367 protein-coding genes, 3 tRNA genes, 1 other RNA gene, 3 pseudogenes and 1 riboswitch (2 of these 375 running past the window's edge) are annotated in these 461,373 nt (G+C 56.6%); of the genes and pseudogenes, 195 read left to right on the top strand and 179 right to left on the bottom strand.

What is annotated here, in order from left to right; genetic code table 11:
• The 9 genes from KTT_RS18305 to KTT_RS18345 form a co-directional block, all read left to right on the top strand.
• On the top strand, window positions 1–380 hold the 3' portion of the coding sequence (locus KTT_RS18305; protein WP_126597368.1) for a hypothetical protein. It extends 142 nt beyond the left edge of the window; only the last 380 of its 522 coding nucleotides appear in the window; the start codon falls outside the window, past its left edge; it ends in the stop codon at window positions 378–380.
• Between the two features lie 101 nt (window positions 381–481).
• The gene (gene ilvB, locus KTT_RS18310; RefSeq protein WP_126597369.1) at window positions 482–2,272 is read left to right on the top strand and encodes a biosynthetic-type acetolactate synthase large subunit; all 1,791 of its coding nucleotides are present in this window, start codon (window positions 482–484) and stop codon (window positions 2,270–2,272) included.
• Window positions 2,265–2,816, top strand: a complete 552-nt coding sequence (gene ilvN, locus KTT_RS18315; protein ID WP_126597370.1) for an acetolactate synthase small subunit — start codon at window positions 2,265–2,267, stop codon at window positions 2,814–2,816. The genes ilvB and ilvN overlap by 8 nt, the downstream gene beginning before the upstream one ends.
• A 71-nt stretch (window positions 2,817–2,887) precedes the next feature.
• Window positions 2,888–3,910, top strand: coding sequence for a ketol-acid reductoisomerase (ilvC, locus tag KTT_RS18320; protein ID WP_126597371.1), 1,023 nt, complete (start codon window positions 2,888–2,890; stop codon window positions 3,908–3,910).
• 54 nt (window positions 3,911–3,964) lie between these two features.
• On the top strand, window positions 3,965–5,143 hold the full coding sequence (locus tag KTT_RS18325; protein WP_126597372.1) for a 2-isopropylmalate synthase: 1,179 nt from the start codon (window positions 3,965–3,967) through the stop codon (window positions 5,141–5,143).
• A 376-nt stretch (window positions 5,144–5,519) separates the two neighbouring features.
• Window positions 5,520–6,548: a homoserine kinase gene (gene thrB, locus KTT_RS18330; RefSeq protein ID WP_126597373.1), complete on the top strand. Its 1,029-nt coding sequence runs from the start codon at window positions 5,520–5,522 to the stop codon at window positions 6,546–6,548.
• Window positions 6,499–7,989 (top strand): threonine synthase, encoded by a 1,491-nt coding sequence (gene thrC / locus KTT_RS18335; RefSeq protein WP_218030917.1) that lies wholly within the window; start codon window positions 6,499–6,501, stop codon window positions 7,987–7,989. Before thrB ends, thrC begins: the two co-directional genes overlap by 50 nt.
• Window positions 7,989–10,121 (top strand): ArnT family glycosyltransferase, encoded by a 2,133-nt coding sequence (locus KTT_RS18340; RefSeq protein ID WP_126597374.1) that lies wholly within the window; start codon window positions 7,989–7,991, stop codon window positions 10,119–10,121. The genes thrC and KTT_RS18340 overlap by 1 nt, the downstream gene beginning before the upstream one ends.
• A 180-nt stretch (window positions 10,122–10,301) precedes the next feature.
• Window positions 10,302–10,754, top strand: coding sequence for a hypothetical protein (locus KTT_RS18345; protein ID WP_126597375.1), 453 nt, complete (start codon window positions 10,302–10,304; stop codon window positions 10,752–10,754).
• Window positions 10,755–10,772: 18 nt separating this feature from the next.
• On the opposite strand, the gene KTT_RS18350 is transcribed toward KTT_RS18345, so the two are convergent.
• From KTT_RS18350 to KTT_RS18365, 4 genes are all read right to left on the bottom strand, one after another.
• Window positions 10,773–11,816 (bottom strand): type I phosphomannose isomerase catalytic subunit, encoded by a 1,044-nt coding sequence (locus KTT_RS18350; RefSeq protein WP_160145959.1) that lies wholly within the window; start codon window positions 11,814–11,816, stop codon window positions 10,773–10,775.
• A gap of 40 nt (window positions 11,817–11,856) precedes the next feature.
• Window positions 11,857–12,192 carry a thioredoxin family protein gene (locus tag KTT_RS18355; RefSeq protein WP_126597377.1) on the bottom strand — a complete coding sequence of 112 codons (336 nt, stop codon included), beginning with the start codon at window positions 12,190–12,192 and terminating at the stop codon, window positions 11,857–11,859.
• A 328-nt stretch (window positions 12,193–12,520) separates the two neighbouring features.
• The gene (locus tag KTT_RS18360; RefSeq protein WP_126597378.1) at window positions 12,521–14,233 is read right to left on the bottom strand and encodes a DNA repair helicase XPB; all 1,713 of its coding nucleotides are present in this window, start codon (window positions 14,231–14,233) and stop codon (window positions 12,521–12,523) included.
• 49 nt (window positions 14,234–14,282) lie between these two features.
• A complete protein-coding gene (locus KTT_RS18365; protein ID WP_126597379.1) occupies window positions 14,283–14,954 on the bottom strand; it encodes an alpha/beta hydrolase in 672 nt (223 codons plus the stop codon).
• A 789-nt stretch (window positions 14,955–15,743) separates the two neighbouring features.
• On the opposite strand from KTT_RS18365, the gene KTT_RS18370 reads away from it, so the two are divergent.
• Together KTT_RS18370 and KTT_RS18375 are read left to right on the top strand one after the other, a co-directional pair.
• Window positions 15,744–16,772 (top strand): GGDEF domain-containing response regulator, encoded by a 1,029-nt coding sequence (locus tag KTT_RS18370; protein ID WP_126597380.1) that lies wholly within the window; start codon window positions 15,744–15,746, stop codon window positions 16,770–16,772.
• 124 nt (window positions 16,773–16,896) lie between these two features.
• Window positions 16,897–17,328: a hypothetical protein gene (locus tag KTT_RS18375; protein WP_126597381.1), complete on the top strand. Its 432-nt coding sequence runs from the start codon at window positions 16,897–16,899 to the stop codon at window positions 17,326–17,328.
• 118 nt (window positions 17,329–17,446) lie between these two features.
• On the opposite strand, the gene KTT_RS18380 is transcribed toward KTT_RS18375, so the two are convergent.
• Entirely contained in the window at window positions 17,447–18,109 is a 663-nt protein-coding gene (locus KTT_RS18380; protein WP_126597382.1) for an antibiotic biosynthesis monooxygenase family protein, read from the bottom strand.
• A gap of 214 nt (window positions 18,110–18,323) precedes the next feature.
• On the opposite strand from KTT_RS18380, the gene thiL reads away from it, so the two are divergent.
• Window positions 18,324–19,358, top strand: coding sequence for a thiamine-phosphate kinase (thiL, locus tag KTT_RS18385; RefSeq protein ID WP_160145960.1), 1,035 nt, complete (start codon window positions 18,324–18,326; stop codon window positions 19,356–19,358).
• A 105-nt stretch (window positions 19,359–19,463) separates the two neighbouring features.
• Here the strand turns inward: thiL and ruvA are convergent, their stop codons facing one another.
• The 3 genes from ruvA to KTT_RS18400 all read right to left on the bottom strand — a co-directional run bounded on the left by ruvA (window position 19,464) and on the right by KTT_RS18400 (window position 21,552).
• Window positions 19,464–20,054 (bottom strand): Holliday junction branch migration protein RuvA, encoded by a 591-nt coding sequence (ruvA, locus tag KTT_RS18390; RefSeq protein WP_126597384.1) that lies wholly within the window; start codon window positions 20,052–20,054, stop codon window positions 19,464–19,466.
• Window positions 20,055–20,195: 141 nt separating this feature from the next.
• On the bottom strand, window positions 20,196–20,738 hold the full coding sequence (ruvC, locus tag KTT_RS18395; RefSeq protein WP_126597385.1) for a crossover junction endodeoxyribonuclease RuvC: 543 nt from the start codon (window positions 20,736–20,738) through the stop codon (window positions 20,196–20,198).
• 43 nt (window positions 20,739–20,781) lie between these two features.
• The gene (locus KTT_RS18400; RefSeq protein WP_126597386.1) at window positions 20,782–21,552 is read right to left on the bottom strand and encodes a YebC/PmpR family DNA-binding transcriptional regulator; all 771 of its coding nucleotides are present in this window, start codon (window positions 21,550–21,552) and stop codon (window positions 20,782–20,784) included.
• A 545-nt stretch (window positions 21,553–22,097) separates the two neighbouring features.
• Between KTT_RS18400 and KTT_RS18405 the strand changes: the two genes are divergently transcribed.
• From KTT_RS18405 to KTT_RS18445, 9 genes are all read left to right on the top strand, one after another.
• Window positions 22,098–22,481: a YraN family protein gene (locus KTT_RS18405; RefSeq protein ID WP_126597387.1), complete on the top strand. Its 384-nt coding sequence runs from the start codon at window positions 22,098–22,100 to the stop codon at window positions 22,479–22,481.
• Between the two features lie 37 nt (window positions 22,482–22,518).
• Window positions 22,519–23,058: a zinc-ribbon domain-containing protein gene (locus tag KTT_RS18410; protein WP_126597388.1), complete on the top strand. Its 540-nt coding sequence runs from the start codon at window positions 22,519–22,521 to the stop codon at window positions 23,056–23,058.
• Window positions 23,059–23,265: 207 nt separating this feature from the next.
• Complete coding sequence (tsaE, locus tag KTT_RS18415) at window positions 23,266–23,820, top strand: tRNA (adenosine(37)-N6)-threonylcarbamoyltransferase complex ATPase subunit type 1 TsaE (protein ID WP_218030918.1); 555 nt, start codon at window positions 23,266–23,268, stop codon at window positions 23,818–23,820.
• On the top strand, window positions 23,801–24,622 hold the full coding sequence (gene tsaB / locus KTT_RS18420) for a tRNA (adenosine(37)-N6)-threonylcarbamoyltransferase complex dimerization subunit type 1 TsaB (protein ID WP_160145961.1): 822 nt from the start codon (window positions 23,801–23,803) through the stop codon (window positions 24,620–24,622). Before tsaE ends, tsaB begins: the two co-directional genes overlap by 20 nt.
• A 10-nt stretch (window positions 24,623–24,632) precedes the next feature.
• The gene (rimI, locus tag KTT_RS18425; RefSeq protein WP_160145962.1) at window positions 24,633–25,241 is read left to right on the top strand and encodes a ribosomal protein S18-alanine N-acetyltransferase; all 609 of its coding nucleotides are present in this window, start codon (window positions 24,633–24,635) and stop codon (window positions 25,239–25,241) included.
• Window positions 25,242–25,299: 58 nt separating this feature from the next.
• Entirely contained in the window at window positions 25,300–26,481 is a 1,182-nt protein-coding gene (tsaD, locus tag KTT_RS18430; RefSeq protein WP_126597391.1) for a tRNA (adenosine(37)-N6)-threonylcarbamoyltransferase complex transferase subunit TsaD, read from the top strand.
• A gap of 6 nt (window positions 26,482–26,487) precedes the next feature.
• A complete protein-coding gene (locus KTT_RS18435) occupies window positions 26,488–27,498 on the top strand; it encodes an ROK family protein (RefSeq protein ID WP_126597392.1) in 1,011 nt (336 codons plus the stop codon).
• A 57-nt stretch (window positions 27,499–27,555) separates the two neighbouring features.
• The gene (locus tag KTT_RS18440) at window positions 27,556–28,182 is read left to right on the top strand and encodes a GNAT family N-acetyltransferase (protein WP_126597393.1); all 627 of its coding nucleotides are present in this window, start codon (window positions 27,556–27,558) and stop codon (window positions 28,180–28,182) included.
• Window positions 28,183–28,300: 118 nt separating this feature from the next.
• Entirely contained in the window at window positions 28,301–28,771 is a 471-nt protein-coding gene (locus tag KTT_RS18445) for a YbaK/EbsC family protein (RefSeq protein WP_126597394.1), read from the top strand.
• Between the two features lie 57 nt (window positions 28,772–28,828).
• On the opposite strand, the gene metG is transcribed toward KTT_RS18445, so the two are convergent.
• Together metG and KTT_RS18455 are read right to left on the bottom strand one after the other, a co-directional pair.
• On the bottom strand, window positions 28,829–30,499 hold the full coding sequence (gene metG / locus KTT_RS18450) for a methionine--tRNA ligase (protein ID WP_126597395.1): 1,671 nt from the start codon (window positions 30,497–30,499) through the stop codon (window positions 28,829–28,831).
• 199 nt (window positions 30,500–30,698) lie between these two features.
• Complete coding sequence (locus KTT_RS18455) at window positions 30,699–31,709, bottom strand: ThiF family adenylyltransferase (protein ID WP_126597396.1); 1,011 nt, start codon at window positions 31,707–31,709, stop codon at window positions 30,699–30,701.
• 397 nt (window positions 31,710–32,106) lie between these two features.
• Between KTT_RS18455 and KTT_RS18460 the strand changes: the two genes are divergently transcribed.
• Together KTT_RS18460 and KTT_RS18465 are read left to right on the top strand one after the other, a co-directional pair.
• Entirely contained in the window at window positions 32,107–32,553 is a 447-nt protein-coding gene (locus KTT_RS18460) for a response regulator transcription factor (RefSeq protein WP_126597397.1), read from the top strand.
• A 215-nt stretch (window positions 32,554–32,768) separates the two neighbouring features.
• On the top strand, window positions 32,769–33,140 hold the full coding sequence (locus KTT_RS18465) for a response regulator transcription factor (protein ID WP_160145963.1): 372 nt from the start codon (window positions 32,769–32,771) through the stop codon (window positions 33,138–33,140).
• 531 nt (window positions 33,141–33,671) lie between these two features.
• Here KTT_RS18465 and KTT_RS18470 read toward each other — a convergent pair.
• The 9 genes from KTT_RS18470 to KTT_RS18510 form a co-directional block, all read right to left on the bottom strand.
• On the bottom strand, window positions 33,672–34,676 hold the full coding sequence (locus tag KTT_RS18470; RefSeq protein ID WP_126597399.1) for an ABC transporter ATP-binding protein: 1,005 nt from the start codon (window positions 34,674–34,676) through the stop codon (window positions 33,672–33,674).
• A 15-nt stretch (window positions 34,677–34,691) separates the two neighbouring features.
• Entirely contained in the window at window positions 34,692–35,669 is a 978-nt protein-coding gene (locus KTT_RS18475; protein ID WP_126597400.1) for an ABC transporter ATP-binding protein, read from the bottom strand.
• A 23-nt stretch (window positions 35,670–35,692) separates the two neighbouring features.
• Window positions 35,693–36,829 (bottom strand): ABC transporter permease, encoded by a 1,137-nt coding sequence (locus KTT_RS18480; protein WP_126597401.1) that lies wholly within the window; start codon window positions 36,827–36,829, stop codon window positions 35,693–35,695.
• An 8-nt stretch (window positions 36,830–36,837) separates the two neighbouring features.
• Entirely contained in the window at window positions 36,838–37,797 is a 960-nt protein-coding gene (locus KTT_RS18485) for an ABC transporter permease (RefSeq protein ID WP_126597402.1), read from the bottom strand.
• A gap of 547 nt (window positions 37,798–38,344) precedes the next feature.
• Window positions 38,345–40,066 carry a peptide ABC transporter substrate-binding protein gene (locus KTT_RS18490; RefSeq protein ID WP_126597403.1) on the bottom strand — a complete coding sequence of 574 codons (1,722 nt, stop codon included), beginning with the start codon at window positions 40,064–40,066 and terminating at the stop codon, window positions 38,345–38,347.
• A gap of 556 nt (window positions 40,067–40,622) precedes the next feature.
• Window positions 40,623–42,371 (bottom strand): peptide ABC transporter substrate-binding protein, encoded by a 1,749-nt coding sequence (locus KTT_RS18495; protein WP_160145964.1) that lies wholly within the window; start codon window positions 42,369–42,371, stop codon window positions 40,623–40,625.
• Between the two features lie 173 nt (window positions 42,372–42,544).
• Window positions 42,545–43,996 (bottom strand): hypothetical protein, encoded by a 1,452-nt coding sequence (locus KTT_RS18500; RefSeq protein ID WP_126597405.1) that lies wholly within the window; start codon window positions 43,994–43,996, stop codon window positions 42,545–42,547.
• 53 nt (window positions 43,997–44,049) lie between these two features.
• Window positions 44,050–44,826: a hypothetical protein gene (locus KTT_RS18505; protein WP_126597406.1), complete on the bottom strand. Its 777-nt coding sequence runs from the start codon at window positions 44,824–44,826 to the stop codon at window positions 44,050–44,052.
• A 208-nt stretch (window positions 44,827–45,034) separates the two neighbouring features.
• On the bottom strand, window positions 45,035–47,275 hold the full coding sequence (locus KTT_RS18510) for a tetratricopeptide repeat protein (RefSeq protein WP_126597407.1): 2,241 nt from the start codon (window positions 47,273–47,275) through the stop codon (window positions 45,035–45,037).
• 795 nt (window positions 47,276–48,070) lie between these two features.
• Between KTT_RS18510 and KTT_RS18515 the strand changes: the two genes are divergently transcribed.
• The gene (locus tag KTT_RS18515; protein ID WP_126597408.1) at window positions 48,071–48,496 is read left to right on the top strand and encodes a Crp/Fnr family transcriptional regulator; all 426 of its coding nucleotides are present in this window, start codon (window positions 48,071–48,073) and stop codon (window positions 48,494–48,496) included.
• A gap of 91 nt (window positions 48,497–48,587) precedes the next feature.
• On the opposite strand, the gene nrdR is transcribed toward KTT_RS18515, so the two are convergent.
• A complete protein-coding gene (nrdR, locus tag KTT_RS18520) occupies window positions 48,588–49,109 on the bottom strand; it encodes a transcriptional regulator NrdR (RefSeq protein ID WP_126597409.1) in 522 nt (173 codons plus the stop codon).
• Between the two features lie 247 nt (window positions 49,110–49,356).
• Complete coding sequence (locus tag KTT_RS18525) at window positions 49,357–49,638, bottom strand: DUF6788 family protein (protein ID WP_126597410.1); 282 nt, start codon at window positions 49,636–49,638, stop codon at window positions 49,357–49,359.
• Between the two features lie 512 nt (window positions 49,639–50,150).
• On the opposite strand from KTT_RS18525, the gene hpf reads away from it, so the two are divergent.
• A complete protein-coding gene (hpf, locus tag KTT_RS18530) occupies window positions 50,151–50,762 on the top strand; it encodes a ribosome hibernation-promoting factor, HPF/YfiA family (protein ID WP_126597411.1) in 612 nt (203 codons plus the stop codon).
• Window positions 50,763–51,350: 588 nt separating this feature from the next.
• On the opposite strand, the pseudogene KTT_RS37705 reads toward hpf, so the two are convergent.
• The 3 genes and pseudogenes from KTT_RS37705 to KTT_RS18545 form a co-directional block, all read right to left on the bottom strand.
• Window positions 51,351–51,489 (bottom strand): annotated as a pseudogene (locus KTT_RS37705) (ClpX C4-type zinc finger protein); the annotation flags it as partial.
• 30 nt (window positions 51,490–51,519) lie between these two features.
• The gene (locus KTT_RS18540) at window positions 51,520–52,407 is read right to left on the bottom strand and encodes a type 1 glutamine amidotransferase (RefSeq protein ID WP_126597413.1); all 888 of its coding nucleotides are present in this window, start codon (window positions 52,405–52,407) and stop codon (window positions 51,520–51,522) included.
• A 4-nt stretch (window positions 52,408–52,411) separates the two neighbouring features.
• Window positions 52,412–54,088 carry a MurT ligase domain-containing protein gene (locus KTT_RS18545; protein WP_160145965.1) on the bottom strand — a complete coding sequence of 559 codons (1,677 nt, stop codon included), beginning with the start codon at window positions 54,086–54,088 and terminating at the stop codon, window positions 52,412–52,414.
• Between the two features lie 900 nt (window positions 54,089–54,988).
• On the opposite strand from KTT_RS18545, the gene topA reads away from it, so the two are divergent.
• Both topA and KTT_RS18555 read left to right on the top strand, forming a co-directional pair.
• Entirely contained in the window at window positions 54,989–57,469 is a 2,481-nt protein-coding gene (gene topA, locus KTT_RS18550) for a type I DNA topoisomerase (protein ID WP_126597415.1), read from the top strand.
• A gap of 105 nt (window positions 57,470–57,574) precedes the next feature.
• The gene (locus KTT_RS18555) at window positions 57,575–58,660 is read left to right on the top strand and encodes an isocitrate/isopropylmalate dehydrogenase family protein (RefSeq protein WP_126597416.1); all 1,086 of its coding nucleotides are present in this window, start codon (window positions 57,575–57,577) and stop codon (window positions 58,658–58,660) included.
• A gap of 451 nt (window positions 58,661–59,111) precedes the next feature.
• Here the strand turns inward: KTT_RS18555 and glpX are convergent, their stop codons facing one another.
• Together glpX and gmk are read right to left on the bottom strand one after the other, a co-directional pair.
• Window positions 59,112–60,116 (bottom strand): class II fructose-bisphosphatase, encoded by a 1,005-nt coding sequence (glpX, locus tag KTT_RS18560; RefSeq protein WP_126597417.1) that lies wholly within the window; start codon window positions 60,114–60,116, stop codon window positions 59,112–59,114.
• 21 nt (window positions 60,117–60,137) lie between these two features.
• Window positions 60,138–60,782: a guanylate kinase gene (gene gmk / locus KTT_RS18565; protein ID WP_126597418.1), complete on the bottom strand. Its 645-nt coding sequence runs from the start codon at window positions 60,780–60,782 to the stop codon at window positions 60,138–60,140.
• Between the two features lie 205 nt (window positions 60,783–60,987).
• Here gmk and KTT_RS18570 point away from each other — a divergent pair, with 205 nt between their 5' ends.
• Entirely contained in the window at window positions 60,988–62,967 is a 1,980-nt protein-coding gene (locus tag KTT_RS18570; RefSeq protein WP_160145966.1) for an Rqc2 family fibronectin-binding protein, read from the top strand.
• Here the strand turns inward: KTT_RS18570 and rpoN are convergent.
• On the bottom strand, window positions 62,957–64,441 hold the full coding sequence (rpoN, locus tag KTT_RS18575; protein WP_126597420.1) for an RNA polymerase factor sigma-54: 1,485 nt from the start codon (window positions 64,439–64,441) through the stop codon (window positions 62,957–62,959). The two genes, KTT_RS18570 and rpoN, sit on opposite strands and share 11 nt — an antisense overlap.
• 62 nt (window positions 64,442–64,503) lie before the next feature.
• Entirely contained in the window at window positions 64,504–65,184 is a 681-nt protein-coding gene (rnc, locus tag KTT_RS18580; protein WP_126597421.1) for a ribonuclease III, read from the bottom strand.
• Between the two features lie 271 nt (window positions 65,185–65,455).
• Here rnc and rnpB point away from each other — a divergent pair.
• Window positions 65,456–65,832: RNase P RNA component class A (gene rnpB, locus KTT_RS18585), an RNA gene on the top strand.
• Window positions 65,833–65,867: 35 nt separating this feature from the next.
• Here the strand turns inward: rnpB and KTT_RS18590 are convergent.
• Together KTT_RS18590 and KTT_RS18595 are read right to left on the bottom strand one after the other, a co-directional pair.
• Window positions 65,868–66,068 carry a hypothetical protein gene (locus tag KTT_RS18590; RefSeq protein ID WP_126597422.1) on the bottom strand — a complete coding sequence of 67 codons (201 nt, stop codon included), beginning with the start codon at window positions 66,066–66,068 and terminating at the stop codon, window positions 65,868–65,870.
• 920 nt (window positions 66,069–66,988) lie between these two features.
• Window positions 66,989–68,140 (bottom strand): glycerate kinase, encoded by a 1,152-nt coding sequence (locus tag KTT_RS18595; protein WP_126597423.1) that lies wholly within the window; start codon window positions 68,138–68,140, stop codon window positions 66,989–66,991.
• A gap of 875 nt (window positions 68,141–69,015) precedes the next feature.
• Between KTT_RS18595 and KTT_RS18600 the strand changes: the two genes are divergently transcribed.
• Window positions 69,016–69,888: a cytochrome c oxidase assembly protein gene (locus KTT_RS18600; RefSeq protein WP_126597424.1), complete on the top strand. Its 873-nt coding sequence runs from the start codon at window positions 69,016–69,018 to the stop codon at window positions 69,886–69,888.
• 39 nt (window positions 69,889–69,927) lie between these two features.
• Here KTT_RS18600 and aat read toward each other — a convergent pair whose 3' ends face one another.
• From aat to KTT_RS18620, 4 genes are read right to left on the bottom strand one after another with little or no spacing between them, the layout of a single operon-like run.
• A complete protein-coding gene (aat, locus tag KTT_RS18605) occupies window positions 69,928–70,539 on the bottom strand; it encodes a leucyl/phenylalanyl-tRNA--protein transferase (protein WP_126597425.1) in 612 nt (203 codons plus the stop codon).
• A gap of 4 nt (window positions 70,540–70,543) precedes the next feature.
• Window positions 70,544–72,205, bottom strand: a complete 1,662-nt coding sequence (locus tag KTT_RS18610; protein ID WP_126597426.1) for a lipopolysaccharide biosynthesis protein — start codon at window positions 72,203–72,205, stop codon at window positions 70,544–70,546.
• A 41-nt stretch (window positions 72,206–72,246) separates the two neighbouring features.
• The gene (locus tag KTT_RS18615; protein ID WP_126597427.1) at window positions 72,247–72,717 is read right to left on the bottom strand and encodes a hypothetical protein; all 471 of its coding nucleotides are present in this window, start codon (window positions 72,715–72,717) and stop codon (window positions 72,247–72,249) included.
• An 11-nt stretch (window positions 72,718–72,728) separates the two neighbouring features.
• On the bottom strand, window positions 72,729–74,270 hold the full coding sequence (locus tag KTT_RS18620; protein WP_126597428.1) for a glycoside hydrolase family 3 protein: 1,542 nt from the start codon (window positions 74,268–74,270) through the stop codon (window positions 72,729–72,731).
• A 436-nt stretch (window positions 74,271–74,706) separates the two neighbouring features.
• Between KTT_RS18620 and KTT_RS18625 the strand changes: the two genes are divergently transcribed.
• On the top strand, window positions 74,707–79,944 hold the full coding sequence (locus KTT_RS18625; RefSeq protein WP_126597429.1) for a HEAT repeat domain-containing protein: 5,238 nt from the start codon (window positions 74,707–74,709) through the stop codon (window positions 79,942–79,944).
• 154 nt (window positions 79,945–80,098) lie between these two features.
• Window positions 80,099–81,382, top strand: a complete 1,284-nt coding sequence (locus KTT_RS18630) for a hypothetical protein (RefSeq protein WP_126597430.1) — start codon at window positions 80,099–80,101, stop codon at window positions 81,380–81,382.
• Between the two features lie 148 nt (window positions 81,383–81,530).
• Here the strand turns inward: KTT_RS18630 and KTT_RS18635 are convergent, their stop codons facing one another.
• A complete protein-coding gene (locus KTT_RS18635) occupies window positions 81,531–83,009 on the bottom strand; it encodes an MFS transporter (RefSeq protein ID WP_218030919.1) in 1,479 nt (492 codons plus the stop codon).
• A gap of 414 nt (window positions 83,010–83,423) precedes the next feature.
• On the opposite strand from KTT_RS18635, the gene KTT_RS18640 reads away from it, so the two are divergent.
• From KTT_RS18640 to KTT_RS18650, 3 genes are all read left to right on the top strand, one after another.
• Window positions 83,424–83,792, top strand: coding sequence for a winged helix-turn-helix transcriptional regulator (locus KTT_RS18640; protein ID WP_126597431.1), 369 nt, complete (start codon window positions 83,424–83,426; stop codon window positions 83,790–83,792).
• Window positions 83,793–84,013: 221 nt separating this feature from the next.
• A complete protein-coding gene (locus KTT_RS18645) occupies window positions 84,014–85,948 on the top strand; it encodes a WD40 repeat domain-containing serine/threonine protein kinase (RefSeq protein ID WP_126597432.1) in 1,935 nt (644 codons plus the stop codon).
• 134 nt (window positions 85,949–86,082) lie between these two features.
• Window positions 86,083–86,595: a pyridoxamine 5'-phosphate oxidase family protein gene (locus KTT_RS18650; RefSeq protein WP_126597433.1), complete on the top strand. Its 513-nt coding sequence runs from the start codon at window positions 86,083–86,085 to the stop codon at window positions 86,593–86,595.
• A 64-nt stretch (window positions 86,596–86,659) separates the two neighbouring features.
• On the opposite strand, the gene KTT_RS18655 is transcribed toward KTT_RS18650, so the two are convergent.
• The 7 genes from KTT_RS18655 to KTT_RS18685 form a co-directional block, all read right to left on the bottom strand.
• Window positions 86,660–87,943, bottom strand: a complete 1,284-nt coding sequence (locus tag KTT_RS18655) for an NAD(P)/FAD-dependent oxidoreductase (RefSeq protein ID WP_126597434.1) — start codon at window positions 87,941–87,943, stop codon at window positions 86,660–86,662.
• 200 nt (window positions 87,944–88,143) lie between these two features.
• Window positions 88,144–88,602 carry a thioesterase family protein gene (locus KTT_RS18660; protein ID WP_126597435.1) on the bottom strand — a complete coding sequence of 153 codons (459 nt, stop codon included), beginning with the start codon at window positions 88,600–88,602 and terminating at the stop codon, window positions 88,144–88,146.
• 29 nt (window positions 88,603–88,631) lie between these two features.
• A complete protein-coding gene (locus tag KTT_RS18665) occupies window positions 88,632–89,954 on the bottom strand; it encodes a dihydrolipoamide acetyltransferase family protein (RefSeq protein ID WP_126597436.1) in 1,323 nt (440 codons plus the stop codon).
• A 65-nt stretch (window positions 89,955–90,019) separates the two neighbouring features.
• Window positions 90,020–90,994 (bottom strand): alpha-ketoacid dehydrogenase subunit beta, encoded by a 975-nt coding sequence (locus KTT_RS18670; RefSeq protein ID WP_126597437.1) that lies wholly within the window; start codon window positions 90,992–90,994, stop codon window positions 90,020–90,022.
• Entirely contained in the window at window positions 90,991–92,097 is a 1,107-nt protein-coding gene (gene pdhA / locus KTT_RS18675) for a pyruvate dehydrogenase (acetyl-transferring) E1 component subunit alpha (RefSeq protein WP_126597438.1), read from the bottom strand. The genes KTT_RS18670 and pdhA overlap by 4 nt, the downstream gene beginning before the upstream one ends.
• Window positions 92,098–92,729: 632 nt before the next feature.
• Window positions 92,730–93,026, bottom strand: coding sequence for an EthD family reductase (locus KTT_RS18680; protein ID WP_126597439.1), 297 nt, complete (start codon window positions 93,024–93,026; stop codon window positions 92,730–92,732).
• A gap of 72 nt (window positions 93,027–93,098) precedes the next feature.
• Window positions 93,099–94,592, bottom strand: a complete 1,494-nt coding sequence (locus KTT_RS18685; protein ID WP_218030920.1) for an aldehyde dehydrogenase family protein — start codon at window positions 94,590–94,592, stop codon at window positions 93,099–93,101.
• A gap of 147 nt (window positions 94,593–94,739) precedes the next feature.
• Between KTT_RS18685 and KTT_RS18690 the strand changes: the two genes are divergently transcribed.
• The 5 genes from KTT_RS18690 to paaD all read left to right on the top strand — a co-directional run bounded on the left by KTT_RS18690 (window position 94,740) and on the right by paaD (window position 98,999).
• Window positions 94,740–95,393, top strand: a complete 654-nt coding sequence (locus tag KTT_RS18690; protein WP_126597440.1) for a TetR/AcrR family transcriptional regulator — start codon at window positions 94,740–94,742, stop codon at window positions 95,391–95,393.
• Between the two features lie 685 nt (window positions 95,394–96,078).
• Window positions 96,079–97,011 carry a 1,2-phenylacetyl-CoA epoxidase subunit PaaA gene (gene paaA / locus KTT_RS18695; RefSeq protein WP_126597441.1) on the top strand — a complete coding sequence of 311 codons (933 nt, stop codon included), beginning with the start codon at window positions 96,079–96,081 and terminating at the stop codon, window positions 97,009–97,011.
• A 23-nt stretch (window positions 97,012–97,034) separates the two neighbouring features.
• The gene (locus KTT_RS18700; protein WP_126597442.1) at window positions 97,035–97,622 is read left to right on the top strand and encodes a hypothetical protein; all 588 of its coding nucleotides are present in this window, start codon (window positions 97,035–97,037) and stop codon (window positions 97,620–97,622) included.
• Window positions 97,622–98,452 carry a 1,2-phenylacetyl-CoA epoxidase subunit PaaC gene (paaC, locus tag KTT_RS18705; RefSeq protein WP_126597443.1) on the top strand — a complete coding sequence of 277 codons (831 nt, stop codon included), beginning with the start codon at window positions 97,622–97,624 and terminating at the stop codon, window positions 98,450–98,452. The genes KTT_RS18700 and paaC overlap by 1 nt, the downstream gene beginning before the upstream one ends.
• A gap of 25 nt (window positions 98,453–98,477) precedes the next feature.
• The gene (gene paaD / locus KTT_RS18710; protein ID WP_126597444.1) at window positions 98,478–98,999 is read left to right on the top strand and encodes a 1,2-phenylacetyl-CoA epoxidase subunit PaaD; all 522 of its coding nucleotides are present in this window, start codon (window positions 98,478–98,480) and stop codon (window positions 98,997–98,999) included.
• Between the two features lie 183 nt (window positions 99,000–99,182).
• Here the strand turns inward: paaD and cydB are convergent, their stop codons facing one another.
• The 4 genes from cydB to cydD form a co-directional block, all read right to left on the bottom strand.
• Window positions 99,183–100,289, bottom strand: coding sequence for a cytochrome d ubiquinol oxidase subunit II (gene cydB / locus KTT_RS18715; RefSeq protein ID WP_126597445.1), 1,107 nt, complete (start codon window positions 100,287–100,289; stop codon window positions 99,183–99,185).
• A gap of 22 nt (window positions 100,290–100,311) precedes the next feature.
• On the bottom strand, window positions 100,312–101,703 hold the full coding sequence (locus KTT_RS18720) for a cytochrome ubiquinol oxidase subunit I (protein WP_126597446.1): 1,392 nt from the start codon (window positions 101,701–101,703) through the stop codon (window positions 100,312–100,314).
• An 85-nt stretch (window positions 101,704–101,788) separates the two neighbouring features.
• Window positions 101,789–103,543 (bottom strand): thiol reductant ABC exporter subunit CydC, encoded by a 1,755-nt coding sequence (gene cydC, locus KTT_RS18725; RefSeq protein WP_126597447.1) that lies wholly within the window; start codon window positions 103,541–103,543, stop codon window positions 101,789–101,791.
• Window positions 103,540–105,285, bottom strand: coding sequence for a thiol reductant ABC exporter subunit CydD (gene cydD / locus KTT_RS18730; protein WP_126597448.1), 1,746 nt, complete (start codon window positions 105,283–105,285; stop codon window positions 103,540–103,542). Before cydD ends, cydC begins: the two co-directional genes overlap by 4 nt.
• Before the next feature lie 844 nt (window positions 105,286–106,129).
• On the opposite strand from cydD, the gene KTT_RS18735 reads away from it, so the two are divergent.
• Window positions 106,130–107,332, top strand: coding sequence for a thiolase family protein (locus KTT_RS18735; protein ID WP_126599726.1), 1,203 nt, complete (start codon window positions 106,130–106,132; stop codon window positions 107,330–107,332).
• Between the two features lie 51 nt (window positions 107,333–107,383).
• A complete protein-coding gene (locus KTT_RS18740) occupies window positions 107,384–108,148 on the top strand; it encodes an enoyl-CoA hydratase-related protein (RefSeq protein WP_126597449.1) in 765 nt (254 codons plus the stop codon).
• 108 nt (window positions 108,149–108,256) lie between these two features.
• On the opposite strand, the gene KTT_RS18745 is transcribed toward KTT_RS18740, so the two are convergent.
• The 7 genes from KTT_RS18745 to KTT_RS18775 all read right to left on the bottom strand — a co-directional run bounded on the left by KTT_RS18745 (window position 108,257) and on the right by KTT_RS18775 (window position 115,740).
• Complete coding sequence (locus KTT_RS18745) at window positions 108,257–110,173, bottom strand: ABC transporter ATP-binding protein (RefSeq protein ID WP_126597450.1); 1,917 nt, start codon at window positions 110,171–110,173, stop codon at window positions 108,257–108,259.
• Window positions 110,170–111,897 (bottom strand): ABC transporter ATP-binding protein, encoded by a 1,728-nt coding sequence (locus tag KTT_RS18750; RefSeq protein WP_126597451.1) that lies wholly within the window; start codon window positions 111,895–111,897, stop codon window positions 110,170–110,172. The genes KTT_RS18745 and KTT_RS18750 overlap by 4 nt, the downstream gene beginning before the upstream one ends.
• Window positions 111,894–112,382 (bottom strand): MarR family winged helix-turn-helix transcriptional regulator, encoded by a 489-nt coding sequence (locus KTT_RS18755; RefSeq protein WP_126597452.1) that lies wholly within the window; start codon window positions 112,380–112,382, stop codon window positions 111,894–111,896. Before KTT_RS18755 ends, KTT_RS18750 begins: the two co-directional genes overlap by 4 nt.
• Window positions 112,383–112,601: 219 nt before the next feature.
• Window positions 112,602–113,009 (bottom strand): nitroreductase family deazaflavin-dependent oxidoreductase, encoded by a 408-nt coding sequence (locus KTT_RS18760; protein ID WP_126597453.1) that lies wholly within the window; start codon window positions 113,007–113,009, stop codon window positions 112,602–112,604.
• A gap of 514 nt (window positions 113,010–113,523) precedes the next feature.
• The gene (locus KTT_RS18765) at window positions 113,524–114,489 is read right to left on the bottom strand and encodes a universal stress protein (RefSeq protein WP_160145967.1); all 966 of its coding nucleotides are present in this window, start codon (window positions 114,487–114,489) and stop codon (window positions 113,524–113,526) included.
• A gap of 142 nt (window positions 114,490–114,631) precedes the next feature.
• Window positions 114,632–115,093 carry an Hsp20/alpha crystallin family protein gene (locus KTT_RS18770; RefSeq protein ID WP_160145968.1) on the bottom strand — a complete coding sequence of 154 codons (462 nt, stop codon included), beginning with the start codon at window positions 115,091–115,093 and terminating at the stop codon, window positions 114,632–114,634.
• A gap of 281 nt (window positions 115,094–115,374) precedes the next feature.
• The gene (locus KTT_RS18775; RefSeq protein ID WP_126597456.1) at window positions 115,375–115,740 is read right to left on the bottom strand and encodes a TraR/DksA family transcriptional regulator; all 366 of its coding nucleotides are present in this window, start codon (window positions 115,738–115,740) and stop codon (window positions 115,375–115,377) included.
• A gap of 568 nt (window positions 115,741–116,308) precedes the next feature.
• On the opposite strand from KTT_RS18775, the gene KTT_RS18780 reads away from it, so the two are divergent.
• On the top strand, window positions 116,309–117,433 hold the full coding sequence (locus tag KTT_RS18780) for a site-2 protease family protein (RefSeq protein ID WP_160145969.1): 1,125 nt from the start codon (window positions 116,309–116,311) through the stop codon (window positions 117,431–117,433).
• 12 nt (window positions 117,434–117,445) lie between these two features.
• Here the strand turns inward: KTT_RS18780 and KTT_RS18785 are convergent, their stop codons facing one another.
• The 10 genes from KTT_RS18785 to KTT_RS18830 form a co-directional block, all read right to left on the bottom strand.
• A complete protein-coding gene (locus KTT_RS18785) occupies window positions 117,446–117,925 on the bottom strand; it encodes an aminoacyl-tRNA deacylase (RefSeq protein ID WP_126597458.1) in 480 nt (159 codons plus the stop codon).
• 115 nt (window positions 117,926–118,040) lie between these two features.
• Window positions 118,041–118,274, bottom strand: coding sequence for a hypothetical protein (locus KTT_RS18790; RefSeq protein ID WP_126597459.1), 234 nt, complete (start codon window positions 118,272–118,274; stop codon window positions 118,041–118,043).
• 169 nt (window positions 118,275–118,443) lie between these two features.
• Window positions 118,444–119,430, bottom strand: coding sequence for a universal stress protein (locus KTT_RS18795; protein ID WP_160145970.1), 987 nt, complete (start codon window positions 119,428–119,430; stop codon window positions 118,444–118,446).
• 168 nt (window positions 119,431–119,598) lie between these two features.
• Window positions 119,599–120,639 (bottom strand): universal stress protein, encoded by a 1,041-nt coding sequence (locus KTT_RS18800; RefSeq protein WP_126597461.1) that lies wholly within the window; start codon window positions 120,637–120,639, stop codon window positions 119,599–119,601.
• Window positions 120,640–120,662: 23 nt separating this feature from the next.
• Entirely contained in the window at window positions 120,663–122,471 is a 1,809-nt protein-coding gene (locus KTT_RS18805; protein ID WP_126597462.1) for a bifunctional aminoglycoside phosphotransferase/ATP-binding protein, read from the bottom strand.
• 44 nt (window positions 122,472–122,515) lie between these two features.
• Window positions 122,516–123,526, bottom strand: a complete 1,011-nt coding sequence (locus tag KTT_RS18810; RefSeq protein ID WP_126597463.1) for a universal stress protein — start codon at window positions 123,524–123,526, stop codon at window positions 122,516–122,518.
• 291 nt (window positions 123,527–123,817) lie between these two features.
• A complete protein-coding gene (locus tag KTT_RS18815) occupies window positions 123,818–125,944 on the bottom strand; it encodes a heavy metal translocating P-type ATPase (RefSeq protein WP_160145971.1) in 2,127 nt (708 codons plus the stop codon).
• Between the two features lie 84 nt (window positions 125,945–126,028).
• Window positions 126,029–127,012: a universal stress protein gene (locus tag KTT_RS18820; RefSeq protein WP_126597465.1), complete on the bottom strand. Its 984-nt coding sequence runs from the start codon at window positions 127,010–127,012 to the stop codon at window positions 126,029–126,031.
• Window positions 127,013–127,066: 54 nt separating this feature from the next.
• Window positions 127,067–128,050 carry a universal stress protein gene (locus tag KTT_RS18825; protein WP_126597466.1) on the bottom strand — a complete coding sequence of 328 codons (984 nt, stop codon included), beginning with the start codon at window positions 128,048–128,050 and terminating at the stop codon, window positions 127,067–127,069.
• Window positions 128,051–128,114: 64 nt separating this feature from the next.
• Window positions 128,115–128,513, bottom strand: a complete 399-nt coding sequence (locus tag KTT_RS18830) for a hypothetical protein (protein WP_126597467.1) — start codon at window positions 128,511–128,513, stop codon at window positions 128,115–128,117.
• Between the two features lie 407 nt (window positions 128,514–128,920).
• On the opposite strand from KTT_RS18830, the gene mgtA reads away from it, so the two are divergent.
• Together mgtA and KTT_RS18840 are read left to right on the top strand one after the other, a co-directional pair.
• A complete protein-coding gene (mgtA, locus tag KTT_RS18835) occupies window positions 128,921–131,509 on the top strand; it encodes a magnesium-translocating P-type ATPase (protein ID WP_126597468.1) in 2,589 nt (862 codons plus the stop codon).
• A 42-nt stretch (window positions 131,510–131,551) separates the two neighbouring features.
• Window positions 131,552–132,244, top strand: coding sequence for a VIT1/CCC1 transporter family protein (locus KTT_RS18840; protein ID WP_126597469.1), 693 nt, complete (start codon window positions 131,552–131,554; stop codon window positions 132,242–132,244).
• A 76-nt stretch (window positions 132,245–132,320) separates the two neighbouring features.
• Here KTT_RS18840 and KTT_RS18845 read toward each other — a convergent pair whose 3' ends face one another.
• On the bottom strand, window positions 132,321–133,544 hold the full coding sequence (locus tag KTT_RS18845) for a sensor histidine kinase (protein ID WP_126597470.1): 1,224 nt from the start codon (window positions 133,542–133,544) through the stop codon (window positions 132,321–132,323).
• Between the two features lie 305 nt (window positions 133,545–133,849).
• Here KTT_RS18845 and KTT_RS18850 point away from each other — a divergent pair, with 305 nt between their 5' ends.
• From KTT_RS18850 to KTT_RS18885, 8 genes are all read left to right on the top strand, one after another.
• The gene (locus tag KTT_RS18850) at window positions 133,850–134,569 is read left to right on the top strand and encodes a response regulator transcription factor (RefSeq protein ID WP_126597471.1); all 720 of its coding nucleotides are present in this window, start codon (window positions 133,850–133,852) and stop codon (window positions 134,567–134,569) included.
• Between the two features lie 135 nt (window positions 134,570–134,704).
• Complete coding sequence (locus KTT_RS18855; RefSeq protein ID WP_126597472.1) at window positions 134,705–135,727, top strand: universal stress protein; 1,023 nt, start codon at window positions 134,705–134,707, stop codon at window positions 135,725–135,727.
• 942 nt (window positions 135,728–136,669) lie between these two features.
• Window positions 136,670–137,812: a LacI family DNA-binding transcriptional regulator gene (locus KTT_RS18860; protein ID WP_126597473.1), complete on the top strand. Its 1,143-nt coding sequence runs from the start codon at window positions 136,670–136,672 to the stop codon at window positions 137,810–137,812.
• 197 nt (window positions 137,813–138,009) lie between these two features.
• Window positions 138,010–139,716, top strand: a complete 1,707-nt coding sequence (locus KTT_RS18865; protein ID WP_126597474.1) for an ABC transporter substrate-binding protein — start codon at window positions 138,010–138,012, stop codon at window positions 139,714–139,716.
• A 118-nt stretch (window positions 139,717–139,834) separates the two neighbouring features.
• Complete coding sequence (locus KTT_RS18870) at window positions 139,835–140,818, top strand: ABC transporter permease (RefSeq protein WP_126597475.1); 984 nt, start codon at window positions 139,835–139,837, stop codon at window positions 140,816–140,818.
• A 5-nt stretch (window positions 140,819–140,823) separates the two neighbouring features.
• On the top strand, window positions 140,824–141,852 hold the full coding sequence (locus KTT_RS18875; RefSeq protein ID WP_126597476.1) for an ABC transporter permease: 1,029 nt from the start codon (window positions 140,824–140,826) through the stop codon (window positions 141,850–141,852).
• Window positions 141,852–142,994 (top strand): ABC transporter ATP-binding protein, encoded by a 1,143-nt coding sequence (locus tag KTT_RS18880; protein ID WP_126597477.1) that lies wholly within the window; start codon window positions 141,852–141,854, stop codon window positions 142,992–142,994. Before KTT_RS18875 ends, KTT_RS18880 begins: the two co-directional genes overlap by 1 nt.
• Window positions 142,994–144,073 carry an ABC transporter ATP-binding protein gene (locus KTT_RS18885; RefSeq protein WP_126597478.1) on the top strand — a complete coding sequence of 360 codons (1,080 nt, stop codon included), beginning with the start codon at window positions 142,994–142,996 and terminating at the stop codon, window positions 144,071–144,073. The genes KTT_RS18880 and KTT_RS18885 overlap by 1 nt, the downstream gene beginning before the upstream one ends.
• 228 nt (window positions 144,074–144,301) lie before the next feature.
• Here KTT_RS18885 and KTT_RS18890 read toward each other — a convergent pair whose 3' ends face one another.
• Window positions 144,302–145,321: a universal stress protein gene (locus KTT_RS18890; protein WP_126597479.1), complete on the bottom strand. Its 1,020-nt coding sequence runs from the start codon at window positions 145,319–145,321 to the stop codon at window positions 144,302–144,304.
• Between the two features lie 498 nt (window positions 145,322–145,819).
• On the opposite strand from KTT_RS18890, the gene nifJ reads away from it, so the two are divergent.
• From nifJ to KTT_RS18905, 3 genes are all read left to right on the top strand, one after another.
• Window positions 145,820–149,467 (top strand): pyruvate:ferredoxin (flavodoxin) oxidoreductase, encoded by a 3,648-nt coding sequence (gene nifJ / locus KTT_RS18895; RefSeq protein WP_218030921.1) that lies wholly within the window; start codon window positions 145,820–145,822, stop codon window positions 149,465–149,467.
• Window positions 149,468–149,469: 2 nt separating this feature from the next.
• On the top strand, window positions 149,470–150,468 hold the full coding sequence (locus tag KTT_RS18900; RefSeq protein ID WP_126599728.1) for a dihydroorotate dehydrogenase-like protein: 999 nt from the start codon (window positions 149,470–149,472) through the stop codon (window positions 150,466–150,468).
• A 203-nt stretch (window positions 150,469–150,671) separates the two neighbouring features.
• Window positions 150,672–151,190 carry a hypothetical protein gene (locus KTT_RS18905; protein ID WP_126597481.1) on the top strand — a complete coding sequence of 173 codons (519 nt, stop codon included), beginning with the start codon at window positions 150,672–150,674 and terminating at the stop codon, window positions 151,188–151,190.
• Window positions 151,191–151,281: 91 nt separating this feature from the next.
• Here KTT_RS18905 and KTT_RS18910 read toward each other — a convergent pair whose 3' ends face one another.
• Window positions 151,282–152,163 (bottom strand): hypothetical protein, encoded by an 882-nt coding sequence (locus tag KTT_RS18910; RefSeq protein ID WP_126597482.1) that lies wholly within the window; start codon window positions 152,161–152,163, stop codon window positions 151,282–151,284.
• Window positions 152,164–152,630: 467 nt separating this feature from the next.
• Complete coding sequence (locus KTT_RS18915; RefSeq protein ID WP_235845764.1) at window positions 152,631–155,792, bottom strand: FHA domain-containing protein; 3,162 nt, start codon at window positions 155,790–155,792, stop codon at window positions 152,631–152,633.
• Between the two features lie 253 nt (window positions 155,793–156,045).
• On the opposite strand from KTT_RS18915, the pseudogene KTT_RS18920 reads away from it, so the two are divergent.
• A pseudogene (locus KTT_RS18920) lies at window positions 156,046–157,026 on the top strand (cupin domain-containing protein); the annotation flags it as partial.
• A gap of 53 nt (window positions 157,027–157,079) precedes the next feature.
• Here KTT_RS18920 and KTT_RS18925 read toward each other — a convergent pair.
• Entirely contained in the window at window positions 157,080–157,277 is a 198-nt protein-coding gene (locus KTT_RS18925) for a hypothetical protein (RefSeq protein WP_126597484.1), read from the bottom strand.
• Window positions 157,278–158,127: 850 nt separating this feature from the next.
• Between KTT_RS18925 and KTT_RS18930 the strand changes: the two genes are divergently transcribed.
• A complete protein-coding gene (locus KTT_RS18930; protein ID WP_126597485.1) occupies window positions 158,128–159,633 on the top strand; it encodes an alpha-amylase family glycosyl hydrolase in 1,506 nt (501 codons plus the stop codon).
• A gap of 175 nt (window positions 159,634–159,808) precedes the next feature.
• On the opposite strand, the gene KTT_RS18935 is transcribed toward KTT_RS18930, so the two are convergent.
• Entirely contained in the window at window positions 159,809–161,551 is a 1,743-nt protein-coding gene (locus KTT_RS18935) for a hypothetical protein (protein WP_126597486.1), read from the bottom strand.
• 208 nt (window positions 161,552–161,759) lie between these two features.
• Between KTT_RS18935 and KTT_RS18940 the strand changes: the two genes are divergently transcribed.
• From KTT_RS18940 to eccCb, 6 genes are all read left to right on the top strand, one after another.
• Window positions 161,760–162,518, top strand: coding sequence for a vWA domain-containing protein (locus tag KTT_RS18940; RefSeq protein ID WP_160145972.1), 759 nt, complete (start codon window positions 161,760–161,762; stop codon window positions 162,516–162,518).
• A gap of 23 nt (window positions 162,519–162,541) precedes the next feature.
• Window positions 162,542–163,408: a protein phosphatase 2C domain-containing protein gene (locus tag KTT_RS18945; RefSeq protein WP_126597488.1), complete on the top strand. Its 867-nt coding sequence runs from the start codon at window positions 162,542–162,544 to the stop codon at window positions 163,406–163,408.
• On the top strand, window positions 163,399–164,337 hold the full coding sequence (locus KTT_RS18950) for a serine/threonine-protein kinase (RefSeq protein WP_126597489.1): 939 nt from the start codon (window positions 163,399–163,401) through the stop codon (window positions 164,335–164,337). The genes KTT_RS18945 and KTT_RS18950 overlap by 10 nt, the downstream gene beginning before the upstream one ends.
• Before the next feature lie 169 nt (window positions 164,338–164,506).
• Window positions 164,507–164,812: a WXG100 family type VII secretion target gene (locus KTT_RS18955; RefSeq protein WP_160145973.1), complete on the top strand. Its 306-nt coding sequence runs from the start codon at window positions 164,507–164,509 to the stop codon at window positions 164,810–164,812.
• 175 nt (window positions 164,813–164,987) lie between these two features.
• A complete protein-coding gene (locus KTT_RS18960) occupies window positions 164,988–165,356 on the top strand; it encodes an EsaB/YukD family protein (protein ID WP_126597491.1) in 369 nt (122 codons plus the stop codon).
• Window positions 165,357–165,434: 78 nt separating this feature from the next.
• Window positions 165,435–169,520, top strand: coding sequence for a type VII secretion protein EccCb (gene eccCb / locus KTT_RS18965; protein WP_126597492.1), 4,086 nt, complete (start codon window positions 165,435–165,437; stop codon window positions 169,518–169,520).
• Between the two features lie 304 nt (window positions 169,521–169,824).
• On the opposite strand, the gene KTT_RS18970 is transcribed toward eccCb, so the two are convergent.
• The gene (locus tag KTT_RS18970; RefSeq protein ID WP_218030923.1) at window positions 169,825–171,447 is read right to left on the bottom strand and encodes a glycoside hydrolase family 10-like protein; all 1,623 of its coding nucleotides are present in this window, start codon (window positions 171,445–171,447) and stop codon (window positions 169,825–169,827) included.
• Window positions 171,448–172,160: 713 nt separating this feature from the next.
• Between KTT_RS18970 and KTT_RS18975 the strand changes: the two genes are divergently transcribed.
• Window positions 172,161–172,526, top strand: coding sequence for an ArsR/SmtB family transcription factor (locus KTT_RS18975; protein ID WP_126597493.1), 366 nt, complete (start codon window positions 172,161–172,163; stop codon window positions 172,524–172,526).
• Window positions 172,507–172,971, top strand: coding sequence for an SRPBCC family protein (locus KTT_RS18980; protein WP_160145974.1), 465 nt, complete (start codon window positions 172,507–172,509; stop codon window positions 172,969–172,971). The genes KTT_RS18975 and KTT_RS18980 overlap by 20 nt, the downstream gene beginning before the upstream one ends.
• 48 nt (window positions 172,972–173,019) lie before the next feature.
• On the opposite strand, the gene KTT_RS18985 is transcribed toward KTT_RS18980, so the two are convergent.
• On the bottom strand, window positions 173,020–173,880 hold the full coding sequence (locus KTT_RS18985; RefSeq protein WP_268904535.1) for an MFS transporter: 861 nt from the start codon (window positions 173,878–173,880) through the stop codon (window positions 173,020–173,022).
• A gap of 52 nt (window positions 173,881–173,932) precedes the next feature.
• On the opposite strand from KTT_RS18985, the gene KTT_RS18990 reads away from it, so the two are divergent.
• The gene (locus KTT_RS18990) at window positions 173,933–174,913 is read left to right on the top strand and encodes a phosphotransferase enzyme family protein (protein WP_160145976.1); all 981 of its coding nucleotides are present in this window, start codon (window positions 173,933–173,935) and stop codon (window positions 174,911–174,913) included.
• 215 nt (window positions 174,914–175,128) lie between these two features.
• A complete protein-coding gene (locus tag KTT_RS18995) occupies window positions 175,129–175,635 on the top strand; it encodes a nitroreductase family protein (RefSeq protein ID WP_126597497.1) in 507 nt (168 codons plus the stop codon).
• A gap of 46 nt (window positions 175,636–175,681) precedes the next feature.
• Here the strand turns inward: KTT_RS18995 and KTT_RS19000 are convergent, their stop codons facing one another.
• Window positions 175,682–176,518: an alpha/beta fold hydrolase gene (locus KTT_RS19000; RefSeq protein ID WP_126597498.1), complete on the bottom strand. Its 837-nt coding sequence runs from the start codon at window positions 176,516–176,518 to the stop codon at window positions 175,682–175,684.
• Window positions 176,519–176,721: 203 nt separating this feature from the next.
• Between KTT_RS19000 and KTT_RS19005 the strand changes: the two genes are divergently transcribed.
• The gene (locus tag KTT_RS19005) at window positions 176,722–177,627 is read left to right on the top strand and encodes a LysR family transcriptional regulator (RefSeq protein ID WP_126597499.1); all 906 of its coding nucleotides are present in this window, start codon (window positions 176,722–176,724) and stop codon (window positions 177,625–177,627) included.
• 60 nt (window positions 177,628–177,687) lie between these two features.
• On the opposite strand, the gene KTT_RS19010 is transcribed toward KTT_RS19005, so the two are convergent.
• The 5 genes from KTT_RS19010 to KTT_RS19030 all read right to left on the bottom strand — a co-directional run bounded on the left by KTT_RS19010 (window position 177,688) and on the right by KTT_RS19030 (window position 181,506).
• Window positions 177,688–178,188, bottom strand: coding sequence for a mycothiol transferase (locus tag KTT_RS19010; RefSeq protein WP_126597500.1), 501 nt, complete (start codon window positions 178,186–178,188; stop codon window positions 177,688–177,690).
• A gap of 191 nt (window positions 178,189–178,379) precedes the next feature.
• Window positions 178,380–178,976, bottom strand: coding sequence for a hypothetical protein (locus tag KTT_RS19015; protein WP_126597501.1), 597 nt, complete (start codon window positions 178,974–178,976; stop codon window positions 178,380–178,382).
• Between the two features lie 684 nt (window positions 178,977–179,660).
• Complete coding sequence (locus KTT_RS19020) at window positions 179,661–180,296, bottom strand: LysE family transporter (protein WP_126597502.1); 636 nt, start codon at window positions 180,294–180,296, stop codon at window positions 179,661–179,663.
• A 411-nt stretch (window positions 180,297–180,707) separates the two neighbouring features.
• The gene (locus KTT_RS19025; protein WP_126597503.1) at window positions 180,708–181,190 is read right to left on the bottom strand and encodes a pyridoxamine 5'-phosphate oxidase family protein; all 483 of its coding nucleotides are present in this window, start codon (window positions 181,188–181,190) and stop codon (window positions 180,708–180,710) included.
• A 163-nt stretch (window positions 181,191–181,353) separates the two neighbouring features.
• Window positions 181,354–181,506 carry a zinc-binding dehydrogenase gene (locus tag KTT_RS19030; protein WP_126597504.1) on the bottom strand — a complete coding sequence of 51 codons (153 nt, stop codon included), beginning with the start codon at window positions 181,504–181,506 and terminating at the stop codon, window positions 181,354–181,356.
• A 283-nt stretch (window positions 181,507–181,789) separates the two neighbouring features.
• Between KTT_RS19030 and KTT_RS19035 the strand changes: the two genes are divergently transcribed.
• Entirely contained in the window at window positions 181,790–182,980 is a 1,191-nt protein-coding gene (locus KTT_RS19035) for a kelch repeat-containing protein (RefSeq protein WP_160145977.1), read from the top strand.
• 556 nt (window positions 182,981–183,536) lie between these two features.
• Window positions 183,537–184,478, top strand: coding sequence for an LLM class F420-dependent oxidoreductase (locus KTT_RS19040; protein WP_160145978.1), 942 nt, complete (start codon window positions 183,537–183,539; stop codon window positions 184,476–184,478).
• Window positions 184,479–184,570: 92 nt separating this feature from the next.
• On the opposite strand, the gene KTT_RS19045 is transcribed toward KTT_RS19040, so the two are convergent.
• The 3 genes from KTT_RS19045 to KTT_RS19055 all read right to left on the bottom strand — a co-directional run bounded on the left by KTT_RS19045 (window position 184,571) and on the right by KTT_RS19055 (window position 187,832).
• Complete coding sequence (locus KTT_RS19045) at window positions 184,571–185,077, bottom strand: DinB family protein (RefSeq protein WP_126597507.1); 507 nt, start codon at window positions 185,075–185,077, stop codon at window positions 184,571–184,573.
• Between the two features lie 534 nt (window positions 185,078–185,611).
• Entirely contained in the window at window positions 185,612–186,148 is a 537-nt protein-coding gene (locus KTT_RS19050; RefSeq protein ID WP_126597508.1) for a dihydrofolate reductase family protein, read from the bottom strand.
• 784 nt (window positions 186,149–186,932) lie between these two features.
• Window positions 186,933–187,832 (bottom strand): tetratricopeptide repeat protein, encoded by a 900-nt coding sequence (locus tag KTT_RS19055; RefSeq protein WP_126597509.1) that lies wholly within the window; start codon window positions 187,830–187,832, stop codon window positions 186,933–186,935.
• Window positions 187,833–188,009: 177 nt separating this feature from the next.
• Between KTT_RS19055 and KTT_RS19060 the strand changes: the two genes are divergently transcribed.
• Window positions 188,010–188,651, top strand: a complete 642-nt coding sequence (locus KTT_RS19060; RefSeq protein ID WP_126597510.1) for a TetR/AcrR family transcriptional regulator — start codon at window positions 188,010–188,012, stop codon at window positions 188,649–188,651.
• A gap of 392 nt (window positions 188,652–189,043) precedes the next feature.
• Here KTT_RS19060 and KTT_RS19065 read toward each other — a convergent pair whose 3' ends face one another.
• The 3 genes from KTT_RS19065 to KTT_RS19075 all read right to left on the bottom strand — a co-directional run bounded on the left by KTT_RS19065 (window position 189,044) and on the right by KTT_RS19075 (window position 190,359).
• Complete coding sequence (locus tag KTT_RS19065) at window positions 189,044–189,469, bottom strand: hypothetical protein (RefSeq protein ID WP_126597511.1); 426 nt, start codon at window positions 189,467–189,469, stop codon at window positions 189,044–189,046.
• Window positions 189,470–189,698: 229 nt separating this feature from the next.
• Window positions 189,699–190,103 carry a hypothetical protein gene (locus KTT_RS19070; RefSeq protein WP_126597512.1) on the bottom strand — a complete coding sequence of 135 codons (405 nt, stop codon included), beginning with the start codon at window positions 190,101–190,103 and terminating at the stop codon, window positions 189,699–189,701.
• A 175-nt stretch (window positions 190,104–190,278) separates the two neighbouring features.
• Window positions 190,279–190,359: transfer RNA gene (locus tag KTT_RS19075), tRNA-Leu, on the bottom strand.
• A 442-nt stretch (window positions 190,360–190,801) separates the two neighbouring features.
• On the opposite strand from KTT_RS19075, the gene KTT_RS19080 reads away from it, so the two are divergent.
• From KTT_RS19080 to KTT_RS19090, 3 genes are read left to right on the top strand one after another with little or no spacing between them, the layout of a single operon-like run.
• Window positions 190,802–191,749: a PAS domain-containing protein gene (locus KTT_RS19080; RefSeq protein ID WP_235845766.1), complete on the top strand. Its 948-nt coding sequence runs from the start codon at window positions 190,802–190,804 to the stop codon at window positions 191,747–191,749.
• Window positions 191,740–192,900, top strand: a complete 1,161-nt coding sequence (locus KTT_RS19085) for a sensor histidine kinase (protein ID WP_126597513.1) — start codon at window positions 191,740–191,742, stop codon at window positions 192,898–192,900. The genes KTT_RS19080 and KTT_RS19085 overlap by 10 nt, the downstream gene beginning before the upstream one ends.
• Window positions 192,901–192,909: 9 nt before the next feature.
• Window positions 192,910–194,124: a hybrid sensor histidine kinase/response regulator gene (locus tag KTT_RS19090; protein ID WP_126597514.1), complete on the top strand. Its 1,215-nt coding sequence runs from the start codon at window positions 192,910–192,912 to the stop codon at window positions 194,122–194,124.
• A 95-nt stretch (window positions 194,125–194,219) separates the two neighbouring features.
• On the opposite strand, the gene abc-f is transcribed toward KTT_RS19090, so the two are convergent.
• From abc-f to KTT_RS19120, 6 genes are all read right to left on the bottom strand, one after another.
• A complete protein-coding gene (gene abc-f, locus KTT_RS19095) occupies window positions 194,220–195,869 on the bottom strand; it encodes a ribosomal protection-like ABC-F family protein (RefSeq protein WP_126597515.1) in 1,650 nt (549 codons plus the stop codon).
• 538 nt (window positions 195,870–196,407) lie between these two features.
• On the bottom strand, window positions 196,408–197,592 hold the full coding sequence (locus KTT_RS19100; RefSeq protein WP_126597516.1) for a VWA domain-containing protein: 1,185 nt from the start codon (window positions 197,590–197,592) through the stop codon (window positions 196,408–196,410).
• The gene (locus KTT_RS19105) at window positions 197,582–199,894 is read right to left on the bottom strand and encodes a DUF5682 family protein (RefSeq protein WP_126597517.1); all 2,313 of its coding nucleotides are present in this window, start codon (window positions 199,892–199,894) and stop codon (window positions 197,582–197,584) included. Before KTT_RS19105 ends, KTT_RS19100 begins: the two co-directional genes overlap by 11 nt.
• On the bottom strand, window positions 199,895–201,019 hold the full coding sequence (locus tag KTT_RS19110) for an ATP-binding protein (RefSeq protein ID WP_126597518.1): 1,125 nt from the start codon (window positions 201,017–201,019) through the stop codon (window positions 199,895–199,897). It abuts the gene before it with no gap.
• 1 nt (window position 201,020) lies between these two features.
• Window positions 201,021–202,577, bottom strand: coding sequence for a DUF5691 domain-containing protein (locus tag KTT_RS19115; protein ID WP_126597519.1), 1,557 nt, complete (start codon window positions 202,575–202,577; stop codon window positions 201,021–201,023).
• Between the two features lie 14 nt (window positions 202,578–202,591).
• Complete coding sequence (locus tag KTT_RS19120) at window positions 202,592–203,917, bottom strand: SWIM zinc finger family protein (RefSeq protein WP_126597520.1); 1,326 nt, start codon at window positions 203,915–203,917, stop codon at window positions 202,592–202,594.
• Between the two features lie 241 nt (window positions 203,918–204,158).
• Between KTT_RS19120 and KTT_RS19125 the strand changes: the two genes are divergently transcribed.
• From KTT_RS19125 to KTT_RS19160, 8 genes are all read left to right on the top strand, one after another.
• The gene (locus KTT_RS19125; protein ID WP_126597521.1) at window positions 204,159–204,545 is read left to right on the top strand and encodes a hypothetical protein; all 387 of its coding nucleotides are present in this window, start codon (window positions 204,159–204,161) and stop codon (window positions 204,543–204,545) included.
• 69 nt (window positions 204,546–204,614) lie between these two features.
• Window positions 204,615–205,007: an Hsp20/alpha crystallin family protein gene (locus KTT_RS19130; protein WP_126597522.1), complete on the top strand. Its 393-nt coding sequence runs from the start codon at window positions 204,615–204,617 to the stop codon at window positions 205,005–205,007.
• A 748-nt stretch (window positions 205,008–205,755) separates the two neighbouring features.
• Window positions 205,756–206,508, top strand: a complete 753-nt coding sequence (locus KTT_RS19135; protein WP_126597523.1) for a hypothetical protein — start codon at window positions 205,756–205,758, stop codon at window positions 206,506–206,508.
• 39 nt (window positions 206,509–206,547) lie between these two features.
• A riboswitch (Fluoride riboswitch) is annotated at window positions 206,548–206,632 on the top strand.
• A gap of 36 nt (window positions 206,633–206,668) precedes the next feature.
• Window positions 206,669–207,094 carry a fluoride efflux transporter CrcB gene (gene crcB, locus KTT_RS19140; RefSeq protein WP_218030924.1) on the top strand — a complete coding sequence of 142 codons (426 nt, stop codon included), beginning with the start codon at window positions 206,669–206,671 and terminating at the stop codon, window positions 207,092–207,094.
• Window positions 207,095–207,589, top strand: a complete 495-nt coding sequence (gene crcB / locus KTT_RS19145; RefSeq protein WP_126597524.1) for a fluoride efflux transporter CrcB — start codon at window positions 207,095–207,097, stop codon at window positions 207,587–207,589.
• A 118-nt stretch (window positions 207,590–207,707) separates the two neighbouring features.
• Window positions 207,708–209,246 carry a xylulokinase gene (gene xylB, locus KTT_RS19150; RefSeq protein WP_126597525.1) on the top strand — a complete coding sequence of 513 codons (1,539 nt, stop codon included), beginning with the start codon at window positions 207,708–207,710 and terminating at the stop codon, window positions 209,244–209,246.
• Window positions 209,247–209,645: 399 nt separating this feature from the next.
• Entirely contained in the window at window positions 209,646–210,323 is a 678-nt protein-coding gene (locus KTT_RS19155) for a hypothetical protein (RefSeq protein WP_126597526.1), read from the top strand.
• 674 nt (window positions 210,324–210,997) lie between these two features.
• On the top strand, window positions 210,998–214,411 hold the full coding sequence (locus KTT_RS19160; protein ID WP_126597527.1) for a multicopper oxidase domain-containing protein: 3,414 nt from the start codon (window positions 210,998–211,000) through the stop codon (window positions 214,409–214,411).
• Window positions 214,412–214,565: 154 nt separating this feature from the next.
• Here KTT_RS19160 and KTT_RS19165 read toward each other — a convergent pair whose 3' ends face one another.
• Together KTT_RS19165 and KTT_RS19170 are read right to left on the bottom strand one after the other, a co-directional pair.
• Window positions 214,566–215,306: an endonuclease III domain-containing protein gene (locus tag KTT_RS19165; protein ID WP_126597528.1), complete on the bottom strand. Its 741-nt coding sequence runs from the start codon at window positions 215,304–215,306 to the stop codon at window positions 214,566–214,568.
• Window positions 215,307–215,421: 115 nt separating this feature from the next.
• The gene (locus tag KTT_RS19170) at window positions 215,422–217,518 is read right to left on the bottom strand and encodes a protein kinase domain-containing protein (RefSeq protein WP_160145979.1); all 2,097 of its coding nucleotides are present in this window, start codon (window positions 217,516–217,518) and stop codon (window positions 215,422–215,424) included.
• A gap of 394 nt (window positions 217,519–217,912) precedes the next feature.
• Here KTT_RS19170 and KTT_RS19175 point away from each other — a divergent pair, with 394 nt between their 5' ends.
• From KTT_RS19175 to KTT_RS19200, 6 genes are all read left to right on the top strand, one after another.
• On the top strand, window positions 217,913–219,325 hold the full coding sequence (locus KTT_RS19175; RefSeq protein ID WP_126597530.1) for a sugar porter family MFS transporter: 1,413 nt from the start codon (window positions 217,913–217,915) through the stop codon (window positions 219,323–219,325).
• A 659-nt stretch (window positions 219,326–219,984) separates the two neighbouring features.
• Window positions 219,985–220,668: a metal-dependent transcriptional regulator gene (locus KTT_RS19180; protein ID WP_126597531.1), complete on the top strand. Its 684-nt coding sequence runs from the start codon at window positions 219,985–219,987 to the stop codon at window positions 220,666–220,668.
• A 115-nt stretch (window positions 220,669–220,783) separates the two neighbouring features.
• The gene (locus KTT_RS19185) at window positions 220,784–222,106 is read left to right on the top strand and encodes an Nramp family divalent metal transporter (protein ID WP_160145980.1); all 1,323 of its coding nucleotides are present in this window, start codon (window positions 220,784–220,786) and stop codon (window positions 222,104–222,106) included.
• A gap of 213 nt (window positions 222,107–222,319) precedes the next feature.
• Window positions 222,320–223,555 carry an NAD(P)/FAD-dependent oxidoreductase gene (locus tag KTT_RS19190; protein ID WP_126597533.1) on the top strand — a complete coding sequence of 412 codons (1,236 nt, stop codon included), beginning with the start codon at window positions 222,320–222,322 and terminating at the stop codon, window positions 223,553–223,555.
• A gap of 505 nt (window positions 223,556–224,060) precedes the next feature.
• Window positions 224,061–225,803, top strand: a complete 1,743-nt coding sequence (locus KTT_RS19195; protein ID WP_126597534.1) for a zinc ribbon domain-containing protein — start codon at window positions 224,061–224,063, stop codon at window positions 225,801–225,803.
• 350 nt (window positions 225,804–226,153) lie between these two features.
• A complete protein-coding gene (locus KTT_RS19200; RefSeq protein ID WP_126597535.1) occupies window positions 226,154–226,504 on the top strand; it encodes a hypothetical protein in 351 nt (116 codons plus the stop codon).
• Window positions 226,505–226,656: 152 nt separating this feature from the next.
• Here the strand turns inward: KTT_RS19200 and KTT_RS19205 are convergent, their stop codons facing one another.
• A complete protein-coding gene (locus KTT_RS19205) occupies window positions 226,657–227,307 on the bottom strand; it encodes a response regulator (RefSeq protein ID WP_126597536.1) in 651 nt (216 codons plus the stop codon).
• Window positions 227,308–227,377: 70 nt separating this feature from the next.
• Window positions 227,378–228,454 (bottom strand): HAMP domain-containing sensor histidine kinase, encoded by a 1,077-nt coding sequence (locus tag KTT_RS19210; protein ID WP_126597537.1) that lies wholly within the window; start codon window positions 228,452–228,454, stop codon window positions 227,378–227,380.
• Window positions 228,455–229,422: 968 nt separating this feature from the next.
• On the opposite strand from KTT_RS19210, the gene extP reads away from it, so the two are divergent.
• The 7 genes from extP to KTT_RS19245 all read left to right on the top strand — a co-directional run bounded on the left by extP (window position 229,423) and on the right by KTT_RS19245 (window position 237,264).
• Window positions 229,423–230,232 carry a selenite/tellurite reduction operon b-type cytochrome ExtP gene (gene extP / locus KTT_RS19215; RefSeq protein WP_126597538.1) on the top strand — a complete coding sequence of 270 codons (810 nt, stop codon included), beginning with the start codon at window positions 229,423–229,425 and terminating at the stop codon, window positions 230,230–230,232.
• 55 nt (window positions 230,233–230,287) lie between these two features.
• The gene (locus KTT_RS19220; protein ID WP_126597539.1) at window positions 230,288–230,839 is read left to right on the top strand and encodes a cytochrome b family protein; all 552 of its coding nucleotides are present in this window, start codon (window positions 230,288–230,290) and stop codon (window positions 230,837–230,839) included.
• A gap of 25 nt (window positions 230,840–230,864) precedes the next feature.
• Window positions 230,865–231,551 (top strand): Rieske (2Fe-2S) protein, encoded by a 687-nt coding sequence (locus KTT_RS19225; protein WP_126597540.1) that lies wholly within the window; start codon window positions 230,865–230,867, stop codon window positions 231,549–231,551.
• Between the two features lie 208 nt (window positions 231,552–231,759).
• A complete protein-coding gene (locus KTT_RS19230; protein ID WP_126597541.1) occupies window positions 231,760–232,740 on the top strand; it encodes a cupredoxin domain-containing protein in 981 nt (326 codons plus the stop codon).
• Window positions 232,741–232,853: 113 nt separating this feature from the next.
• Window positions 232,854–234,251: a hypothetical protein gene (locus KTT_RS19235; protein WP_126597542.1), complete on the top strand. Its 1,398-nt coding sequence runs from the start codon at window positions 232,854–232,856 to the stop codon at window positions 234,249–234,251.
• A 238-nt stretch (window positions 234,252–234,489) separates the two neighbouring features.
• Complete coding sequence (locus tag KTT_RS19240; RefSeq protein ID WP_126597543.1) at window positions 234,490–235,731, top strand: cytochrome P450 family protein; 1,242 nt, start codon at window positions 234,490–234,492, stop codon at window positions 235,729–235,731.
• A gap of 174 nt (window positions 235,732–235,905) precedes the next feature.
• The gene (locus KTT_RS19245) at window positions 235,906–237,264 is read left to right on the top strand and encodes a serine/threonine-protein kinase (protein WP_160145981.1); all 1,359 of its coding nucleotides are present in this window, start codon (window positions 235,906–235,908) and stop codon (window positions 237,262–237,264) included.
• A gap of 119 nt (window positions 237,265–237,383) precedes the next feature.
• Here KTT_RS19245 and KTT_RS19250 read toward each other — a convergent pair whose 3' ends face one another.
• Window positions 237,384–238,400, bottom strand: coding sequence for a LacI family DNA-binding transcriptional regulator (locus tag KTT_RS19250; RefSeq protein WP_126597545.1), 1,017 nt, complete (start codon window positions 238,398–238,400; stop codon window positions 237,384–237,386).
• 492 nt (window positions 238,401–238,892) lie between these two features.
• Here KTT_RS19250 and KTT_RS19255 point away from each other — a divergent pair, with 492 nt between their 5' ends.
• From KTT_RS19255 to KTT_RS19295, 9 genes are all read left to right on the top strand, one after another.
• Window positions 238,893–240,182, top strand: coding sequence for an ABC transporter substrate-binding protein (locus KTT_RS19255; RefSeq protein WP_160145982.1), 1,290 nt, complete (start codon window positions 238,893–238,895; stop codon window positions 240,180–240,182).
• Window positions 240,183–240,350: 168 nt separating this feature from the next.
• The gene (locus KTT_RS19260; RefSeq protein WP_126597547.1) at window positions 240,351–241,304 is read left to right on the top strand and encodes a carbohydrate ABC transporter permease; all 954 of its coding nucleotides are present in this window, start codon (window positions 240,351–240,353) and stop codon (window positions 241,302–241,304) included.
• A 66-nt stretch (window positions 241,305–241,370) separates the two neighbouring features.
• Window positions 241,371–242,267, top strand: a complete 897-nt coding sequence (locus tag KTT_RS19265; protein WP_218030926.1) for a carbohydrate ABC transporter permease — start codon at window positions 241,371–241,373, stop codon at window positions 242,265–242,267.
• 3 nt (window positions 242,268–242,270) lie between these two features.
• Window positions 242,271–243,398, top strand: coding sequence for a glycoside hydrolase family 43 protein (locus KTT_RS19270; protein ID WP_126597548.1), 1,128 nt, complete (start codon window positions 242,271–242,273; stop codon window positions 243,396–243,398).
• A gap of 40 nt (window positions 243,399–243,438) precedes the next feature.
• Entirely contained in the window at window positions 243,439–245,451 is a 2,013-nt protein-coding gene (locus tag KTT_RS19275) for a glycoside hydrolase family 43 protein (RefSeq protein ID WP_126597549.1), read from the top strand.
• A 220-nt stretch (window positions 245,452–245,671) separates the two neighbouring features.
• Window positions 245,672–246,082, top strand: coding sequence for a (deoxy)nucleoside triphosphate pyrophosphohydrolase (locus tag KTT_RS19280; RefSeq protein WP_126597550.1), 411 nt, complete (start codon window positions 245,672–245,674; stop codon window positions 246,080–246,082).
• 307 nt (window positions 246,083–246,389) lie between these two features.
• Complete coding sequence (locus KTT_RS19285) at window positions 246,390–247,736, top strand: IS701 family transposase (protein ID WP_126596678.1); 1,347 nt, start codon at window positions 246,390–246,392, stop codon at window positions 247,734–247,736.
• Between the two features lie 370 nt (window positions 247,737–248,106).
• On the top strand, window positions 248,107–248,553 hold the full coding sequence (locus KTT_RS19290; RefSeq protein WP_126597551.1) for a DUF1622 domain-containing protein: 447 nt from the start codon (window positions 248,107–248,109) through the stop codon (window positions 248,551–248,553).
• On the top strand, window positions 248,540–248,863 hold the full coding sequence (locus tag KTT_RS19295) for a DUF1622 domain-containing protein (protein ID WP_126597552.1): 324 nt from the start codon (window positions 248,540–248,542) through the stop codon (window positions 248,861–248,863). The genes KTT_RS19290 and KTT_RS19295 overlap by 14 nt, the downstream gene beginning before the upstream one ends.
• A gap of 100 nt (window positions 248,864–248,963) precedes the next feature.
• Here the strand turns inward: KTT_RS19295 and KTT_RS19300 are convergent, their stop codons facing one another.
• From KTT_RS19300 to KTT_RS19315, 4 genes are all read right to left on the bottom strand, one after another.
• Window positions 248,964–250,160, bottom strand: coding sequence for a TIGR03118 family protein (locus KTT_RS19300; protein WP_126597553.1), 1,197 nt, complete (start codon window positions 250,158–250,160; stop codon window positions 248,964–248,966).
• Window positions 250,161–250,889: 729 nt separating this feature from the next.
• On the bottom strand, window positions 250,890–252,041 hold the full coding sequence (locus KTT_RS19305; RefSeq protein ID WP_126597554.1) for an aminotransferase class V-fold PLP-dependent enzyme: 1,152 nt from the start codon (window positions 252,039–252,041) through the stop codon (window positions 250,890–250,892).
• A gap of 88 nt (window positions 252,042–252,129) precedes the next feature.
• A complete protein-coding gene (locus tag KTT_RS19310; protein ID WP_126597555.1) occupies window positions 252,130–252,429 on the bottom strand; it encodes a YciI family protein in 300 nt (99 codons plus the stop codon).
• Complete coding sequence (locus KTT_RS19315; protein ID WP_126597556.1) at window positions 252,429–252,968, bottom strand: TetR/AcrR family transcriptional regulator; 540 nt, start codon at window positions 252,966–252,968, stop codon at window positions 252,429–252,431. The genes KTT_RS19310 and KTT_RS19315 overlap by 1 nt, the downstream gene beginning before the upstream one ends.
• A gap of 275 nt (window positions 252,969–253,243) precedes the next feature.
• On the opposite strand from KTT_RS19315, the gene KTT_RS19320 reads away from it, so the two are divergent.
• The 3 genes from KTT_RS19320 to KTT_RS19330 all read left to right on the top strand — a co-directional run bounded on the left by KTT_RS19320 (window position 253,244) and on the right by KTT_RS19330 (window position 258,151).
• Window positions 253,244–256,360 (top strand): winged helix-turn-helix domain-containing protein, encoded by a 3,117-nt coding sequence (locus KTT_RS19320; protein ID WP_126597557.1) that lies wholly within the window; start codon window positions 253,244–253,246, stop codon window positions 256,358–256,360.
• A gap of 188 nt (window positions 256,361–256,548) precedes the next feature.
• On the top strand, window positions 256,549–256,869 hold the full coding sequence (locus KTT_RS19325; protein WP_126597558.1) for a DUF1330 domain-containing protein: 321 nt from the start codon (window positions 256,549–256,551) through the stop codon (window positions 256,867–256,869).
• A gap of 451 nt (window positions 256,870–257,320) precedes the next feature.
• A complete protein-coding gene (locus KTT_RS19330; RefSeq protein WP_126597559.1) occupies window positions 257,321–258,151 on the top strand; it encodes an alpha/beta fold hydrolase in 831 nt (276 codons plus the stop codon).
• A gap of 192 nt (window positions 258,152–258,343) precedes the next feature.
• On the opposite strand, the gene KTT_RS19335 is transcribed toward KTT_RS19330, so the two are convergent.
• Window positions 258,344–259,096 carry a hypothetical protein gene (locus tag KTT_RS19335; protein ID WP_126597560.1) on the bottom strand — a complete coding sequence of 251 codons (753 nt, stop codon included), beginning with the start codon at window positions 259,094–259,096 and terminating at the stop codon, window positions 258,344–258,346.
• A gap of 632 nt (window positions 259,097–259,728) precedes the next feature.
• Here KTT_RS19335 and KTT_RS19340 point away from each other — a divergent pair.
• Together KTT_RS19340 and KTT_RS19345 are read left to right on the top strand one after the other, a co-directional pair.
• Complete coding sequence (locus KTT_RS19340) at window positions 259,729–260,352, top strand: RNA polymerase sigma factor (RefSeq protein ID WP_126597561.1); 624 nt, start codon at window positions 259,729–259,731, stop codon at window positions 260,350–260,352.
• Complete coding sequence (locus KTT_RS19345; protein WP_126597562.1) at window positions 260,349–261,557, top strand: DUF5667 domain-containing protein; 1,209 nt, start codon at window positions 260,349–260,351, stop codon at window positions 261,555–261,557. The genes KTT_RS19340 and KTT_RS19345 overlap by 4 nt, the downstream gene beginning before the upstream one ends.
• A 75-nt stretch (window positions 261,558–261,632) precedes the next feature.
• On the opposite strand, the gene KTT_RS19350 is transcribed toward KTT_RS19345, so the two are convergent.
• Entirely contained in the window at window positions 261,633–263,783 is a 2,151-nt protein-coding gene (locus tag KTT_RS19350; protein WP_235845768.1) for a C-terminal helicase domain-containing protein, read from the bottom strand.
• Window positions 263,784–264,000: 217 nt separating this feature from the next.
• Here KTT_RS19350 and KTT_RS19355 point away from each other — a divergent pair, with 217 nt between their 5' ends.
• Window positions 264,001–265,119: an HNH endonuclease gene (locus tag KTT_RS19355; RefSeq protein WP_126597564.1), complete on the top strand. Its 1,119-nt coding sequence runs from the start codon at window positions 264,001–264,003 to the stop codon at window positions 265,117–265,119.
• Here the strand turns inward: KTT_RS19355 and KTT_RS19360 are convergent.
• Window positions 265,048–265,749: a hypothetical protein gene (locus tag KTT_RS19360; protein ID WP_126597565.1), complete on the bottom strand. Its 702-nt coding sequence runs from the start codon at window positions 265,747–265,749 to the stop codon at window positions 265,048–265,050. The genes KTT_RS19355 and KTT_RS19360 overlap by 72 nt on opposite strands.
• A 574-nt stretch (window positions 265,750–266,323) precedes the next feature.
• Here KTT_RS19360 and KTT_RS19365 point away from each other — a divergent pair.
• The 6 genes from KTT_RS19365 (at window position 266,324) to serA (ending at window position 274,065) form a co-directional block, all read left to right on the top strand.
• A complete protein-coding gene (locus KTT_RS19365) occupies window positions 266,324–266,710 on the top strand; it encodes a hypothetical protein (protein ID WP_126597566.1) in 387 nt (128 codons plus the stop codon).
• A gap of 44 nt (window positions 266,711–266,754) precedes the next feature.
• Window positions 266,755–268,152 carry a hypothetical protein gene (locus KTT_RS19370; RefSeq protein ID WP_126597567.1) on the top strand — a complete coding sequence of 466 codons (1,398 nt, stop codon included), beginning with the start codon at window positions 266,755–266,757 and terminating at the stop codon, window positions 268,150–268,152.
• Between the two features lie 33 nt (window positions 268,153–268,185).
• The gene (locus tag KTT_RS19375) at window positions 268,186–269,142 is read left to right on the top strand and encodes a hypothetical protein (protein WP_126597568.1); all 957 of its coding nucleotides are present in this window, start codon (window positions 268,186–268,188) and stop codon (window positions 269,140–269,142) included.
• Window positions 269,143–269,325: 183 nt separating this feature from the next.
• Entirely contained in the window at window positions 269,326–270,795 is a 1,470-nt protein-coding gene (locus KTT_RS19380; protein ID WP_126597569.1) for a glycogen synthase, read from the top strand.
• A gap of 372 nt (window positions 270,796–271,167) precedes the next feature.
• Window positions 271,168–272,331, top strand: a complete 1,164-nt coding sequence (locus KTT_RS19385; protein WP_126597570.1) for a pyridoxal-phosphate-dependent aminotransferase family protein — start codon at window positions 271,168–271,170, stop codon at window positions 272,329–272,331.
• A 42-nt stretch (window positions 272,332–272,373) separates the two neighbouring features.
• The gene (gene serA, locus KTT_RS19390) at window positions 272,374–274,065 is read left to right on the top strand and encodes a phosphoglycerate dehydrogenase (RefSeq protein WP_126597571.1); all 1,692 of its coding nucleotides are present in this window, start codon (window positions 272,374–272,376) and stop codon (window positions 274,063–274,065) included.
• 202 nt (window positions 274,066–274,267) lie between these two features.
• Here the strand turns inward: serA and KTT_RS19395 are convergent, their stop codons facing one another.
• On the bottom strand, window positions 274,268–274,609 hold the full coding sequence (locus KTT_RS19395) for a hypothetical protein (protein ID WP_218030927.1): 342 nt from the start codon (window positions 274,607–274,609) through the stop codon (window positions 274,268–274,270).
• Window positions 274,610–274,956: 347 nt separating this feature from the next.
• On the opposite strand from KTT_RS19395, the gene KTT_RS19400 reads away from it, so the two are divergent.
• Window positions 274,957–276,309, top strand: a complete 1,353-nt coding sequence (locus KTT_RS19400; RefSeq protein WP_126597572.1) for a spinster family MFS transporter — start codon at window positions 274,957–274,959, stop codon at window positions 276,307–276,309.
• Window positions 276,310–276,351: 42 nt separating this feature from the next.
• On the opposite strand, the gene KTT_RS19405 is transcribed toward KTT_RS19400, so the two are convergent.
• Window positions 276,352–276,424: transfer RNA gene (locus tag KTT_RS19405), tRNA-Gly, on the bottom strand.
• A 208-nt stretch (window positions 276,425–276,632) separates the two neighbouring features.
• On the opposite strand from KTT_RS19405, the gene KTT_RS19410 reads away from it, so the two are divergent.
• Window positions 276,633–277,394, top strand: a complete 762-nt coding sequence (locus tag KTT_RS19410; protein WP_126597573.1) for a PspA/IM30 family protein — start codon at window positions 276,633–276,635, stop codon at window positions 277,392–277,394.
• A 1-nt stretch (window position 277,395) separates the two neighbouring features.
• On the opposite strand, the gene KTT_RS19415 is transcribed toward KTT_RS19410, so the two are convergent.
• The 4 genes from KTT_RS19415 to KTT_RS19430 form a co-directional block, all read right to left on the bottom strand.
• Window positions 277,396–277,752 carry a hypothetical protein gene (locus KTT_RS19415; RefSeq protein ID WP_126597574.1) on the bottom strand — a complete coding sequence of 119 codons (357 nt, stop codon included), beginning with the start codon at window positions 277,750–277,752 and terminating at the stop codon, window positions 277,396–277,398.
• 181 nt (window positions 277,753–277,933) lie between these two features.
• Window positions 277,934–280,108 (bottom strand): molybdopterin-containing oxidoreductase family protein, encoded by a 2,175-nt coding sequence (locus tag KTT_RS19420; protein ID WP_235845769.1) that lies wholly within the window; start codon window positions 280,106–280,108, stop codon window positions 277,934–277,936.
• A 154-nt stretch (window positions 280,109–280,262) separates the two neighbouring features.
• Complete coding sequence (locus KTT_RS19425; RefSeq protein ID WP_126597576.1) at window positions 280,263–283,325, bottom strand: exonuclease domain-containing protein; 3,063 nt, start codon at window positions 283,323–283,325, stop codon at window positions 280,263–280,265.
• Window positions 283,326–283,381: 56 nt separating this feature from the next.
• Window positions 283,382–283,996, bottom strand: coding sequence for an XTP/dITP diphosphatase (locus KTT_RS19430; protein WP_126597577.1), 615 nt, complete (start codon window positions 283,994–283,996; stop codon window positions 283,382–283,384).
• A 361-nt stretch (window positions 283,997–284,357) separates the two neighbouring features.
• On the opposite strand from KTT_RS19430, the gene KTT_RS19435 reads away from it, so the two are divergent.
• Window positions 284,358–284,429, top strand: a tRNA-Thr gene (locus tag KTT_RS19435).
• Window positions 284,430–284,549: 120 nt separating this feature from the next.
• Here the strand turns inward: KTT_RS19435 and KTT_RS19440 are convergent.
• On the bottom strand, window positions 284,550–284,825 hold the full coding sequence (locus KTT_RS19440; RefSeq protein WP_126597578.1) for a hypothetical protein: 276 nt from the start codon (window positions 284,823–284,825) through the stop codon (window positions 284,550–284,552).
• 968 nt (window positions 284,826–285,793) lie between these two features.
• Between KTT_RS19440 and KTT_RS19445 the strand changes: the two genes are divergently transcribed.
• Window positions 285,794–286,516, top strand: coding sequence for a hypothetical protein (locus tag KTT_RS19445; RefSeq protein WP_126597579.1), 723 nt, complete (start codon window positions 285,794–285,796; stop codon window positions 286,514–286,516).
• Window positions 286,517–286,651: 135 nt separating this feature from the next.
• Window positions 286,652–287,032 (top strand): hypothetical protein, encoded by a 381-nt coding sequence (locus KTT_RS19450; RefSeq protein WP_126597580.1) that lies wholly within the window; start codon window positions 286,652–286,654, stop codon window positions 287,030–287,032.
• A gap of 69 nt (window positions 287,033–287,101) precedes the next feature.
• On the opposite strand, the gene KTT_RS19455 is transcribed toward KTT_RS19450, so the two are convergent.
• The 5 genes from KTT_RS19455 to KTT_RS19475 all read right to left on the bottom strand — a co-directional run bounded on the left by KTT_RS19455 (window position 287,102) and on the right by KTT_RS19475 (window position 293,196).
• Window positions 287,102–287,653 (bottom strand): DnaJ family domain-containing protein, encoded by a 552-nt coding sequence (locus tag KTT_RS19455; RefSeq protein WP_126597581.1) that lies wholly within the window; start codon window positions 287,651–287,653, stop codon window positions 287,102–287,104.
• Between the two features lie 34 nt (window positions 287,654–287,687).
• Complete coding sequence (gene larC2, locus KTT_RS19460; protein ID WP_126597582.1) at window positions 287,688–288,893, bottom strand: nickel pincer cofactor biosynthesis protein LarC2; 1,206 nt, start codon at window positions 288,891–288,893, stop codon at window positions 287,688–287,690.
• 110 nt (window positions 288,894–289,003) lie between these two features.
• Complete coding sequence (locus KTT_RS19465) at window positions 289,004–289,864, bottom strand: RNA polymerase sigma factor (protein ID WP_126597583.1); 861 nt, start codon at window positions 289,862–289,864, stop codon at window positions 289,004–289,006.
• 282 nt (window positions 289,865–290,146) lie between these two features.
• Window positions 290,147–291,598, bottom strand: coding sequence for a pyruvate kinase (pyk, locus tag KTT_RS19470; RefSeq protein WP_126597584.1), 1,452 nt, complete (start codon window positions 291,596–291,598; stop codon window positions 290,147–290,149).
• Window positions 291,599–292,143: 545 nt separating this feature from the next.
• Entirely contained in the window at window positions 292,144–293,196 is a 1,053-nt protein-coding gene (locus KTT_RS19475) for an NAD(P)-dependent alcohol dehydrogenase (RefSeq protein WP_126599738.1), read from the bottom strand.
• Between the two features lie 699 nt (window positions 293,197–293,895).
• Here KTT_RS19475 and rpsP point away from each other — a divergent pair.
• From rpsP to KTT_RS19525, 10 genes are all read left to right on the top strand, one after another.
• Complete coding sequence (rpsP, locus tag KTT_RS19480) at window positions 293,896–294,189, top strand: 30S ribosomal protein S16 (protein ID WP_126597585.1); 294 nt, start codon at window positions 293,896–293,898, stop codon at window positions 294,187–294,189.
• A 53-nt stretch (window positions 294,190–294,242) separates the two neighbouring features.
• On the top strand, window positions 294,243–294,473 hold the full coding sequence (locus KTT_RS19485; protein ID WP_126597586.1) for a KH domain-containing protein: 231 nt from the start codon (window positions 294,243–294,245) through the stop codon (window positions 294,471–294,473).
• Window positions 294,474–294,519: 46 nt separating this feature from the next.
• Window positions 294,520–295,077, top strand: a complete 558-nt coding sequence (gene rimM, locus KTT_RS19490; RefSeq protein WP_126597587.1) for a ribosome maturation factor RimM — start codon at window positions 294,520–294,522, stop codon at window positions 295,075–295,077.
• Between the two features lie 233 nt (window positions 295,078–295,310).
• Window positions 295,311–295,541 carry a hypothetical protein gene (locus KTT_RS19495; RefSeq protein ID WP_126597588.1) on the top strand — a complete coding sequence of 77 codons (231 nt, stop codon included), beginning with the start codon at window positions 295,311–295,313 and terminating at the stop codon, window positions 295,539–295,541.
• Between the two features lie 167 nt (window positions 295,542–295,708).
• Window positions 295,709–296,179: a MerR family transcriptional regulator gene (locus KTT_RS19500; RefSeq protein ID WP_218030928.1), complete on the top strand. Its 471-nt coding sequence runs from the start codon at window positions 295,709–295,711 to the stop codon at window positions 296,177–296,179.
• A gap of 18 nt (window positions 296,180–296,197) precedes the next feature.
• Window positions 296,198–296,956, top strand: coding sequence for an SDR family NAD(P)-dependent oxidoreductase (locus KTT_RS19505; RefSeq protein ID WP_126599742.1), 759 nt, complete (start codon window positions 296,198–296,200; stop codon window positions 296,954–296,956).
• Between the two features lie 396 nt (window positions 296,957–297,352).
• Window positions 297,353–297,595 carry a hypothetical protein gene (locus KTT_RS19510; RefSeq protein WP_126597589.1) on the top strand — a complete coding sequence of 81 codons (243 nt, stop codon included), beginning with the start codon at window positions 297,353–297,355 and terminating at the stop codon, window positions 297,593–297,595.
• A 410-nt stretch (window positions 297,596–298,005) separates the two neighbouring features.
• Window positions 298,006–299,880 carry a transketolase gene (locus KTT_RS19515; protein WP_126597590.1) on the top strand — a complete coding sequence of 625 codons (1,875 nt, stop codon included), beginning with the start codon at window positions 298,006–298,008 and terminating at the stop codon, window positions 299,878–299,880.
• A 185-nt stretch (window positions 299,881–300,065) separates the two neighbouring features.
• Window positions 300,066–301,688: a diacylglycerol/lipid kinase family protein gene (locus tag KTT_RS19520; RefSeq protein ID WP_126597591.1), complete on the top strand. Its 1,623-nt coding sequence runs from the start codon at window positions 300,066–300,068 to the stop codon at window positions 301,686–301,688.
• 308 nt (window positions 301,689–301,996) lie between these two features.
• Window positions 301,997–302,488 (top strand): LURP-one-related/scramblase family protein, encoded by a 492-nt coding sequence (locus KTT_RS19525; RefSeq protein ID WP_126597592.1) that lies wholly within the window; start codon window positions 301,997–301,999, stop codon window positions 302,486–302,488.
• 77 nt (window positions 302,489–302,565) lie between these two features.
• Here the strand turns inward: KTT_RS19525 and KTT_RS19530 are convergent, their stop codons facing one another.
• The 3 genes from KTT_RS19530 to KTT_RS19540 all read right to left on the bottom strand — a co-directional run bounded on the left by KTT_RS19530 (window position 302,566) and on the right by KTT_RS19540 (window position 306,414).
• Window positions 302,566–303,222: a DoxX family membrane protein gene (locus KTT_RS19530; protein WP_126597593.1), complete on the bottom strand. Its 657-nt coding sequence runs from the start codon at window positions 303,220–303,222 to the stop codon at window positions 302,566–302,568.
• A 298-nt stretch (window positions 303,223–303,520) separates the two neighbouring features.
• A complete protein-coding gene (locus tag KTT_RS19535) occupies window positions 303,521–305,320 on the bottom strand; it encodes a S53 family peptidase (RefSeq protein ID WP_160145984.1) in 1,800 nt (599 codons plus the stop codon).
• A gap of 296 nt (window positions 305,321–305,616) precedes the next feature.
• Window positions 305,617–306,414, bottom strand: coding sequence for a ribonuclease HI (locus KTT_RS19540; protein ID WP_160145985.1), 798 nt, complete (start codon window positions 306,412–306,414; stop codon window positions 305,617–305,619).
• A gap of 301 nt (window positions 306,415–306,715) precedes the next feature.
• Between KTT_RS19540 and KTT_RS19545 the strand changes: the two genes are divergently transcribed.
• The 3 genes from KTT_RS19545 to KTT_RS19555 all read left to right on the top strand — a co-directional run bounded on the left by KTT_RS19545 (window position 306,716) and on the right by KTT_RS19555 (window position 311,618).
• Entirely contained in the window at window positions 306,716–307,726 is a 1,011-nt protein-coding gene (locus KTT_RS19545) for a phosphotransferase enzyme family protein (protein WP_126597596.1), read from the top strand.
• 490 nt (window positions 307,727–308,216) lie between these two features.
• On the top strand, window positions 308,217–309,140 hold the full coding sequence (gene deoC, locus KTT_RS19550; RefSeq protein WP_371864900.1) for a deoxyribose-phosphate aldolase: 924 nt from the start codon (window positions 308,217–308,219) through the stop codon (window positions 309,138–309,140).
• A gap of 18 nt (window positions 309,141–309,158) precedes the next feature.
• On the top strand, window positions 309,159–311,618 hold the full coding sequence (locus KTT_RS19555) for an aldehyde dehydrogenase family protein (RefSeq protein WP_126597598.1): 2,460 nt from the start codon (window positions 309,159–309,161) through the stop codon (window positions 311,616–311,618).
• Window positions 311,619–311,691: 73 nt separating this feature from the next.
• On the opposite strand, the gene KTT_RS19560 is transcribed toward KTT_RS19555, so the two are convergent.
• Complete coding sequence (locus KTT_RS19560; protein WP_126597599.1) at window positions 311,692–313,227, bottom strand: PDC sensor domain-containing protein; 1,536 nt, start codon at window positions 313,225–313,227, stop codon at window positions 311,692–311,694.
• 29 nt (window positions 313,228–313,256) lie between these two features.
• Window positions 313,257–313,889 (bottom strand): DUF4388 domain-containing protein, encoded by a 633-nt coding sequence (locus tag KTT_RS19565; RefSeq protein ID WP_126597600.1) that lies wholly within the window; start codon window positions 313,887–313,889, stop codon window positions 313,257–313,259.
• A 371-nt stretch (window positions 313,890–314,260) separates the two neighbouring features.
• Here KTT_RS19565 and KTT_RS19570 point away from each other — a divergent pair, with 371 nt between their 5' ends.
• From KTT_RS19570 to KTT_RS19600, 7 genes are all read left to right on the top strand, one after another.
• Window positions 314,261–315,016: a sigma-70 RNA polymerase sigma factor region 4 domain-containing protein gene (locus tag KTT_RS19570; RefSeq protein ID WP_126597601.1), complete on the top strand. Its 756-nt coding sequence runs from the start codon at window positions 314,261–314,263 to the stop codon at window positions 315,014–315,016.
• 282 nt (window positions 315,017–315,298) lie between these two features.
• Window positions 315,299–316,114, top strand: coding sequence for an anti-sigma factor (locus tag KTT_RS19575; protein ID WP_126597602.1), 816 nt, complete (start codon window positions 315,299–315,301; stop codon window positions 316,112–316,114).
• A 20-nt stretch (window positions 316,115–316,134) separates the two neighbouring features.
• Window positions 316,135–319,098, top strand: coding sequence for a CHAT domain-containing tetratricopeptide repeat protein (locus tag KTT_RS19580; protein WP_126597603.1), 2,964 nt, complete (start codon window positions 316,135–316,137; stop codon window positions 319,096–319,098).
• Window positions 319,099–319,338: 240 nt separating this feature from the next.
• A complete protein-coding gene (locus tag KTT_RS19585; protein ID WP_126597604.1) occupies window positions 319,339–320,823 on the top strand; it encodes a 3' terminal RNA ribose 2'-O-methyltransferase Hen1 in 1,485 nt (494 codons plus the stop codon).
• A gap of 18 nt (window positions 320,824–320,841) precedes the next feature.
• Window positions 320,842–323,406 carry a polynucleotide kinase-phosphatase gene (locus tag KTT_RS19590; protein WP_126597605.1) on the top strand — a complete coding sequence of 855 codons (2,565 nt, stop codon included), beginning with the start codon at window positions 320,842–320,844 and terminating at the stop codon, window positions 323,404–323,406.
• A gap of 111 nt (window positions 323,407–323,517) precedes the next feature.
• Window positions 323,518–323,898, top strand: a complete 381-nt coding sequence (locus KTT_RS19595; protein WP_126597606.1) for an ACT domain-containing protein — start codon at window positions 323,518–323,520, stop codon at window positions 323,896–323,898.
• Between the two features lie 118 nt (window positions 323,899–324,016).
• Complete coding sequence (locus KTT_RS19600) at window positions 324,017–324,835, top strand: phosphatase PAP2 family protein (protein ID WP_160145986.1); 819 nt, start codon at window positions 324,017–324,019, stop codon at window positions 324,833–324,835.
• A gap of 62 nt (window positions 324,836–324,897) precedes the next feature.
• On the opposite strand, the gene KTT_RS19605 is transcribed toward KTT_RS19600, so the two are convergent.
• Window positions 324,898–325,296: a helix-turn-helix domain-containing protein gene (locus tag KTT_RS19605; RefSeq protein ID WP_126597608.1), complete on the bottom strand. Its 399-nt coding sequence runs from the start codon at window positions 325,294–325,296 to the stop codon at window positions 324,898–324,900.
• Window positions 325,297–325,688: 392 nt separating this feature from the next.
• On the opposite strand from KTT_RS19605, the gene KTT_RS19610 reads away from it, so the two are divergent.
• Both KTT_RS19610 and KTT_RS19615 read left to right on the top strand, forming a co-directional pair.
• Entirely contained in the window at window positions 325,689–325,970 is a 282-nt protein-coding gene (locus tag KTT_RS19610) for a DUF4177 domain-containing protein (RefSeq protein ID WP_126597609.1), read from the top strand.
• A 30-nt stretch (window positions 325,971–326,000) separates the two neighbouring features.
• Window positions 326,001–326,612 carry an ATP-dependent Clp protease proteolytic subunit gene (locus KTT_RS19615; protein WP_174844791.1) on the top strand — a complete coding sequence of 204 codons (612 nt, stop codon included), beginning with the start codon at window positions 326,001–326,003 and terminating at the stop codon, window positions 326,610–326,612.
• A 66-nt stretch (window positions 326,613–326,678) separates the two neighbouring features.
• Here the strand turns inward: KTT_RS19615 and KTT_RS19620 are convergent, their stop codons facing one another.
• Entirely contained in the window at window positions 326,679–327,044 is a 366-nt protein-coding gene (locus KTT_RS19620) for a VOC family protein (RefSeq protein ID WP_126597610.1), read from the bottom strand.
• Between the two features lie 426 nt (window positions 327,045–327,470).
• Between KTT_RS19620 and KTT_RS19625 the strand changes: the two genes are divergently transcribed.
• The gene (locus KTT_RS19625) at window positions 327,471–328,256 is read left to right on the top strand and encodes an alpha/beta fold hydrolase (protein ID WP_126597611.1); all 786 of its coding nucleotides are present in this window, start codon (window positions 327,471–327,473) and stop codon (window positions 328,254–328,256) included.
• A 23-nt stretch (window positions 328,257–328,279) separates the two neighbouring features.
• On the opposite strand, the gene KTT_RS19630 is transcribed toward KTT_RS19625, so the two are convergent.
• The 6 genes from KTT_RS19630 to KTT_RS19655 form a co-directional block, all read right to left on the bottom strand.
• A complete protein-coding gene (locus KTT_RS19630; RefSeq protein ID WP_126597612.1) occupies window positions 328,280–329,041 on the bottom strand; it encodes an SDR family oxidoreductase in 762 nt (253 codons plus the stop codon).
• 124 nt (window positions 329,042–329,165) lie between these two features.
• Window positions 329,166–329,876, bottom strand: coding sequence for a hypothetical protein (locus KTT_RS19635; RefSeq protein ID WP_126597613.1), 711 nt, complete (start codon window positions 329,874–329,876; stop codon window positions 329,166–329,168).
• Window positions 329,877–330,038: 162 nt separating this feature from the next.
• Complete coding sequence (locus tag KTT_RS19640) at window positions 330,039–331,067, bottom strand: GAF domain-containing protein (protein ID WP_126597614.1); 1,029 nt, start codon at window positions 331,065–331,067, stop codon at window positions 330,039–330,041.
• Between the two features lie 230 nt (window positions 331,068–331,297).
• Entirely contained in the window at window positions 331,298–332,167 is an 870-nt protein-coding gene (locus tag KTT_RS19645; protein WP_126597615.1) for a class I SAM-dependent methyltransferase, read from the bottom strand.
• 110 nt (window positions 332,168–332,277) lie between these two features.
• Window positions 332,278–333,045, bottom strand: a complete 768-nt coding sequence (gene fabG, locus KTT_RS19650; protein ID WP_126597616.1) for a 3-oxoacyl-[acyl-carrier-protein] reductase — start codon at window positions 333,043–333,045, stop codon at window positions 332,278–332,280.
• A gap of 538 nt (window positions 333,046–333,583) precedes the next feature.
• Window positions 333,584–334,330, bottom strand: a complete 747-nt coding sequence (locus tag KTT_RS19655) for a pentapeptide repeat-containing protein (protein ID WP_218030930.1) — start codon at window positions 334,328–334,330, stop codon at window positions 333,584–333,586.
• A 304-nt stretch (window positions 334,331–334,634) separates the two neighbouring features.
• Between KTT_RS19655 and KTT_RS19660 the strand changes: the two genes are divergently transcribed.
• Both KTT_RS19660 and KTT_RS37425 read left to right on the top strand, forming a co-directional pair.
• The gene (locus tag KTT_RS19660) at window positions 334,635–334,976 is read left to right on the top strand and encodes a gamma-butyrobetaine hydroxylase family protein (RefSeq protein ID WP_126597617.1); all 342 of its coding nucleotides are present in this window, start codon (window positions 334,635–334,637) and stop codon (window positions 334,974–334,976) included.
• Between the two features lie 128 nt (window positions 334,977–335,104).
• A complete protein-coding gene (locus KTT_RS37425; protein WP_268904511.1) occupies window positions 335,105–335,227 on the top strand; it encodes a hypothetical protein in 123 nt (40 codons plus the stop codon).
• Between the two features lie 101 nt (window positions 335,228–335,328).
• Here the strand turns inward: KTT_RS37425 and ltaE are convergent, their stop codons facing one another.
• On the bottom strand, window positions 335,329–336,411 hold the full coding sequence (ltaE, locus tag KTT_RS19665) for a low-specificity L-threonine aldolase (RefSeq protein ID WP_126597618.1): 1,083 nt from the start codon (window positions 336,409–336,411) through the stop codon (window positions 335,329–335,331).
• Window positions 336,412–336,652: 241 nt separating this feature from the next.
• Here ltaE and KTT_RS19670 point away from each other — a divergent pair, with 241 nt between their 5' ends.
• Window positions 336,653–337,804, top strand: coding sequence for an AI-2E family transporter (locus tag KTT_RS19670; RefSeq protein ID WP_160145987.1), 1,152 nt, complete (start codon window positions 336,653–336,655; stop codon window positions 337,802–337,804).
• A 3-nt stretch (window positions 337,805–337,807) separates the two neighbouring features.
• On the opposite strand, the gene KTT_RS19675 is transcribed toward KTT_RS19670, so the two are convergent.
• Together KTT_RS19675 and KTT_RS19680 are read right to left on the bottom strand one after the other, a co-directional pair.
• Window positions 337,808–337,987 (bottom strand): hypothetical protein, encoded by a 180-nt coding sequence (locus KTT_RS19675; protein WP_126597620.1) that lies wholly within the window; start codon window positions 337,985–337,987, stop codon window positions 337,808–337,810.
• A 248-nt stretch (window positions 337,988–338,235) separates the two neighbouring features.
• Complete coding sequence (locus tag KTT_RS19680; protein WP_126597621.1) at window positions 338,236–339,306, bottom strand: LacI family DNA-binding transcriptional regulator; 1,071 nt, start codon at window positions 339,304–339,306, stop codon at window positions 338,236–338,238.
• Window positions 339,307–339,592: 286 nt separating this feature from the next.
• On the opposite strand from KTT_RS19680, the gene KTT_RS37430 reads away from it, so the two are divergent.
• The 3 genes from KTT_RS37430 to KTT_RS19695 all read left to right on the top strand — a co-directional run bounded on the left by KTT_RS37430 (window position 339,593) and on the right by KTT_RS19695 (window position 344,030).
• Complete coding sequence (locus KTT_RS37430) at window positions 339,593–340,951, top strand: serine/threonine-protein kinase (RefSeq protein WP_160145988.1); 1,359 nt, start codon at window positions 339,593–339,595, stop codon at window positions 340,949–340,951.
• 581 nt (window positions 340,952–341,532) lie between these two features.
• The gene (locus KTT_RS19690; protein WP_126597623.1) at window positions 341,533–342,171 is read left to right on the top strand and encodes an RNA polymerase sigma factor; all 639 of its coding nucleotides are present in this window, start codon (window positions 341,533–341,535) and stop codon (window positions 342,169–342,171) included.
• 8 nt (window positions 342,172–342,179) lie between these two features.
• Window positions 342,180–344,030, top strand: a complete 1,851-nt coding sequence (locus KTT_RS19695; protein ID WP_235845850.1) for a zf-HC2 domain-containing protein — start codon at window positions 342,180–342,182, stop codon at window positions 344,028–344,030.
• 76 nt (window positions 344,031–344,106) lie between these two features.
• On the opposite strand, the gene KTT_RS19700 is transcribed toward KTT_RS19695, so the two are convergent.
• From KTT_RS19700 to KTT_RS19720, 5 genes are all read right to left on the bottom strand, one after another.
• The gene (locus tag KTT_RS19700) at window positions 344,107–346,341 is read right to left on the bottom strand and encodes a serine/threonine-protein kinase (protein WP_126597625.1); all 2,235 of its coding nucleotides are present in this window, start codon (window positions 346,339–346,341) and stop codon (window positions 344,107–344,109) included.
• 493 nt (window positions 346,342–346,834) lie between these two features.
• Window positions 346,835–349,132: a peptidase domain-containing ABC transporter gene (locus tag KTT_RS19705; RefSeq protein WP_126597626.1), complete on the bottom strand. Its 2,298-nt coding sequence runs from the start codon at window positions 349,130–349,132 to the stop codon at window positions 346,835–346,837.
• 6 nt (window positions 349,133–349,138) lie between these two features.
• Window positions 349,139–349,327 carry a hypothetical protein gene (locus KTT_RS19710; protein WP_126597627.1) on the bottom strand — a complete coding sequence of 63 codons (189 nt, stop codon included), beginning with the start codon at window positions 349,325–349,327 and terminating at the stop codon, window positions 349,139–349,141.
• A 261-nt stretch (window positions 349,328–349,588) separates the two neighbouring features.
• A complete protein-coding gene (locus tag KTT_RS19715; RefSeq protein WP_218030931.1) occupies window positions 349,589–349,849 on the bottom strand; it encodes a hypothetical protein in 261 nt (86 codons plus the stop codon).
• A gap of 106 nt (window positions 349,850–349,955) precedes the next feature.
• On the bottom strand, window positions 349,956–350,201 hold the full coding sequence (locus KTT_RS19720) for a bacteriocin (protein ID WP_126597628.1): 246 nt from the start codon (window positions 350,199–350,201) through the stop codon (window positions 349,956–349,958).
• Window positions 350,202–351,049: 848 nt separating this feature from the next.
• Here KTT_RS19720 and KTT_RS19725 point away from each other — a divergent pair.
• Complete coding sequence (locus KTT_RS19725) at window positions 351,050–352,300, top strand: phospholipase D-like domain-containing protein (protein ID WP_218030932.1); 1,251 nt, start codon at window positions 351,050–351,052, stop codon at window positions 352,298–352,300.
• Window positions 352,301–352,787: 487 nt separating this feature from the next.
• Here KTT_RS19725 and KTT_RS37135 read toward each other — a convergent pair whose 3' ends face one another.
• Window positions 352,788–353,708, bottom strand: coding sequence for an SRPBCC family protein (locus KTT_RS37135; RefSeq protein WP_235845771.1), 921 nt, complete (start codon window positions 353,706–353,708; stop codon window positions 352,788–352,790).
• A 179-nt stretch (window positions 353,709–353,887) separates the two neighbouring features.
• Between KTT_RS37135 and KTT_RS19740 the strand changes: the two genes are divergently transcribed.
• The 3 genes from KTT_RS19740 to KTT_RS19750 all read left to right on the top strand — a co-directional run bounded on the left by KTT_RS19740 (window position 353,888) and on the right by KTT_RS19750 (window position 356,562).
• Entirely contained in the window at window positions 353,888–354,838 is a 951-nt protein-coding gene (locus KTT_RS19740) for a cupin domain-containing protein (RefSeq protein WP_126599754.1), read from the top strand.
• 28 nt (window positions 354,839–354,866) lie between these two features.
• Window positions 354,867–355,493 carry an HD domain-containing protein gene (locus tag KTT_RS19745; protein WP_126597629.1) on the top strand — a complete coding sequence of 209 codons (627 nt, stop codon included), beginning with the start codon at window positions 354,867–354,869 and terminating at the stop codon, window positions 355,491–355,493.
• A 451-nt stretch (window positions 355,494–355,944) separates the two neighbouring features.
• The gene (locus KTT_RS19750; RefSeq protein ID WP_126597630.1) at window positions 355,945–356,562 is read left to right on the top strand and encodes a Tm-1-like ATP-binding domain-containing protein; all 618 of its coding nucleotides are present in this window, start codon (window positions 355,945–355,947) and stop codon (window positions 356,560–356,562) included.
• A gap of 54 nt (window positions 356,563–356,616) precedes the next feature.
• On the opposite strand, the gene KTT_RS36200 is transcribed toward KTT_RS19750, so the two are convergent.
• The gene (locus KTT_RS36200) at window positions 356,617–357,144 is read right to left on the bottom strand and encodes a YceI family protein (protein WP_160145989.1); all 528 of its coding nucleotides are present in this window, start codon (window positions 357,142–357,144) and stop codon (window positions 356,617–356,619) included.
• Between the two features lie 343 nt (window positions 357,145–357,487).
• On the bottom strand, window positions 357,488–357,748 hold the full coding sequence (locus KTT_RS19760) for a hypothetical protein (protein WP_126597632.1): 261 nt from the start codon (window positions 357,746–357,748) through the stop codon (window positions 357,488–357,490).
• Window positions 357,749–357,873: 125 nt separating this feature from the next.
• Between KTT_RS19760 and KTT_RS19765 the strand changes: the two genes are divergently transcribed.
• Window positions 357,874–358,962 (top strand): RNA polymerase sigma factor, encoded by a 1,089-nt coding sequence (locus tag KTT_RS19765; protein WP_160145990.1) that lies wholly within the window; start codon window positions 357,874–357,876, stop codon window positions 358,960–358,962.
• A gap of 7 nt (window positions 358,963–358,969) precedes the next feature.
• Window positions 358,970–360,022, top strand: a complete 1,053-nt coding sequence (locus tag KTT_RS19770; protein ID WP_126597634.1) for a hypothetical protein — start codon at window positions 358,970–358,972, stop codon at window positions 360,020–360,022.
• A gap of 52 nt (window positions 360,023–360,074) precedes the next feature.
• Here the strand turns inward: KTT_RS19770 and hutI are convergent, their stop codons facing one another.
• The 4 genes from hutI to KTT_RS19790 all read right to left on the bottom strand — a co-directional run bounded on the left by hutI (window position 360,075) and on the right by KTT_RS19790 (window position 366,446).
• Window positions 360,075–361,334 carry an imidazolonepropionase gene (gene hutI / locus KTT_RS19775; protein WP_160145991.1) on the bottom strand — a complete coding sequence of 420 codons (1,260 nt, stop codon included), beginning with the start codon at window positions 361,332–361,334 and terminating at the stop codon, window positions 360,075–360,077.
• A gap of 68 nt (window positions 361,335–361,402) precedes the next feature.
• A complete protein-coding gene (hutH, locus tag KTT_RS19780; RefSeq protein WP_126599756.1) occupies window positions 361,403–362,929 on the bottom strand; it encodes a histidine ammonia-lyase in 1,527 nt (508 codons plus the stop codon).
• A 355-nt stretch (window positions 362,930–363,284) separates the two neighbouring features.
• The gene (gene hutU / locus KTT_RS19785) at window positions 363,285–364,937 is read right to left on the bottom strand and encodes a urocanate hydratase (protein ID WP_126597636.1); all 1,653 of its coding nucleotides are present in this window, start codon (window positions 364,935–364,937) and stop codon (window positions 363,285–363,287) included.
• A gap of 213 nt (window positions 364,938–365,150) precedes the next feature.
• On the bottom strand, window positions 365,151–366,446 hold the full coding sequence (locus KTT_RS19790) for a formimidoylglutamate deiminase (RefSeq protein WP_126597637.1): 1,296 nt from the start codon (window positions 366,444–366,446) through the stop codon (window positions 365,151–365,153).
• Between the two features lie 492 nt (window positions 366,447–366,938).
• Here KTT_RS19790 and KTT_RS19795 point away from each other — a divergent pair, with 492 nt between their 5' ends.
• On the top strand, window positions 366,939–367,649 hold the full coding sequence (locus KTT_RS19795) for an IclR family transcriptional regulator (protein WP_126597638.1): 711 nt from the start codon (window positions 366,939–366,941) through the stop codon (window positions 367,647–367,649).
• Between the two features lie 46 nt (window positions 367,650–367,695).
• On the opposite strand, the gene KTT_RS19800 is transcribed toward KTT_RS19795, so the two are convergent.
• The gene (locus KTT_RS19800) at window positions 367,696–368,532 is read right to left on the bottom strand and encodes a nucleotidyltransferase domain-containing protein (protein ID WP_126597639.1); all 837 of its coding nucleotides are present in this window, start codon (window positions 368,530–368,532) and stop codon (window positions 367,696–367,698) included.
• Window positions 368,533–368,795: 263 nt separating this feature from the next.
• On the opposite strand from KTT_RS19800, the gene KTT_RS19805 reads away from it, so the two are divergent.
• From KTT_RS19805 to KTT_RS19850, 10 genes are all read left to right on the top strand, one after another.
• A complete protein-coding gene (locus KTT_RS19805) occupies window positions 368,796–369,839 on the top strand; it encodes a phosphotransferase family protein (RefSeq protein ID WP_126597640.1) in 1,044 nt (347 codons plus the stop codon).
• A 93-nt stretch (window positions 369,840–369,932) separates the two neighbouring features.
• On the top strand, window positions 369,933–370,283 hold the full coding sequence (locus tag KTT_RS19810) for a WYL domain-containing protein (RefSeq protein WP_126597641.1): 351 nt from the start codon (window positions 369,933–369,935) through the stop codon (window positions 370,281–370,283).
• 376 nt (window positions 370,284–370,659) lie between these two features.
• A complete protein-coding gene (locus KTT_RS19815; protein WP_126597642.1) occupies window positions 370,660–371,655 on the top strand; it encodes a GNAT family N-acetyltransferase in 996 nt (331 codons plus the stop codon).
• Between the two features lie 1,019 nt (window positions 371,656–372,674).
• The gene (locus KTT_RS19820) at window positions 372,675–373,376 is read left to right on the top strand and encodes a hypothetical protein (RefSeq protein WP_126597643.1); all 702 of its coding nucleotides are present in this window, start codon (window positions 372,675–372,677) and stop codon (window positions 373,374–373,376) included.
• A 155-nt stretch (window positions 373,377–373,531) separates the two neighbouring features.
• Entirely contained in the window at window positions 373,532–374,311 is a 780-nt protein-coding gene (locus KTT_RS19825) for a cytochrome c oxidase subunit II (protein ID WP_126597644.1), read from the top strand.
• Window positions 374,308–376,251: a cytochrome c oxidase subunit I gene (locus KTT_RS19830; protein WP_126597645.1), complete on the top strand. Its 1,944-nt coding sequence runs from the start codon at window positions 374,308–374,310 to the stop codon at window positions 376,249–376,251. Before KTT_RS19825 ends, KTT_RS19830 begins: the two co-directional genes overlap by 4 nt.
• A gap of 21 nt (window positions 376,252–376,272) precedes the next feature.
• The gene (locus KTT_RS19835) at window positions 376,273–376,869 is read left to right on the top strand and encodes a hypothetical protein (protein ID WP_126597646.1); all 597 of its coding nucleotides are present in this window, start codon (window positions 376,273–376,275) and stop codon (window positions 376,867–376,869) included.
• 75 nt (window positions 376,870–376,944) lie between these two features.
• On the top strand, window positions 376,945–378,651 hold the full coding sequence (locus tag KTT_RS19840; RefSeq protein WP_126597647.1) for a cytochrome c oxidase assembly protein: 1,707 nt from the start codon (window positions 376,945–376,947) through the stop codon (window positions 378,649–378,651).
• Window positions 378,648–379,640, top strand: a complete 993-nt coding sequence (locus KTT_RS19845) for a heme o synthase (protein WP_218030933.1) — start codon at window positions 378,648–378,650, stop codon at window positions 379,638–379,640. The genes KTT_RS19840 and KTT_RS19845 overlap by 4 nt, the downstream gene beginning before the upstream one ends.
• A gap of 18 nt (window positions 379,641–379,658) precedes the next feature.
• The gene (locus tag KTT_RS19850) at window positions 379,659–380,351 is read left to right on the top strand and encodes a TlpA family protein disulfide reductase (RefSeq protein WP_126597648.1); all 693 of its coding nucleotides are present in this window, start codon (window positions 379,659–379,661) and stop codon (window positions 380,349–380,351) included.
• A gap of 294 nt (window positions 380,352–380,645) precedes the next feature.
• On the opposite strand, the gene KTT_RS36780 is transcribed toward KTT_RS19850, so the two are convergent.
• A complete protein-coding gene (locus KTT_RS36780; protein ID WP_218030934.1) occupies window positions 380,646–382,547 on the bottom strand; it encodes a hypothetical protein in 1,902 nt (633 codons plus the stop codon).
• A 555-nt stretch (window positions 382,548–383,102) separates the two neighbouring features.
• Window positions 383,103–384,416, bottom strand: a complete 1,314-nt coding sequence (locus KTT_RS19860; protein ID WP_126597649.1) for a WD40 domain-containing protein — start codon at window positions 384,414–384,416, stop codon at window positions 383,103–383,105.
• Between the two features lie 304 nt (window positions 384,417–384,720).
• Between KTT_RS19860 and KTT_RS19865 the strand changes: the two genes are divergently transcribed.
• From KTT_RS19865 to KTT_RS19880, 4 genes are all read left to right on the top strand, one after another.
• Window positions 384,721–387,309: a tetratricopeptide repeat protein gene (locus KTT_RS19865; protein ID WP_126597650.1), complete on the top strand. Its 2,589-nt coding sequence runs from the start codon at window positions 384,721–384,723 to the stop codon at window positions 387,307–387,309.
• Between the two features lie 715 nt (window positions 387,310–388,024).
• Window positions 388,025–389,092 (top strand): ABC transporter ATP-binding protein, encoded by a 1,068-nt coding sequence (locus KTT_RS19870; protein WP_126597651.1) that lies wholly within the window; start codon window positions 388,025–388,027, stop codon window positions 389,090–389,092.
• A gap of 31 nt (window positions 389,093–389,123) precedes the next feature.
• Complete coding sequence (locus tag KTT_RS19875; protein WP_126597652.1) at window positions 389,124–389,984, top strand: ABC transporter permease; 861 nt, start codon at window positions 389,124–389,126, stop codon at window positions 389,982–389,984.
• Between the two features lie 7 nt (window positions 389,985–389,991).
• Window positions 389,992–390,807, top strand: a complete 816-nt coding sequence (locus KTT_RS19880) for an ABC transporter permease (protein WP_160145992.1) — start codon at window positions 389,992–389,994, stop codon at window positions 390,805–390,807.
• 72 nt (window positions 390,808–390,879) lie between these two features.
• Here the strand turns inward: KTT_RS19880 and KTT_RS19885 are convergent, their stop codons facing one another.
• Entirely contained in the window at window positions 390,880–391,254 is a 375-nt protein-coding gene (locus KTT_RS19885) for a hypothetical protein (RefSeq protein WP_126597654.1), read from the bottom strand.
• A 225-nt stretch (window positions 391,255–391,479) separates the two neighbouring features.
• On the opposite strand from KTT_RS19885, the gene KTT_RS19890 reads away from it, so the two are divergent.
• Entirely contained in the window at window positions 391,480–395,013 is a 3,534-nt protein-coding gene (locus KTT_RS19890) for a protein kinase domain-containing protein (protein WP_126597655.1), read from the top strand.
• A gap of 159 nt (window positions 395,014–395,172) precedes the next feature.
• On the opposite strand, the gene KTT_RS19895 is transcribed toward KTT_RS19890, so the two are convergent.
• Window positions 395,173–396,996 carry an N-acetylmuramoyl-L-alanine amidase gene (locus KTT_RS19895; RefSeq protein WP_126597656.1) on the bottom strand — a complete coding sequence of 608 codons (1,824 nt, stop codon included), beginning with the start codon at window positions 396,994–396,996 and terminating at the stop codon, window positions 395,173–395,175.
• A 762-nt stretch (window positions 396,997–397,758) separates the two neighbouring features.
• Complete coding sequence (locus KTT_RS19900; RefSeq protein WP_126597657.1) at window positions 397,759–398,979, bottom strand: PLL family lectin; 1,221 nt, start codon at window positions 398,977–398,979, stop codon at window positions 397,759–397,761.
• Window positions 398,980–399,485: 506 nt separating this feature from the next.
• On the opposite strand from KTT_RS19900, the gene KTT_RS19905 reads away from it, so the two are divergent.
• The 5 genes from KTT_RS19905 (at window position 399,486) to KTT_RS19925 (ending at window position 404,082) form a co-directional block, all read left to right on the top strand.
• A complete protein-coding gene (locus KTT_RS19905; protein WP_126597658.1) occupies window positions 399,486–400,037 on the top strand; it encodes a DUF4334 domain-containing protein in 552 nt (183 codons plus the stop codon).
• Between the two features lie 329 nt (window positions 400,038–400,366).
• On the top strand, window positions 400,367–400,567 hold the full coding sequence (locus KTT_RS37140) for a recombinase family protein (RefSeq protein ID WP_235845851.1): 201 nt from the start codon (window positions 400,367–400,369) through the stop codon (window positions 400,565–400,567).
• 27 nt (window positions 400,568–400,594) lie between these two features.
• A complete protein-coding gene (locus tag KTT_RS19915; protein WP_126597659.1) occupies window positions 400,595–401,452 on the top strand; it encodes a helix-turn-helix domain-containing protein in 858 nt (285 codons plus the stop codon).
• Between the two features lie 294 nt (window positions 401,453–401,746).
• Entirely contained in the window at window positions 401,747–402,247 is a 501-nt protein-coding gene (locus tag KTT_RS19920; protein WP_160145993.1) for a cupin domain-containing protein, read from the top strand.
• A gap of 719 nt (window positions 402,248–402,966) precedes the next feature.
• Window positions 402,967–404,082 (top strand): methyl-accepting chemotaxis protein, encoded by a 1,116-nt coding sequence (locus tag KTT_RS19925; protein ID WP_126597661.1) that lies wholly within the window; start codon window positions 402,967–402,969, stop codon window positions 404,080–404,082.
• Between the two features lie 78 nt (window positions 404,083–404,160).
• Here KTT_RS19925 and KTT_RS19930 read toward each other — a convergent pair whose 3' ends face one another.
• The 8 genes from KTT_RS19930 to KTT_RS19965 form a co-directional block, all read right to left on the bottom strand.
• Window positions 404,161–405,534: a pentapeptide repeat-containing protein gene (locus KTT_RS19930; RefSeq protein ID WP_126597662.1), complete on the bottom strand. Its 1,374-nt coding sequence runs from the start codon at window positions 405,532–405,534 to the stop codon at window positions 404,161–404,163.
• Window positions 405,531–406,877, bottom strand: coding sequence for an RNA-guided endonuclease IscB (iscB, locus tag KTT_RS19935; RefSeq protein WP_126597663.1), 1,347 nt, complete (start codon window positions 406,875–406,877; stop codon window positions 405,531–405,533). The genes KTT_RS19930 and iscB overlap by 4 nt, the downstream gene beginning before the upstream one ends.
• A 342-nt stretch (window positions 406,878–407,219) precedes the next feature.
• Window positions 407,220–408,467, bottom strand: a complete 1,248-nt coding sequence (locus tag KTT_RS19940; protein ID WP_126597664.1) for a cation:proton antiporter domain-containing protein — start codon at window positions 408,465–408,467, stop codon at window positions 407,220–407,222.
• Between the two features lie 400 nt (window positions 408,468–408,867).
• On the bottom strand, window positions 408,868–409,341 hold the full coding sequence (locus KTT_RS19945) for an MOSC domain-containing protein (protein ID WP_126597665.1): 474 nt from the start codon (window positions 409,339–409,341) through the stop codon (window positions 408,868–408,870).
• A gap of 649 nt (window positions 409,342–409,990) precedes the next feature.
• Complete coding sequence (gene cutA, locus KTT_RS19950; protein ID WP_126597666.1) at window positions 409,991–412,411, bottom strand: aerobic carbon-monoxide dehydrogenase large subunit; 2,421 nt, start codon at window positions 412,409–412,411, stop codon at window positions 409,991–409,993.
• 120 nt (window positions 412,412–412,531) lie between these two features.
• Window positions 412,532–413,056, bottom strand: coding sequence for a (2Fe-2S)-binding protein (locus KTT_RS19955; RefSeq protein WP_126597667.1), 525 nt, complete (start codon window positions 413,054–413,056; stop codon window positions 412,532–412,534).
• Window positions 413,057–413,267: 211 nt separating this feature from the next.
• Window positions 413,268–414,134, bottom strand: coding sequence for an FAD binding domain-containing protein (locus tag KTT_RS19960; RefSeq protein ID WP_160145994.1), 867 nt, complete (start codon window positions 414,132–414,134; stop codon window positions 413,268–413,270).
• Window positions 414,131–415,465, bottom strand: coding sequence for an amidase (locus tag KTT_RS19965; protein ID WP_235845777.1), 1,335 nt, complete (start codon window positions 415,463–415,465; stop codon window positions 414,131–414,133). The genes KTT_RS19960 and KTT_RS19965 overlap by 4 nt, the downstream gene beginning before the upstream one ends.
• A 289-nt stretch (window positions 415,466–415,754) precedes the next feature.
• Between KTT_RS19965 and KTT_RS19970 the strand changes: the two genes are divergently transcribed.
• Window positions 415,755–416,570, top strand: coding sequence for a cyclase family protein (locus tag KTT_RS19970; protein ID WP_218030935.1), 816 nt, complete (start codon window positions 415,755–415,757; stop codon window positions 416,568–416,570).
• A 15-nt stretch (window positions 416,571–416,585) separates the two neighbouring features.
• Here KTT_RS19970 and KTT_RS19975 read toward each other — a convergent pair whose 3' ends face one another.
• Window positions 416,586–417,842 (bottom strand): YncE family protein, encoded by a 1,257-nt coding sequence (locus KTT_RS19975; protein WP_160145995.1) that lies wholly within the window; start codon window positions 417,840–417,842, stop codon window positions 416,586–416,588.
• Window positions 417,843–418,256: 414 nt separating this feature from the next.
• Window positions 418,257–419,570 (bottom strand): glycoside hydrolase family 16 protein, encoded by a 1,314-nt coding sequence (locus KTT_RS19980; protein ID WP_126597670.1) that lies wholly within the window; start codon window positions 419,568–419,570, stop codon window positions 418,257–418,259.
• Window positions 419,571–419,847: 277 nt separating this feature from the next.
• Here KTT_RS19980 and KTT_RS19985 point away from each other — a divergent pair, with 277 nt between their 5' ends.
• On the top strand, window positions 419,848–420,195 hold the full coding sequence (locus KTT_RS19985; RefSeq protein ID WP_126597671.1) for a hypothetical protein: 348 nt from the start codon (window positions 419,848–419,850) through the stop codon (window positions 420,193–420,195).
• 110 nt (window positions 420,196–420,305) lie between these two features.
• On the opposite strand, the gene KTT_RS19990 is transcribed toward KTT_RS19985, so the two are convergent.
• The 3 genes from KTT_RS19990 to KTT_RS36785 are packed head-to-tail and all read right to left on the bottom strand — an operon-like array spanning window position 420,306 to window position 422,106.
• Entirely contained in the window at window positions 420,306–420,497 is a 192-nt protein-coding gene (locus KTT_RS19990) for a hypothetical protein (protein WP_126597672.1), read from the bottom strand.
• Window positions 420,498–420,524: 27 nt separating this feature from the next.
• Window positions 420,525–421,748: an alkaline phosphatase family protein gene (locus KTT_RS19995; protein ID WP_218030936.1), complete on the bottom strand. Its 1,224-nt coding sequence runs from the start codon at window positions 421,746–421,748 to the stop codon at window positions 420,525–420,527.
• Window positions 421,705–422,106 (bottom strand): alkaline phosphatase family protein, encoded by a 402-nt coding sequence (locus tag KTT_RS36785; RefSeq protein WP_218030937.1) that lies wholly within the window; start codon window positions 422,104–422,106, stop codon window positions 421,705–421,707. Before KTT_RS36785 ends, KTT_RS19995 begins: the two co-directional genes overlap by 44 nt.
• Before the next feature lie 641 nt (window positions 422,107–422,747).
• Between KTT_RS36785 and KTT_RS20000 the strand changes: the two genes are divergently transcribed.
• Both KTT_RS20000 and KTT_RS36205 read left to right on the top strand, forming a co-directional pair.
• Complete coding sequence (locus KTT_RS20000) at window positions 422,748–424,127, top strand: IS4 family transposase (protein ID WP_126595959.1); 1,380 nt, start codon at window positions 422,748–422,750, stop codon at window positions 424,125–424,127.
• Window positions 424,128–424,136: 9 nt separating this feature from the next.
• Entirely contained in the window at window positions 424,137–424,307 is a 171-nt protein-coding gene (locus KTT_RS36205) for a hypothetical protein (protein ID WP_160145996.1), read from the top strand.
• Window positions 424,308–424,377: 70 nt separating this feature from the next.
• On the opposite strand, the gene KTT_RS20005 is transcribed toward KTT_RS36205, so the two are convergent.
• The 11 genes from KTT_RS20005 to KTT_RS20055 form a co-directional block, all read right to left on the bottom strand.
• Window positions 424,378–425,241 carry a class II fructose-bisphosphate aldolase gene (locus KTT_RS20005; protein ID WP_126597673.1) on the bottom strand — a complete coding sequence of 288 codons (864 nt, stop codon included), beginning with the start codon at window positions 425,239–425,241 and terminating at the stop codon, window positions 424,378–424,380.
• Window positions 425,242–425,247: 6 nt separating this feature from the next.
• Complete coding sequence (locus KTT_RS20010) at window positions 425,248–426,729, bottom strand: four-carbon acid sugar kinase family protein (protein WP_126597674.1); 1,482 nt, start codon at window positions 426,727–426,729, stop codon at window positions 425,248–425,250.
• Window positions 426,730–426,740: 11 nt separating this feature from the next.
• Window positions 426,741–427,502 (bottom strand): SDR family NAD(P)-dependent oxidoreductase, encoded by a 762-nt coding sequence (locus KTT_RS20015; protein WP_126597675.1) that lies wholly within the window; start codon window positions 427,500–427,502, stop codon window positions 426,741–426,743.
• A gap of 12 nt (window positions 427,503–427,514) precedes the next feature.
• Entirely contained in the window at window positions 427,515–428,414 is a 900-nt protein-coding gene (locus KTT_RS20020) for an NAD(P)-dependent oxidoreductase (protein ID WP_126597676.1), read from the bottom strand.
• 183 nt (window positions 428,415–428,597) lie between these two features.
• Complete coding sequence (locus tag KTT_RS20025) at window positions 428,598–429,770, bottom strand: hypothetical protein (RefSeq protein WP_126597677.1); 1,173 nt, start codon at window positions 429,768–429,770, stop codon at window positions 428,598–428,600.
• A gap of 142 nt (window positions 429,771–429,912) precedes the next feature.
• A complete protein-coding gene (locus KTT_RS20030; protein WP_126597678.1) occupies window positions 429,913–431,034 on the bottom strand; it encodes a winged helix DNA-binding domain-containing protein in 1,122 nt (373 codons plus the stop codon).
• A gap of 50 nt (window positions 431,035–431,084) precedes the next feature.
• Window positions 431,085–431,657: a DinB family protein gene (locus KTT_RS20035; protein WP_126597679.1), complete on the bottom strand. Its 573-nt coding sequence runs from the start codon at window positions 431,655–431,657 to the stop codon at window positions 431,085–431,087.
• 122 nt (window positions 431,658–431,779) lie between these two features.
• Window positions 431,780–432,634, bottom strand: a complete 855-nt coding sequence (locus tag KTT_RS20040; RefSeq protein ID WP_126597680.1) for a patatin-like phospholipase family protein — start codon at window positions 432,632–432,634, stop codon at window positions 431,780–431,782.
• Window positions 432,635–432,894: 260 nt separating this feature from the next.
• Window positions 432,895–433,827 (bottom strand): formate/nitrite transporter family protein, encoded by a 933-nt coding sequence (locus KTT_RS20045; protein ID WP_218030938.1) that lies wholly within the window; start codon window positions 433,825–433,827, stop codon window positions 432,895–432,897.
• A gap of 601 nt (window positions 433,828–434,428) precedes the next feature.
• Entirely contained in the window at window positions 434,429–435,412 is a 984-nt protein-coding gene (locus KTT_RS20050; protein ID WP_126597681.1) for an aldo/keto reductase, read from the bottom strand.
• Window positions 435,413–435,430: 18 nt separating this feature from the next.
• Window positions 435,431–435,826 carry a (R)-mandelonitrile lyase gene (locus KTT_RS20055; protein ID WP_126597682.1) on the bottom strand — a complete coding sequence of 132 codons (396 nt, stop codon included), beginning with the start codon at window positions 435,824–435,826 and terminating at the stop codon, window positions 435,431–435,433.
• 288 nt (window positions 435,827–436,114) lie between these two features.
• Between KTT_RS20055 and KTT_RS20060 the strand changes: the two genes are divergently transcribed.
• The 4 genes from KTT_RS20060 (at window position 436,115) to KTT_RS20075 (ending at window position 440,509) form a co-directional block, all read left to right on the top strand.
• Window positions 436,115–437,056 carry an AraC family transcriptional regulator gene (locus KTT_RS20060; RefSeq protein ID WP_371864901.1) on the top strand — a complete coding sequence of 314 codons (942 nt, stop codon included), beginning with the start codon at window positions 436,115–436,117 and terminating at the stop codon, window positions 437,054–437,056.
• Window positions 437,057–437,127: 71 nt separating this feature from the next.
• The gene (locus KTT_RS20065; protein WP_126597683.1) at window positions 437,128–437,928 is read left to right on the top strand and encodes a class I SAM-dependent methyltransferase; all 801 of its coding nucleotides are present in this window, start codon (window positions 437,128–437,130) and stop codon (window positions 437,926–437,928) included.
• Between the two features lie 414 nt (window positions 437,929–438,342).
• On the top strand, window positions 438,343–439,236 hold the full coding sequence (locus KTT_RS20070) for a DUF2268 domain-containing putative Zn-dependent protease (protein WP_126597684.1): 894 nt from the start codon (window positions 438,343–438,345) through the stop codon (window positions 439,234–439,236).
• Window positions 439,237–439,684: 448 nt separating this feature from the next.
• Window positions 439,685–440,509, top strand: coding sequence for a CHAP domain-containing protein (locus KTT_RS20075; RefSeq protein ID WP_126597685.1), 825 nt, complete (start codon window positions 439,685–439,687; stop codon window positions 440,507–440,509).
• A gap of 153 nt (window positions 440,510–440,662) precedes the next feature.
• On the opposite strand, the gene KTT_RS20080 is transcribed toward KTT_RS20075, so the two are convergent.
• On the bottom strand, window positions 440,663–441,271 hold the full coding sequence (locus tag KTT_RS20080; RefSeq protein ID WP_126597686.1) for a TetR/AcrR family transcriptional regulator: 609 nt from the start codon (window positions 441,269–441,271) through the stop codon (window positions 440,663–440,665).
• A 155-nt stretch (window positions 441,272–441,426) separates the two neighbouring features.
• On the opposite strand from KTT_RS20080, the gene KTT_RS20085 reads away from it, so the two are divergent.
• Window positions 441,427–442,380, top strand: coding sequence for an alpha/beta hydrolase family protein (locus KTT_RS20085; protein WP_218030939.1), 954 nt, complete (start codon window positions 441,427–441,429; stop codon window positions 442,378–442,380).
• Window positions 442,381–442,497: 117 nt separating this feature from the next.
• Here KTT_RS20085 and KTT_RS20090 read toward each other — a convergent pair.
• A pseudogene (locus tag KTT_RS20090) lies at window positions 442,498–443,152 on the bottom strand (ABC transporter permease).
• The gene (locus KTT_RS20095; protein WP_126597687.1) at window positions 443,121–443,450 is read right to left on the bottom strand and encodes a PadR family transcriptional regulator; all 330 of its coding nucleotides are present in this window, start codon (window positions 443,448–443,450) and stop codon (window positions 443,121–443,123) included. The pseudogene KTT_RS20090 and the gene KTT_RS20095 overlap by 32 nt, the downstream one beginning before the upstream one ends.
• A gap of 149 nt (window positions 443,451–443,599) precedes the next feature.
• On the opposite strand from KTT_RS20095, the gene KTT_RS20100 reads away from it, so the two are divergent.
• From KTT_RS20100 to KTT_RS20115, 4 genes are all read left to right on the top strand, one after another.
• Window positions 443,600–444,016 carry a PNPOx family protein gene (locus KTT_RS20100; RefSeq protein ID WP_126597688.1) on the top strand — a complete coding sequence of 139 codons (417 nt, stop codon included), beginning with the start codon at window positions 443,600–443,602 and terminating at the stop codon, window positions 444,014–444,016.
• A gap of 673 nt (window positions 444,017–444,689) precedes the next feature.
• Window positions 444,690–445,001, top strand: coding sequence for an HD-GYP domain-containing protein (locus KTT_RS20105; RefSeq protein WP_160145997.1), 312 nt, complete (start codon window positions 444,690–444,692; stop codon window positions 444,999–445,001).
• A gap of 43 nt (window positions 445,002–445,044) precedes the next feature.
• Entirely contained in the window at window positions 445,045–445,734 is a 690-nt protein-coding gene (locus KTT_RS20110; protein ID WP_126597690.1) for an RNA polymerase sigma factor, read from the top strand.
• Between the two features lie 377 nt (window positions 445,735–446,111).
• Entirely contained in the window at window positions 446,112–446,942 is an 831-nt protein-coding gene (locus KTT_RS20115; RefSeq protein WP_126597691.1) for an alpha/beta fold hydrolase, read from the top strand.
• Window positions 446,943–447,025: 83 nt separating this feature from the next.
• Here the strand turns inward: KTT_RS20115 and KTT_RS20120 are convergent, their stop codons facing one another.
• The 5 genes from KTT_RS20120 to KTT_RS20140 form a co-directional block, all read right to left on the bottom strand.
• On the bottom strand, window positions 447,026–447,556 hold the full coding sequence (locus tag KTT_RS20120; RefSeq protein ID WP_126597692.1) for a DsbA family protein: 531 nt from the start codon (window positions 447,554–447,556) through the stop codon (window positions 447,026–447,028).
• Window positions 447,557–448,014: 458 nt separating this feature from the next.
• A complete protein-coding gene (gene fxsT, locus KTT_RS20125) occupies window positions 448,015–450,636 on the bottom strand; it encodes an FxSxx-COOH system tetratricopeptide repeat protein (RefSeq protein WP_126597693.1) in 2,622 nt (873 codons plus the stop codon).
• Between the two features lie 433 nt (window positions 450,637–451,069).
• Window positions 451,070–451,585 carry a hypothetical protein gene (locus KTT_RS20130; RefSeq protein WP_126597694.1) on the bottom strand — a complete coding sequence of 172 codons (516 nt, stop codon included), beginning with the start codon at window positions 451,583–451,585 and terminating at the stop codon, window positions 451,070–451,072.
• Window positions 451,586–451,612: 27 nt separating this feature from the next.
• On the bottom strand, window positions 451,613–454,372 hold the full coding sequence (locus KTT_RS20135) for a DUF2309 domain-containing protein (protein WP_160145998.1): 2,760 nt from the start codon (window positions 454,370–454,372) through the stop codon (window positions 451,613–451,615).
• Window positions 454,373–454,411: 39 nt separating this feature from the next.
• Entirely contained in the window at window positions 454,412–455,977 is a 1,566-nt protein-coding gene (locus KTT_RS20140; RefSeq protein ID WP_160145999.1) for a proton-conducting transporter transmembrane domain-containing protein, read from the bottom strand.
• 219 nt (window positions 455,978–456,196) lie between these two features.
• Between KTT_RS20140 and KTT_RS20145 the strand changes: the two genes are divergently transcribed.
• The 4 genes from KTT_RS20145 to KTT_RS20160 all read left to right on the top strand — a co-directional run.
• Window positions 456,197–456,496 (top strand): helix-turn-helix transcriptional regulator, encoded by a 300-nt coding sequence (locus tag KTT_RS20145; RefSeq protein ID WP_126597697.1) that lies wholly within the window; start codon window positions 456,197–456,199, stop codon window positions 456,494–456,496.
• 697 nt (window positions 456,497–457,193) lie between these two features.
• Window positions 457,194–458,105 (top strand): DUF6671 family protein, encoded by a 912-nt coding sequence (locus KTT_RS20150; protein ID WP_218030940.1) that lies wholly within the window; start codon window positions 457,194–457,196, stop codon window positions 458,103–458,105.
• A 430-nt stretch (window positions 458,106–458,535) separates the two neighbouring features.
• The gene (locus tag KTT_RS20155; protein WP_126597698.1) at window positions 458,536–459,111 is read left to right on the top strand and encodes a hypothetical protein; all 576 of its coding nucleotides are present in this window, start codon (window positions 458,536–458,538) and stop codon (window positions 459,109–459,111) included.
• A gap of 61 nt (window positions 459,112–459,172) precedes the next feature.
• Window positions 459,173–461,373, top strand: partial view of an nSTAND1 domain-containing NTPase gene (locus KTT_RS20160; RefSeq protein ID WP_126597699.1) — the 5' portion only. It continues 1,606 nt past the right edge of the window; 2,201 of the gene's 3,807 nt are visible here — the first part of the coding sequence; the start codon lies at window positions 459,173–459,175; its stop codon lies off the right edge, out of view.

Below are 461,373 nucleotides of genomic sequence, written 5' to 3' on the forward strand. Positions count from 1 at the left end.
CTCCAAAAAATTATATTCATTTACACAGCATGTTTTGGTGGAAACAGGAGAGAGAAACGATGGCAATGTCATATGGAATGGAGATAGCGATGGATGCTAATCAACGTCCCTCTCGACATATGCCCTTTTTCATGCCTGCCCAAAGTATGGCTGCAAGCGCAAACGCCACAACCACTATCTTGAAAACCGACGTGATTACGTCGGTTTCTTTGTTTGTGCTTATTCCCTTATTGCTTCTCGTTACCCCTGTTATAGGGCTTGTGGTTCTTATTAGCCTCCTTATTAGCCTCCTCCTTATGGGCCTTACCGGACTCATAGGGCTTGAGAGTCTGGTAGGGCGAATCGTACAGCTAGCCACAAGAAATGCACAGGGAGATTAAACGGGAGCAAAGGCGCCACCCAATCCAAAGAAGGTATCCTCACAAGGACCTCCCAGCATGGGAGGTCCTTTTTTTATCGTTAAAATTTTTCAGGAGGAATTATGGCAATCGCTGCAAAGGATATTCAGAAGACTGGTACGACGTATCAAGTAGGTCAGCGTGAGAATGAAGTTCGTGAATTAACCGGCAGTGAAATCATCTGCGAGACGTTGATCCGCGAGGGCGTCGATTTGATGTATGGCTATCCGGGTGGCGCCATTATGCCGTTCTATGATGCGATTACATCCTATCCTGCTCTGCATCACGTGTTGGTGCGCCATGAGCAGGCGGCGGCGCACGCGGCCGATGGCTATGCACGCGCCACCGGTAAGGTGGGGGTATGCGTGGCGACCAGTGGTCCTGGAGCGACCAACCTGGTAACGGGACTGGCGACCGCCTTTATGGACTCTGTGCCGATGATCGCGATTACCGGCCAGGTGGCGCGCAACTTTATTGGTCGTGATGCCTTTCAAGAGACCGATATCCTGGGTGTGACACAGCCCATTACCAAGCATAACTTCCTGGTGCGCAACGTTGAGGAACTGGCTTCGGTGATGCATGAAGCCTTCCGCATCGCCCGCAGTGGTCGCCCAGGCCCTGTTCTGGTCGATGTGCCGAAGGACGTACAGTTCGCCCGCACCGGCTATCGCCCATCTGACCACATGACCTCGGAAGAATATCTGAATACGAGCGCGGCCCAGTGTGCGCCTCCACCTGAATATCTTCTGTCTCAGGCCGCCGATCTGATCGCGCATTCCAGGCGTCCAGTAATTATGGCGGGACATGGTGTCATCCTATCAAACGCCTATTCCGAGCTGAAAGCGTTCGCCGAGAAGGCATCTATTCCGGTTATTACGACGCTGCTGGGCTTGAGCGCGTTTTCCGATACGCATCCGCTGCATATCGGCATGCCGGGCATGCATGGTCCAGCCCACACCAATCACGCCATTGGTGCCTCCGATCTGATTATCGGCGTCGGCCTGCGCTTTGATGATCGCGTGACCGGCGATGTCACGAAGTTCGCCCCCAATGCTCAGCTCATCCATATCGACGTTGACGCGTCGGAGATGCACAAAGTGAAGGTGGCGACGGTCCCCATGGTGGCCGATGCCCGGGTGGCCCTGGTGGCTCTGACCGAGACGATCGAGGCTGGTGATCATCGCGACTGGCTGGGTGAGATCCGCTCCTGGGAGGCGGCCAACGATGAGCGCGGCAGACAGATCGTGCGTGATGAAGAGCTCCCCGATCCTATCAGCATCCTGAGCGCGATCCATAAGGTGACCGATGGCGAGGCTATCGTGATCTCCGATGTGGGCCAACACCAGATGTGGACCGCTCGCTTCTATCAGTGGACCCGGCAGAATAGTCATATCACTTCTGGCGGACTGGGAACAATGGGATTCGCGCTGCCGGCGGCAATGGGCGTGAAGATGGGCATGCCCGACGCACCCGTCTGGGCGGTCGCTGGTGACGGTGGCATCCAGATGAATATCCAGGAACTGGCGACCTTACAGCAAGAGGGGATCGCCGTCAAGGTGGCGATTATGAATAATGGCTATCTGGGCATGGTGCGCCAGTGGCAGCAGTTCTTCCATTCGCGCAACTATTCTGAGACACCGATGAGCGGACCCGACCACGTGAAGTTGGCCGATGCCTACGGCCTGAAGGGGATCCGGGTGAAGCGCCGCGAGGATGTTGAGCCCGCCATTCGCGAAGCCATGGAGACCCCGGGTAGCGTGGTGGTCGAATTTATTATCGAGCCGGAGGCGAACGTGTATCCCATGGTTGCTCCTGGTAAGGCAATCACTGAAATGATCGAGGAGACGGCACAGGAGAACACGAAACATGAGTAATACCGCTACGACTACCACCCCTCGGGCGCATCATTCGAATGCTCCCCAGGGGACCGAGAAGACCCATACCCTGATTATTCTGGTTCAGGATCGGCCGGGATCTGTTGATCGCGTGGTTGGCGTGCTGCGCCGGCGCCGTTCGATGCTGCAGTCCCTGTCGATTGCACCCGGCGCCCAGAGCGAGATGTTCCGCATCACGGCCCAGGTGAAGGACGCGGAGGTCGTGGTGGATCACCTGGTGGCCCAGATCCAGAAAGTGGTTGATGTGCAGCATGTGGCCAATGTGAGCTCCGAGCAGGCCATTACCCGCGAACTGGCCATCATCCAGGTTGAGACGGCCAATGCCGATAGCAATGCAATCATCTCCACGGGACAGCCATTTGGCGCCGTGGTCATCGACGCGACGCCCGAGGCGGTTACCCTCGAAGTGACCGGCGACGCGGCAAAGATTGCCGAGGCGCTGGCGGCCTTCCAGCAGTATGGTATCCGCGACGTCGCCCGTTCGGGCCCGGTCGCCCTGACGCGCGACGCCGCTACAAAATAGCCATGGAGTCTGGCCCCGGCTCCGGGGCCACATCATTTTTAATTTGATACATATTAAGGAGTGAAGTACTCATGCCAAATATTTATTACGATTCGGACGCCAACCTTGACCTTATTCAACAGAAGCGCATCGCGATCATCGGCTATGGGAGCCAGGGTCACGCGCATGCCTTAAACCTTAAGGACAATGGCTGTGATGTGGTAGTTGGCCTGCCAGCGGGCAGCAAGAGCCGGGCCAAAGCCGAGGCCAGTGGCCTGCGCGTCCTGACGCCAGCCGATGCCGCACAGCAGGCCGACGTCATCATGATCCTGATCCCTGACGAGACCCACCGCGAGGTCTTTGAGCGCGACATCCGTCCCGGACTGGCGCCGGGCAAGATGCTGATGGTCGCCCACGGCTTTAGCCTGCACTTCTCACAGATTGTGCCGCTACCCGATATCGATGTCGCCATGGTGGCTCCCAAGAGTCCCGGCCACATGGTGCGTCGCGTTTTCGAGGAGGGCGCGGGTGTCCCGGCGCTCTGGGCCGTTTTCCAGGATGCGACCGGCCAGGCCGAGGCCCTGACCCTCTCGTATGCGCGTGGCATCGGCTGTACCCGTGCGGGCGTGCTGCGCACCACTTTCGCTGAGGAGACCGAGACCGATCTATTCGGTGAGCAGGCTGTACTCTGCGGCGGCGTTTCCGCCCTGATCCAGGCTGGCTTTGAGACACTGGTCAGCGCCGGCTACCAGCCAGAGGTTGCCTATTTCGAGTGCCTGCACGAGATGAAGCTGATCGTCGATCTGATGTATCAGGGCGGTATCAGCTATATGCGCTATTCCATCAGCAATACCGCTGAATATGGGGATTACGTGACCGGGCCGCGCATCGTCAATGACGAGACGCGTGCCGAGATGCGCCAGATCCTGCGCGAGATTCAGAATGGCACCTTCGCCAAAAACTTCATCCTTGAGAATCAGGCCGGCCGCCCTGGCTTCCAGGCCATGCGTCGTGCCCATGCCGCCCACCAGATTGAAAAGGTCGGCCACGAATTGCGCGCCATGATGCCGTGGCTGAACTCAAAGCAATCAGAAAAAGCTGAGTCAACAAAATAACGGATGAGGCCATAGCGCCTCATCTGGAGCGTGGTTATAAGGAGGGAACAAACCATGGGAGATCCTGCAGTCGTTAAAATTTTTGATACCACCCTGCGCGATGGCGAACAGTCACCTGGCGCCACCCTGACTGCGGCTGAAAAGCTTCAAATAGCTCAACAACTTGCTCGTTTACATGTTGATATTATTGAAGCGGGTTTTCCTGCGGCTTCCCCGGGCGATCTTGCTGCCGTCAAAGCAATCGCGCGTTCGGTACGCGGCGTCTCTATCGCCGCCCTCGCGCGTGCGCATAAAAGCGACATCGACGCGGCCTGGGAGGCTATCCGTGACGCTGAATCACCTGTGATCCATGTGTTTCTTGCAACCTCCGATATCCATCTCCAACATAAGCTTGGCATTAGCCGCGAGGGGGCTCGGGAGCGCGTACGCACCATGGTCTCATACGCGCGCAGCCTCTGTCCGACCGTTGAGTTTTCTGCTGAGGACGCCACGCGCAGCGACCGCGATTTCCTCTGCCAGATCTTCGAGATCGCCATCGCAGCCGGCGCCAATACGGTGAACGTCCCCGATACCGTCGGCTACACGTTCCCCAACGAGTACGAGGCGCTCTTCCGCATGCTGCGCGAGCGCGTGCCGGGCATGGATCAGGTTACCCTGAGTGCCCACTGCCACGATGACCTCGGTATGGCCACCGCCAATACCCTGGCGGCCATCAAAGGTGGGGCGCGCCAGGTCGAAGTCACCGTCAACGGACTGGGTGAGCGCGCTGGCAACACCGCGCTGGAGGAGGTCGTCATGGCGTTGCGCACCCGTCCCGACACATTCGGTTCGGTAGATACACGCATCAATACGCAAGAACTGCTCGCCACCAGCCAGATGGTCAGCCAGCTCACCGGCATCCTGGTCCAGCCCAACAAAGCCATCGTCGGCATGAACGCCTTCGCGCACGAAGCGGGCATCCACCAGGATGGCATGCTCAAGAACCGCATGACCTACGAGATCATGACGCCGCAATCGGTTGGCTGGAACGACACCAACCTGATCCTGGGCAAGCACTCCGGTCGCCACGGACTTGATGCGCGCCTGCGCAAGCTGGGCTACAAGCTTGACGCCGAGCAACTGCAGTCCGCCTATGGCCGCTTCGTCTCCCTGGCCGACCAGAAAAAGCTCATCACCGATGCCGACCTGGCCTACATCGTCGAAAGCGGACAGGAGACGCCCGCCGCCGTCTAACCAGAACACGGACCCATGTGACACATCTCACTCCCATTAGCGGGAATGTGGGAGCATGGCTCCTTCGGTGGGACATGATCGCCCGGGAACGAGGTCGCTTCGCGACAAGCCGGGGCGAACCCGGCACCTACGGCGGGGAGGTGCAGGATGGGCGGCGAGCCCCTCTTGCCGGGGTGTGGGGTGTCCCCACAAACTTCTCTTTATTCTTTTTATGCCGCCCGAAGGGCGGCTACAATGGGGTCACAGGGGCTTCGCCCCTCCCCCATCAATTACTTTTGTCCTCTAGCTAGCTCGAACATGACAGAACATGGTAGAATAAGCTAACGAAAGAAAGGATGAACCATGCATTCATCATCAGAAAGGCAGGTAGCCGGCGATGGCACTGGTATTACCTGTTTCGGTTACAGTCTTAACCCCAGCAACATCCGCTAATTTAGGGCCTGGCTTCGATAGCCTGGGCCTGGCATTACAGCTTTACAATCGCTTTGAGGTTGAAGAGTGGGGAAGTGATCCCGAACATCCGCGTATTGAAGTACTTGGAGCGCTTGGCGAAGGCCTACCTACTGGACCGGACAATATGTTCTTCCAGACTTTTGTGCTGTTCCTCAAACGCCTGCAGGTACCTATCCCATCCGTTCGTATTCGCATGACAATCAATATTCCTCATGGATGTGGTCTCGGAAGTAGCGCGACTGCTGTCGTTGGCGGCCTGATGGCGGCCAATGCATGGGTTCGTCCGCTCGGCCTGGCCGTTCCTAAAGAAGAACTCCTGGAGATGGCCGTTGAGGCCGAGGCAGGCAATCACCCGGACAACGTAGCTCCGGCACTGCTCGGCGCACTGGTCGCGACGACCCATGTCGATGGCAAGATTCACGCCATCAAGACCCCGTTCCCCAATTCGCTGCGCGCGGTGATCTTTACCCCTTCATTTCCCATGGATACCGTCGCGGGCCGCAAGCTTTTGCCGGCGAACTATCCAAAGGCGGATGTGACGTTTAATACCGGACGAGTCGCTCTACTCTTAACCGCTTTGCAGACGGGGCGCTATGAGTTGATCGGCGAAGCCATGCAGGATCGGCTCCATCAGCCCTATCGCCAGGTCCTTTTCCCCGCTATGCCTGATATCATCAACGCTGCTGTCGCTGCGGGCGCACATGGTGCATGCCTTTCTGGAGGCGGTTCATCCCTTATCGCACTTGCCAGTTCACATTTTCACGACATCTTGCGCGCGATGCAAAATACGGCTCGCGCCGCTGGCGTGGAGGGAACCGGCATGATTTTACGTGCGGACCAAAACGGGGCGCGAGTTCTCAATACACCTCGTAGTCGCATACGAAAGGAAGTTAGTGCGCGTTATGGCGATCAATTCTACTGGTCTCCAGCCAGACCGGGAAGCGGGCGATAATCAGCCTCGTTCGCTTACAACTCTTGCTGCCGATGCGGTTGAAGCTCTGTCTTCAACCTCGCTGCGTTGTCTCGAGTGTTCTGCCCTTTATCCCGCTATAGAGATGGGTCAGCCACCACGCTATCGCTGTGATTGTGGTGGTGTGCTGGACGTTGAGACCGAGTTCAAGCTCCCTCAGCAGTCCGCACAGTCTGACGCGGACGCTGATGCGATGCTCTATGGCTTTGACTCGGAACTGGATCGTGGATCTCCTTCCGCTGGCTCGGCCTGGCGCCAGTTGTTTGATGAGCGTGCCGCGAATCCTCCCATCTGGTCGATTAGCTCTGATAAGATGCTGCTGGATGGTAGCGGCGTCTGGCGCTATCGTGAGCTGATCTTGCCAGCTCCAGAACGTTTTGTGGTGACCCGGCCAGAGGGCAACACCAGTCTGTATCCTGTCGGTATCGAAAACTGCAGCGTTGGTCGCGTCGGCCATCGCCAGATCGGGGCATACGCGGGCCTGGAGCGCTTCTTCCTGAAGCACGAGGGTGAAAATCCCACGGGCAGTTTTAAGGATCGTGGTATGACGGTCGGGGTGACTATGGCCAATCTGATGGGCGCTAAAGCTGTAGCCTGCGCATCAACCGGCAATACCTCAGCTTCCCTGGCCTCGTACGCAGCCCAGGCCGGCCTGGAAGGAATCGTCTTTTTACCGGCGGGCAACGTCTCGGCCGGCAAGCTGGCCCAGTCCCTCGCTTATGGCGCCCGCACCGTGCAGATCGAGGGTGATTTTGACGATGCCATGACCCTGGTCGAGCAGGTGTGCAATGAACTGGGTATCTATCTGCTGAACTCGCTCAATCCTTTCCGCGTGGAGGGACAGAAGGCGATCGGCTTTGAGATTCTGCAGCAGCTGGACTGGCAGGCTCCAGACTGGCTGGTGCTGCCGGCTGGCAACCTGGGCAATACCTCTGCCATCGGCAAGGCCTTCCGGCAGGCGTATGATCTGTCCTTGATTAGCCACATGCCGCGCATTGCCTCTATCCAGGCGGCAGGTGCCAATCCCTTCTACAAGAGCTTTACCCAGGGCTTCGCCAAACGTGAAAAGGTGCAGGCTGACACCGTGGCGACCGCGATCCGCATCGGCAATCCGGTGAGCTATAGCCGCGCTCGCCGCGTGATCGAAGAGAGCGATGGCCTGGTCGAGCAGGTGACGGACGAAGAGATTCTGGCCGCCAAAGCGGTTATCGATCGTGCCGGTATCGGCTGTGAGCCGGCTTCGGCCGCGACCCTGGCCGGGGTGCGCAAACTGGTCGCCCGTGGCGTGATCAAGCGTGACGAACAGGTCGTGGGCGTGCTCACCGGCAACCTGCTCAAAGACAGTAAGACCGGCATCCCTCAGCATGTGGATGGGACCACGGTCAAGGCGACCATTGAAGCTGTCAGGAGCGTATTGGCGTAATGAAGCTGGATACTCGTGAAAACGTTTCTGTGAATGCGGTAGACAGGTCATCTACCCCTCTGCACCGGTCATTGGGAGCGCTGCTCGGTTCCTGGGAGGTATACCTTCTCCTCCTGGTGGCGGCGTTCCTGCGCCTCTATCATATCAATACCACCGAGTTCGATGGAGATCAGGCGGATATCTTTTATATGGCTCACAACGCGGTGAGCCATGGACATTTAGTAGCAACCAGTAATATTGCTTCTATTAAGATTTTTAATCCTCCGGCTATTATCTATGCATTAATGATACCAGCGGCATTTAGCGCCAATCCGCTATGGGGTGCGGTGCTAACCGCCCTGCTGGCGATCGCCTCCGTCCTGCTGACCTATTTTTTGATGCGGCGGTACTATGGTCGCCTTGCGGCTACGCTGGCCTCCTTTTTATACGCGACGGCCTCGGTCCCTATCTTCTACTCGCGCTTTATGTGGAACCAGAATATGCTGTTGTTCTTTGTCCCGCTTCTGATCTGGTTCTTATATCGTGGGGCGGTGGCGCGTCGACCCTTCTGGCTCTTCCCATCGGTCGTTCTGATCGGTCTGCTTGTCCAGTTCCATGCGTCCAGTATTGTCCTGGTGGCGCCGCTTCTGGTCGCCCTGGTGCTGGCGCCGCGCCGTACCGTACGCTGGTACGACCTTGTTTTAAGCGTCCTTGGTATCCTTGCTATCTATGCGCCCTATATCGTCTGGCTCTTTCAAACTCATTTTCAAGATATCTTTATAGTTCTGCATACCGCAAAGGGAAAGACTCTGATCGATGCGCAGGCCCTGTTATTCTATCTACAATTTTTAGGTCCATTGCCTGCTCCTTATACCAACAAGTTATCGATTCTCTCTCCTTATATGACGGCTCTTGCGTGGCTGCAACCGCTGGTAGTGCTGCTGGTGATCGCCGGTGCTGTGCTGGCCGCTGTTTTGGCGATGAAGTCGCGTCGTTCTGAAGCGGAGATTAATACCCGGCGAGGGTTTATCACCGGAATCGGTCGCTGGTGGCATGATCTGCGCCAGTCTCCTTTGCGCTGTGGTCTGCTTATTCTTTTGATCTGGCAGATTGTCCCACTCCTCTATCTGACGCGCCACGATATCGTCCTGCACCTGCATTACTTTATTATGTTTATGCCGGGACCCTTTATGCTGGCTGGTTTCTTTCTGGCCCGGACGTTTGACTGGCTGCATGCGCGCCTGACCGGCGTGCAGGCTGCGCGTATCGCTTTTCTGACCATCAGCAGCTTGCTGGTTATTGCCCAGTTCCTGATCGCTTCTGGTTATGTATATGACGCTTCGCATGGTCGCTATATCGACACAGCCTGGGCTGGTCAGTACTATAACGATCTTGCCTCACTGCAGAACGCAATGCGGCAGGCGGATCAGCTGGCTCAACAGCGACATCTTAATCATGTCTACGTCAGCGCTGACCTGGGTACCCAGGTATCGTTTCTCTACCTGGCCGGACAGATGAAGACACCGACCACAGTGGTCGACGATTCTTGCCTGGTGCTTCCTGGTACCCAGAGCGGAGCGGCTGTTCTGTTGACGGCTCCCCATAGCCGTCGCCTGGATCTAGTAACAGCGTATGCGCATGCCGCCCGCGTTGCGACCGCCCCGCATCCAGGGGGACCTTCCTTTAATCTGTATGTTTTGCAGCCAGGCCCATTAGCTGCGCAAAGCCATGACAATTTCATGCAAGAATTGAAATTCATGGATCTTAAGTCATTTAACAATGGACAGCGTAACGTGCTGGCATCCCGCTGGCAGATGTTGCGTTCGGCCCCGGCAGGCTATCACACCAGCTATAACTACACCTTCCACAATGGCGTCGCGGGTACCGGTGTCACACCCGCCAGCCATAGTTGCTCGGTCAGTGCGTTGCGTGCCGGTGATCAGCTGATCGTGCCAATGGGTGATCCCGCGCAGCCGCCTACAAAGATGCAGGTTACCGCCTATGCAACCCTACCGACGATTCTCTCGTATAACTTTTTAGGAGCCATCCCACTCCAGCTTGATACATTTCAGCGCTATGATACGCCCAAACAAATGTTGCGATCGCAGAGTGGTCTGGATTATATACCTGTTTCCTTTGCCAAAAAATCGTGATGCACAGGGCTGACCACCGGGTCCAGGCCCAATAAAAGGAGGAAGCAATCCGCAGGATGCTTCCTCCTTTTATTGGCCGTATCGTCATGGCGCATTGCCGTACTCTATCACTGGTAACCGGCCCGCCTTACTGCTACAATGTACATATATGAATCTATATAGGCTAAAAGAGGATCTGATGTGAACAAGATCAAGCGTTTTCGGTTTTCTATTCCGCCCTGGAACATGCCCTCGGATCCAGTGAAAGCCGTCTGGTGGTTCCTCTACTGGCTCTTGCAACTGCTCGTGCAGTTTTTCTGGCTCCCGATTATTCTGATGATGATCTACGAAACGTACAGCAATAGCCTCGTTGGCGGGGTTTTCAATGGTATCGTCAGCGGGATATTGACGCTGTTCGTGGGTTTGATCGTCTGGGCTGTGTTGTATGGGATCCTAGTCGTTGTTAAGATCAGCACCGGCATCTCGCACGCCGTCTCGGATATGAAGCGCATGCAGCAGCAGCAGGAAGAGTTCTTGCGCCAGGCCTATTCGCCGTTGATGGGCAGCAATCGCGCCGAACGTGAAGGGCGCGTGGTTGAGGGGACCATTACCGACCTGGAAGAGGAGAGGCAGAAACGCCGCCGCGAGCAGTAGGTCCCTGGGGAGAGTGCTCTAGAGAGCACTCTCGGGATTGGCGGCTTGCCAGGCTTGCCAGGCCTCGTCTCTGGCTTCAGGGACATATGAGAAGAGGAGTGAGCCCTCTCCTTCAATGCGGTACGCGCCGAGAGCGGCTGGCAGTACCAGTGTCTGGCCGCGACTGAGCGTCTCTGTTTGTGTGGACTGCTCACCGTAAGCAACACGTATCTCTGCCCCCAGCGAGGTGAGAATGATGCAACTCTTCTCGGTTGTGCCCTCTCGCACGCCACCTTTCAGATTTAGCTCGCGCGTCAAGAAATATTTGCAGGCGACCAGGCAGCGCTCGTCGTACTCCGGCGTGCTGGTCAGGGGGACGGGGTGCATTTTGATCTGCCGCGAGGCCTCATAGTGCGAGACATCCAGGGAGCGGTCGATATGGAGCTCGCGTGGCTTGCCGGAGGCCGTGAGGCGACCATAGTCGTACATACGATAGGTGACGTCCGAGTACTCCTGCAGTTCATAGAGCAGGATGCCGCCCCCGATGGCATGCACCGTTCCGGCGGGCACAAAGACCACGTCTCCCGCTGCGACCGGCTCCGCGTGCATTAGCTCTTCCAGTTGCACCCCTTCAATGGCCTGCCTGACCGCCGTGGCATCGGTCGCTGCCTTAAAGCCATGAACGATGCTCGCTCCTGGTTCAGCGCTTAAAATATACCAGAACTCGGTCTTGCCCAGTTTGCCACCCTCAAATTCGTTGGCGTATTCATCTTTGGGATGGACCTGTACGGATAGCTGGGCATTAGCGTCAATAAATTTAGCTAGCAGGGGGAAGCGCTGACCAAAGATGGCTGTGGCCTGCTCTCCGAGCAGGGAGGTGCCCATCTCGGCGACGACGGCCTCCAGAGTCTGACCCTCGTATTCCCCATTCTGAACCAGGTTACTGACCTCGGTCTCCCATGATTCACCGATTAAAATTCCATTGGCTGGCAACGTTTTCCAGCTATCTTGTTCCAGGCGGCGCCCGCCCCAGATGGTTTCGTGCAGAGACGAACGCAGGCGGATCGGATAGATGTGTGACAAAATACAACTCCTAACAATGACGGTGATAAAAATAGCCGAGCTACTCGGCCAGCAGGACCCCTTCAATCATGCGGCGCAGCTTATCGCGCATCACAATACCTGTAATACGGTGCACCTCATGTCCATTCTTAAAGAAAATGAGAGTAGGAATACCTTCGACTTTCCACTCCCTGGTCAGGTCTTCCTGCCCCGTGACATCAAGTCTGGTAAAGATGACGCGGTCTTGATACCCTTTACTGATCGCTTCGATTTCTGGCTCTTGTATCTTGCAGGCATTGCTTTGTTCCGCCGAGAAATTGACGACCACCAGTTGGGACGCTTGCAGTACCTTTTCAGCAAAAGTGTCCGGTGTTACCTCGTTATAATTCTCTGCCATGCTATCCTCTTGTAGTCAATAATAAATACACTTTTGCTTCTCAAAGTATCACCCTATGCGGGCCTGTGTCAAGCGAGCTAAGGGGTGCAGGGTTCTCCCTGCCGGGGTGTGGGGTGTCCCCACAAAACTTCTTTTTCTTTTTTACACGCCGCCGTCGGCGGCGTGAGAAGGAAAAGTATGAGTGGGGACACCCCACGCCCCGGCAGGAGGGCAGACCGCCCTCCTGCACCTCCCGCCTGGAGAAGCAGAGGGCCGGCCTTCGGCTTAAGCTGACGTCTAAGGGGAGAACCTTGCTCCCCTTTTGCAAGAAAAGGTTATGATGCTTTCATTATGGCTGGGCTGTCAAGAGGTCTTCGGCATCCTCTATCAGGTAGCGATACCCTTGCTCGGTCAAAAACAGTTGCCGGTTGGCGGAAAAATCCTGGTCGCGTGTATCGCGGGTGACGATGGTATAGAAGTACGCACTTCCTCCATCGCTCTTTGGCCGCAGGATGCGGCCCAGACGCTGGGCTTCTTCCTGTCGTGAGCCAAAGGTCCCCGATACCTGGATGGCGACATTGGCGTCCGGTAGATCGATGGCGAAGTTGGCGACTTTGCTGACAACCAGTTGCTTGATCTCACCGCGCCGAAATTGCTCATAGAGCTTTTCGCGCTGGGCCGTGGCCGTACGCCCTGTGAGCAGGGGAGCCTGCAGTTCCTCCGCCAGTATTTTGAGCTGATCCAGGTATTGACCGATGATCAGCACCTGGTCATCCACATGCCGGTCAATCAGGTGGCGGACAATCTCTAGCTTGGTTGGATTTTCGGCGGCGATGCGATACTTCTCGCGCGTCTCGGCCATGGCATACGCGAGCTGATCGTCCTCGCTAGGAAAGCCCACGCGGATCTCATGGCATTCGGCGGTGGCGATCCACCCTTGCTGCTCCAATTCACGCCACGGCACATCATATTTCTTAGGGCCGATCAGACTGAAGACATCCGCCTCGCAACCATCTTCTCGCACCAGCGTGGCCGTCAGACCCAGGCGACGCCGAGCCTGGATCTCGGCTGTAAAGCGGAAGACCGGCGCCGGTAGCAGGTGTACCTCGTCGTAGATGATGAGTCCCCAGTCATAGTTGGTGAAGAGTGAGAAGTGGGGATAGGTAGCGGGTCCGATGTCGTTGGCATCACCCACCTCATTGCGCCGGTAGGTCAGAATCTGGTAGGTGCTGACCGTAATGGGCGCGATCTCTTTGCGCTCACCGGTATACTCGCCAACCATTTCGGGCGGTAGATCCGTCTTGTCCAGAATTTCGTGTATCCACTGGCGGACCGCGACGGTATTGGGGGTAAGGATCAGGGTGGCCCGCTGCAGGGTGGCGATAGCGGTCAGGCCGACGATCGTCTTTCCTGCTCCGCAGGGCAGCACTACCACACCGCTCCCCCCACTGGGCGCCCCTCCAGCATGAAAGGCTGAGACCGCCGCCTGCTGATAGTGGCGGGGCTCAAATTCTTTGCCCTGCTGCGTCAGCGTGCGCAACTTGAGTGGGAGGAAAGAGCCCTCGGTATAGCCCGCCAGGTCCTCGGCCGGAAAGCCAATATGGATCAGCGCCTGCTTGACATGTCCCCGTCTAGAACTATCAATCTGCAACGTGTTGCGGTTGACCTGGCGCACGATATACGGCTGCATTTTTTTGTGGTTGATGATCTCAGTCATCAATGCATAATCATCTGAGTACAGCAGGAGATCATCACCTTCGCGCACCAGTTTGACGCGTCCATAGCGGTGGATATAGGTCTGTATTTCGGTCGTAATATTGGTGGGCAAGGGATATTTGCTATAGCTTGTAAGCAGGCCTACGATGGTGTCCGCATCCATGCCACCGGCCGCGGCATTCCAGAGCGACAATGGTGTTAAGCGATAGGTATGAATGTGTTCGGGCGATTTTTCAAGTTCGGCAAACTGCGCCAGGGCATCGCGCGCTTCTTCGTGCTGAGGATGGTCAACTTCTAATAAAATACTACGATCACTTTGAACAATAATGGGGTTGGCTGGATTCATTATATGCCTCTTCTTCCAACTTCTGATATCGATCTCATGCGAATCTCGTTTAGACCCCCGGCATACCCGCCCATGTTTTGATATATTTTGAGATAGCCTGCACGGCTGGCTGCTCGTAGCCGCGCATCAGATGCCTGGCTCCAACAATGACCTTGATCCCCTTGGGGCCCGTCTGCTGCTCGACAAATGGCTCTAGCTTATAAAGCGGACAGATCTCGTCGAACTCACCGGTGACGAATAGCTTGGGGCGCTCAAACTGGCGTGGGAAACCGCTGCTGACACGGAACAGGGGCAGGCTAATCGCCACAATTGTACGCACGCGCATATCGAAGGGAGCGTAGAGCATCGTTGTATAGGCACCAAAGCCATGCCCCACCACGCACAACTTGGCGGGGTTGACGCCCGGGAATGTCAGCGCCGCATCGATAGCACCGGCTAAATCAAGCGGCTCAAGGCGTCCATCGGTCTGCTGACCCTGGCTACGGCCGACGCCGCGAAAATTGAACCGGAGCACGATCATACCCTCCTCCGCCAGTTGTTTGGCCAGAGCGACGTTCAAGATGTCATTCATATCGCTACTGGCCGGTTGAGGATGGCAGATAATCACGATGGGAGCATGCTCAGCCTTGAGTGGAGCATGCACAACGCCCTCAAGAAGAAAGGCCGGCTGGCCCTTGCTATGGAAAGTAATGGGTCGTTCCGCTTGTACCGACGAGGTCATCGCTTATCCTTTATTATGTTCAGCCGTCGTATGGGCGAAGGCGTATGAGCGTTTTACTACCGTTAATTGCATGCCTTCTATCTAAATATTATCTCAGTCAGACTCAAGCGTCAACATTCCCGTACAATTTACACCACCGCTGAGGAACCTGAAAAAAAAATCCCTAATAATTGACCAACCTTTTATCTCATGAAAAGCCATCATTGATCGTCTCTATTAATAGAAATGGGCTCTCCCCATCTAAAAGTCACAGTATTGTGAGATTTTTGCAATTTATGACGAAATGCTTTGATTTGTTTAACAAAACCTTTGCATGTAGCCCGAAGGATGTTATACTAACTATGACATATGTATACTTACTTTTGGTACTGTAAGTACGATATGTACACCAGGAGACAGTCAACTATTAGTATTTGCCTATGCCAGGCGTTGTGCTACACTGTCTTCACTGTTGGCTCAATGCCCCCACTTCCCCATTTGATGGGCCTATATCAGGAGGTGACTTTGTCATTTGATACGCATAACGCGTATTTTACGATACTTATACACTGATGGCTCAATAACAATTTATGCGCTTTCCCGATGTATCATGAACGTTGATGCAGTGTATTTAACATAAGTAGTTTACTGTGCTACGGTGGTGTACCTATAGTTCTCGATCGGACCAGTGGTATTCTGGCTCACGACAAACCGTAGGCGTATGGATGAATTCATTCGTATTACATGGATAGCGTGAGTCTTCTAAGGTATACACGGTGTATATAGTGAAATGTAGAGGTAGGAGCATATATGTTCAGCATTCTAGTCGTCGAAGGTGAAGGAGTCATCACACAATTAGTCAGGGAGCAATTTGGGGACGAGGGATATCAAGCTGTTGTGGTTAGAAACGGCGAAGATGCTGTACAGTTTGCTATGCGTGAGATGCCAGGCCTTGTCATTCTAGATGTGGAACTTCCGGGTATCGATGGTTATCAGGTCATTCAGCAGTTACGTGACCATCCCAAGTGCATGCACATTCCCATCATTATGGTGAGTTCGCATTCATCGCTGGTAGATAAGGTCCGGGCATATGAACTGGGTGTTGATAGCTATATTACAAAGCCCTGTTGTTCGGATGAATTGCTGGCCCATATTCGCCGACAGTTACGGCGCATACAGCAAACCACCCTATCACCTCTCACCCGTCTTCCTGGTGGCTTGCAACTTGAACGGGCCATCGATTATAAATTGCGCGGCTCCGACCCCTGGAGTGTCCTCTATCTCGATCTGGATAATTTTAAAGCATTTAATGACGCCTATGGCTTTGTGACCGGCAATGATATGATTCTGCTGGTCGGCCATATCTGTCAGCGTGTTGTGTATGAATATGGCAACGCCGATGACTTTGTGGGGCATGTCGGTGGGGATGATTTTGTCATTGTTACAACTCCGGATCGCGAGAAGCTGCTGTGCCGCCACATTCTGGCGCGTTATAAACAGGAGAGCATGTCGTTTTACCATCCCGAAGATATCGAGCGTGGCTCGATCAATGGCGTTGATCGCTCTGGCCGTCCGTACCAGTTTCCGCTGGTCTCTCTCTCCATTGGTGTGGTCAGCGATCAGCTCAAGTGTTCGCACTCGATGAATGAGGTGAGCACACTTACGGCTGAAGCCAAGCGCCTGGCCAAGCAATCCTCTAATAACGTTTCTCGCGTTTCTCCGCAGTGGGGTGTGCCTACCCAGGTGTCGCATACACCGGCGACCTTTAACCTGGTTGGCAACGTTGGACGGAACCTTTTTCATTTTTCCGAAGAGGATGTGCTGGCAAAATTTAAATAAACAGGTGTAGGTGCCCGTTATTCCTTGATATTGTGTCGGGGTGGTCGTGATGTCTTGCCTCTTTGTGCTATGCTGAAATATATGCATCTTTTTTTCATTGCCAGATGTTGGAAGGTTACCATGTATGTCTACGAGTCATGACTATCATACGCTCTCGGACGAGAGCCATGATGAATTATATGAGCAGGAACGTGAGGCGCAACGCCTCTCTATTCGTGAAAATGCCAAGCATGTGATGCGTGAGAGCGGTTTAGCCGAGATGTTGCAGAGTATTAACAAGAATCTTCTTAAGGGTCGAGGACACTTTGAGGAGTATGATTCGATGGTGCTCTTTCGCTGGGGAACGCACTCGACGCGTCGCCACATGTGGATTGAAGTACGCGGGAGCTCGATCCTTTTCCGCTTGCATCCCCATCGTAAATGCGCCTCAGCCGCGCCGGTGTGCGATGGCGAGTATCATACTCTGACGGGCGCGATGTGGTCGGATCGGGAGTTTTTGAAGGCCGAGCTAAAGAAATATTATGATCGCCCGGTGGCCGAAACGTCGGCCGACTGACCTGCCCCTCGCCTGGATGTGTTTTCGCACCTACGGTGCTCAGATAACTGTTTTATGCTGGTGTAGCCGGGGCGCATCTGCGCCCCGGCTACACCAGCATAAAACAGTTATCTGCTGCTCATAGCATCTCTAGCGAGAGCACATTGATGGGCGCTTCTTGCTCGACGATCCTTTTGACTCGTTGATAGATATCGTGCGCATAGAAATTCTCTCGCTCCATCTCGTTGGCCCAGCTAAAAAAACCAAAGAGCAGTGAGCTTTGTCGCGCGAACACCTCCCGATAGCCGGCTGTACGCGCGACGGTAGCCAGTCTATGGGCGGTTGGTGTATCATTGATGCCTCGGGCGAAGAAGGCAAAGGTAAGATGCATCTGGAGCTCCGGCTGATAGAGGGCCGCCAGCCATTGCTTCTGAACCTGCTCAATCCTTTGGGGGTCGAACGTCATAATATGGATCGAGGCAAGCTGAGCCGGGGCGGTTGGCCGGCTGTAGCCCCAGAGATAGGAGAGCAACCATTGCTCGGGCTGCGAGGCCAGAAGATTGGTGGCCGTCAGCAGCAGCTTTTTGGGTGAATAGCGTTCCTGAGCCTTGAGCCAGCTTTGCTCATCGTCCCATGTCGTCAGGAGCAGGTAGACGATGTCATTGCTGCGGCTGCGATACAGGCGGCTAGAAATGAGCCCTGGTGCGCTGCGCAGCGTGTCTGCTATTGAGCGTATGTGTGCTCGCGCTTCTGTATCTTTTCCGGGCAGGACATGAGCTAGCGTAACAACTAATAACTCCATACTGTGCTGCAAGATAATGCCTCAAATTTTCGTATGAGCGTTAGAACGCAGACTAGGATAGCATAGTGAGTCGTATGGCGCAATAGGATTATTGCTTGTGCTTTTTTTGCGTGATCGTAGGAAGAGCGGGAAAGCGTGAATAATTATCCCTGGTGTGATATAGAACGTGTCTATGCATAGAGCATCAAATAGGTTCCAGATGAAGGATGAATGTATGGATATTTCTGCCTTTGGTGAGTTTGAGCTTATCGCGCGGCTGACCGCTGGCCTGGCCGTTCCAGCCTCCGGAGATATTGGCGTGGGAGATGATTGCGCCCTGCTGGACCTGGGGCGTGGTGACCTTCTGCTGGCGACCTGCGATAGCCAGGTCGAGGGGGTGCATTTTACCCTGCAGTCCTCTCCATTAGAGCATATCGGACGAAAGACGCTGGCGATCAACTTGAGCGATATCGCCGCGATGGGCGGAACGCCCCGCTACGCGCTGGTCTCTTTGTTGCTTCCCCCTCGTCTGTCCATCGAAGCTCTGGATGGCATCTATGCCGGGCTGCGGGCGCAGGCGCAGCGCTTTGATACCGCTATCGTTGGCGGCAATATCTCCAGTACCGGCGGCTCTCCTCAACTGGTGATCGACATTACGCTGCTGGGCACTGTTGAGCGCGGTCATGCCCTGTTGCGCAGTGGCGCCCACGCTGGCGATCTCATTTGCGTTACAGGTTCTTTAGGCGACTCTGCGGCTGGCCTGCAAACGTTTCTGCGTCCTGCTGCCAATGTGTCGCCACAGGATCTTCAGGCGCTGCGAGAGCGGCATACATCGCCTGAGCCTCGCGTCCGCGAGGGTCAGTTGCTTGGCAGTTTGGAAGGAGGGAAGGTCACCGCAATGCTGGATATCAGCGATGGCCTGAGCGGTGATCTCACCCATCTCTGCGAGCGTAGCGGCTGCGGGGCGCGTGTAGACCTGGCGTCGATCCCGCTCTCCTCACCACTGTTGCGTGTGGCACGCTCCCTCCAGCACGATCCCCTGGACTGGGCGCTGCACGGTGGCGAGGATTATGAGCTCCTCTTTACCCTGCGGCCCTCTGCCCTGGACGAGGTGCGTTCCGCCCTTCAGCAGCAATGCGCGACTCCGCTCACCGTCATCGGTGAGATCCAACCTCTCACCTCCGGCCTGACCCTCTCGTATCCCGATGGACATTCCGAACCCCTCCACCCCCACAGCTGGGACCACCTCAAAAAAGAGAATAAGGTGTGAAAAATGTGCATTTGCACATTTTTCACACCTTATTCTCCATCACCGTAGATGCGCCCCTTGTGGGCGCTTCCCACCTCGGCCCACGGCGGGTGCTCACACGCGCGATCAGCGCGAAAACGAGCGCAGCGCCAGCGTCACCTGCTCCTCCAGCGAGAGCGCACGATCCTGCGGCAGCTTGGCGAGAGCCGCCTGCGCCTCGGCATTGGTATAACCCAGCCCCATCAAAGCTTCGAGCGCCTCGGCTTTAATATTGCCCGCCACCGGCGCGGCGCCATTCCCGGCCAGCCCCGCCAGCGACGGCAGCTTGCCCTTGAGCTCAAGGATCAAGTGGGCCGCCAGTTTCTTGCCCACGCCCTTGGCCAGTCCCAGGCGCTGCTGGTCCTCGTCCGCGATGGCCTTGTAGAAGGCCGTGGCATCCATGACCGAGAGGATCGCCAGGGCCACCCTGGGCCCGACTCCGCTGACACCAATCAACTGCTCAAAGGCATCGCGGTCCGTGTCGGTTATGAAGCCATACAGCGAGATGCCATCCTCGCGCATATGGAAATGGGTGGAGAGCGATACCTCCATGCCGGGCTCATTCAGGCGCTGCTGGGTAGAAGATGGTACGAAAACCCGTACTCCAAAGCCCCCCACCCGGATAATGGCGTAATCGACACCCGTAGCTTCAAGGGTGCCATGAATGCTGGTAATCATCTCCCCAACGATACCTCTTCTGTGTTATTGATGCTTGTTTGTATTCGCGCCCGCGAGAAGCGCCCACGAGGGGCGCACCTATGTATATGTGGCGGGAAGAGAAGTGCCCGCGAGGGCGCATTATTGATTTATGCGATAGGTCTATGAGCGATTGTAGCGTAAGAGATTGGCCGCGTAGGTTGCTGTATTCAAGTGGCAGATGGCGACCGCGGCGGCGTCTGCGGCGTCATCTGGTTTAGGTATTGCGGTTAACTTGAGTAATATACGCACCATCTCTCCTACCTGATTCTTGTCGGCACCCCCATAACCGGTAACGGCTTGCTTGATCTGCTTGGGGGTGTATTCAGCTACAGAGAGACCACCATTGGCCAGGGCAAGCATCGCCACCCCGCGCGCCTGGCCTACGGTCATCGCAGTGCGCGCGTTCTTCGCGAAGAAAAGCTCCTCCATCGCCGCTTCTTGCGGTTTGTAGGTCACAATCAGCTTGCTCAGGCTCTCATAAATAATCTGCAGGCGCTGGGCCAGCGGCATTTTAGCGGGGGTTGTGATGACATCGCATGCCAGCATGCTCAGTTCACTTCCCCGCGCCATTACTACCGAGTACCCAACGATTGCTGTTCCTGGATCAATGCCGAGCGCGATACGCGCATCTGAAGGTGGAGGCGGCATGCGATCTTTTTCCATCTGCCACATTCCCTTCTGGCATTAGCGACTGTTGCGCAAACGTTTATGCGTTGTATGAAGCCGCAAATGCTTCTGGGAAATCCGCATTGGTGTAGACATTCTGGACGTCGTCGAGATCTTCCAGTTTCTCGATCAGGCGGATGGCCTGGTGCGCCGTCTTTTCGTCGTCTAGCTCGATGCGGGTCTTGGGAACCAGCGTGCTTTCGGCTTTGAGCACTGTATAGTTATGCGCTTCCAGTTCATGCTGTACTTTATCAAGCACATCATGGGCAGGATCCGTGTAGATAACCAGGGTTTCGTCTCCCGGTTGGGCTGGCTCGACGTCGTCGGCGCCAAAGTCAATGGCCTCCAGCGATAGCTCGTCGGCGTCTTTGCCATTTAGCTCGACTTCGATGACCCCTTTGTTCTCAAAGAGCCAGTCGACGCAGCCGTTTTCACCCATGTTTCCGGCGTTGCGGTTAAAGGCGTTGCGTACCTCGGCGACGGTACGATTGCGATTCTCGGTGAGCGTCTGTACAAGGATCGCCGTACCACCAGGGCCATATCCTTCGTAGGTGATCTCTTCAAGGTTGTTGCCCTCGCCGCCACCCAGTGCGCGCTTGATCGTGCGCTCGATATTATCCAACGGCATGTTGGCATCACGTGCACGCTGTACGGCCATGCGCAGGCGGAAGTTCGCATTCGTGTCGCCACTGTTCCCTTCACGTACCGCTACAACGATCTCACGTCCTAGCCGAGTGAACAATTGGCCTCGGCGTGCGTCGTTGACGCCTTTTGAGCGGCGAATCTGTGCCCACTTTGAATGTCCTGACATATCGTTGCTCCCCTAGTCTAATCAGACGGTTCTCTGTATAAAATATGCGGTGTGCATAAATTACGTCTTGCTGTTTTGCTGTGAATAGCTGTCGGGCCTATTTTAACACGAATAGGTATAGAGCGTCGAGAGGGTTGCTTTTGAACCTCCCTTCACCTATTTGGGATGATATGCTATCTGTGCCATAAGCATTTCCCCGGCTACCATATCAGCTATGATTTTCACTGTGAACATTCCAATGATACCATATTCGCGGTGATCTCTAGAAAAAAAACTGTGCTTTTTGCATTGACGACTATTTATGCTAAAATAAGCACAACATTACTACCCTCCCAATGCAGGAGGTGCAGGAGGGTGGCGAGCATGCTGGGAGCGTGATCAGTCCCCACAAAACTTCTTTTTCTCGCTATTCTCCTCTCGCGCCGCAGGCGGCGCGAGAGGAGAATAGCGAGAAGGACTGGTTGCCCTCTTTTTGTACAACACAGCGGCTTACAGTGCGTACATAGATACAGAGGGGTTAAGTGGTTGAGGTGGAGGAGCGACGTATGGGCAGCGCTGAAAAAGGGGCTCGACAGGGGCTGGGCCGCACTGGTGAGCGTCTGGCGGCCGAACGGCTACAGCAGTCGGGCTACGTTATTCTGGAGCGCAATTTTCGTTGCTGCTATGGTGAGATAGACCTGGTGGCCGAGCATGAGTCGGACCTGGTATTTATCGAGGTCAAGACGCGCCGTGGAATTTCCCGTGGCTTGCCGGAAGAGGCGGTCAACCAGCGCAAACAGCAAAAAATTATCCAGGTAGGTCACTATTACCTGTTTATTACAAATGCCGATCCGACGCGTTCGTGGCGTGTGGACGTTGTGGCCGTTCAGCTGAGCGTGACCGGACACCTGGAAGAGATTCGCATCTACCAGCACGCATTTGAAGAATAAATTTCAGATCAATGCATATTATGGAGGCACTACTATAATGAGTGATTTTATCTCGTCAGCCAAAAATTTCGTTAATTCGGCTGTCAGTCGCACGAGCTGGGAGGCTCAAAAGCAGTTGCGCGTACGTAATAAGCAGAGCGAGATCGATAAGCTGCTGGAGCAGCGCCAGCGGCTGATGGACGAGCTTGGGCAGGTGGCGATGAATCTCTATCAGCAGGGATCACTCACCGATTCGCAGCTCTCGCGCCTCTGCGCCAGTATCTTTGAGCTGGATCATGATCTGCGCTCGCGCGAGACGCAGCTGCAGGAGGCCAAAAACGAGGCCTATCCCGCCGATCAGTTCGCCCCTGGTCCAACTATGAACTATGCGCCTCCCTCTCCAAACACGCAGACTCCACCTCCTAATGCCAGCTATGGTCAGCCGCAGCCGGGCTCCAGTGCCGGCCCGAGCAGCAATCCTGGCTATAGTCAGCCGCAGCCGGGACCCGGCGCCGGGAGCGATCGCTGCCCGCAGTGCGGCAATCCTCTGCGTCCCAATGCCCTCTACTGCCGCAGTTGCGGCGCCAAGCTCCGCTAATCATCTCCACCAGACGAGGATAATCTGCCCTCCCACAAGCAAGGCAGATTATCCCCATCAAAGTTCCTTGTATGCTATAATGTTACTCACTATTCCCTCCTTGTGTTCGAGGTATCTACATTCTCTGGCCCGGAGGGTATTGGATGGGAATAGATATTCTGGTGCCGCGCGTGCGGGACCATTAGCGTATTTGTAGGGAGGCTTCCAGTGCGTGATGAGGGGCGCGATACAGCGATGTCGGCTCAGGATGGGATCTGTTCCCTCGAAGTGGTTAGCCAGCGGGCCAGCCAGACGCAGCGTTTAGGCGCGGCTCTGGGGGCGTTGCTGCAGAAGGGCGATCTGATCCTGTTGGATGGGCAGCTTGGCGCGGGCAAGACGACCTTTACCCAGGGGCTGGCCCGGGGAATGCAGGTGGCGACCGTGGTGAATAGTCCAACCTTTACGCTGCTGAAAGAGTATCAGGGCGTGGCGGCATCGCAGGGCAATCAGCCTCTAACCCTCTATCACTTCGATCTCTATCGACTGGAAGATCCCGATGAGATCATTGATCTCGGCTTTGAAGATTACTTTTATGGCTCGGGCGTATGTGTGGTCGAGTGGGCGGGCAACGCTGAGGAGCTGTGGCCCGTGGAACGATTGGATATTCGCCTGAGCTCTGTCGATGAAACGAAGCGCCGCCTGCTGTTTGTCGCATCGGGTCCGCGCTATTGCGAACTGCTCCGGCAGTTTCAGAAGAATATGTATGCTATTACTCGCTCTTGATACTTCAACCCGCTATGCGAGCGTGGCCTTATGCTCGGAAAACGAGTTGTTGAGTGAATATACCTGGTTCTCGGAGAATAACCATAGCGTAGATTTGTTGGATCGTATCCAGCGTATGATGGCGCAGCGGCAACTCTCGCTGCGACAGCTTGATGCGATCGGGGTGGCGCTGGGACCCGGCTCGTTCAACGGTGTGCGCGTGGCACTGTCCTCGGCCAAGGCTCTGGCCTTTTCGCTACAGAAACCCTTGCTTGGCATTGGTACGCTGGATGTGCTCGCGGCCCAGCAACAGCTCTGGCGCGGACCGATCTGCTCGGTGCTGGAGGCGGGCCGTTCTGAGCTCTATGCCGGCTGTTATTTTTCCCGCGAGACCAGGACGACGGATGGCGAGGTGTGCTATCACCTGCAGCAGGTCGGCGCCTATCAGTTAGCTACGCCGCAGGCGCTGGTGGATTTTCTCCATACACAGCTGGCTAGCTGGCCGGTTGAGCTATCCGCGCCAGTGCTTTTCTGTGGCGAAATGAAGGCCGCATCTCGACAGGCTTTGCACCAGGGGATGGCGGAGCAGGGCGTGTTGCTGAGCCCGCTCGCATCGACGAGGTCTGCCTCTGTACTGGCTCAACTGGCCTGGCAACGTCTACAGGACGGTCAGGCAGATGATCCGCTTGTGCTGGAACCTCTGTATTTACGGCGTCCATCTATTACGAAGAGTACTCGCAAGCAGCCTTTGCTTGGCGGTTCTTTCCTACGATCGAACGATCATGATACAACAGAAAGGGAACAGGGTGCGTTACGCCATTGATAGAATGACGATGTCGGACGTGCCTCGCGTCATCGAGATCGAGCGCCTGGCTTATCCTTCGACGTGGCCTCCGAGCGCCTATCGCAAGGAACTGCAGGATAATCGCTGGGCACACTACATCGTATTACGCGATAAGCATATCCTTGAAGAGCAGAGCGTGGTCTCCGCTGAGCCAGAGAAGCTGCGAAAGGCGCGTCCTTTTCCGCTTTCACTTTTACCCAGCAGGCCTGCCGTCACCTCACCTTCGCCCAGCCTGGCTTCAATTCTGGGCTTTGCCGGTCTGTGGCTGATGGTTGATGAGGCCCATATAACCACCATCGCGATGCATCCAAACGCGCGCGGACAGGGTCTGGGTGAATTCTTATTGGTGAGCTTGATTGATATTTCCTATAATATAGGAGCAAAATGGGTAACGCTAGAGGTGCGGGTCTCTAATCATACGGCCCAGAACCTCTATCGCAAATATGGTTTTCGGGAAGCGGGTGTGCGTCACCGCTATTATAGCGATAATCAAGAAGATGCTTTAATTATGTGGACTGATGAGATCAACTCTACGAGCTATAAACAAAAATTTTTAGAATTGAAGGCGGCGTTATTGCAAAAGTTAGAGACAAAGTGAGTGCTCATGATGCGCGTCTTGTCTCCTGGTAACGGCTGCAGCGTTGGGGATGTAATCTATGCTTGTACTTGGTATTGAGAGCTCATGTGATGAGACCGGGGCCGCACTCGTGCGGGATGGCCGTTATCTGCTTTCCAATGTGGTGGCTTCACAAATTGAGATTCATAATCGCTATGGGGGTGTGGTCCCCGAGGTAGCTTCGCGCCAGCAGATCGCGGCGATTATCCCTGTGGTGGAGACCGCGCTGGCGCAGGCGTCGTGCTCGTGGGAGGACGTGGACGCGATCGCGGCCACCTATGGTCCAGGTCTGGCCGGCTCGCTGCTGGTCGGCCTGACGGTCGGCAAGACGTTGTCACTGGCCCGTGAACTGCCATTTCTGGGTGTCAATCACCTGGAAGCCCATCTCTACGCGAACTGGCTGCGCCCGCAGGCAGACGCGGCCACCGCCGCTCCCATCCCACAGGAGGCGTGGCGCTACCAATCGGGCGATCCCCTTTTTCCACTGATCTGCCTGGTGATTTCGGGCGCGCATAGCGAGATTGTGCTGGTGCGCGATCATGGTGACTACGAATTGCTGGGGCGTACGCGCGACGACGCGGCTGGCGAGGCCCTTGATAAGGTCTCGCGTGTCCTGGGCCTGGGCTATCCCGGCGGACCCGCCATCCAGCGCATGGCGCAGCAGGCGGAAGATGCGTATGTGCAACAAAAGAAAACCGTCAAGAAGGCGCGCAACGTCTATCGCCTGCCACGGGCGTGGCTGCGTGGCACCTATGACTTTAGCTTCAGTGGAGTTAAGACGGCGATGCTGCATCTGGCCGAAGGGGCCACGGATGCCGCCCGCACACACGAAGATGGGAAGCCTTCTACCCAGTACACGCGTTATACTCGTATGGGGGAGCAGGCAGCGCAAACGGGAGCCCCTGATGTTGCCCTGCTGGCTTCAGGCTTTCAGGAGGCTATCGTCGACGTACTGGCTACCAAGACGCGCATGGCCGCTCAAGAATATCAGGTCAAGCAGGTTATCCTGGCCGGCGGCGTGGCCGCCAATCTCAGCCTGCGTGCCCGGATGCTCCAGGAGCTCCAGCCGCTGGGCATCCATTTGAGCTATCCTCCGATTGAATTTTGTACCGATAATGCCGCAATGATTGCGAGCGCAGCCTTTTTCCACTTGAGTTTGGGTGAGCATCACGGAATGGATCTGGATGTTCAACCTGGATTAAGCCTGCCATTCAGAAAGTGAGTTCGTATGCCAAAGTCAAAATCTTATGCACTGGGAATCGATCTGGGGGGCACCAAGACCCTTGCCGCGGTGATTGATCTTTCCGATGGAAGCGTCGTGGCTTCCGCGCGCAAGCGTACACGTGCCGAGCGCGGCCAGGATTTTGTCTCGCAACGTACCATTGAGCTGGCGACCGCCGCGATAACCGCTGCCAAACTTCCCGAAGATGTCGAGTTGCTGGCTATTGGTGTGGGGGCTGCTGGCCAGATTGATCGTAAGGCAGGCGTGGTGTTGGACGCACCCAATCTGGGTGTGCGCAACATGCCGCTGGGTGATATTTTAAATAAGCGTTTTAACCTGCCTGTATTCGTGGGTAACGATGTTGAGGTGGCCGCTATGGGTGAGAGCCTGTATGGCTCTGGTCGCGGCTACAATAACTTTGTCTGCATCTTCGTTGGCACTGGTATCGGCTCGGGTATTGTGCAAAATGGGCGCATGTATACCGGTCTGACCGGCACTGCTGGCGAGGTGGGCCATATGACTATTCAGGCCGGTGGTCGTATCTGTGGCTGTGGCTCGCTCGGCTGCCTGGAGGCGTATGCATCCCGTACCGCCATCACCAAAGCCATCCTGGCCGAGATACACCATGGACGCCAATCAATGCTGGCTGACGAGGCTCTGGGACAATTAAAAGAGGGCGATACTATTATCCGCTCCGGTATCATCGCCAACGCCATAGAGCAAAAAGATGAACTGGTAACGGAGATTGTGACTGAGGCCGCCAACTACCTGGGCTACGGTATTGCCTCGGTGATGAATTTTTATAATCCAGACTGCATTATCCTGGGTGGTGGTGTGATTGAGGCCGTTGACCTGCTGTTTGAAACCGCGGTGGCACGCGCTCGCAAAGTGGCGCTGTCCGCTTCAGCCAAACGCACACCAATCATGCGTGCCAAGCTGGGAGATTTCTCTGGTGTCGCGGGCGCCGCGGCGCTGGGCGCCCTTTCCACAGGCTACACCGTGAACGCTAAATCGTAAGTTGTGTGTATCTGCCGCGCAAATTGACAGATACGGGCGAAGAAAGCAGGGAATTGCATGGATCACATTGAAGTGCGTGCTGTGCATGTCAGCGATGCTGTTGCTCTGCATGAGCTGGATTTTGACTTTGAAACGGACCGCATTTACACGTTGCAGGTGCGCAATCGGCTCCTTCCCAACCATGTGAATGCGGAGGAAGATGGCAGGGTGGCGTTCGCCTTTGAACTGGTAGAAACGGCCGTTGATCCTCCTCTCTACAAAAATTTTCACGGCAGTGAGAAATCGCTGGGGAAGATCAAGGATCTGCTCCGCCTGACTGAGGGCGGCTTTGTCGCCTTGACCGATGGGAAGATGGCCGGTGGCATCTTCCTGACGGTTGAGGACCATAGTTCGGTGGCCCGCATTCAGAGCCTGATTGTGGGTCGCCAGTTTCAGCGCTATGGCATCGGCTCGCTTCTACTGAGCTGCGCCTCCGATTGGGCGCGCAAGCAAAAGTGCTGGGCCCTTGTGCTGGAAACCCAGAACACCAACTACCCGGCCATCCAGTTTTACCTGCGCAATGGTCTGGAGATCTGGAGCATCAATCAGCACTTCTATCCTCCCGGTGACCTCTCCCACGAAGTCGCCATCTTCATGGGCAAGCGCCTCTCGTGCGCCACCGAAACATCCTCTCCGTCACCGTAGGTGCCGGGCTTGCCCCGGCTTGACTTGCCCCGGCTTGGAGCTCCGCGACCCGGCTCCTGGCCGGTTTGGCATCTTCTTGAATAAAATTCTTATGAAACATCCATGTAGGAGGCAATGTATGGCAATTGAAGATGTAAAAAGATATTTTCAGCAATGGGGCGTTGAGGACCGGATACAGGAGTTTGACGTGTCCAGCGCCACGGTGGAACAGGCGGCGGTTGCCCTGCATTGTGAGGGAAAAAGAATCGCCAAGACCCTCTCATTCCTGGTGGAGGGCAAAGCGATCCTGATTGTCGCGGCCGGCGATGCCAGGATAGATAATCAAAAGTACAAAGCCTATTTCCATACCAAAGCGGCCATGCTCCCACCAGCCGATGTATTTGAACTGGTGGGACATCCCGTGGGCGGCGTTTGTCCCTTTGGCGTCAGGGATGGCGTTGACGTCTACCTTGATGCATCGCTAAAAAGATTCCAAACTGTATTCCCTGCCTGCGGCAGCAGCAACAGCGCCATCGAGCTTACCCTCCCCGAACTAGAGAAATACTCCCACTATCGCGCCTGGGTAGACCTCTGTAAAGGATGGGAGTAAAAGGAGTGAGGCGGCCAGGTGCGATCCGCACCTGGCCGCCTCACTCCTTTTACTGTATTATTTTTCAGCGGCGACGGGCTCTTCAATCTTTGGGAAGAGGGGCGCAGGCTTCGGTAGCGTCGTCCCTGCGGGAATCTCTATCGCCTGCCAGGGCTGCGCGCTGGCATCTCCTTCCAGACCAAGATAGCCATGCAGCTTCTGTGATGAGAAGGGCAGGTAGGGGCAGAAGAGCAGGTGCAGCCCACTGATGACCTGTAGCATGACATAAATGGTGGTGCCCGCGGCCTCACGATCCACTTTGATCTGTTTCCACGGCGCCTGTTCATCCAGGTAGCGATTGGCGGCGCGCGCCACGTTCATGGCTGTGTTCAATCCCTCTTTAAAGTGGCACTGGGAGATGTTCTTGCCGACCAGCTCGAAGCCACGCTCAAGCTCGGCCAGGATCTCTCTGTCGGCCTCGCGCAGCGGCTGCGGCTGTGGCAGCACCCCGCCAAACTTGCTCTGCAGGAAGGTCAGCGTACGATGCACAACGTTGCCGTAGGTGGCGACCAGCTCATCGTTGTTGCGACGGATCATTTCATCAAAGGTGAAATCGCTGTCGCGTCCCTCTGGCGCGGTGGCCGAGAGATAGTAGCGCAGCATATCGGCTCCGTACTTATCCAGTACATCTTTGGTCCAGATCACGTTGCCGCGACTGCTGGACGCCTTGGCGCCACTCATGGTCATGAACTCATTGGCGGGCACATCGTATGGCAGCACGCGGTTGCCGTAACCCAGCAGCATAGCGGGCCAGATGATGGTATGGAAGGGAATGTTATCCTTGCCGATAAAGTAGTACGATCTGACCTCGGTATCGGAGAGTCCAGGGATCCACCAGTTTTTCCAGGCTTCCGGCGTGCCCTGCTTCTCGGCCCACTCGACGGAGGCGGAGAAGTAGCCGATCACAGCATCAAACCAGACGTAGATGCGCTTATCTTCATAGCCATCCAGCGGAATCGGCACACCCCAGTCCAGGTCACGGGTGATGGCACGCGCGCGCAGCCCTTCCTTCAGCCAGTTCATAGCGAAGGCCAGCGTATTAGGCCGCCAGTGGCCCTTGTTTTCTGATAGCCATGACTGCAACGGCTCCTGTAGTTTGGGCAGATCCAGGAAGAAGTGCTCGGTCATGCGCATCTCAAGCTTGCTGTCTTTGCTGCCGCACAGGCGGCACTTCGCGTCGATGAGATCCACCGGATCAAGTGTGTGTCCACAGTTATCACACTGGTCGCCGCGGGCACCGGTATAGCCGCATAGGGGACAGGTCCCTTCGACGTAGCGGTCCGGTAGAAAGCGGCGATCGGTCGGACAGTAGGCGGACTGCATGCTGTCTTTAAAGATATAGCCCTTATCGTAGAGCGTCAGGAAGAAGTCTTGCGTGATACGATAGTGATTGGCCGTCCCGGTCTCGGTATAGAGATCCCACGACATGCCCAGCTGGTCCCAGACCTCGCAGATCTGGCGGTGGTAGTTGGCCACAAAATCGCGTGGGTTGATGCCCAGACGCTCAGATTCAACGAGGATGGGGGTGCCATGCTCATCACTGCCCGAGACCATCAAAACCTTGTTTCCTGCCATACGATGATAGCGCGCAAAGGTATCAGCGGGTAGATATGCCCCGGCGACCTGCCCGACGTGGGTTGAGGTTTTTGCGTACGGCCAGGCTACGCAGACAAGTATATGTTCATTCATGTAATATATGTCTCCCTTTTTGCTTGAAGGATTGTGTTGTGTGCGGGGGAGGGGTTTTCTTTCTATTCAACCTTCTGCGTATCTCGTTAACGTTGACAGAGAAAAACAGGAGATGAACCACGGGTTATTATAGCAAGTGTGACGGGGTAGTACAAGCACTCATTTCCCGGCTGGTCCCTGTACTTGCCGGTCCTCTGCCCTACATACCTATGTACCGTGCATAGACCGAGCGGGCTACCTGCTCGTCATCGGTCCCCTTGATAATCGCCCGCGCGTCCGGAAACACGGTCAGCTCGTAGCTATCGACCTGAAAACGCAGCAGGTAGGCGTTGTAGTTGACCGTGCCGATAGCTTTCAGGCGTTCAGCCAGTGTCGCGAAATCCATGGACCCATGCGTCGTATTGCGGACCTGCACGGCGTTGCGTCCACACAGGCTGGTGCTGGCTTGCCCGCGTGCCTCCAGGAATGTAAAATTATGTGCCCCGCAGGCCGGACAGTCTGGCTGTCGAGGAAGCTCGATGCGCTCGAATGTATTTTCCCACAGATCCATCCAGGTCATGTCGCGACAGATCTTATCGCTATCCAGCAGGATCTTTAACGCTTCGGTCGAGGCGATGCCGGTGATCGCACCTACGATGCCATTTAAGACGCCTGCCGTGTCACAGGTGGGTGTGCTACCTGGTGGGGGAAGCTCTGGAAACGCGCAACGCAGGCATGCAGTCTGACCGGGGAGAATGTTCATTGTTACACCGTAGGCTGCAATCACACCGCTGTATATCCAGGGTTTTTGATACTTAACGCAGGCATCATTGATAATGTAGCGTGTCTCAAAATTATCGGTCGCGTCCAGAATCAGATCCGACTCCTGCACCAGTGCTTCAATGCCATCGGCGGTAATATCGTCTACCAGCGCCTCAACCTCAACCTCGCTATTGATGCGGGCCAGCCGCTGCCGGGCGGCGATCGCTTTGGGGATATGTTGCGCCACATCATCCTCATCAAACAGGATCTGCCGCTGTAAATTATTCGTCTCAATATAATCGCGATCGGCGATTACCAGGTGTCCTACACCGGCCCGGCAAAGGTTATTGGCCAGCACCGTTCCCAGGGCGCCACAACCGATAATTGTCACCTTTGCTTTCCCCAGCCGCTCCTGTCCCGCCTTCCCAATCGGACCAAACAACGTCTGTCGCGAATAGCGATCAAGCATCGCATACCCCCCTTTTCTCTACAGATAGCCATCTACTGTATTGTAACACGAACCACAATCCATCCCACAGATAGGTATGGTGTAGTATGGGCTGAGCGCCCGGGCGCTCAGCCCATACTACACCATACCTATCTCTCATCTTAACCAAAAGATCGAGGTGATGTATGTGGAATGGGCGACGAGCCGCCCATTCCACACACATCACCTCGATCTTTTAACAGGAGGGCAATTTCCCATCTTGAGCCGGGAAATTGCCGCTAATCCTCTGTTTGTAGGACAGAATATGGTGGAAGTTGGCAGCAGGTCATAACTGTGTTACAATGCGTGAAGTGCGATACTCTTTTTCTGGAAATCTGTAACCAGTACATTGTGCGACTCTTTGCGAGAGGCCGGCCATATGAGCAGCGTGAATGCAATCAAAAAGGTATTGGTTATCGACGACAACCCCACCATTGTGGAGCTCATCAAATATGCGGTGAATCTCCAGGGCTCGTACCAGGTTGTTGTTGCATACGACGGAGTCCAGGGGCTTGAGCGTGTCTTCACGGAGCAACCCGACTGCGTCATTATTGACGTCAAAATGCCCAGAATGGATGGGTATCAATTGGTGCGCTGTTTGCGTGGCGATTCACGCACCGCAAATATTCCGTTGATTATTTTAAGTGCTATGACCCGCGAAGAGGATCATATGACCGGCCTGCTCTCGGGTGCAGACGAGTATCTCACGAAGCCTTTTAAACCAACCGCTCTAAACGCAGCCATTGAGAATGTGCTCCGCCTGACTCCTGCTGAGCGCCAGCGTCGTACCGACTCTCTGGTGCAATCACAGTCCGAGCGCGATTAGTCTCCGATCAGCGTGGCATTCTGATCGATCTTACAAGTCTGCTCAGAACTGCGTTTTTATGTTTGAATTGATTGAATTGCTGCCTATCTATCGTTTTCTGGTCGGTACCAGCACATCTACAAGCTCTTTTCTGTTTGTGTTATTTTATGTATTTATTAGGAAAGCGCTAGCGCGCGTGTGAGCTACAGGCATTGCGTAGGTTACATATTCTTTTTGTGGATAGTGATCCACACATACACGATAAAATCAGGCAAGCGCTGGGTGGCGAATTTACTGTACAGTGTGTCGGGTCTATCGTTGAGGCGAAGCAGCGCCTCTCCGTATCACCGCCCGACATTGTGATCTCAGAGGTAGTGGTTGGGGATGAGAGTGGCCTGGATCTCTGTCGCTACGTGCGCGCTAATCCTTTACTTCGGCACCTGCCGATCATGTTATTGACCTCTATGGCTACCCTGCAAGATAAAGTGGAGGGTTTTCAGGCGGGCACAGATGACTATGTCGTGAAGCCGTTTGACACCTATCACCTGGTAGCCCGCATCAAATTGCTGGCAAGAATAAAGCGTCTAGAGCGGCGTACCACCGTCTAGACGCTTCTTTTTTCTATAGGGTCATTTAAAAGTCTTTTTTTGCCGCCCTTCGGGTGGCAGGGGGGAGAGAGGAGTTGGGGGCTGCGCCCCCAACCCCCCGGTCAAGGGGCTGGTCGCCCCTTGCATCTCCACTGTCCTCTTTGCCGCCCTTCGGGCGGCGGGGGAGGAGAGATGAGTTGGGGGCACAGCCCCAACCCCCCGGTCAAGGGGCTGGTCGCCCCTTGCATCCCCACTGAACACTATGTGTAATATATTGGTACAGTGAGGGCATTGGGGCGCATCCGCGCCCCAATGCCCTCACTGTACCAATATATTAGAACATGGGTGGCTGCGTGAGCACCACAGGCAAGAAAGCTCACGCATGTCACAGGCTAAAACACATTTAATATATTGGAGCAGTGCGGGTATTGGGGACGCATTCGCGTCCCTAATACCCGCACTGCTCCAATATATTAAACACGGGCGTCCGCGCAAGCGGACGCCCGTGCGGGGGCGCTCACACCCCCAGTAAAAAGTTTGTCTGACAAACCCCTACCCTGGGAAGTGGCAGGCAGCGTAGTGGTTGGACTGCTTCTCCTCCAGCGGCGGGATGACCTCGCGGCAGATCGCCTGCGCCTTCCAGCAGCGTGGATGGAAGTTACAGCCACTGGGCGGGTTGACCGGGCTGGGCACATCACCCTCCAGGATGATACGCTTGCGGCGCAACTCTACCTCAGGATCAGGCACCGGGATGGCTGACAGCAGAGCCTGGGTGTATGGATGCAGAGGGGTCTCGTACAGATTTTCGCTCTTCGCCAGCTCAACCACGCGGCCCAGGTACATCACGGCGACGCGATCGCTGATGTGCTTCACCACCGACAGGTTGTGGGCCACAAACAGGTAGGTCAGACCGAACTTCCCTTGCAGATCCTGCAGCAGGTTCAGCACCTGAGCTTGAATCGAGACGTCCAGGGCTGAGACTGGTTCGTCGGCTACCACGAAGGAGGGATGTAGCGCCAGGGCGCGCGCGATACCGATACGCTGGCGTTGGCCACCGCTGAACTCGTGGGCGAAGCGGTTGACGTAGTATGGATTCAAACCCACCGTCTCCATCAGGTGGCCCACTTCTTCCTGAATCGCCTTCGCGTTGCCGCGGTTAAAGTTCTGCAGTGGCTCTGAAATAATCTGGCCGATCGTGTAGCGGGGGTCCAGAGAGCTATAAGGATCCTGGAACACCATCTGCATGTCCGCGCGCTTGCGACGAATCTCGTTGGACGAAAGTTTGGTCAACTCCACCCCATCCAGCTTGACCGTGCCAGCGGTCGGCTTGATCAACTGCAGGATGGCGCGGCCGGTGGTTGATTTACCACAGCCGCTTTCTCCTACCAGACCCAGAGTTTCGCCACGACGGATGAAGAGGTCAACGCCATCAACCGCTTTTACCTGTGCCACCGTGCGTCCGAGCAGGCCACCTTTGACCGGAAAATGGACCTTGAGTCCTTTAACATCAACCAGCGTGGTTCCTGTCGCCTGGGGCGTCTGAACTTCTTGTGCCATAGTGTACCTCTTATGTTAGTTTGGATAGAAGCAAGCTGCGGTTTGTTCGCCACGACCAACGAGCTGGAGCTCTGGTCGTTCCTGACGACAGCGAGCCTGTACTTTGGGACAACGGGCGGCGTATGGGCACCCCTGGGGAACGTTGATCATGTCGGGTGGCTGACCAGCGATCGGGGTGAGCCGTGCGCCACGTACGTCGTCGACGCGTGGAATCGATTGCAGAAGGCCTACAGTATAGGGATGGGCGGGCGTCTCAAAGATCTGTTTGACCGGGGCCGATTCTACGACATGGCCAGCATACATAACATTTACATACTGACATGTACCGGCGACTACGCCCAGGTCGTGGGTGATCATCATGACGGCGGTGCCGAACTCTTGCGAGAGACCCTTCATCAGCTCAAGCACCTGAGCCTGAATGGTCACATCGAGCGCGGTCGTCGGCTCGTCCGCGATCAACAGTTGCGGATTACAGGCCAGGGCGATCGCGATCATCACGCGTTGGCGCATGCCGCCACTAAATTCGTGGGGATAGTTTTTTGCACGTCTCTTGGCATCCGGGATGCGCACCAGGTCAAGCATCTCGACTGCGCGGCGCCATGCCTGGTCGTTGCTGACATCTTTGCGGTGTCGCTTTACCGTCTCGGCGATCTGATAGCCGACGGTAAAGACCGGGTTTAGCGAGGTCATGGGATCCTGGAAGATCATCGAGATTTTGCTGCCGCGCAGTTCGGTCAGCTCATCGCGGCTCTTATCCAGGATATTCTCCCCGTTGAAGAGAATCTCGCCGCCGGCGATTTTCCCAGGAGGGGACGCGATCAGGCGCATCACCGAAAGGGCTGTAACGCTCTTTCCGCTACCGCTTTCGCCTACTACTCCCAGGGTCTGGCCAGGTTTCATAATAAATGAAACATCATCAACGGCTTTGACCACGCCACCTCTTGTATAGAAGTAGGTTTTTAAATTATTGACTTCCAGCAAGTTTGCTGCCATATGTCTCTATCTCCACTTACTCTTTAGTCTTTTGCATGAGGATCGAAAGCGTCGCGCAATCCATCACCTATAAATGAGAATGATAGCACGATGATGACAAGTGTCAAGGATGGGACTAAAAGCTCCCATGGGTAGGCCGACAGGGACTGCGATGCCTGGAAAATCATCAGACCGATGCTGGATCCCGGAGGTTGTACACCAAGGCCGAGATAGCTGATGCCGGCTTCACCGATGATGGTGCCCGAGATGTTGAGGGTCGAGGCAACCATCACGATACTGAACAGGTTAGGCACAATGTGGCGCCACAGGATGGTGATGTCTTTGGTTCCCGCGGTTTTAGCGGCCTCGATAAATTGTTGTTCGCGCAGCTGCAACGTCTGGCCACGTACATAACGGGCCATCAGCGGCCAGGCTGTAAATGCCAGCGCCATTGAGACCAGCAGCAGACGCGCGTTTCCGTTAGGCCCGACTACCGGGATCTTCGAGAGGTTGTCGTCGGCCCAGCCACCCAGAATACCGGCGACCAGGATGACGAAGAGCAGTCCCGGGAAGGCGAACAGCAGGTCCGCCAGGCGGGCCAGCAACTGGTCGATCCAGCCACCGTAGTACCCGGCCAGCACGCCAATAGTAATACCCAGTGTGATGTCGATGACCTCAACCGCCACCGCTAGCACAATCGAGATCAACATACCCTGCATCAGGCGCGCGAACAGGTCGCGTCCGATGCCGTCGGTCCCCAGCCAGTACTGCGCCGAAGGCAACTCATGCGTGCGGTCCAGTTCCTGGTGATCATAGGTATGATAGACATCCGGACCGATGGTTTTGGCGCTGAAGGGACCTTTGTATGGCCCACCAATATGCTGATAGATCGGAGGCCCGATGATGGCCAGCACGACCATAAAGATGATGATGCCCAGGCTGATCATGGCGCGTTTATCGCGGCGGAAGCGTCTGAGCGACTCCTGGAAGGGGGTCCGTGATTTCTGCGCCTTATTAGCTGGCGTTGTCTCGGCAACGATTGCCTCTTCAGGAATGACGCCAACCTGGTCTTCAGGATGCCCCGGGAGCGTGTTTAATTCCCATTCGGGTTCCACTGTGCTAGAACTGGGAGCAACAAATCCGGGCGCATCTGTTTCTGGGTTGCGATCATGTGTGTCCATTTTTTCTCCTATGAAACCTTAATGCGTGGATCTACGGCCGTATAGAGCAAGTCTGAAATCAGGTTGCCTAATACCACTCCCGTCGCCAGAAGCACAGCTGTTGCTTGAATGACCGGATAGTCGCGCGTGTTGATGGACTGGATAGTGATATAGCCAATTCCATTGATGTTGAAAACAGTCTCGGTAAAGAAGGCGCCGGTGACCAGGAAGCCGAGGGTGACTCCCAGGACGGTAATGATAGGAATCAGGGCATTGCGCATGGCGTGACGGTAAACGACGATGCGCTCTCTCAGGCCCTTGGCGCGGGCGGTGCGGATGTAGTCCTGCCGCAGTACCTCTAATGTGCTGGTGCGAGTGAGGCGCGCGAAGTAGGCGAGGCCGATCGCTGCGTATACAATAATCGGACCCAGCTTATACTGAATGTCCGAGGGTGCATACTGCCAGGTATTGCCCCATCCAGCGACTGGCCAGTCGAACCCGATTGTTCCATGGAGATAGACGATCATTACCTGGAAGAGCGAGGCCAGAATAAAGGACGGCACCGCAAACAGAAAGATCGAGATCGTCATGGTGACGGTGTCGATCCAGGTGCCGGATTTGAGGGCCGCCAGGATACCCAGAGGGACACCGATGATGATCTGGACGATCAGGCCCCACATGCCCAGCTCAAGCGACGTTGGTACCCCATCTTTTAAGATATCCCACACCGGGCGGTTGGCCGTCTGGAAGGATGTCCCCAGATCGCCATGTAAGAGTCGGACGATATAGTTAAAATACTGCACAAGTACAGGTAAGTCGAGTCCATATTGGTGCTTGAGGCGTGCATATGCGGCCGGATTAAAGTGGTTCCCGAGCATTTCTTGAATGGGATCACCCGGTGCGGCATATCCGATGATGAACGTGATAAACGTCACGCCCAAGAGCACAAAGATAAGGCCTATGAGCCTTTTGAGAAGAAACTGAGCCATCTTGAACCTTCTACTCCCTTGTCAAACAGAGGGTAACAATGGTCGTGCGCATGAAACGAATGCAATGTAGGTAACAATAGACAGCAGCGAACACTGGACTGAGTTACGATACGATTGTTGTTGCACGCCAAATGTTTCTTGTCGTTTCCCTTCAGGAAAACGTAAGGGACGGATGCTCGTGTATATATACTACTGCTGCCCCGTAGTCTATCTACTCGAGGCACCTTTCGGTAGATATCCATTGATATATGTTGACAACAGATGATCCATACATGAGCTGATTTTTTGCTATTTTATGCGAGGGCGTTATTATTGTCAAGGTAATTGGCTATGCTATGTTCAGTTGGCCAGGCCCTGATGGTAAGTATGTATACCCTACAACAAATTCTGCGTATATTCGTTCGTTCACAAGCTGCATCGCTATTTCACCGCACTGTGTAACCACGAGATCAGGGATAATGAGCGGTCTCCCACTCATTATCCCTGACTGCTGTGGAAAGCTAGATTGCTATCGCTTCCCCAGCCCTACCACAGCAGCATTGCTTGCTTAGTGGTTGGCAATATAGACCTTCGCCCACGCGAATGGCGGGGTTGAGTCGCCAGCATTGAAGACACGGCCCACAACGTAGCTCTTCAGCACGCGGGAACGAGCCATCTGGAAGATTGGCAACCAGGCAACGTCGTTGACCAGGGTCTGCTCGGCCTGGTTGTAGGCCTGCATGCGCTTGGTGTTATCCTGCTCAGTATCGGCGGCGTTCAGCGCTTTCTGCACCTGAACCTGGGCGGCGGCATCAGAGACTTTGTTCTGGCCCCAGTTGGTCTGGTTGTTGGGGGAACCAGCGGCGAACTGGAGGGTCAGGAAGTCCTGAGGATCAGGATAGTCTGCGCCCCAACCGCTCTCGAACATCTGGATGGTCGTTTTACCAACGTTCTGAGGCAGAGAAGCGCTCAGGGTTTCAAAGTCGGTTGGGATAGGCTTTACGGTAACGCCCAGGACATCTTTCCACTGCTGGGCGGCGACGGCTATCTCTTTGTCGGTGTCGGCGCTACCACTGGCATACTGGAATTTGATGGCAGGAACGGCGGCCGCGTTGGCGTATCCGTCTTCCTTCAGACCCTGTGTGAACAACTGCTTGGCCAGGGTTGGGTTGCCGGCCGTGCTGGTTGTGCCGTCAGGACCCTTGAGGTCGGGGTTGTAGCCAGGCATACCGCTAGGAACGATATGGTTGGTTGGTGTGTAGACACCTTTGTAGACGACCTTGATCATCTCGTCTTTGTTGAGCGCCAGCTCAAAAGCCTGACGGATTTTGAGGTTGTCAAATGGCTTGGTCAGGAAGTTCAGTCCATAGTAGAAGATGGCGAGAATCGGCACCTTGTGGTACTCTTTGCTGTTCTGCTGCTCATTCAGGTAGTCGGTTGGAACACTGGCCTGGTCAACCTGGCCGTTTTTGTAGGCCTGGTAGGTGGTGGCGGCATCTTTGTAGAAGGTGCTGACAACTTTGATGCTTGGCACGCCATTGACGTAGTTGCTGTTTGGCACAAACACAATGCGCTTGCCGTGGGTGTATTCCTGAACTTTGAATGGGCCAGAACCGCCGCCCTCGGTCAGGTGGTCGGTGAAGTTTTTATTGCCGTATTTGTCGATCAGCTTCTTCTCCACCACATAAGCGGTCGAGTAGGTCAGCGTGGCCAGGAAGTAACCAGCAGGCTCGGTGATCTTGATCACAATGGTATTGGGATCAGGGGTCAGCAAGCTGTCGCCAATGATGGTTTTAACTTTGCCAGCCAGCATTTTGTCCGAATCTTTGATCAGGTTCAAATAGCTAGGAGAAGCTGGCGAATTAAGATCGGGCAGCAATGCGCGGTTGATACTGTAGGCGACATCAGCCGATGTCAACGGGGTACCATCGCTGAACTTCAGGTTTGGTTTCAGTTTGAAGGTCCAGGTTAAACCGCCGTCGGAAGATGTCCAGGACTGTGCCAGTTCAGGCACAACCTTCTGGTCATTATCCAGGGTAACCAGGCCGGTGAAGACCATGCCGATGGCCTGCAAGGATGTCTGGGTGGTTGCCATTGCAGGGTCAAAGGTTTTAATGTCCGCGATGCCGGCAAGGGGCCAGTTAAATACCTGCTTGTCTGCCGGTGCTTTGCCGCTGTTGTTGGTGGTGGTGGTTGAGCCGCCGCCGCCGCCACAAGCGCTCAGCACAGTTGCCATCAGGACCAGCATGGTAGCGATGATCCCTAAGGCCGATTTCTTTGTCGATCGCATGAAGACTTCTCCTTCAGTCAGGAATAAAGATGATTGATTATGAAAGTCGTCGTTTCGCCTGCCCATCATGAATAGGTGCATATAGAGATTGCAACATTGCACGTGATGATATGTGCGAGACGCCTTCTTCCATTTTCATGGAGCGCTTTTCATTCTACTTTTGAAAAGTGTTACTTCCATGATCATGCATACATTAACCATTCACAGGGCCATTGTGAGAGCCAGTATAGAAAAGGTGGCTATCTCAATGGTGTAAATATCTGTGTTTATTGGTTCTTGTATAGTAATTACGTCAGGTCCTGGGTAAATCTCACACAAATTCGTTGATTAAAATGGAGAAAAGGAAAACTGTTTGTATCTTGTATGAGAAGTAATCAGTGCACATCTGCTTGGATGGGCCTGGAGCCTGCATCCGTGCCTTCGGCCCTGACGCTAAGCGCCTTCGGCGCTCACAAAATATATGGTGAAGTGTCTGGCAAAAAACGCGCTTCAGCGCGTTTTTTGCCAGACACTTCATTAAAAAAACATGGGATTGCTCTGGCGAGCCAGGGCAATTTTATTGGACACGGTAGATGTTGGCCCAGTCATCGGGGGGGATGTTGTTCTGGGCGTTGTCGGTGACGCCGATAATATTGGGATTACGTAAAAATGTCTGGGTGACCTGCTCCATTGGCAACCAGGCGACGTCGTTGATGAGCTGCTGCTCGGCTTGCTGATAGCTTTGCAGCCGTTCGCTGTCGTTGCGGTTGGCGTCGGCCTCTAGCAGTTGTTGTTGTACCTGCTGCTGTTGCGCCGCTGTGGTACTGCTGTTCTGGCCGTAGTTACAATTGTTGTTGACGGCTCCTTTGGCGAACTGCTGGGATAGCCAGTCCTGTGGATCAGGATATTCGCCGACCCAGGCCAGCCCCCACATCTGGATGCCGTTGGCATTGCCGGTGGCGCCGGTTACCTTATCGAGCAGCGTATTGTAATCGACAGGATTGGCGGTGACCTGAACTTTGAGGACTTTCTGCCAGTCCTGGATCATGGCCTTTACTTCTTGATCAAAACTATCTACCCCTGAAACATAGGTGAGCTGGATCGGCGGGAGCGCGCTCACCGAACTCATCTTCTCCTCTTGTAATCCCTGCTGTAAGAGTGCCTGGGCCTTTTGGGGATTCCCTTTTACGCTTTCGTTCCCATCGGGTCCGGTAACGTGCGGATTGCTGCCGGGCAGGCCAGACGGTACGATATGGTTGGTCGCGATAACGGTACCTTGCCAGATGTCGTTGGCGATGGCCTCTTTATCAATGGCCAGGGCGAAGGCCTGGCGAATGTGAACGTTATCGAATGGTTTGGCCAGGTAGTTCATGGTGTAGTAGTTGATCCAGAGCTGGGGAACCTGGTGATAATCTTTACGCTTCTTATCATTGGCCAGGGTGTTGAGCGGTACCCCGGTCATGTCCAGCTGATTGTTCATATACGCCTGGTAGGCTTCCTGGGCGGTGTGATAGAAGATATAGGAGACCTTTTGTAGCTGTGGCTGCGGATTGTAATAATGGGTGTTGGGCACAAAATCGATGCGCGCACGATGGGTATAGGTCGCTACTTTAAATGGACCCGCGCCGCCACCTTCATTGAGATGATCAGTAAATCCTGCCTGGTATTTGTCGATCAGCTTCTTCTCCACGACATAAGAGCAGGGATAGGTCAACATGGAGAGGAAGTAGGCCGACTGTTTGTTGGTGACGATGACTACAGTCTGCGCATCTGGCGTCATGATGCTGTCGTTCAATAGCGTTGAGATGCGTCCCGCCAGCAACTGATCGGAATCTTTAATCAGCCGTAAATAAATAGGCGCGACCGTCGATTTTGTCGCCGGTTGCAGGGCGCGATTGAGACTATAGGCGACGTCGGTCGAGGTAAGGGGAGTACCATCGCTAAAGGTCAGGTGCGGCTTTAATTTAAAGGTCCAGGTGACGCCATCGCTTTCCTGGTGCCAGGACTGCGCCAGCTGCGGATGCACCTGCAGCTTGTCGTCGCTCTGCACCAGTCCGGTGTACAACATTTGAACGGCTTGTATGGAGGCGGGATCATGGGCCAGGGCAGGATCGAGTGTGTCAAAGTCGGTCACACCGACAATGGGCGCGCTATAGGTCTGCCGGTTGCGTGCAACCTTCATCGGTTTCCTGGTTGTTGTGTCGTTGCCCCCGCCAAATGGACTGCTACAGGCCGATAAGATCAGTGGGACCAGGCAGGCGGCCAGTAAGAGGATATAAAGAGAATGGTGCCTGCGTGTATGATAAGCTAAATGTTTCATCAACATGAGAAGCTTTCTCTTTACAAATTGTACATTACAAATTACAAAAATCAGTGGTGCAACGCGAGTGCTCAGCATCCGCGTTGCACCACTGAATAGCAGAAGTCCCGGGCGTCGATGTGCCCACGCGTAAAGGGAGGCGTGTTTCCCTGGTGCGCTGGGAAGCAACGCCTTCTTCTTTACGCCAGTTGTGAGGCAAGCGAGTCGCGTTTGCCCAATGCGGCGGCACGCAGCGCGATATGCAGATAGCTATCGATTTTAGTGCCGACCAGATCTTTGGGCCAGTTGATAAATTCTTCGCCTGCGGCCTGTACAATCTGCAACGAATGCCCCTGGTCAAGTGTGGTGTCGTTCAGCGCGGCCACCAGGCTGATCGTTCCAAAGAGCGCCCGCGCATCGTGTCCCAGGTTGAGGTAGCGCTGGGCGGTATGGAGGGCTCCGCGCAGATCTTTCTCTTTGAGTTGCGCTTCCAGGGTTTCAAGCTGGCTGATGGCGATCAGACCACCACCGGTCGCGGTAGTCGTAGCCGCGACGGCTGGCCTGGCCGCTTCCTGCACCTGCTCCGTCACTTCTTTATACAGGGCATTGATGTAGGCTGCGGAAGTGAAGACCATGTTGTACACTTCTTCATCCTGGACCTGGCTGAACACGTTGCGAACCGCTGACGCAAACAGCAGACCGTGTGAGACGCGGATAAAGAGGTCGCGGTCTTCGTCGCCAACCTTCTGGATGATCTCGGCTGCGGCCAGCGCGATCACCGATGCGACCGCACGTGGTGATGCCTGCCCTGGGATGATGGCGTCGTAAACGTTCTGGCACACCTCGGCGGTCTCTGCGTTGCTGAGCAGAACCTGCTGCAGCGGCAGGGCGTTGGCGTTTTTCGGGGCGGACAGCCGTGTGCGCACACTGGCCAGGCTGTGCTTCTGGGTATCCGCGATGAACTCGCGTACGGTCTGCATCCAGGCCGCCTCAGGTTTGTTGGGCTGCAGGGGCAGGTGGGGAGCGAGCCAGTGGAGCAGTTCGGGCACGTATTCACCCCATTCGACCGCGTCCAACAGCTGGAAGCCGCGCGCGGTATACATCAGGGGATGTCCACCATTGGCGAAGGTGGTCGAAACCGCTTCGTAGGCGCGCACTTGCAGCGTGCGATAATCGGCACCGGTTCCATATAATCCGAGCAGGATGCGCTCGGCCAGCTGGGCGTCGTTCTGCTGAATGGCCTCATTCATGACCTGGTTGACGCTTTTGTTCTGATCGAGAAACGCGCTCGGGAAGAGGGGCTGGGGCTTCTCATAGCTGACGTTTCGACCATTGCGAATCGCCGGCGCGGCGGTGATCAGCGCGCGCATGAACAACGGTAGCGCGCGTATCTGCGGTGGAACCTCAGTATCTAACGGCGCTGGACGCGCGCGTAGAAAGCGCGCCAGCATTGCTGCCGCCGCGATCGTAATACTGACATGCCCCTCTGGATCACCTTTGGTGGCCATCATACCAATGCGACCGAGTAAGACATCGGCATTACGTTCTTGTTCTAATAAGCTTCGAGCGCTAGAAATGATGCGTGTCTCATCTCCAGTAACTACCGCATCAATCAACGTTGAGAGATCCACTCTCAGTTCTACTGCAGCCATATATGACTCCTACATATGTAAGTACGTATTTATTATAAGAACATGCATAGTTACTACTCTTTGAGTTCGCGAATAGCATTTTCTATGCCGGGAATTTCTGCGTATTCTTCATCCAATAACTTGTAAGCGCGGCTCAAATAGAGCTCCGCCAATTTAGCCCCACGTTCGGTGGGGGAGATCGCGGCCTTTACGATTTCGGAGCCACGATATTTGTCTGGTAACAGGCGAGCCAGGCGCTCTATGCGTCGCTGTGTGTCCTGCAGGAGCGCTTTGTCCTGCCCCTCCAGCGCGTAGCGTGCCATGCCGACCAGTTTCCCTACCTCTGCCAGTTTCTGCCGTTCAGACAATGTTTGTAACAAGAGCTCCTCAGCATCCAGTTCGCCAGCAGGAGTTGCTTCAGGAATGGCGGCTTCCGCGGGCTTTCTGGTGGGCTGTGCTGCTTGAGAAATATAGTTAGCATATAACTGGGCATATTCCTGGCTACACATGGTGGCCATCTGCATGCGCTCGACCTCTTCGGACGATGTTGACCCGATATCACAGAGATCGTCGGAGCGGCGTTCCGCCAGCTCTTCCAGTTGTTCGAGGCTCATTCCTTCTTCTAGCATGGGGGGAATGGGCATGCCAGCGATATTCTCCGCGCCCTGCAATTCTTCCGAGGGAATCTGGGCGGCGAAGAGCGGAGGTAGGTACTTCGCGATCGACATGGGTATTGGCGGTACGAGACAATAGGTGCTATAGACAATCCGTGAGTTGCTTCTACTTCTCGCTATGAAAATAGCATGCCCCCTGGGGGCTTGTGGATTTCCACGTAAGAATTGTATACCCATAACGAAGTGTCCCTTCAACTTTCAGGGTCAGGGCGAGCTCGATGAACCCGCCCTGGCCTGGTTGTGTGTGTGCTTTCACAGGTTTTGCTTGCCGCTACCTGTGGTCTGCTTTTGTTTGCCTTAGAAGGAATGCGTTTCTATTGTTGCCACCCTCTGGGGGCATTGGCACGCCTTCTAGTATATCATTGATAGCAATATTTCTGCCTTATTATAAACTACGACGCAGTAGAGCCAGGCGTTTGACGAGATCGGTATTGTTCTGAATGTCTTCACCTGAAAGTTCTTCCCCTCCTACTGGAATCGCTTCTTCATAAGCTTGCAGGTGGGCCTTGAGCTCCTGAGATCCGGCGATGCGCGCGAAGTTTTGCAATAGTGTGAGCGCCTGGCTATCGTTGTGCTGGCGCAGGTCGGTCATGGCCGTTTCCGCGTACTGTTCGGCATACTGGCGCAGGAAGGTGCCCCATCTTTCGGGAGACTTGATGCTGTTCATGACACGTTCAACCTGGATGATGGCTTTGCCTTGCTCATCGCGAGCACGCTCGAAATCTTTGCGCAGCAGGAAGATGGAGCCGCGCGCGAAGCGTGTGTCGGCAACCCCCAGCGGACGTCGTTGATGGTGATAGTGGCGCAAGGCCTGCTCAAAGTCGTTGAGGGCGCTATCCATCTCTTCTCTTGAGCGATAGGTGAGTCCCCGTGTGAGCAGGACATCTGCCTCATTTGTCTGATCGTCGGCCTGTTTGAAGCGTACCATGGCGGCTTCACAGTCCTCCAGCGCCTCATCCCAGTGTTGTTGTCCGATGTGGACCTGGGCGACTCCGAGGACGGCCAGCCCATCTCCATCGGTGTTTTCAAGCACCTGGTACTGGCGTCCGACGGCATAGAAGGTCTCTAGCGCGGCATCCAACTCTCCTCGCGATAGCCGGGCCTGAGCCTGTCCCAGTAGGGCCTCCACGGCGATTTCTGGCTGCTGCAAACCCTCCGCTTGATTGTGGGCGCTGCTGTAGAGTGCCTCGGCTGCGTTAAAATCTCCTTCAGCCAGGCGTAATTGACCTCGCACCGCCAGAATCTCGGGGAGCATCTGTCCGACCAGGAAGTTGTTGTTGGCGGCCGCCTCTGCCTCCTCTAGATGGTGATCGGCCTCTTTCATATCGCCGCTGAGAATGTCCAGGCGCGCCTGCGCGATTTCAATCGCGGCTATGGCCGGGATGCCGATGGCGCTATCAACTTTTTCCGCCTGGTCATGGGCATCGCTGAGAATGCTCTTAGCCCGACTCAACTCCCCTTGCTGCTTATTTGTATAGGCCAGTCCTAGCAGGGCCCTGCTTGCTACTTGCAGATTGTCGAGGGCATGGGCCTGTTTGAGCCCGTCTTCCAGCGTCTTGCGCGCCCGGCTCAAGAAGCCCCGGCGATACTGGATCAATCCCAATCCGACAGTGGTCTCGGCCTGTCCCAGACGATACGCTACGGCCTGGAAAGTGCGCAGGGATCGCTCCATGATCGAGTTGGCGTAGGAGAGCTGACCGCGACGTAGATTGATCTCGCCCAGGATGCGACCAGCGCTGGCGGTGCCCAGCGCATTGTGCTGATCGCTATACATTTGCAGCGCGGATTGAGCGGCGATCAATGCCTGGTCAACCTGGGACTGAATGAGGTTGATCTCCGCCAGCCCGAGATTGGCGTCGGCCTGCCCTAATTCATATTCGATCAGACCTGCACGACTGAGGGCCTCGGCCAGCACGGCGGTCGCCTCGTCCAGGCGCTCCTGATCGATATAGATACGTCCCAATCCCACCTGCGCGTCAACGAGTCCGTAGTTGTCACCAGTCTGCTGATAAATTTCCAGTGCTCTTTTGTAGGCCGCCTCGGCCTCGCCAAACTGACGGCGCAGGCGTTGAATATCGGCCAGGCTGCGGCTGGCATCGGCCTCGTTGGTCGTCTCATTCGCCTCTTTAAAGTAGCGAATCGCATCCTGGTAGTGTTCTGTCGCATAGCTCATATTGGCGCGCTGCAGCTCAATATGACCCATGGCCAGTTCCACATTGCCCAGGCCCTTGCTGTTTTGCTGCTTGCGATAGATCTGTTGCGCGTTCTGATAGGCATCTTGCGCGCGGTCCAGGTGTGCCAGCCGCCGCTCCACGTGTCCCATGGAAAGCGCGCTGGAGGCCATCAACAAGGGGCGATCAGCTTCCTGATAGTGTTTGAGGGCGCGCTGATAGCTATTGACCGCCTGTTCCAGTGCGTTATTCTGTTCCTGGATATCGGCGATCATCGCCCGGCAGTCACCCGCTTGCTTGAAGTCTCCGCTCAGCCGAAAACGGATCTCCGCATCCCCGAATGCCTCGGCGGCCTGATCTAATTTGCCATCATTGTACGCATTAAAACCAGCCTGCAAACGATTCTCTGCCTGCTGACGATCTTTTTCTTTTTTCTCATGTTCTGATGTTGTCATAAAGAAGTATTCCTCTCACCCATACCAGGTTGAGCGTTCATGTTGTGATTGCATTAAGTACTTGCTTCATTGTATATTCCGCGACTTTCTAAAGTCAAAAAGTCACTCAAAACCTCAAGGTTTTCAGGGGCTGTGCCCCTTGACCCCCTGATGCCGCCCTGCGTGCGGCTGGAAGGGGAAGAAGTTGGGGGCACAGCCCCCAAACCCCTTAGGTGCCAGGCTTGCCCAGGCTTAGGGCTGGCTGCCCGCCCCTTGCATCCCTGCTTGCTCCTGCACGTGTGCCCGCTGCGCGGCCACATTGGTTTTATGGGTTGGTGCATGGGGGTGCGCGTTCGCGCACCCCCATGCACCAACCCATAAAACGGATTCTGAGCACCGCAGGTGAGAAAAGTGGCTCCCGTGGCCGATTCCCATTGATATGAATCAACACGTAAAACGGATTCTGAGCATCGCAGGTGCGAAAACATACGCAGGCCGCAGGCAATCATCTCGCGCGTCAGGCGCATTTTTAGACACCCTTGTCCAAAAAGATGGGTGCCGGGGCGCCAGCCCCGGCACCCATCCTCCTCCCCAGGTGCTGCCGCAGGCAGCACCTGCAAGCAGCCTGAGTTTCTCGCCAAAAAATAAAGACAGGAGAGCTCGATAATGCTATAATGGCAGAGAATGTTATAGCAATAGCTATAGGCATATGCTTTTACATTGCCGCTGTTTGTGCTGTGATTCTCTGCCACATCATTGAGAAAGATCCTCACAGAACAGCCGGATGTTAGTATTTTTGAAAGGCAGTTCTTTCTTATGTATGAAGACGCTCTTGCACGTGTAGATCTTTTCTCCGCCTTAGATAAAAAGGAACTTCAGGCCCTTGCGAAAAGTTGCCAGGAACGCTCGTACAATGCCGGCGCGACCCTTATTGCTCAGGGAGATAGCGGGGTTGGACTTTACATTATTACAAGCGGAAATGTGCGTATTACGAAGTCCAAGGAGGCAGGAACTGAGGAAACATTAGGCGCCCTGGGGGCGGGCAATGTGCTGGGTGAGATGTCGCTGTTAGATGATTTACCTCGCTCGGCAACCGTTACTGCCGTTGATGATGTAAAAGCTTTGTTGCTCCCCGTCTGGGAGTTCCGTACCTTCCTGCGCAATCATCCGGATGTTGCTCTCAAATTGCTATCTGTTTTGAGCCGTCGCCTGCGCAAAGCGGAAAATACGCACGCGGAATAACGCGGATAGGAAAAGAAGAGTATTCCAGTCTGTGCTGGAATGCTCTTTTGTTATCCTGCCCGTCTGATGCGGACCATTCACCGGCTACCGACTACACATCGCCGGGTGAGTATGTCTCCGCGTCACTATCTTCTATAAATTGATGGAGGCTGTTGGCGTCGGGCTTTTCTCGATTGAGCAGCTTCTGAATCTCCTCGAACATCGTTTCGACATCTCCGAAGGATCGGTAGACGCTGGCAAAGCGAATATAGGCGATCTTGTCCATCTGCCGTAGATGTTCCATCACTAATTCTCCGATAACATTGCTGGGAATCTCTTGCTTGCCGAAGCGATAGAGCTCCTGCTCGATCTCTTCCACAGCCTTCTCGATTTCGCCCGCCGGTAAGGGACGCTTCTCACAGGCTTTGCGAATGCCAGCATACAGTTTCTGGCGATCAAATGCTTCACGCCGCTGGTCCTGTTTAATGACCATCAGAGAAAACTTTTCGACCCGCTCATAGGTGCTGAAGCGGCCCTTGCAGTGTTCGCATTCGCGCCGCCTGTGAATAGCGTCTCCAATATCCCGGGAATCTTTGACCCGCGACTCTGTGCCTCCACAAAAAGGACATTTCATCTATTTCAATCGTGCGAATACCCCTGCCTTCAGGAAGGAAGCACGCCTCCTTTTTTCTGCAGCTCTTCAAGAATGTCCCCAAAGGGCAGAGGAGAAATGTGCAGTTTCTCCTCCGGACCAGAGATGGCTGGCACCCTTTTCCGCTCGGGCGTGGGGTACTTGACCCTACGCCCCACAAATCCTTGCTGTCGCATCTAAGTTAGGAACATTCTATCATATCTGGATTGTTTGGAGGCGGTTTTCTTCTTTACACATGTGCGGCGGTCGCGGTGGCCGCTGTATATTTCTCAGATCTGGTGGCCCGGGCCGACTTTTTGGACTTCGCCGCCTGGGAGGTCGCCGGCTTCTGCCCGTGAGGGGTGCGCTCTTTTCCTATATACCCCGAACGCAGTCGTGAACCCTGGCGCCAGTAAGCATACCAGTAAGGTCCGTGCCCCTGGGTGTTGCGACAGGTGCTGCATGATGCCTTCCCACATTTACGATACTGTAGCTGATAGGTAATATGCTGATTGCTCGGTATCTCTGTCATAAACCCGTACCCTTCCACAAATCTATACATGTCAACGCGACCTTAAAAGATACTGATATGATACCATCATTGTATGAACATTTTGTGAATTTAATATAACAAAAAATGAAACATTGTTAATAGTATGGCGTGTTTCATCTGTGCAAATGTACTTTTGTATAACACCTTTTTCATATGTAAAGAACGGTAACAGGGTACTCTTTTCGCGGTACAGGGGTCCATTCGTGAAAAATTTGTTACATTTATGTTGTCCACACGCCGGCAGGAGGGCGGCTAGCCCTCCTGCCGGCGTGTGGACAACATAAATGTATAGGTTTTTTGGTGGCCCAGCCCCCAAACATCATCGGATGGAGCATCGGGGGCGCTCACGCTCGCTCCCCCATAAAAAGTGTGTCTGACACCTCAACACCCTTTGAAACGGGTGATATAATGGTGTCTGTACCCGCTTTTTTAGCGAAGAGTCATTGCTTTGTTCGTTACGTTGTGTTGTTGGATTGGAAAGAGAGCGAACTATGCAAGTTATTATCAAGAGTAAACAGATGCAGGTCACACCTCAATTGCGTCAGCGGATTGAGCGCAAGGTACAGCGCCTTGCACGCTGGCTTAATGATGAATCGCGCGTAGAGGTAACGGTCGCCGAAGAGCAGACGCGCAGCGCTAGCGATCGCTACTGTGTCAACCTTGCACTGACTGGCAACTCACGCACAATTCACAGTGAGGTAAGTGCCTTAAGCGCCAGTGCCGCCCTCGATATGGTTCTCGATAAAGTTGTCGCGCAACTTGGCCGTCAGAAGGATCGGCAGACCAGGCGGCGGCAGCATGCCACCCCCATCAAGATCCTTTCCCTCTCTCGTGCCGGTGTTCTTTCATCACTGGATGAATATGAGGATACTGAAGTACCACCTTCGGCCATGGAGGATGAGCACAATGAGGAAATCTGGTCCAAAGTGCTGGAGATTCGCCGTTTACCCACAAAGCCTATGACTGATGATGAAGTAATTGAGCAGATGGAGAAAAGTGGGAACTCGTTCTATCCTTTCTTTAACGAAGAAACCAATAGCGTTAACGTGATGTATAAGCTGGATACCGGTGGGTACGGATTGTTGGTACCAGCCCAGGAATAACAGGCATGACTCGCTAAACGCTAAAAAAGCTTTCAAATGCGAAGACGCCGCCAATGCGCTCTATGCGTGTGGCGGCGTCTTCGTGTGGAGGTTAAGCGACTGTGATTTCAAATTGCCAGGGTTGTGCCGGCGTCTCTTCAAACTGTCCTAGCGGGTCGGCGGCTCGAATGGTCAAGGTACGTGCTTCAGATGAGGGCAGGGGCCGGAAGCGCGCGCTCCCCTGGTAGACGGCGTTGTTGGGTCCACTGGCCAGGTCGGGGCGCGCCAGAATCATGCCGCCGCGATCTCCGGTCCATTGGGTGCCCGTGTTGTCTTTCAGGAAGAAGATGATGCGCGGCACAAAGGCGAAGCCAGCCGTAAACGGTGGTCGAATCCAGAGATAGTGGAGCTCAAAAAAATCTTGATAATACAGCATGCGATGCAGGATCAGGGTCATCCCTTGTTGCTTCTGCTCGATTTCCAGGGTGACTGTACGTACGGGCTCGCGCACGCCTGTGCTTTCGCTCCGCTCGCTCCCCAGCGATGGTGCCGCGACGACGATCGGGGGACGTGAGGCCAGTTCCAGCGCCGCGGTTGAAAATGGCGTTGGGTCACGGAGAATATCGTTACACAGTTGCAAACAATCGTCGCAGATGTAGGCAGCCCCGGGGCCAGCGATCATGCGTCGTACTTCGGACGTATGACGGCCACAAAATGAGCAGCGAGCCATTGATCGATCAAAACTCATAGCATATTCCCCATCAGTTAGACCAGTGTGTTAGCGTTTGTGAGTGCGCAGTACTGTCGCAGCCTCACTATACAATCCCAGTCGCTCAAGTATAGAGGCGTGTGCCTCCCATTCTAACGAATCTTCCAATGGTGTCAGTAATGGTGACAGATTTGTTTTTTGTAATTCTAACACAGTTGAACCATTTTCAGAGGCCACACTAATATGGTTGCCATTGAGTGGTTGAGGCTCCATATCGGCCTGATCGCCGTATTTACGCTGTAACGCCAGTTCAATTAAGTAATCAGCAAAATGAGGATTTTTTGGCAATAATGAGCCATGAAGATAGGTTCCATAGGCGTTGCGATAGATGGCGCCTTCGGTCTGATCTTCGGCGTTATTTCCATACCCTTTGAGTACTTTCCCCAGGGGCCTGGCCGTGCCAAGATAGGTGCGCCCCCCATGGTTTTCAAAGCCTACCAGCGTCTGTCCATTCCAGCTCAGGGCGATATCGCCGATGCAGCGGGCGACATGCGGACCTTTGTGCTCGGTCCAGGCATCGAAGACGCCCAGCCCTCGCATATCAGGACCCTCGGCGGGACGGTAATAGTGGGCGAGCAACTGGAAGCCGCCACACACCGCCAGTACGGGCATGTCATCTTCGATGGCCGCCCATAGGCCAATGCCCTTCATTTCATAGAGATCTTGCGCGACAGGCGCCTGTTCTTTATCCTGTCCTCCACCAATAAATAGCATATCATATTCGTCTGGTGCCAATGCATCTCCCACCCCCAGTCCCACTACGCGTAGCTCGATGCCCCGCAACTGGCAGCGACGGCGCAGCGTTAAAATGTTGCCTCGATCTCCATAAAGATTTAATTGGTCCGGATATAAATGGCCCAGGGTCAGTGTGAGCGGCTGTATTCGATATTCTGCCATACTTTTAAGCATCTCTTCCTTCCCAATAATGTGGGGTAAAACCGCGCTGTTCCAATTCACGATGCACTTCCAGTAACCCTGTATACGTCGGTACTACGAAGAGAGTTTCGCCGGTAGGGGTTTGTTGTAATGCACTATCTAATGCGTTCTTGATGCCGTAGAGCCGTTCGTCTATTCCCTCAGACTGTTGTTGTCCCTCGTTTATTCCCCGATTCTTTTTCAGACGTCTGGAACGGGTTGTCGGTGTGTTCTTCATGGCTTTTAAACGGGTAGGGGGGACGATTGTCATGGCGTTTTCGTTGATGCCTGCGTATTTGAGGCGCAGCGCCAGGTCCAGGGCGCGGGTGCCACTGATGACGAGTGTCTGTGTCTGTCCCACTGCTCGTTCAAAATCGACATCCCAGATCCAGGAAATATCCTGCCCATCAGCGATGTTATCATTGAGGATGAAGAGGAGATGACGTGCTGTGCCGTCGCTAAAGAGGGTGCGCAGCACCTCATTGAAGCCGGTAGGATTCTTCGCCAGCAGCAGGCGCATAGTTTTGCCGTCAGCCTGGATGCGTTCGCCGCGCCCGAACACGGGCTTGGACTGCTCGATGCCGCTGATAATGGGTTCCCAGGGTGTGTCCAGGGCCAGGGATGCCGTGCTGGCGGCCAGAGCGTTATAAATATTGTAGAGTCCCGGCAGGGGTACGATTATCTCGCGCTTCTGGTTGCCAGCCTCAATCTGCAGGCGGATACGATCAAAGGTATCGACCTGGACGTTGGTCACGCGCACATCGGGCTGTGGTCTCTGCTTGCCGCATTGTGGACAATGATAGTGGCCCATGTGGCTGTAAAAGTGGAGATCATATTCGTATTCGTGTCCACAGCGTGAGCAGACACGGGCATCCATGACCTGGTGATGGTTGGCTTCGGCTTCGTCTTCGCCCGTCTCAAGGGTTGTTTCAATCCCATAGTAGAGGCAGCGACCCGGGAAGCCGTCGCCGAGCTGGGCGATGGTGGGATCATCGGCATTTAATACCAGCGTAGTGGTTGCCGGTAGCAGGGCGATCGCCTGTTGCCACTTGCTGACGACGCTATCGACCTCGCCATAGCGATCAAGCTGGTCGCGGAAGAGATTGGTAAAGACGAGGACGCGAGGAGGAATCGAGCTCACAAGCTTTGGTAGGGCGGCTTCATCTACTTCTAAGATAGAGATGGCCTGGCCGGCCCGGCGCAGATGACCATTGGGCTGGGCGCGAATCACCAGTGAACTGGCGACGCCGCCGACCAGGTTAGAGCCCTCGCGGTTGCGCCAGACGCGTAAGCCGTCATCACGCAAGATGGCCGCGATGAAGCTGCTGGTGGTGGTCTTGCCGTTTGTCCCGGTGACCATAACGCTGCCATGCTCAAGCTCGGTGGCCAGGTGCTCTACGATATCGGGGTAGACGCGTTGCGCGACAACGCCCACGATACTGGTTCCTCCTCCAAGATGTAGGCGGCGACTGATGGCTCCTGCGGTGCGCCCTGCCATCACCGCGACGCCAGCGCGCACCGCATGCTGACGTCGCGTCCCACGCGGCTTCCTCGCAATTTCTTTCTCTTTGGGTGGGGGAAGTGACGCGGTCTCCATCAAGCTTTCTCGCGGTGGCTGATCGCTTTCAGACGATACTGGCTGAGATGGTTGTTCTTTTCGCATGCTGTTCCTCCGCATCGGCGCTTCTGCTTCTATCCTGTATAGTAGATGAATGCAGCATAGCATGCAAGCCCGATGGGGTCAAGTGTATGGTAAAGATAGAAAGATAGAAATTATTACCCCTTGTCAAAGTTATGATAATGATATATGTACTAATAAAAACGAACTATTGCCATGTATGGTATGCTTCAAAAGAAATTTTTGATGCATCCTTTCTGTGAGTGTGTTTAACTTCCGTCATGTTGGGGGCACGTGCGCGCCCCCGCACTCGCGGCCGCGCAACGGCCGCACTGGTTTTGTGTATTGGTGCATGTGGGGCGCATTCTCGCCCCATATGCACCAATACACAAAGGACTGCTGAGCACTGCAGTGGCGAAAGCTCAAACACATTGCAGGCGATGGTCATGAGCACCAACCACCAAAACCGGTGCGGCCGCCTGTGTGGTGGCGCTTACATGCCCTATATAACGAGAGTTTGACTCTCATTCCATCGCCTGCGGCATGCTTTCGCGCCTATGGCGTTTACGAATCCATCATGTGGTGCAACAGGGGCGCACCAGCGCCCCTGTTGCACCACCACACGCCGCGTAGCGGACACGCGTGTGAGGGCGATCACGTGCCCCGAAGGTGACGAGAATCAGACACATTCTTTGCCTGGGATAAGAGCCCGCGCGCCGTGTTCAATGCGGGTTTCTGGTATAGTGTTCCTGGCGATATGTCGAAAACACGTTGCGGATAAGTAGGTTGGGAGGTCTGGTAAAAAGAGCTACAGATAAAGCGTTTGATTAGATGTAATGTAGGATAGAATACCTACTTGTCAGGCTATGCTATTCTATCCTTTAAGACGAACACTCATAAAAATATGCGGGTTTTGTTCAGTAACGAAGGTCAGGTAACAACTCCATGGCGAAAAAATTGGTAATTGTCGAGTCACCGGCCAAAGCAAAAACAATCGAGAAGTTCCTTGGTCGTGATTTTGAGGTCCGTGCGTCCATGGGCCATATCATTGATCTGCCCAAAAAAGGGCTCGGTGTAAATACACGCAAAGATTTTGCTCCTAAATATGAGGTTATTGAGAAAAAAGATAAGTTGATCGATGAGCTGAAGGCGGCGTCCAAGCGTGCTGAGGAAGTGTACCTGGCCCCTGACCCGGACCGCGAAGGTGAATTTATCGCCTGGTCACTTAAAAATATCCTGGAATTGCAGAACCCTCGCCGCGCTGTATTCAATGAGATTACTAAGCGCGCGGTCCAGGATGCGATTCGCAAACCTCGGCAGATCAACGAAGACCTCTTTAATGCTCAACAGGCTCGCCGGGTGCTCGATCGCCTGGTTGGCTATAAAATCAGTCCTTTGCTCTGGCGCCGTATCCAGTCGGGGACCAGCGCGGGCCGCGTGCAGTCGGTCGCCCTGCGCGTGATCTGTGATCGCGAGGCGGAGATTCGTGCCTTTGAGCCCGAGGAATACTGGAGCATCGTGGCGACTCTGAGTAAGCAGAAACAGGCAGAGCGCTTTGAGGCGTCCCTGGTCTCTCGCCTGAAAGATGTCGATGCGCTCAATGGCGACGAGGCGTCCGGCGATACCGAGGAGCCAGCTACGGCCGAGTCCAATGGAGCAAACGGCTCCAAACAGACGAAGACAGGGCGGGGACGCATCAAGATCTCTTCCAAAGAAGAGGCCGACGCGATCCTCACGGATCTGCAGGACGCGACCTATAGTGTGCTGAAATACGATGAGCGCGAGCAGCGTCGCCAGCCGCCGCTGCCGTATACGACCAGTACCCTGCAGCAGGATGCCTCGTTGCGGCTCTACTTTAAGCCGAAGAAGACGATGAGCCTGGCGCAGCAACTGTATGAAGGTATGGAACTGGGCGCGCGCGGCCACCAGGGTTTGATCACCTATATGCGTACCGACTCGACGCGTATCTCGGACGAGGCGCAGGGCAAGGTGAAAGAACATATCGCCCAGAACTTCGGTGATCCCTATGTGGGCCAGGGCCGGGTCGGTAAAGCCAAGGCGACGACGCAAGATGCGCACGAAGCCATTCGTCCGACCGATGTGTCTTTGACGCCACAGATCGTGAAGTCGCACCTGTCTGCGGACCAGTTCAAGCTGTACAATCTGGTCTGGCGCCGCTTCGTGGCTAGCTTTATGACGCCAGCCGTCTTTGATACGGTGCGCGCCGATATCGTGGCCCGGCAATATGTGTTCCGCGCCACCGGCTCGAACCTGAAGTTCCCGGGCTTCTATGCCGTCTGGTCCCGTGAAGAAGATGAGAAATTGCTGCCGGTAATGAAGGTCAATGAAGAGTTGACCTGTTATGGCCTGAAGCCCGATCAGCATTTTACGCAGCCACCACCACGCTATTCCGAGGCCAGCTTGATCAAAGAGCTGGAAGAACTGGGCATTGGCCGTCCTAGTACCTATGTGCCAATTATCAGCACGATTCAGGATCGCGGCTACGTGGACCAGGAGCAGCGGCGCTTTGTGCCAACCTGGCTGGGCGAGACCATCAATGAGGTGATGAATAAACACTTCCCCGAGATCGTGGATACCGGCTTTACCGCCGATATGGAGCGCAAACTGGACGACGTTGAGGATGGCAAGCGTTCCTGGATCGAGTTCCTGAGCACGTTCTACGGTGCTTTTAAGTCGACGATGGAAAAGGCCGAGGCGGAGATGGACCGGGTGCAGAAGCCGTTGGAAGAGACCGATGAGCAGTGTCCAGAGTGTGGCCGTAACCTGGTTATCCGTACCGGCCGCTTTGGTCGCTTCATCTCCTGCTCCGGTTTCCCGGAGTGTAGCTACCGTCGCTCGGTGGTCAATAAGACTGGCGCGCTCTGCCCGCAGTGTGGTGGAGACCTGGTTGAGCGTAAGACGCGTCAGAAGAAGCGCATCTTCTATGGGTGTGGTAACTATCCAACCTGCAACTTCGCTATCTGGGAACGCCCGGTCCCCGATCTGTGTCCGAATTGCGGCGGCTTGATGGTGGTGCCAAAGGGGAGCCAGGAGCCGGTCTGCTATAACGAGGTGGTGCTGGTACAGCGTGGCAATGAGGAGACACCTCCCCAGGATGGCGCTGCCGCGACGTCCGCTGGTACGGGCCGCAAAAAGGCTACGGCATCTACGGCGAAAAAGAAGGCGACCTCTACTACAAAGAAGGCGACGGCCACTAAACGCGCCACAGCCACGCGCAGGAAGACGGCCGACGTTTCTGAGAACGGGAATGAAAAGGTAGCCTCCACCAGCAAAACCACCCGGCGGGCGACGACCAGTACCAGCAAGGGCACAACAAAGGCAACAACAAAGACACCGGCACGCCGGTCAACTACGACTGCGAAGACCGCAGGGACAGCAACGGGGGGAACGAAAGCGACCAGATAATCTGAAAGCAGAACGGTGAGCGGAAACTTGTGATATAATCGGAAAATAATTTACTCTCTCTCAAATCCCAAAACAAGGGGAGTTCTGCTTATTATGGAGGATTACATGCCGCATGCAGTGACGCTGATCCCCGGCGATGGAACTGGGCCAGAAATTGCTGAGGCGACCTGCCGCGTACTGGAAGCAACTGGCATACAGTTCAGTTGGGATGTCCAGCCGGCAGGAGTGGAAACTCTGGCGAAACAAGGGACTGTCTTGCCAGAGGAGGTGATAGAGTCAATCAAGCGCACCCGGGTGGGGATCAAGGGGCCCATTACGACTCCTGTGGGGAAGGGTCAGCGTAGCGCCAATGTAACACTACGTAAAAGGCTTGATCTCTATGCCAATCTGCGCCCCGCCAAAACATATCAGGGCCTTCGCTCCCGTTATGAGAATATTGACCTGGTCATTGTCCGTGAAAATACTGAGGACCTCTATGCCGGTATTGAATTTCAACGTGGTACCGCTGAATACGAAGAGCTATTGGAATTCATTGGCCGTACAACCGGGCATCGTATCGATCCCGATTCAGCGATGAGCATCAAGTATATCTCCGTGGCCGCTACCAGGCGCATTGTGAAGTTTGCTTTTGAATATGCACGGGCCAATAAGCGCCGTAAAGTGACCGCTGTGCATAAGGCGAATATTATGCGCCTCTCCGATGGACTCTTTTTGTCTACCGCCCATGAAGTCGCCAGGGAATATCCCGATATTCAATATGAGGACCGCATTGTTGACAATATGTGCATGCAACTGGTACAGAAGCCAGAACTCTATGATGTCCTCGTCCTTCCCAATCTTTATGGTGATATTATCTCCGATTTGTCCGCTGGCTTGATTGGCGGCCTGGGTGTAGCTCCGGGGGCCAATATTGGCAGTGATTACGCGGTCTTTGAGCCGGTGCATGGGAGCGCCCCCAAATATGCTGGCCAGAATAAAGTGAATCCAATGGCGATGATGTTTTCTGGTGTCATGATGCTCCGCCATCTGGAAGAGAGAGAAGCCGCTCACCGCCTGGAGCAGGCCTTAATGCAGGTGCTGGCCGAAGGGAAGTCTGTGACCTACGACTTGAAGCCGCGCCCCGATGATCCTACCGCCGTTGGCACATCGCAGGTCGCCGACGCCGTCATCGAGCGCCTCCGCAACATGTAGAGAAGTTATGTGGTGTGTGGAGAGAGGGGCGCCACCGGGCGCCCCTCTCTCCACACACCACATAACTTCATAAAAGCGCGAAGCGCTGCGCTCCACCCAAAAAAGCCAGGATTGCGCCTCCTCACCCCAAAAAAGAACCCTGGAACGCAGCGCCTCATCCAAAAAAAGAACCCTGGAACGCAGCGCCTCATCCAAAAAAAGAACCCTGGAACGCAGCGCCTCATCCAAAAAAAGAACCCTGGAACGCAGCGCCTCATCCAAAAAAAGAACCCTGGAACGCAGCGCCTCATCCAAAAAAGAACCCTGGAACGCAGTGCCTCATCCAAAATAAGATTTGTGGTATCTGGCAATATATGCGCTGTCGCGCATATATTGCCAGATACCACAAATCTTAAAAACAATATCCGGGCGCTTTAGCGCCCCACGCTGGCTGCGCCAGCCAGTGCAGAACCTAGTTCTGCACCACCCCTTTACGCCATTTGTGGCGGGCCTGGATATAGCGTACCGTGCCCGAGTGGGCACGCATCATGATAGATGAGGTACGGGCGCCCCAGCCAAAGTACTGGACACCATCCAGCAGTTCACCGCTGGTGATGCCAGTAGCGGCGAAGCTAACATCGTTCCCGCTCACCAGATCGTCTGTGCGGTAGACGCGGTCCATATCGATGCCGTCGGCTTTGAAGCGCTGACGCTCTTCCTCAGTCCGTGGCCAGATCTTACACTGGATCTCGCCGCCCAGGCACTTCAAGGCGGCGGCGGCCAGTACAGCCTCTGGCGCTCCACCAATGCCCAGCATGATGTCGATGCCACGATAGTCTTCCATGGCGGCCAGGATGGCGGCGGCTACGTCACCGTCGGTGATCAGGCGGATGCGGGCGCCGGCCTCGCGTACCTGGCGAATGATATCCTGGTGACGAGGACGATCCAGAATGACGGCGGTCAGATCGTCGAGACGCGACTGGCGTGCTCGTGCGATACGGTCCAGGTTGACCGCGATCGGAGCATTGATGTCGATGACGTTCTTCATCCCCGGCCCCACGGCGATCTTCTCCATGTAGTAAACCCCAGGAGGGGCGGAGTACATGCTGCCGCGCTCAGCGGTGGCGATGACGGCCAGGGCTCCCGGTAAGCCAAGCGCCAGCAGGCGTGTGCCATCAACGGGATCTACCGCCACGTCTACCTCTGGCTTGCTCCCATTGCCGATCTCTTCACCGATATACAACATCGGGGCTTCGTCTTTTTCCCCCTCACCAATTACCACCACACCGTGCATGTCTACCCCATCGACCGCGTGACGCATAGCATCTACTGCGGCCTGGTCAACCATCTCTTTATTGCCTTTGCCCATCCAACGACCGGCGCTCAACGCGGCTGCCTCGGTTACACGGATGAGCTCCATCCCCAGGTTGCGCTCTATTGTGCGCGACGGTTCAAAACGTTCCTCTTCTGTCGACATTGTTAAATCCTTTTGTTTTTCTTATATTTGTACGTACCGTGGGCGAGTGCGGCAATGCTCTGCTTGCATGATCGCCTGTAACTGTTCAACGGCTTCTGAGAGTCGCCCCTGGCGGTTCACAATGGTATACTCATAGTGCTCTTGCTGGGCTAGCTCATGTTGTGCGTCTAAAAGTCGGCGCTGGCGCTCCTCCTCGGTCTCGGTCTGGCGATTGGTCAGGCGCTCGACAAGCTCTTCTATAGAGCCGGGAACGAGGAAAATGTAGATCGCTCCCGGCACCCTCTGCCGTACAGTCGCGGCGCCCTGTACATCAATTTTGAGCAGGACATCACGCCCCTGTTGCAAATTGTCGACGATCTGACGTATGGGTTGCCCATACCAGTTGCCATGCACCTGCGCGTACTCAATGAGTTCATTCTGTTCAATCATGTCCTTAAATTGTTCATGACTGACAAAATGATAAGGGTTGCCCTCGCTCTCACCAGGGCGTGGAGCGCGGGTTGTCACCGAGGCGACCACGTGAAAATCAGTCCCTTTTTCCTTCAGGGCGTTGATTACGCTGTCCTTACCGGTACCAGAGGGGGCCGAAAGGACAAAGAGCAATCCTGGCTTTTTAGTGCCCGCTTGCTTTAACTGTGATGATAGCGATTGAGTCTCAAGTTGCATGCTTTTCTTCCTGCAGTTGCTCAAATAGAGAGAGGATTGGTGTACGAACAAACATCTCTTTGTTATACTTTATCTTATATTTGCGAGCACAATGACAAAGAAAAGCCACCTGGCTCTTACCGTGTTGAGCCTGTGCGTGCTTGCACTACTATTGTACAACACTGTTGGGTATCCCGAAAGTCGTTTTACCTGCAAGGAATTTATTATGTATATAGATGCTATGACGCTGGCTAATGTCGCGGATGAGTGGCGGAAATTGCTGGTGGGCGCGCGTATCGATACGATTATTCAGCCGACTGAGCATGCGGTGGCCCTGCAATGCTATGCTCCGGGCGCCGAGGGCGAGGGAGGCAGGAACCGCTGGATCTATCTTTCCGCCCATCCGCAGCTTGCCCGCGCCCATCTTACGGCCTTGAAGCCGCAGAGGATCGCCAGTGAGCCGCCAGCCTTTGTGATGCTGCTGCGCAAGCACCTGGAGGGCGCGCGTATCGAGTCGATCGAGCAGCCGCGCTGGGAGCGGGTTCTTGAGATCGTGGCCGGCTATCGCAGGAGTCCTGATAGTGAGGAGCGGGTGCGCTTCCGCCTGATCATTGAGGCGATGGGACGGCTCAGCAATATTATCTTTTGCGATGAGCGCGGCATGATTCTGGGCAGTCTGAAGCGTGTTGGTTCGGACGTCAATCGCTATCGTGAGGTGGCGGCGGGCCTGCCGTATGTGCCACCACCGCCGCAGCAGCGTACGCTGGCGGGTCAGCAGCTCCCTCGCCTGGAGCCAACCAGTGTGACGGCGGCCCAGCTGTCTATCTGCGCCGCCGATGAGACGGTGCGGGATGAGCAGTCGCCAGCTAAAAAGCGCAGGCGCGCTCCCGAGGAGCCGAAGCTCTGGCAGTTGCTGTCGCATCATGTGCTTGGCTGCAGTCCCCTGCTGGCGCGCGAGGCGGTGTTCCGCGCCACCGAGAATGCGGAAACGCCGGTGGCGCAGGCCGACCAGTCGGTCTGGGAAGAACTGGCCTGGAATGTTTGCGATCTGACGAGCGCCTATGATACCCATCGCTGGCATCCCCAACTGGTTGAGCGTCTGATGACGGCCGATGAGCAGCAGCAGTCGTTCGCGGCCGCGGGTGAAGATCGCTATCTTCCCCTGGCTTTTGCTTCCTACGTACTTGAGCAGTATGCCGCTCTGCCTGATGCGCGCGTGCGTGAGTCGCCATCGATCAATGTCCTGCTGGATGAGTACTTTGCTCGTTCCGAGTGGCGCGATGCCGTAGATACCCTGCGCGCCCCGCTGCGTAAGATCCTGCAGAACAATATCGATCGCTGCAGGCGCAAGGCTGATCTGCTACAGAAAGAGATGGATAATTCGGCCGAGGCAGCCCGCTATCGTCTGTTCGGCGAGCTGCTCCTGGCCTATCAGCAGGAGGTGGAGCAGGGTCCGACCAGCGTGGAACTGGAGAATTACTTTGAGCAGACCCCCTCGGGAGAGGCGCAGAAGGTGACGGTGCCGCTGGATCCGCGCTTTGATGCGGTGGGGAACTCGAATCGCTACTTTAATAAATACCATAAGCTCCGCCGCGCGCTTGAGCTGGTTCCCGCTCAGATCGAGCAGAACGACACAGAGCTGGCGACGCTTGAGCAGTTTATGGCCGATCTCAAGCTGGCCGAGAATGCCGCCGAGGTCGCTCATGTGAAGACCGAGGTGCAGGCGGCGGGCTATATCCGTGGTAAGGCCCTGGTGGATAAGAAGGCGCTCAAGGCGGCGAAGAAGGGTAAGGGAGGCAAGGCGGCGAAGGGCAAGCCGACCGCCCCCGGTGGTGGCGTGCCCCTGCACTTCCAGAGTCGCGAGGGCTTTACCCTGCTGGTCGGCAAAAATAGCCGCCAGAATGAGGAGGTGACGTTCCGCCAGGCGACCTCCAACGATATGTGGCTTCATGCACGCGGCGTTGCCGGCGCCCATGTAATCATTAAGGCGGCGGGCCGCGAGATTCCGCGCAGCACGATCGATCAGGCGGCCAGCCTGGCGGCCTATTACAGCGAGGCGCGTGGCAGCACCAGCGCGCCCGTTGATTACACGCTGCAGCGCCACGTACGCCATATGAAGGGTGGCGGACCCGGCATGGTGATCTATGAGCGTGAGCACACGATTTACATTGAGCCGGATAAGGCGTTGACGCTGCTTAAAGGATAGGCCTGCGCTCGGAGGCCAGTCCGCGCTCACGCGATGATCCGATGCCCATCTCTTCGCGGTATTTCGCCACGGTCCTGCGGGCTAGCGGAATGCCGCGTTCAGCCAGGATATGCGCCAGTTCCTCGTCGCTGAGCCTGTGGCATGGCTTTTCCGCTTGAATAAGTTCACGTAACATGTCTTTAATGCGCATTGAGCCATCGAAGAAGCCGGCGATTGGGATCAATCTGCCATTGGGAAGCAGGGCATACTTGTTGGCGGTTGCCCTGCTCACAGTGCCTTCATCGAGATTGAGGATGGAGGCGACTTCGGCTCTGGTTAATGGATAGAGATAGAAGAGCGTTCCCTTTTCGAGAAAATCCTTTTGCAGGCTGACGACGAGCTCCGCGACCTGCCTCAGAGTCCGCCAGCGCCGGCGGATGCAGTCCACGAAAAATTTGGCTCGATCACGATTCTGGTACATATACTTTTGTATATCGGTATTGTTTTCACTGCTCACCTGCTCGCCCGATCCGGCGTAGTGCGTCTCGATGCGGAAATTGTAACGCTTTTCTTCCATCAGCTCGACCTCAAAGCCATTTTCTGCTTTGCGGATGATGATGTCGGGGTGGATGTATGAGGTGCTACTGCCCAGCGGGGTGTCGTTGTTGACCGAATTGTAAATATAGCTGGGATAGGGATGGAGCATGGCGCTGATGTAGTCACTGGCGTGCCGCACCTCGGCTTCAGTGACCTTGAGCTTGCGCGCTATCTCCGCGAACTGGTTGTGTCCCAGCTGTTCAAGGTAGCGATCGATCAGTATTTCGGCCAGTGGAGGAGGTTCTTGTTGTTCCTTCAGTGCCGTCAGCTGGAGCAGCAGACACTCACGCGGGTTACGAGCGCCAAAGCCGACCGGCTCCAGGGTCTGAAGCTGACCAAGCACGTATGTAACGCGCTTGAGTGGTACTCGCAGATGCCGGGCGATCTCCTCGACAGGGATTTCCAGGTAGCCCCGGCTGTCCAGGTTCCCCACCAGCTGTTCGGCGATCGGAGCATCTTCGGGGGGGATCAGCGCCTCCAACTGGTGCAGCAGATTCTCTACCAGTGTCTCACTGGTTGGAATACGGGCCATTGGATCATAGGCATCATCGTTGTCGGCCTCGTTAAAGCCATAGTTATCACTATCGTAGAAGAAGAGTTGCTGTTCCCACGGAGAGTCAGCCGAAATAGTGTGACGAGGTGTCTCGGGCGCAAATGCCATCTGTGGGATATTCTGGGTGATGCGGCCACAGACTGTACAGGTCGGCCCATAGAGAGGTGTGGAGCAGAACTGGCAGATGCGCTGTTCCGTTACCTGAAGAGCGGGATTCTCTGTTTGTTCCTGATTAATAGTGCGCTCTAGCTCATCTGCTGAGAGATGGAGTATCGTACTCGATGTTACGAGCCGAGCGCTTATTCTGACGTTCTGATCGGTTCTTGGCGTTTGTTCCAATCGCATACACGTACCCTACCTATCCCCTGTTCGCGCCTCAGAATTAAGATGTTCTACCGTTTTTTATCCTAAATCCAGCCACGGCTCACAAGCGCGCCACGAGCCGCTTCTTGCTCTGCCGTTTGTTTGTTACGGCCTTGTCCGCGGCCAGCTACACGATCTCCTAACATGACTTCGACGGTGAATTCCCGATTGTGCGATGGTCCTTCCTGACTGACGAGCCGATATGAAGGGGTAATCCCTTCATGGGCCTGCGCCAGTTCCTGGAATAACGATTTATTATCTTTAAATAGGCGTTTGGTGACAATAGTATGTGCCAGTGGGTCCAGGCGTGGCAGCAAAAATTGTCGCGCCACCTCCAGTCCTTGGTCCAGGTAGATTGCGCCCAGCACCGCTTCAAAGGCGGAGGCCTGCACTCGCTGTCCCCCACCACTATGTTGCTCTCCCTTCCCCATCAACAAAAACGCGCCCAGATTGATCTCGCGCGCGAAGTTTGCCAGCGTTTCCGTCCTCACCAGTACCGCGCGGACATCGGTCAGTTCTCCTTCGCTCAACTCGGGAAAGGTGCGATAGAGGAAATCAGCACTGATCAACGCCAGAATCGAATCGCCCAAAAACTCCAGGCGCTCGTTTGAGCTTTGCCCCACTCCAGGCGTCTCATAGATATATGAGCGATGCGTGAGAGCTAATTTCAGGAGCTGCTCATCCTGAAACTTTATCCCTATAATCTCTTCTAATTGTTCGTGCATGACTGTACCTCTATTGTTAGACTGGCTACCCCGATGTGCCTTGGCATCATACCCCAGAGTTTAGCGCCACAAGTATTGACCATTTGTCCGTTTCGTTTATCGCCGTCATTGTAACGCGTTTTGGATGGAACCGCAACGCTCCTGTGTAGGAATATTCGGCTGTCTGAGCATGCATAGAATCTATTCGATTCCCAATCACAGTAGCGAACGAAAGATGATGATCTACCTGCTAGACTCTTCTCTTAAGATATGATACTCTATGCTATGGGTTTGAGGAAGACAGGTAATCGCGGATCTCGTGATCCGAGGAAAGTCCGAACTCCGCAGAGCAGGATGCTGGCTAACGGCCAGTGAGGGTGACCTCAAGGAAAGTGCAACAGAAACATACCGCCTGTGTATTCGGGTAAGGGTGAAATGGTGAGGTAAGAGCTCACCAGCAGCCAGGTGACTGGCTGGCTGGGCAAACCCCATCTGGAGCAAGACTAAGCAGAAGGGACTGATCTTTTTGATCAGGCAGGTTGCTCGCCTGTTATCCTTCGGGTTGGTCGCTTGAGGCGGTGGGCAACCATCGTCCTAGATAGATGATTACCGCCTGCCCGGGCGTGAGCCCGGGAGGGTACAAAATTCGGCTTATGGCTTCCTCAAACCCTCCCAGACCCCTCTCTATACTCTATATAAACGCATTAATCTTTGATGCGTTTATGCTCAATTAGCCAGCGTACAAAATCCAGACGACGACTCTCCTGCAGTATTTCACGGTATTCGACTTGCTCGGTAACGTGTTCTTTCATGTGAACGAGTTGCGCAGCTTCGATTTCTGAAAATCCCATGCCCAATAGATTCTGAAAATCATCGCCTTTAACTATAGAAGAATGTTCTTGCATAATAGCCGCTCCCTCTAGCATCAAACTGGGTAAACAATATACATTGGGCTATGCTGGAGACTTATTGCAAGCTGCGTGATACGTAGATGCATGCATCGGGCCTCTCTGTATATATAACATATTCCTGGTCGGGATTATTTCTCGTGCTACGAACATTTGTACAAACAAGGTTTTTAGAATGTGTCATACTCCCGCACCTTGAGGACACGTGAGTGCCCCCGCACGCGCGTCCGCTGCGCGGCCGCGCTGGTTTGTGGTGTCATGGTGTCACAGCGGCGCAAATGCGCCGCTGTGACACCATGACACCCTGGGTGTTTTCGCCCCCGTGGTGCTCACGAGTCCGGGTGTGGTGGTGCATGCGGTGCGTTCACGCGCCGCTGTGGCACCATGACCCTCTGGATGGCGTAGCCTCCGCAGTGCTTACAAATCCGTGGTGTGGTGGTGCATGCGGTGCGTTCACGCGCCGCTGTGGCACCATGACCCTCTGGATGGCGTAGTCCCCGCAGTGCTTACAAATCCGTGGTGTGGTGGTGTATGCAGTGCGTGAACGCACCGCTGTGGCACCATGACCCTCTGGGTGGCTTAGCCTCCGCAGTGCTTACAAATCCATGGTGTGGTGGTGCATGCGGTGCGTGAACGCACCGCTGTGGCACCATGACCCTCTAGATGGCGTAGTCCCCGCAGTGCTTACAAATCCGTGGTGTGGTGGTGCATGCGGTGCGCATCTGCGCACCGCATGCACCACCACACCAAACCCGATGCGGCCGCGCAGCGGACGCGCGTATGGAGGCGCTCCCATGCCCCCACAATGACGAGAGTCAAACACCCTCGTATAAAAAAAAGAAGGCGCCACGCACAGAATGCATTCCTGTGATGACAGAATTAACGATTAATGGGAAAAAAGGATAACACTTTTTTTATCATATTTTATCCCCCAACTGCTTTCCCATTAAAAAGAGCTTCATCGCTCGCTCGGTTGCCTGGCTCGTCAATAGTGAGGCATGTCTCATTGCATAGACTAACGGCATCGGTCTAGAGGGTAATACTGTAATCGCATCAATACCGAGGTCGTAAATACGCGTATAGTTCTCTCCTAACCCACCCACCACTGCCAGCACGGGTAGCTGATGCGTTTTGGCCAGCCTGGCAACGGCTCCAACGCTCTTCCCATAGGCCGTTTGCTCATCGAGCTGACCCTCGGCCGTAATTACCAGGTCGCTGTTCTTCATATATTCGTCAACGCGCAGTGTCTCTAGCATAATCTGGGCCCCTGGCCGTAGAGAGGCATGCAGGAAGGCCAGCATACCGGCCCCCAGTCCACCGGCGGCTCCAGCCCCAGGTGTCTCGCTGACCTCCTTTTTGAGGTCGCGCTGGATAATGTGCGCGTAATGGTGCAGGGCGGCATCCAGTTCCTCTATCATTTCCGGGGTCGCCCCTTTCTGGGGACCGTAGATAGCCGATGCGCCCGTTGGACCGCACAGAGGATTGGTGACGTCACAGGCGATGTCAAAGCTGCATTCTTTGATGCGCGCATCAAGCTGGCTGATGTCGATCTGTGCTAACCTGGCCAGAGCGGCTCCTCCCGGCAGTAGATCCTCTCCGCTGGCGTCCAGCAACCTGGCACCCAGTGCCTGAGCCATGCCGGCCCCCCCATCGTTGGTGGCGCTACCACCAATGCCCAGAATAAAGTGCCGGCTCCCCTGGTCCAGGGCCGCCTTAATCAACTCACCCACCCCATACGTGGTCGCGATCAACGGATTGCGTCGTTCGGGAGCTACCAGCGGCAGACCTGAGCTGGCCGCCATCTCGATTACGGCCGTCTGGCCATCACCCGTTACGCCATAGAACGCCTCTACCTGTTCCCCCATGGGACCGGTGACCGTCCGGATATGCATCTGCCCATGGGTGGCATCGATCAACGCCTGCACCGTCCCCTCGCCACCGTCGGCGATCGGAATAATCGTCAGGTCAGCCTCTGGAAAGACCTCGCGAACGCCCTTCGCGATCGCCGCTCCTGTCTCGGCGGCCGTCAGGCTCCCCTTCAGCGACTGCGGGGCAATCAGAATACGCATACCAGCATCCCCTTTCTTCCTGCATATTGATTGGTTTATCTGCATTATACCAAATTCCCCTGTGCGCAACGGCTCTCACAAGTCCATTGTGTGTTGGTGCATAGGGTGCGCATCCGCGCCCTATGCACCAATGTTAAAACTGGCGCGTCCCCAGCGCGGCACGCCTGAGGATTAGCCCTTGCGGTGCTCACAAGTCCATTGTGTGTTGGTCCATGGTGCGCATCCGCGCCCTATGCACCAATGTTAAAAAACTGGCGCGTCCCCGGCGCGGCACGCCTGAGGATTAGCCCTTGCGATGCTCACAAGTCCATTGTGTTGGTGTATCGGGTGCGCATCCGCCTCATGCACCAATGTTAAAACTGGCGCGTTCCCCGCTCGGCACGCCTGAGGATTAGCCCTTGCGGTGCTCACAAGTCCATTGTGTGTTGGTCCATGGTGCGCATCCGCGCCCTATGCACCAATGTTAAAAAACTGGCGCGTCCCTCGCTCGGCACGCTTGAAGATTAGCCCTTGCGATGCTCACAAGTCCATTGTGTGTTGGTCCATGGTGCGCATCCGCGCACCATGGACCAACATTAAAAAACTGGCGCGTCCCCCGCTCGGCACGCTTGAAGATTAGCCCTTGCGATGCTCACAAGTCCATTGTGTTGGTGTATCGGGTGCGCATCCGCGCACCCGATACACCAACACAAAAAACCAGCGCGGCCGCGTAGCGGACGCGCGTAAGGGGGCGCTCCCATGCCCCCTTAATGACGAGAGTAAGACACAACTTCCTATAAGCCGAACGTGCATGTTTGCACGTTCGGCTTTCCTGCTCTATACTAAATAACAAGGTTATTTATATTGCTATCCAGGTATTTTTGTGGAGTCTTTCTATGTTGAATGGTCTATCTCTTTCCTGGTCCTGGAGTCCAGGTGGTTTGCTCTGTTTGGTTGTGCTGGCGCTTCTGTATCTGTTGCGCCTGCGCCAGATTTTTCGCTCGCACCAGGAAGATCCACAGGCGCCTACCGTCAGTAAGGTCCGTATCGCTTCCTTCTTTTGTGGTCTGCTGTTGTTCGCGGCCCTCTTCTTCTCGCCGATCCAGACCATCGGCCGTACCCAGCTATTTTTGATCCATATGGCCGAGGTCGTGACCCTGACCACCTTCTGCGCTCCCTTGCTGCTGGGCGGCTGTTCAGAGGTGGTCTTGCGTCCCATACTGGATATCCCCATTGTCAGTACGGTGGTACGCTTTTTGACCAATCCGGTCGTTGCTTCGGTGATCTTTAACGCGACCTTTTTGCTCTGGCATGCTCCTAAGATCTACAATGCCTCTACCCCTAATGCTGAGCTCTACAACACCATGATGCTCTCTATCTTTCTGACCTCGCTGCTCAACTGGTGGCCGATCATCGGCTCCCTTTCCGAGCTCAAGAAGCATGGCTATCCCCTGCAGATGCTCTATGTGATCCTGGATGGTCAGCCGCTGGATATCTTTGCCTTTGTGCTGGTCTATAGCGGAGTTCCACTCTATCACTACCATATCCCGACGCAGATCGGCGTGAATACCTTTGGTGACCAGGCAGCGGCCGGTGCCCTGCTGTTGCTGCCAGGACTGGTTGACCTGGGAGTGCTGTCGCCGCTGTTTATTAGCTGGATGGGCCAACTGGAGCATAAGACCCGAGCCGCCGATCAGCGTCGCCTGGAGGAGTCCATGGAGTACGAGGATGAGGAAGAAGAAGAGGATGTCGAGATAGAGGCGCGCTGATTTATTCTCTCTCCTTTTCCCGCTGGCTGGTAGCCATGGCTACCAGCCGCAGCGTAGCTGGAGCGCCTGCCGCAGTCGTCGTTCGTATTCCCGGCGCGGTATCTCGGTGACGCCCAGCGTGATCAGGTGAGGGGTCGTAAACTGGGTATCGTGCAGGATGTAGCCATGGCGCTGTAAGTGCTGTGTCAGGGCGACCAGGCAGACCTTGGAGGCGTCGCGAGCACGTGAAAACATGCTTTCACCCATGAACGCGCCGCCCAGCGCGACCCCGTAAAGTCCCCCAACCAGCCTGCCGTCTTGCCAGGCCTCGACGCTATGGGCCAGTCCACATCGATGAAGGTACGTATATGTTTTTATAAACTCTTCATTGATCCAGGTCTCTTCGCGTTGCGCGCAGCCGCGCATGACCTCCTCGAAGGCGCTGTCGGTGCGGATGGTGTAGATGCGCTTGCGGATGGTGGCCCGCAGTGAACGTGAGATATGCAGGTTCTGGTGCTCCAGAATGGCGCGTGGATCGGGCGCGTACCAGTCAACTTTCCCCTGCTCGTCTGCCATGGGAAAGATCCCCTGGGCATAGGCCTGGACGACCAGTTCAGGATCGAGTGCTTCCGGGACCACGTGCCTCCTCGTTTCATATTTTTCCGTTCCCATATCTTTACCTCATGCCTGCCCATTTGTTTCCGCCTGTTCGGGTTGGCCCTATATCCTTGCTGGCGCGGCTGAAATACTTGAGATAGCCGGCCAGGCGTGGATTCATTCCTTTAAGCAATTCGATATCCGGTTGTGTCAGTGGTTTGATCCACCAGAGCAGCCCCAGGCATAAAATAATAAACAGGCAGCCTGAGATGCCCAGCAAGATGCGATCTTTGGGATGCCAGAGCAGGCTGGGGAGCGCCGCCAGTATCAGGGCCAGCATAAAGCGACCCGTGAAGACCAGGACTTCGCGCCGATGCCCCGATGGGATCTGTGGCGCGATCCATATCAGTAGCAGGATCCCCGCCGCCGTTTTGGCGATCCCATCCGCGATCAGCGCGCCCGCCGCTCCCAGGGTGGGAATGCAGAGGATGCCAACGCCGATGACGATCAAGAGACCCAGCCACTGGCTGGCGACGACCTGTCTGGGTTTGCCGAGCACATAGAGACCAGACTGGTGAATGGTTGTGCCGAGGAGGCGCACCAGCAGGTTAAAAAATAAGAAGATGGTCAGCAGGGGCCAGACCGGGTCATACTTGTTGCCGTACAGGACGTTGGTGATGTTGGACGCGTTAAAGAGGCAGAAGACCAGCACTGGCGCGGCCAGTAGCGTCTCGACCTTGATCAGCGCCTGCCAGGTCTGCCCGAATCTCTGGTGGTTGTGGCCGGTAAAGGCCGCCGCCAGCGCTGAGCCACCCACTCCGGTAAGGCCCGAGACCAGCAGCAGGTTGGCGGCATCCGCTAGCTGGAATGAGAGGTTGAAGTAGCCGATGTTCTCTACCGAAATCAAGAAGACGCCCAGCAGGATGATTGAGATCTGCTTGAAGAGCGCGCCGGTGGCCAGATTGGTGAGCCAGGCCGAAATGCTGATATGCCAGATGTTCTTTAGGGGTAGCCTGTGATGTGGGGCTCCTTTGAGCAGGAACGGCGCCAGCCAGCAGACGAAGGCCAGCGCGGTCAGCAGCGCCACCAGCGCCTGCAGCCAGAGGATGCCATCTATACCCCAGCCCAGCGTGAGCAGGATAAATCCTGCCAGTAGCAGCGCTCCCTGCGTGATGCTGCCAATGACCAGTACAATGTGCATGCGCATGCGGGCCGCGCACAGGGCGCTAAAGAGATTGCTGATACCAGTGCCAAAGACATAGAGCGCGATTGGAATGCTAAATCTGCTTAAGAGCGGACCCTGTAAGGTGTTAACGACCGCCGCGCTGCCAGGAATGGGGAGCAGCGCGATACCGGTGGCCAGCAGCGGGAGACCAAAAAGAATTATAGCGATCGTCACAAAGAGGATGATCAGGCGTACCGCCAGCAGATAGCGGGCTAGCTGACCGGCCACTCCGGGTCCAGACTCGGACAGGAGTCGTGGGACAAACGTCACGGTGGCGTCTTCGATGCCCAGCGCCACTATATAGATAATGGTATTAATCGTAGTTTGTATAATGGCATAGACGCCGTACTCGCCGGTGGTGACCGCGCGTGTAATCAGCACAGTAAAGAGAAAGGACGAGAGAAAGAACCAGAGACTATAGATCTGGTTAATTACATAACTATTAGGGGCACGCTTCAATAATTGCCGGGCTCCGCTATCTCCCTGCGATGCTTTATCAGATGGCTGTTGTATCATCACGTTATTTCCAGTAAAGACGCTTTTCAGAGATTACTATTTTATCTCATTTTAATCAAAAACCTTGCTAACCAGCCAATTGCTCCTAGTCCCGCGAAGAGCTCTAGCAAGCTGACGTTGGCTGTAATGTGGTCGCTCGATACCACATAAAAGGCGCCGACTTTAAATGTCGCGGCCACCAGGAAGATACCCAGGCCCAGCCAGGCTGGTAGGGTGGCCAGGAGCAGGGCCTTCTGCCAGCGTTGGCAGCTAAAGCCGATCACGGTGGGCAGCAGATAGAGAAAGAGCGTAATCATCGGTGCGATGCTGGCGGGATAAGGACCGTTGAGGGCCGCGTTGGCGGACAATGGGAAGATCCGCGTCCAGAGCTGTGCGGGGACCAGGGCACTGGCGACCAGTAGCGTCTCCAGTCCCACCATGGTGTAGAGCCCCAACTGGCGGTAATTCAGCTTGCGATAGTTCAGGTTGCGGTAGTTCAGGGCTTTCTGTTGTAAGAGACGAAGGTGAAGCATTGGCGTCCTTTCTATTTGTTGCCCGGAATGGGCAACAGACCCATTTGATACTTCATCAATAGGATGCGTCGTACGGACGCATCGATGCGCGATTGTGAGATCCCTCCTTTGTTTAATGCCTGCTTGATTCCATTGATCATCTGTGCTACATCGTCAGGACTTGACGCGCCCATAATGATATCTGATCCAGCCTCAATGGCCATGGCCGCCGCCTGGTCGGGGGTGTAATAGGCGGTGATGCCCGCCATGGTCAGGCTATCCGTCATGATTACCCCTTGAAAGCCCATTTCGTCGCGCAGGATGCCCGTGACCAGTTTCGGTGAGAGGGACGAGGGTTGGCTAGGATCAATGGCGGGCACGATTTCGTGGGTGACCATAATAGCGTGCACCTGTCCCTGGTGAATCATGGCGCGATAGGGGGCCCAATCGATCGCTTCTAGTTCGCTTTTTGAGCGTTGAATACTCGGCAGACCGACATGGGGATCGACCGTCGCATCACCAAGGCCGGGAAAGTGTTTAAGCGTACCTACAACCTGGTGGCTCTGCTGTAAGCCCTCTAAATAGGCCTCCGCCATGCGCGAGACCGTCCGGGGCGTGGTTCCAAAGGTGCGCATGTCCTGATGCAGCTCGGAGTAGTTCGAGGTGTCGACATCTACTACCGGGGCCAGATTGAGCGTGATTCCATAGGACGCAAGATCGCGCGCATCCTGTTGTCCGGCCGCGCTAACCATTTGTGGATTGTTGCTGGCGCCCAGCGTGGCGGCTGAGGGACGCGGTCCATCCAGCTGCTGCAGGCGATCAACGCTTCCTCCCTCCTGGTCTATGGCCAGGCTGATTGGTAGATCGGTTGCGTTCCGATGAATCTCTTGCGTCAGGGATTTGAATTGATTTTTGTCGATGATGTTGCCGTTGGCGGAAAAGAGCAGTACCGATCCAACCTGGTATTGGCTGAGCATAGTGGAGAGTTGCTGGCTATAGTTCGCGCCCACAAATTGTACCATCATCATCTGACCCAGCTTCTGATCCAGCGATAATTTGTTGATGATAAGATCGATATAGGCTTCCGGCGTCAAGGCTGCCTGCGTTGTTGCATGTGGCTGATGGAGGGCGCGGTGGTTCAGTCCCTTGAGAACATTCTGCGAGTCCTGTGCCGTCGTAGCGGTGGTTGCGGATGGATAGAGCACGCTGGCCCAGCCCTGTGCCCCGATGAATTGTGGCTGACCAAGATCAATTGCTCGCCAGACCAGTAGCGCCAGCAGACACATGATGCCGACTATCTTTATTCGATCAGAACGGCTCCAACTGCCTGCTATGCCCCCTAAACCATGTGGTGACATTGGGGCTTGTGGTGTGTTATATTCATCAATATTATTTGGATTCGCTTCTTTTTCTGCATCAATAGTAGCCTGCGACGTGTCTGTTGATGGATGCGGGGTACGGGTGGCTTCGATATGGGATTGTGCGTCAACTGGTTGCGTCGTCTCTGCTTGTTCGCCGTTTAGCTCGGCCGAAGAGCTATGTTTCTGCGCCGCCGAGGGAGCATCTGGCTCCATACAAGACCCCCTTAAAGAAAAGCATTATACAGATTGTCGTATAGAAATGGCAGAAAAACTCGTAAGAACCTATAATATTGTACGCCCTACATGATGAGCTCTAAAGATATAATCATCTATAAAGATGCGCCAACCCCTAAAAGTAAAGCACATATCACACAAAAAGGCCAGTTGTTTATCCATGGAGTGCAGAACGGGGTGACGACCCCGTTCTGCACTCCATGGATAAACGTTCTGTGTGTTGATGCGGGGATGCAAGGGGCGGCGAGCCCCTTGACTGGGGGTCTGGGGGCTGTGCCCCCAGCTCCTCTTTTTCTCCTCGCCGCCGAAGGCGGTGAGGAGGAGCGTGCCCTTTCATCCTATTGCTTGTTGGGATGGATCGACTGCGATATACTGTTTTTGTTATGCATATAAAAAGAGATCCGGGGTATCATAAATGAAACAAATACAAAATACTATTTCCCTGGGCACAAGCGGAGGACGACAGACCTCTCTCGCACCTCGTCGTGTGCTTCTCTGTTTTCTGATCGGGCTGGGCATCACCTGCCTGTTGACCCTACTTCTTGTTTTTGGAATACTTTTCCCTTTCCATTTGCTGGCTGAATTACCTTTTATTCTTATTATTGCTCTTCCTGAACTGTGTATATTTACCGGACTGGCCCTGTTATTGGCACGGCCGCTGGCTATTATCCGTTATCTACGCGCGGCGCACGAATCCCAGAAAAAGTACCATGATCTATACACACCTCTGACGGCCCTGGCGAATATACGTCAGACGAGCGATCTGAGCCCGGCTCAGGATCAAGATGGTGTGGCGCAACGCGATGAGCAGGTCTCCATTCTGCAACTGGTTGAGAATCAGCGTTCTCACCTGCTGATCCTGGGCGTGCCCGGTGCCGGTAAAACGATGGCTCTGCGTGTCTACCAGTATATTTCGACACAGAAGACGATGGGCCTGGCATTGAGCCGGGGTAAGATCCCCGTCTATGTGCCGATGAAAAATTACAGCCTGTTTTTGAAGCAACAACAACTGGACGTTTCTCCTCCCATTGATGTGGAGGATGAGCGCGTCGATACTTCCCCTGCTTCACTGCTTTCTTACATTACGCAAAGTGATCTGCCAGGGATGCGTTTTTTGCGTCCTTATCTGCCCACGTTGTTCGCGCAGGGACGGCTCCTCTTATTGTGCGACGGCCTCAATGAGGTGGATAGCAACTACCTGACCCGGGTAAGCCATGAACTGGCTGAGGTGATGAGCCAGAATCAGAATCGTCTGGTCATGACATGCCGCGAGGTGGACTATCGCGAACAGGCTGAGTTTTCGCGCCTGGTTGAGGAGGGGCATGCGGCACGCGTGCTGGTCTATCCTCTCTTACCGGAGCAGGTGGAGGAGTTCGTCGCTCGCTATATCGAGCAGTCAGATGTTCCGTGGCAACATAGCGCCGATCAGATTATGACCGTGATCGATCGTAGCCGCCTGCGCTACCACTGCACCAATCCGATGATGCTGTTTACCCTGATGGGCATTATCGATAAGATCGGTGTGGATCGTGGCAAGCAGGTGGATACGCGTGGACGCCTGTTGCGTGAGTCGGTGCAGCAGCTGTTGGAGCAGGAGATTGAGAAGTGGGGCAGTGGCGCGCCAGCCGCGCAGGACGTGGTGCGTTTCCTGAGTGAAGTGGCCTGCGCGGCCCGCTGGGCCCAGGATCGCAACGCTATCCAACTCTCCCTCGCCCCGCTGGGAAGCTCTCATGCATCCCACAACTTTGATGAGGTACGCGACGAGCTCAGATTCTGGCTGGATGAGCATCCCGCGCAGGGACCCTTTACGACTGGTGAGCGACCCCGGTTCGATGCCTACGATGATCTTTCGCTGTTGATCCAGTTTGCTCAGCGGGCCGGCCTGATCGAGATCAGTGCGGACGGCGTGTTGAGCTTCCGCCATGAGCTGATCGCCGAGTACCTGGTGGCTGAATATTTCGCTGCCTGCGCTCCCCGTCCTCTCCCTCCCTTGCAGATTCGCGAAGACCTGCTCGAAGATGTTGGCCGCTGGAGCGAGCCGGTCGCCATCTGGGCTGGTCTGCTGGATAATCCCCTGGAACTGGCCGAATGCTTTGGCCTGCTGGGCGTCAGCAATAAAGCCTATGTGCTGCAGGCTCTGACACTGGGATTGATCTGTGTCGGTGTGCTGTGGACGCCGCCGCAGGCGGAGATCCAGCACCGCGTGGTGCTGCCCGCAGGCATCGAGGAGTCCCTCTCGGTAGCTGTACGCAATAAGGCCGCGCGCGAAGAATTGGCGCTGATCTTTACCCAGTGCGCTGAAGAGGGGGGACAGGAGGTCTATCGTTCTCTGCTGCCGCTGATTACGACCGATGGCATCGATGATTTGCTGACGCTGCTGGATCGCAATGTGGTGCCGAACCTGCTTTTTGCCCAGCTGCAGGATGCCGTGGATGATATGGCATACGAGCAGCAGGTAAAGCGTATCGTACGTGTGCTAGGACGCTTTGGCGAGCAGGTGGTGCCACGGGCGGCCGCGCTGAGCCTGCCGGCTCCTGAGCGTTCGCTGCGCCTGCGCTCGGCCGCCGTCAATACGCTGGGCTGGACCAATGAGAGCAGCGCGGTTGAGCCGTTGATCGAGCGGCTGCGCGATAGCGACCTGTTTATCGCCCAGCGCGCCACCAACGCATTGATCCGTTTGGGTCCGCAACTCATTTTAAACCGTGCCTTACTGGAATTAGAGAGCCGCAATCCCGGACCCTTTCAGCCGCGCGTCCACCAGGCATTGCTGACGATCCTCGATCGCTTTCTGGATGATCAGGATGGGGCACGTTACCAGGTGACGCTGGTGCAATATCAGCATATCATCGAGCATGTGGTGCCCATGCTGTCGTCGCAGTACCAGGCCGAGCCGGAGACGCAGCAGGTGGCGCGCGAGTTTATCGTCAAGCAGGGGAAGAGCGGATCGCTGCCCGATGGCGCCCGTGAGCGGCGTTGGGAAAAGGCGATTGACGCGCTGCTTGCCCTCCTGTCGTCTCAGGACGCCCGTGCGGTTCAGAACATGATCCTGGCTCTGCAGGAGATCGGCTCTCCCGCAGTTCCGCGCCTGATCGAGCGCCTGAACAATCCATCCGATGTGGTGCGTATGCGCGTGGTGCAGATCTTGAGTGAGGCGCGTGACTTCCGCGCGCTCGATCCCCTGCTGCGCCTGCTGGCGGACCCGCAACAATCTGTGCGGCAGCAGGTGGCACATGCCCTGCAGGTCTATGCCCCTGAGAGTATCCCGGGCCTGATCGAACGCATCCTGACCGATGCCGACGATGTAATCGCCGATCGCGCCTCGTCCATCCTGGAATCGATCGGTGAGCCAGCGGTTGATCCCATCATCGAGGCCCTCTCAACCGCTGTCTCGGGACGTACGCGTTTCCTGGTTCAGATCCTGGAGCATCTGCGCGACGCGCGCGCGGTTCCCGCGCTGATTCAACTGCTCAATCAGCCCCGGTTGGATCAACTGGTAACCATCGCTATTATCCGCGCTCTCTGCCAGTTCTCGGATGTGCGCGTGGTGACGCCGTTGCTGAAACTGCTCTCCGTGAGTAACACGATGGTTTATGAGGCGGCCATTCAGGCCTTGAGTCAACTGGGGCTGGTGGCGTTCCCCGGCCTGGTCGAGGCGTTGGATACTACTAATGAGACGGTCGCCACCCCGCGTGTGCGCCGGGCGTTGATGATGATGGAGCCATTCCCCGGTGAGTCGTTGATCGATGTGCTGGAGCAGCGGCGCAGCGTTGCCCAGGCCGAGCAGGTGGTGCTGGTCCTGCGCGATAAGGGGAAGGATGCCGCGCCTATCCTGGTGGAGAACCTGCTGCATCGCGACGAGTCGGTGCGTGAATATGTGCATATGGCGCTGGAGCAGATGCCCGGTCAGATCGTTGTGCCCGCCTTGCTGGATGGGTTATATCAGCCACCCATGCGTAATGTGGTCAGCGCCCTGCTGCTGAAGTATCCTCAGGAGGCGATACCGCCCCTGGTCAGTCTGCTTGGCGAGCACGAGCGTGGTCCCCTGGTGGCGGATCTGCTGCCGCGTTATGGCCTGCCTGTGCTCCGGCCTCTGGTGAACGGCTTGAACGATCAGCGGAACGCTGCCCGCGAGGCGGCTCAGCGCGTGATCATTTCCCTGGTGCGCCAGCGTCAGGGACAGGAGCAGCAGCGGGCCCTGCTTGAGGTGCTGCGGCTCTTCCATCCAACGCTGCCGCCATATGCTCGTGAAACGCTGCTGGATCTGTTGACCGAGAAGATGGCAGACATCAGTATGCCTGCTCTGTTAGACGGTCTGGAGGATGCACGTCTGATTGAGGATGTGGCCGAGGCTTTTGTACGCCTGGCTCGCAAGCCGGCGCGCCAGGACGAGGTGTTGGATCAACTGGTGCGCGCTCTCTTCAATAATGATCGTCGCCAGGGAGCTGAGATCGCTCTGATCCGCAATGGTGCCCCGTCCGTCACACGGGTAGGAGACCTGATCATCAATCCTGATCCAGCCGTAGCTCGTTCGGCCCAGTTTATCCTTAGCGAGATCGGCGTGCCGGCTCTCTCCTTTATCTGGACCGCCCAGAGCGATCGCAATAATCCGGCCCGGCGCGAAGCGGCCATGGCGGTGTTCCGTGGCATGCCCCCAGAGGTGATTAAGGACGAACTGGTCTCTCTGCTGGTCAGTAATAATCGCGATGACATCTCCATGGCCGTCTCCCTGCTGCTGGCACGCATCCATGAAGAGGCCCGGCTACCCTACGAAGAACACGTAATGGTGCCCGAACTGATCGAGTTCGTCCAGACCAGCACTATTCAGGAGACCAACCTGCGTGTGATGGCCCTGTTGCTGTTGTTGGGTGAGCAGGCTATTATCGATCACCTGGTGCAGGCGCTGATCGATAAACCCCAGCAGACGCGTCAGCTGGCCTACCTGTTCCTGTTGCTCGGCCCCAAAACGCAGCACCTGCTGCTCGAAGTGTTCGATGACGGCGACTCACCGGCCGCCCTGCGCGCCGAGGTGGCCTCTGTGCTCAGCATGACCATCGCGCCCGAAGATGTCAAGGATTATGTCTACAACATTGATCGATATGGGATCGCCAATCGTCGCCCTGGTTCCCCGTATCCCGAAGAGCTGGCGGTGGCCTTGCGTGCCCTGGGTGGCCTGCTCGTCAGTGGACAATGGGACGTAGGCAAGCTTCAGGAACTACGTGAAGACAAGTCGGATGAAGGCGCCCTGCGCGAGGTCGCCAACGTCCTGCTGGGCTGGCGCTACGAGCCGCAGCTCTTCAAGCTGCAGCAGGATATCGAGCACCAGCGCGACACCTTTAAGAAAGAATTGCTGGCCTCGACCATGAAAATGGCCGAGCAGCAGAAGCGCATCAGCGATCTGGAAGAGGACCTGGTGAAGTTTAACGACAAGCAGGGAGAGCATGAAGATGAGCTCAAAAAGATGCAGCGCGAAAAGGAAAGCCTCAAAGCCATGGTTGATCAACTAACCAAAGAGCGCAATCGCCTGCGCCACGAACTGGAAGAGGTCGAAGAGGAAAAGAGCGACCTCATGCAGCGCCACCAGGCCATCCAGCGCCAGCTCCCCAAAGGGCCAACCAGCGGCAGCAGCGGCAGCCAATCCCAACGCCTCCGCTAAATTGGGGAGATGCAGGAGGGGCGCAGAGCCCTTCCTGCCGGGGGGAGGGGGTGCCTTTCAAGTATAGGTTTTTGGAGAAGGAGGAAAAAACTTGGCGAGTCATGGTTTTCTGCTATAATACAAAACGATTTCCACATCATTTGTAGGAGAAAACATGAATCGCCATCATTTATTATCGCAATGGTTGGACCAGGTGTCAACGGCCTTTCCTCATCTTCGCTCATCGCAACTCAACGGGCTCGTCCTCTGGAGCGTTGGCATGACGCTGCTGGGCGCTTGTGGATGGTCGCAGATCAGTGCTCTGCTCGCGTGTGTCCTGGGTCAATCCGAGGACGCAGTAGCTCAACGTTTACGGGAGTGGTATCTGGATGCACATGACAAATGCGGTGACAAGCGACGGGAGATCGAGGTCTCCACCTGTTTTGCTTCCCTGTTGCGATGGGTGGTGCGCTGCTGTGGACCTCACACGCGCCGTATGGCACTGGCCCTTGATGCCACCACCCTGGGAGAACGCTGGACAGTGCTCTCGATCTGTGTGGTTCTTCGCTCCTGTAGTATTCCAGTGGCCTGGAAAGTGTTGGGGGCGCATGAGAAAGGGTCCTGGCGACCGCATTGGGAAGGCTTACTCGCGCATCTGCACGGGTGTGTGCCTGGAGAGTGGTTCGTGATCGTGATGGCTGATCGCGGACTCTATGCCCAGTGGCTCTATGAAGGGATTCGCACCTGCGGCTGGCATCCCTTCTTACGGATCAACGGCAACTGTAAAGCTCGACGAGTTGGCTCAGACGACTTTGAGATGATCGCGCAGTGGGTGCCCACACCTGGTCTATCGTGGAAAGGGCGTGTGGAGTGCTTCGCGAGCAAGCAGGCGCGGGTCAACGCGACGGTGTTGGTGCATTGGGAAGAAGGCTACGAGGGTCCCTGGGTCGTGCTGACGGATCTGCTTCCGCAGGAGGCTGAGGTGTGTTGGTATCGCATGCGCACCTGGGTCGAAACGGGGTACAAAGATTTCAAGCGGGGACTCTGGGGATGGCATCACAGTAAAATGACGCAAGCAGGGCGTGTGGAGCGTTTGTGGTTGGCGATGGCAGTTGCCCAACTGATGAGTGTGAGCATGGGGTGTGTCGCTGAAGAACAGCAGCGAGCGGCAAACAGTGAGCAGGAGTTGCCTGCAAGCCATATTGCGCGCAAGAAACGCTGCAGGCCCAACCATCAGCCGCGAGTGCGTCGATTGAGTTGTGTGGTACGCGGGCGGTTACAGGTGCTAGCAACCGTGCTCAATGACGAGCCGTTGTTGCAGGGGCAGATGCTCGATGAGCCATGGCCGCAAGACATGCAACCACCCAGAAAGCTACCAAGCGCCTCAGAGCGACACAAGCGGGAGAAGAAACAGGAGCGTAAGCGCCGAGCCCGAGCTCGTGAACGGGCCAGCGCTTAACGTTCCCCAAAAAACCTATACCTGTAAGGGAGGGGGTGCCCCCAAATGCCCCTTTCCCTCTCAGCTCCCTCGAAGATAAGCATCAGGATGACATCCTGTCTGAGGACATATCTGAACCTGGTTACAAGCTATGAAAGTATCGCAACAGTTAAGAGCCCGAGACGACCTCTGCCGGCGGGATTTCATTGACAGTCAACGGTTCACCATGCTCAGGACGTCTCAAACGCAATACAACGAGTGCAGTCAATATGCCTAAAAGCGCCAGCCCTGCAGTCAGATAGAAAGCATGCTGAAGACCATAATTTACTGCTTTTGCTAACGCGCTTCCCGCAAGGTTATTGGTCCCTTCGTTGACTATGGCCACGATGAGGGCTAGGCCAATGGCGCTGCCTACCTGTTGAGACGTACTTGCTATCCCCGAGGCGATGCCCTGCTCTTGAGGAGGAACATCCATCGCCGCTGCTATCCACATCGCAGTCCAGGTAATACCCTGCCCCAGTGCCGCGATGATTGCGCCTGGTAAAACATCCGTAACATAGGAACCGGTTGGCGAGATGCAATATGCTAATAAAACAAAGCCCACTACCCCCAATGCCATCCCGATCATCAACGTCCATTTAACACCTGCTTTTGTCGTTAATCGTCCTCCCACGTTCGTTCCCAGCGCATTTACCAGTGCTAGAGGCAGAAATCCCAGACCTGCTTGAATTGCCGAGTAACCGTGAACCTGTTGAAACCAGACGGTAAGCAAGAAGGTCTGACCTCCAAATGACGCCATGAAAAGTGCGGTGAGAATAATAGAGGCAACAAGGCCCCGTTTCTTTAAAAGTGGTAACGGCATTAATGGAGCCTGTGTACGAGATTCGATGAAAACAAACCCTGCAAACAACAGAAGTGCGATGAGTATACAGATCAACGTATATGCTGAAGCCCAGCCTTTTTCTGGTCCCTCAACCAGCGCGTAGACAAAGAGCAAAGCCCCTGCCGTTGAGGTAAGCGCACCTGGCAGATCGTAGTGATGTAATGATTGCTTTTCTCTTTTTTCTTGCGTCAGAAAAAAGGGAGCAGCAATGGCAGCAAGGGCAGCAAAAGGAACATTGACAAGAAATGTCCATTCCCACCCCAATGTACTGGTGAGGAGACCACCGAGCAAAGAGCCCATCGCAAGACCACTACCACCAGCAGCACCCCAGATGGCAAGGGCCTGATTCCGTTCTCGTCCTTCCTGGAAGGACGTATTGATAATGGAAAGAGTAGCGGGGAAAAGAAACGCTCCAGCGATTCCCTGGAGCGCACGAGCGGCCAGAAGAAAGGCTGGTGCTTGTGCCAGTCCTCCCAGGAGGGAAGATAGCGCATAAAGGGCCAGGGCCAGAGTGAACATCCGTCTCCGACCGAGAAGATCAGCTGCTCGCCCACCAAGGAGTAAGAAGCCACCGAAGGTAAGTGCGTACGCGCTGACAACCCACTGAAGGTTTTGGGCGGAGAAGCCTAGACTATGGCCAATAGATGGAAGCGCTACGTAGACAATATTATAGTCAACGGCAATAATTAATTGAGAGCAGGCCAGCAAAGCCATGGCCATGCCAGGTCGCTTGAGGCTTTGTACAACAGCATTTTGTTCTTGCATATAGTGCTTTCTCTTTCTTTTGAATTATTACGTATCCGAGAACCTGGGTGCGAAGCACGAGCCATGTCAGTGGCGTTGGTGCTCGAAACCAGGTCTTAGAGCGTGTCAGACTTCCGTCATGTTGAGAGCATGTACGCGTCCCCGCACAGGCGTCCGCTACGCGGCCGCACCGGTTTTGGTTGTTGGTGTATCAGGGGCGCAGATGCGCCCCTGATACACCAACAACCAAAGGACTCTTGAGCACCGCAGGGGCAAAACCTCATGCAGGCCGCAGGCTATCATCATGAGAGTCTGACACTCTCGTTTAGACATCATAGTCACTGCGAACAAAAGCTTAGCGCATAGGTTCTATAGAAACAAGTAGTGAAAAAAATGTGATATAGTAACAAAAAAATAACCAACAGGGAAATAGCGATGCATAAAGGAGATTATCAGTGTCAGGAGCCCAGTTGTCCCACTGAAGTGACAGTTGATGTAATTGGAGGAAAGTGGAAAGCACTGATCTTGACGTTTTTACTGCCAGGTCCACGGCGTTTTGGTGAGATAAGCCGCTTTCTTCCTCATGCCAGCAAACGCATGCTCACGCTTCAACTTCGTGAGTTGGAAGAAGATGGTGTCATCCACAGAGAAATCTATAAAGAGGTCCCTCCAAAGGTTGAGTACTCACTCACGCCGTTCGGCGAAACCCTGAAGCCCATCTTGCTTCTAATGGCAGATTGGGGAGAAAAATACGTAGGGAAAAAGCTGAAGCAGTTGAAGCAGGTTGAGTCGCGAACATTTTAATCATACACGGAGAAGTGGATGGGCCTCCTCGTAAGAAGCGACCAGCCTCCCCGCTCCCACGAGTTGCACAACTCGTGGGAGCGGGGAGGTGCAGGATGGGCGGCTGCCCTTCCTGCCGGGGGCATGGGGGTGTCCCCCAAATGCCCCTTTTTCCCTCTTTGCCGCCGCAGGCGGCACATCAAGAACCTCAAGTTCCTGTTAACAGAGAGGAATAAAAAGAAATGGGCGCTGAGCGCTACTCCTTGCAGCGCACGCTGCCAAGCGGGCACATGAGCGAAGTCTGGCTGGCCTACGACCAGCAAGAGGCCCGCCAGGTCGTCGTCAAAATCATGAAGGTCTACGAGGGCGACCCCTATCGCAACCAGAAAACGGCCGAGCGCTTCGCGCGCGAGATCGCCATTCTGCAGGACCTGAGCCACCCCCAGATCCTACCGCTGCTGGACTCCGGCCATATGCTCTATAAGCGCCACAACGTTCCCTACCTGGTGTCGCCCTACATCCCCGAGGGTTCACTGGCCACGTTGATGAATCGGCGTCCCCCCTGGCAGTTCTGGTCGTTGCGCCAGGTGGCCGATGCCGTCATGCAGGCGGCGAACTGCCTGTGGTATCTGCACTGCCATCAGCCGCAGATTGTGCATGAGGATATCAAGCCGGGGAACTTTCTCTATCGTTCAGTCAACACGGCCGAGCGCGTCGTCTTTCTCTATCTCTTTGACTTTGGCATCTCGCGCTACAAACACCAGTCCTTTGAAATGGCCAGCGAGGTGGTGGGCACGCCAGCGTTTATGGCCCCGGAACAGATCGAGCAGCACGTTCATTGCGCCTCCGACCAATATGCCCTGGCCGTGATGGCCTGCGTGCTGCTGACCGGCCAGTTCCCGGTTCATGTCGATGATGAGGATCGGCAATACTACCTGGAGGCCCACCTGTATACTCCTCCTCAACCTCCCAGCGCTCTGTTGCCCGAGCGGCTGCGGTCGGAGCAGATAGATAATGTCTTTCTGCGCGCCCTGGAGAAGAATCCTGAGCGCCGTTTCCCGACCGTGCTGGCGTTCGCCGAAGCTCTGCGCCATGCTATCTCTGCCTATGGCGAGGATAAGACCGAGCCAGATCCAGTTCTGGTCGTTCCGGGCCCGCGTTTCTCCCCCGCCTTCGATGCGTCCGATAGCCAGGACCATCGTGTGTTGGACGAGCCGCTGCCGATCAAGCCTCCCAAAGCGATCGCGCCTGATCGTCCTGAGGGCGTGTTGCTCGCGCCATTGCCGGTACAGGGACCACTACGTGTATCGCTCCCTTCGCGTCCCAAGGCGTTGAGCTGGTGCCCCGATGGCGCGGCCCTGGCCTGCGTGCTCTATGGTGCCATCTATATCTACCGGCGGGGCCATGATCTGCAACTGGTGACGACCCTCAACGCGGGGCGTGCCAGCGTGGTGAGCTGGTCGGCCGATAGCCGGGTACTGGCGGTGGCTGGTGACCGCCAGGTCTGTTTCTGGGATGTGGAGCGTGCCGCTTCACTACCCTACGCGCTGCAGTTGACCGTCAGCACGCCGCTAGGCATGGATTGGTCCCATCAGGATCAACTGGCACTCTGGCTCGATACCACAATCTGGATCTACCATCTCCCGTGCGAACGCCTGCTGCAGTCGCGCCCACTGGCGCCCCAGCATATCTCTACGGGAGAGATGCGCTGTGATAATGTTGGCACCCTGCTCTGGTCGCCCGATGGAACCCTTCTGGCCAGTGGGTCCAGCCATGGCGAAGTGGTTTGCTGGCCGGTAGGTAGTAAGCAGCTCGCCTGGCAGGTGGCCAACTTGAGCCAGAAAATTCAATGCCTGGCGTGGTCAAGAGATGGCTCACTGCTGCTGGTGGCGACCCAGGATCGTCGCGTGCTGGGCCGGGATGTACAAACGCAAAGCGAGGCCCTCCATTGGGAGAAGCTGCCCGCCCTGCCACGCTTGCTCACGATCTCTCGTCAGGGCCATATTACGCTGGCCTCCAGCGAGAAACGGCTGTTAATCGGTTTCGCCCACACCGCGCACCCCTCTCTGTCGGCGCCAGGACAACTCCTGGCCGCCTGGTCGCCTGGAAAAAATGAGCTGGCTACCCTGGATGATCAGGATGCCAGCGTCCTCAACATCTGGTCCATCCCTGCCTGATGCTCGCTGTATCAATGGTTAAAAAAAGGTTTCATATTGTATCTTCATATCTTGCTGTTGCGTATACCAGATATATCCAATAAGTCAAAAAGAACATAAAAACGTTTTTGCTGAAATAGATTGGAGGGCATTCTATGAGCTCACATACTGAAGATAAAAGCGATAAGAAACTCCTCAGCGATAAAATTAAAGATATCCGCATGGCGATGATGACCACCGTCGATCCTGACGGGACCCTGCACAGCCGCCCCATGGCCAGCCAGGACTTCAAGGCGCTGGAGTTTGATGGCGATCTCTGGTTTATGACCTATGCCAGCTCGCACAAAGTTACAGAGGTGCAGCAGCATCAGCAGGTCAACCTGAGCTACAGCAAGCCGGGTGACAATCTGTATGTCTCGGTTACCGGGACGGCGCAACTCGTGCGCGATCGCCAGAAGATCAAAGACCTCTGGAACCCAATCTATAAGACCTGGTTTCCCAATGGTGAAGACGATCCCGATATCGCGCTGCTGAAGGTGCATGTAGATAGCGCCGAGTACTGGGATGCGCCATCCGGCAAGATGGGTTTTCTGTATACCATTACCAAAGGTTTAGCCTCGCATGGCGAAAAGCAGGCCGGCGAAGATGTAAAGCTCGACATCCATTGAGCGCCACGAATAAAAAATACAAAAAAGAGAGGTGCCTTTACGACACCTCTCTTTTTTGTATTTTTTATTCGTGGCGCTCAGGGCGGCTGATGATCCTGGCATGGCGCTGGAAGCGCAGGTAGGACCAGCTCCATTGCATCAGTACGATCAGGCGATTTTCGTAGCCAATCAGATAGATGATATGCACGAGCAGCCAGAGCATCCAGGCCAGGAAGCCGGCGAAGCGGATCTTGTTTATGTATGCGACCGCGAAGGCGCGCCCCACGGTGGCCATATAGCCTTTGTTGTGGTAGTGGAATGGTGCTTCTGCTGGCTTGTTGGCGAGCCGCCGCTCGATGACGGACGCTACATATCGTCCCTGCTGCATGGCTACCGGCGCGATGCCCGGTAGCGGCTTCCCATCCTGCATGAGGGTGGCCGTATCCCCCAGCACAAATATCTCTGCATGCCCCGGCACCGTCAGGTCGGACAACACCTTGACGCGTCCAGCCCGGTCGGTCTCGGCACCCAGCCATTGGCCCGCCGCCGAAGCCTGCACGCCCGCAGTCCAGATTATGGTGCTGGCAGGGATCCATTCACCGCCGGCGATAACCCCATCGGTCGTAATCTCTTCCACAGGCGTGCTGAGGCGTACGTCTACCTTCAGCTTTTGGAGCTCATGACGAGCTTTTGTCGAAAGCGAGCGCGGAAAGGAACCGAGGATCTGCGGCATGGCCTCAATCAGCAGGATATGGATTCTGGCGGGATCGATGTGTCGGAATTCGGGGAGCAGCGATTTGTAGGCCAGTTCGGCGATAGAACCGGCCAGTTCAACCCCGGTTGGACCCGCTCCAACGACGGCGAAGGTCAATAACTGCTGGATGCGCTCGGAATCGGTCTCGATCTCCGCCTGTTCGAATGCCAGTAGCAGCTTGCGGCGTATCTCACGCGCATTGTCCAGGTTTTTTAAGCCGGGTGCCAGCGGCTGCCACTCCTCTGTATGCCCGAAGTAGTTTTCATGGGCGCCGGTGGCGATAATTAAATAATCGTAGCTGATGCTGCCGTCCCGCATCATCACACGCTTCTGTGCTACATCGATGCCCGTGACCTCAGACATGATGACTACGGTGTTCTTCTGCTTGCGCAGCACGTGACGGATCGGCGTACTGATATCGGCGGGCGAGAGCGCCGCCGTTGCCACCTGGTAGAGCAAAGGCTGGAAGAGATGGTGGTTAGTACGATCGATCACCGTCAACTGCACATCCGGCAGCTTCTTACCCAAAGCCAGCGCCGCCTGCAGCCCCCCAAAACCAGCCCCGATAATGACAATATGCGTCTCATTTGTTGCTGTATCCCGCTGACGTGTCATCCTGGAAATTACCTTTCATGGATACGTTTTCGCTGCCGAAGCAAAAACGAGAACGGAAGCGAAGGCTCCAAAAGAAACGTCCCCGTAGGTGCCGGGCTTGCCCCGGCTTTGCCGCGCAGCGGCCCGTACCCGGGCGCGCACGTTCCCCCAAAGGTGACATCTTTCCCAGCGAAGGATGAACCAATGGATGGGCGATATTATCATTTTACACGTTTGAGGTTGTCAGAATGGGACATGTTGGAGCGCTGGAATTGTTGCCAGCGCGCCTGCATCTGCTGGAAGTTATCGTCAAGCCTGTGGCGCGGCAGCACCACCTGGGTGGTCTGGCCCTCACCGATCAGGTCGGATAGCTCGTTATAGACCTGGCAATGGATGTAGACGCGGTTCTTTTCGACCCTGGGCTGATCGGCTATCAGCCGCACGCGCATGCCGGGCAGGGCCGAAGCGATATGGCGCACGCTTACCTCGTGTCCAATCGCCTCTTCATCCCGCTCCAGAAATGGTAGCAGCAGTTTGCGTCCCACCAGCTCCATGTGCTTCGTCATCCAGTAGGTGGCGTAGACGGGATGGATGGCGCCCAGTTCCTCGAACTGGACCGTCATCTCGTCTGTTACCGTGATCTCAAATTCTGCTTGCTGGTCGGATGGTATCGGCTGCATCGCTCCCCTTCTCTCTGCCTGTGAGCGGACTAGCGCATGTGCAGCAGCAGGCACTGCGGCTGCTCAAGCAGCTCAATCAGGGTGTTCAGGAAGCGCATGGCCAGCTCGCCGTCGATCAGGCGATGGTCGGCGGTAAACGACAGCGGCAGCACCGGTCGTACCTCGATGTGATCTTCCACGACCCAGGGACGTTTGGTGATGCGGCCCAGGCCCAGGATGCCAGCTTCGCCGGGATTGATGATCGGCGTGGTGAAGAAGCCACCGACGGTGCCGTAGTTGCTGATGGTGAAGGTGCTGCCGCGCAGCTCCTCCAGCTTCAGTTTCTGTTCACGGCCTGCATCGGCCAGCCGCGCGATCTCGCGTGCGATCTCCAGCAGCGTCAGCCGGTCCGCGTGGCGTAGCACGGGCACCAGCAGGCCATCGCTGGTCGCGGTGGCGATGCCGATATGATAGTAGCGCTTGAGCACGATCTCCTGCGTCCCCTCATCAATGGTTGCGTTGATCATCGGATAGTGCTGCAGCGTATGTACCAGGGCCTTGATGATCATGGGGAGATACGAGAGCTTGACGCCCTCTGCCTGCGCCAGTGGCAGCAGGTTTTTCCGCAGTTCGACCAGGCCTGTCGCGTCGACCTCGACCAGCGATGAGACCTGGGGAATCGTGCTGACCGAGCGTACCATATTTTCGGCGATGCGTCGGCGCAGCCCGCGCAGGGGGATGCGCTCCTCCTCCTGTGGTTTTTCCTCGCTCTGTGTTATTGTCGGCATCGCGGGCTGTCGGGCCGCTGTTGTAGCGACCTGTGCGGCGGCTGGCTGCGCCTCCACCTGTGCCGGGGCGTTCATGCGCGCGATGGCCTGCTGCACATCCTCTGTGCGTACGCGACCCGCATGGCCTGTACCACTGATGGTGGCGATGTCGATGCCAAACTCTTTCGCCATGCGCCGCGCCACCGGCGTCGCCAGTACCCGACGTGGATACGTCGTCGGAGCCGTATCTTTCTCTTTATGCACGCCATTGCTCAGGTTGGTCTTGATGGCGGGCAGGATGGTCTGGTGCGTCACCGCGCTGGCCGCCGGGGTGGCTGAGAGTTGACGGGCGGCGGACTGCTGCTCCGCCGCGTCCTCCAGCGTCAGCAGGACGGTTTTGACCGCGACGACCTCGCCCTCGGGGATCGACAGTTCAACCACCGTGCCTGCTACTGGCGAGGGTAGTTCGACGACCGCCTTGTCGGTCTGCACGGCCACGATGGCTTGATCCTGCGTCACCTGATCTCCTGGCTTGACGAGCCATTGGACTATTTCTGCTTCAGTGATCCCTTCCCCCAGATCTGGAAGATGAAATGGCACTATCATTACATGCTCTCCTCAAGAGCCCGTTGTTGACCAGCGCGCGAATGACGCTGGCCAGACAGGCGCTGTTATACCGTCATCGAGGCTCTTGCCGCCTGAATAATGCGGGTGGCGCTGGGTACGTGGTAATCCTCTAAAATAACGGGCGAGACGACGTCGTAGCCCGTGACGCGCATGACCGGAGCCTCCAGCCAGAAGAGCGCCTTCTCGTTGATGGTGGCGACGATCTCGGCACCCACCCCGGCCGACTTTGGTGCCTCGTGCACCACGATGGCCCGCCCCGTCTTTTCGACCGAGTGGATAATGGTCTCGCTATCAAACGGCGAGAGGGTGCGCAGATCGATGATCTCGGCCGAGATCCCTTCTTCTGCCAGCAGGTCCGCCGCCTCCAGCGCGGTGGCGACCATCGCGCTCCAGGCGACGATGGTGATGTCGGTTCCTTCACGCGCGATGGTCGCCTTGCCTAACGGGACCGTGTAGTGTCCGTCGGGCACATCCTGGCGTCCGGCGCGGTAGCCGCGCAGGGGCTCAAGAAAGACGACCGGATCTGGATCGTTGATAGCCGCCAGCAGCATGCCTTTGGCGTCATAGGGGGTGGCCGGGGCCACGACCTTTAGACCAGGGGCATGGACGAAGTGGGCCTCCAGGGCGTCACCGTGCAGCTCGAAGGCGCGTACACCACCCCCAAAGGGGGCGCGCACGACCAGGGGACAGGTGAAGCGTCCGCGCGAGCGGGCGCGGATGCGCGCCGCCTGCAGTAGCAGTTGGGCGAAGGATTGCATCGAGAAGCCCAGAAATTGGATCTCGGCGATCGGCAGCAGACCATAGGTCGCCAGTCCAATGGCGGTCCCGACGATGCCGGCCTCGGCCAGCGGGGTATCCACCACGCGCTCCTCGCCATAGCGCTCGATCAGCCCATCGGTGGCACGGAAAACACCGCCGTTGCGCCCGACGTCTTCGCCCATTACCATTACCCGTTCATCCTCACCCATGGCCACGTTCAGGGCGTCATTAATGGCCTCAATCAGGTTACGCTGAGTCATGGGAAGGTGACTCCTTTCTGCGATTGCCTGAGCGATTCCAGCATCTCCTGCCGCTGCTGCTTCAGAATGGGCGTCGGCTCGGCGTAGACCTGCTCAAACATGCTTTCGGGCGGTGGAATAGGCTCGGTCAGGGCTGTGGTGACGCTGCGCGCGATATATTCACGCAGCTCCTCTTCCAGCGCCTCCTGCTTGTTGGCATCCCACAGGTTTAGATGTTCCAGGCAGACGCGCAGACGTGTGATGGGATCGCGCTGATCCTTCCACTCGGTCAGCTCGCCGGCCGGCTGATAGCGCTGCGGATCATCGGCGGTGGAGTGGGGACCAAAGCGGTAGGTGACGGCCTCGATAAAGGTTGGACCTTCGCCGTTGCGCGCCCGCTCAAGCGCCGCCCGCGTCTCGCGATACATAGCCAGTACATCATTGCCATCCACCAACTTGCCGGGCATGCCATAGGCGACGGCCTTCTGCGCGATGGTCTCGCTGGCCGTCTGCCTTGCACGTGGGACCGAGATCGCCCAGCCATTATTCTGGCTGATCAATACAACCGGCGCCTTGAACACGGCGGCGAAGTTCATCCCCTCGTGGAACGCTCCCTCTGAGGTGGCGCCATCTCCAAATAGTGTCAGGGCGGCCGTTTTGGCCCGGCGCAGCTTCATGCCCCAGGCTACGCCAACGGCGTGTGGAATCTGTTCGGCGATGCCGATCTGCTGTCCAAATACATTGACGCCCGGTGGGACCAGGCCGGCTTTGGGATGGCCACGGAAGAAGAGGGGAACGTGTTCGGCCGGCAGACCATGTACGATACAGGCCAGCCCATCGCGATACGAACCGAACAGCCAATCATCCTTTTTAAGCGCCAGCGTGCTCCCAACCTGGGCCGCTTCCTGACCCGCGACCGGGGCGTAGGTGCAGAGCCGTCCCTGCCGCTGGAGATTAATCAACCGCGTATCAAAGAGGCGGCCAAAGCTCATCCAGCGATACATCTCGAGCAGCATTTCCTCTGACTCTTCGATATGCATCCCTGGCTGCAGTGAGCCATCGGGCGCCAGCACGCTGATGGGCTCCGGTGGCCGGATATCATGCTCATGAAGTGTACTAGTCATGTGTCTCTTCTCGCACTTACTCATCTTTGTAATTATCGTCAGGGTGCCGCTCCGCTGCGGCCAGGGCTGGCATATTTATCGCCTGCTTCTGGTCCCTCCTGAGAGGTTTCCTATAGCTGCTGTGGAACATGCCTGCGCCTGTCTGACTTCATAGACTGCTATGTACGTATGATTTGCTGAGAATGTGTCTGACTCTCATGATCATCGCTCTAAGCATGCTTAAGTTTTTGCACCTGCAGTGCTCAGAAGTCCTTTGTAGGTTGGCACATTGGATGCGCATCCGCGTACTGCATGCATCAATACATCCCTGATATGCAAGCACTGACGGTGCTCCCACGTCCTTTATATGGTGGTACATCGGGGCGCATCCACTCACCACAAGACTCCTGATATGCAAGCACTGACGGTGCTCCCACGTCCTTTATATGGTGGTACATCGGGGCGCATCCGCTCACCACAAGACTCCTGATATGCAAGCACCGGCGGTGCTCCCACTCCCTTTATATGGTGGTGCATCGGGTGCGCGGATGCGCACCCGATGCACCACCATATAAAACCCTCGCGGCCGCGTAGCGGACGCGCGTATGGCGGCGCTCACATCCCCACACAATGACGAGAGTCAGAATAGACCATTAAACAATTTCGGTAAAGGCAATGGTGACGCTATCGGGCGTCGCAAAATTAACAAGATCGGCATTAGTCGCCTGCCCCTCGGGGGAACTCAGGCCGGCCTTACGCTCTTCTTTACTATTGAAATAGAGGGTTGCCATCAGATAGTAGGGGGCATCCTTGCCGGTGAAGCGGCTGACCTCGACCTTCTGCAGGCCCGGTATCTTTTTGACCAGGGGGATATGGGTATCAAAGTAATGCTTCTCGAACTTCTCACGGTCCGCCGGTTCCTTATAGAGCGCGATCATTGTGACTGCCATTGTCATCATTCTCCTTATAGCGCTTGCCACCGCCGAATCAGGTGGCTCTTTTTACCTTACATTACCGTTGTGTTAGCGTAGATTGATCCAGGCTGTTTTGACCTGTGTATAGGCATCCAGTACCGCGTGCCCCATTTCGCGACCATAACCACTCTGTTTATAGCCTCCAAAGGGCGCGGCGGCATCGAACTGATTATAGGTGTTGACCCAGATGACGCCGGCCTTGAGGGCGGCGACCATTCTGTGCGCCTTCTTGATGTCGTTGGTCCAGACGCCGGCGGCCAATCCATATTCCGACTGGTTGGCGCGCGCCGCGATCTCTTCGATCTCTTCAAACGGCATGGCCACCACGACCGGACCAAAGATCTCTTCGCGCGCGATGGTCATTTGATCCTCGACCCCGTCGAAGACGGTCGGTTGCACGAAGTAGCCCTCGGCCAGTTCGTTGCCCGCACGGTTGCCACCGGAGGCGACGCGTGCCCCTTCCTGCTTGCCCGTGGCGATATAATTCGTCACGCGTTCCAACTGTTGCTGAGAGACCACCGGACCCATGTCGGTGCCGGGATCGATGCCGGGACCCAGCTTCATTTTACTACTCATGGTGGTCAGGTTGCCAAGCACCTCATCATAGACCGATTTATGCACAAACAGGCGGCTACCAGCGGTGCAGACCTGTCCTTGATTGAAGAAGATGGCGTTGAGGGCACCGCGCACGGCATACTTCAGATCGGCATCGGGGAAAATAATGTTTGGTGATTTGCCGCCCAGCTCCAGCGTTACCTTTTTCAGGTTCCCGGCGCTGGCCTGTACGATCTTCTTGCCCACCTCGGTCGAGCCCGTAAAGGCGATCTTATCCACGTCCGGATGGGCCGCCAGGGCCGCTCCAGCTGTCTCGCCGAATCCCGGTACGATATTAACCACGCCCTCGGGAAAGCCTGCCTCGCAGATCAGCTCCCCGAGGCGCAGGGCCGTCAGCGGGGTCTGTTCGGCCGGTTTCAGGACCACGGTGTTGCCGCAGGCCAGGGCGGGCGCCAGCTTCCAGGCCGCCATCTGCAGTGGGAAGTTCCAGGGGATGATCTGTCCCACCACGCCCAGCGGTTCGCGCAGGGTGTACGTAAACATATTGGGGACCGAGACCGGGATCGTTTCACCCTCGATCTTGGTAGCCCAGCCCGCGAAATAACGGAAGTGTTCGACGGTCAGTGGCACATCGGCCGCCCGCGAATACTTGATGGGCTTGCCATTGTCCAGGGTCTCCAGCTCCGCCAGCTCCTCGGCGTTGCGTTCAATTAGATCAGCCAGCTTCAAAAGAAGATGCGCGCGCCTGGCGGGCGTCATCCTGGGCCAGGCTCCCTGTTCAAAGGCTCGTCGCGCCGCCGCGACCGCCCTGTTGATATCTTCAGCCTCACCCTCGGCCACCCTGGCCAGCACCTGCCCGGTGGAAGGATTGATCGTCTCAAATGTCTTGCCACTGGCCGCCTCAACCCACTGCCCCCCGATCAGCATCTTCATCGATTGCTGCTGTAAAAATGTGGTCTGCCTTTTCTCTGTTGCGTGTTCGACCATGTCGCCAACTCCTCCTAACATTTTTACCACATGGTAGAAATATATCTAACGTCCTGTTAAAAGTCAATGCCTGTCCCTGTGCAATCTACTCTATGGTAAAATAGAGATACTCGACACCAGATAAAAAAACAACGGGAAGCATCACATATGAAACAGAATCAGCCCGATCCACCAATCGCCCAGCCAAAAACTCGTAGAAAAGACAGCGAGAACGAAAGTGGTAAACGAACACGCCTGACGCAGAAGGCTATCGTCGAGACGGCGGCCGAACTCTTCGCCCAGCGCGGCTTCGGCGCCACCAGCTTGAATGACATCGCCGACGCCCTGGGCGTTACCAAGGTTGCCCTCTACTATCATGTTAAAAACAAAGAAGAGATCCTGCGCCTCGTCTACCTGACCGTCCTCCATATCGCCGAAGAGCCCCTGCGTCGCATCGTCAAATCCGACCTCACGCCGCGCGAAAAGCTACAGCAGGCCATCGAACACCACATCGCCATCACCGCTAACTCCTCGCCGGCCGTCACCGTCTTCTATCGCGAGCAAGCTCACCTCACCGGACCCTTCGCCCGTGAAATCGCCCTGCGCGAAAAAGACTACGAACGCTACTTCGAACAGATCATCAAAGAAGGCATCGCCGCCCACGCCTTCAAACCCGACTTCGATCCCAAAATCGTCACCTTCGGCCTCTTAGGAATGTGCCATTGGCTTTCCCACTGGTACCAACCCTCCGGCCGCTACACCCCCCAGCAGGTCGCCACCATGTTCATCGCCCTCACCGAAAACGGCCTCCTTACCCCATAAAAATCGGCCCGCAAGGGCCGAGTCCATGGGCATGTGTGTCCGTTCGTAGAGTGAAATCGGCCCGCGAAGGCCAAATCCACGGGTGAGCGTTTTCGTGCGTGGAGAGAAATCGGCCGCAAGGGCCGAACCTACGTTGTATTCATTCTTTTTACATGAGAAATGTGGAAATGCACGGTGTGAGCGCCTCCCCCCATCTTTTATGTGAGAAACGTGGAGGTGCACCAGGGGCGTCACAAGGAACATTCTCCACCTTATTTTCCTTTTGAGGGGCGTGGGAATGCACCAGGGGCGCTAGCCCCTGGTGCATTCCCACGCCCCTCAAAAACTCTCCCGGTGCCGCCGTCAGGCGGCACCGCAACATGTGTAAAGCGGGGAGGTGCAGGAGGGGCGGCGAAGCCCCTCCTGTCGGGGTTTGGGGTGTCCCCAAAAGCTTCCTCTCCCCCCGGTGCCGCCGCCAGGCGGCACCACAAATCCAGGGTGCAATGCCCCCATTTTCAAGTCAATGCAGGGAGCGATGTTATTTTACCGATCGGTAAAATAACATCGCTCCCTGCATTGACTTTTACCGCATTCTCTTTTATATTTTTACCATACGGTAAAAATTATGTTTGAAATATTCCATATAAACACACCATACCAATATGGCTCTGTTGATAGAGGGAGCCGGAGAAGAGAGGTTGTGAACATGACTCAGGAACAAGAAGACGCACGGGTAGCAGAATTTCGCGCCTACCTCGCGGCAGGGGGCAAAGTTGAAGCGACCGACTGGATGCCGGACGGCTATCGGCAGTCGTTGATCCGCTTCATCGAGATGCACGCCAATTCTGAACTGATGGGTGCCCTTCCTGAGCGTGATTGGATTATGCGCGCTCCCACTATTCATCGCAAGTTGGCGCTGACCGCGAAGATTCAGGACGAAGTGGGACATGCCGAACTGCTGTATCGCCTGGTCGAGGATCTGGGCAAGCCGCGTAGCGCCTGCCTGGACGATCTGATCGCGGGCAAGGGCAAGTTCCACAATACCTTCCACTACACCACGAAATCGTGGGCCGATGTGGGTATCATCGCCTGGCTGGTGGACGCGGCCGCCATCGTTTCGCAGCACGCGCTGCGCGATAGCAGCTACGCGCCCTACGCGCGCACGATGCAGAAGATCTGCTGGGAAGAATCCTTCCATATGATGCATGGCCGCGACATGGTGATCACCATGATGAACGGGACCGACGGCCAGCGTGCGATGGCCCAGGAGGCCCTTGATCGCTGGTGGCCGGCCCTGATGGTCTTCCACGGACCCAATACCCCGGCCGAAAAAGATAAAGACCTGCAGTGGCGCATCAAAGCCAAGACCAACGAGGAACTGCGCCAGGAGTTCTTAAACGTCCAGGTGCCGCGCCTGCGCGAGGTGGGCCTGGTCATTCCAGATCCCGAGCTGCGCTACGACCCTGAGCAGGGGCGCTGGCTCTATAGCGAGCCCCGCTGGGACGATCTGCGCGCCATCGCCCGCAACCAGGGACCGGCCTCGGCCGAGCGCATCGGCTTCCGCCGCCTCTCCTACGAGGAGAGCCAGTGGGTGCGCGACGCGATGCAGCGCCAGCAGGCTGCAGCCAGTATCGCTTAATATGTGACAGAGGTGGAATTCCAATGACGGATAACACAGCCCATGCTTCACTCTCTGCGCTGACCAATGCGGTCGATGAGGGCGAGGTTTTTGAGATCTTCCAGCAGGCGCCGCGCGAGCAGATCCCTCGTCATGGCGGCAACCTGCGGGCCGCCGATAGTGAGCTGGCCATCCACTATGCCAGGGAGTTTTATGGTCGCAGGCAGGAGAGTCAGAAAATCTGGATCATTCCGCGTGCCAGTCTGCTTGAGATCTGTTATGATCCAGCAGCCCCCATCGATCCGCAGCCGGCCGCGATCAGCGCGCAGGCCGGGTTATTTGTCGTATTCGCGCAGAATCAGGTGGGGAAGCCGCTGCTCTGGCTGCAGAACCTGACCGCCGGCAGCGAGCAGGATGCGCGCGCGCAGGCACTGGCCCTGCTCCAGGACAATGCGGGCGCCTATCTGCGCCTCTGGCTCTGTCCTCTTAGTGCCATTACGGTGCTGGACAATCCTGATCTGTTGCAGCCCCCGCTCGATCGCTCGTATCGACGGCTGGATGGCTATGATATTCGTGAAAAACTACACCTTGCCCGCCAGCGTGTCAGGGCGCAAGAAGAGAGGCAGCACTGATGGAATTTAGCGATGCATCAATGGTCCCGCCCGATCTACAGCAGCCACTGAGTAATTTCTTGCTGTCCCTGGCGGACGACGAATTTATCCTGGGTTACTGGGACTCCGAGTGGACCGGTGTGGCTCCTACGCTTGAGGAGGATGTGGCCTGTAGCTCGATCGCGCAGGATGAGATTGGCCACGCCCGGCTGCTCTACCAGGAGGTGGCGGCTCTGACCGGCTCGACCCCTGATCAGGTGGCTTATGATCGTACGCTTAGCGAGTATCGGCAGGTGCAACTGGTGGAGCGTCGCCGTGGCAACTGGGCCTTTACCTGTGCCCGGCGCTACCTCTATGAGACCGCCGACCAGGTGCGTCTGGCCAGCCTGACTACCTCGACCTATCGACCACTGGTCGAGGCCATCGGCAAGATTGAGCGCGAAGAGGTCTATCACCAGATGCACAGCACCGCCTGGCTCAATCGCCTGGCGAATGGAACCCCCACCGCCTATCAACTGTTGACCGAGGCTCTGCGGCAACTCTGGCCGGACGCGCTGGGTATCTTTGAACCGTTTGAGAACGAGGATGTCCTGTTGCGGGCCGGTATCCTGCCCGTTCCCTCCGCCGTCCTGGAGCAACGCTGGCTCGGCGACATCGTACCGGTATTTGAGCGCCTGCGGCTTCCACTGCCGATCAAAAAGGAGTCTCCGGCTGTGGACTCACCCGCTCTCTATATTCCCACTATTGTCGCGCGAACAGGTGGCCGACGGGGACAGCATAGTGCCGATTTTACCGATCTGTGGAACCAGATGACGATGGTTTCGCGCATGGAGCCCGGTGCGAGCTGGTAGCGCTTTGGGAAGGATTGAAGGACACATGTCTGAGACAAGAACGCGTACAAATGATGGTTCCCTGGATGAGCAACTGGTGTGGGAGGCCTTGCAGACGGTGCCAGATCCCGAACTGCCCGCCATCTCGGTAGTCGATATGGGCATTATCCGGCGCATCGATATCGATGAGGCTAGCTCATCGATCCGCGTCGTGATTACGCCCACTTTCTCCGGCTGTCCCGCTTTAAGCCAGATCCAGACCTCGATCGCTGAAAAGTTGCGTTCCCTGGCAAAAGATGTTGAGGTCGCGGTGACCATGCAGCAGCCCTGGACCAGCGATATGCTGAGCGCATCGGCTCGCCAGAAGCTGAGCAAGGTAGGCATCGCTCCTCCTCCGCACGTCGGACGCGGCCCCCTGCTGCCCATGCTGACGCAGCACCCCCTGACCTGTCCCCACTGTGGCTCTCAGCAGACCATGCTGGAGAATCCCTTTGGTCCCACCCCCTGTCGCGCCATCGCCTACTGCCAGCACTGCCACCAGCCCTTTGAGCAATTTAAACCGATCTAGAGCCCCATAGGGGCACCCGTAAGGGGTGCAGGGCGAGAGCATGCTCCTAGCATGCTCGCCCGCACCCCGGCAGGAGGGCTAGCCGCCCTCCTGCACCTCCCGCCTTGAGAGCGCAGAGAGGCCGCTTTCTGCTTAAGTTGGTGCGTGAGGGCGCATTCGCGTCCCCACGCACCAATACAAAAACTAGCGCGGCCGCGTAGCGGACGCGCGACTCTGCCCCAGCTTATGCTGGGCATAATCCCCATAGCCCCCTCCTATCGTGGTACCTGTAGGCACCTTGCCCCAGAAGAGGCGATAGGTAAAGATGAAGTAGATGCTGGCCAGCACGATGCCGATAATCCACCAGACCAGGCCGACGGTCTGGCCGTACGCCGAAGCGGCCGCGTTATGAATCGTCAGGCTGTTGGCCCGCGTGGTGGCGGGTAGCATATAGGGATACAGGCTGGCGGCTGTGCTGGCGAGCATCCCGATAATGAAGGCGCAGGAAGAGAAAAAGGCCAGTCGATCACGCCCTTTAAACAGTCCCAATCCAATGCCTGCCCAGCCGATCAGCGCGATAAGCGGGAAGATCACGATCCAGTAGCGTCCCCCAAAGTTCTCACTGATCAAAGGCTGAACGATAATTGTGACTACCGTGACTACGATGGCCATTATGATGCTGATAAGCCATGTGGCCTTCGCGATCCGGCGCGCCCGCTGCTGCAGCATGCTCTCCGTTTTGACGGCGATGAAGGTGGCTCCATGGGTGGTCAGGACCACCAGCGCGAACAGGCCGATCAGAACCGTGTACCAGTCCAGGATGCCGGTAACGGCGCTAAAGGGATTAAAGTCGGTCCATAGCGCCTCAAAGAACACGCCATGGGCGTCCATCGGCACCCCGCGAATGACATTCCCCATGGCCGCGCCAAAGAAGATGGCCAGCAATGCGCTCCCGATAAAGAATCCTCCATCCCAGAAGGCGATCCAGACAGGATTTGAGATGTGCGAGCGCAGCTCGATCGCGACGCCACGAACGATCAGGAGCCAGAGCACAATGATTAATGGCAGGTAGAAACCGCTAAAGCTGGAAGCATACAGGATGGGAAACGAAAAGAAAAGCGTACCGCCCGCGGCGATCAGCCAGACTTCATTGCCGTCCCAGACGGGTCCGATCGCGCGTAGCACCTGTTCCCGTTCAGATTCAGTGCGTGCCGCGAATAGATGAATCACGCCCGCGCCCAGGTCGAAGCCGTCCAGCAGGATATACATTGTGAGCATAAATGCAATCAGGATAAACCAGAGTGTCTGCATAATCTATTTCTCTCCTCGCCACTTAAGCTTTGTTGATCAATCCCTGGGGTTGAGGCGTGTCGGATGGCTCATCACCTTCGTCAACCAGCGCTACATGTCCTGGTCCGCGTCCAGTCTCATAGACCACCAGCACCACGTAGAGAATACCCAGCAGCAGGTAGATGCCGGCGAATCCCAGCAGGGTGAACAGGATATTGCCGTCGCCAACCTGCGGCGATGAGCCCTGAGCTGTATGTAAGAGACCGTAGACGATCCAGGGTTGACGGCCGAGCTCGGTCGTAAACCAGCCCGCTATATTGGCGATAAATGGAAATGGTAGGGCCAGAAAGAGAATCCAGTGCATCCAGCGTGCGCGAAACAACATTTTTCGCCAGAGCAGCAGCACAGCCAGCGCCATAATCGCGATAAAGATCGTGCCCAGGCCGACCATGATATGGTAGCTATAGTAGAGCAGAGCCACAGAATCGGGGCGTTGATCGGCAGGAAAGGTATTGAGCCCGCGCACCTGAGCCGTCCAGTGGCGATACGTAAGCACACTCAATGCGTTGGGTACCACAAGTGGATTATCCAATGTCCCTCTGCCCGCGTCTGGCTGTCCGATGATGACGATGCCGGCACCATTCTCGGTCTGGAACAGGCCCTCCATCGCCGCCAGTTTCGCGGGCTGGTTGCTCGTTACCTGCCTACCCTCAGCATCACCGGTGGGGAAGATTTGAACCGCGGTCGCGATCAGTCCAACGATGACGCCGACAGTGACAAAGATGCGCGCATACTCTTCATGCTTTTTGATCAGCAAGTAATACGCGCCTACACCGGCCATCGCGAATGCCCCGGTGACTACCGCTGCGCTCATCGTATGCGAATATTGCGCGATAATCCAGGGATTGAACAGGACAGCCCAGTAGTTCGAGATCGTCAGGCGATTGCCTGTGATGGTATAGCCGACTGGATGCTGCATCCAGGCGTTGGAGGCAATAATAAAGGCACCCGATGCCCAGGTGCCCAGCCAGACCATGAAGGCTGAGAACCAGTGCATTTTCTGGCCGAAAGCCTGTTCTCCAAACAGGAAGATACCCAGAAAGGCCGATTCGATAAAGAAGGCGAAGGCGCCCTCCATCGCCAGCGTTTGCCCGATGATATCTCCTGCGTACATCGAGAAGCGCGACCAGTTTGTGCCGAACTGGAACTCCATGGGGATACCAGTCACCACACCCATAATAAAGGTGATGGCGAAGATACGGGCCCAGAAACGTGCACTGATGTTCAGTCGCTCATCCTTGCGCCACAGATAGAGCGTTTTGAGAACGAGCATGAGCAGTGCCAGGCCCATGGTCAATTGTGGAAAGAGATAGTGGAAGCCTATGGTAAAGGCGAATTGGGCTCGCGATAGATACGTTGCCAGTACGTCGTTCATAGAAAACAAACTCCAGTGGGATAGATTGACTACCCCGATAGTAAAGATGCGGGCATATTGCTCACAAGCAACATTGCCAGTAACGCTAATGTATCGTTTCTACCAGATCAAAGATGCCATTTTGCATCTCATACATACGCCAGTAGAGTCCCCTGGTTGCCAGCAGTTCCTGGTGCGTTCCCTGTTCGTGGATACGGCCATGGTCAAGCACCACGATCTGGTCCATGCGTTCCATTGAGATCAGGCGATGGGTAATCAATAGCGTTGTTTTATCCTCCATTAACGTATCTAGCGTATCGAGTAGTCCGCGTTCCGTTAATAGATCGAGATTCGCCGTCGCCTCATCGAGAATCAGAATGGGAGCGTTTTTAAGCAATGTGCGCGCGATGGCGATGCGCTGTTGCTCGCCGCCTGAGAGGCGTAGCCCCTGTTCCCCGATCCAGGTGTTCAGGCCATCTGGCAGTCGGGCGATCGTTTCTGAGAGCTGGGCCTGCTCTATCACCTGCTCCAACTCCTCTTCGCTGGCCTCTGGACGAGCCAGCAGCAGATTATGACGAATGGTCTCGTTGAAGAGATAGGTGTCCTGAGTCATCACGCCTGTCTGACTACGCAGATCGGCTAGCGAGCAGGCGCGAACATCCTGTCCATTGAGCCTGAGGACGCCGCTGGTCGGGTCCCAGAAACGTAAGATGAGCTTGACCAGCGTGCTTTTGCCCGACCCGCTGGGTCCAACGATGGCGACACGACTGCCTGGATGAATACGTAGATTGATATTGTGCAGAATCTCCTCACCTCCTGCTTGATAAGCAAACGAGACATCCTCGAACTCCAGGGCGTACGTGCTGGAGGCCGGGATCTGCGCTGGCTCCTGGCTATCAACAATGGCGGGCGGCGTATCAACGATCTGAAACAGTTTTTCACCGGCTGCTAGAGAATGTCCCAGGAACTGAAAGGCTTGCCCTAAGGGTTGGATCGCTTCGAAGCTGGCCAGCAAGAAAAATACCAGGAAGGCCAGATAAACGCCATTGATGGCGTTTTCCAGAATGGGGGGAGTCGCCAGGATGAGCACCGTCAATACCGCCATATTCATCAGCAGGTCCAGCAAGGCCTGTTGCATACCATTAATTACTGCCATGCGCCGTTGGATCATGGCCAGAGTATGATTCAGACCGGTGATGAGCTGTTGATGGGAGACAGCGCGTCCGAAGGCGAGCAGATCTTGCATGCCCTGGATGCCATCGATGATCTGTATATGTAGATCTGCGCGTGCCTGGAGCTGTTGCTTGCCCAACTGTTTTGACAGCAGTCCGGCCAGCAGCGGCACTCCCAGCCCGGCCAGCAGAAGGAAGAGCAGCGCGGTCCAGGCCAGGGTGATCTGAAACAGCGAGAAGACCCAGAATGTGAGCAGCGTTACCAGGATCGCGACGACAAGTGGTTCGATGATCCGTAAATAGAGGTTCTGTAGCTCTTCAATATCATTGACGAGATGCGAGAGCATCTCTCCACTGCGATAGGCCTGTATCTGCGCGGGAGCCAGCGGCTCAATACGCTGGTAGAACCATACGCGCAGGCGACCCAGCAGTTGAAGCGTCACGTTGTGGGAAACAATGCGATCCAGGTAGCGCGCGCCCGCGCGTCCAATTCCTGTGAAACGGACAACATAGATCGGGATCGTGAGAAAGGCGATGAGGGGAACAATCGCCGCGGCCGATATGAGATAGCCCGACATTGCCAGCAGACCGATATTGCAGAGCGCCGTTAGAAATCCCAGTCCGATGGCGAGCAAGACCTGTTTGCGAAACGGTTTGAGATATGAAAGCAGGCGCAGAAGTAGCCTCATGCGTAGATCTCCTTTGTTTCGTTCCCCTGTACGAGCCTGGCATATTGTCCGTTACGCGCCAGGAGTTGCTGCGGGGTACCACATTCAACAAGGTCTCCGTGCGCGAGGACCGCGATCTGTTTTGCCTGTTTGATGGTATTATAGCGATGGGCGATGACCAGAACTGTCCGCTGCTGCATCAGGCGCGTGATCGCCTGTTGAATCAGTACCTCACTAAGGGGGTCCAGGCTCGATGTTGGTTCATCAAGGATGAGCAGAGGCGCATCCTTGAGAAAGGCTCGCGCGATGGCCAGACGCTGTATCTGTCCCGCGCTCAGGCGGCTTCCACGTTCTCCCACAATTGTGTTATAGCCATCCGCTAGCTGATCAATGAATTCGCTGGCGCCAGCCTGCTCAGCGGCATGAATCACCTCCTGCGCGCTGGCCGATGGGCATCCCAGGCGAATATTGTCCATGATGGTTGTATTGAAGAGGTAGGGACGCTGCGGTACCAGGGCCACGTATTCACGCCACATGTCAACAGGCAGCTCGCTAATTGGTATCCCATTGACCGCGATGCAGCCGCTATCACTATCCATAAAGCGCAGCAACAGATGCACGAGCGTGCTCTTGCCTGAACCACTGCTACCGATCAGTGCTGTACAGGTATTGGCTTCCATGCGCAGTGTCACGCCATGCAGCGCTGGTCTTGAACTCTGGGGATAGGTGTACGAGATATTGGTCAGCTCAAGCGTCAATTGTTCACGCGGTTTATCCTGACGTTCTGTAATAGTAGGCGTTGTTTCGGCTGTTGGGACTGGCGTGTGCAAGAGTTCGCTGATGCGCTGGGCCGCCGCCTTGCCTTCGATCGCCGCGTGGCGGTGTGCGCCCAGATCACGCAAAGGACGGTAGAATTCGGGAACCAGCAGTAAGATCAGGAAGGCAGCGGCGAACGGGATGCTATGGTTCAGCAGGCGAATGCCAAGCGCGACCGCGATCAATGCGATGGCCAGCGCCGTCATAAATTCGAGCACCAGGCCAGAGATAAAAGCGATACGCAACACCTGCATGGTTGTATGCTGGAACCGCTGGCTGACTCTGGAGATGCGTTTGTTTTCCCCCTCATTGCGCCCAAAGATCTTCAGCGTGGGGAGCCCCTGGATCGAGTCCAGGAAGTGCGCGCTCATATGGGTCAGGGCTCGCCACTGTTTTTGCGTGCGTTTTTCTGTATATGTCCCGATCATGTACATCATGAGCACAATAATGGGAGCTGTTACCAGCAGGAGCACCGCACTGATCCAATCGATGGGCAGGAGATAGATGAAGATCAGCAAGGGGATGCAGACGCTGAGCACCGTTTGCGGTAAGTACTGACTGATATATGCATCTAGCCGTTCGATCCCATCACTCAGTGTTGCCAGCAGCTCTCCCGTACGCGCATTCGAGCGCAGCGTCGGTCCCAGCGCCATCAGATGCGCGAAGAGATGGTCCCGCAAAGCCGCTTTGGCCCGTAGCGCGCTTTCCTGCGCGCTCACTTCACGCAGCCAGGTCAACGCTGATCGTACAACGAGCATGACGAGCAGGAGGACCAGCGGAAATATCTGCTGAGACAGCCCTTGCCTTTTCATAAAGACCGCGTTTACGATGGCGCTGAGCAGAGAGAGTTGCACCATCATAACAATACCCCAGGCCAGACCAAGCACCACCGTCAAAATAAGGAATATCCGGCTACTTTTGCTATAGCGAAGAAGTTCTCTATTCATATATCCTTACTGTTAATTGTGCACGTATTTTATAAGCACATGTTCACTATCCTGTTATAAATCGTGTTTGACTTCCATCATGTTGGTGTCCCGTGCGCGCCCCCGCACGCGCGTCCGCTACGCGGCCGCATTGTTTTTGTGTGTTGGTGCAGCAGGGGCGCGAAAGCGCCCCTGCTGCACCAACACACCATGGACCTGTGAGCACCAGCGGTGCGAAAGCTCAGGCAGCCTGCAGGCGATGATCGTGAGAATCATAGACCGTGTCTGACTCCCGTCGCCCTGTGGCCGGCCTGAGTTTTCGCACCTACGGTGCTCACAAGTCCGTTTTGAGTTGGTGTAGCAGGGGCGCTTTCGCGCCCCTGCTACACCAACTCACGATGAACTGTCGTCCCCTCTGGTGCTCAGGAACCAGTTTTGAGTTGGTGCATCGGGTGCGCATTCGCGCACCCGATGCACCAACTCAAAACCAATGCGGCTGCGCAGCGGACGCGCGTGCGGGGGCGCGCACGGGACACCAACATGACGGAAGTCAGACACGCTCACAAAGAGTTGATGTACAGCTTCATGAATATATCAGGGAGTATCTTATCCCTATAAAGAGACAAAACACTCCCTGACAGCCAGTGTGATATGGATGTTTTAGCTCCTCTCAGACCAGGTGAATGAGCCGAATATCAGACTCTATTGTATAGTGTAGTCCTATCATTAACTTATATGTTACACGTAAGCGAATACTGCATGGTTACATATTTATGGCTTCGACAAGAGAGGATGCGGTAAAATTTCCATGATATAATAAAAGCCGAAGAAAAACCCACAACGATGCGGGAAGGAGCAGTCTATGTTGCAGGAGGCCGTTATTCTTTCGGCTGTACGTACCCCGATTGGACGTTATAATGGGGTCCTCAAAGATGTGCGCCCCGATGATCTCGGGGCCCTTGTCATTCGTGAAGCGATCGCACGCGCCAGTATTTCGCCTGAGGAGATTGAGGATGTGGTGATGGGATGCGCTAACCAGGCCGGTGAAGATAATCGCAACGTCGCCCGTATGTCTCTCTTGCTGGCTGGTCTGCCGGTGACAGTGGCGGGCCAGACCGTCAATCGGCTGTGCGGCTCTGGTCTGCAGGCGGTCAACGATGCCTCCCAGGCCATCTGGAGCGAGCAGGGCGAGCTGTTTGTGGCCGGTGGCGTCGAGAGCATGAGCCGCGCCCCCTTTGTGATGGGGAAGGCTGAGACCGCCTTCCCGCGCGGCAACCTGACCATGTACGATACGACCATCGGCTGGCGCTTCACCAATCCTCGCCTGGCCGAGATGCATTATCCCTATAGCATGGGTGAAACGGCCGAAAACGTGGCCAGCAAGTATCATATCGAGCGCGCCGAGCAGGACGAGTTCGCGCTGCGCAGTCAGCAGCGCGCAGTTGCCGCCATGAATGAGGGCCGCTTCGCCGATGAACTGGTCAATGTGGTGGTACCACAGAAGAAGGGCGAGCCCATCACCGTATCCCGCGATGAGCATCCACGGGCCGATACCTCGTTGGCCGCGCTCAGCAAGCTCAAGCCAGCCTTCAAAAAGGATGGTGGCACGGTGACCGCCGGCAACTCCGCCGGCATCAACGATGGCGCCGCCGCCCTGGTGCTCTCCTCCCAGAACTACGCCCGGGCGCACGGACTCCAGCCGTTGGCCCGCATCGTTACCACGGCCGTCGCCGGTGTCGATCCCGCCTACATGGGCCTGGGACCCATCCCGGCCGCGCGCAAAGCCCTCAAGCGAGCCGGACTGCGCATAGATGATATGGATCTCATTGAACTGAACGAGGCGTTTGCTGCGCAGTCTTTACAATGTATGCGTGAGCTAGAAATTCCAGTTGACAGACTCAATGTGAATGGGGGCGCCATTGCCCTGGGACATCCCCTGGGCGCTTCCGGGGCGCGCATCCTGACCACCCTGCTGCACGAATTGCGCCGCCGCCAGGGCCGCTATGGCCTGGCCTGCATGTGTATCGGCGTCGGCCAGGGCATCGCCACCATCATTGAACGTTTGTAATCGCACCTGCCATGGTGCGCTGGAGATATGTAATCCTGGAGGAGGTTGTACATGGTTATCACGCAACATCAGGAAGCGGGTCTGCTGACCCTGACCTTGAATCGTCCCGATGCGCTCAACGCCATCACCACTGAGCTACTGGTCGAACTGGGACACGCCCTTGAGAAGGCGCAGGACCCGGCTGTACGCACCGTTTTACTGACCGGCGCCGGCCGTGCCTTTTCCGTGGGACAGGATCTCAAAGAGGTCCAGGTGCGACAGGAATCCTTTAAAGATCATCTGCGCCACTATAATCGCGTCATCAAGTTGCTGCAGCAGCTGGAAAAGCCGGTGCTGGCCGCTATCAATGGCGCGGCCGCTGGTGCTGGTTTCTCGCTGACCCTGGCCTGCGATCTGCGCCTGGCCTCGGAGGGCTCCTTTGTGACGCCCGCCTTCAGTCGCATCGGGTTGGTGCCAGACAGCGGCATGAGCTATTTTTTGCCGCGCATCGTTGGCTGGAGCAAGGCCTTCGACATGCTGACCTTCTCCCCACGCATCACCGCCGAAGAGGCGTTCGAGATGGGTATCGTTGACCGCATCTTCCCCGCCGACACCTTCCAGGAGCAGGTGCGCGCCTTCGCCATGGAACTGGCCCAGGGACCCACCCTGGCTATTGGCCTGACCAAGCAGCTCCTGCGCCGCAGCGGCAGCTCCTCTCTGGACGAGATGCTCGACCTCGAAGCCCAGATGCAGGACCGCGCCGGCCAGAGCCAGGACCACCAGGAAGGACTCAAGGCGTTTATGGAAAAGCGTGGGGCCCGCTTCTCCGGATTCTAGGCTAGCGCCCCGCACGCGCGTCCGCTATGCAACCACGTTAGATAGACAAGCAGGCAGCGATATAAAAAAAGATGGGGCATGCACCACGGGTGCATGCCCCATCTTTTTTTATATCGCTGCCTGCGATTCTCTTGCCTCGATCGCGCTATCTATGGTGCCGCCGGTGGTGAACTGGCTGTTGTACAGGTCGGCGTAGAAGCCGTTTCTGGCCAGCAGTTCTTCGTGCGTGCCCTGTTCGATGATGCTGCCGTGATTCATGACCAGGATCAGGTCGGCATCGCGAATAGTTGAGAGCCGGTGGGCGATCACGAAGCTGGTGCGGCCCTGCATCAGTTCGCTCATGGCTTTCTGAATGTAGATCTCGGTTCTGGTATCGACGCTACTGGTGGCCTCGTCCAGGATCAGGATGGACGGATTGGCCAGGATGGCGCGGGCAATGGTCAGCAGCTGCTTCTGGCCCTGCGAGATGTTGGTGGCTTCCTCGTTCAGAACTGTATCATAGCTGTCGGGGAGCGTGCGGATAAAGTGGTCCGCGTGCGCCGCCTTCGCTGCCTGAATGATCTCCTGTTCCGTGGCCCCCTCACGGCCATAGCCGATATTATCGCGGATCGTGCCGTTGAAGAGCCAGGTATCCTGCAGCACCATGCCGAACATGCTGCGCAGGTTGCCTCGCCTCAGCTCGGTGATATCGACGCCATCGACCATGATCCGTCCACCGTTGAGCTCGTAGAAGCGCATCAGCAGATTGACCAGCGTGGTCTTGCCGGCGCCAGTTGGACCCACGATGGCGATCGTCTGACCAGGTTTGACATCGATGTTCATATCTTCCATCAAGGGTACGTCCGGCTTGTAGCCGAATTGCACATGATCGAAGGTTACCGCGCCCATCGGTTCGGCGATCACTTTGGCTTCGACCGCTTCCGGTATCTGTTCCTGTTCATCCAGCAGTTCGAAGACGCGCTCGGCCGAAGCGATGGTCGATTGAATGATGTTGGCGATATTGGCCAGCTGCGTGATCGGCATCGTGAACTGGCGTGAATACTGGATAAAGGCCTGGATATCACCGAGCTGGATCGCTCTTTGCGTGACCAGCACGCCGCCGATAACGGCAACAAACACATATCCCAGGTTGCCGATGAACATCATCAGCGGCATGATCGTACCGGAGATAAATTGTGCTCGCCATCCCGATTCATACAGCTTCTCATTTAGTTTATCGAATTCATCGATTGAGCGTCGCTCAAAGCCGAAGGCCTTCACGATCTTGTGGCCGGTATACATCTCTTCCACGTGTCCATTTAGCACGCCCAGCGCTCGCTGCTGTCCTACAAAATGCTTCTGCGAGCGTTTGGCTACGCCGATGGTAACGACCAGGCTGAGCGGAATCGTGATCAGCGTGACCAGCGTGAGCAGTGGACTGATCGTCAGCATCATGACGATGACGCCGACAATGGTGACCACTGAGGTGATCAACTGCGTCAGGCTTTGCTGCAGCGTGCTACTGATATTATCCATATCATTGACAGCTCGGCTCAGGATTTCTCCATGGGTGCGGGAGTCAAAGAATCGCAGCGGCAGGCGCGACAGCTTATCTTCAACCTGCTTGCGCAGATCATAGACCGTTCTCTGGGCCACGCTGGCCATAATATACTGCTGAATATAGTTGAAGACCGAACTGATGATATAGAGAATGGCCAATGTTATCAGGATATGCTTGATGGCGCCGAAATCGACACCCGCGCCCGGTACGCCCCGGTATTTGGCCAGCAGACCTTCAAACAGCTTGGTCGTTGCCTGACCCAGGATCTTCGGACTGACGATATTGAAGATCGTGCTGATGATCGCGGCGATAAAGACCGCTGTCAGCGCGACTTTGTGCGGCATCAGATAGCCAGTCAGGCGTTTGAGGGTTCCTTTAAAATCTTTGGCTTTCTCGACGGGCATCCCCATGCCCATGCCGGGGCGAGCACCGGGACCCATGCCCATGCCTCCCTGCGGTTGAGGCTGTCTGCGTGTCTCGCTCATGCGATTTCCTCCAACGAGAGCTGCGAGGATACGATTTCACGATATACCGTGTTGGTATCCATGAGCTCGCGATGATTGCCGATACCGACAATTTTCCCCTCATCCAATACGATAATGCGATCGGCGTCCATCACGGTGCTCACACGCTGAGCCACAATGAACACAGTCGAGGTACGGGTCTCATCTTTGAGCGCCGCCCGCAAGCGGGCATCGGTTTTAAAGTCGAGCGCCGAGAAGCTATCATCAAAAATGTAGATCTCGGGCCTCCTCACCAGGGCACGCGCGATCGAGAGGCGCTGCTTCTGTCCACCAGAAACATTGTTGCCGCCCTGGGCGATGATCGAATCAAAGCCGTCTTTCATGCCAGAGATGAATTCGGTCGCCTGCGCGATACGCGCGGCATGCTCGACCTCTTCATCCGTGGCGTCCTCTTTGCCATAGCGAATGTTGTCTTTAATGGTGCCGGAGAAGAGGACCGCCTTCTGCGGCACAAAGCCGATCTTGGAGCGCAGATGCTCCTGGGTCATCTCGCGGATATCCACGCCATCGATCAGGATGCTGCCCTCGTCGATATCATAGAAGCGAGGCATCAGTCCCACCAGCGTGGATTTGCCGGCTCCGGTACCACCGATGATGGCGGTCACCTCTCCTGGATTGGCCTGGAAGGATGCGTCATAGACCGCCGGTTGTTCCGCGCCAGGATAGCTGAAGGTGACGTGGCGGAACTCGACGTAGCCGCGTTTGCTCTGCGCCAGCCGGGTGTTGGCCGCGTCCACGATCTCAGGCTCGATATCCAGCACCTCGTTGATACGCGTCGCCGAGGCCGACGCACGCGGGAGCATCACAAACATCATCGATACCATCAGCAATGAGAACATAATCTGCATCGCGTACTGCAGGAAGGCGATTAGCGAGCCAACCTGCATGTCACCATTGTTAATGCGGATACTGCCGAACCAGAAGATAGCGATGGTGGTAAAGTTCATCAGCAGCATCATGACCGGCATCAAGGCCGCGATGGTGCGGTTGACCTTGATCGCGGTATCTGTAAGATCCTCGTTCGCCACGTCGAAGCGCCGGGTCTCGTGTTCGGTGCGGTCAAATGCGCGGATCACGCGTACGCCGGTCAGGCCTTCATCCAGTATCAGATTGAGTTTATCGATCTTGGCCTGCATGATCTTGAACAGCGGGATCGCTCGACCAGTGATGATCAGAATGGTAAGGATAATGATCGGAAGCGAGACCACGAATATCCAGGAGAGCTGCACGTCCTGGGACAACGCCATGATGATGCCGCCGATACACATCATTGGCGCGCTGATCATCATGCGCAACATGATGATCAATACCTGCTGCACCTGCGTGGTGTCGTTGGTGGTGCGCGTGATCAAGGAGGCGGTGCCCACCTTATCAAACTCGTGCAACGAGAACTGCTCCACGCGATTAAAGATCTTTGCGCGTACGATCTGACCAAAGCCGACGGCGGTCTTGGACGAGAAGTAGCTGGCGATGACTGTACATATCGCTCCACCGATCGCGATCAGCAGCATGAAGCCACCAACGCGCAAGATGTAGTTGGTATCCCCCTTCACAATGCCTGTATCCACAATATCCGCCATTAAGGTGGGCAGATAGAGATCGGAAAGCGACTGCAAAAGGACAAGGACCAGAACTATCGCCACATACCAGCGATAGGGCTGTAAAAACCTGAATAATTTGATCATGCTTCCTTGTCTCCGTGCCGACAGGCCATTGACCTATCTGGCTCTCGTTCATTGAAGTATATGTATACTTTCGTTAACAGTTCGGCGAGCTGCTCACTTTGCTCTTCACCGAGGTAGTCGATCAGGCCATTGATGGAAGCAAAGAACGCTTCCGAGGCCCTGCTGGTCACCAGTTCACCTTTAGCCGTCAGCGCGACACCAACGGCGCGTCTATCTAACGGATCGTTTTCTCGTTCAATTAACCCATCGGCCTCCAGTCCCTTGAGCAGCTGGGTTATGGTGGGAGATGTGACGTGGAGCATCCTGCTGAGCTCTGATACCTTCATCTTATGAGACGTCAATTTCACCTGTCTTTTAATACATAACAGCAGTTTTATCTCGCTGGGCCTGCATCCTTCGATATTGCTTTGATGCCAATCTGCTTTATCGAACTGCATAAAGGCGCGCAAAAGCCGCTGTGCCTTTGCCTCATCCTGTATGGGCATTTGCGCCCTCCTTTAGATCGGTTGGCAAATAATTTTGCAACTAATTAGTTTGGTAACCTAATTATATCCGAGCCATTATTGTTCTGTCAATCATTTTTTTGCTAAATTTTCTGAGTGTGTCAGACACACTTTTTATAGGGGTTGGTACAACACAACGGGTGGGAGCGAACGCTCCCACCCGTTGTGTTGTACCAACCCCTATAAAATTCTTTTCTTTGGTTAGATGCGCTCAAGGGCGATCACGGGGATCAGACGGCTGGTTTTCTGCTGGTATTCAGCGAATCCTGGATTGATACTGGCCTGGGTGCTGTACAGGCGGTCACGCTCCTCACCGGTCACCTCGGTGGCTTTGACTTTGACGGTTTCGCTGCCGACCTCGACGGTGGCCTCTGGATTTGCCTTCAGGTTGTGATACCAGTCGGGATTGGTGGGGGCGCCGCCTTTAGAGGCAAAGATAACCATGCGCTCACCCTCTGGTAGATAGACCAGGGGTGTCGTGCGTTGCTGGCCGCTCTTCGCGCCGGTTGATGTGAGCAGTAGCAAGGGAGCGCCTTCAAAGGGTCCACCGACTTTGCCGCCATTGCTGCGGAACTCATTAATGATCTGGGTGTTCCAATCATTCGCCATAAAAAAAAGGCTCCTTAGATATTATGTAAATATGCCCATGATAGAGCATTGTAATTCCCCTAATCAGGAAATCCGTTTATGATAACGCCAGCGCTCTATCGTTCTATTCCAGCAAAAGCAAGCGATCCGGCACTCCAGATCGCAACTCATATTTTGCAAAGAGAGAGGCAACAAGGAAAATGGATATGCACACGTAGGTGCCGGGCTTGCCCCGGCTTTTTTGCCGCGAAGCGGCCCCGTACCCGGGCGTAAACGTTTATTTCAACACATGAGCGTTCCCAGGAAGAGACGTCATCGTTGGTGGAACGTATGTGCCCGGGAGCTGGCCGCTTCGCGGCTAAGCCGGGGCAAGCCCGGCACCTACTGTTTGGGCGGGGCGGCCAGCCCTTTTAAATTTGGTGCATGGGTGCGCATTCGCGCACCCATGCACCAAATTTAAAAAACAGGGCGTCCGCGCATGCGGACGCCCGTGCGGGGGCACGCACGTGCCCCGGAAAAAGTGTGTCTGACACCCTCACATCTTTTTAGGTGGATGGACTACCAGCAGGGGAAGTTTGGTGTTGTTGAGGATGCGTTCGGCCACGCTGCCAGCGGCCCAGCGTGCTATGCCGCTTCGGCCATGGGTCGCCAGGGCGAGCAGGGCATATGGGAATGGACCCTGCATGACTGGCGCTTCGCCTTCAACCTCGTGGATGATGGCCCTGGCGATATCACTTCCCATGATTACAGACCAGGTGACGCGTACACCCAGTTGCGCGGCCGCCTCTTTGTTCAGGCGCTCACCGAGCTCTTTCAGATAGCTGGTGGCCTCGTTGTAGAGGAACTGCTGGATATCGAGCTTGTGGATTCTGCGGAAGATCTCTACCCGCTCTGCTTCCATCGCTTTGACGATGCGTAGCAGGTGTACCTCCCGCTGCCGCACATTCCCACAGGCGGCCGCTACGTAGAGCGCGGGCCGAAGCACGCGTTCCGCCAGTTCTGAGCCATCAAGCGCGACGCAGAATTTGAGATCGCCACTGGCGGTTCCGCAGGGCAATGCATAGTTTTCGCGTTGTATCAGTACCGGGGCGATGCTATCGTGCACCATCTTCTGGGCTACGCTGCCCAGCATCCATTGCTTATAGCCTGTGTAACCATGACTTGTCATAACCACCAGATCGATCGACTCCCTGGTGATCATTTCTAAGAGCGTGGTGGCTACATCGCCGGAATGGACCTCGATGGCCGTATCCAGGCGTTCCAGTTCCCGGGCGCCATATATGCGCTGGAGATATTCACGCGCCTCCTTCTCCTGTATTTCACGGATCTCGTTGGTTAACGCGGCAGCCTGGATCGACGAGGCTCCGACCGTTTCAAATACATCGACAATTCTGGTGAGTATAATGGCGCTGTTATACGTGCGGGCGATATGGGCGGCAAGCGGCAATGCTTGTTCAGCACGTGCTGATCCATCCAATGGAACAAGGATTCGCTTAAACATGGGAAGCCTCGCTTTCGGAACGTGTGCCCCTGGCATCCCTGTCCGGGAGTAGTGGTTGTGATTAACGATAACCCATGACTGGTACAGGCAGACACCTGTACCAGTCATGCATCAGGTGATTGATTGTGGTGGGGTAGGTGTGCTAGCGTGATCCAGTGGCCTCTTTTACTTTGATTGGCACCTGTTTCGCTTTGGCCTCCTCAACCTTGGGAACCTTGAGTGTCAATACGCCGTGCTCATACGAGGCCTGAATCTTGTCCGCATTGATATGGGTCGGTAGCGCGATGGTGCGCTCTACCTCATTGACGTAGCGCTCACGCCTGATATAGTTCTCTCTTTCTTTCTGCTCTTTTTGCTCTCTCTTGCTGGCATGAATGCGAATCACGTTGTCTTCAGCGGTGACCTCAATCTCATCGGGTTTGAAGCCAGCGATGGAAGCTTCTACTACGAATTGCTTTTTATCGTCCGTCTCGTACACGTCGAGGGGAAGCATGCGGGGTGCCGCCATCTCAAAGCGTGGCGTGACGAAGCTCTCCTCAAACAAACGGCTCATCGCCTCACGCAGGGGCATCAGGGCATCTAATGGATCGCGGGGTGCTAACATCTCATGGCTCCTTTTGTACTTGCAACGCTTCTCTGGGAAGCTTCTGGTGAACATCTTTATTTATTGGATCGGATATGAGACGTCTGTTTATCGCCGATCAGAAACTCGGCCGCGCGGGAAAGGTATGTATAAATCTAACTGATATGCTATACATGTCCCTTTACGTCTCTAATAGTAGTGTCGGAAGATTTCATTTGCGTCACAGGGGGTGCTTAGGAATCACAGATAGATCACAAAAGTAACCACATCCGTACATGCGCCTGTGCTGGTTGCAGTTCGCCTTATTTAAAGGCAACCTGGCGATATTTTCCCTTTTCGCTCTCCTGCTGATCTTTGACGCACAACTCCGCCCAGGGCAGGGCTTCTAGACGCCTGGCTGGAATAGGCTGACCGCAGACGCGGCAGAGCCCATAGGTGCCTTCATCAATGCGTTTGAGCGCGTTTTTAATGGTACGTGCCAGTTTCAGGTCTTCATCGAGCATAGCTTCGGCCAGTTCCGTATCTGACACACGCGTCGCGGCTTCTTCCAGATCTTCTTCCGCGAGTGCTTCATTCGCTTTACCGCGTAATTCTTCGATCCGCTTTTGTAAGTCTAGCAGTTTGTTTTCCAGCAAGGTACGCCGGGCTTTTAGATCACTTGTCAGCATATCTGATTCTCCTCATCCACCTCGCTGTGGACGTTATCTCACATTGCTCTTGAGATAAGGATAACTGTTTCAACGCAACACAAAGATATGCGTTGAAACAGTGGGATGCTTTGCTATCCCTTACATATAGGCCATGACAGGCACAAATGTATCACCAGGCGGCCTGTGTTTCTCTCAAATACATCACAAAGTCCGGTGATATGGTGGTCAACACATTGCAAACCTTCTTTATATTTCTTTCAGTTCGAACCGGCGCTGCCTGCCTCGCGACTTCTGTGATCTCTCTGAGAGGGTGAGTGGCTGTTTGAGAAAGAAATGAGAGGCGCGAGCGGTATTTTATAGGTAATGCCGTTCATTTGGATGAGCGAAGCCGCCTGGGGGCCACCACAGCTTCTCAGAAACGATGCACTTTACGGGCTAAGTTGTGGCGGCGGAGCTAGCCGCGAGTGAGCGGCGTTTCCAAATGCTTTTTACAGTTAGAGATGGAATGGGCAAGGATGAGCCAGAGGTTCTCTCGTGAGGGAGTGTCTGGATGCTCCCTCTTGTAATTGGAAGGGGGCGCTGTATTATGCCGGGCTCTTTGCGTATCGGAAAAATCGCGGGCATCGATATTGCCTTTCATGTAAGCTGGCTGATTATCGCGGTGCTTTTGTGCTGGTCTCTGGCGACGGGCTGGTTTGGGGTGCGTTATCCAGGCTGGTCTACCGGAGCCTACTGGAGTGTTAGCGTACTGGCCACGCTCTTGCTTTTCCTGTCGGTCTTTTTGCACGAACTGGCGCATGCTCTGGTGGCGCGCGCGCGCGGCCTGCAGGTGAAGAGTATCACGCTGTTTCTCTTTGGCGGAGTCTCCAACATTGAGCAGGAGCCGGCGGCGCCAGATATCGAGTTTCAGATGGCGCTGGTAGGACCCCTGACGAGCCTGGCGCTGGGCGGGCTGTCCTGGCTGCTGGCGCTGGCTATCGGTCACAATGGTTCTCCCCTGAGAGCTATCTTTGAGTACCTGGCACTGGCCAATCTGTTACTGGGAGTCTTTAATATGATTCCCGGCTTTCCGCTGGATGGGGGCCGCGTGCTGCACTCGATCATCTGGAAGATACGCGGCGATGTGCGTTCCGCTACCCGCGTGGCGACCGGCGTAGGACAGTTTATCGCCTACTTCTTTATCTTTATTGGCCTCTGGATCTTTTTCCGGGGACACGTGCTGGATGGTCTGTGGATCGGCTTTATCGGCTGGTTTTTGCTGAGCGGGGCGACCGCCGCCAGCGCGCAGGGCATGCTGGAGGGGATGTTTAAAGGCGTTCGCGTGGACGATGTGATGAATCGTAGCCCGGCGACCGTTCCGGCCAATATCTCTCTGCAAAAGCTGGTCGATGACTATTTGCTGCCGTATGGCTGGCGCAGCGCCTTTGTGCTGCAAGGAGATCAGCTGGCCGGCCTGGTCGCGCTCAGCGATATCCGCCACGTGCCGCGCGAGCAGTGGTCCCAGACCCCGGTCGGCTTTGTGATGGTCCCCCTGACCCGTTTGCACACGATCAACGTGGGGCAGAGCCTTAACGACGTGTTGCCGCTGATGGTCGGTCGCGACCTGAATCAGCTGCCGGTGGTCTCCGAAGGCCACCTGCAGGGATCAATCAGCCGCGAGAACATCATGCACTTTATCGAGATCAAGCGCAGCCTGGGCCTGGACTCGTAGGTCTGGCCGCGCTTAGAAATCGACCTGAGCGTGCGCGAACATGGCGATGCATGGATGCACCAGGCGCTCAAAGTCGCTATACTTGATGCTCATGGTGTCGGTGTAGGTGCCCACCGGGAAGGTAATAGAGTCTTCGGCGGCCAGGCTGCTATCTACATAGACGGGTATGCCATAGAGGTTGCCAAAGGGCGGCATGGTGCCGACTTCACAATCGGGGAAGGCCAGTTCAAACTCGTCTTCGTGGGCCAGGCGCACGTTTTTTGTCCCCATGATAGCCTGTACTTTGTTCATGTCAACATAGTATGCAGCCGGCAAGACAAAGCACATCATCCGGTCATTTACCTGTAAGATGACCGTCTTGGCTGTCTTCTTGCTAGATATGTGTTCGCTTTCCGCGATTGTCAGGGCACTAAACGTACGTGGATGGTGCTGTTCCTGAAAGGGTACCTGGTTTTGATGGAGATATGTTTCCATCTTCTCTTTGCACTGCATATCGAACCTCCTCGTTTGTGTACGTGATGGGCAACCTTTTCTATCGGTGCAGCGGCATTGACCAGGAAAAGCGCTGCGGCTCGGTGTACAGCGCTTTTCTGGCCAATGCGTTACGCTACCGTGGAACCGCTATGCCGATGCGCTCGCGCAGCAGTTCCTTGGCCCGCGCAGCTCTCTTGCATTCCTCTAGCTGTGCGTCATGGAAAAATTGCGCTAGCTGATGATCACCAGCTTTTTCTGCATCCTTGCGGAAGTTCTCATATTTCCATGATCCCTCAAGCATGTGGTAGAGAACACTAATCAGGTCATAGTGCTCATTACACGTGGATGTGATCTCTTCTGCCTTCATGATGATGTCCTCCTTTTAGATGTTCAAGAGCTTCTTGCTGTCGGGCCGCTCTTTTTGTCAGCTAACGGCTTTCCTGTTTAGAACCATAGCCTGCGTACCTCTCACTGATATCTCCTGGTGTACGAGCAGATCTCAAAACCATCACAAAAGGGCGGTAGCCCAGCCATTGCTATGGGACCCGTTTCCCCTGCTCGCTAAGCTGCTCACTGCGCCGGGATTGCTGCTGCGGCCTGACGACCAGCAGAGATATTCGCGCCCTGGATAGGATACGTTCGGTGACGCTACCGGTAAGCCAGCGTTGCAGGCCGCTGTGTCCATGCGTGGTCAGGGCGATCAACTGACAGCTATGATGATCCGTTGCTGCCGCGCCGCGTTCAGCGGTGTTGATCATTTGCGTGGCTACGTCTAGATTGTGGCACAGGGCGGTACTGAGCTCTATCGGGAGTGGCCCGAACCGGCCGTTCCTTATCTGCTGTTCAATGGATTGGAGATAGGCCAGAGCTCGTGGCGTTTCCTGTTTGAGCGCACGGGAGACGCTGTCTTCCTGTCCATATTCAAACGATGAGGGTAGGTGGATGACGCAGGTCAGCTGGAGCGCGCCCGTGGCTGGAGCTGAGAGCGCCATGCTCAGTTCGGCCGCCGGCGCGATGGCCGTTTCAGCCAGTTCAGAGCCGTCCAGGGCCACCATGATGCGCACGGTTGAAGGGTGTGGCGCGCGTAGTTGTTGCTGCAAAGGATCATCTTCCTGCAGTACCAGCACCGGCGCGGGCGACGTGCGCGTGATCTTCTGGGCGATGCTGCCCATGGTCCAGCGCTTGAGCCCGGTGCGGCCATGGCTGCACATCACAACCAGGTCGATGGCATAGGCTCTGGCGGCCAATAGAATCTGTTCCGCTGGGAGACCGATGCGCGCCAGGGTGATGATCTCCAGGCCCGCTACTTCCGGGCTACGCGCGATGTTCTGTAAATAGAGGTTCTCCATATCTATGAGCAGATGCTCGCGCGGCAGCGTTGCTAATCCCATCTCATCCATGGGATTGATCGATTCGAGCAATACCAGCGCGCTGTGGTGCAGGCGGGCGATGCGCGCGGCTACCGGTATTGCCTGTTCGGCCCGCACCGATCCATCCAGAGGAACAAGAATGTGCTTAAACATGGTTTTTATCTCTTCACGCTTCCTGTAATGATTTCGCGGATCCATCCATAGCTCTCAACGGCGATACATGTTTGCTGATTGGTCATCGGTGTTCATTCGCCCGGTAACGTCTGGTCAGCAGAGGCCGGGCGTTCTGTCTGGATGTTCTACATGGAGGCAGGCGGTCGGCTAGAAGATGATCGGTACATCGATGGTCTGGCGCTGTGCCTTCTTATGCTCTGCCTCCTGTGGTTTTCTGGCATGTACGACCAGTAACGGCCTCTGGGCGGCATCGAGCACCTCTTCTGTAAAACTGCCGAGCAGGAGATGCTGGAAGCCGTGGCGCCCATGCGTGGTCATGGCGATGATATCGCAGCCTGTGAAGCCGGGGACGTCACCGATGCACGCGCTCTCTTCGAGGATGCGTCTGGTGACATCCTCGATATCCACGTAGGCTACTACCGAGGTTGTAATCTTCAGTTGCAGCGACATCAGGGGGCCCGTTTCTATACGCTGCTTGATGACTTTGAGGTAGTCTTCGGCCTCGATCTGATATTCTTTATTGATGCGCTCCATCTGCTCCTTCGTCTGGCGTCCATAAGGCAGCAGGCGTTGGATGATGCGTGTCAGGTGGAGGGCGCCATGGTTGGATTGTGCCAGGGCGGCGCTCAGTAGTGCGGCTGGCGTGATAGCTTCTTCGGCCATGGATGAGCCATCGAGGGCTACCAGGATGCGTGGTGTGTGCTGAAAGCTTAGCGGCTGGTTGTGGGGCCTGTTCACTACCAGTACCGGAACCGGGCTGTGGCGCACCAGTTGCTGCGCGGTGCTGCCCATGATCCAGCGGGTCAGACCGGTTTCGCCATGGCTGCGCATGACGATCAGGTCTACCCCTTGCTGCAGGGCGTAGTCAACGATAGTGCTGGCGGCACCTCCTATCAGGACATCTGTCTGTACGTTCAGCATATCGATGTGCGCGCGTGCGACCGCCTGCTCCATATAGCTACGCGCGCTGGTAAAGGCCGCTTCGCGCATCGGCTCGGTGATGTCTGTCAGCGTAACCGGGTAGATGGGCACGCAGCTGGAAGGTGGGACCACGCGGAGCAGCCGCAATTCGGCTTTGCTGCTCCGCACGATCTGCGCCGCCAGTGGGAGCGCCTCCTCCGCCAGTGGGGAGCCATCCAGTGGAACGAGAATCTTGTTGAAGTAGGATGCGCCGGTCCGGGTATTCATCTCTTTCTCCTTTCCTACAACAATTACTGCTGCTTATGTGGAAATGACTGTGATATGTCACTCAAATAGTGCGCCTGCGGGACGCTGATTTTTTCCTCCGCCGTATTGGTGAGCAATACATGCAGCCTGCGTTGTAACGCCTCCAGATTGGCGCGCTGAGAACTGGCGGTCGACAGGGTAATATGCCTGACCAGCGGCTCCTGCTCTGGATCGAATGCTTCCCAGTGCGCCATCTGGCTATCATAGAGCTCAGGACGCCCATCGGAAGCATCGGGTGTCCCCTCAGGGGATGGCGTGGCGCTGATGCGTTCGCGCCAGCGCTGTTCCAGGCGCTGCAGCGTCAGCTCACGTGGACACGTACATTCGATAAAGATGACGCTGGCCCCATGCTGGATCGCGGCTCGGGCGATCTCCTGGCGGTCAACGCGTCGCGCATAGGTGCCATCCACCACCACCGAATAGCCTTGCTGGAGATAGGCCTGGGCCCGTTCGTTCAGTACTGCGTAGGTCCGCCGAGTCCAGGCGGGATCATAGATGCCGGATCCGAATGCTTCGGCCTGGGGTTGGGTCGCTGGCAGGTGCGTCAGTTGTTTGCGGACACTGTCGGTTGAGAGTAGCGCGCAGGCATATTCATCCTGTATCTGCCGCGCGATGGTGCTTTTGCCACTACCCATTACGCCGCCGACAATGATCAGGTACGGCCGGGAGGAGCATCGACTATAGCGCAGCGCCAGCTTGAAGAGCTCGCTGGCCTCCACCTGTGCCCTGGCACGCTGCTCCGGGCCAACCTCTGGATCGTCGAGCAGGAAGGAGATAACCTTGCCGCGTACACAGGCCCGGTAGCAGGCGTAGAATGGGAGCAGACTGATCAATGAGCTATCGTGGGTCTCGGCTATATAGCGTGTCAGGAAGGCGTAGGCCAGGTCGGGACGCCGGGCGAAGTCCAGTTCCATGTACAGGAAGGCGACCTCGCTGGCCACGTCACCATAACGGATGCGCTCGTTGAACTCGACGCGGTCTAGCAGAATGATACGTGGAAGCGTATCCTGATATTTCTCTGGCAGCACATAGATGTGCTGAAGACGCAGATCGCCATGGCAATCGCGGATATAATCATGCAGGAAGCGTCGTCGGAATAGTTCTTTATCGTGCTTTAAACAGTGGTGGACGTAGTGCTGCAGGGCTGTATACGTCTTGCGCGATAGGGTACGGCCGCAGTAGGGACGCATCTGCCGGAAGTTCTCATCCCAGTTCTCTTGAATGACCTGCATGCTGCCAGCATTGGCGATAGCGTCACTGGTTGGCGTGCGGCGATGAAATTGTGCCACCACCCGGGCAACCTCGTCCATCAGCTCAGGCGTTACCTTGCCCGCCTCCAACAACGCGTGCAGCGTGGCGTTTTCGGGCAGGCGACGCATGACAACCGCGTAGTCAACAAGCGTTCCCGCCGCGTTGAGCAGGGGACCGGGGGGCGGTTCGTTGCCCGGAGGATAGGTCTCTCCAAAACAGAGGGTCTCATCCGGCCTCTCGATCACCGGGGCGACACCCAGGTAGACGCCCGGCGCTAGCTCGCTATTCAACCGCACCTCTAGCTGACAGAAGTGGCGGCGCTGCTCAATGGTTGAATAGTCGAAGAAGCCAAAGTCGCGCGGCTTTTTCAGTTTATATACCATCTCGGGCGTGATGATGACCGCCGAGGCGTGCGTCTGGATCAGATATGGATCTTCTCCCGTCTCATAAACAAAAGGAAAGGCCTGCCGTTTGAGGAGCGCCTGGACCATAGACGCGAACGCGTGCTCAGCAACCCTGTGGGCGGAACGATGAATCGGCATAACATTTTCCTTTCATTTCTGTACGCTACCCTCCCCATTCCCACTTAGCTTGACGCGACCTGCTCTGCGACGGTGGCATGCACGATCAATAGCGGCTGCCTGGTCGTGTCGAGGACGCGTTCGCTGATACTGCCGAGCGCCCAGTGTTCCAATCCACTGCGGCCATGGGTTGTCAGGGCGAGCAGATCAATCTTCTCTGTCCCCGGCATATGGGCCGCCTGTACAGTTGGATCTGTAGCCGCCTCAACCAGGGTGTGCGCGATATCCTCGTGGACCAGCACGGAGGTGGTGATGCGCAGATTGTGATAGGCCAGGCTGCTCTCCATGAGCTTCTTTTTAACCTCTTCCAGGTAGCACTGCGTCTCGGCGATGATGCGTTTCTGCGCCTCCTCAATGGCCTGGTGAGCTGGTGTAAGATGACCGTGCCGGGCTGGAAATGGCAGCACCTCGACCAGATGGAGCGTGGTTGGCTCGGGGACCGCCAGGGCGACGCCCAGCTGGACGGCCGGCTCCAGCGCGGCCTCGGAAAGCGTGGAGCCATCCAGGGCGACCATGATCTCTAGCGGTTGTGGCCGCGTGGTATAGATGCGGCTGCGACTGTCATCTCCCTCGTGCAGCACCAGCAGCGGAATGGTACTGCTGCGCGTCAGCTTGTATGCTACGCTCCCCAGCGCCCAGCGCTTCAGACCGGTGTAGCCGTGGCTGCAGAGGATAATCAGGTCCGCCTGGGCGTTTTCCCCGATCTCCAGAAGCGTTCTGGCTATGTCGGTCGCCATGGTAGTCTGTATAGCGACCTCGATGCCAGCCAGGGCATCAGACATAGCGATCTGGCGTAGATTGCTGCGGGCCAGCTCGATCTCCGCTTCCGCGATCTGGTTATCGAGTTCCATAGGAGTCGCCAGGACGCGTGGATAGCGCGTATATTCGATGGTCGGATAGACGATGCGTACCAGGAGCAGCGATGCACCTGTGGATCTCGCTATGCGCGCCGCGACGGGTAAGGCAGTCTTTGCTCGTTGAGAGCCATCCAGCGGCACTAAGATTTTTTGAAACATCACGCATCTCCTTCTGTCAGATCGGGGAAGAGCTGTTCCCGGATATTTCTGGTCATTTGCTTCTATAGAAACAGTAAACCCCTGATCTCTCGAACGTATCACCGCCAACTCGCCAGCCTCTCAAAACCATCACAATACCCATGCAGGACTTCCATATGCTGGTGTAGCCGCGCATGCTGGGAGCATGCTCAAGTCGCCGCGAACCCTCTTTTTCTCAAATCGCCAAGTGGGAGGTGCAGGAGGGCGACTAGCCCTCCTGCCGGGGTGCGGGCGAGCATGCTGGGAGCATGCTCAAGTCTCCCGCAACCCCTCTTTTTCTCTTCTTTTCGCGCCGCCGCAGGCGGCGCGAGAGGGTAAAGAAGAAGGCAGGGAGGACCCTGCACCCCTATGAATGGCGTTAACGCGCAACGCGTTAAAAATCACAAGCACATCGATCCCTTCTTGCAGGATCGCCCCAGCGGCGGGCTGGATATAGCCAAGGGCGGCGAAGATCATAGCCAGGCCGCTCAACCCCATGCCGATCCAGATGCCCTGACGGGCGATGCGCATCACCCGGCGACCCAGGAAGACGGCGGTATCTACGCGCATGATGTCGTTAGAGAGCAGGACGGTATCGGCGGCGCTGGCGGCGGCGGTGAGCCCCTGTGTCCCCAACGCCATCCCTACGGTCGCTGTCGCCAGGACCGGGGCGTCGTTGATGCCATCGCCGACCATCAAGGCTTTGTGCCCTTCGTTCTCCATGTCGCGCACCACACGCACCTTATCTTCGGGCAGGCATTGCGCGATGACGCGATCCATGAGGGCCATCTGCCCCACCTGTCGGGCTACCGCCTCACTATCACCGGTTAGCAGGATGGTCTGCTCGATGCCCTCGTGTTTGAGGGCGGGACAGAGCTGCTGGATTTCTGGCCGGGGCACATCCTCCATCACGATGAGCGCCTGGACGCGCCCATTGAGGGCCACAAAGCTACAGATCTGGCCCAGGGCTCGCCTGCGCTCCCTCTCTTCCAGGAAATAGGCGGGCAATGGAATGTCCAGCATGCGCATATACGTGCGATTGCCCACAGCTACTGTAAGCGGCTCTTCCCCATCCGGTGGTGTTACCTCGCGAGAAGAGGCGCTGTCGATGGTGGCGCACACCCCCTTACCAAAGGTCTCCTCAAAGTTGTTGCTGGTATACAGAGGGATCTGCCGTTGCTGGCTGGCTTTAACGATGGCGCTGGCCAGGATGTGGGTCGAAAGCTGCTCAACCGAGGCCGCGTAGGCCAGGATCTCTCGTTCTGTGTACGGTGTTTCACGCTGATCCTCGGGTAACAGAAGAACGGTGGAGACCTCGGGCATGCCCAGCGTCAGCGTACCGGTCTTATCGAAGACCGCCACGTTGACCTCTCCTAGCTGTTCGATGGCCGCGCCGCTCTTGACGATGATGCCGTTGCGCGCCGCGATGTTGATGCCCGACATAATGGCGATCGGGGTGGCTAGTATCAAGGGACATGGGGTGGCCACCACCAGGACAGCCAGAGCGTAGACCTGGTTGCCGGACGTGAACCAGGCGGCGCTGGCGAGCCCGAGCGTGAGCAGCGTGAAGACGATGCTGTAGCGGTCGGCCAGGCGGTGGATCGGCGCTTTGTGTTCTTGCGCCTCGGCCACCAGCTTGACGATCTGGGCGTATTTACTTTCCGCGCTGGGTTTGCTGGCCCGCACCTCCAGAATACCGTCCAGGTTGACGCTGCCCGATAGCAGTCCCATCCCTGTCTGTTTGCGCACCGGCAGCGGCTCGCCGGTTATGTCGGCCTGGCTGACATTGGAGGCTCCCTGCACGATCATGCCGTCGACCGGCACCAATTCTCCCGGCTTGATCACGATCGTCATGCCCGGCTCGATCGTCTCTACTGGCACATCTATCAGTTGTTTATCCCGCCAGACGTGGGTGGTACGCGGCGCCCGTTCGGCCAGGGCCGAGAGCGAACTGCGGGCGCGCCGGAGCGCGAAGGCCTCCAACGCCTCCCCTCCTGATAGCATCAGGACGATGATGGCGCCCGCCAGGTATTCACGCAGCCAGAGCGAACCGATAATCGCGATGGCCGCGATCACATCGATGCTGAACTCCCGCTGCCAGAGCCGGCTGATTGTCTCCCACAGCAGCGGGATGCCGCCCCAGATGATGATACCCAGCAGGGTCCAATTGGCAAGATCACCGCGCCGCGCCAGCCAGAAGACCAGGCTGACAAGCAATAGGAAGATGGCACCGGCCGGTATCGGATAGCGCTTTAAGAGCGACCAGCCTCGCTGATACCAGGGGGCCTGCTCGTTCTTTGTCTCCCGTTGTGGCTCCAATGGCTCGATTGGTTTTTTTGTTCTGGATATCGCAACCTGGGAGCGTTCTATGTTGTGATTTGTCACATTCTGATTTGTCACGGCGTCACCTTTCGCGCCTCCGATTTTCCCGCGATGGGTAAATCGGAGGCGAGCTCCAAACCTATGGGTGGGGCCCATCGTGGGTTACACGGGTTGGGCTTTGGTGGGGGCGGCTGATTGCGGAGGGCGCATGATGAGCAGCGGGAGCTTGGTGCGATTGAGCACGCGCTCAGCGATGCTGCCGAATATCCAGCGATCGATTTTGTTGCGCCCATGAGTGGTCATGGCCAGCAGTTGGCAGGTGGGGTACTGGCTGGCCCCGCCGTTTTCCGCGTACTGGATGATCTCTTGCGCGATGTCGGCTCCACTCTTCAGATGGCCGATGATTTTGATATTTTCACAGGCCCTGGCCGCCAGCTCCAGGCGCTTCACCACCCCCTGCAGGTATTCTTGCGCCTGCTGACGTACGAGATCCTGGAGATTGAGATGGTAGATCTCTTCAAAAGCTTCTTCATCGGATAAATTTATTGGCTCGATCACGCGGAGCAGGTGAACCTCGGCACGATGGCCCGAGGCGCAGGCCGATGCGATCGCTATGGCGGGCTCGATAACGGCCTCCGCCTGCTCTGATCCGTCAAGGGTGATGCAGACGCGGAAGGTTGGCTGTCCCTCGGCGTCCATCGCGAATGGCAGAGGATGCTCTGTGCGTTGAATCAGGACCGGGACGGGGCAGGCGCGGGCGATCTTCTGCGCTACACTGCCCAGTACCCAGTGCTTCAGACCCGTGTATCCATGGCTGCAGAGGACCACCAGGTCAATATTTCGCCGGGCCACCGCTTCAAGGATGGCCGATGAGGCATCGCCAACATAGACGCTTGTCATGGTTGAAATGTGCTCCAATAGTGCTGAATTCTTTATTCGATCCAGGTAGTTTTTGGCTCCCTGCTCTTCAAGTTGCTGGACACGCTCCATCATGCCGATGGTCTGCATACTATAAATGCTCATCAGTTCTACGCTGCGCATCAGGTGAATCGTGCTGTGATCGGCACGCGCGATGTGTGCCGCCAGCGTGAGCGCCTGCTCCGATCGTGATGAGCCATCCAGCGGAACCAGAATATCTTTAAACATGACGTATTCTCCTTCCTGGGCGCATGGTTCCAATGTCCGCCCTGTTCCCCCTACCTACTGTGCCTCGCTGACGAGTGCCTCCGGCTCTGCACGGTGAAGATGTGTCTCCTGCTCAACTATGGCCGCGGGACGTACAATCAACATCGGCAGGTGGGTCCCGATGCGTACCCGCTCGGTAGTGCTGCCCAGGTACCAGAGGGGATGACCGGTTATCCCGTGGGTCGACATGGCGACCAGGTCGCAGCCTCCGGAGATGCCGCTGTTTTCGACTCCCTCGCCGTTTTCCGCTACCCGAATGATGGCGTCGGCGGCATCCCTGCTGACGGCGACCGACCAGGTAACGGGAATCTGCTGCTGCGCGATAAAGGGCGCGATCTCCCCCTGCCTGATCCGGGTCGTTATGTCCTGCAGGTAGTGCCTGGCCTTCTGGAGCTCGTTGGTGGTGTCAATGGTGCGTACCAGGTGGATGGCGCGGTTGGCGGACGCGGCCAGCGCGTGAACGAGCTCGGCCGCTGGTTCAATGGCGGAGACGGCATAGTCCGAGCCATCGAGCGGCACCAGTACGCGCAGTGGCTGCGTTGGATCTGGATGTGGACCAAGCGGCAGGGCGCTGTGACCATGCAACAGCAGGACCGGCACTTCGGCATAGCGGGTAACTTTTTCGGCTACGCTCCCCATCATCCAGCGTGTTAGCCCGCTGTATCCATGCGAGTTGAGCAGGATAATATCCGCCTTCTGCTTCTGCGCGCTGGCCAGGATCATCGCCGTCTCGTTTCCAGTGGGAACCTGGATCTCGGTTGCGATACCCTGGAACTGCTCTTTCTTCGCCAGCTTGACCAGGTATTGTTCCGCTTCGAATCTGGCATGGGCCGGGAGCTCTTGCGCGAAGTTGCTCTGCGTGGATGAAGGCCAGTTGAGATTGACGACGCGCAGCAAGATAATGGTACCCGAGTAGGTCCGAGCCAGTCGTAGCGCGATTGGAACCGTGCGCTCGGCGTGATGCGATCCATCTAATGGAAGAAGAATACGTCTGAACATTGTGTTGCTCCTATGCCTGGGTGATAGACAGGCTGATCATGTGACCATGGCGCCTACGCGCCACTCAGTGTGAACTTATGTCCAGGTAGCCCTGACCGACTGGCAGATTGCTACTGGCAATAATGATCTGTTCTATTGCGGGCTGTTTCCGCTTCAGCCAGCGTCTGCCATCGCCAACGTGTGGTGGAATCTTGCCGTGGCAATGGATGGTACAGAGCGGTTTCTGCTGCGAAATGGCGGGCAAATAAATAGCGCACTCGTCATAATCGATAATTAACACGGCATCCGTCTGCAACCATTGTGGCGCGAGCATCGAAAGTATCTCTACAACCTCGGGCGCTTTCCAACCTGCCAGTGGGAGCCCCTTCGAATCGATGATGTCTGCGTTGATGTCCACAATGTGGTTGGGATAACGGTTTTCCAGTGCATAAAGGCAGATCTGTAATGTGTCATATAGATGCATCGAAGCCCTCCTCCCTGTATGCATTGCGGGCCATGTATGGTGGCCCCAAATTACCTTACCCCCGGCCTCGCGGTCCCTACGAAAATGTATCGGAATTTCTATGCTTACCATAGCGCAATGACCTCTCAAATTGCTCTCATGCTCAGGCCTTGTCTCACATTGAGATCACAATTCATGACGTGTCTGAGTCGGTGCGCTATTCGAGAAGCGCTTTGTGGCGCACCGCTATATATGGTCTGGTGACACAAGCAAAAAATGGGTTCCGCTCTGATTTGTGATTGGATTGTGATGAGCTACGACGCGGGTGAGATCGTCCGGTGATGCGCCAGGCGTATCCTAAACACAAAATCGGCACGTGTGCCACGTTTCTGACTATTGAATCTGATTTGAGAGAGGCGCCAGGGCATATGAAAACGACCATTCAGGCACCTGCACAGGTGCCGGCATCCGAGGCATCAGATGAACTGTTGCGTTTATCTTTATCACAAATATTTGCTCGCCTGCAGACAGATGAACATGGTTTAAGCGATGCCGAGGCCGCTAGCCGCTTAGAGCGCTATGGTCCCAACGAGCCGGTGGCGACCGCGAAGAATACCTTGCTTGTCCAATTTCTGCGCCTCTTTCTTAATCCACTGGTCCTGATCCTGCTTTGCGCCAGCGGCATCTCTATTGCGCTGGGGGAGATCGTTGACGCGACCATCATCATCTCCATCGTGATGCTCAGCAATATTCTGAATTTCGCCCAGACCTATCGCTCTCAGCGGATCGTGGAGCGGCTGCGGGCCGAGGTGGCGCCTACGGCTACCGTGCTTCGTGATGGGAACTGGCGGGATGTGCCGCGTCAGCAACTGGTGCCCGGGGACATCATCCGCCTGCGCGCCGGCGACCTGGTCGCCGCCGATGCTCGCCTGATCGAGGTGAATGATCTCCATGTGCAGCAGGCGGCGCTCACCGGTGAGTCGCTTCCGGTTGAGAAGCAACTCGATGGTGACGCGGCCGCGCCCGGTAACCTGGCTGAGATCCAGAATGGCGTCTTTCTGGGCACCTCGATCGTCAGTGGTAGTGGGCAGGCGGTCATCGTGGCGACCGGATTGCATACCTCCTTTGGGGATATCGCGTCCCACCTCGTGCAGCGGGCGCCGGAGACGGAGTTCGAGCGTGGCATCCGTCACTTTGGCCTGCTGATTATGCAGACCGTCTTCTTTCTGGTGATCTTTATCGTCATGGTAGGCCTGATCGGCAGGCATCCACCCTTTGAGACCGTGCTTTTTGCTATCGCGCTGGCCGTTGGACTGACACCTGAATTTCTGCCTATGATCACCACGGTCACCCTCGGGCAGGGGGCTATGCGCATGGCGAAGCGCAAGGTGATCGTCAAGCGCCTGGAATCGATCCAGAACTTCGGCAGCATCGATATTCTGTGCAGCGATAAGACCGGGACCATCACCAGCGGTGAGACCCACCTGGATTCGGCTCTGGGGCTCGACGAGCGGCCCTCGCCGCGTGTTTTTTTGCTGGGCTACCTGAATAGCTCCTATGAAACCGGCTTTAAGAGTCCACTGGATGCGGCCATCCTGGCCGAACCCGCCCCGGATGTGCAGGGTTATCGCAAGCTGGACGAGATTCCCTTTGATTTTGAGCGCCGCCTGCTCTCGATAGTGGTACAGCACGAGGACCAGGCGTTACTCATCACCAAGGGCGCGCCCGAGAGCGTGCTGGCGCACTGTACGACCTATGAACTCGATGGCGAGCAGCATCCGCTGGAGAGCCCGGCTGGGGAACAATATAACGCGGCGACCGCGATCTATCGCCGGTTGAGTGAGCAGGGATATCGCCTGTTGGCCGTGGCCCATCGTACCCTGCCCGTGCGATCCCGTTACAGCACGGCCGATGAGCAGCAACTGGTCCTGCAGGGCTTCCTGGTCTTCGCTGATCCCATAAAAGAGGACGTGGCTCAGGTCCTGCAGGATCTCAGGCGCGACGGTGTGCAGGTAAAGATTATCTCGGGCGACAACGAATTGGTGACGCGCCACGTCTGCGAACAGGTAGGACTGGAGAGCCCGCGCGTCGTCCTGGGTCAGGAGATCGAACGTATGTCGGATACCGCCCTGGTCCAGGTGGTGGAGCAGGTGAATATCTTCGCCCGCGTCTCTCCCGTCCAGAAGAACAGGATCATCCAGGCGCTTAAGATCCGCAAGCATGTGGTGGGCTATATGGGCGATGGCATCAATGACGCTCCATCGCTGCATACCGCTGATGTCGGTATCTCGGTGGCCTCGGCCGTCGATGTGGCCCGCGATGCCGCATCGATCATCCTGCTTGAGCAGAGCCTGCAGGTGCTGCACCAGGGCATCCTGGAGGGGCGCAAAGCCTTCGGCAACGTCATCAAATACCTCTTGATGGGCACCAGTTCCAACTTCGGCAATATGTTCAGCATGGCCGGCGCCTACGTCTTCCTGCCCTTCCTGCCCATGCTAGCGACGCAGATTCTGCTCAACAACTTCCTCTATGACTTCGCCCAGATTACCATCCCGACCGACAATGTCGACGCGGCCTATGTGAAGAAGCCGCAGCACTGGGATATTGGCCTGATTCGCCGCTTTATGATCTTTATCGGCCCCATCAGCTCGATCTTTGATTTCCTGACCTTTTTCCTGATGCTCCGCGTCTTTCAGGCAGGCGAAGCGCTCTTCCACACCGGCTGGTTCGTCGAATCGCTGGCTACGCAGACCCTGGTCATCTTTATTATCCGTACCGTGGGCAATCCATTCCGCAGTCGGCCAAGCATCCCACTGACCATAACTACGGTTGGAGTCGTGCTGATTGGGGCTATTCTCCCCTTTACCCCCCTCAGCCGTCCACTTGGATTCACTCCGCTGCCGCCCCTGTACTTCTTATTCCTGGGCCTGATGGTCGCCGTCTACCTGTTCCTCGTCCAACTCGTCAAAGGCTGGCTGATGAGGAATCTCGCCAACCACGCTGTACGTACTAAGTAGAACTGAACGTTCCGTATATTTTTAAGAAGGAAGATTATTGTTATGCCGCAAACACCGCATGTGGAGAAGCATTTTACCGCGGGCGAACTGGTGCGTGATATTGTAATTGGTATGTCCGACGGACTGACGGTTCCATTCGCACTGGCGGCTGGCCTATCGGGAGCCGTCAGCTCAACGACAATTGTTGTAACGGCCGGATTGGCCGAGATCGCCGCCGGTTCGATCGCTATGGGATTGGGTGGCTATCTGGCCGCCAGGAGCGACGCGGAACACTATAGCAGCGAACGCCGCCGTGAACAACTGGAGATCAAGGAAAAGACTGACGTCGAAAAAACGGAGGTTAGCGATATCTTCCAACAGTATGGTCTGACCGCCGAACAGAGCGCGCCGCTGGTCGAGGCGCTGAGCCAGAAGCCGGACGCCTGGATTGATTTCATGATGCGCTTCGAGCTTGGCCTGGAGGAGCCTGATCCTAAACGTGCCTTTAGCAGCGCCATCACGATCGCCCTTTCCTACATCGTCGGCGGCCTGATACCGTTGAGCCCCTATATCTTGTTGCCGGTGGCCAGAACGGCCCTGCTGACCTCGGTCGTCGTGACCCTGCTGGCCCTGCTCATCTTTGGATATATCAAAGGGCGCTTCACCGGCACAAATCCGCTGCGTAGCGGCATCCAGACCGCCCTGATCGGCGGCCTGGCCGCGGCCGTCGCTTTCTTCATCGCCCGCCTGATCTAAAGCTGTATTGCCCTCCTTCACAGTAACTCTTTTGAGTGCCGAAGGCGCGTAGTGTCAGGGGCCGAAGGCATGAATCTCAGGTGTCAGCCACAGCCAGCAGTGGTAGCGCAACAAAGAACGTCGTCCCCTGCCCCTCCTGGGATTGGAACCAGATGTCGCCGCCCTGGCGCTTGATCAACTCGCGACTGAGGTATAGCCCCAGTCCCGTTCCACAGAGACCATGGGATTGGGCGTTGGTGGCGCGGACAAAGCGCCCAAAGATCTGTGCCTGCTGGCAGGCCGGGATGCCGATGCCCTGGTCTTTGATCTTTATAAGCACCTGTTGGCTCTCAACCTGTTTCTCCAGGGTGATCTGGATCGGTCCCCCGCCGGGGCTGTATTTGATGGCATTGGTGAGCAGGTTGGTGAATACCTGTTCGGTGAGCATGACGTCGATCGAGACGATGAGGAATGGATCCTGCGCGATAATCATCAACTGGTGGTCGGGGGTTATGGACTGATGGCGCTGGGTGACGCGTTTCACCAGTGAGACCAGGTCGGTCACCTCTTCCACCAGTTCCAGGTGTCCCGCCTGCAGGCGCGTGACATCCAGCAGGTCATTGGTGAGCGTAACCAGGCGCCGGGTGGCCTGGTCGATATGCTGCAGCGATTCCCGCTGCTCCTCCGTTAACATCGGAGTGTGCTGGCGCCCCATCTGTCTCTGGAAGAGTTCGACGAAGCCCTGGAGCACGGATAGCGGATTGCGCAACTCATGGGCCGCGATGCTGATGAATTCATCCTTTAGCTCCTCGGCCTCTTTCATGGCTGAGCCATCCTGGTGCACCACCATAGCGATCGGTGTAATATCGTGCCAGGCGACGGCGGCGCCACCGATCGTCATGGTTTCCGGTGTACTCCTGCTGGTATGCCGCCGGGGATGCTGCGCGACGTATGCCTGCTGATACAGAGGGGATGCGGTGACGAGATACTCGCTCTGTTCAGAGCGCTCATTGACGATGGTAACGGAGATATCTTGCTGGTGATGGCCGCGCAAAGCCTGGCACGCGGGCGCGTAGAGCAGTGCCTGCAACGCTTGCCGCCCCTGCGGGGACTGTTCCAATCTGCTGCGCAGCAGATTGGCCGGCCGATTTTCACGCACGATATGTTGTTGTGTATCAAACAACGTCACTCCATCATGAATGCTCTGGAAGATCGCATTCAGCAATTGCAATGATGTCTGCTCATCATGTTCATTGAGCAGTGCCGCGTCATTCTGATTGAGCGCGGCAAACTGTTCGTCTGCGCTGAGATGTGGATGCATTGCTTACCCGCATTTGTAATAGCTGGCTCTCCGTCTTTTAGTGGAAGCGGGGTGCAGGGGCAGCAGCCCCTGACGGAGCGCGACGGCAGGCATGCTGGGGGCATGCCAGTCCTCGCACCCCCCTCTCCGTCCCTCCATGGGAAGGACGGAGAGCCTAACAGTTCTTCTTTTCTTTATCTGAAGCAATATGAACATATTTGAACTATCATGGATCATCCTTTATCATAGAAGCAAAAAGACAATCTTGCAAGGGCTGTTCTGGCCCGGTTGCTGTGTTCAAGGTGGATATGGGAGGAGCGACAATAATGACGATCAAGAAGTATACCGTTCTGGTGGCCGATGACGATCCGCAACTCTTGCGCCTGGTGACGCGCAGCCTGGAACTGGAAGGCTTTCATGTTCTTAACGCCCACGATGGGGAAGAGGCGCTGGTCATGATCGAGGCGAATCCTCCTGATCTGGTACTCCTCGACGTAATGATGCCACACATGGATGGCTTTACCGCCTGTCAGAAGATACGGGAGTTCTCGCAGGTGCCGATCATCATCATTACAGCGCGCGGGCGAGACAGCGATAAGGTGCGGGGTCTGAACCTGGGGGCTGACGACTATCTGACCAAGCCCTTTAGCATTGAAGAACTGGTGGCGCGGGTGCGGGCCGTGTTACGGCGTTCGCAGTTTGTCGCGCAGGAGCAGATGCTGGCGGCCCGTTCAAAGCTTACCATCGGCGCCATCGAGATCGATTGCGAGCAGCGCCTGGTGACGGTGCATGGCGCAGAGGTGGTCCTGACACCGACCGAGTATCGTATTCTAGCCTACCTGATGCAGAACGCCGGCCGCATCTTAACCCAGGATCTCTTGCTGGAGCACATCTGGGGACCTGAATATACGGGAGAAAGCCATATGTTGCAGGTCAGCATCAACCGCCTGCGCCGCAAGATCGAGCCTGATCCATCCCACCCCACCTACATCCACACGAAAATTGGCGTTGGCTATCAGTTCGCGTCCCACCCCAAACTTCCATAACAGGCATCTGTGATCTGGTTGTGCCACCAGGCCGGGTTTTGAGAAGTATCTGTGATGAGAGAGCGTTATCCTACTGGTAGCAAAAAAAATACATCTACAACCCCATCTCAATGATGAGGTGAAAGGAGCCCGGCCATGTTGGGGCACATTCTTGTACCGTTAGATGGTTCACACCGTGATGAGCAGATCCTACCCATGGTTGCGCGCCTGGCTCGCGCGGCGCATGCCAGGGTTACCCTGATCACGATTATCGCGCTGCCTTCCGAATATTATGCGTATCCAATGTGGTCGGGGCCCGTGCCGGCCAACATGGTCGAACGTGACGCGCAGGAGGCGGAGGAGCATCTGAAGCACCTGAAGCAGAGCCAGATGCTGCGCGACCTTGAGGTGACTATCTCGGTCTTCTCTGGTTTCCCGGTGCAGGAACTGGAGGACGCGATTGAGCGTGAGCACGTTGATCTGGTGATGATGTGTAGCCATGGTGATGTCGGCTTCAAACGCCTGGTGCTGGGAAGCGTAGCGCAGCAGATGGTGCGCCATAGCAGTGTGCCAGTGCTGATCCTAAAGGAGCAGCGACAGGGCCAGCCCATGCTCGGCAAAGGGATGCCATTCCAATTTACGGTGGCACTCGATGGTTCACCCGGAGCGGAATCGGTCTTGCATATCGCCGCCACCTTAAGCGCGTTGCTCTCGGCCCCTGAGCCCGGAAAGCTGCATCTACTCCGCGTGGTACAGCCCATCTATGCCGTCGCCCCCCAGGGTAACGAGACCGTCTCGCAGGCCAACGTCAAAGCCATGGAAGAGGCCGAAGCCTACCTGCAAGATGTGACGAAGCGGATTCTGCTGCAGTTGATGCCAGATACGCTGCTCGACATAACTATGTCAGTGCGTACCGATGAGGACGTGGCCACCGCCCTGATGCAGGTGGCGCGCGAAGACGAGGCGCGCATGATGGGGCCTTCGGGCGGCATCGCCCTGGCGACGCATGGCAGGCATGGCGTTCCACGCTGGCTCCTGGGCAGTGTCACCGAGCACGTCCTGGGACACGCCTCGTTCCCCCTGCTGATCGTCCGCCAGGAGACCGTCGAGCCCCAGGAAGGCCACGGCGAACAGCCCGAACACCACGAGCACGCATATCATCCCTTCGCCATGTTTTAACAAGCTTATAGAGTGATGCAACCGGAGCACATCCGTGCTCCGGCCGCATCACTCTATAATAATCATATAATGGCGTCCCTGAGGAGCACTTATACTCCGGTCGCATCACTCTGTAATAATCATATGTGGTGGTGCCCCTGGGCGTATCCGTGCTCCGGTCGCATCACTCTATAATAATCATATAATGGTACCCCTGAGGAGCGCTTATACTCTGGTCGCATCACTCTATAATAATCATATGGTGATGCCCCTGAGGAGCGCTTATACTCCGGTCGCAGCGCTCTATAATAATCTATAATGGTGCCCCTGGGCGTATCCGTGCTCCGGCCGCATCACTCTATAATAATCATATAATGGTGCCCCTGGGGCGCATCCGTGCTCCGGCCGCATCACTCTATAATAATCATATGGTGGTGCCCCTGAGGAGCACTTATATTCCGGTCGCATCGCTCTATAATAATCATATAATGGTGGTGCCCCTGGGGCGCGGATGCGCCCCAGGGGCACCACCATATAAACCAGTGCGGCCGCGCACGCGGCCGCCCGTGCGGGGGCGCTCACGTGCGCCAGTAAAAGAAAATACACACAGCCCTTTCTTCGCGGTTCAAAGATGAGAAATATTCCTGAAAAACAACGTAATAAAAATAACTTACCTGTGTGTCTCACATTTCTCAACCGCCTCTCCCGAAAAGCGCGGCATACTTAATGATCCCTTTTTCTGCCTGATCAGAAAAAATCAAAATTTGCCAACAAAAATCCTTGATTTTTTGATCTTTCATCGGTATACTTAAATGTAATCGATACCGGAATCGATTACGAAACCGCTTTGGTCCGATGAATTGATATTTTTCGCATTTGCCTTCGCTTTCTGTATGTTCATCATAACAGAGAGTAGCGCGAGTAGGATTGGCATTGTCGCCCATCCATGAGGATACGTTATTTATGGCAAGGAAGCGTACAATTGATGATATTGCCCGTCTGGCGGGCGTATCTAAAACCACGGTGTCGCGCGTGCTTAATAACAAGCCCGATGTCGATCCAAATACACGCGAGCGCATTCTCCGCATTGTCAAAGAGGAAGGGTTTGTGCCGAGTGCTACAGCGGCTGGTTTAGCCGGGGGGCGTAGCCATCTACTGGGTGTGCTGGTTCCCTCCTTCACCTGGCCGATGATCCCCGATATCGTATGTGGTATTGCCGAGACGATCGGGAATACCGCCTATGAACTGGTACTATACAGCCTCAATGACAAGACGCGTGAAAATGGTGAGGGCGATATCATCGACCATATCCTATCGACAAATCTTGTGGCGGGTATCCTGGCGGTTTTGCCCGGTCAATCGTCAAAGTTTGTTATCCGTTTACACCAACATGGTTTCCCCGTGGTACTCATTGATGATCAGGATGATCCCCCTCTGGTTCCCTGGATCGGTGCCGATAACCAGTGTGGCGCGTATGATGCGGTAAAGCATTTGCTGGCCCTTGGTCATCGCCGCATCGCCCATATTCAGGGTCCCATGAAATACGTATGCTCACGTGAACGCTACGAGGGTTATTGCCAGGCTTTGCGCGAACATGGCATTCCAGTTGAGCCCACACTTGTCATCGAAGGCGCGTTTGACACGGCTTCGGGGCGAGATGCCGCCCAGACCCTTCTCTCCCTACCCGAAGATCAGCGACCAACGGCCATCTTTGCCGGTAGCGACCTGATGGCCTATGGTGTACTGGCCTTCGCGGAAGAGCAGGGGATCGACATACCGGGTGAGCTGGCGCTGGTGGGATTTGATGCCATTGGCTCTTCGGCCCTGGTTCGGCCCGCTTTGACCACGGTCAAACAGCCGTTCCAGGAGATGGGCCAGCGAGGAATCGAGGTGTTGCTCTCTATCATCGAGCAGTCGGATCAGCAGCGCTTTAATGTCCGTTCTGGCTATGCCAGGGACTTTATGCGCCTATCCCGTGCGAATGTTGATGAGCCAGCAAATGCCCCTCCCTTACGTATCCGGCTGGCGACGAGTCTGGTTGTACGTGCCTCTTGTGGCATGCGACAAAGATCCCCATTCTCATCGATAAAATCGGTTTCCCGCTAATGTAGGAACGCTACATATTTTTTAATCTGTGCGTCCCCCGTTTACGCGGGAAATTCGAGTGCTATGCCGCATTTGCGGCACAACTACACAGAGATAGGATCGATCGAAAGGAGGAAATGGGAAGTAAAGCTTTTCTTATAGATGTTTTTTCTACACTTAAAAGGATTTATTGTGTTTTCTATTGCCGGGAGGTTTTGATGACACCGCAATCTCTGACAACGTCGTATAAGAGGAAGGATGGGAAAAGAGCGTGGCTATTGTCGCTCTTACTCGTTCTTGGTGCTCTACTGGCTGCCTGTGGCGGCGCTAATGGTAATGGCACTACTCAGGGTTCTTCATCACATAATTATTTGACCATCCAGACGGGCCCCAATGGCGACTTCACCCGTAACTTTGGACCTTATGCGCCCAATGCCAATCCGGGTACCCAGGGTATGGTCTATGAGACCCTGTTATATGTCAATGGTTTTAGCAATAAGGTGACGCCCTGGCTGGCCACCGATTATAAGTTCTCCAGCGACAATAAGACCCTGACTTTTACCCTGCGTCAGAACGTGAAATGGTCCGATGGCAAACCCTTCACTTCGGCCGACGTGGCCTTCACGCTCAATATGCTCAAGCAGTATCCAGCCGCCGATAGCAATGGCCTCTGGAACTACTTCAATAGCGTTACCGCGCCCGATGATCACACGGTAGTGATCAGCATGAAGAAGGTGTACACCCCCATCCTGTGGAATGTTGGTGGTACCACCTATATCGTGCCCCAGCACCTGTGGCAGAGCGTGGGTGACCCATCCAAGTATACCAATCCCAACCCTGTTGGTACTGGCCCATTCACGTTGAAGAATTTCTCTTCTCAGCTGATTGACTATACCAAGAATACTAACTACTGGCAGGCTGGACTGCCCAAGGTTGATGAGCTGCGCTATCCGTCCTACAATTCCAACCAGTCTCTGGAACTGGATATGGACAAAGGTGCTCTCGACTGGGTTAGCCTGTACACCCCCAACCTGCAGAAGGGGTATGTTGATCGCGATCCTACGCACAACAAATACTGGTTCCCACCCAATAACGCGGTCTCTCTGATCATGAACCTGACCAAGGCTCCATTCAACAACGTCAACGTTCGTAAGGCGATCAGTATCGCGCTCGACCGCGATCAGATGTCCAAGGTAGCTGAGAGTAACTTCGAAGCCGTAGCTAGCCCGACTGGTCTGCTGCTGCCTGCGCAGAAGGATTACCTGTCCTCCGATTATCAGAACACAACCTGGCAGGCCCCCAATGTGGCCGAGGCGACCAAGCTGATGGAGAGCGCCGGCTACAAAAAAGGCTCGGACGGTATCTATGTTGGCGCTGATGGCAAGAAGCTGTCCTTCAACCTCAACGTGGTGACCGGTTGGAGCGACTGGGTCACGATCTGTCAGATGGTCAATAGCCAGCTGAAGGCGATCGGTATCCAGGCCAATGTGAGCGCGCTTGCCTATAATTCCTATATCAACGCGTTGAACATGGGTAGCTTCGACATGAGCATCGGTAGCTTCAGCTCCGGCCCGACCCCGTTCTATACCTTTAACAGCATGCTGAGCAAGTCGCACACTGCTCCGGTTGGACAGTCGGCGCCCTCCAACTTTGAGCGCTGGATGGACCCGGCGACCGATAAACTGTTGGATCAGTATGCCACGACCACCGATGCCAATGCCCAGAAGCAGGCCATTCAGGGCCTGGAGAAGATCATGGTTGAGCAGGTTCCGGTGATTACCCTGGTCAATGGTGCCGCCTGGAACGAGTACAGCACCAAAAACTTCACCGGCTGGCCAACGGCGGATAATCCCTACGCGGTACCACCCCCCTGGCAGTATCCGGATGCTGAGCAGGTGGTGCTCCACCTGACCCCGGCCAAGTAACGTGTCCCGGATGCGTCAATAGGTTTTCCTGCGAGAGCTCCTATGCATGTAATCTTCATAGGGGCTCTCTGCTATCGCGTCAATTGACGCATGTGGTTGACTAGCAAGGAGTTCATGGATGCGTCACCTCTTACGCCGCATCGGCTTTTACCTGATCGCCTTATGGGGATCGCTTACGCTCAACTTCTTTATCCCCCGCCTGGCACCGGGTGATCCGGCGCAGATCTTTATCGCGCGTTTCCAGGGTCGCATCAGGCCGGAAGCGCTGCACGCGCTGCAGCTGCAGTTCGGGGTCTCCAAAGATCCCTTGTGGGTGCAATACTTTCAGTATCTCAATAGCCTGTTGCATGGCAACCTGGGCCTCTCCATCACCTACTATCCCACCCCGGTGGCCGAAGCGATTGGACAGGAACTGCCCTGGACGCTGGTGCTGGTGACGATCTCGCTGCTCATCAGCTTTGGCCTGGGCACGCTGCTGGGCGCCGTGATCGCCTGGCGTCGCAATTCCTTCCTGGATAGTCTGTTGCCACCCTTGATGACCTTTATCAGCGCCATCCCCTATTTCTGTATGGCCTTGATTATGCTCTATATCTTTGGTTTTACCCTCAACCTGTTCCCGTTGAATGGTGGCTATGATCGCTTCCTGTCTCCCGATGGCTCTCCTGAGTTTATCAGCAGCGTGATCCAGCACGCTATCTTGCCCGCTATCACCTTTGTAATCGCCAGTATCGCTGGCTGGATGCTGGGCATGCGCAACTCGATGATCACCACTCTCTCAGAGGACTATGTATTGATGGCGCAGGCCAAGGGATTGGTCGGCCGCCGTGTGATGATGAATTATGCCGCCCGCAATGCGATTCTGCCCAGCATTACCGGTTTCGCTATTGCTCTGGGACAGGTGGTCGCCGGTCAGCTGTTTTTGGAGATCATCTTTTCCTATCCCGGCATCGGCTACGCCCTCTACCAGGCGGTGCAGAACTCGGATTACGCTTTGATGCAGGGCATCTTCCTGATCATTACGGTGGCGGTGCTGGTCGCCAATTTCCTGGTTGATCTGACTTATGTGGTGCTTGATCCACGCGTCCGGCAAGAAAGGGGATAAGCTCAATGAGTTCGACGAAACCTGATGCACAAAATACGCCGCTCGATAACAGTTTAACCACTGTGGTTTCTCCCGCGAGCGCTGTGAGCGCTGGTGGCACTGCCGCTGCAGGCGTGCCCGGTATGACCGCGCCCCCGGCGGTTGGTGGACGTATGCGCGATCTCTGGCGCATGATCACGCTCAATCGCAAAGTGGGCATCGGCGTGCTGATTCTGGTCATTTTCTTGCTGATCGCTATCTTTGGCCCGCTCTTTGTCCATCAAGATCCCAATACCTTGAACGCGGGCCCGGTGCTGGCGCCGCCCTCGTCGCAGTTCTGGTTTGGCACTACACAGACAGGGCAGAACATCTTTACCCAGACCATCGTCAGTACGCGCTCGTCTATCTTCTGGGGCTTTGTCACAGCCCTGTTAATTATGGCTGTCTCGACCACGATAGGCCTGGCGGCTGGCTACTTCGGTGGCACGGTCGATGATGTGCTCTCGATCATCATTAATGTGTTTCTGGTCATCCCCGGTCTGCCGCTGGCGATCGTGCTGGCCGCCTTCTTCCCCAAAGGTGATCTGACCGTGGCGCTGGTGCTGGCGCTGACCAGCTGGTCGTGGAACGCGCGCGTCATTCGCGCCCAGACCATGTCGATGCGCAGTCGCGACTTCGTGCAGGCGGCGCAATCAAGCGGCGAGGGGACGCTGCATATCATCTTTTCCGAGATCCTGCCCAACGAGATTGCCATCGTGATGTCGGGCTTTATCGGTACGGTGGTGTATGTGATTCTGGCCGCCTCGGGCCTGCAGTTCCTGGGTCTGGGTAGTGTGACCGGGCTGAGTTGGGGCGCCATGCTGTACTGGGTCAATAACAACGACGCGATCCTGCAGGGCGCCTACTGGTGGTTTATCCCGCCCACACTGTGTATCGCGCTGGTGGGGACCGCGCTGTCCCTGATCAACTTCGGGGTCGATGAGATCGCCAATCCACGCCTGCGCAAAGAGGCGAAACCAAAGGCGAGTAAAGCGAAGAAGGAGGCGGTGGCATAATGGCTGAACAACGTGTGCCCGATGATCTGTTGTTGGACGTGCGCAACGTCTGTGTTGATTATTACGCGGCCAACGGGGCCGTGCACGCGGTGCGTGACGTCAATCTGACGTTGAAGCGCGGCGAGATTCTGGGACTGGCCGGCGAGAGCGGTTGCGGCAAGTCGACGCTGGCCTTCGCCATCGCGCGCCTGCTGCGTCCTCCGGCTGAGATTACCGGGGGCGAGGTGCTCTACTACCCCCGCCCCCATACCGATCGCAAGGGCAGCATGGTGCAGCAGAACCGACGCGGCCGCAATAGTCCGCAGGAGGATGTCATCGATGTCCTGAGTTTGAGCCCCTCCCAGCTGCGCCAGTTCCGCTGGAATGAGCTGTCGGTGGTCTTTCAGAGCGCCATGAATGCTCTCAATCCGGTGATGACGGTGGGTACGCAGATCATCGATGCCATCAAGGCCCATCGGCCGGATATGGGACCCGACGCCTGCCGCAAGCGCGCGCTGGAGCTGCTGGAACTGGTAGGTATCGCCGGTGATCGCATTCGTAGCTATCCCCATGAGCTTAGTGGCGGCATGCGCCAGCGCGCGGTGATCGCTATCGCCCTGGCGCTCAATCCGGAAGTCATCATTATGGACGAGCCGACGACGGCGCTGGATGTGGTGGTGCAGCGCGAGATCCTGGAGCTGATCAGCAACCTGTGTAAGGAGTTCAATACGGCGCTGATCTTCATTACCCATGACCTCTCGCTGCTGCTGGAGCTCTCGGATCGGCTGGCGATCATGTATGCCGGCAAGATGATCGAGAAGGCGACCAGCGCGGATGTGTATAAGCATCCCCGTCATCCCTATAGCTATGGGCTGCTCAATTCATTCCCTACCCTGCATGGTCCCCGCCGTAAGATGGTGGGCATTCCGGGATCACCGCCTGATCTGCGTGTGGTTTCGTCAGGCTGCCCGTTCGCCGCGCGCTGTCCGATGGCTTTTGAGCCCTGCCGCTCGGTGACACCGGTGCTGGGACCCGCCACGAGCGATAACCAGGAGCAGCTGGTGGCCTGTCATCTCTATAATCCTACCTATGCCCAGAAGTTACCCGGCGCGCAGGAGTTCGCGAAAGGCTATGAGGCGCTGGCGGAAAGGAGCCTGGTGTAATGAGTACGTCTCCCTCTGTTGAGAATCAAACCAACGTGGAACTGCCGGCTCCAGTGTTGGAGGCGGTCCATCTGCGCAAAGAGTTTCCGGTGCGCGGCAAGATGTTCGGTCCCTCGCTGGCGGTGCACGCGGTGGAGGATGCCACGGTAGCGCTGCGACCGGGCCGGGCGACGGCGCTGGTGGGAGAAAGCGGGAGCGGCAAGACGACGGTGGCGCGCATGCTGGCGCGCATCTATAATCCGACCTCGGGGACGATCAAGTTCCGGGGTGAGCCGATCGCGTTGTCCAAGAGCACCTCGGCGCTGCGGGCCTACCGGCGTCACGTGCAGCTGATCTTCCAGGACCCCTTTAGCTCGCTCAATCCGGTGCACAATATCCGCTATCACCTGGCGCGTCCACTGCAGATCTTCGGGCATGCGCGCGGCGAGCGGGAGGTGACCGAGCAGGTGCTGGCCCTGCTGCGGCGCGTCAGCCTGAGTCCGGCCGAGCAGTTTATCGAGAAGTATCCGCACCAACTCAGCGGTGGACAGCGGCAGCGCGTGGCGATCGCCCGTGCTCTGGCGGTGCAGCCGGAGGTGCTGCTGGCCGATGAGCCGGTCTCGATGCTCGACGTCTCGATCCGGCTGGACATCCTTAACCTGCTGCTGCGGCTCAAGGACGAGGAGAAGCTGGCCTTCCTGTTCATCACGCATGATATCGCCAGCGCGCGCTACTTCGCCGAGGATACGCTGGTGATGTACGCGGGTCAGACGGTGGAGGGTGGTCCTAGCGATGAGATCATTCAGGAGCCGAAACATCCTTATACCCAGCTGTTGCTGTCGGCGGCTCCGGACCCCGACCGCATCCAGTCCGGTGCTGGAAGCAAGGAACTGACGGCGCGCGGAGAGATCCCCAGCCTGATTACGCCACCGACAGGTTGCCGCTTCCATCCTCGCTGCCCGCACGCCATGCCGGTCTGTAAGGAGCGCTTCCCCGGCCGCACTAACCTGGGCAATGGGCACTGGACCAACTGTTACCTCTACGGCGCCGGTGACGAGTCGCCAGAGGCTAATACCCCTGCCGCCCAGGGTGCCGATTAAGACAGCCGAAAGCTACATTAGTTATATATATGTGAGCATGGGGTGAGGTGCGCATTCGCGCCCCGGTTGCATAAACCCATAAAGCCAATTTAGATATATGTGAGCATGGGGTGAGGTGCGCATCCGCGCACCTCACCCCATGCTCACATATATAACTAATGCGGCCGCGCAGCGGACGCGAGTGCGGGGCACTCACGCCCCCCATCATGACGCACGTCACCCCCCATTCTAAGAAAGCGAGTCGACGGCTTGCGAAGCCTGGCTCCTCGCGGCCAGCGAATCCATCACCATTGCTGGTGGGACAATCAGGACGGGGAGCTGCGTTTCATGGGTGAGGCGCTCCACGATGTGATTCCCCAGATGCAGACCTTGCTGGTGCTGTCCAAAGCGCGAGGAGATGACCAGCAGGTGGAACTGCGGCTTGTGCTCCTCGCTGTCATAGCTGCCGGCCTCTTTCAGCAGTTCGTGTGCGTAGTCGGTGCCGACCAGGGTCGATTCGCTCATGCAGGCGCTGCTAACCACCTCCATCGACTCCTCATCAATATCCTGAAACTCGTGTACGTGTTTGATCTGGTGCTCTTTGATGACCTTCATCAGTTCGAGCAGGCTGCTCTGCGCACCGGCCTGCTCTGTAGCGTAGGGCGAGATGACACGGGCCAGGCGGATAAGCGGCCGGGTCGTGGCCGCCAGACCAGCTACGAGCGCGAGGGAGCTTTTCACAACGGGCCCGGCCTGGGAGATGTCATCGACTCCCAGCAGGATGCAGATAGGATGGCCCGCTGGTATATATGGAATGATCGGCAATGGTCCATGTTCGTGGATCAGAAAGACCGGCACCGGTGAATGCATCGCCACGCGTTCGGCTACGCTGCCCGGTAGCAGGTGCTTCAGTCCGGTATGGTGCTTGCGGCTCATCAGGATCAGGTCGCAGTGGTGTTGCCTGACCTGTTCTACCAGCTCAGGCGCGACCTGGCCCCAGCAGACCTGCAGTTCCACATCGATGCCGTCGAGCAGGGGCATGGTGGCAATGGTGGTCAGATAGTCGAGCGCCTTCTGCTTTTCAGTTTCAACCAGGCTGTGCAAGGCGTCCGTCTTCAAAATAGCTTTTCCGTTGAAGTTGGTCCCCAACGTGATGACATGGACGAGTAGTAATGATCCCTGCGCGGTACGGGCGAGGCGAGCCGCGATGGGAAGCGCGTGCTCGGTCGCCGGTGAGCCATCAAGAGGAACTAATATGCGGGTGAACATGTTTAAGCCCCTTCCCAAGCCTTAAGCTTTCATAAACGTCTTTTGGTATACACCATACGAAGGTGTCCATCACATTTTGTGCCAACGTAGGTGCCGGGCGTGCCCCGGCTTGGGGCCGCAACGCGGCCCCGTACCCGGGCGATTACGTTCCCTTCAATATGTATCGTTTCCCGTATCGCGTTGATGAGACATATGCGGCCGGGCACGGGGTCGCCTGCGGCTCCAAGCCGGGGCACGCCCGGCACCTACGAGGGCTTGTTCTTGTTTATTCTTCCCTACCTGCATTGTACATACTGTACTTCTACATCCTCACAGCTATATCACAGCAGCCAGGACGATCTCTCAGAGCGATCACAAAAGAGGGCACGCCGGCAGAGCTGTTTTCTGTGATTTCTTTGAGAGGCAGGTTCGCGGGCACGAGACCATCCTGTGATCAGGAGGCGATATCTTCCTGGTATATAAGCAGATGTTGAAAAGCAGAAAGTGATGCGATGTCTTATGGAACATACTGAGGCAATGTTGGATGGGAATGAGGCCGCCTCCGCTGTCGCGTATGCCGTGAGCGATGTGGTGGCGATCTATCCGATTACGCCATCCACTCCTATGGGTGAGGCCGCTGATGCCTGGTCGGCGCAGGAGAAGCCCAATCTGTGGGGCAGCGTGCCGCTGGTGGTTGAGATGCAGTCCGAGGGTGGGGTGGCGGGCGCGCTGCATGGAGCTCTGCAAACAGGGGCGCTGGCAAGCACCTTTACCGCTTCGCAGGGCCTGTTATTGATGATCCCAAATATGTACAAGATCGCCGGTGAGCTGACGCCAACGGTCTTTCACGTAGCGGCCCGCTCGCTGGCCGCGCAGGGACTCTCGATCTTTGGCGATCACTCCGATGTGATGGCGGTGCGTGCGACGGGCTTCGCCATGCTGGCGTCTAACTCGGTGCAGGAGGCGCAGGACCTGGCGTTGATCGCCCATGCCGCTACACTGAAGGCGCGCATCCCCTTTGTGCATTTCTTTGATGGCTTCCGCACCTCGCACGAGATCGATAAGATTACGCTGCTGGAGCGGGCCGAGATCCGTGCCATGATTGATGATGCGCTGGTACACGCGCATCGGGCCAGGGCGCTCTCCCCCGAGCATCCCATCATTCGCGGTACGGCCCAGAATCCCGATGTGTATTTCCAGGCCCGCGAGACGGTCAATCCTTTCTATCAGCGTTGCCCCGAGATCGTGCAGCAGAGCATGGATGCGTTCGCGGCCCTGACCGGCCGCAGCTATCACCTGTTCGACTATGCGGGCGCGCCGGACGCCGAGCGCGTCATCGTCATGATGGGATCGGGTGCCGAGACGGTCGAGCAGACCGCTAAGTACCTGGCGGCGCGCGGTGAGAAGGTGGGTGTGCTCAAGGTCCACCTGTATCGTCCCTTCGCGGTGGATGCCTTTGTGCGTGCCCTGCCCGCGAGCGTCAGAATATTGGCCGTGCTCGATCGCACCAAGGAGCCCGGCAGCGCGGGCGAGCCGCTCTACCTGGATGTGGTGACCGCCCTCAACGAGTCCTGGGATAACGCGCGCTCCGCCCCACGTGTGATCGGTGGTCGCTATGGACTCTCCTCCAAGGAGTTCACCCCGGCCATGGTCAAGGGCATCTATGATCATCTGCTGGCCGCACGGCCGAAGCAACACTTTACCATCGGCATTAACGACGACGTGACCCATAGTAGCCTGCCGTATGATCCGACCGTTTCCATCGAGGGCGAGGACATCGTGCAGTGCGTCTTCTGGGGACTGGGATCGGACGGCACGGTGGGCGCGAATAAGAACTCGATCAAGATGATCGGCGAGGAGACGGCGAACTATGCGCAGGGCTACTTTGTGTATGATTCGAAGAAGTCTGGCTCGGTCACTATCTCCCATCTGCGCTTCGGACCGCATGCCTTTTCGGCTCCCTACCTGATCGACGCGGGCCAGGCCAACCTGGTCGCCTGCCACCAGTTCGCCCAGCTTGAACGCTTCGATGTATTGAAATACGCGCGCGAGGGCGCCGTCTTCCTGCTCAACAGCCCCTATGGTCCCGAGGAGGTGTGGAGACACCTGCCCATGGAAGTGCGACAGGTGATTCGCCAGAAGCGGCTGCGCTTCTACGTCATCGATGCCCTCCAGGTGGCGCGCCGCGTGGGGATGGGCGGGCGCATCAATACCGTGATGCAGACCTGCTTCTTCGCTATCAGCGGCATCATGCCAACCGAGCAGGCGATCGACCAGATCAAGCAGAGCATCAAGAAGACCTATAGTAAGCGTGGCGAGGCGGTGGTCAGGCAGAACTACCAGGCCGTCGATGATACACTGGCCGGGCTCTACCAGGTAACAATTCCGGAGGAGGCCGAAGTGCTTCTGGGGCATGAGGATGGGCAGGCTACCGTGGCGGTACAGGCACGAGCGCCCATTGCTCTGCCGATGCTGCACAGAAGAGCCCCCGTGGCGGCCGAGGCGCCGACCTTTGTGCGCGACGTACTCGGTCCCATGCTTGTCGGAGAAGGTGACGCGCTGCCGGTCAGCGCGCTCCCCTGCGACGGCAGCTATCCGGTGGGCACAGCCCGCTGGGAGAAGCGCAACATCGCGCAGGAGATCCCGGCCTGGGATCCCGACATCTGCATCCAGTGTGGCAAGTGCGTCATGGTGTGTCCGCACGCGGTGATCCGCGCCAAAGTTTATGATCCCGCCGAGCTGCGCGATGTGCCGGAGACCTTCCAGACCACGCCGGCCCGCTTCAAAGAGTTTCCCGATATGAGCTATACGCTCCAGGTAGCGCCCGAGGATTGTACCGGGTGCGGCCTGTGCGTCGAGGCCTGTCCCGTTAAAGATAAGCGCCAGGTTGGGCGCAAGGCGATCAATATGGTGCCGCAGGCTCCGCTACGCGAGAGCGAGCGCAAGAATTGGGACTACTTCTTGCGTCTGCCCGAGGCTGATACAGCGCAGCTGAACCTGGCGGCGATCAAAAACGCCGAGCTGCTTGAGCCGCTGTTCGAGTTCTCGGGCGCCTGCTCGGGCTGCGGTGAGACGCCCTATATCAAGCTGGTCTCTCAGCTCTTCGGCGATCACCTGCTGGTGGCCAACGCCACTGGCTGCTCCTCCATCTACGGCGGCAACCTGCCTACCACGCCCTGGAGCGCCAACGCCGAGGGCCGTGGTCCCGCCTGGTCGAACTCGCTCTTCGAGGATAACGCCGAGTTTGGGCTGGGGATGCGCCTGTCGCTGGATCAGCAGCAGGAGCAGGCGCGTGCCCTCTTGCTGCGCTGCGCTCCCCTGGTCGGTGAGGAACTGGCGCAGTCCATCCTGCGGGCCGATCAGGGGCACGAGATGGGGCTGCGGGCACAGCGCGAGCGTGTCCAGCTGCTCAAGCAGCATCTGAGCAGCGGAGCGGCCGCCGAGGATCAACAGTGCCAGCAGTTGTTGTCGCTGGCCGATGCGCTGGTGCGCAAGACGGTCTGGATCATCGGGGGCGATGGCTGGGCCTATGACATCGGCTATGGTGGACTGGACCATGTGCTGGCCTCGGGCCGCAACGTCAATATTCTGGTGCTGGATACCGAGGTTTATTCCAATACGGGCGGCCAGGCATCGAAGGCCACGCCACGGGCCGCCGTGGCCAAGTTCGCCGCTAAGGGCAAGGCGCTGCCAAAGAAGGATCTGGGCCTGCTGGCTATGGCCTATGGACATGTCTATGTGGCCCACGTCGCCATGGGCGCCAACGATCAGCAGACGCTGCACGCCATTCAGGAGGCGGATGCCTACGATGGTCCCTCCCTGATTATCGCCTATAGCCACTGTATCGCGCACGGCATCGATATGCGCAAGGGGCTGGAACAGCAGAAGCTGGCCGTGCAGACCGGCTACTGGCCGTTGTACCGCTACAATCCCGCGCTGATGGAGCAGGGCAAGGATCCGTTGATCATGGACGCCAGGGAGGCCACGCTCCCGCTGTCGCGCTTTATGTACAATGAGACGCGCTTCCGCATGCTCGTGCAGAGCGACGAGGAACGGGCGGCCGAACTGCTGCACCTGGCCGAAGAAGATGTCAGGACCAGTCAGGCCCGCTACTATCATGCGGCGGATGGCCACGATGGCCACCAGGAAGGAGAGAAAACGCTATGACAATGCCCGATCTGAGAACGACCTATCTGGGCCTGCCGCTGCAGAATCCTCTGGTCGCCTCTGCCTCACCGCTTTCCAGAAAGCTCAGTACGGCCCGCCAGCTTGAGGATGCTGGCGCCGCCGCCATTGTGATGTATTCCCTGTTCGAGGAGCAGATTACCTATGAGAGCCAGCAGCTCGATCATTACCTCAGCCATGGCACCGACACCTACGCCGAGGCCCTGAGCTACTTCCCCGATCTTGAGCACTACAACATCGGACCCGATCGCTACCTGGAGCACCTCTCGCGCCTCAAGACGGCCCTTTCCATCCCCGTCATCGGCAGCCTGAACGGCGTCTCATCCGGCGGCTGGATCGAGTACGCGCGCCTGATCGAGCAGGCCGGGGCCGACGCCCTGGAGCTGAATATCTACTACCTGCCCACCGACCTATCGCTGAGCAGTTCCGAGGTGGAGGATACCTATGTGCGCCTCGTGCGCGATATCCGCGCCATGGTCCAGCTGCCCATCGCCGTCAAGCTCAGTCCCTACTTCACCGCGCTGCCACAATTCGCGCGCCGCCTGGTGGAGGCGGGCGCCAATGGTCTGGTGCTGTTTAATCGCTTCTACCAGCCCGACCTCGACCTGGAGGACCTGCAGGTCGTCCCCAATCTGGAGCTGAGCAGCTCGCACGAACTGCGACTGCCCCTGCGCTGGATCGCCCTGCTCTATGGTCGCATCCAGACCGATTTCGCCCTGACCAGCGGTGTCCATAGCGCGCAGGACGTTCTCAAGGCTATGATGGCCGGGGCCAACGTCGCCATGATGGCCTCGACACTGCTGGCCAATGGCATCGACCAGCTCGCACGCATTCGCACAGACATGCAATGGTGGATGGATGAGCACGAATACCCCTCGCTCGACCTGATGCGCGGCAGCATGAGCCAGCAGGCCGTGGCCGAACCCGCCGCCTTCGAGCGCGCCAACTACCTGCGCGTCCTCGATTCCTTTATCCGGGCGTAAACACGCCATGTCTCCGATTATTGCCATTGGGGTCGGATAATAATCGGAGGCGAGCTCCGAAGCATTAATCGGAGGCGAGCTCCGAAGCATTAATCGGAGGCGAGCTCCGAACCTATGGTGATGGGCGCAGGTGCCGATATATATGGATGTATGGTTTTATGGTGTGTGGAGGAATGTGGAAATGGAGAAAGGTGTTGTGTCGTATGGCTCTGCGCTATCGAATATGCCTGTGGTGGCTGGCCATCCAACTCTCGCTGGTGGGAATCCTGCTGTTGCCGGGTGATCTTACGGCCCATGCACAACAGAAGCCTCCCGCTCGGGAGTTTGTTGTGATCCCTATTCAGCTGAAGAGCATTGCGGTTACAGCCCTCAAGCTGGATGTAGGAACGTATGGGAAACGCCAGCAGATCCCGGTGTTTAAGGCCACCTTTGATATAACCCTGAAGAATCCCTTGCTGATCCGGGCTCTGCAGCCTTCAGCTTCCACGAACCTGAAGGCGTTCCCCTTGAAAGGGGCCAGGGTCGATGTCATCGACGTCCGGTCTGGCGTTGCCACATTTCAAAAGCTGTCCGCCACCACTACTGGCCCCTTCGGTTTTGAGGCGAAAGCGTCGTCTCTGCAGTTAAGTGATGCCGTGGCGCAGGTGCCACTTCCCCCTGCGCAGGTGGCCGCGCTGGCAAAGTTGAAGCCCCTCATCTCCAAAGACGGCATTCAACCCTGAATATGAGTTTTGTGTGGTGATATAGCAGAAAAAGGGAGCGAGCAGTGCCATTCTGGCACTGCTCGCTCCCTTTTTCTGCTATATCACCTATCTACTTTTTGGCTGGTACTAATTTCCTGGTTTCCTGTTTATAGGCATCGGCGCTACTGGTGTGGAAGACCAGCTGGCTGGCCTGGTTGGGTGCGCCTACCTGGTTCAGGGTTAGCGTATCGTTGCTGTCATTGATCTTGCCTGACAGGGTCGTGGCCTGTCCATTGATAGTTACAACTACATAGATGTCATGGTTATCACGACTGTAGAGTCCGCTGGCGGGTGCGGTCAGGGATTGAGGCGCGCCATTGGCATAGGCCGCGAGCTGCAGCTGACCCTTCAACTCGCCGTTATCATTGCTCCAGTGCAGATAGTATAGGATCTTAGTGGCGCTGCCCGATCCGGCCGGGGGCGTTACGCTTGAGAGCCAGTCGGTCGGCGGATCTTTGGGCCGGTTGACAAAAAATAGGAGCGCCGCCAGCAGGGCCACCAGTACCACCGCGCTGATCACGCCGATCAGCACGCCCTTCTTTATAAAAATACCCGAGCGCGCCGGTTGTGCGGTCTCGTCGTCTTCCTCCAGATCCTCTTCTTCTAAGCTCTCCTGATTATCTACCACGGTGTCTTCGCTGGACTCTGTGGAGTCGGCCGGAGGCTCGGAGAACGTCATTGGCTGTGGTGTTGTCTCCTCATCAGCGCTGTCATGGATGGTTGGCTGTTCGGTGGCCTCTTCATGTGAAGCCGTCTCAGAAGGAATGGTTGGGGAGTCATTCCCTTCCACCGGGGAGGCTACATCGGAGGTAGTGGTCGGTTGCTCTGTTGCGTCCTCGTGTGAGACTGTCTCAGGTGTGGGCGCTGGCTGTTCAGATATTTGGTCGCCGGACTGGAGCTCTGTCTTCTTCTCTGGCTCCTCTCCCAATGGAGGCTGAGGAGGTACACTCATAAAAATGATCGATCCTTTCGTCTTGGTGACATATCATTTGATCAAATACCATCGCCCATACGAGCAAAAGCGAATGATAATACTTGTCTAATTAAGCGTAAAAGCTAATGTGAATAGCGTATTATTCCCATTAGCTAAATCCATCTTGTGCATCTTAGCAGAGATCAAGATCAATGTCTAGCCATCGCGCCGCGATAAAATCGTTATCTGCTGGTGGCTTGAGCGGCCTCGCACGGGCGTCCGCTGCGCGGCCGCCCTGTTTTTTGTATTGTTGCATCGGATGCTCGGAACCGCATCCGATGCAACAATACAAAACTGATACATGAGCACCCCAGGTGCGAAAGCTCATACAAGCTGGAGGCGATGATCATGAGAGTAAGACACATTGTTAAGGAGGTTGCGCTGTTGCTCCACCTCCTTAACAAGAGAATGGGGACGCCTGCGTTCCCCAGGCGCGGGGAGAGTGATCAGGTTCGGACGTCTTTGCGTTTCAGGAAGATGCCGATGACGATGGCAAGGACGATGGTAATCAGTCCCAGGCTGACCCACGATAGTACCAGGCGATGGAGTGCATCGGTCTGGTTGTAGATGGAGAAGAGGGTACTATGATAGGTGGGGTCATCCCCAAAGAGCTTATCGCCTCCGGTCGTATCCGAGTGCAGACCGATGGACGATCCCAGCGCGGCCATCGCCCAGCGTGTCGGGAAGACGGTGGCCATGATCTGGGTGACCCAGTCTTTGAGCGGGATGATCGCCCCCGAAAAGATGACCTGCGGCAGCAGGATGATCGGGACCAGGCTGATGGCTCGATCGTTGTTGGGCGCGATCGCCGAGATCGTCAGGCCAATCATCAAGCCGGCCAGTGATGTCAGGCTGAGCGTGATATAGGTCTCCAATATGGGTGAGAGGACAACTCCCTGCTTGAGCGGCTCCCCGATCTCAACCACCAGCGTCAGGATGGCGCTCTGGAAGAGGCATAGCATGCCCAGTACGACGATCTTGGAGAACATGTAAGGCAGGATGCCCAGGTTGACGGTGCGCTCACGTCGGTAGATGGCCGCTTCTTTGACGATTTCGCGCGCGCCATTAATACATCCGAAGAGGACCGTTGCGAAGGCCATGATGAACAGCACCTTTTGCGCGTCGGTGCCGGGCCCCTGGATCAGGAATGATTGCAGGGCCTGGGCCACGCTACCTTTCTGCTGCACAAAGGCGTGCGCGGTGGCGTCTGTTTTTAAGAAGTTGACGACCTGCTGGCAATCGATGAGATCAGTGGTCCGGGCCTGTGGCAGCGCCAGTGGTCCCGAGGGGGTGAGGATCTGCGTCCGACACTGCGTCAATTTGTTGGCATCAAAGACGCCAGCTCCCACCTCGAAGCGTACCATTAGCACCAGCATGATGGCGATAACGGGTGCCTGGAGCAGCAGGATGAGCAGGTTGCCGACGTCGTTCTTCAGCAACTCCAGGTAGCGCGACGAGAGCAGCGTAAACTGCATCCAGCCCTGGCCCCTGCGTTTTGAGCGCTGCTTCTTGCCTCGCGGCTGCGCGGTGGCCCCCGTCTGTTGCGCTGGCGCCTTCTGCTCGCTCAGCGGCTCAACGATGTAGCGCTGGTAATCCGCTGAGTTCCGGAAGCGTTCCTCAGCCCTTTGTGGAATATCCGGCTGATCCTTCGTTGGTTCCAGCGCGCTGTAGATCTCACTGAAGTCGGTCTTCTCAAAGAAGGTTTTGGCTTCATTCGGCGGACCAAAGTAAGCCAGCCGTCCGCCCTGTGCCAGAAAGCAGACGTAGTCGCAGCTGTTGATGTTGTTGGTCGCGTGCGTCACCAGTACGATGGTGCGGCCGCGATCGGCCAGGCGGCGCAGCAGCGTCATCATCTTGCGATCCAGGCCGGGGTCCAGTCCCGAGGTTGGTTCATCCAGGAAGAAGACGCCCGGATTGGCCAGCAGTTCGAGCGCGATTGAGACGCGTTTGCGCTGACCGCCTGAAAGCTTGCTGACCAGCAGGTGGCGGCGCTCTGTCATCTCGACATCCTCAAGCACCTCATTGATGCGCCAGGCGATCTGTTCTTTGGTAAAGTCGCCCGGCAGACGCAGTTTTGCCGCGTAGTAGAGGGCTCGCTCGACGGTCAGTTCGCGGTGCACAATGTCGTCCTGGGGCACATAGCCTAGCTGCGTATTGAAGGCGGCCAGGTTACGATAGTAATCGACCTCGTTATAGAGTACCGTGCCCTCTTGCGCGGGACGCAATCCATTCAGTGCGTCCATCAAGGTTGACTTGCCTGCTCCTGAACCTCCCACCAGCGCCACAAATTTGCGCGGCGGAATGACCAGCGAGATGTCGTTGAGCAGGATAACGTTATTGTTGCCAGATTTCTTCAGGTGTAGCGCCTCGATGCGAATATGGTTACTCTCATCATAGGGCCGCAGTTCGGTACCTGTATAGACCAATCGATAGGGCCCGATGCGGATCTCGTCACCGGTGCGTAGCAGCTTATGGATAACCTGCTCCCCATTGACGTATACATGATTGGTGCTGTTCTGGTCCAGCAGCCGATAGCCGTCCGCGACCTTTTCCACCAGGGCGTGATGCGCCGATACCTGTGGATGATTGAGCACAACCATATTATCGGGTGTACGCCCGATGGTTAATGTTCCCTCTTGCAGAACGATCGGGGCCATCTGCGGCAGGTTTTCCGGTGGAGCTTCCGTTCCCGTATCGAACGTCAGCGTTACCAGCGTCCCATGCTCATCGCCGATGCGGAAGATATCTCCGGCCCGCAACTGGTGACGGAACGTCTGGTCCCCCGGAATATGCTGGCCCTGGTACCATAATCCATTCAGCGTCTTCCCGCGCCTGGGATGGGGATGGATCAGGAAGAGCTGATCCCCGTCGCGTACGACCTGGGCGTGCCAGGACGAGACGATGGGCGTATCAATGACGATCTCGTTCGAGGGGTCACGCCCGATATTGTTTACCTGCTGTGTCAGCTGTGCCACCTGGCGCTCGCTTCTGGTATTGCTGCTGATCAGCAGTGAAGGCACGTTTGTGGTCGAGAGATGCGCCATCACCGTTGAATCGGGTGCGTTGGGAATCTGCGCCAGCCCCGCCCACTGTGCCCGATTGTGCGCCACATCCGTCTGTTTTAGCGTAGGGTGACTGGCGGATGGCTGTAGTGGCTGCGGCGAGACCGCTGGCTGCGATGAGACTGGCGGTTGTGGTGGCTGGGATGGTGGTGGCGAAATCGGTGGTGGTAGCGGATAATTCGCGTCTGGTGTGCTACCGGCCACGGGCGCGCCCTGCTGTGCGTCAGGATTGCGCATAAGGAAGACAAAGCTGACCGTTGAGCCCAGCTTGATGACATCATTATGGTGTAGCTGCGCATGAGCTGCCTGCTGCTCATTGTGCGCGATTGTATTGCCTTGCGAAACGTTTTCAACCCCCCACACATCGCCAAGCCAGCTTATGCGCACATGGTATCTGGAAATGCCGGGGTCAGGCACAATAATATCGTTCTGCTTCTCCCGGCCGAGCGTCACCACGGGCTTCTGTAGAAAGAAGGTCTTTCCACTCAGTGGCCCATTTAGAAAGCGCACGGCCGCTTCGGCAAAAGGCTTTTGTACTGCTTCCAACAGTATTACTCCTGGCATAAAATACTAGTGGTGTGCCAACATTATACATCTTAGCATAACTCATGCTTTATGAACGCGCCCATTGCGTATATTTGGGCTTTCCATTTTATAAAGAGTGGTTGACTCCTGTCATCCTGGGGGAGCGTGATGGCCCCCAATCGCGCGTCCGCTGCGCGGTCGCGCTGGTTTTGTGGGTTGGTGCATCGGGGGCGCATCCGCGCCCCCGATGCACCAACCCACAAAGGACTTGTGAGCTCATAATCGGCTGCAAGAGGGTGGCTGGGCGCGCCAGGTCACCAGGCGCGAACTGCCGATCGCCACTACGCTGGCGGGCGTCAACATGCGCCTGAATCCCGGTGCTATCCGTGAGCTGCACTGGCACAAAGAGGCGGAGTGGGCGTATATGCTTGATGGTCATGCGCGCATCAGTGCCGTGGACCAGAATGGGCGAAATTTTCTGGCGGACGTCGGGGTCGGTGACCTCTGGCACTTTCCCGCTGGTATCCCACACTCGATCCAGGGATTGCAGGATGGCTGTGAGTTCCTGCTCGTCTTCGATGATGGGGACTTTTCAGAGGATTCCACCTTCTTGATCTCGGACTGGCTGGCGCATACGCCGAAGTCGGTGTTGGCCAAAAATTTCGGGGTCGCCGAGAGCGATTTCGCCTCCATCCCTGCACACGAGCTCTACATCTTTCCGGGTACGATACCGGGTCAGCTGGCTGATGACCAGGTGCCCAATCCGCAGGGACCACCCGCGCACTCGTTTGCCTATCGCTTGCATGCCCAGGAACTGATCAAGATGGATGGCGGTACGGTGCGCGTTGTAGACTCTACAAACTTTCCGGCCGCATCCACCATCGCGGCAGCGCTGGTTGAGGTAGAACCGGGAGCCATGCGCGAGCTCCACTGGCATCCTAACGCCGATGAATGGCAATATTATATCGAGGGTAATGGCCGTATGAGCGTGTTCGCCTCCGAGGGCAAGGTGCGCACCTTCGACTACCAGGCGGGGGATGTGGGCTATGTCCCGTTCGCCATGGGACACTACATCTAAAATACTGGAGATACCACGCTGCGCTTTCTGGAGATGTTTAAAAGCGATCACTATGCTGATGTCTCGCTGAAGCAGTGGATGGCGTTGACGCCGCCCGAACTGGTGCGGGCTCACTTACATCTTAACCAGAACGTAATGGGCTCCCTCTCCAAGGAAAAGAAGCCGATCACTCGCTAAATAAAAAAAAAGAGAGGGTACAGCTCACGCTGCGCCCTCTCTTTTTGAATGTACTACCGCTCAACCAGTTCGGCAGGGGAGACTGCGAATTCCTGCAGCCTGTCATCTACGCGAGCTCGAATAATGACCTTGTCCATCTCCTGGCGCACAACAACGCCTGGAATGGGCAGTAAGCGTAGAGCGGTGCGAGAGTGCCAGAGCACTAGATCCTGGTTCTGAAATTTCATTTCTTCTAATTGATTGATTGCCATCGCACATTTCCTATATGTTTATTATTTGTTGTGTCGGGAGGCCTGAGCATCCCTTCCTCTCGTACACCAATGGATACCCTCGATAACGGTCCCTCGTTAATCCTCTGGAAACTATAAATGTTTAAGTGCTGATTAAAGGGTTTACTGGTCTGTAAGAACTAACTGATGCGACCGCCACCGTAGCATTAATGATGCCGTAGTGGCGAGCCTCGGGTAGCAACGATCTCTTTTTCTACCGAGGCGCGATGTAACTATGAGTCGATTTTATCAGAAATCCATGCCCCCGGATGCTCATGTCTTTTGCTTATAGTACTTTTTGGCCGTGTGCCCTCTTCCACCCAGGATACAGGCCGTTCCACAGCCCTCCCCCCTTACTGAGGATCTTACTCGCATCTTATCGGGGCGCATGGTACCCCCCCGCACAGGCGTCCGCTGCGCGGCCGCACTAGTTTTGTGAGTGAGTGCAACAGGCGCGCCGAAGCGCCCCTGTTGCACTCACTCACAAAAGACTTCTGAGCACTGTAGGCGCAAAAAGCCAGGCATCCGTGGGGTGATGAGCATGAGGGTAAGATACTCTCTTACAAAGGGCCATTAGAGGTGTTGATGCATCGTAGGTGCGAAAGCCCATGCACCAGCTATGACATAGCCATTTTTGGTTGCTTTATGGACAGGTGATCGGTCAATGGTTGACAGGTAAACCTTTTTTAGGGTATACACGTAATCAGAAAACGATTTATGTTGTTACAACGGCAGAAAAAGTTTTCTGGTTGACCGTATGTCAGTTACGATCTCTGTAACTATTAAAAGTATTGATCGATGAAGAGAAATACGCGTATGGAGGACGCATACCATGCAAGGAAAGCAGCTTCTTTTGCATCTGGGCCAGCACAGTCGTTGGTTCAGGTTGTACGCAGGCGTTGCCCTGATTTTGATCGCTGTCATTGTAGCCGTTACATTGCAGTTCCTTCCCTCCCCTCAGCATGCTCAGGCGCATAGCGCCAAAGATTGGACCTCGCGCTCGATCTACTTTATCATGACGGATCGCTTCAGCGATGGCGATACCTCGAATGATAATGCCGGTGGCTTCAACACCAATCGCTCTGATCCCACCGCCTGGCATGGTGGCGACTTCCAGGGCATTATCAATCATCTGGACTACATCAAGAATATGGGCTTCACCGCGATCTGGATTACTCCTGTGGTAATGCAGCACGATGCCCATGCGTATCATGGCTACTGGGGTTATGATTTCTACTCCATTGATGGACATCTGGGAAACATGGGTAAACTGCAGGAACTGGTGGCGAAGGCCCATCAGCGCAATATCTGGGTGATGCTGGATGTGGTGGCCAACCATACCGGCTACTACAACTACAATACCCCCACCTTTCCTAATTACAACGAGTACCACCATAATGGCGATGTCGCCGACTACAATAACCAGTGGGACGTTGAGAACCAGGACGTGGCGGGCCTGAACGATCTGGACCAGAGCAATCCCACCACTCGTTCGACTCTGCTCAATAATATCAAGTGGCTGGTCAATACGACCGGGGTGGATGGGTTGCGCGTGGATACCGTGAAGCACGTGCCCAAGGATTTCTGGGCCGCCTACGCGCAGAGCGCTGGCACCTTCACGATGGGAGAGGTTTTCAATGGCGATCCAGCCTATGATGGTCCCTACACCCACTACCTGGATGCGGTCCTGGATTATCCGATGTACTATACCATCCACGATGTCTTCGGGCAGAATCAGTCGATGTGGAATATTCACGACCGCTATGCTTCGGACTTCCAGTATCGCGATCCGCTCACCAATGGCGTCTTTATTGACAATCACGATGTCGATCGCTTCCTCTGCGACGCCAGCGGCAATCCTTCTGCGACCTGGGATAAGTGGCCGCAGTTGGAGATGGCGCTCTCCTTCACCTTCTCTGGTCGTGGCATCCCAATCATGTACTATGGGACCGAGCAGGGCTTTAGCGGCTGCGCCGATCCCAAGAACCGCGAGGATATGTTCAACTCATTCAGCACCACGGGCACGCTGTACAACTATGTCGCCAAACTCAACTACGCGCGTAACATGAACCCGGCCATCCAGAACGGCACCCAATCCGAGAAGTTTGTCGATGATACCTTTTATGCTTTCGAGCGTGAAAACGGCGCTAACGATGTACTGGTCGGACTCAACAACGCCTGGAGCACGCGCACGGTCACCATCACCAACCTCGATAACTTCAGCAACGGCCAGGTCCTGCACGACGAGTTGACCGGCAAGGCCTATACCGTTTCGGGCAGCAGTGTTACACTGACCCTCAACAGCCACCAGGCCGTTGAACTGACCAACCGCTACTAAATCTTCAGCGCCCTGAGGCGTGGGGAACGCAGGCGTCCCCATCTTCTTTTTCTGAGGAGGTGCAAGGGGTGCGCATTCGCGCACCCCTTGCACCTCCTCAATAAACATGGGCGGCCGCATGCGGGGCCGCCCATGTGAGGGCTATTACGCCCACCAGCAAAAAGTGTGTTCTTAATTATCCGTATTTTTTGACAGTGAAGCTGGAGAGGTGTTGGATGTGGTCGTACAACCAGATCGCGCCCCCCATACGGTTGCCGCTGCCGGGATCGTACGCCCCATAGTAGGCGTTGCAGCCTTGCGTATAGAGATCATCCAGCGTTGTTTTATCGTTGGGATTGGTCGCCAGTTTGGTGGCGTCCGACCGGATCAGGGTGAGCATATCAACGATGCGGTTCAGGTTTACGTTGATCTGATTAATCTGCTGCTTCTGGTCTGGCGTGATCTGTGGTGCCTCGATCAGGCCAGTGAGATGGTGCCCCATCAGCTTATCGAAGCCGGTTGGATTCTCGTGCTCGGGATCCAGTGTCAGCAGGCCGATGCGCGACGTCTTCTGGTCCACCAGTAATTTGGTGCCCCGCGGAACATCCTGCGCCACGTATTTGTATCCATCGATATAATCTAGAATTTTGGTAACGTCGTATTTAGTGGTGGCTGGATTATTCTTGTTGCGCGCATCCCTGGACAGCAGCATAACTTCCTGAATATCCTGTTGGAACCAGAACGCTATACCCCCCTTGAGGTCGACATTCAGATCCTTATTTTGCAGGGTGGGATCCTGGTAGAGCAGATGCCTCAGATGATCCAGTTGCGTGCCCGCCGCCATATTCATGGAGTCGCCATTGTCGCCACCCATATTCATCGCTGAGCTACCGGAATTGCCCTGTGGAATCTCCGCGTAGTAGCGCCACATGCTTTTGTCGGTCGTCGGCGTGCTGGGGGGGATGCTGCTGTTCTCGGCGGTGATCAGGATGCGGCTCCCTAACGCCAGCAGATTATTATGGGTCGGGCTGACATAGGAGAGCGTCGCGCTGTGATCGCTGATGTCTGGCAGTTTACCCATCAGGACGGTATTGGCTTCACTCGCCTGTGAGTCCGCCAGGAGCCAGACGTAATAGCTCTTATTCGCCGGAGGGGGAGCAATATTATTTAGGGTGACGTTGAGTCCGTCGTTGGCACCTTTTGTGCCGTCGCTGTTAAATAATTCTGAGCTGGTGAAATAGGCATTGCCGGCGACCAGGTTGGGTGGTGGCGGTGCTGGCTGTGGGCGAAATACGTTGATAAGTACTACGATCACGCTGGCCAGGACGATCAGCGAGGCCAGCGCAATCGAGCCGATCATCAAATTTTTGCGCCCGATGGTGTAGGGCATGTCTCTGAGCACCGCCATTCGGGGCGGAGGGGCCAGTGGTCGATCATATGTCGGCGATGGCGTACTGAAATGGCTGATCCTTTTCGGCAGGCGCGTCTGTTCAGGAGCCTCAATGGTATGCAAACTGCCTGTATCCCCCAGAGAAAGGATGAACAGAAGCTTTTCAAGCGCCTTTGGATAATCTAGCGCGATATTGATGGTATTGAGCTCGCTCCACTCCTGGGGAGCCTGCACGGTCTCGGTAGGAGTGGGGATAATGCGCAGGATCTCTGATTGCTGCTGCTCTGTGAGCCGTTGGGCGGCCGTGAAGATGGCGCGCGTCCTGGGATGCTGCAACGTTTCGGCCGTTTGGGCGAACATGATCCATTGACAGGTGGGCAGGGAGCGAGTGATGTATTGGTAAAAGTCTTCATCTGTATTCCGGCCCGCATCGGTGATGACCTCTGTGCCGGCGGCACGCAGGTCATTAAATAACTGCCGCAGCAGCGATTGACCTGCATCTGGCGTTTCGCCCGGATAATAGCAAATGAAGACTCTTGGAATATCCATGTGATGTCTCCTATAAGTGCTATGTAGGAATAAATTGACATATGTCTGGCAAGCATTGCGATTGCAAGTATAACAGAGTGTGGTATTCTTATACAAGTAGTAATGGTCTGTAGTTGCATTTTCGTTTAATATCTTAAATGTTGAGCCTGTTTACCTATTTATTCCTGGTTGATTAACCAGGGTGAAGTTCATGGAGAGTTGTGCACGTATGAATCGTATGTTGTATACCCAGCCGGCCACGTCGCTGACACCCGCACTTATTATTTATTTGATCGATGCCAGCCATTCTATGAATGATCTATGTGGTGCTGTGACCAAGATCGACCTGGTGAATCGGGCCCTGCGGGATGTGATCAAAGATATGGTGCGCCGCTCTATGCGCGACGGGGTGGTGCAGCGACGGTACAAAGTGGCGATCCTGGCGTACAGTACCGAGGTGGTTGATGTGCTGGGGGGCATTCGCGATCTGCCCGAACTGGTGCGCGAGGGCACGCCGATCTTGAGTGCCGGTGGCGAGACGGATACCAGCGCGGGCTTCGCGGCCGTCGAGTCGCTGCTGCAGGAAAATATCGCCAGCTTCCAATCTCATCCCGCCCCCCTGGTCTGCCACCTGACCGACGCCCTCTTTACCGAGAGCGATCCCTCTCCCCTCATCAAGCGTATCCAAAGCATGGCGGTTAACGACGGACCTGTGCTGGTAGAGAATGTCTATGTGGCCGACAAGATGCTGCGCTCATCCGTCGCGGACTGGCATAACTGGGGTGGGGTTACCAGGCCGAGTCAGTTGACCAATGAATATGCCAGGCTGCTCTTTCACCTCTCCTCGCCGCTGCCCGAAACGTATCGGCAGAACATTAATAATTATGGCTATCATCTGCAGAACGGTATCCCCCTCTTCTTTCCCGGTACCCATACCGACCTTGTGCGGCTGGCCTTCGCCGTCTCCTCGGCAACCCAATTAAAATAAGTCAGAAGGAAATACATGTAACTATGCCGTCAAAACATGCTGAGGATGCGTTTCGCATCCTCGAGAGTGATCAGATCATCGATAGCTTTACGCGCGCCGAACTGGCCTCTTCCACGATCGCTCGTCTGCTCTCGTTCCGCTGCCGCGAGGCGCGGGAGCAGGCGTTACCTAATCAAGACTATGCCAGGATCTCTTACCGTAAGGATGGTTCGTCGCTCAGCTTCTGCGTCAGCGATGGCGTGAGTAGTTCTTACAAAGGTGATTTCGCCGCCTGCTGCCTGGCAGCATACCTGGTGAAGTGGTTGCAGGAGTTGCCGGCCGAGGCCGCGCGGCATGAACGATTGGATGCCGCCCTGCGTACGCAGCTTGATCGCCTGGCGGTGCAGGCGCAGCAGCAGCTCCAGAGGCTGGAGATGGAGCCGGGTACTCCTGGCCTGGTGCGCGAGGTGCTGGAGGATCTGCGCCAGAACTATGGGAGCGAGACGGTCTTTTTTTGTGGTCGCCTGGATTATGAGATGAGCATTGACCGCCAGCGGGCGCAGCTCAAGAGTGCTTTCTTTTGCTGGATGGGCAATGTGACGGCGCGCCTCTTCCTGAATGAGCAGCAGTATATCTTGTTGGGGGAGAAGACCGATAAAAATGGACGCTGGTCCACGCGCCATGGATGCCGGGGTGAGCTACATACCTGGAGCCGTTCCCTCTCGACCCTTGAGCGTCTGATTGTGCATACTGATGGTCTGGATGCCATCGGGGAGACCCTGTCAACCCTGGATGATGATGCCTGGTTGGCCGAAGTCCAGCGGCTCCTGGCCTCGTCAGACAGTGATGACATGACGGTTTTCGATCTGTCCTGGTTGCCCGCCGAGGATGCAGAGGGGACATGGCGGTGAATACATTCCATCCACACCAGGGGATGCTCTTGCCGATTGGGGCGGCCTACTATCACTTTCTCCCCCATCCCTATTTTCCCGATGATCGGCAAGAGGTTTTTGTGCTGGAAGGCGGAGAAGCCTTTGTCTACAAGCTGCACCACCTTGGGGAGAAGCGGGACTATGCCTTGAAGGTGATGAAGCCGGGATTCCGTGATCCCTATAGTTTGCAGGTGGCCCGGCACCTGGCGCAATATACCAATGTGCCGGGACTCTTTCTGGCTCGCCGTACCTGCCTGACGCGTGAACAGTACCCAACGTTGATCCGGCGCTTTCCCGAGCTCGAATACGCGGTCCTCATGCCCTGGCTTGAGTCTCGCACCTGGACCGGGCTGCTGCTTGATCCCGTGGCGAGCAGACACTATACGCCGAGCAACGCTCGCAAACTGGCGACCGCCACGGCCCATGTCCTCTGGAACCTGGAGGATCGTTTGCTGGCCCACACCGATATCGCCGGCAGCAACGTCGTCTTAAGCCCCGACGTGCAGCAGATCCAACTGATCGATCTGGATGCCATGTATATTCATGGCCTGAAGATGCCAAAGCGGCATAGCCGCGGCTCCCCCGGCTACCAGCATCCTAACCAGGATGAGCGCGGCCAGTGGCGTGCCGACGGTGATCGCTTTGCGGGCGCCATCCTGCTAGCGGAGATGCTTACCTGGTGGAATCCCATCATACGTGCTGAGACTCCCGAAGGATCTGAGTCGCTCTTTTCTCCCCAGGAGCTGCAGCGGCGCGATGCCACACGCTGGCGACGTGTACGCCGCACGCTAGAACAGATGAATCCAGCTTTACGCGACCTCTTCGATCAGGCCTGGGCCTCGCGCAGGATTGAAGATTGTCCCGATTTTGGTTCCTGGTCTATGTGTCTGATTACATCTTTCATATAGAAGTATTGCAATTTTCCAATGCAGGCTGTAAATTGGGTGTCGAAGGATTTGCATGCTGAGTAATCTAATACTAGTAATACTAGCATCTAAGATTTCCAGTGGTGAATTGAGATCTGAAATTCCCTATTGTTTGTTGTACGTTATTCACCTTATTCAAGAGAGGTTTTCCATGAGCAGCAATCAGGTAGCTACAGATTTTTCAGAAATGGATGCGGCGGTAAGAACGTTTGATACCAACGTGATCAATCTGGAAGAGGCAATTTCCAACGTACAGAGCGCCGTTGACCGGCTGGGGGCCGTTTGGAAAGGTAGTGGTCACGACCAGTTTGTGCTTGCTACACAGTCCTGGAGCAAAGTCTCGAAAGAGATGAAAGACACGCTGCACCAGATCAACCAGAACTTGATGGCCAGTAACCAGGAATACCAGCGGGTGGAGCAAGAGGTTTCAAAGTCTTTTCACGGTTTTCAGATCTAATGCTGCTGCCGGGGCGGCTCCCGGGAGCAACGTGCCTGAGCTTTCTCATCTGTCGTGCTCAGGCATCATAAGTATGCTGGTGCATGGAGGGTTCGAATGCGATCTGCATGCACCAGCATGCGAAAAATGGAACGACCGCGCCAGCGGACGCTGTGTACATTAGCGAGTATACGTTATGCAAACCCTACTTGTTACCGTTACGGGACAGCGGCAATCATTCGATCTTGAACTGCCTGGCGATATACCCGTTAGCGAGCTCTTACCTTTTCTTCTGGATCTCTGTGTTCCTCAGAAGGATAATGCCAGGCAAGCTGATGCCACTTCCTGGTGTTTATGCCTGGCCGAACAGACAACGGCCTTGCAGCCCACCCATACGTTGATCGACGCGGGCATCATGGACGGCGCCATCCTGCATCTGCAGACCCTGGCGGCATTGGAACAGGCGCGCAAGCCAAAACAACCACTGGGACCCCGGCAAATCGTACCGGGACCAGAAACGGGCGGCATCGGCGTGCGCTGGCAGCGAGGCGACCTCGATTTTTAGCCCTTCTATCATTATTATCTTCCAGTGAAATGGCCCTGACATGCGCTGAGCGGCTACAGCTGAAGGGATAACATATATATGCATGGAATAAAATTTTATCGACCGGCCAGGGCTTATCCGGCTGTCTTGCCCTCTGAGGAGATCGTCATCCAGACTCCTCCCACGCTGCCTCCCGATCCCAGTGGTGTCATGGTCTGGATGCAATACCTGCTCCCCATTGTGGGGAGTCTGGGTTCCATGATTTTTATGCTGGCCTATCGTACCAATCCGCTGATGGTTGGCGCCTGCATCCTGATGATCGTCTGCTCCATCGGTGGTGGTGTCGGTATGGGAGTCGCTCAGCGCCATACGAAGAAGAAGATGCTCAAGCATGATGGGGAGTTGTACCGCGCCTATTTAGCGCAGCATCGCACGCGTCTGCGCTCGATCGCGCAGCAGCAGCGCCAGGTGGCCGATCGTCTCTACCCCTCCTATGATCGCCTGGCCGAGCAGGTGAAGCAGCACCTCTACCTGTGGGAGCGCCGGCCCGAGGATGGCGATTTTCTACGGGTGCGCATCGGCATCGGTCCCGTTCCTCTCTGCTGCCGCGTGCGCCTGGACCTGGGTGGCAATCCTATGGTGCAGTTCATCCCCGAACTGCGCGCCCTGGCCGAGTCGCTGGTCAACGAGTCGAGCTACCTTGATGATATGCCGGCCCATATTCTGCTGAAGCAGATCGGTGTGCTGGCGATCAGCGGACAGCGCGCGCGTACGCGCTCATTGACGCAGGCCATGCTCTGCCAGATCCTGGCCCTGCAATCCCCCGAAGATGTGCGCTGCCTGGTCTATTTCCCCGAACATCTCGCCCAGCAGTGGAGCTGGATCAAGTGGGCCCCCCATCTGCGCCGACTGCGCCAGGTGAAGGCCGAGAAGCAGAATACACCCGATCAGCTCTGCATGCTTGCCAGCACATTGGATGAGCTGCGCAAGCTCCTTCAATTGCAGATCAAGCCGGAACTGGACCGTCGCCGCCGCCTGCTCTCCGATAAAAATAAGCAGGATAATCAGAAAGATCTGACCCACCCCCACCTGGTCCTGGTGCTGGATGGCTTCGCCCCCTATGGTCCTATTGGACAGATGCCCGAGATGGATGAACTGCTGCGGGATGCCGCGCAGCTGGGCGTGACCGTTATCTGCCTGGTCGACGATAAGCGTCAGGAGCCGACGCAGATCCAGGCCCGGCTCTCCATCTCGCCGATCGGCCAGTTGGATTTCGAGGAGATGCGCTTTGGTGGTCGGCGCCTGGAGGGTCTGCGCCCCGATAGCATTGAGCGCGAGACCTGTGAGAAGATCTCGCGCAGCCTGGCCTCTATTACGCTGATCGAGGCCAACGCGCAGCAGGACCTTTCGCACGACGTGCGCCTGCTGGATCTGCTCTCGATCCCATCGGCCGACGCGGTACAACCCGAAGAGAATTGGAAGCCACGTCAGAAGCAGGATCTGCTGCGCGTGCCGCTCGGCATCCGGGCGGATGGTGAGCCGCTGGTGCTGGATCTCAAAGAGGCGGCGGATGGAGGTATGGGTCCCCATGGGCTGGTTGTGGGCGCGACCGGCTCGGGCAAGAGTGAGCTGTTGCGTACAATGGTCATCAGCCTGGCCGCGACCCATGATCCCGAAACGGTCAACTTTGTGCTGATCGACTTTAAGGGTGGCGCCTCCTTCGCCGATTTTGCCGCACTGCCGCATGTGGCCGGTATCATCACCAATCTGCAGGGGGATGTCTCGCTGGTCGACCGCGTCTATAACTCACTGCTGGGAGAGCAGCAGCGCCGGCAGAGGATGCTGCACGACGCCGGCAATCTGGATAACATCAAGCAGTATCGTGAGAAGTGGCGTACCCATCCAGAGATGGAGCCGATGCCGCATCTGCTGATTATCGCGGACGAATTCGCCGAGCTGATTAGCAGTCGGCCGGACTTCCTGGACCTTTTTGTGACCATGGGACGCGTTGGGCGAAGCCTGGGATTGCACCTGCTGTTCGCCACCCAGCGTCTCGACGAGGGACGCATCCGCGGTCTGGAGGGTCATCTGCGCTACCGCATCTGTCTGCGTACGTTCAGTGCCTCTGAGAGTACCTCCGTGCTGGGCAAGACCGACGCCTACTATCTGCCCTCCGCCCCTGGCGTTGGCTATTTCAAGGTCGATACCGACACCTATCATATGTTTAAGACGGCCCTGATCTCGGTGCCCTTTGTCCCTGTGCGTGAGCAGGTATCGCCGCTGGCCCGCATCCGCGACTTCACGGCCACCGGAGCGCTGGTCAGGCATCACTATACCTCGGTCTCGGCCTCCCCCACCATGCTGCTGCAGGATGATGAGGGCAGCGAACTGCATACCGAGATGGATGTCGTCATCGATCAACTGGCTGGTGGGAGCCAGCGTCACAGCCACGCCCATCAGGTCTGGCTACCGCCCTTGAGCAAGCATCTGCCGCTGCGCGAGGTTCTGACACAGTATTGCCAGCAGCCGGACCTCAAGGGGCGCTCCTGGAGCTCAACACCACCGTTTGGTCCTCTGCAGCTTCCCATGGGCCTGGTAGATTTGCCGCTACAGCAGGCTCAGGAGCCGATGTGGCTTGACTTTTCTGGATCTGGGGGACACCTGGCGCTGGTTGGCGCGCCTCAGACCGGTAAGAGTACCTTCTTGCGCACGCTGGTTACCTCGTTTATGCTTACCCATGCGCCAACCGATGTACAGCTCTATTGTATCGACCTGGGTGGTGGCCTGCTGCGTGTCTTTGAGTCGGCGCCCCATGTGGGAGTCGTGTGCGGCAAGGCTGATCGTGACAAGGTGCGCCGCGTCATTCGCCAGATGCGCAAGATCATCGAGGATCGCGAGTTCCTCTTCCGCGAGCACGGCATTGACAGCATGAACACCTTCCGCGCGCGTCGTCAGGCGGGCGAGCTGCGCGAGATCCCCTTTGGCGACGTGTTCCTGGTGATCGACAACTTCGCCCTCTTCTGCCAGGAGTTTGGCCTGGAAGACGAGGTGACCGAGCTCGCCGCCAGCGGATTGACCTATGGCGTACACGTGGTGCTGGCCGCCAATCGCTGGGCCGAGATCCGTAGCCGCCTGCGCGACAATATCGGTACGCGCCTGGAATTGCGTCTGAACGATCCGCTCGACTCCGAGTTTGGCAAGCTGGCGGCGGCAGCCATCGCGCTGGGAGTCCCCGGTCGAGGCTTGAATAAAGATAAACTGCACTTTCAGGTCGCGCTCCCTCTGATTGAGGAGACCCGGCTGGAGAATACCAGCCAGAACACGGCGATGCAGCAGGTCGTTGAGCGCTTTGTGCTCCAGGTGCGCGCCGCCTGGAAGGGCGAGGTCGCGCCTCCCATTCGCCTCCTGCCCCTGCTGGTGCGGCCCGAAGACCTACCGCGCCCCGCCTCCGATCAGCCGGCGGGCGTCCCCCTGGGACTGGAAGAATTCCGCCTTGACCCGCTCTACATTGATCTGCTGGGCGCTGGCCCTCATTTCCTGATCCTTGGCGACATGGAGTGCGGCAAGACAACGCTGCTGCGTACCTTCCTGCGCGGTATCGAGCAGCACTATACACCGGCCGAGGCCAGATTTGGCATTATCGATTATCGCAAGACGCTGCTCGATTTTGTGGATAGCAAACACCTGCTGATGTACGCCTATAATCCACCCACCCTGGCCGAGTGCGTTGGCAACTTCCAGGCCGATCTCGACAAGCGCATGAAGGTCGGAGCCGATCTACCACTGCATCAGCTGCGCAGCCGACAGCGCTGGAGCGGCATCCACTACTTCCTGTTCGTGGACGACTATGATTCCATCGTCACATCGCCCAGCAGCAGCCCTCTGGGACCCCTGGTAGAATTTCTGCTGTCCGGCAAGGATATCGGCTTCCACCTGGTGCTGGCCCGGCGCGTTGGTGGCATGGGACGTGCCTCGTTTGAGCCGGTCCTGCAGCGCCTGCGCGAAATGGGAACGGCCACCCTGATTATGAGCGGAGATCCGCAGGAGGGGCGCATCATCCATGGCTATGCCGCCTCCCAGCAACCGCCAGGACGTGGCTCCCTCGTACAGCTGAAGACCCCGCCCACCCTGGTGCAGGTCGCCTACACCGAACCCTCCTACGCCTACAGCGCTGACTTAGGATAGCGCATATAAGGAGAGAGACAATTCATGGAAGGTTTTCCTGGAGGTTATATACTCGTTCCGGTTTTTGATTGCTGGCTACAATACTATGGTCCCCAGGAACTATAAAACAGCCAGGATCGCCAGACTCTGGCACAATCGCTCCAAGATGTTATCCATGACTATTCATATAACAACTCGGTTCTGGCCGATCTCGATAACGGTAGTGTCCTGTTTCGCTCGGGATCCAATTCGTGGGATATGGGGGATGAAGGTGAATAGTTGATGAGCTGCACGTATTACTCGTGTGCAGCTCATCAATCATGGACTACTTGTTTGCCAGTGTGATAGTCTGGCCGTGACCGGGATGGCTTTCGTGATGCAGGCGGTCGAGGGCCGTAACGTAGTAGGTATATGTTTTACCGGCCTGCGCGCTGGTATCGGTGAACGTTTGCATAGTTGTGTCGATGGCGGTGCGGTGTACGGTCGCCAGCATGTACTGCGCGTTGTTGAAGTCACCACGATTGTGCCGGACCCGTCCATCGAAGCGATACACCACGTAATACGTGGCGTTGCTGTGAAGCGGTGTATACCAGGTGAGTTGCACGCCGTTAGCCTGAGCACTGGCCTGCTTGAGGTTGACCGGCTGCGGCGCGTGACCGCCCAGCCATGGCATGATCGGCACCAGCGCGGGATAGCGGTAGATGTCGTTCTTCAGCCGGTCCGTGAAGCCCAGCGGGTTAGCCGTGAGATCTTTCATGCTGAAGAAGATGCTCCCCTTCACGGCGCTATACTGCAGATTCAGCTTCAACTGGTTCGGCATCTCCTCGGGATTGGCCCATGCCTGGTTATTGTTGTTGATCTTGTATGCGGCCTGCCCGATATAGAGCTGGACGCGGCTCCCCTCGACCTCATTGGACCACCAGGGGACCAGGATGTCGTAGGCCGCCGGGGCGAAGCCGATGTTCCAGTAGATCTGCGGCGCGATATAGTCCAGCCAGTTATGCTTGATCCAGGTGCGCGTATCGGCATACAGATCATCATAATCGCTGACGCTGGCCGCGGTGGCCGATCCGGTTGGATCAACCGAATTGTTGCGCCAGACCCCAAAGGGGCTGACCCCGAACTTCACATAGGACTTCACCGCTTTGATCTGCTGCGAGAGCTCCTGAATCAGTTTGTTGATGTTGTCGCGACGCCAGTCCGCCTTATTGGCGAATTGTGCCGCACCGTAGCGTTGATAGGTGGCGTTATCCGGAAAGTCCTGCCCGGCGATAGGATAGGGATAGAAGTAGTCGTCGAAGTGCACGCCATCGATATCGTAGTTGCGTACCGCCTCCAGGATACTCTTGACGATGAACTCCCTGGCTGTCGGAATGCCCGGATCAAAATAGAGTCCGCTACCATACTTCACTACCCAATCGGGATGCAGGCGCGCCGGATTGTTGGGGGCCAGCTTCGTTACATCTGTCTGCAGGCTGACGCGATATGGATTAAACCAGGCGTGAAATTCCAGATTGCGTTTATGCGCTTCGGAGAGCATAAAGGCCAGCGGATCATAGCCCGGATCCTTACCCTGCACGCCCGTGAGGTACTGGGACCAGGGTACATACTTCGATGGATAGAAGGCGTCCATGGTCGGCCTGACCTGCACGAAGACCGCGTTCATGTGCAGTGCCTGCAACTGGTCCAGCTGGCTGATAAACTGCTGCTTCTGCCTCTCAATCGGTAGCCCCGGCTGCGATGGCCAATCGATATTGGCCACGGTAGCGATCCAGGCACCCCGTAGCTGGCGCTTTGGATACTGCGCCGTCTGTGGAGCCGTCCCCGCTCGCGCCGTAGTCCCCGCCGCCTGCGCTGATAACGTTCCCGGCACCATGAACAGCGCCACCACGCTACAGGCCAGCATGAAGGCTGAGATCCTTCTCATGCCTCCGCGAAATAAGGTCATATACTACCTCTCACGTTTCTACAATGAAATGCTGCTCTAACGACAGCTATAGCTACAGTATATACAAATTTCTAGATAAACAAAAGACTACATATCTATACCAGTGCGTATGGATTACTTATATTAGTGCAAATGAGGCACCAGATGCGCATTCTCCGCCCTAATATAAGGAATATGATATACTCTTTTTGTTATCGGATGGTAAGGTAAAGTGGGCGCAAGGTACAATATATTCAAATTTAGATGAAGCAGCAAGAAAAGCGGCAAACCGCCAGCGGAATAGGTGAACGTTCCTCGAGACGGTCATGTCCCCGTAGGCGGCATAGGATTGGGGCCTCATCGATACGCTATTTCTCCCGAAAAGCAGCAATCCGGCCTTGTGCATGCCGCTCTGTTGACGTACGATATGTTGGCTTCTGCGTGGTTATATGAACGCTTTTCTCGTTTTTTAGGGACGGAATCGTACGTGAACGGGCGCGGCATGCACAAGGCCGGATTGCTGCGTGGGAGGCACGCCAGCATCTTGAGAAAGCCGCAATCCTATGCCGCCTACGGGGACATGATCGTGTGGGGGACCGCTCACATGCGTTCCTACGACGTTTTGGGTTTCTCAATGCTCCCCTTTTTTCGCTAAAGTTGAACGTATTGGATACAAGGCCCGAACCTACGGCGGGCTTTGACAATGATTGCCCCTCTCGATTATAATTAACTGTATGGTTAACGATTCATCAGAGAGGCTTGATACCATCTTTTTCGCGCTCGCCGACCCTACGCGTCGAGCCATCTTGGAGCGCCTGGCACAGGGAGAAGCTTCTGGAACGGAACTGGCGCGGCCATTCTCTATCTCGGTGCCGGCCATCTCCAAGCACCTGCGCATGCTTGAGGGCGCCAACCTTATCCTGCACAGAAAAGATGGCAGGACGCATCTCTTTCGCCTCGCGGCCGGTTCCATGGGAGAAGCCGCCGCCTGGCTCGATCACTACCGACAACTCTGGGAAGAGCAGTTTGACTCGCTCGAAACCTATCTGCAAGCCACATCGGAAGGGGAACAGGACACTGATGATACCCCTCATCCCTGATGACTCCGCCACTCTCGTGCTGCGACGTGTATTCAAAGCGAAGCGCCCGCGTGTTTTTCGCGCCTGGATTGAACCCGATGTGCTGCAGCTCTGGTTTCGCCCACGGGGACTGCGCATGACCGTCAGCCAGCTGGAAGCGCGGGTAGGGGGATCTTTCCGTTTCGATATCGAGAACGGCGTCTCCATTACCGGCACCTACCTGCACGTCATTCCACCTCAGCGGCTCTCCTTTACCTGGTCAGACGCGTCTGTACAGGGCCAGGAGACCATCGTCACGCTCGATTTTTTTGACCTCGGCACTTCCACCGAAGTTGTTCTCACCCATGAGCGGCTAAGCACGCAGGAGATGCGCGCGCTTTTCAGCGGCGGCTGGCCATCCCTGCTCGACCTGCTCGCGCAGGTCATCTCTGGTCCACAAGACGTCCAGGGGGCCCTGCGGTGTTAGCTGACACCAGCCCCAGCGTAATTGAGGGGGAGAAACAGAGAGGTTCCATTATGCCTCATGGGCCGCAGGCTCTATATTCCAGGCCAGCACGACCGCGAGCAGACCGATCCCGCCCATGATACCCCAGCAGAGCGGCGGCGAATAGGAGAGCAGCATCCCACCAAGGGCCGGGCCAAGCGCGAATCCCAGGCCAGTTGCGATCCACAGAAAGCTCATATAGGTTCCTCGTTGCTCAGCCGGTGCGATCTCAGCTCCGATCGTATCGTATGGAGGTGAGAAAATCATGCTGTCAAATACAATGGCGAGCAGAGGCAGAGCCAGCCAGTAAGGTCCCATAACCAGGCTACAGATCCCCGCCGCGATAGCCATCAGGAGACTTCCCAGGGCGATGACCCGTCCAACCGGCACATGCTGAAAAAACGTTGTCAAGGGAACTTCTAACAGAATTACTATCAGGCTGCCGGCCGCCATCAAGCCACAATAGAGCGCGGGACTACCACCCAGCCTGGTCAGGTAAACCGCGAAGGTCGTTGTTTGCTGGCTTAAGACCATAGTGGCGCAGAAGCTCACCAGCCAGATGCGGCGAAACGCGCAATCTCGCAAGGGCACCAGTAGCGCCAGAACTGGACGCGGACCCTGAACCATCTGCGCTGCTGGCTGTGGATGTATGTGGCGGGGAAAGAATATGAGCATCAGGAGAGCAAAGATGAGCGTCGTCCCCGTATCCGCGCCAAAGAGGGTGAGAAACGCTACCGAGGCGAGGAGTCCTCCTAGTGAGGCGCTGACCATGCTCCCCACGTTCATAGCCAGGCGTAATATGGAGATAGCCGGTCGCCGTTGTTCACGTGGAACCAGGTCCATTATGAGCATCCCGGCGAGAGGCCGCTGCGCCTCGCATGAATGTTCTATGCTAGAGGAGGTTCAATGGTTCGGAGTTCTGACATGCAAAGGAGGGTTGGGCATGGAGTTGTCGGTCGAACAGTATGAGGAATTGTATCGGATATTGCGCCAGTATCCGCTGGAGGTCTCGCACCTGGAGCTTCTCCAATATCATGGGCGCGCGGTGGCGCGTGTGGAGACGCCGGATGCGCCATACGTTTTGCGCATCAGCTATCCGCTGACCAGGATTGAGCGCGTTCAGGAAGAACTGGATTGGCTGCGGGCTCTGCGGTACGATACCGATCTGATCGTGCCGTCGCCTGTGGCCAATAAGCAAAGGGAGTTTATTACTTCCTGGGTAGCGGGCGAAGGAGAGCCTGTGCAATATTGCCTGTTGTTCAACTGGGTGGAAGGCGATTCTGTTCGTGACTCGCTGTCGCTGGAAACGGCGGACGCCATTGGCGTGTTACTGGCTCGCCTGCATCGACATGCGCAGGCATATACGCCCGCGCACGCTGCTACATTCGTGGGGCCGCGCTATGACTTCAACTGGCTGCTGGGCCCTGATTCCTGGTGGACAAGTGGACATGCACAGAGCGATCTTGGGAGCGACACCTACCGGCGTCTGCAGCCCGCTATTGCTCTTGCTGGTGAAGCCATGTCGCGACTGGGTGAGGGTCCCCAGCACTTCGGCATCATCCATAGCGATCTCCACTTCGACAATATCCTGCTACACAATGATCGCTGCGCCCTGATCGATTTTGATGATTGCGCGCCTGGCTACTATTTGTATGACCTTGCTATCACGGAACAGGCGTTCCGCTATCACTACGACCACACTCCTATCCTGGCCGCCTTTCATGAAGGTTACTGTCGCGAGCGCGGCCTCCCGCTTGCCTCTCTCCGTGATATCGATGCCTTTATGATCGCGGTCGACGTAGGTTTTCTCGCCTGGATCCTCCGTACCGATGAGGTGGAGGCGCGCGAACTCCTGTTGCCACAGGTCCCCGAGCGTGTAGAGCATATCCTCGCCTGCGCCGAGCGAGCGAGACAGTCTTCCTGATGATGTACCTATACTGCTTGCCCCTTTCTCAAACCCGGTTCGCCAGACAAATATAAAAGGACCTATTCCTCGTGGAAGGTCTGCTATGAATTGAGGTCGGCCTGTCGTGGTTGATCAAAAAGATGATATGCTAGAGGTACAGAAGATCTGTATCGTTACGTTATTTCTGTGGAGAAGAGATGTAACGCTGAGAGAACGAGAGAAAGAGGCATGCGATGGAAGTATTTGACGCCGTACGCACGGTCCTGGCGGTGCGCCAGTTTCAGGATAAGCCGGTCCCGGAAGACGTTGTTCGTCAGATCGTCGAGGCAGGACACCTGACCGCCAGCAGCATGAATGGGCAGCCCTGGCATTTTATTGTGGTTGAAAACAAAGAGACGCTGCGCCAGCTGGCGCCACTCGCCCGGACGGGTCCCTATATCGCGCAGGCCCCTCTGGCGATCGTTGTTGGCACGGAGCACAGCCCATTTGGAGTCTCCGATGCCAGCCGGGCCATTCAATCCATGATCCTGACGGCCTGGTCCCAGGGTGTTGGCTCAAACTGGGTGGGTTTTAATAACCTCCAGCAGATTAATGCTCTGCTGGGTATTCCTGACAGGATCGATATTCTGGCCGTGCTCCCGTTTGGCTACCCGGTTCAGGCTACCGGCAAGGGCCAGAAGAAGAGGAAGCCATTGGGTGAGGTTGCTCACCGTGAGCGATGGGATCAGCCATTCGCGTAGGTGAGCCTTTGCCTCACGATACTTTATCTTTGCTGATCGCGCAGGCTCACAGCGTGTCCTGAATGAACTGATGGATGGCTTGAGCCAGTTTTTCCGGCTGGTCGAGAGGGATGAGCGTAAGGCTGTCGGTGATCTCTACCAGTCTTGCCTGCGGCAGGAGCGCGGTCAGCCGCTTTCCGTTCGCGGGGGGCATCATGCGATCTTCTGGTGTCCAGACAACGAGCGCCGGACGCTTAAAAGAGCTCAGACTTTTAGTCGCGGCCAGCAGGTCTGCCTTGCTGGAGTGGCGCAGATATTTCAGGAGATCGCGCCTGACCTCCTTCTGGCTGAAGAGTGGACGCAGCCATGCGTCGGTGAGCTCATGAGGAATCGGCCGTTTCGCCATCGGCCCAAGGGCTATCGGCAGGCGGCGCATGGCGCGGATCCGCAGGGGTTGGGCCACCATGGCGTTCAGCCCACCGGGAATTTTGGCGGCCAATGAGATCGTGTGACCCGGTAGACCAGATGGGATGTTCTCGAAGGCTTCACAAGAAGTGATCACCAGTCGTGCCAGCCGCTCTGGATGCTCTCCGGCCGTGGCCAGAAAAGCTCCCAGATCGTTGCCGACCAGGGTGACTTCGCGCAGATCCAGGGCCTCTAAAAACTCGGCCTGCAGTTGTGCGAGTCCCAGGAGCGAGAGGTCGGCATTGGCCCGCATCGGTAGCCGATGACCACCAACAGGCAGCGTCGGCACGATACACCGATAGGTGGCGCGCAGTTCGCGCACAACGTGTCGCCACGCTGAACCATCCATCAAGAGTCCATGCAGCAGCACGACAACGGGACCGCTGCCGCCCGTATCTTCATACTCTATAGTCCCCGCCGAGAGTTCAACCTTTTGCATATGCTTATCTCCTCCATGCTCATTGTGTGATCTGATCTTCCTTTGAGGTCGGACCGCATTTTTTCCTCTTGTTGTGATATACCTTACGGGATATACTATCCCTTGTCCAACACTTATTCTTGACTCATTAACACTCATGCCATACATAATCATGAACAGGCGCATAAACCAGTCATTTTAATCCTGTATAAGAGAGGTTTCACATGGAGCTGCGTCACCTGCGCTATTTTGTCACCGTCGCCGAGGAATTACACTTCGCCCGTGCCGCCGAGCGCTTGCATATGGCCCAGCAACCTCTGAGCTTTCAAATCAAGCAGCTAGAGGAAGAACTGGGGGTGACGCTGTTTCGGCGCACGACGCGCCGGGTCGAGTTGACCGAGGCGGGACGCGCCTTGCTGGCGGAGGTCTATGTCGCGCTTGACCACCTGCGGCTGGGCGTTGAGGCGGCCAGGAGTCTGGAGCGAGGAGAGACGGGATCATTGGTGATTGGTTACGCGAGCATGGCCCTCTACAACCTGGTGCCTCTAGCCGTGCATCACTTTCGGGAGCGTTTCCCCGCTGTGCAGGTTACGTTGCGGGAGCTGTGTTCGCCCGAGCTGGAAGAGCATCTCCTGAAGGGTACCTTTGATGTCGGCCTTGCCATACAGGGAATGTATGAGCCGGGGCTGATCTATGAGACCGTGCTGCGCGAACAGGCCACGGTCGCCATCCCCAGACACCATCCCCTGGCAAAAAGGAGACAGATACCGCTGCGTGCCCTGGCCACGGAGCCGTTTGTGATGTATGAGCGCGCGCAACGGTCGTTAATCCACGATCAGATCATGGCGCTGTGTGGGGGCGCTGGTTTTAGCCCCAACGTCGTTCAGGAAGCTGCGTCCGAGCAGGCGGTGATCGGACTGGTCGCGGCGGGCGTGGGGGTCGCGCTGGTCTCGACCTGTATGAGCGGATTGCGCACAGAAGAAGTGGCCTATCGGCCGCTCACTGATCCCGAGACGCCGGTTGAATACGCCGTCGTCTGGAAACGGGAGCATCCATCGCCGCTCGTCAGGGCATTTCTCAATGTTGCCAGGGAGGTCTCCCAACAGGCTGGCTCCCGCATTAAGAGCTGACGAAGCCGGTGTTGTGCTTGCTCAGACTCCCGGTGGCCTCCCTGGCTGTCCTGGCTACCTCTAGTCGCTCAGCAGACCCCGTACATAGGCGGCCTGACCGGCGTGTTGCAGGTCGTCGGTAATCACACTGATCAGCCGCACGCCCAGGGTCACGGGTGGATTCCAGTTGCTATCGACGACTCTGTCGTAGTCCTCATCCTTTAAGCTCTGAAGATAGGTGATGGTGGCCTCGTGGACCGCGTCGTAGTAGCCGAGCAGCAGACCGGCGTCCACCTGCACGGCGCCAACCTCCCGGCTGCTATGGCCATAGCCGGTATCGTCGTTCGCGAACGGTAATGAGAAGCGCTGTGCCCAGCCCGTATGCCAGACCTGTTTCTGCTGCGCGACGCCCGCGATATGATCATCCTGGATGCGCGTCAGGTGCCACACAAGCCACCCGATCGAGTTCGCTGAAGGGGTAGGGCGGAACGCTAAATCATCTTTCCCCAGCCCCCTCACCACCTGGTGAACAACCTCTTTTATGCGCCCGAACGCATCAATGAGCAATGTATCTGCGACCATTGTTTCCTCCATTATTATCTTCTTTCTGCATATATCACGCGCTTCCAGGTGATTTTGGTAACAATACAACATTGCAGAATTTTAAGTTGGAGCATGGGGGCGCTTTCGCGCCCCCATGCTCCAACTTAAAAAAACTAGCGCGGGCGCGCAGCGGCCGCGTGTGTGGGGGCGCGCAAGCCCCCCAGTATCCCTCAGGCAAAAGGAATGTTATCCATCAAAAAGTCATCTTCCACATCCTCTTCGGCTATCGGGAAAGGCGGCAATGCCATGAACAGCTGCGGCCCATCCAGGGTAAGAGGCCGCTTCGGACTGCGCCCACCCCGAGCGGTCCCCTCATTCTCAGTAGTGAATGGAACTATCTCCTTTGGCACCAGGCGAGTTTCCGGATCATTTAACAGCGTATATCCGATCAGTGAGAGCAAGAGGTTCAGAAAGAAATAGTCCCGCATCATTATTGTCAGCTCATGATGGGCATCTGGCTTCGAGTTTGGAGCCAGTGGCATTCCTGAATACCAGTAAAGGAGATCTTCAATGTTATCATGGGTAATCTCGCAGAACTCCTGTTGTTCCCCGGCTTCATCGAGCACAATCGAGCCTGTCGCATCAAGCAGCATATTTGCGATCATGACAGGGCCAACACAGCGCCTGTACTTGCCTTCCGGCACCTCCAGGAATAAGCTGGCGGAATGTATCCAATGTACTTGCTCGAACCAGCGAGGCTGCTTTTCGGGGAGCGATACCAATGTCCGGGTGAGGTGGTAGCCGTCGGAGGTGGGGGGAATCTGCAAAGAGAAATGTTGTACTCCCCACGCGCACTCATGGCGACCCCATTTCTCTCTTGCTCCGGTCTCGCTATTGTAGATAAAATCTGGCGTTTGCACATACAAAAAGCACGCCGGATATACTGGAGATAGATTCAACTTAAAAGTGTCTTCATCTTCCCTTTCATGGCACAAAAATGCCCTGGCCACCGCTCGAATATCAATACATATCATATCCTGCATGGTTTCTCGAAAATCATATGGAATCTCTGGCGAAAGCAACATTTTCTGCGCTATGGTGAATGCCTCAAGCTTGTGAGGAAGATATGGATAAAGCAGACCTTTTGATGAGGATAGCTTCTGAAATGTGAGATGCGTTTTAAATCGTGCTTTTGCGCTCATGTATAATGTATCCCTTCCCTTTCTACAACCAACCAGATCATACATTGTTCTATATTAAAGCATATCAACTATTGAATGCGCAATTATTCATATCAAAGGTACTAGATGTATAGTTGCGTTGGTACCGTCATCAATAACTGAGACGGTGTTACCTACCAGAATGTGCCACATAGATTCCGTCTGTTTTTTTCTGATAAAATAATGCAGTGAGGTCAGGCGAGTAGACATACTTTGTTGTTTCTGTCACTGCACAACTGAAAAGCGGCTCCAGGGATGGGATATCTTTCAGTGTGCAGGTTGTAACGCAGGCTAAACGTGATGCTCTAGCCAGTCTTGCGCTGTAATCCAGAGGACGCGCACCCCGAAATAACCGAGCGCGAGTCCACACAACGCATTGATCCAGCGAAACAGGGCCGGGTGAATCCAGTGACGTCCCCAACGGATAAGCGCACTGATCCCGATACACCAGAGCACTGCGCCCAGAAAGAAACCGACAAAGAAGCCTGCAAACTGCCAGCCTGCCATCCCTGAGGCAGCTACACTGCTTCCCAGACCTGACCAGAACGCGAGTCCCACGGGGTTGGCCAGCCCAAATACCACACCGGTCGCAAAATTACCTCGTGTGGTGGATGTGTTTCCTTGAGACGTGTGCTGGCGGATAAAAACTTCGGAGAGGGCCAGCCATGCCAGGCGGAGTAAGAAGCAGCCACCCGCAATCCCAAGCACAATCTGAATTGCCAGACAACGAGTTAGCAACGTCACCCCTGTCAATGCGAGGATCGCCCACAATGAGTCCCCAATCAGCGAACCTGTTTCAACAAGCAGCGTTGAACGTGCCCCCCAGGTGACCCCTCGGCGTATCGCTTCTGTATTCACCGCGCCCGGCGCGGCGGCATACGCAATACCAAGCCCGATAGCCATAATGATCGTAGAGAATGAAAGCATCTTTTTTCCTTGTTTGTCTCAGACGGCATGTTTATGCTTCAATACTAAAGGATCATTGGACAGGAGTCGAGAGCCACTTCTGATGAAAGGAAGGGGGCCACTTTGTATGAACAAGCGGACCGCGAGCAAAATGATGCCTGAACTCAATCTGCCTTTAACACTGGTACGTAAGCGCAAGGAGCTTCAGTATCCACGTCCTCCCGGGAGCAATCAATTCAACTGTTGCTCATGGTGCCCCCACAGCTCCTTTTATGAGTGCCTCCCCCTATGATGCTACTGCACAGAGTGTCACTGTCTATGCCGCGCGGAGCGATAGCAAAATGAGCGCTACTCCTGTTTCCCAGACCTGGATCTGGAATGGAACAACATGGAAATTGCAGTCATGATATCCAACCCGAGCACGCGCCGGCTTTAGCCTCGTTCGATGGCTCGCTCAACGGCGCTGGGCAGGCGTGTCTCAAAGTCCAGGATGCCAACCCAGTCTGGATGAATGAAGATGCGCGTCATGCGAGGATAGATACGGGCCGATTCAGCGAGGAATGCCTGTGCGTCTTCCTCGCTCATCGTCCGGCGGGCATTGGCGACGTACTCCGGGGCAAGACCCTCAACGGTGTCGGTATGCACCGTCCCACGAATTTGGAGGATCTTAGGAGGCGAGGCGTCATGCTCGATGCTTACTGCCACCCTTGCGCCATTCTTGAGTACCTTCGTTTTGGGGGCGTCTGTGGCTGTCGCCATCACGATTTCCTGCCCATTCCAGTAGAAACCCATTGGCACAACACGGGGTGTGCCGTCGTGCCAGTTGTAGGCCAGATGCGCAAGACTCTTCGATTGTAACAATTGCTGGGCAACTGGATCTTGCAGCAGGCCAACGTCTCCTTGCTTAGTAGGCATCACTTTCTCCTTCTCTCGCAGATCATCTTCTTCTTGCAATTTACAAGTAGATATATCCTCTTATTCCAACCGCGAGAGGGACAATCGGTAATGCTGGAAGAAGCTTTGCAGATGGCGCTGCAGCAACGCCGTCCTCAAGTGGATTTCCTGCACCATTTTGTCGTTATGCCACGTGCAGAACGATGCGGCCGCGCCCATGACCTTTTTGGCTGAATTCTTGGGCCTGCGCGGCTTCGTGAAGAGGGAAAGTCCCACCGACAAAAGTTCTGACTTGCCCTTCTATGTGCGGCGAAGAAGCATTTTTTTTGATTTCCATCAAAGAGTGTTCACCTTCCCTATCCAGAATAAGGACTTATGGTTAATTTGTAACTGAACAAATTGCAGCTTTTTGTATCCGGCGAAACTTACGACGTAGTAATAGCGTTGTGTTCCTCAAATGCATGAATAAAGCTCAAAATTCATGCCCAAAGCAAGGATATTCTATCTATATGTCTGTTCTAGAGGCATGATGGCTCCAATGGGAAACAGAACAGTAACATAAAACCCTGCCTGATGAAATTCCTTATCAGATAAATTACTAACCGATGGGAGAAACATACATGAAAGAAAAGCTATTTTTCTCGGCTGATCCTGGCCGCGCTCCACATCCAAGTCCCCCCAGAAGCAATCAATCCAATCAGGGAAGAGGCCGGACCTTGCTCGTAATGAGTCTGGCTCTCCTCGTAGTGCTGATCGTTGTACTCAGCTGGGTGGCATTCCAGCTGTATGCCGGGACCGAGAAGCTCTCCACGCAGAATGCCTCTTCTCCTCACCTTATCCCTACCCGGCAGGCCCATGTTCCTACATCTACGATCGCCAATGCGACGCCTGTCCCTCAGGTGACACCTCCACGTAGCGATAGCGCTATGACCTATGATCCACTTCATCACGTGGTCCTCCTGTTTGGTGGTACCACTACTGAAGCTACAGATGCGCAACAGACCAACGAGACCTGGGCCTGGAATGGTCATGGCTGGAAGCAACTCCATCCCGCGTCCTCACCTCCAGCGCTTCAGGGAACAATGGTCTATGATGCCGCTAGCCAACGCGTCATCCTCTTCTTATACCAGGTTCAGAGTGCGGGGAAGGTAGCCAACGAAATGTGGTCGTGGGATGGCACGACCTGGCAACAGTTGTATCCGGAGACGATGCCCGAAGCGGTTGGCGCGAGCATGGCCTATGACGAGGCACGACACGAGATCGTGCTCTTCGGAGGAGGAGTACCCTCTATGAGAACTGTTACGCTGATCAATACCACCTGGACGTGGGATGGCATGAACTGGCGGCGGCAATATCCAGCGACGTCTCCCTCACCTCGCTCAGGGGCCGCGATGACGTATGACGCGGCGCATCAGCAGATCATACTGTATGGCGGCGCTGGTGATGGATCAGGTGCTTCTTCTGTTGCTTCTGAAACCTGGATATGGGATGGCATGACCTGGCAGCAGCACAATGGCGCAGGCATTCCCTTTCAAGACCAGAATGTACGCCTGGTCTATGATAGCGTCACCCAACAAACGCTGTTATTCGGTGCTACAAACTCAGATGCTACCTGGACCTGGAATGGCAGCCAATGGGTTCGTACAACCGCCCACGGCGCTCCCACAACTCCTTATCTGAGTGCTTCAGCCTATGATAACGCCGCGCAGAGTGTCATTGTCTATGCCGCGCAGGGCGATAGCAAAATGGGCGCTACTCCTGTTTCCCAGACCTGGATCTGGAACGGAACCGTGTGGAAACTGCAGCCATGATAGCCAACGCCATAGGAGATAAAATCCTTCACCTCGTCCGCGTTTTGCAACCATAGGGGCACTCCTTCTCATATCAAGTGCCCGACTATCTATCTAGCAGACACCTGTATCGTACCATATTGAGCTTGCTCATGAAAGAAGAGGCGTACTTCTAGAGGAAAAATGAGTGATAAACAATTACATTCAAGTATATCTATTCGTATAGTCAAAAAACAGGACGCTCTTACTTCTACCGAGTTGCCAGGCCGATGCTGATAAAGCATATCCATTCCTGGACGCCAGCGTGGCTGCGCAGTATCCTGAAAGCCAGGTCCCCAGAAAATAGGACACTTACAGCGATGCGTTTTCCTGTTCTTTAATCCACTTCTGAAGAGAGTTGACGGAGATGCGAACGGCTCTCCCAAAGCGAATCACGGAGGCCCTTTCTGCTTCACATATTGAGGCGGAACCTGAGAGAGACTGTTGTGGCAAATAGCCATGATGTATGACAAAATTTGAACAGGCCGACAATATTGTCGGTGAACGTAGCCGTATCAAAGGAATCAGGAGAAGATATATGCCACACGTACGACCGTTTCGCTTTGGCATCATTACCGATGGCGCCCCTACCCGCGAAGAATGGATCACACGGGCACGAGAGGCCGAAGATCTGGGCTACTCTACCTTCTTGCAGCCAGATCACTTTACCAGCGATTTTTTTCCTCTGCCCTCCCTCATGGCAGCCGCGGACGCGACAACAAACCTGAGAATTGGCACACTGGTCTATAACAATGATCTTCGTCACCCGGTCCTTCTCGCCAAAGAGGTGGCGGCGCTGGATATGCTCTCCGGTGGACGTTTTGAACTGGGCATTGGAGCGGGCTGGAATCGACCGGAATACGACCAGGTTGGGGTACCCTTTGAACGTGCCGGACTCCGCATTGAACGCCTGGAAGAATCCTTACAGATTCTGAAACAAAGCTTCAGCGATGAACCCGTCAATTTCACCGGCAAACATTATACCGTGACCGATCTCAACGTGACGCCAAAACCCATTCAGCGTCCTCACCCGCCGATCGTTATGGGGGGTGGTGGCAAAAAACTTCTGAGCCTGGCCGCGCGCGAAGCCAATGTTATTGGTCTGCACGTTAAGGTGAATGATAATGGTACAGTTGATGCCACCGAAAATATTGAGGATACCCTGGCCGAAAAAGTCGGGTGGATTCGCGAGGCTGCGGGCGAGCGTTTTTCGTCCATCGAGTTGAATATGCTTATCTCTGGCTTCGCCCTGGCACACAATCAGCAGGAGGCCGCGGAACACTATATCCGCAAAAGAGAACTGACAGGTGCCACAGTTGAGCAGGTGCTTGCCAATCCGTACATCATGCTCGGAACCACTGAACAAATGGTCGAGCGTATCCAGCGCTGGCGCGAGCGCCTGGGCGTCTCCTATCTTGTTATCTACGCCGAGTATATGCACGCCTTCGCGCCGGTTGTGACCCGACTGGCAGGGAAGTAAACAGGCAGAAAGCGTGGAATTGGGTGCTCCCCTTGCCCACTACGGAGGAGGAAGGGCCAGAGAGACTGCCCGCGTACACACCATCGTTGCTGTTACGCGTGGCTTCTCCCATCATGAAGGAGTTGCGTAATCTGTTCAATATGATCGATATCATGCATGATCACCTGCAAAACCGCTTCCTTGAGCGTGATAGGAAATTGCTCACCATGGATACCTTTCCTCATCCATTGGTCTTCATGTAAATCGTTCAAGGCTTGAAGAAATGCTTGACGCGTGGTGAATAACGAATCTAAAACGGTTGTGATATCCTGCTGCTTGTACTTCCCCTTGCGCGCAAGTTCTTCATTGCTCTCTGGTATGGGTATGAGAGGATACTCTTCCGTTAGGATCAGTAAGGCACGACGGAAGAAGATATCCTCATAATCACGCAAATGGCACAGGACTTCAATAATACTCCATTCGTGTGCATCATGAGGAGCTTGCTGTGCCTGAGATGATGTGACATCACGAAGTAATGTCTGAAGAATGCGTGGCGTTTTCCGTAGTGAGCGAAGTAATCGCCAGGGGGTCATCAGTTCCAGAGAGCTTGTAACTGTCATATATATTGGTTCCTCCTGCAAATAGAGCAATCAACGCGAGAACAAGATTGTATTCTACCTTGACAACCCATTCCAGGACGGTCTGCTCTTTGAGTGCGGCGCCTACGATCAGTGTCACCAGCGTGTGCCGCCTATCCGTTTGCAGCACAGCAATGGCATCTTCAAAAAATGCTCGTGCAAAAAGATCTGCAGTAAGTCGTGCGCATCAGTGATAGAAGGAGCCTGCCGCGCACTATCCAGGAGCCTGACACGGTATTCGGGCCATTGAGTTCCGACGATACGGGCGAAGGTCGAGATAGTTCTTTAGTTTAACCTGGTAGCGTTCTTTATGGCAGCAACAAATGCTCTGTTGCTGCCTCAATGATCTCCTGGCGTTTCTGTTCTTCCATTCTATTGTCTCTGATGCCCATTGTACCACCTCCATGAACTGGATGATACCCCTGGGCATCACAAGCTAGTAGTGCCCATCAATACCGGAAGAAATCGCGTCAAACGGGTCATGCACAAATATGAGGTAGGACCCTCACTTCCTCTTTATTCTCGATGTGGCTCGTAGGTGAGTACCACGACACCAGAGCCGAATGTGTGCGATTGAACAAGTTTGAATTCCTTTTGCTGGCTCTCACCGTGGAAAAGCCGCTTCCCGTTTCCTACGACAATGGGGAAGACCATGAGACGGTATTCATCAATGAGATCCGCTTGCATGAGCGAGTGAATGAGTTCAACGCTCCCAAAGATCAAGAGGTCTTGACCAGACTCTTGTTTCAATCTGGTCACTTCCTCTCCAATATTGTCCTTGATCAGGGTGGCATTCCACTCAGCTTTTTGCAACGTTGTGGTTGGAACATATTTGGGCATACTGTTGATTCTTTCGCCATAGGCACCAGTAGCACCAGGCCAGGTGGCTGCCAATTCCTGATAGGTTCTGCGCCCCAGAAGGAGTGCATCGCTGGCAAACAGCTCCTCGAATTTATATTTTTGTGATTCTTCACTCCGAAATTGAGCAGTCCACTGTGGATTTTCAACAACACCATCCATCGCCATGAGCATCGAAGCCACTATTTTTCTCACATTTTTCTCCTTAAAAGAAAGGTCGCAGTAATTTACTTGTAATTTGCAAGTGTTCGCAACAAGCTATTCTCACGGAGCCAATCAAAAACGGTAAAGCTGTTACAGATAGTATTGGAAGGTAAATTGACCCGATTTTTTTTCATATATCCATTAACTGGATTAGCCTGCAGACGAACATGATGGCGTTCTGGCTATACCGTGTAGTTGGGTTGGGTGAAGGGACTCAATTTTGTTTCTGTTCAAAAATTCAATGCTAGTGTGCCAGTGCCTGGCTCCAGATATTCATCATCCACATAGTGTCCTCCCTCGCTCTCGTCGATCAACCGTTGACCGTAAGGAAGGTCTCTTGCGCACACTGTTGAAATGTGTATGCTCGCTTGCTTCCCGCTGGAAATCATTTATATAGATGGGTCTGTTGTATAGATCTCCCGCAGCACTTTCAGTGCTACCACACGATCCTTGAGGAGATCGTGTTCGCGTTGACATCCTCCTCACGGCTGACGCCAGGGGTTTTACGGCGCGGTTTGATAAAGCAGAGAGGTGATTGTTGAATCCGATACCGTTGCCAAACCTTCTCTTGATCATCTGGATACCTCGCAGCTGACACGAGAAATCTAAAAGCGGTTTCGTCAACGGTATCGCAGAGAGCATGAAATGTCAGTTCGATAGAGTGAACTGTACAATATACGCTCAGCACTTCTCCTGCTTGGTGAAACGCGCCTTCCGCTTACTCTGACAAGAGGAAAGGCAATCTGTCACTCGTGCACGAGCGCTTTTCATATGCCTACGCATTCTCCTTTTGAACTCCCTGATGATTGGTCGAGTTGATCAGGGAAGACACAAACGTTGACAATCCCATCTCTTCTGCCAGGGTAGATGCCTGTTGCAGGTGGAACTGCGCTTTGTTCATGTCCCCAATCTTCTGGTAGATGTCCCAGAGCGTCAGGTGATCTAATGGCTGGTAAGGTCTGAAGCCCCCTGCTTCGCGGAAGGAGAGTGCGAGCTTGGCGTAGGTAAGCGCAGCCTCCAGGTCTCCTTTGAATAAGGCATCGAAAGTCAGGTGGCGATGGGGTTCGGCCTGTTCCAGCACGTACCCTACCTCTTCGGCAATCTGGATGGCCCTGGTAAAGTGTTCCCGCGCCACCTCATTCTGCTGCCAGAACTGATACACCACGCCGATGTAAAAATGTGATTCGCTGATCCCTCGGGTATCGTGCAGCGCTTCTTGTAGATCCAGAGCCTGCTGTTGATACGCGAGGGCTTCTTCGTACTTCCCCTGATCTTGCGTGCCGAAAGGCACGGCACCACTTTTCCGGATGGCTACCGTGGTAGCGTAGCAGTGGGCTTGCCCGAGCAAACTCAAGGCGTTCGCGCGACCCTGCTGATCCTGAGTCGATTCGGCGATCTGTTGTGCCTGGAGGAGGGTCGAAAACATGAGATCTGTCTCACCTCCGTGAAGAAGATGATCGACGGTGAGAACCGTTCCATACAGTAGCAAAAGTTTGAGGCGATCCTTTTGCGCTACCTCACCTCCTTCTATCAAGTGCAGAGACGTACCAAGCACGTGGAGGGCGTCACCTATCCTGCCGAGAAAAAAAGACAAGCGGGCGACCTTACAGAGGGCATCAATGGCTGTGGTGTAGTATACGCTCAATTCGTCGTTCGTGAATACAGATGGCTGCATAGTGTTCTCCTTTCAAGAAGGGCGTGCAAAATGGTCTGTCAGTTGCTTGCCTTTACAACTGTCGCCTATAATACTAGGGTTCGATGGCACAACAAGCAATGAGCAATCACCCTGCTGTTGTTGATTATTGAACACGAGCGAGAGATTGTTGAGAAATAAGGGAGAGGAACAGAGGGTATGGTGACCCGGAAGAGGCAGGAAGATCGGCGTATCCAGCGCACGCGTCAGATGTTACAGCAAGCGTTCGTGGAAGTGGTACGAGAAAAGGGCGAGGCTCTTAGCAGTCTGCGGGAGATAGAAAAACGCTTTGTGGCGACGAGTATCCAGGATATCACCAAGCGGGCCAATGTCAATCGAGGAACCTTTTACCTCCACTTTACGGATAAATATATGTTGGCGGATGCTGTAGTCCGTGAGCAGTTTCACCAGCAACTCACTAGCATACTCCCTTCTGAACCTCGATGGGACAGAAAGACCTTGCGTCTGCTCATCCAGGCTGTATTCAACAGCTTGGAGGAGAAATATCGCCACCAGCATCAATCGTCGCTTGTTCTTGCCCCAATGGTTGAAAAGGCCGTCCATGAAGAATTGACGGAACTGCTCTTGACGTGGCTCAAAGAGGCAAGACGTGGAGAGAGACGAAGGCGCGAGCCATTGGAAACAATCGCCCGCATTGTCAGCTGGGCGATCTTTGGGACCGCGATCCAGTGGAGCCAGGAGGAGATAACGGTGTCCTTGGAACAGATGACGGATATTATCACGCAAGTGATTATGGACGGGATAGCGCGTCTTGCTCCTGATACCTTACCCGAGGCGTAACTTGCCAGCATGTCTCAAGCGGCTGTAGACACGTTCCCAAGTAGCTTTGCCCATACCAGTTGCAGCAAAGCAGCTGGCAGATCAGTACTCGCCCTTAGCGGCTTACCAAGCTTACGGTGTATCTCCTACAAGAGAAAAATGTGGTTTTAGTTTTTTTGGATCTCTGGTTCTATTTTCATATAAAACCTTGTCATGGGTAACTCATTACCTGCATCAAGTGGAAGCGCTTCTGCTCGGTGGTTATCTCTCCCACTTTGGGTGTGCGCGGCACACAATGCGTTAAGAACTGCTCTCAATTTGATATTGGTGGCGAATTGATTTTCTGAGCACAGATTTTCTCATTTATGTTCGAGTTACGAGCTCAATTTTTTGATTTTGCCACCAATATCCCATTAAGTGAGCTTGATTGCCTTTTGATCGATCTGCTTTGGAGATATTTTCCGATAGAGTCTTTGTACCTTTCTTGATACGTACTGTTGTAGGCCTGGAGTTTCTGTAATCATTCCAATGAGAATAGCGTGGCGTTTCTTTAGTTCATTAAAGGTGCAGAGAACATCATTTTCGAATTGGTCTGGCCAACCGATTTTAGAATGCCATCCATACGCAATACCTTGCTGTAACCACCTTTCATGGCTGATTTTCCATGAGTTGTGATGGTCTAAGAACGTCAGATAGCTTTCAGGAACGTTACCCCCTTCGATCAGATGAGTTTTTTTGGAAAGCAGTTTTTTGATTTTTTCATTGCGTGGAAAGAAATCAGCATCAGCCCAGAAGAGCCATGTTTTTAATTCCGAGTCAGAACTTGACCCTGACTCCACTCTAAAGAAGACGCAGCTTTCGCTGTGACTTAATCAAGGCGAATCTCCTTCGCCACCTTTTTAAATTCAGGCAGACCGCTGTGTTCCGCTTGGGTCAGCCAAGCATCCAGATCCGCACCTTGTCGCTCTGCCAGAAACATTCTGAGCCGAGCCGCTCTCCTCGTTTGGATGGTGCATCTCAGGATACTTTTCTGCCTGGCCAAATTGTTGCGCTCATGAGCTTGTTCTGCTACTTTGTGAGGCGTTTGTCTTCGATATGCACAATTTTCAAAGAATGGCCGTCCTGGTCACGATTTCCTCTACCAAGTAGCCCAATCATGAAATCGGGAGTATCGGGAGTGTTGAGGTCCTCAGGGGAGACGTAGTTGAGCATATCGGGATGATGCCCGGTCACAATCCAGCCACCAGGAGGGTTGGGAAGATTGATGATATTGAAATCGCCAGCTGGAGTTCCTGCGACGACAGGCCCCCACTTGGACATAATCTGACGAGCTTGTGCGGTCAGGTCTACTTCTGGCTCCATTAAAATCAGACAGGTGTTGTGCTCAAATAGGACCCAGCTTTTCTGGTCACCTTGAATGATGGTGCGCCAGAGGGTAATACGAGGGTCAATCTCTTGCTGGTTTCCATCCATCGAGAGAGTATCCTTTCTGCTACCGCTTGAACTTTGGGTTATTGGAAAATGGCAATTGCTACATGTTATAGAAGCGTTGCTATAGGGTTGCTACATTTTGGCGATGTAGCCAAAATATAAAAACCCCTCAGGCGGCTGTACATACGGCCTGAGGGGTCATCCTTAAAAAGGGGGGTGCCGGTGGAGAGATTCGAACCCTCAACCCTTGCGGGACTTGTTTTTGAGACAAGCGCGTATACCGTTCCGCCACACCGGCTTGTTGTTGACGGAATGTATAATACCGCATCTATATGCGGAAGTCAATAGTTTTTTTGGTTTTTTTGCACGAGATTGGCGATCCGGTGGCTGGTCCATTTTTGCTATGGCTGCGGTCGGTCGGTGGTACTATCTTGTTTTCTTTTGCGTTCTCTGGATTCATTGGTGTGTATTATTGTAGATGAATGGATGATTATGACGGAGGTTATCTGGTGAGGTGCATGAGTGCTCTGGCTGAGGTTATAGGTGGTTGACGGCAGGGCGGTATGTGCGGCATATGCTACTCTTGCGCATTGGGAAAAAGTTCTGTTATACTTTCCAATATCATTTGAATGAATGGCATTGGTGGTTGTTTTCTCTACTATAAGAGCTGCGGCGGAGCTTTGTAGTTCGAGCGTGGCTTTGTTTCAAAACTATATTTAGCTATGGCGCGGAGGAATTCCATGCTTGATAATATGACCCCGAACACTCCAACGTTGTCTCAGCCCGCCAGTAAGTCGCTGGCGTCTCTGGATGCCGATATCATTATTAAGAATGCGCCGGATCCGATCTTTATTTCGGATCTGGAGGGCAAGATTCTGTCGGCCAATGATGCGGTCTATGAACTGCTCGGATTCCGCAATGATGAGGTTCTGGAGCAGTCGCTGTCGCGCTTTATTAGCGCTGAGGAGACGCGTGAGTTTCTGGCGGCCCTCAAAGAGGTGATCGAGCGTGGATCAACCAGAAATGCGCGCTTGAATCCGCGGACGGCCTCCAATGAGGTGATCCCGACGACACTCAATGCCTCGGCGCTGCGCGATACCGATGGGAAGGCGATTGGCGCCATCGGTATCCTGCGCGATATGCGCGAATTGGATAAGGCACGGGCCCTGGCTGATAGCCTGATTAAAAATGCGCCGGATCCGATCTTTGTGTCGGACCTTGAGGGTAAGATTCTGTCGGCCAATGATGCGGTCTATGAGCTGCTGGGATTCCGTCCCGATGAGGTTCTGGAGCAGTCGCTGTCGCGCTTTATTAGCGCTGAGGAGACGCGTGAGTTTCTGGCGGCCCTCAAAGAGGTGATTGAGCGCGGAACGACGCGTAATGCGCGCTTGAATCCACGGACGGCTTCCAATGAGGTGATCCCGACAACGCTCAATGCCTCGGCGCTGCGCGATACCGATGGGAAGGTGATTGGTGCGATTGGCATCCTGCGCGATATGCGGGCGTACGAGAAGATTCTGCAGGATCTGCAGGAGTCGAAGGCTGAGTTGCAGGAGAAGATTCTGGACCTGGAGAAGTTTGAGGAAGTGGTGGTGGGTCGCGAGCTGAAGATGATCGCGCTGGAAAAAGAGATTGAGAATCTGCGGCGCGAGTTGGAGAAAGCACGAGGTCAGAGTAAATGGACGTAGCGCTTTTGCATACGCCAGCCCTCTCTGATCATCAAGAGCTGAGCTTTGAACAATTGAGTGAGGCTTATCAGCGTCTTTTGGAGGAGAATGCCGCTCTTGAGCTGCGGCTCGTGAAGAGCGAGGAGCGGCGCCGGGCCTTTATGCATATTTTGAGCGATCTAAATATGGTGAATCGTAAGCTGAACGATCAGCGGAAGGCGATGATCCATATTCTGGCCGATTATGAGCATGATCGCAGTCGCCTGGCGAAACAGACGGAGCGCTTGCATAATTCGCGTCGGGCCTTGATGCATATTCTGCAGGATGCCCATCAGTCAAATCTGCGCCTGGAGAATAGCCGCAAGGCGATGATTCATATTATGAGCGATCTTAAGGAGACATCAGAAGAGGTGCAGCGGCGTGAGCTAGAGCTGCGTGAGAAGCAGGAGCAGCTGGTCCAGGCGGGCAAACTGGCGACGCTGGGCGAGCTGACGACGGGGGTGGCGCACGAGCTGAACAATCCTTTGAATAATATTGGGCTGTTCGTGGGAAATGCTATTGATCTGATCGAGCTGGGTATGGCGGATACCGATCCTGAGCGTATCTTGCAGGAACTGCATAGTACCATGCAGCAGGTGCGTAAGGCGACGGAGATTATCTCTCACCTGCGTACTTTTGGGCGCGCCGCTTCTGTGAGTCGTGAGCCGGTGATGATTACCGAGGTGATTGAGAATTCGATCTCTCTGATGCAGGAGCAGTTGCGCCTGCGCCAGATTGAGATCAATATTCAGTTTCCTCCCAGTGAGGTGGTGGTGATCGGCAATGCGATCCAGTTGGAGCAGGTGTTTATTAATCTGTTGACCAATGCGCGCGATGCTCTCTCCGATGTGCCGCGTAAGATGATTACTATTACCTGTACGCTGAACGAGCAGTGGGTCGATATTACAATCAGCGATACCGGTCCCGGCATTGCCGAAGGTCTGGAGCAGCGCATCTTTGATCCGTTCTTTACGACGAAGGATGTCGGTGCCGGCACTGGACTGGGGCTATCCATTACATATGGCATTATTAAAGAGCATCAGGGGACAATCCTGGTTGAGAACCATCCAGGAGCGGGGGCTACCTTTCTGATTCAATTGCCACTACATATAAATGAGATGTCAGGTGAGTGATTTGTTGTTATGACTGAAGCCTATATTCTTCTTGTCGATGATGATATAGCTTTGCTGCAGGCGCTACCCCAGGCGCTGTACCTGCGCATGCCCGGGTCAAAGGTCGATACGGCTGATACAGCGGTCAAGGCGCTGGAGCTTTTGAAGGCCAACGACTACGATGCGATTGTCAGCGATATCAAGATGCCTGGCATGGATGGTCTGGTGCTTCTTGCAAGAATACAGGGAATCCGGCCTGAGACGCCGACTCTTTTGATTACTGGTCACGGAGATCATAATCTGGCTATCCAGGCGTTGCGTGGTGGTGCGTACGATTTTATCCAGAAACCGATTGATCGCGAGTATTTTGTGGCCGCGCTGCGCCGGGCTACGCAGTCGCGATACCTCCGTCGACAGGTCTACGCGCAGCAGCAGGCTTTAGAGCAGCACGCGAAATCGCTCGAAATGACCGTCCTGGAGCGCACGCGTGAGCTGATCGAGGCCAACGCGGTGAAAGATGAGTTCATTAGTATCGCGTCCCATGAGCTGAAGACGCCCCTCGCAAGCCTGAAGGGGATGGCGCAGCTGCTGCATCGCCGCCTGATCCGCGCCAGTTCGCCCGAGGTTGCCAGCCTGGTGAGTATGGAGAACTCAATTCGACGCATCGAGGTGCTGGTCAATGATCTCTTGAATATTTCTTCCCTGGAGACCGGGCTGTTTGATCTGCATTGTCAGCGCTGCTGCGTCGTTGAGCTTACACAGCGCCTGGTTGATGAGTATGTTTCGGGCGTGAATCCGCATCCGGTGATCAGTACCCATTTTCCTGACAAGGATTTTGAGGCGGAAATAGATGTGGAGCGATTGGGGCAGGTGGTTATTAATCTGCTCTCCAATGCGCGTAAGTATTCCGTGACCGGCTCGCCGATCGATGTGATTGTGACACGGCAGGAACAGACCTATACCATCAGCGTCAGCGATACCGGCTCGGGTATCCCACAGGAGATGCTTCCCTTTATCTTTGAGCGTTTTTATCGCGTGCCTGGTGTCGAGGTGCAGACCGGTTCAAGCGTGGGCTTCGGACTGGGATTGTACGTTTCGCGTCAGATCGTTGAGCGGCACGGTGGGCGTATCGAAGTAGAAAGCACTCCGGGTAAAGGGAGTGTGTTTTCTCTGGTGTTGCCTTTGCCGGCGGCTCCGACTTCGTCCGATGCGAGCGTTGAAGATGCCTCGGTGCGTCCCTCCTGATTTTTTTACTTCTCACTTCGAGAAAGTTTGTAAAGCGATTTTTAAAATATATTGATGCATTATGCGTGTCTGTACGCATAATGCATCAATATATTTTAAAAATCGCTTTGTTCAATGTGTCCATCGCGCAACAGCCATCGTTCCCCCTGGAAGCGTTGGATGAACCAGCGGTCATGGGAGATGACGATGATGGGACCCTGGAAGCGCAGCAGGGCGGCCTCGAAGGCTTCGAGCACGTCGAGGCTGATATAGTTGGTGGGCTCATCTAGCAGCAGCACGTTGGGCTGCGCCGCCAGCAGACAGGCTAGCTCCAGCTTGCGTTTCTGTCCCACGCTGAGTTGCCCGACCTGTTTGTGTATGTCCTCCAGGCGAAAGAAGCCGTACCCCAGCAGGCGCCCGATAAACTCCCCTTCGAATCCGACCTGTCCGTACCGGTAGGTTTCGATGATCGTCTTTTCGGGATCCAGTGTGTCAGGTTCCTGGGCCAGGTAGCCGATGCGCGCGCCCTCTACGATGTGCCGGGTACCACTGTCCGGTTGTTCATCACCGTTGATGAGTTTGAGTAGCGTCGTCTTTCCGGTTCCATTGGGACCTGTGAGCATGATGCGCGTCTGCGGCGTGATGGTCAGGTCGAGCCGATCAAAGAGTTTGCGTTCGCCAAAGCTTTTGCTGATCTGCTCCAGGTGTACGATGACCTGGGATTGGATTGGCTCGCTCTGGAATTGAGAGTTTACCTGTAGCGGTTGGGGCGGCTTTGGAATGGGATCGTCTTCAATGCGCTCAAGCTGCATCTGGGCGGCCCGTACGTTACGGGCGACGGCGCTCTGTACGTTCTGGCTAAAGAAGTACTTCGCGTATTTGTCTTTGTCGGGCACCGAACGGTTGCTGTGTCCCACCTGGCGACCATTGACGCGGATGCGCTTCTGTAGCTCTTTGATCTCTTCCTGCTGCCGTTCATATGCCTCCTCCCAGCGCTTGCGCTCGGCCTGCTTGGCCTCGATATAGGCATCATAGTTGCCGGTATACGTGCGCAGTTGATGGCTATGCTCATCAATTTCAAAGATCATGCTCACGGTCTTGTTCAGGAACTGGCGGTCGTGCGAGACCATGACGACGGCCCCTTGATAGGTGGAGAGATAACCCTCCAGCCATTCTATGCTGGCGAAGTCCAGGTGGTTGGTGGGCTCGTCCAGCAGCAGGATCTCGGGCGAGCTTAGCAGCAGGGTGGCCAGTCCGACACGTGCTTTTTCTCCACCGGAGAGCGTTTCGACGGCTCGGCTACGTTCGAGGTAGGTCAGGTGTAATCCTTCTATAACTGAATCTATCTTATAGTCGAGTTCGTAGCCGCCGCGATCCTGGAAGCGTGTCGATAGCTCGGCGTATTCTTCCATCAGGGAAGGGATCTGATCCTTGTTGGCGCTGGCCATCGCGGCCTCTACGGTGTGCATCTGCTCCTCCAGGAGCTTGAGATTGCCGACCGAGGCCAGGATCAGATCCTGGATGCTCTGCCCATAGAAATCTGGCGTGGTCTGGGGTAGGTAGCCGAACTCGATGCCTGGCGCATACGTGATCGTTCCACTGTCGGGTTCCTCCTGCCCGACGAGCAGGCGCAACAGGGTCGATTTGCCGACGCCATTGGGACCGACGATGCCGATGCGCTCGGCCGCGTTCACAACAAATGATAGCGAGTCTAAAACGGTCTGCACACCGTAGGATTTGCTGAGTTCTTTGCAGCTTAATAACATAAAGGGTGAGCACCTCACTTCTGCCGCTGGATAGCAAGAGGAAAACGTACATGGGCCTCTCGTGCTGAAGAAGAAAGCAGTTGCTCATGTGTCTCGCGACACGTCATTCATGGCATAGTGCAGGTTGGCGGCAGGCAAGAGCTACAACGTGTGCAACCGGATGAAAGAGGGCGATGGATACATGAGCATTTGGGGCTGATAGCAATGAAACGCGGGAGCGACAAAAAATTCGAAATTGAATTAAAAATGAGGCTCACCGAAATGCTACCAGAGGTATAGGATGCTCATGTTACACGTGGGAATCTCCTTGGGGAATTTAATACACATCAATTATACACGATATTCCCCCCCAAATCAACCCCACCCCCAAAATTCGTAAAACCCATAGGTTCGGACCTCGCGTCCGATTACCACCCCACCGGTGAGGTCAATCATCGGGTACGTAATCCATGTACCCGATTGGATTGCCTCGGCGAGGAAAATAATTGGACGCGAGGTCCGAACCTATGGGTTGTGGGGCGAGGCCCGATCATGCGGGTTATGGGGTGGGGCGGGTGGCGACGATGTCGTTTTGGGCGGCCCACTGGTTGAGATCTTGCCGCTGGATGGCGGCCGCCATCAGGTCGGGAAACAGTTCGGGCGTACAGGCGAAGGCCGGAATTCCCATCTGGGCCAGGGCGGCGGCGTTGCTTTTGTCATAGATGGGTGCTCCCTGGTCGCTCAGGGCGAGCAGGCAAACGACCTGGACTCCTGAGATGACCAGTTCGGCGGCCCGGCGTAGCATGCGCTGTCTATCCCCTCCTTCGTAGAGGTCGGTGATCAGGACCAGGATGGTCTGGGTGGGCCGGGTGATGACCTGCTGGCAGTAGGCCAGGGCGCGGTTGATGTCGGTGCCGCCCCCCAGTTGCGTGCCAAACAGCAGATCGACGGGGTCCTGCAGATCGTCCGTCAGGTCGACGACCGAGGTGTCGAAGACGACCATGCGGGTGCTGACGGCCTTGAGGGTGGCCAGCACGGCGCCGAAGATGCTGGAGTAGACGACCGAGGCGGCCATGGAGCCGCTCTGATCCACGCACAGTACGATGTCGCGCAGCGAGGAGCGCCTGTGCCCATGTCCCACCAGGCGCTCGGCGATGACCGTTTGCTTTTCGGGCAGATAGTTCTTGAGGTTGAGACGGATGGTGCGGTCCCAATCGATCTCGTTTTGGCGCGGCCGGTAGCTGCGGGTGGCGCGATTCAGGCTGCCGCGTACGGCCTGCAGCAAGGGATTGGCCAGTTTACGCTCCAGTTCGTTGACGACCTTGCGCACCACCATGCGCGCCGTGTCTCTGGTCTTCTCGGGAATGACGCGGTTCAGCGAGAGCAGGGTGGCGACCAGGTGGACGTCGGCGTCGACCTGCTCCAGCATTTCTGGTTCGAGCAGCATCTGCTTGAGGTTGAGCCGCTCCAGGGCGTCCTGCTGCATGATGCGTACGGTCGAGGTTGGAAAGTAGCTGCGGATATCTCCCAACCAGCGGGCGACGCGCGGGGTCGATGCTCCCAATCCTCCAGAGCGCTCATCGGATTCGTCCGTGCCATACAGCGCCTCCAGCGCCTGGTCCATGGTGAGATCGCCGCCTTCCAGCAGACCGTCGATGCCCTGTCCCTGGTTCCCCTGATCGGCGTCCTGCTTGCCCAGCACGAGTCGCCAGCGGCGCAGTCGTTCTTTTTCGTCAATTGCCATATGCTACCCCCAGTAGTTGTGCCAGTATCGGTAAGACATGGGCCGCGTGTTCATGATCGATCGCCGTCTCTCCATTCTGCCTGCCATGCGCGGTCGTTGCTTGCGGTGATCGATGCAACTGCTGAACCTTCTCCCCCATCTGCCGGCGTTCGGGCCCCTGGAAGCTGGCGAAGGCGCGCCGCAGGATGGGAAGGAGCTGGATAAAGGTGTCGGTGTTGAGCGCGCTCAGCCATTGATCGAGCGCGTGCCAGAGCTGATCCTGGTGCAGCAGCAGCAGTCCGCTGCCGCGCACGACCCCTTCGATCCAGGCGGCAGCCTGCGTCACTGAGACGGCCGGGGAGAGCGCCAGCTGAATGAGGTCTCGCATCTCTTTTTCGTCCAGCGCCTGCTGATCCAGCAGCAGACGGCAGCTGCGGCCGCGTATCAGTCCGTGGATGTTGTCGTGTCCAGCCAGGCTTCGCAGGCATTGCAGCCATTCCTGACGCTGGTCGGGACGATCCAGAAGCTGGACGCTGTCTTGCACGTGGTCGATGCTGCTGAGCATCTCCCGAGCGGCGTCATCATCCAGCGCGAAGCAGGCGCCGGGCAGACCGATCAGGCTGCGCTCAAACAGGCCATCGATGATCGGCAGGATGCGTTCGGCCCGGGTCTGGCGCACGTCGCTGTAGCGGGCGACGCGTGCCAGCGGCGGCAGTGCATCCATCAGGTGGCGTACGTCGGTCGAGATGGCCGCCCACTCCTGCAGAATGGAGAGCAGCTGGTCGATGGCGTCGGGCAGCTCAGCCAGGATGACGCGCTGCAGCAGCTCGGTTAGCTCTGGCAGCTCCTTTGACGTTCTGGCCACATCGATGACGTGGCTGGTGGCGGCGCTTGCGATGGTGTTGCCCCACACGTTGGCCTCGATGATGGCGACGGCGAAGCTAACCTTCCATTGCAACTGCCAGTGCTCGTGGAAGGTGCCGGATTTGCCCCTGACCGCGACCTGCTTCCCCCAGGGAATCGAGAGCAGCTGCAGCCGATGGAGCAGCTGGCTGCGCGCGCGGTCGTTCTCTTTGCGCAGGTCGAGCTCCAGCTTTGTTTTTTCGATGGATGGCTTGAGCCGCAGGCGCTGCTGCCAGTGCTCCAGGTCTCGTTGCAAGGGGACGGTGGGCGCCTCTCTGGGAACGTCCCCCATCTTGTCACCGATCTCCAGTTGTTCGCGGATCAGCTGCATGGGAGCCATGTCGCCGTGACAGAGCACGGTCAGGATGGCTTCGTTGTGCTCGGCCAGTCCTGGCTGGGTGAGATCGCGCATGGCGGCCAGCGTATCGGTCAGGCGTACGGCCTCGATGACGCTGGCCGAGGAGGCATCCAGTCCCTGTTCGCGCAGCAGGTGGGCCGCCCTGGTGATCCAGCGCGTGGTCAGCTGGTTGCGAGATGACCACAGGTGAGCGTACCAGCCGGGCGCATCCATGCCGGCTCCATAGCCGCTGCGCGACGAGAGCCGCGAGTAGGTCCAGGGGATCCAGGTGGCCGTGGTCTTGACCTGCGGCAGTCCCTTGAGCGTCTCTTCGTCTTCTTTAGCGGGACCCGGATCGGTCAGGACGGGAGCATGCCAGGCGCCGCAGACGATGGCGATGCGCTGGAACTGTTCTTTCTGGGCGGCCCGGATGGTCTGGCGCATGTATGCCTCGCGCTGCGCTTCCTCTTCTTTGGGAGGCTTCGCGTCCGCGCGTAGCGCCGTCATGGCCTCCAGGATGCCTTCGAACAGATCGACGACGTTGTGGCGCTGCTCGATCTGGCGCTCCCACCACAGCTCGTGATCGGTGTAGCCGGCGGCCTGCGCCAGCAGGGTCAAAGGATCTTCCTCCAGGAGCGTCTGCTCATCCTTCTCCGGCGCTACCACGGTGGCGAGGCCACCCTGCTTGAGCGCCTTTTTGAGCCGACCACGCGTGGTGGGTGCGGCCGGCTCAATCTCTTCGCCTTGCTCTCCCTCTTTAACGCGGGCGAGCTGGATAGACTGGGGCAGATCCATGAAGCGAGCCGGAATGTGGGCCTTCTGAGCATACTTGAGCGCCTGCCATTCGGGTGAGAACTGGGTAAAGGGATAGTAGACGGCCTTTTTGGGCTGTTCTGGTGCGTAGATGAGCAGGGCGACCGGCGGCTTCATCTTTGGTTGTTCCATGAGCGGCAGCACCGCCTGCGCGTCGGGTGGCCCCTCGATCAGCAGGATGTCTGGCTTGAGCTTCTCCAGGGCGGCGCGCAAGCTGCGCGCGCACCCCGGACCATGATGGCGTATGCCAAAGACATGTATGTCACCCATTTATAGTACCTCATTACACGCTCGATACAGATCTTTCCAGCCTTCGCGCTCTTTGATGACGGTCTGTAGGTATTCCAGCCAGACCACTCGGTCCTGCACGGGATCTTTGACGATGGCGCCCGTCAGGCCAGCGGCCAGGTCGCCCGCGTGCAGCTCGCCATCCCCATAGTAGCCGGCCATCGCCAGCCCGTTGTTGATGACCGAGATCGCTTCGGCGGTCGAGAGGGTGCCGCTGGGTGATTTGATTTTGGTTTTGCCATCGATGGTGACGCCTGAGCGTAGCTCGCGGAAGACGGTCACTACGCGGCGAATCTCTTCCAGCGCGGGCTTCTCGGCCGGCAGTTCCAGCGCCCTGCCCAGGCTGGCCACGCGGCGATCGACGATCTCGATCTCCTCATCGATCGTGTTCGGCAGCGGCAGGATCACGGTATTGAAGCGGCGCATCAGCGCGCTGGAGAGCTCGTTGACGCCCTTATCGCGGTTGTTGGCGGTAGCGATGACGTTGAAGCCCTTTCTGGCCTGCACCTCGGTGTTCAGTTCGGGGATCGGCAGCGTTTTTTCGGACAGGATAGTGATCAGGGTATCCTGGACCTCGCTGGCGATGCGTGTCAATTCTTCGATGCGAGCGATCTTACCATCCTTCATGGCCTGCATCATGGGACTGACGACCAGCGCGGCCTCCGATGGTCCCTCGACCAGCAGACGGGCGTAGTTCCAGCCGTAGCGGATGGCGTTCTCGTCGGTGCCGGCCGTGCCCTGGATCAGCAGGGTGGAGTCGCCAGAGATGGCGGCGGCCAGGTGCTCGCTCACCCACGATTTGGCGGTGCCGGGCAGACCGTAGAGGAGCAGGGCGCGGTCGGTGGCCAGCGTGGCGATGGCGATCTCCATCAGGCGCGGATTGCCGACGTACTTCGGCGAGATGACGAATCCGTTGTCGAGTTTTCCCCCCATCAGGTAGAGGCGTACCGCCCAGGGCGAGAGCTGCCAGTTGGGGGGACGCTGGCGACTATCGACCTTGCTCAGCTCGGCCAGCTCCTCGGCAAACTGCTGTTCGGCGTGCTGCCGCAGGACGGCTTCGACCGTTGTCTCAATGGCTGTGGTAGTGCTGCTCTGGCTTGTCGTCATCTTATGCGATCTCCTCTAACATCTGTTTACGTTGTTCAATAATTTCAATAAAAGTGGCGATCTGTCTTTTCTGATCCTGGACGTACCAGGAGGTATCGTTCTCGTCGATCTCCCACGGCTGCTGCGCTTCCTGCAGGCAACTGGGATGAAGCGCGCTGGCGACCCTGGGCAGACCTACATTCCAGTAGTAATGCTGCTGGCTGGTGGTGTTGGTATCTTTATAATAGGCGCGCAGTACCTGCAAGATATGCAGGCTAAACTCCTGGCTCCACGGAGCTGGTAACAACTCTGTAGCGGCTTCCCAGGTATATTTGTCCCGCAGAAGCGGCTCTATCAACGCATCGGTGACTGGCTGGGGAAGCTCGGCCAGCATCTCATGACACACTCTGGTTTCCGGTCGTTGCCTGCTCGGCAGGTATAACAGGTACTGCAACAATGGCTGATACCATGCCAGGGAGTGATGACGCCGGGCCGCGACCTGTAGTTGCTGAAGTAGAAACTTGCCATAGGTGTCACTTTTGTCCTGCCATATTTTCTGCCTGTTCTCGACCAGCTCGGTGACTATTTGCTGTGGCGAGAGACCCAGGCGCTCTTCCCAGTGGGCTGGTGATATTTTGCTAAAGGCTAGCTGCAGCCATTGCTCTGGTTGCGTTGGCCATGAGCTGCGCGCGCTCGGTGCTAGCGCCTCTTTACTGGCATCATCGAGTTGATCTGGTATGGTGATAGTAAGCTTGTTTGAAATTCGACTCGGGTCATAGCTGATGAATTGATCGGCGGCCGCCAGGAAGCGCTGTGTCAGTGGTGATTCTGGCAGCAATAGGATCAGGTCTGCAGCCTGCTCTCGTACGCCTTCGCTGCGGTCGAGCAGTGCCAGCTCCAGAAAACTGTGATCGTCGAGCGAGAGACCGCCGCGCATCTGTGCTAGAAAGGCCAGGCGTATCTCGGCTTTCTCCTGCTTCCAGACCGCCTGCAGCCATTCGCGTGCGCGGGCAGGATCTTTCTGCCTCATTTGCTGTAAAACCTGCTGGCGCTGTGGCGGCGTTCCCTCCTGCCAGATGGTTTCGAGGTCCGCTTCTGGCTGCTGCCCCTGTTGTGTGATCCAGCCCCATTCAGGTACAAACTGGCTCAGCCAGCGGCCGCGCTCGCCCAGCAGGGGCGCTATCGTTTCCCTGAACTCGCGATGGCTCGTGGCGTAGCTGATGTACTGCGGCAAGCACTCGTGCGGCAACCGCTGCTGCGAGTGCCGCAGACGTTGCAGGGCCTCGGGCAGCAGGATGTTGTGCGGCTGCTGGAAGAGACCCTCGATTAGCTGCGCGACGCGCATGGAGCAGGTCGGCATTGTCTCGGGCGCGGCGATAGGCAGAGGAGCTGGCGCCTCGGGCGCGATCATGCCGGCCTGTGTATAAATGGATTGAGCGGCGGCGGCCAGCAGAAAAGATCGTTCACCCCCTGCGGCAGGAAGCTGTTGCGTCAAGGCATCGACCGCGTCGCCAGCCGTTGGAATACGCGCGCCCACCTGGGCGGTGCCGACCACGGCCGTCTTTAAAAATGCGTCCATAATATCCCTGCTTCCTATAGTAAGTGATAGCTGTGATTGATCAAGGCACCAAGCGGCATGAGCGTCTCACCGTTCCACTCGGCGGCCAGGTCAAGTGGGTGTCCGCCGGAGAGCGCCAGCAGTTTCCAGTGCTCGTTCTGGCTGCGCGCCAGGGGAAGGGACTGGCCCTGTTGATCGCGCAGCCACCAGGTTTTGCTCTCTTGATCATAGATGGGCAGGCTATCCTGGATCAGGCAGAGAAAGCGTTCCTGCCAGGGATTGCGACCCAGTTGCCGCGCTACGCCGTCCAGAAAATCGGTGAAGCTGGCGACGCCTGGGAGGCGCTCCTGAATGGGCCGGCTGATGCCGTGGCGCTGGGCGAAGAGGGCGCGCTGCGGCACCACGCCGGGCCAGTAGACCAGTTCGGCCTGCTGATGGGTGCCCAGGGGATAGGTCTCGCCGAATGGCGCGCCCATATAGGAAAATTGCAGCACAAAAGTGGCCTGGCCACTGGTGGTGCCATATAGCCAGGTGCGCTGGGCGCGACCGCGCTCGACCTGTTCACGCGTCTGCCCCAGAAACAGCCAGTCATCGCTGATGTGGGTGCCCCGTTCGAGTACCTCCGGCTCTTTCAAGGACCAGCCGACCAGCTGGCGAACGTTCTCTTGCATCTCCGCGCTCAGACGTTCCTGGTGTTGGTAGGCTTCGCTCAGCAGTGCCAGCTTGCCCAACTGCGCCAGTAGCTTACTGGTCCAATCTTTTGAGGCATTGGGGATGGCGGTCAGGGCGCGGATGCGCGTCGCCAGTCCGGACGCCTGGGCATCGACCATCTGCGCCGCCTGTCCCTCCCAGAAGGAGCTCGGCTGCGCCTCCAGGCTGCCCAGGCCGTTGCGGATCAGATCGTTGAGCCAGAGATCGAGCTGGCTGAGGCCCTGCTGGATCTTTTCCTCGCGCTTCTCTATCGTTTTCTTCTGTTTGTCTGCATCTGACTGTTGAGCGGCTCTGCTTGAGCGTGTCTCCTGGCGCTGCTGCTGGGCTTCGCGCTTGCTTAACCAGCTGCTCACCCATTCCAGTGGCTCGCTCTCTGGCAAGGCTGTAGGGACAGCGGCGGCCAGAAAGAGGAGACCGAGGCTATGTTTACAGGGAAGCTTGCGGCTAGGACAACTGCACCGGGTGGTGAATGTCGAACGCTCGATGCACACCTGGTAGAGGCTGCTTCCCTGACATTCCCCCCAGATCGCCTGCCCGTTGTGTCCCAGGTTGCTCCAGAACTTCTCCAACGCGAGCTTCTTGCCCGCTTTGGCCGCGCTGGCGTCGGGCGCCATCTGGTCGACCTGGTCGGTGGTAATGTGTAATTCCACGAGTGCGATTCCCCCGAAGAAGTTTTTTTTGTTCTACCATTATATTCTTTTCATGCCCTACCATTGCGGAAAGTCATGCCACGTAAAACTATGCTCCTGGCTGAAACTTGCGCCCCTACTTCGTACGTGTGAGTTGTAGGACTTACCCTGGCGCGCACGGCTGATTTTTCAGCTCGATCCGTCACCCTGACGCAGTGTGGCAGGGATGAACATGTTTTTCTGTTCAGGAATGGAGGCATACATGGGTGCTCATCATGAGCAAGAATATACACGTAATCGCAGTGAGCAGGTTGATGAATTGAATAGCGAGGCCCGTGATAAGGGCACAACGCCGGAAAAAATTCAGAAACAGTCATCTGCCATATCATCGGATGAGGCCGTTCCGGGCCAGAAGCCAGATCACAGGTTGGTGGATGGCTACGCGATGACCCAGGGTGGTGAGACTGCGCAACCCCGGCGCAACGAGACGGAAGGCTACGATCCCACCCATAGCGGGGTACGTCGTCCGCCCAATAAGCCGGGTGCGCCGACCGAAACTCCGGGCCGTGACGAAGGGACCGCCTGGTCTTCTCAGGAGCAGATGGGTAGCTTGAAAGATACCTATGATGAGAAGAATCCCGCTGAATAGCCTGCCTGGTTTGGTGGTTGGTAAGTTGATCCTGTTGATGTCATGATACAGTGCAGAAAGGCGTGAGGTATGCAAGAGAAAGCCAAGATTCAACACATACCGGTAAAAATGTATCGCACGGCTGATCGTTTAATGGTTGCCGCTCCGATGCCGGGTCTGCAACCGGAAGATATTACAGCCCAGGTTTCTGAGGATGGACGCCTGATTATTCAGGGTGAGTTGCGAGGTATGCTCAAGGATCTCAAGGAATTGCTGGTGGACGAGTGGAGTGTAGGTGGCTATTATCGCGATATCGAACTGCCCGACATGGTGGATGGGGTGCACGCCAACGCCAACTATGGCAATGGCGTCCTGGTGATCGCCTTCCCCTTAAGCGAGCAGATACAACCTGTAACGCTCAAACTGCAAAAGACGGCCACCGATCGCGGTGGACGCAGTGGTAATGCTGGCCACACCTTCTAAGATTATGTTGTATGTGAGGTGGTCGTGCAACGCCAGGGAGGGGTGCATTCGCACCCCTCCCTGGCGTTGCACGACCACCTCACATCCTTAAGGGGTGCAAGGGTCCTCCCTATGACCCCGCCCAATCCTTAAGGGGTGCAAGGGTCCTCCCTATGACCCCGCCCAATCCTTAAGGGGTGCAAGGGTCCTCCCTATGATCCCGCCCAATCCTTAAGGGGTGCAGGGTCCTCCCTGCGCCCCCGCCCAATCCTTAAGGGGTGCAAGGGTCCTCCCTATGACCCCGCCCAATCTTTAAGGGGCGCCGGGTCCTCCCTATGACCTCGCCCAATCCTTAAGGGGTGCAGGGTCCTCCCTGCCGGGGTGTGGGGTGTCCCCGCTATCCTTCTCTCTCCTCCCCCGCCGCCCGCAGGGCGGCACATTGAAGAAGTGAAGATCCAGGCTGGATTGTAGTCACAATCCAGCCTGGATCTTCACTTCCTCCTTTATGGAACAGGTTAAGAAAAGACGGTACCGGTAAAGTTTTCTTAAGCTTATATCAAACCACTGTTCATTTTAATTATTATATGTTTCAATATAGTTATAACAAGAGGATCGTTACAGACACGTAACGATTAACATGTATGAACATTGTTAATAACTGAGTGTGGTTTCGTGTATTGCTAATGAGTGAATGTGGTTTCGTGTTATGTCGGAATTCGTATTTTTTTATTGTATGGACCTTATATTGAACAATAAATGAGGTGAATGTGTGTCAACCCAACTTGCTGTAGCACCTGAAGAAATACCCCCGCCGGTTCTAACTCCTTGCTACACATCGGCGGTCAGTTCAATGAGCTTGCTGGAATTGGTGCGGTTCTGTAAGGAAGAGATGGGCAATTACTGCCGGGGCGAGGTCGGCGACGATCGCTATGCCCTTGAGATCTTACGACGCGCCATGAAGTTACATGATGCGCAGGCCTGGGACGCGTTGCAGCAATGTTTTTCAGGTATCGTTCATACCTGGATACGTCGCCATTCCAAGCGCGAGCGCGCCTATGCCCTCGATAGTGAAGAGAACTATGTAGCCCAGGCGTTTACACGTTTCTGGCAGGCCAGCGTTAATAATGCTGAACTTAAATTTACGTCGCTGGCTTCAGCCCTGAACTATTTGCGTGCTAGCTTGAATGGCGCCATTATGGATACGTTACGCGTCTATACGCATCCGAACGAGATCCCATTACCGGATGCCAATGATCCGGTCTACAATTATGAACTGGCGACCGAGGAGCCAGAAGATTTTGAAGAGTTGTGGTTTGTGGTACGGTCTCTTCTGAGTGGTGAGCGCGAGATCCGGCTGGCCTATTTACATTTCCATTGCGGTCTCAAGGCGCGCGAGATTGTACAGTTTTGTCCCGACGAGTTCAATGATGTCCAGGAAGTTTATCGCTTACGGCATAACATTTTTAAGCGCCTGACGCGCAATGCCGACCAGATTCGCTGGCGTCTGAGTTGTATCGCTTGAGTGGATATGGTATCATAGTCAGAGATAAAGTTCGTATTTCAGCCAACTGGTGATGGAGCTCACCCGGTCAACTTCTGTAGCACGTTGACCAAACCGCATAGAAGCTAATGGCTCCTGATGACGCATTGACAAGAATAGAGCGGCGTCATCAGGAGCTTTTGTGTATGTAGAGATCTCAGGAGTAGGTAAGACAGGCTGTATGGATGGACCTTTTCTCGTGCAACTGGTAAGTATTGGGTGCGCAGGCGCCCTGGGGGCTGTCGCGCGTTATATGTTGGGATATATGATCACCCGCCGCGCCGGCTCTACGTTCCCCTTTGGAACGCTTGTCATTAATGTGAGTGGCTCGTTTTTTATTGGACTCGTCTTTGCGCTGACCGCCCGACACGTGGTGAGTCCCGCCATTCAACTGATCCTGGCCACCGGTTTTCTAGGTGGCTATACCACCTTTAGCACTATGTCCTGGGAAGGGGTGCAACTGGCTCGTGGTGGTAGGATGTGGGCCAGCGTGTTGTACCTGGGGGAAAATGTGGTTCTGGGCATACTGGCCGTAGCCCTGGGCATCGCTGCAGGATGGTGGTTCTAAATGCGGAAAAAACACTTCAATATACTGGGACTCGTGATTGTTTTCTGTGGCGGTTTTCTGGGTACAGTCGCGCGCTATCTTCTCAGTCATGCTATCCAGGCCAGCCTGGGCAACAACTGGCCCTACGACATCCTGTTGATCAACATCACCGGCGCCTTTGCCCTATCCCTGATCTCTACCCTTGCCGATGCCTCGCTCTACATCAGTCCTGCGCGCCGCCTCTTCCTCAATGTCGGTTTTATGGGTGCCTACACCACCTTCAGCAGCCTGGCGCTGGGCGACTTCACCCTCCTGAGCGGCGAGAAGGCCATGCTGGCTCTGCTCTATCTGCTCTGCAGCATCATTGGTGGCATCATCGCCGTCGTACTCGGCCAGATTCTTGGCCTGCGCATCGTCCAACGTCACACCCCTGCCACCGCCGCGCTCCCCGAATTGGAAGATATCACCCACAACGAAATCCTCGAAGAAGAGCGCTTATCCCCCCCCTCATCGTAGGTGCCGGGCTTGCCCCGGATTTGTCGCGCAGCGACTCCGCGCCCGTCTGGGCAAGGCGATTGTTTTTAGCGTACAATCAAGAGAACACAGTCTTTTTTGGTAGGTAAAGGAGCATCGTATGCAAACCCTGCTTGGTATCGATCTTGGTACAACCGGTGTTAAAGCAGCCCTCTTCGCGGCCGATGATGGGCGCGTGATCGCTGATGCCTTCATTGAGTATCCATTATTTCACCCCCACCCTGGCTGGGCGGAGCAGAATCCTACTGACTGGTGGGAGGCCACTCTTTCCGCCATTCGTCTGTGCCTGCGGGCCGGTGCCAGCAAGGGGGCGGCGGCTGAGGATGTGCGTGGACTCGGTCTGTCGGGTCAGATGCATGGCGTGGTCCTGCTGGACGAGCAGCGGCAGGTATTGCGCCCCTGCATCATCTGGGCGGACCAGCGCAGCGATGATCAGTGCCGCTGGATTACTGAGAAGGTGGGTGCCGCTCAACTGATCGAATATGTGAGCAATCCGGCCCTGACAGGATTTTCGGCCCCCAAACTGCTCTGGGTGCGTGATCATGAACCAGAGATCTTCGCGCGGGCTCGGACCATGCTGCTGCCAAAGGACTATATCCGCTATCGCCTGACCGGTGTGCTGGCAATGGAGATCTCGGACGCGGCCGGCACCTGCCTGCTGGACGTGAAGCATGGGGGGTGGTCGCAAGAGGTGCTGGCTGCCCTTGAGCTTGATCCTTCCCTGCTTCCTCCGGTGGTTCCGGCCGACGCGGCCAGCGGAACCATCACGGCCGAGGTAGCCAATCAGACCGGTCTGCCGGCTGGAGTGCCGGTGGCGGGTGGGGGTGCCGATAACGCCTGTGGAGCCGTCGGCAATGGCGTGGTCGAGCCTGGACTGGCCCTGGTATCGGTCGGCACCAGCGGCATCGTGCTGGCCCATGCGAGCTCTCCGCAGGTGGATACCTCGGGTCCCGTTCCGCGTGTGCATACCTTTAACCATGCTGTCCCCAATGGCTGGTATCTGATGGGCGTCACACAGGGTGCGGGACTCTCGCTGCGCTGGGTGCGCGACAACATCGGCCTGCCCGAGCGGGCGCTGGAGCGCTGGACCGGGATCGATCCCTATGAACTGCTGTCGAAAGAGGCTGAAGGCGTTCCCGCTGGCAGCGAGGGGTTGATCTTCCTGCCCTATCTACAGGGTGAGCGTACGCCCCACCTGGACGCCTATGCCCGTGGTGGCTGGATCGGCCTGACCGCCAGCCATGATCGCCGCCACCTGGTTCGTTCGGTGCTGGAAGGCGTAGCCTTCAGTCTCAAGGACTGCTATGCCATCATTCGTGAACAGGGCCTGCAGCTTAACCAGGTGCGCGCTACTGGCGGCGGCGCCAAGAGTCCCCTCTGGCGGCAGATTATCGCCGATGTTTTGGGCGTCGAACTGGTTGTCACCAACTCTTCTGAGGGACCCGCCTTCGGAGCGGCCCTGCTGGCTGGAGTCGCCGGTGGTGTCTACTCCTCGGTACAGGAAGCCTGCGCCCAGACCGTGCGCGTGGTACAGCGTACCGCGCCCGACCCCGCCACCGCACCAGCGTATGAGCAGGCCTACGAGACCTACAAAGCCCTCTACCCCGCCCTCAAACCCATTATCAGTCGCCCCCTCTAACCACCACCTTCATACAAAGGCAGAGCGCCCCAGAGTTCTAGGGCGCTCTGCCTTTGTATCTTGCGCACCCGCAAAGCCAAGCCCCCGGCAGCCCCATCCCCATCCTTGGATCAACATGCCCGCACAACAAAGCCCTCGGCAGCCCCATCCTTTAATATGTGATGTGACAGGTGCGCGACTGCGCACCTGTCACATCACATATTCAACATGCGCGGCCGCGTATGCGGCCGCGCGAAAGACGTCGATTAGGCACAATAACAACATGCAAATAAAAAAATATACTTTATATTTATCTTTTTCAGACGAATACCAAAGACAAGGAGCAAAAGATTATCAATCCGTTTGCCTCTTAAATCCCTTCTATGTCTATAGAATAATAAGGAAGAGGTTATGTAAACTATGTTGAAATGGATGCAGGTGGGAGTCTCGGCCTGCGTGTTATCCCTGCTGCTGAGCCTCTTTTTTCTCTCAACGGGAGCTGAGGCCCGATCAACTTCCACTATGGAACATAGCAGTAGATGCCACCATCACAGCTGCTATCACCGTCAGCTCTTCAATGGCTGGCCCAATGCCTGGAAATGGCGTACATCGAAGGACCATAGGGGACCTGTTGGCCCTCCTGGCCCTCCTGGCCCGCAAGGTCCAATGGGACCACAAGGTCCAATGGGACCATCAGGCCCCTCCGGTCCTCAACGTCCTGGTTATGCCGCGGTAAATATACAGGCGATCACTATTAGTGATACCCCTGTTGATGTAGCCACCATTACAGTTCCCAGCGGCAGCTACCTTGTTACCGCTTCGAGCATCGTCAATTACAATAGCGCGGAGGCCATCGTTACCTGCCAACTGACCACAGGCAATGTACAGGATGCTTCGGTCGCGGGCGCTGGATCGGCTGGACAATCGGGATTGGCCCCGTACGGAATGCAGACGCTGAGCTTAACGGATAATGTCACCCTCACCAGCCCGGGGACTATCGCCTATACCTGTGTCGGGACCGCTGGCTTATCCGTTCCCTCGGCCTATATTGAAAATTCCTCCATTACAGCCAGTCCGGTTCTCAATATCCAGCCTTGATAGGCTGTTCAGCTTTCCGTCCCACGGGAGGTTGAGTATTACCCTTCCAGGCGGTCGCTCATGAGCGACCGCCCATTTTTATTTGTGACCACAGATAGCATGCTTCCCATAATACATGATGCGATATTTTATAGAAATTGCGTTAAAAAATACAACTATCCTTATGTGTATAAAATTAATCGTAAAAAGCTTGAGTTTATCTAATATAGCGAGTATCATATAAAATATATAACAGATATTCTTGTGGACGTGGTGGTTGTACTGAGGAAAGTGAGTATCTGCCTATCATGACTGTATCTGCAAATTCTTCATTTTTGAGTGTGAGCCAACCTCCACATTCTCCTTCGAAGCGAAGTGCTGTTTTCACACCTCATCTATACCTCGATGTAACCTGCTTTCTTATCCGTTGTTTGTACGAAGGCGCAAGTAGTGACAAATGATGTTATCTGCATCCCGGCACGTCTCAAGGCTCCACGGGCTACGTGCTGATCTGGCCCCTGACAATGCTCTGTTTTATGTATAAGCTCGGAAAGAACCTTTGGTACTGTGGGTGTCTGTATATATTCCTATAAGTCTGGAGAGAAAGGGAGGGAAGAAGGATCGTTTTTGGCTTTCAGCGATTAGCAAATACTATCAAAAACATGTTTACTGGTCATGCAAGATTGGGGGAAGTGATGATTGAGGAGATCTCAAAAGAGAAGCCCGATGACAATGCGAAGGAGACGGCGGCTGGTCCTGGCGGCCAACCATTCGTGCTGCCGACGCCAGACTACTACGGCACCATTCCCAACTATGCCAACAGTCCACTGCCTGTGATTGACTATAACACCGGTGTTATCACTGGTGGCATCCGGAAATTTGTCGACACGCTACCGGGGCTAGGTGCTACCAATGCTAACTCTGTAGGACAATATATCCCGGTAGCCATTCCTGATACGACATCCTATCCCGGCGCTGACTATTACGAGATCGAGGTGGGGCAGTATACAAAGAAGTTGCATCCCGATTTGCCTCCTACCACGCTGCGCGGGTATCGCCAGACCAATACGACCGACCCCAACGTCAGTAAGTTCTGCTATGGGGGACCACTTATCCGGGCGAGGAAGGACCGTGTGGTACGCCTGAAGGTGACCAATAAGCTTCCGGTTGGCGCCGCCGGGCGGCTCTTTCTCCCCGTCGATACCACCGTCATGGGGGCGGGAACCGGCCCCAATGGAGGATTGGAAACCTATACCCAGAACCGCCATGTGACCCACCTTCACGGTGGCGATACCCCGTGGATCAGCGATGGGACTCCTCACCAGTGGTTTACGCCCGCCGGCGAGGTGACGTCCTACCCTAAGGGTTTGAGCTTTCAAAACGTTCCCGATATGCCGAACGCCGGCCCCGGCGCGGCGACTTACTATTATACGAATCAGCAGAGTGCCCGGCAAATGTGGTTCCACGATCACACCTATGGTATTACGCGCTTGCAAGTTTATGCTGGTATACTGGCGCCGTATCTACTTACCGATCCAACCGAGCAGGATCTGATCGCTCGCCATCTCATTCCGGCGACCGATCTGCCTTTGATCATTCAAGATAAGACCTTTGTCCCTGATCCTGCTCAACTGGCCGCTGAAGATCCAACGTGGAGCACGGCGTCGTGGGGCGGCAAAGGCAATCTCTGGTTCCCCCACGTCTATATGCCGAACCAGAATCCAATCTCTCCCGATGGCTCTAATCCTATGGGACGGTGGGATTACGGTCCCTGGTTCTGGCCCCCCTATACCGGGTTGCTCAACGGACCGGTTCCCAATCCGCTCTATGGTACCACCCCTTGGCAGAATTCGGTCAATCCCGGTACACCGAATCCCTCTATCGTGCCTGAAGGCTTTATGGATACCCCTATTGTGAATGGGGCGGCTTATCCCTATATGCAGGTTGAGCCGAAGGCATATCGCTTCCGCATCCTCAATGCCTGCAATGAGCGCATGCTCAATCTCCAACTTTACTATGCCCAGACTGGCAGCGGCGCCACCGCCACCGCTACGCTGGCCCCGGATGGTTCCGTTGCTTCAATCCACGTTACCTCTGGCGGTAGCGGCTATCAAACCCCACCCAATGTCTATATCATTGGTGATGGCATCAATGCGGCTGCTACGGCGACGATCTCGGGTGGCGCGGTGACCAGCGTCACCGTGACAAACGGCGGCGAGGCGTATTCGTTCACTCCCCTGATCGCCTTCGGTGGCAGTACCGAGGTCCCTATGGTTGAGGCATGTCCAGACTCGGGATTACCCCCCGACTGGCCGACCGATGGGCGCCCCGGCGGCGTTCCCGATCCGGCTGCTAAGGGACCATCCTGGATTCAAATCGGTAACGAGGGCGGTTTCCTGCCCTCGCCCGTTGTGATTCCTCCTGTCCCGATTAACTATGAGTATAACCGTAGGAGCATCACCGTTTTAAATATGTCCACCCACTGTCTGCTAATGGGACCGGCTGAGCGGGCTGATGTGATTGTGGATTTCTCCAGTGTCCCACCTGGAAGTAACGTGATCCTCTATAACGATGCGCCCGCACCGGCTCCTGCTTTTGACACTCGTTATGATTACTACACCGGTGATCCAGATCAGACTCCGTCAGGTGGCGCGCCTACGACTCCTCCAGGCTATGGACCAAATACCAGGACCATTATGCAGTTCCGGGTCGTGGGAACTCCCTCTGCCCCCTTCGACCTGAATGCATTAAATGAGGCGTTCACCTCGACCGATACCACACAGGGGGTGTTCGCGTCATCGCAGAATCCGATTATCGTGCCGCAGGTTGGCTACGACTCGGCGTATAACGCGATCTTCCCAGATGACAATTCCGCCTATGCGCGTATTCAAGATACCAGTATGAGCTTTTTCAATGGGCCTCTCTCGGCTATTACAGTGATAAACGCTGGTTCCGGTTATACCTCGGTACCCAGCGTGACGATTACCGGGGGTGGAGGAAGCGGCGCCACAGCCGTTGCGACTATATCCGGAGGCAGAGTGACCAGTATCACCCTGACCTATGCCGGGGTGGGCTATACCTCGGCTCCGACGGTTCTCATCTCTCCACCGGGAGGCACAGGCGTACAGGCAACCGCTCAGGCCGTTGGAATCGTTATGCCATTACTGCCTAAAGCTATCCAGGAACTGTTCGATCCTGCCTATGGGCGCATGAACGCGACCCTGGGTGCCGAGCTTCCCAATACCACCGGTTTTAACCAGACGACGATCCCTTATCAATACATCGATCCGCCCACGGAGATTATCAACCAGGTGCCACCCCCACCGACCCCGATTTCTGCTGCCGATGGCACGCAACTCTGGAAGATTACCCATAATGGCGTGGATACCCACTCGGTCCACATCCACCTGGTGAATATGCATCTCATTAACCGTGTCGGCTGGGATAACATGGTGAAACCTCCTGACCTGAATGAGCTGGGGTGGAAGGAGACCATACGCATGAATCCGCTGGAAGATATTATTGTGGCGTTCCGGGCGCGTACCCCCAACCTGCCCTGGCAGGTTCCCAATAGTATCCGACCCATGGATGTCATGGCAGCTATCGGTACAACAGGCCAGTTTACGAATGTTGACCCGACCAACCAGCCTGCGGTCGTTACTAATGTGCTGGTTAACTTCGGGTGGGAGTATGTCTGGCACTGCCATATGCTGAGCCATGAAGAGAATGATATGATGCGTCCGATTATCCTGGGGTTGCCGCCCCGGGCACCCTCCAGCCTGACGGGGGCGGCGATTAGCGTCGGCAATATAACGCTGGCGTGGACCGATATGTCCGCCAACGAGACCGCATGGATCGTTCTGAGAAGCCTGTCGGCGTCTGGCCCCTGGACCGTTATCGCCAATTTCCCATCGACCACTGGTCCTCAGGTGGGTGGCAGGGTCCAGTATGTGGATAGGTCGGTTGCCCGGCGCACCAGATACTATTACATGGTCCAGGCCTCAAATGTGGTTGGCTACACCCAGCAATATCCGGCCCCGGCCGTTGGTTATCCCCACCAGACCCTGAATTCTACCCCATCGTCCATCATAAGCATTACATCCCTTTAAACGCGGCGCGTACCCCGATACGTTTCATCTCGAACGTATCGGGGCATCCCCCCATCAAAAAAACGAATCCCCCCCGTAGGTGTCGGGCTTGCCCCGACTTTTTTTGGGCTTGCCCCGACTTTTTTTGGGCCTGCCCCGACTTCCTGTCTCCTTTTTATTGTGGCTTAACCACCGTTTTGTAGTAGTCGCAGAGGTCGGTGATGGGGCAGCGGTTGCAGCGGGGATGCTCGTAGACGCAGATCCGCTGGCCGTGGCGCAGCAGGGCTTTGTGGAAATTGTAGATGCTGCGCGCGTCCTGCGGCAGCAGGGCCTGGAGCAAGGTATGGGCGGCGTCGGCCGTGACCTTCTTGCCGATCAGACCCAGGCGACCGGAGACGCGGTGGACGTGGACATCGACCGGCAGCAGTGGCAGGCGGCAACTGAAGAGCAGGACGCAGGCGGTCGTCTTGGGTCCCACCCCCTCAAAGCGATTGAGCCAGGCCGCTCCCTCCTCGACCGGCAGGTCGCGCAGGAAGTTGAGGTCGAGGTTGCCACGCTCCTCTGTAATCTGGCGCATGATCGCCTGCAGGCGCGGCGCTTTGACCTCGGGCCAGTTGACATTGGCAATGGCGTCCTGCACCTTTTCGGTGGGGGCATCGCGCACCGCCTCCCAGGAACCAAACGTCTTCAATAAGTTATCGTAGGCCGCGGCCGTCTGCTCATCCCTGGTGCGATGCGACAGGATGATATCGACCAGCATGCTCATTGGATCTTTCTTTGACCATTCGGAGACGCCATATGCCTCGGTCAGCCGTTGACTGACCTCCAGCGCCTTCGCCGAGAGCGCCACGATATCCGTCGATGGATAGCCATAGTCCGCCCCGTTGCGCGCCGTTCGTGCAGGTTGTTTTACCATATTCCCATCCTTCTACTACATCTGTCTGGAATCAGGTGCTGTTACCTGTATACACGGATCGGCAGGGGTATGGCGTTCCAGGGTCGCACTGCATGAAGCGCCCAGCACAGGCGTTTCATGCCAGCTGGAAGGCGTTGATCTCGTTGTTAGCGATGATCATCCAGCTGTTGGTCACATAAGGGCGGCTCATTCTGTCTCCAGGCAGTTTCAGCGGCGGCTGTATCAGCTTGCCGTTGTGGGCATCGAACATGTAGAGCTCGGCGCTTCTGGTGGTGAGATAGAGGATGCCATCAACCACCAGCGGGGTCGCGCCTGCCTCGTTTTTGAGATAGACGTTCCAGATCTGCTTGCCGCTGGCCAGTTCGACGGCGGACATTCTGGTGCGGGCCGTGCTATTGCCAAAGACGCCCTGGGTGGTGAAATAGGCGATGCCGTTGACGATTTCGATCTCATCGACGATCGCGTTTTCCAGCGGAATCGACCAGTAGGTCTCGCCGGTTTGCATGTCCAGCGCGTAGAGCTGTTCGTTGTAGGAGCAGATGCAGACGACATGTTCGTCGAAGGGGACGGCTGCGTGCACCCGGCCTACATCGGCATAGCTGGCTAGCTTGTGGCCGCGTTCGGCGTCGACCGCGTAGCAGTGTCCTCGCCCGGTGGCGATGTAGACGACGTTGTTGGCGATCAGCGGCCGCCCCTGTTGCGGCGCTTTGAGGGTCACATTCCAGTATTGTTGCCCGGTGGCCGCGTTGAGAGCATAGACGGCGTGCCGCGAGTAGGCATAGACGATGTCGTTGGAGACGATGGGGGAGGCCTTGAGGTTGTCCTCTGTCTCGACGGTCCAGTAGAGCTCGCCAGTATCGGCGTCCAGGGCCGAGATCTTGCCTCCATCTTCGATATTGCCCGAGGCGAAATAGATCAGCCCCTCGGAGACCACCGGGGCCTCGAAGATACCGTATTGCGTTTTGTGCGACCACAGGTGCTCGCCGGTTGAGAGGTCGAGGGCGCGCAGGTGGCGGGGACTCATGGTATGCTGGTTGGCCCCATTGTACGTGCCCGCGTAGACGATGCCGTTTTCCACCGTGGGCTCTGAATAGTAGACCTGGTTGAGCCCGCTGGTGGTGCTCCAGATGGGCCGCAACTGGCTGGCGGTCCGGGTTGCATGTTGCGAGGTCTGTGTTGAGGCGCGCTTCTTCAAAAATGCCGGTGGCGTGACCGGTTCGTTGCGCCTCCCGTGCCTGCCCTCGGCCGCCGTGGGATCGGTCTCGATAAAGCTGCGTTCCCCACGTTGCGTCTGCCTTGTCAGCTGTTCCCGAGAGCCCGTGATTACATTACCCGGCTGCCCCTGGGGTGTCGGTGGTTTGGTCGGTTGGGACATCCCGGGCGCGCTGGCATCTGTCGCAGCGACCAGGGCCTGAATGAAATCGGAGACGCTCTCATAGCGGTCGTCGCGCTCCTTTGCCAGCGCCCTGAGCACGGCTAATTCAATGTCCTCAGGAATGTCTGGATTGAGCTCATGTGGCTCGATGGGGGCCTCATAAATATGCTTGTAGCCGATGGTATAGGGATCGTCGGCCATGAAGATCTGCTGACCGGTAAATATCTCGTAGGCGATGCAGCCCAGCGCGTACTGGTCGCTTTTCTTGCTGATCTTGCCTTTGAACTGCTCCGGCGACATATAGGCCGGCGTGCCGATCTCATCGACGCGCCGCGTCTTCTGAATCTGCAGGGCGATCCCAAAATCGGCCAGCAGGGCATCGCCTCGCGCGTTAAAGAGAATGTTGGCCGGCTTCAGATCCCGGTGCACCACATCCATATCATGCGCATGCTGGAGGCCGCGCCCGATCTGCTGTAAGATGCGTACGGCCTCACCCGTCTCCATTGGATGGCCGTTGAGCTCATCCAGACGATCCCTCAGAGAGCCGCCGGGCGCGTATTCAGCCACAAAGAATGGATATCCCTCATATAAGTTAGCATCCAATACCTGCATAATATTGGGATGAGTCAATTCGTCTAGAATCACAGCCTCCTGGAAGAAGCGATCAAATTCTTCTTGCGAGTTCAGTGCTGTATTGAGCACTTTGATCGCCACCGGTGGCTTCTGTGATAGGAGGAAGTGCTTGCCCAGATACACACTTCCAAAGGCTCCCTGCCCCAATGATTCCACAAGAATATAACTGGCTAATTGCTTTCCTAATAATTCGTCCTTCACCATACGCATCCTTTGCACCGCGAAACTAACTGCTAATGTTGAATAGAATTATATACGATTTATCTTATATAAAGAAGAGTATCATAATTACAGGGGTCGCAACACCATTGCTCAGAAGGTGTGATATGGCGGGGAGTGCGCTACAGATGGTGCCAGCGCGTGCTAGCTGAAAAATCATCAGCTTAAAGATCCACCGGCATAATCCATCGAAAGATGGATGGTTACTTATAGTTGCGCTCTTTATACTATGCTCGACACTACTATCCGTTCCTCATTGACGAGCAGTTTAGCTGGCCTTTTTCCAGATGGACAGTGGTTGGTAGAGCGTCGGATTATGATACATGACAAAAAGCTATGGGACTGGCTGGTTTTATTCCTATGACGGGGGAGGTATTCTATGCAGAAAGCTACCACTCCTCATTCGACGAAGAAGTTATCCGTCTACTTCATTACTAGCGTGGCCGCTTTAGGAGGTTTGCTTTTCGGCTATGACACCGGTGTCATTTCTGGCGCGCAGCTCTTCCTCGTAAAGACGTTTTCGCTCAATCCTCAGCAGCAGGAGTTAGCGGTTAGCGCTGTTCTTATCGGTGCTATCATCGGTGCGATTGTTGCTGGGAAGGTAAATGACGCCTTCGGACGCAAGAAAACACTTCTGCTACTGGCTGTTATCTTCACGCTAGGTGCGCTCCTGACAGCCGTCTCGCCGAACTACACGCTCTTTCTTATCTTCCGAGCCATTGTCGGCCTCGGTATTGGCGCGGCCGCCAGTGTCGTACCGGTCTACATCTCGGAGATGGCACCATTCCAGATGCGCGGTAAGCTGGTTACGTTCAACCAACTGGCCGTCACGATCGGTATCGCGGTCTCCTACTGGGTGGACCTGGCTTTTGCCCATGCTGGCATGGGCTGGCCTCCGATGTTCGCGACGGCCGCCATTCCTGGCATCCTGCTCTTTGTCGGTATGTTGATGAGCCCTGAGACGCCGCGCTGGTACGCCAGCCGGGGACGCTGGGCCGAGGCTCGCCAGGTACTGGAGTGTATCGAGGGAGCCGATCCCGAACTTGAAATCGCGGAGATCCATACCTCTCTGAGCATTGAGCAGAAGCAGGGGCGCATTCGCGATCTGTTTACGCCGCGTGTGCGCATGGCCTTGCTGGTTGGGGTCGGGCTGGCGGTATTCCAGCAGTTCGTGGGTATCAATACCGTGATTTACTACGCGCCAACCATCTTCCAGTCGGCTGGCGTCTCTTCAGCGAGTAGTGCGATCCTGGCTACCAGCGTGGTTGGTGTGGTGAACGTGCTGGCCACTATCGTCGCTCTGCTGTTGCTCGATAAGGCTGGTCGACGTGTCCTGCTGATCTCCGGCTGTATCGGTATGATCATTGGCCTGGCCCTGCTGGGCACCATCTTCGCGACCGGCGCGGCCAACGCGGGCCTGCTGACTATGCTGGCGCTGATGATCTATATCATCTCTTTCGCCATCAGCATGGGTCCTGTCTTCTGGCTGATGAGTGCCGAGATCTTCCCGACCTCTGTACGTGGTGCTGGTGCCAGCGTCTGTTCGTTCTCCAACTGGGCCGCGAACTTCATCGTCAGCATCACCTTCTTGAGCCTGATTGGCGGTATTGGAACCGCTCACACCTTCTGGCTCTACGCCGTCATTGGCGTTATCGCCCTGGTCTTCTGCTGGTACCTGGTACCCGAGACCAAAGGCAAGACGCTGGAGCAGATCGAGGCCTACTGGAACAATGGACGTCGCTGGATCAAACCCTCCACGCTCTCCAAGGCCCGACTCAAGCCCACACCCTGACCTTTGTGAACTTTCTACAGAATCAGGGGGTGCCATCCGGCGAATAAGCGGGGACGGCCCCCCCTCTCCGTTCCTGTCATGTTCCTTTTTTCGTGCCGTGACCCCGAATGCTGTGCATAGTACCCAAAAACGTCATTGACGGCGGCTCGCATTGATCCCTATACTGGTATCGTGAGCAAAATATCCTTCGCGAACCCCTTTCCAGCTGCCAGCAGGGTTCGCCTGCTATTATCGTGCGGCTACGATTCTCCTCGGAGCACAATGAAGTGTTGAGTCGCACATGCTCACCCTTTCTCTAAATCACCCCTTCCTTCCAAATCATTCCAGAAGAAGGTGTCGAGCGCCCTGGTGGCTCACCCCTTCTCTAAATCGCCCCGGAAGAAGGTGCCGAGCGCCCCGGTTGCTCACCCTTTCTCTAAATCGCCCCGGAAGAAGGTGTCGAGCGCCCTGGTGGCTCACCCCTTCCTTCCAAATCATTCCAGAAGAAGGTGTCGAGCGCCCTGGTGGCTCAGGCCATTGGCCTGAGCCACCAGGGCGCTCGACACCTTCTTCTCCTTCGTGCCGCCGCAGGCGGCACGAAACCTCCCCTTGACCATCTTTTAGCAATATGGTACTATATTTTTAGTTCACTAAAAAATTATTTTTGGAGGAAATGGAAATTGCAGAAGCCTATTCAGGAGCTTGCTCCACGCATCAGCGATTGCCTCAAGCTTATCTACAGTATGCAAGAGCGCAATCAAAAGGTCTCCACTTCCGCGGTGAGCGAGAGGCTGCGCGTGAGCGATGCGACCGCGACAATGATGTTTAAAGACTTCGCCGCCGCTGGCTGGGTCGAGCATGTCCCCTATCATGGTGTGCGCCTGACTCCCCTTGGCGAGCAGAAGGCGATGGAGGTTATTCGCCATCACCGGCTGCTCGAACTGTACCTGGCGCGCGAACTGGGCTATAGCTGGGATAAAGTTCATGAAGAGGCTGACCGGTTGGAGCATGTCATTTCCGAGGAGTTCGAAGCCAGGCTCGACCAGCTGCTGGGCTATCCCACCATCGATCCGCATGGCGATCCCATCCCCAGCAAAGACGGGGTGATCGCGGTACGCCGGGGCATCAAGCTCTCTCAGATGGAGGATGGACAGTGCGCGCAAATCTTGCGCGTCAGCGATCAAGATCCCGAAAAGTTGTGTTACCTGGGCAGCATGGGTCTCTATCCTGAATGCCGCGTTCAACTGCTCGCGCGCGCGCCCTTTGGGGGTCCACTGCAGATCCGGGTCGGTGAGGAAGGGGCTCAGGTCGATTATATGTTGGGGGCCGAACTGGCGGAGCATATTATTGTCTCGGCTTCATAGCGCGTCTCACATATCTGAATCTGGCCGTATACACATTAAGACGTATTACCGCGCCAGGCAGGTATCGCTGTCCTTTAATAGTATGTGATATCTATTGTAGATGAGGAAGTCTCGTATGGCATTATTAACAAAATCACGTAGCAAAGTGGAGTATGAGGCACCTGTACATCTGCGTCTCCTCTATGCGGGGAAGCGTTTGTGGACCGGTAATAATCGCCTGGGCCTGGGCGCGCGCGAGATTCTGAAGGCGCTGGGCCCTGGTTTTCTGGTCAGTGTCGGATATATGGATCCCGGTAACTGGGGGACGAACCTGGCGGCTGGCGCTGGCTTTGGCTATCAATTGCTGTGGGTGATCCTGGTCAGCAATATTATCGCTATCTTCCTGCAGATTGCCTCATCTAAACTGGGAATCGCGACCGGCAAGGATCTGGCTCAGCTGGCGCAGGAGTATTTCCCTCGTCCTGTTGTCATGGCCTTTGGCGTTACGGCTGTGCTCGCTATTATGGCGACCGACCTGGCAGAGATCCTGGGGGGCGCCCTGGGTTTTCAGATTCTCTTTGGCATCCCTCTGGTCGTCGGCTCGATCATGACCGCTGTTATTGTGATGGCCCTGCTCGGTTTGAGTCGCTGGGGCTTTCGTAAGGTGGAGTACGTTGTTATCGGCTTTGTCTCGATTATTGGATTAGCGTATGTCTATGAAACGGCCTTGCTGCACCCAAGCTGGGGGAGCGCGGCGTTTCATGTAGTTGTGCCGCAATTATCCTCGGGCAGCATTATGGTTGCCGTTGGTATCCTTGGTGCGACGGTCATGCCGCACAATGTGTTTCTGCACTCCTACCTTTCTCATCAGCGACTTAGTGGTCCCGAGGCGCCGCTGACCGAGCGACGCCAGGTGTTGCGCCTGGCGAAGATCGATACCATCGCCGCGCTGAACGTCGCCTTTTTCGTCAATGCCGCCATGCTGGTGGTGGCAGGCGCTGTCTTCTATCATCACGTAAATGCTAATAACCTGGATCTGTCGACCGCCTATATCTCGCTGATTCCGGTGCTGGGCACCTTCGCAGCTATCGCCTTCGGCATCGGACTGCTGGCGTCGGGCCTTTCGTCCTCGATGACCGGAACGCTGGCCGGCCAGGTCGTTCTGCAGGGATTTTTTCATCGCTCGATCCCGGTCTGGGTCTGGCGTACCATCACGCTGATTCCGGCTCTGGTTGTCGCGGCGCTGGGCATTCCGACGGTCCAGGTGCTGGTTATTAGCCAGGTCGCCCTGAGTCTGCAGTTGCCCTTCACCATCGTCGCGGTGATCGTGCTCTCCTGCCGCCGGGACCTGATGGGCAAATTTACCGATACGCGCACTATTACCATTATCCATATCCTGTTGGCGTTGTTGATTACAGCCCTCAATGTCTGGCTCATCTACAGCTACCTGCCTCTCTAATCATGGGTATGGTGACACTGCCGGGTGGTCGCGATCGTCCGACAATGTTACCATACACCCATGGCCACACATGTCATACTCGACCATGGTATTTACCGGTCGAGTATGCTAATATTTTGCTAACCTGGCATAAAGAAAGAAAGTAGCTATTCAGCAAGAATGCCCGGGGAGGCAAGCCCCTGGTCAGCGATATTTCATATAAGGAGAGACTTTTTGGCAACTCACGAGAAAAGATATGTGATTATCGGCAATGGCGTTGCCGGCACAACAGCCGCAGAAACCCTGCGCAAAAACGACCCCAATTGCAGCATTCATCTGCTCACCAATGAACGCTATCCGCTCTACAACCGCGTGTCGCTGCCACGTTTCCTGCAGGGTGTGCTGCCGGAACAGAAAGTCATGATCCGTGACTTCGCCTGGCATGAGCAGCGCAACATCCTGTTGATTACCGAGGTCCTGGTCTCAAGCGTCAATACCGAGGAGCGCGTGGTCCGCACCGAGGATGGGCGTGAGTTCCCCTATGACGCCTTACTGGTCGCCAGCGGCGGCTGGGCCAATCCTCTCAAGGTTCCTGGCGCGAGCGATACCAAACATATTTACAATTTTGTCACCCTCGACGATACCAAAACTATCGTTGAGCGCATGCTGGAATCCCGTACCGCGCTGGCCTATGGCGGCAGCTTTATCGCCTATGAGCTCTGCGACGGTTTCGCCATGCGCAAGCTGCATACCACCTGGCTGATGCGCGGACCCTACTGGCTGCGTAACTCGCTGGATACCGATGGCGGCGAGGTCGTAGATAATATCGCCAAAAAGTTTGGCGTCGAGGTCATCCATGGTGACGAGATCGATTCGGTCGTTCCGTCCAATGGCGTGCCCAGCTACGTCAAGACCATAAAGGGACGCGAGATCCAGGCCGACATGATCGGCGTGGGCCTGGGCATTACGCTCAATACGCAAATCCTGGAGGGATCGCCCATCGAGGTGAATGGCGGCGTCGTTGTCAACGAGTACCTGGAGACCAATGTGCCGGGCGTCTACGCGGCCGGTGACGTGGCGAACTTCTACGACTCCACCATTAAGCGCCACCATACCATGGGCACCTGGGATAACGCCAAATCCCATGGGCAGGTCGCGGCCATCAATATGGCCGGTGGACACCAGGCCTATGTAGACATCCCGACCTATACCAGCCCCCTGTTCGACGTCAATATCGCCGTTGTCGGGAGTGCCGAGTCCAACAATCCCGAGATGGAGACCGTCGCCCTGCGTGAGCCGGGCGAGAAAGGCAACGAAAACTATCGCCGCCTCTTCTTCCAGGAGAACAAGCTGGTCGGCGTCCTCATGATCGGTAGCCCCAAGGGGCGCAAGAAGCTGATCGATGTCGTGAAGAGCCAGCAGCCCTTCGCCACCCCCGCCGAACGCGAAGCCCTCCTCACCCTCAAATAAGGAAAAGCTTTCATGAACAAAGTTTGTGGGGCAGCATGTGCGCAGTGCGCACATGCTGCCCCACAAACTTTGTTCATGAAATTAGAGAAGAGAGAGAAGTGCGCGCGCCTCCTGGTTAGAGAAGAGAGAGAAGTGCGCGCGCCTCCTGGTTAGAGAAGAGAGGGGTGTGCGCTCCTCCTGGTTAGAGAAGAGAGGGAAGTGCGCGCTCCTCCTGGTTAGAGAAGAGAGAGAAGTGCGCGCGCCTCCTGGTTAGAGAAGAGAGAGAAGTGCGCGCTCCTTCCAGTTATATATGGTGGTGCGAGGGCGCGCCGCAGCGCGCCCTCGCACCACCATATATAACCCGCCGGGTGCGTAGCACCCGGCCACGCATAAAAAAGAATTCCAAAAAATATCCGAATATGGTTATTATTGTATATATGTGCTATCTTTGAGCCTGTTACTTGACTGTTTGCAGCTTTTCAGCTAACGTAAGGTGCGATAAGAGCTAGTTAGTAGGAGATGCTCCGTGGCGACAGTATGTACCCATTGTGGGACGGAAATACCGCGAGATAATGTGCGGTTTTGCAATCATTGCGGCGCCCCCATTCCTGATCATTCATTACATTCTGATGCGCGCATGGCGGCCGGAGAGAATGCACCTGACAAGATCAATGATGCACTGGATTCATCCTCATCATCGTCATTGCCAGAGCAGGTGGCCCGGCAACCATTTGCCCCATCGAGTCGGCCTGCCGAGGCGGCCAACGCTAAGAAAGTTGATAATTCCAATGTGACGCCCTGGCTGGGCATTCAGGGATATGATGCTCCTGCGCCACCTCCCCGACCAGAGTCGCGTGTTACTACCAGAGAGGAACAGCCGTCCGCTGGCCCTTCTAGCGGCGCCGGGGAGAATGCGTCCGCGCCGCGCTCGTCACGCCCCGCTCCGGCCCGCCCCACCGATAGTGGGGCCGCTGGTGGAAACGTCAGTGCGCGCCGGCCCGGACAGGGTGCCCGCTTTGGGCGCAGCCGGGGGACCTCGGATCAGCCTGCCGCCGGTTTTGCCTGGCCCGAGCCGATGACGCACGTTATCGCGGGACGCGAGAATGCCGCTGATCCCCAGGCTGAGCCGCAGGATGCTTTTCCGGTCCTGCCTTCGACGCCCCCACCGGCCCGCAAACTGCATACGAAGGTCTGGGACAATATTGAGGAGACACCAACCGTAACCGAGGTGCCCGCTCCCGCGCCCTCTGAGTCCTCCTCTAACACTCCTGCCGCCGCTCAAGCGCGTTCGCAGTCGCGGAAAACAGAGATTGAAGATTTGCCGACGAGCTCACTCTCTCGTGCCGGCCTCGAAGAAGAAGATCCAATCGAAACGACGTTGACCCATCTACCGACCGTCTCCCTGAGCTCGGTGTCCTCGCCTGTGCTGCCGGAGACCCGACCGCAGAGGCAGGGCGATGCCCCCCCATCCAGCAAGACGGTCGCGGATGAGCATATCGATCAGATGCCAACCGCGCAGTGGCAAGTACCGAACCTGGCGAAAGGGCAGACGCCATCAAGCTCTGGCAGGGGAAATTCGCTGCCTGGCCTGGCTTCTTCTGCTCCCCAGGAGCAGCGGCCGGCTGCTGCGGCGTCGGTCCAGCCACCGGTTGCCGCTCCTACAGCGGCACCTGTTCAGCTGGAACGCCCGGAGGCAGCACCCTCATTCGCGCTGGTGCGGTCAGAGTCTGTCAAGAAGGCGAAAAGCCGCCTCCCCCTCATTGCTATTGTGGCCGTCGTCCTGGTCTGCCTGCTGGCACTGGGCGGCTGGTTCTTCTCGTCCCATTCCTCCTCGTCCGTGCAGGCCACCCGGCCAGTGCAGTCGGTAACTAATGATCCCCTTGGAGTATCCCTGGAGTATCCCACGGGATGGAAGAGTAGTCTCGTTGGCACGACTCTGAAGCTAGCCGATAGTAGCAATACCGCCCAGATTACGATTGCCAGAGCCGCGTCCGGTTCCTCTAATGTTGCCACATACCTGCAGCAGCAGGCGACCAATCTGGGCATGACCAATGCGAAGCCCGGCGGCACCGTTACCTTCGCCGGGACCAGCTGGCAGCAGATCCGGGGCGACTTTCAAGTCTCGGGCGCCAGCTATACAGGCACCATTTATGCCGGTATGCATAATAATCAGCTCTATACCTGGACACAGATGGTCCCCAAAAATGTGGCGCAGGATGAGGAGGATCTGGTCTTCTCCCCCGCGCGCTCAAGCCTGCGGTTCCACTAGCGCCAGCACTACCAGGCCGGCCGAAGAGGGATGGTGCATCTCGCACCATCCCTCTTCGGCCGGCCTTTTCTTATAGGTCTCTGCGTCAATGAGAGACACCGCACAACGTTTGGGACCGCGTGTATGGTATAATGACACTCGGCCCGACTCGTAGGGGCTAATTATCCTATATGGCTGTTACAGGTATATTAGAGCGGGACCATATTTGTATGCATGCGTAATTTTTCGCGTCTCGCCAGCGATATACCTTGGGGATAAAGTTTTGCTCATCGGCATTGGATCTTTGCAGCGCATCAATTTGGAGAAAGGAGTGCGTAGCAGCCTCGCTACTACGCCACATGGACAAGCACATGGACGATATTCATTTCGAACGCCATTTTCGCACCCCCCACTCAGAAGGCTATTACATTATGCAGGGTAACAACCTGCAGAGCAATAACCGCCTGGGAACCGTTGACATACACTTTACCACCACCGCGGTGCATGGCACCCTTATTTTGGAGCGCGAGCTGGAAGAGTCGGATCTGACAAAGCTGATCGAGCAGATTGATGAGGATCTGGTGCTTTCTGCCGATATGCCGCGTGACGACTTCCTGGTCAGCGTCTATGTCGGTAAAGATGTTGGTTTTTACAGCGATGAGTATTTCGCTGAAGAAAATAATGAGTCTCTCGACTTCGATGAGGACGATGATTCTCTTTAATGCCAGCGTGGGGGCGCTGACGCCCCCAATCTTATAAATTGAAGGGGGGGTGGGGCGCGCCTTGCGCGCCCCACCCCCCCTTCAATTTATAAGATCTCCCGTAGGTGCCGGGCTTGCCCCGGCTTTGCCGCGCAGCGGCTCGTACCCGAGCGTTAATCCTCCAGGAGGCCGCGGCGCATGGCGTATTTGACGAGTTCGGCGCGGCTGTGGAGGTTGAGCTTGTCCATGATGTGGGTGCGGTGCGTGTCGACGGTTTTGGGACTGATGATCAGGCGTTCGGCGATCTGGTTATTGGTATGGCCTTCGGCGACCAGTTTCAGGATCTCGCGTTCGCGTTCGGTCAGGCTGCTGTAGCTGTCGCGCTCTTCTCCGGTGCGTACGCGTTGCAGATAGTCTCCGACGACGACCGATTGGGCGGTGGGGGAGAGATAAAATTGCCCGCTTTTAATGACGTGGATGGCCGTAATCAGTTCGGTGTCGGCGGCCTCTTTGAGCATGTAGCCGGCTGCTCCGGCGCGCAGGGCCTGGAAGACATATTCATCATGCTCATGCATCGTCAGAACCAGGATTCTGATGTCGGGCAGTAGGCGCCTGATCTGTTTGGTGGCCTCGATGCCGTTGATATCAGGCATCGTAATATCCATCAGGATGACATCTGGCTGGAGGCGTTGCGCCTCCTGAATCGCCTGCCGACCATCCTGTGCCTCGCCCACCACTTCCATGTCGGGTTGAGCGTTCAGCATCATTTTCAGGCCTGCGCGTAAGATGGTATGGTCATCGGCCAAGAGTATCCGTATCTTCATTTTTTATTTCATTCCTAATGGTGCTTCTATGGCATGGTGCGTCAATAGTCAACATTGTCGATCCAACCGCTCAGGTCGTGACGGCCATGTTGGAGGATGCCAGCTGGATGGGGATGTGGGCGCGAATCACGGTACCCTGTCCGGGGTGCGATTCGATATCCAGTGAGCCATCGAGCAGTTGAGCCCGCTCAAACATGCCGACCAGTCCCCAGCCGCGCTCCTGACCGAGGGTGGGTTTTGTCTTCAGTTTCTCGACGTCAAAGCCTTCGCCATTATCGGAGATCGTAACATCGATGGCGTTATCGCTTTCGCGTAAAATGACGCTTACCTTCCGCGCGTGCGCGTGACGGGCCACGTTGGTGAGCGCCTCCTGTACAATGCGATAAAGGACCGTTTCGGTCTCGGAGGTCAGGCGGTCCTTCATGCCGGTGGTCTGGAAATCAACATCGATATCGGTCTTCTGCTGATACTCTTTGATATACCAGCGCAGCGCGGGCATCAGCCCGAGGTCGTCCAGTGCGCTGGGACGAAGGTCGATGCTCAGGCTGCGAATGGCGCGCAGGGTCTGGTGGGCCAGCTGGCGTGTCTCCGCGATGCGCTCGCGCGCCTCGGGCGATGTAATGGATTCCTCCAGCACGGCCAGGCTGATCAGCAAGGAGGTCAGCACCTGCGAGGTCTCATCATGGAGCTCGCGCGCCACGCGTTTACGCTCCTCCTCCTGCGCGTTAATGATCTGCGCCGCCCGCTGGCGGTTCGCCTCATCGATGGCCTCAAGCATCATATTGAAGGTGCGCGCCAGCTGATCGGCCTGTGGATCTGTCCCTGTCAGGGGCGCGCGCAGCGTCCGTTCGCCTTCCTGCACCCTGTTCATCACCTTTCCCAGGTCTAGCAGAGGACGGAACGCGAACTGCAGCAAAACAAAGTTGAGCGCAATGCTGACCAGCCAGCCAACGGCCACAAAGATGATCAGCGGCACATAGGAAAATGTATTGAGCCTCGTCGCCAGCCACGTGCCGCCAGTTGCGCCCGCGAAAATGATCGCGCTATTGGCCAGCAACACACGGTAGAAAACGGGCAATTCATTCAGCGCTCCCAGCAGCTTATGGCTCCGAGGCGTTGTATTCTCATGTATTTGAGCGTCAGACATCGCGAAAATCTCTTTATATGCACAAATTTTGAAGGTGTAGTGATATCTATAGTAATTGTATCGGTTATTCGAACCGACGTCAAACCAGCTCTGCCTCTGCCGCACTCGCCGCCTGCGGCGGCAGAGAATAAAAAAAGAGAGACGTGGTGGTGGGGCGCGGCCGCGCCCCACCACCACGTCTCTCTCTTCTTTAAGAGGGAGGGGAATGCCTAGCACGTCTCTCTTTGTGCAGAGGGAGGGGAATGCCTAGCACGTCTCTCTTTTTTAAGAGGGAGGGGGAATGCCTAGCACGTCTCTCTTTGTGCAGAGGGAGGGGAATGCCTAGCACGTCTCTCTTCTCTAAGAGGGCGGGGAATGCCTAGCACGTCTCTCTTTGTGCAGAGGGTCAGGCGTGCAAGTCAGGGTGCTGGCTGACCCTTGCATCCCCCTCCGCAAAAGGCGGGAGGTGCAGGAGGGGCGCCTAGCCCCTCCTGCCGGGGTTTGGGGTGTCCCCAACTCCCAACGATTTCATAATTTTGCTGCCCCGCGCTAGCGGGGCAGCAAAATTATGAAATCAGGTACACCTCATAAAAAAATCAGGTGCATACCTGATGCCTGAGCCTCACAGGCACTGTATCTTAGGTTTATATGTCTAATGGAAGGATTGAGAAGCCTGGGACAATCATCCGCTTCTCTTCCATCTCCTCTAGACAATCCATTATAATCTATGGTGAAGAGGGCAAAAGTTCTAACTTTATCTCAGCTATCATGCCATCGTTGCTCGACTTGTGAAACATATTGTAGAGAAAGAAAAATGTCGGGTATGCTCGGGCTGCTGGCAGGCAATGTCGGCTAGAGGGGGTACCAGTGTTGGGGTACGTATGCTATAATCAGCGACACATTACAAGAAGAACTTTTGCGATGATATCTTTCCAACCTGATCAAGCCTCACACCTTTTTTTCAGGCTTGATTCTTTTGAGGAGGCACAGTGAGCTCTACCAATAAAAGCTTGCTCGACGCGGCCACGCAGAAGATCGTCGAGAGCCAGGTCTGGCGTTCCATCTTCCGGCACGGCTATCCAGATACTCCATTGAACCAGTCTCTGGTCATGATGAGTAACGTATTTTTACATCTTCATCCGGTGAAAGTTAGCCGGCAGGCGATGAAGATCACGTACACCTGGTGTATGGGCGGCATCTCATTTTTCTTATTCTTGCTGCTAACGATTACCGGCGTCTTCCTTATGTTCTATTATGTACCTGATACAAACGTTGCCTATCAGAATATTAATCAGTTAAGTAGCGCTGTCTCTTTTGGTCATCTTGTGCGCAATATGCACCGCTGGGCAGCCCACTTGATGGTTGTATCGGTGACGCTGCACATGATTCGTGTCTTTTATCATGGTGCATATAAGCCACCCCGAGAGTTCAACTGGGTGGTTGGTGTGCTGCTATTCTTTGTTACTCTGTTCTTAAGTTTTACCGGTTACCTGTTGCCATGGGACCAGATCGCCATCTGGGCTATCACGGTCGGTACCAACCTGGCTCCGTATACGCCGTTGCTGGGCAACCCCGTATATAAAGTGCTGGTAGGTGGCGGTGCCGTTGGCCAGGCTACGTTGATCCGCTTCTATGTTGGTCACGTCATCCTGTTGCCATTGGCCGGTGCTATCCTGATGGCGGTCCACTTCTGGCGTATTCGTAAAGATGGTGGTGAGGCTGGTCCTCCTCCTCCTTCACGTCGAGAGTTGGAAGCCCGTGCCGAGCGAGACCAGACTCTGTCTGGCGTACGTGGATAACGAGCCAGGCCGTAGGATGACCTACGGTGTCATGCATGCATGAGAGGATACCTCTATGTCGATTGAACAGAAAGAACCACCAAAGGTACAACAACAGGCGCCGACGCCGGCGGCACAACGTCGCTACCGTACCCTGGCGGTTGTCAAACAGGAGGCGATTACGCGTGTAGAGAAGCCACTCGAAGATTCGGTCTTCGTGTGGCCCCATCTGCTCGTACGTGAGTTCTTCGCAGCGACCGCCTTGATGGTGATGATTACGCTGCTCTCATTGGTTATCGACGCTCCTTTGCAGGAACCGGCGACTCCTAATACAACGCCAAACCCGGCGAAAGCCCCCTGGTACTTCCTGGGCTTGCAGGAACTGCTGCACTACTTCCCGCCAACCACGGCTGGTGTGCTGGTACCAGGTTTTACGCTGGCTGCCCTGGCAATTCTGCCATATGTAGACCGTAATCCGAGCCGCGCATATGCTGATCGTAAGGTTGCAATTGTAACATTTACTATGTTTGTTGTTTTCTGGGCGGTGATTACGTTGGCCGGTAGCTTCTTCCGTGGTCCCGGCTGGCTCTGGGTGTGGCCGTGGCAGCATGTCTACTTTGATCTATAGGCTGAGGAAAGAGGATTTCTGACTTATGAGTATTGATACACCTCCCATTTCACCGCAGCAGTATGAAGTGCTGCACGGTGGTGGTGCAGAAGCTGCCGAGATTGCGAAGCAGCGTATCTCACGCCGACGTTTCCTTCGCCGGTCCATGCTGGCTGTCTGGGGTGTTTCTGCCACCTCCGCGGTTGCCGGAGCTCTATTCTATATGTATCCCAACCTGTCGGGTGGCTTCGGTTCAACCCTGACGGTCGGTAAGGTGAGCGAGTTCAAGGCGTCGAAACCTACTGAGTTTAAGCTGGAGCAGCAGGGCGTCTACCATCGTCCGGTGGCTCGTACCTATATCATTCACCTTGATCCATCGACGCAGTTCTTGCTGAAGGGCGGCGATTTAAGCAGTCAGCTCTCTTCGGAGAACGTGGTGAAGGATAAAGATGGTTCCTACTGGATCGCGCTCTATCAGAAGTGCGTGCACCTTGGCTGTACCGTGCCGTTCCGTGATAACTGTGATAGCTTTAAGTGCCCCTGTCATGGTTCGCACTACAACGTCACCGGTGAGTACCTGGATGGTCCGGCTCCTCGTAGCCTCGATCGCTTCCAGGTGTCGATCCAGGGTGAGGATGTCGTGGTGAATACAGGCGTCATCAATTCGAACGTTGCGCACCCCGATGTCACAACGAGATTGATCGCGGCCCCTACTGTGGATTGTTCCTTATAAGGTGTCGTTTGATATTTTGACTCGCGTCAAATATGCATTCGGAAAGCCAATACCTCACAAGCAAACTGTCTCTGCTGGTCGCGGTTCGCACGCATATCGGAAGAGGCAGTCTGCTTCTGCAAGATAAGAAATTCGCGCTGAGAACACCTTGAGGTTAGCGCCCTCATGGGCGAGGGACCGATAGGCTGCATATCAAAAGGTGTGTATTATGGGAAATTTAGTACAAGCTGTGGTGGGTATCATCATTCTGCTGGTAGTCGTCGGCGGCTTGCTGTATATATTCTACTCGAGGTCAAACGCGGTAGAGAAGACGGGCTTTGGCTCGATCATCATGCTGGGCCTCGTGGCTCTGATGATCCCGGTCTTCTGGATTGTTGAGGGTGGAAATCAGGTACAGGCGACCAACAATCAGCAGAACCTGGCCATTGAGCGTGGCATGCATACGTACGCGAATAACTGTACGCTCAATTGTTATGCCATTGTGAATAACAAGGTGCAGAACGCGACCTATAACGGTTATGATATGAGCTATTTCAGCTCTCAGACCGACGATAATCTTCGCCGCATTATCAGTGCTGGCATTTATAATCCTAAAGCCGTGAATCAGCCCGCCAATCCCAACGCTATCCCGAAGGCTGATACCTATGGTGGTGCGTTGCTGAGCAATGATATCGATTATTTGATGGCTTTTATCCGCTCAACTGATCCTAAAAATCATGAGAAGAACGGCCTCGATGGTCTACCAGACTATCTGCAGGCCAACAATACGACCCTCTATAATGCCGCGGTAACCTACGGCAAGGAAGGTCAGTTTGGGACAGCCCAGGATATGAGCAATCAGTCCAGCATTACGCTGACCATCGTTGATCCTGGCACCAATGGCGTGACCTGCCAGAGCCAGTCGGGCTGCTTTACGCCGATCAATGTCAAGGTCAAGGTCGGCACCAAAATTACCTGGGTCAACAAATCCAAGCTTGCGCACACGGTGGTCGCTGTTCAGGGTCAGGATATCGCGCAGCCGAAGGCTGCCAGCCAGATCTTTGACTCCAAAAAGCAGATCGCGACCGGCGATTCGTTCACGTATACAGTTACCGATGCTGCCTACAATCTCAATTCCGACACGCATCGCCTGCTGTACTACTGTTCGATCCACCCGGATATGGTGGCACAGCTCGTTATAACCAAGTAACTGTTGAGATCGCGTCCCGGCCGGGACGCGATCCTGTTCCAGATTCTGATCGCTGCTCATGCCGGTTCGCTGGATAATTATGACGAACGGCATGTCGAAAGGAATTGCGATTCATGCAACAAGCGACACAAAAACGTGAATTGCCGGAACGAATGTCGTGGGCGCGTGCAATGATTTTTGCCATTGGCTTTTTCTTGCTAGCCGCGATCCTCGTTGGGCAAATTCCGGGTTATATCTATAATGCCATGACGGCGTCGAGCCTGGTGGAGTTCGAGCGTGGCACGTTCAGCCTCGGTCTGATCTGCCTGGCCTGCTTTGCCGTGATCATGGTGATTGAGTTCCTGTTTGATCCTAAACCGGTGATCTCTCCAGTTTTGCTGGCGGGCGTCGGCGCGATCGTAACGATCGTTGGCCTGGCGGTGACCGTCGGGGTCTCCGTGACCGGTTACCAGTCGTTCCCTTCGGAGAAGACGAGTCTGCTGCCAGTATTGGGTGGTCGATTCCTCTGGTTTCAGGCGAATGCGATCGATCTGATCGCGGTAGGTCTGGTCATTCTCTTTGTTGGCCTGGCTACTGTCTTCTACAGTGTGCTGGCGATGGGTGAGAAGCGCAATCCAGATCGGCGCGACCTGGGCACGACGCCGGCGATCCGCATTATGCTGATCGTCTCCAGCCTGCTGCTGATCTTCTTTGTCTATAGCTACAACTACAATCCGTTCCCGGCCAGCATTCAGCCGGTTGTGCTCAACATCGTGCTTGGTATCTCGGTATTTCTGGCCCTGGGTGCCTTCGCGCTGCGCCTGCATTATCTGATGCGCCCGGTGCGTAAGAACACCATGGCGGGCCTCTATGCGGTTGGCGCGCTGGGCCTGGCCCAGACCGGTGCCCTCCTGCTTGTGTTCTGGCTGGTAGCCTATCCTTTGCTGGCATTGCTCCATCCATTGCCAGTGCTGGGATCCTACCTGACCAACTGCACCCGCGCGACCGTTATTCCTGGGAGCTGCTCTTTCTCGCAGGATGCCGGCTATATCATTGATGCTGTGATTACATCCAGTTTCTTCGGTGCCATGCTGGCCGCGATCTGGGCCTGGAAGTCCAATCGTAACATGGTGGTTGTCGGTAGCGTGGTGATTACGGCTGTGATCGCTCTGACCGCTCTGGTGATGCACACCTCGGCCAGCGCGCTGCCAACGGCTATGATGTTGTGCGCCGCCATCCTGATCGTGGCGACCGTCTGGAGCATGTCTGCCCGCCGTGAGTTCGCCGTGGTTGGTGAGAGCAATCTGGGCTGCCTGGGCATGTGGCTGGTCATGGGTACCTGTCTGTTCGTCTACCTGTCCGCGTTCGCCTTCTTCTCGATGGCCAACTTCGCGGCGGAAGAGACGCCACCAAACATCCCGAACCCCATCAATACCGCTGGCGCGACCGATGCCTTTGTGATGTTCGCGCTGTTCGCGGTGCTGGGTGCGATCCAGTTCTTCTTCCTGGCGCGCAATCGCTACCGCGTCTAACTCGCGCTCCCATCCAAAGAAAAAGAAAGAGGAGGACCGATCACCGCGATCGGCCCTCCTCCTTTTTTTCAACATAATATGCTGGGGCACCTTTGAGAGGGGTGATGGTATCGTTGGCGGAACGTGCGCACCCGGGATATCTTGCTCTCTTGTTTTCTAGATGCGCGATAGCTATACTATGTGTATATTGAATTTCTGAGATGAATAAATGCAGAGCAATATGGAGGATCAGTTATTCATGACACAGGCACCGTACATCGATCTTTCTTCTCCGAGTTTGAAGGGGAATCCATATAGAGAGTTTGAGCGCATTCGTAGCGAGGATCCCGTCCACCTGGTGACGCTGCCGGGTCAGCGGCAGGGCTGGCTGATTACGCGTTATGAGGATGCGGAGCGGGCCCTGCGCGATCCGCGTTTCGTGAAGGATGCCCGGCGGGTGTTTTCCCCTGAACAGCTGGCGCGCCAGTTTCCCTGGCTCAGGGCTGAGGGGGAAGCGACGGACCACGATCAGGCCAGGATATTTGCTCGTGGCTTGCTCAATTCTGATCCGCCGGACCACACGCGCTTGCGTGCCCTGGTCAATATATCCTTTACCCCGCGCATGGTTGAGCGCTGGAGCGAGCGTATCCAGCAGATTACCAATGCCTTGCTCGACGCGGTTCAGGCACAGGGAAAGATGGATGTGGTCAATGATTTCGCTTTCCCGCTCCCGATGACCGTGATTACCGAGATGCTGGGCGTCCCCTCGAAGGATCAGACAAAGTTCCGCCAGTGGTCGAACGTGATCATCGAGGCTTCGGGCGATCCCAGAGAAGTGGAGAAGCGCTACGAGCCGATCCGTGCCTATCGTGACTACCTGCGCTATTTGATCGATGAGAAGCGCAAACAGCCCGCCGACGATCTGCTCAGCCACCTGATCGAGACTGAGGAGGTGGGGGATAAGCTGACGGAAGAGGAGCTGATCTCGATGGTTTCGTTGCTCTTGATCGCCGGGCACGAGACCACGGTTAACCTGATCAGTAATGGCGCGCTGGCCCTGCTGCTCCATCCCGATCAGAAGGAGAAGCTGCAGCGCGATCCCTCGCTGATCAAGAGCGCGGTCGAAGAGTTCCTGCGCTACCACGGACCCCTGATGACGGCCACACAGCGCTGGGCGCGTGAAGATCTTGAGTTTGGTGGCAAGCAGATCAGGCGCGGCGACTATGTCCTTGTTGTGCTGGCCTCGGCCAACCACGATCCCCAGCAGTTTGATCACGCCGAGGAGCTGGACGTGGCCCGCAGAGAGAACGCTCACCTGGCCTTCGGCAAGGGCATCCACTACTGCCTGGGAGCTCCGTTGGCCCGCCTGGAAGGCCAGATCGCTATCCGCACGCTGCTGCAGCGCCTCCCCGATCTGCGCCTCGCCGTCCCCGAACAAGAACTGATCTGGCGCCCCGGCGCCCTCATCATGGGCCTGCGCGCCCTCCCCGTCACTTTCTAACTTTTCAGAAGACGAACCGACCATCCTTTTGCAAAAGAATGGTCGGTTCGTCTTCTGAAAAGTAATTTATTGCTACTCGCCGAAATATGGTCCATTTTGTGGCACGAAGCGCTTTCTACATCCGTGTATACAATGTAGGGGATAAAATTTTATGTTATGAAGAGCGAGAATACTATGCAAAACTTAATAAATACGAATATATCGCATTACACTATTGTTCGGCATCTCGCCAAAGGGGGGATGTCCGATATCTACCTGGCGTGCGATACCCATAGCGATCAGGAGGTGGCGCTGAAGCTGGTTTCTATGAATAACGAGGAGTATTGCCAGCGCTTCCAGCAGGAGGTACGTGCTACAGCCTCTTTGAGCCATGGCCATATTTTGCCGGCCCTGGACCATGGTGAGTTCGATTGCTGGTGCTACCTGGTGATGCCCTACGTTTCCAGCGGTACCCTGCGTGATCTGACGGAAGCGGGTCCCCTGAGCCTGGATGAAACGGGCACATATTTGCATCAGATTTCATCCGCCCTGCACTACGCCCACCAGCATGGTATCATTCATCGCGATATCAAGCCGTCAAATATATTGATGCGCAACAGGGATTTTGCGTACCTGGCTGACTTCGGACTGGTTAAGAATACCCGTAGCGTGGCCGAGAGCCTGACCGAGACCGGCTTTTTGATCGGGACCGCCGCCTATATGGCGCCCGAACTGGCCGAGGAGGATGCGACCTACCTCAGCGATATTTACTCTCTGGGGATTATCCTCTTTCAGATGCTGACCGGTGATGTGCCCTTCCATGGCTCAACTCCGATAGGAACCTTTATGCAGCATCTTTCTAAGCAGCCGTCTCGTCCTTCTCAGGTCAATCCCCATCTGCCTGTGGAACTGGACGCGGTGGTTCTTCGTGCGTTGGCGAAGGAACCGGCGCGCCGCTATCAGTCGGCGCTGGCTCTTGATCAGGCTTATCAAGAGGCTCTGGCTGCCTATGCGCGGCGCTGCGCGGACAGCCAGAGAACAACGCAGCGCTTCGGCGTCCTGCTCCATAAACGTCCCCGCAGTGCGGCAGCGGCGGCTGTGGCTCTGGCGGCTATGGCTACGCTCTCGCTGGGCGCGTCAGCACACGTGTTTTACGATGCCTACGCCACCTCCGGTAGCACTATCAGCAACAGCATCGTTCAACATACGAATAGTAGCTCTCCCATCCTTGATCAGGCGCTCTATATGGGCAACAGTCTCGGAAAACCAGAGCTCCCGAAGCCGCCCGTCACGTCGACTCCTCCACCGGTCGCGCCGGTTACAACGGCGGTTCCTGTTATTACCCCTCCGGCATCGGTAGCCAATCCGGTCACCAGCCACGCTAGCTCTAAGGCTCATGGTCATGAGAAGGTAAAAAAGAATGGACCCGATCACCATGGACGCGATAACGGCAACGGTGCTGAAAAGCACAATAGCAATGATCCTGGTAACGGCAATGGTCCTGAAAAGCACAATGGCGGCGATTACGGCTATGGCCACGGTGGCAAAAATTAACGAAGCGAGTCGGGTGAAAGCGTGCTTTCACCCGAACTCGCTTTTAAACGCTGGGTCATGAATTTCGATTACCCCTCGCCTCCCGAAAATGCTTCCATATGTTCGGATCGCGCGCCCGATTATGCGTGACGGCCAGCGGTGCTTTCGCGGACGATGAGTTGGAAGGGCGCCTGCGTCTGGCGCGGGGGACCGCTGTAGGTCTCTTCGATGCGGTCGAGCAGGAAGGAGACGGCCAGGTCGCCAATCTGTTGTTTGTTGGGGGCGATGGTGGAGAGAGAGGGGACCGAGAAGGCGCTCTCTTTGATGTCGTCGAAGCCGATTACGGCCACATCCTCGGGCACGCGGTAGCTGCCCTCGTAAAGCGCGCGCATGGCACCCAGCGCCAGCAGATCGTTGAAGCAGAAGACCGCGTCGGGCGGTGTCTCCAACTCCATCAACTGGTGCATCGCCCGAATGCCGTCGATGCGATCATATTCGAGTGAGCGGATCACCAGGTCCGGATTCCATGACATGCCGGCCTCGACCAATGCTTCCCGATAGCCCTGCAGGCGCAGGCGGGCGGTGTCTCCGGCGCTGACCCCCTGCGCGCCGATGGCCGCGATCCTCTTTCTACCCAGGCTGATCAGGTGCTGTGTGGCCAGTTTGGCCGCCGCCACGTTATCGATGACCACGTGATCGTAGGGGACGTTGAACAGGCGCTCGCCCAGCAGCACCAGCGGAACGGTGACGCGCCGCTCCTGCAGATCCTCGGCCTCCAGGGCCAGTGGACTGAGGATGACTCCGTCGATCAGATGCGGATACATCCCGTTAATAACCAGTGTCTCCTTTGAGCGCTCTCCATCCGTAGAATCAATAAGTACCGTATATGAGCGCGCGGTAGCCGCGTTGATGACGGCCTTGCCGATATCAGAAAAATAGGGATTGGTCAGAAAGGGGATCGCCAGCGCCAGGATACTGACACGGCCCTTGCGTAGATAGCGCGCGGGGAGATTCGGCTGATAATTGAGCTCCTCTAGAGCCTTATTAACACGCTGCCGCATCTCAGGTGTGACATGCTCATATCCATGCACGACATTCGATACCGTTTTAATCGAGACACCGGCCCTCTGCGCCACGTCCTTTAATGTCACTCCCACGCCTCTCTCTCCTTCTTGAGACTTTTCCATGAGTTAATAAGGAAGAATGTAGCATAGCCGTGCTCAACTGTCAAATTTTCCTTTTCACGCAGGCAAGAAAGGAGTCCAAACATTTACGGAGAATTAAGCAACTGGAATATTGACTTTTTTCATGGCCTCGTGTTATAGTGTTTACAACGTTGTAAACACTATAACACGAAGCGTGATAAAGGGCGATATAACGGATAGATACGCGCTGATAAGCGGTTGTGTGAGATGGCGTGTGGAGACCTTCTTGGGCACCTTGGTGTTGCTTATCTGATGTACTGCCTCCTTCAGTTCTACTTGCCACCCTCTTTTTTCCTGGTAAGTCTGGTGACGTGTCAACATGTTGGCATGTCGTCATGTACTGATGGGCTTTATCACATGTGAAGTGGCCAGGCTCAACGCAGAGTTTGTATTGTATTTATTGGAGGACAGGATATGTCTTACGGGTCAAAGAGGATGGTGGGTGTGTCTGCACTCATGTTGACCATTCTTACGGTTGTGCTGTCCGCGTGTGGCGGTTCTACAGGATCGACCAGCAGCACGGGACAGGGCGGCAGCAATGGCAGTTGTTCAAATGTACAGCTTACTTTCTGGAACGCTTTAAGCGGTCCTGATGGCCCGGTGGTCCAGCAGCTGGTAACGCAGTACAATTCGTCTCATCCCGATAGTAAAGTGAAGATGAGCATCATTCCGTTGAACAATTTCGCGACCAAGCTGGATACGGCTGCGGCATCCAAAACCCTGCCCGACGTGGCGATCATTAATGAAGACCAGATCGCGACGCAGGCGTTCCGCAATGTGATTTCCCCGATTGATGATGTGATGCCGAAGATCGGCTATTCCGCTAACGATTTCCCGGCTCGTGCCTGGTCTCAGGACGAAGTAGCTGGCAAGCGCTATGGTATTCCTCTGTTCATCAATCCTATGACGATGTACTACAATGCCGACCTGCTGCAGAAGGCTGGCATCAGCAATCCTCCCACCAACGATGCTGAGTTCCAGAAAGCGGCTGCCGCGATGAATACGGGTGGTAAGCATGGCTTCCAGATTACCACCGGTTTCCCTGTGCAGCAGATCTTCCAGCAGCTCCTGCATCAGTTTGGCGGTAGCGAGTTCAATGCCGACAATACGCAGGCCACCTGGAACAGTCCGGCTGGTGTCAAGGCTTTGCAGTGGATGAAGGATGCGCAGGCCAAATACTCGCAGCCTAAACTGCCGGTTGATGCCGATGTCAACTCCTTTAAGGCTGGTAACGTCGGTATGATCTGGAATGGTATCTGGCAGGATACCAATGTGACCGGCGATGCCGTTGAGTTCAAGGGCCAGGCGGCGGCGACCCCGCAGATCGGTTCACAGCCTGCGACCTGGGCCGGTATGGGTTCGCTGACCATTCCGAGCAGCAATACATCGAGCTGCACCCGTTCGGCGGCCGCGACCTTCATCAAGTATGTGGTCGATAATTCGGCTAAGATGGCTCAGGGTGGCGATATGCCGGCGTTGCGCAAGGCGCGCAACGATGCCTCTGTCCAGAACATTCCTTTGATGAAGTCGCTCTCACAATCGGTTGAGAACCCTGTCTTCCCACCTTCGGTGCCGGGTATCTCCGATGCCTTTACCCCGCTGGGCAATGCGATCGGCGCGATAATGGCGGGCACGAGCCAGGATGTGCAGAAGTCCCTGGATACTTCGGTGAACCAGGCCAATCAGATCCTGAAGCAGAACCAGCAGAAGTACGGATCCACGCCGAAGAAGTAGTAAGCCTTCAGTGGTGTGTGCCGGTGCGCTGCTGATCCTTCGGTCAGGCTTGTGCATCACAAATGAGAAGTAGAGTAGATAAGTAAGTTTCTGTATCACGTTCTGGCTTGCCCTTCCATGTGCGGGCCGGGGCGTGATACAACTTCTATTCGGAGAGAGACTGCATCAATGTCGAGCGTAATACAGCCACAACCAGTGGCGGATGATACTACTGTCCGAAGAGGAGGAGCGCGCAAGTTTCGGCTTACCCCATACCTGTTTATCTTGCCGCATTTTATCTTCTTCGCCCTGTTTATCGGTTATCCATTCTTCAATGGACTCTATCTTAGCCTGTTTCGCTATGATTATCTGCAGCCGGCGACTAACGCTTTTGTAGGCCTGCAGAACTATCTTGATCTTTTTACGCGGGGGAGCGTGACCTTCCAGGATTTCTGGAACTCGCTGTGGAATACGGTCCAGTTCGTGGTCTATAGCGTGCCACTGCTGGTGGTTCTGCCGCTGTTGCTGGCCCTGCTGCTGAACGCTAAGATTCCGGGCGTGACCGTCTTCCGTACGATCTACTTCGCGCCGTGGGTGCTCTCGGTCTCTGTGGTGGGCTTGCTGTGGTGGTGGATCTTCCAGAGCGCGGGCGGCCTGGTCAATAACTACCTGGCCTTGTGGAATCTACCCACCCCCGAATGGCTGTCGACGCTGCCGTGGGCCTGGGTCTCCATCGTGATCGCGACCATCTGGTGGACGATGGGTTTCAATATGATTATCCTGCTGGCGGCCCTGCAGGGTATCCCGGGTGAACTGTACGAGGCGGCCAATGTGGATGGGGCCAATAAATGGCATATGTTCTGGAGCCTGACGCTTCCTATGCTGCGACCAATCCTGCTCTTTATCGTGATTACGTCGATCATTGCCTCATTCAATCTGTTCGGGCAGCCGTTTATCATGACCCAGGGTGGACCCGCCTTGCCCTCAGGCAGCGGCGCGACGACTCCGGTGATGTATGAAATCTACAATGAAGGTATCGTGCGCCATTTCGTGGGCAGTGCCGCGGCTATGTCTTTCGTCGTCGCTGTCATCATGATTGTGATCTCTTATGCGAACTTCCGCATTTTCCGGGAGCGCTCATAAGCGATCCGTTGGTGAAAGCATTGCAAGAATAGAAAGCATTGCAAGAATAGAAGGAGTGTACTGAGAATGGCAACGACGGCCAATTCACGCGCACAGAGCCAGCGCCCTGACGCGGATATGCGACGCAAACGTCAGCTAAACATCATCTGGCAGCGCGCCTTGATCTATATTGTACTGGTGTTTATCGCGCTGCTGATCATCCTGCCTCTGCTGTGGATGCTCTCGACGTCCTTGAAGCCCAAGGCGGAATGGTTCATGCAGCAGATCTACTGGATTCCCAAACGCTTTACCTGGAAGAACTATACCGATCTCTTTAACAATCCCGATACGCCGATCGGGCGCTGGTTTGTGAACAGCCTGGGGATCTCCGCTGTCAGCACGGTGCTGACGCTGTTCCTGGATGCGCTGGCGGCCTATGCCTATGCGCGGCTGGAGTTCGTGGGACGCAAGACGCTCTTTACCATCTTGCTGGCGACGCTGTTTATGCCTGGCCTGATGTTCTTGATCCCAAACTTTTTGACCATCTATAACATGGGACTGCTCAATAGCTACGCAGGCGTGATCCTGCCCGGACTGGCCGGTGTCTTTGGCGTCTTTTTCTTGAGCCAGTTCTTCCAGTCGATCCCGAAAGAGCTGGAGGAGGCGGCGCAGATCGATGGCGCCACTACTTTCCAGACCTTCTATCAGATCGTGTTGCCACTGTCGAAGCCGGCGCTGGCTACCCTGGCCGTGATTACCTTCCTGGCCTGCTGGAACGATTTCCTGTGGCCGCTGTTGGTGTTGCAGGACCCCAATATGTATACGCTTCCTCCCGGCCTGAGTACCCTGCAGAGCTCGTATGTGACGCTGTATGGACCAACCATGGCGGCGGCTGTCATCGTGGCGATTCCTGTGTTGATCATCTATATCGCCTTGCAGCGCTTTATCGTCCAGAGCGTGGCCAATACGGGTTTGAAAGGCTAAGAGATGATTTCTTCACTGCTTCGTTCTTACAGTAAGAGCGTCAAATCAAGTCAGGTGAATCAAATCAGATTGTGGCTGGGATCTCTGCTCCTGCCTGTGGTGCTGCTGTTTGTCACCACAGGCTGCGCTCAGCAGGGGCAGCAGACTCCAGCGAAGAGTAAGGCGGGAACTATGCAGCAACAGACCTTCCAGAATCCTGTGATCGATAGCGATTTCCCCGATCCTGGCATTATCCAGGACGGAAACTATTACTATTCATACGCGACAAACGCGGCGGGCAAGAATATCCAGGTGGCCCGCTCCAGCGACCTTGTGCATTGGGAGATGCTGTCCGATGCGCTGCCGGCGCTGCCATCCTGGGCTGTGCAGGGCGGCTCCTACGTCTGGGCGCCGGATGTAATTAAGATTGGCAATCAGTATGTGATGTACTATACGCTGCGCGATTCGCAGACCAATGTGCAGTGCGTGAGCGTGGCGGTCAGCGATAAGCCCGAGGGCAAGTTCAAAGATACCAGCACGAAGCCGCTCATCTGCCAGGCCGACCAGGGTGGGACCATCGATCCTTCGCCGTTTCGCGATGGCGATAAGCTCTATCTCTATTTCAAAAACGACGGCAACAGCATTGGCCTGACCACCTACCTGTGGGTGCAGGAGCTGTCGGCCGATGGATTGAGCGTCACTGGTAAGCCGACTCAGCTGATCCACAACGATAAGAGCTGGGAGGGCGACCTGGTGGAGGCTCCGAACATGTTCAAGCACAACGGAAAATACTACCTCTTCTTCTCCGCCAATAGCTACGCCAACGAGACCTACGCCGTCGGCTATGCTCTCTGCCAGAGCCCGACCGGGCCCTGCGAGCAGGCGGCCGAGAATCCTGTGCTCGCCAGCCAGATGAAGAAGTCCCCTTTCGTGATCGGTCCCGGTGGACAGACCGTGTTCCAGCTTGGCGACCAGACCTGGATCATCTATCACGCCTGGAATACCAATCCAGATGGATCGCGTGGCGATAGCCGCTGCATGTGGCTCGACCGCGTTACCTGGCAGGACGATAAGCCTCACATCCAGGGTCCCACAACGCAGCCCCAGCCCGTTCCTTCTGTAAAGGGATCGCAAGGTGAACTGGGCCGCTAGGCCGATAGAAAGATCGAGGTATTTTCTGGTGGAGCGTGTGATGTCTGTACAGCAGCAGGCGGCATTGTGTAACCCTTTCTGGTCGAAAGGCTTTGCCGATCCATTTGTATTGAAGGTGCGGGGACGCTACTATGCGTATGCTACCGAGAGCGAGGCCCATCCGGCGGAGCACTCCCGCGTCTTTCCTATTCTGACTAGCAGCGATATGCTGTCGTGGCGGGAGGTGGGCAAGGCCATGGCGCACCTCGGGTCTCCGCATTTTTTCTACTGGGCGCCCGAAGTGACCGAGCATAACGGCCAGTTCTACATGTACTACGCGGTACATACCGAGGAGTTTTCCGGTGGCATCCGCGTCGCCGTCGCCGATCGGCCCGAGGGTCCCTTCATCGATAGCGGTCACGATCTGACGAAGGATCTTGTGCCCTGGGCCATCGATCCGCATGTCTTTAAAGATGAAGATGGGCAGTGGTATCTCTACATGACCATTGAGTATGTCGATGCCGCATCCGGCCTGGTTGGTAGCGGCAATGCCGTCGCCCGCCTGCGCGACCCCTTTACCCTGCAGGGACCGCTGACGCGCGTGACGCGTCCCACGCAGCCCTGGCAGCTGTTTGAGCAGCAGCGGGCCTCTAAAGGTGGTCTCGACTGGTACACGGTGGAGGGTCCGGCCGTGCTGCGCCAGCGTGGCCGCTACTATCAGATGTATTCCGGTGGTTGCTACTACCGTGACAACTACGCCATTAGCTACGCGGTTTCCGATATCCCCATGGGACCCGATGGGTTGCATGATACCTCCTGGCAGGACTGGTCGGGACGGCAGGGCGATCCGCGCCTCGTGCACGGCGATGAGTCGCTGATCGGTCCCGGCCACAATTCGGTGGTGCTGGCACCCAACAATGTCGATTCCTATATCGCCTATCACGCCACCCGGCAGGGTATGAAGGTGCGTCAGCCCTGCCTGGATCGCCTTTTCTTCCATGGCGATGAGCTGTGGACTCCGGCTCCGATCCACACGCCACAGCCAGCTCCTGCCATGCCACGACTGCGCGATCTCTTTACTACCCCCGATCTGCAGCCAGCCTGGCAGCCGCTGTCCGGCCAGTGGGCCCCTGTTCCTGACGAAGAATGCGTGGTGCAGAGCGATGAGAACGCTCCACGCGCCGAGTTGAGCCAGCAGGAGCGTCTCAGCAGCGATTGGTTGCTTGAGATCAACCTCAAGTACCTGGGCGGCTCGGGTGGCTATGGTGTGCTGCTGCGCGGCGATGATAGCGATAGCCCGCTTCAAATCCTTCTCACCGCCAACAGGCAGCTTGTCTGTATAGATACAGCCAGCGGCGCCAGCCAGTTCTGGCCTCTGCCGGAGGACATCCTGCTTGAGCGCTGGCACCAGCTCCTGCTCTCGCTGTCCGGCTCCGTGCTCAGCATCCGTTTCGACGGCCGATCCGCTATCGAGACCATCCTGTCCCGGTCGGTCCACAGCTTCGCCCTGACGACCGATGCCTGCTCGGCCGCCGTCAGCGCCGTCAGCCTGACCGACCACTTCCGCGACGAGTTCCTCAATCCCGACCACGCGCCATCTCTGCTGGGCTGGTCCGGTCATCTCGCGGACTGGCAGGTCCGTGACGACGCGCTGCGGCAGACCAGCGCCGCGACCGGTACCCATGTTATCTATAAAGGCTCTCGCTACACGCAGTTTGAATGCGCTGCTACCATAAAGGTAGAGCAGGTAGCGGGAGAGGATGGGGCTATCGGCCTCGCGTTGCAGGCTGAGGAGGATGAGCCGATCATCATCTGGCTCCAGCAGCAAGCCGCAGGCGCCACCTTGAGGGTAGAAGGCATCCCGAGCGCCAGCCAGTTGCAACTGCCGAAACTTAATCTGCGGGAATGGCACACCCTGCGCCTGGATGTCCAGCCCGACCAGCTTCACGTCTTTCTCGATGGACCCGAGGTTACAGTGTTTCCTATATCCATAGGAGCCCGCCGCATCGGTCTCGCCACGAAAGATGCCTCCGCATCATTCATCGGCGTCTGGCAGACCAACCACCCATCGTAGGTGTCGGGCTTGCCCCGACTTGTCGCGCAGCGACCCGTTCCCGGCCGGTTCGGCTTCTTATGGATGACGCCTCGCCCCACACTCGTGCGGGCACCACGTTTTCCGGCATGTGCGCTATGAGAAGCGGTGTCGTGGGGGTACGGGGTCGCTGCGCGACAAAGTCGGGGCAAGCCCGACACCTACGGGGGGCGCGGTCGTTGAAATGAGGGAGGACGTATCGATGAAAAAGGTTACCGCGGCCATCCTTGTGTTGGATGGCAAAATTCTGATCGCCAGACGACAGAAGGGCGATGTGCTGGAACATAAGTGGGAGTTTCCCGGCGGCAAAATCGAGCCTGGCGAGACGCCGCAGCAATGCCTCAAGCGTGAAATGATGGAGGAGTTTGGCGTCGAGGTCGCGGTAGGCGATTTTTTCTGCTCGACGGTCTATCGCTATCAGCATATCGAGATTGAGCTGCTGGCCTATCACACGGCGTACCTGGCGGGCGAATTTCAGCTCAATGTGCATGCCGAGATACGATGGATCACCCCCGGTGATCTCAAGCATTATGATTTTTCCGCCGCCGACATTCCTATCGCCCATCAGCTATATGAGAAACTCAATCCACCACATCACTCCCCAGCTTCTTGAGAGAGTGTCTGACTCTCATGATGATGGCCTGCGGCCTGCATGGGTTTTCGCACCTCCGGTGCTCAGCATTCCGTTGTGTGTTCGTGCATGGGGCGCGCTGATGCGCGCCCCATGCACGAACACACAAAAACAGTGCGGCCGCGTAGCGACCGCGCGTGCGGGGGCGCGCACGTCCCCCCAAGGTGACGGGAGTCAGACACACTCTGAGCTCGACTTTGTACATTTTTGCTAAAAAGGCAGGCATGAGGCCCCCGTGAAGGTAAGATAGAACGATCTAGCAAAAAGTTCTCTTACCACGGAGGCTGTCATGCCCGTACCAGAAACCATTATAGCCGTTGTGGCCCCCTTTCGGCCATTGTTTACCGCTCCGACTTGGAGAAAGTTAATGACGTTATTGACAGGAACCCTGCTCGCTCATGGTCCTCGCACCGTCTGTAGCGCGTTGCGTTTCAGCGGGGAGCAGGGGAACGAGCACTGGAGTAGCTATCATCACGTGCTCAATCGCGCGCGGTGGTCTCCTCTGGCGGCCAGTCGGTGTTTGTTGCTACTCATCGTCGAGACCTTGCTGCCCAAGGGAGCCCCCATTCACATCGTGATTGATGAAACGCTGGAGCGACGCTGGGGTCCCATGATCAGCAAACGGGGTCATTATCGTGATAGCGTCCGCTCCAGTCGCAAGAAAACGGTGAGTAGCAGTGGGTTGCGCTGGATCGTGATGGGAGTCGTTTGCACGCCCGCCTGGAGTCAGCACCCCTGGACCTTGCCCTTTCTCGCAGTCCTGAGCACCACTCCAGCCGTCAGCGAGCACACTGGCAAGCGGCACAAAACGATTGCCATGTGGGCGGGGCAGATGATCAGTCTGTTGCATCGCTGGCTTCCCGATCGCGAGATCTGGGTGGTGGGTGATGGAGCCTACAACTGCCTGGCGTTTGGACTGCACTGTGCCAAACGGTCGGTCCGCTTGATCACTCCCTGCCAGTTCGATAGCGCGTTTCATGATCCCCTCCCCCCACCTGAGCAGTTGCCCAAAGGGGGCAAACCACGCAAAGTGGGCAAACGGCAAGCCAAGCTCAGCGAGGTGCTGCACGATCCCTGTACGCAATGGGAAGAGCAGGTGATCCCCTGGTATGGGCAAGGAGGGCGCCGCATGCAGTGGTGCAGTGGAACGGCATGGTGGCATCGGGCCAAACAGCCCCCCTTGCCCATTCGCTGGGTCCTCATCCGAGATCCAGAGGGCAAGCAGGAACCCAAAGCGTTGTTGTGTACAGATCAACACGTCAGCCCGCTCACGATCATCCTCACGTTCATGCTCCGCTGGAGCATTGAAACCACCTTTGAGCAAACACGTGCCCATTTGGGGTTTCAAACCCAACGACAGTGGTCTGATACCGCGATTGAGCGCAGCACGCCGCTGCTCTTAGGCACCTACAGTTTGCTCACCCTGATGGGAACGCATCTGCAGAAGCGTGAGCCGATCACACCAGAGTATACGGCCTGGTACCACAAATCAGAAGCGACCTTCCATGATGTGTTGGCCACCATTCGTGTGCAGATCTGGAAGCAGCAAATCAATCTGACAGCTGCCCGTGACCCTGCTGTCAGACTGCTCGGGTCATCCGTGCTTGATCGGCTACTGTTTGCCGCCTGTTTTTAGTTGGAAATGTACAAAGTCGAGCTGAGAATGTGTCTGACTCTCACGATGATGGCCTGCGGCCTGCATGGGGTTTCGCGCCCGCGGTGCTCAGGAGTCCATTGTGTGTTGGTGCATCGGGCGCGCGGATGCGCGCCCGATGCACCAACACACAAAACCGGTGCGGCCGCGCAGCGGACGCGAGTGCGGGGGCGCTCACGTGTCCCCAAAGCGGTGGGAATAATACACACTCTGAAAGAGTTTGAGGATTAATGTGGTGCCAGCGGCGCCGGTGCCCTTCCTCAACTTTTTAGACCCCTGCATCGTGTCTGTTAGTAAATAAAGTATCGCAATACGATACTTTATATAGCTCATTATAGAATTGGGGGGAATATTGGAAACGCTATTGAAACTGTGGACCGGCAACCTGGCGTCAGGAGTGGAAGGGATCGCTGGACTACTTATTGCTATTGCCGCCCTGCAGGCGACCATTCGCGCGCTACTCCTCTTTTTAGGTAGGGGAAAGGGAACCAATCAGCAGCAGGAGCCGCAGACGGAGAATATTCGCTTGCGCCTGGGGCGCTGGCTGGCTCTGGCCCTCGAATTTGAGCTGGGCGCTGATATCCTGCGTACCGCTATCGCGCCGACCTGGAACGAGATTGGCCAACTGGCCGCCATCGCTACCATTCGTACCCTGCTCAACTACTTCCTGCAGCAGGAGATCGATCGCGCGGCCCGCCGTCAGCCCGACACGGCTCTGCAGCCACACACGCCACGCTCCGGACCGACCGAGCAAGCCGCTCCCGCAGCCACCAGGAGCATCACCAATGCTCTTCACTAGCTTTTTCAGCTTTACCACCTGGGCCACGCTCATCGAATTCGCGGGCGCACTACTGATCAGCGCGTATATCCTCGCCTCCCTGTACGTGTTGCTGCGTACCCGCGATATTACGCGCGCCCGCCTGGTGGTCGCCGATGGCGTCATTACCGGCCTCAGTTTTAAACTCGCCGGGACCCTGCTCAAGACCATCGACCTGCGCAGCTGGCAACAGATCCTGATGTTCGTGGCTATCTTTGCTCTGCGTACCCTCCTGAAACGCTTCTTTACCTGGGAACGCACGCGCCTGCAACGCCATGAATCTCAGCTCTAAATATATACGGACTAAGAGTTACGGGAGCGCCCATTCATACTCTCCTTACCAGTTAGGGAGAGTATGAATGGGCGCTCCTATGGGATGCGCTTAATGTGTCTTATCTGTGCTTTTTGTTGTTGTTCTTATTATTGTTAAACTGGATCGCTCCGAACAGGCCATGTGCCTCGTCCGCGATTCCGGCGGCGAAGAAGAGTGTGTTACGTGGACCCGCCAGGGCACCGTTGCCAAAGGCCAGGCCCCACAGGCCATTGATGACAATGGGGGCGCCAAATTTATTATTCAGTGGCCCGAGGAACGTGCCCGTCCTGGGATTGAACGCGTTGATATGTCCATCCCCGAAATTGCCGACCAGCAGATCGTTGCTGAACGGACCAAAATCCTTTGGTGCCAGGGTCATTCCCCAGGGTGAATTGAGCACGCCATCGGAGATGAGGCGCCGCAGAAACATCCCGTCTGTATTAAAGACATCAACGAAGCCATTGCCCGGTCCCGCCACATCGTCGTGTTTCGCTGCATCTTGCAGAGCAAAGCTGACAAAAATTTTGCCATTGATGTTCTGAATGCCAAAGGGGGCAAAACATTGATTGGATAGCGGGCAATCAGCCGCCAACTGTGAATCGGTGAAGGAATGGACGAGATTAAAGTTGCCGTCAAACATATCAACATTGCCAGAGCGGAAGTTGGCGGCGTAGAGGAAGTTGCCCGAGGAGGTATGCCCGATGGCCAGCCCTTTATAGACCGCGCCCGGTGAATTATCGACCTTAAGGATGGCATTGGTCGGATCAACCTGGGGATTCCAACCGGAGATGGTGCCATCTTCAGTGGCGAAAATGAACTTGCTGGGGCGCGATTTTCCATTGGCGGAGATGACAAAATCATTTGTATTGTTGAAGACATTGCCTGTTGGGGTCGCGGTTGTTCCGATCGGGCTGCCATTTGGAGGCGGGATCTTAATTACCAGCGGGTTGCCCACCGGGAAGGCCTTGCCGTTGCCCAGGTAGGATGTCGCGACGCCGGTGCCGTTGTCCGAAACGATCCATGGGCCGATGGGGCCATGCGAGATTCCCCAGGAGTTGACCAGGTTCGGGTCGAGAAAACGGGCTACCCCCGCGATATCAGAAACCAGGTTGGTCTGTTGATAAAATCCTCGGTTGGACATTCCGCTGGACGTGCCGCTTGCGGCATGGGTGGGAGATACATACAATGCTCCACTTACCATTACCGCTCCTATCAGCATGGCCAGTACAAAGCGTAAGGATATATCGCGTCCCTTCGAGAAGAAAGAGAACCGCATCGAAAGCCTCACTTTCCACATTTCACTCTAATGTCAGATTGAATGCATTTTTTTCAGAACGTGTCTAACTCTCGTCATCATCATCTGTGATCTGCATGAGATTTCGCACCTCCGGTGCCCAAGGGTCATATAGTTGTTGGTGCATCGGGGGCGCTGATGCGCCCCCCGATGCACCAACAACCAAAACCGGTGCGGCCGCGCAGCGGATGCCTGAGAGAGTGTCTGACTCTCATGATGATGGCCTGCGGACTGCATGTTTTTTCGCACCTCCGGTGCTCAGAATTCCGTTGTGTGTTAGTGCATGGGGCGCGCTGATGCGCGCCCCATGCACTAACACACAAAAACAGTGCGGCCGCGCAGCGGACGCCCGTGCGGGGGCGCGCACGTGCCCCCATGGTGGCGGAAGTCAGACACGTTCTGACATAGCGAGAGGATCATTTATGCATCTGAAATGCCATCTGAAAACTTGATCGACCATAAGGGGAAGAATCTATAATTAGAGAGGAAGTGGCATATGTGTATCTTATGATATATGTGCAACACCTGATAACCTATCCGTGCTGGTGATTATTGTGTACACTTAATCGGGCAATGCCTGTATTGAGGCAATCAGGGCGGGCGGGCACGTTCCTTCACCGACGTAACCTTCCCAAAGAACGTTGCAGTGGCGTATGTTTTTCTGGAACGGTTCCGATGTGTGGTGGAACGTGCCCGCCCTCCTATGTCACATTAGATGGCTTCACGCAGGGCTGCCAGCAGACGCTCGACATCGGCGGGACTGTTGTAGCCCTGGATCGAGATGCGGATGAAGCGCTGACCGTTCCAGGCCATCACCGGGATCTCGATGTGCCACTGCTCGCGCAACTGGCGCTGCAGAGCCCCGGCGTCCCCATCGGGCAGTTGCACGGAGCACATCTGTCCCAACCAGCTGTCGGGACAGATCGGTCCGATCCCCGTCAGGTTGACGATCTGCTGGCGCGCGGACACCACCAGATCGTGGCAGGCGATCCGTACCGCGTCCCAATCATGCTCGCGCTGGAACGCGATCGCGGCGGGCACGCTCAGGTAGGACGAGGGATCATCTGTGCCGAGCCAGCCGAAATAGTCCTGGAACCGTGAGGGGCCCGGCGCCAGGCTCTCCCATCCCCAGCTAACGACGAGCGGCTGTAAGAGCTCCTGTCGCTCGGGATGTGCATAGAGAAACGCGGCCCCCTTGGGCGCGCAGAGCCACTTATGGCAATTGCCGATATAGAAGTCCGCGCCGATCTCTTCGAGATTGAGCGCGATCTGTCCGGGAGCGTGCGCCCCGTCCACGACCGTGAGGATGCCCGCCTCGCGTGCCCGCTGGCAGATCTTCGCCACCGGAAAGATCAATGCCGTGGGTGAGGTGATATGACTGATGAAGATCACCTTTGTGCGCGGCGTTACGCCTCGCCACAGGTGTTCGATCATCTCCTCCTCGCCCTCAATGGGGAGCGGAATTGGCTGATTGATGTAGCGCATCCCACGCTGCGTACAGAGAAACCTCCAGGTACGGTCCGATGCCCCGTACTCATGATTCGTCGCCAGCACCTCATCGCCAGGACCCAGCGCGAGCGAGCGCGCCACGATATTTACCCCGACCGTCGTGTTGTGTACAAATACGAGATGATCGGCCCGCGTTCCCAGATACTCGGCCAGGGGCGCGCGTGCCTCGTCCAGCAATCCATGAATGCGACGCCCCAGAAACTCAACAGGATCCGATTCTAACTCCCGCTGCCAGCGTTGATAGCTATCAAAGACCGGCCTGGGACACGCCCCAAAGCTGCCATGATTCAAAAATGTAATATCCGGACGCACCTGAAACTGTTCCGCCGCCACTGGTAGTTCAACAACACGCATAAAGAAGATCCCTTTCGTTCTCTGCTTCCTCTCTCGTCATACGGCACGAGAAATGGTAATAAAGAATAATTATGTAAATAATACTTCATTATTGGGCGTCCTGAGCCTGGTACTGATTAAAGTAGGCATACCAGGGATGAATATGTGGCTCAAAGACCCGCGCCTGCACAGCGGGATCTTGAAAGACCAGTTCCCGCGCCTGTGCTTCATTGGACGTGTCGAGAATGCCCAGGCCGCCCTGATTGTCCAGGAAAAAACCACCCATGAGGAGCTGCTTACTGATAAAGCGCTGCTTCATATATCTGCCATGCTCACGAAAAAAGGGCTGCTCGGTGACGGCTCTCTCTTCGATCCAGGCCGGACCATGAGTATAGATCACAACGAACATTATCTCATCTCCTTTTCAAAACAGTGCTGTACCAGCTGGTATAAAGCGCCGAGATCCTCACCCTCGATGGGTGGGATAATGTGCTGGCTGCCAACATAGATACTGTAGAGTACCCTGGCGAACTGCCGGGCGTAGAGGTGATCGGCTCCGCTGGCAGCGACCAGCGCTTCCAGGTACTCCAGGCGTTGCTGGTCGATGCGTTGCTGGTGCACACGTACCTGTTCATCCTGTAACGCCCAGACGCGCAGGGCAACATCAAGCCGGGGAGGTTGTAGGCTCGCTCGTATCACCCGCGCCAGCTTTTCTGATGGAGCGGCCTCTTTTTCGGCCCATTGAATAATGCGCAGCGTCCCCTCTTCGGCCCAGAACTCCAGCAACCGCTCCTTAAAATCCTGATAATTGGCGAAGTGATGGTAGAAGGATCCTTTGGTCACCCCCAGCCGATTGGTCAGGGACTCGATCGTGAGAGCTTCGGCCCCCGCCTCTTCAAGCAGGGCAAGACCCTCTTCCAACCACCTGCGCCTGGTGAGAAGCGCCATATCCCGTTTCCTCCTTGGCTCGTTCTATTCCTCTTTTCTAAAACATACCATACGGTATGGTATGTTCGCAAGGGGGAATGGTTCGTCTGAGCACGGGGCCGCGAAGCTCCAGGCCAGGGCAAGCCTGGGTTGAGGATGCCGGGGGCATCCTCGCCTACGGCGGCGATGCAAATTCCTTCGCTTGCGCGCCTTGCTCAGCAGTTCGGCGTGTGTTACACTGGCGGCTGTTGGGTTGGGTGCAAAAATCGGGGGGAAACACATAGTAGAGAGCGTCCATGCCAAAACGATCACTACACATGCTTGCCTGGTCCGCGGAGCAGCAGCGCTATGAACTCTCTAGCGGAGGAAGCTTCCAGCGCTGCTTTGCTGCGCATGACGAGCAGATCTGGCTGGACTGGCTCGGCGAGCAGACCTCCTTTGCTTTTCAGGGACAGCGCGGACATCTGAGCGTGGTCAGGGAGGTACGGGCGCGCGGTGGTGGATACTGGTATGCCTATGGCACCCCGCAAGGTGGCTCCCGAAAACACTATCTTGGCCCGACGCCGAAGGTGACGCTGGCACGCCTGGAAGAGGCGGCCGGTTCTCACGCGGCTCTTCCTCCATCGTCGCCGCGCCAGCCTCTTGCGCTGCCCGTGCTCGCCTCCAAGCTCTCGCCTCCACGGCTCCCGGCGACGCTGGTTGAGCGCGCCCATCTGCAGGCGCGTCTGGATGAGGCGCTGGCCCTCCCGTTAACCCTGCTCTCCTCTTCTGGTGGCTGGGGAAAAACGACCCTGCTCTCCGCGTGGGCGCAGCGTTCGTCCCATGTAATTGCCTGGCTCTCGCTCGATGAGATGGATAGCATCCCTGTCCGCTTCTGGAGCGCCGTGATCGCGGCTCTGCGTACACACCATGCTGGGATCGGCGCGACGGCGCTGGCCCTGCTGTACGCGCCGCAGCCCGTGCATCTTTCGCTCATCCTTACCTCCTTGCTCAATGAAGTGACCACCCTGGAGGGGACCACGGTGCTGGTGCTGGATGATTATCATCTGATCACAGATGCCGCCATCCACGAGTCCCTGCTGTATCTGCTTGAGCACCTGCCCGTCAATCTGCGCCTGCTGCTCTCCACCAGGGTTGATCCTCCTCTTCCTCTTGCTCGGCTGCGCATGCGCGGACAGATGAGCGAGATTCGCGACATGGATCTGAGCTTTCGAGCTGATGACACCCGGCATTTCCTGCTGCAGCGCATGGAACTGCCCCTGGCGGAGACGGAGGTTGCGATCCTGGAGCGGCGCACCGAGGGCTGGATCGCGGGTCTACAGCTCGCGGCGCTGGCGCTGCGCCAGTGCGCGGATCACGCCGCCTTTGTCCAGACCTTTGGGGGCAGCCATCGTTATGTGCTGGACTATTTTCAGGATGATATCCTGTCTCATCTGCCGCCAGCCACGCAGAATTTCCTGCTCCAGACCGCTCTCCTCTCGCGTTTACATGCCCCTCTCTGTCAGGCCGTGACCGGCGAGACTGCCAGTCAGGAGCTTCTGGAGGGATTGGAGCGCGAGAACCTCTTTCTTGTTCCCCTGGATGAAGAGCGGCACTGGTACCGTCTGCACGAACTGTTTCGCCAGACCCTGCTGGCGCGCCTCAGCATGAGCCATCCCGATCGCGTGCCCGTCCTGCATCGGCGCGCCGCCCGCTGGTATGAGGCGCAGGGAATGCTACGCGAAGCCCTCACCCATGCACTCTCCGCCGAGGACTTCGCCTACGCCGCCCATCTGATGGAGCATGCCGCAGCAGAGGCATGGGCCATGGGAGAAGCCCACACCGTCCACGCGTGGATTGCGCTGCTGCCGGACGAGGTCTTGCGCGCCCATATGTCTTTCGCGCTCGTTGCGGCCCTGCGCCTGCTGCACACCCTCTTTGGGGTCTCGGACGAACAGCAGCGAAGCGCGGTCGGACACACGATTGACCGGGTAGAGAGTCTGCTGGGTGAGGCGGACCTCACCGCAGAGGAACACGAACGCCTGCGCAGGCGCGTGCGACTCTTTCATCTGTGGAGCGCGGCCAGCCAGGCTATCGAGGTGCGCGATATGACACGTCTCCAGCAGTGCTGCCAGGAGATGCTGCCGCTGGTCAGAGATGACGAGATTATCTGGCAGATGGCGCCGCTGTTTGTCAACGTTATCCTGTGCATGAATACGCTGGAGGCATGTGATGCCCTCAATGCGGCCCTGTTGACCGCGGGACAACAGGCCGAAGAGACGCAGCAGCGCTATGAATGGCTGCGAACCAGGCAGTGGCTGGTGCAGATCCTCTGGGAAGCAGGAGATCTGCACCAGGCCGAACACGAGTGCCGCCTGCTCCTCGCGCTACTTGAACGGGAGGGCACGCAGCACACCTCCATTGGCGGTTATCTCTTCCTCACCCTGGCCCGCATCTGCTGGTCCGGCAATCGTTGCGAAGAGGCCCGCTCCCACCTGACCAGCGCGCTCCACCTCGCCCAGAACTGGCAGTATATGGCCCTGCTCGCGGAATGCGTCGAGTGCAGGGTGATATTCGCGATTGACCAGGGCAGGTTGGATGAGGCGGAGCAGGCGCTGTACACGCTGCGGCACCTGATACAGCAGGGCGGGATCGCCATTCGCCTCCCCCAGATTGAATGTGTGCAGCTGCGGCTCTGGCTAGCCCGGGGAAACCTCGCGGCGGCGCAAGACTGGGCCGATCAGACCTGCTTCGACCAGGACAGTCCGACCGAGGCTTCCTCCTGGGAAACCTCCCTCTCACTGGCCCGCCTGCGGCTGGCGCAGCACGCCTATGCGGCCGCCAGCTCTATACTGACGCGTCTGTTGAGCAGTGCTGAACAGGGCCAGCGCCGCGAGCGAGTCGCGCAGACACTGGCGCTCCAGGTGCTTGCTCTCGCGGGGCTAAAGGAGCGCGAGCAGGCCCGGCAGCTCGTGTTGCGCCTGCTCCAGCTAACGAAATCGGCTGGCCTGATCCGTGTCTTCCTGAATGCCGGCGAACCCATGCACCGAACGCTGCGGCAGCTACACGCCGCACGCGCAACCGAGACCACGCTACCCGGCGACCTGGCTAGCCATCTCACCCTCTTGCTGGAGGCTTTTGATCAAGAGGAGCGGTGGCACCATCTTCTGGCGCCGCCTCTGACCCGGCACAGAGAAGCCAGCCCCTCGCCTGACGCCGCGCCCGCCCGGTCGAACCTCCATGACCCGCTCAGCTCCCAGGAGCAGCGCGTGCTTCGCCTGCTCGTCGCTGGCCACACCTATGCCGAAATAGCCCGCGAACTGATCGTTTCTCCCAACACGATCAAAACCCAGGTGAGCAGCATCTATCGCAAACTGGGTGTCAGCCGTCGCGCCGAAGCCAGCCTCATCGCGCAGCAGCTCCACCTGCTCTAACCTCTATATTCTTCGCTTCTCAGGGGAGAGGTGTTCCCCTACCACCATGGTTGTGTACAACCACGATGCACCCAACACCAGGGAGCCAATCACCCCTTTAATCACCAGGTCAGGTGAAGGCAGGCGCCAGCTTCTCCGGCTATACTTCTTTGCGTAAGGTAGATCATCAACAGTCAGGAGATAGATACATGGCGACATATGCTGTAGCCCGCTTATGGGATACCGTAATGGGACCGCAGATTGTCCAATACTTAGAAGGAATTGATGCGACCCTGGCCCCTTTCCAGGGACACTTCCTGGTTCATGGTGGAGAGTTCAAGAAGCTTGAAGGTGATTGGACGGGAGACCTGATCATTATCGAGTTCCCCGATCGACAACACGCTCAGGCCTGGTATTCCTCAGAAGCCTACCAAAAAATCCTCCCTTTCCGCCTATCCAATACAAAGGGAGATGTAATTCTGATTGACACAGTACCCGGTGATCATAAAGCCACTGATATCCTCGGGTGAAAACTCAGCCCGGAGTAGTTTGGTTGTAGCGCATGCCAGGGTTTTCACACCCGCATTGCTTAGAGAGTGTCTGACTTCCGTCATGTTGAGGGTACGTGAGCGCCCCCGCACGGGCGTCCGCTGCGCGGCCGCACCGGTTTTATGTATTGTTGCATCGGGTGCGCATCCGCGCACCCGATGCAACAATACATAAAAGACTTGTGAGCACCGGAGGTGCGAAAACCCATGCAGGCCGCAGGCCATCATCATGAGAGTCAGACACGTTCTTACGAATCATGTGTAAGTTGGTGCATCGCAGGCGCATCCGCGCCTGCGATGCACCAACTTACAAAACAAACTAATGCGGCCGCGCAGCGGACGCCCGTGCGGGGGCGCTCACGTTCCACTGTAAGAGGAGAGAGCGTAAGCCACACCCTCAAAGAAAGAAAGAAAGAAAGAAGAGGAAGAAACGATGCCATATATTCACACCAGCGATTCCACCCGGCTCTATTATCGGGAATGGGGTATGGGTACCCCCGTGCTCTTCGTCAGCGCCTGGGCGTTCAGCGGCGCCATGTGGGAGTACCAGATGCTCCACCTCTCCGAGCGCGGACTGCGCTGCATCGCCTTTGATCGTCGCGGGCATGGCCGCTCGGATGATCCTGGACGTGGCTTTGATATCGACCGGCTGTCCGATGACCTGGCGGAGGTGATCGAGCAGCTCGACCTGCGCGACCTGACCCTGGTCGGCAACTCGATGGGCTGTGGTGAGATCGTCCACTATCTCGCGCGTCACGGCACCAGTCGCATTGCCCGCGTCGCGCTCGTGAGCGGTGTCACCCCTGGTACGCTCAAATCGGCGGAGAACCCGCAGGGACTTCCGAAGGAGGCCGCCGAGTTCGCCATCATGAAGATGCAGCAGGATCGCCCGCTGTACATGACGGATGGCGCCATCAAGTACTTCAACCTGGGATCAACCTGGCCGGCGGCGCCACTGCTCTCCTCGGAGATGGTGCAGTGGGCGATCCGGCTCATCCTTGAGTGTTCACCCAAAGCCAGCATCGAGTGCTTCCGCATCTCCGCGCAGACCAATTTCTTGCCCGATCTGCGCGCCTGTACCGTGCCGACACTGGTTCTGCACGGCGAGAACGATCAGATCGCTCCCCTGGACATGTGTGCCCGCAGGACCGTCCAGGGCATTGTCGGCAGCGAACTGAAAACCTACCCCGGCGGCGGCCACGGCATGTTCCTCACCCACAAAGAGCGCCTCAATGAGGACCTGCTAACCTTTATTCAAGGCTAAACCTCTGAGAGGATGTTCCTCGGTCATGAATGAGGGGAACAATGATGCAGGAAGTCATCTATTATTGACTTCCTGCACACAGGAGCCATGTCAGGATGCCTCAGACATACGCAGTTCTGTAGCACTCAGCATAGGTACATCCCGATGGCCCCAAGAGAGACAAAAAGGGAGCGAAAAAGAAAGCGCGATGAGTTAATGTACAGTTGGCGTCGCGGTTGGCCGGTTCCCATTGTCGGTTGGCGTCGCGGTTGGCCGGTTCCCATTGTCGGTTGGCGTTGCGGTCGGCCTGCTCCCATTCGCAGACGGAGTTGCGGTCGGCCTGTTGCCGCTGTTGGTTGGAGTCGCGGTTGGCTTGTTGCCATTATTATAGTTATCGCTGTTGCCTGGCTTATAGTTGGGAATATTGGTTTTCAAACAGACCTCTAGCGGTGATGTACCACAGCTTTTCAGAACTGCTGCCAGATATCGGGTCACGTTGGTATCGTTTAGTTTTGTGCCATCTTTCGAAGCCAGGTATTGTGCATAAGCCAATACCTGATCAATCTCGCCATTGCCATAGACATGGCTCACTTTAATAGCTGCACCACTGGCCGTTGTGGCTGTGAATGTCCCCTGATGAAGTGCGCAGATATCCTTTACTGCATCCCCAGAACTGGAAGTGCTCAAGTTATATTTAGTTGCCAGATTTTGGATATCTGGCAAACCAGGACAGCTACTATGATCGCTGCCTTTCTGATTACCTGGAGTACTTGTAGGCTTGTTTTCGCTTTTCTTATCAGAGGCAGTAGTCAAGGCTACCGTAGGAGAAGCATGTATGATCGACTGGACAAATTGTCCTCCGGTTGGCGTTGCTGCGAAAGCTGCGGTAGCACTACCAATCAAAATCATACTACCAATAGTAGCCAGAACGATTTTTCCCTTAACGATCGCTAATAGTTTAAGCATGTTCTTTTCCTTTCCGGTGTTAAAAATATAGAAGCTATTGCTAACAGACACGCCAATAGCGCAAGAGCCGAAATTGTATCAGGTCCCCTTTTTTGAGTACTTCACAGTTTGTTTTGCGGCCCTCAATGAAAGAGTTGTGGCAGATGAATATTTGGTTACGGCCTTGTCCCATATAGGCCAAAATACTCAGAGGGTGTCTGACTTTCATCATCATCGCCTGCGGACTGCATGCGTTTTCGCACCTGCGGTGCTCAAGCGTCCATGGTGTGTTCGTGCAGTGCGTGCGCATCTGCGCACGCACTGCACGAACACACAAAAACAGTGCGGCTGCGTAGCGGACGCGCGTGCGGGGGCGCGCACGTACCCCCAATATGACGGAAGTCAGACACGTTCTCAGGAATAATGCAGGCTTATCAACCTGCTAATAATGGAGACTTTGTAGTCTTTCGTGAAAGCGCTGTAGTAGATGAGCATTCAATTGCCAATATCTCACTTTGGGGATGTGATCTTGATGAAATTTTCCATTATAGTAAAACTTTATAGTAAATTCGCCTCTACCCATAACTTCGACCACATAAATTACAACCTTCCTTGAAGAGATTTATTTTGCTCTTCATGGAGGCCAGTGATCGATGGAGGTTAGTGAGCACCAGTTAGATCGTGCCCGCCAGGGTGATGCCGAGGCGTTAAGTATACTTTATAACCGTTTCTTACCTGGCGTATTTGGATATATTGCGACACGTGTACCTGATCGTAGCACTGCAGAGGATTTAACTTCAGAAGTGTTTTTGCAAATGGTCGAGGATATTCATCGGCTACGCGCAAAAGACGAACAGACATTTATTGCATGGCTTTTTAGTATTGCTCGTGTAGTCGTTGCTGCCTATTATCGCAAACGCGAGAAACAACCGGTACAGGTTTCGCTGCTCCCAGAATTCTGGGAACAAGAGCCAGAGGAGAGTTTGTCAAAGATAGAGAGCTCCTCTGATACTGATCCTATACGCTGGGTGGAGATGCGTGAAGATTGGCATGTCGTTGTTCAGGCTATTAATCAATTAACTGAAGAACAGCGTCAAGTGCTGGTTGGTCGATTGATCATGGGATATGATGTGGCTTCTGTAGCCCGTATAGTCGGGAAAAAATCTAATGCAGTAAAAGCTTTGCAATTTCGTGCATTGCAAAGATTGCAAAGAATTCTTGGAAAGCCATTCCGTCCGATCTTATCCCATACAAAGAAGCAGAAGGAAGTACAATGAAATCACTCTATGAGCACCTCAATCATCGTTTAGATCAGATCGTTTCATCTTCTCAATTGAGTGAGCAGCATCAGGATAGCTTCCAGCAATCGGCGAGTGATGAGAGAATAGATGAATTGATCGTCCTTGCCCGCAGGATACGGGAAGCGGAGGCGGTTCAGGCTTCTTCTGATTTTGCTCGAATGCTAGAGCGACGCGTGCTTCGACATCATGCAGAGCTCAAAATACAGCAAAGAGACAAAAAGTCTTCTTTATTCTCTCTATTCCGTACACGCTTTGCCTTTAGAACTGTTACGATCTTCTGTTTCCTTTTCATTTTAGCCAGTACCAGTACATTAGTTATGGCTGCTCAGGTTACAAATCCTGATAATCCATTTTACGTGATTAAGCATTGGGAGCAGAATGTACAGCTTTCACTTGCTGGTAATGATGAGAATCAGATTACCTTGAATCTGCAGTTCGCTCATGAGCGTCTCAATACGCTCTCTTCCCTGACCAGTGCTAACCAGGCATCTGCGTATCGCCAGACCCTGGCTGATCTGGGTCAGAATATAAGTATTGCTACGTCAATTGTTGACGGTTTGCCCGCAGGCACGCAGCATGATCATCTGGCTAGAGAACTAGCCAGTTTCAAAGGAAACACTATCCATGTATTGCGCAGTTTATTGGGCAAGCTCGCTATTCCTGAGCGACTGGCAACCACTGACGAACTAGCAAATCTGGGCGATAAGGTACCTCATATAGACAGTGCTATATTGCAACTGCCTGTTCATCCTAATGATAAAGCAATTATTCGCTTTACGGGGAATAATATTGATCCAGAGGCACATCTACTGATTGATGGACAAATGGTTGACGCTAGCGGATATGTGCAGCATGGCAATATTATCTTTATGATCGACTGGTATGGGCGTTCATATCCACATAGCCTGGGAATTATCAATCCGGATGATACTACAGCTCAAACTGCTGTTATATCTATCCAAAATAGCGACACAAAGAGCAATCAAGGTGATAATAATGGCGATCAAAGTGGCAACAAGCCGACAGTGACGCCATCTGCGAATGGCAATAAGCCGACAGTGACACCATCTGCGAATGGCAATAAGCCGACAGTGACACCATCTGCGAATGGCAATAAGCCGACGGCGACACCATCCGCGAATGGTAACAAGCCGACGGCGACACCGCCTGCTCGTCGTTAGCAAAGCGCCCCGTATATCCTCATGACTTCAGTCATGGGGATATACGGGGTTTTCCCCAGACAAAGCAGCTTCTGGTTAATCCCAGACGTAATCGAAGCAGATCAATTTGAGGTCTTCGCGTTTGAGCTGGATACGTTTGCCACTATCAGCTTTCTTCTCGGGATTGCTTTCGCTGTCGATGCTCTGGACGACGGCTAGCAGATCCCGGGCCTGACGGTCGCGTTTATAGGTCTCGTAGGCCTTGCGCAGCGTTTTGATGTAGACGCGGGGCAGGGGGACGTTGAGCTTCTGCATGGCGGCGATCAGCTCGCGGCGGTTGAAGTCGGGACTGTTGATGTGGCCGCGCAGGGCGGTGACGATGCTCTGCTGAATGGGGTCCAGGATCTTGGGGGCCTCTTCGACGGCGACCTGTTCGAGTGAGGCCTGCAGGATAGAGTCGATGACCTTCTCTTGCAGCTCGAAGATGTTGACCTCGTCACTACCAGGGACGTAGCGGGCGGTGTCGGGCTGGCAGGCGATGTAGTTGGTGATCAGATATCTATTGTCCTCGATGTGCCTCCTGCGCGCATGTTCGCTCAGATCGACGTAGCGCCAGTAGTGCTGCCTCCTCTTGACGTCCTTGCCGGATGCGCGCTGGCTGTCGGGCGCGGTAAAGTAGAAGAAGACGCCACGGGCATCGCGGCGCAGCAGTCCGCTGTGGATGCCGTCGGGAAGGGCTTCCAGGGTCTGGCGCATGTCGCTGTTGAGCAGGCCCTTGAGGCTCTGCAGCAGGTATTCGCTGCTGGTCAGTTCGGCGAAGCGTTCCTGCTCTTCGACGACGCGGCCGTCTTCGCTCTCGATGCGTCTGAGGGTGTTGAAGTTCTGCGGATGGACGGCTTCGCCGAGGATGCTGGCGTCGTGCAGGCCGCTACGATCGATGCTGGCGATCTTCTGCGACAGGCTCTCGACCAGGCCGAGCAGGTGTTCCAGGCCGTCGTCGGGGAACATGTTCATGATCCACAGCGTGTCGAAGCTGGTGCCGATGCGGTCGATGCGGCCGGCGCGCTGGACCATGCGGGTGGGATTCCAGTGCAGGTCGTAGTTGATGAGCAGGCCGCAGTCCTGCAGGTTCTGGCCCTCTGACAGCACGTCGGTGGAGATCAGGATGTCGATCTCGTCGCTGGTGCCGGCGATGTCGAGCCGGTTGTTGATGATGGGGGCGAAGTGGCTGACGACCTTCGCACGCTCTTTGACCTCGGTGCCGCTATCCATGCGGCGGATGGTCGGCTCTCCGGCGCTGGCGCGCCAGCTCTCGCCCTGCTCATCCTGGGCGCACAGGTTGCGGTAGAGGTAGCGCGCCGTGTCCTTGTAGTAGGTGAAGATGAGCACCTTGCGTCCCTTGAGCTCGCCTGCCAGCAGATTCTTGAGCTGTGCCAGTTTGGCGTCGCGCTCGGGGGTGATCTCCCTGATGGCGTACCAGATGCCGCGCAGGGCGTCGACATCCTTGCGCAGATCTTTGTGCAGGCGCTTCAGATCGTACTGCGAGGCGTCGAGGGTGGGCAGGCTCTGGATGAACTGGCTGGCCTCCTCGCTGGCGTCCAGGTCGTCGGCGCGCGAGTTGGGGGTGGCGTCGTCCTCGTCATCCTCGCTGCTGATGAAGCGCATGGCCTTCTGGAAGCTGCTGCTGTCGAGCACGGTGCCAGCCAGGATATAGCTCTCGAAGGTCTCCAGGAATTCGAGGGCGCGGCGCACGCTGATGCGAAAGGCGTCAATGCTGCTCTCGAAGCGCTTGAGGTAGCGGCTCTTGAAGATGCCGACCAGGGCCTCTTCACGTCCCTCCTCGAACTGGTCGCGCTCGATGCCGCTTTTCTTATAGGTCTCCAGGCGATAGGGGGCCAGCGAGAGCCGCTCGACGCTGCTGACGACCTGCTGGTAGATGCCGGCGTAGGTGGCTTCCAGATTGTATCGGATCGTCTTGAGGCGGCGTTCGGGCCACTTGATGGGCTGCCCCTTGATGGTGGCGTTGGGATAGGCCTGCTTGATGAAGGGACGCGTGCGGCGGATGACGATCTCTTCCAGCAGGTTGTAGAGGGCGATGCCGCTGTCCTGCTGGCGCTGGGCGCGGCCGGCCGCCATGAAGTAGCGCTGCAGATCGCCGATGCCGGCGGCGGCGAAGAAGCTGCGGTCGCCTCCGGTGAAGAGCGCGACCTGGTTGTAGAGGTCGTAGACGCTGTTGTTGATTGGCAAATCTAAACAATTTGGTGCTATAAATATTCAGGATAAAGAGCATCTTAATAGTAGAAATGGTATAGCAAAATTTAGAGAACTTATAATGTTAACTTGCTTTCTAGCATCTTTAATTCTCCAATCTTTTATACGCTTATTTTTTCTAGCAATTCAAATAAAGGTTTTAATGTTGCATTTTTTGTGTTAGAATCTTCCGTATAAGTAAGGAGGCATAAATATGCAATTCTTTTTTCATCATGTAGGCCAAGCAGGTTCTTCAGATTTCGATAAGACTGTTTTCAAGGATGTAGATATTGCTATTCTAAATAATAAACTGACTGCTGATATACAAGATTCTGCTATAAAAGCATTATCCTCATTATTCCCTGATGGGCATTTCAATTGTTGGGGAGTTCCAGAAGGAGCAAAGTTTGTCATAAGAAATCTCAATGCAGGAGATTATGTTCTTCTTGTAGAAAGTGCTAGGATAGACGGTTTTATTCCCGCTTTATGTCACGTCAAATATTATATTCAATCACTACAACCTGTTTTGTCAGAAGCCCTTTGGGGCAATAAAAAATACCCTTACATTTTCTTTTTCCAAACAGAACAATTAGAATTGCCATGGATAGATTTTTTAGAACAGGTAGAATATAAACCAAATTTCAACCCTGCAGGCAGTTTTTTATCTATCAGAAATGAGAGAATAGCAAAATTTGGAGAAGCAGAGGGATATGCTAAATATTTACGTACTAATTATCTAAAATTTATGAGTACATTTAATAATATATCTTATGAAGACTTACAGAAAGAAAAGCAAAGTACTATTAAAGAGATTAGGGAAGCGCCTGAATATTATGATGCTTATAGCAAAAAGGAAGAAATAAATGCTGAATTGGTGGAAATTCATAACCTCCTTATTGAAAATGGTGATGATCCATTGCTTACTCAGGATGTTAAAGATTCAATTCGTAGATACAAATATAGAGATATAGCTTTTTCTATATCCGTTAAGCAAGCATACAACTTTAAGTGTGCAATTTGTAGTTTAGGAGTGCGCGGTCCTAAAAATGAAACAGAAGTAGAGAGTGCTCATTTTTACCCTAAAGGACTAAATGGCAGTGATGATATTCGGAACGGTATCTGTTTATGTCGTAGACACCATTGGGCTTTTGATGTTGGTTGGTTTGCAATTTCTGATCAGTATACAGTTATGATCAATAAAAATATGCCAAATGATCCTGATTACGATTTTATTCGTGATTGGGAGGGTAAACCGATTAATTTACCTCAAGCGAAAGCTTGTTGGCCTCATTTGAAATTTGTGAGAGAACATAGAAAAGTAATGAATTTTTAAAGCTCTGTCTATACTTGGCAGATGCTCGATCAAATAATAATCGGAGAAGAGCGCGCGGTTATTGAAGAACGCCTCGCTCCAATACGAGACCATGTAGGCCGAGCGCAGCCGCTCCACATAATCGAACACGCTCTCCCCATCATGGTACATAAACAGGCGCAGCACACGCATCGAGATGCGATCGGGATTGCGCCGATTCACCGTCATCGTCCGCGCATAGGGATTCTCCTTGCGCTTCTGCGCCATCCCAGGGGTCCCATCCTGCGCCTGCGCCGCATCATCGACCCCGGCCACCAGCACAAAATCGATCTGCAGATACTTTGTCGTCAGCACCAGCAAGAAATCGCCGCCGCGCTGATTAAAGACGCGCGTCAGTTCACGCGTCTGCTGCTTCGTCACCGACGGCGACCGCATCTCAAACAGAAACACCTCTAGCGTCCAATCATTGGAGAGGCGAGCCACACGCGCGATCGAAGCGATCTGATGGCGCAAATCATTGGTGATACCGAGTGACTGAGGCGTAAATGGGGTAACATCATCAGTAGCATAGCCCAGCGCAGCGAAGAAGTCCTGCACCTGCTGACGACCTGAAAGCTCCTGTACATCCCTGCGGGCAATTTCAGTGACCATAGCTCATTGTCTACCTGTTCCAGGCACACAGTGCCAGAACGGTGCCAGGCTCTCGCGAGTCTAAGCACAATAAAATATTACTTATATGGAATTTATCGATACCAAAAATAAAAGAGGTTAATATTGTTTTTATGGTAGAGAAAGCCTAACATGCAATTAATGATATTGTCAAGCCAGAAAAGCCCATCCGGTAACATTCATTTTGCCGCCAATCCCAATGCACCAAAAAATATAAATGCACCAACTTTTGGAGATCAATCTTTAACGATGCGTTTCGTTCCTAGAGGCGAACAATGATAAAAGAAGTCTGTAATAGATGACTTCCTGCGCATGAGACAACATCAAACATAGTAAAATTTTAAATTGCAAAATTCGCCTATAATCTATACAACACAGCCAAATAATGGTAAAATCATGAAGATTTATTTCGCATGTGCAATGCATTACATTTTTTCTTTTCTTCGTAAAGTGTTCCAGGATGGATCCCGAGCGCTTCTCCACGTTTATTCTACCAGTGTGAAGCTTATTAATGTATCCATCTCTGATCTATAACAATTGTAAGGAGTGTAAGCTTATGCCACTTGTCTCCCCCGACAACAGTGCTACATCTTCTGATGAAATCATGCGTTATCCATTTGACACGATGCGTACAGTAGCAGCCACTATTTTATCCAATGTAAGTATCGCGCTCTCAGAACATGAAATTGCATGGAAAAAGGCGCAGGATTATGTACAATCCCTTCCAGACCCACTCCAGCCTGCATTTATGGATGTTTTAAATAAACATCAGCAAAGGATAAGAGATTCATACAAATGGCAAGAAGATTTTGCAGGTGCATTATTTAATGCAATAGATACTGTATCAAATACAGATAGCAATATCTCAACCTCATTTCAAAAAATAGACAATGCGAAGTTTACGGGATTTGGCCATGGGCATCTTATCGTAGCTGATGAATAAAAATATATGTTGTGATCAACATATAAAACAGCAGGAGTAGAAGGATGGATCCAGTAGATCAAGCGATAGAAAATTACTTGATTGCTCCCCTGAGTACGTTTCTTGAACATACATCCTCAATGGATGGGGTACATTACACTCATGTACAAAAATTTTCTGATGCTGTTGGATCGCTTTTTATCGGGTCAGATTCATTTAGTGGACCAGCGGCTGATGCGGCAGCCAATCTGATTGGAGACTATCTACAAGCAGAAGCAAATTTTAACAGCACCGGCATTTCCGAGCGACTTAGTGATGTTAAAATGTTATGTGACGTTGCGATTAAAACACTTCAATGGGATATGCAGGCACATTGGATTCCCTGGGTTGATTATCAGCAGCAAGCGCAACAGAAAAACTCATCTAATCCAAATCTGGCCATGGGTTTTGCAGGCATAGGTACCATAGGGATCGGAGGAGGACTACTTGGAGGATTAGAAGGTACAGCAATAGGCGCGGCTTTTTTAGAGGCTCTTATTCCAGTGGCAATTGTTGCTGCGGCAATTGGTATGTTTATTTTTAATCAGAAGGAGGAGGAAGTAACTGAAGCGATAGCTGCAATGGTTGCTCTGATCGGATCATTAGAGGTAGCCGCTGGGACTGCTGAAATCGCGTTACCTCGTTCTCCGGCGTTAAACTCTATATCGGTTGCTATACCAAGTCCAACCGTTGGGCAAAAATCGTCTGCACAAGCTATCTTTAATAAGTGGTATGGTAAAGCGAAAGAGTTGAAGCTCTCTGATATTCTTACATTGGTCTGTCTGGGATATACGGAAGCACAGATTAATGATCTACTCATAAATTGGAACCGTTGGCAAGGCATGTATGATCAAGGGGAAACGAAAGACTCTTTGCATACCTTGATTGATCTTGCGGCTGGTAGGACAACAGATAAAAATGGCAATATTATCTCAGCTGATCCAAGTGATATGCTAGGAGCACAACGTATCCTTATTGCAATGACCCATCTCTGGACTAGCCAGGACTTTATTACAAAAGTCTCTATTCCTAGTGGAGAACCTGTTGGCCCATGGAATATCGTAGGACTCAGCGTACCAAGGCCTTCTGCGAGTGGACGTATAAATATTAGTAACGATCGTGATATAGATCTTGTTATTAAAATTAAGGCTGGTAACCAGATCCTGTTTGTTGAAGTAGGGGGAGAAAATAAAGGTGTGGAAGACCCTTATCGCTTCGCCAAACAGTTAGATGCCCTGAAGCAATCTGCAGGTACCTCCGCCAGACCCTGTGTATGTCTTATTGCACCACAACCGGGGCCGCTCGACCAACAACCGAGAGATTTTAGAACGGCGTACAAAAGAGCAGTTAATGGAGTTGGTGAGGGAAATGTCTTTGTCATTTACCCCCAAAATTCTCAACCCAATGTGTGTGCTGCCCCCTGAGATAACCAGATATGAGAAAAGGAACTTTGACTTATGGGTACTTCACCATATGAAATGAAGCTCTATATACCTCGTCAGCCTCTCACATGGGAATGGGTGACAGTTATCCTTTCACAACTATGGAAACATGGAATTCACTTTACCTACCCGGCACCAGAATCCCTTACATGGGATGGAGAGCTACAGTCCACGAACAGTTACGTTCTTCACAGCACCGCTGAGACGTTTGAAGGCAAACTGAGAGAGCTTCTGGCGAAAGAGAAGACCGGGATATATCTCACCATGTGGGATGGCGCGATCCCGTATGATCTTTTATTCTCTCTTGATCCCCATGAGGACAACAATGATGATCTCGAGCCAGTAGAAGATGCCCCTTTCGGTCATGTCTCGCTCTATTGCGATGTCACACGTAGTAACACACCCATTGTATCCAGCACCATGGAGAGCCTGTTACCGTATCTGCAAGCCTATCGTGGTTTTCTCCACTGGAGTAAGTTGCTTTGCCAGATCATAGATCCAATATACGCCCTTGGATATACCGGGATGAGCGCTATCAGCGGGATCTATGGAGAGCATGGAGATCGTCCATTGCAGGAACAACTGGCCCGAGGAGTGCTTCCTGATATTGAAGCCATTCTCAATGGTGAAGGCAGTTGCTATCTGGCTCCTGGAGGTGCGACCTCTGAAATAGTGCAGCGAGCTCTTGCGATTCCAGATTGTATCGTGCAACGCCTCGCGAATGGGGGAGTCTTCTTCACGCGAGCATTTGCCCCATATCGTTATGAAAACAATATAGCTCAACAATACTATCTCCTTGGGGAAATGTGTCTCGGTCGACAACTCTCGGGAACATTGCCGCCAGACCTTCCTCCTTTACAGGAAACTGATGCAGAAAAATATTTTCAATATGCCCTGACAATCTTCTCCTCAATCAATGATGAAGTTGGGATGAGGGCCGCCAGACGCCAATTGGAACGGGATACGCCATAGCTGCTTTTTCAGTTAGTTATCAATCAAGTCATTGCGCATCTCTCTGCGAGAGGCGTTACATTATAGCCGATCCAGACAGACGACTCACGGCGGATTTTGCGCACGTACGGACCTGGTTACCTTACGCCCGACCATACCAACATGCTATAATGGGGTACATTTCGTGAGTGGGAGGGAACTTGTATGCAGTCCGAACAACCTCTCAAGGTTCTGATCCTTGCGGCTGAAATTGAGCCGTTCGTCAAGGTGGGAGGCATGGCGGAGATCGTGGGTGCGCTGCCCAAGGCCCTGCAGGCCCTGGGACATGATGTGCGCCTGATCATGCCACGCTACCGCCAGGTTGATGAGCAGCATTTTCAGCTATCGACAATCCTTGATTCGATCTCGGTGCCCATGGGCAACTTTAAGATCTCGGCCAGCGTGCGGCAGGCGGAGATCGGCAATCATATCCCTGTTTATATGATTGATGCCCCCCGGTACTTTGATCGTGAAAATATTTACGGCTATACAGATGATGGTGAGCGCTTTATTTTGTTCTGTCGGGCTGCCCTGGAGGCGGTTCGCTCCTTAGACTGGTCGCCTGATATCGTCCATTGTAATGATTGGCATACCGGCATCGTGCCGAACTGGCTCCATACCATTTATCGGTCCGAAGACTTTTTCGCGCACACCGCTTCGGTCTATACGATCCACAATCTGGCGTATCAGGGTATCTTTGGCTATCGCCTGCTTGAGGTTGCTGGCGTGGCGGCCAACGGTTTTGTCTATCCGCAGATCGCGGAACTGGCGAATGTGGTCGATATCATGGGGCGTGGCATCCTTTTCGCCGACGCGGTGACGACGGTGAGCGAGCGCTACGCGCAGGAGATCCTGACGCCGACCTTTGGCGAGAAGCTGGACCATATGCTGCGCTCACGCCGTGACCGCCTGTTCGGCATCCTCAACGGCGTGGATTATCAGGAGAATAATCCGACCAACAATGCCTTTATCCACACGCCGTACGATGCCGATTCGCTGGAGAAGCGGGCCGAGAACAAGGCGGCCCTGCAAGAGCAGGCGCACCTGCCGGTCAAGCCGGACGTGCCGCTGCTGGCCATGATCTCGCGCCTGGCCGATCAGAAGGGCTTCGACCTGCTGGCGCAGATCATCCATCCCCTGCTGGCCCAGGGCGTGCAGTTCGTGCTGCTGGGCGTCGGTGACCAGCACTACCACGAGATGTTCCAGAAGCTGGCCGCCAGCTATCCCGACCAGGTGGCGATCTTCCTGACCTTTAATACCGAACTGGCGCAGCGCATCTACGCGGGCAGCGACATGCTGCTGATGCCCTCCCGTTTCGAGCCCTGCGGCACCAACCAGATGTACGCCATGCACTACGGCTGCGTCCCCATCGTGCGCCACGTCGGCGGTCTGGCCGACACCGTCCAGGAGTACAATCCGCACGGCAGCGAGGGCAACGGCTTCGTCTTCAACAATTACGACGCCTGGGAGTTCTTCGCCGCCATCGTACGCGCCCTCGCCCTCTATCCCTTCAAAGACATCTGGCGCACCCTGCAGATGCGCGGCATGGCCGCCGACCACTCCTGGCACGCCTCCGCCCTGCGCTACGTAGAAGTCTACCGCAACGCCCTCGAATATCACAACACCGGCAAATAAAACTATGTACGGCGGGGAGGTGCAGGAGGGGCGCACAGCCCCTCCTGCCGGGGGAATGGGGGTGTCCCCCATGCCCTTTTTTTCTTTCTCCCGCCGCAGGCGGGAATACATCTCCATAGGAGAAGAACCTGCGCTCTCCGCGCACACAATCCCCACGGCAGAATTGCCGTAAGATCTTACGGCAATTCTGCCGTATATGCTATACTTGGAAGAAAGAATACCCCTCGAAGTTGCGCGGCGGATAACAATGTTGTCTATCCGCCATATGTCATTGCAATGAGGCAGGCAGAGCGAGAATACCATGCCCGGTACAGCACCACATTACAGATAGACGTTGGTATTCAATTGATAGAGAGATGGAGTAAGAAAGCAATGACCATTCAGGAAAGAAAGGCGATCCCAGTACCCCAGGTAGAGGCGAGAACCCCCGTTCCCCGGCAAAATTTGCGCGTTCCCGGTCCGACTCCCGTCCCTCCCGATGTATTGGAAGCCCAGGCCGCCCCTATGATCAATCACCGTGGCCCCGAGTTCTCAGCTATCATGAAGCGAGTGACGCCACGTTTAGAATATTTCTTCCAGACCCGTTCGCGCGTCCTTACCTATCCGGCCTCTGGTACCGGTGGACAGGAATGCGCCGTCGTCAACGTGTTCTCGCCTGGCGATCACGTGGTATCTATCATCATCGGTAACTTTGGCACGCGGCTGGCGAAGATTGCCGAGGCCTACGGTGTCAAGGTGTCGCGCATCGAGTTCGCCTGGGGTGAGTTCGCCGATCCCGCCGTGGTCGAGGCGCGTCTGAAAGAGCTGGCCCCCTACAAGGGCGTGATGATGACGCACAACGAGACCTCGACCGGCGTCACCAATGATATTCAGACGCTGGCCGCGCTGGTGCGCCGCCTGAGTCCCGATGCCCTGATAGTCGTTGATGCCGTGAGCTCGCTGAGCAGCCTGCCACTGGAGATGGACCCCTGGGATCTGGACGTTGTGTTTACCGGTTCACAGAAGGGCTGGATGATCCCTCCCGGTATTATGATGATCGCGGCCAGCGAGCGCGCCTGGCAGGCCCATAAGACCTCGAAGATGCCCCGCTTCTACTGGGATTGGAGCTCGACGCTGAAGCAGCTGGAGAGCAGCTGGCAGCATCCGACAACCCCTCCAGTCTCGCTCTTCTATGCCCTGGATGTGGCGCTGGATAAGATGCTGGACGAGGGGCGTGAGGCCATCTTCGCGCGCCACGTGAGGGCTGGCGAATACGTGCGTGGACGCGCGCAGGCCATGGGACTTGAATTGCTGGCGAAGGATGCGCGCTACGCCTCCAATACCGTCACAGCCATCAGGGCACCTGAAGGCATCGAGACGAAGGCGCTGCTCAAGAAGTTGCATGACCAGGATCAGATCGTGCTGGCCGATGGACAGGACCATATGAAGGGCAAGATGTTCCGCATTGGTCACCTGGGCTACTTCACAGATGCTGATCTGCAGCAGGCCATGGATGCGGTCGAACGGCATCTTAAGGAGCTGGGCTACCGGGCGTAGATTGCGCCCGACCCCGGCAACAAGCAAGAGGAGAAGAGAGCAATGGCTGAAGATGTCACCCATCCTGAAAATATCAAGGTGCTGATTACGGATCGTATCGCGCGCGAAGGCGTCACCTTCCTGCGCGAGCAGCTGCCCGAGGCCCAGGTCGATGAGCGGCCCGGACTGAGTCCCGAGCAGCTGAAGGCGATCATCGGCGAGTATAGCGCGCTGGTGGTACGCAGTGAGACGCAGGTCACCGACGAGGTCCTGTCGGCCGGCACACGTTTGAAGATCGTCGGTCGTGCCGGCGTGGGCGTCGATAACATCGATACCAACTCCGCCACGCGGCATGGCATCATCGTCGTCAATTCGCCGACCGGCAATATCATGGCGGCGGCCGAGCACACCATCGCCATGCTGATGGCGCTGGCCCGCCACGTGCCGGCGGCCGACGCCAGCATGAAGGCCAACAAGTGGGAGAAGAGTCGCTTCCTGGGCATCGAGGTGCGCAACAAGACGCTGGGCGTCATCGGACTCGGCAAGGTCGGTATGGCCGTGGCCCGGCGCGCCCAGGGTCTGGAGATGAATATCATCGCCTTCGATCCCTTTGTCTCGCCCGAGCAGGCGCGCAAGTCCAACGTGACTCTGATGAGCCTGGAAGAGGTGCTGCGCCAGGCGGACTTCGTGACCCTGCATACCTCGCTGACCAGCGGCCCCAGTGGGACGCGTGGTCTGATCGGTGAGGCCGAGCTGCGCATGATGAAGCCAGGATCACGCCTGATCAACTGCGCGCGCGGCGGACTGATCGATGAGGAGGCGCTGCTGCGTGCGCTGGATGAGAAGCATCTCGCCGGAGCGGCGCTGGACGTCTTCAGTCAGGAGCCGATCCGCGACAATGCCCTGCTGCAGCGACTGGTGGCGCACGAGCAGATCATCGCCACCCCGCACCTGGGCGCCTCCACCGAAGAGGCCCAGGTCGGCGTCGCCACCGATGTCGCCGAGCAGATCGTCTCGGTGCTGCGCGGCGGCTTCCCACGCGCGGCGGTCAACGCTCCGCTGATCCTGCCCGAGACCCTCAAGGTCTTGCAGCCCTACATGACGCTGATCGAGAAGATGGGACGCCTGTACACGCAGCTGCAGCCCGAGCCGCTGCGCAAGATCGAGCTGACCTATAGCGGCGAGATCGCCAGCTACGATCTGCGTCCGCTACAGGCCGCGCTGGTCAAGGGACTGCTTGAATCGGTCTCGGAGGCGCACGTCAACATGATCAACGCCCAGGTGCTGGCCAAAGAGTGGGGCATCGAGATCGTCGAGCAGAAATCGACCACTCCGGCCGAGTTCGCCAACCAGGTCACGCTGCGCGTAGTCAGCGATGGACGCGCCGGAGGCGAGAGCCATCCTGAGAACTTCGTCAACGTACTCAGCGGCACCGTCATGCACGACGAGCCGCGCATCGTCCAGGTCGGCCCCTACTGGACCGAGTTCGCGCCAGAGGGTCCCATCCTCTTCTGCCGCAACATCGACCAGCCAGGCATGATCGGCATCGTCGGCACCGTGCTGGGCAAGGCCAGCGTCAACATCCGCCACATGGATGTCGGCCCCAGCGTACGCCGCGCCCGCGCCTACGACGCCAAACGCCCCACCGACTCCGCCCTGATGGTCATACTCGTCGACAACCCCATCCCCGAATGGGCCCTCGACGAAATCAGCCAGGCCGGCAACATCTTCGGAGTCAAAATGGTGAATTTATAAAAAAACACCACGATGCCCCATACACAAAAACGCCCCTCGTCACACGTATATGTGACGAGGGGCGTCCATGCGGTGAAGCGGCAAGCGGGTCGAGAGTTATATACCACATAGGTTCGGACCTCGCGTCCGATTATCGTGCCAGCCCACGACACGCCGCATATGAACGGACCTCGCGTCCGATTATATGCAACCCGCGAACCGTTTAAGCGGCGCGGTAGCGGCGCCGACGACCACGAACGCCGCCTGTGATCAGGTGCCAGATGGCGATCAGGATGATAGCGCCGATCAGGGCGCGAATAATCGGGACGCCGAAGAGGTAGATGTCTCCTACACCGGAGATGGTGATGACGTTGGTCATCAACCACGCACCGATGACTCCGACGATAATCGCGCCGATAATGCCGAACGGTACGCGCCAGCCTACGATCATTTCCGCAACGATGCCAACGATGGCGGCGATAATGATGTACATGATGACGTTCATACCAAAGGACCACACGTTATGACCGATGGTGATGGTTACTCCATCTGCAAGAACTAACATGATACACTCCTTTGCATCTTTCCTTCGTTCTCGATGAGTCCGAAAACCAATATATGTATGAAAATACCAGCCAGCAGGGCGATGGATAGAATAAAACTCATAGTTATGTTATACAACATATGCTCATCACTTTCTATACGTTCTAACCCTGCCATAAAGTTTCGGAATGGTGCTCCTACGAGGTGAAGTTTATTGATATGGCTGAAAAGGCCTATGGATGACGTTGAATTTATGGAAAACGCTGTACAATATACAACATAAGACCTGACAATTACGTAGCTTCTTATTGATGACTTTTTTTTGACTGAACTGCCACGTTATGAAAAACAGATAAAGGATGCCCATTGATGGATACGGCGACTTCCTCTGAGCGTAAGCAGCGACGCCTGGCGCGACCGACCCCTGCGCAGGCCCGTTTCGCGTTTATTATTCTATTAATTATAAATATTCTCAATTATACGGATCGTTCGATTCTGGCGGCGGTACAGGTTACTATTCAACATGATTTTCACCTGACTGATGTGGAACTGGGATTGCTGAACTCTTCGTTTTTGTTTATCTATGGATTGGCGACGCTGCCGATCGGTATCTGGGCGGATCGCGGTATTCGTAAGAATATCGTCGCGGCCTGCGTGGGGATCTGGAGTGTGGCGACGGCGTTGAGCGGCCTGACCCACAACTTTATCCAGCTCTTTCTGACACGCTCGATCCTGGGGATCGGCGAGGCTGGCTATGCGCCGGCATCGGTATCGCTGATCGGTGACTATTTCAATAAAGAGCGGCGCGGCTTCATGCTCTCGGTCTGGTCGGTCGGCAATCTGATCGGGACCGCGCTGGGACTGATCATGGGTGGCATCCTGGCGGAAGCACTGGGATGGCGCTGGGTCTTCTACATCGTTGGTCTGCCGGGCCTGCTGGCCGCCTTCTTTATCTGGCGCGCGGTCGAGCCGAAGCGTGGCGCCTTTGATGTCGAGGGGGAGGACGAGGGCGACGATGGGGCGGCCGCCGCTCACGGCAGCATCGGCGGCAACATCCTGCAGGTCGTGCGGCAACTCTCGAAGACGCCCACTTACTGGGTGCTGGTCGCCGCCTTCATCTGTAGCTTCTTCATTATCGGGGCCGCGCTCTCCTGGATACCAACCTTCCTGCACCGCGAGTTTCAACTAAGCGTGGCCAGGGCCGGTACGGTCTCGGGCGGCGTGCTGGCCGGTGGCAGTCTCGTTGGTACCCTGATCGGCGGCTGGCTGGCGGACTTCCTGCAGCGACGGTTACCGCAGGGGCGTATGATTATCACCGCCGTAGCCTTCCTGGCCGGCGCGCCCCTGACCTGGATCGCCATGAACATGCATTCTCTATCGGCCTTCATCGCCGTCTTTGCCCTGGCGATCGTCTGCCTGAGCCTCTGCCTGGGTCCGATCCAGGCCATCATCCAGGATATCACGGTCCCCAATATTCGCTCCACGGCGGTCGGCCTGGCGCTTTTACTGGGACACCTGCTAGGCGATGCGGCCTCACCACTGATCGTGGGCGCCATCAGCGATAGCACAAACTCGCTTGGCTTCGCGCTGCAGATCACGGGTCCCACCTGCCTGCTGCTGGCGGGCCTGATCTGCCTCATCGGCGTCAAAACGGTGGCGGGCGATATTCAGCGGGCGCATAGGCGTGTCAACCGGCGCGACGAAGAATCATCCACCAGGTAATAAAAGAAGCCGCCTACTGAGTAGGCGGCTTGCTTTTTTTGAAGCGGGTTACGGGGATCGAACCCGTGATCTCAACTTTGGGAAAGTTGCATGTTAGCCACTACACCAAACCCGCGCTGTCATTGTCACTGACAAGACGAATTATAGCCGATCGACGAGGTGTTGTCAAGCTTTTTATTGCTGAATTTCTGTCATGGACAGAAAACGCGTCAACTATGGTATGATAAAAATAAAAAGCAACGAAACTCTTCTTCAGGCGTATAGTGTACGTATCAGAAATCAGGCTCGAAATTATCAACACTTATCGATGTCAGGAGGATGTTATGGGGCTTTTCTCTCGCCTCGCCAACCTGTTCCAGATCCGGGCCAGCGCCGCCCTCGACAAGGCTGAAGATCCCGGACAGGTGATGGATTATTCCTACAATAAGCAGTTGGAGCAGTTGCAGCAGCTCAGACGCTCGGTCGCCGACGTGGTCACCCAGGAGAAACGCTTAGAATTGCAGCAGTCGCAGCTGCAGGAGAAGTTGAACAAGCTCGATTTCCAGGCCCAGCAGGCGCTGCGTGCCAACCGGGAAGATCTGGCGCGCATGGCGCTGCAGCGCAAAGAGACCCTGATCGTGCAGTTGAATGGCTACGAGCAGCAGATCGCGCAGCTCAAGGCCCAGGAAGAGAAGTTGATTACGATGGAGCGGACCGTCTCAGCGCGCGTCGAGACGTTCCGTACGCAGAAGGAAATGGTCAAGGCGCAGTATAGCGCGGCCCAGGCGCAGGTGAAGATCAACGAGGCGGTCACCGGTATCTCGCAGGAGATGACCGAGATGAACCTGGCCATGCAGCGTGCCCAGAACAAAGTCCTGGATATGCAGGCACGTGCCAACGCCATGGATACCCTGATCGAGCAAGGCACGCTTGGTGAGCAGGGACTCCTCGGGGCCGGCAGCGGCGATACGCTTGACCGCGAGCTGCAGCAGATTGCCGCCGAGCAAAATGTGGAGGCACAATTGCAGGCATTAAAGCAACAGCTGCAGCTTGAAGGTCCCGATGCTCAACACAAACAAATTAAAGGGCCAGCTACTGAAATGTAGTCTAGCCCTTCTTCTGTTCTTTTTCCTTACGCGCCTTGTCTCTATAGTACGATTTGGGCTTTGGGCGACGCTCGGTATCTATATAGGCAGCGGGAGCGGCATCTTCGCGCGCCGCGATCTCAGTCTCGTCGCGCTCGCTGATCAACTCCTGTAGATCGTTGTAGACGTTGTAGTTATCCAGTGTTTCAGGCATGCGCAACATGTGACGTAGCACCTGTACCTGAGAGATACTCGTGCGGTCATTTCTAGCGGCTTCAGCCTTCTTCAACAGTTTCTCTACCAGGTCCATGCTATCATCATGCGCCCCAATACCCTCGAGCCGCTCTCTCACCACCAATAACTGCTCATATAAGTTCATTTCGACACTCCTCATAAATGGCAGGTCTCAAAAAATCTTTTAAAGTTATGGTAACATAGAGCATAAAACCCGTCAAATAAAATGGACCAACGGTCTCCCAACATCCCCCCGCAACCCCATAGGTTCGGACCTCGCGTCCGATTAATCGGGCGCGAGGTCCGAACCTATGGGGTTGGGTGGGTTATCGGGAAACGAAGACGCCGACGGCGTTTTCGTGTGGGGAGTCTTCTGTTTCGTTGTGTTCTACGGACTCGACGGAAACGAGGTTGGTGTAGAAGGTGCTGCCCCCGTTGAAGTCGGCCAGGCGGTCAGAGGTGGTCCAGTTGACGTTGCGCCGGTCGGGGCTGAACTTTGGCCACCAGACGGTGGTGGTGGCCAGGACACCCGGGCGTACATCTTCCGAGACTTCCGCTACGAGATGACACCAGCCGCGTTCATTGCTGACCTTGACCATCTGCCCGCTGCGAATGCCGCGTACCTTCGCGTCCTCCGGATTGATGCGCAGGGTGGGCGTGCGCTCCTTGGCGATCAGCGTTGGCTGATTGGCGAAGGTCGAGCTGATAAAGTGGTGGGCCGCTGGATTGAGCAGGGGCAATAGCTCGTCTTTGCCCGCGATCCGCGCTGTCGCCGGGCGCGTCTCGACCTCGGGCACCCAGTCGGGTACGGGATCATAGCCTTTGGCCTGCGCCTGCTCGGAATAGAATTCGACCTTCTGTGAGGGCGTGCGGAACACGCCATCCTGGAATGGTACCCGCTCGTTCTCGGGGATGGACAGCGGGATCGAGCCTTCGGCTTGCAGGCGTTCTAGCGTGATGCCCTGCAGGGTGGGCTGTTTGCCGGCGGTCGCCGCCAGCACCTCTGCGATCACGGACTCGGCGTCCTGTTGCAGCCACGGCTCCTCGAAGCCCATGGCCGCCGCCAGTGAGCGCATGACGTCCCAGTTGCAGCGCGCCTCGCCCAGTGGCTTAATTGCTGGCGTATTATATTGCAGGGACAGGTGACCGTATGGTTTGTGCAGGTCAACCTGCTCCAGCTGGCTGGTCGCCGGCAGGATAATATCGGCGTAGCGCGCAGTGTCGGTCTCGAACAGATCGTGAACCACCGTGAAGAGATCCTCGCGCAGCAGTCCCTCAATCACCTTGCCGGAGTTGGGTGTGGAGGCCGCCGGATTGCTGTTGTAGACATAGAGCGAGTAGACCGGGGGATCGGCCTCGCCGGTCAGGACGGCGCCCAGGCGGTTCATGTTCAGGCTGCGGGTGGGGGGGGGACAGCTCTCCTCGTGCGCATGCCCAAGGGCCGCCTTATCCCACTTCAGCCAGTCGCTGGTACTGTACATCAGGCCACCGCCGCGTACGCCATATTGTCCCAGCACGGCCGGCAGGCTGGCGAGGGCGCGTATTGTCTGGCCGCCGTTGGTATGCCGGTTGATGCCATCGGAGATACGCAGCATGGCCGGCTTCGTCGTGGCATAGGCGCGAGCCAGCTCCACAATCGTCTCGCGGGCCAGTCCCGTAATGGCCGCGCCTCGTTCGGGCGGATACTGCATGATGCGCTCCCGCAGCTGCTCCCAGCCGACGGTATGCTGCTCAATCCATGCCTCATTGTGCAGTCCCTCGCTCACTATCACATGCATCATCGACAGGGCCAGGGCGGCGTCCGTACCGGGTAGGGGCTGGATATGCTGATCCGCCGAGCGCGCGGTCAGCGTGCGAATGGGATCGATCACCACGACGCGCGCGCCCTTCCGCTGCGCCTCGCGCAGGAAGGGGACCACGTGGGGAGCCGTGCTGGCGGGATTGCTGCCCCAGATCAGGATCAATTTACTGTGCACCACATCCTCGGGCGATGGGGCCAGGCGTCCACCGATGGTCAGCATCACGGCCTCTTCGGCGGCATAGCCACAGATTGAGCGCACCAGCTGGCTGGCGCCCAGGCGATTCCAGAAGCGGGCATCGGTCACGCCACCCTGCACCAGGCCCAGCGTCCCCGCGTAGCTGTAGGGTAAAATACATTCCGCGCCATGCTGATCGATAATCTGCCGCCAGCGCTCAGAAATCTCCGCCAGCGCCTCATCCCAGGAAATACGCGTAAACTGGCCGCTCCCCCTGGGACCGCTGCGGCGCAAAGGATACAGCACCCGCTCCGGGTGATAGACGCGCTCCAGGTAGCGATTGACCTTGGCGCACAGCCAGCCGCGCGTCACCGGATGATTCGATCGTCCCCGCACGCTGACCGCGCGCCCGCTCTCATCCACATGCGTCTCCAACGCACACGTATCGGGGCAATCATGGGGACAAGCCCCATAAACCACGCGCAGACCGCGCCCCCCCTTCTCTCTCTCTCCAGATACTCTCACCGACATACTCTCTTTCATACGTTCGGACCTCGCGTCCGATTATCTCTCCCCGCACGAAAATGCCCACCCTGCACGAAAATGCCTCCCCGTAGGTGCCGGGCTTGCCCCGGCTTGTCGCGAAGCGACCCCGTTCCCGGCCGACTCGGCCTCCTCATTATCCCGGATGCTCTTCCCAGGCTCCCTCGCCAGTCAACCAATCCAGTATAGCATCGGGCATCAAAGAGGCGGCGGCATGGCGCTGCGAGCTGCGCGGCAGGCTATGCAGGACGGTCGATCCGTACTCTTTCGAAGTGACGCGCCGGTCGAAGAGGACCACCGCGTTGCGCCTGCCATCTCCCCACATAAAGCGGTTGATGGCCCGATTGACCCTCAGGGTCGCGATCGGCACGGTTAGCTGACGCAGCTGGTCGGAATATTGTTCGGCCCGCGCCGCCATCGGGGGATCATTCAGCACCGGCATGGGCAGGCGGGAAATAAACAGGCAGGCCGGGGAACGCACGATCTCGTCGGCATTATCCCAGAAGCTGCCCGTCCCCAGGATCACCACCCGCTCCTGCGACTGGAAGACCTGCCACAGCTGGCGCGGGGAGCCATCGGCCCCCTGTCCCAGAACGAGGATGTTACGCGCCTCAAGGATAGGTTTAATCGCGGTATAGGTGCTGCGCAACGCGGCATGCGATGTGAAGAGGGCCACCACCTGCCCCTCAAGGGCCGTAGCCAGGTTCACCAGCGTGTCATCCAGGTGGCGCTGATATTGGGGAGCATTGGGCTCCGGCACATCGTTTGGCAGATATAGCAGTGTCTGCTCCTGGTGTTCAAAGACCGCCGAGCAGACGGCTACCGAATCCTGGTCGAGCCCCAGGCGCTGGCGCGCGAAGGTGAATGTGCCATCCACAGAAAAGGCGGTGCCGGCGAAGATCGTACTGGCCCGCTCCTTGAGCAACAACCGCTTCAGCATGCCGGACGTATGTATGAGCTGCGAATAGAGGACTGGCGCGGGCTCGATAGAGATCGCGCTGGATCCGGGCTCGGCGACCTTTCTGGCCGCGTGCTGCTGGGCCGCCGTGGGAGGGGTCGGCGGCATGCGCAGCCAGTAGACAGAATCCCCTTCTCCCAGTGACATGGCCTGCTTCACCATCTGCAGTTGCTCGTTCAGTTGATAGGCGGCCGCCACCAGCTCAGAGGCCACCGACGTATCCTCTCCGCTTCCCTGATCCTGGCGGCGGCGATTGCTCTGCCGGGCCAGGATGCGCCGCTCGGCATCATTAGCCAGCTCGATGACCGAGCGCAGGCGCTGCTCCACCTGTTGCCACGCCTGTTCCACCTCGTTCCACGCGCCCAGCTGGCGTATATGATTCGTCAGCCGCAACGGCTGATCGGGTCGCTGCTCATGACCTCGCGCTTGCCCCCGACCCTTGTCGCGTCCATGCAGCTGGACGGACTCATCAATCAGGCTGTTAAAGGCCAGAAAGAGACGCCCCACGGCCATGCGTGCCTGGCGCAGCGTCTGAAACCACTGTAACAGCCGCTGATCCAGCTCTGATTTTGGCACGGTCGGTGTGGTGGACAGCCCGCCGGGACCATTGTCACGCAGCGAGGGCGCCGCCAGGGCCAGCAGACCCTGATAGCGTCCATCGGCCAGCTCGGCGCCGATGGTATTGAGGACCCGCAGAACCTGCAACTGATCGAACTCGGAGCCGCCCCAGCGGATATTCTCTTCCTCAATCAGATCAGCATCCAGTATCAGGCGCCGATCAATGTCGGCCAGTAGCGGCTGCCGCAATGAGAGATCATCAAACAGGCCGGCATGCGTCGTCACCACGATGCTGGCCGCCCGCACACGCTCCTCCGCCAGGCTCACAAAGCAATATCCCTTGCGGCGATAAGTACAGCGCTGATACGTTTTCTCGAAGCGCTCATCGACCGACCGCCTCTGCTCGAAGCTCGATGAGATGCGATCCCAGGCCGTAATCTCTTGCTGCAGCAGTGTCAGCTCGCTACGGTCACCCTGCAGCGTCTCATGCGTCCATAGGCGCAGCTTGGCCAGCCCTCGTGCCTGTTCGGCTGTCAGCTCTCCGCTGGTGCGCCGCATGGCGGCCCCGAACCAGCGATGGGTACACAGATAGCCCCCGTGCTCTGCCAGGTAGGCCACAGAATGATGCGATCTCATCTTCTGCTGCAGCAGGGGCAGCGTCGTATCGATCAGGCGCCGCGCGCTCTGCTGATTGGCGCAGGCGATAACCAGCCTGCGCGGACCATGCGCTTCAGTTTCATTTTCGGCGTTGGTGTCGGCGGAAGGAGGTGTATCCAGCCACTCCAGTGCCGCCAGCAGGGCCGCTGTATAGTCGTGCCCGCCCAGCGTCAGTTCCAGCAGCAGCGGCTCACGCTGCTCCAGCGAGCTAAGAATGGCCTGGCGCGCAACCTCGTTGCCGCGCACGGCCGGGGTCTCAACGGGCACATCGACGACCGGCATCGCGTCAGCGGCGGGCGACTCCTCGGCGTCCTGCTGGCGTCCAACCGCGAACGAGAGCACGCGTGGATCCATGCCCAGTTGAGAGGCGAAGCGATCGCCCAGGCTGCCACGCGCGAGCCTGCCAACCACGCCATCGCGTTCCTGCCGATCGCGCAGCTCCTGGCGAAAAAAGTGCAGCAGCGGCCATGAACGCGGCGCATCCAGATTGGCCAGGTCGTTCAGCACATCCAGGTCCACCGCCTGCAGGCGCTGATGCAGGGCATTAAAGACCTCCATCGCCAGCACGGTATCAACCATAGCGCGGTGCCGATCGTGCGGCACACGTACCCCCAGCGCCTCGGCCACCTGCCCCAGGTTATAGCTGACCAGCGACGGCAGTAGTACAGTTGCCAGTTCAAAAGTATCGATAAGCGGATTAGTACGCGCGATGCCGCGCATGCGCAAAAATCCCGCATCAAACGGGATGCTATGTCCGACAATAGGGAGATCGCCAAGGAAGTACTGCAATTTGTTTGCCACAGCGGAAAAAGGAGGCGCGCCAGCCAGGTGCTCAGGCTTGATGCCGGTCAGGCGTTGTACGCGATAGGGAATCGAGCGACCGGGGGCTACAAAAGTCTCTAATGTATCGATTATTTCGGTCCCCTGAAACTTGACGGCGGCAACCTCAAGAATAGTATCTTGCTCGGGATGTAAGCCAGTCGTTTCTAGATCAAGGGCAACACGAATGGCAGATCGTTTCGCCATAGATTATCGGTCCTCATCTCTCTCTCGGCTACTTTCAATAAATATCATCCCCGGCACTATTTTGGAGAGGAAGGGGATGGCGGCCAGTGTTCGAGCAAGGCCCGGGCTTTCAATGCGGCCTGCCCACGATGGCTGATGCTATTTTTGTGCTCTGGCTCAATTTCGGCGGTCGTCTTCCCCAATTCTGGAACCAGGAAGATCGGATCATAGCCAAAGCCATTGGTACCACGAGGGGGGTCAGTGATCAGACCTTCGATCGACCCTTCAACACTCTGATGATAGCCCGAAGGTTCAGCGATGGTAATCACACATGTAAAGCGAGCGGTCCGCTTCTCCGGTGGTACACCGCGTAAGCGATCAAAGAGAATAGGGAAGCGTTTCTCGTAGGGGGTATCTACGCCAGCAAAACGTGCTGAATAAACGCCTGGAGCGCCGCCCAGTGCATCGATTTCCAAACCAGAGTCATCAGCGAGAGAGAGTGTCCCCGAAGCACGTGCATATGCCAGGGCTTTTAATTCTGCGTTTTCTTGAAAAGTCGTTCCGGTCTCCTCAACATCAAAATCGATATGAAGATCGTTGAGCGAAAGCAATTCATATGGTAGGTTCGCAAAGATTGCTCGATACTCTTCCAACTTATGACGATTTGTGGTTGCTACCAATAGGGCGCGCATATAAGACTCCAAACTAGGCGGAACCGAAACATTGCCACCATTCTACCATAAGACAGTAGAGTTGTCGAGAAAAAAGAGGGTGTAAGGACGTACGCCCGGCGTACATCCCACACCTTCACACCATAACGGTGTTTCGCCGTAGGCGAGGATGCCCCCGGCATCCTCAACCGGGCTTGCCCCGGCTTTGTCGCGCAGCGACCCCGTACCCCCACGATCAAGCCCCTCGTGGTATTTTTCGCGCATTCTTGAGGAGCGCAGAAAAATCGCAAAAAAATGCTTGACATAGTACTGGTTTACATGTATAATCCGCAGTGTTAAGAGAAACGCGGCACACGAAGCCAGCTTCTCATAACAATACCCAGCCGATGTAGCTCAGGGGTAGAGCAACGCTTTCGTAAAGCGTCGGTCGTCGGTTCAATTCCGACCATCGGCTTTTTTGATGCCTAAGACCAGCATAATGCCGCTTCAAAAGCGGGTTTATGCTGGTCTTATTTTTTATCCTTACTGTGTCAGCATGGTAATCCTGAATGCGGCGAGTAGCTGACGGCTGGCCTCAGGAGGTCAGGGAGCGTAGGAGGTAGGCGGTAAACTCGCGGTGTTGCTCCTCGTCGACCATGCACAGATCTCTCATCAGGGTGAGCAGGGTCAGGATCTGGCCGGCTATCAGGGCGTCGGTGACGACGGTGCGTACACCTTCATCCTGGATGTTAAGGGTAGCGTCCGTGGCGGTGGTGCGATGCACAAGCATGTGGTTGACCGATGATTGAAAATCATCAGAGATTCTGTCTCTCAAATCCTCTATAGCTTGTTGATACGTTCTGTCCTGCATTGATCTTTCCTCCAGATCACATTTGGGCATATATATAATGCTATCTATCTTATCTCCAGCAACGATATAGTAAAAAAATGCAGTAACGATAAAGGTAGGTGGCAATTGGCGGAAGTATGAGCCTGTGAATAGTATAACAAGTGGCCGCGTTGATATATAGTCGATCGCGGTGCTTCATATTACCGTGATCTTCATATGCAGGGGCTCATTGCCAGCCTGCCCCGAATAAGGTGCGATAGCAAAAATTGGCTATGCAGGGCATGGCCTGATCGCCATACCGTTATTTCTGCAATAGAAAAATGTATGTTTCCAGGATGCCTCCGTCCTCTGGAACGGGTACCTGTTCGTCCCGTTTATGCTAATTGACCACACGATATTAGAACGTGTCTTACACTCATGATCATCGCCTGCGGCACTCCTGAACTTTCGCACCTACGGTGCTCACGAGTCCGTTGTGTGTTGGTGCATGGGATGCGCATTCGCGCATCCCATGCACCAACACACAACCAGCGCGGCCGCGCAGCGGACACACGTGCGGGGGGCTCACGTACCCCCAACATGACGGAAGTCAGAGACGCTCTCTGAACGTGCCTGACTTCCGTCGTGTACGCCTTCTTTCCTCATGAGTTTTTGATTTCGGTGAGCTCACCACCTCTTTGTATGTTAGTGCATCGGGTGCGCATCCGCGCACCCGATGCACTAACATACAAAACCAGTGCGGCCGCGTAGCGGACGCCCGTGCGGGAACACTCACGCACCCCCAGCATGACGGGAGTCAGACACGCTCACATCGTAGATCGATGTACCTCCATGACAAAATTGAAAGATGTGGCTTCTTAGTGCTTTTTATAATGACGACGAGTGTACAAGTGACATCGCTTTTACGCATATATATGTACCCTCAACGAGAGTAAGACAGTCAAAGGGATTGTCCAGATAGAGACAAATGATATCGAAAGGAAAATTTCATGGCTACTACATCGGTACGCGAAGAAGTTCGTGGACAGGCTGGCAAAGAGCGTGCGGTCGAAGGCATGCCCCTCATTTTAGCTGCGTTGATGGCTCGTCGCGAGGAGCGCGAAGAAGTCGATGGCATTCAGCATCCGTTGCTGCTGGCCAGCCTGCTGGCTCGCCGCGAGGAGAAGGAAGAGGGCGAAGGTATTCAGCATCCGTTGCTGCTGGCTGCCTTGATGGGCCGCCGCCGCGAGCGAGAAGAGGGCGAAGGTATTCAGCATCCGCTGCTGCTGGCTGCCTTGATGGCGCGTCGTGGTGAAAAGGAAGAGGGCTTTGGCATTAGCCCGATCGTGCTGGCGACCCTGCTGGCGCGCCGCCGCGAGCATGAGGAGTCCGAGGGCATTAGCCCGATCGTGCTGGCGACCCTGCTGGCGCGCCGCCGTGCTGAAAAGGAAGAGGGCGAAGAGGGTTTCGGCATCACCCCGATCGTACTGGCGACCCTGCTGGCGCGCCGTCGTGAGCGCAGAGGCGGCATCAATCCAATCGTGCTGGCCGCTTTGATGGCGCGCCGCCGTGCTGAAAAGGAAGAGGGTGAAGAGGGCTTCGGCATCAGCCCGGTAGTGCTCGCCACCCTGATGGCCCGTCGCGAGGAGCGCGAAGAAGAGGGTATCAATCCTGTCGTGCTGGCTGCCCTGGCCTCCGTCCGCCGCGAGGAGCGCGAGAAGCAGACCGTCTAGTGTCACGTGGCACCCGGGGGGGGCGTCCTGTCTTTCAGGATGTAACGCGCCCCCTCTCGGGTGTCCGAGTGTACTCTTTTTATTTGTGGTATGGAAAAGCGCGCACCTTAGAGATGATGAAAGGGAAGCATGATCGTGAAAACTAACCCCGGACAATCGGCCGGTCAGAGCACCATAGATCCGATAGTCGAAGCACTTATCAAAGAGCTGATTGGTGGTGCTTCCTATCAAAAATCTTCATCGCGCGGTGAGGATAAGATTACGGCGGCCCTGGCGGAGGCTTATATGGCTTCATTGAAACCAGAGGAAAAGGCAAAGGCGACTTCGGAGGCATCCCTGGAAACGATCGTCCTCGCGGAGGCGCTGGCTCCCGCGCTGGCGGAGGCGCTGGCCCCGGTGCTGGCGGAAGAATTGGCTCCCGCGCTTGTCAAAGCCCTGGCGAAAATGCCAGACATCCTGGAAGGCAAGCAGGGAACAGGCCCCAAAAAAGGTTCGGACAAACAGAGTAGCGACTGATGATGTGGATGCGCCCCTCGTGGGCGCCTGTTCCTTTCCCATGCACGCCAAAGCACCTGTCGCGAACGGCTATTTGAGATCGAACAGGGGGCAGCGCTGGCGGAACTCTTCTACCATTTTGTCTACCTTCAGAATGGGCCTGTGCATGGCGGAAGGTGTTGAGACATTGAGGGTTAAGATCTTGCTGTTGATGCGGCGCAGAGCCTCGTCGTATTCAGCGGCGGCCTTCTCTACGGCGGCATTGAAGCGGCGCTTCTCGCTTTCAAAGGGAGCCAGCCTGCGCGTGGTCAGGCGCTGATGCTGCGAGATTAGATACTGAATCTTTTGTGTGGTCCGCTCCAGGTCGGTGTCGATCTGCCTCTGCAGCTCAATCTCTAAGGGCACAAAGCCATTATCCTTCAGGAGCTTGTTAGCCATGCTGTTCTCATCCCTGGCTGACATATCCAGCTGAAGCGGCTTCCCCATCCCCTTCAGATTCTCAAATTCCCCGCGCTCCTGCGCCTGGCGAATCATTTCTTCTACGTAGTCTCCCATGCGTCGTCCGCGATAGGTAGAACGCTGCTGCCCCTCAGCATCTACGCCTGGTTGCTCTGCTTTCTTGCGCCAATCGACAAATTTCATACACCACTCTCTCGTTCCTTATATAGAGATGTCTTTATTCCTTTCTTTCTCTATCTATTATAACGCGTTTGATGGCGCTGCGGGCAACCTCATAGGCGGCGGATAGCGGAATATTGTGCGCCTTCGCTACACGCTGGCACTCCTCGTACTCGGGCGCGGCCTGGATCAGCTCTCCACCCAGGCGCTTGACCTTGACCAGCATCGGACCCAGCTCGGTGTCGATGCGTACCTGTGCGCGCTGCGCCTTGAGACGGCGAATGTGCTGTATCCTGACGCCGAGCGTGGTCGTCTCACGCAGCAAGAGCAGGGCCAGTGGCTCGCCGAGCTCGGGCGCGCACATCACAGTCAGCAGGGTGGCGGGACGATTCTTTTTCATTTGAATTGGGGTGTAGGTGACATCCAGCGCACCGGCGCTAAAGAGCCGTTCCATCAGACCGCCCAGCAGTTCACCGGTCATGGTATCAAGATGGGTCTCGATCACGGCCACCCAATCGCTGTCGGCCGGTTGCCCGGTTACTGCTCCACTGGTGGCCGATTCGCCACCGGTCGACGCTGGCTGGCCAAAACACATGCGTAGCGCGCCGGGCCAGTTACGTCCAGCCGCTCCCAGGCCATAGGCGGTCCGTTCAATAGACATGGTGGGAGGATCGAAGCGCGCGTGGATCGCCAGCACGGCGGCGGCGATCGGCGTCACCAGTTCTTCCGGCAGGACGCTGGATTGCCAGAGCGCCGGTGACCGCCGTAGCACCTCCAGCGTCACCGGTGAGAGGACGGGCACGAATTGCTGTTCCTTCTCCACTACGCCGCTGGTGAGGGGCAGGGGAGAAGCAAAGACGCCGCCAGGGGCCAGTTCCCGCAGGCCCGCCAGTACGGCCAGCATCTCATACAGCGTAGAGGATGGCACGCGAATGGACTCGATAGGGACCGCCGAGACGGTCGCCTCGGCCTCCACCAGTCCGCGCAGACACGTCAGCACCTCATCGCGTAGATGGTCAGCCTGTAAACGACCCTCCCATTCAGACAGAGAATACCGCGCCTCGCTCTCCCCGCTCTTTATAAAGATCCGGGTTCCCTGTCCCTGTGCTTTGACTGATTCTATCTGATACGCCTCGGCGTCAGGGAACATCCGCGCCAGGGCCTCCCTCAGGCTGGCCAGCGGCAGACCGGCATCCACCAGCGCGCTCAACAGGAGATCGCCACTCACCCCCATTGAGCAATCGATATAGGCAATGGTATCCATAAAAATCCATCCATTCTGGTTTAAAACAGGCAAAGACCACCGTAGGTTCGGCCCTTGCGGCCGATTTTTCCTCGCTCGTTTTGATCATACGCATTTATACATAGAATGTATCATACATTTTCCTGGTGGCACAGTTCGTTTATGTCTGCCTGTAGCTTGCTTATAGCCGGTGAATACGTGACGCGATTCTGCTCGTGAGCGAGGCTAGCCGAAAGGGTATGGATGGCGTCATGCAGGCGATTGCGCACGGTACGGTCGGAGATTCCTAATGCCCGCGCCGCGTCCTTTTCCGTCTTGTCGGCCCAGTAGATCAACAGCACCACGGACCGCAGGCGCTCAGGGAGCCGGCTGACAACCTCAATCACCACGCTGGAATCAATTGAGCGCAGCATCAGATAGGCTTGCTCATCTTCAATATCCAGGGGGTTATGCATATAGTCAATACATGGAGACACATGATCCAGGCTTAACAGCAGGCGGCGAGGAATGCGGCGCCCCTTCTCGACGTGGGCTGTGCTGAGCCGTCCCTCGCGCAGCATAAACGAGTGATAGACGTGCATGCGTTCATAGCGCACACAGTGGATAAAGTTTTCTTCCCAGAAGTGGCGTAGGGGATCGAAGATGGCTTTTAAGATTGCTTCATTTAAATCTGAGCATAAATCTAAGCCCATATTCCGCTGCTCATCCCATCCCAATCCATAGCATTTTTGCACCACGCCATTGGCCCACCGCTCGTTTTTCGCCAGCGTGCCCGCCATGATTACCTCAGCGATACGCCGGCTCCCTGCGTGATCCTGTTGGCGACGAGCGAAACGCAAAGACTTAACCAGCACTTCGCGCGGTAACTCTGATCGTTCGACGACGCGCCAGAACTCCAATGAGTCATACACGGGCAATTCATTGAATATCTTAATGATATGCAGGCGCCGCTGTTCAATATCAATACTATATTTTTTACGGGATATCCCCACTACTTCCACCTGTTTCCCTCAAACTATTTACGCATAAAAAAGAATGTATTATGCATCAGTACCCATAAAAATCTCATGTGCGCTACTATATATCGGTGCCATGAAAAACGTCAATATCTATTAGCACACTTAATCCATCTTATATATAGTACCTGGAGTTTCCCAAAAAGCGGAAATGACATAAGGATATTTTTCCATGCTCTAATGAGAAAGCAAACGGGATGGGGGATGCGCACTGCGCATCCCCCATCCCGTTTGCTTTCTCATTAGAGCCGATTCTTCTTATTCGTCGGCGGCCTGGACGCGGTGGAGCTTGACGAAGTTGGTGCGGGCCCGGCTGGCAACGGGCAGCCCTCCCATGATGACCACGTATTCGCCTTGCTGAACCAGCTGATCTTCGATGAGGCGATGTTCAACGGCCTCGATCAGCTCTTCAGTAGTGCCCGTCAGCTCGATGCAGTGTGAACTGACACCCCAGCAGAGGGCAAGTTGGCGCCGTACCCTTTCCGAGGGGGTATAGGCCAGGATGGGGACGCGAGGACGGTCCTTGGAGATCAGGTGTGCCGTGTTGCCGGTGCGGGTAAAGACGACGATGGCCTTGACGCTCACCTCCTCGGAGAGGGCGCGCGCGGCATGGCTGACGGCCCGCGCCTGCGTGAGCCGCTGGTGTCTGGGCTGCTGCGCCGTGCGATTGCCCGCCTCAGTCTCCTGGGCGATGCGGACCATCATCTTGACCGCTTCAATTGGATAGGCTCCGGTGGCCGTTTCGGCGCTGAGCATGACCAGGTCGGTCTTGTCCAGGACGGCGTTTGAGACGTCGTTGACTTCGGCCCTGGTGGGGCGTGGATTGGTGATCATCGATTCTAACATCTGCGTGGCGGTAATCACCGGTAGCCCCAGTTCATTGCACCTGGCGATGATGTGCTTCTGGATCATGGGAACCTTTTCGGGGGCCATCTCGACGCCCAGGTCGCCGCGCGCGATCATGACGCCGTCGGTCACCTCAAGAATCTCATCCAGGCGGGCGATAGCCTCCGGCTTCTCAAGCTTAGCGATCAGAGGGATCGGCAAAGGATGCTTCTTGTAGTTCCCATTCTGCTGCAACTGGAGTTCGTGGATGAATTTCTTGGCCTCAAGGATGTCCTCTGGCTTGCGCACAAAGCTGAGGGCCACATAATCAACATCGTGCTCGATGCCAAAGCGTAGATCCTCGCGATCCTTCTCGGTCAAGGCGGGTGCGCTGACCGCCACCCCTGGCAGGTTGATGCCCTTATGTTCTCCCAGCGGACCCCCATGCACCACCTGGCAGCGCACATCGGTAGCGTTTTTATCCAGCACGCGCAGCTCCAGCAGACCATCGTTGAGCAGGATGCGGTCACCTGGCTGTACATCACCGGGAAGCTGTTGATAGGTGGTAGAGATGATCTCCGCTGTCCCCGGCACATCGCGGCTGGTAATGGTGACCTCCGCGTTATCGACCAGCATAACGGGTTTCTTATCCTGTAGCGAGCCAGTTCGGATTTTGGGTCCCTGCAAATCCTGTAAAATAGCGATGGGGCAACGCAAACGGTTAGAAACGGAGCGTATCCGTTCGATGACGACGGCATGTTCCTGGTGTGTACCATGTGAGAAATTGAGCCGTGCCACATTCATCCCGGCCCGCATCAGCTCCTCTAGTCTCTCCTCACTATTGGTGGCTGGTCCTATGGTACATACAATCTTGGTTCTACGCATGTTCTAAACTATCCTTTTTGCTTTTTTGTCCCTTCCGGGCGTCAGTTGCGATCATCCATGATAGCTTTACGATGCTTTCTCTATTGAGCGTTCGCCATCGAACATTTCAGCCATTCTGCCAGCATTATAGCATCCTTGATGGCTGGACAACATGTCCATGAAGTCTATATTCAAGCAGAGCTGTGTGGGGGAAATAAAAGGCCTATGAGCCATCCCAGATTTTTCAAAAATCCGAAAAAAAGTTGAGCGGGGTTCCCAGGGATGCCCAACCCCTGTAAGTTGAGCGGGGTTCCCAGGGATGCCCAACCCCTGTGAGTTGAGCGGGGTTCCCAGGGATGCCCAACCCCAGTAAGTTGAGCGGGGTTCCCAGGGATACCCAACCCCTGTAAGTTGAGTGAGGTTCCCAGAGGCGGTTAGCCCCTGTAAGTTGAGCGGGGTTCCCAGGGGCGGCTAGCCCCTGTGGGGGGTCCAGGGGTCTCCCCTGGCCTTCTCTTTCCCTATGGCGCCGCCCGCAGGGCGGCACCATAGGGGAAATTGGCTTCTCATCAAACGAAGACAATGAGCGGCTTGATGACACCATCAAGCTTTTTATCCATAATCTCGAAGGCCCCCTCCACCTGGTCGAACGAGAACGTGTGGGTCGTCATGAGCGTTGGATCAACGCGCTTTGTCTCCAGGACGCGCAGCAGCCGTTCCATGCGTAGCCGTCCACCGGTGCACAGGCCAGTAGTGATAGTCTTTTCCGCCATGCCGACGCCCCATTCGATGCGCGGGATGTGCACATAATCACCGTGTCCGTGGTAACCAATGTTGGAGATGGTGCCACCAGCTTTGGTGACCTTGATGGCGTTCTGGAAGGTGATATCTGATCCCAGCGCCTCAATGGCGGTGTCTACGCCCTGCCCATTCGTCAGATCAAGGATGTGCTGCACCGCGTCTTCTTTGGTGAAGTCTACGATGACATCGGCCCCATAGGTACGCGCCAGTTCTTGCCTGCGGGGAACCGACTCGACGCCGATTACCAATCCGGCGCCGCGCAACCTTGCCCCCACAGTTGCCATCAATCCTACTGGACCCTCTGCGAAGACCGCGACCGTTCCCCCGATGGGGATGTTGCCATTTTCAGCCCCCATAAAGCCGGTTGAGAGCATATCGGCGCAGTAGACCGCCATCTCATCGGGCACACTATCCGGGATAAGCGCCATATTAGCATCGGCCTCGTTGACGTGAAAGTACTCGGCGAAGACGCCATCCTTGGTATTGGAGAACTTCCAGCCACCTAGTGGCCCATTGGATTGAGAAGAATGCCCCGCCTGCGACGCCAGATCACCCCAATCAGGCGTAATGGCGCCTACCACTACCCGATCTCCTGGTTTGAAGAGCCTGACATTGCTGCCAACTTCGTGGACGATACCCACCGCCTCGTGCCCCAATGTCAAGTTCTCGCGTGGACCAATGGCGCCGCCAACTGTATGCGAGTCCGAGGTGCAAATAAGCGCCTTCGTCGTCCTGACGATTGCATCATCCGGACCCGGCCGGGGAACAGGCTTCTCTACAATTCCTACCTGACCAATCGCTTTCATGACAAACGCCTTCATCATATAATCCCTCCCTTGCATAATGGCCTCAGCCTGGAACTGCTAACATATCGTTTGAATAGGCAACTTCTCCTGATCGACTACCAAGGCTCTCTCCCTGGAAGACAGATATCTCCTCACCCCTCCCCATAACACCCCCCGATCTACCTTCCCACTATCCAGCATACATCCACCCCCTCTCATCCCCATCACAGCTCATCCCTATCCCCTCACAAAACAAAAAACTCTGCTGAAGGTGCCGGAGGGCGGCGAGCCCTCCTGTCGGGGGCCTTCAAAATTACCGTCGGCGCATCCAGGCAGGAGGTGCAGGAGGGCGGCAAGCTCTCCTGCCGGGGTGTGGGCGAGCATGCTGGGAGCATGCTCAAGTCCCCAACATCCCTCCTTCTCTCCCCTTTTCCACGGCTCCTAAGGGGAGGTGCAGGAGGGGCGACGAGCCCCTCCTGCCGGGGTGTGGGCGAGCATGCTGGGAGCATGCTCAAGTCCCCAACATCCCTTTCTCTCCTTCTCCCCGCCGAAGGCGGGGAAAGCCCCAGCGCCGCAGGCCCAAAAATCAGGCGCAACACGCAACATTGACAATTTCGCGGCAGCGTGCTATTCTAATCAAGCCGTAATTTAGAGCCACTATTATGTGCTGTGAAAACGTGGCGCTGCTGAAAATACAGCCCCCTTTGTGTGGGGCAGAGGTGGAATTAATAAAGCATGACTGTCAAAATTCGTTTAAAACGTACAGGGATGAAGAAAGCCCCTAGCTATCGTGTTGTGGTCGCTGATGCACGCTCTCCTCGTGATGGCCGCATTATCGAGAATATCGGTTGGTACAACCCACGCGTCGAGCCCTCCGCCATCAACATCAACGAGGAAAAAGCTCTCAGCTGGTTGAAAAACGGTGCGCAACCCACAGAGTCCGTTACTCTGCTCCTCAAGCGCGCTGGCATCCTTGACCGTTTCACACAAGAAAAGGCCGCTGCTAAAGCTGCTCCTGCCGCTGAATAAGTAGCGTCCGCTTACTGGCATCGGCCAGGTTGTATCTGAAGTAAGGATACTATATGCGGAAATTGATTGAGTATGTAGCTCAGTCATTGGTGGACGACCCTTCCGCCGTTCAGGTGCGTGAAGTTCGCAACGATCGTAACGCACTCGTGCTTGAATTGCACGTGGGGGCCGATGACTTTGGTAAAGTGATTGGTCGCCAGGGGCGTGTCGCCAAAGCGATGCGTACACTGCTACGCGCGGGCGGCACCCGTGAAGGTCGTCATACCTCACTTGAGATTCAATAACCAGAGTCTTTCTCAGGCTGGTCAGACAGAAATAGAGCTACGTGCTATGCAAAACACGACAGAATGGGCTACTATCGGAAAAATAGTGGCCCCTTTTGGTATTCGGGGCGAGGTGAAGGTCTTTCCACTCAGCGATGTACCCGATCGCTTTGTGTCGCTGGAGACCGTCTACCTGGCGCCCGACCATCATCGCTTCTCCATTGCGGGGGTGCGCCCCTACAAGGGAGATATGCTGCTACTCAAATTTAAGGGTATCGATGACGCCAACGCTGCTGAGAAATTGCGGCAACGCGATATTGTGATTCCTCTCTCCGAACTGGCCACCTTGCCTCCCGATTCATACTATCAGCATGATATCCTCGGCCTGCGCGTCCTGCGCATGAGCGGTGAGGAGGTCGGTGTGATTACCGATATCTGGACCACCGGGGGGAATGACGTTTACGTCATCAAAGGAACGCAAGGTCAGCAGATTTTGATCCCGGCCATCAAAGAGGTCATCAAACAGATTGACCTGATCCGGAAGGTGATGTATATTGATCCTATGAAGGGGTTGTTGGATGATGAGGCGGTAATAGATGATCCTGATCAAAAAGAGATCGAATAGCCAGGTGAATGTACCATCTGTACGTATAAGGGGTCGAAGCGGCGGTATTCAGCATCATGCGTCAGCGCAGGCGCGCACACTGAGGATCGCATCTCGTGGCTCTTATGCTACAAACGGCACAGTGAAACGAAAAAGAGCGTTTAGTCGTGTCTGTAATTGGTACCTTGTGTTTCTACTGCTGTTGCGTTGATTGTATAACACGCCGCAGTATATCCTGTAGGGGGAGGAAATTTATGTCCGACCACATCCCGACTCTTGCTGATGTTTGTAGCGCCATTGCTGAAGGAAGACTGACTGCCGCCTCTGATGGCTCTACCTATCAGGTCAATGCGTTTGAGTTGCGTCGCCACTTCAATAAACGTTACTCCCTTCCCACTATTTCTTTTCTGGAAAATATCCTCTCGCCCGCCCATTCCGATTCTTGTGACTCCACCAATCTCGACCTCTGCAGCTTTGGCCGCTAAGGTCTTTTTTTGTGGTGCCGCCGACGGCGGCACCACAAAATAGAGAAGGCCAGGGGAGACCCCTGAACCCCCCACAAACAAGGAAGTTCTGACCGCTTTCCTGAAATGACCCAAAAATGACAAAAAACTCTTGACCTGGAGCACTCTAGGTATGGCATACTATCTCCATGTCACGTGATACACATACAAATATAAAAATGCCTCTCCACTTTACCCTGCAGGAAGTGGTTCAGAGAAGCGGTCTGAGCGAGCATACCCTCCGTTACTACGAACGGATTGGCTTGCTCGACCGAGTAGGCCGGGACAGCAGCAGTAACCATCGGAAATATACTGCGGAAGATGTCCAGAATATTGAGACTCTGGCGTGCTTACGAACAACAGGTATGTCAATTGCTGATATGCGGACGTATTTTGCGCTTCTCAAAGATGGAAAAGCGGCTGCCGATCAACAACTTGCGCTCTTCGAAGCTCAGAAAAAAGCCCTGGAGCACGAGCTGGCGCAGAAGCAAGAGCATCTTCGCTATCTGGAGCAAAAGGTCGCATACTGGAAAGCAGTCCAGCGTGGCGACGATGCCAGGGCACAAGAGATAGGGAAGATCGCCTCCGGGCTGGCACAACAGATTATTACAGAAACATAAGAAGTATGCTTGAAAGGAATGATCATGAGCATAGCTATCATCACTGGCGGAAGCCGAGGACTGGGGAAAGATATGGCGATGCAGATCGCCGCTAAAGGGAACGATGTTATTCTAACCTACAACAGCAAAAAAGAAGAAGCAGAAGCCGTGGTCACTGCGATCGAGAAGCAGGGCCGTAAAGCGGTCGCGCTGCACCTCGACGTGTCCGATACAACGTCCTTTGCCGCCTTTGCATCTGCGGTCACGGAGACACTTAAACGCACGTGGAACAGGGATACATTTGACTTCCTCGTCAATAATGCGGGATTTGGCATCTACGCGACCTTCACCGAGACGACCGAAGCACAATTTGACCAGATGGTCAATGTGCATTTTAAGGGGACCTTCTTCCTCACCCAAACCCTGCTCCCCTTGATGGCGGATGGTGGACGCATCATCAACATCTCAACCGGACTCACGCGCTTTACCCCTGCAGGCAATAGTGTCTATGCGGCCGTCAAGGGGGCCATCGAGGTGCTGACTCGCTACCTGGCAGTTGAGCTTGGTCCGCGAGGCATCGTGGTCAATACCGTGGCTCCAGGGGCCATTGCAACGGACTTTGAAGGGGGCATCGTGCGTGATAACAAAGACTTCAACCAATTGGTGGCCTCACAGATCGCCCTTGGTCGTGTCGGTCAACCAGAAGACATTGGCGGGGTCGTTGCCGCTCTCCTCTCCCAGGAGACCGGTTGGGTGAATGCGCAGAGAATAGAAGTGTCAGGTGGCATGAGACTTTAGAAGCGAAAGAGAACCTCATGCTGGAAACAGCGCCGCGATGGGAACGGCGCTCATTTAATCGGAGAAGAGGGTCGTGCACGACCCTCTTCTAACTACCAGGCTGTGTAGAGAAGATCAGGGGAGACCCCTGTGAACCCCGCGGAACCTGTTTGGCGAATTTCCATAAGCTGGCTGTGGAATGAGAATGCGAAAAGTTGCGCAGTTGGATGCGAACGACTATAATATGACTTGAATTTCAGCGGGCTGCTTTAATCAGCGACCTGTTGATCGATATTATCATAAGATTTGCTCGACCCGGCATATTTCTGATCTTTCTTAGAAGAGATGTGTCTCACGGCCGCCTGCAATAAACAGCATAGGAATATGCGCTATGCGGTCTTGAAGGAAAGGTATGGTATGGAGCCACTTAATTCAGACTATGAAGTTGTTGTTCGTGAACCGAACCCCCGTGCGCGTTTTAACTGGCTATATGTTTTCCCGATTCTGGGGGGGCTGTGGCTGCTCTATTTGCTTCTGGCAGCTGTCTTCCAGTTTCCGGTAACCGGCGCCGTCGATCCCGTCATGGGGCTTATGCTGGTGATGTTTTTTGTCATGGCCGGTCTGCTGTTCTGGGCCCTGGCTCCCAGAGCTCGTCACTAAACCGGTTACTCGCGCTTCCATAATGAGACATACACCGTTCTTGCAAGCCTGTGTATGTCTCATATTCTGTACTCTATAACCATCTCCGCTTTCTCCACCATGAGATCCACGTCCATCCCCTTGAGATCAGATATTCTGAAACTATTGATCCGCGCCCAATCGTGTTAAAAGGTGTTGTGGTCGCTATAGCCGACCACTTCACAAAGCTGCTTGCCAGCGTGCATAATAAAAACTGACAGGACCGTTCCAGCTTGCGCTCGCGGCCTTGTTGTCACCCTATACAGTGATATCAGGTGGCTGATATTTTGGTTTTCGTATCGCATACGCTTTGCCGCATGTTTACCAGCTACCTGCATACACAAGGAAATTGGGATTTAAAGCGTACGATGCTTGTATAGTGAGGAGTACTTATGACAACTGCAGAAACGACTTCCCAGGTGCAACAATGGACAAATCTTGCCCAGCAATTACGTGTTGATAGTATCCGTTCGACGACCGCGGCAGGTTCTGGACATCCTACCTCTTCGATGTCGGCGGCCGATCTGATGTCGGTCTTGATGCTGAGCCACCTGCATTACGATTATGATGATCCGAAGAATCCCGCTAACGACCACTTCATCCTGTCCAAAGGGCACGCGGCGCCGCTGCTGTATTCGATGTTTAAGGCGGCGGGGGCGATTGAAGATGAAGAACTGCTGACGCTGCGCAAGTTTGGTAGCCGCCTGGCCGGTCATCCTACACCTGAGATTCCATGGGTGGATGTGGCGACCGGTTCTCTGGGACAGGGCCTGCCGGTCTCGGTCGGTATCGCGGCTGTGGGCAAGTACCTGGATAAACTCCCTTACAAGGTCTGGGTTCTGCTGGGTGATAGTGAGATGGCTGAGGGCTCTAACTATGAAGCCTTCCACCTGGCCGAGCATTACAAGTTGAATAATCTGATCGCGATTATCGACTGTAACCGTCTGGGACAGCGCGGTGAGACTGAACTGGGTTGGAATACCGAGGCTTACGCGGCCCGCGCCCGTGGCTTTGGCTGGAATGCGATCGTGATCGATGGCCACAATTATGAGGAGATCGATCAGGCCTATCGCCAGGCCGCCGAGACCACCGATCGCCCGACAGTCATCGTCGCCAAAACTATCAAGGGTAAGGGGGTCTCCTTCCTGGCCGATAAAGAGGGTTGGCATGGGAAGCCATTGAACCAGGAGCAGGCCGAGCAGGCTATCAATGAGTTGAACCCCGCGGCTCGCAGCATGGTCTATCCTGTGCAGAAGCCGAACCCCGCCAAACCCGCGCCGCTGGGAGAGAAGAAGCCCCTTGAACTGCCACGTTACGAATTGAACTCATCTGAGGCGACTCGTAAAGCCTACGGTGATGCGCTGGTCGCGCTCGGCGCCGCCAATCCCGAGGTGGTGGTGATGGATGGTGAGGTCAGCAACTCTACCTACGCCAACGAGTTCGCCAAGGCCTATCCCGATCGCTACTTCGAGCAGTATATCGCGGAGCAGCAGATGGTGGCCTTTGCCGTTGGTACGCAGGTCCGAGGGAAGATCCCCTTCGCTTCGAGTTTCGCGGCCTTCCTGTCGCGTGCCTATGACTTTATCCGCATGGGCGCGGTCTCACAGGCCAACATTCGCCTCTCCGGCTCACATGCCGGCGTCTCAATCGGTGAGGATGGTCCCTCGCAGATGGCCCTGGAGGATCTGGCGATGATGCGCGCGGTCTGGAATAGTACGGTGCTCTATCCCTGTGATGCCAATCAGGCGGCTAAGCTGGTCGCGGAGATGGCCGATCACGGTGGCATCTGTTATATCCGCACGACGCGCGAAAAAACACCCGTCATCTATGGTCCCGATGAGACCTTCCCTGTCGGCGGCAGTAAGATCCTGCGTCAATCTGATAAGGACGATGCGGCCGTCGTGGCGGCGGGTATCACGCTGCATGAGGCCCTGCAGGCTTACGATCAGCTCAAGAGCGAGGGTATCAATATCCGCGTCATCGATGCCTACTCGGTCAAGCCTATCGACGACGAGACCCTGCTGGCGGCGGCCGCTGAGGCCGGTGGTAAGATTATCACGGTCGAGGATCACTGGCCCGAGGGCGGATTGGGCGAGGCCGTGCTGGAAGCGTTCGCGCAGGCTTCTGTCCCCATGCCACAGGTCATCAAAATGGCCGTTGAGTCGATGCCAAGCTCCGGAAAGCCTGCCCAGCTGCTCGAAGCCGCTGGCATCAGTGCCCACGACATTGTCCAGGCCGTCAAAACCCTGGTCCGAGGTGTCAAATAACATTATTCATATATAGCTATAGCCAAAAGTGATAAGGTGGAGCGGCTGCGCATATGCGCAGCCGCTCCACCTTATCACTTTTGGCTATATATCTACCGCCCTTGAAACTGAACCACTGCTTCTCGCGTGTCCCTAGCAGAATTGATTAACATTTTTATATCTTGATAGCAGCGAGGGGGTATTCTATGTCTAGTAAAACTGCTTCATTCCTTATTAATCCCCGGGCAGGCGAGAATACGGCGAAGTTGTCGGATATTCTGGCCGTGCTGGCGGCGGGTGGATACAAGACTACGATCGCTTTAAAAGAGTATGGCAAGCATATTATGGCTCTGTCACGCGAGGTGACACTGGGCAAGAAGAGTGATGTGGTTATTGCCTATGGTGGCGATGGTACGCTGAATCAGGCCGTCAATGGTGTGATGAGCGTGAAGGGTAAGCGACCGACGGTGGCGCTGATCCCCGGTGGGACCGCGAATGTGTGGGCCGGTGAGGTTGGTATTCCAACCGATCCTGTGAAGGCCGCATTGGCCCTGCTCAATAGTGAGACGCGCAAGGTGGATGTGGGGCGTATCTCGTTACGCTCGATCGCTTTTCCGGGCGACGATAAGCCCTCGATTGAACTCGCTAAAGCTGGTAAGAAGGCTTCTGAGGAGAGCGGGCAGGTGCGCCACCACTTCCTGTTGATGGCGGGCATCGGCCTGGACGCGGCCATCATGAGCGGCGTCTCCAAGCCGTTAAAGTACCAGATTGGACCCTTCGCCGTTGCTGCGTCCGCTGCTAAAGAAGTGCCTGCGCAGCACCCTTTCCCGGTTGAGATTCTGGTTGGTGAGGGGAACGATTCGCTCTGGCGGGGCGAGGCAATCCAGATCGTGCTGGGCAATACGCGCCGCTACGCCAAGGTTGAGCGCATTACGCCGGATGCCTACGTAGACGATGGCGCCATCGATGTCTGCGTGATTACATCTGGCAATGCATTGACGACCATGCAACAGCTGTCGTCGCTGCTGCTGCGCCAGAAGCCGGACAACACGACTGCCGAGTACTTCAAGGGTGCCCATCTGCGCATCAGAGTACCGGCCAGCGCCCCCTTACAGGTAGATGGCAGCTCGATCAAGCTCAAAGATTACCTGAGCTCCAGCGACTGGGAAAGATTGGCGCATTTAAATAAGGAGGCCCTGGACCAGGTCTATATCACTTATCAGATCGATACGCTGCCTCAGGCCCTGCCGGTCGCTATTCCCAGGACGTATGATGAGGAGCTGTTTGAGCACGCCTACCATCCGGCCGATAAAGATCGTGTTGACAATGGAGAAGCAGATCCGGCCCCGACCCAGAGGGTCAGGCATGGCCTCTTCAGTCGCCACCGTAAAGATGATCCAAAGGCCGTCGATACCGCCGCCCAGAAGCATACGACCGCGGTAGAGACGCTGACGGAGTCGGAGCTGCACAGCGAAGATGATAAATCTGAGCGGGAGATGGAGCACGTCAAGGAACTGAGCAAAGAGCTGCCCGATGTGATGGATGCCCTGGCCTCCAATGGACGCAAGGTAGCCGTCTACGGTAAAGCTCCCAATGCCTCCGCGCCCAACACCTATGTGATCGCCGGAGAGGTCCAGAAGAGATCGGGCCAGTCCGATCCAGGCGCGGTAATTGTGAACGAGAAGACCACCATCTTCGACCACCAGGGACGCCGCATCTCCAATCTGGAGGCCGCCATGCGCGACCTGGCCGAGGGCGCGGTGATCATCGTCGATGGCAAGTGCAGCAAGCGCAATGTGGTCCAGGCCAAACGCCTGGTGCTACCATAAGGCCGCCTCTCATCCCCTTTTTATTGTTGAACCTTTTCAGCGTTTACCATACATAGGATCAACAATAAATCTCGTCTGAGATGCCTCGGCCCGCATGCGGGAGTCAATTGTATATTAGTGGTGCTGCACTATCATAAGTGTGTGAGTGCGACAGGGGTGCGAATGCACCCCTGTCGCACTCACACAAAAAACAGTGCGGACGCCCGTGCAGACGCCCGTGCGGAGGCGCTCACGCCCCACCAACGCGAGAAAAGTGAGGCGCCTGCGCTTCTCAGACCTGTAGGACTGAAAGGAGCTTATTCACGCCTATGCGCTACCATCTACGAGAACACGCCTGGGGCTTGACCGACACCTTTACTGTACGCGACGACGCCGGAAATGCTGTCTTTGAAATCCACGGCAAATTTTTCCACGTGGGCGATAACCTGGTGATGCGGGACCTCTATAGCGGCCAGGAGCTGGTCCATATCAAGCAAAGAGTGATCTCTCTGCGACCCAGCTATGATATTTTCCGCAATGGCGAGCACTGGGCCAACGTGCATGAGCAGTTCCGCTTCTTTGGTGAGCGCTTCAAGGTCCAGGGTGACAATGGTATGGTCTTCCATATCGATGGCGACCTCTGGGCCTGGAACTTCGCCATTAGCGACGACGCCGGAAACCTGTTGGGGCGCGTCGGTCGTGAGTTTTCGCTGTTCCACGAGAGCTACGGCGTCGATGTCGCCAACGGCGTGGATGCTCCCTTCATCATCGCCCTCGCCGTCGTGCTTGAAATGGTGAAAGATCATCAAGAAGATCATTAACACGAGTAGAGTATATGACGGCCCCGACGCTCTCGCGTCGGGGCCGTCATATACTCTACTCGTGTAAGCACTTTGCCTCAGCTTGCCAGCGAGGGTTTATTGCTGATCGGTTTGGTTTCGTCTTTATGGACGAGCGTGCCGGTCCAGGGAGTGCCGAGCAGCGGGAGCAGGTAGCGGTCGATGCCGTAGTAGCCGCCGATCCTCCAGGCCAGGACCAGGAACAGGGCCAGCGTACCAATTACCGGGTTGATGCTCACAGCACCTGCCAGCATGAAGTTCAGGTTCATGAAGACTCCGAAGAAGGCCGCGATACCGGTCAGGGCACCGAAGATCAGGCCGAGACCGACCAGGATCTCACCAAAGGTGATGACGTAGGCGAAGACCGCCGCGTTCGGCAGAGCCACGTTTTGCAGGAAGGCCGCGTACCAGCCCTGTACCGCTGGATGGGCTCCCGTAGCCTGGGCCAGTGCGCCCGCCACAAAGCCTTTCATGGCCGCGCCGTCATGTCCACTGAACACCCAGGGACCACCTCTGGCCGCCTCGCCAAATGAGCCGATGGCGATTGAATGGCCGGTCAGCTTCTCGAAGCCGGCGGTGATCCACTCATATCCTACATACAGGCGAACGATAAGCCACAGCCATGCCATCCGTGTATCGGCAAACAGGAAGCGAGCAATCGGAGGCTCTGAAATCTGTGTGGCTGTGCGTGGTTGAATTGCTTGAAACTGACGCATGATCGAATCTCCTTTTCGAACATCGATATAATTAAATCTTGATAATAGCGTGCTACAAAATTCTGTTTCTTTGCTTGAGCCAGCCAGAACCCCGCCCACTTGCCACCCACTCTTCTCTTTTCCGTCTCCCTCGTGTTCTCTCTGTATCTCTTACACCCATAGAATAAGCCCTTCCCATCTCATAAAGATCACAAAAACGACAAAAGAAGTCACCGGGACTTCACAATACGCATCTCTGTATTGTGAAGTCCCGGTGACGTTCGCGATGAGCGACAGGCGTTACTCTGCGGGATGATAACTATTTATGCCGCAGTAACTGTTGCAGGCTTTGATAGAGTCCCAGGAAGTTGGGCGTACCAAGACCGGTTGGATAATTCCAGCCAGGCGTGGCTTGATAGTAGATATTATTCCCCTGCGTGATGTTATAGAAGGGATGATATCTCGACTCACGCGCCTGGGCGGCGTACCAGCCGGAAGGGCCGAAGAAAAAGTGTTTCATATTATGCTTGAAGGCGCCATTCAAAACCGCCATGCCAGAGGCGACCAGTGGTGTAGCCGCGCTGGTACCATCACAGATTCCCCACTGGTACTGCATGTAACACACATTCTTGGTCGCGGCCGCGGCCAGGTCAGGCAATTGGCGATAACCCGTGGAATACCTGTTTTGTAGTCCGGCGATAGATGCCCTGCTCTGCTGTTGCCAGATTGGTGCCTTGAAGGCAGTGCTAACCCCGCCTCCTGATCCCCATGAATTGTTGCAGGTGCTGTGATCAGCGGTGCTATCGGACCATGCGGTCTCACTGGCCCGCTGCCCACTCATATCGGTTTGGAGCATGGTGCCGCCCGTCGCAACTACCCAAGGATCGCTGGCCGGGAAACTCACACCGAGCTGACCATAAATTCCGCTGCTGAAAGCGGCGCAATCGCCAGTGGCAACAAAGACGGTCATATGCTCAACTTCAGTCAGAATCTGCAAGCTTTGATTGATCATCATCAGGTCGTTATTTGTAATCGCGGATTCATCGCCCCCAAAGCTCATGCTGATGACCGCCCCTGAATGGGTATTATGACGGTAGTCACCGATGATGCGCTGCAGCAGGTCGTTGATGACCACGAAATCATCCCCGCCACGTTGATAGGCCCCTGCCCCATCTCCCTGGTAGTCAACGATCTGTGCGTCAGGTGCTACACTGGCAACCGTGTCGATATCGAGGGTAGATTCATCAAAAAAGCCTGTCGGCACTTGCGGTGCTCCATCCAAAGTGATTGTGTCCAGCGTGCCTTTAAAATTCGCGCAGTTCAAGAAGGCATTGACGTCATCTAGATTATAGGTATCGTATGGCTCGACCAGCAACACTTTTTGACCCTGACCATACCAGCCCTTTTGCTGGAAAGGCGCCAGGCCATAGGTTTGCACATAATCGGAGGGCAGCAGAATAGGTGCCGTCCAGGCGGATTTATTGGTGATCGGAGTACAATCGACGCCCATGCTGTTTTGTCGATGTCGCGCTGATGCCGTTACTGCTGGCTGAAAAAAGCCACCTGGATGCGCAGGATGACTATAGTTATCCAGACCACTTACTGCCAGGATCGCGCCCGCTATCTGTGCCGGCACCTTTGGCATCTGATGGGGATCGGGTGTATAGAAGCTGCGATTGTTGAGGCTGTGTATGACGAATTTCGTCTGCATCAACATTGCCAGTTCGCCAGCCTTGATATCGATCGTCATCCATGTACGCGTCTGGTTCAGATTGATGGTTGCGTCTTTGATACCAAAGTACTGCTTAAATTGTTGATATGCCTGTTCGTTGATGCCCAGCTTCTTCGCCATATCATCGCTGTTCTGCTGACTGCTGCTGTCGGATCCATTGCTATCGAACTTCTTGATGGCATTGGGATCAATCTTAAATGTGACACCCACATGCAATACCTGGTTAGCCGGCAGTGTGCCGGTCACCGGGGCTGTGAGTGCCTGCTGAGGAATATCCAGCTTGAGTGTCTGGTATTGCAGGTTCGATGTGGGTGTCGGTGTGGCCTCACTGGATGCCGTATCTCCCAGCTCACAGCTGGTGAGCGTTAATAAACAGATGCATAGCAAGCACAAAACTGTTATCCGCTTGCACAATTTTCGTAGAAACATGAAATAATGAAAACCTCCACATATAATGAATTCGCATGTATGCATATAATCCGCCCCACCAGATCTCCATTCCCTATGCGCACACATTATATGTATTGTTCGGATTGTAAACAATGGAAATAATTACCAATATTGTGTGAGCCAGCTCATATTTTCCGCCCATCCAGCACCATCCATTAAAATACAATGAAGAAACCCTCGTGGTGATTACAGAAATCACCACGAGGGAACAAACGCTGATGGAATATGAACTCTTAAAGGTGGTATTTGACGACCAGCTTTTGTAGCCAGCTGCTCTGTTTGTCGGAGGGGACGAAGTTGTTCTTGCGCAGGCGTTTGGTCATGTCGGCGATGAACTTACGTTCCTGCTGGCTGACGCGTCCACTATCTGGGTCGATCGTATCCACGTAGGCCTGTAGCTGCTGGACCTGCTTGCGGATGGTGTTGATCTGAGAGGTTGAGAGGCCGCTGCGCGCTTCGGGTGTCTGGGAGCTCTGCCAGCGTTCGAAGCCAGCTTTGTTGTTGTTCCAGGCGCCAAGACCCGCCAGGTAGTCGGCGCGCTCGTTCTGCTCGTGGCCGGCGTGTCCGCGTACCCAGATGAACTTTGGCTTCTCCTTGCGATAGCTGAGCATTTTGCGGTAAATATCCCACAGATCGGGATTGGCCTTCATCTGATAGACGCCGGTGGCGACCTTGATGGTATACTCGCTATCGCTGTAGATCGTCAGTGGAAGCGTGGGGGGCGCGATTGAAAGGACGGCCAGGACCGCCGAGATCTCGGCGCGATTATTGGTGGTAGTGGACGATTTTGGAATATGTCCGTAGCACTCCACGCACGGAGCCTGCCGCGGAAGCTGCTCGCCGACCGCATCGACGGCCGCCCACAGCAGGGCGCTCCATCCGGCCGGACCGCCGGGATTTTTAATGCACGCCCCATCGGTATAGGCGATCACCCCGCTCTTATCCAGACCTGGCAGCCTGGACCGTACATCTATATCGAGAACAGCTTTAAGGATCGAACTCCACTCTAACGAGGCCTGAATTTCGCTCACGCAAAAAAAACCTTTCCTGGTATTGATCGATATTACATTATGGTGCAGTTTAACACAAACCCCTCCTCATCGTCACCACCTCGGCGACCCCCCACCGTAGGTGCCGGGCTTGTCCGGCTTTGTCGCGAAGCGACCCCGTCCACACCATGATGAATTCGTTTCCCCGCGTGTTTGATAATTCCGAATGGAACACAATATCGATCGCTTATGGTAGAATTGTGTTTGGGTTTGTTTATGTGTATCACCTCCCATGTGTTGAGATGGGATACGCGCAGCAACAATAGGGATCAGGTTATTTTTGATGAATACTACGCAAGTCGTACATCTATGCGCCATGGCAGGATTGGGTGAGCCGCTGGAGGAGCCTCAGGCGGTCACCGGCGGGCTGCTGCATCGCGTGTGGCGACTCAAGACCAACGCCGGCACGTTCGTGTTGAAGCAGTTAAACGCGGCCCTGTTACAGCGGCCGGGCGTTCACCATGCCTATCGCTTATCCGAGCAGATCTCCGGTGAGATGGCGGCGCGGGGCATCCCGGCCGTGACGGCGCTGGCGCATGGCGCTGGCGACGTCCTCTACGAGCTGGATGATATGACCTTGCTTATCTATAAATGGGTCGATGGCCCGGTGCTATCGACCGAAAGCGTGACGCTTGAACAGGTGCGCCAGGTCGGAGCTCTGCTGGCGCGCATGCATGCCCTGAACCTGCGCCTCCCCGGAGTGCAACCCCTTGAGTGGACGCACTTTGAGGACGAGGACTGGGACATCCTGACCTTTCAGGCCTCTGACCTCAACCTCGCCTGGGCCAATCCGGTTCGCTCGGTCCTGCCGCGCCTGCTTGAATGGACTCGCGCCTATGAAGAGGCTGGCAAGGCGTTGAGCCAGCATATGCTGGTGAGCCATACCCATTGCGATCCCTCCAACGTTATCTGGAGCGATTCCCGGACCCCCTGGTTGATCGACTGGGAGGCGGCTGGATTGGTGAATCCTACCATGGAACTGGTGGGGGCCGCCCTGACCTGGAGCGGACTACTCACGGGCGAGGGGAGTAAAGAACGTTTTACCGCTCTGTTGACAGCCTATCGAGACGCGGGCGGAACTATCGTCAGCTCCGGTCAGGATGCCATCAATGGTTACATGGGCACCTTGCTTGGCTGGTTGCTCTTTAACATGCGTCGCACGCTGGGCGAATCTGTGGCCTCAGAAGAAGAACAGCTCATCGGTATCCGTGAGACCACCAGCACGCTGGCTAGCTTGCGTATCCTGGCGACCCACGCATCCACCTGGGCCACCCTGCTCGACGCCTGCCACTAACCAGTTCAGGCCGGTGGGAGGTTAACCCCACACACCGAGCAGGTGTGCCCTCCCATAACCCCATCTCAGGTGGGGAGGTGCGGGAGGGGCGACTAGCCCCTCCTGCCGGGGGGATGGGGGTGTCCCCCAATCGTCCCCCCTTTGTCTGTGGTGCCGCCGCAGGCGAGGAGGTACAGGAGGGGCGACCAGCCCCTCCTGCCAGAGGGATGGGGATGTCCCCCAATCGTCCCCCTTTGTCTGTAGTGCCGCCGCAGGCGAGGAGGTGCAGGAGGGGCGACTAGCCCCTCCTGCCGGGGGGATGGGGGTGTCCCCCAATCGTCCCCCCTTTTGTCTGTGGTGCCGCCGCAGGCGGCACCACAGACAAAAATTTAGTCTTTCATTTGTACCTTTTCAAAGGAAAAAATTCATGACCACGACTAAAGCGCGTACAGAGTCGGTCGCGGGCGATGCACAGCCCTCGACCACCGCAGCCCTGGTGCGAAATCCGGGCATGCCCCTGGACCTGGGGTGGGTCGGTCGCGTACACATCAATCGCAGCGCGATCGAACGGCGCGCGGCTACCCTGCCGGCGCGCCGTACCGTGAAAAAAGAATGGCAGGCTGCCTGGCTGCTGCGGGCCATTACCTGCCTGGATCTGACAACGTTGTCGGGCGACGATACCCCTGGCAATGTGCGGCGTCTGTGCGCCAAGGCACGCCAGCCGGTGCGACCAGAGATTCTGCAGGCGCTGGGCTTTGACAGTCTGCACGTCGGGGCGGTCTGCGTCTATCACCAGTTTGTTGAGACGGCCGTCGAGGCGCTGCGCGGCAGCGATATTCCGGTGGCCGCCGTCTCGACCGGTTTCCCGGCCGGCCTCAATCCGTTTGAGCAGAAGCTGCAGGAGATCGCGGCCTCCGTGGCGGCTGGCGCCCGCGAGATCGATATTGTGATCTCGCGCCATCACGTGCTGACCGGCGATTGGCAGGCGCTGTATGACGAGGTTAAGGCGTTCCGTGAGGCCTGCGGCGAGGCTCACCTGAAGACGATCCTGGCGACCCACGAACTGGCGACCCTGCGTAACGTTGGCATGGCCAGCCTGGTCTGCATGATGGCCGGGGCCGACTTTATCAAGACCTCGACCGGTAAAGAGCCGGTCAACGCGACGCTGCCGGTTGGCCTGGTGATGGTGCGCGCCATTCGCGATTACTATGAACAGACCGGTTATAAGGTAGGCTTTAAGCCGGCCGGTGGCATCCGTGCCGCCAAGGCCTCGCTGGACTGGCTGGCCCTGATTAAAGAAGAGCTGGGCAACGAGTGGCTGAACAACCAGCTGTTCCGCTTCGGCGCCAGCGGCCTGCTGTCCGACATCGAGCGCCAGCTGGCCCACTTTGTCAGCGGCCAGTATGCCGCCGCCTACGAAAATCCGATGGTCTAGTCTGGGAAGGTAAAATTAATGAGTATCATGGAAATTTTTGAGACGATGGCGTACGGTCCGGCCCCGGAGGCCTCTTCCCTCGCACTGGCCTGGATAAAAGAGCATGAGCCGTTCCAGCTGTTCATTAATAATGAGTGGACCGCGCCCGCTGCTGAGTCCTATTTTGAGAGCAGCAATCCAGCCACCGGCAAGGGACTGACAAAGGTCGCCGCCGCCGATAAGGCCGATGTAGACAAGGCGGTGTCCGCCGCCCGCAAGGCGTTTCCCTCGTGGAGCAAGACGCCGGGACACGTGCGCGCCCGCTATCTCTACGCCATCGCGCGCCACATTCAGAAGCACGCGCGCCTGCTGGCGGTGCTGGAGTCGCTGGACAACGGCAAGACCATTCGCGAGACGCGCGATCTCGATATCCCGCTGGTGGCCCGTCACTTCTACTATCACGCCGGCTGGGCGCAGTTAATGGAAAGCGAACTCCCCGGTTATCAGCCCGTTGGCGTAGTGGGACAGATCATTCCCTGGAACTTCCCGCTGCTGATGCTGGCCTGGAAGATCGCGCCCGCGCTGGCCATGGGCAATACCGTGGTGTTGAAGCCGGCCCGCTATACCTCGCTGACCGCTTTGAAGTTCGCTGAGATCATGCAGGAGGTTGGACTGCCGGCCGGCGTGGTGAACATCGTCACCGGCGAGGCCTCCAAAGCCGGTGAAGCGCTGGTCAACCATCCTGACATCGATAAGATCGCCTTTACCGGCTCAACCGAGGTTGGCCGCAGCATCCGCAAGGCCACGGCCGGCAGCGGCAAGAAGCTCTCGCTTGAGCTGGGCGGCAAATCGCCCTTTATCGTCTTTGACGACGCCGACCTGGATAGCGTCGTCGAGGGTGTGGTCGACGCTATCTGGTTCAACCAGGGCCAGGTCTGCTGCGCCGGTTCGCGCCTGCTGGTGCAGGAGAACATCGCCGAGCGTCTGATCAATAAGCTGCGCGCGCGCATGGAGAACCTGCGCATCGGTGATCCCCTGGACAAGACCATGGATATCGGCGCCATCGTGTCGCCGGGACAGCGGCAGGAGATCCAGAACCTGGTCGATATCGGTGTTAAAGAGGGGGCGCAGCTGTGGCAGCCGTCCACGGCCTGTCCGGCCGATGGCTCGTTTTTCCCACCGACCCTGTTTACCAACGTGGCGCCCGCCTCAACCCTGGCGCAGGTAGAGATCTTCGGTCCGGTTCTGGTTACTCTCACCTTTAGAACACCCGCGGAAGCGGTTGAGATCGCCAACAATACCCGTTACGGACTCGCGGCCAGTGTCTGGAGCGACAACATCAATCTGGCCCTGGATATCGCTCCTAAGCTCAAAGCGGGCAGCGTCTGGATAAACAGTACCAATCTGTTCGACGCGGCCTGCGGTTTTGGCGGCTATCGTGAGAGCGGTTATGGTCGCGAGGGTGGCAAGGAGGGGCTCTATGAATATGTGAAGCCCGCCTGGCTCGCCGCGCACCACGGTCGCTCGGGCGGTGTAAAGGCCGCGACACACGCCGGGGAACAGATGGAGGCCAGCAATGGCAACGGCGCGGTCCACACGGATGCGCTGGAGGAGTTCTCCGCCACCGATGCGCAGGATGGCTATGGTTTCCCGCCCATTGATCGTACGCCCAAGCTGTTCATCGGCGGCAAGCAGGCGCGTCCGGACTCTGGCTATAGCCTGACGATCACGGGTCCCGGCGGACGCGTGCTGGGCGAGGTCGGCGAGGGCAATCGCAAAGATATTCGCAATGCTGTGGAGGCCGCCCACAAGGCCAGCGGCTGGGGTGGCGCCTCCGCGCACAATCGCGCCCAGATCCTCTACTATATCGCTGAGAACCTGGGCGCGCGCGAGGCCGAGTTCGCGCGCCGCATCGTCGAGCAGACCGCTCGCAGCTATGCCGACGCGCTCAATGAGGTGCGGACCAGCCTATCGCGCCTCTTCAGCTACGCCGCCTGGACCGATAAGTTCGAGGGGAGCGTACACTTGCCGCCGTTGCGCGGAGCCGTGCTGGCCATGAAGGAGCCCATCGGCGTCCTCGGCCTGGCCTGTCCAGACGACTATCCGCTGCTCGGCTTTGTCTCGTTGGTCGCCCCGGCCATCGCCATGGGCAATACCGTGGTGGCCATCCCTTCGCCGCGCGCGCCCCTCAGCGCCACCGACTGCTATCAGGTCTTCGAGACCTCCGATGTGCCAGCTGGCGTCATCAACATCGTCACCGGCGAGCGCGAGGCCCTCAGCAAGGTTCTGGCCGAGCACCACGACGTCAACTCCATGTGGTACTTCGGCAGCGCCGAGGGCTCAAAAGCCGTCGAGCTGGCCTCGATCAGCAATATGAAGCGTACCTGGGTCAACTACGGTCGCGGCCGCAATTGGCTCGATCGCGTCCAGGGTGAGGGTGAAGAGTTCCTGCGCGAGGCTACCCAGGTGAAAAACATCTGGGTCCCCTACGGAGAATAAAAATTCCCACACATGAAGGAGCCCCGGTCGCGCATCGCGACCGGGGCTCCTTCATGTGTGGGAACGTGTTGCTTTACCGGCCGACGACCGAGCGCAACTCCTGTACCACCTGTTCGAGCTGTTCGGCGGCATCAGTAGCGGACGACGCGCCGGACTGCAATTGCTCGGTTACCTGGGTGGCCACTTTCAGTGCGGTGGCCAGCTTCTGGTTGCTGGCATGCTGATAATCCAGCGCGTTGACCAGGTAGCTGGCCGAGCGCGTAATCTCATCCAGTGCCTGCTCCATCTGGGCCGGATTCATCTGGTTGCGGTGCTGCCTGATGAGTTGCGTGGTATTGTTGAGCTTATCCGAGGCGACCTTGGCGGCCTCGGTATAGTACTGTACCGATTGCAACCCTACCTGCGAGGAATCCACCACCCAGACCTGCTCTCCGGCGGCATCCTGCTGGCTCTGGGCCAGGATGTTCAGCGCCTGACTGTTGCCGCGCAGACTCTCGACGGCACGCTCGATCGGACGCGAGATGCCGAAACCGGCGAACGCACCGCCGATGGCGACGATCAGGGCCGCCAGCCCGGCCAGCCAGTAGATGGTCGTTACCTGCTGATTGGCGATGCTGGTGACACTATTGACCGGGCTGAGCACAAAATATTGCCAGGGAACAGTGGTGGCCGTCCTCCGCACCACCTCAAAGTCTTCCTGCTGACCCTGCGGGCGCGCGGTAAAGATTTCGGACGCGCGCTGATCGTTGGTATGGCTGCTCAGTGCCGGGTCATAGGGACCCTTGATCTGCGATTGATCGCCGTAGCGCTGCTGGTTCAGGATCTGCTGTTGGGCATCCGTAGCGAGCGGCTTGATGCTGGTGAACAACCGGTTAGGATCGGTGTCGGCGATGCGCACGCCGTTCTCGTCGGTGATAAAGGCGTAGCTGCCCTGGCCATGGACATTAAGGTCCTTTTTGACGATCTCATTCCAGATATAGTCCAATTTTAGCGTGGCACGCATGAAGCCCAGAACCTGGTGAGGATTGGCATCTGGTATCGCGGTCGGTAAAATAGGAGCGTAAATATCAACGGTCGCGACCTTTGTGCCGGGATCGTAGAAAACGGGCGAAATAAATTCTTTGCCTGCTAGAATGTCTTTTAGCTGCTGGGGCGTCGCATAGGCATTGCCACGTTTGGGCGTTCCATTAGGATAGGATTGAATCAAACTGCCCTTTGTATTAAAGAGCGCCCAGTAACTGTAGTCCTTGCTGCGGCTCAGTCCGGCCTGTAAAGCAAACGTGGAGTGCAATAATCCATCTTTATATATCGCCGGCGGCGTTGTTTCTGGCGCAAGCGCCATAAAGGCTTGAACGCTGGGCACCTGGACGAGTGCCACCGCATCCAGTTTGCGTTCATTGAAATAGGTATCAAGCAACTGCACGCGCGTCTGCGAATCGCTGGTCATGGTATCGTTGGCCTGGTTGAGCAACGTTGGCCGCGTCTGCGTTATGATGAACAGAACTACCAGTAGCAACGGGATGATGGCGGCGAACACGTAGCCGATCGAGATGCGTAGAGGTAATGGGAACCCTCCTCGTCTTTTAGTTTGTCTATGTTTTTGAACCATTTTTATTGATCCTTTGTTTTTAGTACGGTTTAGCGAATAATTCCAATGCGTTCCAGGTCATACAGAAGTTGTTGCACTTCGCCGGGCTGACGACCTGTCAGGCGAATAAGCTCCATAACGGATCGACTTCCGTCGATGAGCAGATATAGCTGACGGTGATGACGTGAAAGGTTGGCCTGGGCCAGTCTTCGCAAGCCTTCTTCAGGGGTACAGGCGCGTTGGGGTCCGCTGTGGCTGGCCTGGATAGAGGGTATAGGCGTGGGCGTAACTGGCAAGGCAGGCATGGGCCCTGTGCTGGGTCGTCTCCGGGTGTCATTTGGCAAGGGGGATGACACCGATGGACGAATCGCAGGTAAGGATGGATTGGTGCTTGTCGATGATGAACTCTGCAGATTCACCATCGGGCCCGTGGCTCTATCGATATCGTTTACAAAGATAAAGCGACACGGGCCCCAGGTTTTGAGCCAATCCATAGCGGCCTGCCCTTCAAGTTGCCCGCATTGAGCTGAGATGATGCGGCCCTGTAAAAAGGTGATCTCTCCCCACTCTCTCTGTGGCTCTTCTCCTCGTTCAATGGAGAGTTGTCCCGTCTTGCGCCCAAGTTGGAGAACTTGAATTACATTCATTAGTTGGTCTGTCGCGATGCCGCGTCGTGATGCCATGAGCGTCTTGCTCCGTCTCTAAGCAGGTTAAACCCTTAAGATTTTCTCTATTGCAGATTATATAAGCATAGCATAAAGAACGGAAAGTGTGAGCATTTTTTCCTTTTTATGAACTGAATCACCTAATAAACAGTACCATTTTCCTTTCACTAATGAGTAATATAAGTTCTAAGTGATAGTTGCGGCATCGCCAGTTTTCTGTTTTCCTGGTGTATGATCATTGTATGGCTATAGACCCTCAAACATGCGATAATGAATCAAAACGTTTTCGAGGTCGACTTGTGATCTACCAGAAACAAGGAACCGTAGATGTCCAATACTGTGCTCTTGCTCGCGTGCAGCAGTTTGAAAGTAGGGAGCTATAATCTTTGATGGAGTCTCACAACCCTTCTCAATTGCCTGGATCTGAGCCCGAGGCGAGAGAAACAGGTGACAGTGCACCACCCACGGGGCTACTTTCAATTAATGAATTGGCTCGCCGTTGCTCTGAGGAGACCAATAAGTTCCTGAAGCAGAACGCCTCCAATGAGCGTTATTGTCTTGAATTATTTCGCCGTGCTATTATCAACCGGGACGAGGGGGCGTGGAGCTATATCTATCAGCAGTATGCCCCCCTGGTTCTGACCTGGGTGACGCAGCACCAGAGCGCCGCTCCGATCCTGGGACAGGATGGGGGAGCGCCGCTGGTCAATGCCGCCTTTGCCAAGTTCGCGCAGGCGCTGACCCCGCTCAAAATTGGCAATTTTGAATCGTTGGCGGCTATATTAAAATATATGAAGATGTGCGTGCATAGCGTGGTGGCGGATGAGGTGCGGGTGCGGCAGGCGCGCCAGTATGAAGAGACACTGGATTCCATCGAGCATGAGCCGGCCAGCGATGATCCGGCCGAGGATGTAGTCTCCAGCCTCGCGGCGCAGCATCTGTGGCAGCTTATCCTGGAAGAGGTGCGCGGTGAAGATGAGCGTATTCTGATCTATGAGGCCTACGTTCATGGCATGAAGCCAGGCGAGATCAGCATGCAGCATCCACGGCACTTCGCCTCAGTTGATGATGTGTACCGCATTAAGCGCAACGTTTTGGAGCGCCTGCGCCGCAATCGACGCCTGCAGGCCCTCTTCCGGCGCTAGCTACTTCCCATCCCGGCACGCTGGTAGGGCGAGAAATCTCGCATGATGGGTCCGAAAAGCATGAATGGGCTCGTTTATTTTGATGAAGGAGTAGACCCAGGGTCTTCTTTCCAGGCTTTCAGCTTTGTAGGGTGCATGGGCCGTGGGTCGATGTGGCTATTGTATGGCTATATTGTATGCGCGGATGCCATCTCTACCGTTCTACCTGTATACGGACGATCCCGCTGGGGGAGGGAGAAATGTGCTGAACCTGTAGCCTATGTTGATATAGAGGAAACGCTGATGGAGTGTCGTGAACCAGGTGCGATTAGCAATGAAGAGCTCATTGCCTACCTTGAGGGCGAAAACGTGCGGCCCGCTGTGGTAGAGCACCTTGCGCGCTGTCAAAAATGTTCGTCTCAGCTGGCAAGCTATCGTCGTATGGAACATCGACTGAGCCAGAAGCTGTATCGCTGGGACTGCCCGTCTAATCAGGTCCTGGGTGATTTCGCCCTGGGTCTGGTCGATGGGGACCATGCCGACGCCGTTCAGGCGCATCTACGGATGTGCGTGCTCTGCTCGGCTGAAATGGTGACGCTGACCAATTTTATGGCCGCCGATCCGCTGCCTGTGGCTGTGGGCCGGGTTGGTAGCTCGGTAGTTTCTCGCAATGCCTCGCGGTCTCTGCAAGATATCAGGCGTACGCTGGGGCAGGCGCGTGAGCAGACGGTGGAGGGGGCGCGGCGGATCGTAGCCCTGCTGCTGCCTCCCCAGCCAGGATTCGCCTTCCAGCGTAGCCTGGCCGAGCCAGGGTTGGCCTGGCCGCGCGACTATCAGGCCGAGGATGTACACATATCCTTGCAGCTTGAGAGCAGTCCCAGGCAGCGCGGTGCCTGGCAGTTGATCGGCCTGGTTACGCGCCAGGGCAGCGCGATCAATGCCTTGCAGGGCACGACCGCGCAGTTGATGACCGCCGAGGGAGTCGTCCAGACACAGCACATCGATGAGTTAGGCAACGTTATCTTTCCCGCTTTGCAGCCCACTACGTATACCATTGAACTCCTGTTGCCCGATGGTGTTGTAGTCATCGATCAACTCCCGGTACAAGAGGCGCGCTAGATAGAGAACCTGGCAAAACCATGACCCCTCAAGATCTTGTGGCGGCACTGGTCGGTATGAATGAAGAGCAGGGGAGACAGCTGTTGCTGGCCCACCTGCCTTTTTTCAGTACGCCGGCCCTCGATCGCCTGGTGTATGGGCTCAAAAAAGAGGCCGATCGCAGCTGGAATGCCGACGTGGAGCGTTCCCTGACGCTCGCGGGCTACCTGGTGTTGATTGGCGACTTCACGAAGAGCACCTATTATCATGCCCTGGGATTGATGGCGCGCGGAGATGCGCTACGCCGCCTGGGACGCAACCAGGAGTCGCTGCCGTTCTTTGATGCCGCCGGCGAGGAGTTTTTGTCGATCGGCGATGAGGTGAGTTGGGCACGGACACGCTTTGGCCGCATTAATGCCTGCCTGGGCCTCAACCGCACCACCGAGGCGATCCAGGATGCCGAGAAGGCGCGCACGATCTTTATGCGCCATGGCAAGCTGCTGCGCGCGGGCCAGATCGATGCCAACGCGGCCATCATTAACTTCGAGCTTGGCCGCTATGAACAGGCTCTGCACCTGTTCGATCGCGCCATCGAGACCTACCTGCTGCATGGCGAGAATGTGGATCTCTACCTGGCGCGCGCCCAGGGCAATAAGGCGCTGACCCTGGCGGCCCAGGGGAAGTTCCGCGAGGCCGTGGCCCTGCATGAACAGGCGCGCACTACCTTTGATCGCTATGGCGAGCGCGAAGAGATCTCGGTGGCCCGCGAGGAGCTGAATATCGCCGATATCTACGCGGCCCAGGGCCACTATAGCCAGGCGCTACGCCTCTACAATCAGAGCCGCGAGCGCTTCCAGCGTCATAGGATCACGTTCGCCGCTTACGAGGTGGCGCAGCAGATGTGCCTGTGCCTGGTGCGCCTCAATCGCGCCCGGGAGGCCTACGACCTGGCCAGCGAGACCATCGATTACTTCCGTTCCTCGCCCTCCCAGCGCCATAACCTGGCGCGCTCACTGATGCATAAGGCCGCCGCCGCTATCCTGCTGGATGATATACGCTCCTCCGAAGAGATGCTGCGTGAGGCCAGCAGCTTGCTGGAGGAGGGGGGCTTCCATCGCCTGGCGATCCTGGCCGGCCTGCAGCGCGCCGAGCTCTACTTCGCCGATCAGCAGGTCGATGCCAGCGCGCGCGAGGTCGAACACGTGGCCGACATCTTCGCCGAGCAGGAGGATCTGCCCCGCCTGGCCCAGGCGATCCTGCTGCAGGGTCGCATCGCCGATGCGCGCGGCGACATTCCGATCGCCCAGGATCTCTGCTCGCAGGCACTGGACATCGCCCAGGGACAGGGCCTGCTTGAGCTGCAGTATCGCTGCTTCGATCTGCTGGGACAGCTGGCCGAGCGTCGCGACGATCTTGAGGAGGCCGCCGGCTACTATGACCAGGCCATCCAGGGTATCGACGAGGTGCAGAGCCGTCTCGTGCTGGATGAGCGCACCAGCTTCCTGGAGAATAAGCGCGATATCTATCAGCGCGCCATCATCCTGGCCCTGCGCCGTGGCCAGGTCGAGCAGGCCCTGACCTACGTCGAGAAGGCCAAGTCGCGCGTGCTGGGCGATTATCTGCGTCACAATATCGATATCCGCGTGCGACCTGATGACCGCATGAGTGAGGATATCCTGGATGCCCTGGTCAAGGCGCGCGAGGAGCATGCCTGGTTTAGCTCGATCGTCTACCATACCGAGGACGAGTCCAATCTGAGCGATACGGCCGTTATGCGCATCCGCGCGGTCGATCCCGTTACGGCTCGCCAGGAGATGCAGCGGCGCGAGCGGCGCATTGAGCAGCTCTTTGAACAGATCCAGCTGCGCTCGGCGGGCTCGCTGGTCTCACGTCCCCATGCCGACTGGAAGTATCCAGGCATGGCCGAGATGGGTCAGAAGCTGGCTCTCGGCGCTCATCTGCTCGAATATTATCTCTCGGATCGCGACCTCTACATCTTTCACCTGACCTCCTCCGGTATGACCGTGCGTACCGTCCCGGACGCCGTGGTCCAGCTGGAGAGGCTCTATTCCCTCTGGCGCACCAATCTGGACCTCTCGGGCCGCGCGGCCAACACCGCTGACCAGGCGCAGGCTTTCCTGAGTCTGCAGAGCAATAGCCTGGGACTGCTCAAGCGTTTCTACGAGCTGCTCCTGACGCCGGTGGCGGATCTGCTGCGGGGTTGTCGCCACCTGACGATCGTCCCCTATGGCATGCTGCACTATGTTCCCTTCCACTGCCTCTACGACGGGCAGCGCTTTGTGATCGAGAAGGCCGAGATCTCCTATCTGCCCTCCACTACGTTGATGGATATCTGCCGTCGCCGGGGACAATCGGTGCTGGAGCGCCACATCCCTCTTCAGCAATCGCTAGTGATGGGACTCTCCGACAGCGGACGCCTGGAGTATGCGATCCAGGAGGCGCGCACGGTGGCGCGGCAGCTGCAGGTGCACTGCGCGCTCAACCAGGAGGCCACATCGGCCCTGCTCTGGCAGCGCGGCCCCCTCAGTCCCATCGTCCACATTGCCGCCCACGGCCTCTTCCGCCTGGATGCCCCCAACTTCTCCCACATCCAGCTGGCCGACTGCCAGCTCAGCACCATCGAGGTCTTCAATCTCAACCTCGCCCAATGCTCGCTGCTCGTCCTCAGCGCCTGCGAGACCGGTCGCGCCGTTGTTGGCGGCGTCGACGAGGTCATCGGCCTCGGCCGTGGCTTCCTCTATGCCGGGGCCGCCTCCATCCTCCCCACCCTCTGGAAGGTCGATGACGCCAGCAGCGCCGACCTGATGGCCCACTTCTACCAGGCCCTGCTGGGAGGCGCCAGCAAGGCCACCGCCCTCGCCTACGCCCAGCGCGTCTTCATCGCCCATGCCCGCGCCACCTCTGACCACGCCTATCGCATCCACCCCTACTTCTGGGCCGCCTTCCATCTCATCGGCGACGCCGGTCCCCTCCTCCCCGCCTGAGCGCGCCCTCATACGTTCGGACCTCGCGTCCGATTATCTCTTCCCGAACGGAAATGCCGGGGAAACATGCCGCCCGGCAACGGGGAAATCGGGCGCGAGGCCCGAACCTATGGGCGGGGGGAATCGGGTGGGGGGTCCGAATATATGGGGTGGGGGTGGTTGTGTTTTTCCTCGTTGCATTATGGGTGTACAATGGTTGGGTTATGCGACATTATGTGAATTGGGTAAGGATACCTGCCGATGTTATTGACGATTTCTACTACCTACCAGCCCGCGACGGAGCTGGGTTATCTGCTGCATAAGAATCCTACGCGGCTGCAGACGTTTGATTTGAATTTTGGTCAGGCCCACGTTTTTTATCCCGAGGCGAGCGAGCAGCGCTGTATGGCTGCCCTGCTGCTCGATGTTGACGCGGTCCAGCTGGTGCGTGGCAAGGGCAATGCCAGATCTTCGTTGGATCAGTATGTGAATGATCGTCCCTATGTGGCCTCGTCCTTCCTCAGCGTGGCGCTGGCCGATGTGTTCGGGACCGCTCTCAATGGACGCTGCAAGCAGCGGCCCGAGCTGGTCGTGACCCCGCTACCGCTGCAGGCGCAGATCGCGGTTATCCCTTGTCCGGAGGGAGAGGAGTGGCTACATCGCCTGTTTGAGCCGCTGGGCTATAGCGTGGAGGCGGTCCAGCATCCCCTGGATGAGCTGCATCCCGAGTGGGGGATGAGTCCCTACTTTACGCTGACGCTGCGCGCCGAGTGCCGTCTGAGCGAGCTGCTGACCCACCTCTACGTGTTGATTCCTGTGCTGGATAATAGCAAACATTATTGGATCGGGGATGATGAGGTCAACAAGCTGTTGACGCGCGGACAGGGCTGGCTGGAGAAGCACCCCGAGCGGCGGCGCATCGCCTATAACTATCTGCGCCACAAGAAGAGCCTGACTCGTGATGCCCTGTCGCGCCTGGTTCCTGAGGAGGAGGCGCCAGAGGCCACTGATGAGGCCAGTGAACTAGAGGTCGTCGATGAGCAGACAGGCGAGGAGGGAGCCTCCACAGAGGCACAATCCGCCACGGCTGAAGCGGCGCGGGTGGTACAGGAAAAGAAGGAGAAGCGCAGGAGCCTGCATGAGCAGCGCCTGCAGGCCGCGCTTGAGGTAGTGAGGCAGCGGGGAGCGAAGCGCGTGCTCGATCTGGGTTGCGGCGAGGGTCGTCTGCTCAGGATGCTGCTGCAGGAGAAGAGCATCGAGCATATTCTGGGTCTGGACGTCTCATATCGTGCTTTGGAACTGGCCCAAAAGCGTCTACACCTGGACAGGATGCCGGCGCGGCAGCGCGAGCGCCTGACGCTGGTGCATGGCGCCCTGACCTATCGCGATCAGCGTCTTGAGGGTTACGATGCCGCCTGTGTTATCGAAGTGATCGAGCATATGGATCAGCCCCGGCTGCGCGCCTTTGAACGCGTGCTGTTCGAGTTCGCCCATCCCGAGACGGTGGTGATTACCACGCCCAACGCCGAGTATAACGTCAAATTTGAGACGCTGGACGCGGGCACCTTTCGCCATCAGGATCATCGCTTCGAGTGGACGCGTGAGCAGTTTCAAATTTGGTCGCGGCAGCTGGCCGAGCGCTTTGGCTACCAGGTGCAGTTCGCTCCCATTGGACCCGAGGATGCCGAGGTGGGCGCCCCCTCGCAGATGGGCATCTTCTCGCGTCACCAGTCATTAACACAGTAGGTCCGAGGTTTAATAGAGATGAAGATTACTATTCCGGAATTCGCGCTGGTGGTGCTGATCGGCCCCTCCGGTTCGGGCAAGTCTACCTTCGCGCGCACCCACTTCAAGCCGACCGAGATTCTGTCGTCCGACTATTGCCGTGGCCTGGTCTCCGATGATGAGAACGACCAGGCGGCGACTAAAGATGCCTTTGAGGTGCTGCACTTTATCGCCGCCAAACGCCTGGCCGCCTGTAAACTAACGGTTATTGACGCCACCAATGTCCAGGCGGAGGCGCGCAAGGCCCTGCTGACTCTGGCCCGGCAATATCACTGCCTGGTGTTCACGATCGTCTTTAACCTGCCCGAGAGCGTCTGTTATGAGCGCAATCGCCAGCGCGCCGATCGGCAGTTTGGTCCCCATGTGGTTCGCCTGCAGTCGGCGCAGATGCGCAAGTCGCTGCGTACCCTGAAGACCGAGGGTTTCCCGCAGGTCGTGGTCCTCTCGTCGCCGGAGCAGGTGGCCGAGGTCGAGATCGAGCGTCAGCGGCTGTGGAACAACCTTAAGCACGAGCATGGTCCCTTTGATATCATCGGCGACGTGCATGGCTGCTTCGATGAGCTGTGCCTGCTGTTACAGCGGCTTGGCTACGTGCTGGAGCAGCAGAATGATGGTGAGGAGGCTCGCTTTCAGGTGACGCATCCCGAGGGTCGCAAGGTGATCTTTCTGGGGGACCTGGTCGATCGCGGACCCGCCACGCCGGCTGTCCTGCGCCTGGTGATGGATATGGTTGCTTCTGGTAGCGCTTTCTGCGTGCCCGGCAACCACGATGCTAAGCTGCTGCGCAAGCTGAAGGGCAGAGATGTCTCGCTCAAGCACGGTATCGTCGAGACGTTGCAGCAACTGGAGCAGGAATCCCCGGCATTCAGGCAGCTCGTGCTGGCGTTCATCGATAAGCTGATCAGCCACTATGTGCTAGACGATGGGAAGCTGGTGGTGGCCCATGCGGGACTGCCTGAGGCCATGCAGGGACGTGGCTCGCGGGCGGTGCGCGAGTTTACCCTCTACGGTGAGACCACCGGGGAGACCGACGAGTTCGGCCTGCCGATCCGCTACAATTGGGCTGCCGACTATCGCGGTCGTTCGATGATGGTCTATGGCCATACGCCGGTCCCCGAGCCGACGTGGCTCAACAACACCATCAACATCGACACCGGCTGCGTCTTCGGTGGTCGGCTGACCGCTCTGCAATATCCTGAGAAAGAGCTGGTCTCGGTGGCGGCGTTACACACCTATTGTGAGCCGGTACGCCCCCTGACACCCGTGGCGGCGCCCGAACTCTCCCTGCAGCAGCAGCATGATGATCTGCTGGATGTTCAGGATGTGAGCGGTAAGCGCCTGCTGGAGACGCGGCTGCAGGCGAAATTGACGATCCGCGAGGAGAACGCCATCGCCGCTCTGGAGGTCATGAGCCGCTTCGCCGCCAATCCTCGCTGGTTGATCTACCTGCCACCAACCATGTCGCCGAGCGAGACCAGCCAGCAGCCGGGCTTCCTGGAATATCCGGAGGAGGCCTTTGCCTACTATCGCCGCCAGGGCGTCGAGCGTGTGGTGTGCGAGGAGAAACACATGGGTTCGCGCGCCATCGTCGTGCTTTGCCGCGATGAGCAGGTTGCCCGTCAGCGCTTCGGCGTCATCGATGAGGGCATTGGCATTTGCTATACCCGTACCGGTCGCCACTTCTTCGACGACCATCAATTAGAGGCGGCTCTGCTGGGACGCGTCCAGGCCGCCCTGAGCGCCAGCGGCTTCTGGGAACGGCTCGAAACGGACTGGGTCTGCCTGGACTGCGAGCTGTTGCCGTGGTCCGTCAAGGCGCAGTCGCTGGTCTTAAAGCAGTATGCCGCCGTGGGGTCCGCGTCGCGCCACGCCCTGGAGTTGTCCCTGGCGGCGCTCGCACAGGCTCAAGGGCATGGCATAGAGGTCGATCAGCTGCTGGGCACCTATCAGCGGAAGCAGCAACTGGCCGAGCGCTACGTCAACGCCTATCGTCAGTATTGCTGGCCCGTCAATAGCCTGGACGATCTCAATCTGGCCCCATTCCATATCCTGGCCACGCAGGGAGCCGTCCACATCGACAAAAACCACGTCTGGCACATGGAGACGCTGGCCGAGATCTGTCGCGCCGATCCGCAACTGCTGCTGGCCACGCCGTACCGCGTCATCGATGTCAATGATCCCATCAGCGTCGAGCAGGGGAGCGACTGGTGGAGGCAGCTCACCTCGCGTGGTGGGGAGGGCATGGTCGTCAAGCCCTATGACTTTATCGCCTCGGGATCACGCGGCCTGCTGCAGCCAGCCATCAAGTGTCGCGGACCCGAGTACCTGCGCATCATCTATGGTCTGGAGTACGACGTGCCCGAGAACCTGAACCGCCTGCGTTCGCGTGGCCTCGGCGCCAAGCGCTCGCTTGCCCTGCGCGAATTCGCCCTCGGCATCGAAGCCCTTGAACGCTTCGTGCGTGGCGAGCCCCTGCGCCGCGTCCACGAATGCGTCTTCGGCGTCCTCGCCCTCGAAAGCGAGCCCGTCGATCCCCGCCTCTAACGAGTAACAAAATGTTGGCCGCCGATCGATGTGTGACGGTCGGCGGTTAATCTTTCTTCTTTTTGCGGTAAAATGGGGGCAGTATTGACGTTCTGGTGAAAGGATCTATCTATGCGCCTGGTTTTGTTGGAGATGGAGCTGGCGGTGTGCCGCCTGTCGCCCGAAGAAGAGGTGCCCGCCTGGGCCATGCGGCGGATCGGCTTTTTCTCAATTACCGCGACTGAGGATGAGCTGTCGTTGGTCTGTGCGGCCGACAACGTTCCAGCGGGCGTGCGCTGTGAGCGTGGCTGGCGCGCCTTGAAAGTAATAGGACCATTAGACTTCTCGCTGATTGGTATTATGTCCTCGCTCTCGGACACGCTGGCGCGGGCACAGGTTTCTATTTTCGCCGTTTCTACCTTTGATACCGACTATATCCTGCTCAAAGAGGCGCAACTGGCACAGGCCAGCGCCGCGTTACAGCAGGCTGGCCATGAGCTCCTTCGCTCCTGACGCGTCTTTTGCTGTAAATTATCGCTTTATGCTGTATTGCGTTGTATCTATTTGAGCTTAGCGGGACGTACTATAAGCAGATGTTTATTTATTACTATAAAATGCAACGAGGATGACAATGTCTACAACTGCTAATCCCCAGGGCATACAGCCGCCAACGGCACAGCGAACTGCGGGTGGTGAAGACCGGCGGAACGCGAAGAGGCGTTATGCGATCCAGTTTGCCGTCTGGTGCGTCGGACTTATCGTTTTCCTGATTACCTGTGTCATCATCCATGGGCATCCCAAACCCTATTCCTTTGATCTATCGATTACACAGACGGTGCAGGGCTTTAAGGTGCCGGACTATATCGATGCGATCTTTACCTTTCCCAGCACATTGAATAACCCCGTTCCTTCCGAGATCGCGCTGGGGCTCTGGCTGGCGTTTATGCTGATTATGGCCCTGATCACGCGCCTGCGTGGTAGATCGCCCCTGACCTGGCTGCAATCGGTAGTCTTCCTGGTGGTGACCGTGATGAGCTCCGCTGGCCTGAACGTGCTGGCCGACGACCTGGTGGGCCGTCCGCGACCGAATCCGCATACCGAGCCGATCCATGTGATGGGGCCGATCGTGCCGTTCCCCACCTATCCTTCAGGACATACGGAGCATGACGTGGCCTACTATGGTTTTCTGCTCTATCTGAGCTTCACCAAACCGGTGCGCGAGTGGCGCTATCGCTGGTTCCTGCTGCCCTTGCAGCTCTACGCGGTCTACGATATCCTGATGATCGGGTATTCTCGTATCCTGGAAGGCGATCACTGGTTTACCGACGTCATGGGAGGCTACCTCGAAGGGACGGTCTACCTGTTCTTCTTCATCTTCCTCTACCGCTGGGTCACCACCTGGCTGGCTAAATGGCGCGAAGAGAGAAAAGCAAAGGCCAGCATACAATAAGGAATGAAAAAGGCGTGCCCGATGCACGCCTTTTTCATTCCTTATTGTATGCTGGTCCTGGTTTATTGCGGTGTCAGGTGACGGGAGATCAGGAAGGAGCCGATATTGGTGATGTTCTCGATCTCGCCCCCGTCCAGCAGGTTGACGATGCGCTTGATGACTGTACGGCGCGGCTGACCGGTGGTTGTGGGCACGGTAAAGCCGATCACGCGTGTATACTCGGGCTCGCGCTCACTACGAATCGCTTCCGCCATCATCTCCAGCAGTTCCGCGATATCTAACCCCAGCGCCCGCGCCAGGCTCTCCAGCACCTTGGCCGAGGGATACTTCTGCCCACGCTCAATCTCTCCTACATAGATCTCTGAGAGACCAGCTTTCTCTCCCAACTCTTTAATTGTCAGATTGCGATACTGGCGTTCCTGGCGTACGACGCGCCCCAGTGTTTCCTGTAAATCAGCCATCGTTCATCCCCTCATTGTATTTCACCCGATAGTTGTTGTTCTTTATTATATATGTTTTCAGGACTCACTGGATGATTTTTACCTATGCTGAGAGCATTGCTCCAAAAAACTCACATGCTAACAGCATAGCTATCCCCTATCAGTATCGCTTACGCACCTGCTATATTCAAGATAAATAAATCGTCGTCAACGTCGTGGATCCCGGGTTCCCCCTAAAGGCGTTAACTAAGCCGAGGAATGACCCCCTGCGTTCCCCAAGCGGGAGGTGCAGGAGGGCGGCGAGCCCTCCTGCCGGGGGGCGGGGTGTCCCCGCCAACCCCTTTTTCTCTTTTTATGCGCCGCCGCAGGCGGCGCGAGAGGAGAAAGGAATAAAAAAGAGGAGAATAAGGATTATGTTTTTTTCACCACAACCATTTGCACCGAGATTAGCAGATCATGAGGTGCGCTCATACTTACCAATTCCGACCATCTATGATTCGGCGCCCGCCAGACAGGCGCAGTGGGAATACCACCTGCTCACCATAAATACCCGTGAGGATGCGCTGGCGGATGCCGAACAGCTCAACGAGCTGGGGAAAGATGGCTGGATCCTGGTCAATATCCTGGATGAGCGCACCTCGGGGAAGGGCTCCCACGTCTACTACTACTTTGTGCGCCAGAATTTGAATGCTTAACTCGCAGACTGTTAGAAGGAGAAGATAGATATGATGGCTTCCAGTGTACTGGTTCCGACCGTTTTAGAGAATACCGGACGCGGCGAACGCGCCTACGACATCTATTCGCGCCTGCTCAAAGAGCGCATCATCATGGTCAATGGGACCGTTGAGGATACCATGGCCAACCTGATCGTGGCCCAGCTCCTGTTCCTGGCATCTGAGAGCTCGGAGCGCGAGATCAACATGTATATCAGTTCGCCCGGTGGCGTCATTTCCGCCGGATTGGCCATCTACGATACGATGCGCTCGCTGCCCTGCCCGGTCGCTACGACTTGCGTCGGCTACGCGGCCAGCTTCGGCACTATTCTGCTGCTGGCCGGTGACAAGGGTCGGCGTCGCTCGCTACCCCATGCCCGCATCCATATGCACCAGCCCCTGATCCAGGGTGGCATCGGCGGTCAGGCGACCGATATCGACATCCATGCTCGCGAGATCCTCTACACCCGTGATGTCATGAACGGCATTATCCAGAAGCACACAGGACAACCCCTGGAGCGCATCCGCCACGACACCGAGCGTGACTACTTCATGAGCGCCGAAGAGGCCCTCGAATACGGCATCATCGACGAAGTCCTGCCCCTGGCCGACAAAGAAGGATGATTTATGTGGGAGGTGCAAAACCTGCGTGCTGAGCACGCAGGTTTTGCACCTCCCACATATAATTGTTTATAGCGGACAACTCACCTCGAAGAGAATATCATTGAGGGCTGTAAAGTAAAAGCCGTAGCTGCCCCTGACCTTCTTAGGCTGTTGTGGAAGTGGCAACCCTGCGGCTGCCAGGCGATCATAAGCCTGATCTACCTGATCGCTTGTTTCCAGGATAAATCCAAGATGGAAATTTTCAGGATAGGGCTTGACCTCGCTTTTAAATGCGTGCATGTTGCTCAAAACGAGTAGAAAGCCATGTCCATCATCCATAACGGCGACGGCATCGCCCTTTTGCTCCTGAAGCCGGAAATCGAAGTAATTCTGGAAGAAGTCTCGTGCCATAACCAGATCATCGACACAAAGATTAATGTGGTTGAGTCGCATAAAAACCTCCATAATTGGAGGTCCGATATAACGGTGCGTCACGTCATCACCGTGGGTTCGACCCTTGTGGTCAAAAATCCCCTTTTTGCACACATCGGACCTCAACAAAATCAGCAGATGTACTTCATCTGCCGTTATCGTCATGGGTCCGGGCGCTGTTTGCCGCGCGGGGACAGTTACCCTCAGCGCGCTGTGTTGCGGAGGGCGACCGGGCTACCTGACCGGTCATGCCTTTTGACGCAGGCATCATAACACATCAATAACCCGTGGTCAATCGCCAGTACTCCCCCCCTTTTTTCAGAAGAAACTCTGCATGTATCTATTGTGAGCAATTTCAAAGAAGTTTTTTCTGTCTGGAGACCATATACTGGTTTTATATATGAGTGGCCGAACTTAAAATACAGAACAGGCATGAGAAGGATAGACATGGGTAAAGTGCATTCAAAAGATGGTACCTTGATCGCTTTTGATCGTTTGGGTGAGGGGACGCCGCTGATCCTGGTCGATGGGGCCATGTGCTATCGAGGATTTGGGCCGATGGGAGAGCTGGCGCCAAAGCTGGCTACGCATTTTACGGTGTTCAGCTACGATCGTCGTGGCCGGGGCGAGAGCGGCGATACGCTTCCCTACGCAGTTGAGCGTGAGACCGAAGATCTTGACGCCCTCATTCAAGAGGCCGGCGGATCGGCTTTTGTCTATGGGATCTCTTCGGGCGCGGCCCTGTCCCTGGTCGCGACCGCTAGCGGACTCGCCATCAAGAAGCTGGCCCTATATGAGCCCCCCTTCAACCTTGATGAAGGTACGCGTGCGCAATCGTTGGCGGCCCTGGCACAGATCAGACGCTTGAGCGCCGAGGGCCGCTGGGGTGAGATGGTCGAGGCCTTTATGAGGCAGGTTGGTCTCCCGGCCGAGGCTATTAGCCAGATGCGCAACGCGCCGATGTGGTCAATGATGGAGGTGCTTGCTCCTACACTGGTATACGACCTCACTATCGTGGGCGATGGCTCTTTGCCGCGTGAGCGAGCCTCATCCCTCTCGATCCCCACGCTCGTCATGGCTGGTGGCGCAGGCTGGCCGTGGATGCTCGATAGCACGCAAGCCCTCGCCAGCACTATCCCCAATGCCCAATACCGCGTCTTGCTGGGTCAGATGCACGACGTCTCCGCCGACGCCATGGCTCCCGCTCTGATCGAATTCTTCACCGCGTCATAACACATCATAAGATATATCAGGTGTTATGGCCATCCTTGTTCTTCTAGCGGGCTGACGATAACCTCGTTGAGAACCAGCTCGGCTGGCGCGGCCGCCATCCAGACGATCAAGGAGGCCACCTCCTGCGGTGGTAGAGCTTTTGTCACCGGAGGGGTATTCTCCGATCGGGCCTGCCGGGCGTTCGCGCCCCAGGCTCCCCAGTTGGTTGCCATCCCGCCGGGATAGAGGATGCAGGCACGAATGCCATGCGCTTTCCCTTCGGCTGCCAGTGACTGCGTGAAGCCGGTCAGGCCAAATTTGGAGGCACAGTATGCCGCGGCATTTGCCCAGCCGCGCTTGCCGGCTACGGAAGAGATGTTGATGATCAGGCCGCGCTTCGCCTGCGCCATGTGGGGAAAGATAGCTTTTGCCAGCAGGAAAGGCGCGCGCAGGTTGACGTCTACCACATAATCCCAATCGTTGCTGGCCAACTCGACCACCGCGCCCGGAACGTCGAAGCCGGCCGCATTGACCAGCACATCAATGCGGCCCAGGGATGCGATGGTGCGTTTCACCGCGTTCACGATGTGATCTTCGTTCGTCAGATCTCCTGGCAGTGCGAGTGCGCGCCGCCCCAGTGCTTCCGTTTCTGCCCTGACCTGTTCCAGCTCATCGGCCCCACGCGCCAGTAGGGCGACGTTCGCCCCAGCCCCTGCCAACTCTAGAGCTATAGCGCGCCCCAGCCCACTACTCGCCCCCGTTACTAGCGCGACCTGTCCTGTAAGTGTTAAAGGATGGATAGTCATGAAATAGTTTTCCTTGTCTGCAAATCTTTTTCATTGTGCAGGATAATGGATCGCGAGAGCAAGCACAGCAGTATACCACCTGAACAGGCTGAGGCAAAATAAGCCGCAGCAACGGGTACCTGGCTTACAACGGTTGGATGTGGATACTGTCGATGGTGAGCGATTGGGCGACGGTCGGTGTGGCGCCGAAGCGCAGCACGCCGCGTGGGGTGGCGACGGCATACTGGTTATCGAGCCAGGCTACAAAGCCCAGGGGACGGGTGGGTGGCTGCGGTGCGCGTAGCACCAGGTTGCCGTCGACCCAGAAGCGCGCCTCTCCGGCGCGCCATTCCAGACTGTAGCTATGCCAGTCCGTGATGTCGGGCTCAATCAGCGCCTCGCGTGCTCCGCTCAGCCTCTGCAGCCAGCGGGCGGCGGGCGCGCTATTCTGGCTCACACGACCCCAGACGGTGGCCAGGGCGGTAGGTAGCGTCGCCAGCAGTGCGCCGGGCCGCATGCTGTGGATGACCTGGGCCTTCCAGCCCCAGCCGGGCACACCAGGGACCAGGGCCATGTCTGAGGGTGGAGCGGCATAAAAGAACCAGACCGCCTCCGGCAGCATGAGTACATCGCCGCGTACCGAGAAGGGATAGTTCCAGAAGCCGAAGCCAGCTGTGCCGCGTAGCACCGTCATATCGTCCGCGCTGGTGGTCAGGCTGGCGGCCGGATGGGATGCACGCGCCCGCACCTCCATGCGCAGGGGTGGGCGCCAGGGAAATTGCGCGCGCGGCAGTTTCCCATAGTCATCAATCTGGGCGTCGGCATAGTCCCCGGCCGGATTTTCTGGCAGCAGCATCTGTAGCGTTGCCGCCTCAAGCTGAAGTTTGCCAGTGCCGATACAGGTCTGCGTCCAGTGGGCATGAATGCCCTGCTCGAAGTTGTCGCTAAAAGCTGCCTGTTGCGTCTCTCTACCCTCTATCTCTCTATCTACTATCGGTGTGTCTTGCTTCCGGCACGTTTAATTCTGGTTGTTCGTTTCTACGTCCAGGGATATGACTTTACGTGCTGGAATTTGCAGCAACTCTTCCTCTAATCGCTGCCAGACCAGCATGTCGGCCTGCTGGTTATTGACCGGCTTATTCCTGGTTGCGGCCCGCATCATGGTCTCCGCCACCATCTGGCGGAAGCGCGAGAAATGTTCTTTCTGCTGGTGGTGGGAGGGCATGACACAGAGCGCGATCTCCTCGGGTGCGTAGAAATCCTCGGGTTCAAAGGCCAGCGCTACCAGGTCCGCGTACTGCTGGACCAGGTCGGTGCGCGACTGCGATAGAAAGTAGTCAATCTGCGTGCTGGACACGAGCAGAACACCAGCGATCTTACCGGCGTACAGGATGGGATAGATGGCCGTACTCTTCTCGTGCTCGACGCGCGACGCCGGCATCAGATTATGCTCTTTATCCAGATTCTGGATGATGCCGGGCCGGCAGAGCGTCACCACGTTTCCGGCCAGGGACTCGGCTCCCAGGAACATCGCGTTCTGTTCGAGGTTGCCTACCCAGGGAGGTGTTCCCAGCCCTACGCTTTCACGCAGGCTGCGCACCTTCTTGTATGGGCCAGAGGGGGGCATGCAGCGCACTACCCAGATTGACATACCATGGCGCTCGGGGTCAAGCTGTCCTATCGCCTGCTGCAAGATCAGATGTGAGGTTGACCAGAAGCGTAAATTCTCGGTTGTGGATGCACGCGCCACCAGTACGCGGGCATAGAATTCGGCGGGGATGGTTTTCAGGGTAACTTCTTGTGGCGCGGCCACTATCTCGGCGACGCCCCTCTCTTCTTTTACCAGCTGGCGCATCTGCTCCTGGTAGCGTTGTGGTAACGCGTTAATCAGCTGGCGCAAGTTCTGTGGACGGGGATCTGACTCCCCACCGACCCAGCGCGTAAATGTGATAGGCGTCACGTTCAGCGTATCGATGAGATGCTGCTTTTCTTTCGGGTCGCTGATAATTTGTCCTAATAATTCGCGCCACGTCCGTGCTTCTTGCATATATTTACCCTAATTGCTGAATTCAACATGAAAAGCGCCTACTTGGAACCATGATACCAGCTAACAACTATGACGTCAACAGGAAAAAGTTATATTGCCATAAAAAAAGCCTTAAGGCGTAATCAGGAGAGAAGAAGAAAGAGCCAGCAAAAAAGCGCACTTTTTTGCTGGCTCTTTCTTCTTCTCTCTTATGTGGGAGGATTTTCGTTCCCTCTTTGTATATATCGTCTTTAATTTTTAATCGCGACCATCTGCAGCCAGGTGCGGGGGATCTCGGTGAGTCCAAGCTCTTCTCCGGCCTGATAGACGGCGACTTCCAGGGCCTTTGCAGCCAGGGGCAGCGCCACGCCTGGCAAAGCACCCTCGATGAAGAGCCAGTACTGACCCAGGTCACGCCAGCCATCCAGCGAGATAATGGCGTCGTTCTGTTCTGTCTCGACGGTGGCGAAACCGCTCTGCTTGAGATCCTGGATATACTGATCCCTGGTCATCCATTGCATCGCCATCGCCTTCGCGTCGCGCGAGAGACGGGCCTCGGGATGCTCTTTTTTCAGCCAGCCCACGGCACGCCGCGTCCATAGACGGTAGAAGCGTTCGGTGCCAGGCACATAGGTGCCCTCGTAGAAAGCACTGTTGCAGCCAAAAATACCTTTGGGGGCAAGGATGGAGGATACCTGTTTGAAGGCCGCCAGTTTGTCTGGTACCAGATGGATGGCATTACAGAAGAAGGCCGCGTCGACGTTCTGGACGATGCGTGGCAGGTCTTCGGATTCTCCCTGCAGGAAGTCTGCCGAGATGGGGAGCCCGGCTTCCTCCATGCCTTTTTGCGCGCGCCGCAACGCCTCCGCCGATGGATCGACGCCCACCAGCTTGATGTTGCTTACGCGATCCTGCTTGACAAGTTCTTCCGCGATGAGACGGGTGACCGCGCCGGTTCCGCATGCCATGTCCACAATTGTCAGCGTCTCACCTGCTGTTTGTGGCTTGAGATGGGTGAGCGTCTGCTTCACCAGCGCGCGGTTCACCTCGGTATAGAATGCATGGGCTGCGAACGGCTCGAACGTATATAAATTAGTCTCATCAGTTTCAATAAGTCCCATAATAAATGAAGCCTCCTTAACCAAACTGTTTGTTAAAGATTAGATCAATTTTAGTGGTAACTTGTTTCACTGATATGCGAAATTGTTCGAGCAACGTTGAACCTCCTGACCTACATGTGCATCGACATGCCACCATCGACGGCAAGTACCTGCCCGGTAATATATCCGGCCTCCGGCGAACACAGGAACGCGGCGGCGGCGGCTACTTCGTCGGTGGTGCCGAAGCGGCTCAGCGGCGTGTTGTCCAGCATATATTTGCGCTGGGGCTCGGTGACGATGGATGTCAATTCTGTTGGGATAAAGCCAGGGGCCAGCGCGTTGGCTGTCACATTACGGCTCGCCATCTCGCGGGCTGTACTCAACGTCAAAGAGATAATCGCGGCCTTGGAGGCGCCATAGTTGGCCTGCCCGGCCGGACCCATCAGACCCGCCACCGACGCGATGTTCACGATGCGTCCCCAACGCGCCTTCATCATGCCGCGCAGGGCCGCCTTGGTACATAGGAATGCCGCGCGCAAATTCGTATTCATTACATATTCAAAATCGGCCAATGACATCTGCAGGATTAGCTTGTCGCGTGTCGTACCTGCGTTATTGACGAGAATCGTTACCGGACCCAGTGCTCCGGTCGCTTCTGCGAAGAGCCGGGTCACATCTTCTTCCTTGCTGACATCAGCCTGGACCGCGATACATTGCCTTCCCAACTCCTCGATACTGGCTTTGGCCTGCGCAGCCGCCTCGGCGTTACTGCGATAATTGATGACTATATCCGCACCCATCTGCGCCAGCCGCTGGGCGATAGCGCGACCGATACCCTGGCTGCTTCCGGTAATCAGGGCAACTTTACCCGTTAGTGGAAGAGGATGTTCATTTGACATACATTTGTTCCTTCAATCGAAATAGTTTTGATGGCTATCTGGCTTGTTGTAGTATAGCATAGTCCCTCTAGCTCATACCAATTGTCTCCCCACCTGCGGTGGGGGAGGGGATAATGGGAAGGGTGGGGGACACCCCCAGGCCCCCGGCAGGAGGGCTGACCGCCCTCCTGCACCTCCCACTTGAGAGCCGGAAGAAGGGAAGGATGGGGGACACCCCCAGACCCCGGCAGGAGGGCTAGCCGCCCTCCTGCACCTCCCACTTGAGAGCCGGAAGAAGGGAAGGGTGGGGGACACCCCCAGACCCCCGGCAGGAGGGCTGACCGCCCTCCTGCACCTCCCGCCCGAAAAAGGCCTTTCAATGTAAGGACGAGAGCGGAAACGAAGGCTCCAAATGAAACGTCCCCGTAGGTGCCGGGCTTGCCCCGGCTTGTCGCGAAGCGACCTGTGCCCGGGCGGTCACGTACCCCCGAAATATGTTCCGTCTGGTGGATACAGAAGAGCGCATCCCGGCACCGGGATGCGCTCCTTTGTGGAGTTGTTAAATTGTGGTGCGTGGCACCCGCGGTAGCGTGATGTCGATGCCGGGGTCGAGCCGGGTGTAACGATCGATGATGGCGCCGCGAATCTGTTCGTTGGTCAGGTTGCGTGCCTGTAGGAGCGAGGCTCCGGTGAGCCGGGTGTCGTAGAGGTCGGTGACCAGCAGGTTGGCTCCGGTCAGGTCGGCATTCGTGAGATCGGCGTGCGTGAAGTTGGCCGCCGATAGGTCGGCGTGCGTGAGCCGGGCGTCGCGCAGGCAGGCGCCGGTCAGGTCCGCCATGAAGAGGTTGGCGTGTGAGAGGTCGGCGTTGCGCAGATCCGCGTAGCGCAGGTAGCGATACGAGAGATCATAGCTGGCCAGGTTGGCGCCTTGAAAACTGCGCGGCAACTGATGGATGTCCGCAGTCTCCGTTACCGCTGGCTTTTTGGGAGGAAGCGGTGTGTCCTCCAGGCGTGGCAGGTGCGCGAGCTCATAGGTGACGCGCTCCGTGACCTGGATGCTACGCCGACGATCCTCGAAGTGCATACGATCGATATGGGCGGTCAGGCGCTGTTCCATAGCGATCATGTCCTTTTCGACCCGTTCCTCCCAGCGCTTCCGACGTACCCCCTGGGCCTTTTCCCAGGCCTGTAACTGACTGAGTAGCCGCTCGATGCCCCGCCGTTGCGACCGGGCAACCGAGATGGCCAGGCCGATAATAATGATCCAGCAGCAGATAATGCCGCCGGGAATAATGATTTCACTCATCCTTCACAATCCCCCAACGTTTTCTATTTCGTAGAACGTGAATAGGTGCATGGGAGTAACTAAAAGAGCCGAAATAGATTGTACTTTATTTCCTGTGCTGTGCGCAAGATACTTAATTCACACGGCGGCATGCATCATGCATCAAATTGCTCCGGCCTGTATAGCCCCTGAAGGCAAAAAGATATATAATAGCGCTACATAGTATATAGGTGGTGTTGTGTGGTCAGCCGTGCGCGCCTAGCGCGCACGGCTGACCACACAACACCACCTATAAGAGATGACAACATTCCTATAGGAGCCTTCTATGTCGCAATATAATCATCCATCCCCAACCTCCTTTTTCCTGGACGAGGAGAAGCGTACACTGTATCTTTCATGGTCCGATGAGCACGAGAGCGTCCACGATTGGGAACGGCTGCGCTGGGCCTGTCCCTGCGCCTGGTGCGCCGGTGAGGGTGGACAGCCGGGCGTGCTGGCCAGCAAGAAGAGTCTGAGCCGCGAAGAGACGACCCTGGTCAATATCGAGCCGGTCGGCCGCTATGGTCTGACCCCGGTGTGGGAAGATGGCCATAAGACGGGCATCTATACCTACGAGAAATTGCGCGCCATGTGCGAATGCGATGAATGTAGGAAGAAAAGGCCGTAATAATCATTAGCTGTTAGCATTCAATCCCCACATCGTTTTAGCTAGTGAAAAGAAGGTAGTGTAAGTAAAACTCTTTAGAGTATTCTGGCACTCGAAATGGCTACTGAGACGATGGAGGATTGATTGATATGGCTACACGTGGGCGTTCGAGCCTGTTAACTTCGCGCTGGCTCTTGCGCATCTTTTTTGCCCTGGTCGTCAGTGGGTTGCTGGTGCTGGCGTTCTTCGCCACCAATGTCCTGTCGCACTAGCGTTGCTACTCTATGACGATAGATATATATGTAGTGATGGATCAGCGACGATACAGAGCAGGCGCACTACTCTTGACCTGTCTGTATCGTCGCTGAAGTGACTACGCGGGTCGCATCTCCTGCAGCACTTTTCTGATGCCGGTCAGTGCCCGCTCGATGTGCTCGGCCTCGATGCCCGCGTGGGTGACGGCGCGAATATGTTTTTCGCCCATGCGACCCAGCAGAACGCCGTGCTCGCGTGCCTTGCTGAGGAAGAGGTCGATCTCGCTATTGGAGAACGGCTGCTGCTCTCCATGTTCGAGCGAGAAGAGCAGGATGTTGGTCACCACCTGGTCGGGCTGAATCTGGACGTGGGGGATGTCCGCCAGACCATACGCCAGGCGCTCGCAGTTCTCATGATCCTCTGCGAGGCGGTCCACCATTTGCTCCAGCGCCACGATGCCGGCCGCCGCCAGCACTCCCGCCTGCCGCATCCCTCCACCCAGCACTTTGCGCATCCTGCGCGCGCGACGAATGAAGGCCGCCTCGCCCACCAGTAGCGAGCCCACCGGCGCGCTCAATCCCTTGGATAGACAGAACATCATCGAGTCGACGCTGCTCGCCAGCGTGCTTACCGGTACCTTTAACGCGGTGGCCGCGTTGAAGACGCGCGCGCCATCCATGTGGACCGCGACTCCACGATCGTGGGCCAGCGTGGTAATCGACTCTATCTGCTCCACCCCCAGCACAGTACCGCCACAGCGATTATGTGAATTCTCGATACAGACCAGCGCTGTGGCCGCTATGTGCTCGTCGCTCTCATCGGCGATACCATGGGTGACCGCGTCAATATCGAGCATGCCATCAGGATGGGTGGGGACGACATACATGGGAGATCCACCCAGGGTGGAGGCGCCGCCGGCCTCATAGCGATAGATGTGTGATTGGTCGCCGACTATGACCGCCTGCCCCCGGCCCGCGTGGGTCAGGAGGGCGATGGTGTTGCCCATGGTGCCGCTGGGCACGAAGAGCGCGGCCTCCTTGCCGGTGATGTGCGCGGCCAGTTCCTGCAACCGATTGATGGTGGGATCTTCACTGTACACGTCGTCGCCCACCTCGGCCCGGTACATGGCCTCGCGCATCGCCTCTGTCGGCTGTGTTACAGTATCACTACGTAGATCAATATGTCTATCATCAATACGCATAAAAAATATTCTGCCTTTCCATAGCTGCATACTATATTCTTTCACCGCACCTCCAGTATAGCCTATGCATGCAAAGCTGCATAAGGGGGTGCAGGGGTCTCCCTGCACCCCGGCAGGACTCCTTACAACTCCTTCTGTTTAGAAGGATGGGAAAATGTATATGTAGCCATCTTTGCCTCCTTCATAATAAAGAGAAAGTGGTAGTATGCAGGCCACCTGTGCCTGGAAGGGATTGGGAGATATGTCGACGACGAGACATCTACCGCAGGACGCGCCTGCTGATGAAAACGATATCAAGTGGAAGCGGAGGCGGGACATCCCTGTGGCGATCCTGGCCTGGATCGGCGTGGTGGCGGTGGTGTTGTGGGGCGCGGCCCACATAGTACGGGCCCTGCTGCTCCTGATTATCGCGGCCCTGCTGGCCTATGCGCTGACGCCGGGCGTGAAGTGGCTGCAGCGCTTTATTCCGCGCCCCTTCGCCATCGTGAGCATCTGCCTGATCACCCTGGCGTGCCTGAGCCTGCTGCTCTACTTTGTGACCATAACCGCCCTGCACCAGTTTACCTCGCTGGCACGTTCGCTGGCCTTTGTGCTGGCGCCGCGCCGTGGAGCCTCGTCTCCGCTGGAGAACTTTCTGCAGTCTATCGGCATTACGCAGCAGCAGATCGCGACGGCGCGCCAGCAGTTGATCGAGCGTGGTGAGAGCCTGGCCAGCAGCGCTCTGCCTCTGATTACCAGCATCCTGGATGTCCTGCTCGACACGGTGGTGGTGGCGGTTATCACCATCTATTTCCTCATCGATGGGCACCGCATCAATCGTTGGTGCCGCCACAATCTGCCGGACAAGCTGCGGCCGGATTTTCTGATCGACACCCTGCAGCGTGTGGTGGGCGGCTACATTCGCGGCCAGTTGATCCTGGCTACCCTGATCGGTTTGCTGGTCGGCATCGGGATGGCGCTGTTCCGCGTGCCATACGCCCTGCTGCTGGGTGTGCTGGCCTTCATTCTAGAGTTCATCCCAATCCTTGGTACCCTCATCTCGGGCGCCATCTGCACCCTGATCGCTCTGACGCAGGGTATCTGGATCGCGGTTGGCGTGTTGATCTACTTTATCCTGGTGCACATCCTCGAAGGTGACATCGTCGGGCCGCGCATCGTTGGCGAGGCGATCGGCCTGCACCCCATCGTCTCGATCGCCGCCGTCATCGCTGGCTCCCAGCTCTTCGGCATCTGGGGCGCCTTGCTGGCCTCCCCCATCGCGGGCGTGTTGCAGGCCCTGCTCATCACCATCTGGCTCGAATGGCGGCACACCCACCCCGAGCAGTTCGTCCACCAGCGCGCAAGATCCACTCCCCAGGGCGATATACCGGGCTCTGAGCAATCTCAAAGATAGCCGCTACCGTGGTTGATGCCCCTCTGAATTGGCCTGCCGCGCCGTGTCTGTCTGCCCGTCAGTCATTGTCTGCTGCGCCACCTCAGGCGTGTGGCTATATCTCATCACCAGGTACACCAGAAATCCTAGAATGATAAAGAACAAAGGAACCAGACTATACGCCAGGTATGCCTCTAATAACATCGCGCTTCCTCCCATATATATGGCGCCGGCAACCGCCGGTTACATTCATCGCATTCTATATACACGTTTCGGAACGCCTCCCGGTCAACAAAAAAATCCCCATACGAGATCGTACCCCCAACGCGAAACGCATCCCGTAGGCGGCATAGGATTGCGGACTTCTTTATACACGCCGAATTCACGATTCCCCCGCAATCCGGCCTTGTGCATGCCGCCCTATTCACGTACGTGATGTTCCTCAAAACCGTTTATTTTTCGTCGATGTTAGAGGTGGCGTGGGCGAAGGGGATGGTGGAGGCGCGTTTGACGATGGTGGTCGGGAATGTTTCCTGGGCGGATGTGTCCTGGTGCTGCAGGAGGGCCAGGATCTTCTGGGCGCCGGCCCGACCCAGTTCGCGCAGGGAGATATTGGCCGTGGTGAGCGCTGGCGTGACCATGCGCGCCATGGGGAGGTTGCCGAAGCCGCAGATGGAGATGTCCTCGGGCAGGCGCCATCCGTGCTGCCGCAGCCCATACATCAGGCCAAAGGCGGTCTCGTCATTGCAGGCGAAGACGGCGCTGGGCCGCTTCTCGCGTGGCAACTGGTTCAGCATCGCGGCCGCCCGTTCGCCACCGGCCTGGGTGAAGTTGCCGGGGAACAGCAGGGTGTCATCTGGCGTGATGCCGGACTCGGTCAGGGCCTGGCGATAGCCCTGCAGGCGCTGATTGGCGACTGTTACACTGGCGGGCCCGGTCACAAAGGCGATGCGTGTATGTCCCAGTTCGATTAGGTATCTGGTCAGCTCGTATGCGCCGCCGAGGTTGTCGGGCTGGATCGAGGGCGCCTGGAGATTGTGGGGCGATAACATGACGATGGCCGCGCCTCTGCGCTGGATCTTTTCGATCATGTCATCGATCTCAAGCTGTTCGGGGACGCTGGTCTCGTCGGAGCCGCTGCCGGTGAAGACAATGCCGTCGGCCCGGTAGTCTTGCAGAGTCTGCAGATACGAGAGCTCGCGGATCGGGTCGCGCTCGGTGTTGCAGATGATGGTGAGATAGCCGTGGCTGTTGGCGACCTCCTCGACCCCGCGCGCCACCTGCGCGAAATAAGGATCGGCGTTATCACCTACCAGGACCGCGATCAGCTTGCTGCGCTGCGCTTTAAGGCTACGCGCCAGGGAGTTAGGAACATAGCGCAGCTCTCGGGCGGCAAGCAATACTCTCTCGCGCGTCCCCTCGCTGACAGGATAGGTCGAGCCACTCATGACCCGGCTGGCCGTGGCAACGGAAACCCCCGCTCTCTTCGCCACATCAACGATAGAAGGTGATTCTGAGGTCATCTATTTTCTCACACCCGTATACAAAGCTATTCAATCAACACAAAATGAAAAGCGCCCAATCTTCTCGCACTTTAACAAAAATTCTATTCCCTGTCAATTTCCGTGGCTCATGTCTTACCATGCCGCAAATGCTTGCGGGCACAAGTGCGGCGAAACCTTCCTTTGCGACTGACCGGTAAATGTTCTACAAGTAGAGATGAGACGTGCTATAATGGGCCTTTGTATGCACCGCGCTGGCCAGGAGTGGCGCGTTATTTCAAGAAAGAAAACGAATCGAGGTGTTTCTATGCAGCTCCAGATCCATATAGGTCAGAAGATTGGCGATTACCGCATCGTGGATGAGATTGCCCGGGGGGCGTATGCGTACGTTTACAAGGCGGTCCATAGCTTTCTGTCGCAGCGTCCGGTGGCCCTCAAGATCCTGCACACCACCTTCGTCGATCCCGGCGCCGAGCACGATATACTTCATCAGGAGGCCCAGATTCTGCAGCAGCTGCGCCACCCCCATATTTTATCTATGATCGACTTTGGTACCCACGAGGGCGCGCCCTATATCGTCAAGGAGTACGCGCCGGGCGGATCGTTGCGCGAGCGCCTGCGCCATCCTTTGCCCCTGTCGCAGGCGCTGGATCTGCTGGGCCAGGTCGGCGAGGGCCTGCAGTTCGCCCACGCCCACAGCGTCGTGCACTGCGATTTGAAGCCGGAGAATATCTTATTTAATGCCGATGATCAGGCTCTGATCTCGGACTTCGATATCGCGCGCGTGCTGAAATCGGTGAAGACAGCAGGCCACAGCATCGGCGGCACCCCATCCTATATGGCGCCCGAGCAGTTCCAGGGCAAGGTGAGCTACGCCAGCGACCAGTACGCGCTGGCTTGCATGGCCTATGAGATGCTGAGCGGCCGGCGTCCCTTCGCGGGCAGCGACGTCGCCACCCTGATGCAGAAGCATCTCCACGAAGAGCCCGTGCCGCCTTCGCAACTGGTCAACGGCCTGTCCCCATCTATAGATCAGGCCATCCTGCGCGGCCTGTCGAAAAAGCCCGTCGACCGCTTCAAGGACGTGGCCGCCTTTATCAAAGCGCTCAGCGCTCACCATCAGCCCTCCTCCGAGGTGACCGCCGCCGACTGGCCCGCCCCCGCCGTCGCACCCCGGCGTGGCAAGCGCCTGATCCTGCGCGCCCCCGGCACCCCCAGAAACGCCAGCAAGACCCCCATCGACGATAGCGTCTTCTACGAAGAGACCGTCCCCATGAACGCTGAAGCCACCCTGGCCGATCTCGCGCCCGCGACCGCTCCACGCAAGCGCCGCGCCACCACCAAAACCTCCACCACCAAAAAAGCCGCCACCCCCCGTCCCAAAACCAACGCAAAGACCAAAGCCGCCATCCAACCCAAAACCACCAAACCCAAAGCTGTGAAAACCACCACCACCAAACCCAAAGCTGTGAAAACCACCACCACCAAACCCAAAGCTGTGAAAACCACCACCAAATCCAAAACCACAAAGACCGCCACCGTCAAACCTAAAGCCGTGAAAGCCACTACTGCCAAACCCAAAACCGCGAAAACCGCGAAAACCGCCACCAAACCTACCCCCGCCCGCGCCAAAAAACGCACCCCCCACGCCACCGATCCCACATAGGTTCGGACCGCGAGGCCCAATACGTTCAACTTTAGCGCAGGCAACAGAAAACACGAGAAGCTTCCCGCGAAGGATGGACGCCTCCCCTTACACGATCATGTACCCGTAGGCGGCATAGGATTGCGGCCGGATTGATACGCAGAATGCATTAAAAGCAGCAATCCGGCCTTGTGCATGCCGCTCTGTTGACGTACGATATGTTGAATTATGCATTGTTACAAGACCGCCTTTCTCGATTTATAGGGGCATATCATACGTGAACTGGTGCGGCATGCACAAGGCCGGATTGCTGCTTTTCAGAAGAAATACCGTATTGGGAAGGCCGCAATCCTATGCCGCCTACAGGGATACCTCTTCGTGTCAAGGAACGTTTCGATGCTCCGCTGGACCTCTCGCGTTTCCTATTGCCTGCGCTAAAATTGAACGTATTGGGCCTCGCGTCCGATTACCGCCCATGCCCCATTTTCGGGCCACGTGGATACGTGTCCGAACATACGTGTCCGCTTTTTTATGGATGAGGCGTTATAGAACCGGGATACTTTCTTTGTCCACACAAAGATGAGAAGGAGCGACCAGGGTGTATGGAGCAACAAGTATCAGATAGCGATGGGGAGCTGGCATTGATTGAGCGGGTCACTCATGGTGATGCCGAGGCTTTTCGCTATCTGGTGGTTTTGTATGAGGGCCGGCTGATTGCCTACCTGACACAGATGCTGGGGGGCGATAAGGAGAATGCCTGTGATATCGCGCAGGAAACATTTATCGCCGTCTATCAAACCCTCCCGCATTGGAAGCCGCCCGCTAATGCCGGCGCTGAAGCGTCCGGACATGCCGGATATGGGGCCGGATTGCTGGCACCGTGGCTCTATCGGATCGCGACCAATCGCGCGCTTTCCCTGTTACGCAAACAGGAGGTACGCAGGCGGATGCATGGTCCGGCTGTTAATCGCTCCGAAAACAGGGAGACGCCATTTGAACAGGGCGCCCGGCAGTCCTCGTTTGAAGATAGCTCGATCGCGCGCGAACTGCTGCGCGCCGCGCTCAGCACGCTGGATGAGGACGACGCGGCCTGCCTGGTGCTGCACTATGTCAGCGGGGAGCGTTATGGCGAGATCGCGGCTCGCCTCGGCATGAGCAGCGAGGCCGTGCGCAAGCGCGTGTCGCGTGCGCTGATCGCTCTGCGCAAGGCGTACAGGTTGTTGGATACGGAGGTGTGCTAGTGAGTGATATGCAGGCTTTAACCCATGAGGAGGCCAATGCCCTTCTGGGTGATTACGTTTCCGCCGAACTCAGCGAGCACATGAGATCCCGTGTTGAATTGCATGTACGTACCTGCCCGCATTGCCAGCAGGATATAGCTGAGATTGAACACGTCCGTCGTCTGATGGCGACCCTGAGAGACGGCGCGCCGCCAGCCGCCGCGTCTTCTCTGGCCGATACCATACTGGGGGGACTCAACGAGCCGTCGGCCTTGCAATCTGCCGCCTTTCAATTGTTGCCAGCGGAAAATCGGCGGCATGAGGAAAATATCGCCCCGATGCGTCCGCTTTTTGATGCTTCAGGCGTTATGGATACAGAAATCGCGCAAAGACAGGATGTGCGCGATCAACACAATAGCACAAAAGATTATAGATTGAAAAATGTACCTGACCCAAATGCCTATGCTCAAAAAAGGATGCCTGCTATGCAACAACACATGTATGTAAAACGCCAGACAAACACGTCTCTCTGGATTACGCTGGTGGCGGTCCTGGTGGTGGCTGTTATCGTCGGTAGCTTCTTTAGCTTAAGATCGCTGCTAGTCAGTAGCCACAATAATAATCCGCGGCCGCCGCACTACCCGGTTCCTGCTGCGACCGCGACCCCCTCGCGGACCGCTCCTGCCACCCCAACGCCGTCGCCGACCGCTACCAATGTCACGCAACCGGTGCCAGCGACGCAAACGAGCTGTCCCGCTCCCAGCACGGCGCGTGCCATGGTGACGGCTCCCCTGGCCCAGGGTCCACATCCGCAGATTGTCTATATCGCTCAGGATATGAATAATCTGGCCAGCGCGAATCGCATCATGCGCTACGATACCGTATCGCATCAGAGCAGTGAGATTTACGCCGTTCCCAGCCCATATATAGTCAGATCCAGTTTTCTGTCTTCTGATGGACAATGGGTATTGTTATCGCTGTTCGATACTACAAAGCCTGGCGACAATGCGAATGTCCAATTGCGTATGGTGCGCGTCGATGGGCAGGGGGCGCAGACGCTCTTTTGTGGTGAGCTGGCCAGCCTGACGTGGTCGCCCGATAAAAAGTGGATCGCCTTTGACGATCCTATTCAGGCTCTTGGTGTCGCTGATACGATCCATCTGATCAACACTACAACCGGGCAGTATCTGGATGCGGTCGATGTTCCCCCGCAAACCACCCCTCCCGGATACATTCCACGCCCCAGCTTCTGGGGTTCGCCCACACAGTTGTACCTGTCGTATTCGCTTGGTTCAGCCCCCTTCCATACCTACCTGTTTGATCTCAACAATGGTACACATCAGGCCCTCAGTGCATTGCCTCTGGTCAGCACACAGCAGTATGTACAGGGACGTGCTGATAGCTCAAACATCTACCTGCTTGCATCCTCCTGTTCGGGGGCGACATGTGGTACTAATCAGGCAGGCATGTCGGAGATCGAACGCCTTTCAACCGACTGGAAGTCGCCACAGGTGTTGTTTAAGAAGCCGCAACTGCTCCTGAATGACTTCAGCGTGGGCGGCACAAATCTGCTGGTGATCGCCAGCAATCCCGCGGCGAGCAGGCGTGAACTGTGGCTGGTGAAGACCGATGGCGGTGGCGCGATCCAGCTTGCCAGCGCGCCTGGTAACTGGAATTCATCTCCCAATTTCATGAATATTGGCAATGGTACGGTAGCTACCTCCGCTGATGGCAGCATGTTCGTGGTCTCTAACTGGCCCTCAGCTTCGGGGACCACGCCTGAGATCGCCTACGGCTCCTCCAAAGCGGGCGGCACCCTGACGGCGGTCCCACAGGACAACGGTACCTATCAGTATGCCCTGGGGTGGACCTCTTTATAGATCGTACTGCTGGTATTACCTACAACAAAGCAGGGGACACAGCCGCTACCGGCTGTGCCCCCTGCTCGTTTGCTTTCTAGGCGGGATCGATCAGGCGACCCATGATGCTGTAGACGATCAGGATGACCAGGCTGATGACGATGTTGATCAGGACGATCAGGCCGATTTCGGGGAAGAGGCGCCATTCTCTGGCGTTGTAGATGATGAATCCGACGACGATGGCCATGGTGATCGTCGCTAGCAGGCAGGCGCGGATCGATGAGCCGATGCTGGGGAACTTGCGGCGGCGCAGCATGCTGAGCCCGGCAATCAGTCCGGCGATGCCGTAGAAGGCCATCGGGAACCACCATGCGTGGTACTGTGGCCCAAAGTTGACGTTATGGAACAGGGTGTTCGTCAGCGTGTCGTTGCTGCGGTACATGAAGTCGGCAACCATCGCTCCGCCCGCCCCCACCAGGATGCCCACGATCGGACCAAATGAGGCGCCGAAGAAGAGTGGCAGCACCAGCAGGATCGGGATGCTGCGGCCGTAGATGATCGGCCGGAAGCTATGCAGGAAGCAGAACAGGATAATACCGACGACGGTGGCCAGGATCGGCCACTTCCAGGCGTTCAAAGGCCCCAGCCACTCGGCCATCGATTCCCTCTGTCCACGCTCATCCGCGTAGGAGGGACGCGGCGCTGGCGGCTCGTCGTAATCGCGCTCGGGTGCGCTATACGATTGTTGCGGACGATATTGTTGCTGCTGCTGCATCGGTGGTTCCTGCTGCCGATAGGGAGCCTGGTTGCCATAGCTTCCCTGCGGTCCCCGGTGCTGCTGCTGATAGCCCTGCTGCGGCCTATTGTTATAGTCACCAGGCTGATTGGGTGGCTGCTGTGGGGGTCGCTGCATCGGTGGATACGGCTGCTGCGGGGGCCGCTGCTGTGGATTGCCCTGCATCGGTGGACGCGGCCCATTCTGGGGTCCACCCTGAGGAGGGTTGTTCCCGTGCAGGAACATCTTCTGCTGCCCAGGCTGATTGGGTTGCTGCTGTTGCTGTTGCGGATAGGCATTATTGGGCTGTTGGGACTGGGGCATGCTGGTCTGCAGTTCTGTGCGATCCGAATGCATCGTTGGCGCCTGCCCCTGGTTCCCCGGCTGATTGCCGACATTCTCCCGTCCGCTTGCAGCCATGCCACTATTCTGCTGCTGCTGGGTAGTATAGGGATTATTCGTCTTGCTGGCCGGGCCGTCTTGCCGTGTCCCCATCTGCTGAGTGCCATACTGATTGTTGGTCTGGCTATTCTGTTGTTGTTGGGTGGCATAGGGATTATTTGTATTGTTGGGCTGACTGCCGCTGCCGGAATTGAAAGGTTGCGACATCAGACCTGTAAAGGCTGCCGGTGGCACGCCGCTCGCGTTTGGCGTCTGTGGCGGCGTCTGCGTGCCCGACTGCATGGCGACCGTGCTGTATGGACTCGATGGCATGCCCGCGCCCGGTATCAAACCGGTCGGATTGGATTGGGCCGCCTGTGCCAGCGCGTTGGCGAATGCTTTGACGCTCTCAAAGCGCTTCTTGGGATCTTTGTCGAGGGCCTGCATGAGCACGCGCTCGACTTCCGGCGCGATCTGCGGCAGCTTCTCTCGGATGGGAGGTGGGGCCGCGAACATATGCTGCGTGCACATCTCGGTGAACGAGCCATGGAAGGGACGATCGCCGGTCAGCCACTCGTAGACGACGACGGCCAGTGAATACTGGTCGCTGGCTGGTCGGGGCTTGCCCTGGATCTGCTCGGGCGACATATAGGCCACCGTGCCGATCACATCCTGCGTCCCCTGATAGCGTGAGCTCTGCGCCACCAGCGCGATGCCGAAATCGCTCAACAGGATCTCGTTGCGCCTGCCGACCAGCATGTTCTCCGGCTTCACATCCCGGTGAATGATATGCTCATCGTGGGCGTACTGGAGCGCATCCGCCACCTGCGTCACATAGGGAATGACGGTTGTAAGGGGTAGAGCCACGCCCCGTGCATGCCGCTGGCGCAGCGTTCCATTGGGAGCATAGTCCATTACCAGATAGGGCGTCTCACCCTCGATCCCGAAATCTAGCACACGCACAATATTGGGGTGCGATAGACGTGCAATCGTCTGTGCCTCTTTTAAGAAACTATCTGAATCGTCTGAACCAGATAGTCGTGCCTGTAAGATCTTAATGGCAGCCTGTGACTTCAGGTAGAGGTGCTCCCCGAGATAGACCTCGGCGAAGCCGCCCTGGCCTAGCAGTTGCACTAGTGTATAATTCCCCAGTCGCTGCCCGATGCGATCCACCATCCTTGCTCCTTTTTCTGCGCTTGTCAGCCCGCAGCATGTCTTCTGGCCCAATTGTAAAGAAATGAAGCAAGTACGTCAAGCTTTAACCTCATACATGGCCGCTCCGGACCCGGCCCCGTATCCGCCCTCCCGTAGGTGCCGGGCTCGCCCCGGCTTTGCCGCGAAGCGACCCCGCACCCTCATATACCCATTTCCCTGTAGGCGGCATAGGATTGCGGCCTTTTCGATTTGTATTTCTTCTGAAAAGCAGCAATCCGGCCTTGTGCATGACGCTCTGCTGACGTACGATATGTTGATTTATGTATGATTATACGGCCGAATTTCTCGCTTTTTAACAACGGTATCGTACGTGAATGGGCGCGGCATGCACAAGGCCGGATTGCTGCTTCTCATGCGTCCTGCGTGCCATCCTTGCCGCAATCCTATGCCGCCTACAGGGAAACATGTTCGTGTGAGGGGGACGAGGCCCGAACACGCGGTAGGAGACGATGCTTTATGCGATCTCGCCGCTGGCGAGCTGGTTCTGGATCAGCCGGGCGTAGTAGCTGTCCCTCTGTAGGAGCTGCTGATGGGTGCCCTGCTCGATCAGGCGTCCGTCGTCGAGGACGAGGATCTGGTCGGCGTTGCGGATGGTGCTCAGGCGGTGGGCGATGATGATCTGGGTGCAGGGCAGGGCGCGCAGATTGCGTTCGACGTGCTGCTCGGTGACCACGTCGAGGGCGCTGGTGGCCTCGTCCAGCAGCAGGATCGCCGGATGGCTGGCCAGGGCACGGGCCAGTGCCAGTCGCTGTCTTTGCCCACCCGAGAGGGCGCTTCCGCCCTCAGAGACGAACGTCTCATAGCCCATGGGCATCTTCTGGATGTCCTCGTGCAGATCGGCCAGCCGCGCGGCCTGCATCACGGCCTCTATGCTGATGCCGGGCGCGTTAAAGGCGATATTCTGACGGATCGTGCCGCTGAAGACGCTGGCGTCCTGCATGACCACGCCGAACTGGGCGCGCACCGCCTGGTAGTTCAGGAAGCGCAGCGGGATGCCGTCGTAGCTGATCTCGCCCTGGTTCGGGATGATAAGTCCCAGCAGCAGCTTGCCGAGAGTACTCTTGCCCGATCCGGTGCGCCCGACGATGGCGATCTTCTGCCGTGGCTGAATGTGTAGCGAGATGTCTTTGAGGATGTGGGGGGCGTGCGCGTCGTAGCGGAAGCCGACATGGTCGAGGCTGACGCGACCGCTCAATCGTGGCGGCTGCTGCACGGTCTGCACGTTCTGCTCCGGCCGGGCGTCGAGTACATCGGCGATGCGTTCGAGGTGCGAATTGACCAGCTGGATCTGCTGGGCGCTGCGCACCAGGGATGAGAGCGGCGATAACACGTAGGCGCCCAGCGTGCTCAATCCGACCATGGCGCCGAGCAGCAGGTGGTGGCTCATGACCTGCTGGGCGCCCAGCCACAGCAGCGCCAGCGGGGCCAGGGCCTGCAGACTGACCAGGCAGGTCGCGATAGCCGAGCTGAAGTAGGTGCGGCGGATCGAGATGTTGAGCTGGTCGACAAAGAGATTTGACCATTGCTCGAAGGCGCGCTGCTCGGCGCCGGCGGCCTTGATGCTGCCGATGCCGGTGAGCATCTCGCCCACGTAGCCCTGCAGCCTGCCCGCGCTCTCCAGATCCTGGCGCGCGAGCGTGCGCATCCTGCGGTTGGTACACAACAGCAGCAGGACCTGGAGCAGGCCGATCGCTAGCACGGCGGCGCCAAACAGCGTAGAGTAGCAGAACAGGATGACCAGTGAGATGATGATGGTGCAGCTATCCAGGCAGGTCGAGATCAACTGGTTGCTGACGATCTCGCGCACCGAGGCGTTACTGCTGACGCGGGCCATGATGTCGCCGCTGCTGCGCTTCTGGAAGAAGCTGTGTGGGAGCGAGAGCATGTGCTCAAAGAAGTTGGGCAGCATCGTCAGGTCGATGCGTGTCTGCAGGTAGGTTAGCAGGATTGTGCGCAGCAACGAGGTGACGAACTCGGCGATCACGACGACGATGGCCGCCGCGCCCAGCAGCAGCAGCAGGCTCACCTGCCCGTGAGGGATGACCGCGTCGATGACAAAACCGGTCGCCAGCGGCAGGGCCAGTCCCAGTCCCTGCAGGAGCAGGGTCGCGGCGGCGATCTGCAGCAGGATGATGGGCGCGCGGCGCACGTAGTGTTTCGCATAGCCGTATAAAGTGACCCGTGCGCTGGTGGTGTGGCGCACAAATTGTGTCCCCGGCTCCAGCATAATGACGACGCCGGTAAAGTTTTCCTCGAATTCCGCGCTGGAGACGCGCCGGCGCCCCGTGGCGGGATCGACGATGTCGACGCTGCGCGTACCCCATCGTTCGACGATCACGAAATGGTTGAACTGCCAGTGGACGATGGCCGGCAGCGAGACTGCGCGAAAATCGTTGTCCCGCAGCGAGATGGGCCGGACGCGCAATCCGTACTGGCGGGCGGTCTTCACGATCTCAAGCGCCGAGAGGCCATCGCGACCCAGGCCAGCCTGGTCGCTGATCTCGGCGCTGCTGGTCTTGCGGCCATGATAGCTCAGGATCATGGCCAGGCAGGCGGCTCCACACTCGACGGCGTTCATCTGCAGCAGCACCGGCACCCGACGCCGTAGCATCCTGTGGCACAGCCCCGCGATGGTCAGCCACAGTACCTGGATGTATCTCACCATGGGCGCGGGCCGCCTGGAATGCTCATCCTGCGTAACTTGCGCCACCACTTCTCGATTGTCCCCGCCAATGACCTGCATATGATTCATATAGTATTACCTCCCGGCGGATGGTGTTAGCGTTGTATAGATCAGCATCCCGACCAGGGTGAGCTGGAATAGTAGGATCCAGAGCCAGAGCAATAACAGCGGCGATACAAAACGTGGTAGGACATCTTTTTCTCTCTTCTGTACATAGTGTTGCATGGCTTGCTGCCGGAAGATAGGTCGACGCTGATGTACCATCACAAAGTTCCTTTCTGCATAAACTTATATATAGAGAAGTTAGTTATTGGTCAGTTGGTACAGCAGGGGCGCAGTTACACCCCTGCTGTACCAACTCATAAGATTAATGCGGCCTTTGAAAAGACGGTGGTCAGACACGCTCTAAAAATAATAGGAGGTGCATGGAGGCGTCCCTGCCAAAGGAATCTCCATACACCTGGTTGTTATACAGCTACATTGCACTTTTTATGAAGAACATCTATCTTTACATTCGCGTGCTTTTTAGAAGTCATCGTCGTCGCCATAGTCCTCATCGCCGTAGCAGCCATCGCCCCAGCCCCAGCCCCAACCGTAACCATAGCCGTAACCACGGTGGTGACGATGGCGGCGATAGTGGCGGAAGTGTCTGCCGTAACCGCCATTGACTGCTTGCAGTTCCTCTTCATTCAACTCGACATTCTTTTCTATTGATTCTACAGTAGTAAGTGGCTGCTGCTCATCGTTGCGTACGTTAGATGTGGAAAAAATGTTGTTGAACTTCATCGTGTTGTTCCTTTCATTTGCATTGATTGATGTATTGGCTCTGTTCACTGGAAATTGAAAAAATTGACGCCTATAAATGGAAGTGTTCCTACGAATGTGACCGCTATTAGTCGTCGAAGTCGTCGTAATCAAAGTGGCGGCGCGAGAACCGGCGCTTGATGACCACGATCTTTTCAAATGAGCGCCTGCTGCTGCCGTAGCCTTCATCAAAATCACCATCATCGTAACCACCCCAACCTCCGCTGATGGCCGCCAGCTCCTGCTCGTTCAATTCAATCATTCCCTGTAGCTCAACTGCGTTGCTTTCTGCGTTATTCTTGTTCAGCATGGTGTTTTTTCCTTTCTGCATCATTTTTGTTACTCCTGCACAGGCTCTACTTTCAAACGGGATAGTCGTGTATGCAGGTGATCTACATTCATTAGCTGACTTTATTAAGTTGTTTATGTACTGGGAGAGACATTCTCAATTGAGAAGTATCTTATGGGAGTAGTTTAGCCGAAAGCAAGCGAGCTAACAATGTTGCACTTCACAATTACACTGTGAAACTATGCACTATTAATAAACTGCTCTGCTTTTAGCACATATAATTACAGAAATAAGTTTGGATGCCCCCCCTTTACGCTTGTGGACAGTCCCTTCAGCTTTAGCGCAAAAAAGGGAAAAGGTAAACCTTTGGAAGCGGAAACATCATATGAACGCATACGAACGGTCGCCTCACACGATCATGTTCCCGTAGGCGGCATAGGATTGCGGTCTTTTCAATACGGTATTTCTTCTGAAAAGCAGCAATCCGGCCTTGTGCATGCCGCTCTGTTGACGTACGATATGCCGAATTTTGCATGGTTATAAGACCGCTTTTCTCGCTTTTTAGGGACGATATCGTACGTGAACGGGTGCGGCATGCACAAGGCCGGATTGCTGTGTGGGAGGCACACCAGCGTCTCGAGAAAGCCGCAATCCTATGCCGCCTACTGGGGACATGATCGTGTGGAGGACGCGTACATCCTTCGCTGGAGGTCTCTCGTGTTTCTTGTTGCCTGCGCTAAATTTGAATGTATTGGTCTTCGCGGCTGATTCCCTCTCCACGCACGGAAACGTCCCTTCGTACAAAATATGAAGCGGGATGGCAAAATTTGTGGTGGCGCCGATAATGATGTATAGGAGTGGTATTTTGAATCCTATGCGGGAGTGGTGAGACAATGATGTGGCGAGCCTTTCAGCGTATCCCTGCCCGGCGGTTACTGGCGTGGTTGCTGGCGCTGATCTGTCTACCGCCGCTGCTGATGAGCTTGATCCTGGTGCTGATGGATAGCATCAGGAAGCATACGCGTTCGCAGGGACACTTCTTGAGCCTGCGCAATGAGCCGCCGGTCCATGTGGGGGACACCGAGGTGCAGTTCTATACCTACGGCAACGATCTGTACCGGGCTATGCTGGCAGCGATTCGTCATGCGCGGCAGCGCATCCTGTTTGAAACTTTTATCTGGAAAGATGATACGATCGGCGATCAGTTCAAGCAGGCTTTGACCGAGGCGGCCCGGCGCGGCGTCGAGGTCTATATCATCTATGATTCGTTCGCCAACCTGGTTGTGTCTCGCTCCTTTTTCCAATTCGACCCCGCCATCCGGGTCCTGCCCTATCCTCTTTTCTCCTTCCCATTCAGGTTCTTCCAGCTCAAGACCTATGCTCGTGATCATCGCAAGTTGCTGATCGTCGATAGCCAGATTGGCTTCATCGGGGGTTACAACATCGGGGACTTCTATGCGCGGCACTGGCGCGATACCCATGTGCGCCTGGTGGGTCCGGGTGCGCTTGAGATCGAAAATATCTTTATCGACTTCTGGAATGAGCACAGAAAGAAGCAACAGCCTGAACTGCCCGATGTAAAGAAGCGCGACTGGAGCCATAACCTGGCCATCCAGCGCAACGATCCCGTGCTTTTGATGTTCCCGATCCGTTCGATGTATCTGGAGGCTATTGATCGCGCCCAGAGTAGCTTTTATCTCACCACCGCCTACTTTATTCCTGACCGGGGCATCCTGTACGCCCTGATCAAAGCGGTCAAGCGTGGTGTTGATGTGCGCATCCTGGTTCCGGCGGTCTCTAATCATATCATCGCCGACTGGCTCTCCCACGGCTTTTATACCCAGTGTCTCAAGCACGGCATTCGCGTGTTGCTCTACGCAGATGCTATGATACATGCCAAGACGGCCACCGCCGACGGCCAGTGGTCCACCGTGGGGACCGCCAATGTGGATCGCCTGAGCATGGTGGGCAACTTCGAGGTCAACGTCGAGTTTTATAATCAGGATGCGGCCAGAGAGATGGAGAAGATCTTTGAGTATGACGCGGCCCGCTCCCATGAGCTGACGCTACAGCAGTGGAGTCGGCGTCCCATCTATTGGAAGATTGGCGAGTATATGCTCTATCTGCTGCGCCCGCTCTTCTAATCATGAGAAACTAGAGCTGCGGTCGCAGCTCTAGGAATGTGTTTGACACTCGTCCCCATGGGGGAACGTGAGCGCCCCCGCACTCGCGTCCGCTGCGCGGCCGCCTTGGTTTTGTATAGTGGTGCAGGGGAGGCGCATCCGCGCCTCCCCTGCACCACTATACAACTGATTGCAGCGCACCAGTGGTGCACACCAGCCCATTATAAGGTGGTGCAACAGGGGCGCATCCGCGCCTCCCCTGCACCACTATACAAAATTAGTGCGGCGTAGCAGTGGTGCACACCAGCCCATTATAAGGTGGTGCAACAGGGGCGCATCCGCGCCGTCCTTGCACCACTATACAAAATTAGTGCGGCGTAGCAGTGGTGCACACCAGCCCATTATAAGGTGGTGCAACAGGGGCGCATCCGCGCCCCTGTTGCACCACCTTATAAAACCAGCGCGGCCGCGCAGCGGCCGCGCGTGTGGGGCCTGGCAAGAGCCACCACTATGAGGCATTAGGCTTCCCTGTGCCTGACGTAATAAGATTGAACAAACTGTCGTTAATATAAAAGCCCCATGCATCTGAGCAGTCACCGTAGCAGGCGAAGACAGGTGTCAGGCCGACATGGGTGAAATGCAGCTCGGTTCTATCCCCCTTTTTGCTTATCTCAAAGACAATGTCAGTACCTGTCCACTCGTCAGTCTCTTTGACGAAGGTTAGCTGGCTATCCAGGACATGCCAGACGATTTTCTCTCCCGGTACCAGTTGAGTGATCTTCTGGATGCTGCGGTGCTGATCCTCGTGGCTGACCGTAAACTCGGCGCCGAGTGTGTCAGTGCTTCCATCAATTTCTTCTGACCACCAGCCACGAACATTGTTGATGGCTGCAAAGACTTCTTCGGGGGACTGGTCTACTGTAAACGAGGTGGTGTAATGCTGCTCACTCATCTGGCGAGCCTGGTTGACAACGTCTTCTATGGGATTTGGATGCCCTTTACCCGTAGCGATGAGGTCGCGCAAACTGCCGGTTATGTATGAACCCCAGGCATTCGAGCAAACGTCGTAGCACTCATATGCAGGCACGAGCCCGATATGTGTAAAGTGAACTTCTGTTTTGTCATCCTTTCTAGCGATTTTGAAGACAACGTCTGTCCCGGTCCACTCGCTTTTGTCCTTCACAAAGTTAAAGTAGTTGTCTACAACGTGCCAGACAACTTTCTTCCCAGGCACAAATTCGGTGATCTTCATCGTAGAACGGTGAACATCCTGGTAGTGGTACGTAAACTCAGCACCGAGCCTGTTGGTATCCCCTTCAATTGCCTGTGACCACCAGCCACGAACGTTGTTGATTGCATTGAAGACCTCTTCCGGCGTCTGGTCTACCAAAAAGGTTGCGGTGTAATGTTGCTGGTCAAGTGCGTTCACTTGTGTTCCTTTCTTTCCTTTTTCTCTCAAAGGATTCGGAATAGCCTGTCAGTAGGATAGACCCACTTGCTTTTTGCAAGTACACGCGGAGTATACCTTTGAATGCCGTGGTAAACTATGCTAAATCATCTCAAAGAGTTGTCTGATCGTCTCAAAAGAGACGGCGATTGGAGAAGACCATGGATGTGCTCACCGACGTTCTGAATGCGCTCGAACTAAAAGGACGGATCACCGCGCGCAACGCGCTTGTCCCTCCCTGGCGCTACAATTTTGCCGCCAGCCAGGATATGATCTTCCACCTGCTCAGCTCTGGCGGCGGTTACCTTTTTATTGAGGGAGACCCCAGGCCGCTGCGTATCGAGGGTGGGGGCGTCCTGCTTTTCCCGTTTGGCAACGCCCACTCGATCTGTGATATACCCACATCACCCCTGACCAACATCGTACAGGTAGCATATTCCGCGCAAGGTGAGTATCGCGCTACCCCGGACATAGACGAGGAAGCAAAGATGATTGTGCTCTGTGGCGCATTTCGCCTGGAGCGTCCCGGAGCGTTTCCTTTGTTGCATAGCTTGCCAAAAGTCATACATATCCCCGCTGAACAAGGCAACATGGCGCCTGGCTTCAGTGAGATTGTGCGTTTGATTATGCGCGAAACGGCTGGACCCCGACTGGGTACGGAGGTGATGCTCAGGCGCTTAACCGAGCTCCTTTTCATTCACATCATTCGCATCTGGGTGGAACAGCAAACGGGAGTCTCAAAAAGATGGTTAGCGGCGCTCCGTGATCAGCCTATCAGTGCTGCTCTGGGTTTGATCCATCAGGCGCCTGAACATGGATGGACGGTGGAGGAACTGGCGGCGGCGGTAGCTCTCTCGCGCCCGGTTTTCTCTGCCCGCTTCACCCATCTTGTGGGGGAACCTCCTATCAAGTATCTGACCCGCTGGCGCATGCACAAAGCGATCGGCCTGCTCAAAAATGACGTTGAGGTGGAAAAGATAGCTGAGCTTCTAGGCTATGAGTCAGGAGTGGCGTTTCGCAAAGCCTTCAAGCGAGAGATTGGCATGCCGCCAGCCAGGTATCGTAAACTTGAGGTAAGCTATCTCCCTGACGTAGTAAATAGCGTGAGTTGATTATTATTATGGAAAGGAACAAAATCCGATGCACGATACATTGGTGACGCGTGCTTTTAATCTGGCGGCCGAACTGCACGCGGGACAGACGCGTAAGGCTTCGCTGGTCCCCAATACTCCTTATCTGGGACACCTGATGGAGGTGGCGGGTATCGTGATGTCCAGCGGTGCGCCCGAGGTGGCGGTGGCGGCGGCCCTGCTGCACGACGCGATTGAGGATCAGGGGGCTGAAACGCGCGTGCTGATCCAGGAGCAGTTGGGCGATGAGGTGCTACGCCTGGTCGAGGAATGTACCGAGCCCGGCACTGGAGGTCCCACCAAAGCTCCCTGGCGCGAACGCAAGGAGGGATATCTTCAGCAGATCCATACAGCTTCTTCCTATGCCCTGCTAATCAAGTGCGCCGACAAGCTGCACAACGCGCGCGACCTGCGCAAGCAGGTCTGGTTTGAAGGGACACGGGCCTATGCTGCCTTCAGCACCGGCAAGGACGACAAGCTCTGGTTCTACAACGCCTTCGTGCAGGCCGCTCACCAGCGCCTCTCCACGCTGCAATCCCAGCAACCCTCAGAGCCCTTGCTTCAATCCATCACCTATCTCCTCCATGATCTCCAATCCGTCCTCCAAGACCTGGCCCACACCCCACCATCCCCGTAGGTTCGGCCCTTGCGGCCGATTTCACGCATCCCACACGCAGATGCCGGCCCTTGCGGCCGATTTCCTCTTCACGCACGTCAACGTTTGTCGGACGCGGAGTGCCATATTGATCGGGTGCTACGTGCTTAAAATACATGTATTGTAAATGAAATTAATCGGGCGATATGTCATAATATACAACATTGGGACGATTGGATGGTCATGGGCGAGTATGAAATGTGAGCTATGTTATATACTTATTATGTAGGATATTTTTCCAGGCTGTCGCATCCTGTGTGTTTCTCTGGGATGAGGAATCGGCACAGGCTGCCGCAGTGTTTTTCAACTGATTGTTCTCGGGCGTTAACTGAGTAGGGCCGTTGCTGATGTAATGCATCATTGTCTTACCTTGTCATGATCGCCGGACCGACTCGCGGCCGTGCTGATCCTTATTTTATAAGGAAGTGTACAGATGACGACAGTTGTACTGCTTGGAACATTGGATACCAAAGGACCGGAGTATGCCTATGTGCGCGATTGCATTCAGGCAGCTCAATGTAAGGTGACGTTGATGGACGCGGGTAGCAAAGGTGTGCCGCAGATCCAGCCCGATATTTCAAGGGAGGTGGTCGCGCGCGCCGCCCATAGCGACATCGCTCAACTCGAACGCGCCGATCAGGCGACGGCCATCAGGACGATGGCGCGGGGCGCGACCTCGCTGGTGGTTGAACTATTTGCGCGTGGGCGCCTGCACGGCATCATGGCTATCGGAGGGGGTGGCGGATCTACGCTGGCAGCCTGCGCCATGAAGGCCCTGCCCCTGGGTGTGCCAAAGCTCCTGGTCTCGACGCTGGCAGCCGGAGATGTACGGCCATTTGTGGGCGCGATGGATATCTCCATCATGTATTCAGTGGCCGACATCACTGGCATCAATAGCGTGACGGAACGCATTCTGACCAACGCGGCGGCGGCCATCGCCTCCATGGCCCAGGCTTACGACCACTTTGAGCTCTCCGGCCGCGCCCGCCTGCATCCTTATCTCACGCATCCACCCAAAGACATCATCTCGACCTCATCGCTGCCCTCATAAATATATCTTGTGGTGCTGTCGACCTCGTCACATATGCATGGCGGGGTCGGGGTTTTATGAGGTTTGAATGGCCTCGATGTGGATCTCGATGCGGGTCTCATTTCCTATAGCTGCGATGCCGTCGATCAGGCGGCGATTGAAGACCATGCCGAAATCGCGGCGGTCGATGGTGGTGACGCCGGACAGCCCGATGCGCCAGGCCTCGGTCAGGGGATCGCGGTTGGTGCCGGTATAGGTGACCTGAAAGGTGATCGGCCGCGTGACCCCGTGCATAGTGAAGTTACCATCGACCAGGCAATGGTTCTGATCAATCAACCGTACCCGCGTGCTCTCAAATAACATATATGGATTCTTGGAGACATTAAAAAAATCGGACGAACGCAGGTGGGCATCGCGCTGGGCCGAACCGGTATAGATGCTGTCGACTTTGACCTGGGCCTGAATGGTCGTTTTTTCCGGTTGCTGGGTATCTAAATTGATGATGCCATGCACCTCAGAAAAGCGCCCCTTTACCAGGCTGATCTTCAAATGCTGAACGCTAAACTCTACCAGGCTATGCAGTGGATCAATGGTAAATATCATCTCATGCTCTCCTAACCCTTTTTTCTCGCGATAGAGGCGATCGAACCGTCTCTGATGCTGATGGGGTATAGTAGGTAGATGTTTATTTGTTCCTATATGAGTAATAGTATTACCACTGGTAGTTAGAATTGGTGTAGGAGCATAAATATATTGTATGTGTACATGCACCTGAAAGCGCAGCAGTTCGGCAGCACATTGGTTGTGCTGCCGAACTGCTGCGCTTTCTATAAACTGTGCTACTATCCTATATCTATAGGAGATAACCAGTGGAGTTCCGATGGGGGCCCAGTTGTAAAACCAGGCGGAGTTGTCGATGGACATCTAGACACAGCCGTGGGACCGGTCATCTGCGTTCCGTTGACGGTGTGCGGCACGTTGGTGCCGGGACCGAAGTCACTGCCGTCAGATTGACTTTGATGACTTTGCCGGGCGTGGTGATGGGTCCAGTCGTGACCACCAGCACCGGCTTTGTGGTGCTGACCAGCGCGCTATAGATGTACTGGGGTGCGCTGGCCTGGTCTGAGATGCGATACCAGAGCGGCCCATTGCCCAGGATCTCTCCATTCACTGTACCATAGACCGTCAGGGTCTGACGGTCGCGCACGCGGACGCCCGTGCGGGGGCTATCACGTTCCCCTATATAACGAGAGTTTGACACCTGGCCAAAAAAGTGTCGTATTCTGAGTGGCTCGTGCAACATATATGGAAGGAGCAGGAAAGGAGACACGTATGCTGGCGGACGAACAATTTAACCTCTTACTTTTGCGGCAGCAGCCGGCGCTGAGGCGACTGTGCGTGTACATGACCAGGAGCGAGGATGTGGTGGACGATCTGCTGCAGACGATCCTGCTGGAGGCATGGGAGCATCGGCACTCCGTCCGGGATGAGCGTGCTCTGCCGCGGTGGCTTTCCGCTATCGCGCGCAATGTATGCAGGATGTGGCTGCGCCATAAGGTTCTGCACCAGCAGCGCGCACCCCTGCTGGACCTGTCCGAGGCTATAGACGAGTTGGGAGGGATGACGTTGGAGGAGGAGGTTGAGAGGCGCGAACTGGCTTACTTGCTCGATCGCGCTCTTGGATGTCTCCCCATCGAGACGCGCGCGCTGCTGGTCGCGCACCTCATCGAGGGACGATCCGCCAGCGAAAGCGCTCTCAGGCTGGGCATCTCCGTGCGTACAGTGGAGAAGCGCCTGGAGCGTGGCAAGAGTGCCTTTCGCCATCTGCTGCAGACCGACTTCTATTCTGATGTGGCCCCCTATCTCCTGTCGCCTCAACAGGGAGGACCCTGGGAGACAACGCGGCTCTACTGTCCTCGTTGTGGGCAGCAGTGTTTGCGGGCACGCTTCTCAAAGGGATTGCTGCAGTTCGATTGCCCTTCCTGCTCCTCTATGGAAGGGCCATATATTACGATGGCTCCCGCGGCGGGCGTGCGCGGCTACCAGCGCCTGCTACAGGCGATGATGAAGACGCTGGAGCGGCGCTACGCCGACTCGCTGGCGCATGCAAGCTATCCATGTCCCGGTTGTGGACGCACCACACCGTTGCAGCGTGGCAACGAGGAGTTGTTGCTTCGCTGTTCTCACTGCCATACCATCAATCAGAACTCCCTGCCCTTTCTCGCGCTCGTGCTTCATCCGGGACGTCAGTTCTGGCTGGAGCACGAGCGCATCTGCCTCTTGCCGCGTAGCGAACTGGAGGTTACCGGGCGACCGGCACTGCGCGTGGCCTACCAGGCTGTGTCCAGTCAGGCTACGCACGAGGTCTTCTTTGCACGCGACACCTTTGAAATACTCTCAATTCAATCGACGAAAGGTTAAGCATAGGATGCATACAACGACGCGCTGGTATATCACGCCCTCACTCGTCTTTGACATGTTCTGCTGGATCAACATCCTGACTGGCGATCCCTTCTATGTGCGTTATTATGCACAGGACTATGAAGCATTTCAGGAACGCCTGACGCCCGAGATTCAGGAGGCCCTGCGGCGTCTCAAGACCACGGTCAAGGATGAGGGACAACAGATTATCTCGGCGCTGCTCTGCCTCTATTTCTCCGCTACCGCCGACCAGACGCTCGACGATGTGTTGCGAACCCTCGCCGATAGTGACCAGATGTATCACAGTCTGCGGAGCACCCCTTACTACCAGGAGGAGCGGTGGGCGCTCTATACGGCGGCGCGTCCAGATCTGACCACCATCGTGCGCTTCCTGCAAGAGACTGATTTTGAGGGTTACTGGCGCAGCAGCGTCCTGCCACGCATCGAACAACGCGTGCGCGAGCTACAGGAGGAACTGGGACGCTTTAATATCGTAGTTGAGGACGAAGCCATGCTGGGCGCCTCGTTACCCTCGGATGAGCTGACCGTCTATGTGCTCTACTACGTTCAGCCGCACGGCATCAGGGTGACCGGGACGCGCTTCATTACCGATGTCAGTTATCCCGCCGCGACCGTGGCCAGGATTGCGGTCCATGAGATGTTCCATCCTCCCTTTGACCAACATAGCCCCGATTTCCAGGCTTGCCTCGCGTCCCTGTGCGCAGATCCTTTTCTGGCGCGCACATTTGAAGGCCGCAATCCCGATTATGGCTATAACACCTTCAAGGGATTTATCGAGGAGAGCTGCGTGCGCGCGCTGGAGCAACTGGTCAACGAGAAGTTTGGCATCGCACGCAGCGAGGCGCGTGAACGCTGGCGCGACGAGGACGAGGGCATGCATGTTTTCGCTGCCTGCCTCTATGCCGCCATGCGGCAGGAAGCCTACAACACCCGAGGGGAAACCTTCCAGCAGTTCCTGCTGCGCATGGTACGCTCAACCCTGCGTCCCGGCACCCTCGAACAAACCTATCATGTCTCCATGACATCACCCTCATCGTAGGTGCCGGGCTTGCCCCGGCTTTTTGGCTTGCCCCGGCCTGGCTTGCCTCCGATCAAAGGACCATGATGGATTGGATGAGGTTGGTGCCGAAGTGGTAGCCGATCTCGTGGTAGTCATGGATCGACCACAGCGCCAGCTCGCAGCGCTTGCCGATCTCCAGACTGCCTGCCTGCTCCTGCAGCGCCAGGGCGCGGGCACCGTTGATGGTGGTTGCGTTCAGAGCCTCCTCCAGGCTCATGCCCATGGCGGACATGGCTAGACCGAGCATCATCTGCATGTTCTCGCTGTACGAGGTGCCCGGATTAAAGTCGGTGGCCAGGGCGACCGTCAGCCCGTGGTCGAGCAGGCGGCGGGCGGATGGATAGGGGCTGCGCAGCGTGTAGGAGCATCCGGGCAGCAAGGTGGCGACCACCCCGGAGGCGCGCATGGCCTCCAGATCGGCATCGCTGGCATAGTCCAGGTGATCGGCCGAGACGGCCCCTAGCTCGGCGGCCAGCTGGCTGCCGCCGGAAGGACTGAGCTGGTCGGCGTGAACCTTGAGCTGGTAGCCCAGCTCTCTGGCGCGCGTCAGGATGCGCCGACACTCCTCCAGCGAGAAGGCCTCGCGCTCGCAGTAGACATCACAGAAGCGGGCCATCCCGGCGAAGGCGGGCAGCATCTCTTCGACTACCAGATCGACGTAGGCCGAGCGCCGATCGCGGTACTCGGGTGGCACGCTATGGGCGCCCAGAAAGGTCGGCACGACCCGGATATGCTCGTGCGGCAGGGAGGGACTGCAGTTCAGGTCGTTGATGATGCGCAGGCAGCGCTCCTCGGCTTCCATGTTCAACCCATAGCCGGTCTTGACCTCGACCGTTGTCGTGCCATGGGCGCGCAACGAGTCCAGTCTCTTGAGGGCCAGGTCCATCAGCATCTCTGTGCTGGCGCTGCGCGTCGCGTTCATGGTGGTCAGGATGCCGCGTCCCTGCCGCAGCAGCTCGCCGTAGCCGACACCCTGCCGGCGCAGATGAAACTCCTCGGCCCGGTCGCCAGCGAATACCAGGTGCGTGTGCGAGTCCACGAAACCCGGCGTAACCACGCAGCCATAGGCATCCACCACGTTCACCGGCTGCTGATCGGTGCAGACCTGCATGGCATCGACCTCATGATCGGGTCCGATCCAGCTAATGGCGCCATCATTATCAACGACGATGGCCGCGTTGGATAATACCTGCAACGGACCGCTGGCGCCATCGATGGGCGTCTGCGCTACGCTGACCAGCTGCCCGATATTGCGCACTATCGCTCTGGCCTGGAACTGCTGTTGTTCCACTTCGCGTATCTCCTTTGATGGTTTAAGCCGGGGCAAGCCCGGCACCTACGATGGGTTTTGGCATTATGTTATTCGATTTCGGCTACCTGGCCGGATTGGATGAGCTGGACGAGCGTCTCGATGTCACCTGAGAGCACGCGGTCTCTGGTCAGGGTCTCGACATGGGCGCGCACCAGTTCGCGGGCGCGCTGCACTCCGGAGCCAGGCAGCAGGGGCAGGCGGAAATCAAGCAGCTGCGCCGCGCACAGTAGCTCGATCGCCAGCACCTGCCGCGTCTGCTCGATGACGCGGCGCAGCTTGTGGGCGCTGGTTACGCCCATGCTGACAAAGTCTTCCATGCCGGCCGAGGTCGGGATCGAGTCGATGCTGGCTGGATGAGCCAGGACCTTGATCTCGTTGACCAGCGAGGCGGCCACGTATTGCGCGATCATCAGGCCCGAGTGCAGGCCGGGATGCGGCGTGAGGAAGAGGGTGGTCTCGGACCCTTTTTCTTCCCAGTCATGGGGACCGATGACGTTGTAGACGCGGCGCTCAGAGAAGCTGGCCAGCTGGGCCAGGGTGATGGCCAGCATGTCCAGGGCCAGGGCCAGCGGCTGTCCGTGGAAGTTGCCGCCGCTGAGCACGTCGCCCTCGTCGGGAAAAATAAGTGGATTATCGGTGACGGCGTGCAGCTCACGCTCGAAGATGGTGGCGCAGTACTCGATGGCATCGCGCACGGCTCCCAGGACCTGTGGGGCGCAGCGCAGCGTGTAGGGATCCTGCACGCGGGCGCAGTTCTGGTGGCTGGCGTTGAGCGCGCTCTCGCGCACCAGCTGGCGCAGCCGCCGCGCGCTCACGATCTGTCCCGCCTGCCCCCTGCGCTGGTGGATGCGCTCATCCAGCGGCACATGGCTGCCCAGCAGACCCTCCAGGCTCATGGCACAGGCCACCTCGGCGCTGCGCAGTAAGACCCGCGCATCGACGATGGCCAGCACGGCGATGGCCTCCATCAGGTGCGTGCCGTTGATCAGGGCCAGTCCCTCTTTGGTGTGCAGCCTGATCGGTTGGAGTCCCGCTTGCTCCAGAGCCTGGGCGCCGCCCATCTTTTTGCTCTGATAAATGGCCTCGCCCTCGCCGATCAGGGTCAGGGCCACGTGCGACAGCGGAGCCAGGTCGCCACTGGCGCCCACCGAGCCGCGCGACGGGATCACCGGGCAGATGCCCGCGTTGAGCATGTCCGCCAGCGTCTGCACGATCTCCACATGTACGCCGGAATGGCCGCGTGCCAGGCTGGCCGCCAGTAGCAGCATCATGGCGCGCGTCACCTCTTCGCAGAGTGGCTCGCCGACGCCCGCCGCGTGGCTGCGAATCAGGTTGTACTGTAGTTCGACCTGTTGGTCGGAGGAGATGCGCATCTTGCTCAAATGTCCAAAGCCCGTGGTGATGCCATAGACCTTCTTGCTATCGTCCACGGCCAGCCGGTCGATGACCATGCGGGCTGTTCGGATCTTCTCCAGTGCCTCCTCACCGATGGTGACCGGCGCGTGCTGCCGGGCTACCGCCACCACATCGGCAAAGCTCAATGCCTGCCCGTTAATAATGACTCGTGTGGGCATTTCTAAATGATGATCTGCGCTCAAAGTTTTGTCCTTTCTGACGACATATGTCAGACTCTTTCTCGCCGTTGAGAAGTATTGTGTTCGCCATCCTGGGGGCGCCGCCCTACGGGCGGCGGGGGAGAGAAGAGGGGCCGGGGGCACAGCCCCCGGAGCCCCCAGTCAAGGGGCTAGCCGCCCCTTGCATCCCCGCATCCCGTAGGTGCGCCCCTTGCGGGCGCTTGCCGCGAAGCGGCCCGTACCCGTGCATCCCAGCTCCCCTTCATTTTTATGGTGTGCAAGTTCTGCGCGGCCGCGCAGAACTTGCACACCTCACATTCCTTTGGCGCGCCGCAGGCGCGCAATGCATCATTTTTTAGCGCATGGGAATCTTCATATTATATTGTTGCGCGTGTGTCAATGCTTCTTCGTAGCCAGCGTCGACGTGGCGGATGACGCCCATGCCGGGGTCGTTGCTGAGGACGCGGGCGAGCCGCTCCGCCGCCTCGGGGGTGCCGTCCGCGACCGTGACCTGCCCGGCATGCATGGAGTAGCCAATGCCGACGCCGCCACCATGGTGTAGCGAGACCCAGGTGGCGCCAGAGGCGGTGTTGACCAGGGCGTTGAGCAGCGGCCAGTCGGCGATGGCGTCGCTACCGTCTTTCATGCCCTCGGTCTCACGGTACGGTGAGGCCACCGAGCCGCTATCCAGGTGGTCGCGCCCGATCACGATCGGTGCTTTGACGATGCCCTTCGCCACTAGCTCATTGAAGGCCAGTCCGGCGCGGTCGCGCTCGCCGTAGCCGAGCCAGCAGATGCGGGCGGGTAGACCCTGGAACTGGATCTTCTGCCGCGCCAGTGTCAGCCAGCGCTTGAGGTGTTCGTCCTCGGGGAACAGTTCCAGCAGCGTCTCGTCAGTGCGATAGATGTCTTCGGGATCGCCTGAGAGCGCTACCCAGCGGAAGGGCCCCTTGCCGCGACAGAAGAGCGAGCGAATATAGGCGGGGACGAAGCCGGGGAAGTCCATGGCGTGCGTCTCACCGGCCTCCAGGGCCTGTCCGCGCAGGTTGTTGCCGTAGTCAAAGACGATGGCGCCGCTCTTCTGCATGTCTAGCATGGCGCGTACGTGGGTGACCATCGATTCCCTGGCGCGCCGGATATATTCCTGGGGGTCGCGCTGGCGCAGCTGCGCGGCCTCCTCCAGTGTTAGCCAGGCGGGGATATAGCCGTTGAGGGCGTCGTGGGCCGAGGTCTGGTCGGTCACCATATCTGGAATAATGTTGCGGCGCACCAGTTCGGGATGGATCTCGGCGGCGTTGCCCAGCAGGCCGATGGAGAGCGGTCGTCCTGCCGAGCAGGCCTCGCGCACCAGCGCCAGCGCCTCGTCCAGTGTGTAAGCGATCGTGTCGCAGTAGCCGGTCGCCACGCGGCGCTGGATGTGCGACTCATCGACCTCGATGGCCAGGCAGACCCCCTCATTCATGGTCACGGCCAGTGGCTGGGCACCGCCCATGCCACCCAGGCCGGCGGTCAGCACGAATTTCCCCTTCAGCGTCGAGCCGAAATGCTGGCGCGCCGCCTCCGCGAACGTCTCAAAGGTCCCCTGCACGATGCCCTGTGAGCCGATATAGATCCAGGAACCGGCGGTCATCTGCCCATACATCGTCAGACCTAGTGCCTCCAGGCGCCGGAACTCGTCCCAGTTGGCCCAGTGCGGCACCAGGTTCGAGTTGGCGATCAACACGCGCGGCGCATTGGCGTGCGTGCGCAGGATGCCGACCGGCTTGCCCGACTGCACCAGCAGGGTCTCATCGTTCTCCAACTGCTTGAGCGAACGGATGATCGCCTCGTAGGCCTCCCACGAGCGCGCGGCCCGACCCGAGCCACCGTAGACCACCAGGTCCTCCGGCCGCTCCGCCACATCGGGGTCCAGGTTATTCATCAACATGCGCATGGCCGCCTCTTGCTGCCAGCCCTTGCAGCTCAGGGTTGTCCCGCGCGGGGCGCGTATCTGCGTTTTCTGTACCATGTCTCGGTCTCCTTTCACCGTTGAAACAATGCGTCATCTTCCCGTCGAAACAATGTGTCACCTTCCCGCCGTAGGTGCCGGGCTCGCCCCGGCTTGGAGCCGAAGGCGACCCCGTACCCGGGTGCCGTCCTTCCACCAAAGATGTCATTTTCCCGTAGGTGCGCCCCTTGCGGGCGCTTGCCGCGCAGCGGCCCCGTGCCCGGGCGCCCATCTTCAAACCGACCAGACTCTCCGGCCCTGTACCCATGTTTGTTTGATGACCTGGTTCGCGGAGGCTCCGAAGCAGAGCACGTCCGGCAGATCCTGCGGCGTCCAGCCGTCCAGCGCGGGCGCCTTGAGATCGATGGCTATAAAATCGGCCGCCAGTCCAGGCGCGATCAGACCGGTCTGTAATCCGAGGGCCTGAGCGCCGTAGCGCGTGCCATACGCGAACAGCAGGGGGCCGGGCGCGCTTATCCCGTCGGGAATCAACACGCGCCGGCGCTGGTAGCGCATGCGCGCCGAGTATTCGGCCCAGCGCAGCTCTTCAAATGGATCAAGACGGGTATTGCTGTCGGAGCCGATGGTGAGGGGAATACTGGCCTGGACCAGCTCCGCGTAAGGGGCGATGCCATCACCCAGGTCACCCTCGGTGGTCGGACAGACACAGACCGTGGCGCCCGCTTCAGCCAGCAGGGTGATCTCGTGCTCATCGGCGTGTGTGGCATGCACCACCGTGGTCAGGGGACCCAGCGCCGAGCAGCGCCGCAGCAGCTCGATCGGCCGGCAGTCCTCGGCCTCCAGGCATTGTTCGATCTCGGCCCGCTGCTCATCGGCATGAATATGAAATGGGAGCTGGTATTGCCGGCTGTAATCGGCGATGGCCTCAAGCCAGTCGGGCGGAACGGCGCGCACCGAATGGGGCGCGATCCCGCAGGGGATGCCGCTGATGCGCAGAGCCTCGGCTCGTTCAAGATAGGCCACCAGCGAGGCGTCGCAGAAGCGGCGCTGCTCGTCCGAGGGCGGCCGCTTAAAGTCGCCGCGCGCGTAGGCCGTCAGCAGCAGCACCACGCGGATGCCCGCGTCGCGTCCCGCCTGCACCACCGCCTGCGCCAGCGCGTTGGGATGCGCGTAGGGCCGCCCATCGGGCCGGTGATGCACATAGTGAAACTCCCCCACGCTCGTATAGCCGGACGCCAGCATCTCGCCGTACACCTGCCGGCTGATCTCGTAGATCGACTCGGGAGTCAGCCGCTGCGCCTGCGCGTACATCGCGTTGCGCCACGTCCAGAACGTATCATGGACCGAGAGCCGGCGCTGCGTATGCCCGCGCAGCCCCCTCTGGAAGGCATGGCTATGCGTATTGACAAACCCCGGCAGCAGAGCCAGCCCCGGCATCTCCTCCGTCACCTCCATCCCCTCCACCCGCTCTACCACCTCCACAATCATCCCCTCATCCGAGACGCGCACCACCTGGTTCGCCAGCAACCCTTGTGGCGTATAGACATAATCAGGAGCCAGTCCCTTCATAGCACAACTCCCCACTCGTAGCTATCTACTCTGAATTCCACTCAATGAAAACAACTATCGCTCAACGAAAATGTACCACGAAGAAAAAGCCCCTGTCAACCACTCACACCCCACCATAAGTTCGGACCTCGCGTCCGATTATTATCCCCGGCCCTCGACCCTGTTCCCCGAACATACGGACCCTCGCGCCGCATATGTTCTGCCCTCGCACCTGATCATTCTCGGACCCCGGTCCCGCCGTTCTCTTGTGGTGCTTCTGTGGTGCTTGATTTGACGCCGCGAGGTGCATATGCTATATTGCCGGGGCTACCATCTTCTTTTTCACTGGATGAAAATCACGCACAATTGAATTGCACACAATTCAATTGTGCCATCAAATCGGGCCGAAAAAATAATACACACCTACTGGCACGGGTGGTATCATCGAGCGTGGACTCATCCGGCATAGGCGGCGCGACGTATAACACCAACACAATTACTAAGGAGTATGCCTTGAAAGAAGCCCCGGACGCGACTCAGGCCGTCGGGCCGGTCGAGCGAGCCCTTCATCTCCTCATCTGTTTCCAGACGCATGGTGATGGTCTGTCCCTGACCGAGCTGGCGAAGATGACCAATCTGTCTCCGGCGACGGCGACACGGCTGCTGCGCGTGCTGGAGCGCTACGCCTTTATCCGCCGTGGCCCCGATCGCCTCTATCGGTTGGGCCCGCAGGTGATGCAGCTGGGCCTGGCTGCCCTGCAGGACATGTCGCTCTACGAGATGGCTCGCCCTCATCTGCGCCAGCTGGCTGATGAGACCGGCGAGAGCGCCCACCTGGGTGTCCTGCTGGGCGAGGACAGCGTGCTCTACGTCGACCAGGTCTCCAGTCGTCAGGCTGTGCAGGCCGGCATGTGGGTCGGACGGACCGTGCCAGTCAGCAACACCGCCATCGGGACCGCTATCCAGGGCCGCGTCGATCGCAGCGGCTACGTCGCCCGCCGCGATGCCGTCGAGCCCGATGTCTCCTCGGTGGCCGCGCCCATCTATGATCAGGCTGGCGGTATCGTCGGCGCCATCAACGTCATCGGACCCAGCTACCGCCTCTCCGATGAGCAGCTCGCCCACATCGGCACCCTCGTCGCCGACCACGCCCGCCAGATCTCCCTCACACTTGGATCGCCCTCCTCCGCAGCGCCGTTGGATCGGCCCTATGATGGTTCATAAAAATTCAGCCACCTTTGAGTGGTGGGAAAGATTGAAGATCAGGGCGTTACCAGCTCAGGCCGAGCGTATCCTGTAGATGTTGGCGGGTAGCCGCCTCGAATGCGGCTGGATACTGTAAACCGTTGGCCTCCATCAGGCGACGGGCACGTGGTAGGAAGAGGCGAGCATATGCCATGCGACCCTGTGATATAGATTCTATGGTTGGTTCCAGTGGTGGTACGCTATTTAGCGTTGCTCGTTGCTCCTCGTTCAGATGGATGGCGACGTGTCGTTTGCCGGTAATAGCCCGGTCAATGCCGTTCTCCATCAACAATAGGCTGATAAGCATGCTATGTATGGCCAGCTGCCCCTCCATGCCAATGGGCACATCATCGCGTTCGACCACAATTGGCAGCATGCCCAGGAGACGAATGAACTCCTCGACAATGTAGGCGAGTTGCTTTAAGGGCTGTTTCTGGGCGGAAGCGGTGAGATGAATTTGCCGGGCGGTATTATCCTTATCGAATAACAACTGTGCCGCTTCGAGCGTGCGCGGCTTTGTATCACTTGCCGATTGAATGACAAGATCGAAGCGGAGGTAGTCCGATGTGATGGCACCGATGATGGCTTCCTCTGGCGGTCCCGGCCAGCGCCGCTTCCATACCGTAGGAGCGACGAGGTCAATGAGCTCTTGCCACCATTGTTCAATGGTTGAAAAGGCCTCCGCCTTGATGGCTACACGTAAGTCGACATCGCTCTGCGCGTCCGCTGATCCGGTTGCCAGGCTGCCGGTGAGCCAGATGGCAAGCACGCGGTTGTCGTCGCTTAGCGCCTTTGCTGCTTGCTGCGCGAACGTGGCCAGTTCAGCGACCCTCTCTTCGGCGGATACTCTGGATTGTGACATCTTATCGATCCTTTCATCTTATTATTCGTAACTACTACCCACTTTTTGTGCTTATGACCATCCTCTCAACCGGATTGAGCGTTTCCCTGTAGCCACACGTTCTGCTATAATCAAAGAGCTTTTATCCTTTAAGCTGCTTGAATGGCTGGTCCTTCCTCGCGCTCATAGTCACAGGAGGTGTGTTATGGGAAATACAGACACTATGCATGATATAACAATATAACCCCTTTCGTTTGTGCATTCCCTAAAAAAGGAGTTTCCCTGTGGTCGAATATACAATGATCGAGCGCGAGGCCGGCGCGCTTCAGCAGCCGGTCCCTTTGGAGCAGATTGAGGCCATGTGCCAGCGGGCTTTTGGGAAGGGGAGGGCGCTGCTCTCCGTGAAGGAACTGGGCGGCGGGGGACACAACAATACCTATCGCGTGCAGCTGGCGGATATGGAGCCGGTGATCCTGCGCGTCTCGCCGGAGCGCGGACCCCGCCTGGCGCACTACGAGGTTGACCTGATGCGCAACGAGCAGTACGCGCAGCCGTTCCTGGCGCCGATCGCGCCGCTGCTGCCTAAGACGCTAATGATCGATTTTACCCACCAGCTGCTCGGGCGTGATTATATATTTCAGACATTTATGCCGGGCGAGCTGTGGTCGGATATCGAGAACGAACTGGCCATGGAGGAGGACCTGGACCTCTATCGGCAGATGGGCGAGATCGCCCGCCTCATCCACGACGTCGAGGGCGAGACGTTTGGTCAGCCCGCGCGGGGCCACACGTTCGATAGCTGGAGCGCCCAGGTATTTCATACCCTGGAGCACACCATCAAGGATATCGAGGCGGCCCGGCTAGATGCCAGCGATATGCGCGCCCTGCTCACCCTGGCACGAGATCACCAGTACCTGCTCGACGAGGTTCGCCGTCCCCATCTGCTGCATGGTGACCTCTGGACCTTCAACCTGCTGGTCCGACGCGGCGGCGAGAAGCAGCCGCCGACCATCAGTGCCGTCCTCGACTCCGATCGCTGCTGGTGGGGCGATCCCCTGGCCGACTGGACGATGTTCCTGCTGCGCATCAAAGGGACCGAGAGCCTCGATCCCAAAGTCGTCGCCGGCACGCGGGCCTTCTGGCAGACATATTCTGATCAAGGAGTGGAGCCCTCCGATAGCAGCTCCCAGTTCCGTCTCCACGTCTACTACGGCATGAGTTTTGGTGCCGCCCGCCTCGAACTCCATCGCCGGCCTGACCATGACCGGGTCAGGCAGACCTACCTGCGCCTGCAGGAGATCCTCGAATTCTTGCACACTATCATCTAAAGATACCCTGCGCTATTACCGGGCGATGGATGAGCTCACGTTCACGCCGCTGGCTAGCGCCAGATAATTCTTCACGCGAAGGTGAGAGATGCTATGAATCGCGTTGACCGTTTCCTGAGCGTGCGCGCGACCATCCCACCTCAGATGGAGCGGCCACCCGAGCCAGTTCGCCATACCGATCCATCTTTTCCCGAAGTGCGCATCCACCTGACGGCGCGCGGCGTCATGAAGCTGGAACACGTGGAGCACCTGGCCTCGCGCCTCCAGATACAGGCGGACGGCGAGGGTTTGCTGTGCATGCATCTACGTCCAGCCGATTATGACTGGCTGATCGGTGTGCTGCTGGGTCTGGGGACCGATGCGAGGGTGCTGGCGCCCGCCGAGTTGCGCCTGCAACTGCAGCAGGCGGCCCGCGCGATTGTCGACCACTGCGCCCAATGCTGACATGCAGTCGCCACACGGATGAATGTATTGCGGCCTCCCCCGCAGGATTTTGTCTTTCCTCTATTCCTGTGATAAGATTTCTATGTCTACCTGCCCCCACGTGGGCATCTGTGTGCGCGAACGCACTGTTTGTGTATTGGTGTGGCGGGAGCGCGCTCGTGCTCCCGCCACACCAATACACAAATGGTTTTCGTACCTGCGGTGCTCAGGAATTCATTTTGTGTTGGTGCATGGGCGCGCACTCGCGCGCCCATGCACCAACACAAAAACTACGGGCGGGATGCATTAAGATTATATGCCCCTGTTTATTTTTCCATGTCGATCGCGTATAAAAAGAAGCAATAAGAAGAGATACTATAGAGGAGTTATATAAAGAATGGATGGCCCGTCGAAGGATATTGAGGAGAATGCAAAGCTTTCGCTAACGTCGGCGACAAAGCTAGAATATGTTGGTGTGCAGATGGCGCGCGCGACCACCGAGAGTGAGATTGCCGCTCTTGAGAACGTCTGGTCCGCGTCCCAGGATGCCGACGAGGCGGCTTTCAAACCAGATGAGGGCTGGTGGTCGCTCAATGACTGGGCGACCGAAAGCTGGCTGCTGGTCAAGGATGAAGTGCCGGTCGGCGTGGCTGCTATCCATATCACCCAGGAAAAAGAGGTGGCTGAGGCCCGGCTGGCCCTGCTGCCCGAGTTCCGGCAGCCCGTGCTGGTGCTGCTGATGATAGATCACGTGCTCTTGATCGTGCAGTCAAAGCAGAAGACGCGGTTGCGCATCGTGTCTTCGGGCAACACGGACTGGGCCGGTAACGCTCTGAGGGAGCGTGACTTCTCGCTCCAGCGCTCACTCCATATGATGCTGCGCCCATTATCGCCCACGCCCCTGCCGGTACGCGCTGTCGAAGGTATCCGCGTCCGCTCACTGCGTTCCGGCGAGGAGCAGACGGCGCTGGACGCCCTCAATCGCGCCTGGGCCGGTACCTGGAACTTTCGTCCCATCACCATGGAGATGCTGCTCTCCGATCTCAATGGGAAGCTGGACAGCTTCTTCGTGGCCGTTGAAGAGAATGACGATAGCCATATCGTGGGAACGGTCCATGCGCTGTTCGACCGCGAAGGGCACAATCCCGATGGCCAGCCCTCCGCCTGGATCTCCAATCTCACCACCGATCCCTCCCAGCGCGGCCGCGGCCTGGGACGCCTGCTGCTGACAATCGGCCTGAACTATCTCACCGAGCAGGGAGCCGGGTCCGCCACGCTCGGCGTCGATGGTGGCTCCGTCGCGCCTGTATCCCTCTACCGCTCCGTCGGCTTCGAGGCCATCCGCACCATCCAGATCTGGGAACTCGATCTCACCATCATGCCCATCGCATAACCCACCCGGCGGGCCCTGAGGGTGGGGCCTGCCTTCAAGGCGATAGAAAACTTGCCTTGCCGCGCGTAGGTGCGCCCCTTGCGGGCAATACATTCAACTTTAGAGCAAGCAACAAAAAACACGACAAATCGCCAGCGGAATATGGAACATCCCTCGACCCGATCATGTCCCCGTAGGCGGCATAGGATTGCGGCCTTTTTAAGGTTGTATGTTTTCTGAAAAGCAGCAATCCGGCCTTGTGCATGCCGCTCTGTTGACGTACGATATGTCGGCTTCTGCACGGAGCAGGGCCGCTTTCTCGATTTTTAGGAACGATATCGTACGTGAACGGGTGCGGCATGCACAAGGCAGGATTGCTGCCTGAACGGCACAACAATGTCTCGAGAAAGCCGCAATCCTATGCCGCCTACGGGGACATGATCGTGATCGGGGACAACTCACATGCGTTCCTATGATGTTTCAGGTTCCCAAGTGCTTCCCTTTTTCGCTTAAGTTGAATGTATTGCCCCTTGCGGGTGCTTGCCCCGTACCCGGGCGCGTACCTTCCACCACCGACACCCTCTCTCCTCTTTATTTAAATACATAGTAGAAAAAACTGGAAAGCTATAATTGCATTTATGCTTGTTCCACTATAAAATACATTGAACTATATCATAGTACGATCATGGTATGCAAAGGCTCGCTTTATACAGATTTCTTATTTATCTCGTGATATATCCAAAAAGAAAACATATAGGTTTGAATGTGTATATCAACCATATACAAATACATTTTTATATGGTATACTCAAATTACATCCAACACGCTAAATACATTGTAAACGGTTGTTTAGTTGCAGTCATCATTTGTTATATAAGACGTGCATAGCCACTGCTATGCAAGCCAGTAAGCTGACAACTGTACGTTGTTGTTTTATAGCTAAAGTATCTCCATTAAATATTCATCCTGTGTAGTGTGACTCTACGCATGGGCTGCCATCTGGCCGGCCTGTATGTTACATGCGGATGAGGAGGACGACTGTGAAACAGCATGCCTCTGGTATTGTTCTGGGTGTTGTTGGAGCGCTTGTGCTGGGATTCGCTATTGTGGCCGCGATCTGGCGCGGGGTAACCTCGATCGATGGCCTTGGCTATGAACCAGGGGTGCTGCGAGCCTCTAAAACGGGGGCACACGCGGCGACCATCTCCCTCTCCACATTCCCCGATAGCAACGTCTGCCACCGGGGGGCGAGCGCGGAACAGCTTGAATGGGTGAGCTACTGTCCGTCGACGACCCTTGAGGTGCCTGCCAATAGCCTGGTTACCGTTGTCATCGACAATTACGATGGCGCGACTACGCTGGTCAATAGCTATTTCCGGCAGGTGCAGGGTACGGTCGGCGGCGTTGAACTGGTCAATAATAAGCCGATGAGTCAGGTGAGTGTGGATCATGTCTCGCATACCTTTACGCTGCAATCGACGCCCGAGACGAACAATCCTCTGTTCGTGAGCGTGCCGATCGTGGCGGTGGCCGATGACGCCCCCAACGTGGTGACGATCGCGGGCAACCAGTATCCAAAACCCAATGTGATCTCGTTCCAGTTCCGTACGGGACCAGCGGGCAGCTATGTCTGGCACTGCTACGATCCTTGCGGCGAGGATCGCGAGCCCCCATATGGCTTTACCGGTCCTATGTCTACCACCGGATTTATGGCTGGTACGTTGACGGTGACGAATTATTAGTGGGAGGCTACTCATTTGGATGAGCGAAGCCGCCTGGGTCACCATCACTGATGGCTCAGCAAAGACCCACTTCAATTGATGAGCAATGGTGGCGGAGCTAGCCGCGAGTGAGCGGCGTTTCCAAATGCTTTTTACAACAGGGGGAGAGATAGAAGATGTCTGAGGAGAATGTAGAGAGGATCACTGAGGGAATGCCGCCCGTGCGCGGGGAGGCGCGCCACCTGCGCCGCGCGCTCATTATCTGGGCACTACTCTCCATCATCGGGACCGTGGCCGCCGTCTTCCTGGTTCCGCTGCTGCTGCCGGTGGCCGCGGACGACTTTGACGCGGCCGATAATGGGACGCTGGTCGTTTTTACGGCGCTGGCCGTGCCGGTGGCGCTGTTTGTGTTTGTCTTTCTGGGCTATAGCCTGCTGGCCTTCCGGGTTAGGGAGCGACCGAGCGGGGCGGGTGCGCCATTGCACCCGACGCCCGCTTTGCAGTTCGGCTGGCTCTGCGTGACCGGGCTGCTGTGCCTCTTCCTGGTGATCTGGGGCCTGCTGGCTTCGTATCAGCGGACCGTAGCAGCGCCCTCGAATACGCTGGTCATCCAGGTGACGGGTCAACAGTGGCTGTGGAACTTCAGCTATCCCCAGTATAGTGCCTCCACGCGGGGACAGGTGATCGAACTGCCGGTGAACCGTCCCGTGGAGTTCCAGGTCAGTTCGAAGGATGTGCTGCACGGCTTCGCCATTCGCGCCCTGGGGATACGCGTGGATGCCAATCCGGGTCAGGTGACTTCGACTCCGGCCGTGGCGCCGACGCGCATCGGCCATTATAGCGTGGCCTGCGTGGAACTGTGCGGACTCTATCACTCGTATATGTGGTCGGCGGTTGATGTGGTGAGCGATTCAGACTTTAACGCCTGGATCGTTAGTCAGGGGGGACATGTATGACTGAAGTTAAACGTGTGAATCTGTTGCAGAGGCTGTTTCCCAGCGTGCTCTCTGGCATCCTGCTGGGCGTGCTGGCGGCCGTGAGCGCGGTGCTGCTGGTGGCTATCTGGTATCCAGAAAATTACGACGCGCAGGTGGTCGCCGCCTATAGCGCCTGGACGCTCTTCTTCTTTATCGGTATCGGCGCCTTTAATGGTGTGGCGCGCTGGGGCTTCGCGCGTCGCGACGCCACGCCGGCCGAGGAATTGTACCTGGCGGGCAAGGACCAGGGTTTCTGGCGTTACTTCCGCTATACCACCGACCATAAGGTGGTGGGGATGCAGTACCTGTTCACGGTGCTGGTGATGTTCTTACTGGGCTCGATGGGCGCCTTCCTGATCCGCCTGGAGCAGTCGCGGCCGGGGGCTGTTTTTCTGACGCCCTCCACCTACAATACCATCGTCGGTATGCATGGCATCCTGATGATCGCTGCCACCGTCGTCATGATCAGCGGTCCCTTCGGCAACTTCGTGCTGCCGATCATGATCGGCGCCCGCGATATGGCCTTTCCGCGCCTGAACGCTTTGAGCTACTGGCTGCTCTTCGCGGCTATCCCGGTCTTCTTCTCGACCATGTTCCTCGGCGGCTTCCCAACCGGCTGGACCGGCTACGCGCCGCTGTCAGTGCAGGAGTTGACGCCAGGCATGGACGCCTACTGCTTTACCATTATCCTCTTCGCCATCTCGACCACGGTGGCGGCCCTCAACATCGTGACGACTGTGCTGGTCTTGCGCGCGCGCGGTATGACCTGGGGGCGCCTGCCGATCTTTGTGTGGGGCGTCCTGCTCTCTGTCGTGCTGGGCCTGACGGCCTTCCCATCCTTTTTGATGTCGCAAGTGATGGTGGTGATGGACCGCGTCTTCCAGACCTCGTTCTTCGTGGCCTCCTTCGGCGGCAGCAACTGGCTCTACGAGCACATGTTCTGGTTTATGGGCCATCCAGAGGTCTATGTAATCGCGTTGCCGGCGATGGCCGTGGCGGCCGAGGTCACCTCTGTCTTTACGCGCAAGCCGGTCTTTGGCTATCGCATGATGATCGGCAGCCTGGCGGGCATCAGCGTCCTCAGCGTCCTGGTGTGGGGACACCATCTCTACACCAGCGGCTCGGCTGGCGCCCTCAATAGTCCCTATATGCTCGATACCGAGCTGATCTCGGTCCCGACCGGCGTCTTCTTTCTGGGCATTATCGGGACGCTGTGGCGTGGCAAGATCTGGATGACGGTGCCGTTGCTCTTCGTCGCCGGCATGCTGGTCAACTTTGTGATCGGTGGGGTGACCGGCATCTACCTGGCCGATCTACCGACCGACGAGATCCTGCATGGCGGCATGTTCGTGACGGCCCATTTCCACTTTACGCTGGTCGGCAGCATGGTCTTTGGCTTCTTCGCGGGTCTCTACTACTGGTTCCCCAAGATGCTGGGGCGCCGCCTCAATCCCGTCCTGGGCCGGCTCCACTTCTGGCTCTTTGAGATTGGCTTCCTGGGTACGTTCCTGTCTCTGTTCTACGCGGGACTGCAGGGGGAGCCGCGCTGGTCGGCCAACGTGGCGCAGCCCTATGCTATGGCCAACCTGGTCGCTAGCCTGTTCGCCATCCTGATCGCGGCCTCCGTGTTCGTCCTGGTCTGCAACGTGGTGATGACGCTGCTGATCGGCGAGCGTGCGCAGGCCAACGAGTGGGGCGCCCGGACCCTGGAGTGGACGGTGCCTACGCCGGTGCCGCTGGAGAACTTTGAGTACCTGCCCGAGGTGAAGGATCTGCCCTACGATTATGCCTCTCCGGCCCCGGTGGCGGTGGAGATGCCCTCCGTGCTTCCTAGCACGCCGCGCGACTATCACCTGCCCGCGTCGCTGACGGACGGGGGCCGGACGGAGGTCACCCAGGAGTCACCGCTGGAGAATTGAGCGCGTGTGCTGAAAGGAGATATGTATATGGATACGTCGCTGGAGCAGATGCATGACATTGATCCGCGTGCGCGCTCGCTGCGGGCGCGGGCGGCCGTGCTGCTGTTGATTCTATCGGATGCGCTGTCGGTCGTCGCCATCATGGCCGCCGGTGGCTACCTGAGCGCCCTCAACACCCTGAACCAGTATCGGCTACCCAGCGAGCACGCCCCGGCCTTCTGGCCCGGACTGCTGCTGACCATCGGACTGCTGCTGAGCGGTCTGTCCTACTACGCCTGGGCGCGCTCCATGCTCAAATTCGAGGGTCGCGGACGGCATCTCTTCCTCTTGCTGGCTCTGTTCCTGATGATGCTGGCGCTGGCGGGGCAGATCTGGATCGGCGTCACCCTGGGATATGCCCGGCCTTATGACGCCTACGTGAGCCTGGTGCTGCTCTTCACCTGGTACGCGGCGGTCCACCTCCTGTTGACGGTCATCGTCGGCCTGCTCGTGCTCGGTCGCGTGCTGCATGGACGCATGGCCGATGCGATCTACCTCGTCATCGCCACCGCTTACTGGTGGTACTACACCGTCGCGGCGGGACTGGTCATGTGGCTGTTCATCACTTTCTTGCGTTAATGCGATGGCGTGTGCGCATGCATGGATATTGGTGGGGATACGTTGCAGGAAGTTTCGAAGGGATAGGGGAGGTGTATGTTGTGGTTTGGTAATGATGGGTGGCCGGTGCCGCCGGTGGTGTTGTTGATCTGCCTGGGGGGGGAGGTGCTGTATCTGCGCGGCTGGTTGGTGGTGGCCCGGCGCGAGGAGGCGCGGGGATATGGCTGGCTGTGGCGCGGGTTCTGCTTTGTGGGCGCCTTGCTGGCGTTTCTGCTGGCGGCCAGCGGCTTTATCGATGAGCTGTCTGAACGGCTGTTCTGGGTACATATGGTGCAGCATCTGCTGTTGCTGATGGTGATGGCGCCGTTGCTGGTGGCGGCGGCTCCACTGCTGGCGATGTGGTGGGGTCTGCCTCGCCGGGCGAGGACATGGCTGGGGGCGCTGTTCTCCGGTCGCTGCGGGCGCTTCTGCGCACGCCTGGGACACTGGCTACGCAGGCCCACGGCGTCGTGTGGACTGCTGCTGGTCGGCATCTGGATCTGGCATTGGCCGCCGCTTTATGACCTGGCGCTGTCGAAGGATCTTATTCATGATTGGGGTGAGCACCTGAGCTTTAACGCCGTCAGCTTCGTGTTCTGGTCGCAGGTGATCCCCTCGCCTCCACTGCGCGTGCGCGCGAGCTCGTTGGGGCAACTGGGATGCATCGGGTTCGCCATCGCGCAGAACCTTGTGCTGGCCGTGCTGCTCGGCTTTGCCCCCCATCCCATCTACGGAGCCTACGCGCATCGCGTGGCGTGGCCGGGCGCGCTCTCGCCCCTGCAGGATCAGCAGTTTGGCGCCGGCATCATGTGGACCTTCGGCGACGTGCCCTTTGGCCTGGCCTTCAGCTTTCTCCTGCAGCGCTGGCTCCTCTTGCACACCAGCGACACTCTACCCATACGTTCGGACCTCGCGCCCCATACGTTCGGACCTCGCGTCCGATTACCCCTCTCGACGCACGATCACGCTCCCCCGCATGGTTCGGACCTCGCATCCGATTACGATCACATCCTTGCCCGGAGACGTGGCCCCATTGGTGGAGCAGGCGCGACGGGGGTGCGGGAAGCCGGGGCGAGCCCGGCACCTATGATTATGGCCGTTGTGTGTGTGGTGGTAATGGTGGTTGGCTTGCTGTGGGGTGGCCGGACCTTGCTGGCGGCGCCTCCATCGGCGACGAGTACGGCCATCGGCGGCTTCCCTATGGACGGGAAGAGCGCTCCCGATTTTACGCTGCTCAACCAGTTCAATCGATCGGTGACGCTTTCAGCGCTGCGTGGACACGAGGTGGTGCTGGCCTTTATTGACGCGCGCTGCACCACGCTCTGTCCCCTGACGGCCGAGATTATGTATAACGCGAAGGCTCGCTTGAAGCCGCAAGAGGCCGGCAAGGTCGTGCTGCTGGCCGTTAACGCCAATCCGAACGTTACCAGCGTTACCGAGGTCCAGGCCTGGTCGAACAGGCATGGGATGCTGCATCGGTGGCAGTTTTTGACCGGCAACTCACGGCAACTGCAGGCCATCTACCACCAGTACAACGTCTACGATCAGGTTGGGGCCGATGCCGAGGTGGCGCACGATCCCACCATATTCATTATCGATGCCGGTGGGCGTTCGCGCCTCTATTACGAGACGCTCTCCTCCAGTCTCACGGCGGACCTGCGTAGCGAGGAGGATGGCTTGCTGGCCGGCATGCGGCGCTGGCTGCCAGGGATAAGGGGACAAGCCGGGGCGAGCCCGGCACATACGGGAGGTCTTGCATTATGAAATTACCATACCGAAGATCATGGACAAAGGTTGGGGCGCCCACCGATCTCAGCATCGTTGCCGGGATGCGGGGTGGCGCGTTGGAGGTTGAGGTTGTGGGGACACGGCGAGCATCGGGTGACAGGGGAACGCTGTTGGCGGCGTATGTCAACCTGATGAAGCCACATGTGACGGTACTGCTGCTGGGTGTGACCCTTGCGGCGATGGTAATCGCGCGTGGAGGGAGCCTGCCCGCTCTGGGTCTGATCGTGGCGACGCTGCTGGGTGGCGCCCTGGCGGCTGGAAGCGCCAACTGCATCAATTGCTATCTCGATCGTGATATTGATCTGCTGATGGGCCGCACGCGGCGCCGCACGCTGCCCTCGGGACGCATCCGGCCGCGCCAGGCGTTGCTGTTTGGGATCGTGCTGGGCGTGGCTTCCTTTGTGATCCTGACCATCTTTGTCAATCTGCTCAGCGCCCTGCTGGCAGGCTCGGCCATCCTCTTCTATGTGCTCGTCTATACCATGTGGCTCAAGCGCACGACGCCGCAGAATATTGTGATTGGCGGTGCCGCCGGTGCGGTCCCCGTGCTGGTTGGCTGGGCGGCCGTCACCAACAGCCTGTCGCTGACGGCCATCCTCCTCTTCGCCATCATCTTTTTCTGGACCCCACCCCACTTCTGGGCGCTCTCCCTGCTGATCCATAAGGACTACGCGCGGGCGCGCGTCCCGATGCTGCCCGTCGTCAGGGGACGACGCGAGACGCGCCGGCAGATCGGTCTCTATACGCTGCTGCTGGTGGGCATTACGCTGCTGCCGTGGCTGCTGCGCGGCCTGGGCAACCTCTATCTCGTAGGCGCCCTGCTGCTGAACGCGATCCTGGTCTACATGGCGCTGCGCCTGCTGCTGGATCGTACAAAGCGCCGGGCGCGCACGCTGTTCTGGTACTCAAACTGCTACCTGGCCCTGCTCTTCGCCGCGATGGTGCTCGATCGCGTGCTGCGCTAAAGCAGGACTACCTCCATCATGAAGAAAGGAGTGGAACGTTTTATGTCACAACCTGAGAAGGCCACCACCGGTCAGGCCGCGCCCCCCTCGGGATCATTTCTGGCTCGCCTGCGCCGGCGTGGCGCGCTTCCTATTGTTTTGCTGGTCGGCGGTAACCTCGCGCTGCTCGTGCTGCTGATCATACAACTGCTAACGCCGTTCTCCCCTGCGCAGCCCGGAACCAGCGGGCGTCCGGTCAGCGACGGCGACTTTGCCAGTCCGCTGCTTGGCAGGTCCGCGCCGGATTTCACCCTGTCGCTGCTTGCCAGCCACGACGCGTCTGCCGCTGACGCTTCTCAATCCATGCTGCGGCTATCCGATTATAAAGGAAAGCCGATCATCCTCAACTTCTGGTCCTCCTGGTGCACACCCTGCAACCAGGAGGCCGCCTTCCTGCAGCGCTCCTGGCCCATGCTCAACGCGCGCGGCATCGCCCTGCTCGGCATCGATGGTCCCGAGAAGCGCGACTCCGCCCTCGCCTTCCTGAGGCGCTATCACATCACCTATCCCAACGCCCAGGACACCTTCAGCTCGTCGACCACCATCGACTATAACGTCGCCGGGCTGCCCGCCACCATCTTTATCGACCGCCACGGCACCGTCGTGGCCCATTGGATCGCTCCCCTCGACGCCCACGGCCTCCAATCCGAAATGGCCCGCCTCACCCGCTAACCTCCCCGAACAAAGCAGGAGATGCAGGAGGGAGGCGAGCCCTCCTGCCGGGGGTGTAGGAGCGTTCCCCATAAGCGTTAACTTAAGCCGCGTGCGAGCCTTCAGCACCCCCAAGCGGGAGGTGCAGGAGGGCGGCGAGCCCTCCTGCCGGGGGAGTGGGGGTGTCCCCCCACATTTTTCTCTCCCCTCTCTCCCCGCCGAAGGCGGGGAGACAACCCGAAACACCGAAAAAAACAAACCAGGATGGCATTGCTGCCATCCCGGTCGTGAGTGCCTGAGTCTGTGCTGTAGGTATTACTGGACGTTCAACGCGACATCATCAACATAGAAGTTGGTGACGAGCGAAGCGTCTGTGGTGCCCAGGAAGTAGACCTGAACGTTCTGACCCTTGTAGTTCGACAGGGCTGATGTTACATCAAAGCTGTACTGTGTCCAACCATGAGTGTTCGCGTTACACTGCTTCTGTGGAGTCGAGATGGTCGTACCGGACGACGTGCGTAAGCGAGCGTAGAAGTAGTCGTAGCAGGTGCTACCACTCTCGCTGGTGCTGATGTATGTCCAGTAGGTCAGCGTAATCTTGGTAAACGACGATGGGACGCTGACGGTCTGGTAGATCGAGTCGGTACAAGAGTTGTAGCCGCAGAGGTAGGCGCTATAGCTGCCGCTGTGCGGGTTGCTGCTATCGACGATCTCGTAGCCGCCCGTCGAGCTTTCCACCCAGGGGCTTGAGCCACTCTCGAAGCCACCATTGGTGATCTTGTTGCTGGTGCCACCGCTGGAACCAACCGAGACGCTTACGGACGTGCTGTGGCTGGTGGTACCCTCGGTACCTGTGACGGTTACTGTGTAGGTGCCGGATGCTACAGTTGAGCCAACCGAGACGGTCAGGGTCGCAGAACCACCGGCCGTAACGGAGGTTGGGGACAGCGAGGCTGTCGGGCCGGAAGGAGAGACAGAAGCTGTCAGGCTAACGGTGCTGGCGGAACCGCTGGTGACCGCTGTGCTGATGGTCGAGCTGCCGCTGCTACCAGGATTGATCGACAGGCTGCTTGGATTGGCGCTGATCGAGAAGTCGTTGCCACCGCTGGTGCCACCAACGATGCTGTGCGAGATATCGCAGCGGTTGGTGTCATTGGACCAGGTGGACTGCATCGCATAGGTGCCATTGCCCATGGTAACGTTGGCGGAAGCGCCCTGACCAGAGCTGATCCATGCGCACTCGTCGGCGTTTTCCTGGCCGCTGGAGGCGGTCCAACCACCGGCGGGATTCTGGTCGGTGATGGTCTCGGCATACTCATGGCCTTCAACCATGGTGTAGCCATCATCGGTGCCGTTGGCGTTCACGAAGTTCTGACCGCAACTGGCGCCCTGATCCATCACATATGGCATGTTGGTGAAGGCGATGTCACCATAGGGAGAAGATACAGCACCGCCGCTCAGTGAGCTGTCACCGTTGTAGTCGTGCCAGGCACAGAAGCCACCGGTCTTGTAGTTGTCCGGATTGGCGCCCGTTGGCGACAGGATGACATACTGCGCGTAGCGGTTGGATGACGCAGACGTGTTGCCGAAGTGAGCGGCCGCGTTGACCGCCTCGGTGCCGATCTGGTGACCAGTGGCCGCGCTTGGGGAAGCAGCGGAATTGTCATACCAGACACCGGAGAGCGCGCCATTGGTCGGGTAGCCGACATGCGCTGACGTGGATGGGCAAGTGCTGGCACCAGTGGCGACACCAGAGCCATCACAATACTGGGTCATAACACCTGACCACAGCTCGTTACCTGTGCCCAGTCCCTTGAACAATCTCTGCAGGAGAGGAGCACCACTATCTGGATCACCGGAGAAGGTCAGGTTGCCACCGCTATCGGTGCTCTGTGTACCCCACTGAGTTCCCCAGAAGACTAAATATACTTTTTCATGACCACTGGTGACGCCGATGCCATCGATGCCACCACCATAACCAAGCGTGTTGCCGGTAACGGCTGGATGGACCTGGCTATACGTCTTCATTTTATTGCTCTGAGCAATAGTAGGGACCGCGCCGTGACGGTAGCTGTGTTGATACGCCGGCGAATAGGGGTTAACGCCAGCCGCATTGTCAGCGCTTGCGGTTGCCGCAAAGGCCGTCGCCTGCGACATCGCTGTCAACAACAGCATGAATACCGTCAGAGAGAAAAATTGCATCACTCGTTTCCGCACAAATAAACTCCTTTTTTTAAGGCAATAGAAACGTTTCTCTAATGGCGGACATATAAAAAAAATTATAGAAGATGGTTGGCACTCAATTACGTCCATCTTTACATGTAAGTATATAGTCAATGGCTTGGCGGTTACTTCAACTCAAATTACATAATATTTTTAATCAAAGCGTAAGACTACAAAGATTTGGTAACATATTGTATAAGATTTTCCACAAGGATGCGGTGATACACAGTGAAGCATGCATATATAGTTGATATCATAGGTTCGAAGCTCATTCGCAATTATTCTATCCTCTGCCTGCGGGTTCAAAACTCGTCTTCGATTAAAACTCGCCGCTGAATTTCTTCACCCCTTGCAAGAAAAATGCCCGCGTGCGAGCGCTGAATTTCTCCCCCTGGCTTACATAAGACGGCAAGCAAAAATTTGGTGGTTTATATAATGGTGCAACAGATGCGCATCGCGCATCTGTTGCACCATTATATAAACCACCTTGCGTAGGTGCGTCCCTTGTGGGCGCTTGCTGCCCGGCACAGATCAAGCAATCGGACGCGGTTACGGATGCGCTGGCCAGACATGGACGGTGTGGTCGGCGCTGGCCGAGGCGATATACTGGTTGTCGGGTGACCAGGTGACGGCGTAGACGTAGTCGGTATGCTTGCTGTAGGTGAAGGCGTTGCCGCCGGTGGTGGCGTCCCAGAGCTGGACGGTCTTGTCGTAGCTGGCGCTGGCGATGCGCTTGCCGTCGGGCGACCAGGCCACGCCGGAGACGCTCCCTTTATGACCGCTGTACATCAGTAGCTTCTTGCCGGTGGTGGCGTCCCATACATAGGCCATCTGATCATCGCCACCGGAGACGATCTTGCTGCCATCGGGCGACCAGGCCAGGGTATAGACGCGATAGCTGTGTCCCTTGAATGTCGTTATCTGCTTGCCGGTGGTGGCGTCCCACACCTGGACCGTGCCGTCGAAGCTGCTGGAGGCCAGTTTCTTGCCATCGGGCGACCAGGCCACGCCGGTAACGGTATCGCTATGGCCTGTGTAGGTGAAGATGTGCTCACCGGTCATGGCGTCCCACACCTGGACGGTCTTGTCGTAGCTGGCGCTGGCAATGCGCTTGCCGTCGGGCGACCAGGCGATCGAGACCACGGCGTCTTTATGTCCCTTGTAGTTCGAGATGCGCTGCTTGCCATCGACCTTGATCACGTCGATGTCCTGGCTATTGCCGCCGCAGGCGATATATTTGCTGTCGGGTGACCAGACGACCGCGTTCATTACCGAGTAGCCGCTGAAGGTCATCACGTTTTTGCCGCTAATGGCATCCCAGACCTGCGCGGAGTCGTCGCCGAGTCCACCAGAGGAGGCGATCTGCTTGCCATCGGGCGACCATTTGACCTGCCAGACGACCGAGTTGTGTCCCTTGTAGGTGTATGGCTGAATGTTGAGCGTGGGTGCCGCTGGCGTCGGATGTGAAGATGTGGTGGAGCTGGACGTGCTGCTCTTTCCGTTCAAGCGTGGCAGCAAAAAGAAGGCTACACCACCGATGACCACGGCCAGCACGACCAGCACGCTGACGATGCCGACCAGCGCATTGCCTCTGCGGCGCGGTGGTCGATTGAGCGGGCCTGCCATACTACCCGCGGGGGGAACGGGCGGCCCGCCCATCGGATTGGCATAGGGTCCCTGCGGAGCGGCATAGGGAGGCGGCGGCGTATTGCTGGCATTCCCTCCATACTGGTTCTGGCCCGGCGCGCCACCGGCGACCGGTTGCTGCGCCTCGTAGCGCTGGCCACAATTATGGCAAAACACCTCTTGCGGCGCCAGACTCGTCCCACAGGTGGGGCAGATGCGGCTGGATACCTGTTGCATCGGGTCGTCCTTTCCTGTCTGATTATGAAGAATACATTGAGTGCGTGATAAAAAATTGGTTTATACGTTAGAAATATCAACCAGCAATGATTCATTCGGCCAGCATCCGCACAACGTCATAATGCAGCAAAAAGAACGTTTGCGCGTCCATTGGCTTCCCTCTTTAATGTGATGCTTCTAGTATGCCGGTAAACCCGAATATGTTAAAATAGCATCGATGTATCAAACAGGTAGCAAAGACGTATCACGCCGGGGGTAGCGGAAAAATCCCCTGAATGCGCCCTTTATAGCGGAGGAACGCGCCATGGGTTCACAGTTGCACGGATCGTCGTCGCGTCTGAAAGTGGAGCGTGAGCTGCGCGGCTGGTCGCAGCAGTACGTCGCGGAACAGATTGGCGCGGATCGTTACTACCTCAGTCGCTGGGAGCACGGCAAGACGCTTCCCAGCCCCTACTATCGTGAGAAGCTGTGCGCGCTGTTCGGCAAAAATGCTCGTGAGCTTGGCTTTCTATCCCGTTCGGAGCAGCCGCTCGCATCCGCGAACGAGGAGGCGGCCCCTTCCGAGGCTGTGACTGCCGCGCCACCTCAGGCCGACTCGGCCATCGTTGATCCCACCATCCCGCCACTGCCGGGTCCCACGCATGACCTGGTTGGCCGTCAGGAACTACTCCATCACCTTAAGACGCGCCTGTGCGCAGGTTCGCCCTCAACGATTATGGCGTTGAGCGGCCTGCCTGGCGTGGGCAAGACGGCCCTGGCGACCGCTCTGGCGCATGATGAAGAGGTACGCGATTTCTTTCAGGGTGGCATCCTCTGGGCCGGCGTGGGCAGGCAGCCAGACGTGCCGGGCATCCTGAGTCGCTGGGGAACGCTGCTCGGTATCTCCTCCATCGAGGCCGCGCGCCTGACCACGCTTGGCGCCTGGACGCAGGCCATACGTACGGCCATCGGCACGCGACACGTATTGATCGTGATCGATGACGCTTGGGCGCTGGAGGACGTGGTTGCCTTTCAGCTTGGCGGCACTGGCTGCGCCTACCTGGTGACGACGCGCTTCCCCCAACTGGCCTCGCATGCCGCCGCCGATGATGCCCTGGTGGTACCCGAGCTGTCCAGCACCGATAGCATGATCCTGCTGGAACGACTGGTCCCGCTGGTGGTGCGCGGCGAGCAGGCCGCCGCCGGAGAGATCGCCCAGCTGGTGGGAGGTCTGCCGCTGGCCCTGCTGCTCACAGGCAATTTTTTGCGCGTCCAGACCTATAACCGGCAGCCGCGGCGTGTGCGCCAGGCCATCGAGCGCCTGCGTACGGCCGAGATGCGCCTGCACCTGCGGGAGGCACAGCCCCTCTCCCAGCGCTCGCCGAGCCTGGCCGACGTACCCGCCATCTCGCTGCACACCCTGATCGCCGTCAGCGATCAACAGCTTGACGAGGAGGCGCGCGTGGCCCTGTACGCCCTCTCTGTCTTCCCCCCCAAGCCCAATACCTTCAGTGAAGAGGCGGCCCTGGCCGTGGGTGACTGTTCCGTGGATATCCTGGATGCCCTCAGCGATGCGGGACTGCTCGAAAGCTACGCGCCCGAGCGCTACGCGCTGCACCAGACCATCGCCGACTACGCCAGCCTGCAGCGCAGTGATCCCGCACCCATCGCGCGGTTGAGCCACTATATGACCGGCTATGTGCATGCCAGCGAGAAGGATTATCCTGGCCTGGAACTGGAGAGTGTGAATGTGCTGACCGCTCTGCGCCTGGCCGCCGAACACGGACAGCTGACTGACCTGGTGACCGCTGGCAATATCTTCGCCACCTTTCTCTTTGTGCGCGGTGCCTATGCGGAAGCGATCAGCCTGCTCGAACGCGTGCGGCAGGCGGCCTCTGAACTGGGGGATCAGCAGGGCCAGGCAACCGCGCTCTATCATCTCGGCGAGATCGAGATGAACCAGGGCGAGTACCAGCAGGCGCAAGACCATCTTGAGGAGGGGTTAAGGCTGATCCGTTCTCAGCATGATCCGTTGTTGACTAGCCAGCTGCTGCGCATGCTGGGCTGTGTCGAAAGCTATCGCGGAATCTATTCAGAGGCTGAGGATCATTTGCGACAGGCTCTGGAACTGGCGCGCCAGTGTGACAACGAGGAACTGCAGTCCCTGGTCCTGCGCAGCTCTGGCGCCGTTGCTAGTGACAGGGGACAGGTGGTCGAGGGAGAACGCCTGCTGCGGGAGGGATTGCGGCTGGCGCGCCGCGTCGGCAAGCCCGAGCAGATCTGTCCCCTGCTGGTCAATCTCAACCAGGTGGCCATGATGCGTGGCCGCTTCGCCGAGGCCGCTAAGCTGGCGAGCGAAGCCCTGGATATCGCGGTGCAGATCAATTACCTGCCCGCGCAGTGCCTGCTCTACTCGCATATGGGCGTGGCGGCCATGGAGCAGGGTCACTACAAACAGGCGCGCGAAGCGCTACTGCAGGGACTGGCGCTGGCTCGCCAGCTTGAGCATCCCGAATACCTGATCGGCGTGCTGTGTAACCTGGGACGACTGATGTGGAAGCAAGGTGATATGTCCATGGCCGAGGCGTATCTTCAGGAGGCCCAGACAAAGGCCCGCACCATCGAGTTTCCCTGGTTACAGGCGGGGGTCCTCTACGAATGGGGCGAGCTCTACCTCCAGCAGCAGCGCCTGCAGGAGGCTCGGGTCGCGCTCGACGAATCATATCGGCTCAGCGTCCCCGATTCGCCGGAAGGCGCCGCTCTGGCGCGCTATGTACAGTCCCGCGTCGCCGCCGCCCTCAACGACCCCGACCTGGCGCGCCGCTACGGGACCGAAAGCCTTGCCCTGCTCCAATCCATGGAAGAGCACTACCGCACCGCCGAGGTCCAGCAGTGGCTCGCCACCCTCAAATAACCCCCCGAAAACCGGAACGCCCCCGAAAACCGGAACGCCCCTTAAAAAAGGAACGTAATCGTAAGGTCGACCTTCAACGGTCGACCGGGCTGCCAGCGCCAGCGACGGCAGCCCACGTCCCCCCACGCCCCCGCTTCCCCTGCCTTACACGCTGGGAAACGTGGTACCCCAGGGGGAACGTTCCGCACATGAACCCAAAAGCTAACGTTCCCCCTGGGGTACCACGTCGGGGCGACGTACCATCCACGAGAAGCCGAACCGGCCGGGCACGTGGGCCGCAATCGCTGGCGCTGGCGGCCCGGTCGACCGTTGAAGGTCGACGCTACTTGACAAAACACAATGGTTGCCGCTACAATTGCTCTATACGTTATATGCTTTTATGTTGATCTTATCATTTTTGGATGAAGGGAACGCGATGAACATGGTACAGGCAAAAGCTGCATGGCTTCTTACCTCCACTATGTTTTTTACCTCCATCGCCCATTGTCAGCCCTGTACGGGCTATCCATGGGCCGGGTGTCGCTGTCCTCTCATTCCCTCTACACAGACTTGAACCAGCCGTAACACAGCATCTGTCAGCCAGTCAGACAGATTGAGATACAAGGGAGAGGCCCGGGTGACACCTACCCGGGCCTCTCCCTTTTTTGCTTTTGGCTGATCATTTTGTTGTTGTACCGCACAGGTCAGGTTGTTCTACGGGCAAAGGAGCAGGCCTATGTCGATTGTTGAGGTGAGTCATTTAGCCAAGACCTTTCGCAGCCGGGAGCGAGCCTCCGGCCTTGCCGAGAGCGTGCGCTCGTTCGTGCGGCCGCGCTACCGCTCACGCGAGGCGGTCAGGGATATCAGCTTCGAGCTTGAGGCGGGCGAGGTGCTGGCCTTTATTGGCCCCAACGGGGCTGGCAAGAGCACGACCATCAAGATGCTGACCGGCATCCTCTATCCCAGCGCCGGTAGCGTGCGCGTGCTCGGCTATACCCCCTGGCAGCAGCGGCGCCAGCTGGCCTATCACATCGCCAGCGTGTTCGGGCAGAAGTCGCAGCTCTGGTATCATCTGCCGCCGCAGGATACCTTTAATCTGCTGGCGCGCATCTACGAGCTGGACATGAACGCGTATCGCCGACGGCGCGACTTCCTGATCGAAGTCTTCGATATCGCCGACTATATCCACACGCCTGCCCGCAAGCTGAGCCTGGGGGAGCGCATGCGCTGCGAGCTGGCCGCTACCTTCCTGCATCGGCCGCGCATCGTCTTTCTGGACGAGCCTACAATCGGCCTGGACGTGATCGCCAGGCAGCGCATCCGCGATCTCATCGCCCGCCTGAACGCCGAGGAGGGAGTGACCGTCCTGTTAACCTCCCACGACGCGGGCGATGTCGAGCAGGTCTGCCGCCGCGCCATCGTCATCAACCATGGCGAGATTATCCTGGACGAGTCGGTGGCGACCCTCAAGCGCGACTACCTCAAGGAGAAGACCATCGACCTGCAGCTGGCCGGTACGGTCGATGAACTGCTCAGCCCTGGAACGGACGAGCCTCAGCTCTCTATACCCGAGCTGAGACACGCGGGTATCCGCGTCCTGCAGGCGCGGGAACATAGTCTGCGCCTGTCCGTCGATACGCTGCGCTGCCCACTGGAGCCGGTGGTGGCGACCATCATGCAGCGACAGCACATCCTGGACATGACGATCTCGGACCCGCCGATGGAGACGATCATCGCCAGCATCTATGGCAGCCAGGTCCCGACGCCGATCTCTGCCGAAAAATTTGCATCCTTGACCGAGTAAGCAGACATACCGATGAAAGGATAGGTGGCCTATGCAGACGCAGATAGAGAAGGCTCCAGCTGGAGGTATGTGGGCGCGCGTGGCGAGACGCGTGCGCCTCTCCAGCTTAAAATACCTGGCCATCCTGCGCGTGAGCGTACTGAATAATCTGGCCTATATCATGGAGGTGTTCTTCCGCGCCCTAATGCTGGTGGTGCTGGTCTTTGTGCTGACACAGTTGTGGAAGACGACCTTCGCCCTGCGCGGGGCGCGCGTGCTCAGCGGCTTCACCATCGCGGACATGATCTGGTACCTGGTGGCCGCTGAGGCGATCGCCCTGAGCCTGCCAGCGCTGACCAGGCGCATCGACCAGGAGGTGCGCTCGGGCCAGCTGGCCTACCTGCTGGGACGACCGTCCAGCTACGTGCTCTACAACTACGCGCACTACCTGGGCGAGCGCCTGGTGCGCCTGCTGATGAACGCCGTGGTCGGCGCGCTGCTGGCTCTACTGATGGCTGGCCTTCCTCACTTCACCTGGCAAGGAGTGCTGGCGTGGCCGCTGGTCGCCCTGCTCGCGCTGAGCATCGACTTTGTGATGCACTTCAGCATCGGCCTGCTGGCCTTCTGGAGCGAGGAGACGCAGTCGTTCTCGCTGATCTTCAGCCGGCTGACGCTGGTGCTGGGAGGCGTGCTGGCCCCGCTGGAGATCTTCCCGCAGCCACTGCGCAGCATCGCGCAGTCCCTGCCGTTCAGCGCCATCCTCTACGGACCCTCGCGCACGCTGGTCCATTTCGAGGCCGCGCGCCTGCTCTCGCTGCTGGTGCAGCAGTGCCTGACCCTGCTGGCCGTCATCGCTATTATGCTGATCATCTACCGCTTTGCCTTACGCCGCGTCAACATCAATGGAGGTTAAAGAGAGGATGGAATACGTCAAAACCTGGCTCAAGCGCTGCGTGTCGGAGCTGCGACTGATCGCGGCCTACTCGGTGGCGAACGTACAGTCCGCGCTTGAGTATCGCTCCGCCTTTATCGTGCAGGTCGTCTCCATGGCTGCCAATGACTCGTTGTGGCTCTTCTTCTGGTGGAACTACTTCAAGCAGTTCCCCCTCGTCAACGGCTGGCGGGGCACGGATATCGTCATCTTATGGGCGGTTGCCGCCGGTGGTTTCGGCGTTAGTGTCACCGTCTTCGGTAACGCGCGCCAGATCCCTGCGCTGATCATGAATGGTGGCCTGGACGCCTACCTGGGCATGCCCCGTTCCGTACTGCTGCACGTCTGCATCGCGGCCACCGATCCAGCGGCCTGGGGCGATCTTCTCTTTGCCGTCGGCGCCTACCTGCTGCTGGTGCGCCCCGACCCATGGAATATCGCGCTCTTCTTCCTGCTGCTGCCGCTGACCGCACTCATCTATACATCATTCCAGGTCCTGCTTGGCTCGCTGGCCTTCTTTCTCGGCAACACCGAAGGTCTGTCCCAGCAGGCTTTTAACGCGTTGATCTCGTTCAGCTCGTATCCGATGGACATCTTCAATGGTGTCGTACGCGTACTGCTTTTTACCGTGTTGCCGGCCGGCTTCATCTCATTTGTGCCGCTGCAGCTCCTGCACCGCTTCTCATGGCCGCTGCTGGGCGCCATGCTGAGCGTTGTCCTGATCTTCATCCTGAGCGCCATCGCCCTCTTCCACGCCGGACTGCGCCGCTACGAAAGCGGCAACCTCATGGGCGCCCAAATATAACGTAATACCGCCCCCTCACCGGGGGCGGCCGCCACCATAGGTTCGGACCTCGCGTCCGATTAATGCGCCCGATTATTTGCGCGTGCCTCGATAGGCGATGGGACCCTCATTCACGCGCTGGAAGTAGCCAAAGAAGCTGCTCATATCGCTGGCAAAGCTGATAGCGAAGGAATTTCCCTGCTGGTCGCGCCAGGAAATGTTGGCGGGCGGTGACCCCGTGCCCGCGTCAATGCTGAAGCTGAGGTCGGAGGCCGTGTGCCAGGAGGTAATCGCCCCCCATGAATTCTGCGTCGCGTAGGTATAGGTGGTCTCATTCCTGGCGGCTTTCTCCCCTGAGGAATGGGCAAAAGCCGTTCCCCCTCTGCCCATCAGCAGCGTCGCCATACCAGCCGTACCCGTACCCATAATAAAGTCGCGCCGACCGCGCACCATCTTTTTGTTTTTCATCACATCTCCTTTTCCGTCATCTTATAAGCGAAACGACTTCATGATATAGGAACTCATATTAAGTTCCTAATATCATCTTACCGGCAAAAACCAAAAATATGATGAGAAGCTATGTACCCGATGCTGTAAAATCTGTGAATTCAGTCGTTTTGCTAATGAAATGTATATTTTCTATTTCTAAGGTTGGATGAAGAACCGACCGCGTATGACCAGGGGGGGATTGGTATGATTGATCTGGTCGGTCACCAGTTGGGGAATTATCGTGTGCTGCGCCGCCTGGGGCGTGGTGGATTCGCGGATGTCTATCTTGGTGAGCAGATTCATCTTAAAAAAGATGCCGCCATCAAGGTGGTGCGTACACCATTTACGGAGGATCAGAGCGCAGCCTTCCTGCAGGAGGCACGCATCATGGCGCACCTTGAGCATCCGCATATCGTGCGTGTGCTCGATTTCGCGGTCGCCTCGGGTATCGCCTACCTGGTGCTTGAATATGCGCAGGGTGGTACGTTGCGAACCATTTGTCCACGAGGGACCCGACTTCCCATGGATACGCTTTTGCGTGTGCTCAGGCAGGTAGTCTCGGCCCTGCAGTATATCCACGACCAGGGCCTGGTGCATCGCGATATCAAGCCGGAAAATATCTTGTTGGGTTCACAGGGAGAGGTGCTGCTCAGCGATTTTGGCCTGGCGGTCTTCGCGCCATCTATGCACCTCTATAGCACACAGGACGGTCTCGCGACCGGCGCGGGTACCTCGGCGTACCTGGCACCCGAACAGATGCGGGGCCGGCCGCAGTCAGCGAGCGACCAGTATTCGCTGGGGGTCGTGCTCTTTGAATGGTTGACGGGCACTCTGCCCTTTCAGGGATCGCCGATCGAGGTTGCGATGCACCATTCGTTGACGCCGCCGCCTGCCCTGCGCACGCTGCGATCCGATCTCCCACCAGCCGTTGAGCAGGTGGTGATGAAGGCGCTGGCCAAGGAGCCGGGGCAGCGTTTCGCCCGTGTGCAGGACCTGGCGCTGGCTCTAGAGCAGGCCGTGCGCGACGTGCCCGCTTCTCTCACTCCCCAACCTATCACGGCTTCGCTTTCTTCCGGGGCAAGTGGCAAGCATACGGAAGATCCACCTCCTACACCCGAGTTGCGTGGGAACGCCCCTGTATTTTTCACGCCTCTGCTCGGACGCGAGCAGGATGTGGAGCGCGTCTGCGCCTTGCTGCGGCAGCCGGACGTGCGCCTTCTGACCCTGGTGGGGCCGGGCGGCGTGGGAAAAACGCGCCTTGGCTTGATGGTCGCCACGCGCCTGTGCGCCTCCTTTGTGGACGGAGCCTGCTTCGTCTCACTGGCTCCCATCAGCGATGCCCGGCTGGTCCTCCCTACCACGGCGCAGCAACTGGGGGTGAAAGAGGAGGGGGAGCGGCCCATCCTGGACCTGCTCATCGCCGCTCTGCGAGACCGCCATCTACTGCTGTTGCTGGATAATATGGAACAGGTCGCGTCAGCGGGGCCGTTGCTCGTCGACTTGCTGGCCGCCTGCCCACGCCTCAAGCTCCTGATTAGCAGCCGCGCCCTGCTGCACCTGGATGGTGGGCAGGCCTTTTCGGTTCAGCCACTGGCTCTGCCCGACCTGCAGCATTTACCGGGACAGGAGGCGCTGGCTCAGCAGGCGGCGGTGGCGCTGTTTGTGCAGCGCGCTCAGGCGCAGCAGTCCGATTTTCGCCTGACCGAAGCCAACGCCCCGGTCATCGCGGAGATCTGCGCGCGCCTGGACGGCCTCCCACTGGCGATCGAACTGGCGGCCGCGCGCAGCCGTTTGCTGACTCCTCAGGCTCTACTGGCACGGCTCTCTCCGCGCCTGGCACTCCTCACCAGGGGGGACGCGACGCTGCCCGCGCGCCAGCAGACGTTGCGCAGCATGTTGCAGTGGAGCTATGACCTGCTGGATAGCTATGAGCAGCGCCTCTTCAGTTATCTCTCTATCTTTGTCGGCGGTTTTACGCTGGAGGCCGCCGAGCGTGTGTGTGGCGCATTGCTGCGCGATGAGCGGGACGCGGCGCTTCTGGATGGCGTGGATCTGCTGCTGGAGAAGAGTCTGTTGTATCTCGTGGAGCAGCCAGCGGGCGAGGCGCGTTTCTCCATGCTTGAGACAATCCGTGAATACGGCCTGGAATGTTTGCAGACCAGCGGACAACTGGAGGACGCGCGGCGGGAACACGCGCTTTACTACCAGGACCTGGCGGCCGCGGCGGGCGCGGATATCAGCAGTCCCGAAAAGGGGCGCTGGCTCGATCAACTGCAGCGCGAGCAGGATAACCTGCGCGCCGTTCTGAACTGGTTGCTTGAGCGCGGTGAGGCGGAGCAGGCCCTGAACCTGTGCAATGACTTGTTCTGGTTCTGGTGGACGCGCGACTACCCGAGCGAAGGGCGTATGTTTCTGGAGCGTGGGCTCTCCCTCATTGGGGATCGACTGTGCGCTACCCGGGGCTGGGCGCTGCAGACTCTAGGCATCCTGGTTAGCAACCAGGGGAACTTTGCCCACGCCGTAGAGCTCTGGCAGGCCAGCCTGGCCCTGTTCGAGCAGATAGATGGCACGCTGGGCAGCGGTTGGGCACTCAGCAATATTGGCATCGCTACCATGTACCAGGGGAAATATACGGAGGCGCAGCAGATCCTGGAGAAGAGCCTGGCCCTGTTCCGTCAACTGGACGCGCGCGGAGAGCGCAGTCCCGCGCAGATAGGATCTTTACCTGTGTCGGGCGGCGTGGCTTTTACCCTTCATCGCCTCGCCTCTATCGCCAATCTGCAGGGAGAGTATGCCCGCGCCAGTACACTCGCCTCGGAGAGCCTGGCGTTCTTCAGGACAACCGGAGATGGCCTTCGTATCTCCCCCATTCTGGAGATCCTGGCCGTGGCGGCCATCAACCTGGGCCAATATAGCCGTGCCCGAGCTTTTCTGGACGAAAAGCTCGCCCTCGACCGTGAGAACGGCGTCAAACGCATCATCGGCATTACGCTCATGCTGCAGGGTCAACTGGCCTTTCTGCAGGGCGAGATTGATCGGGCGCATGACCTGCTGACTGAGAGTATCGCCATCTTGCGAGAGATCGCATCGAACTGGCGACCGTCCCAGGATAACCTGGCCGAGGCGCTCTCCCTCTATGCCCGTGTCGTCGAGCGCCAGGGAGATCCGGTCCGGGCGCGAACCCTGCACGAGGAGAGCCTGGAGGCGGCGCGCCACATGTCCACTCCCCACATCCTCGCCTTCAGCCTGGAAGGGCTGGCCGCTATCGTAGCATCCCAGGGCAATCCCTCCTGGGCGGTCCGCCTTTGGAGCGCGGCCGAGGCCCTGCGCGCGAGCAGGGGAACGCCCCTGCCGGCCGCCTGGCGACCCGATCATGAGTGCGCCATCGCCATTGCCCGTGCCACCCTTCCCGAACAGTTGTTCTCCAACCTCTTATCCACGGGACGAACCCTCCCGCTTGAGCAGGTTCTCTCCGACCAGCAACCCGTTTTGCCATCACCAGTTGAGCAGGAGACCACCATCAAAGCGCCATCCCCCTCATCCCCTGGTGGCCTCTCTCCACGCGAAATAGACGTACTGCGCCTGCTGGCCCGTGGCCTCACCAGTGCCCGGATCGGCGAACAATTGACCATCAGCCAGGTCACGGTCAACGCGCACATACGCTCGATCTACAACAAGCTCGGCGTCAGCACCCGTATCGCCGCCACCCGCTACGCCATCGAACACCACCTCCTGTAGGTTCGGCCCTTGCGGCCGATTTCCGCTTCCCGCACGAAACGCCCCCATATGTTCGGCCCTCGCGGCCGATTTTTGTTCCCTCAATCACGTACGACACAAAAGAGACCCGCCACCGTGCGCCGGGCACGTGGTGCGGGTCCTTTCTGTGCCGTAATGGCGCTATTTTTTGACTCCGTGGACGGTGGTGACCGATGTGGCGGGCACCCATGCTTCACGATGGTTGTAGTTGATCTCATACCAGAGGTTGTCGGTGCCATCCTCATTGGTGGTGATGACGGACGCGAAGATGGAGTTGTTGGGAGCGTAGCCGATGACGGTGGCGCCGGTTGCTGGCTTGCCGTAGATCGGCACATCCTTGCCGTCGCTCGATGTCAGGGTCACCGGTGTGCCGTGCCCCTTTATTACCGCGTCGGGCGGCACGGCCAGCCAGGCCAGGTGCGCGTGCTGCACGATGCTGGATGGATTGCTATGCTCCTGGTCCGATTCGCCATACCAGATCTCGTACATCATGTTGCCAGTGCCAGCGGGATCTTTGACTTTGGCAAGATAATAGTAGCTCATGTTGCTCTCGACGTTGTTGGTCTCATCCGTGACGTCGGTCGGATCTACCAGTTGTGGAATAAGGCCCGATCTGGTGCTGGGACCATTGTACAGGTAGAAGAAATTGAAGTTGGCCGGGGTCTCGGTCCCGTTGCCACCCAGCGGGCGCGCCGCCGTTTTTGGCTTCAGGCTGATGATATGCGGATCGGTTGGGCCGTCCGCGAAGGGGATTCCCTGCTTGTGGATGAGATTCAGGTAGTAGGTCCAGAGCCAGTAGGGACCCGGATCAACGTGGTTGGTGGTCAGAATCGGCGATGGTACCGTGCCGTGCGATACCACGTGCTCGTGATCCAGTGGGATGTTGAACTTGTCCAGCAGGTAGGCGGTGAGCCTGGCCGAACCCAGATACTGGGCCGCGTTATACCACAGATAGCCAGTCGCATCCCAGCCGATATGCTCGATGCCGATCGAGTGCTGGTTATACCAGAAGTTGCCGACCTGGTAGGCCACGTCCTTATCATGCAAGAACTGGTAGACCGTGCCATCGGTATCCACCACGTAATGGATGCTGACGGCGCTATTGGGGTCCTGGAACACGTTGAACGTGCCCTCCAGCGACTCCTCGGTGTCGTGGATGACCACATAATTGACCGTCAGATCATCTGGTCGATTGGCATCCTCATAGGTACAATGGGGATAGCCGGCGGGCACGATATTACAGTCGAAGGTATTGGGATCGACGATACAATCGACTGCCCCCGGATAATCCACGTTGCCGTCGTTTTTACATCCCGGTGCCGTAGTGATGGCCTTCACCGGGGCGGCCGTTGACGTATTGGGCTGCACATGTTGTGGCGCGAGCGTAACGGTCTCACCGCTATCCGTCGGCGCGCTAAAGCCGCTATTGAGCAACTTATAGAGCGCGTCGGCATACATGATGGCCGTCGCGTGCGTCTCAGAATGGCTATATTGCGCGATCTCACCATACCAGTCCGCCAGCTTCGTAGGCTCCGTATGGCTGGGAGAGAGCTTGATCGCCTCATCCTTCAGCACGGCCGCGCCGCCGCGAATGTTCAGGGTGATATCGTTCTTCACTTGATCGGTCGATACGCCCAGCTTTTGAGCGGCCAGGGACAGCGTATCGGCGCGCTTATTCTGCATGAGGTGCATACAGCCGAAGCCATGGTCCAGGCTCGGTTTGCCTTGATGGTTGCTCAGGCGGCCCTCCATATAGCAGAGCCCCTTCAGCAGTTCCGCCGGAACGCCGGTCTCCTTAGAAGCCTGTGCGATCGCATCGTTAACGCTCGCATTCCCCTGAGAGGCCGCGGTAGCCGCATAGGCGCTGCTGCTCATCAGCCCGATAGCGGTGGAACACAGCAAACAGAGAAGTGAGGGGATTAACACGAAATACTTGAAATACAAAGATCGAGGAGATTTTTGCATCCGTGCAAAACCTTTCATTGATAGGTTCAAGCACACGTTTAAGGTACGCATGAACAAATAGCAATAGAAATGCCATAATCATGATTCTTTCATACAGAAAGCAGATCACAGTATCGAAAAGTAGAATGCCCGGCTCATACATAATAGTATAAAGACGCATCAACAATATGTCAACCAAAAACAGAAAATGAATAAATACATTCATAAGCCCCCGTAGGTGCTGGGCTTGCCCCAGCTTGGAGCCGTCAGGCGACCCCGTGCCCGGGCGCGCACGTTCCTCTTGTCTCCCCGCCTTCGGCGGGGAAGGGGATGGGGGATGGGTGGGGGACGCCCCCACGCCCCCGGCAGGAGGGCCTCGGCGGCCCTCCTGCACCTCCTGCCTGTGGTAGGGAGAGGGGGGAGGGATGGGCTTACAGGTATAGGTCTTTTGGAGCGGGGTCCAGGGGCGGCAGCCCATGGCGGGGTTTCAGGGGTGTCCCCTGATTTTCCCTCTCCTTGTGCCGCCGTCAGGCGGCACAAGCGGGTTCAAGGGGCAAGGCCCTTGAAAACCTATACTTGAAAGGACGCCCTCACGCCCCCGGCAGGAGGGCTGCCGAGGCTCTCCTGCCTCTCCTGCCTGTGGTAGGGAGAGGGGAGGAGGGATGGGTGGGGGACGCTCCCAGGCTCCGGCAGGAGGGCCGCTGAGGCCCTCCTACAACCATCCGCCTGCGGCGGGAAAGGGGTCGCTGGCCGTTTCTAAGCGGCCCAGGGGGCGGAACCTGTCTACACGGTGCCAGCGGTGCCCACCGAGGTGAAGTTCAGCGTGCCGCCGTTGCTCTCCTGGGCATTGACGTTGCCGGTCGCGCCCTGCCAGGAACCATTGGCGAAGCGGATGGTGTGCCAGAGGGCTTTATTCAGGCCGACCGCCCCCACCTGAAGATCACCGGCTACATTGGCGCAGTCAACATCCGAGAAGCGCAGACTCCCGCCGTTGCTCTGCTGATTGTTGACGTTGCCAAAGGAGGACTGCCAGGAGCCGTTGGCGAAGCGGATGGTATGCCAGAGGACGCCTTTTTCATCGGTCGCCGTTACATGCAGGTTCCTATCGATGGCGGCGCATCCTACCGAGGTGAAGCGCAGCAAGCGGCCGTTGCTCTCCTGATTATTGACGTTGCCAAAGGAGGACTGCCAGGAGCCGTTGGCGAAGCGGATGGTATGCCAGATGGTGCCGTTTCGATTGATCGCGCACACATGCAGATTTTCGCCCACGGTGGCGCAATCAACATCCGTGAAGTGCAGCAAGCGGCCGTTGCTCTCCTGATTATTGACGTTGCCAAACGTGGGTTGCCAGGAGCCATTGGCCATACGGATGGTGTGCCAGATGGTTCCCATGCTGGTCAGTGCCGCCACGTGCAACTTACTGCTCGTGGTGCCAGCGCAGCTCACATCACTGAAACGCAGCATCTTGCCATTGCTCTCCTGGTTATTGACGTTGCCGAAGAAGGGTTGCCAGGAGCCGTTGGCCAGGCGGATCGTATGCCAGATGGTTCCATCACGCGTTACCGCCGTCACATGCAGGCTGTCGAGGGCGCCCCCGCAATCGATATCGGTGAAGCGCAGCGTGCCGCCGTTGCTCTCCTGGGCATTGACGTTGCCAAACGCAGGTTGCCAGGAGCCGCCGGGATAGCGGATAGTATGGTAGATTCTGCCATCGGTTCCCAGCGCACAGGTCTGCAGGCGCGTCGTACCTATGGCGCGCTCGCTCATCTCCCACCGGGCTATTTCTCTCTCCTCCCAGCATGGTATCCTGGGGGCCACGGCGGCCTCGGCGACTGGCAGGCGACCGTCGAGCAGGTGCAATCCTACTACGCTCGCCCCCAGCACCAGTCCCTGCGTGAAAAGGGCCCGACGACCAATTGAACGCGGTGTGGCTTCAGCCACCCTACCATTCGAGCCGCTCCGCTCTTCGTGCTTCCCCAAAGAAGTATCCTCCGATGAAACCATTGACACGTTCCTCCTCACTTCTCCCATGGAGATGTTTATCTTTACATAAAAATGGGCTTTATCCTCTTACAGTTTACCTGTGCCTCAAAATAAACCTCATGCTCGGCATCGCAAGAAAATAAATAATGTCATGACCTCTACTACGCGCGATCCCTGTAATGGCAGTTAGCCCGCGTCGCGACTGGATTGGTCGCCCCTGTGAGGCAGGGCCATTTAAAAGTAGCGAACAGCGGGGTCAAGGGGCGGCTAGCCCCTTGCGGGGTGCGGGCGAGCATGCCGGGGGCATGATCAGTCCCCGCTCACTCCTCCCTCTCTCACCGCCGCCGAAGGCGGCGAGAAAAGACTTTTAAATGGCCCTGCCTGTGAGGAACATAATTTTGACAGATTCCAATTTAAGATGGCAGAATGGAGTGACAACGTCACGCGACGGAAGTAGCCCGAAAACTTTGGAGAGCGACGGAGTGTAGTTATAGCGCTTATATAGATCGAGCAAGAGGAGGACGCCGATGTCAGATGTCAGGGACGCCAACGTATCGCGAGAGAGGGCTTACCAGAATCGCATGAGCCAGCAGGAGGCGCTGGCATTGTGCGACACGCTTCCGAGCGTGGATATCGAGACCCTGACGGGCCTCTGGCGTGGCAGCGAGGTCTCGACCAACCATCCGATGGATGGATTGCTGGCAGCGTGTGGCTGGTACGGAAAAGAATTTATCGACCGCGACCATGTTCATCCGCTACAGTTCGCGGATCGGCGGGGAGTGCTCTTCGCCATCGATCCCCAGCGGCTCCCACTCTCCATTGGCCTCAAATTGCGCTTCTTGCTGCGCACCCCGCTGACGCGTCGGGCCGTGTTGCTGTTGCGTATCCTCCTGCAGACCCGGCGCACCCGAGCTCGCGTACGCATGCTTGAGTATCGCGGCAAGCTCAGCGCCACCATGATCTACGACAACCTTCCCATCTACGATACCTTCCGCCTCATCGACCACAATACCCTCCTCGGCATCATGGACTACAAAGGCATGGAGCAACCCTTCTTCTTTAAGCTGCGCCGTGTTTGAGCGTGCCCTGGCCTGGGGAACGCAGGCGTTCCCGCTCTCTGTTTTATGCGGATGCAGCAAGCGCGCAGGCGCGCACCTGTACTGGTATTCTTACTCACTTTCGGGGTAAAATAACTTCATTGCATGAGGTTTTCATCCTCACTACCCATGAAACAAGGATGACAGGATAGACGTTTGCCTATCTGTGAGTCTCCAAAGTTGACCAGGGCCTGGAAAAGAATAAAGTGGACATTTTGAAACTGGCTAACGACTTGCATCTCGGCCATGTCTAGTTCATTGAAGAGAAAATTTCTGGCAAAGTTACCCGGCGGAAACAACAGATCGCTGTTATTCAGGAGCAGGCCCAGGCGGGCGATACGATTATTGTCGGTGAATTATTCCGCCTGGGCCGAAGCATGCTGGAATGCATGGAAATCCTCTCCCTGGTCATGCAGAAAGGCATTTACATCTATGCAGTCAAAGGCAACTGGCAGATGCATAACCTCTTCTTATCAGCAAAAAGGAGCTCAGCAAGGGTATGCTTGCCCTGAAGCTTGAGAAAGGAGCAAAAAGCATCTATGAAACTTCTCGAAGCCAGCGCAGGGCGTGAGGCGGTCAAAGGGAGCGTCACGGTGTGGCGGCCCTGGCAGATCAAACAGTTCGAACTCTTCCAGGGAGTGGCCGTCTCTACCCCCTCTCGCCAGCTTTTGATTCAGGAGTACCTGATTATCTGCGCGCATTCAGGGACAGCGGACTTCCAGTACCGAAACGCTCGTTTCAGCGGCCCCCTCATCAATGGGACTCTTTGTGTCGTCGAGCCTGGAGAATCCTGGACCGGCCAGAAGAAAGACTTCACCTTCTATCGTCTCACAATTGATCCTGCCTGGCTGCAACAGTTCGCCACCGAACTGCTGCACAGGGAGAAGAGCTTGCCCCATTTTCCCAGCCAGACCTTCTTTGATCCGTCTTTGAGCCAGGCCGTGTATGACCTTGCGAGAAGATCGCAGGCTCCGGCTTCTCGTTTGCAACAGGAAGAGACGCTGTTGCACCTGGTGGCTTCGTTGCTGCTTTCCCATGCCGAAAATGCTCGCATACTACCTCAGTCGGGCAGGGAACACCCTGCTATCAAGCACACGAAGGACTATCTGCAAGCACACTACGCCCAGGAGGTGTCGCTGCAAGAACTGGGTGGTCTGGTACACATGAGCCCCTTTCATCTCGCTCGTGTCTTCCGCCAGGCCGTTGGCTTGCCTCCCCATGCCTACCAGACCGAGTTGCGCCTGGCGCGTGCCAGGACATTACTGGCACAAGGGTACGACGTGAGCTTTGTAGCCAGTGAAACCGGCTTTTTTGATCAATCGCACTTCACCCAGCAGTTTAAGCGCCGCTACCTGGTGACACCAGGAACTTACCGCAAAACCGCAAGATTTTCCTAGATCCCCTTGCTGAAGCAGGCTATTCTGGCAGCAGGACAGCGGTGAAGGCGGAAATTGCTCGTCCATCTGGTTCGTGCATTTCCCCTCGCGAAGACCGTGATGGGATTCGGAAGACCTGCGATCATCCAATCTATCACGGGGACTCAACATGGAGAGCAACTGTGCAATATTCGGGTCACAATGTGCTTTCCTTTCAGGTTATTCGACCTCGCTGTTCTCTCAAAGGCTCAGATACACCGTATGAGCAAGGAAACATCAATGAGCAAGGAAATATCAATGAGCAAGGAAATATCAATGAGCAAGCACGACCTCGACCGGCTTCTCATCGTTGGACCAAACGATGGTGAGTCGTTCTGGGTCGGCGGTCACCAGATCACGATCAAGGCCAGCAGCACAGACACCGACGGCCACTATGGGCTGATCGAGTCGCACGCCTCGGTGGGCGGCGGCCCGCCGCTGCACATCCATCACGGCGTTGACGAGGCCGTATGGATCATCCAGGGGCAGGTGCGCTTCCGCTGTGGTGAGCGGGACTTCACTGTCGGACCGGGCTCCTTCGTGCTGCTGCCGCGCGACGTGCCGCATACTTTCCTGGTCGTCGGCGACCAGGACGCTATCATGCTCGGCCTGCTGACACCAGGCGGCAGTGAGCGTTACTTCGCCGACATCGGCGTGCCAGTCACCTCACCCACTCCTCCCCCGCCGGGGCCGCCGGACCCCGAGGTCATTCGGCGTGCCGACGAGAGATGGAACACCGAGTCGGTGGTCGGACCGCCGCTGAGGCCCAACAACTGACACGATTGACGGTCTGACTACCGCACTTCCCAACGGCCAGCGAACCCCCCCAGAGCTTTATCTCCCCCTTCTCCCCAGTAGGAGGTGTAGAAGGGCTCGTCGCCCTCCTGGCTGGGGCCAGGGGGTGTCCCCCAGTGTTTTCCCTCCCCCCCTCCCTCTCTCTCCAGTAGGAGGTGCAGGAGGGCGACGAGCCCTCCTGCGGGGGCCAGGGGGTGTCCCCCAGTGTTTTCTCCCCCCTCTCTCCAGTGGGAGGTGCAGGAGGGCGACGAGCCCTCCTGCCGGGGGTCTGGGGGTGTCCCCCAGAGCTTCCCTTCCCCTCTCACTCCCGAGTAGGAGGTGCAGGAGGGCGACGAGCCCTCCTGCCGGGGGTCTGGGGGTGTCCCCCAGAGCTTCCCTTCCCCCCTCACTCCCGAGTAGGAGGTGCAGGAGGGCGACGAGCCCTCCTGCCGGGGGTCTGGGGGTGTCCCCCAGGCTTTCCCTCCCCTCTCTCCCCGCCGAAGGCGGAAATAAAAGGCATGTTATACCTATAACGTATCCTTCTGGATTAGTTTTTACTTAGTTTTAAACGAAACGCTATCAAAAATAATTGGAACTCAAAAAGTACTATACTCTCTTGTTTTATGTATGATTATATAGCAAACTAAGAATAGCATATAAAAATCTATTTGATGATCGAACGATAGAAATGTAAAGCTTTGTAGCGTGAGGAGTGACTGTGTATGGATAGCAAGCGCCCATCTCCTTTAGAGGACAAAAATAGCCAGAATGGCCATAATAGAGATACTAACTGGCATCCTCCACTGGATCAGCAGGGTCAGTCGACCAGTTCGATGAAGGCACTGCGCGTATGGTATGAGATCGCGACCCCCTCTGATGTGGCGGCGAAGCCTTCCTTTGCCACTCACGATAAGCAGCGCCGCCTCCGGCTTGCCAGCGTAATTCTGCTGCTCATGCTGGTGGTTCTGCTTGCCTTTATTCGTCTCGCGCTCCTGAGCCGTAATCCACTGCTCTTCCCCATTATCCTGGCGGGCATTGCTATCTGCCTGCTGACGATCTTCCTCAATCGTCGCGGGCATGTGACCGTAGTCGGCATACTGAGCGTTATCACCATCAATGCCGCCATCATGCTTAACCTGTTGAGCTCGCCATCTGGCCTGCTGACCATGAACGGCTTCCTCACCTTCGATCTCCTCGTCTTCTCAGAGCTGCTCGCGGTCTCCCTGCTCCCGCCGGTCAGCGTCTTTGTGGTGGCGGCCCTCAACATCGGCTGTATCTGCGCGGACCTCTTCCTGCAGGCGCACGCCCCGGACCTCGCGCACCTATGGGCCCAGGAATCATACACCCTGCTGGTGCGCCCCATCGCCCTGCAGGTGGTCGTGGCTGTCGTCACCTTCTTATGGGTACGCGGAGCCCTGCGCGCCTTCAGACGCGTTGACCGCATCCAGGAGGTTGAGCGCCTGCAACTCGCTCTGGCCGAGCAGAAGCGTGACCTGGAGGTGGGCATCCAGCAGATCCAGCAGACCCTGACCGAAGCCGCCAACGGCAACTTCACCGTACGCGTCCCGCTGGCGCAGGAGAACGTTCTCTGGACCGTTGCCTCCTCGCTCAACACCCTGCTGGCGCGTCTGCAGCGCTCCAATCAATCCGAATACGAGCTCCAGCGCATTCGTAGCGAAGTGCAGCGCCTTGTCAACAGCATCGACGAGGCCGAGGCCAGGCGTATGCCACCGCGCCTCTCGCCCACCGGCACCCTGCTCGATCCGCTCCTGAAGAAGCTGGCCGCTCGCCCACCCTTCCAGTCCGTCCCCGACCCCGACCGCCCGGCACGCACATGATCCCTCCAACGTAGGTGGCGGGCTCGCCCCGGCTTTCCCGCACCCGGCCGACCATGTTCCACCGCCGACGACCGGCCCTTAGCGGCCAAAGAATCTCTGGGTGAAGGTGGCGACGAAGCTCACCTCGATAAAGAGGCCGATGATCCCTTCGTAGGCGGAGACGGCTGTTTCCGGATTGGCCAGCGAGTAGGTGCCGGGGAGGAAGCCGCGACCGTGAAACGAGGTAATGCTGAAGATGAGCGCCTCGTGGTCGGAGAGCCCGCCGGTGGCATGATAGACGATGGCGAAGGCGAAGATGGTGACGAGGTAGATGGCCAGGCTGCGCTCCGGCTTGTAGCCATAGCCGGCCAGTAGATCGAGGAACCAGGAGAAGAGATATGAGGCGCCCGCGTGCAGCCTGCCCCATATATCAAGTAGGAGCCGCCTGATACCCGTGTGTCCCGCCTGTTCCTCGGAGAAGATGCTGGTGCCCCAGGCCAGGTAGCGCAGGAGAACCACGCGCTGCAAGACCAGGGCGCGATAGGCGAAGGGCATGGCCTCATCGTTCATCCCCTGTGAGCGCATGGCGTGGGCCAGCTGACGGTTAGCACGGGCGGCGCCCTGATAGCGATCCAGGTTCCGCTGCTTCTCCTTGATGGTCTTCTTGCTGTCCGCGCGGATCGAGAATGTTCTTGCCAAAGCTTCATCACCCAGACGCGGCATGCGGCGCCAGTTGATCAGCGACAGGTTGCAGTCGTTCCAGTGGATATCCGCCAGCAGCGCGCATCCCCAGTATGTATCATGGAGCGTGACCTTTTCGAGCAGCGTCGCGCTATCGAAATGGACATAACGTAGATCCGCCCCGGGAAGTCTGGCCTTGCGTAGATAGGCCCCTTCCATGTGTGCATACATCAGGTTGGCCTTCTCAAGGTGTGCGCCGCGCAGATACGACTCCTCTAAGCGGGCCTGGAAGAGGATCGCCTGCTCCAGATTGGTGAAGCGTAGCGAGGCATGTTGCAGACAGGCGCCGCGCAGGAGCGCTCCCTCAAGATGCGCCTCGCTGAGATTGGCGTGCTCCAGGTGGATGATCGCCTGCTCCCGTTGCTCATTCGTGGTCGCGACCCACTCCGGCTGTGTCAGCCCACCTCGCAGACCGGCCAGGGGCAGGCCGCGCAGATCGGCGCGCCGCAGGTCAGCCCCGCGCAGATCAAGCCCCTGCCGTTGCCGCTGGTTGACATCGCTCCAATCAACCGGGCCGCGTCCCTGCTCATGATTTACCAGCAGCCATTCGACATCGGCGCGCGTCAGCCTGATATCTTTAAATGGATAGATGCCCTGCTGAACGTCGGCCACCATGGCCAGGCGCTGCCGCAAGAACTCCTGACGCGCTGTGTCAATCTCCGCTTCCCTGCGCCATGCGGGGGGCACAGGAGGAGGCTGAGTTCTTTCAAGTGATTGTTCCTGCTGATTCATCTCTTTTCAATCGCACGGATACCCCTGCATTCATGCATGGGGAGGAGTGCGCTTCCTTTGGTATAACTATAGCCATCACTGTGATGCACCATTCGGCAGAAACGATAGCTGATTCCCTGGATCGTCTGGGTCGATGTCACAATAGTAAATGATCCGCTTGAACGAACTGCTACACGCCCGATATACGTGCCTTTCTTGATGCCAGTCGTCACGATGGCTTTGATGATGTCTCCCGTCTGGAAGCCTTTGACTTTCTTGTTGCCTTTGGCTGATGTGCGTGGGAAGCCATAGCGATCGGGACGGCACATCTGGCGTGAACCATGCCCTGTGGCAGTGATCAGTACCGGCACGATATCCTTTACGATCAGGACATCAGGCGTACTCTTGCCGACGTTGGCAGCATCTAACCAGTGCGTCTTCTGGAATGCTCTTGTCGTTCGATTGAACGTTGTCAAACCGCCGGAACCACATTCAATCGGGAGTCCCGTGGCCTTGAGTCTCTCAAAAAGCGCCCACCTCGTGGCGTTGACGGCGGCTGCATCCTTGAGAGGCTTCTTGGCCTGGGACTGGATACGCTTGAGTACCTCCGGTTTCTTTTTGAGGAATACCGCTATATCGAGCGTCCCTTTCGCTGTATTACACGCTTCACAGGCCAAACACAGATTTGAAATGCGATTGGTGCCCCCATTGGCACGTGGCTGTATGTGCTCTATCTGCAATGGCATGTCTTTCGATCCGCAATACGAACACGTTCGGTCCCACTTCTCCAGCAAATAGTGTCTGATCTCATATCCTGCGAGCGTTCCTTGTTGATATTCAACGCCGGACACCTCTGCATTCTGCATCAGTTGCATATCAAAGCGGACCAACTCCATACTGATGGCAGTGATACGACAAGAGCGAGACATCCGATTGACCCAGGTGAGCACGTTGGCAATGCGGCTTTCTAAGGATGGTGGGAGCCACCCCTTTTTCTTGTTCTTGCGATTATTGAACCGTGGTTTTCTGTATCGGGTTTTGCGTTGCCGACGAGATCGGCGCACCGTTCGACGATCATCAAGGGCGGCTTTAATCTTCTGTCCTCGATGCGATAACTCGGCAGCAAAGACCACCTCACCTGTGGCATCGTTGACAATCGCAAGACCAGTTGTCTTCGAACCAGGATCAAGCTTGATGCGTAGTGGCTGTACTGCTGGCTCCTGTACTTCAATTTTTAGGATGATCGTAAAGGGATAGCGTTTAAACACGGCTGCTTTCCCCTCGGAGAGCAAGATTCGTGCTCGTCCTGGGTGGACCGGATTCAATGGTCGCTGATAGGTATCTACAACGAATACGTTGGACATTGGTTGTTGCCCCTTTCAGAGCCTCCGTTTGCACGGGTAATGTGTGCCTCGCTAAAGTTATCGAGTGGTTTATCGCCAACGACACTGAGTTAACCCTTGTACCTCTGTTTAATCGCTGACCGTAGCGGGCAGAGCTGGCATGCACCCTGTCGTACCTCATTTCACTCGTAACGTAGGTTGTCTTTCAAACCTCAAGCTGGTCAGGTAGGCTTACCGAAGCAAGCCCCTAGCTTTAGCTATGGGGTTCCTGACTCGCATCCATTGCTGCGTTTTTTCTATCAATATGATAATGCATACTCAACATTAACGTCTAGAATTTGGATCATATAACAAGAAAAGCGATCACACAGGTCCGTTTTTATCGGCGATTGTACTCGTGACCGGGTGCCTGATGGCGCGATAGCCGAGCAGGTTGAGGATGGGCGAGGTGATCATGGTGGTGACCAGGGCCATCAGAACCAGGATGGCGAACATGGTGGAGGAGAGGATGCCCATCTCGTAACCGACATTGAGCACGATCAATTCGACCAGTCCGCGTGTATTCATCAAGAAACCCAGAACGAGCGAGTCTCGCCACGCTTCGCCCATCAGGCGCACCGAGAACGTGCCGCCACAGATCTTGCCGAAGCAGGCGATAGAAATGGTCAGGCCGCAGATCAGCCAGATGCCAGGGGATTGCAGCTGCCCGAGCTGGGTGCGCAGTCCGCTGATGACAAAGAAGATGGGCAGGAAGAGCAGATTGTTAAGCTTATCCATGTCGTGGAGCTCTTTGCTCAGCGCGCCCTCGCGCGGCATGATGATCCCGGCGATAAAGGCGCCAAAGACCGGATGGATGCCGATGGCATTGGTGATGAAGGCGGCCAGCAGCAGCAGGGTCAGGCTGATCGCTATCTGGAGCGACTGCGAAGAGATGACCGTCACAAGCCGTTTCAACAGTGGTTGCACGCCCAGCAGCATCGCGGCGAGAAACAAAATCGTCTCCCCGACGGTCAGGGCCGCTGTTGAGAATAGCTGTGCGTGAGAGGTGGAGGCGATAATCGCCAGCAGGCACCAGGCGACGACATCACCGGCGGAGGCACAGGTAAGGGCGAGCAGGCCGATCCTGGAGTGCAGCATGTCTTTTTCCGCCAGCAGCCGGGCCAGCACGGGAAAGGCCGTGATCGACATGGCGGTCCCCACCAGCAGAGAAAACGTCAGCGCGCTGGTATGTGGCCCCGCGAAGGCCGGATAGAGTCCCCAGCCTAAGAGGGCGCCGAGCACAAAGGGTAGCAGCATGCTATTCAGCGATGCCATGGCGGCCGTGCGGCTCTGGCGCAGCATCTGCCCGGTATCCAGGTGCGCCCCCAGGGCGAACATATACAGGATCAGCCCGATGTCGCCCAGCACCTGCAGCGTGGACAAAGCACTTGCCGGAAAGAGCTGCGACTGCAGACCGGGAATGAACAATCCTAAGAGCGATGGACCCAATGCCAGTCCGGCCAGGATTTCACCGATGACCCATTGCTGGCCAATCAGACGACAGAGGAAGCCCGCGACCTGCACCGTAATCAGAATCACGATCAGCTCCATAAGAATCTGCCCTGTGAGCATGAAGCGAGTCCTTTCCTTTTCAACGCATCAGACACCATCATGTAAGATCATCTATCTGTACGCTGAGCCCCGCTCTTTTTCCGCCATCGTGTTACCCTTTCGTATAACTCATAGGAGAGAAGAAAAATCGGTCATTGGAATCGAATGCATGGATGTTGCATATTAATGTGGGTGAGGGGAAATCTATGATATTGAAGAAAACAAGAAGGGAGAAAACGTGTTGGCAAAGCCGCAATCCTATGCCGCCTACGAGGATACATTTCCGTGTTCTGGCCAATACGATATCAAGAATGTTGATCTCATCTCGGTCTCTCGCTGTCCTCTGACTTTTAACACGCATATGTAAGCGGAGAGGCTCCGATTTTTGGGACTCTCCGCAATGATGATGTCAAAATGAGAATCAGCCTTCAATGGGTTCGATGGCGTCGCCAATCTGAATCACGCCGTCGGCGATAATCTGAGCATGCAATCCTCCGCGATGAATGAGCGTTGATAGTAGCGGCTTCTTGCCGGTCACCTCTACCAGGTGCTGACATGGCTCACAGATCTCGACGCCACGCAGCAGGGCTGAACCAACCCGAAAAGTCTGCCCGATCAAGTGCCCTAGGGGCACTCCCCGTGTGATAATGTTGCGCCGCGTTTCTCCGGGTTCCAGAACAAGATGATGATCGCGCTCTAGCCGTTCGAGTACTTCGGCCTCGATCAGCGAAATCTCGCGCAACGGGCCCGTAAACCAGGAGTAGAAGCCCTCCCCTTTGAAGTAACGATCTCCTTCCAATCCTTTCCCTGCCACGGCTCTCACCATTTGCAGGGCCTGCATCGGCGCGCCCACTGTATCGGCAATATGTATAGAGATGACATTTCCAGTCCACATATAAAAACCTTCCTATTTCTGCTTCTCACCAGGAAGCAAAGGGAACAAAAAAGCCGCGAGTCACGAAGACCCACGGCCTGCCTAAACAATGATAGATTAACCAAAAAGCAAATGACCGTGGATGCGTGTTTATGCATACCCACGGTCTAAAGTCAGCTAAGGAATGATTGAGCCTGTTCTCCTATATATAGAAAAAGGCACCCTCTAGAAAAGGGCAGAATCCACCCGTGGGCATGTCTGCCACGGATTATCTCCCGCCATTTCAACAGGCATCAGAATCTCCTTATCGCGATACAGGTCAAGAATATCCCTTTATTAGTGTATACGTGCCAACCTCATCCTGTCAATTGTCTGTTTTCACATGCGAAAACGCCTTGCCTCGAAGGCCGTTCCCATAATGATTGATGAACATACCTCCCGTAAGTACTTTGTCAAACTTTGTTTGATGGATTGTTCGACCGCTACGCGGGCGAGAGGGGGAGGAGTTGCCGGGGGCACAGCCCCCGAACCCCCAGTCAAGGGGCTAGCCGCTTGATCATGCCCCCGGCATGCTCGCTTGCATCCCCGCTCCCCCATCAAATGAACTTTAACAGAGCAGTAGGTTCAACCCTTGCGGTCGATTTCCCCTCGTCTCGCGACGATGTTCCTATCAACCGCCATGAACAGGATCGTGAGGCGTGGTCCCCGAGGCGGCCTGGATGATTTCGTGCAGGCGGCAGGGGTGCAGGGGCATCTCGCGGATGCGGACCTTCCAGGGTGAGAGCGCGTCGTCGATCGCGGAGGCGAAGAGGGCCGCCACCGGGATGGTCCCGGCCTCGCCGACCCCTTTGATGCCCAGCGGGTTGAGCGGCGAGGGCGTCTCGATATGCTCGACGGTAATGTCGGGGATCTCGGCGGCCGTCGGGATGAGATAGTCCATGAAGGTTGCGCTGAGCGGCTGCGCCGTCTCATCGAAGACGAGGCGCTCGAAGAAGGCGCCGCCGATCCCCTGTGCCACGCCCCCATGCACCTGTCCCTCTACGACCAGCGGATTGATCAGCCGGCCGCAGTCGTGGACGGCGACATATTTGACGAACGAGACCATGGCGGTGCGTGGATCAACCTCGATGATCGCCCCATGGATGCCGCTGGCGAAGCTGCCGTGCGGGGGACTGTAGAAGCCGTCGGCCTCCAGACCGGGGCCGCCGCGCTCGGATGGCAGGGCGGGTCCCGGCCGGGCGGCGGCCAGGTTCATGGCGGCCAGCGTACGCGCGCTCTCACCATAGGTGTAGCGCAAGGGATTGGCCTTGATGGCCAGCTGTCCCAGCGTCAGCGCGCGCTGCGGGGTCCCTTTGACAAAGGCCTTGCCACCCGCTAGCTCGATATCCTCGGGTAAGGCCTCAAGCAGTTCGGCGGCCAGCGTCCGCACCTTTTCTCGTACCTTGAGCGCCGCCAGGTGGACCGCCGAGCCGGCGATGGTGGCGGCCCGGCTGGCGAAGGTGCCGACGCCCCAGTAGAAGGCCTGCGAGTCCCCTTCCGTCACCAGCACATTTCCTGGCTCGATCCCTAGTTGTTCGGCCACGATCTGCGCGAAGACCGTCTGATGGCTCTGCCCCTGCGAGGTGACGCCGGTAGAGACGAAGACGCGGCCATCGCTCTCGACGCGCACGTGTGCCCCCTCATATGGCCCGATCGAGGTTCCCTCAACGTAGTAGCCAACGCCGAGTCCCAGGTAGCGGCCCTGCGCGCGAGCCTGTGCCTGCCGTATCGCGAAGCCGCCGTAATCAAGCAGCTCCTTGAGCTTATCCAGCGCGGCCTGGTAGTTGCCGCTATCGTAGCGTGTCGGTCCGCCATCCTGGTAGACCAGCCCAACGTCCCAGGGAAACTCCTCGGGCCGGATGAAGTTGCGCGCGCGCACCTCCAGTCGGTCCATGCCCAACTCGCGGGCGATGCGATCCATGATGCGCTCCATCACGAAGACCGCGTGGGGGCGCCCGGCGCCACGGTAGGGGCTCACCGGCACCTTGTTGGTGTAGAAGACGCGGCAATCGCTGGCGTAGTGCTTGAGTCGATAGGGTCCCGGCAGCGAACAGGCGGTAATAATCGGTACCATAATTCCGTAGGGCGTATAGGCGCCGGTATCGTGCTGGAAGACATCGCGTACGGCGAGCAGCTGACCCAGGTCATCGAAGGCGTACTCCACCTCGTGCAGCTGGCCGCGCTCCTGATTGGTCGAGATAAAGTTCTCGCGCCGATCTTCGATCCACTTGACGGGCCGGCCCAGCCGCATGCTGGCCAGTGGCGTTAGCACCTCCTCAGGATAGAAGAGCATGATCTTGGGACCAAAGCCGCCGCCGACATCGGGGGCGATCACGCGCACCTTGTGCTCCGGCAGGTGGAAGATGGCGGCCAGCCCGTTGCGCAGCGGGATCGGTGCCTGTGTTGAGATCCAGCAGGTCAGCATCTGCTCATAGCGATCCCAGCGCGCCACGATGCCGCGACACTCCAGCGGCATGGCCGCGCCGCGTTCCATCTCGAACGTCTCGCGTATCACATGAGGCGCGCTGGCGATCACTTTATCCGGACAGCCAACGCTCTGTACCAGGTGGGCCGCCAGATTGCCCGGAACGTCTTCGTGCACGAGCGGGGCCTCGGAGGCCGATGCCACCGCCAGGCTATGCACGGCGGGCAGCGGCTCATACTCCACATCGACCAGGCCTAGTGCGTCCTCGGCCAGATAGCGGCTCTCCGCCACCACAAAGGCGACGGCCTCTCCCACATAGCGCACATCGTGGGTAGCCAGGGGAAGCTGCGTGCGCGGCTGCGTCAGCGCCTGGTGCGGGATCAACAGTGGCGACGGCTCCAGCACCTCGCCCAGATCGGCGGCGCTCAGCACCATATGTACGCCCGGCAGAGCGCGGGCCGCCCGCGTATCGATGCCCCTGATCTTTGCCCGCGCGTAGGGACTGCGTAGCACAGCCGCGTGCAGCATCTCCGGCAGATCGATATCATCGACATAGGTCCCCTCTCCCCGCAGCAGGCGCGGATCTTCATTGCGCCGCACAGGAGCGCCAAACCAACGCGTCGCCATACCTCACCCCTTTCCTTTGAACAACGCACCCCCGTTGGCGAGGATGCCCCCGGCATCCTCAACCGGGCTTGCTCCGGCTTGGAGCCGAAGGCGACCCCGTCCCCGAACACCCACGTTCCATCAACGCAAAATTGTATCATCCGCCATGTAAACCGCCGCGAGTTTGACCGCTTCCACGATATTCTGATAGCCCGTGCAGCGGCAGAGGTTGCCGGCCAGCCCATGCCGGATCTCTTCGTCCGTCGGCGTGGGATGTTCGCGCAGCAGCGCCTGCACCGAAACGATGATGCCGGGCGTACAGAAGCCGCACTGCAGAGCGTGCTTCTCCTGAAATGCCCGCTGAATCGGGTGCAGCGGCTCCTGTGGCCCCGCGAAGCCCTCAATCGTCGTCAGCTCCATCCCATCGGCCTGCACCGCCAGCATCAGGCAAGAGCGCACCGGCTCTCCCTCAAGAAGGACCGTACAGCAACCGCAGACGCCATGCTCGCAGCCAACATGGGTCCCCGTCAGGTGCAGCTCATGGCGCAGAAAATCCGACAGCAGCAGGCGCGCTGGCACCCGCCGCTCATAGCGCCGACCATTCACGCTCACACCCACCGAAAATGTCTCATCTTCCACGATTACGTCCCCCCTCGTAGGCGGCATAGGATTGCTGCGGTTTTCAAACCGGAACAGCGATACATAGGCCGCAATCCTATGCCGCCTACGGGATCGTTTTCGTGTTCTGCCAACACTTTTACCCCTTCTTCTTTTCTTCAATATTATGCGGTCGATTATTCCTTCCCCGCACGATCACGCCTCATATGTTTGGAGGAGGGAATTGTGCGGGGAGGGAAATCGACCGCAAGGATCGAACCTACGTTTTATGCCACGCGATTTGTAGGGCGCGCCTGGTCGCCTCGGCTACCAGGGCGCGTCGATAGGTCGCTGTGGCGTGGATATCATTGAAATCGTCATCGACCAGACTTTCAGCCATGCGGGCGGCCGTCTGTAGTGTCGCCTCATCAAGCGTCGTTCCGATCAGCATACGCTCGATCTCGTGGCCGCGTATCGGGGTGGGGGCGATGCCAAAATAGCTGATGCGCGCCGATTGACACGTGCCCCTGGATGTAGCGCATACGATCGCGATGGCGCCCGCCAGCGCGTAGTCGCCGGACCGGCGCGCGAACTCGATGCAGGACCAGCCAGCCTGTGGCGTCAGCCAGGGGAAGCGCACCTCCGTGAGTATCTCGCCTTCCTCCAATGAGGTGGTGAGGTGATCGGTAAAGAGGCGATCGGCCCCGATAACGCGCTCGCCGGAACTGTTGCGCGCCACTACCTCGCCATCCAGGCAGGTCAGTAGCGCCGGCAGCTCGGCGGCCGGATCAGCGTGGGCGATGCTGCCCGCTATGGTGCCGCGATTGCGGATCTGCATATGTCCGATATACTTGATGACCTCTACCAGCAGTGGATGTCGCCGCCTGACTATCTCTGCTCGCTCGACGCTGCGCTGACGTGTAAGGGCCCCGATCGCCAGGTAGCCCTTCCGATCCTCCATATAATCCAGTCCGGCGACGCGATTGATATCGATCAGGTATCGTGGAGCGGCCAGGCGCATGTTCAGGACCGGGATCAGGCTCTGCCCGCCCGCTAATATCTTCGCATCCGGGCCGCATTGATCTAACAATGCCAGGGTTTCAGCCAGGGCGCCGGGCGCGCGGTACTGAAAAGGCGCAGGTTTCATGCCTGGTCCTCCAGGAACTGCAATCGGCTCGCCAGTATATCCGCCATGGGCGCGACCCATGACAGCAACTGCTCATCCGCCATCGCCGCACCCACACACTGCAGGCCGAGTGGTAGATTATTGGCCGCCAGTCCCGCCGGCACCGTAATCGCTGGCAGCCCCGCGTAGGTCCAGGGCAGATTCATCAACGGGCTGCCAGTCGAGTCCAATCCTTCAGGGGCTGGACCCGGCGTTGCCGGGGTGACCCAGAGATCGATGCCTGCCTGTTTCATGAGAGTTTCTATCATCTCGCGCAGCCTGGCACGCCCCTCACGTTCTTGCCTGAGCTCTTCGTCACTCACCGTCTGCCCTTCGCGAATCGCGGCCAGGGTTCGTGGCCGATAGAGCGCTTCATAGCGTGTGAACCACGGGGCATGCACGCGGGCCATTTCCGCGAACACCATGCGCATATGCTGACGATTGATTTTCTCTATGTCAGGGAGCACAGGTATACGGCGGATGCGATACCCCGCCTTTTTTAGCAGCGTGAGCTGTTCTTCGAAAGCAGCCAGGGCTTCAGCGGACGCCTGGGCAAGATAGAGTCCATCAGAAAGGGGTGCACCCAGGACAGGTAAAGACTCAACGCGAACGCTATCCTCACCGCGCCAGTCGCGGCACAGCAGCGGTGCGACATAAGAGCAGTCCGCCACACTCTGCGTGAAATAGCCCACATGTTCCACCGAGTCCGCGCAGCGCACCAGCCCATCGATGGGGATGCGCCCATAGGTTGGCTTGAAGCCGACGATGCCACAGAATGCCGCCGGGCGAATCGTCGAGCCGATCACCTGCGTCCCCAGCGCCAGCGGACACATTCCCGCCGCCACCGCCGCCACCGAGCCGCTGCTGGAGCCACCGGGCGTATGATTCAGGTTGTGGGGATTGCGCGTCTCTCCCGGCTCAAAATAGGCGAACTCGGTGGTCACCGTCTTGCCCAGGATACAGGCCCCGGCCTCTCTGAGCGCGCGTACGCACGATGCTTCCTCGCCCGCGAACAGCTCCGCCGGCAGACGCGATCCCGCCCGCGTCGGAAATCCATCGACCCGAAAAGTATCTTTGATCCCGACCGGGATACAGTACAGCGGCGGACGGCTGGCGGGATCAGGATAACGCCGCTGCAGCGCGGCCACCTCGGCCTGTAAGCGGCCCCGGCGATCCTCTTCCGGCAGCAGCGCGTGCACCTGTGGATCGACCGTATCGATCCACGCGCACAGGGTATCGATATACGCCACCGGGTCCATCTGACCACTACGAAGCGCGGCCGCGGTCCCCATCAACGATGCCGAATGAATCACGGGCGAACCTCCTCTTCTCTCCTACATCTAGCATACAAAGAAGCAAAAATGCATATATAACCACAAGAAATAAACAGGAGGCATGATATAATGATAATAAAGGATATCACACACACACACCAATTATATGGAACCCGTATCGTAGGTGCCGGGCTTGCCCCGGCTTTGTCGCCGTAGGTGCGCCCCTTGCGGGCGCTTGTCGCGAAGCGACCCCGTTCCCGGGAGTTCACGTCTCGCCATGGGTGCCGGGCTTGCCCCGGCTTGTTGCGTGGGAGGAGGAGGATACAAGATGATGCCACCGGTTGATTTAAGCCATATGCGCGTGCTCGATCTTTCGCAGAACTGGGATATGCACACACCGGGCTTCGCTACCTATGAGGGGCCAACCATTAAATGGATCAAGCGCGTCGCCTTCGACAAAGTCGGTGGTCAGCATATCTCCTCGACGCTCCATGTGGGAACACACCTCGACGCGCCGCTGCACTTCATTACCAATGGACAGGACATCGGCAGCATTTCGCTGGACAAGCTGGTCGGCCCTGCCGTCGTCGTGGACCTGGAGGCGCTCGGCATCGGCGACTATGATATCTATACCTCAGAGCATTTTGAGCAGTGGGAGCGCAAGACGGGCCAGCGCATCCAGCCCAACGATATCGTGGTCGTCCACACCGGCTACCACAAGTATTATCCCAGCAACTGGTACGGCGACAGCCAGCCGGACGAGACGCGCTACTTCATCAAGCATCCCGGCCCGACGCGCGAGTTCGCCAACTGGGTCCTGGAGCGCAAGATCTCCTGGTTCGCCATCGACGCCGGCTCGATGGACCATCCCATGAACACCGTTATCCGCAAAGTGCGCCCCGACCTGGCAGCCAAATGCGCCCACAAGCTGGGCCGGCCCCTGGAAGAGATCTGGCCCGACGATGACCTGCAGCTCATGCACTACGACATGTTCCCCCACGGTGTCTTCCACGTCGAAAACGCCGGCGGCATGATCGACGAGATCCTCGATCAGCGTGTCTGGATCGGCTGCTTCCCCTGGAAATTCAATGGCGGCGAGGCCGCCTTCTGCCGCCTCGTCGCCTTCGTCAACAATCAACGCTGAGCCTTTTTGTGATACCTACGGCAGCGCCTCTACATTAATAAGGGAGAGCGTGTTGGAATTAAAGTTTGTCAGGTAGAGTGTTTGCCCACCCGGCGTACCTGTTAGCTCTCTGGGAAAGGCCCCCACGGTGATTGTTCCCAGTTGAGCGGGACGACCGGCCAGCGCGCTTTTCGCGTCAAGGATGGTCAGCGTCGACGGTGCCATGGGATCATTCGTTGCGCTTTGCGAGTTGGTATTGTTGATCCGATTTGAGTTGGTGACCACAACTTTGGCATCATTATCGGCGAGGATAATTCCGGTTGGCGCGGAACCAACCGGGACAGATGCCAGCAGGGCGTGGTCTGCATGGCCGCGCAGCTGTGCCGTATTAAATGCCAGCACCTTATTGCTCCCCTGCGCCGTCACCCACGCTACCGTCCCCGACGACGAGAGCGCGACCCGTACCGGTCCACAGCCGGCCGCCGCATGGGCCAGCACCGCATGGGGAAGATCGTGCGGCACGCGGGCGATATCAATCACAGCGAGCGATCCCTGTGGATAATCGCCACACATTCTTCTATCTCCAGATGTGTCATCGGTATTGATGCGACTGGTCACATAGAGATAGCGATTATCGGACGAGATGGCCATGCCGACAGCCCCGCTATTCATATTCAGCGGCCCATTATTGACCGGGATCTGACCGGCTACAGCACCCGAACCAAAGTCATGCTGACGAACACGCTGAAGATCGAGCACGCCAACCGTCCCATCATTCTCATTGGACACGAATGCGTAGCGATCATCGCCAGCAACGACGACTTCTATGGCCTCCTTTACCACCGCCGCGTTACTGTGCACCTGACTGTCCTCCTGGATCGTGCCCAGAATAGCGCCTTGCGCGCCCACCCTGGCCTGCGCGACATCGATAACGGCGACGCCAGTCACGTTCGCCACCAGTAGCAGCCGATTATCATGCGTCAGAGCCATGCCTAATGGATGATAAGGAAGAGCAATTGTGCGCAGCAGACATATGTTGGTTCCCTGCTTCTGTAAAACAGCCAGGCTGCCGCTCCCCAAAAGACCGTTAGAACTATCCAACGATACAAAGATCCACTGCCCATCGCTGGTGATGGTGCTTGCAAAAGGATGGCCGGGCACCGCGACAGTAAGCGGAGAACTTGATGGCTTATAGGCCGTACTTACGGGAAGGGGCATACAGGATGTCGCGTGCGCTGGATGATTCGTTGCAGCACTACTATTGCAGGCACCCAGCAGGATCATTAATAACATACCCGCTATGAGAATCTTCATCCTTGAAAGATAAGCTACCAGAGGATATTTCACCTTGTAAATCTTCCCTTCTATATTAGAAGAACAGATATTTAGCAGCTAAAAAAGCCAACTTAGCTATCCCATTTTGAAATGCATATAGAATATAACTAATCGCTTTAATTTATATAGCACAATGCAATTATATATGTCAATGAAAGACGCATGAAATTATAAAATACTTCTGAAAGCCGCAAGTTCCACACCTACGGCACTCCTCTGGCTTTTTAGTAGCTGGTGCAATGCAAGGAGCAGCTACTAAAAAATGGGAGGCCATCCGCGGCCTGCTCTCTGTTGTCATCCATAACACTGGGAGAGCTGGTGCCGCGCATGGCCTCCTTTCTTCGCTCGGAAGCGAAGCGAGATGCAGGCGACTTACGGGGCCGTATAGTTATACGTACTCGTGTCGTACTGCAGCCCGTTCTGCTGGTAGGTAAAGGAGTACTGGAGGGTCTGGCCGGAGCCGAGGCCGCTGACATTGTACTCCCAGCGCGCCGTACTGTTGTTGTACGTCATATAGACATTTTGCTGCACCTGATTGGGTACAATATAGTGTAGGATGACGTAGCCGGCCGTCCAGCCGCAGGGCTGGAACCATGGAATGGTCGTGGAGCCTGAGCTGGCGGCACCCTGTACGAAGTTTGTGCCGGATGTGCAGCCTGATGTCGGCGTGGATGTTGGTGTGGGCGTGGGGTTGCTCGAGGTGGGTGTGGGTGTGGGACCACCGCCGGAGCCGCTGGTCGTATAGACATGCACATAGTCAACCAGCATAGGAACACCCGATGCGGTCGCGCCGCTCGGATTGCCGGGCCAGCTGCCGCCCATGGCAATGTTCAGGATGATAAAGAAGCTATGGTCGACGGCGTTGGCCCAGGTGGTGGGGTCCATCCCAGGATTATTGGAGTAGACATGCCAGAATTCGACGCCGTCCAGATACCAGCGGATCTCCTCGGGAGATGTGCTGCGGTCAACCTCGACACGATAGGTGTGGAAGCCCGCCTGACAGGTGGTGCCGGTGCAGGGGGTATTGCCGCCCAGCCCGTTGGTCTCGTTACAGGGGCCACCGGGATCGACGCCGCAGTGCAGTGTACCGAATTCTGTATTGACACCGTTGACGTTCTCCATCCCGTCGATCTCGCCGGCTATGGGCCAGTTGGTGTAGTTGCCACGGAACGATGAGCCCAGCATCCAGAACGCGGGCCAGTAGCCCTGGGCCGCCGCACCCGTTACATTGGGCATCTGAAGCGAAGCCTCAACCGCCATCTCGCCTCCCGCAGGAGCCGCGAAGGAGGAATCCTGTGTCTCGATACGACCGGATGTCCAGTTACCATTGCTATCACGGATCGGCTTGATCGCCAGGTGTCCATTGCCGTCCAGGTAGACGTTGTTGGTGCTGTTGGTCATCGTCTCGACCTCGCCGGTCCCCCAGTTAGGTGCTCCACCCGGATAGCTGGTTCCCAGGTCGTAGAGCCAGTTGGAAGAACTGGGCGGCGTGTTGGCCGCGCCATCGAAATCATCTCCCCAGACAAAATTCCAGGAGGCCGCGTGTGCGCTGGGCACACGATTGAAGAGTGCGTAGCTGGACAAAGCCAGGATCAGCACAGCTGTAAAAAGAAGTGAGAAACGCTGGAGGGAAATCCTTCCCGCTGTCGGATGAGCAGCATCTGCTCCTCTCTGCGTCGAGAACATAAGACTCACCTACTCCTTTCAATCCTTTGAAAGTATGACAGTACAAAAGGTCATCAGTAAGTGTATACCACTTACGCTACATAATAAGGCCGCAATATCTGTTCGCGCTCCCAGAACATCAAATCCATTTGATGATACAAAAAACGTAACATAGAAACCGGTTTCTGTCAAGGATGAAGCGAATCTTAGGGCGAAACGGCTATAATCTGGTTATGATTGTAGAGCCAATGTATTCAGATGGTGCTGTTTAAGACAGCTCTATTGCAATGAGGTAGCTATGGCTGGTATATATGATCTTTATGGCATTACCGATACCGATATCGATACTGCCGCACGTCTATTGCCGGATGCGCTAGGCCTGCCTTTTGAGCCACATGAGAGCTCGTTCTGGGGGGATTATTACTCGGTACGGACAGAGAACTACGATGAGCATTTTTCCCTCAAAGAAAATTACAATGTGATGGAGGAAGATTGGAATTGGTCTCAGTTTAAACACTATCCTCTTATGCTGGAAGTTTCTATCGATGGAAAGACGATGAAGCGTGCGCGAGAGCTAGAAGCTCGTTTGCTGCAAACCATGGGCAAGAAGATCATTCTGTTGAAGAGGGTGGAGTTCGCGTCGTAGATGCCGGGCACGCCCCGGCTTTGTCTCCTCCACAGGAGCGGCGACCCCGTTCCCGAGCGTGTATGTTCCGGTTCGTAGACCAGCTTCTTGCGTCCCCAGCGATTCGAGGCTCAGCCAGCCAGCAGCGCCATCGGCAGCAGGACCGCCGGCTGAAAGAGGGTGCCGTTGAAAAACTCGCCCGAGAAGGGCGTGTTGAAAAAGATAGTTTTGATGCCGCGCCCACCCGGTACATCGTCGAAATCGTACTGCAGAAAATAGTAGACGCTCCAGATCCCCAGTGGGCGGGATAATAATGATCCCACCCACCAGGCCCGGTTACACAACGTTGCTTATTCGTCGCCCTTGTTAGAAGAAAGGCCGGGGAGGAGTTGCGTCTTTTCCGCGCGTACCGCCTGCAGCGCCTGTGGATTCAGGTTGAGGATCTGCAGGATGCTGGGAGCGATCTGCGTGGTGGAGACCGGTGTATAGACAGCGCTGGCCTTCAGGTCAGGATTGGAGACCAGCAGCGCGACGTGGGTGTCATCATCGCTGAAGCCGCCATGCTCGGCGATTTTGGTGGCCGTAGGTTTGGCGTAAATTACACCCTGGTTGGGCAGCACCACAATGTCAGGGGTGCGTGAGTCGGTCTGCGGATCATTAAAGAACTGTTTGAGCTCATCCCCGCTGATGATCTGGCCGATATTAGCCTGGGCCGCATTGGCGCTCAACTTCGCCACCACTGCGTTGGTCTTGCTCGAATCGGTCAGCCAGATCAGGCTCACGTCGTCCTGCGTCGCCTGGGCCAGCAGGCCGGGCTGGACGCTATTGACCAGGTTGGGGATGATCTTTGAATCTACGATCTGATGCTTGTTGGGATCAACCGGAGACTGACCGTGTTTAGCGGTCACAATGATGGTGGTATCTTTCGACAGACCACGCTTGTTCAGTTCGCTTACAAACTTACCCAGAGATTGATCGGTATGGGTGAGTGCCTCCTGCAACTGGGCACTGGGGGTGCCGGCCGCGTCCACATAGCCCGCTCCGGCCGTCTTCTGCGCTACGCTCACCGCCTGGAAGTTCATACCAAAGATGGCCGGGACCGGGGCGTTCTTTGTGCCGCTATGATCTTTGCCATCGATCTCATGCAAGATGGCCTGCACTTTGACATCATCATAGGCCTCGATATCAGCCACTGTAGAGCCGACCGAAGCGATCTCGGGACTATAGAGATCGGCCACGCCCTTGCCTGAAGGACCATTCAGCAGGTCATAGGCCAGATGCTTATCCGACCACGCTGTGTTCAGGCCCGCCTGTCGTGCCACCTCAAAGATGGTGTTTACACGCAGGAAGCTGTGTGGGTAGACCGGGGTACAGCCCTTGCTGGGATCGAGTGGCAGCGTGGTCGGATCGATGCCGCCGCCGCCATTGAGCGCCGTGGGGTCTTTATCAATTGACTCATCATACACAATCTCGGCGCCCTTTGTCGCGCATTTAGATCCTGGAGCTGAAAGGGTGCGATCATAAGAGTCATCATAGAACACACCCGTTGTACGGGGCGATCCGCCAGTCGTCATCGACAGGATGCCAGGAAATGAATCGGATCTTCTCCATGCCCATCGTGTAGGACCGTGGGCCGGGACGGGTCGTCATCGACAGGATGCCAGGAAATGAATCGGATGGCTTAGAGGTAGAGGCATTGGTGTAGGTGACCCCGTTCTGCGACAACTTCGCCAGGGTCGAATTAGGATTCAACCGAACATAGCGCGCCAGATCTTGCGCGTGAAATCCATCGATGCTTAACAGCAGAACATGATGTCTGCTATTATGTACATCTTCAGAAGAAGCCTGTACATTCTGGATAAAAGGAATGCTGGTCAGGCCGATGGCCAATATGACCGCCGCCACCAGCACTATGCCACGATACTTTTTCATACTGTTTCCTTTTGTAAAAACTTTTAGAGAGAAATAAAATCGAGTGTGCCATACGCCCAATCACCAACATCCAATCAGAAGTGACTTCAGGCAGCGGGCCCTATATCGCCTTTACTGACAATAAAGCTTATAAAAATAGTGACCGAATATGATTGTGCGCTAAAATTAAGCATAGAACCTCTGTATTAAAAATTGTCGATATTATCATTAAATCATTGTTAAGCCGACCGAGGAGAAGTCCCCCACCACGAACCGCCTCCCACCACGAACCGCCTCCCACCACGAACCGCCTCCCACCACGAACCGCCTCCCACCACGAACCGCCTCCCACCACGAACCGCCTCCCACCACGAACCGCCTCCCACCACGAACCGCCTCCCACCACGAACCGCCTCCCACCACGAACCGCCTCCCACCACGAACCGCCTCCCACCACGAACCGCCTCCCACCACGAACCAAAACCCGGCAAGAAAATCCTCCCCAACGAGAAACACCCCTGTAGGGTCGACCTTCAACGGCATCTGTTGATACTAAATAGCCAAAAGGTCTCTGGATGGGGAGGGAGACTTGCCAGAGTGGCAAATATCGAGGAACATCCAAAGAAATTGTCATCACACGTTTTCGAAAGGATCTTCCTCGTATGCCTCATCATACCGCATCTGGGCCCGAAGAGGCGAATGCCGATTCGCTCTCACAACAGATCGTTGGCTGCTTGCAGCGCCTCATCGAACCCTCTGATCCCCCTGCCGCTGCGGTGAGCCGCCCTCGTGGACGACCCGCAGTGCTCTCCTCTGAGCATCTGTGTCTGGCGGTCTTGCTGGCGCTGCTGCGCGGCTTGAAGAGCTATGCCTGCGTCTGGCGCCTGATCACCTGGTCGGGGGTCGGCCACTTTCCTCTCTTGCCCCATACTCGTGACGCCATCCGCAAACGCCTCTTGCACACCTCCCTCGACGTCTGGCAGCGCCTCCTGCTGCGCGTGAGCACCGGCTTGCATGCCCAAACCCAGGCGGTCGCCCAGTGTGATCTGCTTCCCTGGGTTTCCCATATCTTCGCTCTGGATCAAACCACGCTCGATGCCGTCCAGCGGCGCATGCAGGATGTGCGCGATGAAGCCGTGGACAGTCCACGCCTGCTGGTCGGCAGACTGGCCGCCCTCTTTGATGTCCGCCGCCAGCAATGGGTTCGTATCCTCTTCCGTGAGGACGTCTTTGCCAATGAAAAACTGCTCGTCCAGGACGTGGTGCGTGGATTGCCCGCTGGCAGCCTGCTGCTGGCCGATCTGGGCTACTTCAGCTTTCCCTGGTTTGACTGGCTCACGGACCAGGGCTTTTTCTGGCTCTCACGGATGCGGGAGAAGACCTCCTACCAGATCCTGCACGTCTTTGTGCAGCAAGGCACCACGCTCGACGCCCTGGTCTGGCTGGGAGCCTACCGCGCCGATCGCTGTGCCCACCGGGTGCGCCTGATCCAGTTTGAGCATCACGGCAAGCTGTACCAGTATCTGACCAACATCTGCGAACCCGATCGCTTGAGCATGAGCGAGGCCGCTCGCCTCTACGCGCGTCGCTGGGAGATCGAGCTGGCGTTCAAAGCGCTCAAATGCACGCTGGGCATTCGCGTGTGGTGGTCCTGCGATCCTCTCCTGGTGCTTCAGCAGCTCTTCGCCGCCTTCATCCTGGCTCAGGTGCTCCATGCGCTCCACGCTCAGGTGGCCTTCGCCGCCCAGGTCCCTCTCTTCGACGTGTCCTTGCCCGTGCTTGCCACCTTGCTTGCTCAGGCGCCCACGCGATCGGGTGGGCAGCCCCTGATCCAGCGACTGCTCGAGGTGGGTCGGCGCCAGGGTTTGATCCGGCCCTCGCGGCGCATCGAGCCAGCCGTCCCTGCTCTGCTGAGGTCCTACACCCCGGCCCCACCTGATCTGCCGACCATCCGACCGCCACGCTACGCCCATCGTGTCCGTCAGGGACGTTCGGATCGACCCGACTTTGTGCCTCGTTTTTTCACCTTCATCGTGATTTAGTATCAACAGATGCCTTCAACGGTCGACCGGGCTGCCAGCGCCAGCGACGGCAGCCCACGTACCCGGCCGGTCCGGATTCTCGTGGAAAACACCTCGCCCCACGTGGTACTCGGCGAGGAGCGCTCGCTTTTAGGAACGCCTGCGCAACGTTGCGGGCAGGGACGGCGTGGTCCGACGTGAAAGGTATGGGAAGCGATGTCGTTGGGGTACGGGGGCCGCAAGCGGCCCTATCGACCGTTGAAGGTCGACCCTACGCCATCATGGCGACCGTCTGCATGTGCTCCGTCACCACTGCTCGGGCTGCCGCGGTGGCCTCGCGCATGAGATCGAGCCAATCCTGGCCGCGCCGGCGTACGTCGGGAGTGGGACCGACGCGTTGCCCCCAGGCGGCGATGGCGGTGAGAAAGGCCGTGCGCACCTCGGTGTTGACGTTGATCTTGGCGACACCCAGCGAGATGGCATGCTGGATGCTTTCTTTGCCCAGACCACTCGCGCCATGCAGGATTAAGGGTACATCGACCTGGGAAGCGATCTGCGATAGCAGCTCAAAGTCGAGCGGTGGGGGATTGGGGGTGAAGCCGTGGACATTGCCGATCGCCACCGCCAGCATCGAAGCTCCTGTCGCCTCAACGAAGGTGCGCGCCTGCTCTGGATGGGTGAGCGAGGCCTTGATCGCCTCGATGGTGACGCCGTCTTCGGTCCCCGCCAGGTAGCCTAGCTCCGCCTCGATCGTCGCGCCGTACGATGAGGCCAGCGCGGCGGCCTGTCTCGTCAGCAGGATATTCTCCTCGAACGAGAGGTGCGAGCCGTCGGCCAGCGCGGAGGCGCAGCCCCAGGCCAGGCAGCGTTCGATCATGTCCAGGTCGGCGCAGTGGTCCAGGTGGACCGCGACCGGGACGCTTGCGTTTTGCGCCGCCAGCACGGTCGCCTTGACCAGCGGCTCCCCGCCGGTCTTCACGGAGGCGACACCCAGCTGCAGGATCGCCGGCTGCTTCAGCTGCTCGGCGGCCCCCAGGATGGCCTGCGTCAATTCCAGACTGTAGGTGTTGAAGGCCCCGACGGCGACGCCATGCTGGCGCGCCTCTGTTACTAGTTCCAGCGTTTTGGCTAGCATGGCTACTTACTCTTTCTTATATACTGACAATGCCTGCACCACTTCTCTCAGGGTTTCGGGATTGCCCACGTTGCCGGGAAAGACGATATAGGGGACGCCGGCGAAGCGCGCATGAGGACCCCTCTCTAAACGCCAGACCGGGATGCCTGGGAGGATCTGGCCGAGTACGTGCGCGCGTTCCGCTCCCAGCCCGTGCCGGGCTACGTCATGGCTGGTGATGCCCCCCTTGGCAACGATGAAGCGCGGCCGCTGCTGTACGGACTGCACCACCTCGATGAGCGCCCGCGAGACGCGTCGTCCCAGCGCCAGAAAATCGGCGCTATCTGCCCCTGTCACCAATGAGCGACTGGTAAAGACCACGGGTGTTACGCCGGACTGGATGAGCTCATCGACGCGCCGGGCGAGGGCGGCGCTGATCTCGTGCGCCCCCTCTTCGCTCTTGATCACGCGCTCAACGGGAAGCTCAATCCCTTCTACTGAGGGCAGCGCGAGCAGGGCTTCCAGTTGCGCTGTACTGGCGGGGACATAGGAGCCGACGATGACCAGACCGCCATTGGTCGAGGGCGTTTCTCCCACGATCTCGCCTGGTTGCAAGAGGGGACGCGTGGCGACCGCGCCGCGCAGGCGCACAAAACTGGCGGCCGTGCGATAGGCGAAACTCTTCCCGCTGGCCTCGGCCTGCAGAACGCCGGCGACGACCACAGCCAGGTCACCATAGCCAGCCGCGTTGACCACGATGGGCAGTCCGCCCGTGACTGCGCGCAGCCGCTCCGCCACCGCCTCGGGTCCGCCCTCACGAATCAACTTCAGATCCAGGCTAACGACCTGCTCTGCGCGCCAGTATCCCTTGCTCTTCTCCTCAATCCAATCCGGCAGATACGCCGTGCTATAGCCGAAGGCGCTATCCTGCGCGTAGGGTGTCTCGTGCGCCGGCCGCAGCGTATCGGACGAGGCCGTCGGCGTCGCCACATAATGCGTATCCCCAATCGTATAGCGCCCCCCCTCAAAAAACGCCGGCACCACAAGATGCCCATCATAGGTTCGGACCTCGCGTCCGACTTCCCCTCGCCCCCCGATCTCTCGCCCCATGCCACGTTCAAGCGCGAAGATCTCGGCTGGATAATGGCCGCGCAGGGTGGAGTCGCTGCGGCTGGCGACCACAAACTCTTTACCGGTGCGCCGCGAGGCCGCCAGCAACTGACGCGCGATCGTCTCATTCATCTCGGCCGCTTCGTGTTCGGGCAGGCTGCGCGAGTTCGTCAGCAGATAGAAGAGCCGCTGCTCGCGTTCCAACGTCTTCGTAAGCAGCTCTTCGTCCCAGGCGGTGAGCAGCTCTACGTCGGAGACCGTCTGGGTCCCGGTGGGATCATCGTCGATGACGACGAGCACGCGCTTGCTCTCGGCTTTCAGGCGCTCAATGAGCGGGAAGAGCGCGGCCTCGTCGAGCTGTGGTGGCAGGTGGGCCGTTAATTCGCTGAGTGTTACCATAGCTGTCCGCCTCAGTGCATATGCATGCCGCCGTTGATATCCAGCGTCACCCCGGTCAGATACGAGCTTTCATCGGATGCCAGGAAAAGGATACACTTCACGACATCATCGACGTTGGCGATGCGTCCCATCAGTGTGCCCTGTCCTAACTCGGCCTTGCGCTGCTCTGTGAGCAGGTCGCCGGCGATGTCGGTATCGACCATCGAGGGCGCCACGCAGTTGACGCGAATGCCGCGCGGCGTCAGTTCGCGCGCGATGGCCTTGGTAAAGCCCATGATGCCGGCCTTGGCGGCGCTATAGTGCGAAGAGCCGAAGACGCCGCCGCCGCGCTGACCCGAGACCGACGACAGCGAGACGATCGCTCCGCCGCCGCGCTGCAGCATGGCAGGTACGGCCACCTGCGTGGTCAGAAAGGTCCCCTTCAGATTCACATCCAGCACCAGGTCGTACTCGTCTTCGCTGATGTCGAGAAAGGTGGTCGGACGCGTTAGGCCCGCCACATTAACAAGGATATCCAGGCCGCCAAAGCGATCAGTGAGGGAGCGGACCACGCGCCGCATGGCCTCTTTATCGCGCACGTCGGCCACCTCTCCCATCGCCGGTCCGATCTTCTGCAGCTCCTCTGTAACCTTCTGCACGCTCTCGGGGACCACGTCGGTGATCACGACGCTGGCCCCCTCTTTAGCCAGTGCCAGCGCCGTCGCGCGTCCAATACCACGCTGCGAGCCCGCGCCCGTGACCAGCGCCACCTTATTGGTAAATCTATCCTGCATGGTGTTCCCTCCCTATGACTTGCTTGTAATCTCTTCCATTAGTCTGACCAGGATGGAATCGTCCAGGTTGTCCCATCCCTTCGCGTGGGCCATTTTGTACAGCTGATGCGCGACCCCGCCGAGCAGCAGGGGATGGCCCATGTCGTTGGCGGTCTCCATCACGAAACCCAGATCCTTGACCAGGATCTTGAGGGCGCTCTTGGGTGGTGTGAACTGCTCGCTGACCATGCGCTGGCCCCGGTCGGAGAAGATCCAGCTATTGCCGGCGCTTTTGGTGATGATCTCGTAGAGCATGGCCCGATCCAGGCCGGCGCGTTCACCAAAGACCAGGGCCTCGGCGGCGATCGCGTTATGCACGCAGACCATCAGCTGATTGATCATCTTGACGGCCTGCCCATCGCCGGCCTTCTGTCCCACATGATACACATTCGATCCCAGTGTCTGCAGGACCGGCTGGCAGCGCTCCACGACCTCGCTCGGTCCGCCCACCATGATGCTCAGTGCCCCATTGATCGCCCCCACCTCACCTCCGCTGACCGGCGCGTCCACGTATGAAATTCCACGCTCCCCCAGGCGGGCCGCCGCGCTCTGCACCATGCTGACGCTCATAGTGCTCATGCCCATCACGATCGCGCCCTCGCACAGCGCCTGCGCGGCCTGTCCCGGCTCGAAGAGGATGGCGGAGAACTGCGCGTCATCGACCACCATCGTAATCAAAATATCGCTGGCGGCCGCCACGGTCCGCACATCTTCCGCCGAACGCGCCCCCTCGGCCACCAGCGCGGCCACTGGCGCTGGATTCACATCGTACACGGTACAGGCATAGCCAGCCTGCAGCAGATTGCGCGCCATCGGCTGCCCCATTACCCCCACGCCAATAAAGCCTATGCGCGGCCTCTCGTTCTCTCCCATCAAAGCCTCCTTACTCAATACTCATGCATCAACCGCGATGCTCTGCGGACAAACGGTGCTGCCATTATCATACACCACAGTATCCTATCAATGCAGCACCGAGCAGAAAACGATTTCTAAAGAGGTGATCTTTGTGAGAGCAGGCCATGTGTATGCATGACAATTCGCCTGGCGAAGACAGGCTCAAAATCCGATTTTCTGGAACAGGGATGCGATAAAGGAAACAATGAAAGGGAAGACGAGTGGTAGAATCACCGGTATGATGATGGTGGCAACTACGCTGCTCAGCGTACGGGTTTTCAGGGGCCAGACGGGAAATGAATTGTAGATCAGATCATAGCGTTTCTTGAGCGTTTCCAGATGCTGCACTTCAGCCTCGATAGCCTGCGTATCCTGCGTTTTGGCGGACAGAGAGCGCATGAGCGCCTGCTGGTATTCTATTGCCAGGGGTTGTAGCTCTTCATCGCGCGCCTTGACCATCATGCGATGAGGGAAGATCAACCAGCCAATGAGGAGCGCGGGGATCAGCAAGATATAGATAGCAACGAGGAGCACGGCTTCTGGGAAGGCAAGCGAACCCACGTCGCGCGCAAGTATCATGACGACCAGCAGGATTACTACCCAGAGCATGATGCTGACACAGAACCAGAGTAGCGGTTCAAAGCCCTGAATCCTGCTGGAGCTATCAGGGAGTGCTGGTTTGATCCGCAGCTTGAAAAGATAAAACAGACGATTCACAAAAATCAAAGCCAGCACCAGTCGTATCACACTCATCCCGGTCGCGAACATCAAGGGGACATAGACCACAATCACGATGCCGCGTACCACTAATGGCAGTATTTGATGTCGGTTGGGCAATTCACGCAGAAATAATCTCAGCAGCGCGTACAGGATGATGATGATGATAAGTACAATCGGCCACCAGTGATTATCTATCCAGTCGACGAATCGTTGTCGGAAGCGTGTATATGCTTCTTTATCAGCCGCATTTTTACGATACGCGCCAACCATGCCATCCATGTAGAATGCATTGAAGGTTTTTGCAATAGTAGTGGGAAGGCTGGTATAGATAAAAAAGAGGGAAGGAAAAAGGACAAACGTCTGAAGAATAATACTTACAAGGGGGCCCGGATTCTGTCCTGACGGAAATCTGTTTCCCCATACCATCCACCACAGCAGGTAGATGAACCCTGGAGGGAGCAGTGCGCCAACACTTATCCTGAGATTGCTCAGGTGTAGCCTATCCTTGAGCAGAAACAGTAACGGGTCATGAAGGTAGATTTGTCGCGCAGATAGCGTGGTATCTGGCATTGCTTGCGCACTCTCGGTGAGTGGTGGTGTTTCGTTTGCTTCCATGCAATTACCCCGGAAATATAGTATTGGCTCAAGGAGCCTGTTGTATTATAACGATCGAAAATCCTTTCTGTCTATCCCTTAAGATCCTCAAAACAGGACCAGCTGCCTGATCGCTTACGATGAGGCAGGCTGGATCTGGATCTTATGCATATTCCAGCACGACCGTCTTCTTGAAGTGGAGGCCGAGCCGTTCCGCCTCGACCTCAATTCCTTTTTGGATCGCGGCGCTGGCGGGGGAGAACATATTCACTTTGACGATGGTATGTGCGCGTTTGACGGTCGAGCTCCAGATGCCCTGGATGGAGCCGTTGATCAGGATGACCGCGAAGGTCCAGCCTTGCAGATTGAAGACTTTGCGCTTGTGGACCTGGGCGAGCAGGGCTTCGCAATCGCGCGGCGCTCCGATCGTGTAGGCATCGAATAAGGGGAGCAGGTGGATCTGCTCTGTGGGTTCAATGCTTTGCATGAGCGGCAGCGTCTCACGCAGGGCGAAGGCTCGCCATCCTTCGACCTCGACTTCGACCAGCTCCGCCGCCAGCGACTGGAAGGTCTGCCTGGCGCTGGTCTTTGTAGCTCCCCACCAGAAGGCAAAATCGTTTGAGGTTGCCGGACCATACGCCCGCAGGTAGCGCCGGGCGATCTCCTGCAGCGCCAGCTGCGGCTCGATGGGCTGCCACTCACCCATCCATCCCCTGGGATTCATGAAGGTGACCGTCTTCCCCTGGCCGGGTCCGAAACACAGATCTCCGCGATAGGCCGATGGCTTCAAGGGGGTTCCCCAGCTGGAAGAGAGGATCAGGTCGCGCAGGTGCGCCATCCCCGTATGGCTGGCGACCGCGTCAGCCAGCTGCAGACGTGTCAGTGGTCCCTGCTCCAAAACGTGTGGAATCGCCAGCAGAAAAGCCTCCTGCTGCGCGCTCGAGAGGCCAAACTCAGCGAAATAATTCGACCAGCTTTCGCTATGCTGCCAGTCGCGGGCCGCTAGATACAGAGGGAGTTCGCTGGTGGCAAGCAGGTGGATGGTGCCGCGCATAGCCCAGGTCTTCACCAGGGTATGGTCCTGCCACAGCGCCGCCTGGACATCACTGGAAGCAAAACCTTCCACACGGGTACACATCGCCAGCTCGGCGGCCGACATCACCTGTGCCTGAATCCCGGCCGGACGCGTCACGGCCTGCATAAAATCACGCGAGGAGAAACGGGGGGAGAGGCCGTGTTGCGCCAGGCGCCAGGCATGCACCTGGCGCCATTGCAGTGCTGTCATCTTCAATCCTTTCAAGGCGCGAGTACCTACATACAGGAGACCCGCGAGCCTCAGCTAGCAGGTTCTTCCTTCGCCCACGCGACCCAGTCGAGCGCCTCGCCCGGGATGCCATGCTGACCAAGGAAGAGGCTCAGCTGGGCCGTGTGTTCCTGCACGTGTCGCAGCGTCATGATCTGCAATTCCAGGTAGCTCATGCTTCGTTCCTTCAACCAGGGATAGGAGACGACCTGGCGCGCCTGCTCGTCCGTCAGCTGCGATAGCCGGGTACAGCACTTCTGGCGCGTCTCTTTCAGATAGACATGTAGCTCCTCCCTGCTATAGGGCCGTTCGGGTAGCGCCTCTATGGAATCTATCTCTCCCTGGACAAATGGAGCCGGGGGAGCAAAATCCTCCTCAGGGAGACCTGAGAGATACAGGTCGAAAAAGACCAGCGTGTGAAAGGTGACATACCAGAACTCCGCGAACCGCGGCGGGAACCACTCTGGCGGTGGCTCACTCCAGAGACGCGCACTCCACAGCGCATCCGGGCAGGCCAGCAGGGCGTTCTCCAGCATATCGACGGCCGCCCCGAACTGCCTCCACAGGGCAGTGTAGAACATCGTATCCATTGCCTGTTCAGCCATAATATTGCCTCCTTTTTCTCTTCTCTCCTCACAGACTACCACCAAAAGCGGCAAAATTACGCCCTAATAACGCGGCTGCTGCCCAAAACCGCCTCTCCCGCCTTTTTCATGGTACTGGCGAGTTAGCACCACAGAGCGGACACGCGTGCCGTCTCGTGCCGGCTCTGCTCGCGGCCAATGTTGGCGGCGATCTCGCGCAGGGAGGGGTCGAGCGCGTTGCCACCGACGCTGGCCAGAGCCGCCTTCATCTCTTCACCGGGCATGATTACCTCGATCTGCGCTCCCTGGCGCTTCACACGCTCGATCTGCTCATCCAGGCTTTCGATTGTCGCGAATGGAGGATTATCGGGCTGCAGCAGCAGAATCTTGTCGAAGCCAGCGGCCAGGTCTAGATTGGCCATTGAATAGCAGCCACCATCGATATAGCGACGCTGCTTGATCGTGGTCGGCGGCCACACATAGGGGACCGCGCTGCTCGCCATCACCGCGTCGACCAGCTCAACCCCCGAGTCGCGCCTGAAAACGGTCCGCTCACCGCTCACCGCGTCAACGGCCACGATCGCCAATGGACTCTGCGGCCAGCTCCGCACCGGCAGGCGCGAAACGATCACCTCCCGGCGCTCGGACTCAGGCGGCGTTGGCGCGGCCAGTGACAGGGCGCCGATGCGCTGCATGATCTCCGTGCTGCTCCCTCCCTCCTGGAAGGCGCGCGCGCAATCCGTGATCATCTTCTGGAAGTCCGCCTGCGGCGCCAGCTCATGAGCCTGTAGCGCCGGATCAACCTGCCGCTGGAAGAGCTCCTGCATTGATAGACCACTGGTGATCTGCGCTGCCACATTGGCGCCCGCCGACGTTCCCACGAACAGATCCGCGTCACGCACATCGATCCCCGCTTCCGCCAGCCCCGCGATGATCCCGGTCTCCCAGGCGATCCCCGCCACACCCCCACCGCCAAGTACTAATGCATACGTTGTCATTGTTATATTCCTTCATTCCGCTTGAAGCCAGAAAAAAATAGAACAATGTCTGTCTCTCCGACATTTTGTACATCGTTCGGTAATAGAATAGCATACCCCATCTAGAAAGTCAGATGGCGATAACGTAGATTCGGGCCTTGCGCCCGATTTCGCCCTCCATTCGATTATGCATTAATAACATGACTTTTCTGATTATAAAATGCATAGAGGAAAAATCAGGCGCAAGACCCGAATCTGCCTTATACGCTTCTTTTTGTTTTTCAGGGTTTGACACCACCGTATCCGTTGCCCAGCTTCTCCGAGGCGACCTGGGCAAAGTTGAGCACCGCCACCAGCGAGACGCCGCCGAGGATATTGCCTATGAGCGTCGGAAGCATAAAGCCACCCAGGTAGGTGAGCCAGGAGATGATCCCCTTATTGACAAGGTAGAGCACATCCACGGACCCCGCGATGATGTGGGCGAAGCCTCCAAGCGCGACCACGTAAGTGATCATGATGATCACGTGCAGTCGCGTATCACCTGAATTGGGCAGCAGCCAGACCATGAGCGCGATCAGCCAGCCGGCAAAAATGCCGCGTAGCACGACCAGGCCAAAGCCACCACGCAGCGAGTGCATGGAGACCTGCGCGAAGGCATGCTGAATCGGCGGCGTGAATATCTCCGTATGGGAGATCACCCAGGCGAAGATCAGCGCGCCACAGAGATTGGCCAGCAGCACGATCGCCCACAGGCGGGCGACGCGCAAGATCATGTGCCGATTAAAGTGCGCCAGCAGAGGGAGAATCGCCGTCAGGGTGTTCTCGGTAAAGAGCTGTTGCCGCCCCAGCACGACGATTAAGAAGCCGACGCAATAGCCAAGGTTCTCCAGCAACGGACCCCAGGGGGCGTTGGGTGGCAGACAGGCATGAATGAGCCCCTGCGTCACCAGTGAGAAGCCCATTGATAGCCCCGCTCCCAATCCCGAGAGGGCCAGGGCGGCGGGCGAACGCCTTAACTCACGTTCGCCCTCCTCGCGAATCGTTTCGTGAACCACGACCGCGCTCATGCGGCTACGCTTCACCACCTCTTTGCGCTCGCCGGTATTTAATGATGGTACGACAGGTGACGATACCGCCACCAATTCTGGCTCAGATGCCATTCTATCAACTTCAGCCGGCTCTTTTGCCAGCGCAATCTGCTGCTCATCCTCCATAGAAACCTCCCTACAATCATGTATTTCATGCGCGGTGAGCAAGGTCATAGTGCCTTGCATCCACCTCTGAGAATAAACCTATCTGGTTTGTACGTATGAAAAAGTGAAAACGTGTCGCGCTTCTCCATATTCTCAGACCGAGTACTATGCTACCTGGTGGCGAACCTTCAATACATGAGGTGGGGCAAAGGGAACGGCGTTGATTATAGCTTGACACGAAGATGTATCCCTGTAGGCGGCATAGGATTGCGGCCTTTCCAATACGGTATTTCTTCTGAAAAGCAGCAATCCGGCCTTGTGCATGCTGCTCTGTTGACGTACGATATGCCGAATTTTGCATGGTTATAAGACCGCTTTTCTCGCTTTTTAGGAACGATATCGTACGTGAACGGGTGCGGCATGCACAAGGCCGGATTGCTGCTTTTATGCATTCTGCGTGTCAACTAGGCCGCAATCCTATGCCGCCTACGGGTACATGATCGTGTGAGGGGACGCGTCCATCCTTTGCGGGAAGCTTCTCCATTTTTCTTGTTGCTTGCTCTAAAGTTGAATGTATCGGGCGCGAGGCCCGAACCTACGATGGGCGTTAACGTGCCCGGGTTTATTGGGCGCCGACGACCGGATGGGGTACGTATGGCTCTTCCAGGTAGGTGACCTCTTCGGGTGTCAGGGTGATGGATAGCGCCGCGACGGCCTCTTCCAGGTGCGTGGTCTTTGTGGCCCCGACGATGGGGGCCGTTACCGGCTGTTTCTGCAGCAGCCAGGCCAGGGCGATGCGCACGCGCGGCACCCCGTGCTTTTCGGCGATCTCCGCCACTCGCTTGACGATCTGCTGATCGATCTCGGCGGTGGCGTCGTACTTGCGTTTGGCGACCTGGTCGGTTTCGGCGCGCAGCGTGCTTTCCGATGATCCGTCGCGCGTCAATCTGCCGCCAGCGAGCGGGCTGTAGGGGATCACGCCGATCTTCTCTTCGCGGCACAGCGGCAGCATCTCGCGTTCCTCTTCGCGGTAGATGAGGTTCAGGTGATTCTGCATCGAGACGAAGCGGGTCCAGTTATGCTTCTCGGCGACGTTGAGCGCCTTCAGGAACTGCCAGGCGAACATGGCGGAGGCGCCGATATAGCGGGCCTTGCCGGCCTTGACCACGTCGTGCAGCGCCTCCATTGTCTCCTCGATGGGGGTCTGGTAGTCCCAGCGATGGATCTGGTAGAGGTCCACATAATCCGTGCCCAGCCGCTGCAGGCTCTTGTCGATCTCACTCAGGATCGCCTTGCGCGAGAGTCCGGCGCCATTGGGGCCGTCGTGCATCTTGCCGTGTACCTTGGTGGCGATGACGATCTCATCGCGCTGCGCGAAGTCCTTCAGTGCGCGTCCCACGATCTCTTCGCTCCTGCCGATGGAGTAGACGTTGGCGGTATCGAAGAAGTTGATCCCCATCTCAAGGGCCTGCTTGATGACCGGGCGGCTGTTCTCCTCGTCGAGCACCCACTTGTGCGTCCAGCGTTCGGCGTCACCGAATCCCATACAGCCCAGGCAGATGCGCGACACATCCATGCCGGTATGGCCCAGTTTCGTATATTCCATGTCAGCTTCCTTTCTTGATTAGCCCTGATACTGTTCGTCGCTGACGTGCTCCAGCCAGTCGACGGCCTTGCCGTTGAGGCGTTCCTGCAGGGCGATGTGCGTCATGGCCGTGGTTGGCGAGGCGCCGTGCCAGTGTTTCTCACCCGGCTCGAACCAGACCACGTCCCCCGGCCGGATCTCCTCGATCGGACCACCCTCGCGTTGCACGCGGCCACAGCCATACGTTACGATCAGGGTCTGCCCCAGGGGATGGGTATGCCACGCCGTGCGGGCGCCGGGCTCGAAGGTGACGCTGGCGCCAGCCACGCGTGCCGGATCGGGCGCCTCGATCAGAGGATCGATGCGTACCGTGCCGGTAAAATACTCGGCCGGCCCTTTGCCGGAAGGCTGTGAGCCGTTTCTCTTAATATCCATAGTGCTATATCCTCCTTGTTGAAGTTGTGCATTATTTTTGCATGCTGCATTGTACTTTTTGGCATGCCGCGAACATGCCAGACACGAATGGTCCACCACAAAGTAACCGCTGACCATGCTCCAACGTGCTCCGCAGGTGTGAAATTCGTATGTTTCTTGCTGCCTGAGAGTTATTATAGACGCCTTCGCACACAGGGTGATAGAATGATTGTGGAAAATGATTGTCTGATTCTGCAAATCTTCCAGATGAGCGAGAAAGAAATAGGAGGAGAGGCTGCTGTGGATGTCATGACCCACCGTCCGGCGGAACGCGAGACATTGCGGGCCCGGGCCAATCGTGAAGAACTGGCCGAGCGCATCGGGCGAGCTATCCGCGAAGATGGGAGCATCCAGCCGCTGCCGGGACAGGGGCTGTATCTAGCTCGCCGCTCCTCACCTCTGGAGCGTGTCCATAGCGTAGTCGAGCCTTCGGTAGCCGTGATTGCCCAGGGCAGCAAGATGGTTATGCTGGGTGAGAGCCGCTACCTCTACGATTCCTCGCGCTACCTGCTTACCACGCTCGAACTGCCCCGCGTCAGCCAGATCCTCGAAGCATCGCCGGAGCGGCCCTATCTCAGCCTGCGTCTGGAATTGCCCCCCACCCTGGTCAGCGCGGTCATGATGGAGGCCGGTCACGCCTCGCTGAAGGATCACGCCGAGGTCAGGGCCATCGACGTCAGCCCGTTGAATGGCGACCTGCTCGACGCCTTCGTGCGCCTCGTCCGTCTACTGGATTCCCCGACCGAAGCACAGGTTCTGCTACCGCTGATCACGCGCGAGATTGTCTACCGTCTGCTGGTAGGAGAGCAGGGTGCCCGCCTGCGCCACCTGGCGATGGAGGGAGGCTACACGCCCCACATCGCGACGGCGGTCAGACGCCTGCGCCAGGGCTTCGATCAGCCCCTGCGCATCGAACTACTGGCGCGCGAACTAGGCATGAGCGTCTCCAGCCTGCAGCACCAGTTCAAGGCTGTCACGGCTATGAGCCCCTTACAATTCCAGAAGCGGCTCCGCTTGCAGGAGGCGCGCCGCCTGATGCTGAGCGAAGACCTCGACGCGGCCAGCGCCGCCTATCGCGTCGGCTACCAGGACGCCTCCCACTTTAACCGCGAATACAAAAGCCTTTTCGGCATCCCTCCTATGCGCGACGTACAACGGCTGCGCGACGCCAGCGGCGCCAGCGTCGGCTGACGCTTTGCGCCTCACCGTCTCATTGTATTCTGATCGGCATGCTTTTTGTCTGACGAAAGGTGAAAGGTCCGATGACACAGGACAAAACACAGCTGCGAACCACGTTTGACCAGGATGCTCTGTTGTATGACCAGGCCCGCCCAGGCTATCCCGAAGCCCTTTTTGACGACATCGTGACGCTCTCAGACCTCCCTCCAGACGGGCGATTGCTTGAAATTGGCTGTGGCACAGGGCAGGCAACGCTTCCACTGGCCCGGCGAGGCTATCACATACTCAGCGTAGAGCTTGGGGCCAATATGGCCGCCCTCGCCCGCCGTAATCTGGCAGCCTATCCTCGCGTCAGCATACACACCGAAGCGTTTGAAGATTGGCAAGCGGAGGAGGAAGCGTTTGATCTCGCCTTTTCCGCCACGGCCTTTCATTGGATCGATCCCGCCATCTCCTATCCGAAAATAGCACGGATCCTTAAGCCATCTGGCTCTATCGCCTTGTTCTGGCATGTGCATGTTCAGAGTGAGGCTTCGCAAGGCTTTTTTGAGGAAGTGCAGCAGATCTATCAGCCACTGGTTCCTGAACAGGGAGATAAATATGGTCCGCTACTGTGGCCGCACGCGGTTCCGGAGCCAGTCAAGGCAGAAATAGAGCAGACGGGCCTCTTTCGGGATGTGGCGGTACGCCGCTATCACTGGGATGTCAGCTACGACGCAGCCAGCTATCTGCGCCTGCTGGACACCTATTCCAACCATAGAATATTAGAGAAGGACCGCCATGACCGCCTCTTTGACGGGATCGCTGATCTAATCAATACTCGCTACCACGGACGCATCACCAAAGGATACCTTGCCATCCTGTATGTGGCGCGGCGAAAATGACAAAGGAACAACCTCCATATCAACCCGAAACGTTGTTAAGAACGCATGTGAACGGTCCCCCCCACACGGTCATGCCCCCGTAGGCGGCATAGGATTGCGGACTTTTCAATACGGTATTTCTTCTGAAAAGCAGCAATCCGGCCTTGTGCATGCTGCTCTGTTGACGTACGATATGTTGGCTTTTGCATGTCCATAGGAACGCTTTTCTCGCTTTTTAGGTACGATATCATACGTGAACGGGTGCGATATGCACAAGGCCGGATTGCTGCGTGGGAGGCACGCCAGCGTCTCAAGAAAGCCGCAATCCTATGCCGCCTATAGGGAAACATTTGCGTGTGAAACAAGGGCTTGCATATGACGTAACGTCATGGGTTAGACTCGTAGGGTCGGCTTGTAGCTGGAAAGGAGTATCCCTTGCAATTACACATTATCGATGCCGAGTCTATCTATCGACGTTTGCTTGACAGTGCCAGCGCGCAGGAACGCGAGGCCATCTATCGGCGGGAACTGCTGGCCCCGTTTGCAGGTATGGCGCGCATTTATGGCGGAGGTGACGATCTCCTGACCTGGGCGAAAACGTGGACTTTCTATACCCCGGAAGATTTTGACGGGGAGCAGCGTCCCGTCATCGAAGAGATGGTCAGGCGACTGAGCGATGAGGGAGCGTGGCAGCAGTCTATGGCCGCGCTTGAACGTGGTATCGCCTGCTTCTCCCCCTACACTGATCGTATTGCGCTGGACACCATCAACTGCGCCGTGGTGCTCACGAAGCACAATAGTGCCATGCCTGGTCGAGGCTATGCCGGATTTGGCGGTCTCCCTGGCTATCTTATGGTCTCGCTCAGCCTCGTCGATGACTATACCCTGCCGCGCATCGGGCCAGCGTCGGTGCACGAGCTCAACCACAACGTCCGTTTCAAGATCGTGCCCTTCCTGCCCATGCAGGTGACGGTCGCTGATTACATTATCGCCGAAGGGCTGGCGGAAGCGTTCGCGGCCGAGCTCTTTGGCGAGGAACTGGTCGGATACTATGTCACCGATTTCAACGAAGATGAACTGACCACGGCCCGGCGTGTCATCGGTGGCGCGCTTGACGTTAGCGGTTTCGATGCGGTACGTGGCTACATATTCGGCGATGCCATTACCGCGAGCTGGGGATTGCCCAGAGCTGGCATTCCCGATTTTGCCGGCTACGCCATCGGCTATCGCGTTGTGCGGCAATATCTCCAGCGCACAGGTAGATCAGTCGCCGAAGCCACCTTCCTCCCCTCACGCGAGATTATCGCCGAGTCCGGCTTTTTCGCATAGGAAGCGAAAAGAACAGAGAAGGGCCCGGAATGGGCGGTTTTTATCCGCCCATTCCGGGCCCTTCTAACTGTTGAGTATTTTCTCCCTTGAGATGCAAAAGAAGCTCATCACGTTGTATATAAGCACAAACGTAAAAGTGTACTAGTTATATAGTCCTGTATTTTGGTGAATCATTTGACTCACCATGGAACTATTGATAAAGTTTATAGATGTAAATATAGCAATTGATGTATGTGGTATTTCCTTGCATTCAGCGTACCGAGAAGTACAAATTCATAGGTACCTGTATGCGAATAAGTACCATGCAACCGTGTAAGATGGAAGGGTAACTTGTATAGTGTTTGGTAATCGTAAAGTCACTACCAAAGTTCAAAATAGTGCGGTTCAAGTAGAGAAGCTACGTATGCTCATCGCTACTGCTGGAAATGGCAAAAAGAGTTCTGGTTCGATGCGCCTTCTACAAAGGCGAAACATGGTCTATGCTGGCATCGTGCTGATGCTCGTTGTTGTTGCCGCTGGAGTTCTGGCTGTCATTCCATCTGGAATGAGCCTGGCATTTCAATCGAGCAAGTCCTCTGAGCCACCAAAGATCAGCGTTGCTCCAAAGCAGACTCACGCAACCTCGATTGCAGCGCATGACGCGATTGCAAGTCAAGCTAAATTAGCCGGGGACCATGTGTCTTCGGCCGCCAGTATCAAGCGGGCTCAAGCGGCTCCAACGCAAGTACCGGCGCCAGCGCCAACGCAAGCGCCAGCTCCCGTACAGGCGGTTCCCACGCAGGCGCCAACTCCTGTACAGGCGGTTCCCACACCGGCACCAGTTCCCACGCAGGCGCCAGTTCCAACGCAAGCGCCAGTCCCAACGCAAGCGCCGGTTGCGTACACGAATGTTGCCGGGAATGCTGATAGTTCGGCGCGTTTCTCGGCCGGCCAGTGTACCTCCTGGGCGAATATCCACTATCATGGCCTGAGCGGATGGTGGGTTGAGTGGTTGGGTAATGGGGCCGAATGGGTTGGCGGCGCTGCATCCAATGGCTGGATTACGTCGTCTGAGCCCAATCCATATGGGCCTTCGATTATTGTGCTGCAGCCTTATACCCAGGGTGCCAGTGCCTATGGGCACGTTGGCGTGGTCGAGTCAGGTGTGAGTGCAGCCAGCGCCAATGCGAATGGCGTGAGCGTCAGCAATATGAACTGGAATGGTGGTGTAGGCGTGATAAGCTACTGGACATTCCATCCCGGTGCTGGCGTTACTTTTATCTGGCATCCATAGATGCATATCGATGCTTATTGTCGAAAGTCTTTCCGATAGGCATACGTTATTCCAGATTTTTGCAGAATCCGAAAAACCTGATGGGAGATTCCTGGACAGCTAAACGTCCAGGAATCTCCCATCAGGTTTTTCATCTTGCTCTGAGCAGCCATATCAGGCCGGGCGCGCCTGGCGGAGTCCCGCGATGAGTAGCGCGACCATGCGGCGGGCATCGTAGCGCGGATCGTTATCGGCGCCGACGCAGAGGTTGCCGATGCCACGCATCAGTTCGTATGCCTCGATATCGGCGCGGATCTCGCCAGCTTCAGCGGTGGCGGCGAGCAGCCGGGCGCAAACGGGCACGAGCCGGTCAATGAAGTAGGCATGCAGCGCATCGAAGCTGCTGCCGGATTGCAGGACGGCGGCGAGTCCATGTTTGGTGACCAGGAAATCAACGAAGAGGTTAACCCACTGACCAAGTGCAACGTAGGGTGAGTCAGCATTGGCCAGCAAGACCGGGCCGGCCTCGGCGCAGGCCTCAACCTGGTGGCGGTACACGGCGACAACGAGATCCGCTCGCGTCGGGAAATGGCGGTAAATCGTCCCCATCCCAACTCCCGCCTCGGCCGCGATGTCCCGCACCGGCGCCTCGACACCGGACTTGACGAACACGGCGGCGGCGGCGGCGAGTAACGCCTGCTCGTTGCGCTGCGCGTCGGCTCGCTTTGGCCGGGCCGCTTTCTGTCGGGTTGCTTGCCCTACTTTCTCGTCGCTGATGGTCATCGCTTCATTTCCTTCCTTAAACAATAACAGTAGCTTGACAGATAAATAATAATACAGCCTTGACAAAGTGGATCGTTGTTCCGTATAATATTTATCGGAGCGGTGATCCGCTTCTTCGGCGTTGATACTATCATACCATAAAGGAAAAAATTTTTATGAACAACACATCAGACGTGGCGCTTACAGATCTTGACATGATCGTTGGTGTGGCTACTCCGATTGTCTCGGTGAAGCCGGTTGTGCTATCCGCTCCGGGCCGTGGTGAGGATCTGCAGGTACGTGTGTCTGCTCCCGTGACCGGGCGCGAACTTCCTGTTATCATTTTTTCGCACGGCTTTGGCTGGTCGTTGGACGGCTACGCCCCGTTGGCCGATTTCTGGGCTGCTCACGGCTTCGTGGTTATTCAACCCACCCATCTCGACTCAAGGACGCTGAACATTTTCCCCCAGGATCCCCGCACACCGCGCATCTGGTTGTTCCGTGTCGAGGATGTGAAGCGCATCCTCGACCAGCTTGACTATATCGAGGCCGCTGTTCCCGGACTCAGCGGGCGTCTTGATCGCAGCCGCATCGCGGTAGCCGGACACTCCTGGGGTGCGCAGACGGTGGGTATGCTGCTGGGTGCGCGCGTCCTGGATGCCAATGGCGAAAAGGGAGAGGACATGTACGACTCGCGCGTCAAAGCCGGCGTACTGCTTGCCGCGACTGGTCAGGGAGGAGCCGACCTGACTCCATTCGCGGCCGAGCACTTCCCGTTTATGAATCCCAGCTTCGCTGAGATGACCACGCCGGCCCTGATAGTCGCGGGAGACCACGACCAGTCCATGCTGTCTGTTCGCGGGCCGGACTGGTTTACCGATCCCTACTACCTGAGTTCAGGCAGCAAGAGCCTGTTGACCCTGTTCGGGGCGGAACACTCGCTTGGAGGAATCCCTGGCTACACCGTCACGGAAACGACGGATGAGAATCCCGCGCGCGTTGCCCTGATCCAGCGGCTCTCAGTGGCCTACCTGCGCAGCGCGCTCGGCCTTGATGACTCCGCGTGGCCCGCAGCACGTGCCGCCCTGGCGGAGACCCCTGATCCACTGGGTCGCATCGAATCCAAGTAATACTGTAAGAGAGGTAAACTTCCCACCGCTGGGAGTGAGCATCCAATTGTGGTCAAAAAGTCACAATTGGATGCTCACTCCCAGCGGTGGACTTCCCCTTCCTTACATGGATGGTGTTTACATCCGCTTTTTATATGCCCGCATGGCAAAGATGTAGGCCAGCAGCAGAATGCCGACACACCAGGCAAGAGCGATCCATATACTCTGAGACACCGGCTGATTAGCCAGTAAGGCACGGATGGCATCCACGATGGCCGTTACCGGCTGGTTTTCGGCGAAGACCCTGACGACAAAGGGCATCGACCGGGTTGGCACAAACGCGGAGCTGATAAAGGGCAGGAAGATGATGGGATAAGAAAAGGCCGATGCGCCGTCTATCGACCTGGCTGTCAGCCCAGGGATGACCGCGACCCAGCTTAAAGCCAGCGTAAACAATGCGAGGATACCGATGACGGTCAGCCATGACAGGATGCCCGCCGACGAACGAAAGCCCATAATCAACGCGACGAGAATGATAACCACCACCGAAATCGCGTTGGAGACCAGCGAGGTCAGGACGTGGCTCCACAGCATGGTGGAAGGGGCTATCGGCATGGAGCGAAAGCGCTCAATTTTGAATGGCGCCGCCGAACACATACACGAACAGCAGCATAAACGCGATAGGCATGATGGTGACCGTGATGATGGTATCCATGCTGCGGAAAATGTGGCGCATGGAACGACCAAGCATCACGTATCCTTTATAAGAGGTTCTCCAGTACGCGCTTGGCATACTCCCAGTTGCCTTTGTTGCGCTCGTACGTCGCTCTCCCTTTTTCCGTAATCCTGAAGTATTTCCTCCTGCCGCCTTGCGATTCATCGCCCCAGTACCACTCGATATCACCGTCGACCTCAAGCCGTCGGACGCTAGAGTACATGGTGGCTTCCTTTAATTCATATTCACCACCCGAGCGTTCGGCAATCAGTTTGACAATCTCGTAGCCGTAGTGGTCAGCCTCCGATAAGAGCCGTAAAATCATCGTATCGGTATGTCCGCGCAGCAGGTCGGAGGTAAGTTTGTTCTCACTCATATCATCACCTCGTAGTTAGAGTATGCGTCATATTACTGTGTCTGTCAAGGTAATATTTCGATTTTAATACTTTGTTTGATAAACTGGATTTTTTCGTTATGATAGGGAAGAGCACCGAGGGAGTATATCATTGTAGGGAAAGAAGTACGATGAAAAAAAGGATTCTTGTGTTGGGAGATAGAGGGTCATTCATGGAGCGCATGCGGATCTTTAGCAAGCGGGTCGTCAATCCGCTGGTGATGAGGTTCGCGGGGTCCGCTCACAGTCCTTTTGCGGTCGTTCGTCATGTCGGGCGGCGCAGCGGGCGAACGTATGCGACGCCGCTGCTGCTTGTGCCGGTCGCAGACGGTTTTGTGATCGAGCTGACGTATGGCTTCGCGGTGGACTGGTATCGCAATGTCGTGGCGGCGGGACACTGTACCATCCTCTGGCATGGGCGCGCATATGAGTGCGATGCGTTTGAGGTGGTTGATCCCGGCACGGGGCTGCGGACCTTCCCCGCCATCCTACGCTTTCCACTGCGCATGCTGGGCGCGCGCGATTTCGTAAAGATGAAGATGCAATAGATGCGTTTTGGAACAGGCTATAGAGCCGGCTCTGCGATGCTCAATACCTTCAACTTTGGCTATCCCGCTGATACTTGATATAAGCACAGCAACTCGCGCCTTTCCGTCAATATATAGTCGGCACTTTCTCAAGCTCTGCAGAAGCAAACGTGCGATGCGGTTTTATAGGAATGATCTATTCTGGTTCTATTCTGTGTTATGGGTGAGCTGAAAACGATAGTCAGACGATAGGTAACGCTCTTCAAATGCCGGGTTTATAACGGTATACTTTCTATAAAAAATTTTATTGCTTAAGCTCTATCAACGCGCCTTACGGATACAACAACGGGTATTGGGTGCCGATAACCCTATGACGATGGCTACTGCGCAAAGCATGCAAGAGCTTGTACAGCCAGCGAAACACTCCTGAATTGTGAAAAAGAGATCTGGTGGGGATTTGAGCATGCTGGAATCATGCTCGAATCCCCACCAGACTCTAAACCAACGCATGACGATGATCACTCGATGGCTATTCGATAGATAACGATCTCTGGAATGCCCTCTTCTTCAGCTATCATGTAAGGGACGTCAAAATGGACGTGTGATGAAGAAGGAAAGGTCAGAACATGCATACGCTAGAGGCTCCTGTACTGCCCGATGAAGTACATTCTCAGCAACAACATTTATCCCCCCGGTGGTTCTGGCGCATCATGAACGCTGGGATGGGGATGGTTATCCCTATCGGCTGGCGAACGAGGAGATCCCCCTGCATGCACGCATTCTGGCGGTGGCGGATTCCTATGCCGCCATGACAGAGTCGAGACCCTATCGTACGGCGCGCTCCCCAACTGAGGCGCTGGCCGAGATTCGGCGCTGCACCGGTCGTGCATATGATCCTCGTGTAGCTGAAGCCTTTCTCACCCTTTGCTCGCGCCATGATCAGGATATATCCGTCGTTCACCACTCTCCCTATTCGCAAGCTAGCAGCATAAATATATGCAAATAAGATAATGTTGACATGATGTCATTAATACACGAGGAGATAGAAAATGAGTTCCGCCTTTTTTAAAGAAAAGGATTGCTTTGTAAGCTCAGGCATGGAGATACCCGATGCGGAGCTGGCTCGGCAGGCGCTGGACGGCGATCAGCAGGCTTTCGCGACGATGGTGCAGCGCTACCAGCGACCACTGTTTAACTTTATTTATCAGCACCTTGGCAACTACGATCAGGCATGGGACGTGTTACAGAATGTGTTTATCTGTTTCTTTACCTCCCTGCCTCGCCTGAATGGCGATCGAGCTTTTAGATCCTGGCTCTTCCACGTCGCACGCAACAAGTGTATCGATGAAATCCGGCACCAGCAGCGCAATGCACTCCCCTTTTCACGCGTGGAATCCTATGGCGAGGATACTGACGACCAGGAATCTCTGCTCGATATTATCGACGCGGAGCCGCTGCCCGATACGATCGCCGAGAAGCGAGAAATGCAGGAGTTTATGCGCGAAGTTATCTCCACTCTCCCGCCCAAGCTTGGCGCTGTGATCTGGCTGCGCTATATCTTCAAGCCATCCTTTACCGAGATTGGGCAGGCGCTCAACATACCAGAGTCAACGGCGAAGACCTATTTCTATCGCGCCAAACTGCAGCTGCGCCAGCGACTTGCTACTTCCGAGTACATCGCAGATGTTTTATCTTTTTCCCGCATAAAGTCGGGTCGGGCGAAGATAGACGATGGTTAGACGATAGGTAATGATCTCTGAGAAGGGAGATCCAAACAGCTATCCTCTAAATGAAAGCGCAATTCGATAGTTGCCTGGTGCACTGTCAAAGTTCATTTGATGGGGGAGCGGGGATGCAAGCGAGCATGCCGGGGGCATGATCAAGCGGCTAGCCCAAGCCGGGGCAAGCCCAGCACCTACGGGGGATCGGGGGCTGTGCCCCCGGCAACTCCTCCCTCTCTCGCCCGCGTAGCGGGCGAACAATCCACCAAATGAAGTTTGACAAAACAGTAGGAGCGAAAGCTTTTACAGGTTGAGGGTGATGATCATGAGAGCGGACAAGCTCTCAGCATTACTAAGAAGTAAGTTAAGATATAGCAAACAAGGAGAAAAACATTATGGGTACTGGCACAATTACGACAAAAGACGGCACAACTATTTTTTATAAGGACTGGGGCACCGGCAATCCGGTCACCTTCAGCCATGGCTGGCCGCTCAACGCCGATGCCTGGGACGAACAGCTGCTCTTCCTGGCCTCCCATGGCTATCGCGTCATCGCGCACGACCGCCGTGGCCATGGTCGTTCCAGCCAGACCTGGGATGGCAACAACATGGATACCTATGCCGATGACCTGGCCGAACTCATCGAGGCGCTCGACCTGCGTGATATTACCATGGTGGGCCATTCCACCGGCGGCGGTGAGGTCGCGCACTATCTTGGTCGCCATGGCACCTCGCGGGTCTCCGGCGCCGTTCTGGTAGGAGCGATCACCCCGCTGATGCTCAAGACCGAGGCCAATCCTAAGGGCACCCCCATCGAGGCCTTCGATGGCATTCGTGCCGGAGTCGCGGGCGATCGTTCTCAGTTTTACCAGGATCTCAGTAGCCCCTTCTTTGGCGCCAACCGCCCCGGATCCAAGGTCTCGCAGGGCCTGCGTGACGCTTTCTGGCTCTGGTCGATGCAGGTAGGCCTTAAACCCGCCTATGACTGCGTCAAAGCCTTCTCCGAGACCGACCTGACCGAAGACCTCAAGCGCATCGATGTGCCGACGTTGATCGTGCACGGCGATGACGACCAGATCGTGCCGATCGAGGCCTCTGCCTACGAGGCCGCCAAGCTGGTCAAGGACGCCACCTTGAAGGTCTACCAGGGCGCCCCCCATGGCCTGACCCTGACCCATAAGGATCAGTTTAACGCCGATCTGCTCTCCTTCTTGCAGGCGAAGTAGAAGTAGAAACATTATCATAGTAGAGAGCAGGGCTTGCATCCGCAAGCCCTGCTCTCTACTATGATAATGACGATATCTTTCTGTTATTGTGTGGTGGTGAGCGCCTCTATGAGGGCGTCGTAGCTCCAGGAACCATTATACAAACGTCCATTGATAAAGAACGTCGGCGTTCCCTGCACGCCGCTCTGTTCGCCTCCTTCTACATCCTTCTCAATGCGCTCCAGGTGACGCTGGATCGCCATATCGTATGTGTACTGCTTAAGATCAAGGTCCACCGTTTCCGCCAGATGTGCCAGGTCCGCGTCTCTGAGAGCATGCTGGTGGCGAAATATGGCATCATGCATCTGCCAGAATTTGCCCTGATTGTCTGCGGCTTCGGCGGCCAGTGCCGCGTGCAGAGCGTGGGCATGAATCTCGCTGAGCGGAAAATTGCGAAAGACAAAGCGCAATCGTTCCCCAAAGTTTTGTTGAATGGCGCGTACCATGACTGTGGATTGGCGCGTATACGGACATTCATAATCACCATATTGGACTAGAGTGATGGGGGCGTTAGTCGGTCCCTGGCTGTGATCCAGCTCGTTGACCGGTATGGAGAGGCGTGTGTGTTCCGACATTATCTATGCTGTCTCTTCCCATTCTTCATCGATTTACCCCGTAGGCTCGGCCCTTGCGGCCAATACTTTCAATTTAAGGACATGCAAAAAGAGAAAAAACCACAGTACGTGCGGGGCTTGCCCCCGCTTTGTTTGCTTCCCAAAAGAAAAAGCTCCTTCAAAGCGATTGAGAACAGTTGCATGCGATGCATCGCATCATGCTCGTTGCTTTTTCGAGTGGCGAGCAAGCAAGCGGGGGCAAGCCCCGCACGTACTCTCGTCTCTTTCTTGTTACTGCAGACACATTGACCCGACGATACGCAGCGCAACGGCGTAGGTGTAGCGGCCTGTATGTCCTATGGAAAGCATACCAGCGAGCTCACCGGATGCAGAGATCGTTACCTATCGTCTATCCATCGCTTGATGTCCTGGAGGTTTGAGCCGGGCGTGGAGAGGGAAATCAGCCGGGCGGGCGGAATCTATAGTGTTTCCTTGTTTTGATCGAGGGCGGTCTCGGTGGCGTGCAGACGCTGGCTGGTAGCAATGGTGGCGGGATGGTCGGGGCCAAAGACATGTTGCTGTATCTCCAGGGCTTGCTGGTAGAGGAGTTCAGCTTCCGCCAGACAGCCCCGGTCTTGCTGAAAGCGGGCGAAATCATAGAGCACGCATGCCGTCTTGTAGTGCTGCGGCGTCAGGTATGATTCGTGGATCTGCAGGGCGCGCTGATAGAGTCTTTCCGCCTCGGCATCTTTGCCCTGTGTGTGGTAGATGTTCGCCAGCCCATTCAGCGTGATCGCTACCTGTGGATGGGCTGATTGAACCTGCTGCTCCCAGATGTGCAGTGCGCGCTGGTAAAATAACTCGGCCTCCACGTACTTTCCCTGTTTGTAGTAGAGCAGGCCTAATCCATTCAGTATGATGCCGGTCTTCATATGCTCCGGTCCCAGCTGCTGCTCGCGGATGCGTAGAGCGCGCTGGTAGAGCGACTCGGCCTCTGAGTAGCGACCCTGCTGGGTATAGAGAAGCGCCAGCGCATTCAAGGTATAGGCTGTCCGGAGATGTTCGGGTCCCAGCAGCTGCTCGCGGATGCGCAGAGCGCGCAGATAGAGCGGCTCGGCCTCAGTGAAGCGGCCCTGCTCCGCGTAGAGAAATCCCAGTCCATGCAGTAGATAGGCCAGGGGAGGTTGCTCTGATCCCACCTGCTTTTCCCAGATCTGCAGGGCGCGCTGGTAGAGCGGCTCGGCCTCGGCGTAGCGGCCCTGCTCTGAGTACAGAAAGCCCAATCCATGCAGGGTAATAGTCAGCAGGGAGGGCTGAGGCGTTGTAACCTGTTGCTCCAGGATATGCAAAGCCCGCTGGCGCAGAGGTTCGGCCTCGGCATACTTGCCCTGCTCATAGTACAGCTGCGACAGTCCATTGAGGGAAGCAACCAGCTTGAGATAATGGTCCGGCCCGGCCAGCTGCTCCCAGATATGTATGGCCCGCTTATTGAATGTTTCGGCCTGCCTGTACATGGCCCGCTCGCCGAGATACGTCGCGGTGCGATCGAACATCTCGGCCGCCTCTGGCAAAAAGAGTTGATATTGTTGGACCAGTGTGTCCAGAGCCTGAACCTGCGCCATATTGCGCTGGCACTTGCGCCAGACGGCAACATTATCTTTGGGATCATCGGGGAAAGCCAGCCAGACGGCCCGCACGATGCGCTCTGTCCACAGGCGTTGTTCCTGCTGTGACAGACGTGCTCTGACGACCACCTGCACCAGGCGATGCAGGCTGAGCAGACGATGCTCCGCCAGGCGTTTTACCAGAGAAAAAGAGAGCAACTCCTCCAGCATCTGGTTGAAGGTGAAGAGATCCGACACAGCCTTTTGTAGCGCGGGTGGCCACTGGCTCGCCCCGTTGATGAGCAGCTCTTCGGGGATATCATCGGGAGAGAGGAATGCGCACAGATTTAACAATTCCGCGGCCGCCGGGTTGACCTGCTCGATGCGCTGGAAAGAGAGAGACCAGGTGGTAGCCACCGACTCGGGATAGCGCATGCTCTGCCAGCCACGGCGCGACAGCAAGGCATGACGATGCTGTTCATAGAGCAGCCGATAATCACAGAACCGGGAGGCGGTCTCTTCGATATAGGCGCCCGCCTGGTCCAGGGCCAGCGGAAATTGTCCGAGCGCGACGACGATCTTTTCCGCCTCGGCCACCTCCTCCGGCAGCGTATGCGGACGTCGCGCGCGCCGCAGTAAGAAGCGGGTCCCCTCTTCTACGCTCATAGTCTCCAGGGTAATCGGGATCGTCAGTGAGCCCACTGCGCTGGCGCGCGTGGTCAGCAAGATATTGCCGTTGCCGCGTCGCGGCAGGTAGTCATAGATAAAAGAAAGATCATCGACGTTATCTACAATCAGCAGCCAGGGTTGCTCGCAATACTCGAACCAGCGGATAATCTCCGCGACAAGCTGACGCTGGTCCGTCTCATTTCTGGCTTTAAACGAGGGAAGCTGTGTCGCCAGTGATATGAAATCGGTCAGAATGGATTCCTCGCTGGCCGCATTGATCCAGATGGTATGCGTATAGAGTCCCTTGATGCGCGCGCGATACGCATATTCCACCGCGATTTGCGTTTTTCCAATCCCACCTAATCCTGTAAGCGCCAGCAGTTGCGTCATGGTAGGCTGGTGAGGGTCGGTCTCGTTGGAAACGGTAAATTGCTGTTCCAACTGCGCCAGTATCTCTTCGCGTCCGGTAAAGTAGGGATTGCGCGTGTATGGCACGGTCCAGAGCATGGACTCCTCGCCAGGTGCGACTGCTGATGGCGTCGCCGTTAGCCGTTCGTTCCTTTCGGGCGTAGAAGCGGGGGCGGCTTCAGGGGCGGGCGTGGGCGAATCTTCGGGAGTGGTGGGGAGAGCATCTTCAACCAGGCCGAGCTCCTGGGGGCTGGCATCAAAAAGAGAACAGAGCTTGATGCGATAGTAGGCACTGGGTTGCTGGTTGCCGCGTTCCCAGCGCTGATACGTAACAATTGAAACGCCTATCTGATCTGCGACATCCTGTTGCCGCCAGTTGCGCAAAACACGTTGCCGGCGCAAGCGCTCATTTCTCGACATGCTTTCCTCTGTAACGATTGGTCAGCAGCAGATGGCTACAGTAAATAGCATCTGACCTGCACTATCTTTGTTCTCAAGCGATGTTAATTATCGCGCAGTGTGGTGCCTGGTATCGGACATGCACATGATATCACAGTATCACGATTGACGATTCCACTGCTTCGTGCAACGAATAGCGCAAACTCGTACCCCTGGGGCGCACCTTCCACCAAAGATAACACCGCTCCTTACCGGCACCGATCAGCGCAAGCGCGTACCACTTATCGTTTGCCCTTTTGCTGGAAATGCTCATGTATTGGAAAAGCTGCGGCCCCCATAGTGCTATGGGGACCGCAACTCCTCTTTTGCCAATGCGCTATTAGCCTACGCGTACAAACTTGATGGCGTCTGCATGAGCATAGTTATTTGTTCTCGTGAGCGTTATACCTGGAGACTACTGCCGCTTCCTCGCACTATTGATCACGTCGAGGTGCCCGGTCAACCTGGCTTCGTCCAGGCTGACGGTATAGCATGCGCTTTGCGGTTCGATGGCCAGTATTAATCGGTTTGCCTGCGCTATCTGCTCCAGATAGGCAAAGTGCTGGCTGTGCTCAAAGCGCAGGATGAGCCGATAGTTCTCATGGTGACTGACGCTCAGGAATAGGAATGTGTCGCTCAGGTGCTGGTCGGCTGTCATATATGTACACCAGGATGGCCAGTAGTCGAAGGCATCGTCATGGTGCTCAAGAAGTCCTGGCAGGCGTGGGTGCTGCTCGATATCCAGCAGAAGTGTCGGCTGCGGAGCGTCGGGCAGGAACCGAAATGGGATTGCTTCCTGCTTCAATGTTGCCAGTTGTTGCTGCCAGAATGCCGTGAATGGCGTTTCACTCGCGTCAGTATTGCTGCATATATACAGGGATGGCTGCCGATGGATGTCAGGTATCTCAAGAATATCAATATCTTTTAACATGGGTCACCGTGCCTTTCTTTCTTCGGGCTATAGTGCATACCAACTTGTAGCGGATGCAAATTCATAGGCCGCTGTTGTGCTTGAGTCGTAAGCGATCAACGTAATCCACTGGTTTTTCACCAGGTTGTTCAATTGTTCATGCCGTACGAGGATAGTGGCTATGCGCTCTGGATCAGCCTCAATGATGGCGAGCAGACGCATGGGTTCGTGATACAGGTCATTGTTACCGTACATGACAGATTGCATGGGAAGTCCGATCAGCAGGTCGCTCTGCTGACCCTGCATTACTCCAATCTGACCGACAACGTTATGCAGCAGTTTGGTATCGCTGCCGAAGGCCTGGTTGTCGATAGTGGAGAAGTAGTACTGCATATTAATCCATTCGCCGACCACCAGCGGGGCCGTCATGATGCTTTCCAGAATGCTGCCGTCTGGATCCTGGCCCTGGTCATAGGAGTGCAGGAAGACACGTCCTTCCAGGTCGAGTTGCTCTGTCAGGCTACGGCGTCCACAGAGGAAGGCAGCGTTGCGGGCCAGCCCCCACTCGGGACGGATCTGAGACCAGTCGGTGGCCCGCTGCTGAACGTGCCGGGTGACGTTTTGTTGTCCCTGGCTGGCGTCGGGCAGGTTGAGCAGGCGCAGGCTGGCGTTGTCTTTTCCTGCTCGGGCAAGATCTTGCTTGAGCTGTTGCAACTCGGCTGCATGACTGGCAGGCACCTGGTCTTCGTTCAGGATGCGGATCTCGTCGGTGGTTGTGTTGTGCTCGCCGGCCAGAAACATGCTCTCTTCAGGTATGGTGATGCCCTGCTCCGCCAGCAACGCCCGAATGGCGGGGCTGTTAAGGATGCTGGCAGTGACGAAGGCACTGTTGCCGCCAGCATTGCCTCCACAGGCACCACAATCCAGGGATGAGGCATAGGGATTATTCTCGGACTGGCTGCCATGACCACAGAGCAGGATCAGGCGCGCGAAATTACTGGTCAGACCGATGCCGCGCAACATGTTCCCGACCATGCCAGCTTGCTCTTCTCTACTCATGCCAGGCACCGAGAGGTCGGTCAGGATTGATGGCTCGGTTGGAACCCTCGGCAAGAGTTTCTCTGTGATTCTGTTCTGTAGCTGTTTCCAGCGGTCGGGTAGCAGGGTTTTGCCCAGGAGAGGAAAGAGGAAGAAACCTCCAACCATTTCCACAAAGGCAAATGGTGTGAGCAGATGCTCACGGAGCGCATGGATGAGCAGGTGCCAGCTATGGATCAGAGCGTTCCCGCTCAAATTCTGCTTGCTTATGGTCCGGGCGTTTGCTCTGGGGAGCTCGCTGACGTGTGATGTGGGCGTGATAAGGGCCGGAGCCAGGGTGAGATTGCCCGATGCCCCAAAGGGATGATAGAGCATCGGTACTCCAAAGAAGCCAGCCACGCCATAGGTTTCATAGGGGCCCAGCGTTTCAATGCAGCGGCGCATGCCCTCGGAGCGTACATCAATACAGAAGAGGGCCTGCACCTGTGCTTTTTGCGCGGCCGCCGTTTTCGGCTCTACGGTTTTGTGGGCGCGCAAGGTGGTGAGCAGATGGTCGCGATAGTGGAGCTCATACGCCTTCTGCCAGAGCACCTGCTGTTTCTCGACACTCCAGCTGCTGGCGAGTTGCAGCAGTCGAGAGAAATGCGTGGCGGGAAGCTCGGCTATCTCCTGCGCCTGTAGATGCACAATATCGCACAGTACAACGAGGCGCGCGATCAGCTCCTTCGTTTGTTCCGGCTCCCTCTCTTTGCCCTTGCCTGTAAAGAGGCTCGTCAACACAGACTTTATATGTGATGGCTGTCGGGCATGCATCTCCAGGTACGTGAGCTCGTAGAAGAGGCGCACAGCCAGGTAGTCGGTGAGTGTGATGGGATAGCGTTGCTGCCATAGGGATTCGGGATGTTCCTCACGCCAGCGTATGATGCTTGCCCAACCAGGAAGCTGTGCCAGGTGACGCATGAACTGTTCGGTCCAGAACATCTGTATGTCGCTGGCTGCTGAAGGAGAGAGGTGCCGCGCCAGACCCTGCAGGCAGAGTTCCAGGGTCGCGTCCGCCTCATCCGGCAGGTCACGAATGCTCTTGTGCAGTGTCCGATCTCCCAGAAAACTGAAGATCCCACCTTCTCCAGCCAGATCTTTCCAGCATTGGTAAAATCCCTTCTCACGTCCTGGCATGCTCCAGCCGGCCTGGCCCTCATCGAGAAAGGCCGCGCACCACAGAACCATCTGGTTGTTGACCATCGTGGTAATCTCTGATGTGACAGGCGTTTCTTCCTGTTTCCCCTCTTCTTGTACGTCCTCCGACCACACTGGATGCGCCGCTGGCAGGCTCTGACTGACCACTTTCCAGAGTTCAGACTTCCCCGCCTTCACCTTCTCAGGGGTCTCTTCCTGCCGCAGCCAGGCGCTGTATACCTGTTGGAGGGGCAGCGTCCGGGTCCCCAGTTCAATACTGGTGGGCAGCGCAAGTGTTTGTTGCAAGGCCACAATGGCGGAGCTTATGTCCTGCTCACTGATGCGTCGTTGTGTGAAAAAGGTACGATACGTTGTCAGAGGGAGAAAACCCTGTCCTCTCCCCATTTTGCGCGCGTCCCGTACGGCCTGGTGAAAGGGGAGATGCTCCAGATTGGCCAGGGCGTTGTTAGCGATAAATGAGTCCAGCGGCCAGTAGGGCGCGATGATCTGGCTCGCTTCGCGGATACAACGCGGAACATCCACCTGCATCTCCATCAGGGCCGGGCTCTTACTCTCTGTGTAGGTTTTTTCCATAAAGATACTCCTGTTTTCTGCTCTTTGTTCTTGCATGGCTTAACCAATCTTTCGCACGCCACGATACAGAGCAAACACATAGAGCCTCTTGAGGAAGGTGTTTATCTGTTGTGGTTGGTGTAGAGATGGCAGGATGATTGAGATCAGGCCCGCGCACAATAGGAAGATGCTGCCGCTCGTGAAGAGCAGACTGTTTGGTGTAAATGGATTCGCGGCCACGACTGGAGCGAAGAATATTTCGATACCGTGGATGGCGATGGTGTAGAGCAAAATGATACCGAGCACACCAATGGTGGCAGGCAGGATGTATCGCGGAAAATGGAAGGAGATGCGTAGCGTTCTGGCAAGTGCGTGGGCGATCGTCATCCAGGCAAATAGGAGGATCATATTACCTGGCTTGAACGGCGGATCAATGGCAATCTGCATCAAGGCAAAGACCAGTGCCACGAGCAGGCCGCTCATGAACAGGATACGCGCTGAGGTGAGCGGCGTGGCGGATGCTGGTGGGGAGAAGAGGCGGCTGCTGTTTTTCTGCTGGATCACCGATCCCGAGTTGAGGAAGGCGTGCGCTTTAAAGAAACCATGCACGATGATGTGCAGCAGGGCTAAAGCAAACATGCCCAGGCCACATTCCAGGATCATGAAGCCCATCTGCCCCATGGTTGAATAGACAAGCATGCCTTTGACATCGTTGCGGGTAAGCATGACCATGGACCCATACAGGGCCGTCAGGCCACCGATGACGATGGCGCATCCCATGGTGAACGGCGTGGCGACGACGAGCGCGCTCAAGCGGATCAGCAGAAATCCGCCGGCGTTGATTAAACCGGCATGCATTAACGCTGAGACTGGCGTTGGAGCTTCAACGGATGATGGCAGCCAGCTGTGCAGTGGTAGTTGCGCTGATTTGGCTATGGCCGCTACCAGGAGTGCGAGCGTGAGTAACGTTCCCTCGACGCCTCCCATGTGCTCCATGCTGGTGGAAAGGATGGCCTGAATACTGAATGTATGGAATAATTGCCATGTAAGGATGAGCGCACATATCAGCGCGATGTCTCCGATCAGGTCGATGCGCAATTTCATCCATGCGGCGCGCCAGGAAAGCGGGCGGTGCTGGTAGTGAGCGAGCAAAAAGGTCAGCGTCAAACCTTTGAGCATCCAGAAAAGGCCGAGCATCAAGAGATTATTGGCCAGAATGACCAGGATCACTTCGAGGGTGACCAGGCTCAGCAGGAAGAAGTAGCGGTAAAAGTAACGCTCCTCCTGCATCGCTCGCAAAGAATAGAGATGGACAATTCCGCTGACCGTGATTACCAGCAGGAGCATGCTCACACTGACACGATCCAGCAGAAAGCCCAGAGGCACAATCTGTGTGGATGCCAGCGGCACCCGTACCAGCGACAGATCGAATGGCCCATGCACGATGACCAGCACAAAGAGGCTCAGCGCACACATCCATAACAAACCAAAATGTATCTGCACATAGCGAGCTATGCGGGCTGTAGATAAATGGGGGAGGAATAAAGAAATTCCCATCAACGTGACCATCAATAGTGGAATGAGTAGCAGCGGCAGCAGTATCCCATTCGCTAATACACTGACCATATAGTTCCTTTCTTCCCAAAAAGATGCTATGATTACCGTGTAAACGTAGTTGCGAAAATCAAAACACGAAATATAATTCATGTATTATGATGCGGTAAAAAGGAGTCGTTTGTCAAGGTTTCTGTAACGTTTCCTGGAAACTGGTGGATCGGCAGCTCAAATTTGGGAATAGTGTGCTCGTGTTAACCACATTTGCTTATGGAAGGGAGAGATGCCGTTATGCGTCCTCGATGGACATTTTTAACCAATCATGCCCAGGTCTTTCTGTGTGTTACCCAGAATCCTCACCTGACTGCCAGGGAGATCTCGGCAATAGTTGGTATTACCGAGCGTGCAGTGCAACGCATCTTAAGCGATCTCGAAGAAGACGGCTACGTGCAGGCTTTCCGTGAAGGCAGAAATAATCGCTACACCACCGATCTGGATATGCCACTGCGCCACCCGGCCCAGCATGGACAACGCGTTGGTGATCTGCTAGAACAAATCATGGAAGAGACCTCTGACAATAACTATTCTTAAAGCTCAGGTCTCTTCCAGCATCATTTTGCATCGGGCTTCAATATATGCTACAATTTTCGTGATATGGTTTTCGTATGTTGAACCTATGGTATGCCGTTCAATTGTGTGAGCAGAGCTCGCCACCAGAGACAGTGTTTGATTCTCGTCACCCTGGGGGTGAGTGAGCGCCCCCGCACGCGCGTCCGCTGCGCAGCCGCGCTGGTTTGTAAGTTGGTGCAGCAGGGGCGCAAAAGCGCCCCTGCTGCACCAACTTACCATGGACTCATGAGCACCAGAAGAGCGAAAGCTCAGGCGCGCTGCAAGCCATGATCATGCAAATCCAACACTGTCAGAGAGTGTGTTTGACCCTTATCACTTTGGGGATATGTGAGCGCCCCCGCACGCGCGTCTGCACCGGTTTGTATATTGTTGCATCGGGTGCGCATCCGTGCACCCGATGCAACAACCTATAAGAACGTGTCTGACTCTCATAATGATGGCCTGCGGTCTGCATCGGTTTTCGCACCTTCGGTGCTCAGCATTCCGTTATGTATTCGTGCATGGGCGCGCATCAGCGCGCCCATGCACGAATACATAAAATCGGTGCGGCCGCGGAGCGGACGCGCGTGCGGGGGCGCGCATGCACCCCCAACATGACGGAAGTCAAACACATTCAGAGAGCAGCAGCCATGACTGTTTTTCAATCGTATGAGGTAAAATGATGCAACAAGCGGAGTCATCTCATTCTGAGAAGAGTAGCTCAGTCAGAGCGTCTCATGATCATCCATATGCAGGTAGGAGTGTCTCACTGGCGACCAAACATGGGAAAGAGGGGCAGATCGCTCCTGCCTTCGCCCAGACGCTACAGATGCGAGTGGAGGTTCCGGCAGGCATAGATACGGATGTGCTGGGTACATTTACTGGCGAGATTCCACGCACAGGTTCGCCTATGGAGACGGTCTATGCCAAGGCGCGCCTGGGTATGCAGATCAGTGGATCTCCATTGGGCCTCGCCAATGAGGGAAGCTTTGGACCGCATCCTGCTATGCCCCTGATGCTGGCCGATACAGAGCTCTTGCTCTTCATCGATGATGAACGCGGCATCAAGGTACAGGAGGTTCTGGTCAGTGAGAAAGTGGTGGCCGCGCAATGTACGGCACGAACGTTCGCTGACTTAGGAACGTTTCTGGAAGGTGCTCATTTCCCATCCCATGCGCTCATCGTGCGTCCAGAGGGCCTGTTCCAACCCGACCTGATCTTTAAGGCGGTCACTGATCCACAACGCCTGGAAGAGCTCATCACGCTATGCGCGGCCGAATCGCCAGCGGGTCTGGCCCATATCGAGAGTGATCTGCGCGCTCATATGAATCCTACGCGCCGCCGCGTGCTTAGCCAGCTAGCGGAGCAACTGGCACAGCGCCTGGCTCGTCTGTGTCCTCACTGCGCGACCCCTGGCTGGGGCATCGTTGATCACGAGGCGGGACTGCCCTGTAGCTGGTGTGGTCAACCAACTGAACTGGTGCGCGCGCTAATCTTCGGTTGCCCCGCCTGCACTTCCCAGGAACGCCATGGACGGCCAGACGGATTGCAGAGCGCCGATGCCGGCCAGTGCCCTTTCTGTAATCCCTAGTGCAACCTCAAAGGATCTCCTATGTGTATCGCTTTATCAATCGGCGTTCAATCGCTGTGGTGTTTTAATGAGTATAATTTTTGACCATGACCGCTGAAGAGAACACACATTTCTTTTGCCTCTGGTTGACCAACCTATAATCAGAATCTGAGAATTTGCGCACCGGGCTTGGTATCGGGTCCCCTGATATTAATGGCGTATTTATCTGGTTAGAAGAGAAGCATGTGGAATTGATGGTGCTCTGGCTTAACGCTATATTTTAATTGTTATGCTTATAAAAAATAAGTTTTTTGTGATATTTCTGTGACGGCAAAATATTCTATGTGATGTCTCTGTGATGATCAATATTATACGTTTGCACTGAAGCAAGAATAGGCTTATTTATCAGTTTGAGCGGCTAAGTAGCAGGGATAGAGAAGGAGGATATTCCATGAATGTGAACACTATTACACAGCTCTTTAGTATTATCGCTGTATTTATATCTTGTGCCGGTGTAGCTCTGAGTTGGCGCATGGGAATTGTAACCCGTATAAACACAAACATATGGGAAGTGTATAAGCAGTACAATAGTGATGATATTAAACAGGCCAGAGCTAATGTTCGGGCTATCATGCAGGACCCTGAATGGCAACAGGTGGAGGATCTCAAATCATATCAGCTCTATTTTCAGTTGCCTATAGTAACATGTGACGGACCGAATGAGGTACGACAAGCGCTCTGGCGACAGGAACAAGATATTCACCGTTTACTTTCCTTTTATCACCAGATTGGTGTTTTTCTGACGAGACACTTGTTGGATGAAGATGCCACTTTATTCTTATTGGGTGGAGGTTTAGATGATCGCTGGAATGTGCTGGCACGAGTTCCCGGTTTTTTTCGCAATCATCCTTATGAAGGCATGTTTGTATTGTATGATTGCTATCTGAAGTGGAAGCAGCGCCATCAGCATCTTTATATCGATCAACACGTATTGGAGCATGCTATCATGAAGGACACAGCAGACTAATACAGCTGTTTGCGTGTATAAATGATGTTGGTCAGTCATCATCTCATCAGGGAGACAGGTCATGATACAGGCAGAGCGCTCTCTTTTTGTATTTATTTCCTATTCACGTGCTGATAAAGAATTGGTAGATCGCCTGAGGCGTGATTTGTACACTCATGGTATCAGTGCGTGGATCGATCAGGAAAGCATCCAACCGGGTACTCCTGATTGGGAAGAGGCGTTGCGTTCGGCAGTGCGTTCATCCAATGCTGTGCTCCTGATCGCTTCTCCGCGTGCCCGTAGTTCGCGTTATGTTAAGGATGAGCTGCGCATTGCTGAAATGTATCGACGACCAATTTATCCTGTCTGGGTCGCGGGTGACCAGTGGATGGAAGCCATTCCGATCGGCTGGGGCAGCACGCAATATATCGATGCTCGTGCGGATAACTATACCCAGGCGATCCAGGCCATTGTAAGGAGCGTGTATCAGTCTGCCAACTCCCTTGCCGCTGTAACTCCGGAGCCTGTAACTCCGGCGCCTTCCACTTTTGAGCCGCGCAATCCCTACAAAGGGCTACGGGCCTTCACCAGTGCCGATGCCCATGACTTCTTTGGGCGCAGTGCCCTGGTGGATGAGCTGATGCACGCCTTGCAAATGACTTTGCAGGAGGAAGCGTGGACTACCCAGCAGGTTCGTCCGGTACGGTTACTATCGGTTGTTGGTCCTAGCGGGTCCGGAAAATCGAGTGCCGTGATGGCAGGGCTACTACCAAAACTCCAGATGGGTGCATTAACGGAAAGCCAGGAGTGGATCTATCTTTCCCCTGTGGTGCCAGGGGCTCATCCGTTGGAGGCTTTGACTCTGGCACTGGCCGAGAAATTATCCGGCCGCAGCTTAACCTCAATACGTGAGGACCTCAATGACGACTCCGCCCGCGGGCTACACCTGCTAGGGTGTTCGTTGTTACCAAAACCCAGGTCACACATGGTTCTGCTTGTAGATCAATTCGAGGAGTTATTTACACAAACGATTGATGAAGCTGAGAGACGCCATTTTATTGATCTGTTGGTGGCGGCTATGACCGAACCGCAGGGACCGATCATCGTCATCGTGACTTTGAGGGCCGATTTTGATGATCGCCCGATGCGCTATCCTGACTTAGGGCAATTGTTAGAACGACATCGTGTACCATTGCTACCTATGGAATTAGAGGATTTGCGGGCTATCATTGAGAAGCCTGCAGCATTACCGGATGTTCTGCTTAGCTTTGAGGGTGACCTGGTCGGTGATTTGCTCTTCGAAGTACAGGGGCAAACTGGCGCTCTCCCTCTCTTGCAATTTACTCTCGAGCAACTATTCCAGCGGCGCAGCGGACATCTACTAACTCTGCAGGCATATCATGACCTGGGAGGCGTAAAAGGGGCGTTAGCCAGTCATGCAGAGGATGTATACAATTCGCTACCCACGCAGGAGCACCATGACCTGGCGCGCGATCTTTTCCTGCGTTTGATTGATCCAGGAATGACCGAGCAAGATACGACTCGGCGCCGGGCAGCCCTGGCAGAACTTACGCTACCTGATCCGAGACAAAGTGCCCTCTTTCAGGAGATCGCGACCACATTTGTGGCCGCCCGGCTGTTGACGACCAGTACTCGTGCTGGTGTAGCTACTATCGAAGTTAGCCATGAGGCTCTGATTCGAGAATGGCCACGCCTGGCAGAGTGGTTGCGCACCAATCGGAATGACCTCCTGCTGCAAAAATCTATCAGTATGGATGCCCTGGAATGGATAAAATATGGGCAACCTGACGATCGTTTGTACCGTGGTACGCAGTTAGATGAAGCGCGGACATGGGCAAAGCGTAGTCGGCCCAGCGCGAACGAAATACACTTTCTTGAGGCAAGCGTTGATGCTCAAGAGAGAGAAGTGACTGCGGAACGGGCACGGCAAACTCAGGAACGGAGTGTGCAGATTCACGCCCAGAAACGATTACATTATGCGCGTATTATGACTGGTATAACCTTTATCTTGTTGATAGCAGTGTTGCTGGGGGCACTTCATATCCAAGACCAGCAATTAAAATCGCGCCCAGTTGCAGTGACCAAACCTGACGATCATGGTGAGGGATCGTTGCGCAATGCCATTGCAATTGCTCCCCCGGGGAGTGCGATCACATTTGCTAAAGATCTGGGTACGACCATTGTCTTAACCACGGGGCCATTGCAGATTAATAAGAATCTGACGATCAGTGGCCCCGGTCCTGATCCTTCTCACCTTGTGAT

This window comes from Dictyobacter aurantiacus (assembly GCF_003967515.1).
GTDB classification, from domain to species: Bacteria; Chloroflexota; Ktedonobacteria; order Ktedonobacterales; family Ktedonobacteraceae; genus Dictyobacter; species Dictyobacter aurantiacus.

What these genes read in the sequence shown, in the direction of transcription:
- ilvB (WP_126597369.1), top strand. Translation starts at nt 482, where the DNA reads ATGGCAATCGCTGCAAAGGATATTCAGAAGACTGGTACGACGTATCAA.
- ilvN (WP_126597370.1), top strand. Translation starts at nt 2,265, where the DNA reads ATGAGTAATACCGCTACGACTACCACCCCTCGGGCGCATCATTCGAAT.
- ilvC (WP_126597371.1), top strand. Translation starts at nt 2,888, where the DNA reads ATGCCAAATATTTATTACGATTCGGACGCCAACCTTGACCTTATTCAA.
- KTT_RS18325 (WP_126597372.1), top strand. Translation starts at nt 3,965, where the DNA reads ATGGGAGATCCTGCAGTCGTTAAAATTTTTGATACCACCCTGCGCGAT.
- thrB (WP_126597373.1), top strand. Translation starts at nt 5,520, where the DNA reads ATGGCACTGGTATTACCTGTTTCGGTTACAGTCTTAACCCCAGCAACA.
- thrC (WP_218030917.1), top strand. Translation starts at nt 6,499, where the DNA reads ATGGCGATCAATTCTACTGGTCTCCAGCCAGACCGGGAAGCGGGCGAT.
- KTT_RS18340 (WP_126597374.1), top strand. Translation starts at nt 7,989, where the DNA reads ATGAAGCTGGATACTCGTGAAAACGTTTCTGTGAATGCGGTAGACAGG.
- KTT_RS18355 (WP_126597377.1), bottom strand. Translation starts at nt 12,192, where the DNA reads ATGGCAGAGAATTATAACGAGGTAACACCGGACACTTTTGCTGAAAAG.
- KTT_RS18360 (WP_126597378.1), bottom strand. Translation starts at nt 14,233, where the DNA reads ATGAATCCAGCCAACCCCATTATTGTTCAAAGTGATCGTAGTATTTTA.
- KTT_RS18365 (WP_126597379.1), bottom strand. Translation starts at nt 14,954, where the DNA reads ATGACCTCGTCGGTACAAGCGGAACGACCCATTACTTTCCATAGCAAG.
- KTT_RS18370 (WP_126597380.1), top strand. Translation starts at nt 15,744, where the DNA reads ATGTTCAGCATTCTAGTCGTCGAAGGTGAAGGAGTCATCACACAATTA.
- KTT_RS18375 (WP_126597381.1), top strand. Translation starts at nt 16,897, where the DNA reads ATGTCTACGAGTCATGACTATCATACGCTCTCGGACGAGAGCCATGAT.
- KTT_RS18380 (WP_126597382.1), bottom strand. Translation starts at nt 18,109, where the DNA reads ATGGAGTTATTAGTTGTTACGCTAGCTCATGTCCTGCCCGGAAAAGAT.
- thiL (WP_160145960.1), top strand. Translation starts at nt 18,324, where the DNA reads ATGGATATTTCTGCCTTTGGTGAGTTTGAGCTTATCGCGCGGCTGACC.
- ruvA (WP_126597384.1), bottom strand. Translation starts at nt 20,054, where the DNA reads ATGATTACCAGCATTCATGGCACCCTTGAAGCTACGGGTGTCGATTAC.
- ruvC (WP_126597385.1), bottom strand. Translation starts at nt 20,738, where the DNA reads ATGGAAAAAGATCGCATGCCGCCTCCACCTTCAGATGCGCGTATCGCG.
- KTT_RS18400 (WP_126597386.1), bottom strand. Translation starts at nt 21,552, where the DNA reads ATGTCAGGACATTCAAAGTGGGCACAGATTCGCCGCTCAAAAGGCGTC.
- KTT_RS18405 (WP_126597387.1), top strand. Translation starts at nt 22,098, where the DNA reads ATGGGCAGCGCTGAAAAAGGGGCTCGACAGGGGCTGGGCCGCACTGGT.
- KTT_RS18410 (WP_126597388.1), top strand. Translation starts at nt 22,519, where the DNA reads ATGAGTGATTTTATCTCGTCAGCCAAAAATTTCGTTAATTCGGCTGTC.
- tsaB (WP_160145961.1), top strand. Translation starts at nt 23,801, where the DNA reads ATGCTATTACTCGCTCTTGATACTTCAACCCGCTATGCGAGCGTGGCC.
- rimI (WP_160145962.1), top strand. Translation starts at nt 24,633, where the DNA reads ATGTCGGACGTGCCTCGCGTCATCGAGATCGAGCGCCTGGCTTATCCT.
- tsaD (WP_126597391.1), top strand. Translation starts at nt 25,300, where the DNA reads ATGCTTGTACTTGGTATTGAGAGCTCATGTGATGAGACCGGGGCCGCA.
- KTT_RS18435 (WP_126597392.1), top strand. Translation starts at nt 26,488, where the DNA reads ATGCCAAAGTCAAAATCTTATGCACTGGGAATCGATCTGGGGGGCACC.
- KTT_RS18440 (WP_126597393.1), top strand. Translation starts at nt 27,556, where the DNA reads ATGGATCACATTGAAGTGCGTGCTGTGCATGTCAGCGATGCTGTTGCT.
- KTT_RS18445 (WP_126597394.1), top strand. Translation starts at nt 28,301, where the DNA reads ATGGCAATTGAAGATGTAAAAAGATATTTTCAGCAATGGGGCGTTGAG.
- metG (WP_126597395.1), bottom strand. Translation starts at nt 30,499, where the DNA reads ATGAATGAACATATACTTGTCTGCGTAGCCTGGCCGTACGCAAAAACC.
- KTT_RS18455 (WP_126597396.1), bottom strand. Translation starts at nt 31,709, where the DNA reads ATGCTTGATCGCTATTCGCGACAGACGTTGTTTGGTCCGATTGGGAAG.
- KTT_RS18460 (WP_126597397.1), top strand. Translation starts at nt 32,107, where the DNA reads ATGAGCAGCGTGAATGCAATCAAAAAGGTATTGGTTATCGACGACAAC.
- KTT_RS18470 (WP_126597399.1), bottom strand. Translation starts at nt 34,676, where the DNA reads ATGGCACAAGAAGTTCAGACGCCCCAGGCGACAGGAACCACGCTGGTT.
- KTT_RS18475 (WP_126597400.1), bottom strand. Translation starts at nt 35,669, where the DNA reads ATGGCAGCAAACTTGCTGGAAGTCAATAATTTAAAAACCTACTTCTAT.
- KTT_RS18480 (WP_126597401.1), bottom strand. Translation starts at nt 36,829, where the DNA reads ATGGACACACATGATCGCAACCCAGAAACAGATGCGCCCGGATTTGTT.
- KTT_RS18485 (WP_126597402.1), bottom strand. Translation starts at nt 37,797, where the DNA reads ATGGCTCAGTTTCTTCTCAAAAGGCTCATAGGCCTTATCTTTGTGCTC.
- KTT_RS18490 (WP_126597403.1), bottom strand. Translation starts at nt 40,066, where the DNA reads ATGCGATCGACAAAGAAATCGGCCTTAGGGATCATCGCTACCATGCTG.
- KTT_RS18495 (WP_160145964.1), bottom strand. Translation starts at nt 42,371, where the DNA reads ATGTTGATGAAACATTTAGCTTATCATACACGCAGGCACCATTCTCTT.
- KTT_RS18500 (WP_126597405.1), bottom strand. Translation starts at nt 43,996, where the DNA reads ATGGCTGCAGTAGAACTGAGAGTGGATCTCTCAACGTTGATTGATGCG.
- KTT_RS18505 (WP_126597406.1), bottom strand. Translation starts at nt 44,826, where the DNA reads ATGGGTATACAATTCTTACGTGGAAATCCACAAGCCCCCAGGGGGCAT.
- KTT_RS18510 (WP_126597407.1), bottom strand. Translation starts at nt 47,275, where the DNA reads ATGACAACATCAGAACATGAGAAAAAAGAAAAAGATCGTCAGCAGGCA.
- KTT_RS18515 (WP_126597408.1), top strand. Translation starts at nt 48,071, where the DNA reads ATGTATGAAGACGCTCTTGCACGTGTAGATCTTTTCTCCGCCTTAGAT.
- nrdR (WP_126597409.1), bottom strand. Translation starts at nt 49,109, where the DNA reads ATGAAATGTCCTTTTTGTGGAGGCACAGAGTCGCGGGTCAAAGATTCC.
- KTT_RS18525 (WP_126597410.1), bottom strand. Translation starts at nt 49,638, where the DNA reads ATGACAGAGATACCGAGCAATCAGCATATTACCTATCAGCTACAGTAT.
- hpf (WP_126597411.1), top strand. Translation starts at nt 50,151, where the DNA reads ATGCAAGTTATTATCAAGAGTAAACAGATGCAGGTCACACCTCAATTG.
- KTT_RS18540 (WP_126597413.1), bottom strand. Translation starts at nt 52,407, where the DNA reads ATGGCAGAATATCGAATACAGCCGCTCACACTGACCCTGGGCCATTTA.
- KTT_RS18545 (WP_160145965.1), bottom strand. Translation starts at nt 54,088, where the DNA reads ATGCGAAAAGAACAACCATCTCAGCCAGTATCGTCTGAAAGCGATCAG.
- topA (WP_126597415.1), top strand. Translation starts at nt 54,989, where the DNA reads ATGGCGAAAAAATTGGTAATTGTCGAGTCACCGGCCAAAGCAAAAACA.
- KTT_RS18555 (WP_126597416.1), top strand. Translation starts at nt 57,575, where the DNA reads ATGCCGCATGCAGTGACGCTGATCCCCGGCGATGGAACTGGGCCAGAA.
- glpX (WP_126597417.1), bottom strand. Translation starts at nt 60,116, where the DNA reads ATGTCGACAGAAGAGGAACGTTTTGAACCGTCGCGCACAATAGAGCGC.
- gmk (WP_126597418.1), bottom strand. Translation starts at nt 60,782, where the DNA reads ATGCAACTTGAGACTCAATCGCTATCATCACAGTTAAAGCAAGCGGGC.
- KTT_RS18570 (WP_160145966.1), top strand. Translation starts at nt 60,988, where the DNA reads ATGTATATAGATGCTATGACGCTGGCTAATGTCGCGGATGAGTGGCGG.
- rpoN (WP_126597420.1), bottom strand. Translation starts at nt 64,441, where the DNA reads ATGCGATTGGAACAAACGCCAAGAACCGATCAGAACGTCAGAATAAGC.
- rnc (WP_126597421.1), bottom strand. Translation starts at nt 65,184, where the DNA reads ATGCACGAACAATTAGAAGAGATTATAGGGATAAAGTTTCAGGATGAG.
- KTT_RS18590 (WP_126597422.1), bottom strand. Translation starts at nt 66,068, where the DNA reads ATGCAAGAACATTCTTCTATAGTTAAAGGCGATGATTTTCAGAATCTA.
- KTT_RS18595 (WP_126597423.1), bottom strand. Translation starts at nt 68,140, where the DNA reads ATGCGTATTCTGATTGCCCCGCAGTCGCTGAAGGGGAGCCTGACGGCC.
- KTT_RS18600 (WP_126597424.1), top strand. Translation starts at nt 69,016, where the DNA reads ATGTTGAATGGTCTATCTCTTTCCTGGTCCTGGAGTCCAGGTGGTTTG.
- aat (WP_126597425.1), bottom strand. Translation starts at nt 70,539, where the DNA reads ATGGGAACGGAAAAATATGAAACGAGGAGGCACGTGGTCCCGGAAGCA.
- KTT_RS18610 (WP_126597426.1), bottom strand. Translation starts at nt 72,205, where the DNA reads ATGATACAACAGCCATCTGATAAAGCATCGCAGGGAGATAGCGGAGCC.
- KTT_RS18615 (WP_126597427.1), bottom strand. Translation starts at nt 72,717, where the DNA reads ATGCTTCACCTTCGTCTCTTACAACAGAAAGCCCTGAACTACCGCAAC.
- KTT_RS18620 (WP_126597428.1), bottom strand. Translation starts at nt 74,270, where the DNA reads ATGGAGCCAGATGCTCCCTCGGCGGCGCAGAAACATAGCTCTTCGGCC.
- KTT_RS18625 (WP_126597429.1), top strand. Translation starts at nt 74,707, where the DNA reads ATGAAACAAATACAAAATACTATTTCCCTGGGCACAAGCGGAGGACGA.
- KTT_RS18630 (WP_126597430.1), top strand. Translation starts at nt 80,099, where the DNA reads ATGAATCGCCATCATTTATTATCGCAATGGTTGGACCAGGTGTCAACG.
- KTT_RS18635 (WP_218030919.1), bottom strand. Translation starts at nt 83,009, where the DNA reads ATGCAAGAACAAAATGCTGTTGTACAAAGCCTCAAGCGACCTGGCATG.
- KTT_RS18640 (WP_126597431.1), top strand. Translation starts at nt 83,424, where the DNA reads ATGCATAAAGGAGATTATCAGTGTCAGGAGCCCAGTTGTCCCACTGAA.
- KTT_RS18645 (WP_126597432.1), top strand. Translation starts at nt 84,014, where the DNA reads ATGGGCGCTGAGCGCTACTCCTTGCAGCGCACGCTGCCAAGCGGGCAC.
- KTT_RS18650 (WP_126597433.1), top strand. Translation starts at nt 86,083, where the DNA reads ATGAGCTCACATACTGAAGATAAAAGCGATAAGAAACTCCTCAGCGAT.
- KTT_RS18655 (WP_126597434.1), bottom strand. Translation starts at nt 87,943, where the DNA reads ATGACACGTCAGCGGGATACAGCAACAAATGAGACGCATATTGTCATT.
- KTT_RS18660 (WP_126597435.1), bottom strand. Translation starts at nt 88,602, where the DNA reads ATGCAGCCGATACCATCCGACCAGCAAGCAGAATTTGAGATCACGGTA.
- KTT_RS18665 (WP_126597436.1), bottom strand. Translation starts at nt 89,954, where the DNA reads ATGATAGTGCCATTTCATCTTCCAGATCTGGGGGAAGGGATCACTGAA.
- KTT_RS18670 (WP_126597437.1), bottom strand. Translation starts at nt 90,994, where the DNA reads ATGACTCAGCGTAACCTGATTGAGGCCATTAATGACGCCCTGAACGTG.
- pdhA (WP_126597438.1), bottom strand. Translation starts at nt 92,097, where the DNA reads ATGACTAGTACACTTCATGAGCATGATATCCGGCCACCGGAGCCCATC.
- KTT_RS18680 (WP_126597439.1), bottom strand. Translation starts at nt 93,026, where the DNA reads ATGGCAGTCACAATGATCGCGCTCTATAAGGAACCGGCGGACCGTGAG.
- KTT_RS18685 (WP_218030920.1), bottom strand. Translation starts at nt 94,592, where the DNA reads ATGGTCGAACACGCAACAGAGAAAAGGCAGACCACATTTTTACAGCAG.
- KTT_RS18690 (WP_126597440.1), top strand. Translation starts at nt 94,740, where the DNA reads ATGAAACAGAATCAGCCCGATCCACCAATCGCCCAGCCAAAAACTCGT.
- paaA (WP_126597441.1), top strand. Translation starts at nt 96,079, where the DNA reads ATGACTCAGGAACAAGAAGACGCACGGGTAGCAGAATTTCGCGCCTAC.
- KTT_RS18700 (WP_126597442.1), top strand. Translation starts at nt 97,035, where the DNA reads ATGACGGATAACACAGCCCATGCTTCACTCTCTGCGCTGACCAATGCG.
- paaC (WP_126597443.1), top strand. Translation starts at nt 97,622, where the DNA reads ATGGAATTTAGCGATGCATCAATGGTCCCGCCCGATCTACAGCAGCCA.
- paaD (WP_126597444.1), top strand. Translation starts at nt 98,478, where the DNA reads ATGTCTGAGACAAGAACGCGTACAAATGATGGTTCCCTGGATGAGCAA.
- cydB (WP_126597445.1), bottom strand. Translation starts at nt 100,289, where the DNA reads ATGCAGACACTCTGGTTTATCCTGATTGCATTTATGCTCACAATGTAT.
- KTT_RS18720 (WP_126597446.1), bottom strand. Translation starts at nt 101,703, where the DNA reads ATGAACGACGTACTGGCAACGTATCTATCGCGAGCCCAATTCGCCTTT.
- cydC (WP_126597447.1), bottom strand. Translation starts at nt 103,543, where the DNA reads ATGAGGCTACTTCTGCGCCTGCTTTCATATCTCAAACCGTTTCGCAAA.
- cydD (WP_126597448.1), bottom strand. Translation starts at nt 105,285, where the DNA reads ATGAATAGAGAACTTCTTCGCTATAGCAAAAGTAGCCGGATATTCCTT.
- KTT_RS18740 (WP_126597449.1), top strand. Translation starts at nt 107,384, where the DNA reads ATGGTTATCACGCAACATCAGGAAGCGGGTCTGCTGACCCTGACCTTG.
- KTT_RS18745 (WP_126597450.1), bottom strand. Translation starts at nt 110,173, where the DNA reads ATGAGCGAGACACGCAGACAGCCTCAACCGCAGGGAGGCATGGGCATG.
- KTT_RS18750 (WP_126597451.1), bottom strand. Translation starts at nt 111,897, where the DNA reads ATGATCAAATTATTCAGGTTTTTACAGCCCTATCGCTGGTATGTGGCG.
- KTT_RS18755 (WP_126597452.1), bottom strand. Translation starts at nt 112,382, where the DNA reads ATGCCCATACAGGATGAGGCAAAGGCACAGCGGCTTTTGCGCGCCTTT.
- KTT_RS18760 (WP_126597453.1), bottom strand. Translation starts at nt 113,009, where the DNA reads ATGGCGAATGATTGGAACACCCAGATCATTAATGAGTTCCGCAGCAAT.
- KTT_RS18765 (WP_160145967.1), bottom strand. Translation starts at nt 114,489, where the DNA reads ATGTTTAAGCGAATCCTTGTTCCATTGGATGGATCAGCACGTGCTGAA.
- KTT_RS18770 (WP_160145968.1), bottom strand. Translation starts at nt 115,093, where the DNA reads ATGTTAGCACCCCGCGATCCATTAGATGCCCTGATGCCCCTGCGTGAG.
- KTT_RS18775 (WP_126597456.1), bottom strand. Translation starts at nt 115,740, where the DNA reads ATGCTGACAAGTGATCTAAAAGCCCGGCGTACCTTGCTGGAAAACAAA.
- KTT_RS18780 (WP_160145969.1), top strand. Translation starts at nt 116,309, where the DNA reads ATGCCGGGCTCTTTGCGTATCGGAAAAATCGCGGGCATCGATATTGCC.
- KTT_RS18785 (WP_126597458.1), bottom strand. Translation starts at nt 117,925, where the DNA reads ATGCAGTGCAAAGAGAAGATGGAAACATATCTCCATCAAAACCAGGTA.
- KTT_RS18790 (WP_126597459.1), bottom strand. Translation starts at nt 118,274, where the DNA reads ATGAAGGCAGAAGAGATCACATCCACGTGTAATGAGCACTATGACCTG.
- KTT_RS18795 (WP_160145970.1), bottom strand. Translation starts at nt 119,430, where the DNA reads ATGTTTAAGCACATTCTTGTTCCTCTGGATGGATCGGTGCGGGCCGAA.
- KTT_RS18800 (WP_126597461.1), bottom strand. Translation starts at nt 120,639, where the DNA reads ATGAATACCCGGACCGGCGCATCCTACTTCAACAAGATTCTCGTTCCA.
- KTT_RS18805 (WP_126597462.1), bottom strand. Translation starts at nt 122,471, where the DNA reads ATGCCGATTCATCGTTCCGCCCACAGGGTTGCTGAGCACGCGTTCGCG.
- KTT_RS18810 (WP_126597463.1), bottom strand. Translation starts at nt 123,526, where the DNA reads ATGTTTCAAAAAATCTTAGTGCCGCTGGATGGCTCTCAACGAGCAAAG.
- KTT_RS18820 (WP_126597465.1), bottom strand. Translation starts at nt 127,012, where the DNA reads ATGTTTAAAGATATTCTGGTTCCGCTGGATGGCTCATCACGATCGGAG.
- KTT_RS18825 (WP_126597466.1), bottom strand. Translation starts at nt 128,050, where the DNA reads ATGTTCAGACGTATTCTTCTTCCATTAGATGGATCGCATCACGCCGAG.
- KTT_RS18830 (WP_126597467.1), bottom strand. Translation starts at nt 128,513, where the DNA reads ATGCATCTATATGACACATTACAGATCTGCCTTTATGCACTGGAAAAC.
- mgtA (WP_126597468.1), top strand. Translation starts at nt 128,921, where the DNA reads ATGAAAACGACCATTCAGGCACCTGCACAGGTGCCGGCATCCGAGGCA.
- KTT_RS18840 (WP_126597469.1), top strand. Translation starts at nt 131,552, where the DNA reads ATGCCGCAAACACCGCATGTGGAGAAGCATTTTACCGCGGGCGAACTG.
- KTT_RS18845 (WP_126597470.1), bottom strand. Translation starts at nt 133,544, where the DNA reads ATGCATCCACATCTCAGCGCAGACGAACAGTTTGCCGCGCTCAATCAG.
- KTT_RS18850 (WP_126597471.1), top strand. Translation starts at nt 133,850, where the DNA reads ATGACGATCAAGAAGTATACCGTTCTGGTGGCCGATGACGATCCGCAA.
- KTT_RS18855 (WP_126597472.1), top strand. Translation starts at nt 134,705, where the DNA reads ATGTTGGGGCACATTCTTGTACCGTTAGATGGTTCACACCGTGATGAG.
- KTT_RS18860 (WP_126597473.1), top strand. Translation starts at nt 136,670, where the DNA reads ATGGCAAGGAAGCGTACAATTGATGATATTGCCCGTCTGGCGGGCGTA.
- KTT_RS18865 (WP_126597474.1), top strand. Translation starts at nt 138,010, where the DNA reads ATGACACCGCAATCTCTGACAACGTCGTATAAGAGGAAGGATGGGAAA.
- KTT_RS18870 (WP_126597475.1), top strand. Translation starts at nt 139,835, where the DNA reads ATGCGTCACCTCTTACGCCGCATCGGCTTTTACCTGATCGCCTTATGG.
- KTT_RS18875 (WP_126597476.1), top strand. Translation starts at nt 140,824, where the DNA reads ATGAGTTCGACGAAACCTGATGCACAAAATACGCCGCTCGATAACAGT.
- KTT_RS18880 (WP_126597477.1), top strand. Translation starts at nt 141,852, where the DNA reads ATGGCTGAACAACGTGTGCCCGATGATCTGTTGTTGGACGTGCGCAAC.
- KTT_RS18885 (WP_126597478.1), top strand. Translation starts at nt 142,994, where the DNA reads ATGAGTACGTCTCCCTCTGTTGAGAATCAAACCAACGTGGAACTGCCG.
- KTT_RS18890 (WP_126597479.1), bottom strand. Translation starts at nt 145,321, where the DNA reads ATGTTCACCCGCATATTAGTTCCTCTTGATGGCTCACCGGCGACCGAG.
- nifJ (WP_218030921.1), top strand. Translation starts at nt 145,820, where the DNA reads ATGGAACATACTGAGGCAATGTTGGATGGGAATGAGGCCGCCTCCGCT.
- KTT_RS18900 (WP_126599728.1), top strand. Translation starts at nt 149,470, where the DNA reads ATGCCCGATCTGAGAACGACCTATCTGGGCCTGCCGCTGCAGAATCCT.
- KTT_RS18905 (WP_126597481.1), top strand. Translation starts at nt 150,672, where the DNA reads ATGGCTCTGCGCTATCGAATATGCCTGTGGTGGCTGGCCATCCAACTC.
- KTT_RS18910 (WP_126597482.1), bottom strand. Translation starts at nt 152,163, where the DNA reads ATGAGTGTACCTCCTCAGCCTCCATTGGGAGAGGAGCCAGAGAAGAAG.
- KTT_RS18925 (WP_126597484.1), bottom strand. Translation starts at nt 157,277, where the DNA reads ATGGCAATCAATCAATTAGAAGAAATGAAATTTCAGAACCAGGATCTA.
- KTT_RS18930 (WP_126597485.1), top strand. Translation starts at nt 158,128, where the DNA reads ATGCAAGGAAAGCAGCTTCTTTTGCATCTGGGCCAGCACAGTCGTTGG.
- KTT_RS18935 (WP_126597486.1), bottom strand. Translation starts at nt 161,551, where the DNA reads ATGGATATTCCAAGAGTCTTCATTTGCTATTATCCGGGCGAAACGCCA.
- KTT_RS18940 (WP_160145972.1), top strand. Translation starts at nt 161,760, where the DNA reads ATGAATCGTATGTTGTATACCCAGCCGGCCACGTCGCTGACACCCGCA.
- KTT_RS18945 (WP_126597488.1), top strand. Translation starts at nt 162,542, where the DNA reads ATGCCGTCAAAACATGCTGAGGATGCGTTTCGCATCCTCGAGAGTGAT.
- KTT_RS18950 (WP_126597489.1), top strand. Translation starts at nt 163,399, where the DNA reads ATGGCGGTGAATACATTCCATCCACACCAGGGGATGCTCTTGCCGATT.
- KTT_RS18955 (WP_160145973.1), top strand. Translation starts at nt 164,507, where the DNA reads ATGAGCAGCAATCAGGTAGCTACAGATTTTTCAGAAATGGATGCGGCG.
- KTT_RS18960 (WP_126597491.1), top strand. Translation starts at nt 164,988, where the DNA reads ATGCAAACCCTACTTGTTACCGTTACGGGACAGCGGCAATCATTCGAT.
- eccCb (WP_126597492.1), top strand. Translation starts at nt 165,435, where the DNA reads ATGCATGGAATAAAATTTTATCGACCGGCCAGGGCTTATCCGGCTGTC.
- KTT_RS18970 (WP_218030923.1), bottom strand. Translation starts at nt 171,447, where the DNA reads ATGACCTTATTTCGCGGAGGCATGAGAAGGATCTCAGCCTTCATGCTG.
- KTT_RS18975 (WP_126597493.1), top strand. Translation starts at nt 172,161, where the DNA reads ATGGTTAACGATTCATCAGAGAGGCTTGATACCATCTTTTTCGCGCTC.
- KTT_RS18980 (WP_160145974.1), top strand. Translation starts at nt 172,507, where the DNA reads ATGATACCCCTCATCCCTGATGACTCCGCCACTCTCGTGCTGCGACGT.
- KTT_RS18990 (WP_160145976.1), top strand. Translation starts at nt 173,933, where the DNA reads ATGGAGTTGTCGGTCGAACAGTATGAGGAATTGTATCGGATATTGCGC.
- KTT_RS18995 (WP_126597497.1), top strand. Translation starts at nt 175,129, where the DNA reads ATGGAAGTATTTGACGCCGTACGCACGGTCCTGGCGGTGCGCCAGTTT.
- KTT_RS19000 (WP_126597498.1), bottom strand. Translation starts at nt 176,518, where the DNA reads ATGCAAAAGGTTGAACTCTCGGCGGGGACTATAGAGTATGAAGATACG.
- KTT_RS19005 (WP_126597499.1), top strand. Translation starts at nt 176,722, where the DNA reads ATGGAGCTGCGTCACCTGCGCTATTTTGTCACCGTCGCCGAGGAATTA.
- KTT_RS19010 (WP_126597500.1), bottom strand. Translation starts at nt 178,188, where the DNA reads ATGGTCGCAGATACATTGCTCATTGATGCGTTCGGGCGCATAAAAGAG.
- KTT_RS19020 (WP_126597502.1), bottom strand. Translation starts at nt 180,296, where the DNA reads ATGCTTTCATTCTCTACGATCATTATGGCTATCGGGCTTGGTATTGCG.
- KTT_RS19025 (WP_126597503.1), bottom strand. Translation starts at nt 181,190, where the DNA reads ATGCCTACTAAGCAAGGAGACGTTGGCCTGCTGCAAGATCCAGTTGCC.
- KTT_RS19030 (WP_126597504.1), bottom strand. Translation starts at nt 181,506, where the DNA reads ATGGAAATCAAAAAAAATGCTTCTTCGCCGCACATAGAAGGGCAAGTC.
- KTT_RS19035 (WP_160145977.1), top strand. Translation starts at nt 181,790, where the DNA reads ATGAAAGAAAAGCTATTTTTCTCGGCTGATCCTGGCCGCGCTCCACAT.
- KTT_RS19040 (WP_160145978.1), top strand. Translation starts at nt 183,537, where the DNA reads ATGCCACACGTACGACCGTTTCGCTTTGGCATCATTACCGATGGCGCC.
- KTT_RS19045 (WP_126597507.1), bottom strand. Translation starts at nt 185,077, where the DNA reads ATGACAGTTACAAGCTCTCTGGAACTGATGACCCCCTGGCGATTACTT.
- KTT_RS19055 (WP_126597509.1), bottom strand. Translation starts at nt 187,832, where the DNA reads ATGCAGCCATCTGTATTCACGAACGACGAATTGAGCGTATACTACACC.
- KTT_RS19060 (WP_126597510.1), top strand. Translation starts at nt 188,010, where the DNA reads ATGGTGACCCGGAAGAGGCAGGAAGATCGGCGTATCCAGCGCACGCGT.
- KTT_RS19070 (WP_126597512.1), bottom strand. Translation starts at nt 190,103, where the DNA reads ATGGATGGAAACCAGCAAGAGATTGACCCTCGTATTACCCTCTGGCGC.
- KTT_RS19080 (WP_235845766.1), top strand. Translation starts at nt 190,802, where the DNA reads ATGCTTGATAATATGACCCCGAACACTCCAACGTTGTCTCAGCCCGCC.
- KTT_RS19085 (WP_126597513.1), top strand. Translation starts at nt 191,740, where the DNA reads ATGGACGTAGCGCTTTTGCATACGCCAGCCCTCTCTGATCATCAAGAG.
- KTT_RS19090 (WP_126597514.1), top strand. Translation starts at nt 192,910, where the DNA reads ATGACTGAAGCCTATATTCTTCTTGTCGATGATGATATAGCTTTGCTG.
- abc-f (WP_126597515.1), bottom strand. Translation starts at nt 195,869, where the DNA reads ATGTTATTAAGCTGCAAAGAACTCAGCAAATCCTACGGTGTGCAGACC.
- KTT_RS19100 (WP_126597516.1), bottom strand. Translation starts at nt 197,592, where the DNA reads ATGGCAATTGACGAAAAAGAACGACTGCGCCGCTGGCGACTCGTGCTG.
- KTT_RS19105 (WP_126597517.1), bottom strand. Translation starts at nt 199,894, where the DNA reads ATGGGTGACATACATGTCTTTGGCATACGCCATCATGGTCCGGGGTGC.
- KTT_RS19110 (WP_126597518.1), bottom strand. Translation starts at nt 201,019, where the DNA reads ATGACGACAAGCCAGAGCAGCACTACCACAGCCATTGAGACAACGGTC.
- KTT_RS19115 (WP_126597519.1), bottom strand. Translation starts at nt 202,577, where the DNA reads ATGGACGCATTTTTAAAGACGGCCGTGGTCGGCACCGCCCAGGTGGGC.
- KTT_RS19125 (WP_126597521.1), top strand. Translation starts at nt 204,159, where the DNA reads ATGGGTGCTCATCATGAGCAAGAATATACACGTAATCGCAGTGAGCAG.
- KTT_RS19130 (WP_126597522.1), top strand. Translation starts at nt 204,615, where the DNA reads ATGCAAGAGAAAGCCAAGATTCAACACATACCGGTAAAAATGTATCGC.
- crcB (WP_126597524.1), top strand. Translation starts at nt 207,095, where the DNA reads ATGCGGAAAAAACACTTCAATATACTGGGACTCGTGATTGTTTTCTGT.
- xylB (WP_126597525.1), top strand. Translation starts at nt 207,708, where the DNA reads ATGCAAACCCTGCTTGGTATCGATCTTGGTACAACCGGTGTTAAAGCA.
- KTT_RS19155 (WP_126597526.1), top strand. Translation starts at nt 209,646, where the DNA reads ATGTTGAAATGGATGCAGGTGGGAGTCTCGGCCTGCGTGTTATCCCTG.
- KTT_RS19160 (WP_126597527.1), top strand. Translation starts at nt 210,998, where the DNA reads ATGATTGAGGAGATCTCAAAAGAGAAGCCCGATGACAATGCGAAGGAG.
- KTT_RS19165 (WP_126597528.1), bottom strand. Translation starts at nt 215,306, where the DNA reads ATGGTAAAACAACCTGCACGAACGGCGCGCAACGGGGCGGACTATGGC.
- KTT_RS19170 (WP_160145979.1), bottom strand. Translation starts at nt 217,518, where the DNA reads ATGGTGAAGGACGAATTATTAGGAAAGCAATTAGCCAGTTATATTCTT.
- KTT_RS19175 (WP_126597530.1), top strand. Translation starts at nt 217,913, where the DNA reads ATGCAGAAAGCTACCACTCCTCATTCGACGAAGAAGTTATCCGTCTAC.
- KTT_RS19185 (WP_160145980.1), top strand. Translation starts at nt 220,784, where the DNA reads ATGGCATTATTAACAAAATCACGTAGCAAAGTGGAGTATGAGGCACCT.
- KTT_RS19200 (WP_126597535.1), top strand. Translation starts at nt 226,154, where the DNA reads ATGGACGATATTCATTTCGAACGCCATTTTCGCACCCCCCACTCAGAA.
- KTT_RS19205 (WP_126597536.1), bottom strand. Translation starts at nt 227,307, where the DNA reads ATGAAGATACGGATACTCTTGGCCGATGACCATACCATCTTACGCGCA.
- KTT_RS19210 (WP_126597537.1), bottom strand. Translation starts at nt 228,454, where the DNA reads ATGTCTGACGCTCAAATACATGAGAATACAACGCCTCGGAGCCATAAG.
- KTT_RS19220 (WP_126597539.1), top strand. Translation starts at nt 230,288, where the DNA reads ATGTCGATTGAACAGAAAGAACCACCAAAGGTACAACAACAGGCGCCG.
- KTT_RS19225 (WP_126597540.1), top strand. Translation starts at nt 230,865, where the DNA reads ATGAGTATTGATACACCTCCCATTTCACCGCAGCAGTATGAAGTGCTG.
- KTT_RS19230 (WP_126597541.1), top strand. Translation starts at nt 231,760, where the DNA reads ATGGGAAATTTAGTACAAGCTGTGGTGGGTATCATCATTCTGCTGGTA.
- KTT_RS19235 (WP_126597542.1), top strand. Translation starts at nt 232,854, where the DNA reads ATGCAACAAGCGACACAAAAACGTGAATTGCCGGAACGAATGTCGTGG.
- KTT_RS19240 (WP_126597543.1), top strand. Translation starts at nt 234,490, where the DNA reads ATGACACAGGCACCGTACATCGATCTTTCTTCTCCGAGTTTGAAGGGG.
- KTT_RS19245 (WP_160145981.1), top strand. Translation starts at nt 235,906, where the DNA reads ATGCAAAACTTAATAAATACGAATATATCGCATTACACTATTGTTCGG.
- KTT_RS19260 (WP_126597547.1), top strand. Translation starts at nt 240,351, where the DNA reads ATGTCGAGCGTAATACAGCCACAACCAGTGGCGGATGATACTACTGTC.
- KTT_RS19265 (WP_218030926.1), top strand. Translation starts at nt 241,371, where the DNA reads ATGGCAACGACGGCCAATTCACGCGCACAGAGCCAGCGCCCTGACGCG.
- KTT_RS19270 (WP_126597548.1), top strand. Translation starts at nt 242,271, where the DNA reads ATGATTTCTTCACTGCTTCGTTCTTACAGTAAGAGCGTCAAATCAAGT.
- KTT_RS19275 (WP_126597549.1), top strand. Translation starts at nt 243,439, where the DNA reads ATGTCTGTACAGCAGCAGGCGGCATTGTGTAACCCTTTCTGGTCGAAA.
- KTT_RS19280 (WP_126597550.1), top strand. Translation starts at nt 245,672, where the DNA reads ATGAAAAAGGTTACCGCGGCCATCCTTGTGTTGGATGGCAAAATTCTG.
- KTT_RS19285 (WP_126596678.1), top strand. Translation starts at nt 246,390, where the DNA reads ATGCCCGTACCAGAAACCATTATAGCCGTTGTGGCCCCCTTTCGGCCA.
- KTT_RS19295 (WP_126597552.1), top strand. Translation starts at nt 248,540, where the DNA reads ATGCTCTTCACTAGCTTTTTCAGCTTTACCACCTGGGCCACGCTCATC.
- KTT_RS19300 (WP_126597553.1), bottom strand. Translation starts at nt 250,160, where the DNA reads ATGCGGTTCTCTTTCTTCTCGAAGGGACGCGATATATCCTTACGCTTT.
- KTT_RS19305 (WP_126597554.1), bottom strand. Translation starts at nt 252,041, where the DNA reads ATGCGTGTTGTTGAACTACCAGTGGCGGCGGAACAGTTTCAGGTGCGT.
- KTT_RS19310 (WP_126597555.1), bottom strand. Translation starts at nt 252,429, where the DNA reads ATGTTCGTTGTGATCTATACTCATGGTCCGGCCTGGATCGAAGAGAGA.
- KTT_RS19315 (WP_126597556.1), bottom strand. Translation starts at nt 252,968, where the DNA reads ATGGCGCTTCTCACCAGGCGCAGGTGGTTGGAAGAGGGTCTTGCCCTG.
- KTT_RS19320 (WP_126597557.1), top strand. Translation starts at nt 253,244, where the DNA reads ATGCCAAAACGATCACTACACATGCTTGCCTGGTCCGCGGAGCAGCAG.
- KTT_RS19325 (WP_126597558.1), top strand. Translation starts at nt 256,549, where the DNA reads ATGGCGACATATGCTGTAGCCCGCTTATGGGATACCGTAATGGGACCG.
- KTT_RS19330 (WP_126597559.1), top strand. Translation starts at nt 257,321, where the DNA reads ATGCCATATATTCACACCAGCGATTCCACCCGGCTCTATTATCGGGAA.
- KTT_RS19335 (WP_126597560.1), bottom strand. Translation starts at nt 259,096, where the DNA reads ATGCTTAAACTATTAGCGATCGTTAAGGGAAAAATCGTTCTGGCTACT.
- KTT_RS19340 (WP_126597561.1), top strand. Translation starts at nt 259,729, where the DNA reads ATGGAGGTTAGTGAGCACCAGTTAGATCGTGCCCGCCAGGGTGATGCC.
- KTT_RS19345 (WP_126597562.1), top strand. Translation starts at nt 260,349, where the DNA reads ATGAAATCACTCTATGAGCACCTCAATCATCGTTTAGATCAGATCGTT.
- KTT_RS19355 (WP_126597564.1), top strand. Translation starts at nt 264,001, where the DNA reads ATGCAATTCTTTTTTCATCATGTAGGCCAAGCAGGTTCTTCAGATTTC.
- KTT_RS19360 (WP_126597565.1), bottom strand. Translation starts at nt 265,749, where the DNA reads ATGGTCACTGAAATTGCCCGCAGGGATGTACAGGAGCTTTCAGGTCGT.
- KTT_RS19365 (WP_126597566.1), top strand. Translation starts at nt 266,324, where the DNA reads ATGCCACTTGTCTCCCCCGACAACAGTGCTACATCTTCTGATGAAATC.
- KTT_RS19370 (WP_126597567.1), top strand. Translation starts at nt 266,755, where the DNA reads ATGGATCCAGTAGATCAAGCGATAGAAAATTACTTGATTGCTCCCCTG.
- KTT_RS19375 (WP_126597568.1), top strand. Translation starts at nt 268,186, where the DNA reads ATGGGTACTTCACCATATGAAATGAAGCTCTATATACCTCGTCAGCCT.
- KTT_RS19380 (WP_126597569.1), top strand. Translation starts at nt 269,326, where the DNA reads ATGCAGTCCGAACAACCTCTCAAGGTTCTGATCCTTGCGGCTGAAATT.
- KTT_RS19385 (WP_126597570.1), top strand. Translation starts at nt 271,168, where the DNA reads ATGACCATTCAGGAAAGAAAGGCGATCCCAGTACCCCAGGTAGAGGCG.
- serA (WP_126597571.1), top strand. Translation starts at nt 272,374, where the DNA reads ATGGCTGAAGATGTCACCCATCCTGAAAATATCAAGGTGCTGATTACG.
- KTT_RS19395 (WP_218030927.1), bottom strand. Translation starts at nt 274,609, where the DNA reads ATGTTAGTTCTTGCAGATGGAGTAACCATCACCATCGGTCATAACGTG.
- KTT_RS19400 (WP_126597572.1), top strand. Translation starts at nt 274,957, where the DNA reads ATGGATACGGCGACTTCCTCTGAGCGTAAGCAGCGACGCCTGGCGCGA.
- KTT_RS19410 (WP_126597573.1), top strand. Translation starts at nt 276,633, where the DNA reads ATGGGGCTTTTCTCTCGCCTCGCCAACCTGTTCCAGATCCGGGCCAGC.
- KTT_RS19415 (WP_126597574.1), bottom strand. Translation starts at nt 277,752, where the DNA reads ATGAACTTATATGAGCAGTTATTGGTGGTGAGAGAGCGGCTCGAGGGT.
- KTT_RS19425 (WP_126597576.1), bottom strand. Translation starts at nt 283,325, where the DNA reads ATGGCGAAACGATCTGCCATTCGTGTTGCCCTTGATCTAGAAACGACT.
- KTT_RS19430 (WP_126597577.1), bottom strand. Translation starts at nt 283,996, where the DNA reads ATGCGCGCCCTATTGGTAGCAACCACAAATCGTCATAAGTTGGAAGAG.
- KTT_RS19440 (WP_126597578.1), bottom strand. Translation starts at nt 284,825, where the DNA reads ATGCAGGACAGAACGTATCAACAAGCTATAGAGGATTTGAGAGACAGA.
- KTT_RS19445 (WP_126597579.1), top strand. Translation starts at nt 285,794, where the DNA reads ATGGCTACTACATCGGTACGCGAAGAAGTTCGTGGACAGGCTGGCAAA.
- KTT_RS19455 (WP_126597581.1), bottom strand. Translation starts at nt 287,653, where the DNA reads ATGAAATTTGTCGATTGGCGCAAGAAAGCAGAGCAACCAGGCGTAGAT.
- larC2 (WP_126597582.1), bottom strand. Translation starts at nt 288,893, where the DNA reads ATGGATACCATTGCCTATATCGATTGCTCAATGGGGGTGAGTGGCGAT.
- pyk (WP_126597584.1), bottom strand. Translation starts at nt 291,598, where the DNA reads ATGCGTAGAACCAAGATTGTATGTACCATAGGACCAGCCACCAATAGT.
- KTT_RS19475 (WP_126599738.1), bottom strand. Translation starts at nt 293,196, where the DNA reads ATGAAGGCGTTTGTCATGAAAGCGATTGGTCAGGTAGGAATTGTAGAG.
- rpsP (WP_126597585.1), top strand. Translation starts at nt 293,896, where the DNA reads ATGACTGTCAAAATTCGTTTAAAACGTACAGGGATGAAGAAAGCCCCT.
- KTT_RS19485 (WP_126597586.1), top strand. Translation starts at nt 294,243, where the DNA reads ATGCGGAAATTGATTGAGTATGTAGCTCAGTCATTGGTGGACGACCCT.
- rimM (WP_126597587.1), top strand. Translation starts at nt 294,520, where the DNA reads ATGCAAAACACGACAGAATGGGCTACTATCGGAAAAATAGTGGCCCCT.
- KTT_RS19495 (WP_126597588.1), top strand. Translation starts at nt 295,311, where the DNA reads ATGTCCGACCACATCCCGACTCTTGCTGATGTTTGTAGCGCCATTGCT.
- KTT_RS19500 (WP_218030928.1), top strand. Translation starts at nt 295,709, where the DNA reads ATGTCACGTGATACACATACAAATATAAAAATGCCTCTCCACTTTACC.
- KTT_RS19505 (WP_126599742.1), top strand. Translation starts at nt 296,198, where the DNA reads ATGATCATGAGCATAGCTATCATCACTGGCGGAAGCCGAGGACTGGGG.
- KTT_RS19510 (WP_126597589.1), top strand. Translation starts at nt 297,353, where the DNA reads ATGGAGCCACTTAATTCAGACTATGAAGTTGTTGTTCGTGAACCGAAC.
- KTT_RS19515 (WP_126597590.1), top strand. Translation starts at nt 298,006, where the DNA reads ATGACAACTGCAGAAACGACTTCCCAGGTGCAACAATGGACAAATCTT.
- KTT_RS19520 (WP_126597591.1), top strand. Translation starts at nt 300,066, where the DNA reads ATGTCTAGTAAAACTGCTTCATTCCTTATTAATCCCCGGGCAGGCGAG.
- KTT_RS19525 (WP_126597592.1), top strand. Translation starts at nt 301,997, where the DNA reads ATGCGCTACCATCTACGAGAACACGCCTGGGGCTTGACCGACACCTTT.
- KTT_RS19530 (WP_126597593.1), bottom strand. Translation starts at nt 303,222, where the DNA reads ATGCGTCAGTTTCAAGCAATTCAACCACGCACAGCCACACAGATTTCA.
- KTT_RS19545 (WP_126597596.1), top strand. Translation starts at nt 306,716, where the DNA reads ATGAATACTACGCAAGTCGTACATCTATGCGCCATGGCAGGATTGGGT.
- deoC (WP_371864900.1), top strand. Translation starts at nt 308,217, where the DNA reads ATGCCCCTGGACCTGGGGTGGGTCGGTCGCGTACACATCAATCGCAGC.
- KTT_RS19555 (WP_126597598.1), top strand. Translation starts at nt 309,159, where the DNA reads ATGAGTATCATGGAAATTTTTGAGACGATGGCGTACGGTCCGGCCCCG.
- KTT_RS19560 (WP_126597599.1), bottom strand. Translation starts at nt 313,227, where the DNA reads ATGGTTCAAAAACATAGACAAACTAAAAGACGAGGAGGGTTCCCATTA.
- KTT_RS19565 (WP_126597600.1), bottom strand. Translation starts at nt 313,889, where the DNA reads ATGGCATCACGACGCGGCATCGCGACAGACCAACTAATGAATGTAATT.
- KTT_RS19570 (WP_126597601.1), top strand. Translation starts at nt 314,261, where the DNA reads ATGGAGTCTCACAACCCTTCTCAATTGCCTGGATCTGAGCCCGAGGCG.
- KTT_RS19575 (WP_126597602.1), top strand. Translation starts at nt 315,299, where the DNA reads ATGGAGTGTCGTGAACCAGGTGCGATTAGCAATGAAGAGCTCATTGCC.
- KTT_RS19580 (WP_126597603.1), top strand. Translation starts at nt 316,135, where the DNA reads ATGACCCCTCAAGATCTTGTGGCGGCACTGGTCGGTATGAATGAAGAG.
- KTT_RS19585 (WP_126597604.1), top strand. Translation starts at nt 319,339, where the DNA reads ATGTTATTGACGATTTCTACTACCTACCAGCCCGCGACGGAGCTGGGT.
- KTT_RS19590 (WP_126597605.1), top strand. Translation starts at nt 320,842, where the DNA reads ATGAAGATTACTATTCCGGAATTCGCGCTGGTGGTGCTGATCGGCCCC.
- KTT_RS19595 (WP_126597606.1), top strand. Translation starts at nt 323,518, where the DNA reads ATGCGCCTGGTTTTGTTGGAGATGGAGCTGGCGGTGTGCCGCCTGTCG.
- KTT_RS19600 (WP_160145986.1), top strand. Translation starts at nt 324,017, where the DNA reads ATGTCTACAACTGCTAATCCCCAGGGCATACAGCCGCCAACGGCACAG.
- KTT_RS19605 (WP_126597608.1), bottom strand. Translation starts at nt 325,296, where the DNA reads ATGGCTGATTTACAGGAAACACTGGGGCGCGTCGTACGCCAGGAACGC.
- KTT_RS19610 (WP_126597609.1), top strand. Translation starts at nt 325,689, where the DNA reads ATGTTTTTTTCACCACAACCATTTGCACCGAGATTAGCAGATCATGAG.
- KTT_RS19615 (WP_174844791.1), top strand. Translation starts at nt 326,001, where the DNA reads ATGATGGCTTCCAGTGTACTGGTTCCGACCGTTTTAGAGAATACCGGA.
- KTT_RS19620 (WP_126597610.1), bottom strand. Translation starts at nt 327,044, where the DNA reads ATGCGACTCAACCACATTAATCTTTGTGTCGATGATCTGGTTATGGCA.
- KTT_RS19625 (WP_126597611.1), top strand. Translation starts at nt 327,471, where the DNA reads ATGGGTAAAGTGCATTCAAAAGATGGTACCTTGATCGCTTTTGATCGT.
- KTT_RS19630 (WP_126597612.1), bottom strand. Translation starts at nt 329,041, where the DNA reads ATGACTATCCATCCTTTAACACTTACAGGACAGGTCGCGCTAGTAACG.
- KTT_RS19635 (WP_126597613.1), bottom strand. Translation starts at nt 329,876, where the DNA reads ATGCTGCTGCCAGAAAATCCGGCCGGGGACTATGCCGACGCCCAGATT.
- KTT_RS19640 (WP_126597614.1), bottom strand. Translation starts at nt 331,067, where the DNA reads ATGCAAGAAGCACGGACGTGGCGCGAATTATTAGGACAAATTATCAGC.
- KTT_RS19645 (WP_126597615.1), bottom strand. Translation starts at nt 332,167, where the DNA reads ATGGGACTTATTGAAACTGATGAGACTAATTTATATACGTTCGAGCCG.
- fabG (WP_126597616.1), bottom strand. Translation starts at nt 333,045, where the DNA reads ATGTCAAATGAACATCCTCTTCCACTAACGGGTAAAGTTGCCCTGATT.
- KTT_RS19655 (WP_218030930.1), bottom strand. Translation starts at nt 334,330, where the DNA reads ATGAGTGAAATCATTATTCCCGGCGGCATTATCTGCTGCTGGATCATT.
- KTT_RS19660 (WP_126597617.1), top strand. Translation starts at nt 334,635, where the DNA reads ATGTCGCAATATAATCATCCATCCCCAACCTCCTTTTTCCTGGACGAG.
- KTT_RS37425 (WP_268904511.1), top strand. Translation starts at nt 335,105, where the DNA reads ATGGCTACACGTGGGCGTTCGAGCCTGTTAACTTCGCGCTGGCTCTTG.
- ltaE (WP_126597618.1), bottom strand. Translation starts at nt 336,411, where the DNA reads ATGCGTATTGATGATAGACATATTGATCTACGTAGTGATACTGTAACA.
- KTT_RS19670 (WP_160145987.1), top strand. Translation starts at nt 336,653, where the DNA reads ATGTCGACGACGAGACATCTACCGCAGGACGCGCCTGCTGATGAAAAC.
- KTT_RS19675 (WP_126597620.1), bottom strand. Translation starts at nt 337,987, where the DNA reads ATGTTATTAGAGGCATACCTGGCGTATAGTCTGGTTCCTTTGTTCTTT.
- KTT_RS19680 (WP_126597621.1), bottom strand. Translation starts at nt 339,306, where the DNA reads ATGACCTCAGAATCACCTTCTATCGTTGATGTGGCGAAGAGAGCGGGG.
- KTT_RS37430 (WP_160145988.1), top strand. Translation starts at nt 339,593, where the DNA reads ATGCAGCTCCAGATCCATATAGGTCAGAAGATTGGCGATTACCGCATC.
- KTT_RS19690 (WP_126597623.1), top strand. Translation starts at nt 341,533, where the DNA reads ATGGAGCAACAAGTATCAGATAGCGATGGGGAGCTGGCATTGATTGAG.
- KTT_RS19695 (WP_235845850.1), top strand. Translation starts at nt 342,180, where the DNA reads ATGCAGGCTTTAACCCATGAGGAGGCCAATGCCCTTCTGGGTGATTAC.
- KTT_RS19700 (WP_126597625.1), bottom strand. Translation starts at nt 346,341, where the DNA reads ATGGTGGATCGCATCGGGCAGCGACTGGGGAATTATACACTAGTGCAA.
- KTT_RS19705 (WP_126597626.1), bottom strand. Translation starts at nt 349,132, where the DNA reads ATGAATCATATGCAGGTCATTGGCGGGGACAATCGAGAAGTGGTGGCG.
- KTT_RS19710 (WP_126597627.1), bottom strand. Translation starts at nt 349,327, where the DNA reads ATGGTACATCAGCGTCGACCTATCTTCCGGCAGCAAGCCATGCAACAC.
- KTT_RS19715 (WP_218030931.1), bottom strand. Translation starts at nt 349,849, where the DNA reads ATGAAGTTCAACAACATTTTTTCCACATCTAACGTACGCAACGATGAG.
- KTT_RS19720 (WP_126597628.1), bottom strand. Translation starts at nt 350,201, where the DNA reads ATGATGCAGAAAGGAAAAAACACCATGCTGAACAAGAATAACGCAGAA.
- KTT_RS19725 (WP_218030932.1), top strand. Translation starts at nt 351,050, where the DNA reads ATGATGTGGCGAGCCTTTCAGCGTATCCCTGCCCGGCGGTTACTGGCG.
- KTT_RS19740 (WP_126599754.1), top strand. Translation starts at nt 353,888, where the DNA reads ATGGATGTGCTCACCGACGTTCTGAATGCGCTCGAACTAAAAGGACGG.
- KTT_RS19745 (WP_126597629.1), top strand. Translation starts at nt 354,867, where the DNA reads ATGCACGATACATTGGTGACGCGTGCTTTTAATCTGGCGGCCGAACTG.
- KTT_RS19750 (WP_126597630.1), top strand. Translation starts at nt 355,945, where the DNA reads ATGACGACAGTTGTACTGCTTGGAACATTGGATACCAAAGGACCGGAG.
- KTT_RS36200 (WP_160145989.1), bottom strand. Translation starts at nt 357,144, where the DNA reads ATGATATTTACCATTGATCCACTGCATAGCCTGGTAGAGTTTAGCGTT.
- KTT_RS19765 (WP_160145990.1), top strand. Translation starts at nt 357,874, where the DNA reads ATGCTGGCGGACGAACAATTTAACCTCTTACTTTTGCGGCAGCAGCCG.
- KTT_RS19770 (WP_126597634.1), top strand. Translation starts at nt 358,970, where the DNA reads ATGCATACAACGACGCGCTGGTATATCACGCCCTCACTCGTCTTTGAC.
- hutH (WP_126599756.1), bottom strand. Translation starts at nt 362,929, where the DNA reads ATGCCCACACGAGTCATTATTAACGGGCAGGCATTGAGCTTTGCCGAT.
- hutU (WP_126597636.1), bottom strand. Translation starts at nt 364,937, where the DNA reads ATGGTACAGAAAACGCAGATACGCGCCCCGCGCGGGACAACCCTGAGC.
- KTT_RS19790 (WP_126597637.1), bottom strand. Translation starts at nt 366,446, where the DNA reads ATGAAGGGACTGGCTCCTGATTATGTCTATACGCCACAAGGGTTGCTG.
- KTT_RS19800 (WP_126597639.1), bottom strand. Translation starts at nt 368,532, where the DNA reads ATGTCACAATCCAGAGTATCCGCCGAAGAGAGGGTCGCTGAACTGGCC.
- KTT_RS19810 (WP_126597641.1), top strand. Translation starts at nt 369,933, where the DNA reads ATGAATCGCGTTGACCGTTTCCTGAGCGTGCGCGCGACCATCCCACCT.
- KTT_RS19815 (WP_126597642.1), top strand. Translation starts at nt 370,660, where the DNA reads ATGGATGGCCCGTCGAAGGATATTGAGGAGAATGCAAAGCTTTCGCTA.
- KTT_RS19825 (WP_126597644.1), top strand. Translation starts at nt 373,532, where the DNA reads ATGTCTGAGGAGAATGTAGAGAGGATCACTGAGGGAATGCCGCCCGTG.
- KTT_RS19830 (WP_126597645.1), top strand. Translation starts at nt 374,308, where the DNA reads ATGACTGAAGTTAAACGTGTGAATCTGTTGCAGAGGCTGTTTCCCAGC.
- KTT_RS19835 (WP_126597646.1), top strand. Translation starts at nt 376,273, where the DNA reads ATGTATATGGATACGTCGCTGGAGCAGATGCATGACATTGATCCGCGT.
- KTT_RS19840 (WP_126597647.1), top strand. Translation starts at nt 376,945, where the DNA reads ATGTTGTGGTTTGGTAATGATGGGTGGCCGGTGCCGCCGGTGGTGTTG.
- KTT_RS19845 (WP_218030933.1), top strand. Translation starts at nt 378,648, where the DNA reads ATGAAATTACCATACCGAAGATCATGGACAAAGGTTGGGGCGCCCACC.
- KTT_RS19850 (WP_126597648.1), top strand. Translation starts at nt 379,659, where the DNA reads ATGAAGAAAGGAGTGGAACGTTTTATGTCACAACCTGAGAAGGCCACC.
- KTT_RS19860 (WP_126597649.1), bottom strand. Translation starts at nt 384,416, where the DNA reads ATGCAACAGGTATCCAGCCGCATCTGCCCCACCTGTGGGACGAGTCTG.
- KTT_RS19865 (WP_126597650.1), top strand. Translation starts at nt 384,721, where the DNA reads ATGGGTTCACAGTTGCACGGATCGTCGTCGCGTCTGAAAGTGGAGCGT.
- KTT_RS19870 (WP_126597651.1), top strand. Translation starts at nt 388,025, where the DNA reads ATGTCGATTGTTGAGGTGAGTCATTTAGCCAAGACCTTTCGCAGCCGG.
- KTT_RS19875 (WP_126597652.1), top strand. Translation starts at nt 389,124, where the DNA reads ATGCAGACGCAGATAGAGAAGGCTCCAGCTGGAGGTATGTGGGCGCGC.
- KTT_RS19880 (WP_160145992.1), top strand. Translation starts at nt 389,992, where the DNA reads ATGGAATACGTCAAAACCTGGCTCAAGCGCTGCGTGTCGGAGCTGCGA.
- KTT_RS19885 (WP_126597654.1), bottom strand. Translation starts at nt 391,254, where the DNA reads ATGAAAAACAAAAAGATGGTGCGCGGTCGGCGCGACTTTATTATGGGT.
- KTT_RS19890 (WP_126597655.1), top strand. Translation starts at nt 391,480, where the DNA reads ATGATTGATCTGGTCGGTCACCAGTTGGGGAATTATCGTGTGCTGCGC.
- KTT_RS19895 (WP_126597656.1), bottom strand. Translation starts at nt 396,996, where the DNA reads ATGCAAAAATCTCCTCGATCTTTGTATTTCAAGTATTTCGTGTTAATC.
- KTT_RS19900 (WP_126597657.1), bottom strand. Translation starts at nt 398,979, where the DNA reads ATGGTTTCATCGGAGGATACTTCTTTGGGGAAGCACGAAGAGCGGAGC.
- KTT_RS19905 (WP_126597658.1), top strand. Translation starts at nt 399,486, where the DNA reads ATGTCAGATGTCAGGGACGCCAACGTATCGCGAGAGAGGGCTTACCAG.
- KTT_RS19915 (WP_126597659.1), top strand. Translation starts at nt 400,595, where the DNA reads ATGAAACTTCTCGAAGCCAGCGCAGGGCGTGAGGCGGTCAAAGGGAGC.
- KTT_RS19920 (WP_160145993.1), top strand. Translation starts at nt 401,747, where the DNA reads ATGAGCAAGCACGACCTCGACCGGCTTCTCATCGTTGGACCAAACGAT.
- KTT_RS19925 (WP_126597661.1), top strand. Translation starts at nt 402,967, where the DNA reads ATGGATAGCAAGCGCCCATCTCCTTTAGAGGACAAAAATAGCCAGAAT.
- KTT_RS19930 (WP_126597662.1), bottom strand. Translation starts at nt 405,534, where the DNA reads ATGAATCAGCAGGAACAATCACTTGAAAGAACTCAGCCTCCTCCTGTG.
- iscB (WP_126597663.1), bottom strand. Translation starts at nt 406,877, where the DNA reads ATGTCCAACGTATTCGTTGTAGATACCTATCAGCGACCATTGAATCCG.
- KTT_RS19940 (WP_126597664.1), bottom strand. Translation starts at nt 408,467, where the DNA reads ATGCTCACAGGGCAGATTCTTATGGAGCTGATCGTGATTCTGATTACG.
- KTT_RS19945 (WP_126597665.1), bottom strand. Translation starts at nt 409,341, where the DNA reads ATGTGGACTGGAAATGTCATCTCTATACATATTGCCGATACAGTGGGC.
- cutA (WP_126597666.1), bottom strand. Translation starts at nt 412,411, where the DNA reads ATGGCGACGCGTTGGTTTGGCGCTCCTGTGCGGCGCAATGAAGATCCG.
- KTT_RS19955 (WP_126597667.1), bottom strand. Translation starts at nt 413,056, where the DNA reads ATGCCGCCTACGAGGGGGGACGTAATCGTGGAAGATGAGACATTTTCG.
- KTT_RS19960 (WP_160145994.1), bottom strand. Translation starts at nt 414,134, where the DNA reads ATGAAACCTGCGCCTTTTCAGTACCGCGCGCCCGGCGCCCTGGCTGAA.
- KTT_RS19970 (WP_218030935.1), top strand. Translation starts at nt 415,755, where the DNA reads ATGATGCCACCGGTTGATTTAAGCCATATGCGCGTGCTCGATCTTTCG.
- KTT_RS19975 (WP_160145995.1), bottom strand. Translation starts at nt 417,842, where the DNA reads ATGTTATTAATGATCCTGCTGGGTGCCTGCAATAGTAGTGCTGCAACG.
- KTT_RS19980 (WP_126597670.1), bottom strand. Translation starts at nt 419,570, where the DNA reads ATGTTCTCGACGCAGAGAGGAGCAGATGCTGCTCATCCGACAGCGGGA.
- KTT_RS19985 (WP_126597671.1), top strand. Translation starts at nt 419,848, where the DNA reads ATGGCTGGTATATATGATCTTTATGGCATTACCGATACCGATATCGAT.
- KTT_RS19995 (WP_218030936.1), bottom strand. Translation starts at nt 421,748, where the DNA reads ATGACGACTGGCGGATCGCCCCGTACAACGGGTGTGTTCTATGATGAC.
- KTT_RS36785 (WP_218030937.1), bottom strand. Translation starts at nt 422,106, where the DNA reads ATGAAAAAGTATCGTGGCATAGTGCTGGTGGCGGCGGTCATATTGGCC.
- KTT_RS20000 (WP_126595959.1), top strand. Translation starts at nt 422,748, where the DNA reads ATGCCTCATCATACCGCATCTGGGCCCGAAGAGGCGAATGCCGATTCG.
- KTT_RS36205 (WP_160145996.1), top strand. Translation starts at nt 424,137, where the DNA reads ATGCCTTCAACGGTCGACCGGGCTGCCAGCGCCAGCGACGGCAGCCCA.
- KTT_RS20005 (WP_126597673.1), bottom strand. Translation starts at nt 425,241, where the DNA reads ATGCTAGCCAAAACGCTGGAACTAGTAACAGAGGCGCGCCAGCATGGC.
- KTT_RS20010 (WP_126597674.1), bottom strand. Translation starts at nt 426,729, where the DNA reads ATGGTAACACTCAGCGAATTAACGGCCCACCTGCCACCACAGCTCGAC.
- KTT_RS20015 (WP_126597675.1), bottom strand. Translation starts at nt 427,502, where the DNA reads ATGCAGGATAGATTTACCAATAAGGTGGCGCTGGTCACGGGCGCGGGC.
- KTT_RS20020 (WP_126597676.1), bottom strand. Translation starts at nt 428,414, where the DNA reads ATGGGAGAGAACGAGAGGCCGCGCATAGGCTTTATTGGCGTGGGGGTA.
- KTT_RS20025 (WP_126597677.1), bottom strand. Translation starts at nt 429,770, where the DNA reads ATGGAAGCAAACGAAACACCACCACTCACCGAGAGTGCGCAAGCAATG.
- KTT_RS20030 (WP_126597678.1), bottom strand. Translation starts at nt 431,034, where the DNA reads ATGACAGCACTGCAATGGCGCCAGGTGCATGCCTGGCGCCTGGCGCAA.
- KTT_RS20035 (WP_126597679.1), bottom strand. Translation starts at nt 431,657, where the DNA reads ATGGCTGAACAGGCAATGGATACGATGTTCTACACTGCCCTGTGGAGG.
- KTT_RS20040 (WP_126597680.1), bottom strand. Translation starts at nt 432,634, where the DNA reads ATGACAACGTATGCATTAGTACTTGGCGGTGGGGGTGTGGCGGGGATC.
- KTT_RS20045 (WP_218030938.1), bottom strand. Translation starts at nt 433,827, where the DNA reads ATGGAGGATGAGCAGCAGATTGCGCTGGCAAAAGAGCCGGCTGAAGTT.
- KTT_RS20050 (WP_126597681.1), bottom strand. Translation starts at nt 435,412, where the DNA reads ATGGAATATACGAAACTGGGCCATACCGGCATGGATGTGTCGCGCATC.
- KTT_RS20055 (WP_126597682.1), bottom strand. Translation starts at nt 435,826, where the DNA reads ATGGATATTAAGAGAAACGGCTCACAGCCTTCCGGCAAAGGGCCGGCC.
- KTT_RS20060 (WP_371864901.1), top strand. Translation starts at nt 436,115, where the DNA reads ATGACCCACCGTCCGGCGGAACGCGAGACATTGCGGGCCCGGGCCAAT.
- KTT_RS20065 (WP_126597683.1), top strand. Translation starts at nt 437,128, where the DNA reads ATGACACAGGACAAAACACAGCTGCGAACCACGTTTGACCAGGATGCT.
- KTT_RS20075 (WP_126597685.1), top strand. Translation starts at nt 439,685, where the DNA reads ATGCGCCTTCTACAAAGGCGAAACATGGTCTATGCTGGCATCGTGCTG.
- KTT_RS20080 (WP_126597686.1), bottom strand. Translation starts at nt 441,271, where the DNA reads ATGACCATCAGCGACGAGAAAGTAGGGCAAGCAACCCGACAGAAAGCG.
- KTT_RS20085 (WP_218030939.1), top strand. Translation starts at nt 441,427, where the DNA reads ATGAACAACACATCAGACGTGGCGCTTACAGATCTTGACATGATCGTT.
- KTT_RS20095 (WP_126597687.1), bottom strand. Translation starts at nt 443,450, where the DNA reads ATGAGTGAGAACAAACTTACCTCCGACCTGCTGCGCGGACATACCGAT.
- KTT_RS20100 (WP_126597688.1), top strand. Translation starts at nt 443,600, where the DNA reads ATGAAAAAAAGGATTCTTGTGTTGGGAGATAGAGGGTCATTCATGGAG.
- KTT_RS20110 (WP_126597690.1), top strand. Translation starts at nt 445,045, where the DNA reads ATGAGTTCCGCCTTTTTTAAAGAAAAGGATTGCTTTGTAAGCTCAGGC.
- KTT_RS20115 (WP_126597691.1), top strand. Translation starts at nt 446,112, where the DNA reads ATGGGTACTGGCACAATTACGACAAAAGACGGCACAACTATTTTTTAT.
- KTT_RS20120 (WP_126597692.1), bottom strand. Translation starts at nt 447,556, where the DNA reads ATGTCGGAACACACACGCCTCTCCATACCGGTCAACGAGCTGGATCAC.
- fxsT (WP_126597693.1), bottom strand. Translation starts at nt 450,636, where the DNA reads ATGTCGAGAAATGAGCGCTTGCGCCGGCAACGTGTTTTGCGCAACTGG.
- KTT_RS20130 (WP_126597694.1), bottom strand. Translation starts at nt 451,585, where the DNA reads ATGTTAAAAGATATTGATATTCTTGAGATACCTGACATCCATCGGCAG.
- KTT_RS20135 (WP_160145998.1), bottom strand. Translation starts at nt 454,372, where the DNA reads ATGGAAAAAACCTACACAGAGAGTAAGAGCCCGGCCCTGATGGAGATG.
- KTT_RS20140 (WP_160145999.1), bottom strand. Translation starts at nt 455,977, where the DNA reads ATGGTCAGTGTATTAGCGAATGGGATACTGCTGCCGCTGCTACTCATT.
- KTT_RS20145 (WP_126597697.1), top strand. Translation starts at nt 456,197, where the DNA reads ATGCGTCCTCGATGGACATTTTTAACCAATCATGCCCAGGTCTTTCTG.
- KTT_RS20150 (WP_218030940.1), top strand. Translation starts at nt 457,194, where the DNA reads ATGATGCAACAAGCGGAGTCATCTCATTCTGAGAAGAGTAGCTCAGTC.
- KTT_RS20155 (WP_126597698.1), top strand. Translation starts at nt 458,536, where the DNA reads ATGAATGTGAACACTATTACACAGCTCTTTAGTATTATCGCTGTATTT.